Source organism: Streptomyces sp. CA-210063 (assembly GCF_024612015.1).
Lineage (GTDB): Bacteria > Actinomycetota > Actinomycetes > Streptomycetales > Streptomycetaceae > Streptomyces.
In genome coordinates this window covers 8,844,662-9,306,034 of sequence record NZ_CP102512.1, presented here as the reverse complement: position 1 = coordinate 9,306,034, position 461,373 = coordinate 8,844,662, and the positions used below count along the sequence as shown (strand labels likewise).

The 461,373-nt window shown below is 70.8% G+C and carries 396 protein-coding genes, 3 rRNA genes, 14 pseudogenes and 2 riboswitches (1 of these 415 running past the window's edge); of the genes and pseudogenes, 184 read left to right on the top strand and 229 right to left on the bottom strand.

Going from position 1 to position 461,373, the window contains the following annotated elements; genetic code table 11:
* Positions 1-146: 146 nt before the first annotated feature.
* Genes JIX56_RS40755 through JIX56_RS40735 form a run of 5 tightly spaced genes read right to left on the bottom strand, consistent with a single transcriptional unit; the run spans position 147 to position 4,855 of the window.
* On the bottom strand, positions 147-1,193 hold the full coding sequence (locus JIX56_RS40755; protein ID WP_257548599.1) for a branched-chain amino acid ABC transporter permease: 1,047 nt from the start codon (positions 1,191-1,193) through the stop codon (positions 147-149).
* Positions 1,190-2,062, bottom strand: coding sequence for a branched-chain amino acid ABC transporter permease (locus JIX56_RS40750; RefSeq protein WP_257548597.1), 873 nt, complete (start codon positions 2,060-2,062; stop codon positions 1,190-1,192). The genes JIX56_RS40755 and JIX56_RS40750 overlap by 4 nt, the downstream gene beginning before the upstream one ends.
* A complete protein-coding gene (locus tag JIX56_RS40745; protein WP_257548595.1) occupies positions 2,059-2,781 on the bottom strand; it encodes an ABC transporter ATP-binding protein in 723 nt (240 codons plus the stop codon). Before JIX56_RS40745 ends, JIX56_RS40750 begins: the two co-directional genes overlap by 4 nt.
* Positions 2,778-3,518, bottom strand: a complete 741-nt coding sequence (locus tag JIX56_RS40740) for an ABC transporter ATP-binding protein (RefSeq protein ID WP_257548594.1) — start codon at positions 3,516-3,518, stop codon at positions 2,778-2,780. The genes JIX56_RS40745 and JIX56_RS40740 overlap by 4 nt, the downstream gene beginning before the upstream one ends.
* A complete protein-coding gene (locus JIX56_RS40735; protein ID WP_257548592.1) occupies positions 3,515-4,855 on the bottom strand; it encodes an ABC transporter substrate-binding protein in 1,341 nt (446 codons plus the stop codon). The genes JIX56_RS40740 and JIX56_RS40735 overlap by 4 nt, the downstream gene beginning before the upstream one ends.
* Positions 4,856-5,051: 196 nt before the next feature.
* Between JIX56_RS40735 and JIX56_RS40730 the strand changes: the two genes are divergently transcribed.
* From JIX56_RS40730 to JIX56_RS40675, 12 genes are all read left to right on the top strand, one after another.
* Complete coding sequence (locus JIX56_RS40730; RefSeq protein WP_257548590.1) at positions 5,052-5,648, top strand: nitrilase-related carbon-nitrogen hydrolase; 597 nt, start codon at positions 5,052-5,054, stop codon at positions 5,646-5,648.
* Complete coding sequence (locus JIX56_RS40725) at positions 5,554-6,306, top strand: IclR family transcriptional regulator (protein WP_257548589.1); 753 nt, start codon at positions 5,554-5,556, stop codon at positions 6,304-6,306. The genes JIX56_RS40730 and JIX56_RS40725 overlap by 95 nt, the downstream gene beginning before the upstream one ends.
* Before the next feature lie 295 nt (positions 6,307-6,601).
* Positions 6,602-8,227 (top strand): thiamine pyrophosphate-dependent enzyme, encoded by a 1,626-nt coding sequence (locus tag JIX56_RS40720; protein ID WP_257548588.1) that lies wholly within the window; start codon positions 6,602-6,604, stop codon positions 8,225-8,227.
* An 11-nt stretch (positions 8,228-8,238) separates the two neighbouring features.
* On the top strand, positions 8,239-9,171 hold the full coding sequence (locus tag JIX56_RS40715) for a malate dehydrogenase (RefSeq protein WP_257548578.1): 933 nt from the start codon (positions 8,239-8,241) through the stop codon (positions 9,169-9,171).
* Between the two features lie 379 nt (positions 9,172-9,550).
* Positions 9,551-10,084 (top strand): 2,4'-dihydroxyacetophenone dioxygenase family protein, encoded by a 534-nt coding sequence (locus JIX56_RS40710; protein ID WP_257548577.1) that lies wholly within the window; start codon positions 9,551-9,553, stop codon positions 10,082-10,084.
* A 29-nt stretch (positions 10,085-10,113) separates the two neighbouring features.
* Positions 10,114-10,404 carry a hypothetical protein gene (locus JIX56_RS40705; RefSeq protein ID WP_257548575.1) on the top strand — a complete coding sequence of 97 codons (291 nt, stop codon included), beginning with the start codon at positions 10,114-10,116 and terminating at the stop codon, positions 10,402-10,404.
* A gap of 49 nt (positions 10,405-10,453) precedes the next feature.
* Positions 10,454-11,566 carry a 2,3-butanediol dehydrogenase gene (locus tag JIX56_RS40700; protein ID WP_257548573.1) on the top strand — a complete coding sequence of 371 codons (1,113 nt, stop codon included), beginning with the start codon at positions 10,454-10,456 and terminating at the stop codon, positions 11,564-11,566.
* Positions 11,563-12,297: an SDR family NAD(P)-dependent oxidoreductase gene (locus tag JIX56_RS40695; RefSeq protein WP_257548571.1), complete on the top strand. Its 735-nt coding sequence runs from the start codon at positions 11,563-11,565 to the stop codon at positions 12,295-12,297. The genes JIX56_RS40700 and JIX56_RS40695 overlap by 4 nt, the downstream gene beginning before the upstream one ends.
* A gap of 307 nt (positions 12,298-12,604) precedes the next feature.
* The gene (locus JIX56_RS40690) at positions 12,605-13,564 is read left to right on the top strand and encodes a helix-turn-helix domain-containing protein (RefSeq protein ID WP_257548570.1); all 960 of its coding nucleotides are present in this window, start codon (positions 12,605-12,607) and stop codon (positions 13,562-13,564) included.
* Positions 13,565-14,292: 728 nt separating this feature from the next.
* Positions 14,293-15,369: a recombinase RecA gene (gene recA, locus JIX56_RS40685; RefSeq protein WP_257548568.1), complete on the top strand. Its 1,077-nt coding sequence runs from the start codon at positions 14,293-14,295 to the stop codon at positions 15,367-15,369.
* A 949-nt stretch (positions 15,370-16,318) separates the two neighbouring features.
* Positions 16,319-17,077 (top strand): CocE/NonD family hydrolase, encoded by a 759-nt coding sequence (locus JIX56_RS40680; protein ID WP_257548566.1) that lies wholly within the window; start codon positions 16,319-16,321, stop codon positions 17,075-17,077.
* A 295-nt stretch (positions 17,078-17,372) separates the two neighbouring features.
* Positions 17,373-18,062, top strand: coding sequence for a TetR/AcrR family transcriptional regulator (locus JIX56_RS40675; RefSeq protein ID WP_257548564.1), 690 nt, complete (start codon positions 17,373-17,375; stop codon positions 18,060-18,062).
* Between the two features lie 166 nt (positions 18,063-18,228).
* On the opposite strand, the gene JIX56_RS40670 is transcribed toward JIX56_RS40675, so the two are convergent.
* Entirely contained in the window at positions 18,229-18,660 is a 432-nt protein-coding gene (locus JIX56_RS40670) for a flavin reductase family protein (protein WP_257551401.1), read from the bottom strand.
* On the opposite strand from JIX56_RS40670, the gene JIX56_RS40665 reads away from it, so the two are divergent.
* Positions 18,560-18,778 carry a hypothetical protein gene (locus tag JIX56_RS40665; RefSeq protein WP_257551576.1) on the top strand — a complete coding sequence of 73 codons (219 nt, stop codon included), beginning with the start codon at positions 18,560-18,562 and terminating at the stop codon, positions 18,776-18,778. The two genes, JIX56_RS40670 and JIX56_RS40665, sit on opposite strands and share 101 nt — an antisense overlap.
* Before the next feature lie 85 nt (positions 18,779-18,863).
* On the opposite strand, the gene JIX56_RS40660 is transcribed toward JIX56_RS40665, so the two are convergent.
* Positions 18,864-19,706 (bottom strand): helix-turn-helix transcriptional regulator, encoded by an 843-nt coding sequence (locus JIX56_RS40660; protein WP_257551400.1) that lies wholly within the window; start codon positions 19,704-19,706, stop codon positions 18,864-18,866.
* Positions 19,707-19,866: 160 nt separating this feature from the next.
* Here JIX56_RS40660 and JIX56_RS40655 point away from each other — a divergent pair, with 160 nt between their 5' ends.
* Positions 19,867-20,613, top strand: a complete 747-nt coding sequence (locus JIX56_RS40655; RefSeq protein WP_257548562.1) for an SDR family oxidoreductase — start codon at positions 19,867-19,869, stop codon at positions 20,611-20,613.
* Here the strand turns inward: JIX56_RS40655 and JIX56_RS40650 are convergent.
* The 3 genes and pseudogenes from JIX56_RS40650 to JIX56_RS40640 form a co-directional block, all read right to left on the bottom strand.
* Entirely contained in the window at positions 20,604-20,927 is a 324-nt protein-coding gene (locus tag JIX56_RS40650) for a hypothetical protein (protein WP_257548560.1), read from the bottom strand. The two genes, JIX56_RS40655 and JIX56_RS40650, sit on opposite strands and share 10 nt — an antisense overlap.
* A gap of 15 nt (positions 20,928-20,942) precedes the next feature.
* Entirely contained in the window at positions 20,943-21,116 is a 174-nt protein-coding gene (locus JIX56_RS40645) for a hypothetical protein (RefSeq protein ID WP_257548558.1), read from the bottom strand.
* 344 nt (positions 21,117-21,460) lie between these two features.
* Positions 21,461-21,752, bottom strand: a pseudogene (locus JIX56_RS40640) (transposase); the annotation flags it as partial.
* Between JIX56_RS40640 and JIX56_RS40635 the strand changes: the two are divergent.
* Positions 21,645-22,496 (top strand): HAD-IIA family hydrolase, encoded by an 852-nt coding sequence (locus tag JIX56_RS40635; protein ID WP_257548556.1) that lies wholly within the window; start codon positions 21,645-21,647, stop codon positions 22,494-22,496. The pseudogene JIX56_RS40640 and the gene JIX56_RS40635 overlap by 108 nt on opposite strands.
* Before the next feature lie 84 nt (positions 22,497-22,580).
* Here the strand turns inward: JIX56_RS40635 and JIX56_RS40630 are convergent, their stop codons facing one another.
* On the bottom strand, positions 22,581-23,453 hold the full coding sequence (locus tag JIX56_RS40630) for a helix-turn-helix transcriptional regulator (protein ID WP_257548554.1): 873 nt from the start codon (positions 23,451-23,453) through the stop codon (positions 22,581-22,583).
* A 183-nt stretch (positions 23,454-23,636) separates the two neighbouring features.
* Here JIX56_RS40630 and JIX56_RS40625 point away from each other — a divergent pair, with 183 nt between their 5' ends.
* On the top strand, positions 23,637-23,903 hold the full coding sequence (locus JIX56_RS40625) for an SDR family NAD(P)-dependent oxidoreductase (protein WP_257548552.1): 267 nt from the start codon (positions 23,637-23,639) through the stop codon (positions 23,901-23,903).
* A 245-nt stretch (positions 23,904-24,148) separates the two neighbouring features.
* Here the strand turns inward: JIX56_RS40625 and JIX56_RS40620 are convergent, their stop codons facing one another.
* The 6 genes from JIX56_RS40620 to JIX56_RS40595 form a co-directional block, all read right to left on the bottom strand.
* Positions 24,149-24,421 carry a hypothetical protein gene (locus JIX56_RS40620; RefSeq protein ID WP_257548551.1) on the bottom strand — a complete coding sequence of 91 codons (273 nt, stop codon included), beginning with the start codon at positions 24,419-24,421 and terminating at the stop codon, positions 24,149-24,151.
* An 85-nt stretch (positions 24,422-24,506) separates the two neighbouring features.
* Positions 24,507-24,890, bottom strand: coding sequence for a winged helix-turn-helix transcriptional regulator (locus JIX56_RS40615; RefSeq protein ID WP_257548550.1), 384 nt, complete (start codon positions 24,888-24,890; stop codon positions 24,507-24,509).
* A gap of 338 nt (positions 24,891-25,228) precedes the next feature.
* Complete coding sequence (locus JIX56_RS40610; protein ID WP_257548549.1) at positions 25,229-26,221, bottom strand: phosphotransferase family protein; 993 nt, start codon at positions 26,219-26,221, stop codon at positions 25,229-25,231.
* 235 nt (positions 26,222-26,456) lie between these two features.
* Entirely contained in the window at positions 26,457-26,924 is a 468-nt protein-coding gene (locus JIX56_RS40605) for a MarR family winged helix-turn-helix transcriptional regulator (RefSeq protein ID WP_257548548.1), read from the bottom strand.
* Between the two features lie 54 nt (positions 26,925-26,978).
* Positions 26,979-27,320 carry a GNAT family N-acetyltransferase gene (locus tag JIX56_RS40600; protein WP_257548547.1) on the bottom strand — a complete coding sequence of 114 codons (342 nt, stop codon included), beginning with the start codon at positions 27,318-27,320 and terminating at the stop codon, positions 26,979-26,981.
* Between the two features lie 23 nt (positions 27,321-27,343).
* Positions 27,344-28,333, bottom strand: coding sequence for a pirin family protein (locus tag JIX56_RS40595; RefSeq protein ID WP_257548546.1), 990 nt, complete (start codon positions 28,331-28,333; stop codon positions 27,344-27,346).
* A gap of 91 nt (positions 28,334-28,424) precedes the next feature.
* On the opposite strand from JIX56_RS40595, the gene JIX56_RS40590 reads away from it, so the two are divergent.
* Entirely contained in the window at positions 28,425-28,919 is a 495-nt protein-coding gene (locus JIX56_RS40590; RefSeq protein WP_257548545.1) for a carboxymuconolactone decarboxylase family protein, read from the top strand.
* A 408-nt stretch (positions 28,920-29,327) separates the two neighbouring features.
* Here JIX56_RS40590 and JIX56_RS40585 read toward each other — a convergent pair whose 3' ends face one another.
* From JIX56_RS40585 to JIX56_RS40575, 3 genes are all read right to left on the bottom strand, one after another.
* Entirely contained in the window at positions 29,328-29,558 is a 231-nt protein-coding gene (locus tag JIX56_RS40585; RefSeq protein WP_257548543.1) for a hypothetical protein, read from the bottom strand.
* 26 nt (positions 29,559-29,584) lie between these two features.
* A complete protein-coding gene (locus JIX56_RS40580) occupies positions 29,585-30,208 on the bottom strand; it encodes an FMN reductase (protein WP_257548541.1) in 624 nt (207 codons plus the stop codon).
* A 118-nt stretch (positions 30,209-30,326) separates the two neighbouring features.
* Positions 30,327-31,433, bottom strand: a complete 1,107-nt coding sequence (locus JIX56_RS40575; protein WP_257548540.1) for an LLM class flavin-dependent oxidoreductase — start codon at positions 31,431-31,433, stop codon at positions 30,327-30,329.
* A 211-nt stretch (positions 31,434-31,644) separates the two neighbouring features.
* On the opposite strand from JIX56_RS40575, the gene JIX56_RS40570 reads away from it, so the two are divergent.
* Positions 31,645-32,016 carry a DoxX family protein gene (locus JIX56_RS40570; RefSeq protein WP_257548538.1) on the top strand — a complete coding sequence of 124 codons (372 nt, stop codon included), beginning with the start codon at positions 31,645-31,647 and terminating at the stop codon, positions 32,014-32,016.
* Positions 32,017-32,051: 35 nt separating this feature from the next.
* Here the strand turns inward: JIX56_RS40570 and JIX56_RS40565 are convergent, their stop codons facing one another.
* Both JIX56_RS40565 and JIX56_RS40560 read right to left on the bottom strand, forming a co-directional pair.
* Positions 32,052-32,519 carry a MarR family winged helix-turn-helix transcriptional regulator gene (locus JIX56_RS40565; RefSeq protein WP_257548536.1) on the bottom strand — a complete coding sequence of 156 codons (468 nt, stop codon included), beginning with the start codon at positions 32,517-32,519 and terminating at the stop codon, positions 32,052-32,054.
* A 104-nt stretch (positions 32,520-32,623) separates the two neighbouring features.
* Positions 32,624-33,091: a MarR family winged helix-turn-helix transcriptional regulator gene (locus JIX56_RS40560; RefSeq protein ID WP_257548535.1), complete on the bottom strand. Its 468-nt coding sequence runs from the start codon at positions 33,089-33,091 to the stop codon at positions 32,624-32,626.
* 115 nt (positions 33,092-33,206) lie between these two features.
* Between JIX56_RS40560 and JIX56_RS40555 the strand changes: the two genes are divergently transcribed.
* Both JIX56_RS40555 and JIX56_RS40550 read left to right on the top strand, forming a co-directional pair.
* The gene (locus JIX56_RS40555) at positions 33,207-33,875 is read left to right on the top strand and encodes a hydrolase (RefSeq protein ID WP_257548533.1); all 669 of its coding nucleotides are present in this window, start codon (positions 33,207-33,209) and stop codon (positions 33,873-33,875) included.
* A gap of 206 nt (positions 33,876-34,081) precedes the next feature.
* On the top strand, positions 34,082-35,035 hold the full coding sequence (locus JIX56_RS40550) for an HAD family hydrolase (RefSeq protein WP_257548531.1): 954 nt from the start codon (positions 34,082-34,084) through the stop codon (positions 35,033-35,035).
* Between the two features lie 355 nt (positions 35,036-35,390).
* Here JIX56_RS40550 and JIX56_RS40545 read toward each other — a convergent pair whose 3' ends face one another.
* Entirely contained in the window at positions 35,391-36,692 is a 1,302-nt protein-coding gene (locus tag JIX56_RS40545) for a ferredoxin reductase family protein (RefSeq protein ID WP_443032082.1), read from the bottom strand.
* Between the two features lie 342 nt (positions 36,693-37,034).
* Between JIX56_RS40545 and JIX56_RS40540 the strand changes: the two genes are divergently transcribed.
* The gene (locus tag JIX56_RS40540) at positions 37,035-38,087 is read left to right on the top strand and encodes a LacI family DNA-binding transcriptional regulator (protein WP_257548530.1); all 1,053 of its coding nucleotides are present in this window, start codon (positions 37,035-37,037) and stop codon (positions 38,085-38,087) included.
* 557 nt (positions 38,088-38,644) lie between these two features.
* On the opposite strand, the gene JIX56_RS40535 is transcribed toward JIX56_RS40540, so the two are convergent.
* The 5 genes from JIX56_RS40535 to JIX56_RS40515 form a co-directional block, all read right to left on the bottom strand.
* Positions 38,645-39,367 carry a FadR/GntR family transcriptional regulator gene (locus JIX56_RS40535; protein ID WP_257548528.1) on the bottom strand — a complete coding sequence of 241 codons (723 nt, stop codon included), beginning with the start codon at positions 39,365-39,367 and terminating at the stop codon, positions 38,645-38,647.
* A gap of 318 nt (positions 39,368-39,685) precedes the next feature.
* A complete protein-coding gene (locus tag JIX56_RS40530) occupies positions 39,686-40,864 on the bottom strand; it encodes a DUF418 domain-containing protein (RefSeq protein ID WP_257548526.1) in 1,179 nt (392 codons plus the stop codon).
* A 232-nt stretch (positions 40,865-41,096) separates the two neighbouring features.
* Positions 41,097-42,428 carry a poly(ethylene terephthalate) hydrolase family protein gene (locus JIX56_RS47755; RefSeq protein ID WP_443031951.1) on the bottom strand — a complete coding sequence of 444 codons (1,332 nt, stop codon included), beginning with the start codon at positions 42,426-42,428 and terminating at the stop codon, positions 41,097-41,099.
* Positions 42,429-42,502: 74 nt separating this feature from the next.
* Entirely contained in the window at positions 42,503-43,897 is a 1,395-nt protein-coding gene (locus JIX56_RS40520; RefSeq protein WP_257548525.1) for a prolyl oligopeptidase family serine peptidase, read from the bottom strand.
* Between the two features lie 174 nt (positions 43,898-44,071).
* Entirely contained in the window at positions 44,072-45,418 is a 1,347-nt protein-coding gene (locus JIX56_RS40515; protein ID WP_257548524.1) for a CitMHS family transporter, read from the bottom strand.
* A 183-nt stretch (positions 45,419-45,601) separates the two neighbouring features.
* On the opposite strand from JIX56_RS40515, the gene JIX56_RS40510 reads away from it, so the two are divergent.
* The 3 genes from JIX56_RS40510 to JIX56_RS40500 all read left to right on the top strand — a co-directional run bounded on the left by JIX56_RS40510 (position 45,602) and on the right by JIX56_RS40500 (position 48,892).
* Complete coding sequence (locus JIX56_RS40510; protein WP_257548523.1) at positions 45,602-46,528, top strand: LysR family transcriptional regulator; 927 nt, start codon at positions 45,602-45,604, stop codon at positions 46,526-46,528.
* Positions 46,529-46,707: 179 nt separating this feature from the next.
* The gene (locus JIX56_RS40505; RefSeq protein WP_257548522.1) at positions 46,708-47,925 is read left to right on the top strand and encodes a CaiB/BaiF CoA transferase family protein; all 1,218 of its coding nucleotides are present in this window, start codon (positions 46,708-46,710) and stop codon (positions 47,923-47,925) included.
* A complete protein-coding gene (locus JIX56_RS40500; protein WP_257548521.1) occupies positions 47,915-48,892 on the top strand; it encodes an HpcH/HpaI aldolase/citrate lyase family protein in 978 nt (325 codons plus the stop codon). Before JIX56_RS40505 ends, JIX56_RS40500 begins: the two co-directional genes overlap by 11 nt.
* 64 nt (positions 48,893-48,956) lie before the next feature.
* Here JIX56_RS40500 and JIX56_RS40495 read toward each other — a convergent pair whose 3' ends face one another.
* Positions 48,957-49,235, bottom strand: a complete 279-nt coding sequence (locus tag JIX56_RS40495) for an RICIN domain-containing protein (protein ID WP_257548519.1) — start codon at positions 49,233-49,235, stop codon at positions 48,957-48,959.
* On the opposite strand from JIX56_RS40495, the gene JIX56_RS40490 reads away from it, so the two are divergent.
* From JIX56_RS40490 to JIX56_RS40475, 4 genes and pseudogenes are all read left to right on the top strand, one after another.
* A complete protein-coding gene (locus tag JIX56_RS40490) occupies positions 49,174-49,371 on the top strand; it encodes a hypothetical protein (RefSeq protein ID WP_257548517.1) in 198 nt (65 codons plus the stop codon). The two genes, JIX56_RS40495 and JIX56_RS40490, sit on opposite strands and share 62 nt — an antisense overlap.
* Before the next feature lie 657 nt (positions 49,372-50,028).
* Positions 50,029-50,700, top strand: coding sequence for a response regulator (locus tag JIX56_RS40485; protein ID WP_257548515.1), 672 nt, complete (start codon positions 50,029-50,031; stop codon positions 50,698-50,700).
* Positions 50,697-51,818, top strand: coding sequence for a sensor histidine kinase (locus JIX56_RS40480; protein WP_257548513.1), 1,122 nt, complete (start codon positions 50,697-50,699; stop codon positions 51,816-51,818). The genes JIX56_RS40485 and JIX56_RS40480 overlap by 4 nt, the downstream gene beginning before the upstream one ends.
* Before the next feature lie 67 nt (positions 51,819-51,885).
* Positions 51,886-52,050, top strand: a pseudogene (locus tag JIX56_RS40475) (GH12 family glycosyl hydrolase domain-containing protein); the annotation flags it as partial.
* A gap of 225 nt (positions 52,051-52,275) precedes the next feature.
* Here JIX56_RS40475 and JIX56_RS40470 read toward each other — a convergent pair.
* Complete coding sequence (locus tag JIX56_RS40470; RefSeq protein WP_257551398.1) at positions 52,276-53,508, bottom strand: cellulose binding domain-containing protein; 1,233 nt, start codon at positions 53,506-53,508, stop codon at positions 52,276-52,278.
* A 495-nt stretch (positions 53,509-54,003) separates the two neighbouring features.
* Here JIX56_RS40470 and JIX56_RS40465 point away from each other — a divergent pair, with 495 nt between their 5' ends.
* Both JIX56_RS40465 and JIX56_RS40460 read left to right on the top strand, forming a co-directional pair.
* Entirely contained in the window at positions 54,004-55,650 is a 1,647-nt protein-coding gene (locus JIX56_RS40465) for a glycoside hydrolase family 43 protein (protein ID WP_257551397.1), read from the top strand.
* Between the two features lie 55 nt (positions 55,651-55,705).
* Positions 55,706-57,724 (top strand): non-reducing end alpha-L-arabinofuranosidase family hydrolase, encoded by a 2,019-nt coding sequence (locus tag JIX56_RS40460; protein WP_257548512.1) that lies wholly within the window; start codon positions 55,706-55,708, stop codon positions 57,722-57,724.
* A 130-nt stretch (positions 57,725-57,854) separates the two neighbouring features.
* Here JIX56_RS40460 and JIX56_RS40455 read toward each other — a convergent pair whose 3' ends face one another.
* Positions 57,855-58,826 carry an LLM class F420-dependent oxidoreductase gene (locus JIX56_RS40455; RefSeq protein WP_257548510.1) on the bottom strand — a complete coding sequence of 324 codons (972 nt, stop codon included), beginning with the start codon at positions 58,824-58,826 and terminating at the stop codon, positions 57,855-57,857.
* A gap of 321 nt (positions 58,827-59,147) precedes the next feature.
* On the opposite strand from JIX56_RS40455, the gene JIX56_RS40450 reads away from it, so the two are divergent.
* Together JIX56_RS40450 and JIX56_RS40445 are read left to right on the top strand one after the other, a co-directional pair.
* Complete coding sequence (locus JIX56_RS40450; RefSeq protein ID WP_257548508.1) at positions 59,148-60,296, top strand: hypothetical protein; 1,149 nt, start codon at positions 59,148-59,150, stop codon at positions 60,294-60,296.
* Positions 60,297-60,358: 62 nt separating this feature from the next.
* The gene (locus JIX56_RS40445; RefSeq protein ID WP_257548506.1) at positions 60,359-60,562 is read left to right on the top strand and encodes a hypothetical protein; all 204 of its coding nucleotides are present in this window, start codon (positions 60,359-60,361) and stop codon (positions 60,560-60,562) included.
* A 13-nt stretch (positions 60,563-60,575) separates the two neighbouring features.
* Here the strand turns inward: JIX56_RS40445 and JIX56_RS40440 are convergent, their stop codons facing one another.
* A complete protein-coding gene (locus tag JIX56_RS40440) occupies positions 60,576-61,688 on the bottom strand; it encodes an ABC transporter substrate-binding protein (RefSeq protein ID WP_257548504.1) in 1,113 nt (370 codons plus the stop codon).
* A 150-nt stretch (positions 61,689-61,838) separates the two neighbouring features.
* Positions 61,839-62,027 carry a hypothetical protein gene (locus JIX56_RS40435; protein WP_257548503.1) on the bottom strand — a complete coding sequence of 63 codons (189 nt, stop codon included), beginning with the start codon at positions 62,025-62,027 and terminating at the stop codon, positions 61,839-61,841.
* A 189-nt stretch (positions 62,028-62,216) separates the two neighbouring features.
* On the opposite strand from JIX56_RS40435, the gene JIX56_RS40430 reads away from it, so the two are divergent.
* Positions 62,217-63,170 carry a UTP--glucose-1-phosphate uridylyltransferase gene (locus JIX56_RS40430; protein WP_257551396.1) on the top strand — a complete coding sequence of 318 codons (954 nt, stop codon included), beginning with the start codon at positions 62,217-62,219 and terminating at the stop codon, positions 63,168-63,170.
* A gap of 353 nt (positions 63,171-63,523) precedes the next feature.
* Here JIX56_RS40430 and JIX56_RS40425 read toward each other — a convergent pair whose 3' ends face one another.
* From JIX56_RS40425 to JIX56_RS40385, 9 genes are all read right to left on the bottom strand, one after another.
* The gene (locus JIX56_RS40425; RefSeq protein ID WP_257548501.1) at positions 63,524-64,579 is read right to left on the bottom strand and encodes a hypothetical protein; all 1,056 of its coding nucleotides are present in this window, start codon (positions 64,577-64,579) and stop codon (positions 63,524-63,526) included.
* 79 nt (positions 64,580-64,658) lie between these two features.
* The gene (locus JIX56_RS40420) at positions 64,659-64,931 is read right to left on the bottom strand and encodes a helix-turn-helix domain-containing protein (RefSeq protein ID WP_257548499.1); all 273 of its coding nucleotides are present in this window, start codon (positions 64,929-64,931) and stop codon (positions 64,659-64,661) included.
* A complete protein-coding gene (locus JIX56_RS40415) occupies positions 64,928-65,656 on the bottom strand; it encodes a hypothetical protein (protein ID WP_257548497.1) in 729 nt (242 codons plus the stop codon). Before JIX56_RS40415 ends, JIX56_RS40420 begins: the two co-directional genes overlap by 4 nt.
* Before the next feature lie 13 nt (positions 65,657-65,669).
* Entirely contained in the window at positions 65,670-67,694 is a 2,025-nt protein-coding gene (locus JIX56_RS40410) for a hypothetical protein (RefSeq protein WP_257548496.1), read from the bottom strand.
* A complete protein-coding gene (locus tag JIX56_RS40405) occupies positions 67,684-67,911 on the bottom strand; it encodes an S-type pyocin domain-containing protein (protein WP_257548495.1) in 228 nt (75 codons plus the stop codon). Before JIX56_RS40405 ends, JIX56_RS40410 begins: the two co-directional genes overlap by 11 nt.
* A gap of 251 nt (positions 67,912-68,162) precedes the next feature.
* Complete coding sequence (locus JIX56_RS40400) at positions 68,163-69,047, bottom strand: hypothetical protein (protein WP_257548494.1); 885 nt, start codon at positions 69,045-69,047, stop codon at positions 68,163-68,165.
* On the bottom strand, positions 69,044-71,212 hold the full coding sequence (locus tag JIX56_RS40395) for a hypothetical protein (RefSeq protein WP_257548493.1): 2,169 nt from the start codon (positions 71,210-71,212) through the stop codon (positions 69,044-69,046). The genes JIX56_RS40400 and JIX56_RS40395 overlap by 4 nt, the downstream gene beginning before the upstream one ends.
* Positions 71,209-72,144 carry a hypothetical protein gene (locus JIX56_RS40390; RefSeq protein WP_257548492.1) on the bottom strand — a complete coding sequence of 312 codons (936 nt, stop codon included), beginning with the start codon at positions 72,142-72,144 and terminating at the stop codon, positions 71,209-71,211. The genes JIX56_RS40395 and JIX56_RS40390 overlap by 4 nt, the downstream gene beginning before the upstream one ends.
* Before the next feature lie 150 nt (positions 72,145-72,294).
* Positions 72,295-72,951 (bottom strand): Crp/Fnr family transcriptional regulator, encoded by a 657-nt coding sequence (locus tag JIX56_RS40385; protein WP_257548491.1) that lies wholly within the window; start codon positions 72,949-72,951, stop codon positions 72,295-72,297.
* 313 nt (positions 72,952-73,264) lie between these two features.
* Here JIX56_RS40385 and JIX56_RS40380 point away from each other — a divergent pair, with 313 nt between their 5' ends.
* Positions 73,265-74,509, top strand: coding sequence for a PP2C family protein-serine/threonine phosphatase (locus JIX56_RS40380; RefSeq protein ID WP_257548490.1), 1,245 nt, complete (start codon positions 73,265-73,267; stop codon positions 74,507-74,509).
* Positions 74,510-74,546: 37 nt separating this feature from the next.
* Here JIX56_RS40380 and JIX56_RS40375 read toward each other — a convergent pair whose 3' ends face one another.
* The 5 genes from JIX56_RS40375 to JIX56_RS40355 all read right to left on the bottom strand — a co-directional run bounded on the left by JIX56_RS40375 (position 74,547) and on the right by JIX56_RS40355 (position 82,781).
* Complete coding sequence (locus JIX56_RS40375; protein ID WP_257551395.1) at positions 74,547-75,710, bottom strand: substrate-binding domain-containing protein; 1,164 nt, start codon at positions 75,708-75,710, stop codon at positions 74,547-74,549.
* A gap of 68 nt (positions 75,711-75,778) precedes the next feature.
* The gene (locus JIX56_RS40370; RefSeq protein ID WP_257548489.1) at positions 75,779-76,882 is read right to left on the bottom strand and encodes an ABC transporter permease; all 1,104 of its coding nucleotides are present in this window, start codon (positions 76,880-76,882) and stop codon (positions 75,779-75,781) included.
* Positions 76,879-78,426 (bottom strand): sugar ABC transporter ATP-binding protein, encoded by a 1,548-nt coding sequence (locus JIX56_RS40365; protein WP_257548488.1) that lies wholly within the window; start codon positions 78,424-78,426, stop codon positions 76,879-76,881. Before JIX56_RS40365 ends, JIX56_RS40370 begins: the two co-directional genes overlap by 4 nt.
* 156 nt (positions 78,427-78,582) lie before the next feature.
* Positions 78,583-81,618 carry a SpoIIE family protein phosphatase gene (locus tag JIX56_RS40360; RefSeq protein ID WP_257548487.1) on the bottom strand — a complete coding sequence of 1,012 codons (3,036 nt, stop codon included), beginning with the start codon at positions 81,616-81,618 and terminating at the stop codon, positions 78,583-78,585.
* A gap of 191 nt (positions 81,619-81,809) precedes the next feature.
* Positions 81,810-82,781, bottom strand: a complete 972-nt coding sequence (locus JIX56_RS40355; RefSeq protein WP_257548486.1) for a cyclase family protein — start codon at positions 82,779-82,781, stop codon at positions 81,810-81,812.
* 262 nt (positions 82,782-83,043) lie between these two features.
* Between JIX56_RS40355 and JIX56_RS40350 the strand changes: the two genes are divergently transcribed.
* Positions 83,044-86,124 carry a beta-N-acetylglucosaminidase domain-containing protein gene (locus JIX56_RS40350; RefSeq protein WP_257548485.1) on the top strand — a complete coding sequence of 1,027 codons (3,081 nt, stop codon included), beginning with the start codon at positions 83,044-83,046 and terminating at the stop codon, positions 86,122-86,124.
* Here the strand turns inward: JIX56_RS40350 and JIX56_RS40345 are convergent, their stop codons facing one another.
* Positions 86,125-86,919 (bottom strand): SIS domain-containing protein, encoded by a 795-nt coding sequence (locus JIX56_RS40345; protein ID WP_257548484.1) that lies wholly within the window; start codon positions 86,917-86,919, stop codon positions 86,125-86,127.
* A 170-nt stretch (positions 86,920-87,089) separates the two neighbouring features.
* On the opposite strand from JIX56_RS40345, the gene JIX56_RS40340 reads away from it, so the two are divergent.
* The 6 genes from JIX56_RS40340 to JIX56_RS40315 all read left to right on the top strand — a co-directional run bounded on the left by JIX56_RS40340 (position 87,090) and on the right by JIX56_RS40315 (position 96,741).
* A complete protein-coding gene (locus JIX56_RS40340) occupies positions 87,090-87,974 on the top strand; it encodes a MurR/RpiR family transcriptional regulator (RefSeq protein ID WP_257548483.1) in 885 nt (294 codons plus the stop codon).
* A 135-nt stretch (positions 87,975-88,109) separates the two neighbouring features.
* A complete protein-coding gene (locus JIX56_RS40335; protein WP_257548482.1) occupies positions 88,110-92,474 on the top strand; it encodes an NEW3 domain-containing protein in 4,365 nt (1,454 codons plus the stop codon).
* A 215-nt stretch (positions 92,475-92,689) separates the two neighbouring features.
* A complete protein-coding gene (locus tag JIX56_RS40330) occupies positions 92,690-93,298 on the top strand; it encodes a peptidyl-prolyl cis-trans isomerase (RefSeq protein ID WP_257551394.1) in 609 nt (202 codons plus the stop codon).
* A 136-nt stretch (positions 93,299-93,434) separates the two neighbouring features.
* A complete protein-coding gene (locus JIX56_RS40325; protein ID WP_257548481.1) occupies positions 93,435-94,808 on the top strand; it encodes an extracellular solute-binding protein in 1,374 nt (457 codons plus the stop codon).
* Positions 94,809-94,810: 2 nt separating this feature from the next.
* The gene (locus tag JIX56_RS40320) at positions 94,811-95,830 is read left to right on the top strand and encodes a carbohydrate ABC transporter permease (protein WP_257548479.1); all 1,020 of its coding nucleotides are present in this window, start codon (positions 94,811-94,813) and stop codon (positions 95,828-95,830) included.
* Positions 95,827-96,741, top strand: coding sequence for a carbohydrate ABC transporter permease (locus JIX56_RS40315; protein ID WP_257548477.1), 915 nt, complete (start codon positions 95,827-95,829; stop codon positions 96,739-96,741). The genes JIX56_RS40320 and JIX56_RS40315 overlap by 4 nt, the downstream gene beginning before the upstream one ends.
* Here JIX56_RS40315 and JIX56_RS40310 read toward each other — a convergent pair.
* Positions 96,705-98,996, bottom strand: a complete 2,292-nt coding sequence (locus tag JIX56_RS40310; RefSeq protein WP_257548475.1) for a glycoside hydrolase family 3 N-terminal domain-containing protein — start codon at positions 98,994-98,996, stop codon at positions 96,705-96,707. The genes JIX56_RS40315 and JIX56_RS40310 overlap by 37 nt on opposite strands.
* A gap of 263 nt (positions 98,997-99,259) precedes the next feature.
* Positions 99,260-100,324 carry a BadF/BadG/BcrA/BcrD ATPase family protein gene (locus JIX56_RS40305; protein ID WP_443031950.1) on the bottom strand — a complete coding sequence of 355 codons (1,065 nt, stop codon included), beginning with the start codon at positions 100,322-100,324 and terminating at the stop codon, positions 99,260-99,262.
* A 34-nt stretch (positions 100,325-100,358) separates the two neighbouring features.
* On the opposite strand from JIX56_RS40305, the gene JIX56_RS40300 reads away from it, so the two are divergent.
* Positions 100,359-101,639 (top strand): glycoside hydrolase 5 family protein, encoded by a 1,281-nt coding sequence (locus JIX56_RS40300; protein ID WP_443032081.1) that lies wholly within the window; start codon positions 100,359-100,361, stop codon positions 101,637-101,639.
* Between the two features lie 96 nt (positions 101,640-101,735).
* Here the strand turns inward: JIX56_RS40300 and JIX56_RS40295 are convergent, their stop codons facing one another.
* Together JIX56_RS40295 and JIX56_RS40290 are read right to left on the bottom strand one after the other, a co-directional pair.
* Positions 101,736-103,229: a glycoside hydrolase family 3 N-terminal domain-containing protein gene (locus JIX56_RS40295; protein ID WP_257548473.1), complete on the bottom strand. Its 1,494-nt coding sequence runs from the start codon at positions 103,227-103,229 to the stop codon at positions 101,736-101,738.
* Positions 103,230-103,308: 79 nt separating this feature from the next.
* Positions 103,309-103,950: a DUF6629 family protein gene (locus tag JIX56_RS40290; RefSeq protein ID WP_257548471.1), complete on the bottom strand. Its 642-nt coding sequence runs from the start codon at positions 103,948-103,950 to the stop codon at positions 103,309-103,311.
* A gap of 263 nt (positions 103,951-104,213) precedes the next feature.
* Here JIX56_RS40290 and JIX56_RS40285 point away from each other — a divergent pair, with 263 nt between their 5' ends.
* A complete protein-coding gene (locus tag JIX56_RS40285; protein WP_257548469.1) occupies positions 104,214-105,392 on the top strand; it encodes a phytanoyl-CoA dioxygenase family protein in 1,179 nt (392 codons plus the stop codon).
* A gap of 106 nt (positions 105,393-105,498) precedes the next feature.
* Here JIX56_RS40285 and JIX56_RS40280 read toward each other — a convergent pair whose 3' ends face one another.
* From JIX56_RS40280 to JIX56_RS40260, 5 genes are all read right to left on the bottom strand, one after another.
* Entirely contained in the window at positions 105,499-106,227 is a 729-nt protein-coding gene (locus JIX56_RS40280; protein ID WP_257548468.1) for an alpha/beta fold hydrolase, read from the bottom strand.
* A 48-nt stretch (positions 106,228-106,275) separates the two neighbouring features.
* A complete protein-coding gene (locus JIX56_RS40275; RefSeq protein WP_257548466.1) occupies positions 106,276-107,106 on the bottom strand; it encodes a fumarylacetoacetate hydrolase family protein in 831 nt (276 codons plus the stop codon).
* Positions 107,107-107,170: 64 nt separating this feature from the next.
* Positions 107,171-108,856, bottom strand: a complete 1,686-nt coding sequence (locus tag JIX56_RS40270; protein ID WP_257548464.1) for a (2,3-dihydroxybenzoyl)adenylate synthase — start codon at positions 108,854-108,856, stop codon at positions 107,171-107,173.
* Positions 108,849-110,954: an acetate--CoA ligase family protein gene (locus tag JIX56_RS40265; protein ID WP_257548462.1), complete on the bottom strand. Its 2,106-nt coding sequence runs from the start codon at positions 110,952-110,954 to the stop codon at positions 108,849-108,851. Before JIX56_RS40265 ends, JIX56_RS40270 begins: the two co-directional genes overlap by 8 nt.
* A 2-nt stretch (positions 110,955-110,956) precedes the next feature.
* On the bottom strand, positions 110,957-112,489 hold the full coding sequence (locus JIX56_RS40260; RefSeq protein WP_257548461.1) for an FAD-dependent monooxygenase: 1,533 nt from the start codon (positions 112,487-112,489) through the stop codon (positions 110,957-110,959).
* Between the two features lie 224 nt (positions 112,490-112,713).
* Between JIX56_RS40260 and JIX56_RS40255 the strand changes: the two genes are divergently transcribed.
* Positions 112,714-113,520 (top strand): PaaX family transcriptional regulator, encoded by an 807-nt coding sequence (locus JIX56_RS40255; protein WP_257548459.1) that lies wholly within the window; start codon positions 112,714-112,716, stop codon positions 113,518-113,520.
* 214 nt (positions 113,521-113,734) lie between these two features.
* Here the strand turns inward: JIX56_RS40255 and JIX56_RS40250 are convergent, their stop codons facing one another.
* Positions 113,735-114,520 (bottom strand): IclR family transcriptional regulator, encoded by a 786-nt coding sequence (locus JIX56_RS40250; RefSeq protein WP_257548457.1) that lies wholly within the window; start codon positions 114,518-114,520, stop codon positions 113,735-113,737.
* Between the two features lie 315 nt (positions 114,521-114,835).
* Here JIX56_RS40250 and JIX56_RS40245 point away from each other — a divergent pair, with 315 nt between their 5' ends.
* Genes JIX56_RS40245 through JIX56_RS40225 form a run of 5 tightly spaced genes read left to right on the top strand, consistent with a single transcriptional unit; the run spans position 114,836 to position 120,677 of the window.
* Positions 114,836-115,834 (top strand): amidohydrolase family protein, encoded by a 999-nt coding sequence (locus tag JIX56_RS40245; protein ID WP_257548455.1) that lies wholly within the window; start codon positions 114,836-114,838, stop codon positions 115,832-115,834.
* Positions 115,827-117,416, top strand: a complete 1,590-nt coding sequence (locus JIX56_RS40240; RefSeq protein ID WP_257548453.1) for a bifunctional 3-(3-hydroxy-phenyl)propionate/3-hydroxycinnamic acid hydroxylase — start codon at positions 115,827-115,829, stop codon at positions 117,414-117,416. The genes JIX56_RS40245 and JIX56_RS40240 overlap by 8 nt, the downstream gene beginning before the upstream one ends.
* A complete protein-coding gene (locus JIX56_RS40235; RefSeq protein WP_257548451.1) occupies positions 117,413-118,708 on the top strand; it encodes an MFS transporter in 1,296 nt (431 codons plus the stop codon). The genes JIX56_RS40240 and JIX56_RS40235 overlap by 4 nt, the downstream gene beginning before the upstream one ends.
* On the top strand, positions 118,705-119,829 hold the full coding sequence (locus JIX56_RS40230; protein ID WP_257548449.1) for a maleylacetate reductase: 1,125 nt from the start codon (positions 118,705-118,707) through the stop codon (positions 119,827-119,829). The genes JIX56_RS40235 and JIX56_RS40230 overlap by 4 nt, the downstream gene beginning before the upstream one ends.
* Complete coding sequence (locus tag JIX56_RS40225) at positions 119,826-120,677, top strand: dioxygenase family protein (protein ID WP_257548447.1); 852 nt, start codon at positions 119,826-119,828, stop codon at positions 120,675-120,677. Before JIX56_RS40230 ends, JIX56_RS40225 begins: the two co-directional genes overlap by 4 nt.
* Positions 120,678-120,692: 15 nt before the next feature.
* Here JIX56_RS40225 and JIX56_RS40220 read toward each other — a convergent pair whose 3' ends face one another.
* From JIX56_RS40220 to JIX56_RS40195, 6 genes are all read right to left on the bottom strand, one after another.
* Positions 120,693-122,627: an EamA family transporter gene (locus JIX56_RS40220; protein ID WP_257548445.1), complete on the bottom strand. Its 1,935-nt coding sequence runs from the start codon at positions 122,625-122,627 to the stop codon at positions 120,693-120,695.
* A gap of 36 nt (positions 122,628-122,663) precedes the next feature.
* The gene (locus JIX56_RS40215) at positions 122,664-123,407 is read right to left on the bottom strand and encodes an ABC transporter ATP-binding protein (RefSeq protein ID WP_257548443.1); all 744 of its coding nucleotides are present in this window, start codon (positions 123,405-123,407) and stop codon (positions 122,664-122,666) included.
* A complete protein-coding gene (locus JIX56_RS40210) occupies positions 123,404-124,228 on the bottom strand; it encodes an ABC transporter ATP-binding protein (protein WP_257548441.1) in 825 nt (274 codons plus the stop codon). The genes JIX56_RS40215 and JIX56_RS40210 overlap by 4 nt, the downstream gene beginning before the upstream one ends.
* A complete protein-coding gene (locus tag JIX56_RS40205; protein ID WP_257548440.1) occupies positions 124,225-125,529 on the bottom strand; it encodes a branched-chain amino acid ABC transporter permease in 1,305 nt (434 codons plus the stop codon). Before JIX56_RS40205 ends, JIX56_RS40210 begins: the two co-directional genes overlap by 4 nt.
* A 2-nt stretch (positions 125,530-125,531) precedes the next feature.
* Positions 125,532-126,578 (bottom strand): branched-chain amino acid ABC transporter permease, encoded by a 1,047-nt coding sequence (locus JIX56_RS40200; RefSeq protein ID WP_257548438.1) that lies wholly within the window; start codon positions 126,576-126,578, stop codon positions 125,532-125,534.
* Between the two features lie 103 nt (positions 126,579-126,681).
* Complete coding sequence (locus JIX56_RS40195; RefSeq protein ID WP_257548437.1) at positions 126,682-127,950, bottom strand: branched-chain amino acid ABC transporter substrate-binding protein; 1,269 nt, start codon at positions 127,948-127,950, stop codon at positions 126,682-126,684.
* Positions 127,951-128,694: 744 nt separating this feature from the next.
* Between JIX56_RS40195 and glnT the strand changes: the two genes are divergently transcribed.
* The 7 genes from glnT to JIX56_RS40160 all read left to right on the top strand — a co-directional run bounded on the left by glnT (position 128,695) and on the right by JIX56_RS40160 (position 136,260).
* Positions 128,695-130,053 carry a type III glutamate--ammonia ligase gene (gene glnT, locus JIX56_RS40190; RefSeq protein ID WP_257548435.1) on the top strand — a complete coding sequence of 453 codons (1,359 nt, stop codon included), beginning with the start codon at positions 128,695-128,697 and terminating at the stop codon, positions 130,051-130,053.
* Between the two features lie 75 nt (positions 130,054-130,128).
* Positions 130,129-131,019, top strand: a complete 891-nt coding sequence (locus tag JIX56_RS40185; protein WP_257548433.1) for a glutamine amidotransferase — start codon at positions 130,129-130,131, stop codon at positions 131,017-131,019.
* Complete coding sequence (locus JIX56_RS40180; RefSeq protein WP_257548431.1) at positions 131,007-131,696, top strand: glutamate synthase; 690 nt, start codon at positions 131,007-131,009, stop codon at positions 131,694-131,696. The genes JIX56_RS40185 and JIX56_RS40180 overlap by 13 nt, the downstream gene beginning before the upstream one ends.
* 133 nt (positions 131,697-131,829) lie before the next feature.
* Positions 131,830-133,149: an FMN-binding glutamate synthase family protein gene (locus tag JIX56_RS40175; RefSeq protein ID WP_257548429.1), complete on the top strand. Its 1,320-nt coding sequence runs from the start codon at positions 131,830-131,832 to the stop codon at positions 133,147-133,149.
* Positions 133,146-134,273: an FAD-dependent oxidoreductase gene (locus JIX56_RS40170; RefSeq protein WP_257548427.1), complete on the top strand. Its 1,128-nt coding sequence runs from the start codon at positions 133,146-133,148 to the stop codon at positions 134,271-134,273. Before JIX56_RS40175 ends, JIX56_RS40170 begins: the two co-directional genes overlap by 4 nt.
* A 55-nt stretch (positions 134,274-134,328) precedes the next feature.
* Complete coding sequence (locus JIX56_RS40165) at positions 134,329-134,994, top strand: helix-turn-helix domain-containing protein (RefSeq protein ID WP_257548425.1); 666 nt, start codon at positions 134,329-134,331, stop codon at positions 134,992-134,994.
* Between the two features lie 129 nt (positions 134,995-135,123).
* Positions 135,124-136,260 (top strand): SGNH/GDSL hydrolase family protein, encoded by a 1,137-nt coding sequence (locus JIX56_RS40160; RefSeq protein ID WP_257548423.1) that lies wholly within the window; start codon positions 135,124-135,126, stop codon positions 136,258-136,260.
* 28 nt (positions 136,261-136,288) lie between these two features.
* On the opposite strand, the gene JIX56_RS40155 is transcribed toward JIX56_RS40160, so the two are convergent.
* The 6 genes and pseudogenes from JIX56_RS40155 to JIX56_RS40135 form a co-directional block, all read right to left on the bottom strand.
* On the bottom strand, positions 136,289-136,810 hold the full coding sequence (locus tag JIX56_RS40155; RefSeq protein WP_257548421.1) for a hypothetical protein: 522 nt from the start codon (positions 136,808-136,810) through the stop codon (positions 136,289-136,291).
* Positions 136,811-136,988: 178 nt separating this feature from the next.
* A pseudogene (locus JIX56_RS48180) lies at positions 136,989-137,255 on the bottom strand (Rieske 2Fe-2S domain-containing protein); the annotation flags it as partial.
* On the bottom strand, positions 137,252-138,745 hold the full coding sequence (locus tag JIX56_RS40150) for a flavin-containing monooxygenase (RefSeq protein ID WP_257548419.1): 1,494 nt from the start codon (positions 138,743-138,745) through the stop codon (positions 137,252-137,254). The gene JIX56_RS40150 and the pseudogene JIX56_RS48180, both read right to left, overlap by 4 nt.
* A gap of 130 nt (positions 138,746-138,875) precedes the next feature.
* Complete coding sequence (locus JIX56_RS40145) at positions 138,876-140,057, bottom strand: aminotransferase class V-fold PLP-dependent enzyme (RefSeq protein ID WP_257548417.1); 1,182 nt, start codon at positions 140,055-140,057, stop codon at positions 138,876-138,878.
* 16 nt (positions 140,058-140,073) lie between these two features.
* A pseudogene (locus JIX56_RS40140) lies at positions 140,074-140,445 on the bottom strand (IS200/IS605 family accessory protein TnpB-related protein); the annotation flags it as partial.
* 117 nt (positions 140,446-140,562) lie between these two features.
* Complete coding sequence (locus tag JIX56_RS40135; protein ID WP_257548407.1) at positions 140,563-141,240, bottom strand: expansin EXLX1 family cellulose-binding protein; 678 nt, start codon at positions 141,238-141,240, stop codon at positions 140,563-140,565.
* Positions 141,241-141,538: 298 nt separating this feature from the next.
* Here JIX56_RS40135 and JIX56_RS40130 point away from each other — a divergent pair, with 298 nt between their 5' ends.
* The 6 genes from JIX56_RS40130 (at position 141,539) to JIX56_RS40105 (ending at position 152,539) form a co-directional block, all read left to right on the top strand.
* Positions 141,539-143,089 carry an acyl-CoA carboxylase subunit beta gene (locus JIX56_RS40130; RefSeq protein ID WP_257551389.1) on the top strand — a complete coding sequence of 517 codons (1,551 nt, stop codon included), beginning with the start codon at positions 141,539-141,541 and terminating at the stop codon, positions 143,087-143,089.
* A 140-nt stretch (positions 143,090-143,229) separates the two neighbouring features.
* Positions 143,230-144,978 carry a fatty acyl-AMP ligase gene (locus tag JIX56_RS40125; protein WP_257548405.1) on the top strand — a complete coding sequence of 583 codons (1,749 nt, stop codon included), beginning with the start codon at positions 143,230-143,232 and terminating at the stop codon, positions 144,976-144,978.
* Positions 144,975-149,300, top strand: a complete 4,326-nt coding sequence (locus tag JIX56_RS40120) for a type I polyketide synthase (protein WP_257548403.1) — start codon at positions 144,975-144,977, stop codon at positions 149,298-149,300. The genes JIX56_RS40125 and JIX56_RS40120 overlap by 4 nt, the downstream gene beginning before the upstream one ends.
* Before the next feature lie 22 nt (positions 149,301-149,322).
* On the top strand, positions 149,323-150,393 hold the full coding sequence (locus tag JIX56_RS40115; RefSeq protein ID WP_257548401.1) for an alpha/beta hydrolase: 1,071 nt from the start codon (positions 149,323-149,325) through the stop codon (positions 150,391-150,393).
* Positions 150,394-150,515: 122 nt separating this feature from the next.
* Complete coding sequence (locus JIX56_RS40110; RefSeq protein WP_257548399.1) at positions 150,516-151,760, top strand: PucR family transcriptional regulator; 1,245 nt, start codon at positions 150,516-150,518, stop codon at positions 151,758-151,760.
* Positions 151,761-151,897: 137 nt separating this feature from the next.
* Positions 151,898-152,539, top strand: a complete 642-nt coding sequence (locus JIX56_RS40105) for a cutinase family protein (RefSeq protein WP_257548397.1) — start codon at positions 151,898-151,900, stop codon at positions 152,537-152,539.
* Positions 152,540-152,634: 95 nt separating this feature from the next.
* Here JIX56_RS40105 and JIX56_RS40100 read toward each other — a convergent pair.
* Positions 152,635-153,516, bottom strand: a pseudogene (locus tag JIX56_RS40100) (IS701 family transposase); the annotation flags it as partial.
* A 355-nt stretch (positions 153,517-153,871) separates the two neighbouring features.
* Complete coding sequence (locus JIX56_RS40095; protein WP_257548387.1) at positions 153,872-154,765, bottom strand: alpha/beta fold hydrolase; 894 nt, start codon at positions 154,763-154,765, stop codon at positions 153,872-153,874.
* 84 nt (positions 154,766-154,849) lie between these two features.
* On the opposite strand from JIX56_RS40095, the gene JIX56_RS40090 reads away from it, so the two are divergent.
* Both JIX56_RS40090 and JIX56_RS40085 read left to right on the top strand, forming a co-directional pair.
* Entirely contained in the window at positions 154,850-155,437 is a 588-nt protein-coding gene (locus tag JIX56_RS40090; RefSeq protein WP_257548386.1) for a CGNR zinc finger domain-containing protein, read from the top strand.
* A 248-nt stretch (positions 155,438-155,685) separates the two neighbouring features.
* Positions 155,686-156,033 (top strand): annotated as a pseudogene (locus JIX56_RS40085) (IS200/IS605 family accessory protein TnpB-related protein); the annotation flags it as partial.
* A gap of 252 nt (positions 156,034-156,285) precedes the next feature.
* Here the strand turns inward: JIX56_RS40085 and JIX56_RS40080 are convergent.
* From JIX56_RS40080 to JIX56_RS48175, 5 genes and pseudogenes are all read right to left on the bottom strand, one after another.
* Positions 156,286-158,007 (bottom strand): hypothetical protein, encoded by a 1,722-nt coding sequence (locus JIX56_RS40080; RefSeq protein WP_257548384.1) that lies wholly within the window; start codon positions 158,005-158,007, stop codon positions 156,286-156,288.
* Between the two features lie 111 nt (positions 158,008-158,118).
* Positions 158,119-158,358, bottom strand: a pseudogene (locus JIX56_RS40075) (hypothetical protein); the annotation flags it as partial.
* Positions 158,350-158,744: pseudogene (locus JIX56_RS40070) on the bottom strand (site-specific integrase); the annotation flags it as partial. The pseudogenes JIX56_RS40070 and JIX56_RS40075, both read right to left, overlap by 9 nt.
* A 355-nt stretch (positions 158,745-159,099) precedes the next feature.
* Positions 159,100-159,606, bottom strand: a complete 507-nt coding sequence (locus JIX56_RS40065; RefSeq protein WP_257548382.1) for a GNAT family N-acetyltransferase — start codon at positions 159,604-159,606, stop codon at positions 159,100-159,102.
* A gap of 12 nt (positions 159,607-159,618) precedes the next feature.
* Entirely contained in the window at positions 159,619-160,002 is a 384-nt protein-coding gene (locus tag JIX56_RS48175; RefSeq protein ID WP_443031947.1) for a hypothetical protein, read from the bottom strand.
* Here JIX56_RS48175 and JIX56_RS40055 point away from each other — a divergent pair, their 5' ends adjacent.
* From JIX56_RS40055 to JIX56_RS40045, 3 genes and pseudogenes are all read left to right on the top strand, one after another.
* Positions 160,003-160,878 carry a helix-turn-helix domain-containing protein gene (locus JIX56_RS40055; protein WP_257548380.1) on the top strand — a complete coding sequence of 292 codons (876 nt, stop codon included), beginning with the start codon at positions 160,003-160,005 and terminating at the stop codon, positions 160,876-160,878.
* Positions 160,879-161,155: 277 nt separating this feature from the next.
* Positions 161,156-161,884: pseudogene (locus tag JIX56_RS40050) on the top strand (IS5 family transposase); the annotation flags it as partial.
* Positions 161,885-162,263: 379 nt separating this feature from the next.
* A complete protein-coding gene (locus tag JIX56_RS40045) occupies positions 162,264-162,410 on the top strand; it encodes a hypothetical protein (protein WP_257551574.1) in 147 nt (48 codons plus the stop codon).
* A gap of 72 nt (positions 162,411-162,482) precedes the next feature.
* On the opposite strand, the gene JIX56_RS40040 is transcribed toward JIX56_RS40045, so the two are convergent.
* Positions 162,483-163,466 (bottom strand): pectate lyase family protein, encoded by a 984-nt coding sequence (locus tag JIX56_RS40040; RefSeq protein WP_257548378.1) that lies wholly within the window; start codon positions 163,464-163,466, stop codon positions 162,483-162,485.
* 195 nt (positions 163,467-163,661) lie between these two features.
* Between JIX56_RS40040 and JIX56_RS40035 the strand changes: the two genes are divergently transcribed.
* The gene (locus tag JIX56_RS40035; RefSeq protein ID WP_257551387.1) at positions 163,662-166,805 is read left to right on the top strand and encodes a glycoside hydrolase; all 3,144 of its coding nucleotides are present in this window, start codon (positions 163,662-163,664) and stop codon (positions 166,803-166,805) included.
* Positions 166,806-166,859: 54 nt separating this feature from the next.
* Here the strand turns inward: JIX56_RS40035 and JIX56_RS40030 are convergent, their stop codons facing one another.
* From JIX56_RS40030 to JIX56_RS40020, 3 genes are all read right to left on the bottom strand, one after another.
* The gene (locus JIX56_RS40030; RefSeq protein ID WP_257548376.1) at positions 166,860-168,533 is read right to left on the bottom strand and encodes a cellulase family glycosylhydrolase; all 1,674 of its coding nucleotides are present in this window, start codon (positions 168,531-168,533) and stop codon (positions 166,860-166,862) included.
* A 117-nt stretch (positions 168,534-168,650) separates the two neighbouring features.
* Positions 168,651-168,782 carry a hypothetical protein gene (locus tag JIX56_RS40025; protein ID WP_257548367.1) on the bottom strand — a complete coding sequence of 44 codons (132 nt, stop codon included), beginning with the start codon at positions 168,780-168,782 and terminating at the stop codon, positions 168,651-168,653.
* 207 nt (positions 168,783-168,989) lie between these two features.
* On the bottom strand, positions 168,990-169,451 hold the full coding sequence (locus JIX56_RS40020) for a MarR family winged helix-turn-helix transcriptional regulator (protein WP_257548365.1): 462 nt from the start codon (positions 169,449-169,451) through the stop codon (positions 168,990-168,992).
* Between the two features lie 116 nt (positions 169,452-169,567).
* On the opposite strand from JIX56_RS40020, the gene JIX56_RS40015 reads away from it, so the two are divergent.
* The 4 genes from JIX56_RS40015 to JIX56_RS40000 all read left to right on the top strand — a co-directional run bounded on the left by JIX56_RS40015 (position 169,568) and on the right by JIX56_RS40000 (position 174,280).
* Positions 169,568-169,966 (top strand): HGxxPAAW family protein, encoded by a 399-nt coding sequence (locus JIX56_RS40015; RefSeq protein WP_257548363.1) that lies wholly within the window; start codon positions 169,568-169,570, stop codon positions 169,964-169,966.
* A 131-nt stretch (positions 169,967-170,097) separates the two neighbouring features.
* Complete coding sequence (locus tag JIX56_RS40010; protein WP_306819907.1) at positions 170,098-171,213, top strand: LacI family DNA-binding transcriptional regulator; 1,116 nt, start codon at positions 170,098-170,100, stop codon at positions 171,211-171,213.
* 364 nt (positions 171,214-171,577) lie between these two features.
* Positions 171,578-173,638, top strand: coding sequence for a galactose-binding domain-containing protein (locus JIX56_RS40005; RefSeq protein WP_257548362.1), 2,061 nt, complete (start codon positions 171,578-171,580; stop codon positions 173,636-173,638).
* 36 nt (positions 173,639-173,674) lie between these two features.
* Entirely contained in the window at positions 173,675-174,280 is a 606-nt protein-coding gene (locus JIX56_RS40000) for a TetR/AcrR family transcriptional regulator (RefSeq protein ID WP_257548360.1), read from the top strand.
* A gap of 7 nt (positions 174,281-174,287) precedes the next feature.
* On the opposite strand, the gene JIX56_RS39995 is transcribed toward JIX56_RS40000, so the two are convergent.
* The 5 genes from JIX56_RS39995 to JIX56_RS39975 all read right to left on the bottom strand — a co-directional run bounded on the left by JIX56_RS39995 (position 174,288) and on the right by JIX56_RS39975 (position 179,421).
* Positions 174,288-174,869: a GTP-binding protein gene (locus JIX56_RS39995; RefSeq protein ID WP_257548358.1), complete on the bottom strand. Its 582-nt coding sequence runs from the start codon at positions 174,867-174,869 to the stop codon at positions 174,288-174,290.
* On the bottom strand, positions 174,856-175,212 hold the full coding sequence (locus JIX56_RS39990; protein ID WP_257548356.1) for a DUF742 domain-containing protein: 357 nt from the start codon (positions 175,210-175,212) through the stop codon (positions 174,856-174,858). The genes JIX56_RS39995 and JIX56_RS39990 overlap by 14 nt, the downstream gene beginning before the upstream one ends.
* A gap of 1 nt (position 175,213) precedes the next feature.
* Complete coding sequence (locus JIX56_RS39985; protein ID WP_020114533.1) at positions 175,214-175,642, bottom strand: roadblock/LC7 domain-containing protein; 429 nt, start codon at positions 175,640-175,642, stop codon at positions 175,214-175,216.
* A gap of 46 nt (positions 175,643-175,688) precedes the next feature.
* The gene (locus JIX56_RS39980; protein WP_257548347.1) at positions 175,689-178,112 is read right to left on the bottom strand and encodes a sensor histidine kinase; all 2,424 of its coding nucleotides are present in this window, start codon (positions 178,110-178,112) and stop codon (positions 175,689-175,691) included.
* Between the two features lie 298 nt (positions 178,113-178,410).
* Positions 178,411-179,421 carry a substrate-binding domain-containing protein gene (locus tag JIX56_RS39975; protein ID WP_257548345.1) on the bottom strand — a complete coding sequence of 337 codons (1,011 nt, stop codon included), beginning with the start codon at positions 179,419-179,421 and terminating at the stop codon, positions 178,411-178,413.
* A 396-nt stretch (positions 179,422-179,817) separates the two neighbouring features.
* On the opposite strand from JIX56_RS39975, the gene JIX56_RS39970 reads away from it, so the two are divergent.
* From JIX56_RS39970 to JIX56_RS39955, 4 genes are all read left to right on the top strand, one after another.
* Positions 179,818-181,875 carry a pectinesterase family protein gene (locus tag JIX56_RS39970; RefSeq protein WP_257548343.1) on the top strand — a complete coding sequence of 686 codons (2,058 nt, stop codon included), beginning with the start codon at positions 179,818-179,820 and terminating at the stop codon, positions 181,873-181,875.
* A 152-nt stretch (positions 181,876-182,027) separates the two neighbouring features.
* Positions 182,028-183,542, top strand: coding sequence for an alginate lyase family protein (locus JIX56_RS39965; RefSeq protein ID WP_257548341.1), 1,515 nt, complete (start codon positions 182,028-182,030; stop codon positions 183,540-183,542).
* A 59-nt stretch (positions 183,543-183,601) separates the two neighbouring features.
* Positions 183,602-183,976, top strand: coding sequence for a DUF779 domain-containing protein (locus tag JIX56_RS39960; protein ID WP_257548339.1), 375 nt, complete (start codon positions 183,602-183,604; stop codon positions 183,974-183,976).
* Between the two features lie 57 nt (positions 183,977-184,033).
* Entirely contained in the window at positions 184,034-185,263 is a 1,230-nt protein-coding gene (locus JIX56_RS39955; RefSeq protein ID WP_443031946.1) for a phosphodiester glycosidase family protein, read from the top strand.
* Between the two features lie 177 nt (positions 185,264-185,440).
* Here the strand turns inward: JIX56_RS39955 and JIX56_RS39950 are convergent, their stop codons facing one another.
* From JIX56_RS39950 to JIX56_RS39925, 6 genes are all read right to left on the bottom strand, one after another.
* The gene (locus JIX56_RS39950; protein WP_257548330.1) at positions 185,441-185,635 is read right to left on the bottom strand and encodes a hypothetical protein; all 195 of its coding nucleotides are present in this window, start codon (positions 185,633-185,635) and stop codon (positions 185,441-185,443) included.
* Positions 185,636-185,762: 127 nt separating this feature from the next.
* Positions 185,763-186,632, bottom strand: a complete 870-nt coding sequence (locus JIX56_RS39945; protein ID WP_257548328.1) for a phosphatidylinositol-specific phospholipase C/glycerophosphodiester phosphodiesterase family protein — start codon at positions 186,630-186,632, stop codon at positions 185,763-185,765.
* 184 nt (positions 186,633-186,816) lie between these two features.
* Entirely contained in the window at positions 186,817-187,893 is a 1,077-nt protein-coding gene (locus tag JIX56_RS39940; RefSeq protein ID WP_257548326.1) for an acyl-CoA dehydrogenase family protein, read from the bottom strand.
* Positions 187,890-189,071 (bottom strand): acyl-CoA dehydrogenase family protein, encoded by a 1,182-nt coding sequence (locus JIX56_RS39935; RefSeq protein WP_257548325.1) that lies wholly within the window; start codon positions 189,069-189,071, stop codon positions 187,890-187,892. Before JIX56_RS39935 ends, JIX56_RS39940 begins: the two co-directional genes overlap by 4 nt.
* On the bottom strand, positions 189,068-190,045 hold the full coding sequence (locus JIX56_RS39930) for an NADPH:quinone oxidoreductase family protein (RefSeq protein WP_257548323.1): 978 nt from the start codon (positions 190,043-190,045) through the stop codon (positions 189,068-189,070). Before JIX56_RS39930 ends, JIX56_RS39935 begins: the two co-directional genes overlap by 4 nt.
* Positions 190,046-190,150: 105 nt before the next feature.
* Positions 190,151-190,741 carry a helix-turn-helix domain-containing protein gene (locus tag JIX56_RS39925; RefSeq protein WP_257548321.1) on the bottom strand — a complete coding sequence of 197 codons (591 nt, stop codon included), beginning with the start codon at positions 190,739-190,741 and terminating at the stop codon, positions 190,151-190,153.
* A gap of 111 nt (positions 190,742-190,852) precedes the next feature.
* Here JIX56_RS39925 and JIX56_RS39920 point away from each other — a divergent pair, with 111 nt between their 5' ends.
* The 5 genes from JIX56_RS39920 (at position 190,853) to JIX56_RS39900 (ending at position 195,635) form a co-directional block, all read left to right on the top strand.
* Positions 190,853-191,782, top strand: coding sequence for an NAD(P)/FAD-dependent oxidoreductase (locus JIX56_RS39920; protein WP_257548319.1), 930 nt, complete (start codon positions 190,853-190,855; stop codon positions 191,780-191,782).
* Positions 191,783-191,913: 131 nt separating this feature from the next.
* Positions 191,914-193,452: an ATP-dependent DNA ligase gene (locus JIX56_RS39915; RefSeq protein ID WP_257548317.1), complete on the top strand. Its 1,539-nt coding sequence runs from the start codon at positions 191,914-191,916 to the stop codon at positions 193,450-193,452.
* Positions 193,449-193,916, top strand: a complete 468-nt coding sequence (locus JIX56_RS39910; RefSeq protein ID WP_257548315.1) for an NUDIX domain-containing protein — start codon at positions 193,449-193,451, stop codon at positions 193,914-193,916. Before JIX56_RS39915 ends, JIX56_RS39910 begins: the two co-directional genes overlap by 4 nt.
* A 68-nt stretch (positions 193,917-193,984) precedes the next feature.
* Positions 193,985-195,370 (top strand): NADP-dependent succinic semialdehyde dehydrogenase, encoded by a 1,386-nt coding sequence (locus tag JIX56_RS39905; RefSeq protein ID WP_257548313.1) that lies wholly within the window; start codon positions 193,985-193,987, stop codon positions 195,368-195,370.
* 25 nt (positions 195,371-195,395) lie between these two features.
* A complete protein-coding gene (locus JIX56_RS39900) occupies positions 195,396-195,635 on the top strand; it encodes a DUF6213 family protein (protein WP_257548311.1) in 240 nt (79 codons plus the stop codon).
* Positions 195,636-195,763: 128 nt separating this feature from the next.
* Here the strand turns inward: JIX56_RS39900 and JIX56_RS39895 are convergent, their stop codons facing one another.
* Positions 195,764-196,990, bottom strand: a complete 1,227-nt coding sequence (locus JIX56_RS39895) for an acyl-CoA dehydrogenase family protein (RefSeq protein ID WP_257548309.1) — start codon at positions 196,988-196,990, stop codon at positions 195,764-195,766.
* 172 nt (positions 196,991-197,162) lie between these two features.
* Here JIX56_RS39895 and JIX56_RS39890 point away from each other — a divergent pair, with 172 nt between their 5' ends.
* Positions 197,163-197,807 (top strand): TetR/AcrR family transcriptional regulator, encoded by a 645-nt coding sequence (locus JIX56_RS39890; RefSeq protein WP_257548307.1) that lies wholly within the window; start codon positions 197,163-197,165, stop codon positions 197,805-197,807.
* Between the two features lie 94 nt (positions 197,808-197,901).
* Here JIX56_RS39890 and def read toward each other — a convergent pair whose 3' ends face one another.
* A complete protein-coding gene (def, locus tag JIX56_RS39885; RefSeq protein WP_257548305.1) occupies positions 197,902-198,441 on the bottom strand; it encodes a peptide deformylase in 540 nt (179 codons plus the stop codon).
* 152 nt (positions 198,442-198,593) lie between these two features.
* Here def and JIX56_RS39880 point away from each other — a divergent pair, with 152 nt between their 5' ends.
* From JIX56_RS39880 to JIX56_RS39850, 7 genes are all read left to right on the top strand, one after another.
* Complete coding sequence (locus tag JIX56_RS39880; RefSeq protein ID WP_257548304.1) at positions 198,594-199,832, top strand: MurT ligase domain-containing protein; 1,239 nt, start codon at positions 198,594-198,596, stop codon at positions 199,830-199,832.
* 38 nt (positions 199,833-199,870) lie between these two features.
* Positions 199,871-200,599, top strand: a complete 729-nt coding sequence (locus JIX56_RS39875) for a type 1 glutamine amidotransferase (protein WP_257548302.1) — start codon at positions 199,871-199,873, stop codon at positions 200,597-200,599.
* Between the two features lie 246 nt (positions 200,600-200,845).
* Positions 200,846-201,871 carry a 6-phosphofructokinase gene (locus tag JIX56_RS39870; protein WP_257548300.1) on the top strand — a complete coding sequence of 342 codons (1,026 nt, stop codon included), beginning with the start codon at positions 200,846-200,848 and terminating at the stop codon, positions 201,869-201,871.
* 184 nt (positions 201,872-202,055) lie between these two features.
* Positions 202,056-203,000, top strand: coding sequence for a cytochrome c oxidase assembly protein (locus tag JIX56_RS39865; RefSeq protein ID WP_257548298.1), 945 nt, complete (start codon positions 202,056-202,058; stop codon positions 202,998-203,000).
* Between the two features lie 243 nt (positions 203,001-203,243).
* Positions 203,244-204,776 carry a PASTA domain-containing protein gene (locus tag JIX56_RS39860; RefSeq protein ID WP_306819906.1) on the top strand — a complete coding sequence of 511 codons (1,533 nt, stop codon included), beginning with the start codon at positions 203,244-203,246 and terminating at the stop codon, positions 204,774-204,776.
* A 16-nt stretch (positions 204,777-204,792) separates the two neighbouring features.
* Positions 204,793-206,754: a serine/threonine-protein kinase gene (locus JIX56_RS39855; RefSeq protein ID WP_257548296.1), complete on the top strand. Its 1,962-nt coding sequence runs from the start codon at positions 204,793-204,795 to the stop codon at positions 206,752-206,754.
* Between the two features lie 14 nt (positions 206,755-206,768).
* Positions 206,769-206,924 (top strand): hypothetical protein, encoded by a 156-nt coding sequence (locus JIX56_RS39850; RefSeq protein ID WP_189784987.1) that lies wholly within the window; start codon positions 206,769-206,771, stop codon positions 206,922-206,924.
* Between the two features lie 19 nt (positions 206,925-206,943).
* On the opposite strand, the gene JIX56_RS39845 is transcribed toward JIX56_RS39850, so the two are convergent.
* The 4 genes from JIX56_RS39845 to JIX56_RS39830 all read right to left on the bottom strand — a co-directional run bounded on the left by JIX56_RS39845 (position 206,944) and on the right by JIX56_RS39830 (position 211,214).
* Positions 206,944-208,164, bottom strand: a complete 1,221-nt coding sequence (locus JIX56_RS39845) for a sensor histidine kinase (protein ID WP_257551379.1) — start codon at positions 208,162-208,164, stop codon at positions 206,944-206,946.
* Positions 208,165-208,289: 125 nt separating this feature from the next.
* The gene (locus JIX56_RS39840; protein ID WP_257548295.1) at positions 208,290-210,035 is read right to left on the bottom strand and encodes a sodium/solute symporter; all 1,746 of its coding nucleotides are present in this window, start codon (positions 210,033-210,035) and stop codon (positions 208,290-208,292) included.
* Positions 210,036-210,089: 54 nt separating this feature from the next.
* Positions 210,090-210,449: a hypothetical protein gene (locus JIX56_RS39835; protein WP_257548294.1), complete on the bottom strand. Its 360-nt coding sequence runs from the start codon at positions 210,447-210,449 to the stop codon at positions 210,090-210,092.
* A gap of 9 nt (positions 210,450-210,458) precedes the next feature.
* Entirely contained in the window at positions 210,459-211,214 is a 756-nt protein-coding gene (locus JIX56_RS39830; RefSeq protein WP_257548293.1) for a LytR/AlgR family response regulator transcription factor, read from the bottom strand.
* Between the two features lie 91 nt (positions 211,215-211,305).
* Here JIX56_RS39830 and JIX56_RS39825 point away from each other — a divergent pair, with 91 nt between their 5' ends.
* The 3 genes from JIX56_RS39825 (at position 211,306) to rocD (ending at position 214,035) form a co-directional block, all read left to right on the top strand.
* On the top strand, positions 211,306-211,797 hold the full coding sequence (locus JIX56_RS39825) for an Lrp/AsnC family transcriptional regulator (protein ID WP_257548292.1): 492 nt from the start codon (positions 211,306-211,308) through the stop codon (positions 211,795-211,797).
* A gap of 121 nt (positions 211,798-211,918) precedes the next feature.
* Entirely contained in the window at positions 211,919-212,749 is an 831-nt protein-coding gene (ddaH, locus tag JIX56_RS39820) for a dimethylargininase (RefSeq protein ID WP_257548291.1), read from the top strand.
* 59 nt (positions 212,750-212,808) lie between these two features.
* Complete coding sequence (gene rocD / locus JIX56_RS39815; RefSeq protein ID WP_257548290.1) at positions 212,809-214,035, top strand: ornithine--oxo-acid transaminase; 1,227 nt, start codon at positions 212,809-212,811, stop codon at positions 214,033-214,035.
* A gap of 226 nt (positions 214,036-214,261) precedes the next feature.
* On the opposite strand, the gene JIX56_RS39810 is transcribed toward rocD, so the two are convergent.
* Genes JIX56_RS39810 through JIX56_RS39795 form a run of 4 tightly spaced genes read right to left on the bottom strand, consistent with a single transcriptional unit; the run spans position 214,262 to position 218,066 of the window.
* Positions 214,262-215,545 (bottom strand): NAD(P)/FAD-dependent oxidoreductase, encoded by a 1,284-nt coding sequence (locus JIX56_RS39810; RefSeq protein WP_257548289.1) that lies wholly within the window; start codon positions 215,543-215,545, stop codon positions 214,262-214,264.
* Entirely contained in the window at positions 215,542-216,345 is an 804-nt protein-coding gene (locus JIX56_RS39805; protein ID WP_257548288.1) for an amino acid ABC transporter ATP-binding protein, read from the bottom strand. Before JIX56_RS39805 ends, JIX56_RS39810 begins: the two co-directional genes overlap by 4 nt.
* Positions 216,342-217,124, bottom strand: coding sequence for an amino acid ABC transporter permease (locus JIX56_RS39800; RefSeq protein ID WP_257548287.1), 783 nt, complete (start codon positions 217,122-217,124; stop codon positions 216,342-216,344). Before JIX56_RS39800 ends, JIX56_RS39805 begins: the two co-directional genes overlap by 4 nt.
* A gap of 9 nt (positions 217,125-217,133) precedes the next feature.
* Positions 217,134-218,066 (bottom strand): substrate-binding periplasmic protein, encoded by a 933-nt coding sequence (locus JIX56_RS39795; RefSeq protein ID WP_257548286.1) that lies wholly within the window; start codon positions 218,064-218,066, stop codon positions 217,134-217,136.
* A gap of 200 nt (positions 218,067-218,266) precedes the next feature.
* Between JIX56_RS39795 and JIX56_RS39790 the strand changes: the two genes are divergently transcribed.
* Positions 218,267-219,499, top strand: a complete 1,233-nt coding sequence (locus JIX56_RS39790; protein WP_257548285.1) for a CdaR family transcriptional regulator — start codon at positions 218,267-218,269, stop codon at positions 219,497-219,499.
* Between the two features lie 57 nt (positions 219,500-219,556).
* Here the strand turns inward: JIX56_RS39790 and JIX56_RS39785 are convergent, their stop codons facing one another.
* The 5 genes from JIX56_RS39785 to JIX56_RS39765 all read right to left on the bottom strand — a co-directional run bounded on the left by JIX56_RS39785 (position 219,557) and on the right by JIX56_RS39765 (position 225,715).
* A complete protein-coding gene (locus tag JIX56_RS39785) occupies positions 219,557-221,296 on the bottom strand; it encodes an amylo-alpha-1,6-glucosidase (protein WP_257548283.1) in 1,740 nt (579 codons plus the stop codon).
* A gap of 79 nt (positions 221,297-221,375) precedes the next feature.
* A complete protein-coding gene (locus tag JIX56_RS39780) occupies positions 221,376-222,230 on the bottom strand; it encodes a carbohydrate ABC transporter permease (RefSeq protein ID WP_257548281.1) in 855 nt (284 codons plus the stop codon).
* Positions 222,227-223,201, bottom strand: a complete 975-nt coding sequence (locus JIX56_RS39775; protein WP_257548279.1) for a carbohydrate ABC transporter permease — start codon at positions 223,199-223,201, stop codon at positions 222,227-222,229. Before JIX56_RS39775 ends, JIX56_RS39780 begins: the two co-directional genes overlap by 4 nt.
* A gap of 20 nt (positions 223,202-223,221) precedes the next feature.
* On the bottom strand, positions 223,222-224,469 hold the full coding sequence (locus tag JIX56_RS39770; RefSeq protein ID WP_257548277.1) for a sugar ABC transporter substrate-binding protein: 1,248 nt from the start codon (positions 224,467-224,469) through the stop codon (positions 223,222-223,224).
* A gap of 199 nt (positions 224,470-224,668) precedes the next feature.
* Positions 224,669-225,715: a LacI family DNA-binding transcriptional regulator gene (locus tag JIX56_RS39765; RefSeq protein ID WP_257548275.1), complete on the bottom strand. Its 1,047-nt coding sequence runs from the start codon at positions 225,713-225,715 to the stop codon at positions 224,669-224,671.
* Positions 225,716-226,058: 343 nt separating this feature from the next.
* Between JIX56_RS39765 and JIX56_RS39760 the strand changes: the two genes are divergently transcribed.
* The 5 genes from JIX56_RS39760 to JIX56_RS39740 all read left to right on the top strand — a co-directional run bounded on the left by JIX56_RS39760 (position 226,059) and on the right by JIX56_RS39740 (position 235,197).
* Positions 226,059-229,721 carry a LamG-like jellyroll fold domain-containing protein gene (locus JIX56_RS39760; protein ID WP_257548273.1) on the top strand — a complete coding sequence of 1,221 codons (3,663 nt, stop codon included), beginning with the start codon at positions 226,059-226,061 and terminating at the stop codon, positions 229,719-229,721.
* 179 nt (positions 229,722-229,900) lie between these two features.
* Complete coding sequence (locus JIX56_RS39755) at positions 229,901-230,773, top strand: LysR family transcriptional regulator (RefSeq protein ID WP_257548272.1); 873 nt, start codon at positions 229,901-229,903, stop codon at positions 230,771-230,773.
* A gap of 139 nt (positions 230,774-230,912) precedes the next feature.
* The gene (locus tag JIX56_RS39750; RefSeq protein WP_257548270.1) at positions 230,913-233,273 is read left to right on the top strand and encodes an arylsulfatase; all 2,361 of its coding nucleotides are present in this window, start codon (positions 230,913-230,915) and stop codon (positions 233,271-233,273) included.
* 86 nt (positions 233,274-233,359) lie between these two features.
* Entirely contained in the window at positions 233,360-234,163 is an 804-nt protein-coding gene (locus tag JIX56_RS39745; RefSeq protein WP_257548268.1) for a formylglycine-generating enzyme family protein, read from the top strand.
* Between the two features lie 62 nt (positions 234,164-234,225).
* On the top strand, positions 234,226-235,197 hold the full coding sequence (locus tag JIX56_RS39740) for an ABC transporter substrate-binding protein (protein ID WP_257548257.1): 972 nt from the start codon (positions 234,226-234,228) through the stop codon (positions 235,195-235,197).
* A 31-nt stretch (positions 235,198-235,228) separates the two neighbouring features.
* On the opposite strand, the gene JIX56_RS39735 is transcribed toward JIX56_RS39740, so the two are convergent.
* The 18 genes and pseudogenes from JIX56_RS39735 to JIX56_RS39650 all read right to left on the bottom strand — a co-directional run bounded on the left by JIX56_RS39735 (position 235,229) and on the right by JIX56_RS39650 (position 258,586).
* Positions 235,229-236,320 (bottom strand): amidinotransferase, encoded by a 1,092-nt coding sequence (locus tag JIX56_RS39735; protein WP_257548256.1) that lies wholly within the window; start codon positions 236,318-236,320, stop codon positions 235,229-235,231.
* A gap of 195 nt (positions 236,321-236,515) precedes the next feature.
* Positions 236,516-236,653, bottom strand: a complete 138-nt coding sequence (locus tag JIX56_RS39730) for a hypothetical protein (protein ID WP_257548254.1) — start codon at positions 236,651-236,653, stop codon at positions 236,516-236,518.
* A 510-nt stretch (positions 236,654-237,163) separates the two neighbouring features.
* On the bottom strand, positions 237,164-237,637 hold the full coding sequence (locus tag JIX56_RS39725) for a universal stress protein (protein ID WP_257551377.1): 474 nt from the start codon (positions 237,635-237,637) through the stop codon (positions 237,164-237,166).
* A gap of 250 nt (positions 237,638-237,887) precedes the next feature.
* The gene (gene grpE / locus JIX56_RS39720; RefSeq protein WP_257548252.1) at positions 237,888-238,481 is read right to left on the bottom strand and encodes a nucleotide exchange factor GrpE; all 594 of its coding nucleotides are present in this window, start codon (positions 238,479-238,481) and stop codon (positions 237,888-237,890) included.
* Positions 238,478-240,367 (bottom strand): molecular chaperone DnaK, encoded by a 1,890-nt coding sequence (dnaK, locus tag JIX56_RS39715; RefSeq protein WP_257548250.1) that lies wholly within the window; start codon positions 240,365-240,367, stop codon positions 238,478-238,480. Before dnaK ends, grpE begins: the two co-directional genes overlap by 4 nt.
* A 148-nt stretch (positions 240,368-240,515) precedes the next feature.
* Positions 240,516-240,876, bottom strand: a pseudogene (locus tag JIX56_RS39710) (lipase maturation factor family protein); the annotation flags it as partial.
* A gap of 469 nt (positions 240,877-241,345) precedes the next feature.
* A complete protein-coding gene (locus tag JIX56_RS39705; RefSeq protein ID WP_257548247.1) occupies positions 241,346-242,506 on the bottom strand; it encodes an oxygenase MpaB family protein in 1,161 nt (386 codons plus the stop codon).
* 96 nt (positions 242,507-242,602) lie between these two features.
* On the bottom strand, positions 242,603-243,658 hold the full coding sequence (locus JIX56_RS39700) for a polyprenyl synthetase family protein (protein ID WP_257548245.1): 1,056 nt from the start codon (positions 243,656-243,658) through the stop codon (positions 242,603-242,605).
* Positions 243,648-243,926: a polyprenyl synthetase gene (locus tag JIX56_RS39695; RefSeq protein WP_257551376.1), complete on the bottom strand. Its 279-nt coding sequence runs from the start codon at positions 243,924-243,926 to the stop codon at positions 243,648-243,650. The genes JIX56_RS39700 and JIX56_RS39695 overlap by 11 nt, the downstream gene beginning before the upstream one ends.
* A gap of 150 nt (positions 243,927-244,076) precedes the next feature.
* On the bottom strand, positions 244,077-244,700 hold the full coding sequence (locus JIX56_RS39690) for a sarcosine oxidase subunit gamma (RefSeq protein WP_257548243.1): 624 nt from the start codon (positions 244,698-244,700) through the stop codon (positions 244,077-244,079).
* The gene (locus tag JIX56_RS39685) at positions 244,693-247,947 is read right to left on the bottom strand and encodes a sarcosine oxidase subunit delta family protein (RefSeq protein WP_257548233.1); all 3,255 of its coding nucleotides are present in this window, start codon (positions 247,945-247,947) and stop codon (positions 244,693-244,695) included. Before JIX56_RS39685 ends, JIX56_RS39690 begins: the two co-directional genes overlap by 8 nt.
* A gap of 12 nt (positions 247,948-247,959) precedes the next feature.
* Positions 247,960-249,192 (bottom strand): sarcosine oxidase subunit beta family protein, encoded by a 1,233-nt coding sequence (locus JIX56_RS39680; protein ID WP_257548231.1) that lies wholly within the window; start codon positions 249,190-249,192, stop codon positions 247,960-247,962.
* Between the two features lie 140 nt (positions 249,193-249,332).
* Positions 249,333-250,193, bottom strand: coding sequence for a bifunctional methylenetetrahydrofolate dehydrogenase/methenyltetrahydrofolate cyclohydrolase (locus JIX56_RS39675; protein ID WP_257548229.1), 861 nt, complete (start codon positions 250,191-250,193; stop codon positions 249,333-249,335).
* 123 nt (positions 250,194-250,316) lie between these two features.
* A complete protein-coding gene (locus JIX56_RS39670) occupies positions 250,317-252,755 on the bottom strand; it encodes a GcvT family protein (protein WP_257548227.1) in 2,439 nt (812 codons plus the stop codon).
* Positions 252,756-252,983: 228 nt separating this feature from the next.
* Positions 252,984-253,961 carry an ABC transporter substrate-binding protein gene (locus JIX56_RS39665; protein ID WP_257548225.1) on the bottom strand — a complete coding sequence of 326 codons (978 nt, stop codon included), beginning with the start codon at positions 253,959-253,961 and terminating at the stop codon, positions 252,984-252,986.
* Positions 253,962-253,977: 16 nt separating this feature from the next.
* Positions 253,978-256,008 (bottom strand): ABC transporter permease, encoded by a 2,031-nt coding sequence (locus JIX56_RS39660; protein WP_257548223.1) that lies wholly within the window; start codon positions 256,006-256,008, stop codon positions 253,978-253,980.
* Positions 256,008-257,096, bottom strand: a complete 1,089-nt coding sequence (locus JIX56_RS39655; RefSeq protein WP_257548221.1) for a quaternary amine ABC transporter ATP-binding protein — start codon at positions 257,094-257,096, stop codon at positions 256,008-256,010. The genes JIX56_RS39660 and JIX56_RS39655 overlap by 1 nt, the downstream gene beginning before the upstream one ends.
* Positions 257,097-257,116: 20 nt before the next feature.
* The gene (locus JIX56_RS39650; RefSeq protein ID WP_257551375.1) at positions 257,117-258,586 is read right to left on the bottom strand and encodes an aldehyde dehydrogenase family protein; all 1,470 of its coding nucleotides are present in this window, start codon (positions 258,584-258,586) and stop codon (positions 257,117-257,119) included.
* Between the two features lie 216 nt (positions 258,587-258,802).
* Between JIX56_RS39650 and purU the strand changes: the two genes are divergently transcribed.
* Positions 258,803-259,675: a formyltetrahydrofolate deformylase gene (purU, locus tag JIX56_RS39645; RefSeq protein WP_257548219.1), complete on the top strand. Its 873-nt coding sequence runs from the start codon at positions 258,803-258,805 to the stop codon at positions 259,673-259,675.
* Between the two features lie 78 nt (positions 259,676-259,753).
* Here purU and JIX56_RS39640 read toward each other — a convergent pair whose 3' ends face one another.
* Positions 259,754-260,590: a methylenetetrahydrofolate reductase gene (locus tag JIX56_RS39640; protein WP_257548217.1), complete on the bottom strand. Its 837-nt coding sequence runs from the start codon at positions 260,588-260,590 to the stop codon at positions 259,754-259,756.
* A gap of 3 nt (positions 260,591-260,593) precedes the next feature.
* The gene (betA, locus tag JIX56_RS39635; RefSeq protein WP_257548207.1) at positions 260,594-262,267 is read right to left on the bottom strand and encodes a choline dehydrogenase; all 1,674 of its coding nucleotides are present in this window, start codon (positions 262,265-262,267) and stop codon (positions 260,594-260,596) included.
* Between the two features lie 201 nt (positions 262,268-262,468).
* On the opposite strand from betA, the gene JIX56_RS39630 reads away from it, so the two are divergent.
* On the top strand, positions 262,469-263,215 hold the full coding sequence (locus JIX56_RS39630; RefSeq protein WP_257551374.1) for an IclR family transcriptional regulator: 747 nt from the start codon (positions 262,469-262,471) through the stop codon (positions 263,213-263,215).
* 19 nt (positions 263,216-263,234) lie between these two features.
* On the opposite strand, the gene JIX56_RS39625 is transcribed toward JIX56_RS39630, so the two are convergent.
* The 13 genes and pseudogenes from JIX56_RS39625 to JIX56_RS39570 form a co-directional block, all read right to left on the bottom strand.
* Positions 263,235-264,365: an aromatic ring-hydroxylating oxygenase subunit alpha gene (locus tag JIX56_RS39625; protein ID WP_257548197.1), complete on the bottom strand. Its 1,131-nt coding sequence runs from the start codon at positions 264,363-264,365 to the stop codon at positions 263,235-263,237.
* A gap of 130 nt (positions 264,366-264,495) precedes the next feature.
* Entirely contained in the window at positions 264,496-265,659 is a 1,164-nt protein-coding gene (locus JIX56_RS39620) for an NAD(P)/FAD-dependent oxidoreductase (protein WP_257548188.1), read from the bottom strand.
* Positions 265,656-266,018 carry a bifunctional 3-phenylpropionate/cinnamic acid dioxygenase ferredoxin subunit gene (locus JIX56_RS39615; protein WP_257548186.1) on the bottom strand — a complete coding sequence of 121 codons (363 nt, stop codon included), beginning with the start codon at positions 266,016-266,018 and terminating at the stop codon, positions 265,656-265,658. The genes JIX56_RS39620 and JIX56_RS39615 overlap by 4 nt, the downstream gene beginning before the upstream one ends.
* Before the next feature lie 217 nt (positions 266,019-266,235).
* Positions 266,236-266,504: pseudogene (locus JIX56_RS47750) on the bottom strand (IS982 family transposase); the annotation flags it as partial.
* A 164-nt stretch (positions 266,505-266,668) separates the two neighbouring features.
* Positions 266,669-267,139: an isoprenylcysteine carboxyl methyltransferase family protein gene (locus JIX56_RS39610; RefSeq protein WP_257551372.1), complete on the bottom strand. Its 471-nt coding sequence runs from the start codon at positions 267,137-267,139 to the stop codon at positions 266,669-266,671.
* A 62-nt stretch (positions 267,140-267,201) separates the two neighbouring features.
* Entirely contained in the window at positions 267,202-268,284 is a 1,083-nt protein-coding gene (locus JIX56_RS39605; RefSeq protein ID WP_257551370.1) for a type III polyketide synthase, read from the bottom strand.
* A 41-nt stretch (positions 268,285-268,325) separates the two neighbouring features.
* Positions 268,326-270,536, bottom strand: a complete 2,211-nt coding sequence (locus tag JIX56_RS39600) for an MMPL family transporter (RefSeq protein WP_257548184.1) — start codon at positions 270,534-270,536, stop codon at positions 268,326-268,328.
* A gap of 128 nt (positions 270,537-270,664) precedes the next feature.
* Positions 270,665-271,888, bottom strand: coding sequence for a beta-ketoacyl-[acyl-carrier-protein] synthase family protein (locus JIX56_RS39595; protein WP_257548182.1), 1,224 nt, complete (start codon positions 271,886-271,888; stop codon positions 270,665-270,667).
* Complete coding sequence (locus JIX56_RS39590) at positions 271,878-272,126, bottom strand: acyl carrier protein (protein ID WP_257548180.1); 249 nt, start codon at positions 272,124-272,126, stop codon at positions 271,878-271,880. Before JIX56_RS39590 ends, JIX56_RS39595 begins: the two co-directional genes overlap by 11 nt.
* Positions 272,127-272,136: 10 nt before the next feature.
* Positions 272,137-273,108: an acyl-ACP desaturase gene (locus JIX56_RS39585; RefSeq protein WP_257551368.1), complete on the bottom strand. Its 972-nt coding sequence runs from the start codon at positions 273,106-273,108 to the stop codon at positions 272,137-272,139.
* 231 nt (positions 273,109-273,339) lie between these two features.
* A pseudogene (locus JIX56_RS39580) lies at positions 273,340-273,542 on the bottom strand (NADH-quinone oxidoreductase subunit D); the annotation flags it as partial.
* Positions 273,543-273,724: 182 nt separating this feature from the next.
* Complete coding sequence (locus JIX56_RS39575) at positions 273,725-274,354, bottom strand: MBL fold metallo-hydrolase (protein ID WP_257548178.1); 630 nt, start codon at positions 274,352-274,354, stop codon at positions 273,725-273,727.
* Entirely contained in the window at positions 274,354-275,439 is a 1,086-nt protein-coding gene (locus JIX56_RS39570; protein WP_257548176.1) for an S-(hydroxymethyl)mycothiol dehydrogenase, read from the bottom strand. The genes JIX56_RS39575 and JIX56_RS39570 overlap by 1 nt, the downstream gene beginning before the upstream one ends.
* Before the next feature lie 297 nt (positions 275,440-275,736).
* Between JIX56_RS39570 and JIX56_RS39565 the strand changes: the two genes are divergently transcribed.
* Positions 275,737-276,456: a lysophospholipid acyltransferase family protein gene (locus JIX56_RS39565; protein ID WP_257548174.1), complete on the top strand. Its 720-nt coding sequence runs from the start codon at positions 275,737-275,739 to the stop codon at positions 276,454-276,456.
* A 105-nt stretch (positions 276,457-276,561) separates the two neighbouring features.
* Positions 276,562-277,587, top strand: a complete 1,026-nt coding sequence (locus tag JIX56_RS39560) for an NAD-dependent epimerase/dehydratase family protein (RefSeq protein WP_257551366.1) — start codon at positions 276,562-276,564, stop codon at positions 277,585-277,587.
* Positions 277,588-277,653: 66 nt separating this feature from the next.
* On the opposite strand, the gene JIX56_RS39555 is transcribed toward JIX56_RS39560, so the two are convergent.
* The 8 genes from JIX56_RS39555 to JIX56_RS39520 form a co-directional block, all read right to left on the bottom strand.
* Positions 277,654-279,243: an alpha/beta hydrolase gene (locus JIX56_RS39555; protein ID WP_257548172.1), complete on the bottom strand. Its 1,590-nt coding sequence runs from the start codon at positions 279,241-279,243 to the stop codon at positions 277,654-277,656.
* 162 nt (positions 279,244-279,405) lie between these two features.
* Complete coding sequence (locus JIX56_RS39550; protein ID WP_257548170.1) at positions 279,406-280,338, bottom strand: urease accessory protein UreD; 933 nt, start codon at positions 280,336-280,338, stop codon at positions 279,406-279,408.
* Positions 280,326-281,009 (bottom strand): urease accessory protein UreG, encoded by a 684-nt coding sequence (gene ureG / locus JIX56_RS39545; RefSeq protein WP_257548168.1) that lies wholly within the window; start codon positions 281,007-281,009, stop codon positions 280,326-280,328. Before ureG ends, JIX56_RS39550 begins: the two co-directional genes overlap by 13 nt.
* Before the next feature lie 282 nt (positions 281,010-281,291).
* The gene (locus tag JIX56_RS39540; RefSeq protein WP_257551364.1) at positions 281,292-281,966 is read right to left on the bottom strand and encodes an urease accessory protein UreF; all 675 of its coding nucleotides are present in this window, start codon (positions 281,964-281,966) and stop codon (positions 281,292-281,294) included.
* Between the two features lie 57 nt (positions 281,967-282,023).
* Positions 282,024-283,745, bottom strand: coding sequence for an urease subunit alpha (locus JIX56_RS39535; RefSeq protein ID WP_257548166.1), 1,722 nt, complete (start codon positions 283,743-283,745; stop codon positions 282,024-282,026).
* Positions 283,738-284,049 (bottom strand): urease subunit beta, encoded by a 312-nt coding sequence (locus tag JIX56_RS39530; protein WP_257548165.1) that lies wholly within the window; start codon positions 284,047-284,049, stop codon positions 283,738-283,740. The genes JIX56_RS39535 and JIX56_RS39530 overlap by 8 nt, the downstream gene beginning before the upstream one ends.
* A gap of 9 nt (positions 284,050-284,058) precedes the next feature.
* Positions 284,059-284,361, bottom strand: coding sequence for an urease subunit gamma (locus JIX56_RS39525; RefSeq protein ID WP_037705202.1), 303 nt, complete (start codon positions 284,359-284,361; stop codon positions 284,059-284,061).
* Between the two features lie 213 nt (positions 284,362-284,574).
* Positions 284,575-284,853, bottom strand: coding sequence for a type II toxin-antitoxin system Phd/YefM family antitoxin (locus JIX56_RS39520; protein WP_257548154.1), 279 nt, complete (start codon positions 284,851-284,853; stop codon positions 284,575-284,577).
* Between the two features lie 136 nt (positions 284,854-284,989).
* On the opposite strand from JIX56_RS39520, the gene JIX56_RS39515 reads away from it, so the two are divergent.
* The 5 genes from JIX56_RS39515 to JIX56_RS39495 all read left to right on the top strand — a co-directional run bounded on the left by JIX56_RS39515 (position 284,990) and on the right by JIX56_RS39495 (position 288,191).
* A complete protein-coding gene (locus JIX56_RS39515; RefSeq protein WP_257548153.1) occupies positions 284,990-285,343 on the top strand; it encodes a hypothetical protein in 354 nt (117 codons plus the stop codon).
* Between the two features lie 161 nt (positions 285,344-285,504).
* Positions 285,505-286,146, top strand: a complete 642-nt coding sequence (locus JIX56_RS39510) for an ATP-dependent Clp protease proteolytic subunit (protein WP_257548151.1) — start codon at positions 285,505-285,507, stop codon at positions 286,144-286,146.
* Between the two features lie 7 nt (positions 286,147-286,153).
* Positions 286,154-286,471 (top strand): hypothetical protein, encoded by a 318-nt coding sequence (locus tag JIX56_RS39505; protein WP_257548149.1) that lies wholly within the window; start codon positions 286,154-286,156, stop codon positions 286,469-286,471.
* 372 nt (positions 286,472-286,843) lie between these two features.
* A riboswitch (cyclic di-AMP (ydaO/yuaA leader) is annotated at positions 286,844-287,014 on the top strand.
* Between the two features lie 3 nt (positions 287,015-287,017).
* The gene (locus JIX56_RS39500; RefSeq protein ID WP_257548147.1) at positions 287,018-287,491 is read left to right on the top strand and encodes a C40 family peptidase; all 474 of its coding nucleotides are present in this window, start codon (positions 287,018-287,020) and stop codon (positions 287,489-287,491) included.
* Between the two features lie 124 nt (positions 287,492-287,615).
* A complete protein-coding gene (locus JIX56_RS39495; RefSeq protein ID WP_257548145.1) occupies positions 287,616-288,191 on the top strand; it encodes a DUF6328 family protein in 576 nt (191 codons plus the stop codon).
* On the opposite strand, the gene JIX56_RS39490 is transcribed toward JIX56_RS39495, so the two are convergent.
* A complete protein-coding gene (locus tag JIX56_RS39490; RefSeq protein ID WP_257548143.1) occupies positions 288,163-288,621 on the bottom strand; it encodes an ATP-binding protein in 459 nt (152 codons plus the stop codon). The two genes, JIX56_RS39495 and JIX56_RS39490, sit on opposite strands and share 29 nt — an antisense overlap.
* Positions 288,622-288,869: 248 nt before the next feature.
* On the opposite strand from JIX56_RS39490, the gene JIX56_RS39485 reads away from it, so the two are divergent.
* Together JIX56_RS39485 and JIX56_RS39480 are read left to right on the top strand one after the other, a co-directional pair.
* A complete protein-coding gene (locus JIX56_RS39485; RefSeq protein ID WP_257548141.1) occupies positions 288,870-289,730 on the top strand; it encodes a helix-turn-helix domain-containing protein in 861 nt (286 codons plus the stop codon).
* Between the two features lie 9 nt (positions 289,731-289,739).
* The gene (locus JIX56_RS39480) at positions 289,740-289,964 is read left to right on the top strand and encodes a DUF397 domain-containing protein (protein WP_257548139.1); all 225 of its coding nucleotides are present in this window, start codon (positions 289,740-289,742) and stop codon (positions 289,962-289,964) included.
* A 57-nt stretch (positions 289,965-290,021) separates the two neighbouring features.
* Here JIX56_RS39480 and JIX56_RS39475 read toward each other — a convergent pair whose 3' ends face one another.
* Positions 290,022-291,149 carry an 8-amino-7-oxononanoate synthase gene (locus JIX56_RS39475; RefSeq protein ID WP_257548130.1) on the bottom strand — a complete coding sequence of 376 codons (1,128 nt, stop codon included), beginning with the start codon at positions 291,147-291,149 and terminating at the stop codon, positions 290,022-290,024.
* Between the two features lie 375 nt (positions 291,150-291,524).
* Between JIX56_RS39475 and bioB the strand changes: the two genes are divergently transcribed.
* From bioB to bioD, 3 genes are read left to right on the top strand one after another with little or no spacing between them, the layout of a single operon-like run.
* Positions 291,525-292,730, top strand: coding sequence for a biotin synthase BioB (gene bioB / locus JIX56_RS39470; protein WP_257548128.1), 1,206 nt, complete (start codon positions 291,525-291,527; stop codon positions 292,728-292,730).
* Positions 292,723-294,012, top strand: a complete 1,290-nt coding sequence (locus JIX56_RS39465) for an adenosylmethionine--8-amino-7-oxononanoate transaminase (protein WP_257548126.1) — start codon at positions 292,723-292,725, stop codon at positions 294,010-294,012. The genes bioB and JIX56_RS39465 overlap by 8 nt, the downstream gene beginning before the upstream one ends.
* Before the next feature lie 15 nt (positions 294,013-294,027).
* Positions 294,028-294,747, top strand: a complete 720-nt coding sequence (gene bioD / locus JIX56_RS39460; RefSeq protein WP_257548124.1) for a dethiobiotin synthase — start codon at positions 294,028-294,030, stop codon at positions 294,745-294,747.
* Positions 294,748-294,828: 81 nt separating this feature from the next.
* Here bioD and JIX56_RS39455 read toward each other — a convergent pair whose 3' ends face one another.
* Positions 294,829-296,988, bottom strand: coding sequence for a helix-turn-helix transcriptional regulator (locus JIX56_RS39455; protein ID WP_257548113.1), 2,160 nt, complete (start codon positions 296,986-296,988; stop codon positions 294,829-294,831).
* Positions 296,989-297,157: 169 nt separating this feature from the next.
* Between JIX56_RS39455 and JIX56_RS39450 the strand changes: the two genes are divergently transcribed.
* Together JIX56_RS39450 and JIX56_RS39445 are read left to right on the top strand one after the other, a co-directional pair.
* Complete coding sequence (locus JIX56_RS39450) at positions 297,158-297,844, top strand: esterase/lipase family protein (RefSeq protein ID WP_257548111.1); 687 nt, start codon at positions 297,158-297,160, stop codon at positions 297,842-297,844.
* A gap of 119 nt (positions 297,845-297,963) precedes the next feature.
* Entirely contained in the window at positions 297,964-298,626 is a 663-nt protein-coding gene (locus JIX56_RS39445) for a class I SAM-dependent methyltransferase (protein WP_257548109.1), read from the top strand.
* 7 nt (positions 298,627-298,633) lie between these two features.
* Here the strand turns inward: JIX56_RS39445 and JIX56_RS39440 are convergent, their stop codons facing one another.
* Together JIX56_RS39440 and JIX56_RS39435 are read right to left on the bottom strand one after the other, a co-directional pair.
* Positions 298,634-299,008 (bottom strand): fic family toxin-antitoxin system, toxin component, encoded by a 375-nt coding sequence (locus JIX56_RS39440; RefSeq protein ID WP_257548107.1) that lies wholly within the window; start codon positions 299,006-299,008, stop codon positions 298,634-298,636.
* 4 nt (positions 299,009-299,012) lie between these two features.
* Positions 299,013-299,252 carry a toxin-antitoxin system HicB family antitoxin gene (locus JIX56_RS39435; RefSeq protein WP_257548097.1) on the bottom strand — a complete coding sequence of 80 codons (240 nt, stop codon included), beginning with the start codon at positions 299,250-299,252 and terminating at the stop codon, positions 299,013-299,015.
* 218 nt (positions 299,253-299,470) lie between these two features.
* Between JIX56_RS39435 and JIX56_RS39430 the strand changes: the two genes are divergently transcribed.
* The 13 genes from JIX56_RS39430 (at position 299,471) to mug (ending at position 313,821) form a co-directional block, all read left to right on the top strand.
* Positions 299,471-300,331 carry an ABC transporter ATP-binding protein gene (locus tag JIX56_RS39430; protein ID WP_257548095.1) on the top strand — a complete coding sequence of 287 codons (861 nt, stop codon included), beginning with the start codon at positions 299,471-299,473 and terminating at the stop codon, positions 300,329-300,331.
* A gap of 4 nt (positions 300,332-300,335) precedes the next feature.
* The gene (locus tag JIX56_RS39425) at positions 300,336-302,906 is read left to right on the top strand and encodes an ABC transporter permease (protein WP_257548093.1); all 2,571 of its coding nucleotides are present in this window, start codon (positions 300,336-300,338) and stop codon (positions 302,904-302,906) included.
* Between the two features lie 80 nt (positions 302,907-302,986).
* Positions 302,987-303,868 carry an LLM class F420-dependent oxidoreductase gene (locus JIX56_RS39420; RefSeq protein ID WP_257548091.1) on the top strand — a complete coding sequence of 294 codons (882 nt, stop codon included), beginning with the start codon at positions 302,987-302,989 and terminating at the stop codon, positions 303,866-303,868.
* Positions 303,869-304,071: 203 nt separating this feature from the next.
* Positions 304,072-304,497, top strand: coding sequence for a GNAT family N-acetyltransferase (locus JIX56_RS39415; RefSeq protein ID WP_257548089.1), 426 nt, complete (start codon positions 304,072-304,074; stop codon positions 304,495-304,497).
* A gap of 207 nt (positions 304,498-304,704) precedes the next feature.
* The gene (locus tag JIX56_RS39410; RefSeq protein WP_257548087.1) at positions 304,705-306,042 is read left to right on the top strand and encodes a hemolysin family protein; all 1,338 of its coding nucleotides are present in this window, start codon (positions 304,705-304,707) and stop codon (positions 306,040-306,042) included.
* A complete protein-coding gene (locus JIX56_RS39405) occupies positions 306,039-307,070 on the top strand; it encodes a hemolysin family protein (RefSeq protein ID WP_257548085.1) in 1,032 nt (343 codons plus the stop codon). The genes JIX56_RS39410 and JIX56_RS39405 overlap by 4 nt, the downstream gene beginning before the upstream one ends.
* 65 nt (positions 307,071-307,135) lie before the next feature.
* Positions 307,136-307,975 carry an SGNH/GDSL hydrolase family protein gene (locus JIX56_RS39400; protein WP_257548083.1) on the top strand — a complete coding sequence of 280 codons (840 nt, stop codon included), beginning with the start codon at positions 307,136-307,138 and terminating at the stop codon, positions 307,973-307,975.
* A gap of 76 nt (positions 307,976-308,051) precedes the next feature.
* Positions 308,052-309,557 (top strand): radical SAM protein, encoded by a 1,506-nt coding sequence (locus tag JIX56_RS39395; protein ID WP_257548081.1) that lies wholly within the window; start codon positions 308,052-308,054, stop codon positions 309,555-309,557.
* Entirely contained in the window at positions 309,554-310,570 is a 1,017-nt protein-coding gene (locus JIX56_RS39390) for an aminotransferase class I/II-fold pyridoxal phosphate-dependent enzyme (RefSeq protein WP_257548074.1), read from the top strand. Before JIX56_RS39395 ends, JIX56_RS39390 begins: the two co-directional genes overlap by 4 nt.
* Positions 310,567-311,391, top strand: coding sequence for a class I SAM-dependent methyltransferase (locus JIX56_RS39385; RefSeq protein WP_257548072.1), 825 nt, complete (start codon positions 310,567-310,569; stop codon positions 311,389-311,391). Before JIX56_RS39390 ends, JIX56_RS39385 begins: the two co-directional genes overlap by 4 nt.
* Before the next feature lie 35 nt (positions 311,392-311,426).
* Positions 311,427-311,777 (top strand): DUF4326 domain-containing protein, encoded by a 351-nt coding sequence (locus JIX56_RS39380; protein ID WP_257548070.1) that lies wholly within the window; start codon positions 311,427-311,429, stop codon positions 311,775-311,777.
* Between the two features lie 59 nt (positions 311,778-311,836).
* On the top strand, positions 311,837-313,279 hold the full coding sequence (gene purB / locus JIX56_RS39375) for an adenylosuccinate lyase (RefSeq protein WP_257548068.1): 1,443 nt from the start codon (positions 311,837-311,839) through the stop codon (positions 313,277-313,279).
* 44 nt (positions 313,280-313,323) lie between these two features.
* On the top strand, positions 313,324-313,821 hold the full coding sequence (mug, locus tag JIX56_RS39370) for a G/U mismatch-specific DNA glycosylase (protein WP_257548066.1): 498 nt from the start codon (positions 313,324-313,326) through the stop codon (positions 313,819-313,821).
* Positions 313,822-313,846: 25 nt separating this feature from the next.
* Here the strand turns inward: mug and JIX56_RS39365 are convergent, their stop codons facing one another.
* The 3 genes from JIX56_RS39365 to JIX56_RS39355 are packed head-to-tail and all read right to left on the bottom strand — an operon-like array spanning position 313,847 to position 315,992.
* Positions 313,847-314,284 carry a hypothetical protein gene (locus tag JIX56_RS39365; RefSeq protein ID WP_257548064.1) on the bottom strand — a complete coding sequence of 146 codons (438 nt, stop codon included), beginning with the start codon at positions 314,282-314,284 and terminating at the stop codon, positions 313,847-313,849.
* 41 nt (positions 314,285-314,325) lie between these two features.
* Entirely contained in the window at positions 314,326-315,048 is a 723-nt protein-coding gene (locus JIX56_RS39360) for an ABC transporter permease (protein WP_257548062.1), read from the bottom strand.
* 2 nt (positions 315,049-315,050) lie between these two features.
* Positions 315,051-315,992, bottom strand: a complete 942-nt coding sequence (locus tag JIX56_RS39355; protein WP_257548060.1) for an ABC transporter ATP-binding protein — start codon at positions 315,990-315,992, stop codon at positions 315,051-315,053.
* A gap of 108 nt (positions 315,993-316,100) precedes the next feature.
* Between JIX56_RS39355 and JIX56_RS39350 the strand changes: the two genes are divergently transcribed.
* The 3 genes from JIX56_RS39350 to JIX56_RS39340 all read left to right on the top strand — a co-directional run bounded on the left by JIX56_RS39350 (position 316,101) and on the right by JIX56_RS39340 (position 319,231).
* Positions 316,101-317,258 (top strand): sensor histidine kinase, encoded by a 1,158-nt coding sequence (locus tag JIX56_RS39350; RefSeq protein WP_257548058.1) that lies wholly within the window; start codon positions 316,101-316,103, stop codon positions 317,256-317,258.
* A gap of 40 nt (positions 317,259-317,298) precedes the next feature.
* A complete protein-coding gene (locus JIX56_RS39345) occupies positions 317,299-317,964 on the top strand; it encodes a response regulator transcription factor (RefSeq protein WP_257548056.1) in 666 nt (221 codons plus the stop codon).
* 109 nt (positions 317,965-318,073) lie between these two features.
* Positions 318,074-319,231: an ROK family transcriptional regulator gene (locus JIX56_RS39340; RefSeq protein ID WP_257548046.1), complete on the top strand. Its 1,158-nt coding sequence runs from the start codon at positions 318,074-318,076 to the stop codon at positions 319,229-319,231.
* Positions 319,232-319,364: 133 nt separating this feature from the next.
* On the opposite strand, the gene JIX56_RS39335 is transcribed toward JIX56_RS39340, so the two are convergent.
* Together JIX56_RS39335 and JIX56_RS39330 are read right to left on the bottom strand one after the other, a co-directional pair.
* A complete protein-coding gene (locus JIX56_RS39335) occupies positions 319,365-320,126 on the bottom strand; it encodes a GntR family transcriptional regulator (RefSeq protein ID WP_257548044.1) in 762 nt (253 codons plus the stop codon).
* Positions 320,127-320,251: 125 nt separating this feature from the next.
* Complete coding sequence (locus JIX56_RS39330) at positions 320,252-321,136, bottom strand: RNA polymerase sigma-70 factor (protein WP_257548034.1); 885 nt, start codon at positions 321,134-321,136, stop codon at positions 320,252-320,254.
* A 159-nt stretch (positions 321,137-321,295) separates the two neighbouring features.
* Here JIX56_RS39330 and JIX56_RS39325 point away from each other — a divergent pair, with 159 nt between their 5' ends.
* A complete protein-coding gene (locus tag JIX56_RS39325; protein ID WP_257548032.1) occupies positions 321,296-322,129 on the top strand; it encodes an alpha/beta fold hydrolase in 834 nt (277 codons plus the stop codon).
* A gap of 87 nt (positions 322,130-322,216) precedes the next feature.
* On the opposite strand, the pseudogene JIX56_RS39320 reads toward JIX56_RS39325, so the two are convergent.
* A pseudogene (locus JIX56_RS39320) lies at positions 322,217-323,032 on the bottom strand (DMT family transporter); the annotation flags it as partial.
* Positions 323,033-323,079: 47 nt separating this feature from the next.
* Here JIX56_RS39320 and pdxR point away from each other — a divergent pair.
* From pdxR to JIX56_RS39305, 3 genes are all read left to right on the top strand, one after another.
* Complete coding sequence (gene pdxR / locus JIX56_RS39315; RefSeq protein WP_257548031.1) at positions 323,080-324,519, top strand: MocR-like pyridoxine biosynthesis transcription factor PdxR; 1,440 nt, start codon at positions 323,080-323,082, stop codon at positions 324,517-324,519.
* Between the two features lie 283 nt (positions 324,520-324,802).
* Positions 324,803-326,398: an alkaline phosphatase D family protein gene (locus JIX56_RS39310; protein WP_257548029.1), complete on the top strand. Its 1,596-nt coding sequence runs from the start codon at positions 324,803-324,805 to the stop codon at positions 326,396-326,398.
* A 223-nt stretch (positions 326,399-326,621) separates the two neighbouring features.
* Positions 326,622-327,923 (top strand): GNAT family N-acetyltransferase, encoded by a 1,302-nt coding sequence (locus tag JIX56_RS39305; protein WP_257548028.1) that lies wholly within the window; start codon positions 326,622-326,624, stop codon positions 327,921-327,923.
* Positions 327,924-328,109: 186 nt separating this feature from the next.
* On the opposite strand, the gene JIX56_RS39300 is transcribed toward JIX56_RS39305, so the two are convergent.
* Entirely contained in the window at positions 328,110-329,348 is a 1,239-nt protein-coding gene (locus tag JIX56_RS39300) for a trans-sulfuration enzyme family protein (RefSeq protein ID WP_257548026.1), read from the bottom strand.
* Between the two features lie 59 nt (positions 329,349-329,407).
* Between JIX56_RS39300 and JIX56_RS39295 the strand changes: the two genes are divergently transcribed.
* Positions 329,408-329,899, top strand: a complete 492-nt coding sequence (locus JIX56_RS39295; RefSeq protein WP_257548011.1) for an Lrp/AsnC family transcriptional regulator — start codon at positions 329,408-329,410, stop codon at positions 329,897-329,899.
* A gap of 105 nt (positions 329,900-330,004) precedes the next feature.
* Positions 330,005-331,696, top strand: a complete 1,692-nt coding sequence (locus tag JIX56_RS39290) for a DUF885 domain-containing protein (protein ID WP_257548001.1) — start codon at positions 330,005-330,007, stop codon at positions 331,694-331,696.
* A 55-nt stretch (positions 331,697-331,751) separates the two neighbouring features.
* Here the strand turns inward: JIX56_RS39290 and JIX56_RS39285 are convergent, their stop codons facing one another.
* Together JIX56_RS39285 and JIX56_RS39280 are read right to left on the bottom strand one after the other, a co-directional pair.
* Positions 331,752-332,276, bottom strand: coding sequence for an immunity 21 family protein (locus JIX56_RS39285; protein ID WP_257547999.1), 525 nt, complete (start codon positions 332,274-332,276; stop codon positions 331,752-331,754).
* A gap of 65 nt (positions 332,277-332,341) precedes the next feature.
* Positions 332,342-332,827 carry a rhodanese-like domain-containing protein gene (locus tag JIX56_RS39280; RefSeq protein ID WP_257547997.1) on the bottom strand — a complete coding sequence of 162 codons (486 nt, stop codon included), beginning with the start codon at positions 332,825-332,827 and terminating at the stop codon, positions 332,342-332,344.
* 241 nt (positions 332,828-333,068) lie between these two features.
* Between JIX56_RS39280 and JIX56_RS39275 the strand changes: the two genes are divergently transcribed.
* Positions 333,069-333,524 (top strand): Lrp/AsnC family transcriptional regulator, encoded by a 456-nt coding sequence (locus JIX56_RS39275; RefSeq protein ID WP_257547995.1) that lies wholly within the window; start codon positions 333,069-333,071, stop codon positions 333,522-333,524.
* Here the strand turns inward: JIX56_RS39275 and JIX56_RS39270 are convergent.
* The 5 genes from JIX56_RS39270 to JIX56_RS39250 all read right to left on the bottom strand — a co-directional run bounded on the left by JIX56_RS39270 (position 333,518) and on the right by JIX56_RS39250 (position 340,086).
* Positions 333,518-336,508 (bottom strand): AAA family ATPase, encoded by a 2,991-nt coding sequence (locus JIX56_RS39270; protein WP_257547985.1) that lies wholly within the window; start codon positions 336,506-336,508, stop codon positions 333,518-333,520. The genes JIX56_RS39275 and JIX56_RS39270 overlap by 7 nt on opposite strands.
* A gap of 265 nt (positions 336,509-336,773) precedes the next feature.
* On the bottom strand, positions 336,774-337,937 hold the full coding sequence (locus JIX56_RS39265; protein WP_257547983.1) for an exonuclease SbcCD subunit D: 1,164 nt from the start codon (positions 337,935-337,937) through the stop codon (positions 336,774-336,776).
* A gap of 121 nt (positions 337,938-338,058) precedes the next feature.
* A complete protein-coding gene (locus tag JIX56_RS39260; RefSeq protein ID WP_257547981.1) occupies positions 338,059-338,685 on the bottom strand; it encodes a YigZ family protein in 627 nt (208 codons plus the stop codon).
* A 58-nt stretch (positions 338,686-338,743) separates the two neighbouring features.
* Positions 338,744-339,289, bottom strand: coding sequence for a SixA phosphatase family protein (locus tag JIX56_RS39255; protein WP_257547979.1), 546 nt, complete (start codon positions 339,287-339,289; stop codon positions 338,744-338,746).
* The gene (locus JIX56_RS39250; protein ID WP_257547977.1) at positions 339,286-340,086 is read right to left on the bottom strand and encodes a hypothetical protein; all 801 of its coding nucleotides are present in this window, start codon (positions 340,084-340,086) and stop codon (positions 339,286-339,288) included. The genes JIX56_RS39255 and JIX56_RS39250 overlap by 4 nt, the downstream gene beginning before the upstream one ends.
* 356 nt (positions 340,087-340,442) lie before the next feature.
* Here JIX56_RS39250 and JIX56_RS39245 point away from each other — a divergent pair, with 356 nt between their 5' ends.
* Positions 340,443-340,850 carry a CoA-binding protein gene (locus JIX56_RS39245; RefSeq protein ID WP_257547975.1) on the top strand — a complete coding sequence of 136 codons (408 nt, stop codon included), beginning with the start codon at positions 340,443-340,445 and terminating at the stop codon, positions 340,848-340,850.
* A gap of 30 nt (positions 340,851-340,880) precedes the next feature.
* Here JIX56_RS39245 and JIX56_RS39240 read toward each other — a convergent pair whose 3' ends face one another.
* On the bottom strand, positions 340,881-341,867 hold the full coding sequence (locus JIX56_RS39240; protein WP_257547973.1) for a universal stress protein: 987 nt from the start codon (positions 341,865-341,867) through the stop codon (positions 340,881-340,883).
* 78 nt (positions 341,868-341,945) lie between these two features.
* Between JIX56_RS39240 and JIX56_RS39235 the strand changes: the two genes are divergently transcribed.
* Entirely contained in the window at positions 341,946-342,314 is a 369-nt protein-coding gene (locus JIX56_RS39235; RefSeq protein ID WP_257547971.1) for a VOC family protein, read from the top strand.
* A gap of 49 nt (positions 342,315-342,363) precedes the next feature.
* Here JIX56_RS39235 and JIX56_RS39230 read toward each other — a convergent pair whose 3' ends face one another.
* From JIX56_RS39230 to JIX56_RS39220, 3 genes are all read right to left on the bottom strand, one after another.
* A complete protein-coding gene (locus tag JIX56_RS39230; protein ID WP_257547969.1) occupies positions 342,364-343,956 on the bottom strand; it encodes a VWA domain-containing protein in 1,593 nt (530 codons plus the stop codon).
* On the bottom strand, positions 343,953-344,945 hold the full coding sequence (locus JIX56_RS39225; RefSeq protein WP_257547959.1) for an AAA family ATPase: 993 nt from the start codon (positions 344,943-344,945) through the stop codon (positions 343,953-343,955). Before JIX56_RS39225 ends, JIX56_RS39230 begins: the two co-directional genes overlap by 4 nt.
* Positions 344,946-345,045: 100 nt before the next feature.
* On the bottom strand, positions 345,046-345,702 hold the full coding sequence (locus JIX56_RS39220) for a TetR/AcrR family transcriptional regulator (RefSeq protein WP_257547957.1): 657 nt from the start codon (positions 345,700-345,702) through the stop codon (positions 345,046-345,048).
* Positions 345,703-345,823: 121 nt separating this feature from the next.
* On the opposite strand from JIX56_RS39220, the gene JIX56_RS39215 reads away from it, so the two are divergent.
* A complete protein-coding gene (locus JIX56_RS39215; RefSeq protein WP_257547955.1) occupies positions 345,824-346,384 on the top strand; it encodes an NAD(P)H-dependent oxidoreductase in 561 nt (186 codons plus the stop codon).
* Between the two features lie 84 nt (positions 346,385-346,468).
* Here the strand turns inward: JIX56_RS39215 and JIX56_RS39210 are convergent, their stop codons facing one another.
* Together JIX56_RS39210 and JIX56_RS39205 are read right to left on the bottom strand one after the other, a co-directional pair.
* Positions 346,469-347,026 (bottom strand): YbaK/EbsC family protein, encoded by a 558-nt coding sequence (locus JIX56_RS39210; RefSeq protein ID WP_257547953.1) that lies wholly within the window; start codon positions 347,024-347,026, stop codon positions 346,469-346,471.
* Between the two features lie 43 nt (positions 347,027-347,069).
* Entirely contained in the window at positions 347,070-347,645 is a 576-nt protein-coding gene (locus JIX56_RS39205) for a helix-turn-helix domain-containing protein (protein ID WP_257547951.1), read from the bottom strand.
* 93 nt (positions 347,646-347,738) lie between these two features.
* On the opposite strand from JIX56_RS39205, the gene JIX56_RS39200 reads away from it, so the two are divergent.
* On the top strand, positions 347,739-348,596 hold the full coding sequence (locus JIX56_RS39200) for a DMT family transporter (RefSeq protein WP_257547949.1): 858 nt from the start codon (positions 347,739-347,741) through the stop codon (positions 348,594-348,596).
* Between the two features lie 113 nt (positions 348,597-348,709).
* On the opposite strand, the gene JIX56_RS39195 is transcribed toward JIX56_RS39200, so the two are convergent.
* Positions 348,710-349,459 (bottom strand): acyltransferase, encoded by a 750-nt coding sequence (locus tag JIX56_RS39195; protein WP_257547947.1) that lies wholly within the window; start codon positions 349,457-349,459, stop codon positions 348,710-348,712.
* A gap of 130 nt (positions 349,460-349,589) precedes the next feature.
* Between JIX56_RS39195 and JIX56_RS39190 the strand changes: the two genes are divergently transcribed.
* Positions 349,590-350,132: a gamma carbonic anhydrase family protein gene (locus JIX56_RS39190; RefSeq protein ID WP_257547945.1), complete on the top strand. Its 543-nt coding sequence runs from the start codon at positions 349,590-349,592 to the stop codon at positions 350,130-350,132.
* Between the two features lie 83 nt (positions 350,133-350,215).
* Here the strand turns inward: JIX56_RS39190 and JIX56_RS39185 are convergent, their stop codons facing one another.
* The 3 genes from JIX56_RS39185 to JIX56_RS39175 form a co-directional block, all read right to left on the bottom strand.
* Positions 350,216-350,866: a DedA family protein gene (locus tag JIX56_RS39185; RefSeq protein WP_257547936.1), complete on the bottom strand. Its 651-nt coding sequence runs from the start codon at positions 350,864-350,866 to the stop codon at positions 350,216-350,218.
* A gap of 102 nt (positions 350,867-350,968) precedes the next feature.
* A complete protein-coding gene (locus JIX56_RS39180; RefSeq protein ID WP_257547934.1) occupies positions 350,969-352,549 on the bottom strand; it encodes a carboxylesterase/lipase family protein in 1,581 nt (526 codons plus the stop codon).
* 380 nt (positions 352,550-352,929) lie between these two features.
* Positions 352,930-353,367 (bottom strand): DUF4442 domain-containing protein, encoded by a 438-nt coding sequence (locus tag JIX56_RS39175; RefSeq protein WP_257551362.1) that lies wholly within the window; start codon positions 353,365-353,367, stop codon positions 352,930-352,932.
* 86 nt (positions 353,368-353,453) lie between these two features.
* Here JIX56_RS39175 and JIX56_RS39170 point away from each other — a divergent pair, with 86 nt between their 5' ends.
* From JIX56_RS39170 to JIX56_RS39160, 3 genes are all read left to right on the top strand, one after another.
* Positions 353,454-354,437 carry a hypothetical protein gene (locus JIX56_RS39170; protein ID WP_257547932.1) on the top strand — a complete coding sequence of 328 codons (984 nt, stop codon included), beginning with the start codon at positions 353,454-353,456 and terminating at the stop codon, positions 354,435-354,437.
* 124 nt (positions 354,438-354,561) lie between these two features.
* Positions 354,562-355,620: a hypothetical protein gene (locus JIX56_RS39165; protein WP_257547930.1), complete on the top strand. Its 1,059-nt coding sequence runs from the start codon at positions 354,562-354,564 to the stop codon at positions 355,618-355,620.
* 228 nt (positions 355,621-355,848) lie between these two features.
* Positions 355,849-357,150, top strand: a complete 1,302-nt coding sequence (locus JIX56_RS39160) for an MFS transporter (RefSeq protein ID WP_257547928.1) — start codon at positions 355,849-355,851, stop codon at positions 357,148-357,150.
* Here JIX56_RS39160 and JIX56_RS39155 read toward each other — a convergent pair.
* The 3 genes from JIX56_RS39155 to JIX56_RS39145 all read right to left on the bottom strand — a co-directional run bounded on the left by JIX56_RS39155 (position 357,112) and on the right by JIX56_RS39145 (position 359,694).
* Positions 357,112-357,957: a spermidine synthase gene (locus JIX56_RS39155; protein ID WP_257547926.1), complete on the bottom strand. Its 846-nt coding sequence runs from the start codon at positions 357,955-357,957 to the stop codon at positions 357,112-357,114. The two genes, JIX56_RS39160 and JIX56_RS39155, sit on opposite strands and share 39 nt — an antisense overlap.
* 119 nt (positions 357,958-358,076) lie before the next feature.
* Positions 358,077-359,246, bottom strand: coding sequence for an elongation factor Tu (tuf, locus tag JIX56_RS39150; RefSeq protein ID WP_257547915.1), 1,170 nt, complete (start codon positions 359,244-359,246; stop codon positions 358,077-358,079).
* A gap of 130 nt (positions 359,247-359,376) precedes the next feature.
* Positions 359,377-359,694 (bottom strand): hypothetical protein, encoded by a 318-nt coding sequence (locus JIX56_RS39145; protein ID WP_257551572.1) that lies wholly within the window; start codon positions 359,692-359,694, stop codon positions 359,377-359,379.
* Positions 359,695-359,775: 81 nt separating this feature from the next.
* Between JIX56_RS39145 and JIX56_RS39140 the strand changes: the two genes are divergently transcribed.
* A complete protein-coding gene (locus JIX56_RS39140) occupies positions 359,776-360,594 on the top strand; it encodes a TVP38/TMEM64 family protein (RefSeq protein WP_257547913.1) in 819 nt (272 codons plus the stop codon).
* 133 nt (positions 360,595-360,727) lie between these two features.
* On the opposite strand, the gene JIX56_RS39135 is transcribed toward JIX56_RS39140, so the two are convergent.
* Complete coding sequence (locus tag JIX56_RS39135) at positions 360,728-361,897, bottom strand: thiolase family protein (RefSeq protein ID WP_257547911.1); 1,170 nt, start codon at positions 361,895-361,897, stop codon at positions 360,728-360,730.
* A 103-nt stretch (positions 361,898-362,000) separates the two neighbouring features.
* Here JIX56_RS39135 and JIX56_RS39130 point away from each other — a divergent pair, with 103 nt between their 5' ends.
* Entirely contained in the window at positions 362,001-362,471 is a 471-nt protein-coding gene (locus tag JIX56_RS39130) for a winged helix-turn-helix transcriptional regulator (RefSeq protein WP_257547910.1), read from the top strand.
* A 112-nt stretch (positions 362,472-362,583) separates the two neighbouring features.
* On the opposite strand, the gene JIX56_RS39125 is transcribed toward JIX56_RS39130, so the two are convergent.
* From JIX56_RS39125 to JIX56_RS39115, 3 genes are read right to left on the bottom strand one after another with little or no spacing between them, the layout of a single operon-like run.
* Positions 362,584-363,297 (bottom strand): cupin domain-containing protein, encoded by a 714-nt coding sequence (locus JIX56_RS39125; protein ID WP_257547908.1) that lies wholly within the window; start codon positions 363,295-363,297, stop codon positions 362,584-362,586.
* Complete coding sequence (locus JIX56_RS39120) at positions 363,291-364,232, bottom strand: PmoA family protein (RefSeq protein WP_257547906.1); 942 nt, start codon at positions 364,230-364,232, stop codon at positions 363,291-363,293. The genes JIX56_RS39125 and JIX56_RS39120 overlap by 7 nt, the downstream gene beginning before the upstream one ends.
* Entirely contained in the window at positions 364,229-365,446 is a 1,218-nt protein-coding gene (locus JIX56_RS39115; protein ID WP_257547904.1) for a Gfo/Idh/MocA family protein, read from the bottom strand. Before JIX56_RS39115 ends, JIX56_RS39120 begins: the two co-directional genes overlap by 4 nt.
* A gap of 343 nt (positions 365,447-365,789) precedes the next feature.
* Between JIX56_RS39115 and JIX56_RS39110 the strand changes: the two genes are divergently transcribed.
* From JIX56_RS39110 to JIX56_RS39090, 5 genes are all read left to right on the top strand, one after another.
* On the top strand, positions 365,790-366,665 hold the full coding sequence (locus JIX56_RS39110; RefSeq protein WP_257547902.1) for an undecaprenyl-diphosphate phosphatase: 876 nt from the start codon (positions 365,790-365,792) through the stop codon (positions 366,663-366,665).
* A 116-nt stretch (positions 366,666-366,781) separates the two neighbouring features.
* Positions 366,782-366,964 (top strand): hypothetical protein, encoded by a 183-nt coding sequence (locus JIX56_RS39105; RefSeq protein ID WP_257547900.1) that lies wholly within the window; start codon positions 366,782-366,784, stop codon positions 366,962-366,964.
* Positions 366,961-367,569, top strand: coding sequence for a chloramphenicol phosphotransferase CPT family protein (locus JIX56_RS39100; protein WP_257547899.1), 609 nt, complete (start codon positions 366,961-366,963; stop codon positions 367,567-367,569). Before JIX56_RS39105 ends, JIX56_RS39100 begins: the two co-directional genes overlap by 4 nt.
* 460 nt (positions 367,570-368,029) lie before the next feature.
* The gene (locus JIX56_RS39095; protein ID WP_257547898.1) at positions 368,030-368,989 is read left to right on the top strand and encodes an expansin EXLX1 family cellulose-binding protein; all 960 of its coding nucleotides are present in this window, start codon (positions 368,030-368,032) and stop codon (positions 368,987-368,989) included.
* Between the two features lie 138 nt (positions 368,990-369,127).
* Positions 369,128-370,342, top strand: coding sequence for a serine hydrolase domain-containing protein (locus JIX56_RS39090; protein ID WP_257547896.1), 1,215 nt, complete (start codon positions 369,128-369,130; stop codon positions 370,340-370,342).
* A gap of 36 nt (positions 370,343-370,378) precedes the next feature.
* Here JIX56_RS39090 and JIX56_RS39085 read toward each other — a convergent pair whose 3' ends face one another.
* Positions 370,379-370,972, bottom strand: a complete 594-nt coding sequence (locus JIX56_RS39085) for a DUF4291 domain-containing protein (RefSeq protein ID WP_257547894.1) — start codon at positions 370,970-370,972, stop codon at positions 370,379-370,381.
* 181 nt (positions 370,973-371,153) lie between these two features.
* On the opposite strand from JIX56_RS39085, the gene JIX56_RS39080 reads away from it, so the two are divergent.
* Positions 371,154-371,648: a nuclear transport factor 2 family protein gene (locus tag JIX56_RS39080; RefSeq protein WP_257547885.1), complete on the top strand. Its 495-nt coding sequence runs from the start codon at positions 371,154-371,156 to the stop codon at positions 371,646-371,648.
* Between the two features lie 298 nt (positions 371,649-371,946).
* Complete coding sequence (lnt, locus tag JIX56_RS39075; RefSeq protein WP_257547883.1) at positions 371,947-373,512, top strand: apolipoprotein N-acyltransferase; 1,566 nt, start codon at positions 371,947-371,949, stop codon at positions 373,510-373,512.
* Here lnt and JIX56_RS39070 read toward each other — a convergent pair.
* Complete coding sequence (locus JIX56_RS39070; RefSeq protein WP_257547881.1) at positions 373,433-374,341, bottom strand: Gfo/Idh/MocA family protein; 909 nt, start codon at positions 374,339-374,341, stop codon at positions 373,433-373,435. The two genes, lnt and JIX56_RS39070, sit on opposite strands and share 80 nt — an antisense overlap.
* A 73-nt stretch (positions 374,342-374,414) precedes the next feature.
* Between JIX56_RS39070 and JIX56_RS39065 the strand changes: the two genes are divergently transcribed.
* Both JIX56_RS39065 and JIX56_RS39060 read left to right on the top strand, forming a co-directional pair.
* Positions 374,415-374,927 carry a DinB family protein gene (locus JIX56_RS39065; RefSeq protein WP_257547879.1) on the top strand — a complete coding sequence of 171 codons (513 nt, stop codon included), beginning with the start codon at positions 374,415-374,417 and terminating at the stop codon, positions 374,925-374,927.
* Between the two features lie 293 nt (positions 374,928-375,220).
* On the top strand, positions 375,221-375,718 hold the full coding sequence (locus JIX56_RS39060) for a hypothetical protein (RefSeq protein ID WP_257547878.1): 498 nt from the start codon (positions 375,221-375,223) through the stop codon (positions 375,716-375,718).
* A gap of 151 nt (positions 375,719-375,869) precedes the next feature.
* Here JIX56_RS39060 and JIX56_RS39055 read toward each other — a convergent pair whose 3' ends face one another.
* The 7 genes from JIX56_RS39055 to JIX56_RS39025 form a co-directional block, all read right to left on the bottom strand.
* Positions 375,870-376,391, bottom strand: coding sequence for a hypothetical protein (locus JIX56_RS39055; RefSeq protein WP_257547876.1), 522 nt, complete (start codon positions 376,389-376,391; stop codon positions 375,870-375,872).
* Positions 376,392-376,553: 162 nt separating this feature from the next.
* Positions 376,554-377,237, bottom strand: coding sequence for a uracil-DNA glycosylase (locus JIX56_RS39050; protein ID WP_257547874.1), 684 nt, complete (start codon positions 377,235-377,237; stop codon positions 376,554-376,556).
* 132 nt (positions 377,238-377,369) lie between these two features.
* On the bottom strand, positions 377,370-378,953 hold the full coding sequence (locus JIX56_RS39045) for an ABC transporter substrate-binding protein (RefSeq protein ID WP_257547864.1): 1,584 nt from the start codon (positions 378,951-378,953) through the stop codon (positions 377,370-377,372).
* Between the two features lie 187 nt (positions 378,954-379,140).
* Complete coding sequence (locus JIX56_RS39040; protein ID WP_257547862.1) at positions 379,141-379,908, bottom strand: SDR family oxidoreductase; 768 nt, start codon at positions 379,906-379,908, stop codon at positions 379,141-379,143.
* A gap of 12 nt (positions 379,909-379,920) precedes the next feature.
* Positions 379,921-380,682 carry a 3-oxoacyl-ACP reductase FabG gene (gene fabG / locus JIX56_RS39035; RefSeq protein ID WP_257547860.1) on the bottom strand — a complete coding sequence of 254 codons (762 nt, stop codon included), beginning with the start codon at positions 380,680-380,682 and terminating at the stop codon, positions 379,921-379,923.
* Positions 380,683-380,858: 176 nt separating this feature from the next.
* A complete protein-coding gene (locus JIX56_RS39030) occupies positions 380,859-381,269 on the bottom strand; it encodes a DUF3037 domain-containing protein (protein ID WP_257547858.1) in 411 nt (136 codons plus the stop codon).
* The gene (locus JIX56_RS39025) at positions 381,266-382,036 is read right to left on the bottom strand and encodes a HipA family kinase (protein ID WP_257547856.1); all 771 of its coding nucleotides are present in this window, start codon (positions 382,034-382,036) and stop codon (positions 381,266-381,268) included. Before JIX56_RS39025 ends, JIX56_RS39030 begins: the two co-directional genes overlap by 4 nt.
* 201 nt (positions 382,037-382,237) lie before the next feature.
* On the opposite strand from JIX56_RS39025, the gene JIX56_RS39020 reads away from it, so the two are divergent.
* Complete coding sequence (locus JIX56_RS39020) at positions 382,238-382,744, top strand: Rieske (2Fe-2S) protein (protein WP_257547854.1); 507 nt, start codon at positions 382,238-382,240, stop codon at positions 382,742-382,744.
* A gap of 14 nt (positions 382,745-382,758) precedes the next feature.
* Here the strand turns inward: JIX56_RS39020 and JIX56_RS39015 are convergent, their stop codons facing one another.
* Entirely contained in the window at positions 382,759-383,424 is a 666-nt protein-coding gene (locus JIX56_RS39015) for a cysteine hydrolase (RefSeq protein WP_257547853.1), read from the bottom strand.
* A 106-nt stretch (positions 383,425-383,530) separates the two neighbouring features.
* Here JIX56_RS39015 and JIX56_RS39010 point away from each other — a divergent pair, with 106 nt between their 5' ends.
* Positions 383,531-383,998, top strand: coding sequence for a pyridoxamine 5'-phosphate oxidase family protein (locus JIX56_RS39010; protein WP_257547851.1), 468 nt, complete (start codon positions 383,531-383,533; stop codon positions 383,996-383,998).
* 6 nt (positions 383,999-384,004) lie between these two features.
* Here JIX56_RS39010 and JIX56_RS39005 read toward each other — a convergent pair whose 3' ends face one another.
* The gene (locus JIX56_RS39005) at positions 384,005-384,913 is read right to left on the bottom strand and encodes a LysR family transcriptional regulator (protein WP_257547849.1); all 909 of its coding nucleotides are present in this window, start codon (positions 384,911-384,913) and stop codon (positions 384,005-384,007) included.
* A gap of 230 nt (positions 384,914-385,143) precedes the next feature.
* Between JIX56_RS39005 and JIX56_RS39000 the strand changes: the two are divergent.
* Positions 385,144-385,690, top strand: a pseudogene (locus JIX56_RS39000) (EamA/RhaT family transporter); the annotation flags it as partial.
* Positions 385,691-385,706: 16 nt separating this feature from the next.
* Here the strand turns inward: JIX56_RS39000 and JIX56_RS38995 are convergent.
* Positions 385,707-387,038, bottom strand: coding sequence for an aminotransferase class I/II-fold pyridoxal phosphate-dependent enzyme (locus JIX56_RS38995; protein WP_257547847.1), 1,332 nt, complete (start codon positions 387,036-387,038; stop codon positions 385,707-385,709).
* Between the two features lie 35 nt (positions 387,039-387,073).
* Here JIX56_RS38995 and JIX56_RS38990 point away from each other — a divergent pair, with 35 nt between their 5' ends.
* The gene (locus JIX56_RS38990) at positions 387,074-387,760 is read left to right on the top strand and encodes a pyridoxamine 5'-phosphate oxidase family protein (RefSeq protein WP_257547845.1); all 687 of its coding nucleotides are present in this window, start codon (positions 387,074-387,076) and stop codon (positions 387,758-387,760) included.
* A 103-nt stretch (positions 387,761-387,863) separates the two neighbouring features.
* Here the strand turns inward: JIX56_RS38990 and JIX56_RS38985 are convergent, their stop codons facing one another.
* Both JIX56_RS38985 and JIX56_RS38980 read right to left on the bottom strand, forming a co-directional pair.
* Positions 387,864-388,880, bottom strand: a complete 1,017-nt coding sequence (locus tag JIX56_RS38985) for an EamA family transporter (protein WP_257547843.1) — start codon at positions 388,878-388,880, stop codon at positions 387,864-387,866.
* 78 nt (positions 388,881-388,958) lie between these two features.
* Positions 388,959-389,555, bottom strand: a complete 597-nt coding sequence (locus JIX56_RS38980) for a peptidase (RefSeq protein WP_443031945.1) — start codon at positions 389,553-389,555, stop codon at positions 388,959-388,961.
* Positions 389,556-389,736: 181 nt separating this feature from the next.
* On the opposite strand from JIX56_RS38980, the gene JIX56_RS38975 reads away from it, so the two are divergent.
* Together JIX56_RS38975 and JIX56_RS38970 are read left to right on the top strand one after the other, a co-directional pair.
* Positions 389,737-389,934, top strand: coding sequence for a hypothetical protein (locus JIX56_RS38975; protein ID WP_257551360.1), 198 nt, complete (start codon positions 389,737-389,739; stop codon positions 389,932-389,934).
* A 78-nt stretch (positions 389,935-390,012) separates the two neighbouring features.
* Positions 390,013-390,441, top strand: a complete 429-nt coding sequence (locus tag JIX56_RS38970; RefSeq protein WP_257547839.1) for a type II toxin-antitoxin system Rv0910 family toxin — start codon at positions 390,013-390,015, stop codon at positions 390,439-390,441.
* Positions 390,442-390,540: 99 nt separating this feature from the next.
* Here the strand turns inward: JIX56_RS38970 and JIX56_RS38965 are convergent, their stop codons facing one another.
* Complete coding sequence (locus JIX56_RS38965) at positions 390,541-391,179, bottom strand: PadR family transcriptional regulator (protein ID WP_257547832.1); 639 nt, start codon at positions 391,177-391,179, stop codon at positions 390,541-390,543.
* A gap of 104 nt (positions 391,180-391,283) precedes the next feature.
* On the opposite strand from JIX56_RS38965, the gene JIX56_RS38960 reads away from it, so the two are divergent.
* Both JIX56_RS38960 and JIX56_RS38955 read left to right on the top strand, forming a co-directional pair.
* The gene (locus tag JIX56_RS38960; protein WP_257547830.1) at positions 391,284-392,063 is read left to right on the top strand and encodes an SDR family NAD(P)-dependent oxidoreductase; all 780 of its coding nucleotides are present in this window, start codon (positions 391,284-391,286) and stop codon (positions 392,061-392,063) included.
* A 140-nt stretch (positions 392,064-392,203) separates the two neighbouring features.
* Positions 392,204-393,025 carry a PhzF family phenazine biosynthesis protein gene (locus JIX56_RS38955; RefSeq protein ID WP_257547828.1) on the top strand — a complete coding sequence of 274 codons (822 nt, stop codon included), beginning with the start codon at positions 392,204-392,206 and terminating at the stop codon, positions 393,023-393,025.
* Between the two features lie 81 nt (positions 393,026-393,106).
* On the opposite strand, the gene JIX56_RS38950 is transcribed toward JIX56_RS38955, so the two are convergent.
* On the bottom strand, positions 393,107-393,907 hold the full coding sequence (locus tag JIX56_RS38950; protein WP_257547826.1) for a CPBP family intramembrane glutamic endopeptidase: 801 nt from the start codon (positions 393,905-393,907) through the stop codon (positions 393,107-393,109).
* 87 nt (positions 393,908-393,994) lie between these two features.
* Entirely contained in the window at positions 393,995-395,509 is a 1,515-nt protein-coding gene (locus JIX56_RS38945) for a glutamate--cysteine ligase (RefSeq protein WP_257547824.1), read from the bottom strand.
* A gap of 571 nt (positions 395,510-396,080) precedes the next feature.
* Between JIX56_RS38945 and JIX56_RS38940 the strand changes: the two genes are divergently transcribed.
* Positions 396,081-396,665: a hypothetical protein gene (locus JIX56_RS38940; RefSeq protein WP_257547822.1), complete on the top strand. Its 585-nt coding sequence runs from the start codon at positions 396,081-396,083 to the stop codon at positions 396,663-396,665.
* A 397-nt stretch (positions 396,666-397,062) separates the two neighbouring features.
* Entirely contained in the window at positions 397,063-397,263 is a 201-nt protein-coding gene (locus JIX56_RS38935) for a DUF5999 family protein (RefSeq protein ID WP_257547814.1), read from the top strand.
* A gap of 116 nt (positions 397,264-397,379) precedes the next feature.
* Here the strand turns inward: JIX56_RS38935 and gcvP are convergent, their stop codons facing one another.
* Positions 397,380-400,265, bottom strand: coding sequence for an aminomethyl-transferring glycine dehydrogenase (gene gcvP / locus JIX56_RS38930; RefSeq protein WP_257547812.1), 2,886 nt, complete (start codon positions 400,263-400,265; stop codon positions 397,380-397,382).
* 172 nt (positions 400,266-400,437) lie between these two features.
* Positions 400,438-400,534, bottom strand: a riboswitch (glycine riboswitch).
* 123 nt (positions 400,535-400,657) lie between these two features.
* Between gcvP and JIX56_RS38925 the strand changes: the two genes are divergently transcribed.
* Entirely contained in the window at positions 400,658-401,026 is a 369-nt protein-coding gene (locus tag JIX56_RS38925; RefSeq protein ID WP_257547810.1) for a PRC-barrel domain-containing protein, read from the top strand.
* A 306-nt stretch (positions 401,027-401,332) separates the two neighbouring features.
* Here JIX56_RS38925 and JIX56_RS38920 read toward each other — a convergent pair whose 3' ends face one another.
* The 13 genes from JIX56_RS38920 to JIX56_RS38860 all read right to left on the bottom strand — a co-directional run bounded on the left by JIX56_RS38920 (position 401,333) and on the right by JIX56_RS38860 (position 416,943).
* A complete protein-coding gene (locus JIX56_RS38920; protein WP_257547808.1) occupies positions 401,333-402,682 on the bottom strand; it encodes a DNA polymerase IV in 1,350 nt (449 codons plus the stop codon).
* A 132-nt stretch (positions 402,683-402,814) separates the two neighbouring features.
* Positions 402,815-403,459, bottom strand: a complete 645-nt coding sequence (locus tag JIX56_RS38915) for a MerR family transcriptional regulator (RefSeq protein WP_257547806.1) — start codon at positions 403,457-403,459, stop codon at positions 402,815-402,817.
* Positions 403,460-403,849: 390 nt separating this feature from the next.
* Positions 403,850-404,323 (bottom strand): bifunctional nuclease family protein, encoded by a 474-nt coding sequence (locus JIX56_RS38910; protein WP_005475662.1) that lies wholly within the window; start codon positions 404,321-404,323, stop codon positions 403,850-403,852.
* A gap of 84 nt (positions 404,324-404,407) precedes the next feature.
* Entirely contained in the window at positions 404,408-405,163 is a 756-nt protein-coding gene (gene ftsR / locus JIX56_RS38905; protein ID WP_257547804.1) for a transcriptional regulator FtsR, read from the bottom strand.
* A gap of 43 nt (positions 405,164-405,206) precedes the next feature.
* Positions 405,207-406,178, bottom strand: coding sequence for an FHA domain-containing protein (locus JIX56_RS38900; RefSeq protein ID WP_257547779.1), 972 nt, complete (start codon positions 406,176-406,178; stop codon positions 405,207-405,209).
* Between the two features lie 61 nt (positions 406,179-406,239).
* The gene (locus JIX56_RS38895) at positions 406,240-407,109 is read right to left on the bottom strand and encodes a DUF881 domain-containing protein (RefSeq protein WP_257547777.1); all 870 of its coding nucleotides are present in this window, start codon (positions 407,107-407,109) and stop codon (positions 406,240-406,242) included.
* Positions 407,110-407,114: 5 nt separating this feature from the next.
* Positions 407,115-407,447, bottom strand: coding sequence for a small basic family protein (locus JIX56_RS38890; RefSeq protein WP_009343209.1), 333 nt, complete (start codon positions 407,445-407,447; stop codon positions 407,115-407,117).
* A complete protein-coding gene (locus JIX56_RS38885) occupies positions 407,444-408,349 on the bottom strand; it encodes a DUF881 domain-containing protein (RefSeq protein WP_257547775.1) in 906 nt (301 codons plus the stop codon). The genes JIX56_RS38890 and JIX56_RS38885 overlap by 4 nt, the downstream gene beginning before the upstream one ends.
* 98 nt (positions 408,350-408,447) lie before the next feature.
* Complete coding sequence (locus JIX56_RS38880) at positions 408,448-410,943, bottom strand: mannose-1-phosphate guanyltransferase (RefSeq protein ID WP_257547773.1); 2,496 nt, start codon at positions 410,941-410,943, stop codon at positions 408,448-408,450.
* A 115-nt stretch (positions 410,944-411,058) separates the two neighbouring features.
* Positions 411,059-411,667 carry a CDP-alcohol phosphatidyltransferase family protein gene (locus JIX56_RS38875; protein ID WP_257547771.1) on the bottom strand — a complete coding sequence of 203 codons (609 nt, stop codon included), beginning with the start codon at positions 411,665-411,667 and terminating at the stop codon, positions 411,059-411,061.
* 110 nt (positions 411,668-411,777) lie between these two features.
* Positions 411,778-411,894 (bottom strand): 5S ribosomal RNA (gene rrf, locus JIX56_RS38870).
* A 93-nt stretch (positions 411,895-411,987) separates the two neighbouring features.
* A 23S ribosomal RNA gene (locus JIX56_RS38865) occupies positions 411,988-415,109 on the bottom strand.
* 308 nt (positions 415,110-415,417) lie between these two features.
* Positions 415,418-416,943 (bottom strand): 16S ribosomal RNA (locus tag JIX56_RS38860).
* Together the 16S, 23S and 5S rRNA genes form the textbook arrangement of a ribosomal RNA operon.
* Positions 416,944-417,510: 567 nt before the next feature.
* Here JIX56_RS38860 and JIX56_RS38855 point away from each other — a divergent pair.
* Positions 417,511-417,960 (top strand): PTS sugar transporter subunit IIA, encoded by a 450-nt coding sequence (locus JIX56_RS38855; RefSeq protein ID WP_257547769.1) that lies wholly within the window; start codon positions 417,511-417,513, stop codon positions 417,958-417,960.
* Between the two features lie 74 nt (positions 417,961-418,034).
* A complete protein-coding gene (gene ptsP / locus JIX56_RS38850; RefSeq protein WP_257547767.1) occupies positions 418,035-419,705 on the top strand; it encodes a phosphoenolpyruvate--protein phosphotransferase in 1,671 nt (556 codons plus the stop codon).
* Positions 419,706-419,767: 62 nt separating this feature from the next.
* On the opposite strand, the gene JIX56_RS38845 is transcribed toward ptsP, so the two are convergent.
* On the bottom strand, positions 419,768-420,676 hold the full coding sequence (locus JIX56_RS38845) for a hypothetical protein (RefSeq protein ID WP_257547766.1): 909 nt from the start codon (positions 420,674-420,676) through the stop codon (positions 419,768-419,770).
* A gap of 82 nt (positions 420,677-420,758) precedes the next feature.
* Positions 420,759-422,726, bottom strand: coding sequence for an acetoacetate--CoA ligase (locus JIX56_RS38840; protein ID WP_257547764.1), 1,968 nt, complete (start codon positions 422,724-422,726; stop codon positions 420,759-420,761).
* Positions 422,727-422,938: 212 nt separating this feature from the next.
* Here JIX56_RS38840 and JIX56_RS38835 point away from each other — a divergent pair, with 212 nt between their 5' ends.
* A complete protein-coding gene (locus JIX56_RS38835; protein ID WP_257547762.1) occupies positions 422,939-425,305 on the top strand; it encodes a glycoside hydrolase family 31 protein in 2,367 nt (788 codons plus the stop codon).
* A 30-nt stretch (positions 425,306-425,335) separates the two neighbouring features.
* Here JIX56_RS38835 and JIX56_RS38830 read toward each other — a convergent pair whose 3' ends face one another.
* Positions 425,336-425,872 (bottom strand): NUDIX domain-containing protein, encoded by a 537-nt coding sequence (locus tag JIX56_RS38830; RefSeq protein ID WP_257547760.1) that lies wholly within the window; start codon positions 425,870-425,872, stop codon positions 425,336-425,338.
* Between the two features lie 258 nt (positions 425,873-426,130).
* Here JIX56_RS38830 and JIX56_RS38825 point away from each other — a divergent pair, with 258 nt between their 5' ends.
* The 5 genes from JIX56_RS38825 (at position 426,131) to glpK (ending at position 432,212) form a co-directional block, all read left to right on the top strand.
* Positions 426,131-426,556 (top strand): Zn-ribbon domain-containing OB-fold protein, encoded by a 426-nt coding sequence (locus tag JIX56_RS38825; protein ID WP_257551358.1) that lies wholly within the window; start codon positions 426,131-426,133, stop codon positions 426,554-426,556.
* Positions 426,553-427,743, top strand: a complete 1,191-nt coding sequence (locus tag JIX56_RS38820; RefSeq protein WP_257547758.1) for a lipid-transfer protein — start codon at positions 426,553-426,555, stop codon at positions 427,741-427,743. The genes JIX56_RS38825 and JIX56_RS38820 overlap by 4 nt, the downstream gene beginning before the upstream one ends.
* 101 nt (positions 427,744-427,844) lie before the next feature.
* The gene (locus tag JIX56_RS38815) at positions 427,845-429,491 is read left to right on the top strand and encodes a GGDEF domain-containing protein (RefSeq protein ID WP_257547756.1); all 1,647 of its coding nucleotides are present in this window, start codon (positions 427,845-427,847) and stop codon (positions 429,489-429,491) included.
* A gap of 384 nt (positions 429,492-429,875) precedes the next feature.
* The gene (locus tag JIX56_RS38810; protein WP_257547754.1) at positions 429,876-430,661 is read left to right on the top strand and encodes an MIP/aquaporin family protein; all 786 of its coding nucleotides are present in this window, start codon (positions 429,876-429,878) and stop codon (positions 430,659-430,661) included.
* 30 nt (positions 430,662-430,691) lie between these two features.
* The gene (gene glpK / locus JIX56_RS38805) at positions 430,692-432,212 is read left to right on the top strand and encodes a glycerol kinase GlpK (protein ID WP_257547752.1); all 1,521 of its coding nucleotides are present in this window, start codon (positions 430,692-430,694) and stop codon (positions 432,210-432,212) included.
* 108 nt (positions 432,213-432,320) lie between these two features.
* Here glpK and JIX56_RS38800 read toward each other — a convergent pair whose 3' ends face one another.
* The 5 genes from JIX56_RS38800 to JIX56_RS38780 are packed head-to-tail and all read right to left on the bottom strand — an operon-like array spanning position 432,321 to position 440,261.
* On the bottom strand, positions 432,321-432,926 hold the full coding sequence (locus JIX56_RS38800; protein ID WP_257547751.1) for a GTP-binding protein: 606 nt from the start codon (positions 432,924-432,926) through the stop codon (positions 432,321-432,323).
* Entirely contained in the window at positions 432,907-436,524 is a 3,618-nt protein-coding gene (locus JIX56_RS38795; protein ID WP_257547750.1) for a hydantoinase B/oxoprolinase family protein, read from the bottom strand. The genes JIX56_RS38800 and JIX56_RS38795 overlap by 20 nt, the downstream gene beginning before the upstream one ends.
* A gap of 24 nt (positions 436,525-436,548) precedes the next feature.
* On the bottom strand, positions 436,549-436,944 hold the full coding sequence (locus JIX56_RS38790; protein ID WP_257547748.1) for a DUF742 domain-containing protein: 396 nt from the start codon (positions 436,942-436,944) through the stop codon (positions 436,549-436,551).
* Positions 436,945-436,953: 9 nt separating this feature from the next.
* Positions 436,954-437,391 carry a roadblock/LC7 domain-containing protein gene (locus JIX56_RS38785; protein WP_257547746.1) on the bottom strand — a complete coding sequence of 146 codons (438 nt, stop codon included), beginning with the start codon at positions 437,389-437,391 and terminating at the stop codon, positions 436,954-436,956.
* Complete coding sequence (locus JIX56_RS38780) at positions 437,388-440,261, bottom strand: nitrate- and nitrite sensing domain-containing protein (RefSeq protein WP_257547744.1); 2,874 nt, start codon at positions 440,259-440,261, stop codon at positions 437,388-437,390. Before JIX56_RS38780 ends, JIX56_RS38785 begins: the two co-directional genes overlap by 4 nt.
* Before the next feature lie 421 nt (positions 440,262-440,682).
* On the opposite strand from JIX56_RS38780, the gene JIX56_RS38775 reads away from it, so the two are divergent.
* From JIX56_RS38775 to JIX56_RS38760, 4 genes are all read left to right on the top strand, one after another.
* Positions 440,683-441,234 (top strand): hypothetical protein, encoded by a 552-nt coding sequence (locus tag JIX56_RS38775; RefSeq protein WP_257547742.1) that lies wholly within the window; start codon positions 440,683-440,685, stop codon positions 441,232-441,234.
* 527 nt (positions 441,235-441,761) lie between these two features.
* Positions 441,762-443,228 carry an aldehyde dehydrogenase family protein gene (locus JIX56_RS38770; protein ID WP_257547740.1) on the top strand — a complete coding sequence of 489 codons (1,467 nt, stop codon included), beginning with the start codon at positions 441,762-441,764 and terminating at the stop codon, positions 443,226-443,228.
* A gap of 129 nt (positions 443,229-443,357) precedes the next feature.
* Positions 443,358-444,947, top strand: a complete 1,590-nt coding sequence (locus tag JIX56_RS38765) for an APC family permease (RefSeq protein WP_257547738.1) — start codon at positions 443,358-443,360, stop codon at positions 444,945-444,947.
* A gap of 62 nt (positions 444,948-445,009) precedes the next feature.
* Positions 445,010-446,560, top strand: coding sequence for a GMC family oxidoreductase (locus JIX56_RS38760; RefSeq protein ID WP_257547736.1), 1,551 nt, complete (start codon positions 445,010-445,012; stop codon positions 446,558-446,560).
* Positions 446,561-446,629: 69 nt separating this feature from the next.
* Here the strand turns inward: JIX56_RS38760 and JIX56_RS38755 are convergent, their stop codons facing one another.
* The 4 genes from JIX56_RS38755 to JIX56_RS38740 form a co-directional block, all read right to left on the bottom strand.
* Entirely contained in the window at positions 446,630-451,327 is a 4,698-nt protein-coding gene (locus tag JIX56_RS38755) for a hypothetical protein (protein ID WP_257547734.1), read from the bottom strand.
* A 96-nt stretch (positions 451,328-451,423) separates the two neighbouring features.
* On the bottom strand, positions 451,424-452,302 hold the full coding sequence (locus tag JIX56_RS38750) for a hypothetical protein (RefSeq protein WP_257547733.1): 879 nt from the start codon (positions 452,300-452,302) through the stop codon (positions 451,424-451,426).
* Between the two features lie 121 nt (positions 452,303-452,423).
* Complete coding sequence (locus JIX56_RS38745; protein WP_257547731.1) at positions 452,424-453,947, bottom strand: hypothetical protein; 1,524 nt, start codon at positions 453,945-453,947, stop codon at positions 452,424-452,426.
* A 72-nt stretch (positions 453,948-454,019) separates the two neighbouring features.
* On the bottom strand, positions 454,020-454,715 hold the full coding sequence (locus JIX56_RS38740) for a GntR family transcriptional regulator (protein WP_257547729.1): 696 nt from the start codon (positions 454,713-454,715) through the stop codon (positions 454,020-454,022).
* Positions 454,716-454,899: 184 nt separating this feature from the next.
* Between JIX56_RS38740 and JIX56_RS38735 the strand changes: the two genes are divergently transcribed.
* The 5 genes from JIX56_RS38735 (at position 454,900) to JIX56_RS38715 (ending at position 459,386) form a co-directional block, all read left to right on the top strand.
* Positions 454,900-456,219: an MFS transporter gene (locus JIX56_RS38735; RefSeq protein WP_257547727.1), complete on the top strand. Its 1,320-nt coding sequence runs from the start codon at positions 454,900-454,902 to the stop codon at positions 456,217-456,219.
* Positions 456,220-456,299: 80 nt separating this feature from the next.
* Positions 456,300-457,097, top strand: coding sequence for a putative hydro-lyase (locus JIX56_RS38730; RefSeq protein WP_257551356.1), 798 nt, complete (start codon positions 456,300-456,302; stop codon positions 457,095-457,097).
* A gap of 53 nt (positions 457,098-457,150) precedes the next feature.
* Complete coding sequence (locus JIX56_RS38725) at positions 457,151-457,909, top strand: LamB/YcsF family protein (RefSeq protein WP_257547725.1); 759 nt, start codon at positions 457,151-457,153, stop codon at positions 457,907-457,909.
* Positions 457,906-458,517 (top strand): 5-oxoprolinase subunit B family protein, encoded by a 612-nt coding sequence (locus tag JIX56_RS38720; protein WP_257547724.1) that lies wholly within the window; start codon positions 457,906-457,908, stop codon positions 458,515-458,517. The genes JIX56_RS38725 and JIX56_RS38720 overlap by 4 nt, the downstream gene beginning before the upstream one ends.
* Complete coding sequence (locus JIX56_RS38715) at positions 458,514-459,386, top strand: biotin-dependent carboxyltransferase family protein (RefSeq protein WP_257547722.1); 873 nt, start codon at positions 458,514-458,516, stop codon at positions 459,384-459,386. Before JIX56_RS38720 ends, JIX56_RS38715 begins: the two co-directional genes overlap by 4 nt.
* Positions 459,387-459,429: 43 nt before the next feature.
* On the opposite strand, the gene JIX56_RS38710 is transcribed toward JIX56_RS38715, so the two are convergent.
* The gene (locus tag JIX56_RS38710; RefSeq protein WP_257547720.1) at positions 459,430-460,278 is read right to left on the bottom strand and encodes an SGNH/GDSL hydrolase family protein; all 849 of its coding nucleotides are present in this window, start codon (positions 460,276-460,278) and stop codon (positions 459,430-459,432) included.
* Positions 460,275-461,373, bottom strand: the 3' portion of a protein-coding gene (locus JIX56_RS38705; RefSeq protein WP_257547718.1) for a glycosyltransferase. Its footprint extends 62 nt past the window's final position; only the last 1,099 of its 1,161 coding nucleotides appear in the window; the start codon falls outside the window, past its right edge; its stop codon occupies positions 460,275-460,277. Before JIX56_RS38705 ends, JIX56_RS38710 begins: the two co-directional genes overlap by 4 nt.

Genomic DNA, 461,373 nt, shown 5'->3' with positions numbered 1-461,373 from the left:
TCACGTCCCTGTGCGGCGGGGCATCGTGGCCGGCTTGATGTCGGTGAGACGCCCTTCCAGTGGTTGACCGGTGTTCGCGTGGGGTCCTGGATCCGGCGGCTCCGATGGGGAGTCGCTTGCGCGACTCCTTTCCGGGCGCGCGGCTGTCAGGCCTCGTCACGTCGCGCGGTTGGCAGGACTTTGTGGGTCACGGGGAAGATCGCGAAACCGGTCCGGTGGGCCAGGGTTCCCCACAGGCCCCGTGGAAGGTAGAGGGAGACGGCGATGGCGGCGGCGCCGATGACGACGAGGTACCAGACGCCGCTCTGGGCGAAGTACTTGTCGAGGAGGAAGTAGACGAGGGCGCCGATGACCGGGCCTTCGACGGTGCCGATGCCGCCGATGACGACCATGAAGATCATCAGGGCCGTGTACTGCACCCCGAAGATCTGTGAAGGCGAGGCCACACCAAGGCTGTTGACGCAGATCACCGCTCCGGCAGCGGCGCAGCCGCCGGCCGCCGCGATGTAGATGATCCGCTTGCCACGCGTGACGTTCACGCCGAGTGAGCCGGCCGCGGTCTCGTCGTCCCGGATGGCCTGGAGGTCCAGACCGAGGCGGCTGCGCAGCGCCAGATACGTGCCCAGTACCGCCGCCGCCATCACGGCGAGGGCCAACCAGTAGGTGTACGCCTGCCGTAGCACCGGTTCGGCGGTGATGGTGGTGATGTTGCGGCCGCTCGCGGCACCGAGGGAGTCGAAGCGGACGACGATGAGGCGAACGACCTCGGCGATCACCCATGTCCCGACGGCGAAGTAGCCGCCGCGCAGCCGGAAGGCGATGTAGGACACCGGCCACGCGATCAGAGCGACGACCGCCGAGACGACGAGCGTGCCGGCGTAGACGTTGATTCCGTGGTCGTTGACGACGAACAGCGTGTACGCGCCGAGGCCGATGAAAGCCTGCTGGCCCATGGAGACCATGCCGGCGTATCCGGCGAGCAGGTTCCACATCGAGGCCAGGGCGATGAGGTAGCAGAGCTTCACCAGTTGGGTGGTGACGCCGTTGTCGACGACGTAGGGCAGGCTCGCCATGACCCCCAGGACGAGGAACGTCCCGGCCAGGCCGAGGGCGGCGGCGCGGCCGCCGCGTCGGACGGCGGGGGGTACGGACGGGGCCGCCGGGGAGTCGACGGCGGTGGTCTGGGCGGTCATGCGAGCACACTCCTGCCGAACAGGCCCTGCGGCCGGAAAACCAGAATCGCCAGGAACACCAGATGCCCGGCGAGCAACGGCAGGTCGGGCGAGATCTGGGCGCCGACGGACTGCGCGATGCCCAGCACCATGCCGCCGGCGAGGGTGCCCCATAGCGAGCCGAGGCCGCCGATGATGACGACTTCGAAGGCGAACAGGACGGTGAGCTGGCCCTCGTACGGGGTCACCCCGCCCTGCCGCATGGTGTAGAGGGTGCCGGCCAGGGCGACGGTGGCGAAGGCGATGACGCTGGTGAGGGCATAGACCTTGCGGTTGTCGACGCCCATCAGCCGGACGACGGCGCGGTCGTCGGCGGTAGCCCGGACGATGCGGCCGGACTGGGTGCGGTAGAGGAAGAGGTGCAGCGCGGCCAGGACGGCGACCGCCGCCACGACGGTGATCAGCGGGAACCAGCCGATGGCCAGGTCGCTGCCGACGCGGATGCTCGCTGTGCCGAGCGAGCCGATGCCGAGCGGCTTGGTGTCGTTGCTGAAGAGCTGGACAAGTACGTTGGGGATGATCACGGAGATGCCGAAGGTGACCATCAGGGGCGCGAACTCGCTGAGCCCCATGGCCCGGTCGAGCAGTGTCCGCTGGACGAGGTAGCCGAGGCCGCCGACGGCCGCCATCGAGACCAGCACGGTGAGCGCGACGGGGATGTGCAGGCTGACGGCGGCCACCGAGGCCACGTAGCCGCCGAGGATCATCAGGTCGCCGTGGGCGAGGTTGGCGACCCGCATCACCCCGAAGATCAGGGACAGGCCCGCCGCGGCCATGGCGAAGACGCCGCCGAGCAGCATGCCCTGTGCGATGGCGTTGAGCCACGTCATGGGGACGTCACCTCCAAGGTGCCGAAGTACGCGGCCGTGACCTGCTCACGGGTCAGGTCGGCGGCCGGGGCGGTCAGGACGACGCGGCCTTCCAGGACGCAGGCGATGCGGTCGGCGACCGCGAAGGTGCGGGTCAGGTCCTGCTCCACGAGGACGACGGTGGTGCCCTCGGCGCGGATGCCGGGAAGCGCCGTGTAGAGCTGCTCGACGACCAGCGGCGCGAGGCCGAGCGACACCTCGTCGAGCAGCAGCAGGCGGGGGTTGCCCATCAGGGCGCGGCCGATGGCGACGGCCTGCTGCTCGCCTCCGGAGAGGCGGGCGGCCTTGCGGGTGCGGCGGTCGGCGACGAGCGGCATCATCTCGTACACCTTCTTCAGGTCCCACGGGCCTTTGCGGCCGGTGGCGGCGCCGACCCGGAGGTTCTCCTCGACGGTGAGGGACGGGAAGAGCCGCCGCCCCTCGGGGACGAGGCCGATGCCCTGGCGGGAGCGGTGGATGTCGGGGAGGGCGGTGACGTCCTCCCCGTCGAAGCGGACGGTTCCGCTGAAGGGCTTGAGGGCCCCGGCGACGGTCCGCAGCAGGGTGGACTTGCCGGCGCCGTTGGCGCCGACAAGGGCGAGGAGTTCGCCCTCGGCGACGTCGAGGGTGATGCCGAAAAGAGCCTGGAAGTCCCCGTATCCGGCATCGACCGCATCGAGGTGCAGCAGTGGGCTGCTCATGCTGCCGTACCTCCCAGGTAGACCTCGGCGACCTCGGGGCTGGCGAGGACCTCGTGCGGGTCGCCGTCGACGCGGATGCGGCCGTACGCGAGGCAGACCAGCCGGTCCACGACCTGGACCAGGGCCTTGACGACATGCTCGATCCACAGGATGGTCACGCCGGCCTCCTTCAACGACAGGACGGTGCCGACCAGTTCGTCGGCCTCGCTCTCGGTGAGGCCACCTGCGATCTCGTCGAGCAGGAGCAGCTCGGGGGCGGTGGCCAGCGCGCGGGCCAGCTCCAGGCGCTTGCGGCCGAGCAGCGGCAGGCCGCCGGCCGGCTTGTTGGCGACCTGGAGCATGCCGGTGGTCTCCAGCGCGGTGAGGGCCTGTTCCCGGGCGTGGGCCCCGCGCAGTCCGGCACCGCGCTGGGCGCCGACCAGGACGTTCTCGAAGACCGTCAGATCCCCGAACGGGCGGGGGATCTGGAAGGACCGGCCGACCCCGAGCCGGCACCGCTGGGCGGCGGAGGCGCGGGTGACGTCGCGGCCCCCGAGCCGTACGGTGCCCCGGGTGGCGGGCTCGACGCCCGAGATGGCGCTCAGCAGCGTCGACTTGCCGGCCCCGTTCGGGCCGACGATACCGACGGCCTGGCCGCGCGGGACCGCCAGCTCAACGTCCTCCAGGACGTTGAGGGCCCCGAAACTGACGGCCAAGTGCTCGACCTCCAGCAGCGGCTGGAGCACCGGCGCCGTCACAGCTCCCGGGCCTTGGCGTCGATCTTGGCCTCGGGGATCTGCGTGTTGCCGATGATCTTCAGGTCGTACGCGCCGCCACTGCCCTTGACCCACTGGGTGCTGACCACCGGGATGGCGGCGACGTTCTTGACCGGGTTGGCCGCGCCGCCCGCGGTCCAGTCGACGCGGCCGATGACCGTGTCCAGGCTGGTCTTCCCGATCCGGGTGGCGACAGCCTTCTTGTCCTTGGGGTTCGCGTGCCGCAGGACGTCGCCCGCGATCTCGAACAGGGCGTGGTTGAAGCCGAGCGCCTGGTTCCACCTGCGGCCCTTGGCCTGCGCGGACTTCCCGTAGTCGTCGGCGAGCTGCTGCGACGTCTGCCCGGTCAGGCTGGAACTGAACGGGAACTGCGGCAGCCACCAGCTCTCGGTGCACAGTCCGTCGCCCAGGCCGTTCGGCAGCGAGGCGACCGACGACTCGAAGAGGATGGCCTTGGCGATGGTGACCACCTTCGGCTTGAAGCCCTGCTGGGCGGCCTGCGTCCAGAAGGTCGCGAAGTCCGGCGGCGTCGGCACACCCGCCAGGATCTGCACGCCCTCCTTCTTGAACGTCGCGATGATCGACGAGAAGTCCTTCGTCCCGTTCTCGTAGGCGCCCGGGTCGACGAAGGTGAAGCCCTTGGCCCCGGCCTGCGCGCGGAAGCCGGTCTTCTTGTCGCGGAACGCGCCGCCGTCGGCGTCGTTCGGCCACAGGACACCGACCTTCTTGTTGGTGTCGAACATCCGCCAGATGTCGCTCTCGCCGGTGACGACGTGCTCGATACCGTCGAAGAAGTGGTACGTGTACGTGAACGTCTTCTGCGGGGTGCCGCCACGTCCGAAGAAGTACGACTGCCAGGGCTCGATGGTCGAGATGCAGGGCACGCCCTCGCTCTCGCACTTGTTGGCGACCGGGTGCACGGTCTCCGGCGTCGACGTGACCAGCATCAGGTCCACGCCCTGCTGGGAGATCAGCTCGTTCGCGATCGTCGCCGCCTGCTGCGGGTCGGAGCCGGTGTCGCGGTCGAGGATCTGCACCTTGTAGGTCTTGCCGTCGTACTTGATGCCCTTGGCGAAGGCCGCTCTGGCCTGCTTGAGGATGTACTCGTCGGACTCGGCGAAGGCCGCGTACGCACCGGTGCGCGGGCTCACGTAACCGATCTTGATGACGTCGCCGGACGAGGATCCGGAGCCCCTCAGGCCCCCGCCACAGGCGGCGATCAGCGGCGCGGCGCCCGCGGTGGCGGCGCCGATCCCGAGGGCTCGCAGGACGGTTCGTCTGTTCGGCTGGTTCTTCGGCTGCTGCGCGGAGTGGTCCATGCGGTGACTCCTGGCTCCTGGTGACGGAGCGGTGAACGTAGGGCTGCGCGGAGCCGGTGGACAGTGCATGGATTCGATATGAGAAACGGCGGCGACGCCGTTGTGAAACGGTGATGAAACCGAACCTGTTCGTCCGCGGTCTCTCCTTGCGAAACGGCGCGTTCACCGGCTGGGACCCCGCGTCTACGGTCCCGGCATGAACAGCGTCCGGCACGTAGAGGAGCTGCTCGCCCGCGCGGAGCGAACGGCCGGGCCGGGCGCCTTCGTCGCGTTGGCCGCCGACCGGGCGCTCGCCGAGGCTGACACGGCCGCCACTCAGGTCCAAGCCATCGAAGGCGGCTCCTTCGTCCTCATGGCGACCCAGGTGATCAGCCCGGCCGGCACCGACCTGTTCGCCACCACGGACGAGCAACGCCGCCTGCTGTCCGCCGGCGGCGGCTGTTCCCGGGTCTACGGACCGGACGGCCGCATGATCACCAAGGAGCCGGACGAGGGCGCGGAGGGGCTGATCCACGCCGACATCGACCTCGACGAGATCGTCATCGCGAAGATCGCGTACGCCCTGGCCGGTCACTGCGCGCGCCCCGACGCGACCCGTCCGGTCCATCATCGCGAGCCACGCCGAGCGGTCGTGTCGGGGGGTGACCGAGGCAACCTGCTCCTAGCTGGAGGGTTCGGAAGGCGCGTAAGGTGCCGGTATGGGCGAAGCGCGAGGAAGCGGCGGCGAACCGAGCGAGCCGGACATCCTCAAGCCCTCCGTTCAGACCCTGGACCGGGGGCTGCGGCTGCTTGAGCTGATAGCGCTGTCGCACGAGCCGCTGTCGCTGGCCGAGCTGAGTCAGCGGATGGGGCTGCACAGGTCGATCATCTACCGCCTGCTGCGCACCCTCCAGGACCACCGCCTGATCGCGCACACCCCGCAGGGATACGTGCTCGGCACGCGCGCCCAGTCACTTGGCCGCCGCACGCTCCCCGTACTCCAGCGGATCGCCAAACCCGAGATCGCCAAGCTCGCCGCCCGCGTCGGGCTGACCGCCTTCTTCGTCGTCCGCGACGGTGACGAGGCGGTCACTCTCGTCTCCGTCGAGGTGGAGAGCGCCCGCTCCCGCACCGTCTACACCCCAGGTGACCGGCACCCCCTCACCCTCGGCTCTCCCGGCATCGCCATGCTCGCCGCCGAACCCCCGCGCGACGACGAACGCCCCGAGATCACCCGGGCCCGCGCCGCCGGCTACGCCACCAGCCGCAGCGAGGTCGTCCTCGGCCTCGGCTCCCTCGCCGCCCCTGTCGTCTCACCCTCCGGCAACGCCGTCGCATCCGTCTCCATCGTGTTCACCGTCGAACGCCCCGGTCCCGCCGAAATCGAGGCCGTCCTCGACACCGCTCGGGTGGTCACCGGGCGTCTGCACACGGCTCTGTCCACGGGGGCGGTCCTGCCAGGCGTCGGCTGACGCTTTCCTCTGCCGCCGCCCTCGCGGGCGCTTCGCCCGCTTCGGTACGGCTGCGCCGGACTCTCCTCCCCCAGCCTTCGGCCGGGAGGTGCCCCCTGCGCCTTGCCGGGGGCACACGCCCGCGCCGGGTTCAGGGGGCAGTCCCGCGAACGCACCACGCCGCGGTCCGAGACGGAGCCCATTGTTGAGGGGAAGGCAAGGCGTTCGCGGGGATCTCGCATAGCGAACTCGCCTGTGGTCAGGCCCTGGGGGCCGCGCCTAGCGTCGCGTTCCGAAAGTCCGAAAGGGGGACCGCGTGGCAACAGCCAGAACGGCCCAGACGATCAAGGACGCGACCTTTGAGGTCCTGCGCCAGTACGGACTCACGACCCTGTTCAGCAATCCGGGTTCGACAGAGGTCGGCTTCCTCGCCGACCTGCCGGCCGATATCGAGTTCGTCCTCGGACTGCACGAGGGTTCGGTGGTTGGTATGGCCACCGGGTACGCGCTGAAGAGCGGTCGGCCGGCGCTGGTGCTGCTGCATACGACCGCCGGGTACGGCAACGCCGTGAGCGCGCTGGCGACCGCGCGGGCGAACCGGGCGCCGCTGGTGGTGATCGTCGGCCAGCAGGACCGGCGGCACCTCGCCCATGAGCCGTTCCTGGCCGGGCGGTTGGACGGGCTGGCCGGGGAGTACCCGGTGTGGCAGCACACCCCGGCGCGGGCGCAGGACGTGCCGGGTGCGATCGCCCGGGCGTGGCACGAGGCGCGGAACGGGCGGGGCCCGGCGGTGGTGGTCGTACCGATGGACGACTGGCATGCCGAGGCGGACCCGGAAGCGGTCCTGGCCGCACCGGCGGCACTGCACGGGACCCGCAGCGCCGACGGCCCGGCGGTCGACACACTCGCCCAGATGCTGCGCGGGGCCACCGCACCGTGCCTGGTGGCGGGCGCCGGAAACGACTCGCCGGAGGGCTGGGGGAGCCTGACAGCGCTGGCGGAACGGCTGGACTGCCCTGTGTGGCAGGAGTCGTTCGGAGCCCGAGCAGGCTTCCCGCAGGATCACCGGCTCTTCGCCGGGCACCTGCCCTCGGCCCGGTCGGGGCTGCGGGCGGCGCTGGCCGGGCACGACGCCGTACTGGCCGTGGGGGCACCGGTGTTCCGGCAGTATCCGTACGAGCAGGGCACCTTCGTAGCACCCGGTACCCGGCTCGCCGTGATCACCGACGACCCCGAGGAGGCCCACCGCAGCCCGGTGGAGCTGGCGGTGCTGGCCGACCCGGCCGACACCGTGCGACGTCTGACGGTCGCGCTTCCCGCCGCCACGGGCACGCCCCGGCCGCCCATGAGGAGGGTGGCACCGCCCGCCCCGCCCGCCGACGGCGAGCCGCTGCGCGCGGCGCACGTGCTGGCGGCCCTGGCCGACCGGCTCGCCCCGGACGCGGTGGTCGTGGAGGAGACCCCGTCCAGCCGGCCGGACCTGCACGCGCTGCTGCCCGCCCGCGCCCCGTTCGGCTTTCTCAGCGCCGCCATGGGGGGCCTCGGCTTCGCGATGCCGGCCGCGATCGGCGTACGGATGGCGGATCCCGGGCGGCCGGTGGTGGCCGTCATCGGCGACGGGTCGTCGCTGTACTCGGTCCAGGCGCTGTGGAGCGCCGCGTACTACGGCACCGGTGTGCTGTTCGTCATCCTGGCCAACGGCCGATACGCGATCATGGACCGCCTCTCCGAACGCGCGGGCTCGGGCGCCCCCGCCTGGCCGGCGTTCGGCGAGTTGAGCGTGTCGGGACTGGCGCGCGGGCTGGGCTGCCCGGCCGAGCGGGTCGACAGCCACGCCGCCCTGCTGTCCGTACTCGACAAGGTGCTGCCTGACCTCGCCGGGCGGCCAGAGCCGCTGGTGCTCGAAGTGGCCATCGAGGCCGATCCCGAATTCCGTTCGTAGGAGACAGATACATGATGAAGGTCGTCATCATCGGGGGCGCGGGCGGCATCGGCTCGTCCGCCGCGTTCAACCTGCTGTCCGCGCAGGGCACGTACGAGATCGTCCTGGTCGACACCAGGCCCTACATGATCACCAGCCATGTGATGGACCAGGAGAACGCGCTCGCGCTCGGCGCGACGCCCGACACCGTTCGCGGCGGCACGCCCGAGGACACGCTCGACGCGGACGTCGTCGTGCTCAGCGCCGCCGTACCGCTGCGGCTGAACTCCTCGCGGTCGGTCTTTCTCGCCGACAACGCGGCGATCGTCGGTCAGTGCTTGCGGCCTTTGAAGGATTCCGGCTTCGGCGGTGTCGTACTGATGCTGACCAATCCCGTGGACGCGCTCATGACCTGGGTGCACCGGCAGGGCTGGCTGCCTCGGCACCGGCTGATCGGCTACACGCTCAACGACAGCCTGCGCCTGCGCACCGGTATCGCGTATGCCCTGGGCGTCCACCCCAGGAACGTCGACGCCTGGATGATCGGCGAGCACGGCGAGGGCCAGGTCCCGCTCTACAGCCGGATCACCGTCGGCGGCGAGCCCGTCGTCCTCACCAGCGAACAGCGGGCGGCAGCCGAGGAGTACGCCGACAACTGGTACGCCCGGCATGTGGCGCTCGACTCGGGCCGTACCTCCACCTGGACCACTGGCCTGGGCACCGCGCGGCTGATCGAAGCCGTTGCGACCGACAGCGGGACCGTCCTGCCCGCGTCGGTCGTCCTGGACGGTGAGTACGGAGTGCACGGGGCGAGTCTCGGTGTGCCCGTGGAGGTGGGCCGCGACGGCGTGCGCCGGGTCGTCGAGTGGGACCTCACGCCCGGCGAACTGCACGGCATGCGGCAGGCGGCCGTACGCGTCGAGGCCGCCGTGGACGACATGGGCGACGTGTCCGTCGCCCGCTGAACGATCCCCTTTCGGACTCGAAGGGACTCGCACCGGCTCAACGAGGAGTCGCAGTGACCGGCCGGACATGCCTGCTCGTCCCGGCTGCCACCGCATGGCCCGGCCACATCCACACCGCCTACGGCCGGACGCCCGGCGGCGACGGCGAATTTCCCGCCGTTGAGAAGGCCACAGGCCAGGATCTCGCCACCGTGGGGCGGGCGTCGGTGAAACCGGTCGGGCGAGTGCGCAGCTGGACGAATCGCACGACCGGCGACAGGGCTACGCGTGCGGCGCGGGCATGTCCCAAACAGGCAATCCACGATGTCTCCCAAGGGAAAGACCTGTCCTCGGCTCTCGGGGTTCACTGTCGGCCACCCCGACGAAATGGAGTCGAAACATGTCCGAGGAAGCCAGGTCCGAATTCTGGAAGGGCCTCAAGCCGATCACGAACTCGGTCAAGCCTGACGCGCAGCCGGAGGTCTATCTGTCCCAGGTGGCCACCGACGACGACCGGTATTACGCACCGCTCAGCGAGACCGTCGGATCGCGCCCGCTGTGGATCAACGTCAAGGACAACTCCTGGGCAGACATCCTCTACGCCAAGGAGGCCGGACTCGTCAACCGGCACTACCACCCGCACGAGGTGTTCGCCTACACGATCTCCGGCAAGTGGGGTTATCTGGAGCGGCCCTGGACCGCGCAGGCCGGTGACTTCATCTACGAGGCGCCGGGCGAGGGACACACATTGGTGGCCTACGAGAGCGACGAGCCGATGAAGGCGTTCTTCATCGTCAAGGGGCCGTTGATCTGGCTGGACGAGAACGGCGAAACCGTCGGCTACTTCGACGTCCACGACTACATCGAGCTGTGCCGCAACCACTACGAGAAGGTCGGCATCGGCGCCGACTACGTCAACTCGCTCTTCCGGTGACCCGGGTCCCTCCCTCAACCGAGGTTCCCATGCCACGTATCCGTACCCGTGTCCGGCCCGGCGCGAAATCGCCCTCGGCCATCGACAGTGATCCAGGCCACTACGAGAACCGGCTGTTGCTGATCCTCTTCCTGGCCTTCGGATTCGTCTTCTTCGACCGCCAGGCGTTGCCCTTCCTCGCCCCGTTCATCAGCAGGGAAATCCACCTGTCCAACACCGAACTGGGCACACTGTCCGGAGTGCCGGCACTCACGTGGGCACTTTCCGGGCTGGTTGTCGGCCGTCTGCCGGACAAGCTCGGCAGAGGCAACCCATGCTGATGGCCGGCCGAGCGGTCGAAGGAGAGCGCAGTCCGATACGGGGCACCGTATGAAGGCCGCTGTCTGGTACGGAGCCGGGGACGTCCGCATTGCCGAGGTCGGCGTTCCAGCACCCCTGCGCGGCGAGGTGCTCGTCGAGGTGGCCTACTGCGGCATCTGCGGCAGCGACCTGCACGAGTACGCCGACGGGCCGCACGCGATCCCGGTCGCCGAGCCGCATCCGGCCTCTGGTGCCACAGCTCCGCTCGTCCTAGGTCACGAGTTCTGCGGGACGGTGGCGGCCCTCGGGCCGTCGGTGACCGGCCTGGCCATCGGCGACCGAGTGGCGGTGGAGCCGAACTACCGGTGCGGGGCATGCCCACGGTGCCGGGCCGGCGAGTACAACATCTGCCGGCACTTCGGGTTCGCCGGGCTGATGGGGAACGGCGGCATGGCCGAGTACGCCGCCATCCCCGCCTACATGGCGCACCGTCTCCCCGCGACCGTGTCGCTGGAGCAGGCCGCGCTCTTCGAACCGGCCTCGGTCGCCCTGCACGCCTTGCGGCGCGCCGGAACCACACCGGAGACAGTGGCCGTCGTCGGCCTGGGACCGATCGGCCTGCTCACCGTCCTGCTCGCCGGGGTACGCGGGGTGCGGCGGATCCACGCCGTCGATGTGTCCCCGGCCCGCCTGGAACTCGCGGCCGGCCTCGGCGCCACCGACCTGATCGACGCCGGCCGAGAAGGAGACGCCGGGGAGCGGATCCATGAACTGACCGGCGGAGAGGGCGTCGACGCCGCGTTCGAGGTGGTCGGATCCGAGATCACCCTGCGCACCTGCCTGGCCGCGACCCGGCGCGGCGGTCGGATCATCCTCGTCGGCCTGGCCCAGGAGGTATCCCTGGACGCCTTCGCACTGGTCAACAACGAGCAGTCGATCATCGCCAGCGTCGGCTACCGCGACACCTATCCGGAACTCATCCGGCTCGTCGCGGAACAGCACCTGGACCTGACACCGGTCGTCACCTCGACCATCGTCCTCGACGACCTCGTCTCCCATGGATTCGAGGCGCTGCTGGGCGGTCCGGGAAACCAGGTCAAGATCCTCGTCGACCCAGCGGCACACCGTACCGGGGCACCAGTCCCCCACCCACCCGCCGACCGAACGGAAGAACAGAGATGACCACCGGACTCGTCCCCGACCTCTTCGCCGGCCAGTGCGTCCTGGTGACCGGAGGCACCTCCGGCATCGGCGCGGCCACCGCCGACCTGCTCGCCGAACTCGGAGCCGAGGTGCACGCCCTCGGACTGCCGCCGGCCGACGCCGACGAGCTGCCCCGCCACAAGCGAGTCGACATCGTGGAGCAGGACGTCACGGACCGGGACGGCCTCGTCGACCGGATCGAGGCTTACGACCGCATCGACCACCTCGTAGCCTGCGCCGGGCTCAGCCGGGACCGCGACGAATACGACCTCGGATGGTGGGACCAGGTGCTGGAGGTCAACCTCACCTCGGCCATGGTCGCGTGCCAGGCGACACGCCCGCTGCTCGCCGGCCAGGGCGGCAGCATCGTCACCGTCTCGTCGATGTTCGGTTTCTTCGGCAGCCGAGACAGGCCGGCCTACAGCGCCAGCAAGGGCGGCATCTCCCAGCTGACCCGGTCCCTGGCTGCCGAGTACGCCGCGGACGGCATCCGTGTGAACGCGGTGGCACCGGGCTTCGTCACCACTCCGCTCGCCCGCGGTCTGCTCGACGACCCTGACGCCGCGCACGCTGTGCTCGCGCGAGTCCCGCTCGGACGGTTCGGCCGGCCGCGGGAGATCGCGTCAGTGATCGCCTTCCTCTGCTCGCCCGCCGCCTCCTACGTCAACGGCGCGGTCCTCCCGGTCGACGGCGGCTACCTGACTGTCTGAACCAGGCGGTACGCCGGAGTACGGCGCGCCCTCTCCGGACAGCTCTCGCCCGGCCCACTGGTTCGAGGGCCGGGCTTCTGGCTGCGACCCGTGACGCGGGTGCGGCACCGGAGTACGCTCAAGGCCGGCGAGAGAGGCAGGCGCCGCCGACGGCCCTCCCGTCAGAGCAGGCGGCACGGCCCAGTTCGCTCACTCTCCTGCCGGTGGCCGTACTCACCCAGACGCGGCAGCGAGTTGTTGTCGCCCCGGTATACCGGCCCCCCAAACCACACCGTTGTCGGATGCAGGGGTCGGAAAGGAGACTCAGGTGACCGTACCCATCGTCTCCCGCGTGTCCACGCAGTCGGTCGATCCGGCGGACCGGATCGACTTCTGGGAGGAACACAACCGACGGGCCCTGGTGGGCTTGACCTGCTCGTCCTACTCGGAGCAGGGTCTGCTGGCCACGGAGACGAACATCGAGCTGGGTGATCTGCGACTGGCCGAGATCTCCGGCAACGAGCACGTCATCGAGCGGACTCCGCGGACGTGTCAGGCGCTGCCGAAGGACTCCGTCTTCGTCTCGTTGCTGACAGCGGGCCGCGGGGTGTTCTTCCACGAGGGCGGCTGCCACACCCTGCAGACGGGCGACCTGATCCTCTATGACACGCGCCGGTCGTACCTGTTCGGGTTTCCCACCCCGATGCGCCAGCTGTTGGTGGACATCCCCCGTGAGGTGTTCACCACGCGATGCGCGTCCGGCGACGTGTCGGCGCCGATGCTGCTCGGCAAGGGGTCGGCGGTCGAGGGTGCGCTGACTTCCGCGCTGGAGGCGGTACTGGCCGACTGGGTCACGGGGCCGGAGAGCGATGACTCGATCAGCACCCAGGACACTGTGCTGGACCTCGTCCGTACGCTGGCCGCACCGAGGCTGGACGGTGGTTCAGCGCGGCCTGCCGCACTCTCCCAACTGGCCGTGGCCAAGGACTACATGGACCGGCACCTGGCCGACCCCGGGCTGAGCGCAGGGCGGGTCGCCGAGGCGATCGGCGTGTCGGCCCGGCACCTCAGCCGTATCTTCCAGCCGACCGGAGTGAGCCCCTCCCGCTACATTCTCGAACAGCGGCTGGACAAGGCCCGGCAGGCGCTCGCCGATCCCGGCTCACGCCATCTGACGATCGCCGATGTCGCCCATCGTTGGGGCTTCGCCAGCCAGGCTCACTTCACCCGGGTCTTTCGGAGCAGTTTCGGCCGGACTCCTGGCAAGACTCGCCCGTTCCTCGTGTGAAGGTCGTTTCGCGGCGCCTCCGACCTGCCGGAATGAATACCTGACGGCCCATCAGAACGAGCGTCGAATGAGCGTCACGAGCGTCATTCCGGCGTCAGGACATCGCCCGCAACGCCCACACCGCGCATCATGCGCACGCACGAAACCGCAGGGTCAGGAGCCCTTGGCGACTGGTTCAAGGATCGCGACGCACTCCACATGATGCACGAGCGAAAACAAGTCGAACTGACCACCTGAAATACAAAACAGCAGGTGAGAGGCCCTTCTCGGCAGGCTCAAGAATCGCCACGCACTCCACGTGCGAGGTCATCGGGAACAGGTCAACGAGACTCAGCAAGGTGACTCGAGCCGGTTACCGAGAGACAGCAGGACTGCGTGGCTACGACTTCGCGATCGGCACGGCCACCTGAGTACACCTCATGCCAGCGAGGAGGCCGACCGCAGCGAGGTCTCATACGTCACGAAGTCGGTGGAGGGCATTCTCGGAAGCAGTGACGACACTCGACGGCGCCGCGGTTCAGCGAGGGAAAGCGGGCGGCGGCGCGGTCTGCGTCCGGAGCGGTCCGGTGCGCGACCCGTCCCGCTCCCCTCTGTTTGATACCTTTCACGGGACACACAAATCGATCGGATGTTCGTTTACTGGGATCTCCGAGACGTCCGTTGTCGGCAGTAGACGCTCACGTTCTCCGACGTGCGGCGTGCCACACAATCGGACCGGGTGAAAGCTCATGGCAGGAACCGACCACGAAAAGGCGCTGGACACCGCGCTCGCACAGATCGAGCGGAAATTTGGCAGGGGCGCGGTCATGCGCCTCGGCGAGCGGCCCAATGAGCCCATCGAGGTCATCCCCACCGGGTCGACCGCACTCGACGTCGCCCTCGGCGTGGGCGGTCTGCCCCGCGGCCGCGTGGTGGAGGTATACGGGCCGGAGTCCTCCGGCAAGACGACCCTGACGTTGCACGCAGTAGCGAACGCACAGAAGGCCGGCGGCTCGGTGGCCTTCATCGACGCCGAGCACGCACTCGACCCCGAGTACGCCAAGAAGCTCGGCGTCGACACCGACAACCTCATCCTGTCCCAGCCGGACAACGGCGAACAGGCTCTGGAGATCGCCGACATCCTGATCCGCTCCGGCGCGATCGACTTGATCGTGATCGACTCCGTCGCGGCCCTGGTGCCACGCGCCGAGATCGAGGGCGAGATGGGCGACTCCCACATGGGTCTGCAGGCCCGTCTGATGAGCCAGGCGCTGCGGAAGATCACCGGCGCGCTGAGCCAGTCCCAGACCACCGCGATCTTCATCAACCAGCTCCGCGAGAAGATCGGCGTGATGTTCGGCTCCCCGGAGACCACGACCGGTGGCCGCGCGCTGAAGTTCTACGCCTCGGTGCGACTCGACATCCGCCGCATCGAGACACTGAAGGACGGCACCGACGCGGTCGGCAACCGTACCCGCGTCAAGGTCGTCAAGAACAAGGTCGCCCCGCCCTTCAAGCAGGCCGAGTTCGACATCCTCTACGGCCACGGCATCAGCCGCGAGGGCGGCCTGATCGACATGGGCGTGGAGAACGGCTTCGTCCGCAAGGCCGGCGCCTGGTACACGTACGAGGGCGACCAGCTCGGCCAGGGCAAGGAGAACGCCCGCAACTTCCTCAAGGACAACCCCGACCTCGCCGACGAGATCGAGAAGAAGATCCTCGAGAAGCTCGGAATCGGGGTACCGGCGAAGGCCGCAGTCGCCGAGGGCACGGGCGCCGTCCCGGTCCCTGATGCCGCCCGGGCCTCGGCGGGAAACGTCGCCTGACAGGCACGGGCGCGGCCCGGCCGGGGGTCAGGCTTGCAACGTCTTCAGCATCGCGGTGTGCTGCACGGCCCAGTTCCGCTCACGTCCCTGTTCCTTGCCGGGAACCTGTTCGTGCGCGTCCGGGCGATACCAGCCCTCACGCGAGGCGCCGAGGACACCGCGCTCGGCAAGGAATCGACGACCGCCTCAAGATCCGGCTCGTCGGGAGCGACCGGATGCATCGGGGGAGCCGGGCACGTCGGGCATGGCTCTCTCCTGACGGGAGTCGGCTGGAGGCACAGGCGACTGGGGAGCACGGGGAGTTGTGCATCCCGCGCGAGCGGAAGTGTTCCGTCGCGGAGGATCCGGACCATTCCCGGACCAAGTTGGCGGCCATCAGCGGCAGCATTCTCCTTTTCGCAGTTCAACGCGGCCGCCACGCATGTACCACCAGAAGACGAAGAACCTTCTGGTGTCGTATTCGCCGAAGAAGCTGGGCTTCTTCTAAGGGGCACGAAAAAGGCGCCTGACCTGGGCTTTTGCCCGTCAGGCGCCTTTCTCTCGGTCCGGCCGGGGCAAGGGGACCGGATTACGCTATAAATCCCAGTTCCTCCCGCCGCTGTCCCGCTTCTGACCAGTACTTCCGGACCAGTCACGAACCAAACTCCGACTCACCTTCTTCGCGAGAAACCACGTCCGACCTGTCCAAATGTCGCCACCACCCCACAGAAGCGCACAACGTGACCTGGCGAGGCGTCGCCCGCCGACACGCCTCGCGGGCCTTGGGCCCTCGCCGGGCGGTTCCCGTTGTCGGGCGATCTGTCCGCCCGCCCCGGCGGGGCGCCCGCGAAGGTGAATCGCGGGAGGTCGACCTCCTCTTCGGCAACTCTTCGGTAATTCACAGGGTACGAACGTACCTCTTAATGTACCCGCACCGGAGGCGACGCCGTCAGCTCGACGAGGAGCACCGATGCAGCACCTGTACGACATAGATGTCCGGGTTCCGATGCGTGACGGCGTAGCTCTTGCCGCCAACGTGTGGCATCCGGTCGAGGGGGAGGCTCCGACGCTGCTCGTGCGCATGCCGTACGGCAAAGACGTGTTTGGCATCACCGTGGGCGGGGTCATGCCTGACCTCATGGCTTTGCTGGAGGCCGGCTACGCGCTGGTGGTGCAGGACTGCCGGGGCACCCACCGCTCGGAAGGCGAGTTCGTTCCTCATATGGCCGACCGGGCCGACGGCGAGGACACCGTCGCCTGGATCGCCGACCAGCCGTGGTCGGACGGCACGGTGGGCATGTACGGGCCGTCCTATATGGGGATGGTCCAGTGGGAAACCGCGGTGACGGGCGCCCCCGCCCTCAAGGCGATCGCGCCGGCCTTCACCTCGATCGACAACTACGAGGCGCCCTGGTTCTCCGCGGGCGGTGCGCTGTCACTGAGCCTGGTCACGATGTGGAACGCCATCATGTACGCGGCCGACGCGCAGCGGTCCCTGGCGGCCGGCGAGGGCACTGTGTCCCAGCTGCAGCAACTCGGTCATGCGGCCCTGTTTCCCGAGCCTCTCGACGATGTGCTGCCGACGGGTGAGGTTCCGGTCCTGGCGGCGTACGGGAAGTGGTGGGGCGACTGGATGGCCCACCCCTCCCACGACGGGTACTGGGAGGCCATGGAGCTCACGCCCGAGCTCAAGAACGCCACGGTCCCGGCGCTCAACATCGGTGGCTGATACGACCTCTACTCCATCCGGTAACCGCCAACCCGGCGGGCGAGCAGGTGATCAGCCGCAGCATCGGCCTTCGTCGTCCGGTCCAGCCACGCTGACCTGGGCCGGCGATGACGGTGATCCGCTGCTGCTGCGGACGTCGCCTACGAGCTCCGACACCCTCGTCTGAACGTCACTCCCGGGGACCCGCCGCTGGGTACGTTAGGCGGTACGATAGTACCCATTTGCCGGGGTCGGCCAGCCGGCCCGGACGACCACTCGCCGCTTCCGGCGGAGACGCTCATGGGAGACTGCTGCGGTGACGGCCCCAACTGACTCGCGTGACCGACGCCCGCGCCGAACGGCGCGCAGGCGGGTCGTCGACACTCGTCGGCGGGACGAACTGCTGCGCCAGGCCGAGGCGATCATCCTGACCGAAGGCTTCACCGCGGTGACCATGGATGAGCTCGCCCAGCGGCTCGGGTGCTCCAAGGCGACGCTGTACAGCCTCGCCTCCACGAAGGAACAGCTGGTACTGGCGGTCACCCGCGCCTTCTTCCGGGATGCTACAGCCGAGATCGAACAGGCTGTCCAGGCCGAGCCCGACCCCAGGCAGCGGATCCGGGTCTATCTCGCCGGCGTCGGCACGGCCATGCGTCGGCATTCCCATGCCTTCTACGACGACATGGTCGGTTACGAACCGACCGCACAGATCTACCGCACGAACTCCGCCGCTGCGGCGCGCCGGGTTCACGAGCTGATCGAGGAGGGCGTGCAGGCCGGCGTCTACCGCGCGCTCAACGGCCATTTCGCCGCCCACGTCGTCGCAGTCACCATCGACGCGGTCCAGTCGGGGCTCCTCCTGGAGAGGACCGGCCTGACCGCCGGCGACGCCTTCTCCGAGCTCGGCGACCTCCTGCTGGACGGGCTCAGTTCGGGGCACGGTCCATCCGAGCCCCCTTCCACAGCTGTCCACCCGCCCAGGGATCAGGTCTCGGCGCCCAGGTGAAACAGACGGAAGGGTTGCACCTCGCGGATCGTCCCTGACAGGGACCACCCCCAGATTCACTACGACGTCCGCTGTCATGGCCTCCCGATCCGACGGCGGACCCGAGGGCATCACCGCCTTGGGCCGGTGCGGGCCAGGCATGCCATCAGGGCTGTTCGGGACCAGTTCAGCCGCTGCGCCTCGGGGCCTGTGTCGGCCACCACGACGCTGAGGGACAGGACTCCGCGCGGCCCGGCCGGGGTCGGCGGGAAACCGCCCTTGAGGTGGGCGAGGACCTCGCGGACCTGCTCGGCGAAGTCGTCGGGTGGGCGGTACGTCGCGGTCGCGGCGCAGGGTGGGTCGACGACGGGGCCCGCGGTGGCCCGGCCGAGGCGAGGTCGATGCGTCCCGGTGCGAGGGTTTCGAGCTGGAGGAAGTTCTCGACGACCTTGTAGGGCTGTAGTGGTTGAGCAGTACCGTGCCGGAGCCGACCTGGATGCGCGAGGAGTGGGGAGCGGTTGTCCAGCGACACCAGCACCCTCGGGGGTGTCAGGGAAGGGGAGGCGAAGGCGCTGACCGTGGTGCCGTGCGGGCGTCGGACGTCCAGGGCGGTGACCACGGCGACCGGGGAGGCGACGGCGGCCATGGCGTCGCGGAACGCCTGCGGGGTCGCGCTGCCGGGGAGTTGGGCGGTGGCGGGCTGGATGGTGGTGGTCATGACCGGGCCGGCTTCGTGAGGCGCGGGTTGAGGGGGCGGCATCCGGTCACATGTGCACGGCAGACCGGACCAGGGATGCGAGGCCCCCTCAAGGCGCTGCCGGGTCAAGGGCTGAGCTGCTGGTGTCCTATGACGGAGAGCAGTTCGAGCTTTCCCTGGCTGTCCGTGCCGGGGCGGGCGGCCAGCACGACCAGGGTCTGAGCGCGGTCTTGGGTACACAGGAACTGGGCGTCCATGTCGATACGGCCGAGGTCCGGGTGGAGGATGGTCAGGGACTCCCCGTAGCGCCGGGCGACCTCCCCGAGTTCCCACACGCGGACGAACTCGGGGCTGGTTTCGTGGAGTTCGGCGACCATACGGGCGGCCCGGTCGACGTCGCTGCCGGCGGTCAGCACGGCCCGCAGGCGGGCTGCCTGGATGCGGGTGTGGCCCGGGCGGTCTTCTTCGGCGAAGTACAGGCGCGCGGCCGGGTCGGTGAACCAGCGGTAGAAGCAGCTGCGGGCCAGGCCCGTATGGCGGGTCTGGTCGCCGAGCAGGGCGGTGGCGATCGGGTTCATCGCGAGAGTCTCGGCCATGTCGGTCAGCACCAGGGCCGGGGTGTCGGCGTTCAGGCGTTCCAGGACCCGCAGGAGGGTCGGGTTGACGTGCTCGTAGTGCTGGAAGCGGGCCGGGGCGTTGTGGCCGATGAGGGCGAAGAGGTGGTCGCGTTCGTCCGGTGTCAGGCGCAGGGCCCTGGCGAGGGCGGTCGTGATCTGGACGGAGGGCTGCGGAGCGCGCCGCTGTTCCAGCCGGGCGTAGTAGTCGGTGGACATGCCGGCGAGCTGGGCGACCTCCTCACGGCGCAGCCCCTGGGTGCGTCGGCGTGGGCCCTTGACCAGTCCGACGTCGGCGGGGCGCAGCAGCTCGCGCCGCCGACGCAGGAACTCCGCCAGTTCTTTCCTGTCCATCCTGTCCATGCCCCCATGGTCGCCGTTCCGCGCCGGGCCAGCCAGGGACCGCCGATCCATGGATAAACCTTCCTCTCCCGCCTCCGCGGAGGTGTTCCTACGGTCGGGGCTGCGGGCGGCGCTTACCGGTCCGCAAACCAGCGAAGGAGAGAAGACCCCCATGAAGATGACCGGCAACACGATCCTGATCACCGGTGGTACCGCGGGCATCGGGCTCGGCCTGGCGCTGCGTCTGCACGAGGCCGGCAACAAGGTGATCGTCGCCGGCCGCCGCAAGGAACTCCTGGACGAGATCACGACCGAGCACCCCGGCATCGCGGCGCTCGTCCTCGATGTCGCCGACCCCGCGTCGATCGCCCACGCCGCCGAGAGGGTGGCGGCCGCTCATCCCGACCTGAACGTCCTGGTCAACAACGCCGGCATCATGCTGCGGGAGAACCTCCTCGACCCCGCCTCCCTCCCTGTCGCCGAGGACCACGTCGCGATCAATCTGCTCGGCACGATCCGGATGACGTACGCCTTCCTGCCCCTGCTCGCGGGCAAGGACGACGCGGTCGTCATGAACGTCACCTCGTCGATGGCCTTCGTGCCGCTGGCGGTCACCCCGACCTACGGCGCGACCAAGGCCGCGCTGCACTCCTTCTCCGAGAGCCTGCGCGTGCAGCTCGCCGACAGTGGCGTCCAGGTGATCGAGGTGGTCCCGCCGGGCGTGCGCACCACCCTCCTCGGCCAGCAGGACGACGAGAACGCCATGCCGCTGGAGGACTACCTCACCGAAACCTTGGACCTCCTGCGGGAAAGGCCGGACGCCAGGGAGATCGTCGTCGAGCGCGCCAGGTTCTTTCGCGACGCGGCGGCGAACGGTACCTACGACGAAGTCCTGGCCATGCTCAGCGATTACCGCTGAGCGGGCCGGAACGCGGTGATCTCGTTGCTCTGGGCGTCGACCGCTCGCCACGATGCGCGCCGGCACGGTGATGCGCGGCAGGCCGGCGCGCTTGTCGGCCGATAGGCGTTCATCAGCGGGAAGCAGCGTGTGGGGTCGGTCAGGTCGAGTTCGGTGTCGCCGGTGACGGTCACGTCGTGGTCGCGCCACGACGACCGCTGGGTGCCCCAGTCGGGGAAGGTCAGCGCGGGGGCGGTGGCCTTCCCCGACTGGGGCAAGGTCAGCGCGGGGGCGGTGACGTGCGCGGCGGCCGGGCCCTTGGACGGAGCCAGCACGCCTGCCTCGTGGATTCACCATGTTCCGCGGCCGGGGCCGGTGAGCGTCAGAGCGACACGGGCGTCGAGCCCGGCGACCGACGCCTGTCCGACCTGGTTGTTCAGCACGGCGAGCATCCACGTCAGGACCGCTCGCATCCGGTCGGCGTCGGTGGCCGGCGTGGGCCGACCGAGTGCGGGGTCGGCCATGACCTGTGCCCGGCTCCAGCCACGTCGCCGGTCGACGGGGCCTTCGTTGAGTTGTTCGAGGCTGGTGGCGCGGAGCGTGTCCAGTCCGGGGGGTGTGTAGCGGTTCCGTGCTGTCGCGCCGATGTGGGCGACGACGTCGGCGATGCGCCATCCCGCCGCGGCGCTGGGTGCCGCCTATTCCTCATCGCTGAGGCTGCTGGTGAGGTCGAGCATCGCGGTGCGTTCGGCGCACCGGGCGGCGATGAGTTTCCGCAGGTCCGCTGCGGGGAGGTGATCGGTCATGCCGCTCTCTTCTCTCGGAGGAACTCCGTGTCATGCCAGGTTGCCTCTGCGACGACCCGAGCCCCGCGGCGACGACCCGAGCCCCGCGGCACCGGCACCAGCCCGGCTGCGGAGGTCAGGTGGCCGGCGTCCGCGTAGGCCGACAGGTCACCGGCGGCGACGAACTCCGCACCAAGTATCGGGCCCATACCGGGCGATGATTCGATGATCTCCGCCTGCGGGTGGGCTCGGAACGTGTCCCGGATCTTGCCGGTCGACGCTCCTGAGCCGGTCGTCCAGGGCCAGGATCTGGGCGGCCAGATCGGCGACGATCTGCGCTGCCACATCCTCGCCGGGCAGCGAGGCGTACTGAGCCTCACCGCCCTCCCGGGAGCCCTGGAACTCACCGCCGCCCTCACCGCTCGTGGCCTGCCCTGGCTCACCTTCACCAACGGCACCACCCGCACACCCGAGGCGTACGCCCAGCCGCTGCGCCGGATCGGCTTCGACCTGCCCGACACCGCCATGCTCACCCCCGCCACCAGCGCCGTCGACCACTTCCTGGCCATGAGCCACCGAAAGGTGCTGGTGCTCGGCGGCGACGGCCTGAAGGAGCCGCTGCGCCAGGCCGGCATCGAGATCGTCGCGCCCAAGGGCAAGCCGGACGCCGACGCCGTACTCGTCGGCTGGTACCGCGAGTTCACCATGGACGACCTGGAGGCGGCCTGCCATGCCGTCCTAGGCGGAGCCACCCTGTACAGCTGCTCACAGTCGGTGTTCTTCGCCAGCGCCGAGGGCAGGGCCCTGGGCACGTCCCGGGCCATCTGCGCCATGATCAGCAGTGTCACGGGCGTCGCCGAGCAGGTCTTGGGCAAACCCTCGCAGATCGCCCTGCGATGCGCCGCGAGGCGACTGGGCGCCGCGTCACAGGAGCTCGCCGTCGTCGGCGACGACCCGGAACTGGAGATGGCGATGGCCCGTCGCGCCGACGCCCTCGCCATCGCGGTGGCCACCGGCATCCACACGGTGGGCCACTACACCGCACTGCCACCGGAGCAGAGCCCGCATCTCACCGTCGACGGACTCGGCAAGCTCCTCGACCTGCTGCCCGCCGCCTGACCGCCCGTACCCGCCTGAGCGCCCGTACCCGTCCCGCTCCCGCTTTGTGCTTCTCGTGGCGATGCCGCACCCCCAGCAGTGACCTCAACCCTCCTGAATGTGGTCACTAAGTGACACGGTCGGCAAAGCTGGCAGGTCGGCGGCCACCGTGCCGAGTAGTGCGAGGGCCTGCTGGGAAGCGCTGCCGGGCTCGGCCTGGTACACGATGAGCTGCTGGTCCGTCGCACTGTCGACGGTGAACGAGTCGTAGGTCAGGGTCAGCTCGCCGACCTGGTGGTGGTTGAAGGACTTGGCCTCATGAGCCTTGCCCCGTACATCGTGGCGGGCCCACAGATTGCGGAACTCCGGGCTCTTCAGGGACAGTTCGCCGACCAGTTCGGTGAGCCGGGGATCGTTCATCAGGTCGCCGCTGCCCGCGCGCAGTGCCGCGAGCCCGGACCTGGCGACCCGCTCCCAGTCGGGGTAGAAGTCCCGGGCGTCCGGGTTCAGGAAGGTGAACCGGACCAGGTTGGTCTCGCCGTGGTCCAGCATCCTGGCGAAGAGAGCGCGTCCGAGGCGGTTGCCGGCCAGCACATCCAGTCGGCGGTCGAGGATCAGCGCCGGTGTGTGATGCCAGCCGTCCATCAAGCGCAGCAGCCTCGGCCCGACGGGCGCACCGCCACCTAGCCGGACGGAACCACGAGCCGTTCCGGCCAGCTGGTGCAGGTGCGCCGTTTCCTCGGGGCTCAGTGCGAGGGCGCGGGCCAAGGCATGCACCACCTGTGTGGAAGGGTGCTTTTCCCGTCCCTGTTCCAGCCGGGCGTAGTAGTCGGTGCTGACCCCGGACAACTGGGCGACCTCCTCCCGGCGCAGGCCCGGCGTCCTGCGTCGGCCCGACCAGAGCAGCCCGGCCTGGTCCGGGCTGGTCATCTCTCGCCTGGCGCGGAGGAACTCGCCCAGTGGGTTGGCACTGTTCATGCCGCAACGGTAGGCGCGCACACGGCCGGTTACCTGGGTGTGGCGCACCCTGGACAAGACCGTCCTGGTTGGCCTCCGGCCCACCGATCATGCTCGGCCTCATGACAGACAACGCTTCGGGCAGCAACCTCTTCCTGCCCGTTGCCGGTGTGCCCCGCGGGTCTGCCGGCCGACCGGGTCGCGGTGATCACCGGGATCGGCACCGCGACCGCACACCGTTTTGCCGCTGCTGGAGCGGCGGTCGCTCCGCTCAGCCGACGATCCGGGCTACTGGCCGACCTCGCCGCGACCCTGCGGAAGCGACACTCCGCCGAAGTCCTGCCGCTCGCGGTCGCTGTCACCGACCCCGCCGCGTTGACCGCCGCCGCATCCACGATCCGCGCCCCCCTGGGCCGGCCCGACCTGGTCGTCGCCGCCGAGCTGACGGTCGTTCCCACCGAGCTCGGCTGAGAAAGAACGGCATGCGGGCGCCCCCGCGGTAGCCGGTGGGCGCCTTGTCCCGCTCTACGCCCAGCCGCCGTTGCAGGACCTGGCGGTGGCGTTCGCGGTGCGGAAGGCGGAAAGCAGCGGCGGCGCGGCCGAGGAGTGGTGCAGGAGACCCTGCTGCGCTGCTGGCGCACTCAGGACCGGGGGCGGCGAGCCAGCCCGCCTGGTGGTACCCGTCCGCGGCGTGACACGTCCCCGGCCCCGAGAGCTCATGTCCCCGCCGGAGTGTGTCCTGCGCGGGCCGCTCCCAAGACGGGACGGAACGCCGTACCGCACCGGGCCGGCCGGCCTGCCGGGGGGAGTGCCGGTGCGGCGGGGCGGCGCTGCTGCAGCGGTCCCGTCGCGTCGCGGGCCGCTGTCAGCCGTACCTGGTGTTCCGGTACGGCGCTGAGCGCGTCGCCGGTCTCGCCCGGGAGTTGGTTGCGCAGGCGGACCGGGGCGATCCCGCCGGACAGCGCCGTGTCCACGTCTGTGATCGCCATCCGGAGCGTTTCGGCGCGGATCGCCGCGGCCCCGGCCCGCTTGGCGTCCCGAATGAAGCACGCAGCGCGTGGTGCTGCGTGCCCGTCAGGCGTCGAATCGGCCGCGTGCGCCCTCGATGTGACCGAGGTACTGGTGGGTCCAGCCACATATGGCATCGACCGTGGTGCGCAGGGCCCGGCCCGGCTCGGTGAGGGTGTACTCGACCCGCGGCGGCACGGTGGGGTACACCTTCCGGTCGACCAGGCCGTTGCGCTCCAGCATGCGCAGGTTCTGGGTGAGCATCTTGTGGCTGACGCCCTCGACCTCGTTCCGCAGCTCGCTGAAGCGCAGGGTGCGCTCGCCGAGCGCCTCGATGATCAGGAGCGCCCACTTGTTCGCGACGTCCGAGAAGATCTCCCGCGCCAGGGAGTCCGCGCGCCTCAGGTCAGCGTCCTCAGGCAGGCCCTTGAGCAGCTGCTTGGTCACCATTAGGTTCCTCAGTCACCGAAAAGTGCGTTCTTCCAGGTCAGCGTTGACTCTCCTACAGTTTCCGAGTAACCACAAGAGAGCGAATCAGAAGGGCGAGCACCAGGGCCACCAGCGATGTCTTCAACCACGACGTGCCGGCGACGGCCACTGAACAACCTTGCCCGGCCAGGTCATTGAGATCAGCTTCGTCGTCGACACGAGGCTGCCCTCGATGCCGGCGCACGCCTCACGGCGCCCGGATGATCTACGCCTACGAAAATCTTGCCGAAGCCGCCCGCGCGCAGGTTGAGGGCGCGCAGGGCGGCGCCGCGCGGCGTCGATGAGACCGGTCAAGACCGTCAGTGTGCTGGCTCACCGAACAGGGCCACGGTCTCCCGCAGTCGCTCGCACGCCCAGTCGTACTGCTCGGTGCTGGTGTGGGCCCGGAAGGTCGTCTCGATGATCTGGATCAGAGCGAGGTGAAGGTTGTACAGCCGCCGACGGGTCCGCTCGGTGGTGGTGAGCGGCCGGTGGCCGTAGCCGCGGATGAAAGCCGTGGCGTCCCCGAATGCGCCCGGCTCACTCCCGGTGAAGCCGAACTCCATCAGCGGATCACCGTAGAACGCCCGCTCGTGATCGAGGATCGCCACGATCCGGCCGTCGCGCACCATGCAGTTGCCCGGCCACAGGTCCCACTCGACGAACCGGGGCTCGGTCACCTCGTCCAGCGAATCGGCGTGGGCGGCCACGATCTCGCGGATCACGTCGTAGCCGTGGGGGAGGACGACGTCGCGTCGCCGGCCGTCGTCCAGGAGTTCCTCGACCATCCGCAGGAAGGCCGCACGCCACGTGCTCTCGCCCGGTCCGGCCAGCGGGCCGAAGGCGGTGCCGGGGATGGTGTTGAGCTCGCGGGTGATCGCGCCGAGCGCCTCGTCGTACGCGTTGATCTCCGTTGCGGTCAGGGTGTCCCTGATGACATGGAAGTTGTCCGCATCGATGTACGTCATGAAGAAGTAGTCGGCGTCGCACACCTCGTGGGTCCCATCGGCGAAGTCGACCTCCGGCACCGGAACCTTCGTGTGCTCTCGGACCAGCCGCAGCGCCTCCAGTTCGGTGGCCATCGCTCCACGCTCGTAGGTCATGACCTCGACATCCGGAGGCGGGGCGATCTTGAGGACGACTTGCGCGCCGGATCGCAGCCGGATCCGGTAGGCCACGTTGAACCAGCCGTCACTCAGTTCGCTGACCCAGTCCTCGCCCGCATCGTCGCACACCTCCTCCGGGCCGTAGGCGCGGGCGACCATGGCGCGAAGCGCCTCAACGGGCTGCCGGTTCTTTGTGATGCTCTCCATCAGTCCTCCGCCCAGTCCTCCGCCCCAAGCATGATCGGACGGTAGCACCAGGACGGAGTAGTGCACTCGGGTCTCCTGGGACGCCTTACTACTGCTGCTCTCCGGGCATCGTCGATTGCTGACGTGGCGATTATTCGGACGCATGATATGTGCGATTTATTCGATTATTGGCGTTCTTGGCATCAGGCCACTGCCCGGAGGGAGAGACCGTGGGCTTCAGCGCCTTCACCCAGGCTCAGGACACGTCCTCGTCCAGCTTCGCCACCACACGCCTGGAGATCTCGCCCAGCATCCGCAGCTCCGCCGGCGTGACATGGTCCAGGAACAACTCCCGCACCGCCTCCACATGGAGCGGAGCCGCCGCCTCGATCGCCTCCCGCCCTGCCGGGGTGATCACCACGAACGCCCCCCGCGCGTCCTCAGCGGCTTCCTCCCGCACGACCAGTCCCCGGCCTGCCATCCGCGCGACGTGATGGGACATCCGGCTCTTCTCCCACTCCAGAGCACGGCACAGGTCCTGATAGCGCTGTCGCCCCTCCGGCACGTCCGTCAGATGGACCAGGACCGCGAAGTCGGCGGCGGACAGCTTCGACTCGGCCTGCAACAAGCGCGACAACCGGCCCCCCAGCCGCTCATGCAACCGCACAAAGCTCCGCCACGCGTGCTGCTCGTCCGGGGTCAACCACCGCACCGTCTCCTTCATGGAGACGAGTCTAAGTGCCTGTTGACGGGTCACCTAGCAGGTGCCAGGCGGCCGTCAACGCCCCAGCTGCGCCTCCAGCCACCGCAGGACCTCAGGGGTCACGGGGTCGGCGATGTCGGCGAACTCGTCATGCCTCTTCAGGAACTTGGCGACGTACGGGCAGGCGGGCACGATCCGCTTCCCGGCAGCACGTGTGTCGATGAGCGCCTGCCGCACCAGTTGTGCGGCCAGGCCCTGTCCGGCGTAGGCGTCGTCGACCTGCGTGTGGAAGAACACGCGCCGCCCACCGTCGTCGCGGTACTCGGTCACGCCGGCGCGCTTGCCGTCGACCACGATCTCGTACCGATGGTGTGCGTCCACCCGCTCGACGACCGGGGCGGCAGGAGGCTGGTTCATGGGGGGTGCCTTTCTGGGAGAGGTCAGCGACGCGGAGGGTTGCGGCGCGGCCTGATGGTGGCGTTGGGCAGGGTGGGCGCGGGAAGACGGCCCCCGGGAAAGCCCTCGATCGTGCCGAAGCGGTCGGAGGAGGCCTCCCAGTCCTCGCGGGCCTTGACGATGTCGTCGTGAGTGCGGCCGATGAAGTTCCACCACATGACGATCTCCTCCTCGAAGGGCGTGCCGCCGAGCAGAATCGTCCGCGCCGGACCGTCCGACTCGTTCGTCAGCGTCAACGCGTCGGCACCGGGCGGGACATAGCCCAGCTCCGCCCGGTGCAGCAGGGTGCCGGCCACGCGGACGTCCCCGCTGTCCACGAGAAGGCCGTGCTCGAAGGCGGGGTCGGTGGGCAGGTGGATCGCCGTACGCGGTTCGAGGATGACCTCGGCGCCGAGCAGCGGCGTGAACGTCCGCACCGGAGAGACGTCACCGGCGAGCGAGCCGAGAAAGACCCTGATCTCGGCCCCGTCCATCCGCACGGGCTCGGGCGCATAGTGCTGGAAGTCCCGTGGGGCGTTCCGGTGCTCCTCCGGCAGCGCCACCCAGAGTTGGACGCCGTGGACGACGGTCGTACGCGGAGTGGAGACCTCCGAGTGGGCGATGCCGTACCCGCCCGTCATGAGGTTGATTTCCCCGGGTCGCACGAAGGCGTGGGTGCCGAGCGTGTCGCGGTGCTCGACCTCCCCGCTGAACAGCCAGGTCACCGTCTGCAGGCCGGTGTGAGGGTGCGGCGCCAGCGCCATGCCACCCCTGTCGGTGACTTCGTCGGGGCCGTAGTGGTCGGCGAAGCACCAGGCTCCGATCAGCGTCCGGTCCCGTTGCGGCAGCGTCCGCCGCACCGTCATGGAACGCGGTCCGCCCAGGGGTACGTCCCGTGCGGGGAGCACGTCGACCCGGGGCGCCCCGGCCGGCCGTACGTCGTCGATCGGCGACCCGCATCGCATCACTGTCGGCTCGGCTTCCGCGTTACTCACCGAGAGCACCCAGAGAACCTAGTTGTCACATCAACCACCATGCCATGATCTTAGAGTGGAGGCCACTACAAGTACATGACAGGCGGTAGACGTGCGGATCTTCATCGACAAACAGAGCCCCAAGGCCTTCCACGCCCTGGTGCAGACATCGGAAGCGGTGCGCGCGGTCGCCGCCGAGGCGGGGCTCGACCGCACCGTCGTGGAGCTGATCAACCTGCGTGTGTCGCAGATCAACGGCTGCGCCTACTGCCTCGACATCCACACCAAGGCGGCCGTACACGCGGGCGAGTCGGCGCAGCGGCTGGGAGTACTGGCCGCCTGGCGGGACACAGAGGTCTTCACCCCCACGGAACGCGCGGCCCTCGCACTGGCCGAGGCCACGACCGACCCCACCGATGCCGTCGCACAGCAATCCGCCTACGAAGCCGCCGGACAAGTGCTCACCGACGACCAGGTCTCCGCAGCGATCTGGGTGGCGGTCACCATCAACGCGTTCAACCGGGTCTCGATCATGAGCAAGCACCCGGTACGGGCGAATCGAGGCGCTCCGGGCGGGGAGAGCGGTGTCCCCATGTCCGGTGGGTGACGTGCCCCCTTTCCCGCTCAACTCTGGTCGTCCCGGCCCGCGTCCTCGCGGCAGCCGAGCGCGAGCCGTTCTTCGCCGTCAAGGTCAGCAAGCCGAGATGGAAGGCTGCGGTCACCGCAAGGGCCCCTTAGCCATCATCTGCAGCGCCGCTGTGTCCTCCCGGCCCGCGGGGGCCTTTCCACCCCTCATGATCAGGTAGGACTTGTCCAGGGCAGTCCGGACAGGTCGCTCTCGCGGGCACCGGCCGACGCCGGGCGTGCGATGCGGCGCAGCACCTCCGCGCTGGGGAATGGAACAGAGGGAGTTGCCGCCGGAGCACCGGCCACGGCACCGACCGTGGACGCAAGGGCGGCGGACGCCGGTCGACCGGTGTCCGCCGCCCACGGACGCCTCGCCCGCGCCCTCGGCTCAGTCGTGGTCCGGAAACTCACCCGAGAACGCGGCCGCCATGCGCATCCAGGGCTCCGCCTCCCCGTGCCGCCCCTGGCGTTGCAGGGTGCGGCCCAGCATCAGGTGGGCTTCGGCGGTCCTCTCCTCGTGCGGCACGCCGGCGCCGTTGTCGAACAGGTGCAGGGCGCCGGCCCAGCGGTCGGGTGCGACACCGCCGTTCGCCCAGGTGTCGTTGAAGTCGTCGCTCATCAGAACTCCCCTCATGAGAACTCCCCTCATGCCGACCGGAGTGCGGCCAGCTGCTGCTCGAACGGCACGACGGTCTCTGTGGGCCTCGTAACGGCCCGGCGGCCGGCCATGAGCCCGGCCAGTTCGTCACCCGCCCGACCGATCCGGGCCGCGAGACCGCCGGTACGCCCGTCACCGGCCGTTCCCCAGTCCTCGGACGCCCCGTACACGGCGGTGGGTACGACGATCGTGCGCAGGTAGGCGAAGAGCGGGCGCAGAGCGTGCTCGAGGACCAGGGAATGCCGGGCACTGCCGCCCGTGGCGGCGATCAACACCGGCTTGCCGGTGAGAGCGCCCTCGTCCAGCACGTCGAAGAACGACTTGAACAGCCCGCTGTACGAGGCCGAGAACACTGGCGTGACCGCGATGACGCCGTCCGCGTCCGTGACGGCTTGCAGCTCCTCACGCAGGCGAGGCCCCGGGAAGCCGTTGACCAGGTGGTGGGAGATGTCCGTGGCCAGCTCGCGCAGTTCGACCACGTGCACGTCCACCTCGCGTCCGGCGTCCGCCAGACTCTCGCGGGTGGCGTCGGCGAGCCGGTCCGCGAGCAGCCGGGTGGAGGAGGGCTGGCGCAGGCCCGCCGACACGACCGCCAGCTTCAGGGGCTTCATCGTCAAGTCCTTTCGTTCGATCTCGGGTGGTGCGGTCGTCTGGTTGTGCGGCCGTCTCATCGTGCGGCCGTCTCATCGTGCGGCCGTCTCATCCCTGCGGTCTCAGGTCGTACGAGTCTCAGGCCGCCGGTTCGGCGGTCGGCTCGCGCCGCGCGTCGCGGGCGGCGCGCAGCGAGGCGTGGGTGGGAGCGTCGGGCACATCGGCCGGTCGGTGCTTGGCGAACTCCTTCCGCAGCACCGGTACGACCTCCTCGCCGAGCATGTCGATCTGCTCCAGCACGGCCTTCTGCGGGACCCCGCCGCCGTCCACGATGAACAGCTGGCGCTGGTAGTCGCCGAAGTGCTCGCGGAAGGTGAGCGTCTTCTCGATGACCTGCTCGGGAGTGCCGACGGTCAGCGGGGTCTGCTCCATGTACTCCTCCATGGAGACCCCGCCGCCCATCACCGGCGAGTGGTCGAAGAACGGGCGGAACTCGCGGACCGCGTCCTGGGAGTTGTGGCGCATGTAGACATGGCCGCCCAGGCCGACGATGGCCTGCTCGGGGCTGCCATGGCCGTAGTACGCGTATCGCTCCCGGTACAGATCGATCAGCTTCCTGGTGTGCTCCTTGGGCCAGAAGATGTTGTTGTGGAAGAAGCCGTCGCCGTAGTACGCGGCCTGCTCGGCGATCTCCGGGGAACGGATGGAGCCGTGCCAGACGAACGGCGGTACGCCGTCCAGCGGCCGGGGCGTGGAGGTGAAGCCCTGCAGCGGGGTGCGGAACCTTCCCTCCCAGTCGACGACGTCTTCGCGCCACAGCCGGTGCAGCAGGGCGTAGTTCTCGATGGCGAGATTGATGCCCTGCCGGATGTCCTGCCCGAACCAGGGGTAGACGGGGCCGGTGTTGCCGCGGCCCATGACCAGGTCCACGCGACCGTCGGCCAGGTGCTGCAGCATCGCGTAGTCCTCGGCGATCTTCACCGGGTCGTTCGTCGTGATCAGCGTGGTCGCGGTGGAGAGGATCAGTTTCTCGGTCCGCGCGGCGATCCAGCCCAGCAGCGTCGTCGGCGAGGACAGCACGAACGGCGGGTTGTGGTGCTCGCCGGTCGCGAAAACGTCCAGGCCCACCTCCTCAGCCTTCTGCGCCATGGCGACCATCGCCTTGATCCGCTGGTGCTCGGTCGGCGTACGGCCCGTGATCGGGTCGGTGGACACATCACCGACGGTGAAGATGCCGAACTGCATCGTCCTCAGCCTTTCATTCACGTGGTTGATGAATCAACCATGTGCCTCCAGCGCACCCAGGGGCTTCCCTATTCCGCCCCGCCGGTGGGCAGGGTTCGCCATCTGCTTGACGCATCACCTATGCCCTCTTTAGAGTCCAGGTTGACGAATCAACCATGCAGATCTGCGCCCACTCCGCCCCCGGCGTGGCCCGCACGGAAGGAACCACCCCATGTACGTCACCGCTGCCATTCTCAGCGTCCTGCTCGCCCTTGTGGCGGTGGCCGCGGGTGCGCCCAAGGCGCTCCTCAAGGGCGATGTCTCCGCCGGGCTGCAGTCGCACATGGGGCTGAGCGCGGGCCTCGTCCGCTTCATCGGGCTGGCCGAGGTCGCCGCCGCGGTGGGCCTGATCGTGGGCCTCTTCTGGCAGCCGCTCGGCATCGCGGCCGCCACCGGCTTCGCCATCACGATGGTCGGCGCGGTGGGCTTCCACGCCAAGGCGGGCGACTACGCCGACCCGGCCACGCGAAAGAACGCCATGGCCCCTTTCTTCCTCATCCCGCTCTCAGCAGCCACCGCCGTGACGCTCGGACTCGCGATGTGACCTGCACATCACCGCGCGCCTGCCGTCTTCCTGGGTCAGGACGCGTCCTCGTCCAGCTTGGCCACGACGCGTTCGGAAACCTCGCCCAGCACCCGTAGCTCCGCCGGCGTGACATGGTCGAGGAACAGTTGGCGCACCGCCTCGACATGGAGCGGGGCAGCGGCCTCGACCGCCGCGCGTCCCGCCTCCGTGATCACCACGAACGCGCCACGCGCATCTTCAAGACACTCCTGCCGCACCACCAGCCCCCGCCCGGCCATCCTCGCGATGTGGTGGGACATCCTGCTCTTCTCCCACTCCAGCGAGCGGGCCAGATCCTGATAGCGCCGCCGCCCTTCCGGCACATCCGTCAGATTGACGAGCACCGCGAAGTCGGCAGCCGACAAACCCGACTCCGTTTGCAACAAGCGCGACAGACGACCCCCGAGCCGCTCATGCAGCCGGACAAAGCTCCGCCACGCATCCTGCTCGTCTGGCGTCAGCCACCGCACCGTTTCTCCCATGGAGCAATTCTATTCGTAGTTGACAGTTCACCGAACTCCGGAGGCGCGGCCCGACCCGTCCTGCCCTGACTGTCCCGGGCCGCGCCTCCGGGCTGGTCGCGAGGTCAGGGAGGATCCGTCTCCAAGCGTCGCAGGATGCGCTCGCAGAGATGGGTGAGCGTGTCGAGCTCTTCCGGACTGAGGGGGTCGATGACCAGCCGGCGCACGGTGGCCACGTGCTGGGGGGCGGCCGTCTCGATGGCCGCGCGTCCGGCGGGGGTGACGACCACATGGACGCCGCGCCCGTCCTTGGGGCAGTCCTCCCGGGTCACCAGGCCGCGTTTGGTCATGCGGCGGAGGTGGTGGGACATACGGCTTCGCTCCCACTCCACCGCCTTGGCCAGGTCCTGGAAGTGCCGCAGACCGTCGGGTGTGTCGGTGAGGGCCACAAGGACGACGTAGTCCGCGACGGACAGGCCCCCGCAGCCCTGCAACGCACGCGCCAACCTGCCGGAGAGCTTCTGATGTACGCCGACGAAGGCGCGCCAGGCGCGCCGTTCGGGTGGGGTGAGCCAGCCTGTTCTCTCGTCCATGTGCAGCCACTCTAAGGGATGGTTGACACGTCACCCAGCATCCCACAATAGTTGACGCGTCATCGCATCGGGTCGTTACACATCAACGGCCTTGCCAAGCCCTGGAGGAGATCCCGTGAGCGAGTCCTCGAAGACCGGCCTTGACGCCCTGCTGACCCCTGAGAACAGCGTCCTGCTGCTGATCGACCACCAGCCCTACCAATTCGCCAACCTGAACAGCCATGAGCCGACGATGATCGTCAACAACGTCGTCGGGCTGGCCAAGGCCGCCAAGGGCTACGGCGTCCCGACGATCCTGACCACGGTCGTCGAGGAGCGCGGCGGCCTGCTGATCCAGCAGCTCCAAGACGTCTTCCCGGACCAGAAGCCGATCAACAGGACGCTCATCAACACCTGGGAGGACAAGCGTGTGGTGGACGCCGTCAAGGCCACCGGACGCAAGAAACTGATCATCGCCGGCCTCTGGACGGAGATCTGCGTCGCCATGCCCGCCCTCCACGCGGCCGCCGAGGGCTTCGACGTCTACGCCGTCACCGACGCCTCCGGAGGCACGTCGGCCGAGGCCCACGACATGGCCGTCCGGCGCATGGTCCAGGCCGGCATCACCCCGATCACATGGCAGGTCGCCTTCGCCGAGTGGCAGCGCGACTGGGCCCGGACCAACCTCATCGCGCCCGAGGACCAGCTGGCGATCCTGGCGCACGGCGGCGCCACCGGGGTGGTGACGGCCTGGGAGATGCAGCTCCTCAACACCCCCGTCGCCAACGAGACCGCCGGAGCGTAAGCACGAACCGATGCCATGGGGCGGCACCACGGGGCGGCACCAACACCAGTGCCACCCCGTGCTCGGCCGACGCGGAGACTTCCGTGCGTCCTCCCACCATGCGGCGTCGATGGGGCGGTGCCACGGGCCATCGGCCGGCGTGAGGCACCCGTGCCCCAGGCAGCGAACCACACCTGCTCAGCCCGTCGACCCAGAAGAGTGCCGCCATGACAACCGCCCGCGCCCTCCCCCTCATTGTCCCGCCGGTCGCTCCGAAACTGATCGCGACGGACCTGGACGGCACTCTGCTGCGCAGCGACGGAACGCTGTCGGACCGCACCCGGACCGCCCTGGCGGCGGCCGAGCGGGCCGGGATCCGCGTGGTGCTCGTCACCGGCCGACCACCGCGCCGCGTACCGGACTTGCTGGCCACCATCGGACCGCATTACGTCATCGCCGCCAACGGCGCGGCCGTCCACGCCCCTGACGGCACCCTGGCGCACATGTCCCCGATCCGGCCCCTGGCGGCCACCCGACTCATCACCCGCATGCGCAGGGCGATCCCCGGCGTCACCTTCGCCGTCGAGTACGACAAGAACTTCGGCCACGAATCGGCCTACCCGACCTGGTCGTTCGGCGAGGAAACCGCCGAACCGGTCGGCACCGCGGGGGAACTCCTCACCCGCATCCCGGGCAGACCGGTGCTGAAGATCCTCGCCCACCACCCGACCCTGCCCCTCGACGACTTCTACCAGCAAGCACGGCAGAGCGCGGGCAGCAGCGCCGAGACCACCCACTCCACCGGACTGTCGCTCGTGGAGTTCAGCGCACCCCGCGTCACCAAGGCCACCACGCTGCTCGCGTGGAGCCGTCGACTCGGCGTCGGCAGCCACGAGATCGCCGCCTTCGGCGACATGCCCAACGACCTGCCCATGCTCACCGCCGTGGGCCACTCCTACGCCATGGCCAACGCCCACCCAGACGTCCTCGAGGCCGCACGTCATCACGCCCCCGCCAACGACGAGGACGGCGTCGCCCAGGTGCTGGAACGGTTCGTCGACACACTCGTACAGCGACCGTCCCGGCACATCCCCATGTGGACCGTCTGGGACGGCTCCGCCGACCCCGCCGACCCCGCAGACGCCGCCGACCCCGCAGACGCCGCAGACCCGCTCGGCTGACGCCCACCCGGGGACCACTCCTCAGTCCCACCACGCCCAACACGCGATGAATGCCCGACGGTACAGCCGGGGCATGCTCCCGCCGGCCGACGGCCACAGCCTGACGGTGCCCAGCGGGAAACGCGCCCGAAGCACCGGCGTCAACCCGGTCACGTACAGCGTCGTCGATCTGGGCGGCGGCATCTCGAACGGCGCCACCCACACCCTGTCCAACGCGAACAGCGACCTGAACGCCGCCGTCGCTCAGTCCTCCACCACCTTCGCCTGCGGCAGGCAGGGCCCAGGGCGGTGCGGGTCCGTCACCCGCACCGCGCCGGCCCCTCTCACACCTTCGCCACCGCGACCATGTCGTACGTCAGGCCAGGCCGAACCGCTCGGCGTGCACCTGCCGGCTGGGTACCTTCAGCCTGCGCAGGGCGCTGAGCACGGCCGAGGTCATCGCGGGCGGGCCACAGACGTACACGTCGCGTTCGGTGAGGTCGGGAACCAGGGCACGGAGACTCTCCGGCTCGAACGGCGGGCTCCCCTCCCCCGTGCGGCCGGTGAGCAGATGCAGCCGCCCACCGAGGTCAGCGACCAGGGTTCGTACCTCGTCGAGCAGCACGGCGTCGTCCTCGCTGCGCACCCGGTAGAGCACGACGACGTCACCGGCCGGTTCCTCCTCCAGCAGGGCGCGAACCGGCGTGATCCCCACTCCTCCGGCGATCAGCAGCGCGCCGGGCCGCGTCCGATGCAACGAGGTGAACGCCCCGTACGGCCCCTCGACGAACGCGCGGGTCCCGACCGGGAGATGCCGCAGGCCGGCGCTTGCGCTGCCGACCGCCTTGGCGGTCAGGCGCAACGTACGGCCGTCCGGTGCCGCCGACAGCGAGAACGGATTGGCCGGCCACCAGTGGTTGTGCCCGGGGAACCGCCAGACGCAGAACTGGCCCGCCCTGGCCGGCAGCCTGTCGAGGTGGCGGCCGGTGACGTGCACCGACACCACGTCGTCCGACTCCGGCACCACCGCCGCGACCTCGAACCGGTGATAGGCGTTGCGCCACAGAGGCATCACGATCCGGCCCGTGACCAGGGCACCGAACGCGAACAGCCACAGGGCCCACCAGTAGATCATCGCGGGCGTGGAGGAGCTGAAGGTCGTGGTCTCCTGCAACTGGTGGACGAACGCCAGCCCCAACGCCAGGTACAGCAGCAGGTGCACGCCGTGCCACGTCTCGTACCGCAGCCGCCGCCTCAGCTGTCGGGCGGAGACCGCGGCGACCACGACGACGATCGCCGCGGCCAGCATCCCGAGCAGGGAGGCCGGCACACCGGCCAGCGCGAAGAACGTCTTCGTCATCGACGCGTCATCGAGCCGCGCGTAGCCGAGCACCACCAGCACGGCGTGGGTGAGCAGGGTCCACAGCAGGGTGAAGCCGACCCACCGGTGCCACACCGTCAACCGGTCCATGCCGATACGGCGGTCGAGCCACGGCAGCCGGGCCACCAACAGCAGCTGGAACAGCATCAGTACGGCGGCGTGCAGGCCGAAGAACTTGGCGACCGTGAGCACCCCGTTCTTGCCGGTCCCGGCGGTGAGGAACAAGACCTCGACGATCACCAAGTTGACGATGACAAATGTCCACAGCGCCCATCGCGCCGCGACGACCGGAGGTATGGCGCCTGTCCGCACCTGTGTACTTGTCGCCTCCACCGCTTCCCCTCTTGTTCATATGACGCACTCGTGCCCGGCACCCGCGAGGTCGCGAGGCCCCGAGCATCCTGATCTGATACGGCCCCGGTCGGGGCAGGAAAAGGGAACTTGACGTAACGAGGGCTCTCTTTGGCCTCGGCCGTTCTTGTCCCCGATCGGCACGCTGGTCGAGCGGACCACATTGTGCCCTTGACTCCTCACCCGGCGGCCGTCGTCCCGGTCGCCATCGCCGTCGCCGGTACGCTGAGTGATTAAGGTGTTAACCACAAGCCGTCATGGGGCTGTTGGGGTTCATGGGGTACACACATGGCGAGTTCGCGTGTCTGGCAACGCCCCACGCTCGGTGCCGTGGCCGCGCGGGCCGAGGTGTCCACGGCCACGGTGTCGAACGCGCTCAACGGCACCGGACGGCTGTCCGAGACGACCAGGCAGCGCGTGCTCGCCGCGGCACGCGAACTCGGTTACGCCCCGGCCGGCACGGCCCGTGCCCTGGCCCGCGGCGGCACCGGAGTGCTCGGTCTGACGATGACGACATACGGCGACGTTCCCGTCCCGTACACCGAGATCCCGTACTACGCGCAGCTGGCGCTGAGCGCCATCGCCGCAGCGCATGAGCGTGGTTACCTGCTCATGGTGATGCCGAGTTCGTTGTCACGGTGGATGTGGCTCAACACGCCGATGGACGGCGTCATCCACGTCGATCCGCGCGCCGACGACCCGGTGCGTTCCCTGCTACGGGAGCGTGGCATCCCCATGGTCTGCGACGGCCGACCGCCCCAACCGCACTGGTGCGACGCGTGGGTCGACACCGACTACGACGCGGGCCTGCGCCTCCTGCTCGACCATCTCACTGAGGTCGGCGCCCGGCGGATCGGGCTCTCCAAGCCGCTTCACGACGCCGAGTACCCGCATCTGATCGAACGTGCCTACGCGTCCTGGTGCGCCGAGCACGACATGCCCGCCGTCGTCGAGGAGTACGCCTCCCTGCCCGACTACTTCACCGCTGAACGGGACGCGGTCGGCCGACTGCTCGACCGCGATCCACGACCGGACGCCGTCATCGGCGTCTACTCCGACTCCGGTCACAACATCCTCGCCGCCGCCCGGCACCACGGGCTTCGGGTGCCGCAGGATCTGCTGGTGGCGTGCGTCAGTGAGGATCCGGATTACGCGACGACGGCCCCGCCCGTCACCACCCTCAGCCTCCGCCCGGACCTGGTGGGCGACGAAGCGGTCGATCTGCTGCTCGCTCTCATCAACGCCCGCAGCGGTGTGGACCGGCATCGGCTCGTGCAGCCGGTCCTGGCCCCTCGCCGGTCGACACGACGCCCGGTACGGCGAGGGAACGGCACACCCTGACCGCACCTTCGGCATCCGTAGTGCGTGGGGCCTGAGAGGGCGCATCGCACGGGCCCAGCGACCACGCACACATGGGACGTTTCCCGACCCACACGTGAAGGGGAAGTTCAGCCAACACCCCATGGCAGAAGCACCTGGAGGACGAAACAGCACAGAATTCACCCCTGCGTGGCCGATCCCCGGTTTCTGTCATTCATAGGATGTCTCAGACGGGATCACGTGGTTTTATACGGGTGCGCTTGTGCGGCCGGTTCGGGCCTGTCCGCCCAGTACGGGAGGGCCGGGACTGAACGCCGTTCCGTCAGCCGCCGTTGATTGAGCCATCACTCGCAGAAGAGGACGCCTGCATGATGGACCACTCTGACCGCCGGATGACCCCCTCCCGTACCGGGAGAACATCGGTGGCGTGCCCAGCAGCACCCCTCGGCCCTGGGGAGTCGGCGCCCGCCACCGTAACCGCAGGTGATCGTGGCCTTCGAGCGCCTTGAACGGTGCTGGGGATGACCCTCGTCACCGGTGCACCCCATGCACCCGTCCCATCTATCCGCCTCGTACTGTCACTTCCGCGCCGTCGTCCCGAAGGGGAGGGCTTCTCCCGATCGCAGGTGTTCCCTCAGCCACTGCTCGGTGTTGCTCACATGCAGCAGTGCGGCGGCCTGGCTGAGGGCGGCGTCACGGGTGCACAGCGCGTTGAAGATCGCCTCGTGCTCGGCGAGGGTGCGGCCCGCGGCCTTGTCGTCGACCAGACCGCGCCAGATACGAGCGCGCAGCGTGCGGCCGGAGATGCCTTCCAGGAGGGTGAGGAGGGTCTCGTTGCCCGTGGCCGAGACGACCGCGCGGTGGAAGGCGGCGTCGTGGGCGTTGAGCTGCTCGACGTCGTCGCGGGCCTCGCGCATGGCGTCCAAGTGCCGCTTCACTTCGGCCAGTTGGGCGTCGGAGATGCGGGTGGCGGCAAGTGCCGTGGCCATTGGTTCGAGGAGCCGCCGTACCTCCATGAGGTCTTGCAGTGCGACCGAGTCGCCCTGGAGCAGTTCCACCGCGCCGCCGAGCCCCTCCAGCAACAGGCTCGGCTGGAGGCTGGTCACATACGTGCCGTCCCCCCGCCGGACCTCCAGGACCCGCGCGACGGCCAATGCCTTGACCGCTTCCCGGGCGAGGTTGCGGGACAGTCCCAGCTGGGCGGCCAGGTCCGGCTCCGGTGGGAGCTTGGAGCCCGGAGGCAGGGCACCGGTCCGGATCAGCTCACGGATCCGCTCGATGGCCTTGTCCGTCAGAGACACCGCGCATCCCTCCCCCCACCGTGCCCCAGGACCACGGTTCGTCCGACCTGTTCCGGAGTCCGCATGCCGAGGGTGACGTTGATGATACTGGGCTGCGTGTCCTGCGGTTCGACGAAGTCGGTGAGCAGGCGGCGCAGGCTCAACGGGCGGTCGACCGCAGGGGGTTGCGCCTGCGGCGGCGGGCCGATCGTGTCGAACGTCAGCCGCGTGCCGCGTCGTGTCGTCGGCGACGTCCACGGAACTCCCACGACCGCCGAACGGCGCCCCGTACGGCCGTACCGTACGGGGCGCCGGCTTCGGATCAGGCGCGGATGCGCCTCATCGGATGCGCCGGGCCACCTGGGTCGCCCGGCCCATCAGCCATTCGAGCGGCCCCCGCTGGAAGAAGCGGAACCAGATGGTGGCGAGGACGGTGACGGACGCGATGAAGCCGAGCAGGATGTACAAGGGCTGGACGGTCAGTTCCTCGGTGTCCAGGAGCCAGATGGCGACGATGTGGAAGACGTACGCCGTCAGCGACATCGAGCCGACCGCGATGACGGGCCTGGCCAGGCCGCGCAGCCGGGGGAAGGCGTCCATGGCGGCCAGGCACACGGTCAGCACCAGGATCGCCACACCGGTGTTGCCCACGATGGACAGGGTCGCCTCACTGTGCGGGGAGGCGACCAGCAGCCCGGCGGGGGTGTCGCCGAAGAGGCCGACGCCGCCGGGCGATGAGGACGACATGGACGATCCCCCTTCTGCTTTCCGGACGGCTTCGGCGGCACCGGGCACGAGACGCAGCGCCAGCCAGGAGCCGCCGTAGCCGGTGACGGCGAGGGCGACGCCGGTGAGGGCGAGGCGGATCCGGACAGCCGTGGCGGCCAGGTCGAGGCGGGCGACAGCCATGCCGGCGATGACGAACGGGACCCAGGTCAGGGCCGGATAGCCGCCGGTGAAGAACAGCGAGACGATGCCGTCGGCCTGGCCGACGGTGGGGAACGCGCGGTCGCCGACCACCGGCCTCAGTACATACAGCAACTGCGGGCCCACCAGGGCCCAGCCCGCCGCGATCAGCGCCAGCGGCCTGGCGCCCAGCCGGTACAGCGGCAGCACGAGCAGGAAGAACAGTCCGTAGAAGGCGAGGATCGGCACGACCGGGGTGCCGGTCATGGTCAGGGCGGTGCCGAGAGCCAGCAGGATCACAGCCCGGACGACGACCTTGGCGACGGCCTGGCGGCCGGCCTGCCCGGTCTTCGGTGTGCGGCGCCCGGTGATGAGGGCGACCGCGAAGCCGGCCAGGACAGCGAACAGCGCGGAGGAGCGGCCTTGCGCCAAGTCCATCAGGAAGCCGATGACACCGCCTTGGCCCGGGGCGGGACCCACATGGACCGCGTACATGCCGAAGACGGCGAGGCCGCGGGCCAGGTCCAGCCCGATCAGCCGGGCCGTGGACGGCTGCTCGCCCTCCCGTACTCCGGCCGTCGAAGAGGCATCGGTGACTGCATCGTGTCTCATGCCCTCCAGACTGGAAACGCCACGGGTCGGCGGGGAATCCGCCAGAGGACCCCACCACCCCCGCCGATCGGCGGCATCGGCCCCGCCCATCGGCTGGAACCGGGCTGGCGACGCCGAGTCGGGCGGTGGCGACTCCCGGCTCCCGGCTCCCGGCTCAGAGCAGTGACAGTCCGTCCTGCGCGGCTCCGGGAGCCGCTCAGCGGGTTGAGCTATGCCCGTCCGAGCGAGGCGGTCAGAACGGGCAGGTGTCCATCCAGCGCGTGACCAGGGACGTGTTGTTCTTGTCGGCATCACGTACGGGACCGCACAGGAACGGGCTGAAACGGGTGTCGGCACCCAGCCAGAGGCTGAGGAACGACACGATCCACTTGCCCTGCTTGGCCTTGTTTCCGGAGCCCGTCATCGGACACAGATGGTCGCCCGGAACCTCGATGTAGAGCTTCTCGGCCTGGGACATGGAGGTGTACCAGGGCACCGCGTAGTCGTTGCCGTGGGCGACAGGGTCGCTTTGACAGGTCAGGAAGAACGTCGGCTCGGTGACTCCCGAGAAGTTCGCGTTCGGGTAGTACGGGGCCGTGGGCACGCCCGCCCGGAAGCGCGCGTCGTCCCGGAGGGCCGCCATGACACCACCGCCGCCCATCGAGTGACCGACCGCGCCGAGCGTGCCGTTGAGCTTCCCCGATATCGGGTTGCCGGGGGCGTCGCCGAGCGCGAGCAGCTGGGTGCCGGCGGCGGTGATCTGACGGCCGCGTGATGCGGGATCGTCGCTGAGGGTGTTCGTTCCGACGTTGATGACGACGAAGCCCCAGGAGGCGAGGCGGGGTGCGAGCCACTGCAGGTTCTGCTGTGTGCCCTGATAGCCAGGCATCAGTACGACGCCCGGGTACGAGCCACTGTTCGTGGGGTACGTGACCGTGCCGGAGCCGTACCCGGTGGGACTGGGAACCGTGTAGGTGGCGGTGGTCAGCGGCCCGTTGGTGGCCTCCAGGGAAGCGGCCGTCGGGTCCGGGATCCCGTTGCCCGGAGGGGTGCCACCACCGGAGCCGTACACCTGGAATTCCCACAGCGAGTAGCCGTAGGCGGTGCCGCGCTGGGTGCCATGGAGACGGACGTACCGGCCGTTGCCGTTCACGTCGAGGGTCTGCACGCCGCCGGTGCCGGTCGTGGTCGAGTGGACGGTGGTCCAGGTGGTGCCGTTGTCGGAGGTCTGGATCTGGAACGCGCGGGCGTACGCGGCCTCCCAGCGCAGCACGACTTGGCTGATGGTGGCGGTGGCGCCCAGATCGATTCTCAGCCACTGCGGGTCACTGAACGTGCTCGACCAGCGCGTCCCGGTGTTGCCGTCCACCGCCGCCGACGCGGGGGTGGACGCGTTCTCGGTGGACGAGGAGGTCGCGGGTTTGCCTTGGGACAGCAGGTCGGCGGCGGCCGCAGGCGGGGCGGCGACTGTCAGCAGAGTCAGCGCCAAGCCGATGGTGGTGACCAGGGCGATCAGTGCCGTCAGGGCGCCGGGTCGGGTCCGTAACTGCACGGTGGTGTGGGTCGAACGACTGGATGGACGCATTGCTTACCTCCGGATGGCGGTGAGAGCGCGGTAACCGGACAGCTGGGTGCGCGAAGGGGCGCCGCGTGCGGCGGCTAGCGGGACTGTGCGAAGAGCCAGTCGACGACCACGTCGTTCTCGTACGTCTGGGCCCATGAGAGGTGTGGGTTCACCGGTGTCGTTCCGGCCGTGTAGCTCGTGAACAGTACGTGGCTGCGCGTGGCCCGGGCCTGCCGTAGGAGAGCCCTTGACCGGGCCTCGAACTGTGCCTTCGGCAGGTCGTTGGCCCACTCCCCACGGGTGATCCGTGCGCCGGCGGTCTCCAGCGCGTTCATCAGTGTCCAGGTGCCGGGCTTGCCGAACCGGCCCTCCCGGTAGGGGACGATCGGGTCGTCGACGGAGTGGTCGGCCCAGATCGGGATGTGCGTGATCCTCTCCATGGTGGCCGGGTCGCCCCAGCCGGCCGTGGGCAGAGCGGCCGCGAACATGTCGGGGCGCTTCGCCAGCAGGCTGTAGATACCGCGCCCGCCCGAGGACAGGCCGACGAGATAGAGCCGGGCTGTGTCCACGTTGCGGGAGTGCTCGCTCACGAAGGTGTCGATGAGTTCGATCAGCGCGGCCTGGACCTTGGCGTCGGTCCAGTCCGTGCCGTCGGGTCCGTCCATGGGGCGGGGCAGGGGGATCTGCGGGGACAGGACGAACGCGGGGTCGCGGCGCTGTCGTTCCGGTTTGGCGAACGTGACCGCGATCCGGTTGGAGGTGAGCTGGGTCATGTTGTTGTCCGCGACTTCGCCGCCGCCGTGCAGGGTGACGACGAGCGGATACCGCTTGCGCGTCTGCGGGTTCCGTACGAATCCCGCGGGCTGGTACAGCCGGAAGTCCAGTTCGAAACCCGCGGAGTCGGTGAAGGAACCGGCGGCGAAGTCGTCGACCACGGGAGTGATGACGTCATCGTTCCGGCTCGCGAACGGGCCGGCCTTGAGCACTGGTTCGCCTTCAGGGGTGTGCACGTCCGCCACTTGTCTGACGGAGTAGGCGCGGTCGAGGGGAAGGGGGTCGGTGCCCGCGGCCCGCGCGTTGGAGTCGTTCGGGTCGAGTTCGATGATCAGGCGGTCCCCCGGCCGTCCGGGGTGAGATCGGTCGTCCACTTCTGCGGTGGTGCTGGAGTAGACCCGGGTCACCGTGCGAGCCGCTGTTTGTCCGCCCACGGTGGCCTTCACCTGGAAGGCCGAGGGAGGGATCACCGCGCCGCGCAGGTCAATGGGATGCGAGTACCGGAGGGCGACGGCTGTCACCAGCCAGTTGTTCCTCGGTGTGACCCGCGTGACGAGGTCCGTCCGCAGGACCGGATTGGGCCCGGAGGCCGCATGTCGTCCTTGGGATGTGGCTGTCGTGGTGTCGGCGGCCAAGGCGGTCGCCGTGCCCACGGCCGGCGCCGCGACCGCACCCGCGGTGACCGCGAGCGCCGTACGTCTGGTGATCCCTCTCATGGGTCCTCGTCTCGGTCGGTGGGGCACCCGGACCGGGTGCCTGGGGTGTGTGGATCCGTTCGCCCAGCTCCGGACTCCCGGAAGCGGGTGGCACGTCGGAGGTCTGAGCGGCATGTGCGGTGGCTGCCGGGAGCCCGCGGCCGGCGGGGACTCCGCTCGGGCCCGGGACACCGGTCACAGGGAGAACGCACCGGTCAGCAGGGCGCCGGCGGTCATGACCAGGGTGGTGGCGAAGGCCCAGCGGAAGATGAAGCGCTGGTGTTCGCCGAGCGACACACCGCTCATGCCGACCAGGATGAACGTGGACGCGGTGAGCGGGCTGAGCGGGAACCCCGTGGTCATCTGGCCGAGAATGGCGGCCCTGGCGACCTCGGCCGGGTCCGTGCCGAAGCCCTGCGCGGTCTCGGCGAGTACGGGCAGTACGCCGAAGTAGTAGGCGTCCGGGGTGAAGACCAGGCTCAGCGGCATGCCGGTGACGGCCACCGCGACGGGCAGGTGCGAGCCGAAGGAGTCGGGGACGACGGAGACGAGCGTCTCGCCCATCTCGTCGATCATCTTGGTGCCGGTGAGGATCCCGGTGAGGACGCCGGCCGCGAAGATCATCGTGGTGACCAGGACCACGCTCTTGGCGTGCTTGTCGAGCAGCGCCTGTTGCTGTTCCCAGGTGGGGTGGTTGACCAGCGCCGCGATCGCGAACCCGAGGACGAACAGCACCGGAAGTGGCATCACTTCCTGGATCAGGCAGACCAGGAGAGCGATGGTGAGCAGGAGATTGAAGATGTTCAGCCAGGTCCGCGGCAGCGGCGGGACGTGGACGGTGCCGGGCCCGTCCCCGGAGGGCCGAAGGGCCAGACGCTCCTGCCCGTCGGCCGTGCGCACGTCCGTGACCGGACCCTGCGGGGACAGCGCGGCAAGACGGTTGCGCTCCCGGCGGCCGAGCAGGTAGGAGGCCACCAACACCCAGACGACACCGAAGCCCATCGCGGGCAGCACGGGGTTGAAGACGTCGGAACTGTCCAGCTTCAGTGCCGCCATGGCGCGTACCGTCGGGCCACCCCAGGGAACCATGTTCATCACGCCCGCGCCCAGGCAGACGACGCCGGACAGCACCAGGGGGTTCATGCCGAGCCTCTTGTAGACCGGCAGCAGTGCGGAGACGGTGATGAGGAAGGTGGAGGCACCGTCGCCGTCCAGGGCCACGCACAGCGTGAGGACGGCCGTGGCGACGGTGATCCGCAACGGGTCGCCCTGCGCCGCCCGCAACAGTCCGCGGATCAGGGGGTCGAAGAGCCCCGCGTCCACCATCAGGCTGAAGTACAGGACCGCGAAGGCGATCATGATGCCGGTGGGGGCCACCTTGGACAGCCCCCCGAGAATCAACTCCCCCAGGTCGCCCGCGAATCCGCCGATGAGCGCCGCCAGCACCGGAAGCAGGATCAGAGCGACCAGTACCGAGGCGCGTTTGGTCATGGTGAGCAGCAGGAGGACGGCGATCGTGGCGAAGCCCAGGGCTGCCAGCATGGCGGCGCTCGCTTTCTCGGGGACGGCCCTCGGCGGCGGTGGGCGGGGCTGGGCGGGGGAGGCGGGCCGAGGTGTTACGCGAGAGTTTCGGAGCACCGGTGGATCGGTGTCCAGCATCAAACCGAGATCTGTCCATGCGATAAGCGCATCAATGCAAGCGGGCGAGCCCTATGCTCGTCGGCCATGGAGGCCACCACCCTGCGTCAACTGGCGGCGTACGCGGCCGTCGCCCGGGCCGCGAGCTTCACCGCGGCCGCCGCGGAGATGCACGTGTCCCAGTCCTCACTCAGCCGCGCGGTCGCGGATCTGGAGCGACAGCTCGGCGTGCAACTCCTCGAACGGGACACCCGTAACGTGCAGTTGACCGCGGCGGGCGTCGAGGCCCTGCGTGTCGCCGAGCAGATCGTCACCGCTCACCGGGCGGGCATGAAGGAGCTCAGGCGGTACCTGCTCGGCGAGTCGGGAACGGTCGCCGTGGCCACCCTTCCCTCGGTTGCCGCGGTGCTTCTGCCGCAGGTGATCTCCGACTTCCGCGAGCGGCGGCCGCAGGTGGCGGTACGCCTCCTCGACGGCCTGGAGCGGTCGGTACTGGACCGGGTCCTGTCCGGCGACGCCGACTTCGCGATCACCACCGTCGGCAACCCGCCGGAGCAGTTGGAGCACCGCCCCCTGGTCAGGGACCGCTTCGTCGCGGTGCTGCCGGAGGGCCACCCGCTCGCCGATCGCCACGAGCTCGCCTGGGAGGACCTGGCTCGTCAACCGTTCCTGGCCGTCGGGCGCGACTCGAGCGTGCGCCGGCTCACCGACGCGGCGTTCGCCCAGATCGACGCGCACGCGGTACCGGCGGCCGAGGCGGGCAGTATCGCGACCGTGGGCGGACTGGTGACCGCCGGCCTCGGGGTGTCGGCGATGCCCGCCCTCGTGCTCCCGCTGATGGGTGCCGGACCCGTCGTCTGCCGTCCTCTGGTGGACCCCGTGGTGGACCGACGCCTGGACATCGTGCTGCGCGTTCGGCGGACGCTCCCGGCCGTGACGGTGCGGTTCCTGGAGACGCTCGAAGAGTTCCGCCTCCAGGGGCGTCCGCTTCCGCCCGGGGTTTCGTGGGCGTGAGGCCGGTACCGACCCCTCCCCTATTCATGCGTTTTTCGCATTGATTGATGGCCTTCTGTTGCTCGACAGGCATTTCTCCGCTCCGGCAGTCTGAAGACAACGGCGACGGCCGTGCCGCACCCACGCGGACGACGCTGTCGGGGACCCACGCGGAACAGCAGGGGCAAAGGAGCGCATCGGTGTCGGACGACGAGCGGAACAGCGCCGGAAGCGGGCAGTTGCACGGGCTGAAAGTGGTCGAGTTCGCCCATGTGGTGGCCGGTCCGTTGGCGGGCTCGATGCTCGCCGACCAAGGGGCCGACGTCGTACACGTGGAACCCCCCGGCGCCGGAGACGCGGCCCGCGCCATGGGGCCTCAACGTGACGGTGTCCCCCTGTGGTTCAAGGTCGCCGGCCGCAACAAACGCTCGGTCACCCTCGATCTGCACCACGAGGCCGGCCGACTCGTCGCCCACCGGCTCGTCGCCTGGGCGGACGTCGTCATCGTCACCCTGCGCGCGGGGCGCCTGCGCAGCTGGGGACTCGACTGGGACTCCGTGCACCGGATCAACCCCCGGGCCGTGCTGCTGCAGATCTCCGGCTTCGGCGCCACGTCATCGCAGGCGGACGCCCCCGGCTTCGGCAAGATGGGTGAGGCGCGCAGCGGAGTCGTCCATCTGACCGGTTTTCCCGACGGTCCGCCCGTCCACACCGGCTTCTCCCACGGCGACGCCGTGACCGGCCTGATGGGCGCCTACGCCGTCCTGGCCGCTCTCCACCGCCGTGACCACGACCCCGGATTCGACGGCGAGTGGATCGACCTCGCTCTCTTCGAGTCCCTGTTCCGTCTCGTCGAGTGGCAGGTCATCGTCCACGACCAGTTGGGACGAGTGCCCGAACGCTCCGGCAACCAACTGGCGGTCGCCCCCGGGGCCGTGATCAACACCTACCGCTCCCGCGACGGCGAGTGGATCACGGTGACGTCCGCGACGCTGCGCTCGGTGCGTAACATCGCCCGTCTGCTGGGGCTCCCCGAGGAGGAGTTCGCCACGGCGGAGCAACAGTACGACCGGCGCGCGCAGTTGGACGAAGGTCTGCGGAACTGGGTGGCGGAGCGCGGCACCGGCGAGTGCCTGAAGGAGTTCACCCGCGCCGAAGTCGTGGCCTCACGGGTGTTCGACGCCGCGGACATCGCCGCCGACCCCGTGTACGCCGAACGCGAGGACATCGTCACCGTCGATGACCCCGATCTCGGTCCGGTACGTATGCAGGCGGTGATCCCGCACTTCCGGCAGCGGCCCGGCCGGGTCTGGCGGACGGGTCCCGCCCTCGGACAGGACAACCACCTGGTCTACGGGCAGTGGCTGGGGCTCAGTGCGGACGAGCTGGCCGACCTGGAGAAGAGCGATGTCATCTGAGGCGTCTTCGAAGAGACCTGCCGAGGTGGACGCGGGAGTGGTCGACCGGCCCCCGCTGCGCTCCCTGCTCTTCGTCCCCGGCACGAGAACCGACTGGCTGCCCAAGGCCCGGGCGGCGGGCGCCGACGCGGCCGTCCTCGACCTGGAGGACGCGGTGCCCGCCTCGGGGAGGCTCGCCGCCCGCGCGCAGGTGGCCGACGCCGTCGCACGGGCCGCCGCCGCGCCACCCGATCAGGCGGGACGGATGGCGTTGTTCGTCCGTGTCAACCCGCTGGACGACTGGGCGGGGGCCGAGGAACTGCGAGCGGTCGTACGGCCCGGGCTCGCCGGTGTCGTCCTTCCCAAGGTCCGCCGCGCCCAGGACGTGGAGCTTGCCGACCGGCTGCTGGGCTGGTGCGAACAGGAACAGGGCCTGCCGCCGGGCCGGGTCGCCCTGGTGCCCCTGCTGGAGACGGCGCGCGGCCTGCGCGAGGCCTACGACATCGCGCGAGCCGCCTCGCGCATCGCCTACGTGGGCGCTCTCAGCGCCCCCGGCGGCGACGTGGAACGCGCCGTCGGCTACCGCTGGAGCCCCGAGGGAACCGAAACGGCGGCACTGCGCGCCCGTGTTCTGCTGGACGTCAGGGCAGCCGGAGTGCCCTGCCCGGTCAGCGGATTGTGGACGCGCATCACCGACCTGGCGGGACTACGCGCTTTCGCCGAACAGAACCGCTCCCTCGGCTACGAGGGCATGATGGCGATCCATCCCTCCCATGTCCCCGTGATCAACGAGGTGTTCTCTCCCAGCTCCGCCGAACTCGCCCGCTGCGCCGAGCTGATCGCGGCGGTCGAGGCGGCACAGAGGGACGGGACGGGCGCCGTGACCTTCCAAGGTGAGATGGTCGACGAGGCCATGGCCCGTACGGCCCGCCTTGTGCTCGAACGGCACGAGGCGCGGGTTCGCGTGGCACGTACGAGTTCCGTGTAGAGACCTCGGGCCCGCGCCGTTCAGCGTCGCCTGAGGGGACCAAGATGCCCGCCCCCCGGTGCACTCAGCCGATCCTGGTCAGGTTCCACTGCTGCGGGGAGCCGCCGTTGGCGGACCACTGGATGATGGTGCTCCCCTCCGTGTCGGTGTTGCCGTTGTCCAGCACCTTGCCGCTGTGCCGGTTGGTGAGCCGGTACGCGCCACCGCCCAGCGCGGTGATGGCCCACTGCTGCCGGGGGCTGCCGTTGTCGGTCCACTGCAGCATCGCCGCGCCGTCGCTGGTGCTGCCGTTGTCGTCGAGGGCCTTGCCGCTGCGGACGCAGGACAAGGCCAAGAAGGCCATCCGCCTCACCCCCGCCTTCCTCGACGCGGTGAAGGGTGACACGCGCGTGAAGCTCACCTTCCACTTCTGGAGCGGCGCCACCACGACGTACTACGTGACCAAGTCGGGAAGCACGGTGACCGGCACGACGTCCTGAACGAAGGCACCGCGACCGGCCCGGCCAGGCGGCGCAGGCGCGAGGCGCGCATACGTACGGCGGTGGCGGTGGCGGTGGCGGTCAGGCCGAGACGGGCGACGGCCATGCCGGCGTTCCCGAACGGGATCCACGTCAGAGCCGGGTACGTGCCGGTGAAGAGCGGGGACAGGGGGTCGGCGCCGAGCCGGTACAGCGGCGGGACGAGCAGGAAGTACACGCCGTAGAAGGCGAGGATCACCTCGACGGTCCAGACCGATCAGCCTTGCCCACGCCCGGCGCGCGGGGCGTGCCCAGCCTGCCGGGGGTGGGTTCGGCTCTCTCTCGTACCGAGGAGTTCTCGCGTATCGGGGACTACCCGTGTATCGAGGGCTTCTCGTGCATCGAGGGCTTCCCGTGTATCGGGGACTTCCCGTGTATCGGGGACTTCCCGTCGCCCGGACGCACCGCGGTGTCCGAGTGCTGCGTCATGGTTCTCAGCCTGAAAAACGGGCGGGCCGCGGAGTATCCGGCGCAAGGCTGCCGTGCCCCTGCCGACCGGAGGGTGATACCCCGCCGGGTGACTGGAGCTGCCATTCCAGGGGCTGCAGGGACGCTCCGGGGCTTTAGGGTCGAGGCGGTAAACGCCGGGGGTAGGGACGAAGGTGAGGCGGAGCGCACGTGATCCGGGTAGTGGTGGTGGACGACGAGGCTCTGGTCCGGTCGGGGTTCGGGCTCATTCTGGGCGCGTCCGACGACATCGAGGTCGTCGCGACCGCGAGCGGCGGCGAAGCCGTGGAGACCGTCCGCCGGGAGCGGCCCGACGTGGTGCTGCTGGACATCCGGATGCCGGACGTCGACGGGCTCACGGTGCTGCGCGAGCTGCGCACCAGGCCGGACGCTCCCGTCGTGGCGATGCTGACCACGTTCGACGCCGACGAGTACATCCTGACCGCGCTGCACTCCGGCGCCGCCGGTTTCCTGCTCAAGGACACCGAGCCGGAGCAGCTGGCCCACCTGGTGCGCACCCTTGCCGCGGGCGGCGTGGTGCTGTCCCCCAAGGCGTCGCGCACCCTGCTGCACAGCCACCCCCGCACCGAGGCCGCCGTCGACGAGGAGGCGGCCAGAGTCCGGTTGCTCACCGCGCGGGAGCGCGATGTCCTCGTCCTGGTGGCGGAGGGCCTGTCGAACGCCGACATCGGGGCGCGCATCCACCTGGGTGCCGGCACCGTGAAGGACCACGTCAGCGCGATCCTCATGAAGCTTCGTGTGACGAGCCGGGTGCAGGCCGCACTGCTGGCGCAGCGGGCCGGGCTGCTCGACGAGGGCCCGCGGCCGGAGGCCAGACGATGAATCGCGCACGCGCCCTGTGGGAGCGTGTGCCCGCGCCGGTCGTCGACATGGTCCTGGTGGCGGTGGCAGCCGTGGACGTATGGCTGCTGAACCTCTGGGACGACACGCCTCCCGGCGTTGCGCCGGCCTCGCTCGGGTGCGCCGCGTTGGCCTTCCGGCGCAGGTTCCCGCTCGGCGCCTTCCTGCTCACCCTGCCGGTCGCGCTGACGGAGCCGGTCGCCGTCGCCCCGCTCGTGGCGCTGTTCACCCTGGCCGAACGCTCCCGCAACCGTCCTCTCCTCGCGGGGTGCGTCGCCCTGGCCGCCGTGGCGAGCAGCGTTCCGTGGCCCCTGGCCAGTTTCGCCGAGGTCGGCCGGACGATGACGCTGATCGACTTCGTGTACAGCCTGGCCACCGCTGTCGCCCCGGTCCTCTTCGGGCAGCTCCTCCAGGCGCACCGGGACCTGGCGCGGCGGCTGGTGGAGATCGAGGAGGCCAGGGAGCACGAGCGGGCTTTGCACGCGCAGGCCATGCTCGCCCGCGAACGCGCCCAGCTGGCCCGCGAGATGCACGACGTGGTCTCCCACCAGGTCAGCCTGATCGCCGTACAGGCCGGAGCCTTGCAGGTCGCCGGCCCGGACGCGAATGCCCAAGAGGCCGCTCGAACGATCCGTTCGCTCAGCGTCACCACACTCGACGAACTGCGCACCATGGTCACGCTGCTGCGTGCCTCCGGCGGCGACGCCACCGAGCTGACTCCTCAGCCCACCCTGGCCGACCTGCACAAACTGGTGGAGTCAAGCGGCACTCACACACAGCTGAAGGGTGAACTCCCGCCCACCGTGGGCACACCGGCCCAACGGGCTCTCTACCGCACGGTCCAGGAGGCGCTGACCAACGTCCGCAAGCACGCTCCCGGCGCCACGGCCCGCGTCGAGCTGTGGCAGGACGGTGACGACGTCGGAGTGACCGTCACCAACACCCCGCCCACGCGTCCTTCTCTCTCCCTCCCCGGTTCGCACCAGGGCTTGGTCGGCCTGCGGGAACGGGCCGACATCCTGCACGGCACCCTGGAGGCGGGCCCGACCACGGAGGGCGGCTACCGGGTGCGGCTGCGGATTCCCCTCAACGCGGACTGAGGTCGCTCGGGCCGTGGCGGACTCGCAGGCAGGCAACGCCGTCACCCCGCCGGGTGGGATCCCGGCGATCCAGCCCATCGGTTCCCAGGTCGGCACGGCCACCGTGGGTGGACGCACCTGGCAGGTGTGGTCGGGCAACAACGGGTCCGACGACGTGCTGTCCTTCGTCGCCCCGTCGGCGATCGGCAGCTGGAGCTTCGCAGAACGTGATGGACTCGTCCGGCAGGCCGTGCCCGTGGACTGACACGGGACCGCCTGCACCAGGGCATGACGTGACTGGCGGCGGGGCTCGAGTGCCGCCCGGCGCCTTGACGGCCATCCGCGGCGAAGGCTCTCGCCGCGGATGGCGACAAGCACCCCGAACATGCGGGTACTCGTGGCCGGCGGGCGGGGGCGAGGTCATCCTCCAGGCGCCCGCGGACCTCGCTTCCGCGCGTGGCCGGGCCCTCTGGTCACTTCACCGAACTCCTGTGACGGCGCAGGCGGTGCCGTTGAGCGTGTACGAGTTCGGCGAGGTGGTATCGCCGGTGTGGGTGGCCTGGAAGCCGATGTCGACGGACGCGCCCGGAGCGATGGTGGCGTTGTGGGAGACGTTCCTGGCCGTCACCCGGCCGGATCCGGGCGAGTAGTCGGCGTTCCAGCCGGAGGTGATGGCCTGGCCGCCGGGCAGGGTGAAGACCAGGGACCAGCCGTCGATCGCGGTGGGGCCGGTGTTGGTGAGGGTGATGTTCGAGGTCAGTCCGGTGCTCCACCCGCTGCCGGTGTGGCTGATGCGGCAGGCCGAAGTCCCCGGCGACGGCGTGGAGTTCTGGAACTGTGTGAAGAACTTCCACACCTCCCCGGGCAGCCAGGTCCTGGAGCCGCTGTCACCGCCGGCCCCGTCCTGCGGAGCGGCGATGTGTCCTTCGTCGAACGCGGCCCAGGCGACCGGATACCCGGCCCTGCACCCCGAGTAGGTGGTGACCCGGTGCGTCAGGCTGCCCTGCGCCGGCTCCGGCGGGTTTTGCGGAGTGCAGCCGTTGTTCCTGACGAACCTGTCCCGCATCGTCCGTCCGCCGGAGATGCCGAGGACGCTGTCCCTGAGACCATGCACCCCCAGGTAGGCGATGGGCTGGGTGCCGGCGCCGCATCCGCTGAGCTGTCCGCCGCTCTGGACGGCGACCGCGCGGAAGACCGTCGCCCGGGAACACGCGAGCGCGTACGACATGGCGGCGCCATAGCTGAATCCCAGAGCGAAGCGCTGCGTCGTGTCGACGCACAGACCGGCGTCGATCCGCTTGATCATGTCATCGACGAAGGTGACGTCTTCGCCGCCCGCGTTCGCCCAGCCGTTGTTGAGGCCCTGGGGCGCGACGAAGATGGCGCTGTTGTTCGCCAGTCGCTGGAGCCCGTAGTAGGCCCAGGTGCCCGTCTCCACGGTGCGGCCCGTGGCGACGTCGGTCGAGGTGCCGCCCAGCCAGTGGAACCCGAAGACCAGCCGGTAGGCGCGGTTCCGGTCGTAGCCGTCCGGGATCCGCAGGATGAAGCTCCGGTTCTTGCCGCCGCTCTGGATCGTGTGTGTACCACTCGTCAGTGCGGGTGCCTTGCCGCAGCCGGGGGTCGCGGCGGCGGTACGCACGGAGGCGGCAGCCGCGCCGGAGGCCGGGAGCGCGGTGCTCCCCAGGGCCAGGACGAGCAGCACCGCGACCACGGCGGGCCGTAAGAGGGATCTTGCCCTAGAGATCACTTGGCTCACCTTTCCGAGAACACGAACGGACTGAATGTCGCGCGCCTGACACATCAAGGAGGACCGCAAGATTCGGACATACTCACGATCGAAGCGGAATCCGTCCCAGGGCTGTCCCGGACTATTAGGGAGACGGCCAAACATGTCAATACCCTGGGATTTACCGGCTCCGCGATCAAAGCATCAGCTCCAAGCGCACGCCGACCAGGCGCGAGACCGCGGGGGAGGAGGTCGACGTCCAGCGCTTCCGGCACACCGAAAGAGCGAAATATTTCGATGTAGAAACCGCATCATGCGAGGGGCATTGACGGGATGTATCGGCCTTCTATCATCCGGAGTGCTCGATGTGTCGGTCGAACTCCGACATCGCGAACGGCACCCGCCGCTCAGCCCTGAGGCTGACGGCTGCTCCACGCGCCAACCACAACGGCCCGGCCACGCAAGGAGAACGCCATGGATATGTCATGCCCTCATCAGCAATGGGACCGCCGTCGAGCGCTGGCTGCGGCCACCGGTCTCGTGACGGGCTCCCTTCTTCCCCTGGTCGGAGCCGAGCGCGGCGTAGCGGCCTCCGGCCTCATGCCAGGGCCTGCCCTCGCGGCCGCAGCGCAGTACACGAACCCGGTCATCTGGCAGGACTTCGCGGATATCGATGTCATCCGCGTCGGCGGCACCTACTACGCCTCGGCCTCCACGATGCACTACTCGCCGGGCGCACCCGTCCTGCGCTCGTACGACCTGGTGAACTGGGAGATCGCCGGTCACTCGGTGCCCGTCCTCGACTTCGGCGCCAAGTACGACCTGAACGGTGGCCGTGGCTACGTACGGGGCGTCTGGGCGTCGTCGCTGGCCCACCGCCCGAGCAACGGGACCTTCTACTGGCTCGGCCAGATCGACTTCGCCAGGACGTACATCTACACCGCCACCGCCGTCGAGGGACCGTGGAACAGACTCACCACGATCAGCACGCCGTACTACGACGCCGGGCTGCTCGTGGACAGCGACGACACCCTGTACGTGGCGTACGGAAACACCACCATCAGCGTGGCCCAGCTCTCGCCCGACGGCCGCACCCAGGTCCGTACGCAGCAGGTGTTCACCACGCCGTCGAGTGTCGGCACCCTGGAGGGGGCCCGCTTCTACAAGATCAACGGGCAGTACTACATCTTCCTGACCCGGCCCGCCAACGGCCAGTACATCCTGAAGTCCTCGAGCGGCCCCTTCGGTCCGTACACGATGCGTCAGGTCCTGCTGGACCTGCGCGGACCGATCCCCGGCGGTGGCGTCCCGCACCAGGGCGGGCTGGTGCGGACGCAGGGCGGTGCCTGGTACTACCTGGCCTTCGTGGACGCGTACCCCGGCGGCCGGGTGCCTGCCCTGGCGCCGGTCACCTGGACCGCGGACGGCTGGCCCGTCGTGCAACTGGTGAACGGCGCCTGGGGCACCTCGTATCCCAGCCCGGCCGTGCCCACTCCGCCCCGCCCGGTCACCCCCATGGTCGGCGTCGACACCTTCGACGGCACGACCCTCAAGCCGAAGTGGGAGTGGAACCACAACCCGGACAACACCAAGTGGTCGGTGAACAACGGCCTGACCCTGCGGACCGCGACCGTGACCAACGACCTGTACTGGGCCCGCAACACCCTCACACACCGCATCCAGGGCCCCACTTCCACTGCCACCGTCCAGCTCGACCACTCGGCGATGCGGGACGGCGACCGGGCCGGACTCGCGCTGCTGCGGGACTCCTCCGCATGGATCGGGCTCAAGCGCGACGGCGGTACGACACAAGTGGTCATGGTCGACGGGCTGACCATGGACGGCAGTTGGAACACCACCGGCACCGGCGTGGTGCGGGCCGGCGCGAGCGCGCCGAGCGGTCGCCTCTGGCTGCGGGCGAACGCCGACATCCGTCCCGGAGCGTCCCGGTCCGGCACCTTCTCCTACAGCACCGACGGCACCCACTTCACCCGCCTCGGGCCCGCCTTCTCCCTGGGCAACGACTGGCGCTTCTTCATGGGCTACCGATTCGCCCTCTTCAACCACGCCACCCAGGCACTCGGCGGCGCGGTCCGCGTCCAGCGGTTCGAGCTGTCCACGCCCTGACCCGATCCCACCGACCGCACCAACCCAACCACCCGCCAGCCGTACGAGGAGAACCATGAACCCGCTGAAACGGCTCGGCCGTCGCCGAGCCTCGGTGTTATCCCTGCTGGCCGTGGCCGCCCTGGTCACGCCAGAGGCCGCGACCGCCGCGCCCGACGCCGTGAAGGCCTCCACCCTCGGCGCCCAAGCCGCCCAGTCCGGACGGTACTTCGGAACCGCCGTGGCCGCCGGACGGCTCGGCGACGGAACGTACACCGGCATCCTGGACCGCGAGTTCAACTCGGTCACCCCCGAGAACGAGATGAAGTGGGACGCGACCGAACGGTCCCGCGGACAGTTCACCTTCGGCGCCGCCGACCAGATCGTGAACCGCGCGGCGGCCCGCGGTCAGCGCCTGCGCGGCCACACCCTGGTCTGGCACTCCCAACTGCCCGGCTGGGTCAGCTCCATCAGGGACGCGAACACCCTGCGCGGCGTGATGAACAACCACATCACCACCGTGATGAACCGCTACAAGGGCCGGATCCACTCCTGGGACGTGGTCAACGAGGCCTTCGCCGACGGCCCCAGCGGCCAGCTCCGCAGCTCCGTCTTCCGGGACGTACTGGGCAACGGCTTCATCGAGCAGGCCTTCCGCACGGCCCGGACAGCCGATCCGGCGGCCAAGCTCTGCTACAACGACTACAACATCGAGAACTGGAGCGACGCCAAGACCCAGGGCGTCTACCGCCTCGTCCGCGACTTCAAGGCGCGCGGCGTGCCCATCGACTGCGTCGGCCTCCAGGCCCACTTCGGCACCGGCGGCCCGCCCGCCAGCTTCCAGACCACACTGTCGAGCTTCGCCGCCCTCGGCGTGGACGTCCAGATCACCGAACTGGACATCGCCCAGGCACCGGCGAACGCGTACGCCAACACGGTCAGGGCCTGCCTGAACGTCGCGCGCTGCACCGGCATCACCGTCTGGGGCATCCGCGACAGCGACTCCTGGCGCGCCGGGGAGAACCCCCTGCTGTTCGACCGCGGCGGCAACAAGAAACCGGCCTACCAGTCGACGCTCACCGCGATGGGCGGCACGGCCACGGCACAGCAGGCCGACGCCCCTTCGCCCCGGTCCGCCGCCGCGCTGCCCTCCCGCTTCTCCTGGAGCTCCAGCGGGACACTGATCTCACCGAAGTCGGACGCCACCCACAACATCGCGGGCATCAAGGATCCGACGGTCGTCCAGTACAACGGCAAGTACCACGTGTTCGCCAGCACCGCGAGTTCCTCCGGATACAACCTGGTGTACCTGAACTTCAGTGACTGGTCCCAGGCCGGCTCGGCCACGCACCACTACCTGGACCGCAGCGCCATCGGCCGCGGATACCGAGCCGCACCGGAGGTCTTCTACTACGCGCCGCAACGCCTGTGGTACCTCGTGTACCAGACCGGCAACGCCTCATACTCCACCAACCCCGACATCAGCAACCCCAACGGGTGGAGCGCACCACGCAACTTCTACTCGTCGATGCCCGACATCATCAAACAGAACATCGGCAACGGCCACTGGGTCGACATGTGGGTGATCTGCGACAGCGCCAACTGCTACCTGTTCTCCTCCGACGACAACGGACACCTGTACCGCTCCCAGACAACCGTCGGCCAGTTCCCCAACGGCTTCACCAACACCGTCATCGCGGCCCAGGACTCCAAATACGCCCTGTTCGAAGCGAGCAACGTGTACAAGGTGCAGGGCTCCAACCAGTATCTGCTCCTGGTCGAGGCCATCGGATCGGACGGCCGGCGCTACTTCCGCTCCTGGACCTCCCCCAGCCTCGCCGGTTCCTGGACACAACTGGCCGCGTCCGAGAGCAACCCGTTCGCCCGGGCGAACAACGTCACTTTCCCCTCGGGCGCCTGGACCAGGGACATCAGCCACGGCGAGATGATCCGCGCAGGCTACGACCAGACACTGACCATCCCCGCCTGCCGGCTCCAGTACCTCTACCAGGGCATGAACCCCAACGCCGGCGGTGACTACAACACCCTCCCGTGGCGGCTCGGCCTCCTCACCCAGACCAACTCGACCTGCTGACCGAGAGCACCTGGCTGCGGCTGCGGCCAGGAGCTTCGCGAGACGCTCGGCTGGGTTCCCGGCCGAGCGTTTCGCGTGCCCGGCAGGAGTGGCGATGCTCGGTCAGCTCTCGCCTCGGAGTGGCGTGGCGTCATGCGAAGGCGTCGCGCACGGCGGGCAGCAGTGTCTTCTCCGACCAGTCCAGATACGCGGGCTGCGACTCGCCGCCGATCTGCACCAGGGCGATCTCGGTGAACCCGGCCTCGGCGTACGGGCGTACGGCCTCGACGAAGGCCTCCGGATCGTCGCCGCACGGGATGGACGCGGCGACGTCGTCGGGCGTGACGAACTGCGTGGCCGATGCGAACGAATCCGGGTGCGGCAGCTCGGAGTTGACCTTCCAGCCGCCGCCGAACCAGCGGAACTGGTCGTGCGCGCGCCGGACCGCCGTGTCGCGGTCGGGGTCGTAGCAGACCGGCAGCTGGCCCACGCGCGGCTTGCCCGCGCCGCCGTGCCGGTCGAAGGCCTGGAGCAGCCCCGGCTCGGGCTCCGTGGCGATGACCAGGTCGGCGAGCCTGCCCGCGAGGGCGCAGGAGTGCTCGCCGGAGACGGCGATGCCGAGGGGCGGCGGCTCGTCCGGCAGGTCCCACAGCCGGGCGGACTCCACGTCGTAGTGCGCCCCATGGTGGTTCACATGGCCGCCCTCGAAGAGCGCCCGGATGATCTCCACCGCCTCCTCGAGCATTTCGTGCCGTACGTTCACGGACGGCCAGCCGCCGCCCACCACGTGTTCGTTGAGGTTCTCGCCCGAGCCGAGCCCCAGCCGGAACCGCCCCTGCGACAGCAACTGCATCGTCGCCGCCTTCTGCGCCACCACCGCCGGGTGATAGCGGAACGTCGGGCAGGTCACGTACGTCATCAGCGGAATGTGCGAGGTCGCCTGGGCGGCCGCGCCCAGCACGCTCCACGCGTACGGCGAGTGGCCCTGCGAGCGCAGCCACGGGAAGTAGTGGTCGGAGGTCACCGAGAAGTCGAACCCCGCGCCCTCGGCCCGAACCACATGGTCGACGAGCTCACGGGGGCCGGCCTGCTCGGTCATCATCGTGTATCCGATGTGCACCATGAGCACCGAGTCCCCGGCCGGGAGAGTCGAAAACTCCTCACCGACGCCTCCAGCACGTGCGTCGGGGTCCGTAGCGGCGCGGGTGGTGGTCAGGCCGGCGAACGGAGTGCGCCCGTCCGGGTGACGACGGGCGGACGAGTCGGGCGTGACCGATGTCGTCCCTGGATGCGAGTCCCGCCGCGACCGGGGAGGTGGGCAGCGGTGGGTACCTCCGGGAAGGTCGCGCGGCCGAGGCGGAGGCCGGTGGGACCCCCGGTGTCTTCCGCCGGGCCGCGGCGACGATACTGGCATACGCACGTGCCCCTGCTGCCCGATGGACTTATGCCGACCTCCCCCACAGCCCGTTCCACGATTCCCCCCACGGTGTGGCCGGCTCGCGGCCGCCACGTCGGACCCGACGCGGAAGGCGTCCTCCGTCACACTCTGCGACAGCTCAAGGACAGCCACGTCATCGACGACTTCCTGGAGGTGCCCGACGCCGGGGGCGACTCCCCGGAGCGGGTCTTCGAGGCCCGTTGGCGGGTTCCCGACGAGGTGACCGTGCGCGCCCGGCTCAGCCTCGCGCCCGACCTGGGCGGCGGGCGTGAGTGGACCCTGCTCGCGGAGGCGGAACAGGCGTGGGACCCGGCATGGCCGTCCCCCGTCACCCGGTTCTGGCCGGAGTACGGCGACTGGGACCACGACGCCGCCACAGGCCTGTCGCTGAGCAGGATCACCACCCTGCCCGAGGACGACAAGGATGTACGGCGCCTGCTCAGGGACTCCGGGCACAGCGGATGGTGCGTCCACGTCGTCGTCCACGAGGCCATGACCACGGACGAGCGCGGCCGGCTGCCCCTCACACGATGGCTGCCGCCGAGCCTGCGCCACCGCGTCGTGGAACACCGGGCCGCGCCGCATCAGCTGCGAGTCGTGAACTGGGCGCTGCGGGAGTTCGGTGTGGACGTGCCGCGCGGCGGTGCGGTGGTGCTGCCCGGCACCCCGGCCCCGTCCGGCTACGACGCCGAGGACTTCACCGTACGCACGGTGTTCCTCGACGGTTCGGAGCCGGCCGACCTCGTCGCGGCGGTGACGGGGTTCGCCGCGCTGCCGCGACCGCTGCCGGACGGTGCCGACGACGCCCTCACCGCGCTGCGGGAGGACTGGCACCTTCTCACTCTCGAGGAGGAACTCGACCGGGAACGGAAACGGGTGGCGATGTACGCCGAGGCACTGGAGGCCATGACGAAGTCCCGGGACCTGTACCGGGAGGCGACCGAGCGCGCCCACGAGGCGCTCGCCGCCTTCCGCGAGTCCGCCGAGGCCGCTCCCGCCGGACAGCAGCCGTCCGGGGCGCGGACGACGTCTCCGTTCCAGCAGCTGACGCGCACGCTGGAGCGTCTGAAGGACGGCGCCAAGGCTCTGCGCCCCGCCGCCACCACCCAGGGCGACGAGGACACGGACTCCCGGCCGACCGGTTCGGAGCGCTAGCGCGTCGGCGGTTGGTGCGCGGCCGGGGCGCGGGCGAGCCATAGTCGACGTCGGCCGGATACGTGTCCGCCCGCACGGCGGGTGATTTCGTCACCTACGGCTTCGGCGGCGAACTCCACCTGGACGACGGCGTCGGTGTCCGGGCCGTAGACGGCCCCGGGGCGCGGCGAGCAGTCGGTTCCGCCCTCCTCCGGGCGGCCCCGGGCCGGCGCCGGCTGCCGCGCGAGGGTCTGGGAGTCCGGTCGGGGCGCCCGTCGCGCAGCTGACCTCCGTGCTCCCTCAGCCGGCGTGAAGTATCCGAAAGCGATCAGGGTCCGTCGGATCTCGATCAACGACTTGGATCGGCGTCCGAGCCCATTGCCACACGCTGATGCCTGGCATGCGGGAGAACCGGATCTGCCCGCGGGTGCCTTCGACCGCGACACGCGGCCAGGATGCGGCGGTGCGCGCCCGGTCCGTGCCGTGAGAACGCAGCACCTCGGCAAGGACGGCGACCGTGTCGTAGCCCTCGAAGGCGACGAAGGAGGGCGCTTCGGCCAGCCGCTCGCGAAGGGCCGTCTCGACTCGTGCGCCGAGTGGGGCGAGGTGCTCGGGCAGGTAGCGCAAGAACGGGATCGCGGCGCTGTCGTCGCCCAGCATCGTCGCCCATTCGGCGAACTCCGGTTGCCCGGCCGGAGCACCGATCATGATCTCGGCGAGGCGCTGGTCGCGACGGACGGACGTGACGATCGACACCGCCGGCTCCGGGTGACCGACCAGAAGCAGGAGGGCTGTCACGCGGTGGTCGACGAGTGCGTCGCACACCGCCGTGGGGGTGAGCGCGCTCATGTCGAGTTCGAGGACGGTGCCGCCGCGAGAAGCGAGGTGGTCCCGCAGAATGCGGGTCCCCGTCGCCCAGTAGACACTCGGCTGGGCTGCCACGGCGATGCGGTTGTGGCCCGTGCCGAGGAGGAAGTCCGCGTAGACCTGCCAGCCGCGGGACTGCGGCGGGGAGAGGCGCGCGACCCATTCCGTCGGCTGCTCGGTGAGCTCGTCGAGAACCGCTGACGAGCAGAGGAACGGCAGGCCGAGAGCGTCGGCCCTGGCGGCAGCGGCGCGAGCGACAACGCTGTGATACTCCCCCGCCAAGGCGGCCACGCCCAGGCGAGCCAATTCGTCCACGGCCGCCGCGGCCCTCTGTGGATCGGCCGCGGTGTCCCGGACCACCAGCTCGAGTGGCCTTCCGAGGATCCCGCCGGCGTCATTGGCTTCGCGAACGGCCAACTCGAGTCCGGCGAGCAAGTGTTGGCCCGCCGCGACCCAGCCGGGCCGAGTCAGCGGAACGAGAGCGCCGATCCGGACGGCCGATTCGTCAGTCCGCTCCGCTCCGGGTGGCGATGGTGGCGTATGCATGCGTTGGCGTCTCCCCTGTGATGATTCGGTCGCGGTTCGCTCGGATCGCGGAGTGGCAAGGCCCGGTGGTACGCGTTCATGGCGGCGGGCGCACCGCCTTGATCGTTCCACGCTCCCGTTTCCTCTTCACGGTCCGCCCGCCGACTCACCTCATGGTGAGCGCCGGTTGCCACTGCCCGGAGCGCGGGCGGAGCCGGGCGGTCCGTCGCCGTTCGGTCCGGTGAGGGTGACGTGGCGGGTCGCGCCCAGCGCGCGTACGTCGTGGAGGGCGTCGGCGGCCAGGGTCTTGTCGAACCGCGCTGATTCGTCCCTCGGTTCCCTTCTACTCTGTTGCGTCAAAAGTGCTGGTCCTCAGCGTCCAGACGGGCAGTGCCACCGAGAACCGCCCTCGACGAGCGGATGGACGCCGTCTGCGACGCCGGCTCCCCGGGCCCAGGTGAGAACTTCCTTCCGGAGCTGTGCGACCGTGTAGGCATCCAGCTCGCCGTGCCGGCCGGTACGGTATGCCGCTCGACCGAGAGAGACCTGATGCCCCCGACGATCCGCAGGGCCGTGATCCCCGCCGCCGGACTCGGCTCCCGTCTGCTGCCCCTGACGAAGGCGACACCCAAGGAGATGCTCCCGGTCGGCGACAAGCCGGTCATCGAGCACACCGTGCGCGAGCTGGTCGACTCCGGCATCACCGACATCACCATCGTCGTCTCCGGTGGCAAGAGCCTCATCCAGGACCACTTCCGCCCCAACCCCGCGCTCGTCGAACAACTCCGCGAAGACGGCAAGACGGCCTACGCGGACGCGGTGGAGGAGGTCGCGGAGCTGGCCCGTCGAGGCCACATCACCTACCTCGACCAGTACGGCCCGTACGGCAACGGCACCCCGGTCCTGAACGCCGCCCGCGCCTTCGGCGACGAGCCGGTGCTGGTGCTGTGGCCCGACGACGTCTTCGTGGCCGAGGTCCCCCGCGCCCAGCAGCTGATCCGCGCGTACGAGCAGACCGGCTGCCCGGTGCTGGCCCTCCTGCCGATGGATCCCACCGAGTCCCAGCGCTACGGTGTGCCCATCGTCAAGGAAGACCTCGGAGACGGCCAGCTGCGCATCACCGGCCTCGTGGAAAAGCCCGAGCCCACCGCCGCCCCGTCGTCGTACGCGGCCATCGGCGGCTACGTCGTCACCCCCGGCATCATCGACGAACTGCGCGAGCAGACCCGCCGCTGGTACGAGCACAAAACCGGCGAGGTCTACCTGACCGACGCCATCAACGCCTACGCCGCCACCCGGGCGGTGTACGGGCAGGTCATCAAGGGCCGCTGGTACGACACCGGCAATCCGGCCGACTACCTCGTCGCCCAGATGGCGTTCGCCCTCGCCCACCCGGAGTACGGCCCCGTCGTGCGCGGCCTGGTCACCGGACTCGACGCCGACCGCGCCACCGACGACCGGACCCCGCACCCGGATGCGGATGCGGATGCGGTCGCGGACTAGGCGCCGGACAGGCCCTGGGAACGCTGTCCGGGGAGGAAGGAGCGGCGTCGGGGGGACCGCCCGCGGCGAGCGCCACCGGGGCCGGTCGAGCTGTGATCGACGGCCGTCGCGGCCGGTCGAGCTGTGATCGAAGGCCGTCGCGCCGGCGAAGCACCTCAAGACTGCGCTCGGCACGCCCCTTCCACCGACACGCCCGGATGCTTGTCCCCCGGGCCGGATGTCCCCGGGGAAGGCTCGCGCTCCGCCGTCGACGTCTTCTCACGGGGCGGCCAGGAGGCCTTCGTCGGAACGGCCGAGAAGGGCCGCCCGGAGTACTCCCGGGCAGCCCTCGGCACATGTACACGGCGAGGGGGTCAGGCCTGCCTGATCGCCTCGGCCCTGCCTTGCCACTCCTCCAGCACGGCCACACTCCGGAACATGGTCTGGAGGGACTTTCCGATCCGCCGGGCCGGTCCGCGCAGGTGCCGGCTGGAAGCGCCGAACATGTTGATCAGGGCCATCACCTCCTGGAAGCCGATCGTCGCGGTCTGCATCTCCGGGGACGCCGTCGCCACCTGGTCGAGAACCTCCGCCGCGCCGTCCGGCCACTCGCTGCGCGGCGTGTCGGCCGCCCACTCCAGGAACGCGCCGAACGCCCCGACAGCGACCCCCATGCGCTCCGCGAAGCGTTCGGCCGCCGCTTCGAGGTCGCCCGCCGGCCCGTCGATGGCTTTGGCCAGACGGTTGATCACCGCCAGCTTCGAACTCATCGAAGCCCCGGGATGGCTGACGCGGACCATGTCCTCGGCGATCAGCTCCATCATCGCCCCGAGATCCGTCAGGGCGGACTCCACGTCGACCATGTCCCCCGAAATGGCCTCCAGTTGGGCCTCGGCTTCGACGGCCAGGTCGAACAGGCCGGGTCCGTCGTCGTGGCCGGGAGCTGATTCCTCCGTACGCGTCCGCGTCATCGGCTGGGAAGGCGCGACCGCGGCAGCCGGCCCGTGGGAGGCGTCGATCAGCAGCCTCGTGAGCTGCTGCCGGGCCATGAGCGCGCCGTCCGGGTGCGACGCGAGCTCGATGGAAGGAGTCCTCACCGCTCTGGATGGAGTGTCGGATCCCTCGGTGACATGGACGGTGCACCGGCCGAGTGCGTGTCGCATGCCCAGCCCGAAGGACAGCTCGTCGTCGGATCCGCTGAGGTCCGCGACGACGACGTCCACTTCGGTGAGCAGGCGCAGCAACTGGTCGGCGGGCAGGCCGGCGTCCGTGAGCGCGTCCGCCCGGAGAAGGGTGAGGCCGGACTGTTCGCAAGCGGGGCGCACGACGTCCTCGTAGAAGACCATGGACCGGTGTCGCCCGTTCGGGACGGATCGGCCGGGCGGGTCGGCGGGGACGGTGGTTCCCCCGATGGCGAGGCAGGTGGGCATGGCAGGCTCCTTCGGGTTCATGGAAGTTCGCGGGTATGCCTTGTCGCCGGCAGGCGGCCGACGGATCGGAAAGAGGAGGTCAGTCGAAGAGGGTGAGCGCGACTCCGTCGGCGATCTCGTCGGCGAAGACGGGGCGCTCCTCGATGCCCAGGGCGCGCAGCAGATCCACGGTGCGCACCCGGTGGCGCCCGCCGACCCGGACCGTGTCGCAGGGGAAGGCGTCACGGGCGACGAGCCGGTAGGCAGTGCCCAGGCACATGCCGAACGCCCTGGCCGCCGTCCTCAGGTCGACACTGACCGGCAGGTTGAAGATCTCGCGGAAGGTGAGAGGTGTCTCCACGCGGTCGTTCACCCTTTCCTCCCGCCCCGCCGCAGGGAGATCGTCGCGACCTGACGGCCCCGGCCCGAGTACGAGGTGCAGGCAGCAGTGCCGGCCAGGCCCCACGCCTGGGCAAGTGCGCCGATCCGTACGCCCTCCACACGGTGGGCGGGGACGGTGATCCGCCGACTGGCCGAGAGCCCGGGCCGCCCCCCGGGCGGGTCGTAGTCCACCTGCCAGGGGCCTTCCCTGTCCGTGTCGAGGGGGATGCCTCCAACACCTTCCACGTCGTCCACAGCCACCTCCGGGCGGGCTCGACGCCACACGGTCCATGCGCGCGAACAAGCCGAGCGCAGCACCCGTTCGCCGGGATCGGGGGTATGCGCCCCGACCTCCCTCAGGGCTTCGAGGTAGCACGTGACGAGTTCGGCCTCGACGTCTTCTCGTTCCGCGCGGAAGTACCAGGTGATCCTGAACGCGGTGCGGCGGAGACCGGGCAACCCCAGCCACACCGCTGCCGACGACCAGTCGGAGCGGTCGGCGCCGACGCGTACGCGCTCCGCGATCTGGTGCCACAGGGCGGTACGCACAACGGGTTCCACGGAGCGGTCGTACAGCATCTGCCGGGCCTGCTCCAGAGCGATGGGGACGCCCGCTCCCTCCGCTGCCGCGAAGAGTCGCGGTTCGGGTGTCGGGTTCCGCCCCGCCCACTGACGTTCGACAGTGGTGAAGAGGCCAGGGTGAGGGGAAAGTGACATCGGTTCCTCCTGGTCAATCCGTGGGGGTGGCCGAGGCCTTGCTGCGCCATGCCGTCAGCAGGCGCGACACCAGTTCCTTGCCGGGCATGGCATCCGGGCCGCGTTCGACGGCCAGGAGCCATCGGAGGAATCCGGGCTGCCGGGCTGCCACCAGGCCCGTGAGCAGTTGCTCCAGAGCCGGATCCGGCCCTGACGCACCGTCGGCTTCGCGGCACCATGTCAGGAGGACATCCCGCATGGACGGGTAGGTGGTCGACTCGTCGAGGGAATGGCCCGTCAGTTGGACCATGCCGGAGGCCGTCCCGGTGTCGGCGAGGATCCGGCCGCGGCACCACGCGAGGTCCTTCCCCGCCATGGTGGGGAAGGTGAGGGCCGCCAAGCGGGCCGGGACGCCGTCGGACCCGGCCCAGTCGCGCAACCTGCCCAGGACGGTTCCCCTGGTCCGGGAGTCGCCCGCCGCGAAGCGTTGCACCAGCGCCTCGGCGACAGCCGCGGTGACGGCCAGGTCGTCCGTGTCGTCGCTCAGCGTCTCCATGAGCCGGTGCAGCAGCCGAAGGGCATGCCCGTCCGTGAACCGGCCGCGGTCCGAACGGCAGGCGTACGCGACCGCTGTCCGCAGGGCCGCCTCGGGTGCGGCGCTCCACCGGTCGAGCAGGTCGTTCGCCTTCGCCGCCGCTGCCAGGTCGCCGACGGCCGCGCCCAGGCACCGGGCGGCCACCTCGACGGCCGGAGGCCACTGGGTCAGGGCCAGAGGGCGGAGGAACTCCAGGGTCCGGCCGCCGGTCGCCACAGCCATGGCGGCCACTGCCTGCCCGGCCCGTTCGATCTGGTCCGGTTCGTCTCCGGTGCCGGCGAGCCACGGGTGCAGCAGGGGCAGCAGGTCGGGGTGATCACGGCACACGACCGCCCACACGGCATCGCCCACGGCCGGCCAGAAGAACGACACGGTGTCCGCGTCCGTCCCCGCCCGTCGCGTGCGGCGCGCCCCCAAGGCACGCAGGATCTCGGGCATGGGCCGCCGACCGGCCGTCGCGGCCTGCCGACGGCGCGGGCTCCGCGTGGTGGGCTCCTGCTCCGGTCCGGCTCCCACCAGCGCCAGCAGGTCCACCGCCCGCTCCATGACGACACCGTGGTCGAGGCCGCCGTAGACGCTGAGGGAGAGCAGGTGGGCGAGGAGTACGGGGTCTTCCCGCGCCCGGCCCACCAGTTCCGGGGCCTCCGCCCGGGCCAGGGCGGGCAGCACCTCGGCGCAGGAGGCGCCGCCCGTGCCCAGCCGGGCCACGGCTTCCGCTGCCTGTGCCGCGGAGCGGGGCGGCAGCTCCACGGGCAGCAACTCGTCGAAGAGGTCCGGTCCCAGGGACCGCAGCAGGCATGAGTACCTGTCCTCGTCGAGGCAGAGGTCCGCGAGATGGGCTGCGAAGACCTTCCGCGGGTCCGGCGGCAGATGGCGCAGGACCGGCGCACCGAGGTGGTCCTCCAGTGCGGTGGCCAGACCGGGGGCGTCCGCCAGCACGATGAGGAGACGCGCACCGGCCTCTGCCAGTGGTGTTTCCAGCCTGGAGAGGTCCCAGGGGCGGAGCGCGAAGGGGTCCGGGGGTTCCATGACCAGGTAGCCGTGCACGCCTCTGGGTCGCGGCGCCCACCGGGTGAGATCGACCGCCCCGTCCACCTGGACCAGCGCCGGCTCCTCCCTGCCGTGGGCCAGCAGATTGAGGGCATGTGTCTCCCGGCCGGTCCCGGGTGCTCCGACGAGCACGGAAACACCGGCGTCCAGTGCCGCGAGAGCGTCCTCGAAGCCGGGCGGCGGTACGAAACACCGCCGTGCCGCCTTCAGGTCCTTGGCCCGTACGGGGCCCTGTCGCATCGGTGCCGCAGGGGTACCGCCGTCCGCCGGGGCGGACACGATCTGCCGCTGATCCCCCGTCACCACACCGGTGTTGACCGTACCGTTCGGCGCGAGGACCACCGTGTCCCGTCCGGCAGCCAGGGCCGCGACGAGGGAGTCGAGCTGGTCGTCCCGGAGAACCTCAGATGTCACCGTCGGCTCCGCTGTGGGGGTGGGCGGAGAGGTCGATGGTGGTGACGTGCTGACCGCCATGGACCGTGCCGGTGTTGATGATCCCCCGCTCGGCGTTCAACACCGTGGTGGCGGCGGCTTCCGGCTCCTCGTGGCGGTCGCCCTCCGTCTGGGGTGCCGGCCGCCGGCGGTGAAAGGGGATCACGTTGTCGTCCTGGAAAATTCCCTCTGTTCGCATGTCGTCCCTCCGGGGTGATGGGGACGCGCGAGGATTTCTCGTGCGTCATTTCCTGACGCCCCGAGATTCCCGCATCGGGGAATTCCTGTCCGCTGTCAGAACGCATACGGGAAGTGGCTGTGGTCACATGCTTGGGATCTTGCGGAGCGAGGCGTGCAAAGGGCACGGGCCCGGCACACAAAGGGAAGGGCACGCTGCCCGAAGGCAGCGTGCCCGTTTCTCTATTCGAATGTCGAATGCGGTTTCTCCGATCAGATGGCAACACCGGGAACGTGACGTCCCAGCGCGGAGATGCGGTCACGCAGAAGGTAGGAGATCTCTTTCTTTTCCTGCTCGGACAGTGTTCCGAGCAAAGAGGCCAATTCTTCCTGCCAGTCGGAGCGCGGTGGGCTGAGCAGGTCCTGGTGGTCGACCGACCAGTCCAGCACCTGCCTCACCTGATCGGGGTGCCTGAGCAGCCAGAGCGCCGCCAGGGAGACCGGCCCGGAGTGGAGCGCCTGGCGGCAGAACTCGTACTCGCCGCGCCGGCTGGCCGTCCAGGAGTAGGAGACTCCTTCGTCGTCCGTCCGGCCGAGGAGGAGTTCCTCACCGGTCTCCCGAAGCCGTACGTCGAACACCCGGTAGCTCAAGCCCGTTTCCTCGACGCGCTGCGGCAGGCCGAGGTGCTGCATGATCTCCGGTGCCCCGAGCCCGTTGCCTGCCGTCGTCTGGGTGTCGGCCAGCCGACGCAGGGACCGGGTGAGATGGGTGCGGATCACATGCCAGCCGTGCAGGGTCTTCGTGCGCACGACGCGCACCGGATCGTGCACCCACCACGACACCCACAGATCCACCGATTCCGTGCCGTACACCGTGGGCAGGCCGACGGCACGGGTGTCCACGTGCTCGGTCATGTCCACACGAAAGACGTCGGTGTAGCTGCCGCCCAGCGCGGGTGCCGCGGCCTCGTCGGGGGCGGGCACATGTGCGCCGGAGTCGTCGGGGTCTCCACGGCGGCCGAGGACGTAATGGTCACCGGCGGCATCCCTGAGGACGAGGGACCAGTCCGTCGCTGCGGACCAGCGGTGACTGAGGATCTCCCGCCAGGGCGGTCTGGCCGTCCGGTGGTAGAGACGCTCGGCCGACTCGTCACTCATGCCGCCTCCCCTTGTTCGCCGCTCCGCCATCTGTCGAGCGCGGTCCGTGCGATGTCTCGACCCGCCCAGCCGTCGGTGTCTGCTTGGTCCATCTCGACGAAGAGCCGGAACTCGCCGTATCGCATGGAGCGAGCCAAAGCGGTGAACAGGTTCTCCACCGCGCGGAACAACGACGCGTCCCACCGTCCCCAGTCGGCCCACCGCAGCACGGCGGCGCAGGTCGCGTCGAACGAACTGTCCGCGTTCAGTGCCCGGCCGATCACTTCCGCGATGAGCCGCCCCTCGGCGGTCCCGTCGGCAAGGTGCTGCTGGAACCACTGCGGGGACTGCACCAACTGGCCGAACAGTGACAGAAGTTGTTCGGTGTCGGCCTGCTCCTCGCCCAGCCACCGCAGCAGGCGGTCGAACACGTTCTCCTCGTTGCCCGCCTGGAACAGATGCTGGACCGCCACCCGTACCGCCAGACGGACCCGGGCCTGTCCCTCGTCCTCCCGGTCGCGGGTCCGCACGCCACGAAGGAGGGTGCTGAGCAGCCGCAGGGCGGCATCGGGACGCGACAGCCCGAACTCCGCACCGCACGCGTAGGCCACCGTGGTCCTCAGCTGCGGGCTGACCGCCAGACTCCAGCGCTGAAGGCGATAGCGCACCTCCGCGACCAGTACGGGGTCCTCGGCCGCGATGCCGAGGGCATGCGCCGCGATGAGACGGCTGGTGGTGCGCTCGGACTCGGCGAGGGTCTGGACGTGGCGCAACGCCCGGCGTCCGCCTCCCCAGCTCGCCGCCATGCCCATGACCCGGCCCACCGGCTGGGTCAGTTCGCTGTCGCGATGCACCTCGCTCAGCCATCTGACGAGCAGGTCCGACAACTGCCCGTACTCACGCCATACATGCCTGAGCACGGCCTCCGCCTGACGGTGCCTGACGAAGACGACCGGTTCCACGGTGTGCGCGTAGTCACCTCCCGTGCGGATCTCACGGGTCTGACGGGTGGCGTGGACGGCGTGCAGCAGCTCCGTCAGAGAACGCCGGAAGACGAAGTCCGGGTTGGGGCGCTCGGCGGTCTCGGCGCCTTGGGAATCGGTCGCCGGCAGCACGGCCGTCAGACGCCCCTCGGAAAGCTCCAGCAGCCGGTCGGCCTCCTCCCTGACGATCCGGTGGTCCAGCCCTTCGTAGACGCAGACGGCCAGCAACAAGGACAGGGCGTCCGGGTCGTCGCGCAACTCGCCGACGAGTTCCGGTACTTCCTGCTCGACCCGGTGGCTCAGCCGAGCCCCGAGGTCGCCGAGAGCCTGCGCGTCGCCGTCGGCCGAGACGATGGCCGTGACCAGCTCGACCACCTCCGCCGGCACCAGCTCGGGGACCAGGAGTTCCCCCAGCTCATGGCGGTCCAGCGCGGCCAGCAGGCGCTCCCGCTCGCGCTGGTCCGGCACCACGGCTTCGAAGCGGCTGCCGAACACCGCGGAGGCCGGGGGTGGTTGGCAGGTGAGGGGACTGACGTGGAGGTCCTGTTCGAGGCGGCGCAGCAGGGCCGTGTCGTCGGGAAGGACGATCACCATGCGCGCCCCGGCGTCCTTCAGCAGGGAACGCACATGCCCGAGCACACCGGGCCCGAACGGCCGGGACGGGAACAGTCCGTCCACGAGGTAGCCGCGGGCCGAGGTGTCGGTGGGCCGCCAACGGTCCAGTTCGGTGACGCTGTCCAGGGCCCGCAGCGGGGCCCCGTCCCCGCAGTACGCGCGCAGCAGGTTGAGCGCCGCGGTGCGGCGGCCGGATCCCGGACGGCCGGCCAGGAAGAGCAGCCCTCCGTCCAGCTCCGCCAAGGCTGTCTCGAACCATTCGGGTTCCGCGAACCCGAATGCGGCGGCTCGTACCTCCGCCTCGGGGATCGGTCCCTCACGCACCCTGGCCGCCCGGGCCGTCCGCCGGTCGTCCGTCTGTCTGGTGTGCACACGTTGACCACCGTGGACCGAGCCGGCGTTGACGTTTCCGTACGGGGCGTACACGAACGGCCCCCGGGTACCGGTGGCTCCGCCCATGGCGTCGAGCAACTCGGAGACGTCGTGCTCCGGTTCGGTGCGCGGCGACTCGCCCTCGGGCGGGACATCGGGTGCCGGCCGCGGGGGGCCGGGCAGTTCGGGGGGTACCACCCCTCCGTCCGACGTCACGGTCGCCCCTGGTACTTGTCGCCGCGGACCTGGTCGCCCTGGAAACCGCGGACGTGATGGGCCTTGCTTCCTTCGACGTGGTCACCGGCGACGTGGTGGTTCGCCACGCTCTGGCCGCCGTGCACCGTGCCCGTGTTGATGTTGCCGTGGGGAGCGCTGTTCCTCACCCGCGGGCCCTGCGTCCCGGAGCTCTCCGGCGGACGGGCATCCTCCGGCACCCGGCTCCCGGCGGCCGGATCGGCGGGGGCGGCCAGGGCGGCCTCCTCGTACAGCGGCCCGGACGGCTGGGGTACGTAGATCCACGCCTGCTGGGCGAAAGGCTTGCCGTCGACCGTCGCGGCCACCTCCACGAAGTGGTCGGGGTGCCGCCCGGTGTACCCACTGGCGACGGCGTCCTCGTAGCAGCGCTGGGAGAGGATGGCGGCGAGGTGCGTGATGTTCTCCTTGTGCGAGGCGAGTACGGCCTTGACGGGGCGGGAGTCGAGGAGCCGGTGCGTGTCGTTGCGCGCCGTGCCGTTCCCGCTGAACTCGTCGCCGGTGTCCGGCAGCGGGCCGATGTGCAGGCTGGCTCGGAGCCTGATGGGTACGGCGCCGTAGGACAGGACGTTGTAGTCGGTGAGGACGTCCTGGAGGGTGAGCAGCAGGGGGTGGACCACGAAGGGCATCAGGGTGGGGTCGAAGCCGAAGACGTAGCCGTCGCCGGTCGAGGCGGGGAACTTGCGGTCGTTCCAGAGCTCTTCGAGTCCCGCCCTGTTCATGGCGGTCTTGAGGAGGTCGGGTACGGCACGGCTGATGGCCTCGTGCTCGATGGCCGGATGTCCCGTGAACCCCTTGGCGTCCACGGCCAGGATTCCCCGGTAGGCGGGCAGCGCACGGCTGCGGGTGTAAGGGCCCGCGCCGTCCTGGGCCGGTTCGCCGAAGAACTCGCGCATGTGTCACTCCTCCGTGAAGTCCCGTCCGGCCGTCAAGGGCCGGACGGTGCATGGGTGTTCGAGGTGCTGTGCCACCCGAAGCTTCACAGCGGGTTCGCGGACGCTCCGCTTCGCGAACGCGGACAACATGTGATGTGGGTCACGCGCCTGTCACTCGCCGGAGGACAGGCCGAGGGTCCTCCGCAGGGCTTCCACACCGGTCACCTGGATACGGTTCCTCGCGAACTCCACCTGCCCCGGGCCGAGCTGCGTCAGGGCCTTGCTGACGGTGTCGCGGCTCACTCCGATGTGCTGGGCGAGATCTTCCCTGGTGAGGGAGAACGAGCGCTCGCCACCGGAGACCTCGACCAGGCGGAGCAACGCCTTGGCCAGGCGTTCGTGCACGGCGCCGTCGAAGATTTCGGTCTGCTCGAGCAGCCGGCTGGACGCCAGCACGGCGAGTGGGTCCGCGAGCTGGTGATCGCACACGAAGCGGCGGAAGTCTTCCGCGGGGACCACAGATGCTTTGCATGTGCTCATAGTCCGCACGTCGGCCAGCCGCTCTCCCCCATGCTGGAGCGCCATCTCCCCCAAGATCTCCCCCGGCCCGCGGAAGGCGAGCAGCCGCTGTCGGCCGTCTCGGTCCGTACGGACCACTTTCACCATTCCACTGATCAGGACGAGCACATGGGTTCCGCGTGTCCCCTGCCTCAAGAGGGTCGTCGCCGACGGGTAGCACCAGGACGGGTAGCGGGTCAGCCCCGCCCACGCCTCGTTCGACACCAGATCCCGAAGGGATCGAACCGAGAAAGCGCGATCTTCGCTCATGCGATCACGTTAGGAGAGCCGGCTACCGAGCGGCCACGGAATGCAACATTCCGTAGTCGCGGCGATGCAATCGGGCCGAAACTGTTCCCCCTGGAGCTTCACTCTTTCGGTTCTGAGTCCTGATGCGGTCCCAGCGGGGGTCGCGGGTGCGTGGAAGGCGTTCGTGGCAGGTGGTGACGGGCTGTCGTAGGGCGTCCGGAGCAGCGGATCAAGGCTGCCTCGGTGCTGATATCCCGGCACTGTCGGGCCGTGCAGGGTGTTCACGCCTAAGGTGGAACGGCACAGTGACGCTCGGCGCCGAGGCAGGCTGGACATGAAGGAACCGCATATCGACTATGCGGAGGTCTTCCGGGCTCTGCCCGGCATGGTGGCGTTGCTCACCCCCGATCTGGTGTACGTCGACGCCAACGACGACTTCCTGCGTCTGGCCGGGCGCACCCGCGAGCAGTTGCTGGGCCGCTACATCTTCGACGTCTTCCCCGAGAACCCGAACGAACCGGCCGCGGCGGGCATGCGGGAGACCGAGGCGTCGATGCTCCGTACGGTGGCCACCGGCGAGCGCGACACGATGGCGCTGCTCCGCTACGACATCGAGGATCCGCAGCGGCCCGGGCACTGGCAGGAGCACTACTGGAGCCCGGTCAACGCGCCCGTCCTCGGCCCCGACGGGAAAGTGGCACTGATCGTGCACCGGGTGGAGGAGGTCACCGAACTCATCCGCGCCCGCGGCGGCCCTGGCGACGGCACCCCCGGCGGCGACAGCCGGGCCCGGGTGCTGGAGGCCGAGCTGTACACCCGCGCCCGCGAACTTCAGGAGGTCAACGAACGGCTGCGCACGGCGCACGCCCACGAACGCGAGGTGGCTCTTGCCCTGCAGGCGGCGATGCTGCCCTCGCCCGGCCCGACCGGGCCGCACGACGCGGCCGTACGGTACCGGCCGGCCATCGGCGCGCTGAACGTGTGCGGCGACTGGTACGACCTGGTCGGCCTGCCCAGCGAGGGTCTCGCGGTCGCCGTCGGCGATGTCGTCGGCCACGGTCTGGCGGCCGCCTGCGCCATGGGACAGCTGCGCAGTGCCCTGAGCGGCGCCACCCGCGTCGCCCACGGTCCGGCTCAGGCTCTGGAGGCCCTCGACCTGTACGCCCGCTCCGTCGAGGGCGCCGAGGCGACCACCGTCGTGACGACCTTCATCGACTGGGACAGCCACACCATCACCTACAGCTGCGCGGGCCACCCGCCGCCCGCCCTGGTGCACCCCGACGGCACCGTCACCTTCCTCGACAGCGCCACCGACCCTCCGCTCGCCGCCCGGCCCACCCACATGTCCCGCCCCGAGGCCCGCATCCCGTTCGTCGACGACGCCGCCCTGGTCCTGTACACCGACGGGCTGATCGAACGCCGTACCGAGGGCATCGACACCGGTCTGGCCCGTCTCGCCGACTCCCTCGCCCGCCATCGGAAGTACGACCCCGAGGCCCTGGCCGACGCTCTCCTGGCCGATCTCCTTCCGCCCTCCGGCACCACCGACGACACCGCGCTGATCGTCCTGCGCCTGTGACCCGCCCGCTCCGCGCCGACCTGGCCCGGCAGCCCTGTCACCTGCCCCAGATCTTCCGGTACCCCTCCCGGTAGCCCGACGGATCCCAGCTCGTGGCGGCGTCGCTGTTGTCGGCCGTACTGATGTGGACGGGGGCCACGTAGCCGCTGGCGGGGCGGTCGGAGAAGGCGCGGTTGAACTCGTCGACGATCTGCCAGCCCTGCTGGGTGAGCGGTTCGGGGACGGTGGCCGACTGGTACTGCTCGCTGTTGATGCGCTGGAAGGCGGAGGGGTCGCCGTCCCCGGCGCCGATGTTGAAGGGCGGCCCCGAACCGTCCTTGCCGGCCGCGCGGAAGGCCGCGGCGGCGTCGGCGAAGTACAGGTCGTTGATGGCGACGGAGTGCGTCCACCGGTCCTGGAAGCGGGAGAGCAGTGAGGAGACCTCGCGGGGCGTGCGGCTGCTCGCGTCGGCGATCGGGATGTTCTCGTACGACAGGAGTCGCACGCCCGAGCAGGTGGCGAGTTCTTCTCTGATCAGGTCGGACTTGTTCTTGGCGAAGGGGATCGAGGCGTCGGTGAAGATCACGACTCCGGCGGTGCCGTTCGAGGTCGAGATGACCCATTGCGCGCTGATCGTGGCGACGTCCTCGACCTGGGTGGTGACGTTGGTGAAGAGCTCGGGTTGCCGGCTGGGGCCGGGTGCGGCGACCGCGTGCCAGCCGATGAGCGGGATGCCCGCTTCATCGGCCCGTGCGACCTGCTGCGAGGTCGCGTTGGGGTCGAACCCGCCGATGACGATGCCCGAGGGCCTGAGGGCCACGGCCTCGCTCATCGCCGCCTGGATGCCGGCGGGGGTACCGCCGCCGTCGATCACCCGGACGGTCCAGCCGATGACCCGCGCGGCTTCCCGGACCCCTTCGGCGGCGCCGGCGACTCCGGGATTGGTCATGGTCTGGGCGACGTAGACGATGGTCTTGTCGGTCACCGCCGTGGGGCCGGTGGTCGGGCCGTTCCAGGGGACGTCGGTCCGCTCCGCCCGGCCGACGGCGGCCTCGGCCCCGGCCTGGGCCGCGGGGCAGCCGCTCGGGCCCGACGCGGGGTCGTCCGGGCTCTTCGATGATCCGCGTTCGCAGGCGGCGAGCAGGACGGTGGCGGTCAGCAGAGCGGTCGCCGCGTACCGGGCCTTGCGCGCGCCGGGGGCGGCCTTGCGGTGGTGGTGCACGGAAGACTCCTCGCGGAGGGACGAGCGGGAGAACGCGCCGGGCACGGCGGCGGTGCGCACGGCTCGGATCACGGAGTGCCGCCCTTCGTGCCACCGCCCGACGGCGGCTCCGGCGTGGTGGCGGGCGCGTCGCGGGCCGCGAGGACGCCGGTGCGTACCCGGCGGCGGGCGGCGTATCCGGCCAGGCCGACGGCGAGGAGCAGGGTGCCGCCGTGGAACAGCGGGACCGTCCAGAAGTCGGCGCCCATCTGGGCGATGCCGGTGAGCCCGACGGCGAGGACGGCGACGGCGACGAGGGTGCCCATGGCGTTGGGGCGGCCGGGTCTGATCGCGGTGGAGCCGAGGAGAGCACCGACGAAGGCCGGCAGCAGGTAGTCGAGGCCGACGCTCGGATTGCCGAGCTGCTGCTGGGCCGCGAGCAGTACTCCGGCGCAGCCGACGATCAGGCCCGACGCGGCGAAGGCGCAGACGATGTAGGTGCGGACCGGGATGCCGACGAGGTCGGCAGCGCGCGGGTTGGACCCGACGACGTACAGGTACCGGCCGATCGGCAGCCGCTCCAGCACCAGCCAGAGGGCGACCGCGAGCGCCAGCACGTAGAACGCGGGAACGGGGAGGCCGAGGAACGTGGAGGTGTAGAGGTCGGTGAAGGCGGCCGGCAGGCCGTCCGGGCCGGGGACGATCCGGCCGCCGTCGGTGATCCAGCCGGTCACGGCGTACATCATGCTGCCGGTCCCGAGTGTGGCGATGAAGGAGTCGATGCGGCCGAACTCGACGATGACACCGTTGAGGACGCCCACGACCGTCCCTCCGACGATCACGGTGAGACAGGCGAGCGGCCAGGGCCAGCCCGCGTCGACGACGAGGTACAGCACCATGACGTGCGCCAGGCCGAGGCCGTAGCCGATGGAGAGGTCGAAGGCGCCGGTCACGATGGGGACCATGGCGGCGAGTGCGAGGACGGCCGGGATCGACTGCGTGGAGAGGATCGAGTCGACGGTGTCCCGGGTGGGGAAGGTGCGCGGCAGGGCGATGGAGAAGATCAGTACGAGCAGGGCGGTGAGCGCCAGGAGGCCGTAGGCGCCGATGAGGTGCCCGCCCGGGGCGCCACGCGGGCCGGGCCGGTTCGGCGGGCCCGGTCGGCGCGAGCGTGGGGAGGGCGGGGCGGTCACGGGTTCGTCGCGGTGCCGGAGGGGGGCATGGCCGAAGCCGCCCGGGTCAGTCCCGCGACCGTGAGGGCCGGGCCGCTCAGCTCGGCGGTCACGGATCCGCGGACGAAGACCAGGGCGCGCCCGCACACTCCCGCGACCTCCTCGAAGTCGGTGGAGCTGAGGAGGACCGCGAGGCCGTGGGCCAGCGCCTCGTCGAGCAGGCGGTGGATGGCGGCCTTGGCTCCGACGTCGACGCTCGCCGTCGGTTCCTCCAGGATCAGCAGGCGCAGTCCGCTCCGGAGCCAGCGGCCGATCATGACCTTCTGCTGGTTTCCGCCGGACAGGGTGGCGATGGCGGCCTCGCTGTCGCGGGGCCGGACCGAGAACCGGTCGATCAGGGCGATCGCCTCGGCGCGTTCGCGGCGGGGTCCGATCCAGCGTGGCGGTGGCCCGTCCCCGGCGTGGGGGTTGGGCAGGAGGTTCTCCCGTACGGTCAGCTCGGCGAGGCAGCCTTCGCGCTGTCGGTCGCCGGGTACGAAGGCGACACCGCGTGCGACGGCGTCGGCGACCGTACGGGGGTGGTACGGGCGGCCGTCCAGCAGCACCCGTCCCCCGAGGAGCGGTCGGGACCCCGCGAGGGCCCGGCCGAGGTCCATGTGTCCGGCGCCCGAGAGGCCGACCAGGCCGAGGGCTTCCCCGGCTCTCAGCTCCAGGTCGACCGGTCCGGCGCCGGAGGTCCGTACGGCGTCGAGCGTCAGGACCGCCGAGCCGTCGGCGCGGGCCGTGGCGGGGCGCCGGCCGGCCGGTTCCTCGCCGGTGATGTCACGGACCAGACGGACGGGGCTGTGGCCCGCCGTCGAGCCGTGGCTGACGAGGCGGCCGTCACGCAGGACGGCGAAGGTGTCGGCGACCTCGTACACCTCGTCCAGGCGGTGGCTGACGTAGAGGATGCCGTGGCCCCGGTCCCGCAGGGCGTGCAGGACGCGGAACAGTCGGGCGCAGTCGGCGGCGGGGAGCCGGGCGGTCGGTTCGTCGAGGACGATGAGCTTCGCCCGTGCCGCCAGGGCCCGGGCGATGGCGACCAGGGACCGCTCGGCGGGGTCGAGGTGGGCGATCGGCGCGTCGGGGTCGAGACGGCCGCCGACGATCTCCAGTGCCTCGGTGCAGCGCTCCCGGGTGCGCCGCCAGGAGATCAGGCCGGCGCGGCGCGCGTATCCGGTGCTCAAAGCGATGTTCTCGGCGACCGTCATCCACTCCACGAGACCGAGGTCCTGGTGGATGAAGGACATGCTGCGGGAGGCGGCGTGGCTTCCGAGGGGGTGTCCGTCCACCGTGATCCGGCCCGAGTCGGCGTGGTGGACGCCGGCGAGGATCTTGATGAGCGTGGACTTTCCGGCTCCGTTGGGGCCGAGGAGCGCGAGGACGCTGCCGGCGTGGACGTCGAGGTCGACCCCGGCCAGTGCGAGGGTCCCGCCGAACCGTTTGGCGAGACCGCGGACGCGGACCAGCGGTTCCGCCCCGCTGGGCGGGGCCGGCTGCGCAGAGGTGTCGTGAGCGTCGTGCACGGACAGCTCCGGGGGTCGGCCTGACGGGTTCTTCCCGACGTGCGTGCGATACGTCAGCGATAGTAGCCGCACATATCACCACATTTACGGCATTTACCCGCACGCCCGCCCGTTGTGACCCCAACGGATCAGTGGGCCGCCCGGGTGCCGATCACGTCAGCCGGCGTCGAGTCCGCACTCGGCCCAGATGACCTTGCCCTCCGGGGTGTAGCGCGTGCCCCAGCTCTGGGAGAGCTGCGCGACGAGGAACAGGCCGCGGCCGCCCTCGTCGGTGGTGGCCGCCCGGCGCAGATGCGGGGCGGTGTCGCTGGTGTCGGCGACCTCGCAGATCAGGGAGCGGTCGTGGAGGAGCCGTACGCGGATGGGCCCGGCGCCGTGGCGGACGGCGTTGGTGACCAGTTCGCTGAGCATCAGCTCGGCGGCGAACGCCGCCTCGTCGAGGCCCCAGTCGGCCAGTTGCCGCAGGGCGGCGGCGCGGACCTCGCTGACGCGAGCCGGGTCGGCGGGCAGCTCCCAGGTGGCGATCCGTTGTGGGTCGAAGGCGTGGGTGCGGGCGACGAGCAGGGCGATGTCGTCGCCGGGGTGGGCGGGCGCCACGGTGTCCAGGACCACCCGGCAGGTCTCCTCCGGGGTGCGCTCGGGGTGGGCCAGGGCCGCGCGCAACTGGTCGAGGACCACGTCGACGTCGCGTTCGCGGTCCTCGATGAGCCCGTCGGTGTAGAGGACCAGCTGGCTGCCGTCGCCGAGGTGGAACTCCGCGGCTTCGAAGGGCAGTCCCCCGAGGCCGAGCGGAGGCCCGGCGGGCAGCTCGGGGAACGACACGGTGCCGTCGGGGTCGACCAGGGCGGGCGGCGGGTGGCCCGCGCGGGCCATGGTGCACAGCTGCGAGGTCGGGTCGTAGACGGCGTAGAGACAGGTCGCGCCGATGATGCCGCCGCCGTCGGAGACGGGATCCTCCCGGTCCAGTCGGCCCACGAGGTTGTCGAGGTGGGTGAGGACCTCGTCCGGCGGGAAGTCGAGCTCGGCGAAGCTGCGTGCGGCCGTGCGGACGCGGCCCATCGTCGCGGCGGAGAGCAGGCCGTGGCCGACGACATCACCGACGAAGAGGCCGATACGGCTTCCGGAGAGCGGGATGACGTCGTACCAGTCGCCGCCGATGTCGGATTCGGCGGGCAGATAGCGATGAGCGACCTCGACGGAGTCCTGGTCGGGCAGGCCCTGCGGGAGCAGGCTGCGCTGCAGGGCCAGGACCATGGTGCGTTCGCGCGTGTAGCGCCGGGCGTTGTCGATGGACAGGGCGGCGCGGTGGGCGAGTTCCTGGGCCAGTGAGCGGTCGTCGTCCCCGAAGGGGGCGGGGTCCTGTGCGCGGTAGAAGGCGGCGACGCCCAGGACGACACCCCGGGCGACCAGGGGCACGGCGATGAGGGAGTGGACGTGGCTCAGCAGCCGTTCGGTGTGCTCGGGGTCCTGCGCGAGCCAGGGCGCGGCCGTCTTCAGGTCCGGTTCCAGCACCGCCTCCCCGCTGGTCAGACAGCGCAGCTGGGGCGCGGTCGGGCCGTAGTCGACCTGCTTGCCGACCGGGCTGAAGGGGAGGTCGTCGCGGATGCCGTGGACCACCGTGCGGCGCAGGTCGCTGCGCGGGTCGGCGGCCTCCTCGCCGCGCAGTACGGGCTCGGCCAGGTCGATGGTGATGAAGTCGGCGATGCGTGGGACCGCCGTCTCGGCGAGTTCCCGCGCGGTGCGGCGCACGTCCAGGGTGGTTCCGATACGGACGCTGGCCTCGGAGAGCAGCTCCAGACGGCGGCGCGCGGCGAGGGCGTAGCTGCCGACATGGGGCTCCCCCACCATCACGAGACCTCTCGTGGGGGTCGAGGAACCGAGGCGGTCGTCCGGCGGGCCGCCGGCCGTGGTCGTGATGCCGTCGGCGGTGAGGCTGTCGGCCGTGGTGAGTCCGGCCGTGGCGCCGTCAGCGGTGAGGCCGCCGGTCGTGACGCCTTCGCCGGTGAGGCTGTCGGCCGTGGTGCCGTCACCGGTGAGGCTGTCGGCCGTGGTGCCGTCGACGCCCACCGTGATCCTGCCGGGTGCGGTGTCGCGCGGGTGACCGGGGGCCGGGACGGAGGAGAGGGGGCCGGGCGCCACGACCAGGGGGACGCCCGCGAAGCGTCGGGCGACCGGGGTGTCGCCGGGCTCGGCGGGTTCCGCGGGCGCGACGGGGAAGCTCAGCGCCTCCTCGACCTGGGGCGGGACGGCAAGGGACTCGCGTGCCGAACGGCCGGGAAGGACGGCCTCGACGGCGATGCCCTCCACTCCGGAGGCGCTGGTCATCGGGCGGCTCACAAGCGTGACCCGTCGGCCGTCCGTCAGGGGCACCTCGACGGCGGCCCGCTGCGCGCGGGAGATCAGCTCGGCGGCCTTCTCCAGGAGGGTGGCCCGGTCGCCGGGGCGCAGCCCGAGGGCCAGTTCGCCCACTCCGACGCTGTGGTGCGGGCCCGCGTCGGCCTCACTGCGGGCGTCCAGGTAAGCCCGGAGGAGGGAGCGCTCACGTACGGAGCTCTGCCCCAGCAGCCGCCGTTCGATGGCCGCGGCGGCCTTGAGTATCACGGTGGACAGCGCCGGGTCCTCGAAGGTGCGCGGATATCCGAAGCACAGGACGCCCTCGATACGGCCGCTGAGCGGGTCGCGTACGGGAAGCGCGCGGCAGGCGCTGGCCTGGGAGCGTTCGGCGAAGTGCTCGGCGCCGTAGACCCGGATGAGCTGCCGTTCGGCCAGGGCGAGCCCGATGCCGTTGGTTCCGGCGAACCGCTCGGCGAACACGAACCCCGGGACGGTCTGGATCGCCGGGAGGCCTCTGGCCAGCGACGCCTCGCCGAAACGGCGCAGGACAACCGTGCCGTTCGCGTCGGCGACGGAGATGTTGATCGCGCTGCCGGCGAATCTGGACTGCAGCCGGTCGAGCACCGGCACGGCCGCGCGGGCGATCCGGCCGTCCCGGTCGAAGTCGTCCCGGAAAGGGAGGTCGGACTGGTCCGGCGAGAGCCCCAGGGACCGGCAGCGCTGCCAGGAGTTCAGGATCGAGGCGCGCACGCCCGTCTCCAGCGGCTCACCCTGCAGAAACCGCTCACGGAAAAGGGTGGGGCCCGTGCCGTCTGTCGCACGTCCCGTGAGTACCGGCTCGTCGTCGGACCGCACCACACTGGCCTCACTCGCGCCCTGGACAATCCGCTTATCGGAAATATCTGGCATTGACGAGGATACGGGCATCAGTAACGCGAGTCACGGTTCGCACGATTCCTCACGCGCGATGACCACGCGGGGTGACCACGCGGGGTGACCACGCGCGATGCACGCGGGGTGACCACGCGCGATGACCGATCGGGACCGCGTCACAGGACCGCGACCGGATTGACGGGCGAGCCCGTCCCGCCCGGAACGTTCAGCGGAGCCACGACCAGCAGAAACTCGTACCGCCCCGCCTCGGCGGTCGCGTCGGCCAGCGCCTCCAGGTCGAGGTTGTCGAGCAGCGGCACACCCATCGCGGCCACGGCCAGGGCGTGGACCGGCGAGTGCACGCCCTCGACGGGCGAGGGCCGTACATCGCTGTCCCCGTCTCCGCCGAGCAGCGCGATACCGCGTTCGGCCAGCAGCGGTACGGCGTCGACATGGAACCCCGCGCTCGCCGCGTCGGGGTCCCAGGCGCCGAGCTCCTTGCGGCGGCGGACGTGTCCGGAGCGCAGCAGTACCGCGTCGCCCTCGCCGACCGTCACACCGAGCGCCTGCTCCGCCGCGACGACATCGCGGGCGTGCACCGCCTGCCCCGGCTCCAGCCAGCGGACGCCGAGGACGGCGGGGAGGTCGAGCAGCACCCCCCTGGTGACGAGGGGCCCGAGCTCCGACACCGCGCCGAACCGGGCCCCCGCGGCGTCGACGGCCTCGCGCGCCGCCCGGCCGTCGTAGAGCCGCCCCCGGTAGGCGATATGGCACAGGGCGTCGAGATGCGTGACGCCCTTGCCGTGGTAGTCGGCGGCGATGAAGTCCTTGTGGGTCGTGGGTTCCGGGCTCTCCACGTCCCCGAGATCGGTCATGTGATGCACGGCGGGCTTCCGGTTGTCCGGGCCGTGCCGGGTGTTCCAGGGCAGCGCCATCGGGACGACCACACCGGACCGCACTCCTGCCGTGGCCCGCCGCACATGCTCCACCTTCACCCGGTTCCAGGCGCCGCGGTCGGCCGGGTCCCAGCGCCCCCATGTACAGAGCACATCGAAGAGCGCGTCGAACTCCCGACGGGAGACCGCGGGGCCGTTGCCCGTACCGGGGGCCGGGCCGGGAGGCGGGGGATCGGCGGAATGCGAGCTCATCCGTACGCACCGTTCGGGGTCGACGCCGGGCCAGAGAGAGCGACGCCCGAAATGTACCTGATGACGGGGCATGCCACCTTGCGCCCGGCAGTGACATCCACGCCGACTCGACGAAAGAGGGCGGCTGCAGCCCCCTCGAACAACTCCTGCCCCAGGATGCGCTATTGAATGCTTGATTCAGCAGCCCTAGCCTCTTTCGATGGCTTCAATCACCTCTCTCCTCCCACGCCCCGAACACCCCCACAGACACCACAGACCCCACGTGCCCCGGCGCCTCCGCTGGGCCCTGCTCCTGGCCCTGAGCCTCACTCTCCCCTCCCTCCCGTCGGCCGCCGCCGCACCGTCGGCGCCGATGTCTCCGGCGATCCCCCAGGTGTGGCCGACGCCCCGGCACATCGAGGTCGGCGGGCGTCAACTCACCGTCCCCGACCGGGTGGTGGAGGTCGTCGGCCCTGGCACCGACCCCGCCGCCCGTCGCGTCGTCGAGACCGCGCTGCGCGACGCCGGAGCCGACCGGATCGTCACCGTCCCGGCCGGCGAGCGTCCGCCCACCGCCGGGCTCACCGTCTTCGTCGGTGGCCCCGGTGAAAACCCGGCCACCGAGGGCGCGTTGAAGCGCCTCGGCGTCACGTCACCCGCCGGGCTGCCGCCGGAGGGATACGTCCTGGCCTCCGGCCGCCACTCCGGCCGCGCCCTGCTCGCCCTCTCCGGCACCGACACCACCGGCACCTTCTACGCCGCCCAGACGCTCCGTCAGCTCCTCACCGGCGAACGCCTCCCCGAGGTGACCGTCCGCGACTGGCCCACGGCCAAGCTGCGCGGGGTCGTCGAGGGCTTCTACGGCACCCCGTGGACCCACGCCGAGCGGCTGAGCCAACTCGACTTCTACGGTCGCACCAAGCAGAACGTGTACGTCTACTCCCCCAAGGACGACCCGTATCTGCGGGAGCGCTGGCGCGACGCGTACCCGGCCGCCCAGCTGAACCAGCTGCGCGAACTCGTCGACCGGGCCGCCGCCCACCACGTCCGCTTCACCTACGCCCTCTCCCCCGGCCTGTCGGTGTGCTACTCCTCGGACGGCGACATCACCGCGCTGGTCCGCAAGTTCGCCTCGTTGTACGACATCGGTGTGCGCTCCTTCGCGATCCCGTTGGACGACATCAGCTACACGAAGTGGAACTGCCCGGCGGACGAGGAGAAGTTCGGCAGCGGGGGCGGGGCCGCCGGTGCCGCGCAGGCGCATCTGCTGAACCGGGTCTGGGAGGAGTTCTCCGCCGACCGCACGGGGCTCGACCCGTTGGAGATGGTTCCCACCGAGTACTCCGACCTCGCCGACACCCCGTACAAGAAGGCGCTGCGTGAGCGGTTGGACCCGGAGGTGGTCGTCGAGTGGACCGGCGTCGGCGTGATCGCGCCGACGATCACCGCCGCGCAGGTGCGGCAGGCCCGCGAGGTCTACGGGCATCCCATCCTGGTCTGGGACAACTACCCGGTCAACGACTACGTCACCAGCCGTCTCCTGCTGGGCCCGTACACGGGCCGGGAGGCCGACGTGGCCCGTGAGTCCGTCGGCGTCATCGCCAACCCGATGGTCCAGGCCGAGGCGAGCAAGCTCGCCCTGTTCACTTCGGCGGACCATCTCTGGAACCCGGACGCCTACGACCCCCGGTCCGCCTTCCTCGCCTCCGTCCGCGACCTGGCGGGTACGGCCAAAGCTGCGAAATGGGTGCGGATCTTCGCCGAGAGCAACTACTCCTCCCAGCTCGACGCCACCGAGTCCCCGACGCTGACCAAGCTCATCGCCGCCTTCCGTAAGGCGTACGAGGAGGACAGCGGCCTCGACCGGGCGGCGGCCGTGCTGCGGTCCTACTTCACCGACATGGCCGCCACGCCCGCCCAGTTGCGGGCCCATCTCGCCAACCCCGGTTTCCTGAAGGAGACTTCGGCCTGGCTCGACAAGCTCGGCCGGTACGGCACGGCGGGCCGGACGGCCGTGGATCTGCTGCTCGCCAACAAGCGGGGCGACGCCGAGGCGGTCTCGGCGTACTGGACCGAGTTGAGGAGCGAACGCAAGGGACTCGACGCCATACCCGAGCAGGTCTCGCCGGGGGTGATGGACCAGTTCCTCTACACGACGATGCTGGAGAACGCCCCCGACCCCGGCGTCGACGCCTCCTTCGTCCCCGGCTCCCTCAGCCTGAAGCCCGGTGCCTCCGAGTCGGCGACCCTCAGCTTCTCGGACGAGGACGCCCGGACGGTCACCTGGAAGCTCGACGTGCCGGACGGTGTCACCGCCTCGCCGACCGAGGGCACCGTCACCGTCCCGGCCGGGGGCAGCGCCTCGGCCACCGTCACCTTGACCGGTGTCACCGAGGGCGTTCACTCCGTCGTGGTGTCCGGCACCGGCATCCTCGACCGGGCGATCCCGGTCCAGGTCACCGACGGGGACGGCTCGTCGAGGGCTCTGACCGCCAACTTCAGTGGTGCCTCGGTCAGTTCGATCGACCTGTCCTCCGGGAAGAGCACGGACATCAGAGTCGGCGACAACCCCGGTGAGGTGGTCGTGAGCGCCGACGGCCGTACCGCCTACGCCGCGAACCAGGGCTCCCACACGGTCAGCGTCATCGACGTGGCGCGCGGCGCGGTCACCGCGACGGTCGCCGTGGGCCGCGTCCCCGCCGGGCTCGCGCTCACGCCGGACGGCGGCACGCTGTGGGTCGCCAACTACACGGACGGCACGGTCCAGCCGGTGGACACCGGCACGTTGCGGGCGGGGGCGACCGTCACGGTCGGGTCGGGGCCGGAGAACATGGCGATCACGCCGGACGGCCGCACGCTGTACGTGGCGAACATCCACGACAACACCGTCACACCGGTCGACCTCGACACCCGGAAGGCGGGGGCGGAGATCCCCGTCGGCCCCCGGCCCTTCAACGTCGTCGCCGCGCCGGACGGGAAGCGGGTCTATGTGTCCAACTCCGGTGGCTCGACGGTGACTCCGATCGACACGGCGACGAACGACACCGAGCCGACGCTTCTCGTCTCGGGCCAGGCGTACGGTCTCGGTCTGTCACCGGACGGGCGGACGCTGTGGGTGAGCCCCAGCACCGGGGACCACGTCACGCCCGTCGACACGGTGACCGGGTCCCCCGGCACGAAGATCACCGTCGGCAGGTCCGCCTTCGACGTCGGCCTGGACTGGAACGGCCGTACTGCCTACGTCACCACGGCCGACGGCAACAAGCTGGTGCCGGTCGACACCGCGTCCGGCACCGCCGGGGCACCGCTGACGACCGGCGCCTATCCGCTGGCGGTCGCGCTGGCCCCCGTACCCGTGGGGTGATCAGCTGGCGGTACGCCGGATCCGTCCGGCGTACCGCTTCTCCAGCTCCAGGTTGCCCTCGAAGCCGCCGGGCACATTGGCGGAGACATAGACCGGGGGGCGGTCGCCGGAGGCGAGGAGCTGGGCCGCCGCCTCGGCGACCGTCATCTGGACGAGCATGACGCCGGTCAGGGTGGACAGGGCGCAGACGGCGCCGCCGCCCGGCAGCTCCAGCAGCGCGTCGCCGCGCGGGGCCGCGTTGTCGAGGACGACGTCGGCGAGGTCGGCGAGCTTCTTGCCGCTGGGGTGGGTGGCGGGCACGGAGCTGGTGTGGGCGAGGGAGGTGAGGGCGAGGAGGCGGTGGCCGCGCTCCTTGGCGTGCAGGGCCATCTCGACGATGACGTTGTTGACGCCCGAGTTGGAGATGACGACGAAGAGGTCCTGGGGGCGGGGGTCGGCCAGTTCGTAGAGGCGGACCGCTATGCCGGGCTCGCGTTCGAGGAGCGGGTCGTCGAGACCGCTCGGGTGATCGCCGCCGTAGAGGACGAGGTCGGCCATCTGGATCCGGTTCGTGGGCACGAAGCCGCCCGCGCGGCCGGCGAGTTCGAGGACCATGGCCTGGGAGTGGCCGGTGCCGAAGGCCTGGACGACGCCGTCCTCGCGGACGCAGTCGGCGATCAGGGCGGCGGCGGCGCTCACGTCGGCGCGCGCGGACTCGGACTCGGTGAGGCGGTTCAGGACGGCCAGGCCCTCGCGCGCGAAGCGGTCGGCGCTCACCGGCTCGGTCACGGACTCATTGGCGGACTCGACGGACACCTGAAACTCCCCACTGGTGGATTGAACCACCCCATACACACCTATCAGTGAATCACTGAATCACAGGCCCGGCACCGAGAGCAATGGCGCAGTTCACCCCCGAGTGCGGGCGCAAAGCCCGGTCCTGGTATTCAGCCACTGCGTCAACGGGTGGCTGATACCTTCTCTGCATGCCCTCGACCGATGTCACCACCCTGATCCGCACCGAGTTGCCCCGGCTGGCCGGCTCCCTGCGGAAGGTCGGCGAGCTGATCCTGGAGGATCCGGCCGCCGTCACCCACTGCTCGGCCGCGGAGCTGGGCCGCCGCACCGGAACCTCCCAGGCCACGGTCACGCGGTTCTGCCGCGCCATCGGCCTCGACTCCTATCAGCATCTGCTGATCGAGCTGGCGCAGGAGCGGGGCCGGGGCGAGTCCTCCGAGTGGGGCAACACCGAGATCGGCCCGGACATCTCCCCCGACGACAGCCTGGAGCGGGTCGTCCAGGTCGTCGGCACCGCCGACCTGCGGGCCATCCAGCAGACCATCGACCGGATCGACCTGGACTCCGTCGAGCGCGCGGCCCAGGCAGTGGCCCGCGCCCGGCGCGTCGACGTGTACGGCGTCGGCGGCAGCGGCGCGGTCGCCCAGGAGACGGAGACCCGGCTGTTCCGCATCGGCTGCGCGGTGCGCGGCTGGACCGAGGTGCATGCGGCGACCACCTCCGCCGCCCTGCTGACCCCGGCGGATGTGGCGATCGGCATCTCCCACTCCGGCGCCACCCGGGAGACGATCGAGCCGTTCGAGCTGGCCAAGGAGCGCGGCGCCACCACCATCGCCCTCACCGCCGACCCGCGCTCACCGCTGGCCCGCGCCGCCGACGTACGGCTGATCTCCTCCTCGTCCGAGACCAGTTTCCGCACCGGCAGCATCGGCGCCCGTCACTCGGTGCTGATGCTGATCGACTGCCTCTACGTCCGCGTCGGCCAGCTCTCCTACCAGCGGGCGAGCGCCTCGCTGGCGTTGACCGACCACATCGCGGGGGCCCACGCGGTGAAGTCCCGGCGGGCCCGCTGAGCCAACGGGGTGCCGGACACCCACCGGCTCAGCCAGGATCTTGTATGGATGAATCAACCAATATTCCGATGCATGGTTGATTGAGCCATCCCGCGCTGCCAGGATGGGGCTCCGCCGAGCACTCGTAGGAGCCCCATGCGCGTCATCTCTGTCGAGTCGACCGAGCTTTTCGTCGGCACGGAGGACCAGCCGCATCAGGTGGTCGCCGTCGACATCGAGCACGATCCCGGCCGGCCGGTCCGGCTGAGCGTGGAGGGCCCGGGCGTGCGCGGCGTCGGGGAGAGCGCCGTCACCGTCGGCGAGGACGGGACCGTACGCGCCGAGATCCCCGTGGCCACCGACGGCCTCGCTCCCGGCGACCGCCGCGAGATCACCGTCACCGCCGTCGACGGGGACCAAGTGGCCCTGTGCAGCGCCGAGTTCACAGTCGCTGAGCCCGGCTGGACCATGTTCATGGTCAGCCATTTCCACTACGACCCCGTCTGGTGGAACACCCAGGCCGCGTACACCGAGACCTGGGACGTCGCCGACGACCCGGCCGTCACGGGCCTGCCCGCCCGGACCTTCGACTCGCGCGGGCAGAGCGGGATGAGCCTGGTGCGGGCCCACTGCGATCTGGCCCGGCGCGACCCGGCGTACACCTTCGTGCTCGCCGAGGTCGACTACCTCAAGCCCTACTGGGACGCCTTCCCCGAGGAGCGGGCGTTCCTGCGGCAGCTGATCCGCACCGGCCGGGTCGAGATCATGGGCGGCACCTACAACGAGCCCAACACCAACCTCACCGGCGCCGAGGCGACCGTACGCAACGCGCTGTACGGCGACGGCTTCCAGCGCGGGATCATCGGGGCCGCGCCGGAGACGGCCTGGCAGCTGGACGCGTTCGGGCACGACCCGCAGTTCCCGGGGCTGATGGCGGACGCGGGCGTCACGTCGAGTTCGTGGGCGCGCGGGCCGTTCCACCAGTGGGGGCCGACCCTGTCGGTGTTCGGCGAGGAGCCGCGCGATCCCCAACGGATGCAGTTCCCGGCGGAGTTCAGCTGGATCGCTCCCTCCGGGCGCGGGCTGCTGACCGCGTACATGGTGAACCACTACGGCGCCGGCTGGGCCATCGACAACGCGCCCACCCTGCCCGAGGCGGAGGCGGCCGCGCTCAAGCTCTTCCGGGGGCTGAAGAAGGTCGCGCTCACCCGCAACGTCCTGCTGCCGGTCGGCGGCGACTACGCACCGCCGTGCCGCTGGGTGATGGGCATCCACCGCGACTGGAACGAACGGTATGTCTGGCCCCGGTTCATCAGCGGCATCCCCCGGGACTTCTTCGCCGCCGTACGGGCCGAGCTGGAGCGGGAGGGGCGCACGGCGTCCCCGCAGACCCGGGACATGAACCCGGTGTACACCGGCAAGGACGTCTCCTACATCGACACCAAGCAGGCCCAGCGGTACGGCGAGGCGCTGCTCGCCGACGCCGAGGCCTGGGCGACCCTCGCCTCCCTCACCACCGGGCACACCTACCCGGACGCGGCCCTGGACAAGGCCTGGCGGCAGCTGATCTACGGCGCCCACCACGACGCCATCACCGGCTCGGAGTCCGACCAGGTCTACATCGACCTGCTCACCGGCTGGCGGGAGCTGCACGACCTGGCGGAGGAGGTGCACACCGACGCGACCCAGGCACTCGCCGACCGCGTCGTGCCCCTGCCGGGCGACGGCACCGACCTCGTCGTCTTCAACTCCGCGACCTGGCAGCGCGAGGACGTACTCACCGTCGCCGACCCCGGCCGGGTCCCGCTGGACCACACCGGGCTTCCGCTGCCGGCCGTGAGCGAGGACGGGGAACTGAAGGTCGTCGTGCCGCAGGTGCCCGGCATGGGCCTCAAGGCGCTCTCCCTGGCCGAGGGCGCGGTGGCCGGCTGGACGGCCGGTGAGGGAACGACGATCCGCAACGAGTTCTACGAGGTGACCGTCGACCCCGCACGAGGTGGCGGCGTCAGCAGTCTGCGGGCGCTCGCCGAAGCCGGAGCCGAGGGCGGTCGGGAGCTGCTGCGGCCCGGGGACATCGGCAACGAGCTGGTGGTGCAGGAGGAGTACCCGAGGCACCCGCGCTTCGGTGAGGGGCCCTGGCACCTCACCCCGACCGGCACCACCGCCGCCCGCAGTCGGGACGTCACCGCCGACATCGATGTCGAACACTCGTCCGCAGGCTCCCGTATCACCGTCCGCGCCGACCTGGGCCTCTTCCGCTACACCCAGCGGCTCACACTCTGGGCGGGCGTCGACCGGCTGGACGTGACGACGACCGTCGACGGCTACGACGGCGCCGACCGGCTGATCCGGGTGCGCTGGCCCTCGGACGTGCGCGGCGGGCTGCCGGTGCACGAGGTCGCGGACGCGGTGATCGGGCGCGGCTTCGGGTTCGTGGAGGTGGACAGCGAGCAGTTCCCGTGGACGCTGGACAACCCGGCCAACACCTGGTTCGGGCTCGGCTCCACGGCCCGTGTCGCCGTCCACGACGACACCGGCGCGCTGCTCGGGCACCGGTCCATCGGCGTCGCCGAGCTGATCTTCAGCGACTGGGACACCGCCGGCGAACTGGGCACCCCGCTCGCCGCGGCCCTGGTCCGCACGGGCGTCACGGCCACCTCGACGATCGCGGGCGGCCCCCGCTACGGCGATCTGGAGGTCGACTCCAACCTGCCCGACATCCGGATCGCCGTCGGCGGCCCGGAGCGCAACTCCCTGGTCGCCGAGGCCCTCGGCTGGGATCCGGCCGCCGCCCGTGAACTACGCCGCCGGCTGGCCGAGGACGGCCTGGCAGCGGTGTGGGTGGCCCCGCGTGCCTCGCTGCGCGAGGAGTGGGTGCCCGGCGCCGACCTGCGCGACCTGGAGCGGCTGCCGCTGCTCGTGGTCGCGGGCGCCCGCCCCGAGGACGACGCGAAGGCCGTCGACGCGTTGATCGCCGACCTGGACGACGCGACCGTACGGGCCACGGCGGCGGGCGGTGGCGAGGCGCTGCCGCCGGGCGACGCCTGGGACGGCCGTGGCTTCGCGATCCTCAACCGGGGCACCCCGGGCTGCGTCGTCACCTCCTCCGGCGACCTCTATATGTCGTTGATGCGCTCCTGCACGGGCTGGCCCTCCGGCATCTGGGTCGACCCGCCCCGCCGCACCGCCCCCGACGGCTCCGGCTTCCAGCTGCAACGCTGGTCCCACACCTTCGAGTACGCCGTCGTCGCGGGCGAGGGCGACTGGCGCGACCTGAGCTGGCCGCGCGCGGGGCATGCCTTCAACCATCCGCTGACGGCGCGGTTGCGGGAACCCGATCATCCGCTCACGGCACGGCTGCGGGAGCCCGCCGGGACACCGGCCGGCCTGCCGAGGACCGCCGCCCTGCTGTCGCTGGAGCCCGAGGGCCGGGTGCTGTTGGACGCGCTGAAGCCGGCCGGGTCGCCGCTGGCCCGTGGCGGTACGGCACCGGCGGATCCCGCGCGCGGGGTCGTCGTACGGGCGCACGAGGTGGACGGACGGCCGGTGCGGGCGCGGCTGACGGGCCCCTCGGCGTGGGCCGACGGCAACCGGGCGGACGTCCTGGAACGGCCCGGCGAACCTCTGGCCCCCGGCGCGGACGGCGCGTTGGAGCTGGACCTCACCGGGTTCGAGGTGGCCACCGTGCTGGCCTCGCCGGTCACCGCCGCTCAGGCCTCGCGGTCCGGCGGACCCACCGCGCACGCCTGGCCGTCGGACGGCCTCCCCGCCGGAGGCTCCGGTGTCGCCGCGCACGAGCCCGCCCAGCCCGTGCACACCCGGTACTGGCTGCACAACTCCGGCCCCGCGCCCCGGGGGAACATGCCCGTGGCCGTGTACCTCTCGCCGAGCGCGCTCACCGTCGACGGGCCGGTCACCGCGGCGGTCCGTGTCTCCTCCGAGCTGACCGACGCGCCGGTCTCGGGCACGGTCGCCCTGGAGGTGCCGCCCGGCTGGACCGCCGAGCCCGCCGACCTGCCCTACGCGCTCGGCCCCGGCGGCTTCTCGCTCACCGAGGTCACCGTGACGCCGCCGCCGGACCCGGTCCCCGGCCGGTACCGGCTCGCCGCACGGCTGGCGTACGGCGGGCAGACGTACGAGGACGTGGTCGCCCTGGACGTGCCCGGCGAGGCCGCGGAGGGCGTGCCCGACGGGCGGACCGGGCCCAGTCTCGTGATGGAGCTGGGCGTCGACCGGGTCGAGGTGCGCCGGGGTGAGCGGGTGCGGGTGCCGGTGCGCGTGCGGAACACGACGCGGGGGCCGGTGAGCGGGGCGCTGTGGGCGCTGTCGTCCTGGGGGACGTGGGCGGGCGTCGGACCCGGGCTCCAGGGATTCACCCTGGCCGCCGGGGAGAGCGCGGAGTGCCTGGTCGAGGTGGACGGCTCGGCGGTGCCACCGGGGTCGTACTGGCTGATGGCGAAGGCCGGCTGGCACGGCTGCGTGGCCTATTCGGAGGCGGTCGTCCTGGAGGTGACCCCATGAACGACCACACACCACCCGGCACCCACGCGGATCCGGGCAACCACACCGCCCCACCCGGAAACGCGCCACCCACCGGGCACGCCGAGCCGAGCGGACACTCCGCACCGCACGGCACCCCCACAGAACCGGGCAACCACGCCGCGCCACCCGGAAACGCGCCACCCACCGGACACGCCGCACCGCACGGCCACGCGGCTCCGGGCGGTTATGCCGCGCTGGTGGGTGGTGAGGCCGTCCGTAGGGACCGGGTCGACGCCGTGCTGGACGCTGTGCCCGCGCGGGACCGGGAGGCGCGGCCGGAGGGGCAGGCGCGGGCGGAGCGGCAGCGGAGGCGGTGGGCGACGCAGGTGGTGGTCGCGGACGAGCTGGCCCGGCGGGCCTGCGCCGCGCGCGGGCTCGCGCCGCCGCCCGAGGTGTCCCCGGCCCGTGGACTCGCGGTGTCCGGGGCCGAGGTCGCCGACCTGGGCAGCATCATCGCGGTGGCGCTCGTCCACTCCCCCGCCGCGCGCACCCTGCTGGCGGCGCTGGAGGCCGAGCAGAGGGTGCCGGAGAAGGCCGTACGGGGCTACTACGACCGCAATCCGGACCGTTTCCTCACCGCGGAGGCGCTGCGGCGCGGCGTCGACCCGTACGGCGAGGCGGGGCCCGGGGACTTCCTGCCGTACGACGACGTCCACGACGACCTGGTGCGGGAGCTGCGGCGGGCCATGGGCCGCCAGGCCTTCTTCGACTGGCTGGACCGGGCCCGCGCCGACGTGGAGTACGCGCCGGGGCACGAGCACCCGGGCGACCCGTCGCACCCCGACCACGAACACCGGCACTGAACACGCCGGAAACGCCCCGGAACCGAAAAGCAACACGGCAAGCCATTGACCTCCGATGAATTCTGGTCCACCTTTTCATCAATCGAAGTCCAAGTTGGTGATTTGAACCAGCAGCTGACTGATCGCAGGAGGCAACATGCGCGCGAGAAGACTGACCGGATGTGTGGCGGGCGTCATCGCCCTCACCCTGACCGCCGCCGGATGCGGCCTGTCGGGCGGCGGCTCCGACAGCGGGGACGCCACCGCCGGCGGCTGCGAGGTCGACAAGGGCAACGTCGGATCCGGGAAGCTCACCGGGGACGTCAAGGGCACGATCACCTTCCAGACGACGAACCTGAAGAAGGACTTCGGCGGCTACTTCAACGGCGTGATCAAGGCCTTCGAGAAGGCCCACCCGGACACCACGGTGAAGTGGGTCGACGATCCGGGCGACGCCACGTTCACCCAGCGCCTGGTCGCGGACGCGCAGGGCTGCACGCTGCCGGACGTGGTGAACATCAACGTCAACACGGCGATCGCGCTCACCAAGAACGGTTACCTCCTCGACCTCGACAAGAAGGCGCCGGACGCGGGGGAGCCGTTCGTGCCCAACCTGTGGAAGTCGAGCGTGTACGCGGACGCCTCCGGGACCGAGGTGCACAGCGTGCTGCCGTGGTACTCCGGCGGCATCGTGCAGACCTTCAACACCGACCTGATGAAGAAGGCGGGCCTGGATCCGGCCAAACCTCCGACGACCGTGCTCGGTCTGTTCGAGGACGCCCAGAAGGTGGCCGAGGCCTCGGACGGCGAGTACTACGCGTTCCTCGCCAACCCGCAGTTGCGCATCCCGGCCGACTGGCAGCAGATGGACATCAAGATCCTGTCCTCCGACGGCAAGAAGTTCACCTTCGCCGACGACCCGAAGACCGCGCAGTGGGTTGAGGCCATGACGAAGCTCTACAAGAGCGGCGGCATGCCGAGGGACTCGCTCTCCTCCACCCAGGACCCGGCCAACGTCTACGGCCAGGGCAAGCTGGTCTACGGCCCGACGAACCCCAACTTCCTGCGGTTCATCCAGCAGAACAACCCGAGCGTCTACGAGGAGACCGGTGTCGCCCGCTTCATGCTGGACGACCTCGGCCACACCGTCGGCGCCCCGCAGTACATAGGTGTGGCGTCCACCAGCAAGAACGCGGCGACCGCGCTGTCCTTCGCGCAGTTCCTGACCAACGCGGAGAACCAGCTGGGGTGGGCGAAGGACCCGAACGTGGTCATCTTCCCGTCCACCACGGCCTCCCTGGACGACCCGTTCTTCCAGTCGGTCGAGGGCGACGACCCGTTCGCCGAGGCCCGCAAGATCGTCGCGAGTGACCGCAAGACCTCCACGGCCGACGAGATCGCCCTCACCCCGGGCGAGTTGAACGCGATCTCGGCCCAGATCCAACTGGCGATGCAGGGCAAGAAGAGCGCCCAGGACGCCCTCGACGAGGCCCAGAAGAAGGCCAACGAGCTGATCGAGCAGGGCAGCTGAGTATGACCACCCTCTCTCCCCCCACCAAGGGATCGGGGGTCGCGGTCTCCTCCCGCGACTCCCGCCCCGGGGAACCGAGCGGCCGGCGCCGCCCGTTGCGGGCCCTCAAGCCTGGCCCCACCGCCGATGCGGGCGGCGCCGCGCTGTACCGACGCTGGTGGCTGCCGTGGCTGTGGATGTCCCCGGCGATCATCGGCGTCACCGCCTTCGGTGTGTACCCCTTCCTCAACACGCTGCTGTTGTCCTTCACCGACGCCAAGCCGCTCGGCGGCGCCGCCTCGTTCGTGGGCCTGGACAACTACACGCGGCTGCTGGGCGACTCCGACTTCTGGCTCGCCACCCGCAACAGCGTGCTGTACGCGGTGATCGTCGTCCCGCTGATGGTGCTGCTGCCGCTGATGCTGGCGGTGCTGGTGGAGAAGAACCTGCCGGGCATCGGCTTCTTCCGCTCCGCCTTCTACACCCCCGTCCTCGCCTCCAGCGTGGTCGTCGGCCTGAGCTGGCAGTGGCTGCTCAGCGACCACGGCCTGGTCAACACCTGGCTGCAGAAGGCCCACATCATCCGGTCGGCGATCCCGTTCCTGTCCGACTCCTGGCTGATCCTGCTGTGCGCGATGGGGCTCACCCTGTGGAAGGGCCTCGGCTGGTACATGATCTTCTACCTGGCCGCGCTGGGGAATGTGCCGAAGGAGCTGCACGAGGCCGCCGCGGTCGACGGCGCGGGTCCGGTCCGCCGCTTCTGGCACGTCACGATGCCCGGCGTCCGCACCTCGATGATGCTGGTCGGCACCCTCACCGGCATCGGCTCGCTGCGCGTGTTCACCGAGATCTACATGCTCGGCGGCGCCACCGGCGGCCCCGGCGGTGCCGACCGCACCCTCCCCTTCTACATCCGGGACGTCGCCCTCGACCCGCTCACCGGCAACGCGGGCTACGGCTCGGCGGTCAGCGTCGCCCTCTTCGTCCTCACCCTGGGCCTCACGCTGCTCGCGCAGCGCCTGACGAAGGAGGACGAGTCATGACCACCGCCGTGAAGGAGCAGCGGACGGCGGCGGCCGTGACCCCGGTGGAGCGGCGGCGGCGCCTGATGCCGCGCTGGCGGGACTACGGCCGGCCACGCGAACTCGTCGTGCGCTACCTGCTGTTGCTGTTCGTCCTCGGCATCACCGTCGGCCCGCTGCTGTGGCAGCTGCTGTCGTCGCTGAAGGGCGTCGGCGAGGACGTGTTCGGCGCGAACGCCTCTCTCTTCCCGAGCGACCCGACCCTGCGCGCCTACCGCGAGGTGTTCGCGCAGGTTCCGGTCTGGACGTACATCGGCAACAGCATGGCCGTCGTCGTGCTGTCGGTCACGAGCCAGCTGGTCTTCTCCACGCTCGCCGGCTACATGCTCTCCAAGCCGAGCTGGAAGGGCCGCAAGCTGGTCTGGGTGCTGCTGATGGCGTCCATGATGTTCCCCTTCGAGTCGATCATGGTCTCGCTGTTCCTCAGCATCCGTGACCTCGGCCTGATCGACCACGTGGCGGGCGTCTGGCTGCCCGGCTTCGTCGCCGCCATCAACGTCCTCATCATGCGGGCCGCGTTCCTCGCCGTGCCGCGTGAGATCGAGGACGCGGCGATGCTGGACGGGGCGGGCGAGTGGAAACGGTTCCGCCATCTGTATCTGCCGTCCGCGTGGGGAGCCATCCTCGTCGTCACCATCAACACCTTCATCAGCGCCTGGGACGACTTCCTCTGGCCCCTGATCGTGCTGCGCACCGAGGACCACTTCACCCTGACCCTGGGCCTCGCCCGCCTCCAGTCCTCGTCCTTCGGCTACGACCAGCGGATGGTGATGGCGGGCTCGGTGATCTCCGTGATCCCGGTGCTGGTGCTGTTCGTGATCACCCAGCGGTGGTTCTACAAGGGGGTGTCCTCCGGGGCCGTCAAGCTCTGAGGCCGCTCTCTCAGGTCCAGGACCAGGGGTACGACGGTGAGCGCCCCCCGCGCCGACTCGGCTACGCGGATCTCGACGGCACCGACCCCGGGGGGCACCTCAAAGGATAGGGAGATCGTCCGGCGCTCACCCGGCGAAAGGCCGACACCCTCGAACGCGCACAGTTCGAGGGTGCGCGGCCATACGGGGGTGACCAGCCGTCGCAGGTAGGCCTGGACGACCGTACGGCCGTGCCGTTTTCCCGTGTTGGTGACATCGACCTCGATGCCGGCCCCCGCGAGGTGTGGTCGGCCGTACGCGAAGCTCGTGTACGACAGCCCGTGCCCGAAGGAGTGCAGCGGCTCGGCGCTCTCGTCCACGTAGGCGCCGTACTCGGTGTCCTTGTGGTTGTAGTAGACGGGGAGTTGGGCCGCCGAGCGCGGCACGGAGACGGGCAGTCGGCCCGTGGGTTCGGCGAGTCCCAGCAGTACCTCGGCGATCGCGGTGCCGCCCCAGGGGCCCGGGTACCAGGCGGTGAGCAGCGCGCCCGCCGTCTCGGGCACCACGTGCGGGCGGCCCTGGATGAGGACGACCGCCGTCGGCGTGCCCGTCGCGACGACCGCGTCCAGCAGCGCGTGCTGGGCCTCCCCCAGCCGCAGCCCCGCGAGGTCGACGCCCTCGCCGCAGGTCATCTCGGACACGACGGTCCGCGCGGCGCCGTTGGCGTCGAACTCCGTGTCGGGCGTACGCGCGCTGCTGCCGCCCAGCACGAGCACGGCCACGTCGGCCGCGGCGGCCTCGGCGATCGCCCCGGGTATGCCGGTGCGGTCGGCGCCGGTGAGGGCCGCGCCCTTGGCGTGGCGGACGTCCGTGCCGGCCGGGGCGAGGCGGCGCAGTGCGTCGAGGACGCTCACGCCGGTGCCGGGGCGCTGTGGGGCGGTGTAGTCGCCGAGCTGGTGGGCGATGGTGGCCGCGTGCGGGCCGAGCACGGCGATACGGCGTACCGAGGGCCCGATCGGGAGGACGCCGGCCGGGTTGTGGAGGAGCGTGACACAGGCGCGGGCCAGGTCGGTGCTCAGGGCCCGGCCGGTGTGCTCGGGGACCGGCGCGCGGCGCGTGTAGGGGTGCTCGAACAGACCGAGGCGGAACTTCAGGCGCAGGACGCGGGCGACGGCGGCGTCCAGGGCGGCTTCGCTCACCAGGCCCCGCTCGACTGCTTCCGCCAGGTGTGTGAAGCCCTCGTCCCAGAGGCTGAGGTCGACTCCGGCGTCGAGGGCGAGGGCGCCCGCGGAGACCTTGTCGCCGGTGATGCGGGCCAGCCGGTCCACGGCGAGTCCGTCGGCCATGACCAGGCCCTGGAAGCCCCAGCGGTCGCGGAGCAGTCCGGTGAGGAGGGCGCGGTTGCCGGAGCAGGGGATGCCGTCGACCTCGTTGTAGGCGGCCATGACGGCGGCGGCGCCCGCGCGCACTCCGGCCCGGGCGGCCGGGAGGTGGATCTCGTGCAGTTCGCGGGTGCCGAGTTCGGACTCGGCGGAGTTGCGGCCGCCGACGGTGGCGCCCTGGCCGGCGAAGTGCTTGAGGACGACGGGGGCGCGGTCGGGGGCGAAGAGTTCTCCGGTGCCCTGCATTCCGTGGACGAGCGCCTCGGTGAGGCGGGCCGCGAGGTACGGGTCCTCGCCGAAACACTCCTCGGTACGGCCCCAGCGCGGGTCCCGGGCGATGTCCAGCGCGGAGACCAGGGCCACGTGGCCGCCGCGGGCGCGGAGTTCGGCGGCTGCGTGGGCGGCGGCCCTCTCGTACAGGGCGGGGTCCCAGGTGGCGCCGACGGCCAGGTTGACGGGGAGGACCGTGCCGTCGAGGGCCATGTGGCCGTGCGGCGCCTCCTCGACGAACAGGGCGGGGATGCGGAGGCGGCTGCGTTCCAGGACGTGGCGCTGGACCAGGTCGGCGAGGTCGACGCTGTCCTCGGCGCCGGGTCCGTGGCCGTGGTCGACGCCGGACCAGGCGTCGGCGCGCATCAGGCCGTAGAGGGCGCCGAGGCCCGCGAAGCGCTCGGTCTCGGCGTACAGGGCGTCGGTGAGTTCGAACTCTCCGCCCGGGGTGCGGCGGTAGGCGTCCCAGCCGTACATCCGCTGGTTGAGCTGGCCGGCCTTCTCACGCAGGGTCATGCGGGAGAGGAGGTCGGCGACGCGGGTGTCGAGGGGGGCGGCCGGGTCGAGGTACGGCGGCTGCTTGGCTGTCGCGGCCGGGGCGACCGTCTGGTCCTGAGGGGGCATGGGTCGTCCTTGTCGGCGTGGGAGAGCTTTGTCGGCAGGATGGGCTTGGTCGGCGCGGGATGGGCTTGGTCGGCGCGGGATGGGGGAAGCCCTTGTCGGCGCGGGGGCATCGGCGTCGTCCGTCACTGCGGTGGTCGTACGGGCGCGGTGGTCGTTTGGTCGCGGTCGTCGTACGGTCGCGGGTCGTCTGGTCGCGGTCGTTCATACGGTCGCGGTCGTTCGTACGGTCGCGGTCGTCGTACGGTTTCGTGGCTGCGGGGTGGTCAGCCTCCGGTGGCGTGGGCGAGGCGGGCCAGGGCGACGGCGCCCGGGGAGCCGTCCGACACCGGGACGACGGCGAGTCCGAAAGGGGCCAGGCGTTCGGTCAGCGGGAACAGCAGGGGGCCGTTCGGGGCGAGCAGGCCACCCGTGGCGACGAGGGGTTCACCCAGGCGGGGCGTCAGGGCCGCGACGGTCTCGGCCAGACGGCGGGCGGCCTCCTGGAGGATCTGCACGGCGACGGCGTCCTTCTCCTCGGCGGTCCGCACCACCGCGGGCGCGTGGTCGGCCAGGCGGACGGGCGGCCTGTCCATGACGGCGGGCAGCAGACGGGCGCGGTAGGCGGTGCGCCGCTCGGCGCTCCACGGGACGTCGGCGGCGGCACCGTAGCCTTCCGGGGGCAGGACCTCCGCCGGCAGCCCGAGGTCCTGGCCGACGGCGCGGACGAGCGCGGTGGGCACGCTCCGGCCGTCGGCCGCGCGCAGGGCGGCCCGTACGGCAGCGCGGCCGATCCAGAAGCCACCGCCGTCGTCCCCGAGGAGCCAGCCGTCGCCGCCGGAGGTCGCGGTCGGCACTCGTCCGGCGACCCGGGCCGCGACGGCGCCGGTGCCGGCCACCAGGACCAGCCCGTCGGCGGGATGGCCGGGGGCCGCGGCGAACGTCGTCTCGATGTCGCTGTGGACGCCGACCGTGGCAGGGGCGATGCCGATCCGGGCGAGCGCGGCGGACAGGGCGGCCCGGGCCCGCAGCCGACCGGGCTCGTCGGCGCCCTGGGCCTGGTGGCCGGCCCCCGCGAAGCCGCCCGCCACCGCGATCACCCGCCCGCGCAGCGGTTCGGGCACGGCTTGTGCGACGGCCTCGGCGAGGTGGTCGGCAAGCACCGGCCCGGGCACGGTCAGCGAGTTGCCCGGCCCGGCCGTGCCCTCGCCCCGGACGCGGCCGTCGCCCAGATCGGCGAGGACGGCACGGGTCCGGGTGCCGCCGGCGTCGAGGCCGACCACGTAGGCCGGGGAAGCAGCGGCGACCGGGGAGTCGCCGGCAGTCGGCGAATCCGCGGGACCTTGGTTCAAATCACTATTCATTGCTGTCCATGGTGGTTGATACATTCGCCGGAGACAAGGTCCATCTCTTGAGGAGGACGCCATCAGCACGCCGCCCTCGCCCGCGCCCGCACTCCGCTTCGGGGTCAACTACACCCCACGCCGCGGCTGGTTCCACGCCTGGCACGACTTCGATCCCGGGCTCGCGCGTGAGGACCTGGCGCAGATCGCCGACCTGGGACTGGACCACGTCCGGGTCTTCCACCTCTGGCCCCTGCTCCAGCCGAACCGCACCCTGGTCCGGGCGTCGGCCGTGGACCAGCTCGTCCGGCTGGTGGACCTGGCGGCCGAGTGCGGTCTCGACGTCCTCGTGGACGGCGTGCAGGGCCATCTGTCGAGCTTCGACTTCTACCCGGAGTGGACGCGCAGCTGGCACCACCGCAACGTCTTCACCGACCCCGAGGCGATCGAGGCCCAGGCGCTGCTGCTGCGCACACTGGGCCGTGCCCTGTCCGGCCACCCCCATCTCATCGGCCTCCAGCTCGGCAACGAGCTCAACAACCTGGTCGAGCACAACCCGGTGTCCGTGGCCGAGGTCGACCACTACCTGGACACCCTGCTGGCCGCCGCGCGGGACGGGCTCGGCGAGGGCGGCGGTCTGGTCACGCACTCGGCGTACGACGCCGCCTGGTACGGCGACGACCACCCCTTCACCCCCGAGGCCTCGGCCCGCAAGGGCGACCTGACCACCGTCCACCCCTGGGTCTTCTCCGCCGACTGCGCCCGCCGCTACGGCCCGCGCTCACCGCAGGTGCACCACCTCGCGGAGTACGGCACGGAACTGGCCGCCGCCTACGCCACCGACCCGGCCCGCCCGGTCTGGGTCCAGGAGACCGGGGCGCCCGAGCCGCACATCCCGGCGGCCGACGCCCCCGACTTCGCCCGCGCCACCCTCCTCAACGCGGCCGGCTGCACCCACCTGTGGGGCGTCACCTGGTGGTGCTCCCACGACGTCGACCGCTCCCTGGCCGACTTCCCTGAACTGGAGTACACGCTCGGCCTCTTCGACTCCACGGGCCGCCCCAAGCCGATCGCGGACGCCCTGTCCACGGCGGTGGCCGAGATCCGTACGGCCGCCGCCCCGCCCGCTCCCCGCACGACGGCCCTCGTCCTGGACTGCACCCGGTCCACGCGCTCGGTCTCCGGCCCGGGCGGCGCGTTCTTCGACACGTGGATGCGCCTGCGACAGGAGGGCAGCCGCCCGGCGGTGGTCCTGGCGGAGCGCACGGAGGACTCCGCGTACCTCGCGGCGCGGGGAATCAGGGAGCTGATCGCCGGGAAGTGAGGCGGGCGGGCGGGGGCGGAGGCACGGCCGACCGGGACTCCGGCTTCGGCCTCCGACCCCGTCAGGGGGTCCGCCCCGGCCCGTGGCTCGACCCCGTCAGGACATCCGCCCCGCCAACACCTCGGCCGCCGCCCGCAGATTCACCCGTCCCCTCCCCTGCGCGGCCACCGCACCGCCCGCCTCCGGCAACCCCGTCGAGACCACCAGCGCGTCCGGCCGTGCCGCCAGCAGTGCGTCCCGCAGGCGCGCCTGCCAGAGGTACAGCTCCGCATCGCACACGGCGACGACCAGCGGCCGCTCTGCGGCGGCGCGCAGCGCCTCGCGCACGACGGCCTCGGTGTCGTCCGGCTCCCCGGCGACCGCCGTTCCCGTCGCCGTCGGGTCGAGGGCACGGATCTCGGTGAGGAGGTCCTCGCCGCCCCAGTTGAGGGCGGGGTGCGGGGGCGGGAAGCAGTCGACGACATGGGCGCCCGGCACCGGTTCCGGCAGCGGCCCCGCGCTCCGTACGGCCCGCCGCGCCGCCGTCAGCCCGGCGTCCGCGTCCCACTCGGCCACGTCACCCGGCCGGTACGGCACCGCGTACCGCAGCGCGAGCCGCCGTACCCGCTCCGCGGCCTCGGTCACGCGGGCCTCGGCCAGTTCACCGGTGCGCAGGGCGTCGAGCACGGCGTCCCGGCAGGCGAGGGTGACCTCCAGATCCGGTACGGCGACGATGACCTGGTCCGCTCCGGCGGCGAGCGCGAGCCGGGCGCCGGCGGCCTCGCCGTAGCGGTCGGCGATGGCCTTCATCTCCAGCGCGTCGCTGACGAGGACGCCGTCGAAGCGGAGTTCGCCACGCAGCAGGTCGGAGAGGATGCGTGGGCTGAGGGTGGCGGGGCGGTCCGGGTCGAGCGCCGGGAACACGACATGGGCGCTCATCAGCATGGGCACGCCCGCGTCGACGGCGGCCCTGAAGGGCGCGAGATCGAGCCGGTCGTACGGCCGTGGGTCGACCGCCAGTTCGTGGTGGCTGTCGGTGACGGTCCCGCCGTGGCCGGGGAAGTGCTTGGCGCAGGAGGCCACGCCGCGTGCCTCGGTGGCCTCGATCCAGGCGCGCAGATGCCGGGCGACCAGCTCGGGGTCGCCGCCGAAGGCACGGGTGCGCACGATCGGGTTCTCGGGCCGGCTCTGGATGTCGGCGACGGGCGCGTAGGCGGCGGTGATGCCGAGCGAGAGGAGGTGGCCGGCCAGGGCGTCGGCGCACGCGGCGGTGAGCCGGGGGTCGTCGGCGGCACCGAGCGCCCACGAGCCGGGCACCTCGGGGGCGCCCGCGGCGACCAGGTGGCCGATGCCGCCGCCCTCGTTGTCGATGGCGACCAGCAGGTCCGGGCGCAACGTCCGCAGTGTGCCGGTGAGTTCGCGGACCTGGTCGGCGTCGCGGATGTTGCGGGTGAACAGGATGACCCCACCCAGTCCGCGGTCGATGAGCCGTTTCAGGGTGTCGGGGACGGTCGTCGTACCGTCGAAGCCCGAGACGAGGCAGCGGTGGGCTGCCTCGTCGAGGGCCGCGGGGAGGACCGGGCCGACGGGCCCGGCGGCGGAGTGTGTCACCCCCGAAATCCTCTGGCTGGCCAAGCCGAAAGTCAACAGCTCGGTGGATGAATGATTCACCAAGGCTCGTTCGGGCCCATCACCAGGATCGTCGGAGCGGCGTCGAGGAGGCCGGCGGCCGTGTGCGCACCCAGCCGAGGAGCACCACCGAGCACAGGGCCGCGAAGGCGCACCAGGTCGAGACGAACTCCAGCCGCCACAGGGTCCAGCAGATCAGGGCGCCGACGGCGGCCAGCATTCCGAGGAGTACGAGCCGCCGGTCGCCGGAGAGGAGCAGGGAGCCGACGGTGGCGAGGAGGTAGCCCGCGACGAGGAGGACCGGGTGCGAGAGGTCGATCGTGTAGCCGACGGTGCGGCCGCGGATCTCGGCCGTCACCGGGCCGGTGGCAAGGCCGTGGGCGAGCGGCGCGGCCGTCGCGACTCCGACCGCGAGCAGGACGACGAGCCGGGCCCTGGCGTGCGGTGGGGCGGCACACAGCACGCCCGCGGGTACCCACACGGCCAGCACCGGCAGCGCGATGACGGCCCAGGCCGTGGTGGCGGGCCCACGGCCTCCGCCCGAGGACCAGACCACCGCCTCCACGATCTGGTGCGCCCCGAGCAGCAACGGCAGCGCGGCGAGCGGCAGGTCCCGGCCGCCGCGCACCAGCGCCACAGAGGCCACCCCGACGGCCGCGACACCGGTACCCGCCACGAGATCGGCCGTCGCACTCCAGCACATCACGCCACCATGGGGTCGACCGTCGTATGCGCGGGCCACGCTACGTCGCTCCCGGCCGACGGGCAGGGCGACACGGGGGCTGCGACGGCACTCACGCCCTACGCGGCAGCATCGGGCCGTCGACCGGCAGCGCGGGACGGCGGCCGTGCGGCGCGCTGTTTCCCCAGGCTCCGTGATGTCTTTTTGATGTGTTTCCGCGCATTGAATGACGGGTTCGAGATCATCAGACTGGCAGAGACACAAGGGCTGCGAAAGGAGCCGCGATGTCCTCCATCGCTGCGGCGTCACGGACCTGGCTGACCGAGGCGGACTGCGATCTCGACGCGTTCCGCGCGCTCGTGGAGCGCAGCACCGACCCGGCCGACCATCCCTCGGCCGAGCGGGTCGAACAGAACGTCCCGCTCTACGACAGCGACCGGCTCCGCGCCCTGACGGCGACCCCCGAGGGCCGTCGGACCGTACAGACCGAGCTGGTCCGGGCCCTCCTGGACGGCCCCGGCATCGTGGTGTTCAAGGGCGCGTTCACCGATCCGGCCGTCGTGGACCGGGCGTCCGAGGCCTTCCGGGAGCTGATCGAGGAGGAGCGCGCCGGCGGTACGGCGAGGGGCGACCACTTCGCGAAGCCCGGCGCCAACGACCGTGTGTGGAACGCCCTGGAGAAGATGGCCGTACGGGCGCCGGACGTGTTCGCCGACTACTACGCCGACGACATCCTGGCGTTGGTCGCCGAGGCCTGGCTCGGCCCCGCCTACCAGGTCACCTCACAGGTCAACGTGGTCAACCCCGGCGGCGCCGCGCAGAGCCCGCACCGCGACTACCACCTCGGCTTCCTCTCCCAGCGGCAGGCCGCCGCCTATCCCGCGCACGTCCACCGGCTCTCGCCCGTCCTGACCCTCCAGGGCGCGGTCGCCCACTGCGACATGCCCGTCGAGTCCGGCCCCACGCTCTACCTGCCCCATTCGCAGAAGTACGAGCCCGGCTACCTCGCCTGGCGACTCCCCCGGTTCGTCGAGTACTTCGACGCCCACCACGTCCAACTCCCCCTCGACAAGGGCGACGCGGTCTTCTTCAACCCCGCGCTCTTCCACGCCGCCGGGCACAACCGCTCGACGGACATCCGGCGCATGGCGAACCTGCTGCAGATCTCCTCCGCCTTCGGCCGCGCCATGGAGAGCGTGGACCGCGAGGCGATGGTCGACGCGCTCTTCCCGGTCCTGCTGCACCGCAGGTCCCAAGGCGCCCCCGAGGACTGGCTGCGCCGCGTCGTCGCCGCCACCGCCGAGGGCTACCCCTTCCCCACCGACCTCGACCTCGACCCACCCGTCGACGGCCTCGCCCCGCCCTCCCAGGCGGACCTCCTCTGGCAGGCCGTCACCGAGACCTGGGACCCACAACTGCTGCGCCGCGAACTGAAGGCCGCCGCCGAGCGCCGAGGGCGCTGAGTGGTGATCGTCGCTGAACGTGGCGTGCAGGCACCGGTCAGCGGCTCGATCGACGCGGGGTGGGAAGGGGTGGGGGGCGTGCGCCGCTGGGAGTATGCGGAGGTCGCTACACGGCACAGGCCCGGAGGAAGGCGCCCGCCAGTTCGGCGGGCCGGGTGAAGCAGCCCTCGTGGCTGCCCGGGGTCTCTATGACGAGGGGGTTCTTGAGCCGCTGGGGGAAGCGTTCGGCCCAGGCCCACTCGCCGGGGAGGGAGAAGTCCTCGGTGGACAGGATGTACGCGCTCGGGATGTCGAGCGCGGTGAAGGCGGTCGTGTCGGGCTTCTCGGTGAAGGTGCCGAGGGGCTGGGGGACAAGGAGGGAGTGGACGAGGCGCTGGGTCTCCTCGGTGGCGTCCTGCATGAAGGCCTGCTGCCAGACCTCCAGGGGAAGGGTCACCGTGTCGTCGCCGGAGGCGGCGGCCAGGGCGTGGAACATCTCGCCGTAGTGCGGTGGGCACGCCTCGATCAGTGACTCGCCGTCGTTCGGCACGAAGGCGCTCCAGAAGACGAGGCGCCGGACGCGGGCGGCGAGCTTCGGTGCCGCGCCGGTGAGGACATAGCCGCCCCAGCTGTGGCCGACCAGGGTGATGTCGTTGAGACCGGCCGCCTCGACGTACTCCACGAGGCTGTTCACGCAGTCGGTGAGCGTCACCCCGCGCGGGTCGTCGTCGGTGCCCAGCCCGGCCAGGGTCGGGGTGTGCACCTCGTGGCCGGCGGCCCGCAGCTCGTTCGCGACCGGGCGCCAGGCCCAGCCGCCGTGCCACGCACCGGTCACCAGGACGAAGGTCTCACTCATGCCGATCTCCTTTGATCGTGACGTACGGCTCTTCTATGGCGAGGACCCTCACGGCTTGTCCTCGACGATGGTGTTCACGCACTCGCCGACGCCCTCGACCACGGTCCGTACGACCTGACCGGGCTTCAGGAACACCTTCGGGTCGCGGGCCGCGCCGACCCCTCCGGGGGTGCCGGTGAGGACGAGGTCGCCGGGCTCCAGCGTCGTGAACGTGCTGATGTACGCGGCGACGGCGGCCGGGTCGAACAGCAGGTCGGAGGTACGGGAGCGCTGCATGACCTGGCCGTCCACCTCGCAGCGGATCTCCAGGTCGGCCGCGTCGTCGACCTCGTCGCCGGTCACCAGCCATGGCCCCGCCGGGGTGCTGGCCTCCCACGCCTTGCCCTGCAACCACTCCGGGGTACGCCACTGCCAGTCGCGCACCGAGATGTCGTTGGCGACCGTGTAACCGGCGATCGCGGCCGCCGCCCGCTCCTTGGTCGCCCGGCGCAGCGGGGCGCCGACGACGAAGCCGAGCTCGGCCTCCCAGTCCAGTTGCTCCGTCTCCGCCGGATGGACGATGTCGTCGCGGGCGCCGAGCAGGCAGTTGGCGAACTTGGCGAACAGGGAGGGGTACGAGGGGAGTTCGCGGCCCATCTCCAGGATGTGCGTACGGTAGTTGAGGCCGACGCAGAAGATCTTCGCGGGGGTCGTGACGACCGGGGCGAGGTCGAGGGCGGCCACCTCGTGCGTCGGGCCGTCGGCGGCGGCCGCGTACGTACGCCAGTCGGGGCGGCGCAGCAGGGCGCCGACGTCGGGAGCGCCGGTCTCCACGGCCCGGTCGCCGTCGAGACGGACGGCCGCCGTACCGTCGGCGGTACGGATGGTGGCAAGCTTCATGAGGTCGTGCTCCAGGTCTTCTCAGCCGTCGCCGGCTGGTCGTCGGTTGCCAGGTCGCACCTGGTCAGTGGCCTTCGGGGGCTTCCTCGGCGTCGAGGCGGCGTGCGATGTCGGCGCGCAGGGCCTTCTTGTCGATCTTTCCGACCTTGGTGGCGGCGAGTTCGGGGACGGTCACCAGCCGGTCCGGGAACTTGAAGCGGGCGATGCCCGAGCGCTCCATGACGTGGCGGACGTCGTCGAGGGTGACGGTGTGACCGGGTTCCGGTACGACGTAGAGGCAGACGCGCTCGCCGAGGTCGGGGTCGGGCATGGCGACGGCGGCGGCGCGGGCGACGCCGGGCGTCTGGTAGGCGAAGTTCTCGATCTCCTCGGCGGAGATGTTCTCCCCGCCTCGGATGATCATGTCCTTGTCGCGCCCCTCGACGACGAGGTTGCCGTCGGGCCGCAGCCGCACGATGTCGCCGGTGCGGTACCAGCCGTCCTCGGTGAACGCGCGGGCGTTCTGTTCCTCGGCGCGGTAGTAGCCGCGCGGGGTGTACGGGCCGCGGGTGAGCAGCACGCCCGGGGTTCCCTCCGGGACCGGGTTGCCCAGTTCGTCCACGACGATCAGCTCGTCGTCCTCACACATGGGGCGCCCCTGCGTCGTGCAGATGACGTCCTCCGGATCGTCCAGGCGGGTGTAGTTGAGCAGTCCCTCGGCCATGCCGAACACCTGCTGGAGCGTGCAGCCCAGTTCGGGGCGGACGCGGCGGGCGACGTGGTCGGCGAGGCGGGAGCCGCCGACCTGGAGCAGCCGCAGTGAACTCAGGTCGGCCCCGGGGTGTTCCACACGGTGGTCCAGCCAGCGTTGGGCGATGGCGGGGACGACGGCGGTCGCGGTGACGCGCTCTGTCTCGATCAGCGTGAAGGCCTTCTCGGGGCTGGGCGAGCCGAGGACGACCCGGCCGCCGTCGAGCAGCGTGCCGAGCAGGCCCGGACAGGCGAGGGGGAAGTTGTGGCCGAGGGGCAGGGCGGCGAAGTAGACCGTGTCGGGGCCGAGTTCGCAGACCTCGGCGCTGCGGCGGGCGTTGTAGAGGTAGTCGTCGTGCGTCCGGGCGATGAGCTTGGGCAGGCCGGTGGTGCCGCCGGAGAGCAGGAAGACGGCGATGGAGCGGCTGTCGGGCCGGTACGCGTCCACGGCCTCACGCAGGCCCTCGCCCTCGCCCCCGTCCTCGGGCGCGGCGCACAACTCCCGCAGATCGACGGCCCCGTCGCCGACCTTGTCGCCAAGGACCAGTACATGACGCAGAGCCGACGATCTCTCGGCGATCTCGAACGCCATCGCCTGGTGGTCGTGGTCCTTGAGGAAGTCCGGCACCGCGAGGGCCACGGCCTCGCCCTGTTCGACGAGGTGACCGATCTCGTGTCGGCGGTGGCCGGGCAGCGCCATGACCGGGATGACACCGAGGCGCAGACAGGCGTAGGTGAGGATCACGAACTCGGCGGTGTTGGGGAGTTGCACCACGAGCCGGTCGTCCGGGCCGAGGCCCAGTGCGGCCAGGCGCAGGGCGGTGGCGTCGGCGCGTTCGGCGAGTTGGCGGAACGTCAGCCGTCGGTCGCCGTCGACGATCGCGATGGCGTCGGGGCTCGCGTCGGCGGCGGTGTGCAGCCGATCGCCGAGGGCGATGCCCTCCCAGTAGCCCTTCTCCGTGTAGCGCTGCGCGTACTCGGCGGGCCAGGGCACAGCGCCGTTGCTGCTCGGCCTAGGCATGGTCTCTCTCCTTGGAGGTGTCTTCGGCCGCGTGCACGATCACGGCGTCCAGGGCGATCAGTCCGTCGGCGGTCAGCCGGAGCGGGTTGATCTCGATCTCGGCGGTCTCCGGGCTCGCGGCCAGGGCGGCGGCGAGTGCGGAGACGGCCCGTCCGAACTCGGTCCGGTCGAGCACCGGCCCACCGCGCCATCCGTCCAGCAGGGCCCGCGCGGCCAGGTCGTCGGGCATGGCGGCGGCCTCGGCCACGGTCAGCGGGGCGAGCCGGATCGCCACGTCGGCGAGCGCCTCGGCGGCCGTACCGCCCAGGCCCGCCAGCACGACCGGCCCGAACACCGGGTCCCGCCGCACCCCGAGCACCAGGTCGACACCGGCCGGTGCCATCGCCTCCACCAGGTAGCGGCGGCCGGCACCGATGGCGTCCAGCGCCGCGTCCAGCTCGGCGGCCGTACGCACTCCCAGGTGCACGCCGCCGACCTCCGTCTTGTGCAGGATCGCGGCGTCGAGCACCTTCACCGCGACGGGGCCGCCCAGCAGCCGCAGGGCGTCATGGGCGTCCGCGCGGGAGTCGCAGGCGACACGGTCGGGGGTACGGATGCCGAGCTCCGCGAGAAACGACTTGGCGGCGTCCTCGTCGAGGGGGCCGGTCGGCACGCATGTGGCAGCGGTCACCGGCGCGGGTCCCTCGGACACGGAACCCGCCTCCCGCACGGACAGGGAACCCGCCTCCCGCAACGCCCGCTGTCGCGCGTCCGTCACCAGGGCCCGTACGGCGTTGGCGGCGGAGGCCGGTCCCGTGAGGGCCGGGACGCCGGTCTTGTGGAGCCGGGCCCGTTGTTCGGCGACGTCTTCGGGGAGGCCTCCGACGACCACCACGGCGGGGGAGTCGGCGCCGAGGCCGGCGTCCTGGGCGGCGGAGGCGAGGTCCACGCTGTCGGGCTCGGTCAGGGCGTAGACGGCGAGCAGGTCCACCGCGGGGTCGGCGGCCGTGGTGGCGAGGACGCGGCCGAAGGTCTCGGCGGGCCGGCCGGTGTCGACCGGGTTGCGCTGGTAGGTGAGCGGGGGCAGCAGTTCGCCCAGCGTGCGCCGGGTGCCGGCGGCCAGCTCCGGCATGCGGATGCCGTCGGTGCCCGCCCGGTCGGCCAGCAGCAGTCCCGGCCCGGCCTGGGCCGTGACGATGCCGAGTCCTGGGTCCGGTTGGGGACGCAGCCGGATGCGGGAGAGCGCGGTGAGCGCGTCCACGAGTTCCCGTTCGTCGTCCACGACCACCGCGCCGGCCTGCCGCAGCGCGGCCCGCGTCGTACGCCAGGAGGTGGCGAGCGCGCCGGTGTGCGAGCGGGCGAAGTCCCCGACGTCACTGCGCCCGACGACCAACGCCACGACCGGTTTGACGGCGGCCACCTCGCGCACGGCCGCCACCAGCCTCGGCCCGTCCGGAACCGTCTCAAGATGCAGCGCGACCGCGGTCGTACGACCGTCCTCCACGAGGTGTTCCAGGACGTCCGCGGCGGTGACGTCGAGGCCCGCGCCGATGCCGACGCCGAGGCTGATGCCGTTCCCGGCGGCGGCCAGGTCGAAGGAGAGCGCGTGATTGACTCCGCCGCTGGCCGCGACGACGGCGATGTCACCGGCCGGAAGCTGTCCGGCGGCGGGCACGAAGCTGGCCGTCAGCCCCAGATGGGGTGCGAAGAACCCGGAGGTGTTGGGGCCGAGCAGCCGGACCCCGGTCTCCCGGGCGACCCGGCGCAGCGCGTCCGCGTGCTCCTCGCCCTCCGGGCCCGCCTCGCCGAACCCGCCGGCGCAGACCAGCGCGGCACGGCACCCGGCGGCGGCCGCCTCGGCCAGGGCGTCCGCACAGCCGGACGCGGGGACGCACAGGACGGCGAGGTCGAGCCGCCCGTCGGTGTGGGCGGCGGCCTCGGCGACGGAGGCGTACACGCCCTCGCCGGGGTCGGGGCGGCGCGCGTTGACCAGGGCGCGGGCACCGGGGAAGGCGGCCAGGGAGCGGGCCATGGCGGCGCCGAGCTTGCCGGGCTGCCGCGAGGCGCCGATGACGACGACGCCCTCGGGTGCGAAGAGCGGTGTCAGGTTCGCGGTCATGGTCAGGCCCGCCCTTCCGCCGTGGAGGCGACCAGGTCGGCCGTGGAGGCGACCAGGTCGGCACGGCCGGACAGCAGCAGCGTCTCGGCCCGGTCGTCGTCCATCGAGTCCTCCACGATCAGCGCGGGCACGCCGCACACCAGCCGGGCCTGCTCGGCGAGCAGCGAGCGGGTGAGCGGGGTGCCGTCCTGTACGGAGACCAGGTCCGGCGGCACGTCGCCGCTCAGGGCGGCGGTCAACTGGTCGTGGACCTCTGCGAGTTCGGCCTCTCCGCCGGGCGCGGTGAGCCAGAGGCAGCGGGAGTCCTCGCCGCGCAGCGCCGCGAGATCGGTCGCGGTCAGCCGCCGTCCGTCGAACTCCATGAACGGGGTGTCCAGCGGGGCGTGTCCCTCGTGCGCGACCCGCCAGTCCCGTACGACCCGGTCGACGAACTCGGGGTCGCGGCGGGCGATCCGGTCCTTGCCGATGGAGCGGGAGATGAAGTGGAAGGCGAACTGGGTGGGCCGGAACGCGTCGTGGTAGCGCCCGAAGTGCTCCCACCAGGACAGGCTGGGCCGGGCGGCGCCCTGGATCTTCTCGACCGAGGGGCGCCGGGCGGCCTCGTACGCCTCCAGGGCGGCCGGCAGGTCGTCGCGGTGCGTGTGCAGACTGGCCGCGAGGGCGACGGCGTCCTCCATGGCCATCTTGGTGCCGGAGCCGACGGAGAAGTGTGCGGTGTGGGCGGCGTCGCCGAGGAGGACGACGTTGCCGCTGTGCCAGCGGCGGGCGCGGCGGGTGCGGAAGTTGCCCCAGCGGGAGTTGTTGACCAGCAGTTCATGGCCGTCGATCTGCTCGGCGAAGAGCTTCTCCAGGTAGTGCCTGGTCTTCTCGTCGCTGGGACCGGGCGGCTGCGCGGTGTCGAACTCGTCGAGGCCCGCCCGCCGCCAGGACTCCTCGTCGGTCTCCACGATGAAGGTGCTGACGCTGTCGCTGATCGGATAGCCGTGCACGGCGAACGTGCCGTGCGGGCCGTGTTCGTGGACGAAGGTCAGACCGTCGAAGAGATAGTTCGTGCCGAACCAGATGAACTTGGCGGTCGCGACCTCCACCTCGGGCACGAGGACGTCGGCGAGGCGATCGCGGAAGCGGGAGTTCGCCCCGTCGGCGGCCACGATCAGGTCGTAGTCGGCGAGTTCCGCCGGATCGGCGGGGACCTCATGGCTGAAGCGGAGGTCGACGCCGACCTCGACGGCCCGCTCGTGCAGCAGCTGGAGCAGGGTCTTGCGGGTGATGGCGGCCATGCCGTTGCCGCCGCAGCGGATCCGCTCGCCCTTGAGCCGCACCTCGATGTCGTCCCAGTGCCGGCCGTCCTCCGCGAGCGCGGTGCGCAGGACGGGGTCGGCCTCGTGGATGGCGGCCAGGGTCGCGTCGGAGAACACCACCCCGAAGCCGAAGGTGTCCTCCGGCCGGTTCCGTTCGAAGACCGTCACCTCGACCGACGGATCGGCCTGCTTGGCGAGCGCCGCGAAGAACAGCCCACCGGGGCCGCCTCCCACGCAAGCGATCCGAGAAACCATGGCTCCGACCTCCACATCGAGTACAGGCCCAGACTCAGGCCCGCGGGCATCCTGTGTCAACAGCTACACGGGCGTCAATAATTTGTAGCGCTTTCTCGCGCCCATCGACGCGGGAGAATCCTTGAAAATCCCTGACTCACCAGGGATCCAGCGGCCGAGACACTCATTCTTGCGACGGCCGTCCATGTGACATAGTCGGTTTCGTGAAGCCTCGATCGATCGTCTTCGACCTGTTCGGCGACTACGTCCGCTACCGCGGCGGCGACGCCAGGATGCGCACCCTCAGCACGCTGATGGGCTGCTTCGGTGTGGGAGAGAGCACCGTGCGGGTGGTCCTCGCGCGGCTGCGCAAGGAGGGCTGGTTCGACGTCCGGCGCGAGGGCCGGGAGACCGTCTACACGCTCAACAAGCGCAGTCTCCAGCTCCTCGACGAGGGCCGCTCACGCATCTTCGACCGGGCGCCGTCCGACTGGGACCGGTACTGGTACATGGTCATCTACTCGGTCCCGGAGACCGAGCGCGGCGTGCGCGACCGTATCCGCAAGGAGCTGGCCTGGCTGGGCTTCGGCCCGCTGGCGCCGTCCACGTACGTCTCCCCGCACGACCGGCTCCAGCAGGTGCGGGAGAAGTTCGCCGACGAACCGGCCATCCGGCTCGACACCCTGCGTTGCCAGTCCGGCGGGCTGCCCGTCGACCGCGAGATGGCGGCCCGCAGCTGGGACCTGGCCGCGCTGAACGAGGACTACCGGGAGCTGCTGCGCACCTATCGCAGCCGGATGCCGTCGTACCGGGCCGGGCACCTCAGCCCCGAGGAGGCACTGGTCGAACGCATGCGGCTGACGTACGACTACCGCAAGTTCCCCTTCCGCGACCCGGATCTGCCGACCGAGCTGCTCCCGGCGGGCTGGGTGGGCCACGAGGCGCACGAGATGTTCCTGGAGGCCCACGAGATCCTGGGCCCGGCGGCCGAGTCCTACTACGACGAGGTGGCGGGCCCGGGTCCCGTCTAGGGTCTGTCGTCACATTCCCGTCGTCGCCCGAAGGGCCGCCCCGCGGCGTCTGGTGCGTGCTCTCGGCGTGCCGGGCGAAAGTCCTCGTACTGGACGCACTTGGGCTTTCGCCCGGTGCGGCGGTGGGGGCCCTCCCGTTCGAGCGAAGCCGAGAATGGGGGAGCGTGCCAGGCGTCGCGGGGCAGACGGGAAGGTGACGACAGACCCTGGGGCCCTACGACAGGTGCCCCAGCTCGTGCGAGGCCTCGGCCACCGTGGTGTGCAGTTCGCGGATCGTCTCGGCGAGGTGGTCCGGCGTGCCGGCGCTCTCCGGCAGGACGACGGAGATGGCGAGGGGCAGCGGGTCGCCGGCCGCGAAGACGGGGGCGGCGACGGAGATGATGCCCGGGATGACGCTGCCGTGCGTCTCGGCGTGGCCCTGTTCGAGGACCCGTGCCCGGGTGTCGGCGAGGCGTTCGGCCGTCCACTCGGCCTCCTTGCCGCGCAGCTCGCCGGTCAGCACCTCGTCGGTGAGGCTCTCGGGCAGATGGGCGAGGAAGACGCGGCCGACCGATGAGGTGAGCAGCGGGAGCGTGGCGCCGACGCGCACGGTCAGGGGCAGCGGACGGGTGCCGTACGCCCAGCTGACGACGATCGGGCCGCGGTCTCCCCAGACGGCGAGGTTCACGGAGTGGCCCGTGCGGTCGCGCAGGCGCAGGGCGTGGCCGCTCGCCACCGCCACCTCGTTGGTGCGGCGCAGCGCCTCGGCGCCCATGCGGCGCATGGTGGCGCCGAAGTCGTAGAGGCCGGAGGCGGGATCCTGCGAGGTCAGCCCTATGCGGCCGAGGCTGACGAGGTAGCGGTGGACCTTGCTGGGCTGCATCCCGCTGGCCTGCGCGATCGCCGACAGGCTGAGCGCGCCGCCGCCGCCCTCCAGTGCCAGCAGGACCCGCATGGCCGTCTCGACGGACTGGATCCCCTGACGGTCCCCGTTGTTCTCCTTGGGGTCGGTCGTGGTCACTGCGCAGCTCTCTTCCCCTGCCGGCGGACGAAGGTGATCAGCCTATCCGCGCTGTCCGCGCGACGAGCCGGCCCTCGTCCGCGAACGGATCTTACATTCACTATTGCGGAACGCGTTACGTTCTGGTGAACTGCGGGAGCGGTGGCACTCACGGCCACCCCGACTGCTTCCGGCCGCACCGGCCCGATCTCGCCGTCACCGCTGAGCCGCCTTCTGACCGCGCACACGCCTGCGCTTCATGAACGCCCTGGTCACTCACACCCGACCGGCGCCTCACCTCGCCTGCACAAGCGATCTCCCGAGGAGAACTCCGCAATGAAGCTGATCGGCCTCGAAGAACACTTCGTGACCCCCGACCTGGTGGGCCACGGCGCGTCCACCGCCTCCATCGCCCAGCCCCACGCCTGGGCGGAGGCCTCCCGCCGGCTCCTCGACCTCACCGAGGAACGCCTCGACGCCATGGACACGGCCGGCCTGGACATGCAGGTGCTCTCGCTGAACTCCCCCGGCCTCCAGGCGGAGACGGACCCGGCGGCCGCCGTACGGCAGGCGATCACGGTCAACGACTTCCTCACCGGTGTCATCGCCGAGCACCCCGACCGCTTCTCCGGTTTCGCCGCCCTGCCGCTGCAGGACCCGAAGGCCGCCGCCGACGAGCTGGAGCGGGCGGTCACCCAGCTCGGGCTGCGCGGCGCCCTCGTCAACGCGCACACCCACGGCCGGTACCTCGACGACCCCGCGCTGCGCGTCGTCTGGGAGCGCGCCGAACACCTCGACGTGCCGCTCTATCTGCACCCGGCCAACGGCGTCGACACCGCCCACGTGCTGTCCGGCCACCCCGAGCTGGTCGGACCGATGTGGAGCTGGGGCATCGACACCGCCACCCACGCCCTGCGGCTGATCTTCGGCGGTGTCTTCGACGACTTCCCGAAGGCCAAGCTGCTGCTCGGCCACATGGGAGAGGGCCTGCCGTTCGTGCTGTGGCGCATGGACTCCCGCTGGGAGTTCCACGCCCACCACGGCATCGAGCTCAAGCGGGGCCGCCCGTCGGAGTACATCCGCGAGAACCTCTACATCACGACCAGCGGCGTCTGCTCCTCCGCCCCGCTTCTGACCGCGCTGCTCTCGATGGGCGCCGACCACATCCTCTTCGGCACCGACTACCCCTTCGAGGACATCGGGACGGCCACGGATTTCCTGCGGAACGCGCCGATCAGCGACGCCGACCGGCTGAAGATCGGCCACCGGAACGCCGAGAAGCTCCTCGGCCTCGCCACCGGCCCCGCGCCCGCACCCGCGTACGCCGGTGTCTGAGACAGCGGAACGGAAGGGCACGCACATGTACGACGTCGCCGTCATCGGGTACGGGCCCGTGGGCATGGTCACGGCGGCACTGCTCGGTCAGGCAGGCCACGACGTGATCGTGCTGGAGCGCTACCCCACCCTCTACAACCTGCCGCGCGCCGCCATCTTCGACGACGAGACGATGCGGACCTTCGACCGTCTCGGCCTCTCCGGGACCCTGCTGCCCACGCTGCACGTCCAGCGGAACTACGAGTGGCGCAACAGCGCCGGCGAACTCCTCATCGAGCACGACTTCGCCGCCGTCGGCGGCCAGGGCTGGGCGGAGTGGTACATGATGTACCAGCCCTACCTGGAGGACGCCCTCGACCGCCTGGTCCGCGGTCTCGGCAACGTCGAGATCCGGATGGACTCCAAGGTCACCGCCTTCCACGACGCGCCGCACGGCGTGGACGTCCAGGTCGAGGGAGCCGACGCCGTCGTTTCGGCCAGGTACGTGGTCGCCTGCGACGGAGGCAACAGCTTCACCCGCGACCGGCTCGCCGTGGGGCAGGACGACTACGGGTTCTCCGAGCCGTGGATGGTCTGCGACTTCCGGCTGAAGGAGGACGGCGGCGCGGACATCCCCAAGGCGCGCCAGGTGTGCGACCCGAGGCAGCCGATCTCGATCATCTCGCTGGGCCCCGAGCACCACCGGTTCAGCTTCATGCTCGACTCGGCGGAGTCCTTCCCCGTCGAGCGGGAGCCCGACCGGGTGTGGGCGCGGGTCGCCGCGTATGTCGACCGGAGCCAGGCCGACCTCATCCGCGTCGCCACCTACACCTTCCGCTCGCTCGTCGCGGAGCACTGGCGCCGTGGCCGGATCCTGCTGGCCGGGGACGCGGCCCACCAGATGCCGCCGTTCCTCGGGCAGGGCATGTGCTCGGGCATCCGGGACGCCCAGAACATCGCGTTCAAGCTCGACGCCGTACTGCGCGGCGCCGACGACGCGCTGCTCGACACGTACCAGAGCGAACGCGAACCGCATGTGCGGGCCATCATCGCCAAGGGCATCGAGCTGGGCCGGGTGCAGACCGTGCGCGACCCGGTGGCGGCCGCCGAGCGCGACGCCCGCCTGATCGCGCAGCGCGAGGCGAACGGGCGCCCCGAGAAGATGCGCTTCCCGGGCCTCGGTCCGGGGCTGCGCGACGCGTCCCCGCAGGCCGGGCATCTGATGCCGCAGGGCAGGGTCGAGTCGCACGGCACCGAGGGGCTTTTCGACGCCGTACTCGGCCGTGGTTTCGTCCTCCTCGTCGACGGCCGCGAAGGCGCCTCGCTCGACGCCTCCACCACCGCTGAAGCCACCCGGCTCGGCGTAGGCGTCCACCACCTCACCGACCGCCGCCTCACCACCGAGGGGTTCACCGACGTCGGCGGCGTCTACGGGCGCTGGTTCGACGAGAGCGGCACCACCGCCGTCCTGTGGCGGCCCGACTTCTACATCCTCGGCACCGTGGCCTCGCTCACAGATGTCCCGGCGCTCCTGAAGACCCTTGCCACCGCAGTCGAGCCGACGCAGGCTCCTGCCATCGTCGGAGAAAGGATCCGGCCATGACCGCTCCGTCCGTCATACGCCCGACCGTCCGCAGAGTCCCCGCGACCACGTTCATGCTGGTCGCCGCCTGGGTCGTCGCCTCCCTGGAGGGTTACGACCTCGCGGTGTACGGCGTCACCGTGCCCGCGCTCCTGGGCGACCCCTCGCTCGGCATCGACAAGGCGGAGGCCGGCACGATCGGCTCGCTCGTCGGCATCGGCATGCTCATCGGCGCCGGCCTCGCCGGGGCCCTCGTCCACCGCACCGGGCCGCGCCGGCTCCTGCTGGTCGGAACCACCGTCTTCACGGTCGGCATGGCGGTCTGCACGGTCGCGAGCGGTGTCCCGTCCTTCGGCGCCGGCCGTCTGATCGTCGGCCTCGGTCTGGGTGTCGTCCTGCCGACGATCAACGCCTTCGTCGCCGACCTCAGCGAGCCCGGCCGCCGCAGCCGCAACGTGGCCCTGATCATGAGCGGTTACGCGGCCGGTGCCCTGCTCTCCCCGCTGCTGGGCACGGCCATGCTCCCCGACGTGTCGTACCGCTGGATGTACGTGATCGGTGTCGTCCCGGTGTTCCTGGCCGTGCCGCTGGTGCTCAGGCTCCCCGAGAGCCCCTTCCACCTGCGCCGCACCGGCCGCGCGGACGAGGCGCGAGAGGTGGAGGAGCGACTCGGCCTCACCCCGTCCGAGGCCGCGCCGACGACCGACCCGGGCCGCTGGCTCGGCATCGGCTCACTGCTGACCGGCGGGCTCGCGGTGTCGACCGTGCTCTTCTGGGCCATGTCCTTCTGCGGACTCCTGCTGGTCTTCGGCATCAGCACCTGGCTGCCCAGCATCATGCAGGCCGCGGGCTTCTCGCTCGGCTCGGCGCTGATGCAGACGGCGGCGATGTGGCTGGGCGTCGGGGTCGGGGCCATCATCGGTGGCCGGATCGCGGACAAGCTCGGCCCCAAGCGGGTCGTGGTCGCCGCCTTCCTGGTCGGCACCCTGAGCCTGATCGCGATGAGCACCCGCCCGCCGACGGCCGTGATGTTCGTGCTCATGTTCATCAGCGGGTTCGGGTTCATCGGTTCGCAGATCCTCGGCAACGCGTTCATCGTGACCAGGTATCCGGACGCCGTACGCGGCAACGGCCTCGCCTGGGCCCTGTCCATCGGCCGGTTCGGCGCGATCGCCGGCCCGTCGCTGGGCGCGTTCGTCCTCAGCTCGGGCGCCGACATCGAGTGGGCCTTCTACGCCTTCGCCGTCCCCGCGCTCGTCGGAGCGATCGCGGCCGGCGCCGTGCCCCGCGTCCGGGCCGCGGTGGCGCCGTGAGCCCCGTCCACTCGACGGTGGTCCACGAGTCCTGGGGTCAGCGGGTCGTCTTCGGCTCCGGCACCGCACGGGACGACGTGGCGGCCGAGGTCACCGGGCTCGGCGCGAGCCGGGTCCTGGTGATCGCGGCCGACGCGGAACGCGCCCTGGCCGAGGACATCTGCAAGGACCTCCCCGTCGTCGGAATCTTCGGCGGGGTCCGGCCCCACGTACCGACCGAGGTCGCCGAGGCCGTACGCGCCGCCGCCCGCGAGCACGGGGCCGACCTGCTGCTGAGCGTCGGCGGCGGCTCGACCACCGGCACCGCGAAGGCGGCGGCGCTCACCACCGGCCTGCCGGTCCTCGCCGTCCCCACCACCTACGCCGGCTCCGAGGCGACCCCCGTGTGGGGCCTCACCGAGGACGGCCACAAGCGCACCGGCGTCGACCCGAAGGTGCTCCCCCGGGTCGTCGTCTACGACGCCACGCTGATGCTGTCGCTGCCGACCCGGCTGTCGGTGACCTCGGGACTCAACGCCCTCGCCCACTGCGTCGACGCGTGGTGGGCACCCCGGCACAGCCCGATCAACTCGGCCCTGGCCGTCGAGGGCGTCCGGTCGCTGGCGTCCGCGCTGCCGCGCATCGTCGCCGACGGCCAGGACGTCGCCGCCCGCCGCGACATCCTCTTCGGCACCTACCTCGGGGCGGTCGCCTTCGCCGGGGCCGGTTCCGGACTGCACCACAAGGTGTGCCACGTCCTCGGCGGCGCGTACGACCTCGAACACGCCGCCCTGCACTCCGTGGTCCTCCCCCACGTGGTCGGCCTCAACCTGCCCTCCGCCCCCGACGCGGCCCGGCGCCTGGGAGCGGCGCTCGACTCGCCCGACGATCCCTTCGGTGCGCTGCTCGACCTCTACGCGAGGCTCCGACCCCCACGCTCGCTGGCCGAGTTGGGGCTGGCCGAGGAGGAACTCGACCGGGCCGCCGACCTGGTCATGGCCCAGGTCCCGGACTCCAACCCGCGCCCGGTGACCCGCGACGAGATGCGCGCGCTACTGGGGCGGGCGTGGCGCGGGGACACACCGGTTCGCACGGACATGCGGCATGGTCGCGTGAAGGATCACGAAGGAAGCCACCGATGACCGAACAGGAGCTGACCGACAAGGTCGTCGCGAGCTTCGACGGCGCGCGGGACGACCGCTTCCGTGAGGTGATGCGGGCCCTCGTCCGGCACGCGCACGCCTTCGTGCGCGAGACACGGCTCACCGAGGAGGAATGGTCCGCGGCGATCGCGTTCCTGACGGCGGCCGGTGACATCACCACCGACACCCGCCAGGAGTTCGTCCTGCTCTCGGACGTCCTCGGCGTCTCGATGCTGACCGTCGCGGTGAACGAACCGGGCGACGGCGAGGCGACCGAGTCCACGGTCCTCGGCCCGTTCTTCGTCCAGGACTCGCCGGGCATCGAACTCGGCGGGGACATCGCGGGCGGCGCGAGCGGCGAGCCCTCGTGGGTCGAGGGCCGGGTCACCGGCCCCGACGGCACCCCGGTCGCCGGGGCCCGCATCGAGGTGTGGGAGGCCGACGACGACGGGATGTACGACGTCCAGTACGACGACGGCGAACTCGCCGGGCGCGCGCATCTGTTCACCGACAGCGAGGGCCGCTACCGGTTCTGGGGGCTCACCCCTACGCCGTACCCGATCCCGGACGACGGCCCCGTCGGCCGCCTTCTCGACCATGCCGGCCGCTCCCCGCTGCGGGCACCCCACCTGCACTTCAAGGTGACGGAACCCGGCCACCGCCCTCTCATCACGCACATCTTCGTCGCGGGTGACCCGGGCCTCGACGCCGACTCGGTCTTCGGGGTGAAGGACTCGCTCGTCCGCCCCTTCGACCGTCGTCCGGCCGGCACACCGACACCGGACGGCCGTCGCGTGGAAGGGACGTGGACCTCGGCGAGCTTCGACATCGTGCTGCGGAAGGAGTAGAACCTGAGCGACTGCTCACCGTCCGCTGGGACTCAGGCCCCGCTGGTCCCCGGCCGGGGTGCCACGTCCGCCGCGCGCCCGGTCGATCACCGCCCAGGCGGCCGCGGCGTCCTGCACACCCAGGCCGACACTGCCGTAGAACACGATGTCGTCGGGGCCGGTGCGGGCGGCCGCCCGGCCCACGACGACGTCGCCGAGGGCGATGAGGTCCTGCCGTACGAGGTCTCCGGACCGTAGCGCGGTCACCACCGGACCACAGTGTCCCGCCGCCGTCCCGGGATCGTCGACGACGACGGCGCGCGCCCGGCGCAGCACCTCGGGGTCGGTCTCGCAGCGGGTGGGTTCGACGGATCCGACGCTCACGACGGTGCAGCCCTTCCTCAGCCAGGATCCGAGGACGACGGGGTGTTCGCTGAGGGTGCAGGCGGCGACGATGTCCGCTCCCGCCACGGCCTCCTCGGCGGTGGCCGTGGCCTCCACGGCAAGCCCCAGTTCGGCGGCGAGCTCTGCCGCGGCGGCCTGGCGGTTCCGCGGTGTGGGGCTCCAGATCCGTACCGAACTCAACGGGCGTACCCGGGCGATGGCGCGTACGTGGGCACGGGCCTGTACGCCCGAGCCGATGACCGCGAGGCGGGTGGCGTCCGGGCGCGCGAGGACGTCGACGGCGAGGGCGCTGCCGGCGGCCGTGCGCAGCGTCGTGACGGTCGTCCCGTCCAGCACGGCGACCGGTCGGCCGGTCTCCGGGTCGAGGGCGGTGATCAAGGCGTGAACGTTGGGCAGTCCGCGTGCGGTGTTTCCCTGGTTGACGCTGCCGAACTTGCTGACCGCGCCCGTGTCGGGAGACAGGCGGGCGGCGTAGCAGAAGACGATGGAGCCGTCGAAGCGGCTGGAGTAGAGGATCTTCTCCGGCAGCTCGGCGGTCCCGTCCCCCAGGGCGGCGAACGCGGCGCGCTGGGACTCGATCGCCGTGCCGGGATCGAAGAGGGACTCCACCCGGCGGCGGGACAGGAACAGGATCTCTTCCGGCTCTTCCGTCATGTGCTCTCGCTTCCTCGTCACGGGGATCGGTGCGGCCGCGGCCGCCGCGGCGGAGGCCGCGCCGAGCGCCACTCCCCCGGCGACGAGCAGGCTTCCCAGCAGTTGTCCCGGTCCGAAGCTTCCGGTACCCGCCAGTGGTGCCGTCAGCGCGGCCGACACCGGGATCAGCCCGGACAACAGTGCCATGCCCACGGCTCCGATCCGGTGGATCGCCCCGAACCACAGCACGATTCCCAGGACCGTCACCGCGAGGATCTGCCAGGCCAGCGCCGCCGCCTCCACGCCGTCCGGCATCCGTACCCACGCCGGGCCGTCCACGGCGAGCCCCAGCACCGCCGCCTCCACCGCGGCGATCGCGCAGGCGCAGGTGGTCAACAGCAGCGGCCCGAGGACCCGCAGCACCGGTACGACGAAGAGGGCCATGACCACTTCGCCGCCCATCGCGGCCAGTGACCAGAGCAGTCCGGCCCCGTCGGTCCGCCCGAATCCCTGGACCACGGCCGCCCCGGCCGCCACCACCAGCGCCCCGCAGGCCACCCGCCCCGAGGGGCGCCTCGACTCCAGCAGCGGCACCAGTATCGCCACCACGACGGGGGTGCACCCCACCACGACGCCCGGAACCGCGGGCTCGGCGGTGCGCTCGGCGGAGAGCACCGCCACGTTGAAGCCGACGAGGCCGGCCGCCGTGACCAGGGTGAGCCGCACCCACAGCCGTGGGGTGAGCCGGCGGACCGGTGCCCATCCACGCCGGGAGCAGAGGACGGCCAGCAGCAGGAAGCCGAGGGCGTAGCGCACCGACTGTCCGCCGAGGAACGGGTAGTGCGCCATCATGCTGCTCGCCACGAAGGACACACCGACCAGGACGGCGGAGACGGTACCCATCAGCACACCGAGGCGCTGCGCTCGTGTCATGGGCGGTATCGCGTTCACCTGGTCCGCGCGCCGGGCTCAGCCGCCGAGGTAGGCCTTGACGATCTCCTCGTCCTCGGCCAACTCGGCTGCGGGACCGTGGAGTTTCAGCGAGCCGGATTCCAGGACGTAGGCGCGGTCGGCGACTTCGAGTGCGGCCAGGGCGTTCTGCTCCACCAGGAGCACCGTGGTGCCCTGCTCGCGGATCCGGGCGATCGTCTCGAAGATGACGTCGACGAGTACCGGGGCCAGGCCCATGGAGGGTTCGTCGAGCAGGAGCAGTCGTGGTTTGGCCATCATCGCCCGGCCGACGGCGAGCATCTGCTGTTCGCCTCCGGACATGGTGCCGGCCTTCTGGTGGAGGCGTTCGCGGAGCCGGGGGAAGAGTTCGAGGATCATCTCCCGGTCCGCGGCGATCCCTTCTTTGTCCTTGCGCAGGAACGCGCCCATGTCGAGGTTCTCGTCGACGGTCATCCGGGGGAAGATCCGCCGACCCTCCGGTGAGTGGGCGATGCCGCGTCGGACGACCTCGTGGTCCGGTGTGCCGTTGAGCTGCCGACCCTGGAAGGTCATGGTGCCGCCCCGCACCGGCAGCAGGCCGGAGATGGCACGCAGGGTGGTGGACTTGCCCGCGCCGTTCGAGCCGATCAGGGTGACGATCTCGCCGGGGTAGACGGTCAGGGAGAGGCCCTTCACCGCGGCGATGTTGCCGTAGTAGACGTGGATCTCGTCGAGTTCGAGCATCGGTTCGCGCGTCTCGGTCACACCGCTGGCGCCGCTCATGTGGTCTTGTCCCTTCCGGACTTGCCGAGGTATGCCTCGATGACCCGGGTGTCGTTCCTGATGTCGTCGGGGCCGCCCTCGGCGATCTTCTGTCCTCTGTCGAGCACGGTGATCCGGTCGGAGACCTGCATGACGACGCTCATGTCGTGCTCGATGAGCAGGACGGAGAGGTCCTTCTCGTCCCGCACCCGGTGGACGAACTCGGTGAACCGGCCGGACTCCTGCGGGTTCATGCCGGCGGTCGGTTCGTCGAGGAGCAGGATGCTCGGGTCGAGCGCGAGTGCCCGTGCGACCTCAAGACGGCGCTGGTCGCCGTAGGAGAGGTTGCGCGCGTACTCGCCCGCGACCTTGGCGATGCCGACGAACTCCATCAGTTCCCGGGCGACTTGCTGCGCTTGACGCTCCTCGCGGCGCTGGCGGGGGGTGCGCACGATGGTGTGGAAGGGGCCCGACCTCAGCTTGGAGTGCATGGCGACCTTGATGTTCTCCTCGGCCGTCATCAGCCCGAAGAGCCGGATGTTCTGGAAGGTGCGGGCCATGCCGAGGGCGGCGATCCGGTGCGGGACGAGGTTGGTGATGTCCTTCTCGCCCAGGACCACGCGTCCGCTGGTCGCCCGGTACAGGCCGGTGAGCACGTTGAAGAACGTCGTCTTGCCCGCGCCGTTGGGGCCGATCAGGCTGACGACGGACTGCTGGGGGATGGTGAAGGACACGTCGTTGACGGCGACCAGGCCGCCGAACTTCACGGTGATGCGGTCGGCGTGCAGTTTCGGCGTGGTCCCGGCGTCCAGCGGTGCCTGTGTCTGCGGACTCGTCGTCATACCTTCTCCCCCATTCCCATTCCCGTTCCCGTTCCCGTCTCGTCGGTGATGACCGGTTCGTCGGCGGCTGTGGTCTTGAGCAAGGGTTCCTCGTCCAGTTCGGGAGCGGGCGCTTCCATGTCGGCGCCGAGGGACTCCATGTCGGTGCGGCTGGGTTCGTGCAGGACCAGCCGGGTCCGTGACTCGGGCAGGATGCCCTCGCGCCGGAACAGCATCATCAGCACGAGGATGCCGCCGAACAGCAGGTAGTTGTAGGAGGGGAAGTTGATGTCCGTCCCGAACTGCTCGTTGAAGGACGTCCCGAACTGCGGCAGGCCGGTGGAGTTGACCCAGGCGAGGACGAGCGCGCCGAGCATGACGCCCCACACGTTGCCCATCCCGCCGAGGACGACCATCGCCAGCAGGGTGATGGAGATGGAGAAGTTGAACCGGTCCGGCAGGACGCCTCCGACGTGCGTGGCGAAGGCGACGCCGGCGAGACCTCCGGCGACCGCGCCGACGGCGTAGGCGGAGAGCTTGGTGCGCATCAGCGGGACGCCCATCATGCTCGCGGCGAGTTCGTCCTCGCGGATGGCCAGCCAGGCCCGGCCCAGCCGGCCCTCGCGCAGGCGCAGCGAGATGAAGACGACGACGACCACGATCAGCACGAAGATGACGTACTTGTACACCAGGTCGAACGGCCCGAGCTTGAAGGAGCCGATGGCGATCGGGTCGACCGGGGTGATGCCCTTGGTGCCGTTGGTCAGGTTGAAGCCGAAGACGTTGTCGCCGTTGGTGAAGACCTGCGGGATGATCTCGCCGAAGCCGAGGGTCACCAGGGCGAGGTAGTCGCTCTTCAGGCGCAAGGTGGGCGCGCCGATGATCACGCCCCACACCGCGCAGAAGCCGGCTCCGATGAGGAGCACCAGCCAGAAGCTGATGTGGATGCCGGGTGCCGTGCCCAGTGCCCCGCCGAAGAGGTGGATGTCGACCTGGTAGAAGAAGCCGGACATCAGCCAGCCCGCGGTGTAGCCGCCGAGGGCCCAGAAGGCGACGAAGCCCAGGTCCAGCAGGCCGGCGTAGCCGACGACGATGTTCAGGCCGAGGGCGCAGATCACCCAGACGAGTGCCTCGTTGACGGAGGTGAGCGGCAGCCACTCGCGGAAGAAGGTCTGCCCGCCGGGGCCGAGGTTGGGGATCATGTAGTAGTAGGCGAGGAACACCAGGACCGCTGCCGCGGAGTATCCGAGCGGCCAGCGCATGCGGTGCGGTATCGCCAGGCCCGGCATCCGCCGCGCCTTGGCAGGAACGTCGACAGCCATGGCTACACCTTCTCCGTGGTCGGTCGGCCGAGCAGGCCTTCGGGCTTGAAGACCATCAGCAGGATGAGGATGGCGAAGACGACGCTCTGGGACCATTTCTGGCCGAAGCCGTAGGGCAGGCCGTCGTTGAAGCCCTGGATGAGGCCGATGAGGATGCCGCCGAGCACGGCGCCGCTGATGTTGCCGATGCCGCCGAGGACGGCGGAGACGAAGGCGATGAGGCCCAGCTGGTAGCCGAGGTTGTATGCCGTGGTGCCCACGACCTGCTGGTACATGACGCCCGCGGTGCCGGCCAGCGCCCCGCCGATCAGGAAGGTGAAGGAGATGGTCCGGTTCACGTTGACGCCCATCAGCCGGGCGGCATCCTGGTCCTGGGCGACGGCCCGCATCGCCTTGCCCTGCCGAGTGCTGGTGATCACCCAGCGCAGCAGCAGCAGGACCGGCACGGTCACCCCGATGACCGCCAGCAGACTGTAGTCGACCTGGAACTCGCCGATCCCGAAGGACCCTTCGGGAAGGACGCTCGGCCACTGCTTGGGCGTCGAGCCGTTCCACTTCAGACCGATGAACTGCAGGACGAAACTCATGCCGACCGCGGTGATCAGCGGAGCGAGCTTCGGGGCACGCCGCAGGCGGCGGTAGGCCACGAATTCGAGCGTCACATTGATGCCGCCGCAGAAGAGCATGGTGCCCACGATGGTGACGAGCAGGAGCACGATGCCGAGAAAATCGGAGTGTTCCTGGCCCATGACGGTCGTCAGCAGGAAGCCGCTGAACAGGGCGCCGAGCATGAACAGGTCACCATGGGCGAAGTTGATCAGCTCGATGATGCCGTAGACAAGGGTGTAACCGAGCGCGATGAGCGCGTACAGCATTCCGAGGTTGAGACCGACCATGCCCGCGGAGAAGAACTGGGACGGGGAGTTGATCAGGTTGGCGGAGAGCCAGACAACGAGGCCGAGGAGAATGACATAGGTGGCGTAGCGCTGGATGACCGCTTTGCGGTCGATCGCGGCCGGCACCGCGACGCTGGTGGCAGTTGCTGCCATGAAGATCCTCGCGAGGGTCGGGAAACGGTGCGGAAGAAACGGACCGAAGCAGGTCCGGGGCGGGCGCCACCTGTGTGGGGTGGCGCCCGCCCCGGACCTCAACTCAGCTGACGGGCCAGGGCTTCAGGAACTTCTCTTCCTTGTCCGTGACCTGGAGCACCGAGATGTCGAGGACGCTCACATCACCGGTCTTGGGGTCGATGTCCAGTTTCTTGCCCACGACCGACTTGTCGGCCGGGATGCTGATCCCGCTGCCCGAGAAGACCTGCTCCGTGATGGACTTCCGGGTGCCGTCGGACTTCTCGATCGCCTGCAGGATCACCTGCAACGCCTCCACCCCGTAGAGGGCGTAACTGGTCGCCGGGTCCTCCCCGTACTTCTTCTTGTAGGCGTCGAGCAGGTCCGCGCCCGGGCCGCCCTCTTCGCGGAGCGTCGTGGCGGTCAGGCCGGCGAAGGTGAGATAAGCGCCCTGGGCCTGTGCCAGTCCGTCGAATTCGGGATAACCGCTGAAGCCGTCGGGCGCGAGGAGCTTCACCTTGGAATTGTCGCCGAGGACCTTGACCTTGTCCTTGACGAGTTGGCCGCCGTTGTTGTCGAAGATGCCGGCGAGGTAGACGCACTCCGGCTTCGAGGCCTTGATACTGGTGAACAGCGCGGTGTAGTTGGGCTGTTTGGCATCCCACGCCTGATTGCCGAGCACCTTGATGCCCTGCTTCTTCGCCTCCTCCTCGAAGGCCTTGCCGACGCCCTGGCCGTAGGTCTGGTTGTCATTGAGGACGTAGCAGTTCTTGATGCCGAGGTCCTTGGCCGCGAACTGGGCCCCCGCCGCGCCCTGGTAGTCGTCGGTCGCGATGACACGGGCGTAACTGCGTGAGCCGGACGGGAAATACTTCTCCGGCTCACCCGGCTCCCAGGCCTTTGTCAGACCCGGGTTGGTGTTCGCGTGCGACACCATCAGCATGGGGCCGGACGGGTCCTGGTTCAGAACCGGGGCGATGATCTGCGCGCAGCCGGAGTTGTAGGTGCCCATGACCGCGACCTCTTCGGTGTTGCCCACGTGGTCCTGCGCGTTCTTGGCGCAGGTCGCGTCGTCCCAGGCACCCTTGGCGGCCGTCGAGTCGTCGTAGACCTTGAGCTTCACCTTGTACTTGCCGGCCTTGCTGCCTATCTGGTCCAGGTAGAGCTGCATCGCGTTGACCGTCGACTCGGACGCGTCCTTCGAGGCTCCCTGAAGCGGCAGGTCCACGCCGATGACGAGCGTGCCACCGCCGGACGAGCTGTCGGGCGCGCCGCCCGAGGCATTGCCTCCACAGGCGCTCAAGGCGAGTCCGGTGACAGCGACCGTCGCGAAAATCTTGGCTGATCTGGACATCCGACTCCTCATTGCTGCAGGTATGGGGAAATTTGAAGCGCCTGTGTTACGCAAGAACGCACTCTTATGTCTCGATCACGTTTCGAATTGAATTGTTATCCGCGTCGAGGATGCCGAGAGGGCATGCCAAAACAAGGCCCCGATGGAGGGATTTCGCCGCGCGCGAGGAGTCGACTCACAGGAGTGACTTCGCCTTATGTAACTGTCGCCGCATGCGACTTTCCGCACGGTGAAGACACTTTCGGTGACCCGAGTAACCGGTAATTGCGACCTGTCGGCCGATGCCGCCGCGCCGGGCCGACGGTGTGGGTAAATCGGACGTTGACGCCAATAACGGCACACTTCCCCTCGACCCTCGCCGTTCGACCGCCCATCCATGCGGCGATCAAGGGGAACCTGCACCCGTCGGTGAACCCTCGTTTCCCCCGACCTGCCCAAGGCCGAACCTATGGCTGCCAGGAAAGAAGGGGCGAGCCGGGCATAAGGTGACTCACGCGGAAACCCTCCCGACGAGACGGCCACCGCGCCCCGGCGCCTCCTCCCGCACCGCCTTCACCGAAACGCCGCGCCCGGCGCGGCGTTTCGGCCACTCGGCCGACCGCGTGACGCACGCACCGCGCCGCCGGCCGGATCCGCGAGGCCAGGCGATTTACAGAACGGCAACAGAAGGGACATTCTGGGGGTGTTTCCTGTCGTGAGACTTGTTGTCACGACAGTGAACGCACCCGACCCCGGGGAGAGCCCGTGTCCGTTCCGCCGAAGTCCACTCCGCCCGTCCCGGGCACCCAGTCACTCGCCTCGCTCGCCAAGGCGGACGGCGTCCGGTTCCTCCTCGCCACCTTCACCACGCTGACCGGCAAGCCCTGCGCCAAGCTCGTGCCCGTCGAGGCGGCGGACGCGCTGGAGGGCGACGGCGTCGGCTTCGCGGGATACGCCGCCGGGGCCATGGGCCAACTGCCGCGCGACCCCGATGTGGTCGCGATCCCGGACGTCTCCTCCTACGTCCCGCTCACCTTCGTCCGCCCCGGTCTCGGCATGGTGCACTGCGACCCGTACGTCGAGGGCAGCCCGTACGCCTTCGCGCCACGGGTGATCCTGCGGACGCTCGCCGAGAAGGCGGCGGCCGAGGGCACGCGCATGGTCAGCGGGGCGGAGGTGGAGTACTTCCTGGTGCAGCGCGGGGCGGACGGCGCGCTCACGACGGCCGACCGGCTCGACGACGCGGCCCAGCCCTGTTACGACGCCCGGGGACTGACCCGGATGTACGACCACCTCACCGCCGTCTCCGACGCGATGGTGCAACTGGGCTGGGGGCCGTACGCGAGCGACCACGAGGACGGCAACGGGCAGTTCGAGCAGAACTTCCACCACGCGGACGCGCTGACCACCGCCGACCGGGTGGTCACCCTGCGGTACATCGTGCAGGTCCTCGCCGAACAGCGCGGAATGACGGCCACGTTCATGCCGAAGCCGTTCACCGACCGCACCGGCAGCGGGCTGCACATGCACCTGTCGCTGTGGGACGGCGAGCGCGCGCTGTTCCCGGCGGGCGGGGACGCCAGGGACCAGTACGGCATGGGGTTCGGCCCCGAGGCGTACCACTTCACCGCCGGTCTGCTGGAGCACGCGCCCGCGCTGCACGCGCTCATCGCGCCCACCGTCAACTCGTACAAACGCACCGGCGCGACCACGACCGCCTCGGGTGCCACCTGGGCGCCGCGCATGGCGAGTTGGGGCGGCAACGACCGTACGCACTTCCTCCGTGTGCCGGACGCCCACCGGGTCGAGCTGCGCGGCGGCGACGGCTCGGCGAACTCCTACCTCGCGGCGGCCGGCGCGCTGGGCGCGGGCCTGGACGGGGTGCGCCGCCGGCTCGACCCCGGCCGGCCGGGCGCCGCCGAGGACGGCCCCCGGCTGCCGCGCACCCTGCTCGACGCGGTGCACGCGCTGGAGTGCGACGACGTGGTCCGCGGAGTGCTCGACGCGGTGGACGCGAAGGCCGGAGTCAGCGACTACTACGCCGAGTTGAAGCGCGAGGAGTTCTACAGCTGGCACAACACGGTCTCCCCCTGGGAGATCGACCGCTATCTCACCGCCGTCTGACCCCCCTGACCACTCCCCTCTGACCACCGCCGTCTGACCACCCCCGTCGTCACAAGCCCGTTGGAGGTCATGCCCATGTGCGGCATCGCAGGACTCCAGGTGCGCGACCCCTCGCTGGAGCCCCGGCTCGGCGAACTGCTCACCGGGATGCTTCACCAGGCCGCCGAGCGCGGTCCCGACTCGGCCGGGGTCGCCCTGTACGGCGACGCCCGCCTCACCCCGCCCGGCCACTCGGCGGTCAGCCTGCTGGCGCCGGGCGACGCGTCCGCCGCCGAGATCGCCGCGCTGGTCGGCGGGGACACGGCCGCCGTGACCGTCAGCCAGTCGGTCGTCGTCCACTCGCCGGGTCTGCCGGTCGCCGACCTGGAAAGGGCGGTGCGCGCGGCCTTCCCGACGGCCGTGGTCACCGGACGCGGCACCGACCTGGCCGTCCTCAAGGGCGTCGGCCACCCGGACGCGCTCGCCGAGGAGTTCGGCCTGCGCGCGGCGACCGGGCGGCAGGGCATCGCCCACACCCGGATGGCCACGGAGTCGGCGGTCACCCCGGAGGGCGCCCACCCCTTCTCCGTCGACGAGAACGTCTGCCTCGTGCACAACGGCTCGTTCGCCAACCACGCCACCATCCGGCGCGAACTGCGCGCGGAGGGCGTCGCGTTCGACAGCGAGAACGACTCCGAGGTCGGCGCCCGTTTCGTGGCCGCCCAGCTCGCCGCCGGGCACGACCTGGAGAAGGCGCTGCGGCTGCTCTGCGAACGGTTCGACGGCTTCTACACCCTGCTGGTGACGACGGGGGACACCTTCGCCGTCGTCCGGGACGCCATCGCCTGCAAGCCCGCGATCGTCGCCGAGACCGACGCGTGGGTGGCGATGGCCTCCGAGTACCGCTACTTCGCGCATCTGCCGGGCATCGAGTCCGCCCGCATCTTCGAACCCGAGCCGGCGGAGGTCTACACATGGCAGCGCTGACGACCACGCTGGTCGACCTGGCCGAGAAGTCCGTACGGGATCTCAACTCCGCTCTGCACCAGGCGAGTTCGGGTACGTCATGGCACGTCGCCCATCCCGACGGCGCCCACAACCTCGCCGTGGGTCTCACCGCCGAACTGGACGTCGTCATCGACGGCCCGGCGGGCTACTACTGCGCCGGTATGAACCAGCGCGCCACGGTCACCGTCCACGGCAACGCCGGTACGGGTGTCGCCGAGAACATGATGTCCGGCACGGTGCGGGTGCGCGGCAGCGCCTCCCAGTCCGCCGGCGCCACCGCCCACGGCGGCCTGCTGGTCATCGAGGGAAACGCCTCCGCCCGCTGCGGGATCTCCATGAAGGGCGTGGACATCGTCGTCGGCGGCGACGTGGGCCATATGAGCGCCTTCATGGGCCAGGCCGGGCGCCTGGTGGTGTGCGGTGACGCCGGGGACGCCCTCGGCGACTCGCTCTACGAGGCCCGCGTCTACGTCCAGGGCAGGGTCAAGTCCCTCGGCGCGGACTGCGTGGAGAAGGAGATGCGGGCCGAACACCTCGCCGAACTGGCGGAGTTGCTGAAGTCGGCCGACCGGGACGACGACCCGGCCGCGTTCCGCCGCTACGGCTCGGCCCGGAAGTTGTACCACTTCGAGGTCGACAACTCGGCCGCCTATTAGTTCCGGCGGAAGCGCCGCATTGAAACCGCGCGTCCGATGTGGCTGGTCGCGCCCACGCGGCGGAGCCGCACATCGATACAGCCCCGCGCCCCTGAAGGCGCGCGACAGCTCGCCCTACCAGAGGAGTTCTGCAGTGGAACCCGCATCCCACGGCCTCCGCGAGTCGGCCACCTTCGACCGCGCGACCATCCACGCCATCCAGCGTGCCGCCGAGACCGGTATCTACGACATCCGCGGCTGGGGCGCCAAGCGCGGCGTCCCGCACTTCGACGATCTGCTGTTCCTCGGCGCGTCCATGTCCCGCTATCCGCTGGAGGGTTACCGCGAGCGCTGTGACACCGACGTCGTGCTCGGCAGCCGCAACGCGAAGCACCCCCTGCGCCTGAAGACCCCGGTCACCATCGCGGGCATGAGCTTCGGCGCGCTGTCCGCGCAGGCGAAGGAGGCCCTCGGCCGGGGCGCGTCCGAGGCCGGCACGTCCACCACCACCGGCGACGGCGGCATGACGCCCGAGGAGCGCGGCCAGTCCAAGCACCTCGTGTACCAGTACCTGCCGTCCCGCTACGGCATGAACCCCGACGACCTGCGCAAGGCCGACGCCATCGAGGTCGTCCTCGGCCAGGGCGCCAAGCCGGGCGGCGGCGGCATGCTGCTCGGCCAGAAGATCACCGAGCGGGTCGCCGCCATGCGGACCCTGCCGCTCGGCATCGACCAGCGCAGCGCCTGCCGCCACCCCGACTGGACGGGCCCCGACGACCTGGAGATCAAGATCCGGGAGCTCAGGGAGATCACGGACTGGGAGAAGCCGGTCTACGTCAAGATCGGCGCGACCCGTACGTACTACGACGTGAAGCTCGCCGTCCAGGCGGGCGCGGACGTCGTCGTCCTCGACGGTATGCAGGGCGGTACCGCCGCCACCCAGGACGTGTTCATCGAGCACGTCGGCATCCCGACGCTCGCCGCACTCCCCCAAGCCGTCCAGGCCCTCCAGGAGTTGGGCGTCCACCGGGAGGTCCAGCTCATCGTCTCCGGCGGCATCCGCGGCGGCGCCGACCTCGCCAAGGCCATGGCGCTGGGCGCGGACGCGGTGGCCATCGGCACCGCCGCGCTGATCGCGCTGGGCGACAACCACCCGAAGTACGACGCCGAGTACCGGGGGCTGGGCTCGGCCGCCGGGTACTACGACGACTACCAGGACGGCCGCGACCCGGCGGGCATCTCCACACAGGACCCTGCCCTGTCCGCCCGCCTCGATCCGGTCGAGGGCGGCCGTCGGCTCGCCAACTTCCTCCGCGTGATGACCATGGAGGCGCAGACCATCGCCCGCGCCTGCGGCAAGGCCCACCTGCGACACCTGGAGCCGGAGGACCTGGTCGCCCTCACCATCGAGGCGGCCGCCATGGCCCGGGTGCCGCTGGCGGGCACCAACTGGATACCGGGGGCCGGGCTGTGAGCCCCGGAACGCCGGAGTTCGACGTCGCGGTCGTCGGCGCGGGGCTGATGGGGGCGGCCACCGCGTGGGCCGCCACCCGGCGCGGGCTGTCCGTGGCCGTGCTCGAGCGGTTCGACGCCGGGCACACCAGGGGCAGTTCGCACGGCAGCGCCCGTATCGTCCGCCGCGCCTATCCGGACCCGATGTACATCGGGATGACCGGGCGCGCGATGGACCTGTGGCGGGAGCTGGAGACCGACGCCGGCACCCGGGTGCTGCGCATCGTCGGCGGCATCGACCACGGCCGGCTGCGTGAACCCGAGCGCATCGCGTCCGGCCTCGCCGCGGCCGCCGTCCCGCATGAACTGCTGCCGCCCGAGGAGGCGGCACGGCGCTGGCCGGGGCTGCGCTTCGACGGCCCGGTCCTCTTCCACCCGGAGGCGGGCACCGTCGACGCGGCCGGGGCCGTGGCCGCCTTCGTGGAGCGGGCCGGCGCCCGCGGGGCGGACATCCGGCACGGCACCGCCGTACGCCGCGTCACCCCGCTCGGGGAGGCGGCCGTACGGCTGGAGACGGCGGAGGGGGCGAGCCTCATCGCGCGCCGGGCCGTCGTGGCCGCCGGGGCCTGGGCGTCCGACCTGCTGGGAGGCCTCGTACCGCTGCCCGAGCTGACCGTCACCCAGCAGCAGATCTTCCACTTCCCGCGCCACGATGCGGCGGCCGAGCCCTGGCCGGTCGTCGTGCACAAGGACGCCCTCAGCACCTACAGCCTGCCGGGCGGACGGGACGGCGGCCCCTTCGACGGCCGCAAGATCGCCGAGCACGACGCGGGCGGGCCCACGACCGCCGGCACCCGCGACGGGCAGGTGGACCCGGCCGCCCGCGACCGCATCACCGCGTACGTACGACAGTGGCTGCCGGGTCTGGTGCCGGAGCCCTTCAACGAGGCCACGTGCCTCTACACCTCCACCGCGAACGACGACTTCGTGCTCGACCGGTCCGGTCCCCTGGTCGTGTGCTCGCCCTGCTCCGGGCACGGCGCCAAGTTCGCGCCGCTCATCGGGGAGCTGGCCACCGATCTGGCGCTGGGCGGGGCGGCGCCGGAGCCCCGCTTCACGCTGGCCGCTCATGCCGCCCGGCGATGACCACCACGGACCCCCGTTTCCTCGTGGGAAACACCGTCGCGGCACAATGGCCCCCATGACGTCTGACCCGGACACCCCCGCGTTCCCCGACCCTGACGCCGACCTGCCGGACCGCGAGGTCGATCCCGGCGAGGCCGCGCGGAAGCTGGAGCTGGAGGTCGTCATCGGGCGTCAGGTGCGGGAGTACCGTACGGCCGCGGGCCTGTCGGTGGCCGAGACGGCAGCCCGGGTCGGGATCTCCAAGGCGATGCTCTCCAAGATCGAGAACGCGCAGACCTCGTGCAGCCTCACGACGCTCGGCCGGCTCGCCACCGGTCTCGGGGTGCCGGTCACCGCGCTGTTCCGCGGGGTCGACGCCGACCGCGAGGCCGTCTTCGTCCCGGCCGGGCAGGGCGCCCGCATCGTCCGCCGCGGCAGCCGGGTCGGCCACCTCTACGAACTCCTCGGCGCCCTGCGCGGCCCGCACAAGCGCATGGAGGCCGTCCTCGTCACGCTCACCGAGCAGAGCGAGGTGTTCCCCCTCTTCCAGCACCCCGGCACCGAGCTCCTCTACATGCTGGAGGGCGAGATGATCTACGGGCACGGCGAGGCGAGTTACACGATGCGCCCCGGCGACGCCCTCCAGCTCGACGGCGAGGGCGCGCACGGGCCGCAGGAGTTGGTGGAACTCCCCATCCGCTTCCTGTCCGTCACGTCGTTCGGCGACCATGTCCCGGGCTGAGATGCGGATGGCCCGGGCCGAGATACGGATGTCGACGCGAGGGGTTGACGGAGTCCTCTGGGGCGGCCACCTTCGATAGCGCATAGCCATGGGAGCGCTCCCAGGCTCGTGAGCCGAAGGGATGGTCACATGCCCACGCCCCACCGCTTACCCCGTACACCCCCGATATCCAGAAGGACCCTGGTCACGGCGGCCGCCGCGGGCCTCGTCACCGCCGTCGCCTCCCCCTCGCGGGCGGCCGGCAGCACCCGTGCCCGGTTCCACACGGTGGGCCGGGTCAAGAAGGGCGACGACGGGACGGTTCGGTACAGCTGGCCCGGCGTCTACTTCGAGGGGCGGTTCAGGGGAACGGGTGTCGGTGTCGCCCTCGACGACTCCGACAACGACTACGACGTCCAGGTCGACGGAACGACCGTGGCCACCCTCGTGACGCCGGGCCGGACCGTCTCCTGGATCGACGGCCTCACCGACGGCGGACACGGTGTACGGGTCGTGAAGCGGACGGAGAGCCCCTGGGCGGCAGGCCGGTTCGGCGGGTTCGTCGCGGCTCCCGGTGGCGCGATCCTCGCCGGACCTCCGGCGCGGAGCAGACAGATCGAGTTCATCGGTGACTCGTACACCGCCGGATACGGCAATGTCTCCGACACCCAGGACTGTTCCGGCAACGGCGGGGTCAACCGGAACAGCAATGCCGATCTCGCGTTCGGCGCGCTCACGGCCCGAAAGCTCGACGCCGACTACCAGATCAGTGCCTTTTCCGGCCGTGGAATGGTCCGCAATTACAACGGCGGCGATCCAGGAACCGACTTTCGCACGTACTACGATCGCGCCCTGCTGAACGTCGAGGGTGATGTCTGGCGGAAGCCGGCCGGCTGGCGTCCGCAGGTCGTCGTGGTGGGGCTCGGCATCAACGACTTCTCGACGCCCCTCAATCCCGGCGAGCGCTGGACGACGGTGGACGAATTGGTCGCCGCCTACGAAAGCGCCTATCACGGGTTCCTCGACAAGTTGCGCGCCCGGTACGGGCCCAAGGCGTTCGTCGTGGTCGCCGCCGCCCGTCTCTGGAACACCACCGCGTTCGCGGAGGCCACCCTGCGGATCGTCGAGGAGCGCGGCCGCCGGGGCGACGGCCGGGTCAGTCGCTGGTACTACGACGATCCCGGCCTGGATCACCTGGGCTGCGACTGGCACCCCTCGCTCAACGACCACCGGATCATCTCCGGGCTGCTGGACGGCCATCTCGCGGGGCTGCCGCTGCGCTGGTAGCGGGGCTCTCGTGGTGTGCCGGGAGGGCTCAGGCCGTCAGGGACTGCCCGGGCTCCAGCGTGGCGAGGAGGCCGGCGTGATGCAGTGTCGCCACGGGGGCGAGGAGGTCGGGGTGGCGGAGCAGTGCGGCCGCCCGCCGGTCGAGGTCGTCCGGGGCGAGAAGGCGGCGGAAGGCGACCGGTGAGCCGGCCGTGTGCGTGGTGTCGGTGAGGGCGGCCACCGCCGTGCGGGCCAGCTCGGGGTCGGCGAGCAGACAGGCCGCCCAGCTGGCCACGACCTCGTCGACCCAGGTCCGCCAGGCGTACTCCTCCGGTGTCGGGGCCTCGTCGACGCCGGTGAGCCAGTCGAGCCGGGCGGATCCGCCGGATCCCGCCACGCCGACGAGGGCCGCGTCGATCGGCGTCGGATAGCGGAGCCAGGCCGCCACGGTGACGGCCTGCCGGGCCTGCGCCTCGGCGAGCGCCTCGTCCAGCGCGCCGCCGCCCGCCGGATAGGCGCGCGTCAGCCATTGAGTGGTCGCCGCTATGAGCGGGGAGAGATCTGCGAGCACTGGGCCTTCCGTGGGTCCTGGGGAGCGAGTGACAAAACGTAGCCGGGTGCCGTCTTGCCCGGAAATGGCGCAGGACACGGAATGGACGTGTCCTGGGCCACATCTGTCTGCCGTACTGACTCACCGGGACGTCGATACGACGAATTCGGGCCCGCGAGGGTTTCTCCGGTGCCCCGCAGCGGCTGAGGTCCGCCCCCATGTGACAGCACTGGCTGTCGATCATGCCGATCCGGCCCTCGTCGGTCCGGAACAGCGCGTACTGCCTGCTCATATAGGTCACCGGGACCACTTCGCCGCGCCGCAGATGGCCGCTGAAGCGGGCGAAGTACCAGCCGACCGGCACGGGTTCCTGCTCGTCGCCGACGGCGGGGAGCAGGCGGTGGTGGAGCTCGCGGTCGTGGAGCTCGCGGTCGTAGGGGCGCGTTCGGGTGCGCCGGAGCTTCATGCGGTGATCTCTTCCTCATTCACGGGGCGGAGCCGCTCCGGGGCGTGCGCGGGTGCCGTCCAGGTGTAGGCGTCCGGATCGAAGCGGTTCAGACGGTGGATGAGGCGCCCGGTGGACCACGGCCAGCAGAACGTGTTGCGCCCGCTGGGGCTGAAGTAATAGCTGGAGCAGCCGCCGGAGTTGTAGACGGTGGTGCGCAGCGCGTCCTGGACCGCCGCGTTGTAGCGGGCCTGTACGGCGGGCCGTACGTCCAGCGAGGTGTCGCCCGTGGCGCGCAGATGGGTCAGCGCGGCCGTGAGGTAGGACAGTTGGCCCTCGACCACGGTGAGCGTGGAGGTGGAGCCGGCCAGCACGTTCGGCCCCAGGAGCAGGAAGAGGTTGGGGAAGCCGCTGACGCTGGTGCCGAGATAGGCCTCGGGTCCGTCGTCGTCCCAGGTCTGCTGGAGCGTACGGCCGTGTGCGCCGTGCACGCCCCGGGCGAGGGGCAGTTCGCCGATGTGGAAGCCGGTCGCCAGGACGATCACATCGGCCTCGGCCTCACTGCCGTCGGCGCCGACGACCCGGTTGCCCCGCACCTCGGCCAGGGCGGTCGGGTGAAGGTGGACGTGGGGGCGGGTCAGCGCGGGGTAGTACGTGCTCGATGTCAGCAGCCGTTTGCAGCCCAGCCGGTAGTCCGGGGTGAGCGCCCGGCGCAGTCGCGGGTCCCGGACGGCCATGCGCAGGTGGGCTCGGGCAGCCGCCTCCACCGGTCGTACGAGCCGGGGGTGGCGGAAGGCGTAGCCGAGGCCTTCCTGGAGCCGGTACTGGGCGGCCCGCAAGAGGTGCTGCGTGCCCGGCGCGCGGAGCCAGCCGGGGATGCCGTGGTCGGGCTTGGGCAGCAGCCACTGGGCGGTGCGCTGGAAGACGTGTACGGCGGCGGCCTGCTCCTGGATCGCGGGAACGATCTGCACCGCGGAGGCACCGCCGCCCACGACGGCGATCCGCCGTCCGGTCAGCCGGACCGAGGGGTCCCAGCGCGCGGTGTGCAGCACCGGTCCGTCGAACTCCCCCAGGCCCGGTACGTCGGGCCGCAGTGGGGTCCGCCACGGGCCGGTCGCCAGGACGAGTACGGCGGCGCTGTACGGGCCTTCGTTCGTCTCCAGGTGCCAACGCTGTTCCCGGTCGTCCCACCGGGCCCGTTCGACGTCGACGCCGCAGCGCAGCGAGGGGCCGATACCGTGCCGCCGCGCGGTCGTCCGCACGTAGTCGTGGATCTCCCGCTGTTCCGCGAAGACCCGGCTCCAGTCCGGGTTCGGTGCGAAGGAGTAGCTGTACAGCGAGGACGGGACGTCGCACGCGCAGCCCGGGTAGGTGTTCTCCCGCCAGGTGCCGCCCACCTCCGGTGCTCTCTCCAGTATCAGCACATCCTGGATGCCCTCCTGGCGCAGCCTGATGGCGGCACCGATCCCGGACAGTCCCGCCCCCACCACGATGACCTCTGCGTTCACCACGGCATCAGTGTGGAAGGAGGCGGGACGCCGCCGTCAGGGCGTGAACCGGTATGTGCGGGGCGCGCGCGGAGCAGACGCAACGGTCGGCGCCGCCATGGACGAGTGAACCGTCGGCTTCAAAAGGCCCGTCTCAGCGCGCGGAGCGCGCGATGGCGGCCATGGCCTCGACGGTGCGGTCGAGTTCGGACTCGGTGTTGTAGTAGTGCGGGGAGAGCCGGACCAGGGGGTGGACGCCTCGCTGTTCGGTGTCGAACTGGGTGTGTTCGGGGTCGGTGGTGGAGACGTTGATCCGTTGCCGGGCGAGGGCGGCGGCGACTTCGGCTGTGGGCATGCCGTCGACCTTGGCGGTGACGATGGCGCAGCGGTGCTCGCCGAGGTCATGGGTGGTGACGCCGGGGAGGGCGTCGAGCCGGTCGCGCAGGTACGCGCCCAGTGCGACGGCTCGCTCTCCGATCCGGTCCAGGCCCAGGTCGAGGGCCTGGCGTACGGCCGCGTCCAGGCCGAGGACGTTGGCGTAGCTGACCTCCCAGGTCTCGAAGCGCCGGGCGCCGGCCCGCCAGGTGAAGCCGCGTCCGCCGTCCCAGGCGGCCGCCCGGATCTCGGTGACGTACGGGTCCAGGTACTCCAGCGCCTCGGAGCGCACCCAGAGGAAGCCCGTGCCGCGCGGGCCGCGCAGGAATTTGCGGCCGGTGGCGGTGAGCATGTCGCAGCCGATGGCGGCGACGTCGACGGGGAACTGGCCCACGGACTGGGTGGCGTCCAGGAGGAACGGGACACCGGCGGCCCGCGTGATCCGCCCGATCTCCGCCGCCGGGTTGATCAGGCCGCCGCTGGTGGGGATGTGGCTGATTCCGACCAGTCGGGTGCGGTCGTCGATCAGGTCGGCGAGGGCGGTGGTGTCGAGCTGGCCGGACGCGTCGTCCGGGACGACCACGATCTCCGCGCCGGTGCGCCGGGCGATCTGGAGGTAGGCGAGGACGTTGCTGCCGTACTCGGCCCGGCCGGTGAGGATGCGGTCGCCCGGCTTGAAGGTCAGCGCGTAGAACGCCGCGTTCCAGGCGTGGGTGGAGTTGTCGAACAGGGCTATCTCGTCGGGCCGTCCGCCCACCAGCCGCGCGAGGTTCGCGTAGGTGGCGTCGATCCGGTCCCGTTCCTGATCGGCCGCCTCGTAGCCGCCGATGGCCGCTTCGAGCTCCAGGTGGGCGGTGACGGCGTCCAGGGTCCGCCGGGAGAGCAGAGCCGCGCCGGCGTTGTTGAGGTGCACTCGGTTGGCGGTGCCGGGGGTGTCCCGGCGCAGTGCGTCGATGTCCATGCCCACACCGTTCCTGAAGACTGAGCGGGAGTGAGTCCTGTTGCCAGGATTCATGCTCAGCCGAACGCCCCGGACGGTGTTGGGCGTTCTGGTTGCCCGCGTTCGCTCCGCGTCCGGGCGGCACGCATCTGGTGCGTGGTCCGGGAATGCGGGGGCGGGTTCCCTCACGCCCAGGGACGCCCGGTCGGGCCTGGGCGGTCCGATGCCCACGACGATCACTCCGGTCGTCGTGGGGCGGTGCCGTCCGTCGCCGGATCGGGTGTCCCTGGGCGCGCCTTCCGATCGCCACGGCTGCCGCGTCGTGGCGAGTGGTGGTGCGGGTGGTGCTGGTGAGGGGCTTCTGCCAGTGCTGGGCGCCCCAACGGCTGGTGTAGGCGGGGTCCACGGCGAAGGCCGACCCATTGGGGCGACACACGCACGACCAAAACCACCGACACGCGCTCCTGCTCACCAGAACACGCTTGAGCACACTCCAGCGACAGCAGTTCCAAACCCTTCCCGCCCGTCAGCGCTTCGTGAACTGGGCGCGGCCCGGCTGGTCGACGTTCGGGGTGATGGTGATGCCGGTGTCGGTGAGGGTCTGGCCGTGGATGTCGGTGACGCGGATGTCGGAGCCGCAGCCGGTGCCGTCGGCCGAGACGAAGTAGTTGTATTCCTGGCGGGGCAGTTGACGCCAGGTCGTGCCGGTGCGGACCTCCAGGGTGGCGACGGGGTTGCGGTGGCTGCGGACCTGGATGCCGCACCACCACTGTGTGGAGCCCTCCTTGTAGCGGTAGGCGACCGGGCCGCCGATGTCCGGGCTCACCAGGGTCCAGGTGATCGGCACCCGGCCGGCCACGGGGTCGGCGATGCGGGCAAAGGCCTGTTGGCCGAGGTCGACGTCTCCGGGGGCGCACTCCGGGCAGCGGTCGACGATCTTCACCGTGAGCTCGCCCCGAGGTCCTTTGACGTGGAGGTGGGCCCCGCACATCCGGGAGCCCTCGTAGTCGGTGTGGTTGAGGGCCGCGATGGCGATGTCGCTCGTGGCGTCGTAGAGGCAGTTGCCGACGCCGGTCGCGCCGTAGAAGGTGCCCTCGCCGGAGTAGGTGACGCCGGGCCGGACACTGGCGTACGCCGGTGCCGTGGCCGTGGCCGTGGTCAGGAAGGCCGTGACGGCGGCGAGGAACGCGAGTCGGCTGCGCATGTCGATGCCTTTCGAGGACGGTGGGGCGTGCGCGGGCGCGGCGATCCTGGCATCGTTGAAAGGTCAAATGAAGCACGATCACAGCCATACGTCCGGAACGCCCCGTGTCACGCCCGAGCCCTTGTCACCCACGGACGAACACCGGCCCCGCAGGACTCATCTCCCGCAAACAGAACGGTGATTGACCCGGACCGCCCCTCCGGCGCTGCCATATTCGGAAGCCACTTCGGAGGTGGCTGTGACACTAGAGGTGACGACATCCCGGGCGAGGCAGGTGGCGGAGCGGGCGGCCGGCCGTGTGCCCGACCCGATCGCCGGACGAACCGTCGACCGAACCGCCGACCGCATCACCGAACTGGAGAGCCGCCGGTTGCGGGCGGTTGCCCCGAACGGGCCGAGGAGACGGGGGGAGTACGGCGCCCGGGAGCGGATCGATCTGCTGCTGGACGCGGGCTCGTTCACCGAGACGGGTCTGTTCGTGCGGGCCCGGCCCACCGGTGACGGCGGCGGGCGCCCGTACGGCGACGGGGTGGTCACGGGGCACGGCACGATCGACGGCCGGCCCGTCTGTGTCTTCGCCCAGGACGCCACGGTCTTCGGCGGCAGCATGGGCGAGGCCTTCGGGGAGAAGACCATCGCGCTGATGGACCTCGCCCTGAAGACGGGCTGTCCGGTCATCGGGCTCAACGACGGCGGCGGCGCCCGTATCCAGGAGGGCGTCACCTCGCTCGCCCTCTACGCCGAGCTGGTGCGCCGCAATGTACGGGCGTCCGGCGTGATCCCGCAGATCTCGGTCGTCCTCGGCCCGTGCGCCGGCGGAGCCGCGTACTCTCCGGCCATCACCGACTTCACCGTGATGGTGGACGGCGCCTCGCACATGTTCGTCACCGGGCCCGACGTCATCGAGACGGTCACCGGCGAGCGCACCAGCGCCGAGGAGCTGGGCGGCGCCCGCACCAGCAACACCGTCAACGGCAACGCCCACTTCCTCGCAGCCGACGAGGTGGACGCCCTCGACACCGTACGCGACCTGCTGTCGTACCTGCCTGCCAACAACCTGGAGCGGCCGCCGCAGTACGCGCCGGGGGCCGCGCCCGCCGGGCTGTGTCTCGACACGGTGGTGCCGGACCGGCTCGGGCAGGCCTACGACATGCGCGACATCCTGCGCGCGGTCGTCGACGACGGTGAACTCCTGGAGGTCCAGGAGCTGTTCGCGCCGAACATCATCTGCGCGTTCGCGCTCGTCGAGGGCGCCTCCGTCGGCGTCGTCGCCAACCAGCCGTCGCACGCCGCCGGGGTCCTCGACATCGACGCGTCCGAGAAGGCCGCGCGGTTCGTACGGTTCTGCGACGCGTTCGGCATCCCGCTGCTGACCTTCGCCGACGTACCGGGCTATCTCTCGGGCGTCCGCCAGGAGCAGGCCGGCATCATCCGGCGCGGCGCCAAACTCCTGTACGCGTACGCCGAGGCGACCGTCCCGAAGATCACGGTGGTGGTGCGCAAGGCGTACGGCGGCGGGTACGCGGTGATGGGCTCCAAGCATCTGGGCGCCGACATCAACCTCGCCTGGCCCACCGCCCGGATCGCCGTCATGGGCGCCGAGGGCGCGGTGGGCGTCCTGCACCGCCGCGAACTCGCCGCCGCGGCCGACCCCGAGGCGCTCCGCGCCCGCCTCGTCACCGCGTACGAGAGCACGTACGGCACCCCGTACCTCGCCGCCGAGCGCGGCTACGTCGACGCCGTCATCGCCCCGCGCGACACCCGCGCCCACCTCTGCCGCGCCCTGCGGGCCCTGCGCGGCAAGCGGGCCCCGATGCCGGAGCGCCGCCACGGCAACATCCCGCTCTGACCGGTTCCGGATCGCCGGGTCCGGCCCAACTCACCCTCCCGACAGGGATGTTGGCAACCGGTCCACCGGCCCAACCCCCGCCGACTCGCTCTGCCCGCTCTGACCGCAAGCCGTCCCCGCGACGTGAGGAGCCATGCCCGATGGACAGCCGCCGCCCCCCGCTCGCGCCCGTGTTCCGGAGTCTGCCGGAGTATGTGCGGCACTGGGCCGAGACCACCCCCGACCGCCGGGCGTTCACCTTCGTCGACCATCCCGCGCCGCACTCGCGCGGCGTCCACCGCACGCTGACCTGGCGCCGGCTGGACCTGCGTATGCGGGCCGTGGCCGCCCGGCTCGCCACGGAGGCGGAGCCCGGGGCACGGGTCGCGGTGCTGTGTCCGCAGGGAACGGAGTACGTCACCGCCTTCCTCGGGGCGCTCGCCGCCGGCCTGGTCGCCGTACCGCTGTATCCGCCCGGGCTGCCCGGGCAGGGCGACCGGCTGTCGGCGGTCCTGGCCGACGCGCGCCCGGCGGTCGTCGTGACGACAGGTCACGCCCTCGCGGGGGTACGGGAGTTGTGCGAGGGCCGGGCGGTGAAGGTCGTCGCCGGGGACCATGTGCCCGACGCCGCCGCCGACGACTGGCTGCCGCCCGCTCCCGACGACAGCGCGGTCGCCTATCTCCAGTACACCTCCGGCTCGACCCGCACCCCGGCGGGCGTGGAGATCACCCACGCCAATGTCGTCGCCAACGCCCGTCAGGCGCTGGCCGCGTACGGGGCCGACGCGCATCCGGTGACCTGTGTGGGCTGGCTGCCGCTGTACCACGACATGGGGCTGGTGCTGAGTGTCGCGGCGCCGGTGGTGCGGGGGCTGCTGTCGGTGCTCATGGATCCGGTGGCGTTTCTGCACGAGCCGGTGCGCTGGCTGCGGCTGCTGGCCGCGCACCCGCGCGCGCTGAGCGCGGCGCCCAACTTCGCCTACGACTACTGCGCGTCGACGGTCACCGAGGCGCAGAAGGCCGGGTTGCGGCTGGACGGCGTCTTCGCGCTGATCAACGGCAGTGAGCCGGTCCGCCCCGGCACGGCCGACCGTTTCCACGCCGCGTTCGCCGCGCAGGGCCTCGTCCCGGAGACGCACTGCCCGTCGTACGGGCTGGCGGAGGCGACCGTCTTCGTCAGTGCCGCGCGGCCCGGGGAGCCGTTGCGGCGATTCGCGCTCGACCGTGACGCCCTGGCCACCGGGAAGGCCCTGCCCGCGCGGCCCGACGATCCGAGGGCCGTGCTGCTGTCCGGTTGCGGCGCTCCGGCGGGGCAGCGGGTGCGGATCGCCGATCCGGTGTCGCGGGTCGCGCCGGCGGAGGGCGAGGTCGGCGAGATCTGGGTGCAGGGCCCCAACGTGGGGCGGGGTTACCGGAACCAGGACCGGCAGACCGGGCTCGTCTTCGGCGCCGAGTTCGCCGATGCGGCGGCCGGTCCGGGCGCGTGGCTGCGGACCGGCGACCTGGGGACGGTGCTGGACGGGCAGTTGATCGTCACCGGGCGGCTGAAGGACCTCATCGTCGTCGACGGGCGCAACCACTACCCGCAGGACGTCGAGGCCACCGCCCAGGACGCGCATCCGGCCGTACGACGCGACCGGCTCGCCGCGTTCGGCGTACCCGGCGGCTCCGGGGAACGGGTGGTCGTCGTCGCGGAACATGTACGGGCGGTTCCTCTCGCCGAGATCGACGTGCCGGCCCTGGTGCGGGCCGTACGCGCGGCCGTCTCGGCCCGGCACGGGCTGCGGCTCTCCGATGTCGTCCTCGTCCCGCCGGGCACCGTGCCCCGTACGTCCAGCGGGAAGGTGTCGCGGGCACTGACCCGTGAGCGGTATCTGGCGGATGCCTATGCGGCGGGGGTCGTGGGATGAGGGTGGTGGGGGACGACGAAGCGCGCGCGTTGCGGCGGCTGATCGCCGAGCAGGTGGCCGCCTGGAGCGGTACGGCCGTCGGGGACGTGCCGATGGACCGGCCGCTCGCGGATCTCGGGATGTCCTCGCGGGACGCGGTCGTGCTGGCCGGGGAGTTGTCCCGGGCGACGGGCCGTGAGCTGCCGGCGACGTTGCTGTGGGAGGCGTCCACGGGGGATGCGCTGGTGGCGCGGCTGTGCGGTACGACGGCTCCGGTGGGGGTCGCGGCCCCTCCCTCGATGGCGCCCGCACCCACGCCCGGCGAACCGATCGCCGTCGTCGGGGTCGGCTGCCGACTGCCCGGCGGCGTGCACGGCCCGGCGGAGTACTGGCGGTCGCTGTGCGAGGGCGTCGACGCGATCCGGCGGGTCCCGGAGGACCGGTGGCGGGACTTCACGCCGTACCCGCCCGCCGACGCGCTCCCGTACGGCGGCTACCTCGACGACATCGCCGGGTTCGACGCGGACTTCTTCCGCATCACGCCGCGCGAGGCGGCGGTGATGGACCCGCAGCAGCGGATTCTCCTGGAGGTCGTCCAGGAGACCCTCGACCACGCCGCCGTTCCGGCCGCGTCCCTCGCCGGCAGCGCCACCGGTGTCTTCGTCGGGGTCTCCGCGCCTGAGTACGGCCAGCTCACGGGCGCCGACCCGGCGGCCGTCGATCCCTGGGCGCCGGCGGGCGGGGCGCTGAGCGTGGCGGCGGGCCGGCTGGCGTACGTCCTGGACACGCGGGGGCCGAGCATGGCCGTCGACACCGCGTGCTCGTCGTCGCTGGTCGCCGTGCACCACGCGTGCGTCAGCCTGCGCACGGGGGAGAGCGACCTCGCGATCGCCGCCGGGGTCAATCTGCTGCTCTCGCCCACGGTCACCGTCGCGTTCCGGCGGGCGGGCGCGCTCGCGCCGGACGGGCGGTGCAAGCCGTTCTCGGCGGCGGCCGACGGCATCGGCCGTGGCGAGGGCTGCGCGGCCGTGCTGTTGAAGCGACTGTCCGACGCCGAGCGGGACGGCGACCGCGTCCTCGCCGTCATCCGCGCCACCGCCGTCAACTCCGACGGCCGCTCCAACGGCCTCCTGGCGCCCAACCCGACGGCCCAGCAGGCCCTTCTGACGACCGCCTACGCCCGAGCCGGACTCTCCCCCACGCACATCGACCACGTCGAGGCGCACGGCACGGGCACCCCGCTCGGTGACCCCATCGAGGCGGGTGCGCTCGGCGCCGTGCTCGGCGCGGGCCGCGACCCCGACCAGCCGCTGCTTCTCGGCTCCGTCAAGGGCAACCTCGGCCACCTGGAGTCCGCCGCGGGCGTCGCCGGCCTGGTGAAGACGGTGCTCGCCCTCCACCACGACCTGATCCCGCCCTCGCTGCACTGCACCGAAGGCAGCGCCCTGGACGACGACGTACGGCTGCGGGTCGTGACGGAGGCCGAGCCGTGGCCCCGGTACGGCGGAACGGCCACCGCCGGGGTCTCCGGGTTCGGGTTCGGCGGCACCAACGCCCACGCCGTACTGGAGGAATGGCGGCCCGGCGCCCTGCTCCCGCCCCCGGCCGACGAACCCCCCGCCCGCCTCCACCTCCTCTCCGACACCGACGCCTCCCGCGTCCGCGACACCGCCGCCCGGCTGGCCGACTGGCTCGGCACGCCCGAGGGAAGCGCCACGCACCCCGCCGACGTGGCCCGCACACTGGCGGGGCGCGCGGGACGCGGACCGGTACGCGCGGCGGTCGTCGCCCGTGACCGCGTCGAACTCGTGGACGGGCTGGGCGCGTTGGCGGGAGGCCGCCCCCACACGGCGGTCATGACGGGCGACCGGGACCTCGTCGGGCGCGGCCCGGTGTGGGTGTTCTCCGGGTACGGCAGCCAGTGGGCCGGCATGGGGCGGCGGCTCCTGGCCGAGGAACCCGCCTTCGCCGCGGCCGTGGAGAAGCTGGACGCGCGACTGGCGCCCGAGTGCGGTCTCTCCCTGTACGACCATCTGGCGTCCGGCGGCGACCTCGACCGCCTGGAGATCGCCCAACCTGTCCTCTTCGGGCTCCAGTTGGCGCTCGCCGAGCTGTGGCGGGCGCACGGCGTGGAGCCCGTCGCCGTCATCGGCCACTCTCTGGGCGAGGTGGCCGCCGCGGTGTGCGCGGGCGCGCTGGAGGTGTCGGACGCGGCCCGCGTGGTCGCCGTACGGGCCCGGCTGCTCAGCGGGCTGCGGGGCGGGGCGATGGCGGTGGTCGACCTCGAAGACGGCGAACTCGACGCCCTGGTACGGGACTTCCCCGAAGTCCACGTCGCCGTCCACTCCTCCCCCGGCCAGAAAGTGGTCACCGGGGAGGAGACCGCGGTGGCCGGGCTGGTGCGTCGGCTGGAAGAGGAGGGGCGGACCGCGCGTGCGATGCGGGTGGTCGGGGCGGGGCACTCCCCCCAAGTAGAGCCACTGCTCCCCGAGTTGGCCGACTCGCTGGCGGACATCCGAGGAGGACGCCCCCGGATCCCCGTCTACTCCACCGTGCTGGACGACCCACGGGGCGACTGCGTCTTCGACGCCGCGCACTGGGTCGCGAACCTGCGGCGGCCGGTACGCCTCGACCGGGCCGTCGCCGCTGCCGCCGCCGACGGCCACACCGCGTTCGTCGAACTCTCCCCCCACCCGGTCCTGACCCGAGCCATCACGGACACCGCCCCCGGCGTCCTCGCCCTCGGCACCCTCCACCGCGACGCCGACACCTCCGCCGACTTCCTCACGCGCCTCGGCACGCTCCACACCGCCGGGTTACGCCTGCCACGACCGCCGGGCCGCGTCATCGACCTGCCCGCACCGCGCTGGCGGCATGTGCGGCATTGGTGGACGGATGGACGGGCGGGGGGCGTGGCGGCGGGCTCGGCGACGGCGAGAGTGGCGGGGGGCCTTGTGCCGGAGGGGGGCCACGTGGTGGCCGACAGGCACGGGTCGGAGGCCGGCCGCGCCGGGGTGGGCGGCGGGCACGGGCCGGAGAAGGGCCCCGCCGGAGGGGAAGGCGGGCACGGGCCGGAAGCGCGCCGCGTGGCGGAGGACGCCTCGGTCTCCGCCCGCCTCTGTCACCACATCGCCGCCGTCACCGGCCATCCGCCGGCCCGCATCACCCCGGCCACGGCCTTCGCCGCGCTGGGCCTGGACTCGTTGATGGCCGTCCGCATCCGTGCCGCGCTGGAACGCGAGTTCGACATCGAACTGCCCCTGCGCGATCTGCTGGGCGCCGCCACGGTCGAGGACACGGCGGCCCGCATCCAGCAGGCGCTGCCGGTCAGGGCGACGGCGGCCGGCGGCGCCCGACTCACGCGGCCCACGAAGGCGCCCGGCGGGTACTCCCCCTCGGGAGCACCACGGGCGCCGGGCGAGGAAGCCATGACAGGGGCAGCAGGAGCCCTCCGCAGGGGCACCGGCCCGCAGCCGCAGCCAGCGCCGGTCGAGAATCCTCCGCTCCAGTCCCTGCACACCTCCGGCCCCCCTCCCTCACTCCGCCCCCTTCACCCCACCGGCCCCCACCCCCCGCTCTTCCTCGTCCACGCCGCCGGTGGCACGACCGACGTCTACCGGCCCCTCGTGGAACGCCTCGGCGGGGAGCGGCCGGTGTACGGGCTGGAGCGGCTCGAAGAGGCCCGTACGGTCGCCGAGAGGGCGCGCCGTTACGCCGAGGCGGTCGCCACTGTTCAGCCCGACGGGCCCTGTCTGCTGGGCGGTTGGTCGTTCGGGGGGTTCGTCGCGCAGGAGGCCGCACGGCAGCTCACGGCGGCCGGGCGGGACGTGGATCTGGTGGTGCTCATCGACTCCGTACGGCCGCTCCCCCGGACAGAAGGCACACCGGCCGACCGGATCCGCGCGCACTTCACGGGCTTCGCCCGGCATGTCGCCGACACCTACGGGGTCGAACTGGCGGTGCCGTACGACGAGTTGGCCGCCATGGAGGACGACGGCGAGCGCGTCGACACCGTACTGCGGGCCCTGCGCGAGGCGGCCGACGTGCCACGGGCAGCCCTCGATCACCAACGGTCCTCCTATCTGGACCTGAGGATCGGCGAGGCCCACCGGCCGGGGCGCCACGACGGGCGAGTGGTCCTCTACCGGGCCACCGAGCCCGCCCCGCACACCGTGCGCGACCCCGCGTACGAGCGGGACGACGAGGCGCTCGGCTGGGACGAGGTGTGCCCGGACCTCTCCGTCGTCCGGGTCGCGGGACACCATCTGTCGCTGCTCGACCCGCCGTACGTCGACGAGATCGCCGCCCATCTGCGGCGGGAGCTCGCCAGGGGCACCCGCTGAACCCGATCCGAGGAGAGCCGCCATGTCCGACCGCACCACCGGAATGTCCCGCCGCGCCGTCACCAGGACGGCCGCCGCCACCGGCCTGGCCGCCCTCTTCGGCGCCACAGCCACCGGCACCGCCGGCGCGGCCACCCGCCGGGCGCCCACCGCCCGGACCACCACCAGCCGGACCACCACCAGCCGGACCACCACCAGCCAGGCCACCGCAGCCACAGCCACAGCCACAGCCACAGAAACCGTCACAGCCACAGAAACCGTCACCCGCCTCGGCCCCCGTACCCTCGACGTCTCCCTCCCCTCCGCCGCCCTGGGACGCAACGCACCGGTGCGGCTGGTCCTCCCCTCCTCCTTCGGCACGCAGCCGGGCCGGAAGTACCCCGTGCTGTATCTCCTCCACGGCGCCCACGACGACTACACGTCCTGGACCCGGGAGACGGACATCGTGGCGTTCACGGAGGGCCGGGAGCTGATCGTGGCGATGCCGGACGCGGGGCCCACCGGAATACCCACGGCCTGGCGGAACGGCCCGGACTACGAGACGTTCCAGCTCGCCGAGGTCCCGGCACTGCTCGCCCGGAACTACCGGGCGTCCGGGGTCCAGGTCGTCGCCGGGGTGTCCACCGGCGGCTACGGAGCGATGGCGCACGCGGCACGGCATCCGGGGGCGTTCGCGGCGGCGGCCTCGTACAGCGGCATCCTCGACACCACGGCACCCGGTGTGCCGAGCCTGATGGACGCCATCGTGGCCCGCGAGAACCTGGCGCCCCTGTCCCTGTGGGGCAACCCGATCCTGAATCTGCTCACCTGGCGGGACTTCAATCCGCGGTACCGCGCGGCGGGGCTGCGCGGCACCGCCCTGTACGTGTCCAGCGGCAGCGGGGTGGTGGGCGGGACCGGCGACTGGTTGCCGGAGGCGCTGGAGAGCGCGCTGTGGCCGTCGGCGCACGCGTTCACGAACACGCTGGCGCTGCTGCGCGTCCCGGTGACGACCCACTTCTACGCGGGAGGAGGGCACAGCTGGGCCTACTGGAAGCGGGAGTTCGGCGCGTCGTGGCCGATGCTCGCGGGTGCGCTGGGGGTGCCGGCGTGAGGCCGGTGCCGTCGGGGCACGGAACGGAGCGCAGGGGACGTCCGTCCAACCCAGGACTTGCCCCTCATCCCACGGGCACCAGCCCGCGGGTGAGCCGCTTCCGGGTGAAAGGAGGGTCCGCCGTGGCTGCCCCCACCCCGCCGCACGGCGTACCGGACGGCCCCGGCGCCGCCCCCGTGCCTCCCGAACTGGCCAAGCTGCTGCGCGATCAGCTGGAGGCCGTCGCCGACGAGGTGGAGGAGGAGGTGCGCAGACAGGTCCCGGAGTACGCCCGCCCGGCCGACGGGACGTATCTCGCGCACCTCAGATCCGGGGTCGTACAGGCGCTGACCCTGTTCGTCGACCACATCGCCGATCCGCGCGGCCAGGGGGCCGCGATCACCGCCACGTACTACGAACTCGGGCGCGGCGAGGCCCTGGAGGGCCGTGCCCTGGACGCGTTGCAGTCGGCGTTACGGGTCGGGGGACTGCACGCCTGGCGGCTGATGGGCCGTACGGCGGAGGCACTGGGCCTGGACTCCTCGGTGGTGGCGGCGCTCGGCGAACTCGCGTTCCAGACGGTGCACGAGGTGGCCGAGGCGGCCGCCGCCGGATACGCGGAGGCCCAGCTGCGCAGCACGGACGAGTTGGAGCGGCGGCGCAGACGGCTGCTCGATCTGCTGCTGGGCGAGGGGCCGGTGGCCCCGGAGGCGGTGCGGGATCTGGCGCACGGCGCCCGGTGGTCGGTGCCGAGGCAGGTCGCGGTGGTCGCGCTGGCGGCGACCCCGGACCAGCGGGAGGCGGACCGGCCGTTGGCGGCGGCGGGGGCGCTGGTGGACATGGAGTCGCGGCCCCCGCGGATGCTGGTGCCCGACCCGGACGGTTCCGGCCGTTTCGGCGGCCGGGCGTTCACGCTCGCGTTGCGCGGCCGGCCCGCCGCGATCGGGCCGACGGTCCCCCTCGCCGAGGCCGCCCGTTCGCTGCGCTGGGCCACCCGCGCGCTCGGCCTCATGGGGCGCGGCATCCTGCCCCGGCAGGGGGTGGTGCGCTGCGCCGACCATCTCTCCACGCTGCTGCTGCACAGCGACGAACCGATGCTCGACCAGCTCCGGTTGCGGGTCCTGGCCCCGCTGGACACGGTCGCGGAGGGGCCGCGCGGCCGGCTCGCCGAGACCCTGCTGGCATGGCTGCTCGGCGGCAGCAACGTGCCCGATGTCGCCGCCCGCCTCCACATCCACCCACAGACGGTCCGCTACCGCCTGCGCCAGCTGGAGAAGCTCTTCGGCGACGCCCTGCACGACCCGGGCACCCGCCTGGACCTCATCCTCGCCCTGCGCGCGGAGGCGTTGCGGGACGACGACACATTCACCGCACAAGGAACCACATAAGGAAACAGACTCACCTCTGCGCAAAAAGAAAATCGATTACTGAATTCCCGTCCATAACACCCGGTCCAACAACGCGAATACCTTCGGGACGTCCTTTTCCGCAGGCGCTCCACGCGCCCCACCCTCAAAGGATCCCCATGCGTATCCGCTTGTGCCTCGCCGCACTCTCCCTGGCCGGCGGGGCCGGACTGGCCACCGTCTCGGCACCCACGGCCGCCGCCGCGGCCTGCACGGACATCGACGTCGTCGCGGCTCGCGGCACCTTCGAGCCGGGCACGCTCGGCTTCATCGTCGGCGACCCCGTGTATTCCGCGCTGCAGAAGAAAATCACGGGCAAATCACTGTCCAGCTACAAGGTGAACTATCCCGCGGACCTTTCCCTCACCTCGGCCGCGCAGGGCAACAGGGACCTGGTGAACCACGTCAGGAGCCAGGCCGCTTCCTGCCCGAACCAGCGTTTCATCCTGGTCGGCTATTCGCAGGGCGCGAACGTCGTCGACAACTCCATCGGCATCAGCAGCGCCGGCGCGGTGGTCGGCAGCCCCATCGTGGCCACCATTCCCGCCGCGCTCGAACCCAAGGTCGCCGCGGTGCTGCTGTTCGGCAACCCGATCCGGGCCATCGGCAAGAGCGTCACCGGCACCTACCAGAGCCGCACCATCGACTTCTGCGCGGCCGGCGACCCCGTCTGCGAGAACGGCGGGGGCGACACGGGCGCGCACCTGAGCTACCGGGCGAACGCGGACGCGGCGGCGGCCTTCGCCGCGGGCAAGGTCTGAGCCCCACGCGAAGCCCCGCACAGAGAGGCGAAGGGCCCGGGAGGAGAAATCCTCCCGGGCCTGGTTAGCACTCCAGCCGCAGTTCGGTATCTGGGCTGGTCAGCGGCCTGGTGGCGGCGTCGCCAGGTGGACCAGCTGAGCCGGTGGCCCGGGCCGTGATCGTGTCGGACAACCACAGTGATGAACAGGCGCTGGATCTCGTTGCAGGTCAGCGGGATCAGGTCGTCCGATGGGGGTGGGTGTGCGTACTCGTTGCCGTGGACGACGGCGAGGAAGGCGTGGGCGAGCATCGCGAGGGTGACCCAGCGGGCCCAGGAGGGGTAGTTGCGGACCTGGTGCTCATCCACTCCGGCCAGCCCCTTCTCGCTCTGGAATGTTTCCTCCACCCGCCATCTGGAACCTGCGACCATGACCAGGGTGGCCAGTGATGCCGGCGTGGTGGTGTGACAGCGGTAGTAGGCGAGTTCGCCGGTGGTGCGGTTGCGGCGGATCAGGAGCTGGCGCCGGCCCGGTGCCGCTTCGGCGAGGTCGATGACGGCCCAGTCGTAGAACCGCTGTCCCTTCGCACCGGGCCCGGCCGAGAGTCTTTGCCAGGCCCGCTTCGGCACCTTCTTCACCAAGGCATCAGCGCGGAACGTGCCTGCGCCGGTGGGCACTTCGGTCGAGCATGCCACCGCGAGAACGTAGCCGATGCCGCGTTCCTCCAAAGCGGCCCGCAGTTTCGGGTTGCCGCCGTAGACCTCGTCACCCGTGACCCAGCCGACGCGGTGTCCGGCGGCCAGGAACCGTTCGATCATCGTGCGGGCCAGTTCCGGCTTGGTCGCGAAGACGGTGTCCTCGCCGAGCCCCGCTGTCCGGCAGCGGTCCGGGCCGCAGGTCCAGGAGCGCGAGATGTACAGCTCCCGGTCCGCCGCAGCTTGTCCCCGGGCGCCGGCGTAGACGAGGTAGACGGTGACCTGGGAGTTCTCGATCCGGCCCTGGGGCTTGTTCGTGAATAACTGTCAGAGATCTGTAGGGGTGTTCTCCACGGACGTCAGACGAGTTTGCAGTGACCGTCCTGGAACTGGTTGGACTGGTTGGTGCGTGTGACGCTCAGCATCTGGGCCATCAGGGTGCTGGTTGCGGCGGTGCAGGAGTGCGGCAAGCAGTCGGTGGAAGTGGTCCAGGCTGCTGGTCTGCGGATGGAGGTAGCTCCGGGCCGCCACCTGTGACTGGGCGTCCGAGTTAGCCCGTGAGCATTTTGAGTTGGGCCGGCTGAGCATCGGGATCGGCCTCGTCGCTCCGGCGGCCCATGCCTCGGCCGCCGCGGTACGACGAGTGCAAACGGGCCAGTCAGGCCCAGGTGCGGGTGAGGAAGTCGGCAATCAGCGGGGCGATTTCGGGCAAGTGGTCCTCCAGGGCGAAGTGACCGGTGTCGAACAGGTGAAGTTCGGCGTCCGGCAGGTCGGAAAGGTAGGCAAGCGCGCCGGGTTCGGGGAAGAACGGGTCGCGGCTGCCCCAGGTGATCAGAGTCGGCGGCCTGTGCTTGCGCAGCCACGCCTGCCAGTCGGGGTAGGCGGCGATGTTGCTCTTGTAGTCGTAGGCAAGCGCGCGCTGCGCTTGCTTGCGGCCGGGCTGGTCGAGAAAGTGCTGGTCGAGCAGCCAGCCCTCGGGGGCGATCAGTTCGGGGTCGGCGGTGCCGCCCTCGTACTGGGCGCGTGTGGCGTCCAGGGTGAACAGGTCGAGGACGGCCTGGTCGGCGCCGGGGGTGTCGGGGGTGAGGGCGGTGAACTCGCGGGCCGCCTCCGACAGCCCCTCGGCGTATGCGTTGCCGTTCTGCACGACCAGGCCCGCGACACGATCCGGGCGGCGGAGTGCCAGGCGGAAGCCGACGGGGGCGCCGAAGTCGAAGAGGTACATGGCGAAGCGGGTCAGGGCCAGGCGTTCGGTGAAGCGCTCGACGACATCTGCGAGCCGCTCGAAGGAGTAGGTGAACCCGTCCGGGGTGCGGGTGTGTCCGAAGCCCGGGTAGTCGGGGGCGATGAGCCGGTAGTGGCGGCCGAGGGTGTCGATGAGGCGACGGTACTGGTGCGAGGCGGAGGGAAAGCCGTGCAGGAGCAGCACCACCGGGGCGTCGGGACGCTCGGGTAGGGACTCCCGGTAGAAGACCTCCACCTGATCGACCTCTACGAACCGGTGGACGGTCCGGGCCGGAACAGCGATGCGGGGCGGTGTCGCGGACGTCATATCACATGCCTCCTTAGCGCAAAGATGCATTAGTACTAACCTCGCTGCGACTAACGCGTCAAGTGCGCGATGTAGCATTAGGGCATGACTGACAGTGCACCGCTGACCGGCGAGGTCCTGGCCTTGGACTTGGTCAACACCCGCCCAGTGGGGGCCCACGGGCGCGTGGATCTGCTCGCCACCCCGCGGCAGTTGTCCGACTGGCTGACCCTGGAGGGGGACCGCCTCCAGGGAGAGGTCCGGGACACCGCACCGACCCGGGCCGACCTCGCCCCCGTCCACGCCGTCCGAGCACATACCGAAGCCGCCGTCCGGGCATTGTTGGACCAAACCGAACCCCCCGGGTCCGCCCTGGGCGGACTCACCGAGGCCCAGCGTGCGGCACCATCTGTCCGGGAACTCGGCTGGGACGGCACCGCGGTCACCGCCATCTCCCGCCGCACCGGCCCCCTCGGCACCCGCCTCGCCGCACTGCTGGCCGAGGCCGCTGCCGAGATGCTCAGCGCCCCCGCGATCGGCAGGCTCAAGGAGTGCGAGGCCGACGACTGCGTCATGGTGTTCCTGTCGTCACACCCCCGCCGCCGCTGGTGCTCCCCCACCCGCTGCGGCAACCGGACCCGCGTCGCCCGCTACTACCGGCGCCACAACCCGGCCGACGCGTCCCGTACCTGACGGAGACAGCGCCCACTCCCACGGACCGGCTCACTCAAGGCCGAGACCTCACAGGCCAAGCTCACAGGCCAACTCGGACGCCCAGTTTCACCTCCAGCAAGATCACGATCTACAGCTGGAGTAGTAGGCCGTGGTGTCGGTTTCAGTGAGGAACTGACGTTCTCTCATCGAATGCGTGACCCTCATGGGCAGCGCTCGTTTCCCAGGGCGACGGGATCTTCGGGTGGGGTCGGGGCGGGGGTGACGGGGTGGGTGAGCTGAGGAGTGTGGCGGCGTCGTTCATCGCGTCCGGTCCCAGTGGGGTGGCTGTCCGGACCCGCCTCAAGCATCTGACGTCGGACGATGAGAAGGTGCTGTGCCTGGTCGGCGCGCATCTGGGGTCGCTCGCTTCGAAGGATCTCAAGGCGCGCTGCCGGGACGGGCTGGAGCACTCCGGTGAGGCGTGGGCGGTGCGTAAGCGGGAGCTGACGCCGCTCTCGTCCTCGCGGTGGGCGGGCAGCATCACCAAAGCCACTCACGACCAGTGGGGGCTGGCCCGCCGCTGCCAGCTGGCGCACCTCCAGAATCTGGAAGCGGGTATTCGCGCCCAGGGACACCCGATCCGGCGACGGACGGCACCGCCCCCTGCTCACCGGAGTGATGAGCAGGGGCATCGGATCGTCCAGGCCGGCCGGCGTGTTCCCGGGCGTGAGGGAATCCGCCCCCGCATTCCCGGACCACGGACACGATCCGTGCCGCCCGGAAGCGGAGTGAACGCGGGCAACCAGAACGCTTAACACCGTCCGGGGCGTTCGGCTGAGCGCGAGTCCTGGCAACAGGACTCACTCCCACTCAGTCTCTAGGAACGGTTACTCGGGAGCCCGCGCGAACTCCGTCAGGCTCGTGGAGACGGGCTCGGGACGGCCGTCGTTCTGCGTGGGCGCGGCGGTCAGCACATCCAGATGCTGGTAGCCGTCGGCGACCACGGGGTCCAGGTCGGCCGGGACACGGCCCGCCAGCAGTCCGTCGCCCGCGAGCACGGTGAGCGTCGGGTTGGCGGTGAGCCCGTCCGGGTGGACGACGAGGCGCTTCACCTGGGGCGAGGTGGCCAGTTGGAGGTCGGTGACCAGCTTGGTCGGGAAGTACTGCTCGGCGAAGTCCAGCGGCTGCTCGGCCATGCTGCGGGCCAGCTCCTGGATGTCGGTGACCTCCTTGCCCGCGCCCGTGAACGGTGTCCCGTCGGCAGACCGGTACCCGGGGTCGTCGGCATCGCCGACGCGGTCGTAGTTCCGCCAGGTGTAGAGCGGCCCGCCCGGCTGGTCGGGGATGGCCTTGTACTCGCTGCCGAAGAGCGCCGGCTGCTCGTCGCTCCCGTTGGCGAGGGGGAAGTTCTTGTCGACGATCGGCCCGCCGTCGAAGAAGCCCACGCTGCTCTGCAGGAACGCCAGCGGTACGGAGTGGTCGTCCATCAGCGCGCCGAGGATCGCCTCGTTGGTGAGCCGGAAGTCCCTCACCGCGGGTGAGCCGGTGAGGAAGGTGGCGGTGTCCTCGGAGAACAGGAAGCGGTTGGTGACCTCGATGTTGGTGTTGAGGGGCAGATAGCTCGGCAGGGTGGCCTCGCCACCCGGGTCCTGCAGCGCGCCCAGGCCGGCGATGGCCAGCAGCGTCATCATCTCCGGGTTGAGGAGCACCGGCGCGGACAGCGTGCGCGGCAGCACGCCGCTGTCGAGCCCGGCCTGCACCGCGCCGTAACCGAGGCCGATGTCGGGCAGGTTGGTGTCGTCCGGGATGCTGCCGCTCAGATCGGCGAGCGAGGTGGACACGGTGGTGTCGAGCGCGAAGTAGCCGGCGCACTGGTTGTGCCCGGCGTCCGCCGTGGTGGCCCGGTCGCCGTCGAAGTCGGCGGTCGCGAAGTACCCGGTGATCACACCGCCGAGCGAGTGCCCTCCGCACAGCACCTTCTCCTTGCGCAGCCGCTGGTCGGGCAGTTCGGCGGTGAGCAGGTCGTACTGGTCGCGGACGGTCCGCTCGATGCCGAGCTTCGCCATCCACCCCAGCTCGCCGTTGCCGACGAACCCGTCGAAGGTACGGCCCTCGACCTGCTTGTCCCGGTAGTAGTAGTCGACGGCCGTGTGCTGGTCGCCGGAGGCCACTCCGGTGCGGTCCTCCAGGCAGTTGGAGCGCCGGTCCAGGGCCCAGAACTCGATGTGCCGCCCCTGTTCGGTGGCGCGGGCGACGGTGTTGCGGGCGACGCTGTCGAAGGCTCCGGCGCCTTCCAGGATCCCCGGCTGGGCGACGAGGATCCGGTCGGCGTCGGCCGAGTCCGCCGGCCCGTCGGCGGCCCGGTAGCGCAGGTACGACAGCCAGTCGCACGCCGCCGGCCGCGCCCCGAAGGACGCCGGCAGCGGCGCCCTCACCCGCACCACCGTCTCGGTCACACCGCCGACCGGACTCGTCGACGCCACGGCCGTCTCGGTCCGCGCGTCCTCGCCCCGGGCGTCCGGGGCGGCCCCGATGAGCGCCCCGACGGTCAGCAAGACCGCCGGCACGGCACTGCGCCACGTTCTTTCTCCGCTGCGACTCGTGTTCATGCTGGGACGGTAGGACCGGCACAACGGCCCCGCCGCCCCATGCTCACAACAACGCAGCCGCTGTCGGCGCCTTTGTCATGAGGCACCAACTCCCTTTGCCGACGACCGGCGTTACAGCCCGTCGCTCACCATCGCGGCAACGATCCGGACGTGCCGGTCGGCCGCCGTACCGGAGAACTCGTTGTCGTAGTTCAGCCCGTACGGCCAGAAGTGGCCGCCGCCGGTGGAGATCTTCGCGCTCGCCCCGTCGTACTGCCGGACGAGCGCCGTGGCCCGCGCACCGGTCCATGTGCCCGAGCCGCCCAGCCGTGACCAGCCCGAGCTGGTGCCCACCCCGATGGTGTGCGCGATGCGACGCGCGATCAGCCAGTCGATCGCCATCTTCGAGCGGGCCGGGGTCTCGGAGTCCGGCTCCGTCAGCCGCTTCGCCCAGGTCGGGACGGTGGGTCCGTCGTAGCCGCGCTTACAGCACCACCCGAGCCAGGACAGTACCGACGCCCGGCGGGAGTTCCAGGTGTTCACCGCAGCGGTGCCCCACAGCAGTTCCAGGGCCTCGCCGATCTCGTCGTCCGCGACCGTTCCAACGGCCGGCCCTCGCCGAGCCGCTCGGCGGTCTTGCCCACCCCGATCCCGTAGTACCGTACCGCGTTCGGATTGCCAAGCGAGTCCAGGAACACGTCGGCCGCCGTCCGGACGGTGAGCGCCTTCCCGGTTGGCAGATGTACGACTGTGGGCACCCTTTCCCCCTTGCCGCAGATAACGGGGCCGCTTCATGTACGGTCTGGCGGCCGTTCCCGCAGGTCGCGATCTCTTCCCACAGATATTGGGGGCGTTTTCTGCGGGAAGACTTCAGACGGGTCCCGCCGCCGACGCTCCGCCAGCCGCCCACCAGGGCCGATCGAGGCTTAGCACCGGTTTTCGTTCCGATGTTCCTCAACCCCCGTGAGTGCCGTGAGTTCATGCAAACTGAAGGGTTCTCGGTGAGAACTCAAGGGTCCGTCGTCGTGCTCCCTGGAGCTGGTTCCGTAAGTTCGACTCCAACTCACGACTATGCCGTTCCTGGTTCCCTGGACGAGCATGACGGTGAGCGGGTTAGCCAACAGGGCAGCGGTAGCGCAACTTGTTGAGAGAGGCCCCACCGGTGGTGTCCTCCACGGCTGCGCCGTCTGCGCGCCAGCCAGCGGCTTCGTAGAAGCGCCGGGCGCGTTCATTGTCTTCCAGGACCCACAAGGTGGCTTGCGTGTACTCGGCCTGTCCGAGAGTCGTCAACGCGGCCAGCATCAACTGCTTCCCGATCCCGGTGCCCCAGACCTCGGGCATCGTGTAAAGCGTGCCGATTTCCGCGATGGCAGGGGTCTCCTGAGATGGGCCGAAACCTGCGAATCCGACGATCCCCGCCTCGGTTTCGGCTACCAGCACTCCCGACGATGGCCATCGTGTCTCCGCGATGCGTGTCTTCCACTCGGACTCTTCGCGGCTTGGATCCATGGCGTTGAGGTAGTGCTGGGGAACAAGACCGGCGAAGGCCGCCTGCCAGGAGCGCACGTAGACACCGGCGACCGCTGATGCGTCATCAGGCCATGCCTGTCGAGTCTGCATGGCCGTCATTCTTCAAGTCCCGTCGATCCGGGCCAAGTTCTTTTCCCAAGGTCGATGCCGAGTGCTCGGCTGTCTGTTGCAGTAGTGTGCCCGTGTGGAGTCCGCATAGCGCATCGCGGTCTTCTCGTCGAGCCCGAACACCTCGGCGAGGTGGAGCGGATCGGGCCCGTGGGTCAGGGCCTCTTCGAGCTGCCGGTCGACGCGGAGCCGCTCCAGCGTCGCGTCCTGCCCGCGCATCGAGGCACTGATCCAGTGGCGAACGCGCGGGTCGAACAATTGCCCGGGGTCGGGCACCTGCCTATGCTCGAAGCGCCCGAGGCAACCAGCAAGCTGCTCCTCGATTTTGCGGCAACAGACCGCTGACATCCCGCCCTTGATGAGGTCTAGGCTGGTCATATGCTGTCGACAGGGGCACCACTCGACTGGTCGCTTGTGGACATCGCCGTCCCCCGCTCGTCAGATCGGCTGCCGGGGGTCAGCATGGCCGGGTTCCGCCACCGTGCCCCGGCATCCGTGGACATTGCGATGGTCGCGCATCCCTCCGTCACCTTGTTCATCGACCTGAGCGAGGGCGAAGGCCTCGTCCACCGAACCCATGGCCGGGATGTCCACGGCAGTGTCGTCGTCGGGCTCCTCCCCGGCGAGCTCCGGGCAGGCGGCCGGGTGGGCGAGTGCCTCCAAATCCGGCTGGATCCGGCCGCAGCGGCTGCAGTGCTCGGCACGGCGACCGAGCTCACCGGGGCCGTGGTATCCCTCGAGGATGTCTGGGGCCGTGACGCCGGACGAACCGAGGACAGGCTGCGCGCCGCCGCGTCATGGGGCGAACGGTTCACGATTGCGGCGGACCTCCTCGGCCGACGGCTGGGCAGCCGACCAACAGTCGCCCCAGAGATCGCCTTCGCCTGGCGGCAGATGCGCACCAGCCGGGGGCGGGCGCGGGTTGACGGCCTTGCGGACGAGGTCGGCTGGAGCCGGAAGCGTCTGTCGGCTCGCTTCCGGGATCAGCTCGGTATCACGCCCAAACGCGCCGCCCGACTGATGCGGTTCGACCACGCTGCCCGCCTTCTCGCGGCGGGTCACGCCGCCGCCGGCGTCGCCGCTGAGAGTGGCTACGTCGACCAGTCCCACCTTCACCGCGAGGTCAAGTCGTTCGCCGGGCTTACTCCCATGGCGGTGGCCGTCGCGCCGTGGCTCGCGATTGACGACGTTGCGTGGCCGGCTTCATCGCCGACGCGGAGCCCTGTGACGGGTGGCGGACACATCCTTGGTTGAACAGCCTGTCTCCAACAATCCGCCTCCCGCTCGCCGGGGCAGCTTCAGCGACCTACCGCGTGGGGACCGCTGCTTTCGTGGCGTAACACAACGGCCAGTGGCCGTGGTGCCTCCACCTGGTACTTTCGCCGGCGCGCCGGGCCTCTCAGCGATCGCGGGCACGGAACCAACCAACTGGGGTCCGTGCCTCGCCTGGTGCCGCGATGATCTCGGTGTGGGGCGAGGGGATCTTTCAGATGACCAGTGGGCGGTGCTGGGGCCGTAGTTACCGGTCGCGGTGTTGGGCAGGCCGGCGGTTGGTCGGCGGCGGTTGATCGACGGGATCCGTTGGCGCGTGCGAACTGGCGCTCCGTGGCGGGATTTGCCACCCGAGTACGGTCCGTGGCAGACGGTCTATGGCCTCTTCCGTCGCTGGCAACGCGATGGTGTCTGGTCGGCGGTCCTGACCGGGCTGCAGGCCCGGGCGGACGCCGCTGGTTTGATCACCTGGGACGTGAACGTCGACTCAACGATTTGCCGGGCCCATCAGCACGCGGCCGGTGCCCGACGGGACAGCCGAGCCCAGAAGGAATCGCCGGGCGGCAATCAAGCCGAACCCGACGATCACGGTCTGGGCCGGTCCCGCGGGGGTTGGGGCACGAAGATTCACCTGGCCTGCGAGCAAGGGCAGCGGCCGTTATCGCTGCTGGTCACAGCAGGGCAGCGGGGAGACAGCCCGCAGTTCAAGGCCGTGCTGGAAGCCATCCGGGTTCCTCGTCTCGGGCTGGGCCGGCCACGGGTTCGGCCGTTACGGGTGCGGGGTGACAAGGCGTATTCATCGCGCGCGAACCGTGCGTATCTGCGTCAGCGCGGGATCCGCTGCACGATCCCGGAACCTGCCGATCAGGCCGGCCACCGCAAGCGCCGGGGGACGTCTGGTGGGCGGCCTCCGGCCTTCGATCGTGAGGACTACAAGGCCCGGCACGCGGTCGAGTGCGGCATCAACCGGCTGAAACGGAACCGGGCGGGGCGCGCTTCGATGTCCTTGTGCGCCTTGGCGCGGGATCGGCCGAAGTCGCGGATGACCTGCTGCTGGACAACCGAGGCCGTATATCCACGTGCAGCAGACCCGGGTCGAGGACGCCTGGGACGCCGGGATGGAACGGGCCGCGAAGCGGCTGGAAGGACTGGCCCGATGAGGTGGAACCTGCGGCTGGGCACACGAAGGAGGAAGAACCCCCCGGCTACGGGCCCGGGGACGCAGCGGGGCTCAGGGCCAGGAGTCGGTGGGCTTGCGGTAGCCCTTCGGATACCGGCTCATGCAGGCGGCAGCGACCGGCTCCCGTGGGGACACGGCTCCGCAAGCGGTGCAGGTGTAGGTACGTTCCGAAAGCGCCTTGCGGGCCATGGTGCTCTTGGCGAGGAACTTCGGGCGGAAGCTCGGCTGCGAGATCGGCGACCTGCTGATTCCGGAACCGCAGAAGGTCACCCGCCCCGGAGACGCGGCGACACTCCGCGTCGCGACACCCGGATGCGATCCGACCTCGGCGTGAACACCGAGGCCTCCTCGCAAGAAAGAGGTGAACTCATGTGGGGGGTCTCCTGTTGTGTGCGTGGGGGGGTGTTCAGGCACCGATCTTTCCGATGCCCGCCCCGGCCCGTACGAGGGCGGGGACGTCGGCGGCGGGGTCCAGCGGGTACGCGTAGTACGTGCGCGGCTCGGTCACCGTGCCGTAGGTCTCGCAGGTGCCGGACCCGGTGAAGACGTTGTTCCGCTGGACGAGCCGGCCGGGGCCGGAGGCGTCGTAGCCGCTCGCGGAGTAGCAGGGGTTGGGAACCCCTTCGAAGTGGTTGCCCTCGACGACGACGCCGGCGTTCATGGTCGAGGCGACGCCGTAGAGGGCGTTCCCCTTGTAGTAGTTGTTGTAGACGTGCACCGGCTCACCGAAGCGGACCCGGGGATGCCGCTGCCGTGAGCCGTCGAAGAAGTTGTGGTGGATGGAGACCTTCAACTTCCCCGCGTCCTGGCTGCCGTTGCCGTCGGAGTGGCCGAGCAGCATGCTCTTGTCGGTCTTGTTGAACCAGTTCCAGGACACGGTGACGTACTCGGCGCCGCGGACGACGTCGATCGCCCCGTCGAGCGGGGCCACGAACTCGTTGTGGTCGATCCAGATGTGGTGGGACTCCTGGCCGACGCTGACGGCGTCGTCCTCGGCGTTCGTGAACTTGATGTTCCGCACGATGACGTTGTACGAGCGGTAGAAGTCCAGGCCGCCGCCGTTGATGACGGCCGAGGAACCGGCCCCGATGATGGTCTTGTTGGGGCGGACGCCCTGCTTGCTGGTGATGTCGATGGTGCCCTGGACGCGGATGACCAGCGGGCCCACGGTGTCGATGTACTCCAGGAACTGCTCGGTGGTGGTGGCGGTCACGGTCGCGCCGCCGACCCCACCGGTGGTGCCGTTCTGTCCGAGCGCGTTGACGGCGGCGAAGCCGGTGGGTGACGTCTCCGCCAGGGGTGCCGCCTCCGCCCCCGCCTCGACGGGTGCGGTGGAGGCGAGCAACAGGGCGAGCGTGAGAGCGGGAACGGTGCGTAACGACGACCTCATGTGGTTCCTCCCGGTGTGAGTGGGTGGATCTTCCTGGGCCGTGCGAGAACGGGAGCACAGAGTCTAGAAAGCGCTTTCAGTTTCCTGAATGCTAAGCACGTGTTTTGGGCATGTCAACGAAGTCGTGCCCGCCTCCGTGTTGTGGAAGGGAGTGTCGTGTCCCCACGACATCGCATCGTCCGGGCCTTGGCGCCCATGGTTCCCCTGGTGCTCGGCGCGAGTCTGACGGCCGCGCCGCCGGCGACGGCGGACACGTCGGCCTCGGCGGCGCAGAGCGCGGTGACCGTACGGATCGACCCGTCGTACCGGCAGCAGGAGTTCGAGGGGTGGGGCACGAGCCTCGTCTGGTTCGCCAACGCCACGGGCAACTATCCGGAGCCCGTCCGAAGACAGCTCGTCGACATGCTGTTCGGCGAGGACGGGCTCGGTCTCACTATCGCGCGCTACAACATCGGCGGCGGCAACGCCCCGGACGTCCGCAAGGACTACATGAAGGCCGGCGCGACCATGGAGGGCTTCTGGAAGGCCCCCGAGGGAACCACCCGGCAGGACATGGAGTGGTGGGACCCGGACAACCCGGACCACTGGAACTGGGACGCCGACGCGGGCCAGCGCTGGTGGGTGGACCAGATCAAGGACAAGATCACCAAGTGGGAGGCGTTCAGCAACTCGCCGCCCTGGTTCCAGACCGTCAGCGGCTATGTCTCCGGCGGCTTCGACGCGAACACGGACCAGATCCGCGCGGACCGCGTCGACGAGTTCGCCACGTATCTGGTGAAGGTCACCGAGCGTCTCGAAGAGACGCACGGCATCGACTTCGACACCATCGCCCCGCTCAACGAACCCAACACCAACTACTGGGGCACCCAGATCGGCGCGGACGGGCAACCCACCGGCGGCCGCCAGGAGGGCGCGCACGCCGGACCGGCGCTCCAGCAGAAGGTGCTCCTCGCGCTCGACAGGGCGCTCGAAGGGGCCGCGACCGACGCCGAGCTCTCGGCGATGGACGAGACCAACCCCACGATCTTCACCCAGAACTGGAACGCGTACGACACCTCCGCGCGGGCGGCGGTCCCCCAGCTCAACGTGCACACCTACGGCACGGGCATGCGCACCAGCGCGCGTGACATCGCCAAGGGCGCGGACAAGAAGCTCTGGATGAGCGAGGTCGAGGGCACCTGGGGCACCGGCACCGACTTCACCGGCATGGACCCGGGCCTCGGGATCGCCACCCGCATGGTCGACGACATGCGTGAACTGGAGCCCTCCGCCTGGGTGTTCTGGCAGCCGATCGAGGACGCGATCCCCCAGGCCGCGGCCGGCAAGAACTGGGGCAGCATCCACGTCCCGTTCAACTGCACGGCCGAGGACACCCTGGAGACCTGCCCGATCCGCGCCAACTCCAAGTTCCACACCATCCGGAACTTCACCCACCACATCCGCCCCGGCGACCACTTCGTGAAGGTCGACGACCCGTCCAGCGTCGCCGCCGTCAAGAAGTCCGGCCGTGCGGCCACCGTGGTCCACGTGAACGGCGCTGCGACCGCTCGTTCCGTCACCCTCGACCTCTCGCGCTTCGGCAAGGTCTCCTCCCGCGCCACCGTCACCCCGGTCGTGACGAGCGCCGACGGCGCCCTCGTCGAGGGCACGCCGGTCCGGGTGACCGACCGTTCGGCCACGCTCGACGTCCCCGCCAAGTCCGTCACCACCTTCCTGGTCGAGGGCGTCAGCGGCGTGGCGAAGGACGCCGCCCTCGTCCAGCCCGGGCACGTCTACCGGCTCCAGGGCGCGCAGAGCGGCAAGTCGCAGGCCCCCTCGGAGGACGGCACCGGCGTCGTCATCCGCACGACCGACGCGAGCAGCGCCCAGCAGCTCTGGTCCCTGGAGAAGCTGACGCCCGGCACCGACAACCGCGAGCGCTACGCCCTCACCAACGCCCAGACCGGCAAGCGACTCGCCGTGCGCGACCACCAGGCCGTCCTCGAAGACCCGGCCGACGGCGAGGTCCCCGCAGCCGCCCAGTGGATCATGTCGACGACGGGCGACGGCAGTTGGACCTTCGTGAACGCCGCCACCGGCCGCCTCCTCGACGTCACCGGGCAGTCGTCGGCGGACGGCGCCGAGGTGTCGACGTACACCCCCACCTCGGCGGCCAACCAGCGCTGGACCGTGACCGACGAGACCGTGCTGCGCACCGAGCGGGCCGAGGCGTTCACCGTCCCCGGTCTGCGGCCGAAGCTGCCGACGACGGTGACGCCGGTGTTCCGGGACGGCGCCAGGGGCTCCCTGCCCGTGGTGTGGGATCTGCCGTCGGACCGGAAGTGGAGCAGGCCCGGGACCGTACGCGTCACGGGTGAGGCGACCGACGCCCTCGGAGGCAAGATCCCCGCGACGGCCCTCGTCACCGTCGACACGATCGCCTCGACACAGCCCGGCCGCGCCAAGACCTACGCGGGCGGTGAGCCGGAACTGCCGGCGACGGTCGTCGGCATCGGCAGGCACGGCGGCCGGACCGACCTCCCGGTGACCTGGGACGCGGTACCCGAAGGGGCGTTCGACAAGACCGGCGTCGTCACCCTCTCCGGCACGGCGGAGGTCGTCGACGGCAGCACGGCCGACGCGACGGTACGGGTCCAGGTCACCGAGCCGACGGCGGCCAACATCGCGCCCGACGCGAACGTCTCCGTCGCGGCCACCTTCACCGAGAGCGGCTACTCCGCCGAGCGCCTGCGCAACGGCAACACCGCCGAGAAGGCCTGGTCCAACTGGAGGTCGGGCACCAAGAACCCGTCCGACACGCTCACCTTCACCCTGCCGAAGGCGCGGGACCTCACCCGGATCGTCGCCCACTTCCACCGGGACGGCACCAACGCCTCCTTCCCCGAGAGCCTGAAGGTGCAGGTCCGGGCGACCGAGAACGGTCCGTGGACCGACGCGAGCGACTCCGTCGCGGTCGGCACCGAGGGCACGCCGGTGGTCGACGTCCCGCTCGCCACGGGCCCGGCGACCGGCGTGCGCGTGGTCATGACGGCACGTCAGGGCGGCTACATCACCATGAGCGAGATCGAGGTGTACGCCAAGACCCCCGGCGCCTCCTCGGACGCCGCCGCCACCTCCGTCGAGGTCGCCGGGCAGCCGATCCCGTCCTTCGACCCCGACACCACCACCTACCGGGTCGTCACCGACAACCCGAACCGGGCGGCGGTCACGGCGACGGCCCGCGACCCGTACGCGACCGTCACCGTGGACCGGAGCGGCCGGACCTCGGCCCTCGTCTCCGTGACGAGTGAGGACGGTTCGCAGACCCGGACGTACCGGATCGAGCTTGTACGACGCTGACGTGACCGGCGGGGGCCACGAGCGGGCCCCCGCCGGTCGCTTCGAACAGGTCGGTCAACTGCTCGCGCAGGTTGCCCCGTTGAGCGTGAACGCGGTCGGTGCGGTGTTCGTCGTCCCCTTGCTGCCGATGAACCCGACCGTCACGGAGCCCGCGGCGGGGATGGTGGAGGTGTAGGAAGCGGGAGTCACGCTCACCGAGCCACCACTCTGGGTGGGAGTCCCGCCCCACATGTTGGTGATCGTCTGGCCGTTGGCGAACGTGAAGGCGAGGGTCCAGCCGCTGATGGCGGTGGTGCCCGTGTTGCGGATGACGATCTCGCCCTGGAAGCCGCCCTGCCACTCGTTGGTGGCGCGGTAGGCGACGGAGCAGTTCCCGCCGGGTGTGCTGCCGCCCTCCTCGGTGGTGACGTTCACGGTGGCCGAGCGGGCCGAGCGGTTGCCGGCCGCGTCACGGGCGTAGACGGCGAAGGTGTAGGCCGTGTCGGCGGTGAGGCCGGTCAGGGTGACGGAGGTGGTGGTGGAGGCCGCCAGCTTGGTCTCGGTGGTGCCGCTCACCCGGACGATGTCGTACCCGGTGACGCCGACGTTGTCCGTGGCGGCGGTCCAGGAGAGGGTGGCGGACGTGGCCGTCACGGCGGAGGCGGTCGGGGTGCCGGGGGTGGTCGGGGCCTGGGTGTCGCCCGGGTTGCCGCCGCCGAAGACGGTGGCTTCCTCGGCGGTCTGCGCGATGCCGTTGGCGCCGTTGAAGATGCGCCGGCCCCAGGCGCTGAGCTGCGTGGGGTCGAAGCCGATCGACAGATCGAGGACCGGGTCGGTGTTGCCGCTCCAGGACCAGGCGAGGTAGCCGAGATCCAGCCGCTCGGCGGTGGCCATCATGGTGTCCTCGTCCGGGTCGCCCCACTGGTCGGCGGGACCGCCGAACTCGCCGATGAGAATGGGCAGTCCGGCGTTCACGAAGGCGCCCAGATAATCGGTGATCTCGGCTGCCGTGTCGAAGACGCTGTACATGTGGATCGAGAAGATCAGGTTGCCGGTGGTGTCGGCGTCGTACACGGACTGGGCGTTGGCGCGCATGACGCCCTGCCAGTCCTGGCCCCAGTTGGGCGCGTCCACCATGATCGTGTGCTCGAAGCCGGCGGCCCGCAGCTTCTGCACGGCGGCGATGGTGGGGGCGGTCCAGCCTTCGGGGTTGGTGTTGCCCCAGGGCTCGTTGCCGATGTTGACGATGACGTAGTTCTCCTCGCCGGCGAGGACGTCCTTGAGGCCGATCCAGTAGTCGGCCGCGTGGTCGAGCGTCCCGGCCGCGGCCTCCTCGCCGTATCCGGTGGTGTCGTGCACCTCCAGGACGCAGATGAGCCGGTTGGCCTTGCACTGGGCGACGACGTTCGCCACGTCGGCCGGGCTGTTCTCGGCCCAGCGGTGCCCGTCGGAGAGGACGACGCGGACGGTGTTGGCGCCCAGCGCCTTGATGTCGGCCAACGACTGCGTCTCACCCGGGTACCAGGTGTGGGCGTGGTTGACGCCGCGCATCACGAAATCGTTGCCGTTGCCCTCCAGCAGCCGGCCGTCGCTGATGTGCAGGCCGGTGGCGAGGGTGTCGGGGGCCGACCGGGCCTGGGCGGCGGCCGGGGCGAGGACACCGAGGAGCGTGAGCCCGATCAGGCTCGCGAGTCCGGCCAGGAGGGTTGCTAAGGGGTTCCTCCGCTGGGTCCTTCTCACAGTTCTCATTGCGGCTCCAGGTGGGGGTGGGCGCCGGGAATCTCAGGCGTCAAGAGTGTGGGGGTGGCGATGGGAGCGCTCCCATAAACCCATTTCGGCAAGTACACGTCAACCCTTCGCGCGTGTTCAGTGCCCGAGGTTCGCCGTGACCGCCGCCGCGACGACCGCGTCCCGCTCGGCCCCGCCGAACAGCCCCTCGGCCACCCACCCGTCGGCGAGGGCACGCACCGCCCGCGAGCACCAGGGGATCGACGGCACCGCTGTCCCGACCCGCCGCGCCCGATCCGGCGAGGGACGCCCCCGGCGACAGCGGCAGAAGGGCCCGCCCTCAGCGGCCTTGGCGAAGTCCGGTGCGGTAGGGCGCCCCGTAGGGGGCGCCGGGCTGTTCGATATGCGGCTCCGCCGCATGGGCACGACCAGCCCCCACCGGCCCGCGACTTCGACACCGCGCCTCCGGCGGAGCGCTCAGCAGGACTCGTCCAGATACCCGCGCGCCAGCTCACCCGCGCGCGTGAACCAGTCGACGAGCAGGGCGAGTTCGTCGGCCGAGTACGCACCGAAGAGTGCGGCGAGGCGGGCGTAGAACGGGCCGTAGACGGCCACCACCCGCTCGGCGGCGTCCGGGACCGCGACCACGCGGACCCGGCGCCGGTCGGCGGGGTCCGGCTGCCGGGTCACGAAACCGCCGCGCTCCAGACGGTTGAGGATGCCGGTCACCGCCCCCGTGGTGACATGCGCGCGCCCGGCCAGATCACCGGCGGTGACCGGGGTGTCCCCGGCCTCCAGGACGTACGCGAAGCAGACGAGGTCCGTGACGCTGAGCCCGAGATTCCGGGCGAACTCCTGCTGACCGACGATCATCGTCGCGATCAGGCCGTCCATGGCACTGATCGCGTCGGGGACGGTGGGGCTGCGGTCGGCCTCCATTGCCCTTGCCTCCGGGGCAGGCTAATTTCCTTACTTGCTAAGACATCATAGTCCGGCGCCGTGGGCGTGGCTGCGGCGTGCCGTGGCACAGCACGGCGCGCGAGGGGAGCAGACACGTGAGTCTTTACGACGAGGGCCACACCGTCGCCGGCTGGACCGGTACGGCCATCGGCACGGCCGGGGCCACGGCACTCGGCCTGGGCGTCTGCGGCTGGACACCGGGGTTCGGGCTGGGCGTCGCCGTGTCGGTACTCGCGCTCCTGGTCACCTGGGGCCTCCACCTCGCCGGTTGGGGCAAGCCGCCGGGCCCGCGCCCCCGGGACCAGTGGAGCCTCCGGGCCCGCGACCGCTCCGCACACGGCGGTCACCCCGACTGCCTCGGCTGCCGCCTGGCGGGCCGCCGCCGCACCCCGGCCCCGCTCCCCGCCGTACCGGGACCCGCCACCAGCCCGGAAAGCACCAACGCCACCGCCACGGCGACCGCCACCGGCACGGCCGGCGACCCGTCGGCCTGATCCGGCGCGACGGCGGCGCAACCGAGACGCGGGGTGGGCGACACTGTGACGGTAAACGCTTACCGTCACCGGGGCCTCCGGGTCCCGGACTGTGGTCCACTATTCCCCTCCCCATGCAGTAACGTCGAACCGTGACGGTCAATGAAAACGGTCGCCGGAGCAGCCCCGAACCCCATGGGGCCAGGCGTCGACGGAGCAACACCGCGGGCGGCGAGCGGCCCAGCACGATTCGGGATGTCGCCGCCCAGGCCGGAGTGTCCCTAGCAACCGTTTCCCGCACACTGGCCGGCAACTACCCAGTGTCCGCCGAGACCAGGGCCCGGGTCATGGCGGCCGTCGACTCGCTGCACTACGTGGTGAACGTGCACGCCAAGGCGCTCTCCGGCCGGGTCGCGGGCCCGATCGCCCTGGTCATCAGGGACATCACCGGCCCCTCCCTCGCCCATGTCGCCGCGGGGGTCGAGCAGGAGGCGGCCGGCCGGGGGCGGCTGAGCCTCGTCTGCGCCACCCATGACGACTCCGCCCGCGAGGACGACCTGGTGCAGCTGATGCGCGAGCAGCACGCGGCCGCGGTGGTCCTCGTCGGCGGGGCGGTGCAGGACGAGGCGTACCAGCGGCGCATGGCCGACTACGCCACGGCGCTCGACGCGGCGGGCTCCCGCCTGGTGCTGGTGGGCCGGCCGCCGCTCCCCGGCGATCTGCCGGTCACCGTGGTGCAGTACGACAACCGGGGTGGCGCCTTCCAGGCCACCGACCATCTGCTCACGGCCGGGCACCGGCGCGTCCTCCTCCTGGGGGGCACCCCCGGACTCAGCACGAACGAACAGCGCCGGGACGGCTTCCTGCACGCCCTGCGGGCGCACGGCGTGGCGTACGCGGAGGAGCTCGACGTCCCCGGCGCGTACACCCGCCTCTCGGGCTACCAGCGCACCCGGGAGGCGCTGGCCGCCGGTCTGGAGTTCACGGCGGTCTTCGCGGGCACCGACATGGTGGCCACCGGGGCGCTGGCCGCGCTGCGCGAGGCCGGTCTCGACGTGCCGGGTGACGTCTCCCTCGTCGGGTTCGACGACGTCCCGTTCGCCGCCGACCTCACTCCCGCGCTCACCACGGTGCGGGTGCCGTACGAGGATCTGGGGCGCACGGCGGTCCGGTTGGCGCTGGAGCGCGAGGAGCGTCTCGGGGGCGACGACCACGTGGTGCTGAGCACGCAGCTGGTGATCCGCCAGTCGGTACGCGCGCTTTCATGAACGTACGCACGCCTTCGTGAACGTACGCATGCCTTCATGAACGTACGCATGCCTTCGTGAACGTACGCATGCCTTCGTGAACGTACGCATGCCTTCGTGAACGTACGCACCGGTTCGTGAAGCCGGGGGCCGAACCAACCGCCTCGCTTTCACGGGAGTTTGACGAATCGTCATCCCGTCGTTCGGCCGCGAGCGCCATCAGGTCAACCGTCCCGGACTATTGACTCGGGTCACCCCAATGGCGATTCTCATCACATCGCTTGTGCCAGCCATGACAATCGGGCTATGGCGTCGTGGGTGTTCAACGCGTCCCGGAACGGTCTGGCCGATCGACCGCGCATCCCCCCGACCGAGGACGTGAGTGATGACCAGGACTCCACGCGCCCACCGCAGACGCAGACCCCTCATGGTGCTGGCGCTGTTCCTCACCGCGATGGGCATGCTGCTCAGCCCGTCGTCCAGTTCGGCCGCGACCGGCGACTGGTGGCTGCCCACCTCCCGTCCCTCGCCCGACTCCCAGATCAACGTCACCGGCGAGCCGTTCAAGGGGACCGACTCGGCGGGCGACGTGCGCGGGTTCGTGGACGCGCACAACCACCTGTTCTCCAACGAGGCGTTCGGCGGCCGGCTCATCTGCGGCAAGGTGTTCTCGACGTCCGGCATCGCCGACGCGCTCAAGGACTGCCCCGAGCACTACCCCGACGGCAGCCTCGCGCTCTTCGACTACATCACCCACGGCGGCGACGGCAAGCACGACCCGGTCGGCTACCCGACGTTCAAGGACTGGCCGGCCTACGACTCGATGACCCACCAGGCCAACTACTACGCCTGGATCGAGCGCGCCTGGCGCGGCGGCCAGCGCGTGCTGGTCAACGACCTGGTGACCAACGGCATGATCTGCTCGATCTACCCGTTCAAGGACCGCGGTTGCGACGAGATGACGTCGATCCGGCTCCAGGCGAAGCTGACGTACGACCTGCAGGACTACATCGACGCGCAGTACGGCGGTGCCGGCAAGGGCTGGTTCCGGATCGTCCTCGACAGCGCGCAGGCCCGCGACGTCATCGCACAGGGCAAGCTCGCCGTCGTCCTGGGCGTGGAGACCTCCGAGCCGTTCGGCTGCAAGCAGATCCTCGACGTCGCCCAGTGCGGCAAGGAGGACATCGACAAGGGCCTGGACGAGCTGTACGACCTGGGTGTGCGCAGCATGTTCCTGTGCCACAAGTTCGACAACGCGCTCTGCGGTGTCCGCTTCGACGAGCACGGTCTCGGTACGGCGATCAACGTCGGCCAGTTCCTGTCGACCGGCACGTTCTGGCAGACGGAGAAGTGCACGGGCGCGCAGAAGGACAACCCGATCGGTGAGGCGTCCACGGAGGCCGAGGAGGACCTGCCGGAGGGCACCGAGGTGCCGGAGTACGACGAGGACGCGCAGTGCAACGTGCGCGGGCTCACCGATCTCGGCGAGTACGCGGTGCGCGGCATGATGCAGCGCAAGATGATGCTCGAGATCGACCACATGAGCGTCAAGGCCACCGGCGCCGTCCTCGACATCTTCGAGGCCGAGTCCTACCCGGGCGTGCTGTCCTCGCACAGCTGGATGGACCTGAACTGGACCGAGCGCGTCTACTCCCTCGGCGGTTTCGTCGCCCAGTACATGCACGGCTCGGAGGAGTTCAGCGAGGAGGCCGAGCGCACGGACGCCCTGCGGACCAAATACAACGTGGGCTACGGCTACGGCACCGACTTCAACGGCATCGGCGACCACCCCGCCCCGCGCGGCGCCGACACCTCGAACCCGGTGACGTATCCCTTCAAGAGCGTCGACGGCGGCTCCACCATCGCCAAGCAGACCACCGGCTCGCGGACGTGGAACTACAACACCGACGGCGCCGCCCATGTCGGCATGGTCCCGGACTGGATCGAGGACATCCGGCTCGTCGGCGGCCAGGGCGTCGTGGACGACCTCTTCCGGGGCGCCGAGTCCTATCTCGGCACGTGGAGCTCCTCGGAGGACCACCGGGCGGGCGTGAACCTCGCCAAGGGCGTGACGGCGACGGCCAGTTCGTCCGAGTCGAACCCCGTCACCAGCTACCAGCCCGGCCGGGCGGTGGACGGCGACGGCGGCACCCGCTGGGCGAGCGACTGGAGCGACAGCCAGTGGCTGAAACTGGACCTCGGCTCCTCCCGTGTGATCAAGAAGGTCACCCTGGACTGGGAGCGCGCCTACGGCAAGGCGTACCAGGTCGATGTCTCGACCGACGGGTCGACCTGGAAGACTGTGTGGTCCACGACCGCCGGTGACGGCGGACTGGACACGGCCAAGTTCTCCGCCGTGACGGCCAGATATGTTCGGATGCTGGGGACGGACCGCGGCACCGACTGGGGTTACTCCCTCCACGAGGTCGGCGTCTACAGCAGCTGACCGCGGGTACGGGGCACACGGGGGAAGGGAATCCACATGGCACGCTTGCCGTCGGCCGAGCGGCGCAGACAGCTCACCGAGGCGGCGATCCGCGCGATGACCCGGGACGGCGTCCCCAGGACGACGACCCGGTCCATCGCGGCCGAGGCAGGCGTGTCACTGAGCGTCTTCCACTACTGCTTCCACTCGAAGCAGGAGCTGATCGAGTCCGTCATCACCACCATCACCGGCCACTACGTGACGCTGGTACGGGAGGCGATCCGCCCCCGGGAGACGCTCAGGGAGACCGTCCGGGCCGGTTTCCAGGCGTACTGGGACCATGTCTCCGCCCACCCGGGCGAGCACATGCTCACCTACGAGCTGACCCAGTACGCCCTGCGGGAGCCCGGGTTCGAGCATCTGGCGCGACGGCAGTACGAGATGTACTGCGAGACCTATGCCGACCTGATCGAGCAGTTGCGGCAGTCCGTGGGGTTCGAACTGGCCGTTCCCGTCCCCGTCCTGGCCCGCTACCTGGCCGCCATGACGGACGGCCTCACCCTGAACTTCCTGGTCCTGGGTGACGACGCGGCCTGGACGGACATCCTCGACACGATCACCGACCACGTGGCCGGGCTCGTGCGGGAGGAAGTCCGCCCCTGATCCGACGTCAGCGGGCGGAAGCGGCGATCAGCCGGTCCAGCAGGGCGATCAGCACATCGCGGCACGAGGTGCGCTCCCGGGCGTCGAAGAGCAGGACGGGGGTGTTCTCCGGCAGGGCCAGGGACTCGCGGATCACATCCGGCTCGTACGGGTGCTCGCCATGGAAGCCGTTGACGCCGATGACGAACGGGATCTTGCGGCGCTCGAAGAAGTCGATGGCGGCGAAGCTGGACTCGGGGCGGCGCACGTCCACGAGGACCACGGCGCCGAGGGCGCCGATCGCGAGGTCGTTCCACATGAACCAGAACCGCTGCTGCCCGGGCGTCCCGAACAGATACAGCACGAGGTCCTGGCCGATGCTGATCCGGCCGAAGTCGAGGGCCACCGTGGTGGCGTGCTTCTCCGGGATGCCGTCGAGGTCGTCGACACCGAGCCCGGCGGTGGTGAGGGATTCCTCGGTGCGCAGGGGGACGATCTCGCTGACCGACCCGACCATGGTCGTCTTGCCGACACCGAATCCCCCGGCGATGAGGATCTTCACCGTGTCGGGAGCCGAAATCCCCTGGTAGGTGGGGTCAGAGCCGGCCAAGGCCGTCCCTCACTTTCTTCAGCAGGTCCAGGTCGGGGGCGCGGGCGATCAGGCGTGGCTGGCGCACGCCGATCCGGCCCGCCTCCAGCAGGTCGCAGAGCATGATGGCGACCACGCTCACCGGGAGGTCGAGCTTGCTGGCCAGCTCCGCCACCACGATCGGCTTGGCACACAGCTTGAGGATCCGCGCGTGCTCGGGCTGCGGCCGGGTGCCCCCGGTCGGCTGCGGATCCGCCGCCGTCACCATGGTGATGAGGGTGAAGTCGCCACGGGCGGGCCGGGTCCGGCCGCCCGTCAGGGTGAACGGGCGAACCAGCCGGCCCGCCGCGTCGCCTCCGTTCACCTCACTCGCCGCTGTCGGCCGCGACGACACCGGCGCGTGGTGCCGCGCTGAGGTGCTCGCCGATCTTCTTCACCAGCATGTTCATCTGGTACGCCACCACGCCGACGTCCGCGCCCTGCCGGGTGAGCACGGCGAGGTTGGCGCCGGGTCCGGCGTTGGTGAGGATCAGGAAGGCGTTGCCCATCTCGATGAGCAACTGGCGGACGGGGCCGCCGCGGAAGTCCATGCTGACGCCCTTGCTGAGGCTCATCAGGCCCGACGCGGTCGCCGCGAGCCGCTCGGCGTCGTCGCGCAGGAACGCGGTGGATTTGCTGACGACCAGTCCGTCCTCGGAGAGCACGACGGCGTGGTCGACCTCGGCGACCCGGTCCACCAGTCCGGTGAGCAGCTGGTCGAGCTGGCTGTGCGTGGCGGGGATGGGGCGTGTCATCTGTGTGTCCTTCAATGAGCGGTCTGCGTGGGGAGTCGGTGGGACGTCAGGTGCCGGAGGCGGGGATCCGGTCTCCTGGGTCTTGGGATACGGATTCCTCCCCTAGTGGGTACTCGGGTTCCGCGTCGTCGTCACGTGCCTGGAGCGTTCCGCGCTGGAATCCGGCGAGCGAGGAGGCTGCCCGCTCGGCCGTGAAGTCGTCGGCGTCGCCGTCGCCGTCGGGGCAGGGTTCCGCCTCCTCCTTCAGCTCCGCGGCCAGACTGGTCTGCGGAATCCGGCGGGGCAACGGCATCGGGCCGCCTTTCTTCGCGGCCAGGGGCTTCCTCGCGGCGGCCGGCCGTGCCCCGTTCCCGTCCTCGACGGCCTCGGCGGTCCGCCCGCTCGCGACGGGCCGTTCCTCCGGCGTACGGTCCGGGTCCTGCCCTGCGGGCTCCCCCTCGGGTTCGGGCTCGGCCGTGGCGGCGGCGACCCGCGCGGCGACGAGCGAGGCCCGTGCGGGCGGTTCGGCGGCTTCGGTGCCGTCCTCGGCGGGGGCCGGGGCCTCGCGTACCACGATCTCGTGGGGGATCAGCACGATCGCGGTGGTGCCGCCGTACGGCGAGGCGCGCAGGGTGACGCCGATGCCGTGCCGGGTGGCGAGGCGGGCGACGACGAACATGCCGAGCCGGAGGTCGTCGGCGAGCGCCACCACGTCGAACTGCGGGGGCACCGCCAGCTGGGAGTTGAACGCGGCGTAGTCCTCCTCGGACATGCCGAGCCCGCGGTCCTCGACCTCGACGGCGAGGCCCTTGGCGACGATCGCGGCCCGGACGCTCACCGGGCTGGGCGCCGGCGAGTAGGAGGTGGCGTTGTCGATGAGCTCGGCGAGGAGGTGGATGACGTCGGCCACGGCCGGCGGGGCGATCCACACGTCGTCGTCGGCGTGCACCTCGACCCGCTGGTACTCGGCGACCTCGCCGACGGCGCTGCGGAGGATGTCGATCAGCGCGACGGGTTCGGTCCAGCTGCGGCCGGGGCGCTCGCCGCTGATGATGACCAGGTTCTCCTCGTAGCGGCGCAGCTGGCTGGCGGTGGAGTCCAGCTCGTACAGACCCTTGAGGATCTCCGGGTCCTGGTGCTGGCGCTCCAGCTTGTCGAGCTTGGTGAGCTGGAGGTTGACCAGGTTCTGGCTCTGCCGGGCGATGCCGAGGATCACCCGCTGGAAGCCGCGCCGGGTGTCGGCGAGTTCGACGGCGGTGTGCACGGCGGTCCGCTGGGCGGCGTTGAACGCCTTGGCGACCTGGCCGAGTTCGTCGGTGCCGTAGTCCAGGGGGGCCGCGGCGGCGTCCACGTCGACCTTCTCGCCCCGGTCGAGGCGGGCCACGACGTCGGGCAGCCGCTCCTCGGCGAGGCTGAGGGTGGCCGCCTTGAGGCCGGTGAGCCGGCGGGACAGGGAGCGGGTGATGCGCCAGGACATCACGACGCACAGCAGCAGCGCGGCGAGACCGCCGGCGCTCAGCGAGCCGGCCGTGATCAGCAGTGCGCGCGCCTCCTCACCACTGCGCTCCAGCAGCCCCCGGGTCTGCTCCCGGATCAGCTGCTCGTACTGGCGCGACAGCTTCGCCATCGAGGCGTCCCAGCGGGCCTGGGCGTCCGGCAGTTCGGTCTTCCGGGAGTTCCCGGTGCCCGTGGTGTGGGCCGAGAGGACCTGGTCCTCCACGGCCTGCAGCGCCTGCCAGTCCCCGCCCTGGACGATCCGTTCGACCTGGATCTTCACCTCGCCCTCCAGCGAGGACACGAGCTGGTTGTCGACGAGCCAGCGCCGGGCGTTGACCACCTGGGCGAAGCGGTCCCTGGTCGCCTCGTCGAGCTGCCCCTTCGGCCAGTTGAGGGTGAGGAGCGCGTCCTCCTGGGAGACCAGCTCGGCGGCCTGTTCGAGAGTGACGAGCGGGCCGGCCTGCGAGGTGAGGTCGCCGTCGTCGACCTGCGAGAGCTCCTGGAAGGCGTGGATCTGGCCGTCGATGATCTCCGAGTACTGGTCCAGGACCTGCTCGGGGGTGATGTCGGTGGGGTTGTCCACCTGGTCCCGGTAGTACTCGAGGCTGCCGGAGCCGGCCATCACCGAGTACAGCCGGTCACCGATGCGGTCGGGGGCGTCCTCGATCGCGCCCGCGCGTGCGGCGAGCTTCGCGACCGCCGCGTCGGTCTGCTCGCGCTGCTCCTCCAGGGCGGCCATGCTGCTGCCGGGGGCCGCCATGTAGGCGGCCGACAGGGCACGCTCGCGCTGCAGGGCGAGGGTCGCGTCGGTTCCCATGGCGCCGGTGGACTTGCTGAGTCCGGTCTGGGCCCGCAGCCGCAGCCCCTCCGAGAACATCTGGGTCGTCGTCACCGCCCAGCTGACGGTGAGCGTGACGCTGGGGATCAGAGCCAGGAGGATCAGCGAGAGACGTATGGAGCCGAGACGGCGCCGGGCGCCGGTCCGTGGGGGCATCGTCGTCCTTGGGCGGTTGGCGGGGAGCGGAAGGGATCGGGGGGCCTGGCGACAGGGGTCCGCGGGCAGTGGGTGGGCACCTGTCGGTACGGCGCACAGGGGATGCGCAGGGGATGCGCAGGATGTTATCCGCACAAGTGAACGCACGTCGCAGGGGTGGTCGGAAGTTTGGGGTCGCCGTTACACGACCGTTCCGGATGCTTGGGTTCCGTGGTGCGGTCATGCCCGAACGGAAGGTTCCGTTTGTCTGTTCGCGGCGGCGCCGAGGCCGCTGGTCGCGGGGGCCGTGCGCATTGGGTCAACGGGTCCCGTTCGCGGCGAACTTCGCGATTCCTGCGATGTTCTTCTTGGTCACGAACGCCGGGCCGGTGAGCACGGGCTCGACACCGCCGCCGCTGATGTTGCCGTTGGTCCTGTAGAGCCAGAGCCCGTCGATCGCCAGATAGCCCTGGAGGTACGGCTGCTGGTCCACCGCGAACTGGATGTCGCCGCTCCGCACCGCCTTGACCAGGTCCTTGTTGAGGTCGAAGGTGGCGACCTGGGCCTTGCTGCCCGCCTCGTCGACCGAGTCCACGGCGGCGAGCGCGAACTGCGCGCCGAGCGTGACGACCTCGTCGACGGTCGGGTCCTGGCGGAGCTTGGCGGTGATCGCGTCGGTCACCGCGGCCATGTCGGTGCCGTCCACGTAGAGGTTCTCGGTCCGGCCGCCGAAGGTCTTCCGTACGCCGGCGCAACGGGCCTCCACGGCGACGTTGCCGCGCTCGTGGATGACGCAGAGGGCGTGCTCGGCGCCACGGGCGTCGAGTTCGTCGCCGAGCGCGCGGCCGGCGACGCTGTCGTCCTGGCCGAAGAAGCCCAGCAGGCCCTGCGCCTGCCAGGCGTCGATGCCCGAGTTGAGGGCCACCACGGGTATGCCCGCGGCGCGGGCCTCGGCGACCGCGCCCCGCATCGCCCGCGGCTTGGCCAGGGTCACCGCGATGCCGTCGACCTTGTCGGCGATGGCGTCGCGTACGAGCTTCGCCTGTCCGGCGGGGTCGGGGTCGCTGGCGTACGTCAGCTCGATGTCGTCCTTGGCCGCCGCGACCTCCGCGCCCCGGCGGACCAGGTCCCAGAAGGCGTCCCCCTCGGCACTGTGCGTGATCAGTGCGACCTTCGTCCCGCCGCCCGAGGCGCCCGACGTGCCCGTGTCCGAATCGGAGTCCGTTCCGCCGAACACCGAGCAGCCGGCGACGGTCAGACAGACGGCGGCGGCGAGCGCCGTGGCGCGACAGGCGGTGAAGATCCTGTGGGGCGCGGGGGGTCGGTTCATGGGGGTGCGGCACCTCGCTGTGCGACCGGGGCGGGACGTCTGGGGAGGACGAAGTCGCCCTCATCACCGCGATGACGTGCGGCGACTGGCTGACTTTCGCTGGGCGGAGCCAATCGCGTGTGACGCCCGGTAGTCAAGTGAACAACAAAATCGATGTGCTGCTGTGACAGCCCGCTGCTGACCTGCGCACACGTGTCAACGCCCGCCACGGTCCCCGGCCGAGCGACATGGACCGTTCCACTCCGTGCGGGAGGGTCGATTATCAGCCATCCTCGGCCCCGGTGCGAAGTTCCGCGCTCCTGGCCTGAATTGGTTCCGCAAGGGCGGCAACCTCCGCGCCTTTGGCGGCGACTGCTCGGCTGACCGACACTCCCCCGCACGGAACGGAAGCGACACGTGAGCGAGAACAGCGGCAAGGCCCGCCACCGCAGAAGGAAGACCGCACTCGTGGCCGGAGTCCCCCTGACCCTGGCCGCCGCCGGAACCATGGCGTACGGCACGGTCCTCGGCGTGTTCGGCGAGGACGCACAGCCCCAGGCGGCGGCAGCGGCCCCGGCCTGGGCCGCCGAGTCCGCCGACGGCTTCGCGTCCGTCAACGCCCTCGGCCAGAACGGCACCTACGGCGGCCGGGACGGCAGAACGGTCACCGTGAAGACCCTGGCCGACCTGGAGAAGTACGCGACCGCCGCCGAGCCGTACGTCATCGTCGTGGCCGCGACGATCACCATGAACCCGGTGGGCAAGGAGATCAAGGTCGCCTCGGACAAGACGATCGTCGGCTCCGGGACCTCCGGGCACATCGTCGGCGGCGGCTTCTTCCTCGGCTCGGGCGTCCACAACGTGATCATCCGCAACCTGACGATCCGTGACTCCTACCAGGGCACCTGGAACGACAAGGACCACGACTTCGACGCCATCCAGATGGACGGCGCCCACCATGTCTGGATCGACCACAACGACCTGCGGCACATGGCGGACGGCCTCATCGACAGCCGTAAGGACACCACCTACGTCACGGTGTCCTGGAACAAGCTGAGCCAGAACAACAAGACCTTCGGCATCGGCTGGACCACGAACACCACCGCCGACCTGACGATCCACCACAACTGGATCCGCGAGACCGAGCAGCGCAACCCCTCCACGGACAACGTCGCCCACGCGCACCTGTACAACAACTTCCTGGAGGACGTCTCCGGCACGGACATCACCTCCTCGTACGGCAACTACGCGCGCGGCAACACGAAGATGGTCCTGGAGAACAGCTACTTCCAGGGCATGAGGAACCCGGTCACCAAGGACGCGACGGCGGCCCTCGTCCAGCGCGGCAACGTCTTCTCCGGCACCTCCGGCCGCAACGAGAGCGGCGGCACGGCCTTCGACCCGAAGACGTACTACAGCTACACCCTCGACAAGACGGCCGACGTGCCCGCGCTCCTCAAGTCCGGTGCGGGACCGAGGAGTTCGATCGGTACGACGGCCACGACCACCGCCGCCGCGGCCACCACGCTCACCGTCGCCAAGGACGGCAGCGGCCAGTTCACCAGCGTGCAGAAGGCCGTCGACGCCGTGCCCGCGAACAACACCTCGCGGGTGGTGATCTCGGTCGCGCCGGGCACGTACCGGGAGGTCGTCAAGGTCCCGTCCAACAAGCCGCACGTCACCATCCAGGGCTCGGGCGGCAGCCGCAAGGACACGACGATCGTGTACGGCAACGCGGCCGGGATGCAGAAGCCCGACGGCTCCGGCACCTACGGCACCCCGAGCAGCGCGACCGTGTCCATCCAGTCCGACGACTCCCAGGTCCGCAACCTGACCGTCACCAACGACTTCGACGAGGCGGCGAACCAGTCCCTCTCCGGCCACCAGGCCGTCGCGCTGCTGACGCAGGCCGACCGGATCGTCCTCGACGGGATCATCGTCAACGGCGACCAGGACACCCTGGAGCTGGAGACCGCCGCCAAGGACAAGCTCGGCCGGGTCTACCTCACCAACTCCTACGTCACGGGCAACGTCGACTTCATCTTCGGCCGGGCGACGGTCGTCGTCGACAAGTCGGTCATCACCCTGAAGAAGCGCTGGAACGGCACCTCCGCCGGGTACATCACCGCCCCCAGCACGCCCGGTAACCGCAAGGGCATCCTGATCAACCGCTCCACCGTCAACGGTGACGTGTCCGCGGCGAGCTTCTTCCTCGGCCGCAACTGGCACCCCGGCGGCGACACCACCGTCGACCCGCAGACCACCGTCCGCAACAGCACGCTCAGCGCCGCGATCAAGTCCACACCCTGGTCCGACATGGGCGGTTTCTCCTGGAAGGACGACCGCTTCGCCGAGTACAAGAACACCGGCGCGGGCGCGGGCGGCGCGAGCTCCGACCGGCCGCAGCTCACGGACGCGCAGGCCGCGGACCAGGAGGTCGCGGACTGGCTGGGCGGCTGGACACCCGGCACCTGACGCTCCGCGCCGCCTCGGGAACGCCACGTCGGACGCACCGCCCCGATTTTCTGTTATCTCCCCGGGGCCGGTGCGTCTCCTGTTCACAGCCGCCCGCGCGAGCCGACGCGGGCACGACCTGCGACCCGTACCCGAGACCCGAGGACCCCCACGTGACAGCACAGATCAGCCGCCGGAGCACGCTGAAGATCGCCGGTATCGCCGCAGGCGCGGTGGGACTCGGCGTCGGTACGGGCGCGGTGGCGACGCCGGCCGCGGCGGCGGGCGGCGCCTACGCGCACCCCGGTCTGCTCCACACCAGGACGGACCTGGCCCGTATGGCGGCCAAGGTGAAGGCGGGCGCCGAGCCCTACACGGCGGGCTTCGCGAAGCTGACCGCCAACCGGCACGCGCAGAGCGGCTGGCAGGCCAACCCGCAGGCGACCGTGGTCCGGGGCGGCACCGGCCAGAACTACGTGACCCTCTACAACGACGTCCACGCCGCCTACCAGAACGGCCTCCGTCACCACGTCACCGGCGACTCCGCCTACGCCGACACGGCTGTCGCGATCCTCAACGCCTGGTCGGCGAAGCTCACCTCGCTGGCGGGCAACGCCGACCGCTTCCTGGCCGCCGGGCTGTACGGCTACCAGATCGCCAACGCCGCAGAACTCGTCCGCGACCACCCGGACTTCGAGCTCGGCCGCTTGCAGGAGATGCTGAGCGGGGTCTTCGCCGAGGTCAGCGACGACTTCCTGGTCAGGCACAACGGCGCCGTCATCACGAACTACTGGCCCAACTGGGACCTCGCCAACATGGCCTGCGTCCTGGCCACCGGCATCTTCTGCGACGACAAGGCCCAAGTCGCCCGCGCCGTCGACTACTTCAAGAACGGCGAGGGCCTCGGCGCGGTCAAGAAGGCCATCCCCGTCGTGCACGACGACGGCCTCGCCGAGTGGCTGGAGTCCGGCCGCGACCAGGGCCACGCCCTGCTGGGCGTCGGCCTCATGGGCACCTTCTGCGAGATGGCCTGGAACCAGGGCATCGACCTGTACGGCTACGACGACAACCGTTTCCTCAAGGGCGCCCAGTACGTGGCCAAGTGGAGCATGGGCGGCCAGGTCTCCTACACCGCGAACACCCGCGCGAAGGGCGCGATCAACGGCTGGTCCGGCCGGGAGACCGCGTCCCGGGCGGCCGGCGTCGACCCGAACACGATGCGCCCGATCTGGGCCATGATCGCCAACCACTACACCAAGCGCCGGGGCCTCGACGCCTCGTACGTCACCCGTATCGCGGCCAAGGCGGCCCCCGAGGGCGGTGGCGGCGACTACGGCCCCAACAGCGGCGGCTTCGACCAACTGGGCTTCGGCACCCTGGCGTTCACCCGCGACAAGGCCACGCCCGCCGAGGTGGACGCGTCACCGTCGGCGTCCACCGACGCGTCCGGATCGGGGTCCGGCTCGGGGTCCGAAGCCACCTCGAAGAAGGGCACCTCGAAGAAGGGCACCTCGTCCGCCTCTCCGTCCGCCTCCGCGAGCGCCCAGGGCGGCCGGGGCGAGGACCTGGCCGCGACCGGCACCTCCGACTTCCCGGCCTGGACCGCCGCGGGCGGCGTCGCGGCCCTCACGGGCGGCCTGCTCCTGCTGCGCCGCCGCAACCGCGCGGGCGGCCGGCCGGAGAGCTGACCGGTCATCCCCCGGGGCACGCAACGTCCTCGCAACCTCGCGAGGCGTTCACTGCGGCCATGGATGTGGTCCCGCGCGTACAGCTGACCCCCGCGGCCGCCGATCTTCTGCGGCGGCTGCGGGCGGCCCACGGCCCGTTGATGTTCCACCAGTCGGGCGGCTGCTGCGACGGCAGCGCCCCCATGTGCTACCCCGCCGGCGAGTTCCGGACGGGCGACTCGGACGTCCTCCTCGCGGAGCTGGACGTGGACGGGGTCGACGAATCGGTCGGGTTCTGGATGTCCCGCAACCAGTACGAGGTGTGGAGCCACACCCGGCTGATCGTCGACGTCGTACCCGGCCGGGGCAGCGGTTTCTCCCTGGAGGCACCCGAAGGAGTGCGTTTCCTCATCCGTTCCCGCGTCGTCGAGGCGGGGCAACCGCCCGGCCGGTAGTCGTCTGGTGCACTTCCCCTGAGTCCTGGGACGGTTGACGAGACATCAGGGGGCATCGTGACGCGTCGTGGTGGACGGTTCAGAACGGTACTGACGGTTCTCGCGGCGTGGAGTGTGCTGGCCGGCGCGGCCCTCGTGGGGGCGGCACCGGCCAGTGGCGCGCCCGGGGCCGTCGTCGTCGCGCCGGGCATCGAGTACACCGAGTTCGACATCCGGGCGGCCAAGGGTGTGGCGCACGCCCATGTGCTGAGCGTCGATCTGCGCAGCCGTCAGGTGGGCGTCGGGCTGCTGTACCCGGGAAAGGTGGCCGCGCGGGCGACCGTGTCCCGGCTGGCCACCTCGGCGGGCGCCGTGGCAGGGGTCAACGGCGACTTCTTCAACATCACCGAGACCCAGCATCCCGGTGTCGCGGCCACGGGCGCGTCGGTCGGCCCGGCGATCGCCCAGGGGCACGCGCTCAAGGCCGCCGTCCCGAACGGCCAGCGCTTCGGCCCGGCCCTGCCGCCCGGCACGAGCACCAAGGACGTGCTCGGCGTCACGGCCGACGGCACGGCCCGCCTCGACAGCATCGCCCTCGACGGTTCCGTCACCACCGCCGAGGGCGCTCTCCCGCTCGGCGGCCTCAACCAGTACGCCCTGCCGGTCGGTTCCGTCGGGGCGTTCACCGCGGACTGGGGTGAGGTGTCCCGGTTGCGGGCCGTCTGCGGCACGGACACCGACCGGGCGGCGCCGTGCAGCGCCGACACCCACGAGGTGGTGGTCTCGGGAGGCCGTGTGGTCCGCACGGCCGGCACCCCCGGCAGTGGCGCCATCGAGTCCGGCACCACCGTCCTCGTCGGCCGCGAGGCGGGCGCCCAGCGGCTGCGCGCACTCTCCCCGGGCGACCCGGTCGAGGTACGGCACCGCCTCGTCGCGTCGTCGACCAGGACCCCGTACGCCTTCGCGCTCGGCGGCTACCCGGTCCTCCGGGGCGGCCTGCCGCTCCCCGGCCTCGACCGCACGACCTCGGCGGTACGGACGGCCGCCGGCGTCGCCGACGACGGTCACCGTCTTCTGCTGCTCGCCCTGGACGGCGCCGCCGCCTACCGCACCGGGCTCACCATCGCGGAAGTCGCCGACACCATGCGGGGGTTGGGCGCCGTCGACGCCTTCAGCCTGGACGGCGGCGGATCGAGCACCCTGGTCGCCCGCGCCCCGGGCGCGAGCGCCGTCACCGTACGGAACCATCCGACCGACGGCACGGAGCGGGCCGTGCCGAACGGCATCGGCGTCTTCACGAAACCCTGAGCGAGTTCTTCGGCCGCGGGTGGGTGGGGGCTGGTCGCACAGTTCCCCGCGCCCCTTGACGGCCTGGGTCGCGCCCGGGGCTTTCAAGGGGCGCGGGGAACTGCGCGAGCAACCACACACCACCCGCACCCGCCGACACACAGCACGCCCCGAGCTACTAGGCGCCCCCGCCCCCACTCACGGCTTCAGCGTGCTGACGATGTCCGCCGTCGCCGTGAGGCCGTTGTGGATGGTCGGCGCCAGGCTCGTGCTCGCCATGTAGAAGCCGAGCAGCACACAGACGGCGGCGTGCGAGAACTTCAGCGCGCCGTTGCGCAGGAAGATCACCGTCAAAATCACGAGCAGCAGCACCACAGAGATGGAAATGGCCATCGTCAACCTCCTCCGCCACGCCCACTTCGCGGCATTCGGCCGTAAGTGTGGCGTAGCGGAGGGTTCGTCCGTGCGGCTGACGTGTCCGCCGAACGAGTGGTGTCGAACGTGTCCTGACCGGACCGGTCTACGCCGACCGGTGGGCGTCCAGGAAGGCTTCGAGGCCCGCCAGGTCGTCCGTGTTGAGGTGGTCCACGTCCGCGGCGACCAGTTCGCCCCACAGCGCGTCCCGGGCCGGGCCCGCCACGTCGGGCGTCGCCCAGAACCGCACCCTCTGCCCGCGTCCGTGGGCCGTCGAGACGATCTGGCGCAGCTTCGCGCGCTCGGTGTCCGGGAACGGGCCGACGCCCTGCCAGGTGAAGTTGAGCGTCCAGTTGTCGGAGATCAGCGGGATGAAGGAGGCGGGCGCGGGCGTCGCGCTGACGAGGTCGGCGAGCCGGCCGTCGTAGAAGGCGCGCCGCACGCTCTGCGCCTCCATGGGCACCCGGGCGGCCCGGTCCCCGGAGATCACGGCCGTGACCGCGCCCGGGTACACCCGGCCGTGCGCGTACGTCGTGAACAGGTTCCGGTAGCGCCGCAGATGGCGGTCGAGTTCGAGGTATGTCGACGCGCCCTCGGTCTTGAGGTCGATGAGCAGTTGCAGCGGCTTGCGGTGACCCCGGTACACCGAACCGTGGTTCGTCCGGACGCGGGCGGCGAGCGGGTCCAGGTAGAGGGATTCGAGGGTGCGGGTGGGGTCGAGGTCGGCGGCGTCGTGGGCGACGAGCAGCTGGTCGCCGACGAGGAAGATGTCGGCCTCGACGCTGCCGAAGCGGTGGTCGAGGGCGTCGAGGAGGGGGCGCGGGTGCTCGTAGTCGTTGTGCGCGTGGGCGCGCCACAGCGGGCGCGGGCGGTGCTTCTGTTCGCCGGCCAGCGCGCTCGTGCCGGGCAGGGCGACCGCGCCCGCGAGGGCGGCGCCGAGGGTGGTGAGAGCTCTGCGGCGGGTGGTGAGGGCCATGCTCTGCCTTCCGGGTGGGGCCGGTTACGGACTCAGCGAGTATGCGAGCCGGAAGAGGCCGATGAGCAGGGCCGTGCGGGGAGTTGGCCGGACCGCCGTCGTTCGTTCACCTGCGTCGCTGTGCGCACATGCGAAAGCCCGCCCCAGGTGGGGCGGGCTTTCCCTGTTCTTCTCCGGTCGTACGTCAGGGGGCTCGGAGGTCGACGAGTTCGGCGAGGGCTGCCCGGTGGGCGCCCGCCGTGCCGTACGCGATCGAGTCGGCCTTCGCCCGCTTCAGATACAGGTGGACCGGGTGCTCCCAGGTCATGCCGATCCCGCCGTGCAGTTGCAGCGCCTCCTCGGCCGCGTGCACGGCCACGGGCGCCGCGAACGCCTGCGCGACGGCGACCGCCACATCGGCGTCGTCGCTGCCGGTGGCGAGCGCGTCCGCCGCGTTCCGGGCGGCCGCCCGGAGGTTGACGATCTCCAGCCACAGCTGCGCGAGGCGGTGCTTGAGCGCCTGGAAGCCGCCGACGGGCCGGTTGAACTGCTTGCGCTCCTTGAGGTAGCGGACCGTCTCGGTCAACGTCCAGTCCGCGAGGCCGAGTTGCTCGGAGGCCAGGAGCCCGGCTCCGGCCCGCAGGGCACGGCGTACGGCGGGCTCGGCGTCCCCGAGGAGACGGCCCCGCGCCCCGTCGAGCACCACCTCGGCCAGCGGCCGGGTGAGGTCCAGGGACACCTGCGGGGTGACGGTCGCGGCCGAGGCGTCGACCACGTACAGGCCGCCGTCGTCGGCGGGCACCAGCAGCACATCGGCGACGGCCGCGTCCGCGATGCCGGTCAACTCCCCGTGCAGGGCGCCGTCTTCGAACCGTACGACCTTGTAGGCGCTCCCCGCGGGGAGGTTCAGAGCGACGGCCAGGACGCCGATCTTCCGGCCGGAGGCCAGGTCGGCGAGCAGGTCGTCGGCGCCACCGGCGAGCAGGGCCTCGGTGGCGACGACGGCGCTCGTGAGGAACGGCACCGGCGCGACCGCACGCCCCAACTCCTCCAGGACCACGGCGGCTTCGCGGTGCGTGGCGCCCTGGCCGCCCTGCTCCTCGGGGACGAGCAGCCCGGCGAGGCCCATGCCGTCGGCGAGCAGCTTCCACAGTTCGCGGTCGTGCGGGGCGTCCGACTCGACGCGCGCGATGACGCCCGCCGCGTCGCAGTGGTCGGCCAGCAGATCGCGGACGGCCGCGCGGAGGGCCTCTTCCTCCTCGGAGTAGAGAAGATCCGTCATCGGGCGAGGTCCTTCCAGGCGACGTCCTTGTCGGTGCGCGGCTCGCTGGGCAGGCCCAGGACGCGCTCGGCGACGATGTTCAGCAGGACCTCGGTGGTCCCGCCCTCGATGCTGTTGCCCTTGGAGCGGAGGTAGCGGTAGCCGGCGTCGCGGCCGACGAAGTCGACCAGTTCCGGGCGCCGCATGGTCCAGTCGTCGTACAACAGGCCTTCCTCGCCGCGGAGTTCGACCTCCAGGCCGCTGATCTCCTGGTTGAGGCGGGCGAAGGCGAGCTTCATGCCGGCGCCCTCGGGGCCGGGCTGTCCGACGACGAGCTGCTGGCGCAGCCGCTCCGCCGTGAGCCGGGCGGCCTCGGCCTCGACCCACAGCTTCAGGAGCCGCTGGTGGAGGTCGTGCGTGCGCAGTTCGGGGCGTTCGCGCCAGGTCTTGGAGACCGGGCCGATCATGCCGCCCTCGCGGGGCAGCCGCATACCGCCGATGGCGACGCGTTCGTTGTTCAGCGTGGTCTGCGCGACCTTCCAGCCGTCGCCGACCTCGCCGAGGCGACGTGAGTCCGGGATCCGCACGTCGGTGATGAACACCTCGTTGAACTCGGCCTCACCGGTGACCTGGCGCAGGGGCCGGACCTCGACGCCCGGGTCGGTCATGTCGCAGATGAAGTAGGTGATGCCGCGGTGCTTGGGCACGTCCGGGTCGGTGCGGGCGATGAGGATGGCCCAGCGGGCGATGTGCGCGCTGGACGTCCACACCTTCTGGCCGTTGACGACCCACTCGTCGCCCTCACGAACGGCACGCGTGCCGAGCGCGGCGAGGTCGGAGCCGGCGCCGGGCTCGCTGAAGAGCTGGCACCAGACCTCCTCGCCGGTCCACAGCGGCCGCAGGTACCGGCGCTTCTGCTCCTGTGTGCCGTAGGCGAGAATCGTCGGCGCGGCCATGCCGAGGCCGATACCGATGCGCCGCGGGTCGTTGTCGGGGGCGCCTTCCGCCTCCAGGTCCGCGTCCACCACGGCCTGGAGGGAGCGCGGGGCGCCGAGGCCGCCGAGCCCTTCGGGGTAGTGCACCCAGGCGAGCCCCGCGTCGAAGCGGGCACGCAGGAAGTCCACGCGGTCGGTGGTGGCGGGCGGATACGCGGCCAGCAACTCGGCGGTGCGGCGCCTGAGTTCAGCTGCGTCGGTCATGCGGCGGCTCCGTTCTCCAGCGAGGGCACTACGACGACCCGGCCCGTGGTGACGCCGTCCGCGACGCGCTGCACGGCGGCCGCGGCCCCGTCGAGCGGCGCGCGCTCGCTCACCAGCGGCCTGACGACGCCCCGGGCCGCCAGTTCGGTGAGCTGCTCGTGGCAGTGCTGGACCAGCTTCGGGTTCTTGGTGTTGTACAGGCCCCAGTGCAGACCGAGGATCGAGTAGTTCTTGACGAGGGCGTGGTTGAGGCCGGGGCTGGGGATCGTCCCGCTGGCGAAGCCGACGACCACGATGCGCCCTTCGAAGGCGACGACCTTGGTCGACTGCGTGTAGGCCTCGCCGCCCACGGGGTCGTAGATCACGTCCGCGCCCCGGCCTCCGGTGGCCTCCTTAACGGCGGCGACGACGTCCTCGCTCCGCCGGTCGACCACCACGTCGCAGCCCAACTCCCGGGCCACGGCGGCCTTGTCGGCGCCGCCGACGACACCGATGACCGTCGCGCCGGCCGCCTTGCCGAGCTGCACGGCCGCGCTGCCGACCCCTCCGGCGGCAGCGTGGACGAGCAGGGTCTCCCCGGCTTCGAGACGGGCCCGGCGGTGGAGGCCGAACCAGCCCGTCTGGTAGCCGATGTGCAGGGCCGCGGCTTCGGCGTCGTCCAGCGCCTCGGGCGCGGGCAGCAGAGCGGCGGCGTCGGCGACCGCGTACTCGGCGAGACCGCCGTACGGCAGCGCGGGGTTGGCGATGACCCGGCGGCCGTCCTCGGTCTCGCCGCAGATCTCCACGCCCGGGGTGAACGGCAGCGGCGGCCTGACCTGGTAGTGCCCCCGGCACATCAGCGCGTCCGGGAAGTTGATGTTCGCGGCGCGCACCTTCAGCAGGACCTGGCCGTCACCGGGAGTGGGCCGCTCCACGTCCTGGAGCCGCATCACCTCGCTCGGCTCGCCGTTCTCGTGCACTTGCCATGCCTGCATGCGGTGCCTCCACGGGACTGCTTCGTCGGACCGGGGTCGACTGTTCCACTGCATACTAAGCGGTCGCTTGCCCTCCGGGGAACAGCCGGGGACCAGGAGCGTGCGTCACGACCGCGCGGGCTTGGCCCGTACGTGGATCCGCTCCCCCTGCGGCCCGAACAGACTGAGGAACTCCACCGGCCCCTCCCCCGTCGAACCGAACCAGTGCGGGACCCGGGTGTCGAACTCGGCGGCCTCCCCGGCGACCATCACCACATCATGCTCGCCGAGCACGACCCGCAGTTTCCCGGACATCACATACAGCCACTCGTAGCCCTCGTGGGTGCGCGGCTCCGGCTCCTGCTGCGACTGGGGCACGAGGACCTTGAAGGCCTGGAGACCGCCCGGTTGCCGGGTGAGCGGCCAGTACGTGCGCCCGTGCCGCACGATCGCCTTCGACCGGACCCTGGGATCGCCGACCGGCGGCTCCCCGATCAGCTCGTCCAACGGCACCTGATGCGCCCGCGCGATCGGCAGCAGCAGTTCCAGGCTGGGCTTGCGCAGCCCCGACTCCAGCCGCGACAGGGTGCTCACCGAGATCCCGGTCGCCTCCGACAGCCCGGCGAGCGTCGCTCCCCGCTCCTTGCGGATCCGGCGCAGCCGCGGCCCGACCCCGGCGAGAACCTCGTCCGTCCCCTCGTCCGTCCCCTCGCTCATCCCGCTCTCCTCACCCATGCTCTCCCTCACTCATGCCGATATTGCAGTTTCGGCAAAGGTGTTTGTCAATGCCGCAGGGCTCGGGCGACTCTCGTCGTGGAGGTGGTCACCATGACCGAGCAGTACGAAGTGATCGTCATCGGCGGCGGCGCGGCCGGACTCTCCGCCGCCCTGGTCCTCGGCCGGGCCCGGCGCCGCACCCTGGTCGTCGACGCGGGCGAGCCCCGCAACGCGCCCGCCGCGCACATGCAGGGCTATCTGTCGCGGGACGGGATGCCGCCGGCCGATTTCCTGGCCGTCGGCCGGGAGGAGATCGCCCGGTACGGCGTCGACCTGGTCCGGGGCCGGGCGGTGGACGCCACCCGGAATGAGGACGGACAGACCTTCATCGTGACCCTCGCGGACGGCCGAGCGGTGCGCGCCCGGCGTCTGGTCGTCGCCACCGGCCTGAAGGACGAACTCCCCGCCGTCCCCGGCGTCGCCGAGCGCTTCGGCCGGGACGTCCTCCACTGCCCGTACTGCCACGGCTGGGAGGTCCGCGACGAGCCCTTCGGCGTACTCGCCACGACCCCGATGAGCGTCCACCAGGCCCTGATGGTCTCCCAGTGGTCCAAGGACGTGACCCTCTTCCTGCACACCGTCACCGAGGCCGAACTCTCCGACGACGACCTGCGCCGCCTCGCCGCGGCCGGGGTCTCCGTGGTCCCCGGTGAGGTCGCGAGCCTCGTCGTGGAAGACGACCGCCTCACCGGCGTCCGACTCGCGGACGGCACGACGCACGCCCGCTCCGTGCTGTTCACGGCTCCCCGCCCGATCCCGCAGACGGGTCTGCTGGACAGACTGGGCGCCAAGCTGAACGAGACCCCGTTCGGCTCGTACCCCCTGGTCGACCCGACCGGCCTGACCACCGTCCCCGGCGTCTGGGCGGCCGGCAACGCGATGGGCTTCTCCGAACAGGTGATCAACGCGGCGTCGGCCGGTTACCGCGCGGGCGCCACGATCAACGGAGAACTCCTGATGACGGACCTGGACACGGCCTGATCGATCGGCCCGAAGGGCCTTCGAGGGGCGCGGGGAACTGCGCGACAAGCCACGACGAACCCGCACCCGCCGAACCACACACAGCCCCCACCCAATAGGCGCCCGGCGAAACTCCGTAGGAGCATGGCTGCATGCTCTTCGCCCGCCTCGCCCGCGTGTCGCAGGAGGTCGCCGCCACCTCGGCCCGGTCCCGGAAGACCGCCCTGCTCGCCGACCTGTTCCGGGACGCCGACGCGGCGGACGTACCGATCGTCATCCCGTATCTCGCGGGCCGACTGCCGCAGGGCCGCCTGGGCATCGGCTGGAAGGTCCTGAACCAGCAGATCCCGCCGGCCACCGAGCCCACCCTCACCGTGCGTGAGGTCGACGCCCGGCTGACAGCGATCGGCGGCGCCACCGGCGCCGGTTCGCAGGCCGAACGCAGGCGCCTGGTGGGCGAGTTGCTGGCGGCGGCCACCGAGGACGAACAGCGGTACCTCTTCGGGCTGCTCACCGGCGAGGTCCGGCAGGGCGCGCTGGAAGCGGTCGCCGTGGAGGGGCTGGCGGGGGCCACCGGCGCGCCCGCCGCCGACGTACGCCGCGCGGTGATGCTCGCCGGATCGCTCCAGACCGTGGCGCAGGCCCTGCTGGCGGAGGGCCCGTCGGCCCTCGAAGGGTTCCGGCTCACCGTCGGCCGGCCCGTCCTGCCGATGCTGGCGCACAGCGCGTCCTCGGTCACGGAGGCCGTGGCGAAGCTGGGCGCGTGCGCGGTGGAGGAGAAGCTGGACGGCATCCGCGTCCAGGTCCACCGCGACGGCGACGACGTACGGCTGTACACCCGCACCCTGGACGACATCACCGACCGGCTGCCCGAACTCACCGCCGCGGCCCTGGCGTTGAAGGGCGAGCGGTTCATCCTCGACGGGGAGGTGATCGCGTTCGACGAGGACGGACGGCCGCGTTCCTTCCAGGAGACCGCCGGGCGGGTCGGCTCGCGGGTGGACGTGGCGACGGTGGCCGGGCAGGTGCCCGTCTCCCCGGTCTTCTTCGACGCGCTCTCCGTCGACGGCCACGACCTCCTCGACCTGCCCTTCACCGACCGCCACAGCGAACTGGCCCGTCTGGTCCCCGAACCGGTGCGGGTCAGGCGCACCCTCGTGGCCGGCCCCGACGACCTCCCCGAGGCGGAGAGGTTCCTCACCGACACACTCGCCCGGGGCCACGAGGGCGTCGTGCTGAAAGCCCTCGACGCCCCCTACAGCGCGGGCCGGCGCGGGGCCTCCTGGCTGAAGGTCAAGCCCGTGCACACCCTCGACCTGGTGGTCCTGGCCGCCGAGTGGGGCCACGGCCGCCGCACCGGCAAGCTCTCCAACCTCCACCTGGGCGCCCGCACCGCCGACGGGTCCTTCGCCATGCTCGGCAAGACCTTCAAGGGCATGACCGACGCGCTGTTGAGCTGGCAGACCGAGCGGCTGAGGGAGCTGGCCGTGGAGGAGCACGGCTGGGGCGTGACCGTACGCCCCGAACTCGTCGTCGAGATCGCCTACGACGGCCTGCAGCGCTCCACCCGCTACCCGGCCGGCGTCACCCTCCGCTTCGCCCGCGTGGTCCGCTATCGCGAGGACAAGACCCCGGCGGAGGCCGATACGGTCGAGACCCTGCTCGCCGCGCACCCCGAGGTGACCCGTTGACGACGCCCAGACGCAGTGCCGGTCTGCTGCTGTACCGCCGCACCGAGCACGGCGTCGAGGTGCTGCTCGGCCATATGGGCGGCCCGTTCTTCGCGCGGAAGGACGCGGGGGCCTGGAGCGTGCCGAAGGGCGAGTATGAGCCGGACGAGCCCGCCTGGGAGGCGGCGCGCCGGGAGTTCCAGGAGGAGCTGGGGCTGCCGCCGCCCGACGGGGAGGCCGTACCGCTGGGCGAGGTGCGGCAGTCGAACGGCAAGCTCGTCACGGCCTGGGCGATCGAGGCGGATCTCGACCCGGTGACCGTCGTGCCGGGCACCTTCCGGATGGAGTGGCCGCCGAGATCGGGGCAGGTGCAGGAGTTCCCTGAGCTGGACCGGGTGGAGTGGCTGGACCTGGAGCGGGCCCGGGCGGTGATCGTGAAGGCGCAGGCCGCGTTTCTCGACCGGCTCATGGAGCACTCGGGCTGAGCCCGCGTTGCGGTGGCCACCACGGCGCGGGAAGGTCGAAGTGCAGCCCGTCCTGGAGGAGGCCAGCCATGCCCATCGCCACGGTGAACCCGGCGAACGGCGAGACACTCAAGACGTACGACGCCCTGGGCGAGGAGGAGATCGAGCGCCGCCTCGCGACCGCCGACAGCACGTTCCGTACGTACCGGACGACGTCCTTCGCGGAACGCGCCCGGCTGATGCACCGGGCGGCCGAACTCCTGGACGAGGACGCGGAGGACGTCGCCCGGGTGATGACGACCGAGATGGGCAAGCCGGTCAAGCAGGCCCGCGCCGAGGCCGCCAAGTGCGCGAAGGCGATGCGCTGGTACGCCGAGCACGCCGAGGTGCTGCTCACCGACGTGGAGCCCTCCGCCTCGGACGTGAAGGACTCGGGCGCCTCCCGCGCCCTGGTCCGCTACCGGCCGCTCGGCCCGGTGCTCGCCGTGATGCCGTGGAACTTCCCGCTCTGGCAGGTGATCCGCTTCGCCGCGCCCGCCCTGATGGCGGGCAACGTCGGTCTGCTCAAGCACGCCTCCAACGTCCCCCAGACCGCGCTCTACCTGGAGGACCTCTTCCACCGGGCGGGCTACCCCGAGGGCTGCTTCCAGACCCTGCTCATCGGCTCCGGCGCGGTGGAGGACATCCTGCGCGACCCTCGCGTGCAGGCCGCCACCCTCACCGGCAGCGAACCCGCCGGCCGGGCGGTCGCCTCGGTCGCCGGGGACGAGGTCAAGAAGACGGTCCTGGAACTGGGCGGCAGCGACCCCTACGTCGTCCTCCCCTCCGCCGACCTCGACCGGGCGGCGAAGGTCGCCGTGACGGCCCGGGTGCAGAACAACGGGCAGTCCTGCATCGCCGCCAAGCGGTTCATCGTGCACGCCGACGTGTACGACGCCTTCACCGAGCGCTTCGTGGCGGGCATGCGGGCGTTGAAGGTCGGCGATCCGCTGGAGGAGGACACCGACGTCGGTCCGCTCTCCAGCGAGCAGGGCCGCGAGGACCTTCAGCAGCTGGTCGACGAGGCCGTGGAGAGCGGCGCCACGGTCCTGTGCGGCGCCGAGCGCCCCGACCGGCCCGGCTGGTACTACCCGCCGACCGTCCTCGCCGACATCGCCCCCGAGATGCGCATCCACCACGAGGAGGCCTTCGGTCCGGTCGCCACGCTGTACCGGGTCGACGGACTCGACGAAGCGATCGCGATCGCCAACGACACGCCCTTCGGACTGAGCTCGAACGTGTGGACGCGGGACGCCGCCGAGATCGACCGCTTCGTCCGCGATCTCGACGCCGGAGCGGTCTACGTCAACGGGATGACCGCCTCCCACCCGGCGTTCCCGTTCGGCGGGGTCAAGCGGTCCGGATACGGGCGTGAGCTGTCGGGACACGGAATCCGCGAGTTCTGCAACATCACCACCGTATGGCACGGGGCGTGAGCGTTCCGCGGCTACCATCCCCGTTGTGAACCGCGAAGTGACTCTGCCTCTGATCGTCGACGACCGCGGGACCTTGCAGGTGTCTGCGGCCGATGTGAGCAAACTGCTGCGAACGGTGGGCGGACGCTGGCTGCACCTGGTGGAGGCGGGCGAGGACGGGCTGGACGAGGACACGGTCGCCGCCCTGACGATCGAGCTCGCGAAGCTGGCCGACCGCATCGACGTCGCCTGCATCGCGCACAGCAGCGGGGCCGCCTCCGGCTAGGGCGCCGTTCTGAGGTTGTACGTCGACCGCGGGTTGTGTGTGGTTGCTCGCGCCCACGCGGCGGAGCCGCATATGGATACAGCCCCGCGCCCCTGAAGGGGCGCGAGTCTGCGGGCGCGCCCTCGGCGCTACCGAATGGGCATCCCCGACAAGGTCCGGGCGATCACGAGCCGCTGCACCTCACTCGTCCCCTCGAAGATCGTGTAGATCGCCGCGTCGCGATGCATGCGCTCCACCGGGTACTCACGGGTGTAGCCGTTGCCACCCAGTATCTGGATGGCCTGGGCCGTGACCTTCTTCGCGGTCTCGCTCGCGAAGAGCTTCGACTGGGACCCCTCGGCCGCGGTGAACGGCTTGCCGTTGACCGCCATCCAGGACGCCCGCCACACCAGCAGCCGCGCCGCGTCGACGGACGTCCGCATGTCCGCGAGCTGGAAGGCGACGCCCTGGTTGTCGATGATGGGCCGCCCGAACTGCTCGCGGGTCTTGGCGTAGTCGAGGGCCACCTCGTACGCGGCCCGGGCGGTGCCCACGGCCATGGCACCCACGGCCGGGCGGGACGCCTCGAAGGTGGCCATCGCCGCGTTCTTCACCCGCTCACCGCCGGTCTTCGCCCGCTCGCGGGCCCGCGCCAGACGCTCGTCGAGCTTCTCCTTGCCGCCGAGGAGGCAGGAACCGGGGATGCGCACGCCCTCCAGGACGACCTCGGCGGTGTGGGAGGCGCGGATGCCGTGCTTCTTGAACTTCTGGCCCTGGGACAGGCCCGGCGTGTTCGGCGGGACGATGAAGGACGCATGGCCCTTGGAGCCCAGCTCGGGGTCGACCACGGCGACGACGACGTGGACATTGGCGATACCGCCGTTGGTCGCCCAGGTCTTCGTGCCGTTGAGGACCCACTCGTCCTTGGCCTCGTCGTACACGGCACGGGTGCGCATGGAGGCCACGTCGGAACCGGCGTCGGGCTCGGAGGAGCAGAACGCGGCGACCTTGACATCGTTGGCATCGCCGTACATCTGGGGGATCCAGGTGCCGATCTGCTCCTCGGTGCCGTTGGCGAGGACGCCCACGGCGGCCAGACCGGTGCCGACTATGGAGAGGGCTATGCCCGCGTCGCCCCAGAACAGCTCCTCCATGGCCATGGGGATGCCGAGGCCGGTGGGGTCGAAGTACTGCTGGGCGTAGAAGTCGAGGGAGTAGATGCCGACCTTGGCGGCCTCCTGGATCACCGGCCAGGGGGTCTCCTCGCGCTCGTCCCACTCGGCGGCCGCGGGGCGGATCACATCGGCGGCGAACCCGTGGAGCCAGTCGCGGACCTCTCGCTGTTCCTCGTTGAGTTCCATGGTGAACTCGGCCATGACGCGCCTCCAGCACTGCACTAAGATGTTACCTGCGGTAACTCGAGTCTGTTACCGGTCGGTAGGAAATGTCAACTCCCGGGCCGGGCTCGGCAGCCCGTTCGATCGGGTCGTGCCAATCAGTGTTAGTTTGCGCAGGCGTCACCGAAATCAGTACCTGGGGGAGAGACTCATGGACACCACGCGGCGAACCGACCAGGAACGGTCCGCCGACCGCCGTCGGCGCGAGTTGCTGGAAGCCGCTGACAGAGTCGTGCTCCGCGACGGCCCCGGTGCGTCGATGAACGCCATCGCCGCCGAGGCCGGCATCACCAAGCCGATTCTCTACCGCCACTTCGGCGACAAGAGCGGACTGTACGCCGCCCTCGCCCAGCGGCACACCGACGCTCTCCTCGACGCCCTGCGCGCCGCGCTGGACGCCCCGGCGGAGCGCCGCGAACGCGTCGAGGCGACCCTCGACACCTATCTGACGGCCATCGAGGCCCGCCCCCAGGTGTACCGCTTCCTCATGCACCCCGCCGAGGGCGGCCAGCCCGGCGACCAGGGCTTCGACATCGGCAAGCACTCCGCCCCCCTGCTCCGCCGCATGGGCGAGGAACTCGGCAAGGTCATAGAGGACCGCGTCGACCTCGGCCCCGACAGCCGCCAACTCGCCCGCGTCTGGGGCCACGGCATCGTAGGCATGATGCACGCGGCGGGCGACTGGTGGCTCGGCGAACGCCCGTGCACGAGGGCGGAGCTGGTCCGCAGCCTGGCAGACCTGCTGTGGGGCCGCCTGGCGGCGGCGGGAGACAAGGTGGGCGGTCCGGGTTTCTAGAGGGTTCCTTACTCACGTAGCTGGGGATCGCGCCCCTGAAGGGGCGCGGGGAACTGCGCGACCAGCCACAACGCACCCGCACCCGCCGACGAACTCACCGCCCCCACGACGCCTTCGCGACCTTCCTCATCACGCGAGAACGACGCCACCCACTCAGCCGGTCCACATACACCCGGCCCTCAAGGTGATCACACTCATGCTGAAGACACCGCGCGAAGAACCCACTCCCCCACACCCGCACCCGCTCCCCGTCCACCGTGACCCCCTCCACCACCGCCTCGTCGTACCGCTCGACCCCCGCCTCCAGCCCCGGCAACGACAGACACCCCTCAGGCCCCCGCAGCACGATCCCCTCCGCCGAGACGAGCCGAGGATTCACCACATGCCCGACATGCCGCACATCCTCGTCGTCCGGGCAGTCGTACACGAAGACCCGCAACCCCCGGCCCACCTGGTTCGCGGCGAGCCCCACCCCTCGCGCGTGGTACATCGTCGCGAACATATCCTCCACAAGGCACGCCAGTTCGGGCCCGAAGTCCGTCACCTCCTCACAAGGAGCGCGCAATACGGGGTCCCCGAGCAGTGTCATGGGAAGAACGCGCCCTCGGGCGCCCGGAATCGAGCCTTGTCGCATGGCCGCAAGAGTACGTTCGCACCCGATTTAGCCGGTCCAGCCAGTGCAACGCCCCGGTCGAGATTCGGGCGCATGAGTGGATCTCGATAGGCTTCGGTTCACACGTTGCCGGGACTGGGCGCGGCGCTGTACGCAAGGAGGATCGAGAACTGATGGCAGGCAACTCGGACCCGCTTACGCCGCGGGCCAAGCTGGCCGTGACGGCGGGCAAGGCGGTCGCGGCGGCATCGCGTGCCGCGGGGCGCGGTAGCGGATCTGTGATCGGCGGCCGGGTGGCACTCAAACTCGACCCCGACCTCCTCGCCCGGCTCGCGCAGAGCCTGGACGTGATCCTGGTCTCCGCCACCAACGGCAAGACCACCACGACCCGGCTGATCGCGGAGGCGCTGCGCGCCGCGGGCCCGGTCGTCTCGAACGCGCTCGGCGCCAACATGCCCGCGGGCATCACCTCGGCGCTCGCCGGGAACTCGGACGCCAAGTTCGCGGTCATCGAGGTCGACGAGAAGTACCTCGCCGGTGTCGCGCGGGACACCGACCCCAAGTGCATCGCGCTGCTCAACCTCTCCCGCGACCAGCTCGACCGCGCCGCCGAGACCCGCATGATGGCGGAGGCGTGGCGGGAGGGCCTGGCCGGCACGAAGTCCGTCGTCGTGGCCAACTGCGACGACCCGCTGATCGTGTGGGCCGCGTCGTCCTCCCCGAACGTGATCTGGGTCGCCGTCGGCCAGATGTGGAAGGACGACGCCTGGTCCTGCCCGTCCTGCGGCGGTGTGATGCAGCGGCCCGGCGACGACTGGTTCTGCGGTGAGTGCGGTTTCCGCCGCCCCACGCCGAGCTGGGCGCTCTCCGGCGATCACGTCCTCGACCCGCACGGCTCGGCCTGGCCGATCCACCTCCAGCTGCCGGGCCGCGCCAACAAGGCGAATGCCGCCTCGTCGGCCGCCACCGCCGCCGTCTTCGGGGTGCCGCCGCAGGTCGCCCTGGAACGCATGTACCAGGTACAGGCGGTGGCCGGGCGGTACGACGTGGTGCAGTTCATGCAGCGCGATCTGCGGCTGCTGCTCGCCAAGAACCCGGCGGGCTGGCTGGAGACGTTCTCGCTGATCGACCCGCCGCCGTCGCCGGTGATCCTTTCGGTGAACGCGCGCGGCGCCGACGGAACCGACACCTCCTGGCTGTGGGACGTCGACTACACACGGCTGACCGGCCACCCGATCTTCGTGCTCGGCGACCGCAAGCTCGACCTCGCGGTGCGCCTGGAAGTGGCCAACCAGCACTTCCAGGTCTGCGAGAACCTCGACCAGGCGGTGCAGATGTGCCCGCCCGGCCGGATCGAGGTCATCGCCAACTACACCGCGTTCCAGGACCTGCGCCGCCGCGTGGGCAACTGAGCACCCGACCACGACCGACTCTGAGGGGCACCGACTTCATGAGTGACAACAGCCTGCGGATCGTCTGGGTCTACCCGGACCTGCTCAGCACCTACGGCGACCAGGGCAACGTCCTCGTCGTGGAGCGCCGGGCGCGGCAGCGCGGCCTGGACGTGGCGCGGCTGGACGTGCGCAGCGACCAGCCGATCCCCACCTCCGGCGACATCTATCTGATCGGCGGCGGCGAGGACCGTCCGCAGCGGCTCGCCGCCGAGCGGCTGCGCCGCGACGCGCATCTGTACCGGGCCGTGGAGAACGGCGCGATCGTCTTCGCGGTGTGCGCCGGCTACCAGATCCTCGGCCACGAGTTCGTCAACGACCTCGGGCAGCGCGAGCCCGGCCTCGGCCTGCTCGATGTGACCACGGTCCGCGGCGAGGGCGAGCGGTGCGTCGGCGACGTCCTCGGGGACATCGACCCGCGCCTCGGTCTGCCCCCGCTGACCGGGTTCGAGAACCACCAGGGCGTCACCCAGCTCGGCCCCACCGCCCGCCCGTTCGCGAACGTGCGGCTCGGCAAGGGCAACGGCACGGGCGACGGCACGGAGGGCGCGTACAACGACACCGTGTTCGGCACGTACATGCACGGGCCGGTGCTCGCGCGGAACCCGCAGATCGCCGACCTGCTGCTGAAGCTGGCGCTCGACGTGAACGCACTGCCGCCGACCGACGACCGCTGGTTCGAGGCGCTCCGCAACGAGCGGATCTCGGCGGCGACACAGCCCGCGTAACGCGGTCGGTGAGGCGCCCCGAGGAGCCTGAGAAACGGTTCCTCAGCGCCCGCACCAAGGCCCTTCCGGAAGGACCTCCGCTCACGTGTGAAAGCCCGTCTGACCAGGCCTCCGCTCACCTGTGCGGGGCCGTCCAGCAGGCGGACGCCGTCTACGGCCCCGCCCCCTGCCGCCGGTAGGGTGGCGGGGATTCCAGCCGGACAACGCGGTCCGGTCCCCGGCCCACGTCGAGAAGGTATTCGGGCTATGCGTATTGGTGTCCTCACGTCCGGCGGCGACTGCCCCGGGCTGAACGCCGTCATCCGGTCCGTCGTGCACCGTGCCGTCGTCGACCACGGCGACGAGGTCATCGGCTTCCGGGACGGCTGGAAAGGTCTCCTGGACGGCGACTACCTCAAGCTCGACCTGGACGCGGTGGCCGGCATTCTCGCCCGCGGCGGCACGATCCTCGGTTCCTCCCGGGTCCAGCCCTCCCATCTGCGGGACGGGGTGGTGCGGGCGAAGGGCCATGTCGAGGAGCTCGGTCTCGACGCGATCATCCCCATCGGCGGTGAGGGCACGCTCAAGGCGGCCCGGCTGATGTCGGACAGCGGTCTGCCGATCGTGGGTGTGCCGAAGACCATCGACAACGACATCGCGGTCACGGACGTCACGTTCGGCTTCGACACGGCCGTGGGGGTCGCCACCGAGGCCCTGGACCGGCTGAAGACCACCGCCGAGTCCCACCAGCGGGTCCTGGTCGTGGAGGTCATGGGCCGCCACACCGGGTGGATCGCGCTCCACTCCGGCATGGCGGCCGGCGCGCACGCCATCGTCGTACCGGAACGGCCCTTCGACATCGAGGAGTTGGCCACGAAGGTGGCCGAGCGGTTCTCGGCGGGCAAGCGGTTCGCGATCGTCGTGGCGGCGGAGGGGGCCAAGCCGAAGGCCGGGTCGATGCGGTTCGACGAGGGCGGCAAGGACATCTACGGGCACGAGCGGTTCGCCGGGATCGCGCGGCAGCTCTCGGTCGAGTTGGAGACGCGGCTCGGGAAAGAGGCTCGGCCGGTGATCCTGGGGCATGTGCAGCGGGGTGGTACGCCGACCGCGTACGACCGGGTGCTGGCGACTCGTTTCGGATGGCATGCGGTGGAGGCTGTGCACCGGAGGGAGTTCGGGAAGATGACGGCGCTTCGGGGGACGGACATCGTGATGGTGCCGCTGGCTGAGGCGGTGGAGACGTTGAAGACGGTGCCGGAGGAGCGGTACGCGGAAGCGGAGTGCGTACTCTGAGTTCCGACCAAGAGCTCGATCCAGCAGGCGGTTCGTCGGCTTACGGATGGTTCGTGGTTGATCGCGCAGTTCCCCGCGCCCCTTAGGTCGGCTGCTCTGCCCCCGGTCGTGATCGCGACCGGGGGCGGTTCTACTCTTGGGGCGGACGTACAGCGCTCAACCCCCACGAAACAGGAGCCGGCGGATGGACCACAGCGGGCATGGTATGGGGCTTTTGCCCTTCACCCTTGGGCGGGGACTCGCGTGGTCGGCTGACCCGTTCTTCCTTGTCGCCTGTCTGGTGGGACTGGCCCTGTACGGCTGGGGCGTCGTGCGGCTCGTGCGGCGGGGGGACAAGTGGCCGGTGGGGCGTACGGTCGCGTTCGTCCTCGGTGTGCTGCTGGTGATGCTGGTGACGTGTACCGGGCTGAACGACTACGGCATGGTCATGTTCAGCGTGCACATGGTGCAGCACATGGTGATCAGCATGCTGGCGCCGATCCTGCTGTTGCTGGGGGCGCCGATGACGTTGGCGCTGCGGGCGCTGCCGGTGGCGGGCAAGGGGCGGAAGGGGCCGCGTGAGCTGCTGCTGATGTTCCTGCACAGCTGGTACATGAAGATCGTCACGCACCCGGCGTTCACGATCCCGATGTTCATCGCGAGCCTGTACGCGCTGTACTTCACCCCGATGTTCGACTTCCTGATGGGGTCGAAGCCGGGGCACATCGTGATGATGACGCACTTCCTCGCGGTGGGTCTGTTCTTCTTCTGGCCGATCATGGGCGTGGACCCGGGACCGCACCGGCCGGGGTATCTGATGCGGATGCTGGAGCTGTTCGCGGGCATGCCGTTCCATGCGTTCTTCGGCATCGCGCTGATGATGGCGTCCACGCCGATGGTGAAGACGTACGAGAACCCGCCCGCCTCCCTCGGTATCGACGCGCTCGCCGACCAGAACGCGGCCGGCGGCATCGCCTGGGCGTTCAGCGAGATCCCCTCGGTGCTCGTGCTGCTGGCGCTGCTCTTCCAGTGGTACGGCTCCGAGCAGCGGCAGGCCAAGCGCGAGGACCGCGCGGCCGACCGGGACGGCGACAAGGAACTCGAGGCGTACAACGCCTATCTGGCCTCACTCAACGCACGTAGTCGCTGAGCCACATTTCTTTTTCGTGCCCCAATTCCTTTCTTTGGCCACACGACCGCACTCCTCTTTTTTTTCCTTGACTCAAAGGCTTTGCCCTTCAGTAGCATGATGCGTGAGCCCCGCTTCCGCTCTGCGGGGTGACGGGGGAAACCGCCGGGGGGAGCGGTCATGACCATGCACGCATGCTTGCGAACGTGTTTGCGAAAAGCGGGGAAATCGGCGGCCCGGAGGATCGCGGTCCTCCTGGTGGGCGTGGTGATACTCAGCGGCTGCGGCGACTCGGCCCCGTCGATACTCGCCGTGAAGGCGGTGGCCGCGGGGGTGCCGTCCCTCGCACCCTTCTTCGACGAGGGCGAACAGTTGGGCCGGGACGAGCCCGACCTCAGGTCCCTGGAGCCGCACAGCGGTCTGCAGCAGGGCAACACGCCCGGCCTGTACGGGGGCACACAGAAGCCGAAGGTCTGTGACGTCCGTAAGCTGGAGGATTTCCTCACCGCCCCCGAGAACAAGAATAAGGCTCAGGAATGGGCCCGGATCGTCGGCATCAAAGTCGACGGCATCGGGAATTATCTCGACAAACTCACACCCGTTCTCCTGCGCCACGACACGCTCGTGAAGAACCACGACTACAAGAAGGGCAAGGCCGTCCCCTTCGACGCGCTGCTGGAAGCCGGTATCGCGGTATTGGTCGACGAACAGGGCCTGCCCGCCGTGAAGTGCAGCTGCGGAAATCCGCTGCGCGCCTTCGACGAGGACCCCGACGACATCAAGGTGGAGTTCGCCGGGGACAACGACAAGTGGGACGGCTACGAGGAGTCCGCGGTGGTCGTCGTCAAGCCCGCTCCCGAGCAGCTGAAGGAGATCAAGCTCGTCGACGTCGAGGACCCGGACCAGGGCATCAGCCGGGAGGTCGGCACCACGGGCGAGTCCGACAAGACGTTCGATACGCGTGCGCGCCACGCCGTACCGAACGTGCGGGGGATGACCTTCGGCGAGGCCGGCGCGGCCATGGCGGACAAGGGCCTGGCGGTGACGGTCGCCGGGGACGAGATGCCGCCGGGTGACGCGCCGGTGACCGGGTCGAGCCCCGGGCCGGGCACCGAGCTGGAGTTCGGTGCGGCGGTGGCGCTGCACGTGGACTGGCCGGGAGCGTCGTCCGAGGAGAGCACGGACGATACGGGGGCCGGGTCCGAACCCGGCTCAGAGTCCGGCTCCGGGTCCGGGTCGGGGTCGGGGTCGGGGTCCGGCTCTGATTCCGGCTCCCCCGGGACGGGTCCGAGCTCGACCGGACCCTCGGACTCGGACTCGGACTCGGACGGCTCGTCGTCGGGCGGGTCGCCGTCGGCGAGCGAGTCGACGCCGACGGGCCAGAACACGACGCCCTCGGGCGGGGGATCGGACCCGACGGACGGCGGGTCGTCGCCGACGGACGAGACCACTCCCCCGCCGACGGGCGGTACGTCGCTGACACCGTCGCCGTCCAAGTCCTCCGAGAAGCCGTCACCGGCCCCCACACCCACCTCCACCGCGCCTTCGACGCCGCCCAGCCCCACCAAGTCGAGTACGCCGCCGACGACTCCCGACCCCGAGCCGACCCCGCCTGAGGACAGCGGCCCGCCCCCCGACACCCCGACGTCGCGCGCTCCCGAGCCACCCAGCGATCCGCCGTCCGACCAACCGGGGGATCCGGGGAGTCCTGGGGATCCGAGCGATTCGGGTGATCCGGGAGACCCGGGAGACCCGGGCGATCCCGTCGAGGAACCGGCCCAGTCCGTGTGGATCTGAATCCTGGGAGTGACCGATGCAGTCAGGAGCACCGCATTCGGGAGTCGGCCGGGTCATCGCCGACCGCTACCTCCTGCTGAACCGGCTGGGCAGCGGCGGCATGGGCCATGTCTGGCTGGCGCACGACCGCCAGCTCGACTGCGAGGTGGCGCTCAAGGAGATCGTGTTCCGCAATCCGGGCGAGGCCGAGCGGGAGCGCACGGCCCGGGTGGCCCGCGCCCGGGCCGAGGCCCGGCACGCCGCCGGGCTGCGCCACCACCCGAACGTCGTCACCGTGCACGACGTCCTGGAACACGACGAACTGCCGTGGATCGTCATGGAGTACGTGCCGGGCGCCCTCGACCTGAAGGCGCTCGTCACCCAGCGCGGCCCCCTCGCGCCCGCCGAGTGCGCCCGGATCGGGCTCGCCGTGCTGGACGCGCTGACCGCCGGGCACGAGCGCGGCATCATGCACCGGGACGTCAAGCCGGCCAACATCCTGCTCGCCCCGGACCGCACCGGATCGCCGTACGCACGCGTCCTCCTCACCGACTACGGCATCTCCGTCCAGCCCGACACCCAGGAGACCCGCTACACCCGCACGCACGTCCTGGTCGGGACCGCCGGATATCTGGCGCCCGAGCGGGCCCAGGGCGGGCCGCCGACCGCCGCGGCCGACCTGTTCTCGCTGGGCTGCACGCTGTACTACGCCGTCGAGGGGTACGGGCCCTTCGACCGCGACTCGGAGATCGCGGCCCTGACGGCGATCGTGCTGGAGGAACCGCGCCCCGTGCTGCGGGCGGGCGCGCTGGAGCCGGTGCTGGCCGCCATGCTCGCCAAGGATCCCGTGCACCGGATCACCGCCGTCGAGACCGAGGCCGCGCTCTCCGCGATCGTCACACCCCAGGCTCACCCCCGCACCGAGCCCGACCTGGGCTCACAGCCGCAGTGGGCGAGCGAGCCGACGCACACGGCCGAGCCGGAGATCCCCGTCGTCCCGCGCGTTCCGCACGAGACACCGTGGTACGCGCCGTCGGCCGGGCACGGCGGTCAGGACGCCTGGTCCCCGGCGGAGCGCCGGACGTCCGGCGCGGAGGGCTTCGGTCCTCCCCCGCGCACCACCGGTGCCGGCTCCGGCGGGCGGCGCCGCCGGCACCGCAGCCGGGCCCTCCTCGCGGGCATGGCCACCACCCTCGGCCTGGCCCTCGTGGTCGGCGGGACCTGGTACGCCATGGGGAACATGACGGACCTGCCGGGCGGGCTGGGCGGCAGCGGTGCCACCGGGGGTGAGGCGCTGCCGTACGGGAAGGCCGTGGGGCTGGCGGAGGCGCTGCGGGACGGCGACTGCGTGGACGCCACCTGGAAGGACACACCGTTCGCCGACACGCCTCGGCTCACGGTCCTGCCGCGGTGCGAGAGCACCGCCACGGACGGTCAGGTCATGGCGTTCTACGAGGCCTCGTCGGCCGAGGACGCCCGCGCCAGCGGAGTCACGCAGTGCGAGCAGCTCACCCAGGAGGCTCGCGAGAGGCTCGTGGACATCCGCACCTACGCGGTCGTCCCGTCCACCGACGGCTTCGACGCCGCCGGGCACCGCGTCGCCTGTCTGCTGATGGGCGAACGCAGGCCGGTGTACGGGCCGATAGGCCACCATCGCCGGCTGGGGACGGTGTTCAACGACACGGCCACCCTGCAGAAGCAGGACTGTCTCGACACCATCAACGAGAACAAGGCCAAGCTCGTCTCGTGCCAGGAGCGCCACCGGCAGAAGGTGCTCGGATTCCTGGAGATGAGCCCGCAGACCACCTATGCGAGGGCATCGGGGACCGCCTCCGAAGCCTGCGCGAAGGAAGTGCGGCCGCAGGACTACGGGTATGAGCCGAGCCGTGTCCTGTCCGGCTCCTGGATCAGCGAGGACGGCTGGAAAAAGGGAGCACATTACGTCGTCTGCACTGTCATTTCCGCCAGTGGGGGCACCATGGAGGGAGAAGAAGCCTGAGGAAGGGTGTTGCGATGCCCGGTTCGACGAAGGCCATGGGGGTGCTCACCGTCGGTGGGCTGGTCGTGGTGACGGCCTACACGGTGGCGCTCGGCAGCAACGGCTGGCTGTGGTTCGGATGGGTCGTCCTGGGCCTGCTGACGCTGGGGATGGTGGCGTCGCGCACCTGAGGCTCACGCCCTGTGATCCTCAGGTTCGGGGTATTCCCCCGTCCGGGTGCACGCCCGGCTGGTACTTGGGCAGCCGGGCGGTGATCTTCATGCCCGCGCCGACCGCGGTCTCTATGACGAGGCCGTGGTCGTCGCCGTACACCTGGCGGAGCCGCTCGTCGACGTTGCTGAGGCCGATGCCGCCCGAGGGGCTGCTCTCGCCGGCGAGGATGCGGCGGAGCACCGCGGGGTCCATGCCCACGCCGTCGTCCTCGATGACGACGAGCGCCTCGGCGCCCGCGTCCTGGGCGGTGATGCTGATGTGGCTCTTGCCTGCGGCACTCACAGTCCTGCCTTCGAGGCCGTGTTTCACCGCGTTCTCCACCAGGGGCTGGAGGCAGAGGAAGGGCAGGGTGACCGGCAGTACCTCGGGGGCTATCTGAAGCGTGACCGAGAGGCGGTCGCCGAAGCGGGCCCGGACCAGCGCCAGGTAGTGGTCGATGGCGTGGAGTTCCTCGGCGAGGGTGGTGAAGTCGCCGTGTCTGCGGAACGAGTAGCGGGTGAAGTCGGCGAATTCCAGGAGGAGTTCGCGAGCGCGCTCGGGGTCCGTGCGGACGAACGAGGCGATCACCGCGAGCGAGTTGAAGATGAAGTGCGGGGAGATCTGGGCGCGCAGGGCCTTGATCTCGGCCTCTATCAGCCGGGTGCGGGACTGGTCCAGATCGGCCAGTTCGAGCTGGACGGAGACCCAGCGGGCGACCTCCCCCGCGGCCCGTACGAGGACGGCGGACTCGTGCGGCGCGCAGGCGACGAGCGCCCCGTGGACGCGGTCGTCGACGGTGAGCGGGGCGACGACGGCCCAGCGCACCGGGCAGTCGAGGATGTCGCAGGTCAGCCGGAAGGCCTCGCCCCGGCCGGTTTCCAGGGGGCCCGCCAGCCGTCCCATGATCTCGGCGCGGTGGTGCTCCGCCACGCCCTCCCAGGCGAGGACCGACTCGTGGTCGGTGAGACAGAGCGCGTCCGTGCCGAGCAGGGTGCGCAGCCGTTTGGCGGATCTGCGGGCCGTCTCCTCGGTGAGCCCGGCGCGCAGTGGGGGCGCGGCGAGCGTGGCGGTGTGCAGGGTCTGGAAGGTGGCGTGCTCGACGGGCGTGCCGAGTCCGCCGAGGCTGCTGCGGGGCCGCGCCGTACGGCGGCCGAGCCAGAATCCGGCCGCGAGCATCGGGAGGACGGCCACGAAGAACCCCGCCAGGAACCCACTCACTTCACCGCTCATCGTTCACCTCCTGCATGTGGTACACCGCTCACCGCCCGCGGGTTCCCTTCCGCCGATCCGCACCGCCGTCGCAGTCGGACCGATCCGCACCGCCGTCGCAGTGCGACCGATCCTCACCGCCGCCACAGTTCGACCTCCTTGGTCGCCGCGCGCGTCCGGCCGCCGACCAGTTCCTCCGGGAGGTGGAAGCGGGCCAGGATCGCCGGTGTCTCCGCCGGGACCTTGCCGGGAGTGGCCAGGGAGACCAGGACCATCGTGAGGAAGCCGAGGGGCACGGACCAGAGGGCGGGCCAGGCCAGCAAGGCGTGCAGGGTGCCGGTGCCGGGGTATCCGGCCATGGTCGCGGCGACCGCGAGGAGGGCCGCGCCGCCGCCGACGAGCATGCCCGCGGCGGCGCCCGGCGGAGTGAGGCGCCGCCACCAGATGCCGAGGACGAGCAGCGGGCAGAAGGACGAGGCGGACACGGCGAAGGCGAGCCCGACCGCGTCGGCGACGGGCAGCCCGCCGACCAGGCCGCTCGCCGCGAGCGGTACGGCCATGGCGAGGACCGTACCGAGCCGGAAGTGCTGTACGCCGCGTGCGGGCAGGACGTCCTGGGTGAGCACACCCGCGACCGCCATGGTCAGCCCCGACGCGGTGGACAGGAACGCTGCGAACGCGCCGCCCGCGACCAGTGCGCCGAGCAGGTCGCCGCCGAGGCCGCCGATCATGCGGTCCGGGAGGAGCAGTACGGCCGCGTCGGCGTCACCGGTGAGGGCGAGGTCGGGGGCGTAGAGCCTGCCGAGGGCCCCGTAGAGCGGCGGCAGGAGGTAGAAGGCGCCGATCAGGCCGAGGACGACGACGGTGGTGCGGCGGGCGGCGACGCCGTGCGGGCTGGTGTAGAAGCGGACGACGACGTGGGGCAGGCCCATGGTGCCGAGGAAGGTGGCGAGGATCAGCCCGTAGGTGGCGTACAGAGGGCGTTCCTCGCGGCCCTCGGCGAGGGAGGTGGACATGCCGCCGTTGCTGCCGCGGTCGGCGACGGGGACGGTGTCGCCCTTGGTGAAGGTCAGGCGGGTGCCCCGGTCGATGCGGTGGGTGCCGGTGGGCAGGTCGACGCGCTTGTCGTCGTAGGGGCGGCCGTCGATCGTGCCGGAGGCGGTGACGGTCAGGGGGCCCGCGAGCTTCAGGTCGAGGGTCTCGTCGATGCGGACGACGCGTTGTTCACGGAACGTCGCGGGCTCGTCGAAGGCGTGGCGCGGGGCGCCGTCGCCCTGCCAGGCGAGGACGAGGAAGAGCGCGGGGACCAGCAGGGCGGTGAGCTTGAGCCAGTACTGGAAGGCCTGGACGAAGGTGATGCTGCGCATGCCGCCGGCGGCGACCGTGGCGGAGACGACGACGGCGACGATGACGCCGCCGAGCCACTCGGGCGCGTCGGTGAGCACGTTCAGGGTCAGCCCGGCCCCCTGGAGCTGGGGCAGCAGGTAGAGCCAGCCGACGCCGACCACGAAGGCCCCGGCGAGCCGTCGCACGGTCTTGGAGGCGAGCCGGGCCTCGGCGAAGTCCGGCAGGGTGTAGGCGCCCGAGCGGCGCAGCGGGGCGGCGACGAAGAGGAGGAGGACGAGATAGCCGGCGGTGTAGCCGACCGGGTACCAGAGCATGTCGGGGCCCTGGACCAGGACGAGGCCCGCGATGCCGAGGAAGGAGGCGGCGGAGAGGTACTCGCCGCTGATCGCGGCCGCGTTGAGGCGGGGGCCTACGGTGCGGGAGGCGACGTAGAAGTCGGAGGTGGTCCGGGAGATGCGCAGGCCGAAGGCGCCGACGAAGACGGTCGCCACGACGACGAGGGCGACCGCGGGGACGGCGTAGTTCTCGTTCATGTCCTGCTTCCGGTCTGCTCGTCCACGGTGTGTCTCACTCGTCCACGGTGTGTCTCAACGGTCCTCGACGAGCCGTACGAGGTCCTGCTCGTTGCGTTCGGCGCGGTGTACGTGCCAGCGGGCGAGGAGGACCAGCGGCGGGTAGACGCCGAAGCCGAGGAGGGCCCATTCCAGGCCCGCGCCGTCCGGCATCGCGGCGAAGACCAGGGGCAGCGGGGCGACCAGCAGCACGAGGACCGCGAACACGGCGAGAGCGGCGCGGAGTTGGCTGCGCATGAGGGAGCGGACGTAGGTGTGGCCGAGGGTGGTCTGTTCGTCGATCTCGGTGCGGGGGCGGTGGTAGCCGGTGCTGCGCCGGGTGCGCCGGGGCACACCGGTGACGACGACGCGCCGTTCGGTCGGGTCCTGGGGCATGCCGTGTCCTCAGCTCGTGGTCCGGCGCATCAGCAGATCGCGCAGTTCGCGTGCGTGGCGGCGGCTGACCTGGAGTTCCACCGAGCCGACGAGGACGCTCACGGTGCCTGCGTCGAGGCGGAGCTCGCCGACGTGGCGCAGGGCGACGAGATGGCGGCGGTGGATGCGGACGAAACCGCGTGCGCGCCAGCGCTCCTCGAGGGTGGAGAGGGGGATGCGGACGAGATGGCTGCCCTGGGGGGTGTGCAGTCGGGCGTAGTCGCCCTGGGCCTCGACGTGGGTGATGTCGTCGACGGCGACGAAGCGGGTGACCCCGCCGAGTTCGACGGGTATCTGGTCGGGGTCGGGTTCGTGGACCGGTATCGGTGGGGCCGTGTCGCGGAGCTGGGCGGCCCGCCGTATCGCCTCGGCGAGGCGTTCCCGGCGGACGGGCTTGAGGACGTAGTCGACGGCCTTCAGGTCGAAGGCCTGGACGGCGAAGCCCTCGTGCGCGGTGACGAAGACGACGAGCGGGGGCCGCGCGAAGCCGGTGAGGAGGCGGGCGAGATCGAGGCCGTCGAGTCCGGCCATGTGGATGTCGAGGAAGACGACGTCGATCGCCTCGGGTCCGTCGGGGCCCGACTCGATGGCGCGGTTGATCCGGCGCAGTGCCTCGGTGGCGTCGCTCGCGCCCTCGGCACTGGCGACCCGCGGATCCGCGTTCAGCAGGTACAGCAGCTCCTCGAGGGAGGGTTTCTCGTCATCGACGGCGAGCGCGCGCAGCATGAACGTGGAGTGTAGGAGTAATTCGTACTGCTGCACACGGGCGCGCGCCGCACGGGGTCTGCCGAGGGGCGCCGCTGGATACAGTGCCCGCATGAACAGCAAGTCCGCGGCGTTCGACGAGCTCGACCGGAAGATCATCACGGCGTTGATGGCGAACGCCAGAAGCAGCTTCGCCGAGATCGGCTCGGCCGTCGGTCTTTCGGCCACCGCGGTGAAGCGGCGGGTGGACCGGCTGCGTGAGACGGGGGTGATCACCGGGTTCACGGCCACGGTGCAGCCGGCGGCGCTGGGCTGGCGCACGGAGGCGTACGTGGAGGTGTACTGCGAGGGCGCGGCGCCGCCCCGGCGGCTGGCGGAGGTCGTGCGCAATTATCCGGAGATCACCGCGGCGATGACGGTGACGGGCGGCGCGGACGCGCTGCTGCATGTACGGGCCGTCGACGTGGGGCATTTCGAGGAGGTGCTGGAGCGGATCCGCGCGGAGCCCTTCATCCGGAAGACGATCAGCTACATGGTGCTGTCGCACCTGCTGCCGGAGGCTCCGGAGGCAGGCGCGACCCAGGACGCAGCGAACGTGCGCTGAGCTCGACGAACACGCAACATTACTGCGCGGACACGCAACGTTCGTTTCTTGTCGTGCACCTCCCCCGATTCCTACCGTGGTGTCATCCCAGCCGACACCGCAGGAAGCGGAGAGACCCTCTGTGCCCGACAGCCGTGTGCCGCGCCTTCGGCGCTTTCTCGTCTGCGAACCCAGACATTTCGCCGTGCAGTACTCGATCAATCCCTGGATGCACCCGGACACCCCCGTGGACGTCGACCTCGCCCGGGATCAGTGGCAGGAGCTGATCCGCGCCTACCGGGCCCATGGCCACACCGTGGACACCGTGGAGCCGGTGGCGGCACTGCCCGACATGGTGTTCGCCGCCAACTGCGCCCTCGTCCTCGGCGGCCGGGTCCTCGGCTCGCTGTTCCACGCGCCCGAGCGGCGCCCCGAGTCCACCGCGTACGACGCCTGGTTCAAGAACGCCGGGTACGACGTGGTCCGGTCCGAGTCGGTGTGCGAGGGAGAGGGCGATCTGGTGCCGACCGGCCGCTATCTGCTCGCCGGGACCGGCTTCCGCACCACCCGTGAGGCCCATCGCCAGGCGCAGGAGTTCTTCGGCGTCCCGGTGATCAGCCTCCAACTGGTGGATCCGCGTTTCTACCATCTGGACACCGCGCTGTTCGTCCTCGACGAGGGGACGGGCGCTCACGCGGGCAACATCGCGTACTACCCGGAGGCGTTCTCCCCCGGCAGCCGCGCGGTCCTCGCCCGCCTGTATCCCGACGCGGTGATCGCCACCCGTGACGACGCGATGGCGTTCGGCCTGAACTCGGTGTCCGACGGCCGCCATGTCTTCATCTCGCCCCGCGCCAAGGATCTCGCCGACCAGCTGGCCCGGCAGGGCTACGTTCCCGTCCCCGTCGACCTGTCGGAGTTCCAGAAGGCGGGCGGTGGCATCAAGTGCGTCACTCAGGAGATCCGCCCGTGACTGAAGGAGACCCGCCGCCCGGCTCGGGCGATCCGCTCCGTGACCCTGGAGGTCCGCTCATGACCGCTCCCGTCCGTACGCGTTCGTCGGCCGACCTCATCCGCGCCGAGGAGCCCGTCCTCGCGCACAACTACCACCCGCTGCCCGTGGTCGTCGCCCGGGCCGAGGGCACCTGGGTCGAGGACGTCGAGGGCCGCCGCTATCTGGACATGCTGGCCGGGTACTCCGCGCTCAACTTCGGCCACCGCCACCCGGCGCTGATCGAGGCCGCGCACCGCCAGCTCGACACGCTCACCCTCACCTCGCGGGCCTTCCACAACGACCGGCTCGCCGAGTTCGCCGAGTCCCTGGCCGAGCTGACCGGCCTGGACATGGTGCTGCCGATGAACACGGGCGCCGAGGCCGTGGAGAGCGCGATCAAGGTGGCCCGCAAATGGGCGTACGACGTGAAGGGCGTCCCCGCCGACCAGGCCACCGTCGTCGTCGCCGACGGCAACTTCCACGGCCGTACGACGACGATCGTCAGCTTCTCCACGGACCCGGTGGCCCGTGACGGTTTCGGCCCGTTCACGCCGGGCTTCCGGGTGGTGCCGTACAACGACCTCGCCGCGCTGGAGGCGGCGATCGACGGGACGACGGCCGCGGTGCTGATCGAGCCCATCCAGGGCGAGGCGGGTGTGCTGATCCCGGACGACGGCTATCTGCGTGGGGTTCGCGAGCTGACCCGCCGCACGGGGTGCCTGTTCATCGCGGACGAGATCCAGTCGGGCCTCGGCCGCACGGGCCGGACGCTCGCCGTCGAGCACGAGGATGTCCTGCCCGACGCCGTACTGCTCGGCAAGGCGCTGGGCGGCGGCATCGTGCCGGTGTCGGCGGTCGTGGCCCGCCGGGAGGTGCTGTCCGTCCTGCGCCCCGGTGAGCACGGGTCGACCTTCGGCGGCAACCCCCTCGCCGCGGCGGTGGGCTCGGCGGTGGTCGAGCTGCTGCGGACCGGCGAGTTCCAGCTCAGGGCCGCCGAACTGGGCGGACTGCTGCGGGAGGGGCTGACGGCGCTGGTCGGCAAGGGCGTGGTCGGGTTCCGTGCGCGCGGGCTGTGGGCGGGCGTCGACATCGACCCCGCGCTGGGCACGGGCCGCGAGATCAGCCACCGCCTCATGGACCGGGGCATCCTGGTCAAGGACACCCACGGCTCCACCATCCGGCTGGCCCCACCACTGACGATCACGGGCACGGAACTCCAGTCCGCGCTGGGGACGTTGGAGGAGGTCCTGAGGGAGGGCACCTGAAACCGTGGTCCAACACCCGCGCCCCGTAAGGGGCGCGGGGCTGTATCGATATGCGGCTCCGCCGCGTGGGCGCGAGCAACCACCGGCAACGCGCGGACAACACACGACCCACACCCCCTGTCACCGGGGCGGGGGCCTGGGGGCTGCAGCCCCCAGAAGCGGGGTCGAAGGGGCAGCCGCCCCTGGGGACGGGAAGGGAAGGGGCGGAGGGGGCGAAACCCCGTGCTCAGGACCGCAGACGATCGAAGCCGAACGGCGTGAGGACACCCGGCCGCCGCCCGGTGACGACGTACTCGGCAAGCCAGTGCCCGGTCACCGGCCCCAATGTCACCCCGAGCATCCCGTGCCCGGTCGCCGCGTACACGTTGTCGTGGCCGGGGACGCGGTCGATGACGGGCAACCCGTCGGGCAGGAACGGCCGCCCACCCACCCACGGATCGCGGATGAGCCCCACCAGGTCGTCCGGATCGTCGAACCAGCGGCCCAGATAGTGCCGGCTCGCGAGGGCGACCGCGACGACCCGCCGCCAGTCGAGGCGGTTGTTGTTGCCGCTCAGCTCCATCGTCCCGCCGATCCGCGTGGTGGCCCCGATCGGTGAGGCGACGGCCCGGCGCTCGCCGAAGTACAGCGTGTGGCGCGGCGCCGGATCCAGGTCCACGGAGAAGCTGTAGCCCTTGCCCGCCTGGAGGGGCAAGTGACTCCCCAGGGCGCGCAGCAGGCCGGGGGAACGCATCCCGGCCGCCACGACGACGGCCGAGCAGGGGATCTCACCCTGGGCGGTGCGCAGCGCGGTGACCCGTCCTCCGCCGGCCCGGAATCCGGTGGCCTCCGCGTTCTCGTGGACCTTCACACCTGCGGCGGCCAGTGCCTCGCCGAGTGCGCGGGCGAAGGCCTCCGGATCGACCACGCCCTCCCCCTCGACGAGGTACGCCGCGCGCACCCCGGCCGACAGCGCGTCGTCCAGGAGGCGGGCGTCGGCGCCCGTGGTGACGTCGTCGGGCAACGGATAGCGGCCGTCCGCCATCTCCCGCTGGACGGCGAGATGGTGGCGGGCCTCGGCCGGCGACAGGAAGGCGTGCACCATGCCGGGCCGGGTGAGCGTCGTGTCGACCCCTGCCTCGCGCAGGCCGTCGAACAGGTCGAACGTGGTGCGGTTCAGCTCGGCGACCGCCGCGTAGCCGTGCCGGAACACGGCCGGTGTGCTGCTGCGCCAGAACCGCCACAGCCACCGTACGAACGCGGGGTCCGGCAACGGCCGCAGATACAGGGGGGAGTCGGGGCGGCCGAGGGAGCGCAGGGCGTAGCGCAGTACGCCCGGGGCCGGTACGGGCGTCGAGTGGCTGAGGCAGACCCAGCCCGCGTTGCCCCGGGACACCCCGGAGCCCAGACCACGCCGCTCCACGACCTCCACCGGCACACCGGCGGCGGCCAGGTAGTACGCCGTGCACAGCCCCACGACGCCACCGCCGACGACGACGACCGGGCTCCCCGTGGCGAGCGGACGCGTCATGACGTGGTCCCGTAGGAGGAGAGGAACTCCCGGGTACGAAGCCGGGAGGGGTTGTCGAGGACGTCCTCGGGCCTGCCCTCCTCCACGACGCGGCCGCCGTCGACGAAGACGACGTGGTCGGAGACCTCGCGGGCGAAGGGCAGTTCGTGGGTGACCAGCAGCATGGTCATGCCGTCGGCGGCGAGTTCCCGCATCACGCTCAGTACCTCGCGGGTCGCTTCGGGGTCCAGGGAGGACGTGGGTTCGTCGAAGAGGAGCACGTCGGGGGTGAGGGCGAGGGCGCGTGCGATGGCGACGCGTTGCTGTTCGCCGCCGGAGAGCTGGTCGGGCAGGGCGAGGGCGCGGTGGGCGACCTTGACCCGGCGCAGCAGTGCGACGGCCCGCTCCAGCGCCTCGTGTTCGGGGATGCCCGCCTTGCGCTGGGCGAGGACGACGTTCTCGACGGCCGTGAGGTGCGGGAAGAGGTGGAACCGCTGGAAGACCATGCCGACGGTGCGGCGGAGCCGGGCCAGGTCGCGGCAGACGGTGCGGCCGCCCTGGTGCACGACCTCGCCGGCGACTTCGACCGTGCCCCGGTCGGGGCGTTCCAGCAGGTTGACGCAGCGCATCAGCGTCGTCTTCCCGCCGCCGCTCTGCCCGATGACGCTCACGATGCGGCCCCGGGGGACCTCCAGGTGGACGTCGTCGAGTACCAGGCGGCCGTCGAAGGACTTGCTCAGCCCTTCGACGCGTACGACCGCCTCCGAGGCCGGTGCCGCAGTGGTGGCCCCGGCCTTCGCCGAGGTGACCGAGTCGGTCATACCGTCGCCTCCTTCGCGTTCGCGCCGGTGTCGACGCCGATCCCGGTGATCACGTCGGTGCCGAGCAGGGCGCGGGTCGCGCGCAGCCGCCGCCGTCGCCACGGGGACAGGGGGACGCCCGCCCGTACCTTGCGCTCCAGGAGCAGGAGGAGTTGGGAGAGGGGGTAGCAGAGGGCGAAGTAGACGGCCGAGATGACCAGGTACACCTCGAGGGCGCGGAAGGTGGCCGAGGTGATGAGCCGGCCCTCGGACATCAGCTCGGCGGCGGAGACGGTGACGAGCAGCGAGGTGGACTTCAGCAGGTCGACCAGCATGGTGTTGGTGCCGGGCAGCGCCTGCCGGACGGCCTGGGGCAGGATGATGTGCCCGAAGATGCCCACCCTGCCCAGTCCCAGCGCCTCCCCCGCTTCCGTCTGCCCGGCGTGCACTCCGCTGATCGCGGACCGGAAGATCTCGGAGAGATAGGCGGCGTAGAAGACGACGAGGCTGAGGCAGCCGGCCGTGAACACATCCAGCCGGAGCCCGGCGGAGGCGAGGCCGAAGTAGGCCAGGAAGATGATGGCGAGCAGGGGGACGTTCTTGAAGACCTCGGTGTAGACGGCGGCGACGGCACGGGCCGGCCAGGCCCTGCTCAGCCGGAGCAGCGCCACCGTCAGGCCGAGCAGCACCGCGCCGACGAAGCTGACCACGGTGTAGGAGAGGGTCCGCCCGAGCGCGTCGAGCAGGTCGGGCCGGTAGTCGGACCAGGGGACTTCGAAGAAGCCGGAGAGATCGGACATGTCATTGCCTCACTGCGTGATGGACGGCGGCGTCCAGTCCTGGGGCCGGTCCACGCCCCGGCGGGCGGTGGCGACGTCGGCAGTGGGCTTCAGGAACTGCTCGGGGTCTCCGCCCCACTTCTCGACGAGCTTCTTCAGTTCGCCGTCGCCGTACATGGCGTCGATCTCCGCGGAGATCGCCTTCTCCAGCGCGGTGGCCTTCTTGGGCAGGTAGAAGCCTGTCTGGTACGGCTGGAAGTACTGGTAGTCGGGCTCCGCCTTCACCTGTGCGGCGGTCGGCGGCGTCATGTACTGGGTGTCGATCTTCAGGTCGGGCCGTTCCTTCTGTGCCGCGATGATGAGCAGCGGGTCGAGGAACCCGACGTCGACACGGCCCGCGCCGAGGTCGTCGAAGACCCCGTTGGCGTCCGGATAGGCGTGCAGTTTCGCGCCGGGGACGGCCTGGATGGACTTGACCCAGACATAGCCCTCGACCGTGCCGAGCTCCAGGCCCAACAGGTCGTCGACGGTCTTGTACGTCTTCCCGGACCGCACGGCCATCGCCGGGGGCGAGTAGTAGGGCGGGTCGGTGAACAGGCCCTGCTTCTGCCGGTCCGCCGACCAGGCGACCCCGCCGATCGTGATGTCGACGCGGCGGGACTGCACCCCGGCGAGCATGCCCGCGAAGTCCGTGACCTGGGGTTCGATCTGGAGACCGAGCTTCTCGGCCACGTGGTTGAGGATGTCGCCGTCCAGCCCGACGATCTTGTCGCCCTGGACGCTGGTGTAGGGCGCGTACGGCTGGACGGCCACCTTGAGCACGCCGGGGGTGAGTGTGCCCAGGGCGGTCGTCCTGGCGGAGACGTTCTTCGGGCCGTCGTCGCCGTCCCCGCCACAGGCGGCGACGGTCGACAGCAGGAGGGTTGCGGACAGGGCGGCAACAAGCGAACGCACACGGATCATCGGCGTGGCCTTCCGAATCGGCCTGCAAGGAACCCGCCGTTCACCGCGGTGTGCCCCCGGCGGGGAGGTGATGGGCCCATAGGTTATGAGCGGGCAGGTCCGGGGTCACTGTTCACTTCGTATCAACTTGTGGTGGAAATCGACCACGCGGCTGTACGGTGCGTCCAGCTTCGCTCCATCCCTCGACGGGAGGAACGCCCGTGCTGAGCCCGTCACTCGCGCAGGAGATCGCCGGGGACACGTCCGCGGTCATCGGTTTCAACGTGCTGATCACCGATGCGGAGGGCATGGTCATCGGCAGCGGCGACAGCAGCCGGGTCGGCTCCTTCCACGAGGCCTCCGTCGAGGTGATCCGCACCCAGGAACCGGCCACGCACAACGCCTCGCAGGCGTTACGGCTACGGGGTGTGCGCCCCGGAGTCACCCTGCCGCTGGTCACGCACGGCCAGGCGGTGGGCACGGTCGGGATCACCGGAACCCCCGCCCAGGTGCGGCGTTTCGGCCTGCTGGTGAAGCGTCAGACGGAGATCCTGCTGCGGGAGTCGGTGATGCTGCGGTCCCGTCTGCTCGCCGAGCGGGCGGCGGAGAAGCTGCTCGCCGACATCGCCTCGTACGACCCCCAGGTGGTCGAGGGCGACTTCCTGCTCTTCCGGGCCGCCGAGCTGGGCTTCGACCTGCGGCTCCGCCGGGTCGCGGTGGCGTTCGAGGTGACCGTCGCCGAGCCGGGCAGCCGCCGGCCCGGCGCACCGGCCCGGGACATGGCGCTGGTCCGCTCGGAACTGCTCCGCACGGTCCGCGAGGTCTTCGCCGACCCCCAGGACATCGTCGCCACGACGGCTCCCGGCTGGATCGGCGTGCTGCACCGGCTCCGGACCGACCGGCCGACGCCGTCCCTGGTCGCCGACTGCCGCCGGGTCGCCGATGTCATCGCCGCGCAGAGCTCCCTCACCGCGCGCGCCGGGATCGGTGAACCGGCCGACTCCCTCGGCGCCCTCCACGACTCCTACCAGGACGCCTGCGACGCGCTCCATCTGACGGCCCGGCGGACGAACGGCTCCCCCGCCCACCCGACGCCCCGTGGGGCGAGCGGCGCCCCGGTCCACCTGATCTCCGGTCTGCGGATCCACCAGGTCCTGGCGGCGGTGGGCCAGCCCGCCCGCAGCCGGCTGCTCGCGGTGACCGCCGCCGGTCTGCGGGCCCAGCCGGACTGGCCGGTGCTCCGCGACACGATCACCGCATGGTGCGAGGGCGGCTTCAATCTCGTGCGGGCGGCCGAGGCACTGCACGTCCACCGCAACACCGTGGTCTACCGCATGCAGAAGATCGAGCAGCTCACCGGCCGCCCACTGCGCGACCATCGCACGACGATGGCTCTGTATCTCGCCTGCCTGTCCGACCAGTTGGGCAGGGCCGCCGAGACGCCCGGGACCTGACGGTGCGGGCGCGGCCCCGGCGGACCGCGTGAATGTCTTCGCGAAAGGCCATGTCTCTCAGGAATCCCGCGCCTGCGGATTCTCGTGGGCTTCGGCGAGGAGGAGGTAGCTGCTGGCGGTCCAGGTGTAGGCACGGTCGCGCAGACCCGTTCCGGTCAGGGCGTCGAAGTTCTCCGCGAAGCCGTGGGTCTCGCACAGGGCACGAAAACGGGCGCTGATCTCGTCGGCCAGCCGGTGGTGGCCGCCACGGCGCAGGCCGTCCTCGACGAGGACCGTGGCGGGGGCCCAGATCGGCCCGCGCCAGTAGCCGTCGGCGAGGTAGTGCGGCGAGGTCGGCAGTTCGGTGGCCAGGCCGTACGGAGTCAGGTGGGCCTCGATGCGGTCGGCCAGCACACCGCTGACGTCGTCCGGCAGATGCTCTCCCAGCACGATGGGCATCAGGTCGAGGAGGCCGGCACTGTGCCAGGTGTCGCCGCTCGCGACCCCCCGCGCGACGAACCGGTCACCTGTCCAGAGCTCGTCGAACATCGCCGCCTGCGTCGCCTCGGCCGTGAGGGTCCATCGACGGGCCTCGTCCGGCCTGTCCAAGTGCGTTGCCAGCGCGGCGAGTTCGCGCAGTTGGAGGACCAGGAAGGCGGCCAGGTCCGCGGTGACGACCACGCGTTCGGGGTCGAAGGTGGTGGCGTTGTCCCAGCCGCTGTCGTTGCCGTGCTGGTAGTGGGGCAGTGCGGCACCGGGGGCGCGTCGTGCGGTGAGCCAGAACTCCGTCCAGCGTCCCAGCCTGTCGTACGTCCCGGCCAGTTCCGCCCGGTCCGGGGGCGTGGTCAGCCGACGGCGCAGCCGGGCGAAGGCCCAACCGTGGATGGGTGGTTTGACGAAGTTGTGGAGGACCTCGGAGTGGGTGACCGAGTCGGGCAGTGCCCCGGTCTCGTCCTGGTGGTCGAAGGGCAGGTGGAACTGGTCCCGGGCCAGTTCGGGGCACCCGGGGGCCAGGGCGAGGGCGTTGAAGCAGTGGTCCCAGCTCCAGACCTTGTCCATCCAGTGCTTGGACATCAGGACGGCGGGCCGGGTGACGAGGCCCGCCGGGCGTACGGTCGCGGACCACACGACGTAGGCAGCGAGTTCGGCGGCCGGGGTGGCGGAGGAGCGCCAGGGGGCCACCGTGTCGACGAAGTCCGCGAAGGAGTTCCGCGCGGACTCGACGACCTTGTCGAAGGCCGCCGTCGCCGCGTACGGCGGGCGGGCCGTGTCGAGTTCCTCGACCGCGATCTCCCAGGGACCGTCCGTGTCGGCGACGGTGAGGCCACGGTCGGCACCGCCCAGGGCCTGACTGCCGAACGTGTCGGCCACCGTGCCGGCGAGCACGGTGACGCGGTAGCGGCGTCCGGTCTCGTACGACGTGAACACGTACGCGTCGGCGGCCGCGTCGTGGAAGAAGTAGGTGCCGCCGAACGGGGTCAGCGTCCGGGCCGCCGCCGCGACGCTGAGCGACAGGCCCGCACCGCGCAGGCGTACGGTGTCCGGCGACTCGTAGGCGAGATCGATACGGCCGGCCGCGCTGATCCAGCTCAGCAGCCCCGGTCTCGCCTCCACGCGGGTCTCGGCCCGCTCGCCCGTCGCGGCGTCGAGCGGCACGAGGCGCAGGACGGCGTGCATGCCGTTCTGGTGCGAGACCAGGTGGAGATCATCGGCACGGGTCTTCTCCGCCACCACGGGGGAGATGTCGAACCAGGATCCGTACGTGCTGAACGGGATGTCGTGGACGGAGAAGGCCGGGCCGGATCGGGCGGCGGTCATGGGGGATTACTCGTTTCTCGGTCAGGGGTCGCCGGCCGTCCGGCGGACGGTCGGTGGGGCCGTGGCGAGCGGGGAGGGGTCAGTCCTTGACCGCGCCGGCGGTCACACCGGCGGCGACGCAGCGCTGGGCGAGGACGAGGATCACCGCGGCCGGTAGTGAGGCCACGACGGCGGTGGCCATGATGGCGTTCCACTCCTGGTTGTTGTTGCCTATGTAGTGGTAGATGCCGAGGGTGATCGGCTCGTGGGTGCCGCCGTTGACGAGCGTGCCGGCGAAGACGAAGTCGGACCAGGACCACAGGAACGCGAAGAGGGACACCGTGACGACGGCGTTGCGGCTCATGGGCAGGACGATCGACCAGAAGGTGCGCAGCGGCCCGGCGCCGTCGGTCTTCGCGGCCTGGAGCAGTTCGCCGGGGATGCCGGACATGAACGCGGTGAAGATGAGTACCGCGAAGGGGACGGCCAGGGTGGAGTCGGCGACGATCAGGCCGGGGACCGACTGGAGCAGGCCGAGGCTGAGGTAGATGGCGTAGAAGCCCATGGCCATGATGATGCCGGGGATCATCTGGGCGGCCAGCAGGACGAAGCCGAGGACGCCGCCGCCGCGCGGGCGCAGCTTGGCCAGCGCGTATCCGGCGGGTGCGGCGAGGGCCAAGGTCAGGACGACCGTGCCGAGGCCGATGACGAGGCTGGTGCCGAGGTAGGGCAACTGCTCGTCCAGCACCTTGCGGTAGCCGTCCAGTGTGCCGTGGGTGGGGAACAGGTCGGGCGGGCTCTTGCGCAGGTCCTGGTCGCGGGTGAGGGACACGTTGAGCATCCAGTAGACGGGGAAGAGCATGATCCCGGTCAGCAGGAGGCCGATGGCCGTCTTTCCCCAGGTGCGCCCGCGGACGGTCGTCGCTCCCCGCGTGCGCCTGTCGCTTCGGCTCATGACAGCGCCTGCTTTCTCTGGACGCGGACGTGGATCAGGCCGAAGACGAGGGCGGCGACGACGAGCAGGTTGCCGACGGCCGCGCCCGGGCCGAAGGCGGGCACGAGGTTGCCGAAACCGAGCTGGTAGGACCAGGTGGCGAAGGTCGTGGACGACTCGGCGGGGCCTCCCTTGGTCATGATCCAGATGATGTCGAAGACCTTGAGCGTGTAGACCAGCCCGAGGAGCAGCGTGATCGCGGACACCGGACGCAGCAGCGGGAAGGTGATGCTCCAAAACCGCCGCCAGGCACCCGCCCCGTCGAGGGCGGCGGCCTCGTACAGCCCCGCCGGTATGGACTGCAGGCCGCTGTACAGCACGACCAGGTTGAACGGCACGCCGATCCAGATGTTGGCGATGATCACGGAGGTCAGCGACCAGGACGGTGAGGTCAGCCAGTTCACCGGGTCGATGCCTACGACGCCCAACGCGGCGTTGACGATGCCCGATTCGCTGTTGAGCATCCACGACCAGGTGGAGGCCGACACGATCAGCGGCAGCAGCCAGGGCACCAGGAACAGAGCTCGCAGGGTGGCGGAGAGCCGGAAGTGCTGGGTGAAGAAGACCGCGAGGGCCAGGCCGATGACGTACTGGAAGAGGAGGCAGACGACGGTGAACACGACCGTGTGCAGCAGGGCCGGGGCGAAGGCCGGGTCGTCGAGGACGGTCCGGTAGTTCTCCAGGCCCGTGAACGGCGCGTCGCCCTGGACGAAGGAGCGGACGGTGTAGTCGCGCAGGCTCAGATCGAGGTTGCGGTAGAGCGGATAGGCGTAGAAGAGGACGAGGTAGAGGGTCACCGGGGCGAGGAAGGCCCAGGCGGCCCACTGCTGGGAGCCGGGGCGACGCCGGACCCGGGGCGGTGCGGCGGCGGGGGCCGCACCGCTGTGACCGGACACGGGCCGGCGGTACGGCACTTGTGTCGTGTGGCTCATCAAGTGGCCCTTGTCCGGTGTCACTTGACGGCGGACTGGGCGGCGCTCAGCGCGTCCTTCGGGGACTGCGAGCCGCTGAGGGCGGACTGGACGGCCTTCCACATCTGCTCGGAGATCTTCGGGTACGTGGTGCCCAGGTCGTCGCTGGTGCGCCCCTTGGCCGCCTTCACCGCCTCGACCCACGGCTTCAGCTCGGCGTTCGCCGCCACCTGCTTGTCCTGGACCTCACTGGTGGGCGCCACGTAGGACAGCGTGGTGTCGGTGTCGTACAGGTTCTCGGTGCTGGTCAGACAGGTCGCCAGCTTCTGGGAGGTGGTGTAGCGGCCGGTGTCGCCCTGGACGGGGAGGGTGACGAACTCGCCGCCGGTCGGGGCGGCGGCGTTGCCACCGTCGGCGCCGGGGACGGGGATGACGCCGTACTCGAAGCCCGCCTTCTCGGCGTTCGCGAGCTGCCAGGTGCCGTTCTCGGCGAAGGCGTAGTCGCCGGTCGCGAACTCCTGCCAGCTGGTCGTCTGGGTGTTGTTGATGACCGAGTTGGGCGCGTACCCCTTCTTCAGCCAGTCGCTCCACAGCGTCAGCGCCGAGACGGCCTCGGCGGAGTCGAGGTCGGTCAGCTGGGCGCCCGAGCCCCAGAACCACGGCAGGAACTGGAAGCTGCCCTCCTCCGTTCCGATCGCCGAGAAGGTGATGCCCTTCTTGCCCGCCTTCTCGACCTTGTCCAGCGCGGCCGTCAGCGACGCCCAGTCCTTGACCGAGGCGATGTCCACGCCGGCTTCCTTGAGCACCTTCTCGTTGTAGTAGAGGGCGAGGGTGTTGGCGCCGATCGGCGTGCCGTATGTCTTCCCGCCCGACTGGCCGGCCGCGAGCAGGTTGGGGTCTGCCTTGGAGGTGTCCAGCTTGTTGTCGTCGGTCGTGGTGAGGACGCCGGCCTCGGCCAGGGTCGACACGACGGGGTTGTCGACGATGAGGATGTCCGCGGAGTTGTCCTGCTGCGCCGCCAGCAGCGCCTTGTTCGACAGGTCGCTGGTGTCGAACGCGGTCCGCTTGATCTTCACGCCGGCCTCGGTGCCGCAGTCGTCCAGCAGCTTCGCCCAGGCCGAGCCCTTGTCGAACTGCGGGTACGGGTCCCAGACGGTGTACGTGCCGCTGTCCGCGGCCTTCGTCCCGGTGCCGCCCGAGCCGGAGCCGCAGGCGGTGACGCTGGTGGCAACGGCCAGGGCGGTCAGGGCCGCGGCGGTCAGACGGCGCTGTCTGGAGAAGCTGTTCATGGCGGGTTCCTTTGTTTCTGGCATGCGGGTGCCGAGACGGTTTCCGGCATGCGGGTGCCGAGACGGTTTCCGGCATGCGGGTGCCGAGGACGGGGCTGCCGGGGAAGGTGGGCACGCCGAACGCGCCCATGCGCGGTTCGGGGTCGGGTGTTCGGCGGGGTGAGGAAGGAGGTGGGAGTGCGGTGTCCCGTGGGTGGGGTCAGGGCGTCGTATCGGACCCGGCGTCCGCGCTGGGCGTGGCTCCCGCGGGTCCGGTGCTGGCCCGCAGGGAGATCGGCGGTGCGAGCAGGTGGTGCCGGGGCGGCGTGTCGGGCTGGTCGAACCGCTCCACCAGCAGGTCGACGGCGAGACGGCCCATCTCGGCCGCCGGTACGTCCGCCGCGGTGAGCTGCGGGGTCACCGTCTCCGCCCACCGGCCGGCCACGACCCCGGTGACGGAGAAGTCGCGCGGCACATGGCGTCCGGCCTCGGCCAGCCCCCGGTAGAGGCCGCCCAGCGCGGCCTCGTTCAGCGTGACCAGGGCCGTGGTGGCCGGGTCGTCGTGCAGGATCCTTTCCACACAGGTCTGGCCGGAGGAGGCGTCGTCCCCGCAGCAGTACGTCCGGACCGTCAGCCCACGCTCGGCCGCGGCCTTCGTGAAGCCGTCCAGGCCGCGGTGCGCGGACTCGTACCCGGTCCGCAGCAGCTGCTCGGGACGGTTGACGAAGGCGACCCGGCGGTGGCCGAGATCCGCCAGGTGGTGGACGCAACGCTCGACCAGCGCGGTGTGGTCGAGGCCCACCCACCAACCGCCTTCGGGACGGGCGGTACGGCCGATGGCGACGGAGGGGAAGTCCAGGGCGGTGAGATGGTCGACCCGGTCGTCCTCCAGCCTGATCTCCATCAGGATCGCGCCGTCCACCCGCCGCTCCCCCAGCAACCGCTGGAAGGAACGGTCGCTGTCCATGCCGCTGGGGGACAGCAGCACGTCGTAGTCGTGGGCCGCGGCGGCCTCCACCACGCTGCCGATGAAGTCCAGCTGCATCCCCGTGTAGTGGTTCCCGGCCGGCGGGAAGACCAGGCCGATCGTGCGGGTCCGCCCGTTGGCCAGGGCGCGGGCACTGGCGCTGGGCCGGTAACCCAGCTCGTCGACGACCCGCTGGATCCGCCGGCGCGTGTCCTCGGAGACCGGGCGCTTGCCGCTCAACGCGTAGGACACGGTGCTCCGCGAGACACCGGCCCGCTTGGCGATCTCACCGATGTTCACGGGACTCCTTCGTCGAACCGGGTCGAACGCGGACCAGTTGTCGAACCGGTTCGCGTGAAGTGAAGGTAGGAACCGCCCAGGCGCCTGTCAACACCTCCGGCCTCACTTTCCCGTACCAGTGCGGTCCTGGAGAAACGTGTGCCGGAGGGATTGCTGGCCGGGTAATCCCGGTGCTAGCTTCGCGAACCGGTTCGATGAAGTGCCCCTTCGACGACCATGGGCCTGTTCCACGCCTGCCTGGGCCGCCGGGCCGCCGACCTCGCCACCCGAAGCATTGCCATGCCGCTGCTACGCACGCGATCGAACCGGTTCGATACTCACTCCAGGATTGAGGACGCAATCCATGCCATCCGCTGACAGATCCGCCCGGCGCCGCGCCCCGGCCGCCGTGGCTCTGACTCTCGGCGCGGGCCTGCTGGCCTCACCCGCCGTCCCCGCGCAGGCGGCCGAGGCCCCCCAGCCCGCCGCCCGCTACACCTTCGACGAGGACGACCTCGCCTCCGGCAGGATCACCGACAGCTCCGGCAACGGCCTGACGGCGACCCTGGTGAACGGCTCCACCGCGCGGTCCGTCGCGGGCGCGGACGGCGGCAAGGCGCTGGCCCTGCCCGGCGGAGCGCCCACCTCCGACGGCGCGTACGTCCGGCTGCCCCGCGAACTGCTCGGCGACGCGAGCGACTTGACGGTCTCCGCCCGGGTGAAGTGGAGCGACGACAAGTCGTCCTGGCAGCGGATCTTCGATCTGGGCACCAACACCACCACGTACCTCTTCACCACCCCGTACAGCGGGAACGGGGTCCTGCGCACCGCCGTCACCACGGGCGGAGGGGGTGCGGAGGCGCAGGTCAACGGGTACGCGATGCTTCCGGCGGACGCGTGGAAGACGGTCACCGTCACCCTCGACACCTCCGCCGGCCGGGTCACCACCTACCTCGACGGCGTGCCGGTCTCCTCCGCCGAGACCGGCGTCAAGGCCAAGGACCTGCTGGACGCCTCGGCCACGGCCGCCGGATACATCGGCAAGTCCTTCTGGCCGGACCCGCTGCTCAAGGGCGCGATCGACGACTTCACCGTGTGGCACTCGGCGCTCAGCCCCGAGCAGGTGGCCGGTACGGTCGGGGACGTGCCGACCGTCCAGGAGCTCTCGAAGACGTCGTTCGAGGTCCGCACGACGACCGGGACCGCCCCGTCCCTCCCCGCCGCCGTCCGCTCCTCCTTCTCCGACGGCTACGACCGCGACACGCCGATCACCTGGGACGCCGTACCGTCCGACGCGTACGACCGGCCGGGGACGTTCACGGTGGCGGGAACGGCGGCCGGGCGTGCCGTGAAGGCGACGGTCACCGTGGTCCGCGAGGGGCAGCTCACCGTCGATCTCGGCTCGGACACCGGAGCGTTCCACGGCGGCGCCTCCGGCACCCTCTACGGCGTGTTCGGCCCGGACGTCCCCACCAACAACCTGATGGAGGGCATGGGCCTGCGCACGGTCTCCACCAAGGCGCAGGACGGCCCGCAGCACCCCGGTGCCGACGCGCTGGAGGTGGTGAAGCCGCTGGCCGACTCCACCGACGGTGATGTGTACATCTACATGACCGACATCCACCGCGGCTTCCCGTACCAGTGGCCGGGCGACACCCCCGAGGAGAAGATCGAGCTCTACAAGGAGAAGATCGCCCAGCAGGTCGACCAGGTCCTGAAGCTTCCGGAGCAGTACCAGGACAACATCGTCTTCGTGCCGTTCAACGAGCCCGAGGGCAACATGTTCGGCACCGGCGAGTGGAGCTACAACAAGGTCAGCTGGCTGAACGACCCGGACGACTTCCTCGCCGCCTGGGACGACGCCTACCAGCTCATCAAGAGCAGGATGCCCGACGCCCGCATCGCCGGCCCCAACACCAGCGTCCTGTACGACCAGGTGAAGGGCTTCCTCACCCACACCCTGGCCGCCGGCACCCTCCCGGAGGTGATCACCTGGCACGAGCTGAGCCACCCGGAGGCGGTGCGCGAGAGCGTCGCCAAGTACCGGGGCTGGGAGAAGGAACTGTTCAAGGGCACCTCGCGTGAGGGCACCCGACTCCCCATCAACATCAACGAGTACGCCTTCAACTACCACACCTCCGTTCCCGGCCAGATGATCCAGTGGGTGTCCGCCATCGAGGAGTCCAAGGTGGACGCCGACATCGCGTACTGGAACATCGACGGCAACCTCTCCGACTCCGCCGTGCAGTCGGGCCGCGGCAACGGCCAGTGGTGGCTGCTGAACGCGTACGCCTCGATGAGCGGACACACCGTCACCGTGACCCCGCCGTTCCCCGGCGAGAACTACACCATGCAGGGCGTCGCCACGCTCGACGAGAAGAAGCGGCAGGCGCGGCTGGTCTTCGGCGGGTCCACCGGCAAGGGTCACATCACGTTCACGGGCGTCCCGGAGAAGCTCTTCGGCCAACGCGCGCACGCCTGGGTGCGGGAGATCGAGTGGAGCGGACAGGTGGGCGACTCCTCCGGCCCGAAGCTGCTCACCGAGAAGGACCTGAAGGTGGGTGACGACGGCACGGTCGTCGTCGACTTCGGTGCCGGCGGGCTGCCGACGCTGAAGGAGTCGTCGGCGTACGAGATCGTCCTCAGCCCGGCCGGGAAGGCGAAGGGCACGCAGTCGCCGCCCGCGTCCTGGCAGGCGTCGTACGAGGCGGAGGACGCCGCCCACACCGGGGCGGGCCACTCGAGGAACGGTCCGGAGGGCTCGCCACGCGACGTGTCGAAGTTCTACACCTCCGGCGGCTACAGCGTGGGCGGCCTGCGCACCGGCTCGGACGTCACGCTCGACTTCACGGTGGAGGTGCCCGAGGACGGCACGTACGACCTGAGTGTCTTCGCCAACTCCCTCAACACCTTGGACAAGGTGAAGGAGCAGGGCCCCACCAACGTCTTCCTGCGCGTGGACGGCGAGGCGGCCGGCGAGCAGGAGCTGTATCTGCCGCTGGGCTACAAGTGGGTGGTGTGGGACCACACCGACACGAAGGTCCGTCTCAGCAAGGGCAAGCACACCCTGACGCTGGCCACGAAGAGCCTCGACGGTGAGCGCGCCACCAAGGGTGACGCCATCGTCGACCGCCTCACCCTCTCCCTCCCCGAGGCGTCGGCCGCCACGCAGGTCTACGAGGGCGAGTTGGCGTGGCTGGACGGCGGGGCACAGCCCGTCTACGAGCTGCCGCAGCAGGCCGGAACCTCGGCGACCGGCTCGGGCGCGGCCCGGCTCGCGAAGAACCAGACCGCCACGTTCTGGGTCTACTCGCCCGCCGACCGCGAGGCCACGCTCAAGGTCGACACCCTCGGCGGCACGGGAGCCCGGCTCTCCGTCAACGGCCACGACGTCCTGCGCCTGGCCAAGGGCAGGAGCGGCGTCGCCGTCTCCCTCTCGGGCGGCGTCAACAAGGTGACACTGACCGGGGGTTCGTCCGCCACCCTCGTCGACCGCCTCACGGTCACGCCGTCACAGGGCGCGCTCCCTGCGCGTACATACGAGGCGCGGGACGCCGCGCTCGCGGGCTCGGCCACGCTCACCCCGCTCTCCCTGGCCACCGACGGCACGGCGATCACCGGCATCGGTGGCGACCCGGGCAACGGCAACACGGCGACGTTCACCGTCGCCGCGGACCGGGCCGGTCTGTACGCGCTGCGCGTCCGCTACTCCAACCCCGAGCAGTCCGAGGCCACGCACTACAACCCGGACCCGCTGGCCCGCCACGCCGACATCACCGTCAACGGCGGTGGGACGCGGCGCGTCGGCTTCCCGCACAGCTTCCACCAGAACAACTTCTGGGAGCTGACCGTCCCCGTCCAGCTCAAGAAGGGGCAGAACACGATCGCCTTCCGCTCCGAGGAACTGCCGAACTTCGACGGCACCGGCTACGCCTCGGACACCTTCCCCGGGGTGCTGCTCCGCTCCCGCCACGCGCCGCTGATCGACCGGATCACCGTGGCGCCGTACGCGCGAGAGGTGCGATGAGGTGAACGGGTGAGGTGAACGGCTGAGCGCCCGGTCCGTCACGGTCGACGGACCGGGCGCTTCACTGTTCCCGGCAGGCAGGGCTCATCCATGCGGCCAGGCCGGGGGACACTGTTCCGGCCACTCGCCCGGCCGGGGCGTGCGTGGCCCTGGGATGCACGGAGACCGACGGAGACCCGATGGAACGACGCCAGCTGGAGTACTTCGTCGCCGTCGTCGAGCACGGCGGATTCACCGCCGCGGCCGTCGCGCTCCATGTCGCCCAGCCCTCGCTGTCGCATGCGATCCGGTCCCTGGAGCGTGAATTCGGCGGGGCGCTGTTTCACCGTCTGCCGCACGGCGTCGTCCTCACCGCGGCGGGTGAGTCGCTGGTCCGGCCGGCCCAGCAGGTCCTGCGTGATCTGTCCACGGCCGGTTCCCTGGTCCGGGAGGTCCTCGGGCTCGGCGGCGGCCGACTCGACATCGTTTCGCAGACGACCCTTTCGGTCGACCCCCTGGCCGCCATGCTGGGGCACTTCCATCGCGCGCATCCGAAGGTCTCGGTGCGCGTGGTCGACCCGGAGCGAGGACCTGCCGTGGCGCTGATGGTCGCGGCGGGGCAGTGCGAACTCGGTCTGGTGGACGCCTCGGTGACCACGGCGGACCTTCGTGGGATCGACCTGCCCGAACAGGAGATGCATGTCGTGCTGCCCGCCGACCATCCGCATCCGGCGGGCGACACCATCACCTCGCGTGAACTGGCCGCGCTGGACCTGATCGTGACACCGCCGGGCACCGAGACCCGGGCCGCGGTGGACGACGTGTGCACCGCGCTGGGCGTCGCACCGCGGATCGCGGTGGAGACCGCGCACCGCGCGATGATCGTGCCGCTGGTCCTCTCCGGCGTCGGCGCCGCCCTGCTGCCCGCCTCCATGGCCCGGGACGCCGCGCTGCGCGGGGCCCGGATGCTGTCCCATCGGCCGCGGCTGCTGCGCCACGGCCGGCTGGTCTGGCGGTCGGGCCCGCTGTCCCCCGCCGCCCAGGCGTTCGTGGACCTGGCGTCCGTCCAGTAGGTATAGAAGTTTTCTATTGCCTTCATTCAAAACCGGTTCGCGGGAATTCAAGGTGCCTTGTTGACCGGCCTGAGCAGCGGCTGACACGTTTGCCGCATCGCAGGCCGGTGCTTTCCGGAGCGGCGAATCGGAGAAATGAATGACTGAGTTCGATGCCGGGCGGCACATACTTCCGCGACCCGACGTCCGCCGGCCGCTGACGACCGCGATGGACGTCCACGAGCAGGAGACCGCCTTCGCCCCCATCGGACCGGTCCCTCCGCCCGAGGGCGCGCCGAACGTGGTGATCGTGCTCGTCGACGACCTGGGCTTCGGCACCTCCAGCGCGTTCGGCGGACCGTGCGAGATGCCGGCCGCGGAACGTCTCGCGGACGACGGACTGCGTTACACCCGCTTTCATGTGACGGCCCTGTGCTCGCCGACCCGGCAGGCCCTGCTGACCGGGCGCAACCACCACTCGGTCGGCATGGGCGGCACCACCGAGATGACCACCGCGGCCCCCGGGTACAACGGGTTCCGGCCGCGTAGCGCGGCGACCATGGCGCAGATCCTGCAGGGAAACGGCTACAGCACGGCCGCCTTCGGCAAGTGGCACCAGACCCCGCCGCGGGAGATCAGCGCGGTCGGGCCGTTCGACCGCTGGCCGACCGGGGAGGGCTTCGACACCTTCTACGGGTTCATGGGTGCCGAGATGAACCACTGGTACCCGCTGCTGTACCAGGGCACCACCCCCGTCGAGCCGGATCGCCGGCCCGAGGACGGCTACCACCTGTCCGAGGACCTCGTCGACCACGCCATCGACTGGGTGCGCACCCAGCGGACGCTGACTCCGGGCCGGCCGTTCTTCACCTATCTCGCGCTGGGCGCCGCACACGCGCCGCTGCACGTGGGCCGCGAGTGGCAGGAGAAGTACCGCGGACGGTTCGACCACGGCTGGGACCGGCAGCGCGAACTGACCCTGGAGCGGCAGAAGGAACTCGGCGTCGTACCCGAGGACGCGGAACTCGCGCCCTGGGCCGAGGGCGTCCCGCACTGGGACGAACTCACCGACAGCCGGCGCCGGTTGGCGGCCAGGTTCATGGAGACGTTCGCCGCCTTCACCGAACACGCCGATGTGCAGGTCGGCAGGTTCCTCGACGCGTTGGAGGAACTCGGCGTACTGGACGACACGATCGTGCTCTACATCCTGGGCGACAACGGCGCCTCGGGTGAGGGCGGCATCGAGGGCACGATCGTCGAGCACCGGCTGGGGCACGGCATCGTGGACGACCCGGACGAGATGATCGACCACCTCGACGAGATCGGCGGCCCGCTCAGCTACCCGATCGCCCCGGCGGGCTGGGCGCTGGCCCTGAACACGCCCTACCAGTGGACCAAACAGGTGGCCTCGCACTTCGGCGGCACCCGGGACGGCATGATCCTGCACTGGCCCCGGGGGGTTCCCGAGCGCGGCGGGCTGCGTCACCAGTTCTCGCATGTGATCGACGTACTGCCGACGATTTTGGACTGCGTGGGAGTCCCGGCGCCGTTCAGCGTGGACGGGGTTCCGCAGCAGCCCATCGAGGGGACGAGCATGCGGCGGACGCTCGCCGACCCCCGGGCGCCCGAGCACCGCCGTACCCAGTACTTCGAGATGTGCGGCAACCGGGGCATCTACCACGACGGCTGGATGGCGGTCACCCGGCACGGCATCCCCTGGGAGATGGTGCCGGACAAGGGCCGGAGGTTCGCCGACGACATCTGGGAGCTCTACGACCTCGACCACGACTGGAGTCAGGCCCACGACCTCGCCGCCGAACACCCCGAGAGGCTGCGGCAGTTGCAGGACCTGTTCCTGATCGAGGCGGCGAAGTACCAGGTGTTCCCGCTCGACGACCGGGTCACGGAGCGGGAGAACCCGGCTGTGGCCGGCCGTATCGATCTCATGGGCGACCGGACCTCCATCACCTACCGGGCGGGGATGCGGCGGTTCACCGAGGAGACCACGCTCAACGTCAAGAACCGCTCGCACAGCATCACGGCGGACGTCGACCTGCCTCAGACGGCGGCCGAGGGCGTGATCATCGCGCAGGGCGGCCGGTTCGGCGGCTGGAGCCTGTACGTCACCGGGGGCAGGCCGGCGTACGCGTACAACTACTTCGGCATGAACCTGTACACCGTGCGCGGCGGCGAGCCCCTGGCACCGGGACGGCACGAGATCCGGCTCGACTTCGACTACGACGGCGGCGGACTCGGCAGAGGCGGGACCGCCGTGCTCCTCGTGGACGGGGAGAAGCACGCGACCGGACGGGTCGAGCGGACCATCCCGTACTACTTCTCCTTCGACGAGACACTCGACGTCGGGGTGGACCTGAGTACGCCGGTGACCGACGACTATCCCGTCCTCGACAACGAGTTCACCGGCACCCTTCACACGGTGCGCATCGACCTGGACGCCCCGAGCGCCGCCTCGTCCGCGTACGACGGCGGACTGCACCGGCGCGTCATGGGGGCCCAGTGAACTGCTGCACGCCGTCCGGCGGCCGGGCCGCGGACCCAGCGCCGGAGCTCCGGCGGTCCGCCGTCCGCCCGGCGGCCACGGAAGGCATGGTGGCCGTCCCCGCCGGCGAGTTCCTCATGGGCAGCGAGGACGCGCTCGCCTACCGGGCCGACAGGGAAGGCCCGGTGCGCACGGTGCGTGTCGACGCGTTCTGGATCGACGCCCGCACGGTGTCCAACGCACAGTTCGCGCGGTTCACCGCCGACACGGGCTACCGCACCTCCGCCGAGCGGATCGGCTGGTCGTTCGTCTTCGCCGGGCTGCTCCCGGACGACTTCCCGCCGACCCGGGGCGTGGTGGGCGCGCCCTGGTGGCGACAGGTCGAGGGCGCCGACTGGCACCGTCCCGACGGACCGCACTCCACCTGGGAGGACCGGGCGGATCACCCGGTCGTCCATGTCGACTGGGACGACGCCCGCGCCTACTGCGCGTGGGCCGGCAAACGCCTGCCCACCGAGGCGGAATGGGAACGCGCCGCCCGAGGGGGACTGCACGCGAAGGTGTTCCCCTGGGGCGACGAGTTCGAGCCGGGAGGCCGCCCCCGGATGAACGTGTGGCAGGGCGACTTCCCGAACCGGCACCCGACCGCCGACGGCTGGTACGGCACCTGCCCGGTCGACGCCTTCGAGCCCAACGGCTTCGGCCTGTACAACGCCACCGGCAACGTCTGGGAATGGTGCGAGACCCCCTTCTCCCCCGCGCGCGACACACAGCGGCGGGTCACCAAGGGCGGCTCCTACCTGTGCCACGCGTCCTACTGCCGCCGCTACCGGGTCGCCGCACGGCAGGGCCTCCACCCGGACTCGGCAACCGGCAACGTGGGGTTCCGGTGCGCCCTGGACATGACGTGACCCCTTTCGACTCCCTCACTCGGACAACGGCGCGAGACGCCCGGCGCACAAGGAGCAGGACCATGGCGAAGCGAACAAGAACATGGCGTCCCGGGGTGGCCGGGACGGCCGTACTCGGTCTCGCCCTGACCGCCTGCGGTGGGGCGAAGGTCGGCGACGACCCCGCCGCGGCCGACGGCGGTTCGGGCACGTGCGGCACCTTCAACCTCGCGGTCAACCCGTGGGTGGGCTACGAGGCGGACGCGGCGGTCGTCGGCTATGTGGCCGAGCACGAACTCGGCTGCGAGGTGGTCGAGAAGGACCTCAAGGCGGAGATCGGCTGGCAGGGGTTCGAGACGGGCGAGGTCGACGCCATCCTGGAGAACTGGGGCCACGACGACCTGAAGAAGAAGTACATCACCGAGCAGAAGACCGCCGTCAGTCTCGGCTCGACCGGCAACAAGGGAATCATCGGCTGGTACATCCCGCCGTGGATCGCGAAGAAGTACCCGGACATCACCAACTGGAAGAACCTCAACAAGTACGCCTCGAACTTCAAGACCTCCGAGTCGGGCGGCAAGGGCCAGCTCCTCGACGGCGATCCGTCGTACCAGACCAATGACGAGGCGCTGGTGCAGAACCTGAAGCTGGACTTCAAGGTGGTGTACGCGGGCAGCGAGACCGCGCTGATCCAGGCTTTCCGGGATGCCGAGAAGAACAAGAAGTGGGTGATCGGCTACTTCTACGAGCCCCAGTGGTTCTTCTCGGAGGTCCCACTGGTCCACGTCGAGCTGCCCGCGCACACGAAGGGCTGCGACGCGGAGCCGGCGAAGGTCGCCTGCGACTATCCCGCGTTCGACCTCGACAAGATCGTCAGCACCCGGTTCGCGAAATCCGGCAGCCCGGCCTACGACCTGGTCAAGAACTTCACGTGGACCAACGACGACCAGAACACCGTCGCCAAATACATCGCCCTCGACAAGATGACGCCGGAGGCGGCGGCGAAGAAATGGGTCACGGCGAACCCCGACAAGGTCAAGGCCTGGCTCGGGTAGGCCATGGCCGTCTTGGGACGGTCGGGGCTGATCAGTCGAAGTACGACTCCAGCGTGCCGCAACGCCGGATGTCGAGGGTCGCGCAGTGGAACGAGCCGCCGAACGGCGCGTAGTGCCGCAGATCGCACGGGATCGGCTCGAACCCCCATTTCTCGAGCGCCCGCAGCATGTCGGTGTGGTGCCGCTCCGCGATCACGTGCTTCTCGTCGATCATGAGCACGTTCATGTTGAGCCACTTGCCGCACATCGAGGTGATCTTGAGCAGGCGGTCGTCGATCGGGGTGGGCTCGGGGGCGGTCAGGATGTCCCACGAGTTCAGGGCCTCGGGCAGGTGATCGACGTCGATGTACTCGGGATTGACCATCACCTTGCCGGGCGCGAGCAGGACGAACGTCGTGTCGATGTGCATGGGCGTACGGCAGCGGCTCTCGACCTCGTGGATGCGGTAGCCGGAACCGAGATGGCGCCGTAGCCAGTCGATGCCCATCCGGTTGGTGACATTGCTCCGTGTCACGAACAGGTCGCGTCCCGCGCGCACGAAATCCGCCGCGTCGAACACCGGCTCGAACTCGGTGAGGATGTAGCGCATGGGCTCGTCGGCCGCCGGGGGACGGAAATCCGCCTCGAACAGTTCGTCGGTGAGCTGCGGTTTCGGTGCCGCCGTCCAGCGTGCGCCGCGCCGGAAGTAGTCCTTGAGAAGCAGGCGGTAGGAGTGGGTCTCGAAATACCGGCACGGCCACGCCATCGGGGTTTCGATGATCTCGTCACCGATCACGAGCATGCTGTCCCGCGGGCAGGTGTTGCAGAAACCGTGCGACGACCAGTCCGGAGTGCCGAACCGCTTCTTGTGGTCGACCGCTTCCGGCCGCCTGACCGTGATGCCGAGGGACCGCAGGAGAGCGATGAACTGATCGAGTTCCTGCTGCGCCCGCTCGATCAGCACGCGCGGGTACCTGAAGCCGGCGGCACGCCCCTGCAGCCGCGCGGCCCATGGGGGGATGTTGCAGGCCACGACCGGGTGACCGGAGGGGATCGTCGCGCCCTCGAGACGCCCGACGATGATCTCCTCCAGCGGGTCCCACTCGTTGTGTGAATTGACCGGCGAACGTGTCGGCGTGCTCAAGGAACCCACCTCCGTTGTCACCCAGCGCGCTTCAGGTTCGCCCGGCAGCGTGTCCTGCTCACTGATGCCGGCTCGATATGCCTGTACCCCGAGGCACGCGCCGGATTGCACACGCGCATCCGCGGTTGGCCGTGGGCGGGCTCACTGCCCCGCTGGGGAATCACGATTCGATCGATCGCGGGAGGGAAGGGCAGGTCATCGGCGGTCTCGGTGCTCGGATGACGGCCGCGGAAGCGAGTGCGCGCGGAAGACCCGCTCCTCGAACAGGTCCATTCCGACTATCAGCGCGAGCATCAGCACCGGGAAAACCAAGGCCAGGACCACCAGCAACACGGTCGCCTCCTCGGATGCCATCCACTACGAGGCGGCACCCCTTCCACGGAGAAGCGGGCACACATGGAAGGGCCGGGGTGAGCGCCGCGGTCAGGTGTTCGGACGACCTCGGGCAGTTGGCGCCGCGTGGTCATCGTCACCCGGATGGCTGCTGTCCGACAGCGCGACTGCGCGCTGAACAGCTCCCCTCACACCCAGTCCTCAAGCCCTCTGCCGCGCTGGCAGGCGGTGCGCCGCACGGCTTTCCCGGCCGGCGCGCCTTCCCCGGCCAGTAGGCCGTTCGGGTGAGGTGGCACCCCTGCGGTCCGCTCCGCGAGCACCCGTCCCTACTCGGAACCCTCGCCCCGGACCCGGTAGGTCTTGGTCCAGGTGGCCCGTATCTGGGGCTGGTGCCGGGCGAGGCCGCACAGCCCTGAGGTGTGGACCGATGTGGACCCCTACGACCGGCTCCGGGCCACCTTCGCCCGCACGGTTTCCTGAGGGCAGCCGTAGTGTCTCCGGTGGGGTTGGTCAGGGGACCACCGTGACCGGCCAGCGGGCGGCCTTCACCAGACGGACCGCGAGGGAGCCGATGAAGCGGTGCCCCGCCTTCTGCGACGCGCCGACGACCACCGCGTCGGCGCGTAGGCCGTCCGCGACTTTGGCCAGACCGGTGTACGGGTCGCCGCGCAGGGTGTGGAACTCCCAGCGCACGGGAAACACATGCCCCAGGTTCTCGGCGTCCTCGCGAGCCTGCTGAAGAATCTCCTCGGCGATCTGCCCGGTCGTCTCCGCCAGGATGGCCGTCGCTCCGGGAACGGTGGTGGCCATGACGGGCTGTATGTACACCAGCGCCAGCAGCGCTTGCTGGCGGCGCGCGAGGCCGGCGGCGTACGAGGCCGCCCGCCAGGAGGAGTCGGAGCCGTCGACCCCGGCCACGATGACCTTGGGCCCGTCCGTGCCGAGCTCGAAGACCGTTTCCCTCGGGCCTTTCCGGCGGGACACACCCTCGCCCTGCCCCGGGCCGCTTGTGCCGTGCGGCGGCTCGGGCCGGTCGTGCTCGTCCCCGGTCACACTGCGAGCGTATCCGCCACCGGGCGCGGGAGAATGAGAGGTATCGGCCTGGCGCGCGCTGAAGGCGGTGGGATCGACGACGTTGCCCCTGTCGTGGGAGTCGACGGATCAGAGGCCGGCCTGTGAGCGGCCGACTGGGCGACGGACGAGGCAGCCCTGCACGGCCTGGGGAAAGCCCGCCTTACGGCCTGGCCGTCGGTTCGGCGACCTCCGCCTGGGCCGGCCGCAGCAGCTGGTCGCCGACACGGTAGCCGGGGCGCAGGATCACGGTGCAGGTGGGCTGTTCGACGTCATCGGAGCGGGTGCAGGAGACTGCCTCGTGCCAGGCGGGGTCGAAAGGGTCGCCTGCCGTGCCGAAGGACTGCAGTCCCAGGGCGGCGAGTTCGCCTTCCAGCACGTCGGTGACGCGCTGGAAGCCGCCGGTGACGTCTCCTTGCTCGCGGGCCTGGTCGATGGCGTCCAGGACGGGGAGGAGGCCGCTGAGCACGTTGGCCACGGCGATCTCGCCGACCGCGCGGCGGTCGCGGCTGACCCGCTTGCGGTAGTTGTCGTACTCGGACTTCACGCGCTGCAGGTCCGCTGTCCGTTCCCGCAGCTGCGCCCGCAGGGTGTCGGTCTCGCCCGCGGCGTCGTCGGCCTGCCGGGCGGGCTCGGCGGGCTCGACGTCGCCGCGGCGGCGGGGCTCCAAGCTGGTGCCCGGATCCCGCCGCCGGGTCTCGCGGATGATCGACAGCGGGCGCTCGCCGGGGCGGTGTGTGTCGCTCGGGCGGGTCATCCGGCACCCTCCTGTCGCTTGTCGTCGTCGACGATCTCGGCGTCGACGACATCCTCGTCCTGCCCGGCGGCGTCTGCCGCGCCACCGCCCCCGCCCCCGGCGGTGGCCTGCTGGCCCTGAGCCTGCTGTGCCTGGGCGTACATGGCGGTGCCCACCTTCTGAGCCGCCGCCATCACCTTCTCCGTCGCCTGCCGCAGGGCCGCCGTGTCCTCACTGTCGGCCGAGGCCTTGAGGGCCTCCTTGAGCTCCGACAGAGCGGTCTCGACCTCGCCCTTCACCCCGGCCGGGATCTTGTCGGCGTTGTCGCTGAGCAGCCGATCGGTCTGGTAGACGACCTGCTCGGCCTGGTTGCGGGTCTCGGCCGTCTCTCGCCGGCGCCTGTCTTCCTCGGCGTGCTGCTCGGCCTCGCGCATCATGCGGTCGATGTCCTGCCTCGGCAGCGAGGAGCCGCCGGTGACCGTCATGCGCTGCTCCCTGCCGGTGCCCAGGTCCTTCGCGGAGACGTGCATGATGCCGTTGGCGTCGATGTCGAACGTGACCTCGATCTGCGGCACACCACGCGGCGCCGGGGGCAGGCCGGTCAGCTCGAACATGCCCAGCTTCTTGTTGTACGCCGCGATCTCGCGCTCGCCCTGGAAGACCTGGATCTGCACGGACGGCTGGTTGTCCTCGGCCGTCGTGAAGATCTCCGAGCGCTTCGTCGGGATCGTGGTGTTGCGCTCGATGAGCTTGGTCATGATGCCGCCCTTGGTCTCGATACCCAGGGACAGCGGGGTGACGTCCAGGAGCAGGACGTCCTTGACCTCGCCCTTGAGGACACCGGCCTGCAGAGCGGCGCCGACCGCGACGACCTCGTCGGGGTTGACACCCTTGTGCGGGTCCTTGCCGGTCAGCTCCCGCACCAGGTCGGTCACCGCCGGCATCCTCGTCGAGCCGCCGACCAGGATGACGTGGTCGATGCCGGACACCTTGATCCCGGCGTCCTTGATCGCGTTGTGGAACGGGCCCTTGCAGCGCTCCAGCAGGTCCGCGGTCAACTGCTGGAACTGGGCGCGGGTGAGCTTCTCCTCCAGGTGCAGCGGGCCCTCGGCGGACGCGGTGATGTAGGGCAGGTTCACCGTGGTCTCGGTGGACGACGACAGCTCGATCTTGGCCCGCTCGGCGGCCTCGCGCAGCCGCTGGACGGCCATCTTGTCCTTCGTCAGGTCGACGCCGTAGTTGTTCTTGAACTGCTGGGCCAGATGGTCGACGATCCGCTGGTCCCAGTCGTCACCGCCCAGGTGCGTGTCGCCGTTGGTGGCCTTGACCTCGACGACGCCCTCGCCGATCTCGAGCAGCGACACGTCGAAGGTGCCGCCGCCCAGGTCGAAGACCAGGACCGTCTGGTCGTTCTCCTTGTCCAGCCCGTAGGCCAGGGCGGCCGCGGTGGGCTCGTTGATGATCCGCAGCACCTTCAGCCCGGCGATCTCCCCCGCTTCCTTGGTCGCGGTGCGCTGGGAGTCGTTGAAGTACGCCGGAACCGTGATCACCGCGTCGGTGACGTCCTCACCGAGATACGCCTCCGCGTCCCGCTTGAGCTTCTGCAGCACCCGCGCGGAGATCTCCTGCGCCGTGTACCGCTTGCCGTCGATGCTCCCGGTGTCCGGGAACCGCCACTGCGCGTCGCCCATGTGGCGCTTGACGGACCGCACGGTGCGCTCGATGTTGGTGACGGCCTGGCGCTTGGCGACCTCACCCACGAGTACCTCGCCGGTCTTGGCGAAGGCGACCACCGACGGCGTGGTCCGCGCTCCTTCCGTGTTCGTGATGACGGTGGGCTCTCCACCCTCCAGCACGCTGACCACCGAGTTCGTCGTGCCGAGGTCGATTCCCACTGCACGTGTCATTGGTCCTCTCCTCCCTCTGCATCCCCAACCCAGGGCAGATGCCGGCGCCCTGTGGATCTGGAGCAAACCTCACTAACAGTGTGGATAAAGCGGGCATCTTGAGTTGTGAAGAAATACCAGTTTCCACCTCTTTGGGAACTTTTGTGATGGGCGGCAGGTAGTCACCGATGAGGGTGCGGTCCCACCAGGCGCCCGTCGAGCGCAGCCGGCGCCAGGTGGTGAACCGGCAGCGGTAGAGGCGCACCCGGACGAAGGCGGGTGGCGCGTGGGGGAACGGGTTGTGGCGCAGCAGCCCGCAGGACAGCCCGGTTGCCGCCGAGGAGAGCGACGACGAAGGCCGGCAGCCACGGCGCGGCGTACGCGGGTGAGAGGGCGGCGAACCACATCAGCCAGTCCAGCCGCTGATGGTAGGGGGCCACCTGTGGCGGCAGGCGCCGCTCGTCGCCCGGCTTGCCCTTGAAGCCGTACTCCTTCCACACCGTGGCACCGGTGATCTCCGGCTCGTCGGTGGCGCGCCTCGGCCCCCGGTTCGCCGTTCTTCCGTCCGAGTGGGTTGACCAGGGGCTGGCCACGTGGGTCCTGCGGCTGTGGCTGCGGCGGACGGATGCGTGGCCGCGCTGACGGCCGTGTCACCGCACAGGCCGCTCAGCCCCGAAGATGCCGCCGGGCGGAGTCCGGCAGGGTGCCGGCCAGCAGGCCGGAAGCGGCCCGGCCCACGACGTCCCCGCAGGGCGTAGCCCAGGAGCAGTTGTGCGCCCGGACTCCACGCCGTCACCGCGCCGCCCTCATCGACGGCCGCCGCGGCCGTCTGCGTCGGAGGCAGGAAGCCCTCACCCCCCGCGTTCCGCAAAGCGCCATACACAGTCACCGTGCTCACCCCCCGTGCGCGCCCCACCGGGGCGCCCGACTGCGGGGCCTCATCCACGCATGAAAATATCCATGGCCAACTGTCAAGATGACGACAAAGAAGACCCGTGATCAAGAGACCGTGGCGGCTGGTGGGGTCCAGCGGTAGGTGCGGGTCACCTTGCTGGAGATGCCGTAGTCCTTTTTTAGGTGTTCGGGGATGGCGTAGTGCATGACGCGTCCGCGGGTGAGGGAGGACAGCTCGAGGACGGTGGTCAGGTGGCCGAGACGGTCCAGGGCCCAGGCGCCGAGCGGGGAGCGGTCTTCGATGGTTTCGAGGATGCCGAGGAGGTGGGGCACGGCCTTGACGACGGTGTCCCACGGGGTCTGCGGCACGTGCAGCCAGTCGGCGCAGGTGTCGCCGATGAGATGGCGGATGAGGGCGGAGACGATCGGGTCGAAGAAGGTGCCGGGCACCACCTCCTCGTAGAGGTCGATGAGTTGCCGGGTCAGATGCGTGCCCTCCTCGGAGGGCCCCATGTGTCGGATCATGTACAGGTCGAGGAAGGCGCGGGCCTCCTCCAGGGTCTTGGGGACGGTGTCCTGGTCGACGCCGAGCATGGCGCCGACGACGCGCCAGGCGTAGTAGTAGGCTTCGGCGCCTTCCTGTGACATGTGGATGCCGAGGCGGTGCAGGCTGTCCAGGACGAGCAGGGAGAAGAACATCTGCCCGCCGATCATGTCCTCCTGGCAGATCGGCGTTCCCAGCGCGGTGGTGTCCCAGCGGTTCTCGCGCTGGAGGTGGTGGCGGATGGAAGCGTGCAGGAGACGGACCTTCTGGGCGGCGGGAAGGAAGCGGCTGCCGCTCTCGAAGGCGTCGGGCCGCATCAGGTAGACGGTGAACTGGCCCGTCTCCGCCATCCGTTTGGAGGGGTACTTCAGTCCGTGGGTGGCCGACAGCAGTTTCGCCACGTGGGGGACGACGTAACAGGCGGGCATGGAGGCGAAGGACAGCGCGGTGGAGATGTGCACGTTGTTGTCGATGAAGAACAGCCGGGCCTTTTCCATCTCCGTCCAGTCCACCCAGGACGGCGGGACACGGGTGGCTTCCAGGTACTCCCGGGCGACCTCGGGCAGCCCGTCCGGCAGCGGAGCTCCGGCGGTGGAGACGTGGCGCATCAGGGTGTTGAACGTGCCCACCTGGCCGCGTTCGAAGAGTGCGGCGACGGTGGCGTCGGCGAGTTCGTCGCCGGTGTGCCGTAGGGCGTCCATGGATGCCTCGGTGTAGGTCATGGCGGGGCTCCTTGTTTGTTCGAGACCGTCGACGGACGGCGGAAGGGCCGGCGGCCGGGCAGAGCGTGGGCTGTATGCCGACCGGGGCGCGAGAGTTCAGGACCGGCGGTCCGCCGCGGACTGCGCCAGTGCGGTCAAGGCGCTCGCGGCGTGGGTCGGCACGTCCAGGTCGTGGAGAGCGCCGAGTGCCTCCCGGACACGTGCGCTGATCATGTCCTCGATGCGGTCGGGTGCCTTCAGCCGGCGCATCAGCTCGCGCATCGCGTCCAGGGCATCCGCGTCCGGACGGCGTCGGCCCAGCAGGGCGCGCAGCCGCTCGCGGTCGTTGTCGTCGGCCAGGCGCCAGGTCTCTGCCAGCAGGGCCGTGGGCCGGTGTCCGCGCACGTCGTCGCTGTTGGCCTTGCCGGTGCGTTCCGGGTCCCCGAACAGGCCGAGCAGGTCGTCCCGCAGCTGGAACGCCTCGCCCAGCGGCAGCCCGTACGCGGCGTAGCCCTCGCGCAGCCGCGCGCCTGCCCCGGCCAGGGCGCCGCCGATCAGCAGGGGCTGTTCGACGGTGTACTTGGCGGTCTTGTAGCGGATCACCTTCAGCGACGCGGTCGTGTCCGGCCCGGCTCCGGTGCGCAGGATCTCCAGGCATTCCCCCGCGATCAGCTCGCGGGCCATCACCGACCACAGGGGGCGGGCCCGGGCGAGGTAGGCGGCGGGCAGACCGCTGGTGGCGAACAACTGTCCGGCCAACGCCATGAGCAGGTCGCCGACCAGCATCGCCAGCGACCTCGCGGCGGCGTCGGCGCGCGGACGGCGTCGCACGGCACCCCGCAGGGCGATGTGCGCGGTGGGGCGCCCGTGCCGCAGCGGACTGTCGTCGATGAGGTCGTCGTGCACGACCGCGGCGGCGTGCACCAGTTCCATGGAGGCCGCGGCCCGCACCAGTGCGTCACTGTCCGGCTGTCCCACCGCTCGCCAGCCCCAGTAACAGAACGCCGCTCGCAGCCGTTTACCGTCCGCGACCGCCGCCTCCAGTTGCTCGGCCACCGGCGCCAGGAGCGGATCGATCGCGGCGAACTGGTCGGCCTCCTGGGCGATGAACTGGCGCAGTACCTCGTCGATACGGGTCTTGAACGCGACCGGCTCCCACCGGTCAGACGGCATCGGCGGCCTTCCGGGCCTGGGCCTGCCGGGCGAGGATCTCCAGGTGGGCCGGGGGTGCGGCCGCGTACCGGTCCAGCACCAGGCGCCCACGCGCCATCAGCTCGTTCTCGGCCTCCGCCGCCAGCTCCGCGCTGTCCGAGCGGCGCAGCAGTCCCCGCAGCGTCCCCACGGCCGATCCCAGCGTGCTCACCGCCAGGTCGGCCAGCCCGGCCACCAGCAGCACCGCCTGCGCGTCCAAGCCGTCGTGCCGTCCCGCTTCTCGCGTCACGTTCTCCCCCACCCGCAGAACATCCGGGCGGCGCCGGTCCCGCGCCGCTCTTCCGAGCTTCAGTCAGGTCGGGCACCGAAAGCAGAAGAACTCACGATCGAGTGATCACATCGCTCAGCTGCACGAATCCCTTCTTCTCGTTGAGCGACTTCACGATGATGTGTCGTTGAGCCCCACATACTCCGTCGCCGCGTCCAGCAGCCAGTCCGCCAGATAGCCGGCGAAGGACGAGCGGACCAGCACCCAGAATCCGGTCCCGGGTTCGTCCCGGGCGACCAGGACGATCTGGGTGCGGCCCAGGGTGGTCTGGGCGCAGCGTCCGGCTCCGAAGGCGCGCGGGTGCAGGTCCAGGGCGCAGCCGTGGGCCAGGAGGTCGCGGGCGCGGGGTCCGGCGACGAGGAGCGTGGTGCGCTGGGCGGAGACGTCGGTGACGGAGACGGGCTCGTCCCCCGCGGCCGTCCGGATCCGGCTCTGCAGGTCCCGCTCACTGCCGGGCGGGCCCACCAGCAGCCACTCGTCGGGGCCGAGCCACAACGCGGTCAACTGACCGGCGCGTACGACGGTGTTGGGTTCTAGGGGCAGTGGGAGGTCCAGCGCGAGGCCGATGGCGTCGGCCGCCGCTCCCTTGGCGTCGAGGCGCACGTCGAGCTGGGTCAGGAAGGGGAGTTCGGCCAGCCGGACCGCGCCCTGGGAGGTGCGGGTGGCGGCGGCCAGACGGGCGGCGGCGTGGGACAGCGGGCTGCGGGGCGAGGAGGTAAGGGCGGTGTCAGCCATCGCGACGGGCTCCCTCGGGGTCGTAGAGAACGGGGCTTGCCACGGTCACCGGGACCAGCCGGTCGCCCACGGGAGCGTACAGCCGCTCGCCGATGCGGTCCCGGCCGCCCTTGATCAGGGCGAGCGCGAAGGTCCGGCCGAGGGCGGCGCTGCGGTAGCTGGAGGTGACATGGCCGAGCATCGGGACGGGCGGCGCCGGCAGCACGCTGTCGGCGACCAGGTGGGTGCCCTCCGGGAGGAAGGTGCCGGGGTCCTCCGGGAGCAGGCCGACGAGGTGTTTGCGGTCAGGGCGGGTGGCGTCGGCGCGGGCGTGGGAGCGCTTGCCGATGAAGTCGGGCTTCTTCTTCGACACCACCCAGTTCATGCCGAGGTCCTGGGGGGTGACGGTGCCGTCGGTGTCCTGGCCGATGATGGGGTAGCCCTTCTCGGCGCGCAGGACGTGCATGGTCTCGGTGCCGTACGGGGTGATGCCGTACGGGGCTCCGGCCTCGTACAGCGCCTGCCAGAGGGCGAGGGCCTCCCACGGTGACACGTTGATCTCGTAGGCGAGTTCGCCGGAGAAGCTGATCCGGCAGACTCGGGCCTCGATGCCCGCGACGGTCGTCTCGCGCCACGCCATGAACGGGAAGTCGTCGTGGGAGACGGCCAGTCGGGGCGCCAGTGCGCCCAGGACGTCGCGGGAGCGGGGGCCGACGAGGGCGACGGTGGCCCACTGTTCGGTCACGGACGTGCAGTGGACCTTCAGCTCGGGCCACTCCGTCTGGAGCCACTCCTCCATCCAGTCCAGTACGGCGGCCGCGTTGCCCGTCGTCGTCGTGACCAGGAAGCGGTCCTGGGCGAGGCGGATGACCGTGCCGTCGTCGAAGAGCATGCCGTCCAGGCGGCACATCACGCCGTAGCGGATCATGCCGACCTTCAGGGTGCTCATCATGTTGGTGTAGAGCCGGTCGAGGAAGACGGCGGCGTCCGGGCCCTGGACGTCGATCTTGCCGAGGGTGGAGGCGTCCATGAAGGCGACCCCGTCGCGGGCGGCGGCGCACTCGCGGAGCACCGCGGCCTCCATGTCCTCGCCGTCCTGCGGGTAGTACCAAGGGCGCTTCCACTGGCCGACGTTCTCGAAGAGGGCGCCGTGTTCGACGTGCCAGGCGTGCAGGGCGGTCGTGCGGATCGGGTCGTGCAGCGCGCCCCGGTCGCGGCCCGCGAGCGTGGCGAAGGAGACGGGGGTGTAGGGGGGTCGGAAGGTGGTGGTGCCGAGCGCGGAGATGTCGACGCCGAGCAGTTCGGCGACGACGCCACTGGCCAGGACGCCGGACGTCTTGCCCTGGTCGTTGGCGGTGCCGGCCGTGGTGTAGCGCTTGGTGTGCTCGACGGAGCGCATACCGGCGCCGGTCGCGCGGGTCAGGTCGTCGACGGTGACATCGCGTTGGAGGTCCACGAAGCGGGGTGCGCCGGAGGCGCCCGGGACGACGTACACATGCATGGGCGGCGTCTGCGGCTGGGCGGCCACGTCCGGGAGGCGGGGGGACTCAGGCGTGTAGCCCTCGGCCTCGATCGCGCGGGCACCGGCGGCCGCGCCCTGGGCGAGCACCCCGGCCAGGTCGAGCACGCCGCTCGCACTGCCCGCGACCTCGACCGCCTGACGGCAGGTGTCGGGCACGAAGGAGCCCAGCGTCTCGTCGTGGCGCAGTCTGCCGCCCGCCTGGCTGAACAGGTGCGCCACCGGGTTCCAGCCGCCGGAGACCAGCAGGAGGTCGGCGGTGAACCGCCGCTGTCCCGCGGACTCTCCGTACGGGGCGACCGTCACGGCGGTGAGACGCGACTCGCCCTCCGTGCCCGTGACGGCGTGCCCGGTCAGCACCTCGATGCCGGCCTCGCGGGCGCGCCGCGCCCACTCCCCCGGTTCGGGACGGGTGTCGACGATCGCCGTGATGTCCACGCCCGCCGCGGCGAGGTCCAGGGCCGCCGCGTAGGCACTGTCGTTGGTGGTGAAGACGACCGCGTGGCGGCCGGGCAGGACGCCGTGGCGGTTGGCGTAGGCGCGGGCCGAGGCGGCCAGCATCACGCCGGGGCGGTCGTTGTCCCCGAAGGCGAGTGAGCGCTCGTGGGCGCCGGTGGCGAGGACGACGCGGCTCGCGCGGATGCGCCAGACGCGTTCACGGGAGACGTTCTCGGGGGCGCTCGCGCCCAGGTGGTTGGTGCGGCGCTCGACGGCGAGGAGGTGGTTGTCGTCGTAGTGGCCGAAGACGGTGGTGCGGCGCAGTACGCGGACCTCGGGGGTGGTGTCGAGGTGTCCGGCGATCTCTTCGGCCCAGTCGAGGTGTTCGCCCGTGCCCAGGAGGCTGCCGCCGAGTTCCGGTTGGTCGTCGGCGAGGATGACGCGGGCACCACTCTTCGCTGCCGCCGCCGCGGCCGCGAGGCCGGCCGGGCCCGCGCCGACGATCAGCAGGTCGCAGTGGGCGTGTACGGCGTCGTAGCGGGCCGGGTCGGGGTCGGTGGCGAGGCGGCCCTGGCCGGGGAGGCTGGTTGCCACGAGGCCGTCGTACAGCTCGACGGTCGTGGCGGGGAGCATCGGCTCGGGGAAGGGGGCCTCGATCTGGATCACGGCGTTGGGTTCCTCGACGCCGGCCGAGAAGATGCCTCGGGGGCGGCCGAGTTTGATGCTGGTGCCGGTCTGGATGACGTCGTTGGCGAGGAGGGCTGAGGCGAGGGTGTCGCCTTGGTAGCCCTGGTAGGCGGTGCCGTCGAAGGTGAAGGTGAGAGGGGTGTCGCGGTCGATTCGGCCTCGGGTGGGATGGCGGAAGGGCTGGTTCTCGCCCCCGCCGCCCCTACCCGTCCCATCCCTGGGGGCTGCGCCCCCAGACCCCCCGTCGGCCTGAACGGCCTCGTCCTCAAACGCCGGACGGGCTGGTGGTGCCGGGCTCGGCTCCACTGTCGCCGGGCGTGGCTCGGAGGTCGCCGCACGGCTCAGTTCCTCGGCTGCCGGGCGTGGCTCGCCCGCTCGGTACACCGTCAGGATCTCGTTCGTCGATGTGTCGCGGACCGCGTTGAACCATGTGCGGCAGCCCGCCGCGTGGCTCCAGCGTTCGGCGAACGGGCCCTTCGGGTTGTCACGGAAGAAGAGGTAGCGGGCCCACTCCTCGTCGGTGAGGGCCGACGGGTCCTCGGGGTACGGCACGTGTGCCTGGCCGCCGTAGTGGAACTCGGCCTCGTCGCGGGGCCCGCACCACGGGCAGGTGATGAGCAGCATGGTTGGGGCTCCCTAGTGGGCCACCGCGGCCGCGCCGTGCTCGTCGACGAGCGCGCCGGTGGTGAAACGGTCGAGCGAGAAGGCGGCGTTGAGGGGGTGGGGGGTGTCGTGGGCGATGGTGTGGGCGTAGACCCAGCCGACGCCCGGGGTGGCCTTGAAACCGCCCGTTCCCCAGCCGCAGTTGAGGTAGAGGTTGTCGACCGGGCTGAGGCCGATGATCGGGGAGGCGTCGGGGCTGACGTCGACGATGCCGCCCCAGGTGCGCAGTACGTGGGCGCGGGCGAAGACCGGGAAGAGCTCCAGGGCCGCGGACATCTGCTCTTCGATGATGTGGAACGCGCCGCGCTGCGTGTAGGAGTTGTACGAGTCGATGCCCGCGCCCATGACCAGCTCGCCCTTGTGGGCCTGGCTGACGTACACATGGACCGCGTTGGACATGACGACCGTCGGGTGCACCGGCTCCAGCAGCTCCGACACGAGTGCCTGCAACGGGTGGCTCTGCAAGGGGAGTTCGATGCCGGCCATCGCGGCGAGGACCGAGGTGTGGCCCGCCGAGCAGAGCGCGACCTTGCCCGCCGCGATAGGGCCGAGCGTCGTCTGGACGCCGACCACCCGGCCGCCGACCACGTCCAGGCCCGTGACCTCGCAGTTCTGGATGATGTCGATGCCTGCGGCATCGGCCGAGCGGGCCAGACCCCAGGCGACGTGGTCGTGCTTGGCGATGCCTGCCCGTGGCTGGTAGGTGCCGCCCAGGACCGGGTAGCGCACGTCCGGGGAGATGTTGACGATCGGGCAGACTTCCTTGACGCCGTCCGCGTCGAGCCACTCCGCGTCCACACCGTTGAGGCGATTGGCCTCCACCCGGCGCACACTGTCGCGGACGTCCTGGAGGCTGTGGGCGAGGTTCAGCACACCACGCTGGGAGAAGAGGATCGGGTAGTCGAGTTCCTCGGCCAGACCCTCCCACAGCTTGAGCGCGTGCTCGTAGATGCCGGCGCTCTCGTCCCACAGGTAGTTGGAGCGGATGATGGTGGTGTTGCGGGCCATGTTGCCGCCCGCCAGCCAGCCCTTCTCCAGCACGGCGACCTTGGTGATGCCGTGGTTCTTCGCCAGGTAGTGGGCGGTGGCGAGGCCGTGTCCGCCGCCGCCCACGACGATCACGTCGTACGAGCGCTTCGGCTCCGGCGTGCGCCACAGCCAGTCGGGGTGTTCGGGAAGCTCGGAGCCGGGGGTACGGGGGCTCATCGGACGTCTCCGTCGTGTGAGAGGTGCGGACAGAGCAGGTGGTCGGGGGCCGACGCGTTCATACGGCGTTCGCGTTCATACGGCGCACGGCGTTCGCGTTCATACGGCGTACGGGTTCGTACGGCGTACGGCGTTCGGGTTCATACGGCGTTCGCGTTCCTCTCGGCGGCCTCGACGACGTTGGCGAGGAGCATCGCCCGCGTCATGGGTCCCACGCCCCCGGGCATCGGCGCGAGCCATCCCGCGACCTGGGCGGCGTCCGGGTGCACATCGCCGACCAGGCCCTCGTCGGTGCGGGTGATACCGACGTCCAGGACGGCCGCGCCGGGACGCAGCATGTCCTTGGTGATCAGCCCGGGCGAGCCGGCCGCCGCGACGACGATGTCCGCCTCGCGTACGTGCCAGGCCAGGCCCCTGGTTCCGGTGTGGCAGAGGGTGACGGTGGCGTTCTCGGACCTGCGGGTGAGGAGCAGGCCGAGGGGCCGTCCTACGGTGATGCCGCGTCCGATCACGCAGACCCGCGCACCGGCGAGCGGCACCTCGTACCGGCGCAGCAGTTCGACGATGCCCCTCGGGGTGCAGGGCAGCGGGGCCTCGACACCGAGCGTGAGCCGGCCGAGGCTGACGGGGTGCAGGCCGTCGGCGTCCTTGGCCGGGTCCATGCGTTCCAGTACGGCGCCCGCGTCCAGGTGACGCGGGAGCGGAAGCTGGACGATGTAGCCGGTACAGGTCGGGTCGGCGTTGAGCTCGTCGATGACGTTCTCGACCTGCCGCTGCGTCGCGTCGGCGGGCAGTTCGCGCCGGATCGAGGCGATGCCCACGTGGGCGCAGTCCCGGTGCTTGCCGCCGACGTAGGCACGACTGCCGGGATCGTCACCGACCAGGACGGTACCGAGACCGGGCGGCGGACCACCGCCCGCGGTCAACTTGGCGACACGCTCGGCGAGTTCGCGCCGAACGGCGCCGGCCGTCGCCTTCCCGTCAAGCAGCTGTGCACTCACCGACGGCACTCCTTCCCACAGGCCTGAGGTGAAGCGCCCCGAAGGGGCGCGGGGAACTGCGCGACCAGCCACAACCGACCCGCAGCCGACCGACAACCCATCCGGGCACCCCCTTCGAACCTCTCACCCACGAAGACGCGACATCGTCGGATCGAACAACGGCTCCTCGGCCACAACCGCCTCGACGCGCTGGTCGAAGTACCCGATGTGCAACCTGGCCCCAGGCACCGCCGACTCCGTCGGCAACCACGCGTAAGCGATCCCCTTGCCGATCGTGTAGCCATAGGCCGCGCTCGTGACATAGCCGACGGCCCGCTCGCCGTCGTACACCGGCTCCTTGCCCATGACGACCGACTGCGGGTCATCGATGGTGAGACAGGTCAACTTCCGCCGTACGCCGGCCTTGCGGCGTTCCAGCGCCGCCTTGCCGATGAAGTCCCCCTTGTCGAGCTTGACGGCGAAGCCGACACCCGCCTCGTACGGGTCGTGCTCGTACGTCATGTCGGTGCCGAAGGAGCGGTAGCCCTTCTCCAGGCGGAGGCTGTTGAAGGCGCCTCGGCCGGCGATGACGCCGCCGAGCGGCTGGGCGGCGGCCCAGAGGGTGTCCCACAGCTTCTGTCCCAGGTCGGCCGTGGTGTACAGCTCCCAGCCGAGTTCACCGACGTACGACAGTCGCATGGCCGTCACCGGGACGGAGCCGATGTGGGCGCGCTTGGCGCGGAAGTACTTCAGGCCGTCGTTGGAGAAGTCCTCGTCCGTCAGGGGCTGCAGGACCTTGCGGGCCAGTGGGCCCCACAGGCCGATGCAGCACGTGCCGGGCGTGATGTCGCGGACCTGCACCGTGCCGTCGGCGGGGAGGTGGCGGGTGAACCAGTCGAGGTCCAGGTTGCCGTTGGCCCCGACCTGGAAGACGTCGCGGGCGAGGCGGGCGACGGTGATGTCACTGCGGATGCCGCCGTCGTGGTCCAGGAGCAGCGTGTACGTGACCGAGCCGACGGACTTGGCGACCTTGCTCGTGACCAGCCGCTCCAGGAAGTCGGCGGCGCCGGGACCGGTGACCTCCAGGCGCTTGAGGGCCGTCATGTCGTACATCGCGACGGTCTCACGGGTGGCCTGGGCCTCGGCGCCGACGACGGGCGACCAGTGGCGCGCGGCCCAGTCGTTCGGGGTCGGGATGGAGCGGCCCTCCACCAGGGAGGCGTTCGCCTCGTACCACTGTGGGCGCTCCCAGCCGTTCGCCTCCAGGAAGACGGCTCCGTGCTCCCGCTGGCGGGCATGGAAGGGGCTGGTGCGGATCGGGCGCGGCTTCCCCGAGGGCTGGAGGGGGTGGAGGATGTCGTAGACCTCGACGAAGTTCTGGCAGTCGCGGGCCAGGACGTACTCCGGGGACAGCTGGTGCGGCTCGAAGCGGTTGACGTCGCACTCGTGCAGGTCGAAGGAGGAGCAGTAGCCGTCGACCAGCCATTCGGCGACGGCCCGGCCCACGCCCGCCGAGTGGGTGACCCACACGGCCTCCGCGACCCAGAAGCCCTTGACGTCCGGGGACTCGCCGAGGAGCGGGTAGCCGTCGGTGGTGAAGGAGAACAGGCCGTTGATGCCCTCCTCGACCTTGGCCTCCTTCGTCGCGGGGAGCAGCGACCGGGTCTCGGTCCAGGCGTCCTCGAAGTCCTCCTCGGTGAACTTCAGGACCGACGGCATCCCGTCGGCCTCGTCCACGGAGAGGATGTCGTCGGCGGTGATGGGCATCGGGCGGTGGCCGTAGTAGCCGATGCCGATGCCGTCGAAGCGGTCGCGGTAGTAGAGGTCGGCGTCCTGGTGGCGCAGGATCGGACGCACCGCCTCCTCGGTCTGCCCGGCCAGCGCCGGTACCGGTCCGGTCCAGGCGAGCTGGTGGGCGAGCGGGGTGAGCGGGAGGTTCATGCCCACCATGCGGGCGATCTTCGGGCCCCAGATGCCGGCGCAGCACACCACGATGTCGGCGGGGATCTCGCCCTGGTCGGTGAGGACGCCGGTGACGCGGCCGTCGGCCTGCGTGACGTCGAGGACTTCGTGGCGGGCGAGGAAGCGCACGCCGCGCTCGGTGGCCCGGCGGATCTGCGCCTCGACGGCGAGGACGGCCTTGGCGAGGCCGTCCGTCGGGACCAGGAGGCCACCGAGGACCTTGTCGCGGTTGACCAGCGGGTGCTGCTCGACGCACTCGTCGGCGCTCAGCAGCCGGGCCTCGATGCCCCAGGCGGTGATCCAGCCGTGGCGGCGGTGCAGTTCGGTCAGACGCTCGGGGGTGGTGGCCACTTCGAGGCCGCCGACCTGCAGGAAGCAGGGGCTGCCGTCGACGTCGAGCGAGCAGAACTTCTCGACGGTGTAGCGCGCCAGCTCGGTCATGGTCTTGGACGGGTTCGTCTGGAAGACCAGGCCCGGGGCGTGCGACGAGGAGCCCCCGGTGGCGGGGAGGGGGCCTTGGTCGACCACGGTCACTTCGGTCCAGCCGCGCGCGGAGATCTCGTCCGCGAGTGCCGCGCCCACGACGCCCGCTCCGATGATGACCACTCGGGGTCCCGCCATCGCCGCACCTCCGATTGAAAACCAGTCCAGCCGGTTCAGTTGCTGTCTGCGCAACATGATTCAGGTTGCGCAACTCAATGTGCCTGCCCCGGGGAGGAGGTGTCAAGGGGTCCGTGACGCGAGGAGAACGGGCCCCGGACACGGCGATGCCCGGTGGGCGGCGCACACCTGTGCACGCCGCCCACCGGGCATGTTCGACCGCTTTCCCAGCCCTGTTCCGAGCCCGCCCTACTTGATCCAGGCGTCGACCTTGTCGCGGTTGTCCTCGACCCACTTCTCCGCCGCGGCCTCGGGCGTCATCTTGTCCACGGCGATGTACTTGGCCACGGTGTTCTGGTCGTCGTTCGTCCAGGTGAAGTTCTTCACCAGGTCATAGGCCGGGCTGCCCGACTCGGCGAACTTGGTGCTGACGATCTTGTCGAGCTTGTAGACGGGGTAGTCGCAGGCGACCTTCTCCGCGTCGGCGTCGCAGCCCGTCTTGTACTCCGGCAGTTTCACCTTGGCCAGGGGCACTTCGGCCATGAACCACTGCGGCTCGTAGAAGTAGCCGATCACCCATTCCTTGTTCTTCTCCGCCTTGCGGAAGGACTGGATGAGCGCGGTCTCACTGCCCGCGTACACCACCTTGAAGTCCAGCTTCAGGTTCTTCACCAGGGCCTCGTCGTTGGTGACGAACGACGGGTCGCCGTCGAGGAGCTGGCCCTTGCCGCCCGACTCGGAGGTCTTGAACTTGTCGGCGTACTTGTTGAGGTTGTTCCAGTCGGTGATGTCCGGGTGCGCCTTCGCCAGCCACGGCGGCACGTACCAGCCGATCAGGCCTTCGTTGCCGGTCGCACCGGCCTCGACGGCGGTCTTCTGGTCGGTGATGTACTTCTTCTTCAGGTCGTCGTGACCCCAGTTCTCGATGACGGCGTCGACCTCGCCCGTCCCGAAGCCCTGCCAGGCGATCTCTTCCTTCAGGTCCTTCTTGGTGACCTTGCAGCCGAGGTCCTTCTCCGCGACGTACGCGACTACCGCCGCGTTCGCCTCGTAGCCCACCCACGGGTTGACGGCGAGGTTGAAGGTGCCGCACTTGCCGGAGCTGCCCGAGCCGTCCGCGGCCGAGGAGTCGTCACCGACCTTCGCACCGCCGCAGGCGGTGAGGGCGAGACCCAGAACGGCCAGTCCGGCCACGCCGGCTCTCCACTGTCGTACTTGTGTTGCCATGGTCAGTGCTCCCTAATTACGCGCTCACGCGTCGCGCCGCTGCCTGAGTGATCCGGTCGAACATGACTCCGAGAAGGACGATGGCGAGCCCCGCCGCAAGCCCCTTCCCGTACAGCTGCCCCTGCGAGAACCCGGCCACGACGTCGTAGCCGAGGGCGCCCGCTCCTACGAGGCCGCCCACAACAACCATCGACAGCACGTAGATCAGACCCTGGTTGGTGGCGAGCGTCAGGGCGCTGCGTGACATCGGCAGTTGAACCTTGGTGATGATCTGCCAGGTGTTGGACCCGGCGGCGGTGGCCGCCTCCACGGTGGTCGCGGGCACCGCCCGCACCCCGTCCGCGATGATCTTGATGGCGACGGGCGCGGCGTAGACGATCGCGGCCACGATGGCTGTGAAGCGGGTCGCGCCGAACAGCGCGAGGAACGGCACCAGATAGACGAAGGGCGGCATGACCTGCGCCGCGTCCAGAGTGGGCCGCAGCACCCGGTCCACGAGCGGGCTGCGCCCCATCCACACACCGACGGCGATGCCGAGCAGCATCACCAGCACCGTCGCGACGAGGGTCGACGCCAGCGTGGTCATGCTGTCCGACCACAGGCCGGTGCCGAGCAGCAGACCCACGCACACGGCCGCGGTGACGCCGGCGCGCCATCCGCCGAGCACCGTGCCGAGCGCGATCAGCACCGCGGCGACGAGCCACCACGGGGAGTCGGTGAGCAGCGACTGGAACGGGTTGAGCAGGCCGTTGGTGATGCCGTCGCGGAAGGCGTTGGTGAGGCCCGAGAGGCTGTCCTGCACCCAGGTGGTCACCGTGTCCGCCGTGCTCGCGATGGAGCTGCCGACGCCGCCCTCGCCGGGGAACTCGGCTGCCCACAGGTAGGTGTGCGACATGTAGACGAGGACGGCCGTGACCACGCCGCCCGCGGCCAGCAGCGGTCGCCGCCAGGTGACGAAGCGGCCTCCCGAACGCCTGCCCGCCTCCTGTCGGGCGCTGGCCGCGGTGGTGACCCGGTCCAGGACGATCGCCATGACGACGATGGCGAGGCCCGCGTTGAAGGCGGTGCCGACGTCGAGCGACTGCAGGGCCTGCAGGACGGTGTGGCCGAGGCCGGGCGCGTCGATCAGGGCCGCGATGGTCACCATGGCCAGGGCGGCCATGATCGACTGGTTGACGCCCATCACCACGGTCCGCTTGGACATCGGCAGCAGGACCTTCAGCAGCGCCTGCCACCGTGTCGCACCCAGCGAGTCGGCCGCCTCGACGGTCGTCTCCGGTACCGACCGGATGGCGTGCGCGGTGATACGGATCGCGGGCGGCGCCGCGTAGATCACGGTGGCGATCGTGGCGGAGGCGCCGCCGATGAGGAAGAACAGGGTCAGCGGGGCGAGGTAGACGAAGGTCGGCATCGTCTGCATGAAGTCCAGGAAGGGCGTCACGATCCGGTTGAACCGCTCGGACAGCCCCGCCCACACACCCAGCGGGATCGCGAACAGCAGCGCCACGCAGACCGCGGTGACGGTGAGCGCCAGGGTGTCCATGCTCTCCTGCCACAGGCCCTGCAGCCCGAAGAAGGTGAACCCGGCCACGGTCAGGAGGGCGACCCGCCAGTTGCCCACGGCCCAGGAGACATAGCCCGCGATGCCGACGACACCGAGCCACCCGATCTGCGGGAGGGGCCGGCCGACGGAGGGCTGGGAGATCAGTTCCTGGACGAAGGTCACCAGGGTGTCGATGACCAGACGGATCTCGTTGAAGAAGTACAGGAAGAGCGGGTTGGAGTTCCGGTTGGCGCCGATGGAGTCGTTGAGGTCGTTGATCCACCGGTGCAGATCCGTGAGATCCGCGGCGGCCAGGGTGAGGGTCTGCGTCCCGCGCAGCACGGCGAAGAGCAGCAGCCAGGCGATCAGGATCGCGGCGACGATCGTGCCGCGGCCCAGTCCGCGCACACGGGCGGCGGATGCGGCCGACGGGGGCGCGTCGTCCACCTTCCGCGGTGGTTCCGGCTTCTGCGGTTGTTCCGGTTTCTCCACGGCGACGGTCATCACATGCCGCCTTCCTGCCCGGCGACCACCGCGAGGATCTCCTCGTCGCCGACGATGCCGAGCAGTTCACCGTTCTCGACGACCTTGACCGGCCTGTCGGCCGCCAGGACCGCCCGGGTGGCCTCCCGCACCACGACGTCCGGGCCCAGCTCGGGGCCGTCCAGGGCGTCGCCGTCCGCGACCGGGCGCATGATCCACCGCAGGGTGAGCACGTCGCCGCGCGGGACGTCCTTGACGAATTCGCGTACGTAGTCGTCGGCCGGGGCCCCCACCAGCTCGTCGCCGGTGCCGCACTGGACCATCTTGCCGTCGCGCATGATGAGGATGCGGTCGCCCAGCTTGAGGGCCTCGGAGAGGTCGTGGGTGATGAACACCATCGTCTTGCCGACCTCGTGGTGCAGCCGGATGACCTCGTTCTGCATGTCGCGGCGGATCATCGGGTCGAGTGCCGAGAAGGGCTCGTCGAAGAAGAGGACGTCCGGGTCGCCGGCCAGCGCCCGGGCGAGGCCGACGCGCTGCTGCATACCGCCGGAGAGCTGGTCTGGGTAGGAGTTCTCGTAACCGGAGAGACCGACGAGTTCGACGACCTCCAGGGCCCGCCTGGTGCGCTCCGCCCTGCTCATGCCGCGGATCTCCAGGCCGAAGGCCACGTTCTCGACGACACGGCGGTGGGGCAGCAGCCCGAAGTGCTGGAAGACCATGGAGAACTTACGGCGGCGCAGGTCGCGCAGGCGTTTGGCGTCCGCCTCGCGGATGTCCTCGCCCTCGAAGACGATCTCCCCGGCGGTGGGTTCGATCAGCCGGGTCAGACATCGCACGAGCGTGGACTTGCCGGAGCCGGACAGACCCATGACGACGAAGACCTCGCCCTTGCGGACGTCGAAGTTCACATCGCGCACGGCGGCGGTGCACCCCGTGCGGTCCATGAGCTCACGGCGGGTGAGGCCGCGCAGTTCCTCGGACTCCGGCACCCGGTCGGCCTTCGGCCCGAACACCTTCCACAGCCGGCGCACGGATATGACCGGAGTACCGTCCGAGTCCTCGGGGGTGCTGCGCCGCTGCGGCGCCTCGGTCTGTGTTGGGGTCACGATCGACCTCTTCTCGGCATTCAGCCGCGGAACCAGTGTTGCGGCCGGGGTTGGATGTTCTGCCAGATGTGCTTGGGCTCTCGGTACTCGTTCAGGCCGGTCAGTCCCAGCTCCCGGCCCACACCCGAGTGCCCGAAGCCACCCCATTCCGCTTGCGGCACATAGGGGTGGTAGTCGTTGATCCACACCGTGCCGTGGCGCAGCCGCCGGGCGACCCGCTGGGCCTTGCCCGCGTCCTGCGTCCAGACGGCTCCGGCGAGTCCGTACTCGGTGTCGTTGGCGATGCGTACGGCCTCGTCCTCGTCGGTGAAGCGCTCCACGGTGAGCACGGGCCCGAAGGACTCCTCGTGCACCACGCGCATGTCCTGTCGGCACTCGTCGAGCACGGTCGGCGGGTAATAGTAGCCGCCGGCGAGGGCCGGGTCGTCGGGCCGTTCGCCACCGCAGCGCAGTACGGCGCCCTCGGCGAGGCCCGTCGCGACGTACGCCTCGACCTTCTCCCGGTGCTGGGCGGAGATCAGCGCTCCCGTCTCGGCCTCCGGGTCGAAGGGGCCGCCGAGCCGGATCCGCCGGGCGCGGCGGACGACCTCGTCGACGAAGGCGTCGTGCAGGGAGTCCTCGACGATCAGCCGGGCGCCGGCCGAGCAGACCTGGCCCGAGTGCAGGAAGACGGCCGTGAGAGCGAAGTCCACGGCCGTCTCGAAGTCGGCGTCGGCGAAGATCACGTTCGGGTTCTTGCCACCGAGTTCCAGCGCCACCTTCTTCACCGTCGCAGCGGCGGTGGCCATGATCCGCTTGCCGGTCTCCAGTCCCCCGGTGAAGGACACCATGTCGACACGCGGGTCCTCGGAGAGCGGGGCGCCCACCTCGGGTCCGGTGCCGAGGACGAGGTTGGCGGCGCCGGCCGGGATCCCGGCTTCCTCCAGCGCCTTCATCAGCAGGATCGAGGTGGAGGGGGTCAGCTCACTGGGCTTGAGGACGATCGTGTTGCCGGCGAGCAGGGCCGGGGCGACCTTCCAACCGGCCTGGAGGAGCGGGTAGTTCCAGGGAGTGATGAGCCCGCACACGCCGATGGGCTCGTACACCACACGGCTGACGGCGTCATCGCGGCCGGTGTCGATCACCCGGCCGGCGTCCGTGCCGCCGAGGCCGCCGTAGTAGCGGAAGCAGGAGACGACGTCGGCGATGTCGTACGCGCTCTCCACCAGCCGCTTGCCGCTGTCCAGCGACTCGGCGCGGGCGAATTCCTTGACGTCGCGCTCGACGATGTCGGCGGTGCGCAGCAGCAGCGCGCCGCGCTCCCGCTCGGGGGTGTGCGGCCAGGGTCCCCCGTCGAAGGCCTCGCGGGCCGCGGCGATCGCCGCCTCGGTGTCGGGACGTGTCCCCTCCGAGACGGTCGCGGTGAGCGAGCCGTCAGCGGGGCAGCGGATCTCCCGGCGCCCTCCGGCCACCGGATCCCGCCATTCCCCAGCCACATACAGATCTGCCACGCGCCAGCCCTTCAGGCGATATGCGTTGCGCATCGTGCATTCAATTGCTTGTGATGGAACACCATTACGAACGCATAGACCTACGTCAAGGGCTTGGCGGATGACGATTTCGCCATGAGAGCACTTGCCCGGCCACTCTTGACCGCGAGCGCCACCGCGCCGACCATGTTGCGTATCGCTCACCATGTTGTGCAATACGCACCGACGGAGGCCGTCATGTCCCCTCGACCGCAACCTGGCCGTGAGTACATCCTCACCCTCTCCTGTCCCGACAGCGCCGGACTGGTCCACGCAGTGAGCGGCTTCCTCGTCAGGAACTCGGGCAACATCCTGGAAAGCCAGCAGTTCGATGATCGACTCCAGGGCCGATTCTTCATGAGGGTCCATTTCGACGTCTCCGATCCGGACGCGAACATGAAAACTCTGCGTTACCGGTTCGGTCCCGTGGCCGAGGCGTACCGCATCTCCTGGACCCTGAGCGAGGCGTCGACGCCGACCCGGACGCTCATCATGGTGTCCAGGTTCGGCCACTGCCTGAACGACCTGCTCTTCCGCTGCCGCACCGGCGCCCTCAACATCGAGATCCCCGCGATCGTCTCCAACCACCAGGACTTCGAGGGGCTGGCGGAGACCTACGGCATTCCCTTCCACCACATCCCGGTCACCAGGGACACCAAGGCCGAGGCCGAGGCGCGCCTGCTGGAGCTGGTCCGCGAACTGGACATCGACCTGGTGGTGCTGGCCCGCTACATGCAGATCCTCTCCGACGACCTGTGCAAGCAGCTCGAGGGCCGGGCCATCAACATCCACCACTCCTTCCTCCCCAGCTTCAAGGGCGCGCGTCCTTACGAGCAGGCCTACGACCGCGGTGTGAAGCTCGTCGGCGCGACCGCGCACTATGTGACCCCGGACCTGGACGAGGGACAGATCATCGAGCAGGACGTGGTCCGGGTGGATCACTCCCTCGACCCCGGGGACCTGGTCACCGTCGGCCGGGACGTCGAGGCGCAGGTCCTCGCCCACGCGGTGAAGTGGCACAGCGAGAGCCGGGTCATGGTGGAGGGCAACCGCACGGTGGTCTTCCGCTGAGCGATACGGGCACGGCCGGGGGCGGGGCTGGAGTTCCAGCCCCGCCCCCGGTCGTATACGCGTTCCGGCGCCCGGAACTCAGCCCCCGAGTCGCTCGAGCACGGCGCGGCGCCACCGCTCGGTCTCGGCGATCTGGTTGAACGTGAACAGGTGCAGACCCGCCACCCCGGCCGAGGACGCGTCGAGCTTCTCCTCGGTGCGCGTCAGCAGCGTCTCCGGCGCATACCCCCCGGGCGTCGCGAACCGCAGGAACCACGAGGGGTGCTTCGTCAGGAAGCGTGTCGACTCGCCCACGCCGATCTTCGTCGCCATCGACAGCAGCTTCGCCCGCTGCACGGGCCCCGCGACGCCCAGATGAACAGGCAGGCGGATGTCCCGCCGCCGTATCCGGGCGATCCAGTCCCCCAGCACGCGCGGGTCGAAGCAGAGGTTGCTGACGATGTACGTGGCGTGCTCGCGCTTGTCCCACATCGCCTGGACGGTGACGTCGTCGTGGATGAGCGGATGGCTCTCGGGATAACCGGTGACGCCGACGTGAGCGAAGGGCCCGCCCAGCTCGCTCAGCCTGCGGAGCACCGGCAGCGCCCCGTCATAGGCCCCGGCCGGCGGGTCGGCGTCGCCCGCCGGGACGAAGACGTCGTCCACACCCGCCTCACGGAGCCGGTCGACGACGTCCTTCAGGTGTGTGTCGTCCCGCAGCAGCCGGGCGGGCACGTGCGGAACCACACGGTAGCCCTGCCCCGCCAGCCGGCCCGCGAGGTCGAGGGTCGGTTCCAGGCCCTTGACCGGCGACGCCGTCACGGTGACCGCGACGTCGCGCGGAACATGGGCGAGGACCTTGTCCTCGGTCGCCTTCGCCGGCAGCACCTCGTAGCGGACGCTGTGCAACAGCGTCCGGAGCCCCGCGGCAGCCAACGTCTACCCCGCCTGCTTCTGGGCGTCACGGTGGCGGTAGTACGCGGCCGTGGACGGCGCCGGCGGCTCCTTGCCGAGGATCAGGTCGGCGGCCTTCTCCGCGATCATCATCACCGGTGCGTAGATGTTGCCGTTGGTGACGTACGGCATCACCGACGCGTCCACGACGCGCAGGCCCTCGACGCCGTGCACCCGCATGCTGTCCGGGTCGACGACGGACATCCCGTCGGTGGCGGGGCCCATCTTGCAGGTGCAGGACGGGTGGAGGGCGGTCTCGCCCTCCTTGGCGACCCAGGCGAGGATCTCCTCGTCCGTCTCCACGGACGGCCCGGGCGAGACCTCCCCGTCGTTGTAGGGGGCGAGCGCGGGCTGGCTGAGGAGCTTGCGGGCCACGCGGATCGCCTCGACCCACTCGCGGCGGTCCTGCTCCGTGGAGAGGTAGTTGAACCGCAGCGCGGGGTGTTCGCGCGGGTCCTTGCTCTTGATCTTCACCGAGCCGATGGCGTCGGAGTACATGGGGCCCACGTGCACCTGGTATCCGTGGCCGCCGGCCGGCGAGGAGCCGTCGTAGCGGACGGCGATCGGCAGGAAGTGGAACATCAGATTGGGGTACTCGACGTCCTCGTTGCTCCGGGCGAACCCGCCGGCCTCGAAGTGGTTGGTGGCGGCCGGGCCCTTGCGGAAGAGCCACTGCAGTCCGATGAAGGGGGCGCGCCACTTCGCCATGTACGGCTGCATGGAGACGGGCTGCTTGCAGGCGTACTGGACGTAGACCTCCAGGTGGTCCTGCATGTTCTCGCCGACACCCGGGAGGTCGTGGACGACGTCGACGCCGAGGGCGCTCAGCTCCTCGGCGTTGCCGACCCCGGAGAGTTGCAGCAGCTGTGGGGAGTTGATCGCGCCGCCGCAGAGAATCACTTCCTTGGCGCGGACCTGCATCAGGGCGCCTCGCCCGCGCTGGTACTCGACACCGACGGCCCGCTTGCCCTCGAAGAGGACACGGGTGACGAGGGCGCGGGTGGTGACCGTGAGGTTGGGCCGCTTCATGGCCGGCTTGAGGTACGCCTTCGAGGCCGAGAGCCGCCGTCCGCGGTGGACGTTCCGGTCGAACTTGGCGAAACCTTCCTGCCGGTAGCCGTTGACGTCGTCCGTGGGGGCGTAGCCCGCCTCCTGGGTGGCCTTGAGGAAGGCGCCGAAGAGCGGGTTGGTCGCGGGGCCCCGTTCGAGGACGAGGGGGCCGTCATGGCCGCGGAACTCGTCGTCCGGATCGGCGGCGAGACAGTTCTCCATACGCCGGAAGTACGGCAGGCAGTGCGCGTAGTCCCAGTTCTCCATCCCTGCGTCGGCCGCCCAGCGTTCGTAGTCCATGGGGTTGCCGCGCTGGAAGATCATGCCGTTGATGCTGCTGGAGCCGCCCAGCACCTTGCCGCGCGCGTGATAGACGCGCCGGCCGCCCATGTGGGGCTCGGGCTCGGACTCGTACTTCCAGTCGTAGAACCGGCTGCCGATCGGATAGGTCAGCGCCGCGGGCATGTGGATGAAGACATCCCACGGGTAGTCGGACCGGCCGGCCTCCAGCACGAGCACCTGGTTCGCCGGGTCCGCGGAGAGTCGGTTCGCCAATGCACAGCCGGCTGAGCCGCCGCCGACGATGACGAAGTCGTATTGGGGAGCCATGGTGCCTCGTCTCGCTCGCGCCATAGATACGCGAGCATGCTAGTACCGGTAGCGCTATACGCACCAGGTTGCGAGCGACGCAACTTGCCAGGTCATTGTTTCGCCGCCGTTACTTGCAATGGTGTTGTTTACTACGCGTATAGTTTCACTGTGAGCAACTACAGCAACGACACCGAAACCTCGAACTCGCAGGCCGGCGGAGTGCAGTCGGTGGATCGCGCCATCAGCGTGCTGGAGATCCTGGCCCACCGGGGCGAGGCCGGCGTCAGCGAGGTGGCCACCGAGATCGATGTTCACAAGTCCACCGCGTTCCGCCTTCTCGGTGCCCTGGAGGCACGCGGCCTGGTGGAGCAGGCGGGCGAGCGCGGCAAGTACCGCCTGGGCTTCGGCATCGTCCGCCTGGCCGGTGCGGTGACGGGGCGCATCGACATCACCCAGCAGGGCCGCCCGGTCTGCGAGAGCCTGGCCGAGGAGCTCGGCGAGACCGTCAACATCGCCGTGCTGCAGGAGCACTACGCCGTCAACCTCTACCAGGTGCGCGGCCCGGGGGCCGTCACCGCACAGAACTGGGTCGGCCAGCTCACCCCGCTGCACGCGACCTCCAGCGGCAAGATCCTGCTGGCCCATCTGCCCGCCAAGGAACGCGCCGCGTTGGTCGCCCAGACCGGTCTGAAGAAGGTCACCCCGCACACCATCACCGCGAAGTCGAAGCTCGAGAAGAACCTCGCCGAGGCCCGGGAAGCCGGCTACGCCTGGGCCCGCGAGGAACTGGAGATCGGCCTCCACGCCATGGCCGCTCCGATCCGCGACCGGGACGGCGTGGTCGTCGCGGCGCTGAGCGCCTCCGGGCCCTCGTACCGGCTCACCGAGGAGCGCCTGCACGAGCTCGCTCCGGTGCTGTGCAAGGGCGCGGACGAGATCAGCCACCGGATGGGGTATCTGGGCTAGGGCCCAGAAGGGCTTTCAGTCACCCCTGGGGAGTGCCGAGGCGCTCGTTCACCCAGTCGTGGAAGGCGCCGATGTGGTGCTCGCTGGGCACCAGCACACCGCCCTTGGCGTACAGCCGGGAACTCATTCCGGGCTGTGTGCGCTCGCACGCCTCGAAGTCCTGCCGGTTGACCCGGTCGAAGAGCTCCACGGACCGGCTGACGTCCTTGCCGCTGTCGACGACGTGCGGAAGGTAGAGCCAGTCGCACTCGACGATCGTGCGGTCGACGGCCACCGGGATCATCCGGTGGAAGATCACATGGTCGGGGACGAGGTTGATGAAGACCTGCGGCCGCACGGTGATCGCGTAGTAGCGACGGTCCTGTTCCTCGGAGACTCCCGGGATGCGGTCGAGGCCCTCGGAGCCGTCGACGGTGAAGCCCTGGACCTCCGCACCGAACTCGGCGCCGTGCCCGACGTAGTACTGGGCGGCGTAGCCGTCGGCGAACTCGGGGAGCACCTCGGTGAGTTCGGGGTGGATCGTGGCGCAGTGGTAGCACTCCATGAAGTTCTCGATGATGAGCTTCCAGTTCGCCTTGACGTCATAGACGATCCGCTTGCCCACCGAGAGGTCCTCGATGCCGTAGCGCTCGATCGACTCGACGTCGCCGAGGCGGCCGACGACATCGGCGATGACGTCCTCCTCGAAGGAGGGCGGGTTCTCCGCCAGGCACACCCAGACATAGCCGAGCCATTCCCGCGTGGCCACGCTCACCAGGCCGTACTCGGTGCGGCCGACGTCGGGCATCTTGGTGAGGTTGGGCGCCGCGACGAGTTTGCCCGTCAGGTCGTACGTCCACGCGTGGTACGGGCACTGGAAGGCCCGCTTGACCTCGCCGCTCTCCTGCGTGCAGAGCTTGGCTCCACGGTGCCGGCAGACGTTGAAGTAGGAGCGGATCGAGTTGTCCCGGGCGCGGGTGACGAGGATGCTCTCGCGGCCCACGTCGACGGTGCGGAAGGCGCCGGGCTTCGCCAGGTCGGAGGAGCGGGCGACGCAGAACCACATCGTCTCGAAGATGCGCTCCTGTTCCAGGGCGAAGATCGCGGGATCGGTGTAGGAGGAGCCGGGGAGGGTGGCGATCAGGCTGTCCGGCAGGCTGGTCGAGGTCACGCTGCACTCCTCGGGGGACGTCGTGGATCGGGCAGTCACGCGCCGGGAAGAGCGACTCCGGACGGTGTTGTGTGTGATGCAACGCTGCGCACCATATGAAACGGCAGCATGCGAGGGAGCATGCGCGGTGTCAAGAGGTCGCGGCGGCGAGCTGCTTGCGCCAACGGGTGAACAGCCTCGGCTGGTTCATCCCGAGCACGGCGACCGGACGACCGGCACTCCGATAGACCGCCAGGACGTCGCGGTCGTCCGGAGTGCCTTCCTCGACGGTCACACTGTCGGCACCGGCCGCGTGACCGGCGAACTGGATCTTCACTCCGTACTGGTCCGACCAGAAGTACGGCGGACGGGGCACGCCCGGCTCCACCGCACCCCCGGCCAGCAGCGTGGCGACAGCCGCGGCCGGGCGCTCCTGTGCGCCGGTCCAGTGCTCGACGCGACGATGGTGGCCCGCGCGGGGGTCGTACCAGGAGGCGCAGTCACCGACCGCGACCACGCCGGCCAGGCTGGTGCGGCCGTCCGCACCGCACTTCACCCCGTCGTCGAGCGCGACGCCGGATCCTTCCAGCCACTCGACGCACGGGCGCGCGCCCACTCCCACGACGACGAGGTCGGCGGGGATGCTGCGGCCGTCCTCCAGCAGGACGGCGTCGACCTTGCGCTCGCCGCTCAGCCCCTTGACGCCCACGCCGCACAACAGTCGTACGCCGTGGTCCGTATGGAGAGCGGAGACGATGCTCCCCATGGCCCGGCCGAGCGGGCCGGCGAGCGGTGTCGGTGCCGCTTCGACCACCGTCACGTCCAGCCCGAGGGCATGGGCGGTGGAGGCGACCTCGGCGCCGACGAACCCGCCGCCGATCACGACCAGCCGTCCGCCCCGGGCCAGTTCGTCCCTCAGGGCGCGGGCGTCGTCCAGGGTGCGCAGGACGTGGACTCCGGCCAGGCCGTCGGAACCGGGCAGCTGTCGTGCGGCCGCGCCGGTCGCGATGACGAAGCCGTCGGCCCGGATCTCCCTGCCGTCCGCGAGCCGGACCGCACGCTCCGTGCGGTCCAGGCCGGTGGCGCGGATGCCGAGCAGCCACTCCGCCCGCAGATCCTCGCCGTCCGTCTCGAGTACGAGGTCGGCTTCGCCGATGTCACCGGCCAGGAACTCCTTGGACAGCGGGGGCCTGTCGTACGGACGGTGGGGCTCGTCGCCGACGATGACCAGCCGTCCGTCGTAGCCCTGTTTCCGCAGCGAGCGCGCCGCCGACAGACCGGCCAGCGAGGCGCCCACCACGGCCACGGTCCTCACGCGGGACCTCCGGCGAGCCGCGCCGCGACGCACGGCGGCAGGTTGGGGGCGTCCGTGGACACCCGGACGTAGATCATGCCGTCCTCGACGAGGACCTCATGGGTACGGACCGGGAGCTTGGCCGGCGGGGCGTCGACGGCGCCGGTCCTCAGGTCGAACTTCGAAGCATGCAGCGGGCATTCCACCTCGCAGCCCTCCAGCCAGCCGTCGGCGAGCGAGGCGTCCTGGTGGGTGCAGGTGTCGTCGATGGCGAACACCTCGCCGTCATCGGTATGGAACACCGAGACCGGAGGATCGATGTCGAGCCGGAAGGCCTCGCCTCGCGGGAGATCCACGAGACGGCACGCGGGAATCATCATGACACCTCGGGTGCGTATAGCGAAACGGATTGCGGTAAGCGCAACATCAGTCTGAGGTCGGCCCCAACCCTTGTCAAGGCATCCAAGAGCCGGTTTCACTCACCTGAGAACGTTGCTCTTCACGCAACCCTGAGCGTCATACACAACTGCCCTGGGATGGGTGGCGGCCCGGAAACCGGCGTCCACGCCCCGTCCGGGGCGGCGTTGTGCCTAGGTGGTGCGGTCGCAGGGTTCGGAAGAAGCGGCTGTGGCTGGCGCAGCTGGCGCAGTATCCGTCGGCGGCCAGGATCCGGCTGATACGGCGGAGCAGCTCGGCGGCCTTGCGCAGCCGCTTGTCGTAGCCGGGCTGCCGGGGCAGGTACGGGAAGAGATGCCGCAGGTGGGAGCGGGCGTGGCGGAGCCACGGGCCTCGGAGGTGAAGCCGAACACGGCCTGCGTCATGGCCAGGGTGACCAGCTCGGCGTCGGCGAGTCGTGGGGCGATCCCCTCACGGACGCGGGCGAGGCCGCGAGGGGATCGCTCACGGACACGGGCGAGGCCGCGTCCGCCAGTAGGTGGGAGCCCGGGGCCGGCGCCACCGAAGGCTGGCCAGCTCCGTCACCGGCATCGGTATCGACAGGGGCGCGGGGGTGGTCTTCCCGGCCGGGCACCTATGCCAGTGCCGCGTTCTCCACGCGTATCCAGACAGCGAGGAAGACCGTGTTCAGGAGGGTGAACAGGAGGGCGGTCGACCAGGCGGTGCAGACCAGCGGGAGGGCGATGCCCTCGGCGACGACGACGAGGTAGTTGGGGTGCCGCAGCCGGCGGTAGGGGCCGTGGTGGACGAGGGGCATTCCGGGGACGACGACGATGCGGGTGTTCCAGCGGGGGCCCAGGGAGCGCATGCACCACCAGCGGCCCGCCTGGGCCAGGATCACGACGGCCAGGGCGGGCCCGCCGAGTGCCGGGACGAACGGCCGGTGGGCGAGGGCGCTCTCCGCGAGGATGCCGGTGAGCAGGCCGACGTGCAGGACGATCATGACGGGGTGGAGCCGTCGCCCGCACTCCACACCGCCCACTGCCGTCGCCCAACGGGTGTTGCGCCGTGCGACGCGCAGTTCGAGCAGGCGTACGCAACTCATCGCGGCGACGAGGATCAGCGAGCCGGCCGGCAGGGTGACGGAGCCCGGGAGGATCACGACGGTCACCAGCGGATGAGGACGAGTTCGACGGCGAAGCCCGGTCCCAGGGCCGCGACGAGGCCCGGTGCGCCGCTGGGTGGTGGTGATTCGGCGGCCATCCGGAGCACGTCCAGGACGGACACGGAGGAGAGGTTGCCTCGATCGGCCATGGACTGGCGGGTGAGTGCCAGTGCCTGTGGGGGCAGGGCCAGGGACCGTTCGATGGCGGTGAGGACCTTCGGCCCACCGCTGTGGCAGATCCAGCTGGCGATCCGGTCGGTTGTCAGCTCATGCCGGGCGAGCAGGCTCCGGACGGCTGTGGGGAAGTGTTCCTCCGTGAGCGCGGGCAACTCGGGGCTCAGCCGGATCCGGAAGCCGTGGGCGCCGATGTCCCAGCCGAGCACCCCCTCGGTGTCCGGTAGCAGCCAGCTGTAGGTGTCCACGAGTTCGGGACTGCCGACGGCGCCGGTCCGGTCGCCATCACCGACACCGGCGCGGTTCCCGCCGACGGCCACGACCGCGGCCGCGCCGTCCCCGAAGAGGCTGCTGGCGACGACATTCGCCATGGTGGTGTCCTGGTACTGGTACGCCAAGGAGCACAGCTCCACCGCGAGCAGGACGGCCACCTGATCCGGGTAGGCGCGTAAGTACTCGTGGAGCCGGGCGAGCCCCACGGCCCCTCCGGCGCAGCCGTTGCCGAACAGCGGTATCCGTTTGACGTCCGGCCGCATCCCCACCCGGTGGACGAGCCGGGCCTCCAGCGACGGCACAGCCAGCCCCGTCACGGTGGTACTGATCACCGCGTCCACGTCCTCGGGTCGCAGCCCGGCCGTACGGAGCGCTTCCGTGAGCACCCGCTCCCCCACGTCCAGCGCGGTGTCGAGCCACATGCGGTTGGCCTCGGTGAAGTCGTCGAGCGCGATCAGCTCTTCCAGCGGCAGCGACAGGTGCCGCGCGCTCACGCCGGCGTTGGCCTGGATCTTCTTCAGAAACAGCGACCCCACCGCGGATTCCCCCAGTGTCGGGCGTGCGATGGCCTCCGCGATCTCGTCCTGGGTGTACCGGTACTGCGGCAGCACCGTCTCGATCGCGGTCACCCGCGGCAGCGGCGCGCTCTCCTCCCGGGTTCGGGATTGCCCGGCCTGGCTCATTGCTCCGCCTCCGCCTTCTGAGTACGTACGGTGTTCAACAGGGGGACACGGACGAAGGCCGGCCGCCACCAGTTGGCCGGGCCGAGGGCCGCCATGACGGCCGGCACGAGGACACCGCGCACGAGTACGGCGTCCACGAGCGCGCCGAGTGCGACACCGATACCGATGAACTTGAGCAGGGTGACGTCGGAGGTGCCCATGGCGGCGGTGGAGATCGCCACCGCCGCCGCGGCGGAGGTCATCAGCCGGCCGGTGCGGGCGATGCCGTCGATGATCGAGGCGCGGTTGTCGCCGCAGCGGTCGTACTCCTCGCGGATACGGCCAAGGAGGAACACCTCGTAGTCCACCGACAGGGCGAGGGTGATGAAGAGGACGAACAGGAGCATGGAGGCGTCCAGCGAGCCGGTGACCGTGAAGTCGCCCAGCACCGCGCCGCCATGGCCGTACTGGAAGAGGACGACGATCGCACCGAGGCTCGCACCGAGGCTGACGGCGGCCACGGCCAGCGCCTTCAGCGGCGCGACCACACTGCGGGTGTAGACGCCGAGCAGCAGCATGAGGGTCAGGGCAAGCAGCAGCCCGCACAGGGGCAGGGCGTCGCGGACCGCGTCCGCGGTGTCGGTGACGTCGGCGGCCCGCCCGCCCACCACGGCGGTTCCGGGCGCGGGCACGTCCCGCACCGCCTCGACGACCGCGTCCGCCTCCGGTGTGTCGAGGGCGGCGGAGGACGCCACCAGCAGCACCGCCGAACCGCTCCGTGGCCCGGCGGGACCACTACCGGAGACAGCCGCCCCTTCCGGCGGAGCGGCGGGCCTCGCCACGCGTACGCCGGAGACACCAGGTACACGGGCGAGTTCACCGGCGTACGCCTTCGCCCCGTCCGTGGCCCGGGCACCGGTGACGACGACGGTGAGAAGTCGCTCCGGCGGCACGGCGAACCCGGTGCGCACACGATCCGCCGCGGCGGCCGCCGCAGCGGACGGGGGCAGCGTCCGCTCGTCCACCAGACCCAGCCGCGCATGCGCGAACGGCACGGCCAGCAGGGCCAGTACGACGACTGCCAGGGCCCCGGTCAGGAGCGGCCGTGCGGTGACCGCCTCCGCCGTACGCCGCCAGAACAGGCTTCCGTCCCCCGTACGCGTATGCCGCCATCGCCCAAGGGGGTCCCAGGCCTGCGCCCGGGAACCGAGCAGCCGCAGGCAGGCGGGCAGCACCGTCAGCGCGACGATCGCCGCCAGCACGGTGACGACCATGCCGGCGAGGGAAAGCCCGCGCAGCATGGGTACCGGCACGAGCATGGCGGTGGCGAGGCAGACGGTGACGGCGGCGGCCGAGAACACCACCGAGTGGCCTGCGGAGCGGCGGGCCGCGGTCAGCGCCGCCTCCAGGTCCGCGCCCCGCGAGGTCTCCTCCCGCACCCGGCTCAGCAGGAAGAGGCTGTAGTCGACGGCCAGGCCGAGACCGACCGCGGCGGCGGCGCTCAGCGCGGGCCGGGAAATGTCGGTGACCTGCGCCAGCAGCCCCAGCACCGGAAGGGTGCAGCCGACGGCGAGGACGGCCACGGCCACGGGCAGCAGCGCGGAGACCACGGACCCGTAGGCGAAGACAAGCAGGACGAAGAGGGCCGGCGCGGCCAGCAGTTCGGCGCGGCGCAGGTCACTCTCGATCGTCTCGTCGATCTCCCGGTTGGCCCACACCTCGCCGCTGGGCTCCACCCGCAGGCCGGGGGCGGCCCGGCGGGCGGCGGCCACCACGTCGGGGGCCGCCTCCTTGCGTTCCTTGTCGGTTCCCTCCAGCCGTAGGCCGACGAGCAGGGTCCGGCCGTCCTTCGACCGCAGCCACGGGTCGCCGGTCGTCTCCCCGGACCATGCCGTCCGTACGTCCCGCTGCCGGGTCAGCGTCGCCAGCACGGCCCTGGCCCCGTCCCGGACGGGTGCCGCCGTGTCGGCGTCGCCTTTGCCATCCCCGCCCTCGCCGTTGGTTTCCGCCGACACCGCGAGCACGAGATCGGGCGAGGGCACGCCCAGCCGCTCAGCCGTCCGCCGGGCGCGCTCCGCCTCCGTTCCGGTGGCGACCGCCCCACCCGTGCTCAACGCCGACAGCGCCCATGGCGCCAGCACCGCGGCGCACGCCGCCGCCAGCAGGGCGGCCGCGACGACCGCCCAGGCCCGCCGCCGCACGCCTTTCGTGCCTGAGTCGAGTCTCATCCGTCTTCAGTCGCCCCTTCCGTGCACCGCGCGTGGGATGGCTCGTGCTGAGCGGGATCGGTGGCGCTCGACCAGGTTCTCGACCAGGTTCGAGCAGGGAGGTATCGCAACGGCCCCGGTCTTCGCGCTCAGGCAGCCGCGAACAGCAGGACCGCGTTCTGCCCACCGAATCCGTAGGAGCAGCTGAGTCCCACGTCCGCGGCCGTCGGGCGGGGCTCCCCGGCTACGACGTCGAGCGGGTGGTCTCCGTCCTGGCGCTCGAAGTTCGCCACCGGCGGGACCACCCCGTGGCGCAGCGCGAGAACCGTGTACGCCGCCTGGATCGCCCCGGCGGCCCCGAGCGCGTGGCCGATCACGCCCTTGGCCGCGGTGACGGGCGGGACGCGGTCACCGAAGACCTGCGCCAGCGCCGCGGCCTCGGTGGCGTCGTTCAGCCGGGTGGAGGTGCCGTGCGCGTTGACGAGGCCGATGTCCTGCGGCTTGCACCCCGCGTCTTCCAGGGCCGCGGTGATGGCCCGGGCCGCGCCGTCGCCCTCGGGATGCGGGGCGATGGGGTGGTGGGCGTCGGCGCTGGCTCCGTACCCGCGCAGCTGGGCCAGCACCTCGGCCCGCCGCGCGCGTGCGTCGGACAGGCGTTCCATGACCAGGACGGCGGCGCCTTCCCCGAGGACGAATCCGTCCCGTGCCGCGTCGAACGGCCGGCTCGCCCGGCCCGGGTCCTCCCGGCGCCGAGACAGGGCACGCAGCCGTGCGAAGCAGGTGGCCATCATGCGGGACCGGGCGGATTCGCTGCCGCCCGCCAGCACCACGTCGCACGCCCCCGACAGCAGCAGGTCCCGTGCCACCCCGATCGCCGTCGCCCCGGAGGCGCAGGCACTGCTCGGGGCGAAGTTGGGGCCGCGCGCGCCCAGGTCGATCCCGACCTCACCGGCGGGCATGCTCAGCATGCTGCGCGGCAGCATGAGCCGCGAGACCCGGTCCGCCCTGTCTTCACCGAGGTGGCGGAACTCCGGCAGATACGTGTCGAGGCTGTTCGAGGAGACCCCCAGGAGGACTCCCACGCGTTCGCCGCGCCAGGTACGGGGGTCGAGGCCGGCGTGGGAGACGGCGCGCCGCGCGGCGACCAGGGCGAACTGGATGAACCGGTCCACCCTGAGCGCGTACGACCTGCCCAGTTCACGCTCGGCGTCGAAGTCCGGCACCTGACAGGAGAAGTCGACGGGTAACCCCTCGAGTCCCGGGTCACGTGTGGCCAGTGATCGGCCCTCGCACAGACCGGCCCAGTTGTCCTCCACCGTGTGTCCCGCCGGGGTGACCAGCCCCAGCCCGGTGACCGCGATCTCAGGACGCATGGCGGAACACCTGGGCCACGTCGCCGAGCGTGCAGGAGGCGTCGAGGTCGGCGGCCTCCTCGGGCAGGATGATCCCGTACTCCTGTTCTGCCGCCACCGTGAGTTCCATCAGCGACAGCGAGTCCATGCCGAGGCTTTCGAGCGTCGTCGTGGCGGAGAGATCGCCGGGGGCCACCTTGACGTCCAGATGGTTGGTCACCAGGACGATGAGGGGTTCGGGAAGTGCGGGCTGTTCCATGCCATGTCTCCTAATCGACAGTGGTCAGGTGTTCGGGATCGACAGTGGTCAGGTGTGCGGGCGCCTCGCCCGCGGTGATGCGTGCACAGAGCCGGCGCGTGCGCAGCGCCTGTTCCTCCAGCCGTTCCAGGTACCGTCCGAGCCGTTCCTGTGCCTGCCGGCCGGTCGGGCCGAGCCCGGACAGCGTCATCACGCCGAGGGCTCGCATCAGCGGCAGGACCACGTACTCCCGGTGGACGTCGAGGTTGAAGATGCCCGCCGCCGCGATCCGCGCGGCCCGCGCCCGGAAGCCCGGGATGCCGAACCCGGGCATGGTGAAGTCCTCCAGTACGTCGGTCAGCGCGACCGTCGCCTCGTCGGGGAACACCTGCAGCGCGTCGGCGAACAGCCCCCGGTAGAAGAGCATGTGCAGGTTCTCGTCGGCCGCGATCCGGGCCATCAGCGCCTCACCCACGGGGTCGCCGCACGCCGCACCGGTGTTGCGGTGGGCCTGCCGGGTCGCCAGCTCCTGGACCGTGAGATAGGCCAGCAGATGCAGCAGTGTCGGCGCGTCGTTGCGGTACCCGACTGCCACGTGCCGCATCCGTAACTCCTCCAGAAGCACGGGGTCGACCGCACGACGAGCGTGGACGAAGGCCCGCAGCACGGCCGAGTGGCGGTCCTCCTCGGCCGTCCACCGGTGGACCCAGGTCCCCCAGGCGCCGTCCCGTCCCAGCCGCGTCGCGATCAGGAGGTGGTAGCTCGGGAGGTTGTCCTCGGTCAGGAGGTTGACGATCAGCGCGTCCCGCACGGTCTGCGGCAGCGCCGACTGCTCCGCCGTCCAGGCCGCCCCCTCCAGCGGCCCGTCGAAGTCACGCGCCGCGCTCCACGGCACGAACTGATGCGGCAGCCAGTCCCGCGCCGCCTCCAGATGACGCCGCACCAGCCGCTCGGCCGACGGCTCCAACTCCCGCAGCACACGCTCCGTAGCGACCCGAGCCATGTCACTTACCTCGCCTCGCGGTGTCGTCGATGTGCGAACAGCGAGACCATGCCCAGGCAGAACAGCGATACTGCCGCTTCTCCGATCTCTTGGGGGCGCACTGGGCGACATCGGCGCGTTGGTAGCGGAGAGTGAGCCCCACTGAGCACTTCTCTCCGCCGGTACGCTCCTTGGCCCTGCCTGGCCCTGCCTGGCCCTGGCCGGCCCTATGTGTCGGTGTCCCCGACCACGAAGAAGAGCGATGTTGTTGTACGAGGCCGAGCGCAGCTTCAGCCGGTACGGGGTCTTCTCGCCCTTGCTGACCGGGGAGTAGCCGTTGATGCCGAGCGGGTTCTTGGTCCACGCCTGTGTGTGGCGTCAGGGGCCTTGAAGACCTTCGGGAGGCGCTGGTCGATCGGTCCGGTCGGCAGCTCGGCCAGCCGGTCGAGGCAGGCGGCCAGGTTTTCCGAGGGAACGGCTGCCCGCATGGGACGAGGGCGCCCAACGTCAGTGTGTGAAGACAGAGTTGGACACCCTCGCGATCGCGCTCCATGTGACGGCTGTTGCGGTCGACCCGAGCGCATCCTCGCGCTCATCCAGTGGCGGGCGCGTACTGTCTCGGGGCCGCCGTGGACGGTCAGTGACCGCGGTCGATCCACTCCTGAAGGTGCGGAGCCTCGGCCGCGACAGTGGTCGTCTCCCCGTGTCCGGTGTGTACGACGGTGTCGCCCGGCAGGGTCAGCAGCCGTTCCCGGATCGAAGCGACGATCGTGCCGAAGTCGCTGTACGACCTCCCGGTCGCCCCCGGCCCGCCCGCGAAGAGCGTGTCACCGCTGAAGAGCGCGGTCAGGCCCGGCGCGTACAGACAGACCGCCCCGGGAGCATGGCCGGGAGTGTGCAGCACGGTCAGGTCGACACCCGCCACGGTGAGGATCTGGCCGTCGGTGAGTTCGCTGTCGGGCGTCCGGTCGGGGTGGGTCTGCTTCCACAGCGGCAGGTCGTCGGCGTGCAGCAGGATCGGGGCTCCCGTGCGCGCCGCGAGTGCGGGCGCGGCGCCGATGTGGTCGTTGTGGGCGTGCGTGCACACGATGGCCCGCAGGGTGCGCCCTCCGAGGGCTTCGGCGATCGCCTCGGCATCATGCGCGGCGTCGATGACGACGGCCTCACTGTCGTCGCCGACGAGCCAGACGTTGTTGTCGACGTCCCAGGTGCCGCCGTCCAGCGAGAACGTCCCCGAGGTGACCAGGTGTTCGATGCGGGCGGCCATCAGAGGACCACCACCGAGCGCAGGACGTCGCCGCGGTGCATCCGCTCGAAGGCCTTCTCCACGTCGTCGAGCCGGATGGTCTCCGTGACGAAGGCGTCCAGGTCCAGGCGGCCCTGGAGGTAGAGGTCGATGAGCATCGGGAAGTCACGGGAGGGCAGGCAGTCGCCGTACCAGGAGGACTTCAGCGCGCCCCCGCGACCGAAGACGTCCAGCAGCGGCAGCTCCAGCTTCATCTCCGGGGTCGGCACCCCGACCAGGACGACCGTGCCGGCGAGATCGCGGGCGTAGAAGGCCTGCTTGTACGTCTCCGGGCGACCCACCGCCTCGATGACGACGTCGGCGCCGAAGCCGCCGGTCAGCTCGCGGATCGCCTCGACCGCGTCGGTGTTCTTCGCGTTCACGGTGTGGGTCGCGCCCAGCTTCCTGGCGGTGTCCAGCTTGGCGTCGTCGATGTCCACCGCGATGATCCTCGCCGCGCCCGCCAGGTTCGACCCGACGACCGCCGCGGCCCCGACGCCGCCACAGCCGATGACCGCCACGCTGTCCCCACGTCCGACGTTTCCGGTGTTGATGGCCGCGCCGATGCCGGCCATCACGCCACACCCCAGCAGACCGGCGGCGGCCGCCGAGGCGGCCCGGTCGACCTTCGTGCACTGCCCCGCCGCCACCAGCGTCTTCTCCGCGAAGGCGCCGATGCCCAGCGCCGGCGACAGCTCGGTGCCATCGAGCAGGGTCATCCTCTGCTTCGCGTTGTGGGTGCTGAAGCAGTACCACGGGCGTCCGCGCAGACAGGCCCGGCACTGCCCGCAGACCGCTCGCCAGTTGAGGATGACGAAGTCACCGGGGGCGACATCGGTGACCCCCTCCCCCACCGACTCCACGACGCCCGCGGCCTCGTGGCCCAGCAGGAAGGGGAACTCGTCGTTGATGCCGCCCTCCCGATAGTGCAGATCGGTGTGACAGACCCCGCAGGCCTCGATCTTCACCAGCGCCTCGCCCGGACCGGGGTCGGGCACGATGATCGTTTCCAGGCTGACAGGGGCGCCCTTGCCCCGCGCGACGACAGCACGGACCTGGTGAGTCATGGCCACTCCTCGACTGATGTGAGAACCGAGTCTGATGTTGCTCATCGCGGCACGCATCTCACGTACCGCAACACAGCATCATGGAGCGCAGACCGGCGGTCAAGGATTCGGCGAGCGGTACGGCGCGGGGCACCCGCGGACGCACCCACGCGGTTCGGCCAGAAGGCCGTTCAAGGGAACTCCGGCAGGTCGGGGCGCTCCCGCTGACATGGCGCCTCGGGCTACGATCAATCGTCGACACGCAGGACGAGGCTCACCAGCGCTCATGAGCCGATCCGGTAGCGCGAGGGAGACGCCGTGTTCTATTACCTGCTCAAGTACGTGCTTCTGGGTCCGCTGCTGAGACTGGTCTTCCGGCCTCGCATCGAAGGCCTCGAACACGTCCCGTCGTCGGGCGCGGCCATCGTCGCGGGCAATCACCTGTCCTTCTCGGACCACTTCCTGATGCCCGCGATCCTCAAGCGCCGCATCACCTTCCTCGCGAAGGCCGAGTACTTCACCGGCCCGGGTCTCAAGGGCCGGCTGACGGCGTTCTTCTTCCGCAGCGCCGGTCAGATCCCGGTCGACCGCTCCGGCAAGGACGCGGGTCAGGCCGCCATCCGCGAGGGGCTCGGCGTGCTGAGCAAGGACGAACTCCTGGGCATCTACCCGGAGGGGACCCGCTCGCACGACGGCCGCCTCTACAAGGGCAAGGTCGGTGTGGCGGTCATGGCGCTCAGGGCCAAGGTGCCCGTCATCCCCTGCGCGATGATCGGCACCTTCGAGGCGCAGCCCCCGGGCAAGGTCATCCCGAACATCCACCCCGTCGTCATCCGCTTCGGCAAACCCCTCGACTTCTCCCGCTACGAGGGCATGGAGAACGAGAAGGCCGTCCTGCGCGCCATCACCGACGAGATCATGTACGCGATCCTCTCGCTCTCCGAGCAGGAGTACGTCGACCAGTACGCGGCCGTCGTGAAGGCGGAGGAGGCCGCGGCGGCGAAGGAGCGCAAGTTCCCGCGGCTGCCGCTGAGTTGAGCAAACACCTGTGGGTGCCGCCGAGTTGAGATGTTCTGCCGTCGGCAGAGAGCCCGGTGGGGCCGGGCGCGGGCGTCGTACGGTCGGGTCATGACACGACGTGCTGTGGTGATCGGAGCGACGGGACAGATCGGCCGGGTGGCCGTGGGCGCGCTGGCGCGGGACGGCTGGGCCGTGACGGCCCTCTCGCGGGGCGGCGACCGGGACGACGGCTGGCCCGAGGACGTGCGGGCCGTACCGGCCGACCGCGGTGACGACGCGGCCCTGGCGACGGCGGTGGGCGACGGCTGCGATGTGCTGGTGGACATGGTCGCGTACGGCCCCGAACACGCCCGGCAGTTGCTCGCGCTGGCCGACCGGATCGGCTCGGCGGTCGTCGTCTCCAGCATCTCGGTGTACGAGGACGACAAGGGCCGCAACTTCGACACCCAGTCGGAGCCGGACGGCTTCCCCGAGTACCCCGTGCCTCTGCCCGAGAGCCTGCGCACGATCCGGCCGGCCGACACCTCGTACAGCACCCGTAAGGCGGGCCTGGAGCACGAACTCCTCGCCGCCGCCGACCGGTTGCCCACGACTCTGCTGCGCGCGGGCGCCATCCACGGCCCGCACTGCCGTACGCCGCGCGAGCTGTACTTCGTGAAGCGCAACCTGGACGGCCGGCCCCGCCGGATCCTCGCGTACGGCGGCGAGAGCCGCTTCCATCCGGCGAGCGTCCACAACATCGCCGAGCTGATCCGCCTCGCCGCCGCGCGGCCGGGAGCCCGGGCGCTGAACGCCGTCGACCCCGACGCGCCGACGGTGGCGCAGATCGCCGCCGCGATCGACGCGGTGATGGGTGTGGATCCGGAGAACGTACTGGTCGACGGCCCCGCCCCGGCACCCACCGTGGGCGACACCCCGTGGTCCGTACCGGTGCCCGTGGTGTGCGACATGTCGGCGGCGGAGCGGGAGCTGGGCTACCGCCCGGTGGTCCGGTACGCGGAGTCACTGCCGGAGACGGTCGCGTGGATCGAGGCACGGCTGGCAGGCGGACGGGACTGGCGGGAGGCGTATCCCAGGATGGCCGAGGCGTACGGGGACCTCTTCGACTACGTGGCGGAGGACGCGTGGCTGGCGGGGCGGCCGGTGTGACCGCGTGAGCACATGAGGAAGGGGGCGACCGAGTTCTCCGGTCGCCCCCTTCCTTCTCTCCCGGTCCTACGGCTTCGGTGTGGCGTGCGGGGCGCACTTCACGTCGGCCTTGCCCACCTTCCCGGTGAGCAGGTAGGTGTCCACGCGGTCGTTGACGCACGGGTTGACCAGGCCGGTGACTCCGTGGGAGCCGGCCTTCGTCTCCGTGATCAGGCGAGAGCCCTTGAACCGCTTGTGGAGCTCGACGGCACCCTCGTACGGGGTGGCCGCGTCCCGCTCGGACTGGACGATCAGGACGGGCGGCAGGCCCTTCTTGGTCTTCACGTCCACCGGGGTGTACTGCTTGGACTGCCAGGTGGCGCACGGCAGGTTCATCCAGGCGTTGGCCCAGGTCATGAACGGATGGTTCTTGTGCAGCTCGGTGTTGTCGCGGTCCCAGCGCTTCCAGCTGGTGGGCCACTTGGCGTCGGTGCACTCGACAGCCGTGTAGACGGCGTTGCCGTTCTCCGCGGCGGCGTTGCCCGCGGTGTCGGTGAGGTCCGGGGCGGCCGCGTCGACCAGCGCCTGGGTGTCACCGGCGGCGTACTCGCTCCACACCTGGGCGGTGGGCGCCCACGCGGAGTCGTAGTACGGGGCGCTCTGGAAGAAGGAGATCAGCTCGGCCGGGCCGACGAGCCCGCCGATCGGGTTCTTCTTCGCGGTGGCCCGCAGCTCCAGCCACTTCGCCTGCACCTTCGCCTGCGTGTCGCCGAGGTGGTACGTCGCGTCGTGCTGCGCGACCCACTTCGTCCAGTCCTGCCACCGGCCCTCGAAGGCGACGTCCTGGTCCAGGTTGGCCTGGTACCAGATCTTCTCGCGGGAGGGGTTCACCACGCTGTCGACGACCATGCGGCGCACGTGGGTCGGGAAAAGGGTGCCGTAGACGGCGCCGATGTACGTGCCGTAGGAGACACCGAGGAAGTTGAGCTTCTTCTCCCCCAGGGCGGCCCGGATGACGTCCAGGTCACGCGCGGTGTTCGGCGTCGTCATGTACGGCAGCATCGCGCCGCTGCGCTTCTTGCAGCCCTCCGCGTACTTGGCCGCGAGCCCCCGCTGCTTCAGCTTGTCGGCCTCGGAGTCCGGGACCGGGTCCATCTTGGGCGCCTTCACGAACTCCTGCGGGTCGGCGCAGGAGATGGGCGCCGACTTGCCGACACCGCGCGGGTCGAAGCCCACGAAGTCGTACGCCTTGGACGTGTTGACCCACAGCGGGGCCTTGGTCGTGACCCGGCGCGGGAAGCGCAGGCCCGAGGCGCCCGGACCGCCCGGGTTGTAGATGAGCGCGCCCTGGCGCTCCTTCTTCGTACCGGTGTTGCCGATACGGTCCACGGCGAGCTTGATCTGCTTGCCGTTCGGCTTGGCGTAGTCCAGCGGCACCGTGACCCAGCCGCACTGGATCGGCTTCTCCAGGCCCCAACCCTCGGGGCAGTCCTGCCACTTGACGCCCTTCTTCGCCGCCTTCGCGGCGGCGACGGCGACACCCTTGGCCTCGCGGTCCACGGCGGTCGCGGTGCCTGCGGCGTTGGCTGCGGGAGCGGTGACGGCACCGGCTATCAGGGTCGCCGTGACGAGCAGTCCGGCGGAGCCGAACGCTGCCGCCCTTCTCGTCGTCCTCATACCTCTCAAGAGGGAACTCCCCGTACTTCGATTCGAATGTTCGAATGGTCACGGGGATCCTCGTACCTGTGAGGTGTCTGAGGACAGAGGAGCGACGGGTTCTTTACTAATCCGATAACCGGTGTGCGAAGTCCCGTTCAGCGGATGCGAGGTGAGCCGTCATCAACCGTCCAGCTCGGCAAGGGCTTCGTCGAGCACACGCCGCAGCCGCAACGCGTCGGGCGCGAGCGCGCTGACGAGTACGGCGGGCCCGGCGAGCGGAGTGAGTGCGGCCGACTCCCCCCACACCCGAGGCCCGGGCGCCTTCTCGGCGAACTCCGGTCGTACAACGAGGAGTTGACCCATCGCTCGATACCCGCCCAGCACGGCGGGACCGTCCCAACCGCCAGGGGCCCCCGGCCCGCACGCCACCTCCTGGTCGAGCAACGGCCGCCCACCCGACCACACGCTGAGCCGACTGCCGAGCCGCCCGGGCTCCTCCCCGGCGCGCCCGAGCACCTGCTCCTCTCGGAACACCAATCGCGCGTCGGCGGCGAGTTCCACACGCGTCGACACTCGCAGGTCGCTCCCCTGCGCGGAGATCAACTGCTCGGGCAGCCACCGCAGTTCGCCTCCGGCGGCGATGTCGATCCGTACGTCGTAGCGGGCCTCGCCCTTGGCCTGCCCCGGCAGCGCGATCGTCGCGGCGGCCGAGCCTACGCGCAGCCGCGCCCCCTCACCGACCTTCGCCTCCACGGCGAACCGGTCCCCACCGAGCGGCCCGCTCATCGCCCCGACGAGCATGACCCGCGCCTCGTCACCACTCCCCCGGGTACGGCGCAACGCCAACGGCCCGTCGCTCTCCAGCACGGGCAGGACAGTGCCACGCCGCCCGTCGGCACGTGCCGCGATCCGTGCGATGGCCTTGACCCCGGCGGTCGTCGCCCCTCGGGCGGCCGTCACCGCTCCACCGGTCGTCGTCTCACCGCCGGTCGCCGCCGCTCCACCGGCCGTCACCGCTCCACCGGCCAGCACTTCTCCGGCGGTCGTCGTCTCACCGCCGGTCGTCATCTCTCGGGTCGCCGTCACGTTTCCGGCCGTCGTCATGCCGTCCACGCCGCGAGCTTCTCCCTCACCCAGGCGGCGACGTCCGCGACTCCGGCCTCGCTCCTGAGCGACTGGAACACCACCGGCAGCTCCGCCCGCTGCGCCTTCGCGTCCGCGGCCATCCGGGCGAGGTCCGACCCGACGTACGGCGCGAGGTCCGTCTTGTTGACGACGAGCAGGTCGGCGGTGGTGACACCTGGCCCGCCCTTCCTCGGGATGTCGTCCCCACCGGCCACATCGATGACGAAGATCTGCGCGTCCACGAGCCCCTTGGAGAAGGTGGCGGTCAGATTGTCACCGCCGGACTCGACGAGAATGAGATCGAGGGGCCCGACCTCGTCCTCCAGATCCTCCACCGCTTCGAGATTCGCGGAGATGTCGTCCCGAATAGCCGTATGCGGGCACGCCCCCGTCTCCACGGCCGTGATCCGCTCGGGCGGCAACACGGCCTCGCGAAGCAGGAACTCCGCGTCCTCGCGCGTATAGATGTCGTTCGTCACGACAGCGAGGGACAACTCCTCCCGCAGGGCCTGACAGAGCGCGGCCACGGTAGCCGTCTTGCCGGACCCGACGGGCCCGCCGAGCCCGATACGCAGGGCCCGACGGCTGCCGTCGGCCCGGTGCGCTTCGGCACTCATGGCGGAGGGGCCGTCGTGGGAGTGAGAGTGATCGAGATGCATGGGAAGGGGCTCCTTTGTTCAGCTGCGGATCGCGGAAGAGCTGGGGGGTTCGGTTGTCGGGCGGGTGCGGGTGAGTGGGGGCTTGTCGCGCAGTTCCCCGCGCCCCTTAACAGCATGGGTCGCGCCCGGGGTTTTCAAGGGGCGCGGGGAACTGCGCGCTCAACCACAACGAACCCGCACTCGCCACCCAACCGAACCCCCCGAGCCATAAGGCGCCCAAGGGGGTAGAAGGGGCACAGCCCCTGGGGATGGGAATGGGTAGGGGCGGCGGGGGCGAAGAACTCAGGACGCGAACAACCGCACAGCCCAAGCCGCATGCACCTCCGCACTGATCTCCAACAGCGGAGCAGAAGCCGCAGGCAACCCCTCCACCCCACCAGCCCCCACCCCCCGAGCCGCATCGACCGCCGCCCCCACGACCACATCCATCTCGGGCGCCAACCGCGCCAACACCCCGGTCGCATCGAACGGATCAAGACTCAGCAACCGCACCGTCGCACTCGCCGCCCCACTCACACTCTCGTACGCGGAGCAGTACGCCGCGTCCTCCGGCCCCAGCCCCGCGGCCCTGGCCGCGACCCCCAGCACGACCGGCTGATGCGCCCCCTTGGGGAACTCCCGCGCCAGCGCGTCCAGTTCGCCCGAGGGCCACGTCGCCCGCGCCGCCCGCATCAACTGCCGCCCCAGCTTCCGGGAAGCGACCCGCAGCGCGAGGGACGGCGTCCGAGCATCGGCGGCGGCGTCCAGCGACAGCGGGTCCACCCCGAGCGCGGCCGCGGCGGCCAACGCCGCCGACACCAGCCCCGCCGTGTGCAACCGCCCCCGGCAGAACGCCTCCAGCCCCTCCGCCCCGGTGATCAGCCCGGCCTTGACGGCCGCCTCGGCCCCGCCGGAGTGCGCGTGCCCCCCGGCCGGAAAGCGTCCGTCGGCCAGGACGAGAAGCGCTGCCCTAGACAACACGGACCCCGAACATCACACGTCCCACCCCGGACATCACGCGTCCCTCCCCGGACATCAGAAGAGGAAGTAGCGCTGGGCCATGGGCAGTTCGGCGGCAGGCGTCGCCTCCACCAGCTCCCCGTCGATGTGCACGGCGAAGCTGTCGGGATCGACGCGCACCTCGGGCCGCGCGTCGTTCTCCCGCATGTCGGCCTTGGTGACCCCACGCGTCGACTCGATCGCGACGAACCGCTTCCCCAGCGAGAGCCGCTCCGGCAGCCCGTCCTCGATGGCGAGCGGCGCCACGAAGTTGAACGAGTTCGAGGCGGGCGCCCGCCCGATGGCCCCGTACATGGGACGCGGGAGGATCGGCTGCGGGGTCGGGATGGAGGCGTTCGCGTCGCCCATCTGCGCGTACGCGATCTGCCCGCCCTTGATCACGAGATGCGGCTTGACCCCGAAGAACGCGGGCTCCCACAGCACGAGGTCGGCGAGCTTGCCCGTCTCGACGGACCCGATCTCGCGGGCGAGCCCCTGCGCGAGGGCGGGGTTGATCGTGTACTTGGCGACATATCGACGTACCCGGTGGTTGTCCGCACGGCCGTCGCCCGGCAGCGCGCCCCGCCGTCGCTTCATCACATGGGCGGTCTGCCAGGTCCGCAGGATCACCTCGCCGACCCGGCCCATGGCCTGCGCGTCGGAGGAGATGATCGAGATCGCGCCCAGGTCGTGCAGGATGTCCTCGGCCCCGATGGTCGACGGCCGGATCCGGGACTCGGCGAACGCCAGGTCCTCGGGCACCGCCGCGTTCAGATGGTGGCAGACCATCAGCATGTCGAGGTGTTCCTCGGCGGTGTTGACGGTGTAGGGCCGGGTCGGATTGGTGGAGCTGGGCAGGACGTGGGGTTCGGAGACCACGGTCATGATGTCGGGCGCGTGCCCGCCGCCCGCGCCCTCGGTGTGGTACGCGTGGATGCCGCGTCCGCCGATCGCGGCGAGGGTGTCACCGACGAACCCGGCCTCGTTCAGCGTGTCCGTGTGGATGGCGACCTGGATGCCGGTGCGGTCGGCGACGGTCAGGGACGCGTCGATGACGGCCGGGGTCGAACCCCAGTCCTCATGGAGCTTCAGGCCGAGCGCTCCGCCGCGGATCTGGGACAGCATCGCCTCGTGGGAGACGGTGTTGCCCTTGCCGAGGAAGCCGATGTTGAGCGGGTACTGCTCCATCGCCTCCAGCATCCGGGCGAGGTGCCAGGGGCCCGGCGTCACCGTCGTGGCCTTCGAGCCCTCGGCCGGGCCCGTACCGCCGCCGACCAGCGTCGTCACACCCGCCGACAGCGCCTCGTCGGCGATCTGCGGGCAGATGAAGTGGACGTGGGCGTCGACGGCGCCGGCCGTGACGATCCGCCCGTTGCCCGCGATGATCTCCGTCTCGGGGCCGATGACCAGATCGGGATGGATCCCGTCCATGGTGTCGGGGTTGCCGGCCTTGCCGATGCCGGTGATCCGGCCGTCGCGGATGCCGATGTCGGCCTTGACGATGCCCCAGTGGTCGATGATCACCACGCCGGTGATCACCGTGTCGGGGGTGCCTTCTGCGCGCGTAGCACGCGCCTGGCCCATGGATTCGCGGATGACCTTGCCACCGCCGAACACGGCCTCGTCACCGGCGAGGCCGGGTCCGCCGGAACGGTCCTCCTCGATCTCGACGAGCAGGTCGGTGTCGGCGAGCCGGATACGGTCACCGGTGGTGGGGCCGAACAGGTCGGCGTACGCGGCACGCGAGATCTCAGGCATCGAGGGCACCTCCGGTCTCCCCGCGCAGTCCGGGCACGACACGGGCACCGGTGAGGGGTACGAGTTCTACGTCGACGGGGATCCCGGGCTCGAAACGCACGGCGGTGCCGGCGGCGACGTTCAGCCGCTTGCCGCGCGCTGCGGCGCGGTCGAACTCCAGTCCGGGATTGACCTCGGCGAAGTGGTAGTGGGAGCCGACCTGGACGGGCCGGTCGGCGGCGTTGAGGACGGTGAGCCGGGTGACCTCACGGCCCTCGTTGTAGACGATCGGGTCCTCGGCGAAGAGGATCTCTCCGGGAATCATCGAGGCCCCTCAGACGATCGGGTCGTGGACGGTGACGAGCTTGGTGCCGTCCGGGAAGGTCGCCTCGACCTGGACGTCGTGGATCATCTCGGGGATGCCCTCCATGACGTCGTCCCGGGTGAGCAGCTGCCGCCCGGACGCCATGAGTTCCGCCACCGTACGGCCGTCCCGTGCGCCTTCGAGGATGTGCGCGGTGATCAGCGCGACGGCCTCGGGGTGGTTCAGCTTCAGGCCGCGGGCCCGGCGCTTCTCCGCCACGTCGGCCGCCACATGGATCAGCAGCCTCTCCTGCTCGTGCGGGGTCAGTTGCACGGCGTCCACCTCACATCCTCGCTCCGGACCGTGCGGGGCCCGGTTGCCGCGGCCACCCGGCAAAATCGCTGGTGGCGTGGGCGCAGGCTAATTGGGTGGCGTTTCGGTGACGTTAACCGGACCGTGATCGGACACGTGTCGAACCCCGTCCGCGCGACGCCGACGGCGGACCGTCCTCCCGCGTGCGCCCCGCCGCGGCGGACGCATCCGCCTCTACGGAGCCCCCGGCCTCCGATGTTCCGCCGTGATACCGAACCGCTGCTGCTCCCGCGGTGCCGACGCGACCTCGCGGACACCGGAGACCGCGCTGATCACCGGCTCCTCGGCGGGTTCCTGGAGCGCTTCGAGCTGCTCCAGGTCGGCGGCGGAGACCAGGGCGACGAGGGGCTTTCCGTGCCGCGTCACGACGACGCGCTCGCCGCCGTAGACCACGCGGTTGATCAGGTCGGCGAGTTCAGCCCTGGCTTGCGTCACCGGAATCTCGTAGGCCATGGAGTCCAGCTTAGACCGGGCGTCGCACACCGCCCCGAGCGGAAGATCCCATTCTGCTCCATGGCGATCAATTCGTTCGTACGATCGGCTCGCCTCCCTCGGGAGGCGTCCATGACAACCGAACAGAGGGGGAGGCATGTCCAACTTTTCCAGGCGGTCACTGCTCGGGTACTCGGGATCGGCCGCGGCAGGAGCGGTCCTCGCGGCGGGCGGGACGGCGCAGGCGGCCACGACGGTGGGCGCGAGCGCCGAGAGCGAGGCGGCGGCGGTCGACTTCCCGGCCGGCACCGAGTTCAGCGGAAGGGTCCGTATGCCGGACACCGAGTCGACGGAACTCACGTTCAGTTTCACCGTCGGCGCCGCGGATGCCACGGCGGCCCAGCAGATCACCGCACTCGAGGTCGCGAACGCCTTCAACGAACTGGCCGCCACCCGCGGCTGGCCGCCGATCACCTTCTACGGGACGCCCGCCCCCGCGCCGCTCAACTGATCACCTGATCCACCGAGCAACCGAGCAACCGAGCAACCCGACACAGATCCCCGTGGAGCCGCCTCGCTCCGCGGGGATTTTCGCTGTCAGCCGATCCCCTCCTTCAGAGTTCGTACGTCCTGTACATTTTTTACAGATGTCGATCAGAGGAGGCGTGCCTCATGCCCGCGAACCGACCGTCAAGCCGCTATGTGCTACCCCAGTTCACCGAACGCACCAGTTCGGACACCCGGACGATGGATCCGTACTCGAAGTTGCTGGAAGAGCGGATCGTGTTCCTCGGGACGCAGATCGACGACACCTCGGCGAACGATGTGATGGCGCAGTTCATGCACCTCGAGTACCAGTCGCCGGACCGGGACATCGCGCTGTACATCAACTCCCCCGGCGGCTCGTTCAGCGCGATGACGGCGATCTACGACACCATCCGGTTCGTCACCTGTGACGTGGAGACCGTCTGTCTGGGGCAGGCGGGGTCGTCCGCCGCCGTGCTCCTGGCGGCCGGCACACCGGGCAAGCGGTCCGTACTGCCGGGGGCGCGCGTGCTGATCCACCAGCCGGCGCTGACCGACCGGATCGAGGGGCAGGCGAGCGATCTGGCCATCCAGGCGGAGGAGTTGACGCGCAACCGCCGAAAGCTGGAGGAGATGCTGGTACGCCACACGGGGCAGACCCCGGAGCGGGTCGGCGCCGACATCGAGCGGGACAAGTTCCTCGACGCCGAGGCGGCCGTGGCCTACGGGCTGGCCGACCGGGTCGTCGCGAGCCGCAAGACCTCGCACACGCCCCCCGGCGCGAGGTGAGCCGTCGATGCTCCCGCCCGAACTGCCGCCGCTGCCCGCGCTCACCCGCGCCGAGGCGGAGCTGATCGACCGTTATCTGGACGTGGTCGACCTGCTCGGCCGGATCAATCCCGCCCGTCCGGGCGATACATACCGCGGGTTGCGGGCGGCGCAGGCGCTCGTCACCAAGGCGACCGCCCTGCGCGACGCACTCGAACTGATGCACAGGCGCGGCGAGAACGAGGTGCACGCCCCGACACTCGCGCGTGCCCTGCGGGTTCTCGACGGCGAGCGGCGGGCGGCCCGGGTCACGCTGCCGCCGGAGCCGGAGGACTCGCCGGCCTGAACCGATCCCGGGCCGCGCGCCGTACTACTGACGGGGCGTCCGGCCCGGGCTCGGCGCCCTCCGGACGGCCTACCCCGATCGACCTATCGGCCCATCCGTCCAGAAGACCTGTGAAGTTGCGCAACGCGCCCACCACACTGCCGGAATGAACTGCTCCGGTGCTGGTGCGGAGCTCCTCGACCACGTGGACACAGCAGCCGAAATCAGCCTGTCCACCCGAACGGGCGAGTGGTGAGTAACACCACAAATCCACGGTTCCGTTGGGATTTTCGGACGTCCGTGCGTCAAGATCCCTTCCTGACGACAAGCCCCCGCCGCAGCGGCGGGGCGATCCGGGTGGACGCCGAGTCCTGCCGCCGCCCGGATGACCGGTCGACAGGATTGCATCGGCAGGAGTGGAGGACCCAAGCACGACGGGTCGCCGGAACGGTCAAGCCATGACCGCGCCGAGCAGCCCTTGGGGTGAAGCCGCAGACGCGGCCGGGCAACTTCGCCAGCCCGAATCCGACAGGTCATCCTTCACAGGCGGCTGACGAAGGGTTGCGCATGACTGCGCTGAATCGTGTCCCGTCGCTGTTGACCCGGGCCGGTACGGCCTCGGCTCTCACCATCGCCGCCGTCGGCGGCAGCATCGTGGTCCCGGGCGTCGCCTCCGACGCCGAGGCCGCCACAGTGGCGTCGAAGGCACTCAAGGTCGCGGCTTCCAAGAAGGGCTCCCCTTACCGGTACGGCGCCACGGGCCCCAGCAGGTTCGACTGCTCAGGCCTGACGCTCTACTCGTTCAAGAAGGTGGGCAAGAAGCTGCCCCGTACTGCTCAGCAGCAGTACAACAAGACGAAGCACATCTCCGCGAGCAGCCGCAAGCTCGGAGACCTCGTCTTCTTCCACTCGGGATCGAACGTCTACCACGTCGGTATCTACGCGGGGAAGGGAAAGATCTGGCACTCGCCGAAGACGGGTGACGTCGTCCGACTGCAGAAGATCTGGACGAAGAGCGTCTGGTACGGCCGGGTCCGCTGACCCACCGTCGGGGGGCGGCGGCACCACGGCCGCCCCCTGACTGCTCCTCAACCGCCCCTGTGGCGGTCCTGAGCGCCCCTTCTCAAGAGGCGTACCACGGGCCGAACTGGTTACCCGTTCATCCATGGCCGACGAACGCACCCGCCCCGCACGCGACGAGACGCCTCAGGAACGCGCCGACCGCAACTTCGCCGAGCTGCTGCAGGAACTGCGGGTCACCCAGACCGGGGTGCAGATCCTGTTCGCGTTCCTGCTGACGCTGGCCTTCACGCCGCGCTTCCCGGACCTGGACTCCGTACAGCGCGCCACCTACGTCACCACACTGCTCCTCGCGGTCCTCGCGGCGGCGCTCTTCACCGCCCCGGCCGCCTTGCACCGCTCGCTCTTCCAGCAGAACGCCAAGCCCACCATCGTCCAGGTCTCGTCCCGACTGGCCAGCGCGGGCCTGATCGTGCTGATGCCGGCCTTCACCGGTTCCGTACTGCTCGTGGTGGATGTGACCCTCGGCCGGACGGCCGGGATCACCGCCGGTGCCGGCACGCTGCTCGGGTGTCTGCTTCTGTGGGGCGTCCTCCCGAAGCTGGTGGGACGCGCCGGCCGCGTCGGCGGCACGACGGCGCCCGGACCGCGTCAGGGCGAGGCGACCCCCGTACGGCAGGGCGAGGACTCCGTCAGGGCTCCTGCGGACCGCCTGCCCTGACCGGTTGCACGGAGATCGTCCACGGCAGTTCGATCGCCACCGTCTTGCCGCCCTCCCGTGTGGGTCTGACGCTCAGCCTGCCGCCGCATTCGGCGGTCAGCCAGCGGACGATGACCATGCCCCGGCCGTTGTCCTGCTGGACGGCGGCGGGCAGGCGTTTCGGAAAGCGGGGATGACTGTCGGTGACGCCGATGCGCAGCTGCTCGTCCCGGTCGAGCGCGATGTCCACGGTGAACGTGGGTGACTGACCCAGCGTGTGCTGGACGGCGTTGGTGGCGAGTTCGGACACGATCAGGCGCACGGTGTCCGCGATGTCCGTGTCGCCCGGCAGACCCCATTCGGCCAGCACGGAGGCGACGTATTTTCGGGCCGCGGGCACCGAGGCGGGATCGCTCGGCAGAGTGACGGATGCTTCCTGGTGATCTGCCATGGCGAGGCGTCCCTTTCCCACGGGACCGGTGTCCGACAGGGAGCGGATGGTTCGACTACGGTCCCGGACTGGTGCTTCGCGCCAGACTGCCACTACCTGGGCCGTCACGGGTGGCGATCCACCAAGATATGCATATATCTGTCGCTCGAAGCGGTGAACTCTCCGACGGCCGACCGTATTCGGGTGGCGTCTTCGTCCATCCTCTGTCGTCACCCCGACCTTCGCGCGCCGGGCGGAAGGAGAAACCCATGCGATACGGACCGGCGGTGCGCCGCCGCAAGCTCGGTGCCGAGTTGCGCGTCCTGCGCACCCGTTCCGGTCTCACGAGTATCGAGGCGGCCCGTCTCGTCAGCTGGCACCAGTCCAAGGTGAGCCGGATCGAGACGGGCGCCAGCGGGGTGAAGCCCGCGGACGTACGCAAGCTGCTGGACGCGTACGGGATCGACGACGCCGAATTACGGGAGCTGCTCCTGGCGTTGGCGGGCTCCGAGGACGGCGGCGGGCGGCACAACTGGTGGCACGCGTACCGGGGCGTACTGCCGCCGACGTACCGGGACTTCATCAGCCTGGAGTCGCAGGCCAGCGGGATGCGGACGCTGGAGACCTCGGTGGTGCCGGGGCTGTTGCAGATCCCCGAGTACGCCCGGGCGGTGACCCGGGCCGCGGTGGAGGGGCTGGAAGACGACAAACTCGACGCGCTCGTGGAAGTGCGGCTCGCGCGGCAGGAAATTCTGCGCGGGAATCCGCCGATGGAGCTGAGCGCCGTGCTCGACGAGGGCGTTTTACGGCGGGAGGTGGGCAGTCCGGAGATCATGACCCGGCAGCTGGGCCGTCTGGTCGAGGCGGCGGCCCTTCCCCAAGTGCGACTGCAGGTGCTGCCGTTCACTGCCGGGGCGCATATCGGCATCACCGGCCCTTTCGTAATTTTCTCATTTAGGAGCACATCTGATCTGGACGTGGTTGTTCTCGACCACTTGACGAGTAGCCTCTACCTCGAGCGGAAAGAAGACCTCAAGGCGTATGTCGAGGCCTTCAAAGCCCTTCAGATCCACGCCCTTTCGCCCGAGGACTCGTTGGATTACATCGCCGGGCTCGCCGCCGGCGCGTAAGGAGGCACCATGTCAGCACTGCCTCGGAACGTACCCACCAGTACCGAACTGCACGGGGTGCGATGGCTGCGCAGCAGCCGCAGTACCGGAATGAACAACTGCGTGGAAACGGCCCGTCCCGGGTCCGGCCGCTGGGCCGGTCTGGTGGCCGTACGCGACTCGAAGAACACGGCGGGGCCCGCCCTGCTGTTCGACCCCGAGGCCTGGGAGGGATTCATCACCACGCTTCGGTGACCACCACCGACAGCGCACGCACTTCCGCTTACGGCGACGCTCGGCCGGGACGCCGACTCACGGTCGCGTATCGCCGATGATCCCCACGGCTCGGTCGATCTGCCCCTCCGTGAGATCCGCACGGGCGGTCAGCCGTAGCCTCGACACGCCGTCCGGCACGGACGGTGGGCGGAAACAGCCGACGGCGAGACCCGCCGCCCGGCAGTCCGCCGCCCACCGCACCGCCTGATCCGGGGACGGCGCGCGCACGGACACCACGGCGGCGTCGGGCCGCACCGCTTCATGGCCCGACGCCGTCAGCCGTGTGTGCAGTTCCCGCGCCACCGCGCGGGCCCGCGCGGCGCGCTCCGGCTCACGGCGCAGCAGCCGGAGCGCGGCGAGCGCCGCCCCGGTGGCGGCCGGGGCGAGGCCCGTGTCGAAGATGAACGTACGGGCCGCGTTGACCAGGTGGTCGATGACATGCGCCGGGCCGAGGACGGCACCGCCCTGGCTGCCCAGCGACTTCGACAGCGTGACCGTCACGACGACGTCGGGGGCGCCCGCGAGCCCCGCCGCGTGCGGCGCGCCCCGGCCGCCGTCGCCCAGGACACCGAGGCCGTGGGCGTCGTCGACGACGAGCCCGGCGCCGTACTCCCGGCAGGCGGCGGCCAGTCGGGCCAGCGGGGCGGCGTCGCCGTCGACGGAGAAGACCGTGTCGGAGACGGCGATGGCGGGCCCCTCGCCCGCGCTCAGCGCCTTGCGGACGGCGTCGGGGTCGGCGTGGGCCACGACCTGCGTGGTGCCGCGGGCCAGCCTGCAGCCGTCGATGAGCGAGGCGTGGTTGCCCGCGTCCGAGACGACCAGGGAGCCGTGCGGTGCGAGCGCGGTGACCGCGGCGAGGTTGGCGGCGTAGCCGGAGGAGAAGACGAGGGCGGCCTCGAAGCCGCAGAAGTCGGCCAGTTCCCGCTCCAGCTCGCCATGGAGTTCGGTGGTGCCGGTGACGAGCCGGGAGCCGGTGGCGCCGCCGCCCCACCGGCGCGCCGCCTCGGCGGCCCCCTCGGTGATCTCGGGGTGGCGGGCCAGACCGAGGTAGTCGTTGCTCGCGAGGTCGAGGAGCGGCGAGTCGGCGGGACGGGGGCGCAGCGTCCGCACGAGCCCGGCCCGGCGGCGCGCCGACGCCTGCTCGTCGATCCAGCCGAACGCCATGGGTCCTCCGGGGTGATGTGGGCAGCCCGCGGCGCCGGGGCCGTCATGGACGGCGCGGCTAGGCCGTGTCCGCAGAGTCCCGTCGTCCGCCCGGAGGGCGGGCCCCGCGGCGTCTGGTGCGTGCTCTCGGCGTGCCGGGCGGAGACCCTCGTACTGGATGTACTTGGGGCTTCGCCCGGTACGGCGAGAGTGCGTGCCAGGCGTCGCGGGGCAGGCGGGACTCTGCGGACACGGCCTAGGGCTTTTGTAGGCAGTGCACAGACCCTAGTGGCACGACCGGCCGCCCACGATGTGGCGATACCCACACGTCGATGCCACTCTGTTGTCCGAACTCTCCTTGGCCGGGAGCGGTCCCGTAAGACAGGATCGGCTCTCATGGACCTGCTGAACACGCTGGTGGACAAGGGGCTCCGGCGCGAGCCGCTGAGCCGTGCCGAGGCGCTCGCCGTCCTCCGCACCTCCGACGACGAGCTGTTGGACGTGGTGGCCGCGGCCGGAAAGGTGCGCCGGCACTGGTTCGGCCGCCGGGTGAAACTGAACTATCTGGTCAACCTCAAGTCGGGCCTGTGCCCGGAGGACTGCTCCTACTGCTCCCAGCGGCTCGGCTCCACCGCCGGCATCCTCAAGTACACCTGGCTGAAGCCCGACCAGGCCTCCGAGGCCGCCGCGGCCGGGCTCGCCGGCGGCGCCAAGCGGGTCTGTCTGGTGGCGTCCGGGCGCGGGCCGACCGACCGGGACGTGGACCGGGTCGCGGGCACCATCAAGGCCATCAAGGACCGCCACGAGGACGTCGAGGTGTGCGCCTGCCTCGGTCTGCTCTCCGACGGCCAGGCCGAACGCCTGCGCGAGGCGGGCGCGGACGCCTACAACCACAACCTCAACACGTCCGAGGCGACGTACGGCGAGATCACGACGACCCACACGTACGCCGACCGCGTCGACACCGTCCAGAAGGCGCACGCGGCGGGTCTGTCGGCCTGCTCGGGCCTGATCGCGGGCATGGGCGAGAGCGACGAGGACCTCGTCGACGTGGTCTTCTCCCTCCGTGAACTGGACCCGGACTCGGTGCCGGTCAACTTCCTGATCCCGATCGAGGGCACCCCGCTGGGCAAGGAGTGGAACCTCACTCCCCAGCGGTGTCTGCGGATCCTGGCGATGGTCCGCTTCGTCTGTCCGGACGTGGAGGTCCGCATCGCGGGCGGTCGCGAGGTCCATCTCCGCACGATGCAGCCGCTGGCCCTGCACCTGGCCAACTCGATCTTCCTCGGCGACTATCTGACCACCGAGGGCCAGGTCGGCAAGGCCGACCTGGAGATGATCGCGGACGCCGGGTTCGAGGTCGAGGGCGCCGGACAGACGACGCTGCCGGAGCACCGGGGCGGCGGCTGCGGGTCTCGGGAGAGTGCCGGGTGCGGGTCGCACGAGGGCGCGGGCGCGGGCTGTGGGTCGCACGCGGGTGGCGGTGTCTGCGGTTCCGCTGCCGACGCCCCGGTCGCCGAGGTCCCGGCCAACGAGGCGCGTACCGATCTCGTGGCCGTACGCCGCCGGGGCACCGGTACGGACCTCGCCCCCAATGCCTGACCTGCCCCACCCGACCGTGCCCGAGCTGCTGGAGCTCGACCGGCGGCATGTGTGGCATCCGTACGGGCCCATGCCGGGCCGACAGGAACCGCTCGTCGTGGAGTCGGCGAGTGGGGTTCGGCTGAGGCTCGCCGACGGCTCGGGCGACTTGGTCGACGGCATGTCGTCCTGGTGGTCGGCCATCCACGGCTACAACCACCCGGTGCTCAACGAGGCCGCGCGCGAGCAGCTGGGACGCATGAGCCATGTCATGTTCGGCGGGCTCACGCACGAGCCCGCCGTACGGCTGGCGAAGCACCTTGTCGACATGTCACCCGAGGGTCTGGAGCATGTCTTCCTCGCCGACTCCGGCTCGGTCTCCGTCGAGGTCGCGGTCAAGATGTGCCTGCAGTACTGGCGCTCGCTCGGCCGCCCCCGCAAGCAGCGCCTGCTGACCTGGCGCGGCGGCTACCACGGCGACACCTGGCAGCCCATGTCGGTGTGCGACCCCGAGGGCGGGATGCACGAGCTGTGGCAGGGCGTCCTGCCCCGGCAGGTGTTCGTGGACGCGCCGCCGGCCGCGTACGACGAGTCGTACGCGGAGGAGGTGCGCTCGGCGATCGAGCGGCACGCCGACGAACTGGCCGCCGTGATCGTGGAGCCCGTGGTGCAGGGGGCGGGCGGGATGCGGTTCCACTCCCCCGCGTATCTGCGGGTGCTGCGTGAGGCGTGCGACGAGCATGACGTGCTCCTCGTGTTCGACGAGATCGCGACCGGTTTCGGGCGCACGGGCGCGCTGTTCGCCGCCGACCACGCGGCGGTGTCCCCGGACGTGATGTGCGTGGGCAAGGCGCTGACCGGCGGATACCTGACTCTGGCGGCGGCCCTGAGCACCGCCCGGGTGGCCGACGGGATCTCGCGGGGCGAGGTGCCGGTACTGGCCCACGGGCCCACCTTCATGGGCAACCCGCTGGCGACGGCCGTCGCCTGCGCCTCGATCGAACTGCTGCTCGGCCAGGACTGGCTGTCGGAGGTCAAGCGGATCGAGACGGGGCTGCGGGAGGGGCTGGCGCCGGCGCTCGACGTGCCAGGTGTACGGGACGTACGCGTCCTCGGCGCGATCGGAGTCGTCCAGCTCGACCACGCGGTGGACATGAAGACGGCCACGGCGGCCGCCGTTCGCGAGGGCGTGTGGCTGCGGCCGTTCCGCGATCTCGTCTACACGATGCCGCCGTACGTCACGGGCGACGAGGACGTGGCACGGATCGCGCGCGCGGTGTGCGCGGCGGCGACGGCGGGATGACGGGATGAGGGTGGCATGACGGTTCTGGTGATCACGGGGACGGGCACGGAGGTCGGCAAGACGGTCACCACGGCGGCCGTCGCCGCGGTGGCCGTGGCGTCCGGCCGTTCCGTGGCCGTCCTCAAGCCCGCGCAGACCGGGGTACGGCCGGGCGAGCGCGGCGACGCGGACGAGGTGGCCCGGCTCGCGGGCGCCGTCACGGCCCGCGAACTCGCCCGCTATCCCGAGCCGTTGGCTCCCGCGACCGCCGCCCGGCGGTCCGGGCTCCCTCCGGTGCACCCCGAGGACGTGGCCGAGGCGGCGGCCAAGCTGGCCGTCGACCACGACCTGGTGCTGGTCGAGGGCGCGGGCGGCCTCCTCGTACGGTTCGACGAGGCGGGCGGCACGCTGGCGGACACGGCACGGTTGCTCGGCGCGCCGGTGCTGCTGGTCGCCTCGGCCGGGCTCGGCACCCTCAACACGACGGAACTGACGTCCCGTGAACTCGCCGCGCGTGAGGTGGAGTTGGCGGGCGTCGTGATCGGCAGCTGGCCCGGGGCCCCGGACCTGGCATCGCGTTGCAACCTGGCGGACCTGCCGGTGGTGGCCGGGGCGCCGCTGCTGGGGGCGGTGCCGGCGGGGGTGGGGGCGTTGGAGCCGGCCGGCTTCCGGGCGACGGCGGGGGGTTGGCTGGCGCCGACGCTGGGTGGGGTGTGGGACGCCGTTTCCTTCATCAGGGCGGAAGGGGCGCCGTAGGGGTTCTGTGATCGGCCGACTGCGGGTTCGTCGTGGCTGATCGCGCAGTTCCCCGCGCCCCTGAGGGGGCGCGCCCCGGCCTCAGGTTTCCCCCTCCCCCAGCAACCGCACCAGCTCGATCCGCGACCTGATCCCCAACCGCGAGAACACCCCCCGCAGATGGTGGTCGATGGTCCGGGGGCTGAGCAGCAGCCGCGCGGCGATCTCCCGGTTGGTGGCGCCGTCCGCGGCCATGCGGGCGATCATCAGTTGCTGGGCGGTGAGGCGCGTGGCGAGGTCCTCCGCGGCGGGTGGGGCCCAGGCGCGCTCGCCCAGGGCCCGGAGTTCGGCACGGGCCTGGGCCGCGCAGTGCGGGGAGCCGAAGTGGTCGAAGGCCTCCAGGGCGCTGTGGAGGCGGTCGCGGGCCTCGGTGCGGTTGCGGAGCCGCCGCAGGGCGCTGCCGAACAACAGTTCCGTACGGGCGCGTTCGAAATCGCGGGTGCCGGAGGCGTGCAGGTCGAGGGCCGTGCGGTAGTGCTCGACGGCCTCCTCCCCGGTGGCGAGCAGCGCACGGCAGCGGGCGCTGAGGGCGAGGTCGTCGGCGCTGCGGACGGTACGGGCCCAGCGGTCGTAGTCGGCGTGCGCGGCGCGGGCCACGCGGGTGTCGCTGGTGCGGACGGCGGCCTCGACGTAGTGCGGGGTGGCGATGTGCCGGATGGCCCGGTGCCCGTGCCCGGGACCGAACCCCGCGAGGGCGCGGAGGCGGGCCGCTGAGGCCGCGTACCGGCCGGTGCTCAGATCCAGGAAGGCGAGGGCGAACATCGCGAGCGCGGCGGGCAGTCCGAGGCCGCGCTCCAGGGCGTACGCGCGGGCGGACTCGGCGCGCTCCCGGCACACCTTCTCGTCCCCGGTGACGGCCGCGAACATCGCGAGGGCGGCCTGGAGATGACAGGCCCCGTTGTCCTGCCCGGTGGCGTACGCCTGGCGCAAGGCGTCCAGGGCGGCGGCCTCGGCGGCTTTGGGGCGCCCCGTCCAGAACTCGGCGTACGCCCGGAACTCCATGGCCTGCGGCACGGTCACCGTCTCGCCCCGGGCGCGGGCGGAGGCGGCCGCGCGGGAGGTGGCGGTGAAGGCGCGGGTGTGGTCGCCGAGGAGCAGGGCGGCGATCCCGGAGTGGATCAGCAGGGTGGGGTCACCGCCGGGACCACAGCGTCCGGCGGCTGCTTCGAGCACGTCGCGGGCGTCGTCGTACCGGCCCTCGAACGCGGCGGCCAGTGCGCCGAGGGTGCTCGGCGGCAGGATGCCCAGCGCGTCGGCGACGGCCGCGGCCTCCCGGCAGCGGCGCAGGTCCCCGGTGTAGATGGCGGCCTCGGTGGCTCGTGCCAGCAAATGGGAGGCCGCGTCCGGGGGGTGGTCGCCGGCGTGCCGGACCGTGGCGGTGAGCAGGGCGTCGAAGGCCTCGGCGGCGTTGCCGGCGCGCAGGGCGAGGAGTCCGCCGAGGGCGTCGTCGTCGGTGGCGGCGACGAGGCGGCGGGCCCGGTCGCCGTCGCCCGACTGCCAGGCCTCGGCGGCGGCGTGGGCGAGGAGGGGCATGCGTTCGGCCGGTTCGGGGGTGAGACCGGCGGCGCGTTCGGCGAGGGCGGAGGCCAGGGCGGGGTCGCCGATGGCACGTGCCACCCGTGCCGCGAGGCGGAGTTCGGCGGCGAGGCGGCGGCTGGGGCCGAGGGCGGCGGCGGCCCGGTGCCAGGACCGGCCGGGTCTCTCGCCCTCACCGCTCAGGACGCCGGCGAGGAGCCGGTGGGCCTCACGCCGGTCGGCCATGGACGCGGACTCGTAGACGGCGATCCGGGTCCAGGCGTCCCGGAAGACGATGCCCTGGGCCGTGGCGTGCGCCAGGCCCGCCGCCTCCGCCGTGTCGAGGGGGCGGGTGTCGAGCCGGGCGGCCGTGACGGCCCGCGCGTAGGCGCGCGTCGGGACGGGGTACTGGTCGGCGGCGGCGAGAAGCAGCAGGAAGCGGGTGTCGTCGGGCAGGGCCCGTACGTCCCGCCGGTGGGCCCGCAGGAGTGCGGGGGCCAGCGCCAGGGGCTCGGCGGGGAGCGGGTCGAGGCCCGTGAGCTGGCGTCGGGTCAGGGCGGCGGCGAGTTCCGCGGCGGCCCGCGGATCGCCGTGGGCGGCGTGCAGCAGGCGTACGCGCACGCCTTCGGACAGCGTGGGCGCGACGGCCGACGCTGCGCTCGGGCTCGGGCTCGACCACACGTTCATGGGGGGCGGTGGCGAGCGATGCGGAAGGTGTGGGGGGTTCACCGGAGTCACCACACTCATCACGTTACTTGCGGGTTAACCAACCAGTAAAGACCGGCGATTTCGCCGATGCGCCGCGCGTAGACCCCCCTGACACTCCAGACGAACCCCACCCGTCTCAGGAGGCTTCATGCATCGCCGCATGCGCCGTATCGCCACGGCTCTGTCGACCGTGACCACCACGCTCCTTCTGTCGCTCACCTTCTCCGCGTCCCCCGCGCAGGCCGCGACCCACAACCCGGTCGTGTTCGTGCACGGACTGAGCAGTTCGTCCAGCACCTGGGACGACTGGATCTCGTACTTCAAGGCGGACGGCTACACGTCCTCGGAGTTGCACTCCTGGTCCTACGACTGGGGCCAGTCCAACGTCACGACGGCCGCACAGCTCAAGACCAAGATCGAGAGCGTGCGCGCCGCGACGGGCGCCGCCAAGGTCGACGTGGTCGTCCACTCGATGGGCGCGCTCAACTCCCGCTACTACCTCAAGAACCTGGGCGGGACGGCGTACGTGGACGACTTCGTCTCCACGGCCGGTGTGAACCACGGGACGACCGTCGCCGGTTGGTGCCGCTGGCTCTACACGTCCTGTGGCGAGATGTACACCGGCAGCTCGTTCCTGACGTCGCTCAACTCCGGTGACGAGACGCCGGGCAGCGTGTCCTACGCCAGCTACTGGTCGAACTGCGACGACGCGCTCACCCCGGACACCTCCGCGATCCTCAGCGGCGCGACGAACGTCGAGGTCGGCTGCGTCCCGCACAACGAGATGAACAACGACGAGGGGATCTACGAGCAGGTCCGGGCCTTCATCGCCTGACCCGGTCCGTCGGCGTATCGCCCCCGTCGCACAGCCGTTCCCCTCGGCCGTGCGACGGGTGAGCCGTCGCTTCCCGGGGGACAATCGCGGTATCTGCCGTCCTCCTCGGGAGGTCCGCCATGGTCCGCGCCACCAGGGACGCCATGCACCACCCCGTCTTCGCCCGGTTCTACGCCAGACTGAGCGAGTCGGCGGAGCCGAAGGTGGGTCCCGTCCGCGATGAACTGCTCGCCGGGCTCTCGGGGCGGGTGATCGAGATCGGCGCCGGCAACGGCTTGAACTTCGCGCACTTCCCGAGCACGGTCTCGGAGGTGGTGGCGCTCGAACCGGAACGCTCCCTGCGGCAGTTGGCCCTGGAGTCCGCCCTGCGCGCCGAGGTGCCCGTGGACGTCGTGCCGGGCGCGGCGGAGGCGCTGCCGGTCAAGAGCGAGGCGTTCGACGCGGCCGTCTTCTCGCTGGTCCTGTGCAGTGTGCGCGATGTGCGGCGTTCGCTGAGCGAGGTGCGGCGGGTGCTGCGCCCCGGCGGTGAGCTGCGGTTCTTCGAACACGGCCGGGGCGGCGGACGGGCGATGCGGACGGCCCAGCGGGCGCTGGACGGCACGGTGTGGCCGCTGCTGTTCGGCGGCTGCCATGTGTCCCGCGACCCGGTCGGCGCGATCCGGGCCGCCGGGTTCGAGGTCGAGACGGTCCGGGAGTTCCTGGTGCCCGAGAAGGGGCCGCGGATGCCCAGCTCCTACTGTGTGGCGGGCAGGGCGCGACGACCTGAACTCGGCGACGCGTAGAGCTGGTTCACAGGCTCCACTTCCGCAGCTCCTGCGTGATGTCGTACACGGTGGCCTCACCGCTCTTGACGAGTCTGGCCAGTTCGCGCACCTGCTCGGCGGAGGTGACGACCTTGACGCCGCTGGCCACGAGGTAGCCGTAGGCGACGGCGGAGGCGAACAGCGCGTTGGAGCGCTCCAGGGCCGGAACGTGCATGAGGAGTTGGAGGAGTGCGGCGGCGCGGGCGTGCGGGGTGTCGTAGACGGGGACGTCGAAGATCTCGGCCTCGTGCCGGGCGACGGCCGCGACGAGGGCGCCCCAGTCGGTGACCTGGGGATCTCCGGGCGTCTTCTGTTCGGCGACCATCAGGAGCCAGGCGAGGTCGATTCTGAGCTGACTCAAGGGATCAGTGACGCCCCTCGCGCCGGCCTTCGAACTCGGCGCCGAACTCCTCGGCGAAGACCGCCTCGTACTGCTTCATGAAGTCGGCGGCGGACTCGACGAAGGTGTGGCCCGCTTCGCCGGTGTCCTGCTTGACCAACTCTTCTATGTACCGGTTCACACTCATCCCGCGCTCCAAAGCTCGCTCCCGGGCGGCGCGGGCCGTGTCCTCGTCCACCCGTACGTTCAGCTGGGTCTTGGCCATGACTCGACGCTAGCGCCGGAGTGCTAGCGGGGCAAGGGCGCCTTTCTCCGCACCACCCTTAGGGGGCGCGATATGGGTGCCCCTTACATCGACACCGGAAGCCCGACCTGCGATGGAGACGGCCTCGGACTTCGGGGGGATTCCGGGTGTGCACTGGATCACACTAGGCTCGTCCGGGAACGCCCGGAATTCGAACCAGTTCGAGCCTGGAGGCCGTTTTGTCCACTGCTGCCGCTGAGCACACCCTCGGCCGCGCGGAAGCCGACGGCGTCGCCGCCCGCGCCCGGGGCCTGACGAAGGCGTACGGCTCGGGCGAGACGACGGTGCTCGCCCTCGACTCGGTCGACGTGGACATCGCGCGCGGCCGCTTCACCGCGGTGATGGGCCCCTCGGGCTCGGGGAAGTCGACGTTGATGCACTGTCTGGCGGGGCTCGACACCGTGTCGGCCGGGCAGGTGTGGCTCGGGGACACCGAGATCACCGGGCTCAAGGAGCGCGACCTGACCCGGCTGCGCCGGGACCGGATCGGGTTCATGTTCCAGTCCTTCAACCTGATCCCCACCCTGAACGCGGCCGAGAACATCACCCTGCCCATGGACATCGCGGGCAAGAAGCCCGACGAGAAATGGCTGGACCAGGTCATCGACACGCTCGGGCTGCGCGACCGGCTGAGGCACCGGCCCTCGCAGCTCTCCGGCGGCCAGCAGCAGCGCGTCGCCTGCGCCCGTGCGCTCGCCTCCCGGCCCGAGCTGATCTTCGCGGACGAGCCGACCGGCAACCTCGACTCCCGGGCCGGGCTCGAAGTGCTGGGCTTCCTGCGCGAGGCGGTCGACCAGCTGGGCCAGACCGTCGTCATGGTCACCCACGACCCGGGTGCCGCCGCCCACTCCGACCTGGTGCTCTTCCTCGCCGACGGGCAGATCGTGGACCGGATGGAGCGCCCCACGGCCGAGGCTGTCCTCGAGCGGATGAAGCGGTTCGACACGATCCGGGCGACCTTCGACCAGGAGGGCGCCCCCACCGACGTGACCGACGCGTCTCGCGAGCCCGGCGCGGCCACCGACCTCGACAAGGACTGAGACCGTGCTCAAGGCGACCCTGCGGAGTTTCCTCGCGCACAAGGGGCGGCTGCTGCTCTCGGCGCTGGCGGTCGTCCTGTCCGTGGCGTTCGTCGCGGGCAGCCTGATCTTCTCGGACACGGTGACCCGCACCTTCGACCGGCTGTTCGCCTCCACCTCGGCCGATGTGACCGTGGGCCCCAAGGACGACGATCTGGAGGGCCAGATGCCGACCGGGGCGGTGGAGACCGTGCCCGAGTCCCTGGCCCAGCGGGTCGCGGGGATCGACGGCGTCGCGGACACCCATGTCGACGCGGCCGTGGAGAACATCACGGTCGTCGACAGCGAGAACGAGTCCGTGGGGCCGACGACGGGCGCCCCCACCATCGCCACCAACTGGTACCTCACCGAGCACAGCTCGGTGGAGCTGACCAGCGGAAAGGCTCCGGAGGGCGACGGCCAGGCGATCCTGGACGCGGACACCGCGAAGAACAAGGACGTGAAGATCGGCGACACCCTGACGGTGCTCGCCCAGCCGGGCTCCTTCAAGGTGAAGATCGTCGGCATCGCCACCTTCACCACCACCAACCCCGGCGCCGCGCTGGTCTTCCTCGACACCCCGACCGCGCAGACGAGGCTGCTGGGCGACCCCGACGCCGCCACGGCCATCTCGGTGACCGCCGCGCCGGGCGTCAGCGACGACCAGCTCCAGCAGCGGATCGCCGACGCGCTCGGTCCGCACGCGTACGAGTACCGGACCGCCGAGGAGCAGGCCGAGTCGGCCGCGGCCTCGCTCGGCGGATTCCTCGACGTCATCAAATACGTGATGCTCGGCTTCGCCGGCATCGCGACGCTCGTCGGGGTCTTCCTCATCGTCAACACCTTCTCGATGCTCATCGCCCAACGCACCCGCGAACTGGGCCTGTTGCGCGCGCTCGGCGCCGACCGGCGGCAGGTGCGCCGGTCGGTCCTCACCGAGGCGGCACTGCTCGGCCTGGTCGGGTCGACGCTCGGCCTCGCCCTGGGCATCGGGCTGGCCTTCGGACTGATCGAGCTGATGGGCCTGCTCGGCATGAACCTGAAGGCCACCGAGATGGTGATCGGCGTGGGGACACCGATCGCGGCGTACGTCGTCGGGCTCGGCGTCACCTTCGTGGCGGCGTACCTCCCGGCGCGGCGGGCGGCGACCGTGTCGCCGATGGCGGCGCTCTCGGACGCCGAGATCGCCGGTGTGGGGCGGCCGCTGCGGGTGCGCGCGGTGGTCGGCGGGATCATCGGGGCGGCCGGTGCCGCCGCGCTCGTGGGGTGCGCGATGTCGTCGGACACGGGCTCGGCGGCCTCCCTGCTGGGCCTCGGCGTGGTCCTCACCCTCGTCGCGACCGTCGTCGCGGGTCCGCTTCTCGTCCGGCCGGTGATCCGGGTCCTCGGCGGCGCGTTCCCCGCGCTGTTCGGCTCCGTCGGCCGGATGAGCCAGCGCAACGCCCTGCGCAACCCGCGCCGGACCGGGGCCACCGCCGCCGCGCTGATGGTGGGGATCGCCCTGGTCGCCGGGATGTCCGTGGCCAGCGCGTCGATGACCAAGTCGTTCGACGACGAGATCGACAAGACGCTCGGCGCCGACTTCGTCATCCAGAACCAGAACTTCATGCCCTTCCCGCAGGAGATCACCGACAAGGTCGAGGCCACGGACGGCGCCGGCCTCGTCGTACGGCAGCGGTTCACCCCGGTCGCCGTACAGCTGCCGGACGGCAAGCGGGTCGAGACGACCGCCGCGGCCTACGACTCCCGGCTCGACGAGGTCGCGAACGTCACCTACGCCCGCGGCGACAGCGCCGCCGCGCTCGCGGACGGCGGTATCGGCATGGACGTGGACTTCGCCCGGGACCACGACGTGACGATCGGCAGCACGATCCCGGTGCGGTTCCCGGCCGGGAAGGACGCCGAGCTGAAGGTGACCGCGCTCACCGACCAGGACACCGCCGACGGCTTCGGGATGCAGGGCGGGCTGTACTTCGGGATGGACACCATCGAGCGGTACGTGCCCGAGGGCCAGGACTCGGCGCTGTATGTGAACGCCGGCTCCGGCGTCGGCGCCGACGAGCTGCGCGCGAACCTGGAGCGGACGCTCGACGCGTATCCGCAGGTGCAGGTCCGTGACCAGGCCGACTACAAGGAGCTGGTCCGCGGCCAGATCGCCGTACTCCTCTATCTGGTCTACGCCTTGCTCGGCCTCGCGATCGTCATCGCGGTGCTCGGGGTGGTCAACACCCTCGCCCTGTCGGTGGTGGAGCGCACCCGGGAGATCGGGCTGCTGCGCGCGATCGGGTTGGCCCGGCGGCAGCTGCGGCGGATGATCCGGCTGGAGTCGGTGGTGATCGCCGTGTTCGGCGCGGTCCTCGGGCTCGTGCTGGGGCTGATCTGGGGTGTGTGCGTGCAGCAGGTGCTGGCGCTGCAGGGCATGAAGGCGCTGGCGATCCCGTGGGGCACGGTCGTCGCCGTGGTGATCGGCTCGGCGGTGGTGGGCGTGGTGGCGGCCCTGCTGCCCGCGCTGCGCGCGTCCCGGATGAACGTGCTGGCGGCCATCGCGCACGAGTGATTGGGTGCTGGCGGCACGGGCACACGGGTGATGTACTCGCTGGTATGCCGGCTCAAGTCCCCCTGAGGTGAGGAGAGTTCATGCCGCGCCCGTTCCGCTTCGGAGTCAATCTGCTCAGTCCCACGTCCGCCGAGGAGTGGCGCGCGAAGTGCCGCCGCGCCGAACAGCTCGGTTACGACGTGATCCTGGTCCCGGACCATCTGGGCATGCCGGCCCCGTTCCCGTCCCTGGTCGCCGCCGCGGAGGCGACCGAACAGCCACGGCTGGGCACGTTCGTGCTCAACTCCGGGTTCTGGAATCCCACGCTGCTGGCGCGCGAGGTGGCCACCACGGACGCGCTGACCGGCGGACGCCTGGAGCTGGGGCTCGGCACCGGGTACGTCCCGGCCGAGCACGACAGAGCCGGTCTGCCGTGGGGGTCGCCGCGCGAACGGGTCGACCATCTGCTGCGCACTGTCCAGGAGTTGGACCGGCTCCTGGGCTCCGAGGAGCACGAGCCGCGTCCCGCGCAGCGGCCCCGGGTGCCGCTGCTCATAGGCGCCAACGGCGACCGGATGCTGCGGATCACCGCGGAGCACGCGGACATCGCCGCGTTCACGGGCGCGCGGACGGTGGCGGGCGGCAAGCTGGAACCACTCACCGCCGAGGAACTCGACGAACGGGTCGGCCGGTACCAGGAGTTCGCCGCCGGGCGGAAGGAACCCGCCGAGCTCAACCTGCTGATCCAGATCGTCGAGATCGCCGAGGACCGGAGCGCCGCCGTGCGGCCGTGGCTCAGCCACCTCCCGAACCTGAGCGAGGAGCAGGTTCTCCAGCTGCCGTTGGTCCTCGTGGGGACGCTGGAGGAGATCGTCGACCAGGTGCTGGCGCAGCGGGAGCGGTACGGATTCTCGTATCTGACCGTCCTGGAGCCGAACATGGAGATGTTCGCCAAGGTCGTCGAGGCGCTGCGCGGCAGGTGAGGGGCGAGCGAGTGGCAGGAGAGGGGCGAGCGAGCGGCAGGTGAGATGAGCCGGCGCGAGGTCGGATGCGGGATCCGGTCGGACGCGGCATCCGGTCCGGGAGCCGGTCCGCCATCCGGTCCGGTCCTGTTCGCCACCGCGCGGACGCTGTCCGGATCCTGGAATTCCAGGTCGCCGTCCGAGCCCCGTGATGGGATCGGCCCATGATCGACCTGCGGATACGGGCCGCGACGCCCGACGACCTCGACGCCGTACTCGCCTTCTGGAAGGTGGCCGCCGAGGGCACGAGCATCAGTGACGACCGTGACGGCGTCGAGCGACTGGTGGCCCGTGACCCCGAGACACTGATCATCGCCGAGCAGGACGACGAACTGGTGGGCACCGTGATCGCCGGCTTCGACGGCTGGCGGTGCCATCTGTACCGGCTCGCGGTGCACCCGGACCGGCGGCGGCAGGGCATCGGCTCGGCGCTGCTGACCGCCGCCGAGGAGCGGTTCGTACGGCTCGGGGGGCGGCGCGGCGACGCGATGGTGCTCGTACGCAACGAGTCGGCCCAACATGCGTGGCGCGCGGCCGGGTACGCGCCCGAGGAGAAGTGGCGGCGGTGGGTGAAGCCGCTCGGAGACTGAGGGAGCCCGGGGCACCCGGGGACGGCGACACGATACTTTGCCGATCCTTTACCATGGGTGGACCAGTCGACCTCTACGGAAAGGTTGTGAGCGTCCGCCCATGGGCGAGCCTCCCAGTACCCGGCCCGGTACACCTCGTACCCGAGCCGGTGTCCGACATCGCGCGATCCTCCCGCCGCTGCACGATCCTGGGACGGAGGTGACCCGATGACCGAAGTGCTCCTCCTCCTGGTGGCGGTGCTGCTCTCGTTGATCTGTGGTGCCTTCGTCGCCGCCGAGTTCTCGCTGACCACGGTCGAGCGCGGCCAGCTGGAGCGGGCCGCGGAGCGCGGTGAGCGGGGTGCCGCCGGCGCCCTCAGGGCCGTACGGAACCTCACGTTCCAGCTCTCCGGCGCCCAGCTCGGCATCACCGTCACCAACCTGGTGGTCGGCATGCTCGCCGAGCCGTCGATCGCCAAGCTGATCGCGGGCCCGCTGGAGACGGTCGGCGTGCCGAAATCCGCGTCGGGTTCGGTGGCGCTGGTGATCGGTACGGCCCTGTCGACCGTCGTGCTGATGGTCGTGGGGGAACTGGTGCCCAAGAACTGGGCGATCTCCTCGCCGCTGCCCGTGGCGAAGAAGGTGGCGACCCCACAGCGCTGGTTCAGCGCCGCGTTCCGCCCCTTCATCACGCATCTCAACAACACCGCCAACCGTCTCGTGCGTCTCTTCGGCGTCGAGCCCGCCGAGGAGCTGGCCTCCGCGCGCGGCCCCCAGGAGCTGGCGGCTCTCGCCCGGCACTCCGCCAAGGCGGGCGCGCTGGAGGCGGACACCGCCGAGCTGTTCGTGCGGACGCTGAACCTCGCCGATCTGACCGCCGAGAACGTGATGACCCCGCGCGTCCAGGTCATCGCCCTCGACGCCCTGGCGACCTGCGAGGACGTGGCGAACGCGACCCGGGCCACCGGCCTGTCCCGCTTCCCCGTCTACCGCGGCAGCCTCGACTCGGTCGTCGGCACCGTGCACATCAAGGACGTCCTCGCCGTGCCCGCCGGGCGCCGGCTGCGCACCTCCGTCGCGGAGCTGCTGCGCGAGCCGCTGCTCGTCCCGGAGTCACTGACCGTCGACCGGGTCCTCGACCGGCTCTCGGGCAAGCGCACGATGGCCGTCGTCATCGACGAGTACGGCGGGACCGCCGGTGTGGTGACGCTGGAGGACATCGTCGAGGAGGTCGTCGGCGAGGTGCGGGACGAGCACGACCCGCACGAGACACCCGACCTGGCCCCCGTCGGCACCGACGAGAGCGGCCGCGAGCTGTACTCGGCGGACGGCTCGGCCCGCACCGACCAGCTCGCCCGGGTCGGCCTGCGCGCGCCGGAGGGACCGTACGAGACGCTCGCGGGTCTCGTCGCCACCGAACTGGGCCGCATTCCCGCCGTCGGCGACACCGTCGAGGTCGTCGGCTGGCGGCTCGACGTCGTGGACGCCGCCGGACGCCGGGCCGCGCGGGTGCTGCTGCACGCGCCGACCGCGTCCGCCGACGAACACGAGAAGGAGACGCGATGACCGCCGTCCAGCTGCTGATCGGTTTCGCGACGCTGGTCGTCAACGCCTTCTTCGTGGGCGCCGAGTTCGCCCTGATCTCCGTACGCCGCAGCCAGATCGAAGAGCACCTCGAACACAGCGGCAACGGCCAAGGCGACCGGCGGGCGCGCAGCGTGCTGTGGGGCCTGGAGCACGTGTCGGCGCTGATGGCGGCCGCGCAGCTCGGCATCACCCTGTGCACCCTGGTCCTCGGTGTGGTCGCGGAGCCCGCGATCGAACATCTGCTGGAGCCGCTGTTCCACGCGATCGGCATGCCGGAGGGCGCGGGCCACGCGGTGTCCTTCGTGATCGCGCTGGCGCTCGCCACCTATCTGCACATGCTGCTCGGCGAGATGGTGCCGAAGAACATCGCCCTCGCGGAGCCGGTGCGCAGCGCCCTGCTGCTCGGCCCGCCGCTGGTGGCCCTGTCGCGCGCGCTGCGCCCGGTGATCTTCACGATCAACGCCTTCGCGAACGCGCTGCTGAAGCTCATGCGGATCGAGACGAAGAACGAGGTCACGGCGACCTTCTCGGACACCGAACTCGCCCGTCTCGTCCGGGACTCCAGCGAGGCCGGACTCATCGACGACCGCGCCCAGGAGCGGCTGCGCGACGCCCTGGAGCTGGGCCGCCGGCCCGTGCGCGATGTCGTGCTCCCGCTGGAACGCGTCGTCTACGCGGGCATGGGCGTCACCCCGGAGGAGCTGGAGCGGCTGTCGGCCGAGTCCGGGTTCTCCCGCTTCCCGGTGGTCGACGAGGGGCGCCGGATCGTGGGCTATCTCCATGTGAAGGACGCGCTCGACGCGGCCCCGCGTGACATGCCGTTCTCCGTCCGGGACATGCGCTCCATCGCCCGGGTCCGGGAGACGACACCGCTGGACGACGTGCTCACCGCGATGCGCCGCAGCCGGACGCACCTGGCGGCCGTTCTGGGCGCGGACGGGCGGCTCGCCGGCATCGTGACCATGGAGGATGTGCTGCGGGAGCTGTTCGGACAGCCCGCCGTCTGAGGTCCGGAAGGGGGCGGGAGCCGACCGACCGCCGGGTATGTGCACGGGATACCATTTCTGTCGCCATGCAGACGCATCCCTCTTACTCCAGCCTTGTCGCGGTCGGCGACTCCTTCACCGAAGGCATGTCCGACCTCCTCCCCGACGGTTCGTACCGGGGCTGGGCCGATCTCCTCGCGGGCCGGATGGCCGCGCGGACGCCCGGCTTCCGGTACGCCAATCTCGCGGTGCGCGGGAAGCTGATCGGGCAGATCGTCGCCGAGCAGGTCGAGGTGGCCGCCTCGATGGAGGCGGACGTGATCACGCTGGTCGGCGGCCTGAACGACACGCTCCGGCCCAAGTGCGACATGGGGCGGGTCCGCGGACTCCTGGAGGAGGCCGTGGAACGCCTCGCCCCCGCCTGCAAGCAGCTCGTCCTGATGCGCAGCCCGGGCCGCCAGGGCCCCGTCCTGGAGCGGTTCCGGCCGCGCATGGAGGAGCTGTTCAGCTGCGTCGACGAGCTGGCCGCGCGGCACGGCGCCCTGGTCGTCGACCTGTACGGGGCGCCCTCGCTGGGCGATCCCCGCATGTGGGACGTGGACCGGCTGCACCTCACCGCCGAAGGCCACCGCCGGGTCGCCGAGGCGGTCTGGCAGGCGCTCGGCCACGAGGCGCAGGATCCCGAGTGGCGTACACCGATGCCCGTGACGCCGCCGCCCGGATGGACCGCACGCCAGGTGGCCCACGCCCGGTTCGCCAGGCAGTACCTGCTGCCGTGGATCGCCCGCCGTCTCACGGGCCGCTCCTCGGGCGACGGCCGGGCAGGCACCCACTTCAGCGCTGAGCTGGGCAAAGCCTTTTGGGTCACCCCTGTGGACCACACGAACCCCGGCCCTGTGACGGACTGGCGACACGTGAGGCCCTGACCCGGAGCCCCGCCCGGCTGCCGTGCACCGATGAAACGCGGGGTGCACCCGCTTCAGACCACCCGCTGGGCCGACGATGCCCGAAGGCGCTGCCGATCCGGCGGCGCTGCTCGGCATCCTGATCACCGCGGCGAAGGGCGGCAGGGCGGGGCGTGTCGTTGACGACGGATCGGGTCGGGACACCGCGTTCCGCCTGCAGTTCGGCCCATGTCGTCCGGGCCCGTTCATGCATGATGACGGGATGAACCATAGCGACCGGCGTTTTCACGTCATCGTGCTGTCGAACTTCGCGAAGGGCTTCGACAAGTACGCGAACGCTTACGGCAAGGCGGGGATTCCGGAGAGTACCTATCCCGACCGGTTCCACCTGCTGACCCGCGCGGAGTTGGGAATCGGCATCGGCAAGGCGCGACGCCTGCTGGACCGTCTGGCCATGCCGGGTGACCGGCTGCTGGTGCTGGAAACCATGGTGGACCCCGACAAGCTGGTGCCCAACGTGTCGACCGGCCTCGGCATGGAACTGCACGAGGCTCGCATCCGGTTGTCAGCAGTCCACGAGCTCGACGAAGCGGGCGACGAGTTCACACTGCGCCCGACGACCGTCGAGGACGCGATGGCGTCCTCCCTGCACCTGCACGGTTCGGCACTGCGTCGCTACGCCGACACGCGACCGCGCTCGGTGTCGCTTCTGCCGGTCGCCTCCGCCTGCCAGGCCCGGTGTTCGTTCTGCTTCTCCGCGGCTTCGATCTCCAGCGACCAGGCACCGGCACGGGTCCCGTGGGACGCGGTCGCCCACTGGCTGGAGCGCGCCCGCGCGGCAGGTGCCGAGCGTGCGGTGATCACCGGGGGCGGGGAGCCCACGCTCATACCGTTCGAACAGCAGCTGCGACTGGTGTCCGCCTGCTCGGCGGCCTTCCCGAAGGTCGTCCTGATCACCAACGCGCACACCCTGGCGAAAGGCAGGCACGCCGATCGGGCCGACCGCCTCGCGGCCCTGAGCACCGCGGGCCTGAGCGTGCTGGCGGTCTCCCGGCACCATCAGGACGACGCCGTCAACGAGCGGCTGATGATGCTGCGCACGCCGGTGAGCTCTGTCGTCGACACCTGGCGCGTGGAACGTGACCGCTGGCCGGGGCTGCGGATGAGGTTGATCTGTGTGCTCCAGCACGGCGGCGTCGCCGACGCGGCCGAGGTCGCCGACTACCTTTCGTGGGCCGCGGCTCTCGGTGTCGAGGAAGTCTGCTTCAAAGAGCTCTACGTATCCACCAGCACCGAGTCGCTCTACTTCGACCGCGCCGCCAACGTCTGGAGCCGAGAGCACCAGGTTTCGCTGTCCGTCGTCACCGGGTTCGCCGAGCAGCACGGTTTCGAACTGGCGAGCCGCCTGCCCTGGGGCGCGCCGGTCTACCACGGCAGCTGGGACGGACGGCCGATGCGGATCGCCGCTTACACCGAGCCCAGCCTGCTCTGGGAACGCACCAGCGGGATCGCACGCAGCTGGAACGTCATGGCCGACGGACGCTGCTACGCCTCCCTGGAAGACCGGGCCAGCGAGATCGTGCCGGAAGGCGTATCGGCATGAGGTTCGAGGAGTTCCAGGAATTCCGGCAGCGGCACCTCAGTGCTTCCTCGTCGCTTCTGGACACCGCCGAGACCAACGTGTACCGGGCGCTTGCCCCGATGCGACCGGAACCGCCGGCCGACATGAGTACGGTGCACCGGTGCGATCTCGCCCGAGCCTGGCTGCGGCGCTTCGAGCTGCCGGAAGAGTGGTCCGGCCACGCCATGGTCTGTCGAGGGGTCCGGCACGGGCTCGGTGTGGTGTTCCACCGGCTGCGCGCCGTGCACGCGCGGTTGTGGCTGCCCAGCGACGTGTACCCGGTCTACTTCGAGCTGGCCCGCGCCGCGGGCCTCGACCCCATGTCCTACCCGACGCTACCGGCGCCGGCCCTGCCGGGGTCGCCGGCGGACCACCGGCCCGAATACCTGCTGCTCGCCAACCCCAGCAAGCCGCTCGGCCGTTACCTGTCGGATGCCGAGTGCGACGCGGTGATCTCGTGGTTGCGGGAATCACCACGCCGCCGCCTGCTGATCGACAGCGTCTACGACCTGGGAGCCCCGTTCGCCGCCGGCACACGGCGATTGCTGGACACCGGTTGTGCGGTCCTGCTGCATTCGGTCACCAAGGGATGGCTGTGGCCACGCACGTTCGGCGTGGTCCTGCTGGGCCCGGCGCACGCCGAATGGGCCGAAGCGTTCCGGGCGGATCCGCCGGCGCCGGCACAGCTGGGGCTCGCCGCCCGTCTGCTGACCGAGCACAGTGACGTGCCCCGGCAGGTCGTCGACGAACTGGCCGCACGGGCCGAGCGGTTGTTCGCACGGTTGCCGGACGAGGTGCTCGGGGCGATTCCCACGGCGAGCCGGACGTGTCCCGGCAACTATTTCTTCCCGGTCGACATCCCAGCGGAGACGCTCCAGCGTGAGTGCGGCGTGCTCGCCGTGCCGGTCAGCGTGTTCGGGGAGGGCAGTTGGTCCGGCTCCATCCTGACCAGCCTTGCTGACGCTTTCGGCCCGACGCCGACGGTGGCGCGATGAAGCCACTGGAGGACCTGGCCGTATACGACGATGCGGACTTCTACGATCAGGAGTTCACCGCGCGCACCCACGACATCCCGTTCTTCCTCGGCCAAGCGGTCCGGGCGGGCGGTCCGGTCCTGGAGGTGGCCTGCGGAACCGGGCGCATCACCCTGCCGATCGCGCGGGCGGGTGTCGAGGTCACAGGGCTCGACATCATGCCCTCGATGCTCGCGCGTGCCCGTCAGCGGGCCGAGGACGAGCGACTGCCGGTCGAGTGGCTGGAACAGGACTGCCGAGACATCCGCTCCGACAGGCGCTTCGCCCTGGTGTTCTCGGCGACCAACGCGATGCAGCACCTGCACGACCTGGATTCCGTGGTCGCGTTCCTCGCCTCGGCGCGAAACGTGCTGCGACCGGGCGGGACCCTGATCCTGGACGTGTTCAACCCCGACATGGCCAAGCTGTGCCGGCTCCCCGAGTCGCCCTACCACCACAAGTCGGTCGCGGACCGGGACGGGGCGAGGCTCGACGTGCGAGCGACGACCAGCTACGACGCCGCCGCCCAAGTGCTGCGGTTCACGCTGGACTACCTACGCGACGGCGTGTGCGTACGCACCAAGAAAGTCAGCATGCGCTGCTTCTTTCCCGAGGAACTCTTGGCGCTCTGCCGGCTGGCCGGTCTCGACGTGGCGCAGCGCTACGGGGACTACGATCAATCCCCGTTCACGAGCACCTCGCCGAAGCAGCTCCTGTTCTGCCACTCCCGAACCGCACCGTCCGGCGACGGCCTGCCGGCCAAGCGGCCCGAGTTGCTGCCGTACGAGGGGGCGCTAGCGTAAGAGCCGCGTAGGAGCCGCCGCACCGGGAGGCGCGCGTGTCCACGACAGTGATCAATCTGAAGGGCCGCATCCGCGACTTCGGCCCCCGTCTGGAGTACGCCCCCAGCGACCTGGTCTACATCGGCCGCCGCTGGACCATGGGCCACTGGGACCTGCCCCAGCATCCGCTGTACAACCCGTTCCAGTACGACACCCCGAAGAAGAAGCGCGACGGTACGCGCGCCGAGGTGATGGCCAAGTACCGGGAGTACCTGATGGCCGACCCCGAGCTGCTGGCCCTGGTGCCGGAGCTGCGCGGCAAGACCCTGGCCTGCTGGTGCGCGCCGGAGCCGTGCCACGGGGACGTCCTGGCGGAGATCGCCGACCGCCCGGAGTCCTCTTCGTAGGTTCCTCCGAAGAGGCCCGCTGTGCTCACCTGCAGGAATCGCCAGTAGAATCCATACACGTGACTTCTGCGCCAGCCAAGCCCCGCATCCCGAACGTCCTCGCCGGACGCTACGCCTCCGCCGAGCTCGCCACGCTCTGGTCGCCCGAGCAGAAGGTGAGGCTGGAGCGGCAGCTCTGGCTGGCCGTGCTGCGGGCCCAGAAGGACCTCGGCATCGAGGTGCCGGACGAGGCGCTCGCCGACTACGCGCGGGTCCTCGACACCGTCGACCTGGCCTCCATCGCCGAGCGCGAGAAGGTCACGCGGCACGACGTGAAGGCGCGGATCGAGGAGTTCAACGACCTCGCCGGGCATGAGCACGTGCACAAGGGCATGACGTCCCGCGACCTCACCGAGAACGTGGAGCAGCTGCAGATCCGGCTCTCGCTGGAGCTGGTCCGCGACCGTACGGTGGCTGTGCTGGCGCGGCTCGGCAAGCTGGCCGGTGAGTACGGCGAGCTGGTCATGGCCGGCCGCTCGCACAACGTGGCCGCGCAGGCCACCACCCTCGGCAAGCGGTTCGCGACCGCCGCCGACGAGCTGCTCGTGGCGTACGGCCGGGTCGAGGAGCTGCTCGGCCGCTACCCGCTGCGCGGTATCAAGGGCCCGGTGGGCACGGCCCAGGACATGCTGGACCTGCTGGGGGGCGATGCCTCGAAGCTCGCCGAGCTGGAGCAGCGGATCGCCGGGCACCTCGGCTTCGCGCAGGCCTTCACCTCGGTCGGCCAGGTCTACCCGCGCTCGCTGGACTACGACGTGGTGACCGCGCTGGTGCAGCTGGCGGCGGCGCCGTCCTCGCTGGCGAAGACGATCCGGCTGATGGCCGGGCACGAGCTGGTGACCGAGGGCTTCAAGCCGGGTCAGGTCGGGTCCTCCGCGATGCCGCACAAGATGAACACGCGGTCGTGCGAGCGCGTCAACGGGCTGATGGTCATCCTGCGCGGCTACGCCTCGATGACCGGCGAGCTGGCGGGCGACCAGTGGAACGAGGGCGACGTGTCCTGCTCGGTGGTGCGCCGGGTCGCGCTGCCGGACGCGTTCTTCGCGCTGGACGGCCTGCTGGAGACGTTCCTGACCGTCCTCGACGAGTTCGGCGCGTTCCCGGCCGTCGTCGCGCGTGAGCTGGACCGCTATCTGCCGTTCCTCGCCACGACCAAGGTGCTGATGGGCGCGGTGCGGGCGGGCGTCGGCCGTGAGGTCGCGCACGAGGCCATCAAGGAGAACGCCGTCGCCTCCGCCCTCGCGATGCGCGAGCAGGGCGCCGAGCGCAACGAGCTCCTCGACAAGCTCGCCGCCGACGACCGCATCCCGCTGGACCGCGGCCAGTTGGACGCGCTCATGGCCGACAAGCTGTCCTTCACGGGCGCCGCGGCCGATCAGGTCGGCGTCGTCGTCGGCCGGATCGAGGAGATCGTCAAGCAGCGCCCCGAGGCCGCCGGTTACACGCCGGGAGCGATCCTCTGACCCGCTTCACCCAGGCCGAACTGGAGGCCGCCCGCGACCGGCTGGTGCCGGATGTCACCGCGGACGGCCTCCGGGTCCTGTTCTGCGGGATCAATCCGGGGCTGATGACGGCGGCGACCGGCCATCACTTCGCCCGCCCCGGCAACCGCTTCTGGCCCGTCCTGCACCTGTCCGGCTTCACACCCCGGCTGCTCAAGCCCGCCGAGCAGGACGAGTTGCCGTCGTACGGGCTCGGCATCACGAACGTCGTCGCGCGGGCGACGGCACGCGCCGACGAGCTGACGGCGGAGGAGTACGTCGAGGGCGGGCGTCTGCTGACCGCCAAGGTGGGGCGGCTGCGGCCGCGCTGGCTCGCCGTGGTCGGCGTGACCGCGTACCGGGCCGCCTTCGGCGACCGCAAGGCCGCTGTCGGTCCGCAGGAGCGGACGATCGGCGCCTCGCACGTGTGGGTGCTGCCCAATCCCAGTGGTCTGAACGCGCACTGGACGGCGGCGACGATGGCCGAGGAGTTCGGACGGCTGCGGGTGGCGGCGGAGGGCTGACCGCCGGACCGTTCGGCTCAGCGCGTCACGGGGGGTCGATCTCCGTGATCAGCGCGAGGAGTTGGAACGGCAGTTCCTTGTCCCACTGGGAGACGCCGAGGGCGACCCAGCGGCCGTCGGCCTGCCAGAGATGCACGTCCGGGACGTCGGAGCTGAGCACCGCCCAGGGCTCGGGTATGTCCTCGCCGTCCAGGGACCGGTCGAGGACGCTCCACAGGCTGAACACGTCGGGGGCGCCCCAGCGCTCGGTGAGCAGCTGCGACAGGGCGTCCCGGTCCGCCTCGTACTGCTCCTCGGTCTCCTCCCGGCGTGTGCCGTCGTCCTCCCAGAAGTCGGCGCTCGTCTGTAACTCGGCGACGTGATAGCCGGGTCCGGCCGTGCCGGCGTCCGACCGGCCGGGCTCCGCCGGGAAGTCCTCGGAGCACAGCCGCTCGATGACGGCGAGGTGCCGCGTGATGCTCATGCGGTCCAGTAAAGCGCGCACCACTGACACCTGTCGTGGCGTCAGGCGTCCCTGCGCCGTACGCTCCACGCGCCCGCCGCCAGCGCGGCCACCGCCCACAGCGCCGTCACCGCCAGGCCGCTCCAGGGGCCGAGCGCGCCGTCGGACGTCTCGTGGAGGATCACCTGGCCCGCCTTGTCCGGCAGGAAGTCCGCGATGCCGCCGGAGACTCCCCCGACGACGAAGGACACGATGAGCAGGAACGGGATGAGGATGCTCAGGGTTGCCACGCCGCTGCGCAGGAGGGCGGTCAGGCCGGCCGCGAGGAGGGCCATCAGAGCGAGGTAGACGCCGCAGCCGACGGCGCCGCGCAGGCCCTCGGCGGCCGAGAGTCCGCTCGTCCTGTCGCCGAGGACGGCCTTGCCGACGGCGAGGCTCACGAATCCGGTGAGCAGGCCGACGGCCAGGGCCGGTACACCGATCGCGACCGCCTTGGCCGTGAACCACCGGCCCCGGCGGGGTACGGCGGCCAGCGAGAGTCTGAGGGCGCCGCCCTGGAACTCGGACGACACGGCCGTCGCACCGAAGGCGACCGCCGCGGCCTGGCCGAAGTTGACGCCGAAGAACGCGGCGTGCAGCGGGTCGAAGTCGGTGCCGTCGGAGTCGAGTCCGGCGAGCGCGGAGAAGGCCGCGGTGGCGAGGACGACCGCGAGGAGGGCCCACAGCATCGACCGCAGGGTACGGATCTTGATCCACTCGGAGTGGAGGACGGCTGCGAACGTCATGGTCAGGCCTCCTGGGGCTGGGCGGGGGTGGCGGCGGAGGCGGCGGTGAACTCGGCCTCCTTGGCGGTGAGATCGAGGTAGGCCTGCTCCAGGGTGCCCTCCTCGGCGGCGAGTTCGAGGATCGTCAGGCCGGCGCCGGAGGCGAGGCGGCCGATGTCGTCCACGCGCGCGTCGAACACCGTCAGGCCTCCGTGCTCGCTCTCCGCCGTCCGGTGGCCGTGCCGTGTCAGGAGGTCGGTGAGGGTGTCGGTGTCCGTGGTGCGTACCCGTACGCGGGGCTGCACGCGCGCGTGGATGAACTCCCGCATGGAGGTGTCGGCGAGAAGGCGGCCGCGGCCGAGGACGACCAGGTGGTCGGCGAAGGAGGCGGTCTCGTTCATGAGGTGGCTGGAGACCAGGACGGTCCGGCCCTCGCGGGCGAGGCGGCGCAGCAACTCCCGGATCCAGATGATCCCTTCGGGATCGAGGCCGTTGGACGGTTCGTCCAGCAGGACGACGGACGGGTCGCCGAGCAGGGCCGCCGCGATGCCGAGGCGCTGGCGCATGCCCAGGGAGTACGTCTTCACCCGGCGCCGCGCGACCTTCGCCAGGCCCGTCTCCTCCAGCACCTCGTCCACGCGGGCGGGCGCGATGCGGTTGCTCGCCGCGAGCGCGCGCAGATGGTCGCGGGCGGTGCGTGATCCGTGCGCGGCCCGCGCGTCGAGCAGGGCGCCCACATGGCGCAGCGGTTCGTCGAGGTCGGCGTAGGCGCGGCCGCCGACGGTGGCGGTGCCGGAGGTCGGCCGGTCCAGACCGAGGACGAGCCGCATGGTGGTGGACTTCCCGGCGCCGTTGGGGCCGAGGAAGCCGGTGACACGGCCGGGTTCCACACGGAAGGTGAGGTGGTCCACGGCGCGGACGGTGCCGTACTCCTTGGTGAGGTCCTGTACGTCGATGCTGGTCATGGGCCCAGCCTGGCCGTGGGCGGGGTGTCGGGGCCTCCCCCGCGGGTGGAGAGCGTCTCCCCCGCCCGGGGGAGGCCCGTTGTCGGTGGTGGCTGGCACCATGACCGAATGGCCCGCTTCCTGCGCCCGTTGCTCCGGGGGACGACGTACACGCGCCTGCTGCATCTGTGGGTGCCGATGCTGATCGTCAGCCTGTGGATGTACATCATGCCCACGCGCCCGTGGGTCCCCGCGCTGTTCCTGATTCCGCTCGGGCTGATCCCCGCCGTGCGGCTGGGCGAGGGCGTGCAGGCACGGTTGCTGCTGACGCCGGGTGAGGAGGGGGATTCGGGGATCTCCGTGGCGCCGTCCGCCAGTTGGCGGGACCGGTTCCGCACGGTGGTGTGGCTGGAAGTGCGGATGGCGCTCGGGGCGCTGGCCTTGGGGGGCACCGCCTGGCTGCCCATCCTCACCTACGACCTGGTCTCGGTCGCGTTCGGGCATGTGCCGACGGACAACGTTGTACTGAGGGGTGTGGAAGCGCACTGGGCGTACGGCCTTCTGGCGCCCCTCACGCTCGTCCTGGCGTTCGCCGTCGTGGTCGGCCTCGGCGCGCTGGTCACCGCCGCCGCCCGTCGGCTGCTGGGGCCTTCGGCCGCCGAGCGGCTGGCCACGCTGGAGGAGCGGACCGAGCAGCTGCTGGAACGCAACCGGATCGCCCGGGAGCTGCACGACTCCATAGGGCATGCGCTGACGGTGGCGGTGGTGCAGGCGGGCGCGGCGCGGGCGGCCGGTGATCCGGCGTTCACCGACCGGGCGCTGACCGCCATCGAGGACACCGGCCGGGCCGCGTTGGAGGACCTGGAGCGGGTGCTGGGCGTGCTCCGGGAGACCGGCCGGCCCGTGCACGAGCGACCCACGCTGACCGAGGCCGACCGGCTGCTGGAGTCCGCGCGCACCTCCGGCGCGAAGGTGGACGCCGAGGTGTCGGGGCCCCTGGAAAAGGTGCCCGGACCGGTGTCCCGCGAGGGCTACCGCATCCTCCAGGAGTCGCTGACCAATGTGCTCCGGCACGCGGGCGACGTCCCGGTCCGGGTGCGGATCGCGGTCGCGGACGGCGGTCTCGACCTGGAGGTCCGCAATCCGCTGACGGCGGAGATACCGGGGCCCGGCCGGGGCAGCGGACTGCGGGGCATACGCGAGCGGGCGGCACTGCTCGGCGGCCGGGCGCGGACCGGTCCCGACCGGGGTGACTGGCAGGTGCGCGTCGAACTGCCGCTGAACTGAACAGCCGTTCGATCCCTAGGAGCTGATCTAGGCTGGCGGGATGCCGCCGATCACCGTTCTGCTCGTCGACGACGAACCCCTCGTACGCGCCGGTCTGCGGGCCGTTCTGGAGGCGCAGCCGGACATCGAGGTCGTCGGGGAGGCGGCGGACGGTGCCGCGGTGATCCCGCTGGTGCGGCAACTGCGGCCGAGCGTCGTCGCCATGGATGTGCGGATGCCGCTGCTGGACGGCATCGAGGCCACGCGGGCGGTGCTGCGGACCGTGCCGGAGCCGCCGAAGATCCTCGTGGTGACGACCTTCGAGAACGACGAGTACGTGTACGAGGCGCTGCGCGCGGGCGCGGACGGCTTCCTGCTGAAGCGGGCCCGGCCGGCCGAGATCGTGCACGCGGTACGGCTGGTCGCCGAGGGCGAGTCGCTACTGTTCCCCGCCTCCGTACGGCAGTTGGCCGCCGAGTACGGCGACGGGGTGGGCAATCGGGCGGCGCGGGCGGTCATGGAGCGGGCCGCGCTGACCGAGCGTGAGGCGGAGGTGCTGCGGCTGATGGCCCGGGGCCTGTCGAACGCGGAGATCGCCGCCCGGCTGGTCGTCGGCACCGAGACGGTGAAGTCCCACGTCAGCGCCGTCCTCGCGAAGCTCGGGGCGCGGGACCGTACGCAGGCGGTGATCGCGGCGTACGAGTCGGGGTTCGTGGCGCCCGGCTGAGCCCGCCCGGGACGGCCTGTCGTTCTGGTCGGGTGCGACAGGCACTCGCCGGGGTCGACCGCGGCGAGTACGATCCGGCAAACACGGGCGCGAGCTGGGAGGACGGACGTTGGGGCGGCTGACCGGCGGGGATCCTTCTCTGCTCCGAAGAATCAACTCGGCCGTGGTGCTGCACGCGCTGCGGGCCACGGACCACGCGACGCTCACCGAGATCACGCGGGTCACCGGACTGTCCCGGCCCACGGTCGAGGGCGTCGTCGAGGGGCTCGTGGAAGCCGGGCTGGTGGTCGAGCAGGCCGCCGAGGAAGGCGCCGCCCGACGGCAGGGGCGGCCGGCGCGGCACTACCGGTTCCGGGCCGAGGCCGGTCATCTGCTGGGCCTGGACGTGGGCTCCCACCGGGTGACCGCGCTGCTCGCGGACCTCGACGGGCGGGTGCTGGGCTCGCTGTCCAAGGACGTCTCCGAGGCGGCGTCGGCGGACGACCGGCTGGAGCGGCTGCGCTCGACCGTCGCGGAGCTGCTGCGCAGGTCCGGGGTGTCGCGGGGTTCGCTGCGCGCGGTCGGCGTGGGCAGCCCGGGCATCATCGAGGCCGACGGCGCCGTACGCCTGTGCGCGGCCCTGCCGGAGTGGACGGGGCTGAACCTGGGCGAGCGGCTGAGCCGCTCCTTCAAGTGTTCCGTCCTGGTCGAGAACGACGCCAACGCGGCCGCGGTCGCCGAGCACTGGAAGGGCGCCGCCGCCGAGTCCGACGACGTGGTGTTCGTGCTGGCGGGGCTGAGCCCGGGCGCCGGTTCGCTGATCGGCGGGCGGCTGCACCGGGGCTACGGCGGCGCGGCCGGAGAGATCGGCGCGCTGCATCTGCTGGGCCGGGAGGCCACACCGGAGGCGCTGCTGTCGACCACGGGCGAGCCCTTGCATCCGCTGGACGAGCCGGCGGTCGCCGAGGTCTTCAAGCACGCGCGCGAGGGCGACGGGCGGGCCCGCGAGGCGGTGGACCGCTTCATACAACGGCTGGTCCACGATGTGGCGGCCCTCGTCCTCGCCCTCGACCCCGAGCTCGTGGTCGTCGGCGGCTGGGCGACCGGCATCGACGACGTACTCGATCCCCTCCGCCACGAGCTGGCCCGTTACTGTCTGCGCCCGCCCCGGGTGGCCCTCTCCCGACTGGGTGAGACGGCCGTCGCGATGGGCGCGCTCCGTCTTGCCCTGGACCATGTCGAGGAACAGCTGTTCGCGGTGGAGGGCACGGTGACGGCGCGGCGCTGAGGCCTCGCGCCCGTGCCGGCCGGCGGCTCCGCCCTCGCTCGCGGGCGCCGTACCGGTCCCCCCGTAGCCCCTGAAAACGCCGCGCCCCGGAAATCCGGGGCGCGGCGGGTGCGGTGCGAGGGGCTGCCCGCGGTCAGGACGCGCGGCGCTCCGGGCCGTGGTGGATCTCTACGCCGCCGGAGTCGCCGAAGGTCAGGCGGCACGTGTCAGCGCGGTAGGTGGCCATGGAGACGGCCGCCGTGCGTCCCTCCGCGAAGAAGCGGGTCGTGACGACGAGGACGGGCGCGCCGGGCAGCCGGTCGAGTTCCTTGGCGTCGTCCGCACGGGCCGAGCCCAGCTCGACCGAGCGGTCCTGCCCCTCCAGCTCCAGGCGCTGCAGCTCACGCAGCACGGCACGCGCGCGTGCCGCGCCGGAGGGCGCGTCTATGGCGGAGAGGGCGGGCACCGAGTCCGCCGGGATGTAGAGCAGCTCCGCGGCGACGGGCTGGCCGTGCGACATGCGGGAGCGGCGCACCACGTACACCTGCTCGCCGTGGCGGGTCTGCAGGATGCCGGCGACCGCGGCGGGCGGCACCGCCTCCTGGCAGTCCACGGACTGCCAGGCGTCGCCGATCGTGCCCGGCCACGCGTGCTGCTCGCCGCCCACGGCGACGCCCATGCGGGGCGGTGCCACGGTGGTGCCGACGCCGCGCCGGCGCTGCAGCCGGCCCTCCAGTTCGAGCTGCTCCAGCGCCTGGCGGAGCGTGGCCCGGGCGACACCGAAGCGGGCCGCGAGGTCACGTTCGTTGGGCAGGATCTCACCCACCGAGAACTCGGAGTCCAATGCCTCACTGAGCACGGTCTTCAGATGCCAGTACTTCGGTTCCGGCACTGATTCCAGCTGCTGGGTCCCCACCCTGTCCTCCGCTGCTTCGCCGTGGCCCGGCGGCGTTTTTAGCGCCCTTGTTTATTAAAGGTTGTTGCACTTTCTTGCGACCATAGGCCTGCCCCCACCCTTGGTCAAGACCAATCAGCGAACCCTCAGCCATCCGACAGGAGGAGGAGCTTCTCCGGGTTGCGCATGATGTAGACGCACTGGATCCGGCCGTCGGCGACCTCGAGCTGGAACACGCTGTCGACCTTGGCCCCGGACTGGACGACGACCGAGATGCCGCCGTTGATCTCCAGGAAGCGGAACGACGCGTCCGCGATGCCCTTGCCGGCGGTTCCGTGCAGGAACCGGCCCACCTTGTCGGCGGTTTCGAGGACGCGCACCGGGGCCTTGGCCAGACCACCGGCGTCGGCCACCAGACGGACGTCGGGGGCCAGCAGCGACATGAGCCCGTCGAGGTCTCCGCCGGCCGCGGCGGCGAGGAACCGTTCGGTCAGTTCGCGACGCTCGGCCGGGTCGACCTCGTAGCGCGGGCGTCGCTCGTCGACGTGCCGACGGGCCCGGCCGGCGAGCTGGCGGACGGCGGGCTCGGTGCGGTCGATCATGGCCGCGATCTCGGCGTACGGGTAGCCGAAGGCCTCCCGGAGCACGAACACCGCGCGTTCCAGGGGTGAGAGGGACTCCATGACGACGAGGACGGCGAGCGAGACGGTGTCGGCGAGGACGGCCCGCTCGGCGGTGTCCGGGACGGTGGCCCCGTAGTCGGTGACGTACGGCTCGGGCAGCCACGGGCCGGGGTACGTCTCGTTGCGGGACCGCACCTGGCGCAGCCGGTCGATGGCGAGGCGGGTGGTGACGCGGACCAGATAGCCGCGCGGTTCGCGCACATCGGACCGGTCGGCGCCGGACCAGCGCAGCCAGGCCTCCTGGACCACGTCCTCGGCATCGGCGACCCGGCCGAGCATGCGGTAGGCGACTCCCATGAGGACGGGGCGGTGCTCTTCGAAGACGTCGGTCGCGATGTCGGTGGTCACCGTTCCATCCCATCCCGCGGAGCGCGGCTCTGTCCAGGCGATTGCGATGACACACGCGGGCTTGTTACTCCCCAGGACTACCCGCCGGTAGCAGTTGCTGACAAGCTGTCTACGAACCCGTACGTCAGCGCGCCACCCGCACAGACGAGGAGCTGCACCATGCCCGCCGCCACGGTCTCCTTCCAGGTCCCCTCCCCGCTCGGCCCGCGGCCCGTGACGGTCTCCTACGCGCGCGAGGGCGCCGGCGAGCCGCTGCTCCTGCTGCACGGCATCGGCCACCACCGGCAGGCCTGGGACCCGGTGGTCCACATCCTGGCGGCCGAACGCGAGGTCATCACCGTGGACCTCCCCGGCTTCGGCGAGTCGCCCGCGCTGCCGGACGGCCTCACCTACGACCTGCCCACGACGACCGCCGTGTTCGGCGCCTTCTGCGAGGCCCTGGAGCTCGACCGTCCCCATGTGGCGGGCAACTCCCTGGGCGGTCTGCTCGCGCTGGAACTGGGCCGCGAGAAGCTCGTACGGTCCATCACGGCCCTGTCCCCGGCCGGGTTCTGGAACGAGGCCGAGCGGCGTTACGCGTTCGGTGTCCTGCTCGCCATGCGGCACATCTCGCGGCGGCTGCCGCTGCCACTGGTCGAGCGGCTGTCCCGGTCCGCGGCCGGCCGTACGGCCTTGACGAGCACCATCTACGCCCGTCCGGCCCGCCGTTCACCCGAGGCGGTGGTCGCCGAGACGCTCGCGCTGGCGGGGGCGACCGGGTTCGACGCCACCCTCCGGGCCGGTGGCGGCGTTCTGTTCACCGACGACATCCCGGGGCTGCCGATCACCGTGGCCTGGGGTACGCGGGACTGGCTGCTCGTGCGCCGCCAGGGCGTCCGGGCCAAGCGGCTCATCCCCGGGGCCCGGCTGGTGCGGCTGCCCGGCTGCGGCCACTGCCCCATGAACGACGACCCCGCCCTGGTCGCCCGCGTCATCCTCGACGGCAGCCGCTGACCGGCGGCGGATCGACGCCCCCGACCCCAGGGCGACTCCGGCGCCCACCAGCGCGCTGCCGACGGCCTGTGCGGCGCCGTAGGAACCGGTGCCGACGAGGGGCGCCGTGCAGGCGGCGGCCACCGGGATGAGACCGGAGAAGAGGGTGGCGCGCTCGGCGCCGATGCGCTGCATGCCCATGTACCAGCACACGAATCCGATGACCGTGACGACGGCCGCCTGCCACAGCAGCGCGGCGGTCTCGGTGCCGTCCGGGCGACGCAGCCAGGCGCCGCCGTCGACGACCAGGCCGACGACCGCCGACTCGACCGCGGCGACACCGCACACGGTCGCCGAGAGCAGTCTCGGGCCGAGCGGCCGCAGCACCGGTACGGCCAGCACCGCGAAGCCCACCTCGCCCGCCAGCGCGCACACCGAGAAGGCGATCCCGGCGCCGTCCGTACGGCCCCAGCCCTGGACGGTGAACGCGCCGGCCGCGACGAGCAACGCCCCATGGAGGACAAGCCGTTGCGGACGCCGGCCCTCCAGCAGCGGTACGAGGACGGCCACGACCACCGGGGCACAGCCCACGAAGACGCCCGGTACCGCCGGTTCCGCGGTGCGCTCTGCGGCGATCACGGCGACGTTGAAGCCGACCATGCCGACGGCCGCGAGCAGCGCCAGCCGCGTCCACTGCCGTGCGGTGAGGCGGCGCAGGGGTGCCGTGCCGCCCCGGCCGAGGAGCGGGAGCAGCAGGAGGCAGGCGAGGCCGTAGCGGAGGAACTGGCCGCCCGCGTACGGGTAGTCGCCCAGGACGCTGTTGGCGGTGAAGGAGCCGCCGACGAGGACACAGGCGAGGGCGGCGAGGAGGGCTCCGTCGGTGGTGGAGTTGGGCGCGGTGGTCCGCACGGGCGTGGCTTTCATGGTCGTGACGCTAGGGAGGCGGGCGGCCCGGATTAAGGTCCACTTCCATGACGTCATCGGGGACCAATTCGGCGGAGGGTGATCCCTCGGGGTCCGTCGCCTGGGCCGCCGCCTGGGAGCTGCTGCTGCCGGTCGCCGACGCGCCTCCACGCGCGCGTGGGCGTACGTTGCAGGCGGCGCTGCGGGAGGCGATCCGCAGGGGCCGGCTCGCGAGGGGGACGCGGCTGCCGTCGAGCCGGGAACTCGCCGCCGATCTGGGGGTGTCGCGCGGGCTGGTGACGGAGGCGTACGAGCAGCTGACCGCGGAGGGGTATCTGCGCAGCGACAGGGGTGCCGGGACCTGGGTGGGCGCCGCCGTCCGGGCCGCCCTCCCACGCGCGCGTGATCTCGCCCCGCGCTCCCCCGGCACCCGCGCCGACTTCGTGTCCGGAACACCGGACCTGTCGCTGTTCCCGCGGGCCGCGTGGGCGGCGGCCCAGCGTGGCGTGCTCGCGGAGCTGCCGCACCAGGCGCTGGGCTACCCCGATCCGCGCGGGCTGCCCCGGCTGCGTACCGCGCTCGCCGAACTGCTCGCCCGACGCCGGGGCGTGGTCGCCGACCCCGAGCGGATCGTCGTCGTCTCCGGGGTGGCTCAGGCCACGACCCTCCTCGGATTCGTGCTCCACGCGCGCGGGGTGCGCCTCGTCGGCGTCGAGGACCCCGGCAGCCCCGAGCACGGCACGCTGTACGCCGCCGCCGGGCTCGGCACCGTACCGCTGCCGCTGGACGAGGAGGGGCTGGCCGTCGGGCCGCTGCGGGAGGCGGGGGTGCGGGCGGTGGTGACGACGCCCGCACACCAGTTCCCGTCCGGGATCGCCTACTCCGCGCGGCGGCGGGCCGAACTGCTCGACTGGGCGCGGTCGGTGGACGGACTGATCGTCGAGGACGACTACGACGGCGACTTCCGCTACGACCGCGCCCCGGTGGGCGCCCTCCAGGGACTCGACCCCGAGCGGGTCGCGTACTCCGGGTCCGTCAGCAAGTCCCTCGCCCCGGGGCTGCGGCTCGGCTGGCTCCTCGTACCGGCGTCGCTGGCCGAGGAGGTCGTCGAGCGCAAACGGACCATGGACCTCGGCCACCCCACCATCGACCAGGCCCTGTTCGCCCGGTTCGTGGAGCGGGGCGACTACGACCGCCAGCTGCGGCGCTGCCAGCGGGCCTACCGGGAGCGGCGCGACACCCTGGTCTCCGCCCTCGCCGAGCACTTCCCCGGCACGGAGGTGTCCGGCATCGCGGCCGGGCTGCACGTCATCGCCGCCCTGCCGGACCGTTACGGCCCTCTCGACCGTTTCCTGGAGCGGGCCACGGCGGCCGGGGTCGCGGTGCGGGGGCTGGCGCGGTACGGGCGGGTGCCTGACGACGGCGTGCGGTTGGTTCTGGGGTACGCGCATCTGTCTCCCGCGCGGATTCGGGAGGGGGTGGGGGTGATGGCGTCGGCGGTCCGCTGACCCACGGGATTTCTCGCCCCCGCCGCCCCTACCCGTCCCATGCCAGGGGCTGCGCGCCCCTTCGACCCCCGTCAAAGACTCGGGGCTCCGCCCCGGACCCCGTTCGCGCAGTTCCCCGCGCCCCTGAAAAGCGTGGTTCCCCGCGCCCCTGAGAACTCTCACGCGGGGTCGGTGCTTCCCTCGCGACCCGGCCAGTTGTTCACTTGTCGTTTCCGTGTGCGCTGCGGCGCACCAGTAGTTGTGGCAGTGCACATTGGCCGAATCCGTCGCTGGAGGCGCATTCATGTCACATCGTCCGCCGAGTTCCCTGCCCGGTCGTCGCAGCGTGCTGCGCGGCTCGCTCGCCGCGTCGGCGGCGCTGGCGCTGCCCGGTTCCGTCGCGCTCGGTTCGGCACCGGCGCTGGCCCTGTCGGGGCGGCCGAAGGCCGGCTGGGGTGTCCAGACCGGGGACGTGACCGCGCACTCCGGGCTGGTGTGGGTGCGCTCGGACCGTCCGGCGCGGATGATCGTCGAGACGTCCGCCACCGAGTCGTTCCGCAACCCGCGCAGATGGCACGGCCCGCTGCTCGGCGCCGGCACGGACTTCACCGGTACGACGCGGCTGCGCGGCCTCCCGGCGGGTGAGCAGATCCACTACCGGGTGCTGCTCGCCGACCCGGACGACCCGCGCCGCACCGGCGAGCCGGTCACCGGCACGTTCCGTACGACGTCGCTGAAGCGTCGCTCCGGGGCGCGCTTCGTGTGGTCGGGCGACCTGGCCGGGCAGGGCTGGGGCATCAACCCCGAGCACGGCGGCTACCGCATCTTCGACGCGATGGGCGCGCTGGACCCGGACTTCTTCCTGTTCAGCGGCGACACCATCTACGCCGACGGCCCGATCGCGGCGACGGCGGCGCTTCCCGACGGCAGCACCTGGCGGAACATCACCACCGAGGAGAAGTCCAAGGTCGCGGAGACGCTCGCCGAGTTCCGGGGCAACTTCCGCTACAACCTGCTGGACGAGAACCTGAAGCGGTTCAACGCGCAGGTGCCCTCGATCGTGCAGTGGGACGACCACGAGGTCACCAACAACTGGTACCCGGGTGAGATCCTCACCGACACCCGGTACACCGAGAAGAACGTGGACGTGCTGGCGGAACGGGCCCGGCGGGCCTTCAGCGAGTACTTCCCGATCTCCACGCTGCGGCCGGGCGCCCGCGAGGGCCGGGTGCACCGCGTCCTGCGCCACGGTCCCCTGCTGGACGTGTTCGTCCTGGACATGCGGACCTACCGCAACGCCAACTCGTCCGACACGCAGACCACCGACCCGGTGGGCATCCTCGGCGCCGAGCAGTTGGAGTGGCTGAAGCGGGAGCTGTCGCGGTCGCGTGCGGTGTGGAAGGTGATCGCCTCCGACATGCCGCTCGGCCTGGTCGTGCCGGACACCGGCGACGGCAAGCCGAACATCGAGGCCGTGGCGCAGGGCGACCCGGGCGCGCCGCTCGGTCGGGAGCTGCAGATCGCCGAGCTGCTGCGGTTCATCAAGCACCGGAAGATCACCGGCACGGTGTGGCTGACGGCCGACGTGCACTACACCTCGGCGCAGCACTACCAGCCGTCGCGGGCCGCCTTCACCGACTTCGAGCCGTTCTGGGAGTTCGTCTCCGGCCCGCTCAACGCCGGTGCCTTCCCGGCGAACGCGCTGGACAACACGTTCGGCCCCGAGCGGGTGTTCGTGAAGGCGCCGACCACGGCGAACGTGTCGCCGGCGGGCGGCTACCAGTTCTTCGGCGAGGTCGACATCGACGGCCACAGCGGGGAGTTGACGGTCCGGCTGCGGGAGCAGGACGGGACCGTGCTGTACACGAAGGTGCTCCAGCCGGGACTCGTCGGCCAGTGACCGGCACGCCGTAGGCCGCCCCGCCGCGCCGCGGCCCCGCCCGATCGGCGCCTCGCCGCAGCGTTGTGGCGGGGCCACCGACGGTCACCGATGGCATCGATACCGACAGCTCCGGTCATACAAAATGCAATAAAAGGGGCAGGGTGATGCATTTACCGGTCAGTCACAGAGCGTTCGTGATCACGCAACACCGTTCGTTCACAGTGGCTACATGACTCCAGACATGTCTGATGTGACGCGGGCGCGGAGCGGCCGCCCGGTACACCACGCGCTGTTGTCCGCCAGGGCCGGGTTCCGCAGTTGGTGGACACGGCGCCACGGTCACGCGCCGCCGACGGGTGATACCGGCGCCCGGCCGCCGCTCGCCGAAGGGCGGCAGGCCGGGCCGTCCGAGACGGGCGCGGACGTGCTCAGCGGCGCGACCACGCTGTGGCGGATGCGGACGACGGTGAAGGACGCGCCGGGTTCGCTGGCCGCGCTGTGCATGGCGCTGGCCGGCCTCAAGGTCGACATCCTGAGCCTGCAGACGCACCCCCTGGCCGAGGGAACGGTGGACGAGTTCCTGCTGCGGGCGCCCGAGGAACTGCCGGCCTCCGAGATCGGCGGGGCGGTGTCGGACGCGGGTGGCAGCGCCACCTGGATCGAGCGCGGAGACGCCCACGACCTGGTGGACGCGCCGACCCGGATCCTCGGTCTGGCCACGCGTACGGCGCTGGACGCGTCGGAACTCCCGCTCGCGCTGCGGCAGTTGCTGGGCCGCTGCACCATCCGCTCGCTGCCCGCCACCGCTCCCGGCTCCGGCCGGGCTCAGGAGAGCGCCCCCGTCGAGGCGGCCCTGGAGGACACGGTGATGCGGCTGCGGGCGCCGGAGGGTGGGGTGATCACGGTGGAGCGGCCGTATCTGCCGTTCACGCCGACGGAGTTCGCGCGGGCGCGGGCCCTGGTGGAGCTGGACGCGCGGCTGGGTCCGCGGATTCCGTGCGGCCAGGACGTGCTGACGCTGCCGGAGGGCAACGACATCACGGTGCGCCGCGCCGACGCCGGGGATCTGCGGGCGGCGAAGGAGATGCACGAGCGGTGCTCCGCACGCACGCTGAGCATGCGGTACCACGGCCCGGTGGGCGATGCCGACCGGTATCTCAAGCATCTGCTCAGCCCCCGCTTCGGCCGGACCCTCGCCGCGCAGACCACCTCCGGCCGCCTCGTCGGCCTCGGTCATCTGCTCTGGGACGGCGACGAGACGGAGATCGCGCTGCTCGTCGAGGACGAGTGGCAGCGGCGCGGTATCGGCGGTGAACTGCTCCGCCGGCTGGTGGACATGGCGGCCGAGACGGGCTGCGAGAACGTGTACGTGGTGACGCAGTCGTCCAACACGGGGATGGTCGCGGCGATGCGGGGGCTTGAGCTGCCGCTCGACTATCAGATCGAGGAAGGGACATTGGTGATCACCGCGCGGTTGGACGAGGTGGGGGTCGCTTCGCGTGCGGCACGGCTGCGGGCACGCCCCGCTGGGATGACCGAGTAGCGGCGGGAAGGGCTTTGGGCCGTTGCCGCGTGCGGGTGTGTGGGGGCTGGTCGCGCAGTTCCCCGCGCCCCTGATGGGGCGCGGTTGCGGGGCGGTGGTTACATGGCCCCGCCCCGCACGTCCGAGCGACTGGGATCTGCTCCAGCGACTTGGATCAGCCCGAGGAGCCGGACCGGCCCAAGTGCCTCAGGCCCGGGCCCGGGCCTGCCTCATGGACAGCACGGCCCTCTCATCAGTGGCCCGCTCCCCTGTCGCCCCGTCGGCCGCCTTCCCCAACGCCCCGTCCAGGTCCGCCCACAGGTCCTCCACGTCCTCCAGCCCCACTGACATCCGCAGCAACCGGTCGCTCACCCCGGCCCCCCGCCTGTCCGTCTCCTCCACGATCCGATGGCTGATGGAGGCCGGGTGCTGGATCAGGGTGTCCACGCTGCCGAGGCTCACCGCCGGGGTGATCAGACGGACCCCGGCGATCACCTCGTGGGGGTCTCCCCGCACCTCGAAGGCGATCATGGCGCCGCCGATCCGCGGGTAGTGGACGCGCGCCACGCGTGGGTCGGCGGTGAGGCGGTGGACGAGTTCCGCGGCGGTCGCGGAGGCCGCGCGGACACGGACGGGGAGGGTCGCCAGGCCGCGCAGCAGAAGGTAGCCGGCGAGGGGGTGGAGGACGCCGCCGGTGGCGAAGCGGACCTGGCGCAGCCGCCCGGCGAACTCCTCGTCGCAGGCCACGACGCCGGCCATGACGTCCCCGTGGCCGCCGAGGTACTTGGTGGCGCTGTGCAGGACGAGCCGGGCGCCCTGTTCGACCGGGCGTTGCAGAACGGGCGTGGCGAAGGTGTTGTCCGCGAGGAGCGGGACCGAGCCGCAGGCGTGGGCGAGGGCCCGCAGGTCCAGTTCGGCGAGGGTCGGGTTGGCCGGGGACTCGACCAGCACGAGACCGGTGTCGGGGCGCAGCGCGTCCGCGACGCCCGCCGGGTCGACCCAGGTGACCTCGGAGCCGAGCAGCCCGGCGGTGAGGAGATGGTCGCTGCAGCCGTAGAGGGGTCGTACGGCGACGACGTGGCGCAGGCCCATGGAGGCGCGGACGAGAAGAACCGCGCTCAGCGCGGCCATGCCGCTGGCGAAGGCGACCGCGCTCTCGGTGCCTTCGAGACGGGCGAGGGCGGTCTCGAAGCGGGCGACGGTCGGGTTGCCGAGCCGCCCGTAGATCGGCGGGCCCTCCGGCTGGGCGCCGTCGGTGGCGAAGGCGTCGATGCGGGCGGCCTCACCACGGCTGTCGTACGACGGGTACGTGGTCGACAGGTCGATCGGCGGAACGTGCAGGCCCTGGCGCGCGAGGTCGTCGCGGCCGGCGTGCACGGCCTCGGTGGCCAGTGCTCTCGGCGTGGTGCGTGCGTGATCGTACGCGTGCGTGCTCGCTGAGTTCATGGCGCCAGAGTGAACATCGGCCGGGCCTCAGCGGTCGAACACCGTGTTACGTTCGAACAATGGCCGAATCCGTCGTACTCGATCCGGTGGATCTTCAGCTGCTGCGGCTGTTGCAGAACGACGCCCGGACGACGTACCGGGATCTGGCCGCGCAGGTCGGGGTCGCGCCGTCGACCTGTCTGGACCGGGTGACGCGGCTGCGGCGCGCGGGCGTGATCCTCGGCCATCAGTTGCGGCTCGATCCGGCCAAGCTGGGGCGTGGTCTGGAGGCGCTGCTGTCGGTGCAGGTCAGACCGCATCGGCGGGAGCTGGTGGGGCCGTTCGTGGAGCGGATCAGGGCGCTGCCGGAGTCGCGGACCGTGTACCACCTCACCGGGCCGGACGACTATCTCGTGCATGTCGCGGTCGCGGACATGACGGATCTGCAGCGGCTGGTCCTCGACGAGTTCACGTCGCGGCGCGAGGTGGCGCGGGTGGAGACCCGGCTGATCTTCCAGCAGTGGGACTGCGGGCCCCTGCTGCCCCCGGACACCGAACGGCCCACGCCCTGAGCCACGGGGCGCGGATCACGCCGTGAGCGGAATCCGGCCGACGTAAGGCTCAAGCGCCCGTTAAGCAGCTGACGCCGCCCCCACCGCCGTACCAAGATTGCCCGCATGTCTGACACCAAGAGCCCTCTGCCCCGTGAGGTCGCCGACGCGTACGTCGACGATCTCATCGCCCTCGACCCCGTGACCGGTACGTATCTGGGTGTGAAGGAGAGTTCCGGCAGGTTGCCGGACACCTCGCCGGCGGGCCAGGAGGCCCGTGCGGAGCTGATCCGGACGACGCTCGCGCGGCTCGACACGGCGGAGCGGCAGCCGGGCGCGGACAGTGACATCGAGCGCCGGTGCGCGCGCCTGCTGCGCGAGCGGCTGACGGCGGAGCTGGCCGTGCACGAGGCCGACGAGGGGCTGCGCGCGGTCGGCAACATGGTCACGCCGCCGCACGAGGTGCGCGAGGTCTTCACCATCACCCCGGCGGAGACCGAGGAGGACTGGGCGGCGATCGCGGAGCGGCTGCGCGCGGTGCCGGCGGCGTACGCCGGTTACCGCGAGTCCCTCGCGCTCGGCCTGGAGCGGAAGCTGTACGCGGGCCCGCGCCCGACCGAGACCTTCATCGGCCAGCTCACCGAGTGGGCGGACACGGACGGGTCGGGGCGCGGCTGGTTCGAGGACTTCGCGTCGGCGGGCCCCGAGTCGCTGCGGGCCGAGCTGGACGAGGCCGCCCGCGCGGCGACCCGGGCCGTGGTGGAGCTGCGCGACTGGATGCGCGACGTGTACGCCCCGGCGGTCGAGGGCGCCCCGAACACGGTCGGCCGGGAGCGCTACGCCAAGCTGGTCCGCTACTTCACGGGTGCGGACCTGGACCTCGACGAGGCGTACGCGTACGGCTGGGCCGAGTTCCACCGGCTGCTCGACGAGATGAGGACGGAGGCCGCGAAGATCCTGCCCGGCGCCGAGACGCCGTGGGTGGCGCTCGCCCATCTCGATGAGCACGGCCGGCACATCGAGGGTGTCGACGAGGTCCGCGACTGGCTGCAGTCGCTGATGGACGAGGCGATCGAGGCGCTGGACGGCACGCACTTCGACCTGGCCGAGCCGGTGCGGAAGGTCGAGTCGTGCATCGCCCCGCCCGGCGGCGCGGCGGCCCCGTACTACTCCGCCCCGACCGAGGACTTCTCCCGCCCGGGCCGCACCTGGCTGCCGACGATGGGGGCGACCCGCTTCCCGGTGTACGACCTGGTCTCCACCTGGTACCACGAGGGCGTCCCCGGCCACCACCTCCAGTTGGCGCAGTGGGTGTACGTCAAGGACGACCTGTCCCGCTACCAGGCCACCATCGGCGGGGTCAGCGCCAACGCCGAGGGCTGGGCCCTGTACGCGGAGCGGCTCATGGACGAGCTGGGCTTCCTCAAGGACGCGGAGGAGCGGCTCGGCTACCTGGACGCGCAGATGATGCGCGCGGCCCGGGTCATCGTCGACATCGGCATGCATCTGGAGCTGGAGATCCCGGCGGACTCCCCCTTCCACCCGGGTGAGCGCTGGACCGTGGATCTGGCCCAGGAGTTCTTCGGCGCCCACAGCAGCCGCCCGGCGGACTTCGTCGAGAGCGAGCTGACCCGCTATCTGACGATGCCGGGCCAGGCCATCGGCTACAAGCTCGGCGAACGCGCCTGGCTGCTGGGCCGGGAGAACGCGCGGCGGCGCCACGGCGACGCCTTCGACGCCAAGGCCTGGCACATGGCCGCGCTGTCCCAGGGATCTCTGGGCCTGGACGACCTGGTGGACGAGCTGTCCCAGCTGTGAGCCGGGCCGGCCGGGCCCACCGCCACGGGCGGCCGGGCCCGGCCGCCACGCCGGTTCAGTGCGTCAGCGGTCTCACCTGTACGAGGCCGAGCCATGTCCCCGGACCCGTCGAGACATACGCGGCGCGGACCCCGTAGTGCCCGGGGTCCAGCTCCACGCGGACGTGGTCCTTCTGCCGCAAGGCGTCCCCGGGCCGGGCGGCGTCGCAGAGGACGACCGGGCCGGGCACCCGCCACTCCATCTCGGGTTCCCAGGCGGCCGCGTCGAGCGCCGCCGGGACCTCCGCGAGGAGTTCGGCCTCGGAGTCGGCCGCGTGCCGGCGTACGAAGGTGCCGTGCTCGGCGAGGTACGCGGTGGGGGCGGGTTCATGGCCGAGGACCAGGGCGCGGGTGTCGCCGACCGGCAGGAGTCCGACGTAGCCGTCGATGTCGCAGGCCCGGTCGTAGTCGGACGACGTCTCGTCGCCGTCGGCGCCCGCCCAGAACGGCAGGACCGCTTCCGGTATCGCCATGAGCGGTCCGCCACTCGACTCCACCCACCGCACCACATCGGGAACCACCGCATCCGCGTATCGAGCCATGCCCAGAAGTTACACGGCGGTCGCGCGGCCTAACTGGCCACCCTCGAAGCCTTCTTGACAGTCTGTCAGCAACCGCAGTTCTCTGCGTCCACCGGGATCGTCAGCGAGTCGGCATCGCGCCGTGCCGCGCCCTCCCAGGTCTCGTAGGCCAGGCCCTCGCGCGCCCAGTACTCGAAGCCGCCGAGCATCTCCTTGACCTGGAAGCCGAGTTCGGCGAGGGCGAGGGTGGCGCGGGTCGCACCGTTGCAGGCGGGGCTCCAGCAGTAGGTGACGACCGGCACGGACTTGTCGAGCAGTTGCTCGGCCTGCTCGGGGATGAGCGCGGTGGGCAGGTGGATCGCGCCGGGGATGTGGCCCTGGTCCCAGGACTCGGTGGAGCGGGAGTCGAGGACGACGAAGCCGGGGTCGCCGTCGGTGGCGAGGGCGGCGGCCACGTCGGACACGTCGGTGTGGAAGACGAGACTGGCCCGGAAGTACGCGGCGGCCTCGGCGGGGGCCGCGGGGGCGACGCGCAGAACGGCGTTGACGGCGGGCGTGGTGGTGACGCTCAAGAGCTGGCCTTTCCCTCGTGGATCGCGGATCGCGGATCGCAGATCGCGGATCGCGGATCGCGGATCGCGGATCGCGGATCGCGGATCGCGGATCGCGGATCGCGGATCGCGGATCGCGGATCGCGGATCGCAACTTCGTGTTTCCCTCACCAGAAATCTACGGCCGGTGATCCCCTTCCTGAAGGGGCGTTCCACGGTCCGGCCCTTGAACGGCCGGGGATTCCCCTGCTATCCATCGGACATGACCGTGAATTCCCCGTACGAGCCCGACGCCACCGACTGGCGCATCCTGGAGGTCCTCCAGCGTGAGGGCCGGGCCAGCTTCGCCGAGCTGGCGCGTGCCGTGTCGATGTCGCCGAGCGCCGTGACCGAGCGGGTGCGGCGGCTGGAGGAGGCGGGCGTCATCCAGGGGTACGCGGCCGTCGTGGACCCGGAGCGGCTGGGGCTGCCGATCCTGGCGTTCGTGCGGCTGCGGTACCCGACCGGCAACTACAAGCCGTTCCACGACCTCGTCGCCGTCACCCCCGAGATCCTGGAGGCGCACCATGTCACGGGCGACGACTGCTTCGTGATCAAGGTCGCCGCCCGTTCGATGCGTCACCTGGAGGAGGTGTCGGGCAAGATCGGCGGGCTGGGGTCGGTGACGACGAGTGTCGTCTACTCCTCACCGCTCCCCCGGCGGCCGCTGGGTCACTGACCGCGCTGCCGCACCACCGACCCCGTCCGCTCCTTCACGACCTCCAGCTGTGCGTGGATGCGCCGCCGCAGATCGGCGACATGGCTGACGATGCCGACGCTGCGGTCGCGTTCACGGAGCGAGTCGAGGACGTCGAGGACCTCGTCGAGGGTCTGGTCGTCGAGGCTGCCGAACCCCTCGTCGATGAAGAGGGTGTCGAGGCGCACGCCGCCCGCTTCGTCGGTGACGACGTCGGCGAGGCCCAGGGCGAGCGCGAGGGAGGCGAAGAACGTCTCGCCGCCGGAGAGCGTGGCCGTGTCCCGCTCCCGGCCGGTCCAGGCGTCGACGACGTGCAGTCCGAGGCCGCTGCGACCGCGTCCGGCGCGGTTGTCGGAGTGGACGAGGGTGTAGCGGCCGGAGGACATGCGCTGGAGCCGTACGGTCGCGGCGGCGGCCACCTGTTCCAGGCGGGCGGCGAGGACGTAGGCCTCCAGGCGCATCCTGCGCTCGTTGTCGGCGGAGGTGCCGGCCGCGAGTGAGGCCATGCGGGCGACGCGGTCGTACTCCTCGCGCAGCGGTGCCAGACGGCGTACGGAGGCGGTGGCCCGCGCGGACAGCCGGTCCAGTTCGGCGCGGCGGCGCTCGGCGGCGTCCCATGCGGAGACGGTGCCCTGGAGCCGCTCGCGCGCGACCGAGGCAGTCCGCTCGGCGGTCGCGAGGTCGGCGGGGGGCCGCTGGGCGGCGGCCGCCGTGTCGGCCTCGGCGAGCACGGCCCGCACGGCCGCCTCCTCCGACTGCCAGGCGTCGAGGCGGTGTTGGAGGTCGCGGTGGGCGGCGTCGTCGAGGACCGCCGCGGCCGCGGCCTGCGGGGTGTCGAACCCGGCGCGGAAGGCCGCGTCGGCGAGGCGGGCGTCGGCGTCCTTGAGCCGCTGCGCGGAGTCGTCGGCGGCTCGCGCGGCCTCGGCGGCCCCGGTGAGGAGCGCGGCCCGACGCTCCAGATGTGCTGCCCGCGCGGCCACGCTCTCGGCGTCACCCCTGGCCTGCGCCAACTCTCCCTCCAGAACGGCCCGTTCCCGCTCCAGCGCGTCCCGCCGGGTGTTGCGGGACGCGGCCCTGACGGCCGCCTCCCGCTGCGCGGCGGTCCGCCGGTCGCGCTCCCGCTCGGCGTGCAGCAGGGCCTCCTGCGCGGAATGCAGTCCGGACGCTCCCCGGCGCGCCTGCGCGTACTGGTCCTCCAACTCCTCCACCAGCGCGGCGAGTCGATCGGTCGGTGTGTCGCCCGCCTCGGCGCTCGCGGCGGCCAACGCCCGTTGGACGAGCCCGAGTCGCCGCTCGGCCTCGGCGCGCTCCTCGTCGGCGCGCCGGCTCGCGGCGAGGGCCCGCTCCTCCGTCTCGCGGTCCACGTGCCCGGCGACCTTCTCGGCGGGCTCGGGGTGTTCGGTACCGCCGCAGACGGCGCACGGCTGCCCCTCGACGAGGCCGGCGGCGAGTTCCGCCGCGATGCCCAGCAGGCGCTGTTCCTTGAGGTCGAGCCAGTGGGCGCGCGCTTCCACCGCGCGCTCGGCCAACCGGAGCACACGCGCCTGGGCGTCGTCGGTGTCACGGCCGAGCTGGTCGCGCTGACGGGCGGCCGCGAGCCGATTCTCGGCGGGTTCACGCTGCACGGCGAGCTGTTCGGCGCGGGTGGCGGCCTGTTGGGCGGACTCGATACGGGACTGAAGCTCCGCCCGGGTCGTCTCCCACTCGGCCAGCCAGCCCTCGGCGTCCTGGAGGACGTCCTCGTCCGTCTGTTCCTCGCTGTCCAACTCCGCCTGCTCGGTGAGGAGCACGGCCAGCCGCCGCTCCGCACGACGGGCCGATTCGAGACCGCCCAGCTCCTCCGACGCCTTGCGGGCGGCGGTCGCGAGTCCGGCGGCACCCGCGTCGGCGTATGTCCCCGACAGTCGCGCACGCGCGTCTTCCTCGTCCGACTGCGCCCACCGGTGCTCGGCCTCGGCCGCGTTCCGCAGCTCCAGCGCCGGTACCACGGCCTCCGCCTTGCGGGCCCGCTCCATCCGAGCCCGGTCCTCCCGGTGGGCGTCAGCGCTTTCCTCCAGCCGGGCGGCCCGCTCCCTCGCCTCCGCGAACCGCCGTTGCAGCCGCGCCACTTCGCGTACGTCTTCCAGATCGCGCTCGGCGGAGGCCCGCGCCGACTCGGCCGCCGCGCGGGCGCAGTGGGCGATGGTGAGCCGCTCGCGGGCGGTGCTGCGGACGACGGCGGCCCAGCCCAGCACGGCCTCGGCGAGACCCGGGTCGCCCGGTACCAGCTCGGGCAGGTCCGGGGCGTCCCCCGCGGCCTGCTGCATACGGTGGGCGTCGGCGAGCAGGGCCGCGTCGCCCTCGCGCACCTGGGCCTCGGCCGCCCGGCGCCGGTCGGCGAGGCGCTTCTCGACCGCGGCGAAACGGTGGGTGTCGAAGAGACGGCCGAGCAGCCGGCCCCGTGCCTCGGCGTCGGCGCGCAGGAAGCGGGCGAAGTCGCCCTGCGGCAACAGCACGACCTGGCAGAACTGCTCCCGGCTCATCCCCAGGACCTGGGTGATCTCCTCACCGATCTCCTGGTGGGAGCGGCTGAGGTCCTTCCAGGAGCCCGCGACCGCGTCGTACTCGCGCAGCCAGCTCTGCGCCTTGTCGAGCGTGGTGCCCTCGCCACGCTTCTTGGGCCGCTCCCACGGCGGCTGCCGGGTGATCTCCAACCGGCGCCCCGCGACGGTGAGTTCGAGGCGGACCTCGGTGCGGGTCGAAGGCGCCGCGTGGTCGCTGCGCAGGGTCATGCCCTGGCCGCTCTGCCGGGCGCCCGGCACGGAGCCGTACAGCGCGTAGCAGACGGCGTCCAGGACCGAGGTCTTGCCGGCGCCGGTCGGGCCGTGCAGCAGGAAGAGGCCGGCCGCCGAGAGGTCGTCGAAGTCGACGGACTGGGCACCGCCGAAGGGGCCGAAGGCCGTGATGTCGAGCCGGTGGAGTCTCATCGGACACCCGCCGTGTCGGCTCGGCGGGGCAGCCCGAGGCGTCGGTCCGCGGTGGCCGGTCGGCCCGTCGTCATCGGTCGTTCTCCCCTGTCCAGCCGGTGCGGGCCGCTCATCAGGCGCCCTCCCCTGTCCAGCCGGTGCGGGCCGCTCATCGGGCGACCTCCCCTGTCCAGCCGGTGCGGGCCGCTCATCGGGCGACCTCCCCTGTCCAGCCGGTGCGGGCCGCTCATCAGGCGACCTCCCCTGTCCAGCCGGTGCGGGCCGCTCATCGGGCGACCTCCCGGACCGTCTCGTCGGCCCGTACGGCGTCGAACGCGTCCCTGAGCACGGTCCGTTCGTGTTCGTCGGGGCCTGTGCCGCGGACATGGGCCACGAAGTCCTCGGCGATCTCCTGGTCGTCACGGCCGGCGACGCGCCCGGCGTAGGAGACGTCCGGCTCGCCGGGGGCGCGCTCGGGGTCGAAGACGAGGCTGAGCGTGTGCGGGAAGCGTTCGCACAGCCGGGCCATGGGCTCCGCGGGCCGTACCGGGTCGGTGAGGGTGGCCTCGACCCACGCCTCCTCGTGCCGCGTCAGCTCCGGGTCGGCGAGCAGGTCGTCCAGCCGCCCCCGTATCCGGGCGAGCGGGCGCGGCACGGGACAGTCGATCCGCTCGGCGTCGACCGAGCCGTCGCCGCCGAGGTCCACCAGCCACATGCTCTTGCGGTGATCGGACTCCGAGAAGGAGTACGGCAGCGGGGAGCCGGAGTAGCGGACGCGCTCGGTGAGGGTCTGACTGCCGTGCAGATGGCCCAGGGCCACGTAGTCGACGCCGTCGAAGACTCCGGCGGGCACGGAGGAGACCCCGCCGACGGAGATGTCCCGCTCGCTGTCGCTGGGCGCGCCGCCGGTGACGAAGGCATGGGCGAGTACGACGGATCGGGTGCCCTCCGCGCGCGTGGCCAGGTCCGCCCGAACCCGGTCCATGGCGGCGGCGAGCACCGCCTCGTGGCCCGCCTTCTCCACGCCGAACTCGTCCTTCACCAGGGCGGGTTCGAGATACGGCAGCCCGTAGAAGGCGACATCGCCGTGGGCGTCCGGCAGGACCACCGGAGTCCCGGCCGCCGCGGCGGACGTCCGCAGATGGACGCCCGCCCGGCCGATGAGGCCCGCGCCGACGCCCAGCCGCCGTGCCGAGTCGTGGTTGCCCGAGATCATGACCGTGGGCACGCCCAGGTCCGCCAGGCGGTGCAGGGCGTCGTCGAAGAGCTCGACCGCGGCGAGCGGCGGCACCGCCCGGTCGTACACGTCCCCCGAGACGACCACCGCGTCCACCCCGCGCTCCCGCACGGTCGTGACGAGATGACGGATGAACTCGGCCTGCGCACCGAGCATGTTCACCCGGTGGAACGCCCGACCGAGATGCCAGTCGGAAGTGTGCAGAAGCCTCATGATCCCCGAACCTAACAGGCGGGTCGGACATCACGGGCGGCTACCGGCGAACCGGCCCGCGCACACCGCCCACCACCGCACTCCACACGCGCGTGCCCCTCCGACGCGGCGCGATCCCCGCTCACGCGTCCCCGTACGCCTCTCCCCCGAGTTCGAACCCGGCCGTGCCCGCGGTGGCGTCGGCGAGCCAGGCGCGGAAGGCGTCCACGTCGGCGTCGGGCAGGCCGATCTCGATGGTGACGGCCTCCGCGTAGCGCACGTCACGGACCTCACGCCCGGTGGCCCGCAGGTCGTTCTGCACCTTGCCCGCGCGCTGGTGGTCGACGGTCACCGTGGCCAGCCGGAAGCGCCGGCGCGTGATGCCGCCGAGCGTGTCCAACGCCTCGCCCACGGCACCGCCGTACGCCCTGATGAGGCCGCCCGCGCCCAGCTTGACCCCGCCGTAGTACCGGGTGACGACGGCGACGACGTACCGCATGTCCCGCCGCAGCAGCATCTGCAGCATGGGGACGCCGGCCGTGCCGCCCGGTTCCCCGTCGTCGCTCGCCTTCTGAATGGCCGCGTCGGCCCCGATGACGTACGCGTAGCAGTTGTGCGTGGCGTCGGCGTGCTCCTTGCGGACGGCCGCGACGAACTCCTGGGCCTCCCGCTCGGTGGCGGCCGGGGCGAGGGCGCACAGGAACCGGGAGCGGTTGACCTCGGTCTCGTGCACGCCGGCGCGGGCGACGGTGCGGTACTCGTCCTGCATCCGGCCACCCTATGCGCAGGCCGTCACCGGTCCGCGCCGGGCGTCGTCGGGCGCCGGGTCAGGCCTCCTTCTTCCCCCTGGCCACGATCATGTCCGTCAGCAGTGCCGTGCCCGGGGCGAGCGAGGCCCAGGTCTCGCCACGCCAGGAGAGGAACGCGAGCGCCGAGGTGGGGAACTTGGTCCGTACGGCGTCCAGCGCGTCGTCGAGGGCATCCCCGGCCAGGTCGAGCACCAGCTCCTCCAGGCCTGGATTGTGGCCGACCAGCAGCAGCGTCCCCACCCGGTCGGGGGCCGCGCGCACCACGTCGAGCAGCTCCGGCACGTCGGCCGCGTACACCCGCCGGTCGTACCGTACGGGAGGCGGTGTCCCCCATTGGGCGGAGGCCAGCTCCCAGGTCTGGCGGGCCCGTACGGCCGTGGAGCACAGGGCCAGGTCGGGCAGGCAGTCCGCCTCGGCGAGGGCCCGCCCGGCGGCGGGGGCGTCGCGGCGGCCACGCGGCGCCAGGGGCCGCTCGTGGTCGGGTACGCCCACCGGCCAGGCGGACTTGGCGTGCCGTAGGACGACGAGTCTGCGCAGGGGGCCCGCGCCGGGGCGCGTGATCATGCCGATGCTCCGATCTCACGGGTGAGCTCCAGGCCGAGGAGCCGGTCCGCGTAGGCGTACGTCTCGAACCGCGCGCCGTCCGGCATGTCCCGCGCCCCCTCCACGTCCCGCAGGACGTCGAGGACCGCCGGCACGTCGAGGTCGTCCTCCCATGCGGCGCGCAGAGCCTGCCGTACGGGCTCGGGAACCGGCCTAGACGGCCGCGTCGCCCAGGCCGCCACCGCCTTGCGCCAGTGGTCGAGCGCGTCGGCGGCCTCGGCCAGGGCGGTGGCGTGGAGGGTGACGGGGGCCCGGCGGGGGTGGGCGAGCAGGGCGAGCCGCAGAGCTGTGCCGGACGCGGCCGGCTCCTCGGGTCCGGTCACCGGAGCGACCTCGACCCTGACGTCGGCCTCGACGCCGTCGCCGGTACCCGCGCGGAGGCTGACATCGTCGCCAGTGCCCGCGCGGAGGTTGACATCGTCGCCAGTGCCCGCGCGAAGGCCGGCACGGTCGCCGGTCCCGTCGCCCACCGGCTCTCCCGAACCCACGACATGCAGCACCAGGCGCCCGCTTCCCGTGGCGGCGGCCTCGGTCGCCCGGACACCGAGTCCGTCGGCTCGTTCGCGCAGTGCGGCCGGCGGGTCGGCGACCAGGAGGACGGGGCTCCCGCCCAGTTCCAGGGCGCGGGCGAGCACGTCGGCGACCAGCAGGACGCGCAGGGCCGAGGTGTCGTCCCTCGGCACCTGGGCGTGGACCCGGGTGAGCGCCCTGCGGATCTCGGCGGGCTCGCCGGTCCGGGCGTCGGTGATACGCAGCACGGGGTGAGCGTAGGCGCGGCGACGGCCGAGCGCAGTGCGGAGGGCGGCATTCCGGACAGCGATCCGTCCCGACGGCCCACGGACCCGGCTGTCCTCACCGCCCAGGGAGCCGGCCGTCGTCACGACCCACGGCCCCGGCCGTGGTCACCACCCACGGACCCGGCGCCGCGTCAGCCGCCCGCGGGCCTACCGCCGCGACCGCCCTCCCTCAACGACCGCCTGCGTATGCGACCGCCCGCGCCCCTGACCGCGAGACCCGGGAATCGGGAATCGGGAATCGGGGAACGTCCGTCGCTGTTGCCGCTGCTGGCAGCCCCCGTCACCGGGTGCGCTTACACGGACAGAGGAGACCGCACATGTACGGCGACCCCGCCACGATCCGCAAGATCCTGTCGGAACTCGGCGACACCTGGGCCGTCGTGGGCCTGTCCACCAACCGCAGCCGCGCGGCGTACGGCGTCGCGGAGGTCCTCCAGCGCTACGGCAAGCGCGTGGTCCCGGTGCACCCCAAGGCCGAGACGGTGCACGGCGAGCAGGGCTACGCCTCCCTCTCGGACATCCCCTTCCCCGTGGACGTCGTGGACGTCTTCGTCAACAGCGACCTCGCGGGCCCCGTGGCCGACGAGGCCGCCCGCATCGGCGCCAAGGGGGTCTGGTTCCAGCTGGGCGTGATCGACGAGGAGGCCTACCACCGGACCCGCGCGGCCGGGCTGGACATGGTCATGGACCGTTGCCCGGCGATCGAGATCCCACGGCTGAGCTGAGCGGCACCGCATCGACATTCCCCCGGAACCTCAGTCGTGCGCGACGACCGCGACGGGCGTACCCGCGTGATGCAGCACCGCATGCGCGACCGGACCGATGTGCGCCCCCAGCGGCGCATGCCGGACCCGGCGCCCGACGACGACCAGGGAGGCGTCCCGGGACGCCTCCAGCAGGTGGTCCGCCGCCTTGCCCCGGCGGGACTCCTCCACCACCTCGACGGTCGGATACTCCTGCCGCCAGGGCCGCAGCACGTCGGTCAGCGCGGCGGCGTCCATGCGCCGCAGGTCGGCGTCGGGATCGGCGTCCGGACCGGGCCGCGCCCGGAGGCCGGAATGGGGCGGCGGGCTCCAGTCGTGCAGGATCCGCAAGGCGGTCTCCCGCAGCGCGGCGGCCTCGAACGCGAACCGGATGAGCGTGGGGTCCGGGTGCCCGGTGTCCAGGCCCAGTACGACGGGCCGGAACGGCGTCGCGGCGGACGGAACGCCGACCGGATCCGGCGCGTTCTCGTCCCCGGCCTGCTCCCCGGGCCGGACGAGGACGACCGGCCGCCCGGTGTGCGCGACGACGTGCAGCCCGACGGAACCGAGCAGAAAGCCGGCGATCCCGCTCAGCCCCCGGGAGCCCAGGACGAGCAGCTCGGCCTCTTCCGCCGTCCTTACCAGCTCCTCCGTCGCCCGGCCCGTCAGCTGCTCGACGGCCACGTCGACGCCGGGGTGGCGCGCCCGGACTCCGTCGGCCGCCTCGCTGAGGACCTTCCCGGCGCCCGTTTCACCGGGCGCGATCCGGCCATGTCCATGCTCTTCGTGCTCTTCGTGCTCTTCGTCCTCTCGGTGCTGCCCCTCCTGTCTCGTTCCGGTGTCCAGCACCGGCGCCCGCCCCATCACTTCGGGGACCGGCTCCCAGACGTTCACCAGCCGTAGCGGCAGTCCGCGGAGCCGTGCCTCCCGGGCCGCCCACTCGGCGGCGGCCAGGCTCTCGCGCGAACCGTCGATGCCCACGGTGACGGTGCGGGACATGGGGCGCACCTCCTGAGGTCGAGGTCTGTTTCCAGCATCGCCGCACGGCGGCCGATCCGCAGGAGCGAGAATCGGACCATGCTGAGCATCGGATCCGTGGTGATGGGCGCGTCCGACGTACGGCGGGCCGCCGCGTTCTGGACGGCCGCCCTCGGGTACGTCCCGCGCGAGGAACCGGAGGACGACTGGGTCGTGCTGGTGCATCCGGCGGGAACCGGCGCCCAGATCTCGCTCGGCCTCAGCGAGACCCCGGTGCAGGAGTACCCGAGGGTGCACCTGGACCTCTACGCGGGGAACACCGAGGACCAGGCGGCGGAGGTCGAACGACTGCTGGCCCTGGGAGCGCGCCGCGTCGACTGGGACCTGTACCCGGAGGACGCCGACTTCGTCGTCCTCGCCGACACCGAGGGCAACCGTTTTTGTGTCATCGACACCGGCCGGGAGTGACCTCAGCCCCCATCGGAGAGGCTGCGGCACCCAGCCCGCACCCCACAGCTCACACCGGCAGCAACCGCGTCACCAGCTCCCCCAGCCGCCGCGCGTTCCGGCAGACGTGCATGTCGACGATCTCGGCGTAGACCTGGGCGGCGGAGTCGCCCGTCGACCACTGCTCGGGCGCCTCCGGGTTCAGCCAGTGGACGCGGCGGGCGCGGGCCGCGACCCGCCGCAGGGCCGCCGCGTTGGGGTCGAAGCCGTTGGTGCGGGCGTCACCGAGGACGATCACCGACGTACGGGGGCCCACCGCGTCGAGGTGGCGTTCGGCGAACTCCCCCAGCGCTGCCCCGTAGTCGCTGCTGCCGTGCCACCCGGAGATCGTGGCCTCGGTGGCGATCCTGCGGCCGAGTTCGGCGGGGTCGGCCTCCCCGGTCGTGACGAGGTGGGTGACCTCGTCGACGCGGTTGACGAAGGCGTAGACCCGCACCTTGCTGAACTGGTCCCGCATCGCCTGCACCAGGAGCATCGTGAAGTTCGCGAACCCGGCGACCGACCCGGACACATCGCACAGCAGCACGATCTCCGGACGCGCGGGCCGGTGCCGCCGATAGGCCGGGCGCAGGGGCACACCCCCGGTGGACAGCGAACGCCGCAGCGTACGCCGGATGTCGATCTGCCCGCGCGCGGCCCTGCGCCGCCGGGCGGCCAGCCGGGTCGCGAGCTTGCGGGCCAACGGCTGGACCGTACGGCGAAGTTCGACGAGTTGCTCGCGGCTCGCGATGAGGAAGTCGACCTGGTCGGCGCTCGGCGCGATACCCCGCTCGGCGATCACCTCCGCTCCCCGCCGTTCGGCGACCCTCCGCCGTGCCTCGGTGCGCACCCGGTTCCGGAAGTCCTCGATACGGCGCCGGATCTCATCGGCGTCCAGCCGGTCGGTGAACCCACCCGAACCGAAACCGGGGCCGGCGCCGGGGCCGAAGCCAGGACCGGAACCAGGACCCGAGCCAGGACTGGATCCCGAGCCCGCCCCCGCTCCGCTTCCCGCTCCCGACCCGAATGAGAAACCGCCACCGAAACCCATCCGGAACCCACCACCGGACCCGCCACCGGACCCACCGCCAGCCCCCGCACCGGAGAAGCCGGCCTCCCCACCCGCCCCCCGCGAAGCCGCCAGGATCCGCGCCAGCAGCGTCTGTGGCCGGAGGCGGTCCAGTGTCTGATGGGCGGACCAGCCGTCCGAGCCCGGGGAGCCGTAGCGGCCGAGCAGGTCCACGGCCTCACCGGCGAGTCGGGTGAGCGCGGCCGCGTCATTCGCGGCCAGCGCCTCGGCGAGCCGGTCGCGCAACTCGTCCCGGTCCCCGGCCGGCGCACCCCGCGCTCCCGTCAACTCCCCCACGCCGAGCGGGAAGTACAGCTCGAAGGCCGCGTCGAACACGGCACGCTGGCGGTCGGCGCGGAGCAGCGCCGCCGCCAGCCCTTCCCTGATCCGCTCCCGGTCGGCGAGGCCCAGCACCTCCAGCACGGCCGCCGCGTCCACGGTCTCGCCCGGCCCGATCCGTATCCCATGGCCGCGCAACGCCCGTACGAACGCGGTCAGCCGCTCGGCCAACGGCGAGCCCGGCGGCGTACTCACGTCAGGGGCCCCGGCGGTCATGCCAGCGTCAGCTTCCGCGCGGCCTTCTCGATGTCGTCCTGGTGCTTGAGGATCACGCCCAGGCTGTCCCGTACGACGGTCTCGTCCAGGGTGTCGGCGCCGAGGGCCAGCAGGGTGCGTGCCCAGTCGATGGTCTCGGCCACGGAGGGGGCCTTGCGGAGCTCCATCTCGCGCAGCGCGCCGACCACGCGGACCAGGGAGTCGGCGAGTGCGCCGTCCAGGCCCGGGACCCGGAGCCGTACGATCCGCTGCTCCAACTCGGCGTCGGGGAAGTCGAGATGGAGGAAGAGACAGCGGCGGCGGAGCGCCTCGGAGAGTTCCCGGGTGGCGTTCGAGGTGAGGACGGTGAAGGGGCGTCGGGTCGCGGTGATCGTGCCCAACTCCGGGACCGTGACCTGGAAGTCGCTCAGCACCTCCAGCAGAAGCCCCTCCACCTCGACGTCCGCCTTGTCGGTCTCGTCGATGAGGAGCACGGTCGGCTCGTCGCCCCGGATGGCGGTCAGCAGGGGCCGGGTGAGCAGGAACTCGTCGCTGAAGATGTCGGTGCGGGTCTCGTCCCAGACCTCGTCGCGCCCGGCGGTGATGCGCAGCAACTGCTTGGCGTGGTTCCACTCGTACAGGGCGCGGGACTCGTCGATGCCCTCGTAGCACTGGAGCCGGACCAGACGTGCGCCACCGACCCGGGCGACGGCCTTGGCCAGCTCGGTCTTGCCGACGCCCGCCGGGCCCTCCACCAGCAGGGGTTTGCCGAGCCGGTCGGCCAGGAAGACGGTGGTGGCGACGGCCGTGGAGGCCAGGTAGCCCGCATCGGCGAGCCGAGCGGAGACGTCGTCCACGGAGGAGAAGAAGCAGGTACCTGTCGTATCCGGCCGCCCATTCCCCCCGTGCTCGCCGTTGCCGCCGTTTCCGCCGTGCTCGCCGTTGCCGCCGTTTCCGCCGTGCTCGCCGTTGCCGCCGTCCTCGTCGGTCCAGCCGTTCTCGTCGGTCATGTGGCCCTCCCCCTCACGCGGCGCGCGAGGCCGCTCCCCGACACCTGACCCCAAGTTACCAAGCGGTCGCTTTGGTTGTCCCGGTTGGCCGTCTCCGGTTCTACACCGCCACGACCAGCCGCTCCACCAGGTCCATCCACCCCAGCTCCAGCCGATCGAGGGACATCTCCCGCCGCTCGACCAGATGGTCGACGAGGTTGATGTCCAGATAGCCCAGCAGGGTCTGCGCCAGCAGCTCGATGTCGCCCGTCACCCCGGCACGGCGGAGCAGCATGCAGAGGTGACCCAGGCGGAGCTGGGCGGCCGGGTTGGTGTGGTGGCGGGAGACGTCCGCACTGGCGGCGAGGTAGAGGTCCCGGTGGGCGTACTCGTGGCGGATGACGGCCGCGCCGAAGGCCCGGAGCCGCTCGACGGGCGGCGCGTCGGGGCCGAGGGGTGGCGGCCCGGCCAGGAACGCGGCCTGGAGCTCCCGCTCATGGTGGTCGAGGAGCGCGACCATGAGCCCGAACCGGTCGCCGAACCGCCGGAAGACGGTGCCCTTGCCCACCTCGGCGGCGGTCGCCACGGCCTCCATGGTCAGGTTGGCGGCCCCGCACTCCGCCGCGAGCCGGGCGGCGACCTCCAGCAGCCGGGTGCGGTTGCGGGCCGCGTCCGCGCGAAGTCGGGGCTGCTCGGCGGTGGTCGGGGCGAGACTCAGCAGTCCGTCGAGGGGGTCGGGTTCCTGAGGCGCGGGGAAGGGCGGCAGCGACTCTTTCATGAAATGAGCGTAACGCTCACCACAGACAAGTGGACCCCGGTCCGGATAGGTGCTACAAATTTCAACGGACCCCGGTCCGCTTAGCTTTTTCCCCGCGCTCGTCCTTGCTAGGAGTCAGCTCATGTCCGTACGCATCCTCGCGCTCGTCGGCAGCCTTCGCGCCGGTTCACACAACCGCCAGCTCGCCGAGGCCGCCGTGAAGCACGCCCCCGAGGGCGTCGAGATCGAGCTGTACGAGGGTCTGGCCGAGGTCCCGTTCTACAACGAGGACATCGACACCGAAGCCGCCCTCCCGGCCACCGCCGCGCGGCTGCGCGAGGCCGCCGGCCGCGCCGACGGCTTCCTGCTCTTCTCCCCCGAGTACAACGGCACCATCCCGGCCGTCCTGAAGAACGCCATCGACTGGCTGTCCCGCCCGTACGGCGCCGGCGCGCTCACCGCCAAGCCGGTCGCCGTCGTCGGCACCGCGTTCGGCCAGTTCGGCGGCGTGTGGGCACAGGACGAGACCCGCAAGGCCGCCGGCATCGCCGGTGCCACGGTCCTGGAGGACGCCAAGCTCTCCATCCCCGGCTCCGTCGTCCGCTTCGCCGAGACCCACCCGGCCGACGACACCGAGGTCGTCGCCGGTCTCACCCAGGTCCTGGAGCAGCTCACCGCCCAGGCCGGTACCGCCGCCGCCTGAGCCGGCTCTCCGCCGCACCTCGCCGGGTTCCGGACCATGTGCCCGGGGCCCGGCGCCGGCGTTCCGGCACCGAGGCCCCGCCGGTCAGGCGACCCCCAGCCCCTCCACCACCACCGCGTTCGGCAGCTCCGCGAACGCCTTGCCCGGCACCAGCAGCTTGCCGCGCCGCCGGCCGCTGCCCACCAGGACGTACGGCAGGTCGACGACGGCCGAGTCCACGAGGACCGGCCACGCCTCAGGCAGCCCCACGGGCGTGATGCCGCCGTACTCCATCCCGGTCTCCCCGATGGCGGTGTCCATCGACGCGAACGAGGCCTTGCGCGCGCCGAGTCGGCGGCGGACCACGCCGTTCACGTCGACGCGGGTGGCGGACAGCACGACACACGCGGCGAGGCTCGACTCGCCGCCCCGCTTGCCCGCGACGACCACACAGTTCGCGGACTGTTCGAGCAGTTCCCGCCCGTAGTGCTGGACGAACACCGCGGTGTCGGCCCACTGCGGATCCGTCTCGACGTACAGGATCTGGTCGGCGGACACGCTGCCGCGCCAGTCGCGGACGGCGTCGGCGACCGGGCCGACGAGGTCGTCGAGGCAGTCGGGGGCAGGGGTCGCGTGGTCGAAGTCTCCGATGGGTGCGCGCATGGGCCGCACGCTAACAAAGCCCGCAGACAGCCGCGTTGACGTCTCAGTGCTGCACGGGCGGCACCGACACCGTCAGCACCATCTCCGTCGGAACGTCCCCCTGATTGGCGTACTCGTGCGCCGCGTTGGCCTCGAAGGTGACGCTCGCACCGGCCGGGACGCGGTACTCCGCGCCCTCGACGGTGAGCGCCAGCTCGCCCGCGGTGACATGGGCGATCTCGACCGTGCCGACGGGGTGCGGATCCGACCGGCTGCTCTCCCCCGGCATCAGCCGCCACTCCCACATCTCCAGCGGGCCGGGCGCCTCCGCGCCGGCGAGGAGCCTGCTGTAGCTGCCCGCCTCGGTGTGCCACAGCCGGACCACCTGCTCGGCCGGCACGACCCGGACCTTGGGGCCCTGCTCGTAGTCGAGCAGCGTGGTGATGCTGACGCCGAGGGCGTCGCCGATCTTGACGACGGTGCCGAGGCTGGGGTTGGTGCGGGCCTGCTCGATCTGGATGAGCATGCCGCGGCTGACTCCGGCGCGGGCGGCGAGGGCGTCCAGGGTGAAGCCGCGCTCGGTGCGCCAGCGCTTGACATTGCGCGCCAGGGACTGGGTCAGCAGGTCGAGGTCCGACACATTCCGTCCAATATTCTGAATGGCAGAGTTCAATGCAATGAACTACGGTGTGGTGCACCCTTCGTTCAGCGAACTGTACTGCGAGGCCGACCGATGACCGCACTCTTCGCCCTGGCCACCAGCCTGTTGTGGGGCCTGGCCGACTTCGGCGGCGGCCTGCTGACGCGGCGGGTCCCGGCGCTCACGGTGGTCGTCGTCTCCCAGTCGATCGCGGTGGTGGTGCTGGGCGCCCTGGTCGCCGCGACCGGCGCGTGGAGCGAGGCGGGCCCGCAGCTCTGGTTCGCCGTGGCCGCCGGACTGGTCGGCCCGGTCGCGATGCTCGCCTTCTACAAGGCGCTCGCCCTGGGCCCGATGGGCGTCGTCTCCCCGCTCGGCTCCCTCGGCGTCGCGGTCCCGGTCGGCGTCGGGCTCGTGCTCGGCGAGCGCCCCGGGCTGCTGCAGTTCGTCGGCATCCTGGTGGCCGTCGCCGGCGTCGTGCTCGCGGGCGGCCCGCAGTTCAAGGGGGCTCCCGTCCAGCGTCAGGCCCTCCTGCTCACCCTGCTCGCGGCCTTCGGCTTCGGCGCGGTGATGGCCTTGATCGCCGAGGCGTCCACGACGCTCACGGGCCTCTTCCTCGCCCTGTTCGTCCAGCGCGTCACGAACGTGGCCGCAGGCGGCACCGCCCTGTACATCAGCGTGAAGCGCGGCGCCCCCGCCCTGCCCTCGGACGGCTTCCCGTACCGCTCGCTCCCGGCGTTCGCCTTCGTCGGCCTCGCGGACGTGGCGGCCAACGGCACGTACGCGCTCGCCGCCCAGCAAGGCCCGGTGACCGTCGCCGCCGTCCTCGCCTCCCTCTACCCGGTCGTCACCGCCCTCGCCGCCCGCGCGATGCTCGGCGAACGCCTACGCGCCGTCCAGACGGCCGGGGCGGGCCTGGCACTGGTGGGCACGGTCCTGCTGGCGACGGGCTGAGGGAACCTCTCTCAACTCCGGGCGCCCAAGGCCGCGCCCGCAAGGGGCGCGGGGAACTGCGCGATCAGCCACAGACAACCCGCAGCCGCCACAGCACCACAGCCCCCGAGCTCTCAGGCGCCCAACTCCCCCATCCCCTCCGAGTCCAGCTCAGCCAAGGCCAACAACTGCTCCGGCGTAACCCCGGAGGGAATCGGCACAGGCGGGGGCGTACGAAGAGGCGGCTGCCACCCGCCCACCGGATCCCACCGCCGCACAACCTTCGCAGGCGCCCCGGCCACCACCGAGTGATCCGGAACCACCCCCCGCACCACCGCGCCCGCGGCCACCACCACATTCCGCCCGACCCGCGCCCCCGGCAGGATCACCGCCCCCGTACCGATCCAGCACCCGGGCCCGATCGACACCGGGTCCATCCGCGGCCACTGCTTGCCGATCGGCTCGTGCGGATCGTCGTACGAGTGGTTCGTGGACGTCACATACACATACGGCCCGAAGTAACAGTCGCTGCCGATCGTGACGGTCGTATCGGCGATGACATGGCTCCCCCGCCCGAGGACGACCCCGTCACCGATGCGCAGGATCGGTTCGGCGCCGAGATCGAGGTCGGGCATCAGCCCCGCGGTCAGCGTGACCTGTTCACCGATGATGCAGTGGGCACCCAGATGGATCCACGGCTCACCGAAGACCGTGCCGAGCGGGAAGGCCAGTCTGGTACCCGTTCCCATCGCCCCGAAGCGGAAGCGGCCGGGTCGCTCGGCCGTCACGGATCCCGTGCGCTGCAGCCACGCCCAGCCCGCGTGGACGGCACGCTGCGTGAGGCGGCGCTGCCAGGACGAGAACGTGTTCTTGCTCTTCGGCACCCGCTCACCGTACTCACCGGGCGGCACCCGGATGACGCCGCAGGGCTGTGATCTTCACCCCACGCGACGCCTTCCCCATGGCTTACGGTGCGGGTGAACACTGATCCTTGTCCATCACCTGGAGGCGGCGATGAACCGGCAGCGGGCCCTGATCACGACATTCGACGGCAAGAAGCCGGACGTGGAGGAGGCCGCCTTCGTCTCCCCCACGTCGGTGGTGATCGGGGACGTGACGCTGCGACCGGGGGCGAGCGTCTGGTACGGGGCGGTGCTGCGGGCCGAGTTCGAGCCGATCGTCATCGGCGCGGACGCCAATGTCCAGGACAACTGCACGCTGCACGTCGACCCAGGCTTCCCCGTCTCGATCGGCGAGCGGGTCTCCATCGGGCACAACGCCGTGGTGCACGGGGCGACGGTCGAGGACGACTGTCTGATCGGGATGGGCGCGACCGTGTTGAACGGCGCGGTGATCGGGGCGGGGTCTCTCGTGGCCGCGCAGGCGTTGGTGCCGCAGGGGATGCGGGTGCCGCCGGGGTCGCTGGTCGCGGGGGTGCCGGCGAAGGTGAAGCGGCCGCTCACGGATGAGGAGCGTGAGTTGGTGACGCTGAACGGGACTCATTACGCGGAGTTGGCGAAGGCGCACCGGGAAGCGCAGGAGGAGTACGGCGCATAGCGGTCTGCGGGTGGTACGTGGCTGATCGCGCCCACGCGGCGGAGCCGCACATCGATACAGCCCCGCGCCCCTTTGGGGCGCGGTCACTCCCCAGCGGTTACCAGCTCGCCCTCTCCCTCATCCGCCTTCTCCGCCGCCCTCTTCGCCTTGCGCTTGATCACCAGCATCGAGGCGACGCCGATCAGGACCGCCAGGACCAGGCCCAGCCAGGAGAAGCGCTTGAGCCAGGCCTCGGCGACCACGCCGACGTAGTAGATGACGGCGGTGGTGCCGCCGGCCCAGAGGATGCCGCCGAGGACGTTGGCGACGAGGAAGCGCCAGTAGGGCATCTGGAGGACGCCGGCGAGGGGGCCGGCGAAGATGCGGAGGAGGGCGATGAAGCGGCCGAAGAAGACGGCCCACATGCCCCACCGGTCGAAGGAGCGCTCGGCGACGGCGATGTTGCTCTCGCTGAAGTGTTTGGGGAACCTTCGGTTGAGCTTGGCCAGCAGAGGGCGTCCGCCCTTGCGGCCGATGGCGTAGCCGATGGAGTCGCCGATGATCGCGCCGGCGGTGGCGCAGGCGCCGAGGACGAACGGGTCGATCTCACCGTGCTGGGAGGCGAGCAGCGCGGAGGAGACCAGGATGATCTCGCCCGGCAGCGGGATACCCAGGCTCTCCAGGCCGATGACCAGCCCCACCAACAGGTAGATGGCGAGCGGGGGCACTGTTTCGAGCCACTCCTGGACGTGCAAAGCCGGTTCCTCCCATGTAGCGGATCAAGGGCCCCCGGCGTGCGCTCTCGACGGAGCGCACGCCGGGGCAGCCTACCCGCTCAGTCGGACGTCGGCGGAGTCCTACAGGTTGTCCCAGAGACCACACTGATGCTCACCGTGCACGGTCGTACTCAGTCCGTTGCCTCCCTGTGCGGCGGTCCGGAAGGTGAGGATCTTGTCTCCTCCGGCCGGTATCGCGGGCCCGCCCCCGGCCCGTGGCACCCCGTCGCGGATGAAGGAACCCCAGTAGTCGGTCATCTGGCGGGACAGCGCGCGCTGCTCGGCGTTCAGCGGGGTCTCCAGGCCGAAGTGCCGGAAGAGGTACTGCACCTCATTGACGTGGGTCGCGCCGAAGTCGAAGTCGGTGTCCAGGTCGCGGAGCGAGGCGAAGGGCGGGGAGGTGCGGTCGGCGAACTCGTACGCGTACACGGGTCCACGCCCGGCGAGAGTCCGGTTCAGGCGCAGGGCGGGGCAGGCGAAGCGCTGGTCGCCCTGGGCGGTGGCGTAGGCGAGGGTCGGTGAGGCGTACGCGGACAGCGGGTAGCGGTCGAGGACGCGATCGCCGTACTCGGTCCGCATGACGTCCGGGTACCGCTCGGCCGTGAGCGGGGCGCCGGCCCCGTCGAAGCGGGCGAAGGCGAACAGGCGCCCCTCGTCCTGGTTGGCGCCGTTGAGGACGGGCACCCCGGCCGCCGCCCCCTCGGCGTACGCCTCCGACGGCTGTACGGGCAGGAAGTCGCCGCCGACGACCGGGCCCCAGTTCAGTCCGGCCTGGGCGGCGAGGATCTCCTCGGCCGGCTTGCCGCGCAGGCATGCCACGTTCGCGCAGTCGAGCCTGGCCAGGAAGGTCCTGCCCTGCGCCACCGCCGTCTCATGGGTACGGGCCGCACAGTCACCGTAGGCGCCGCTCTGCACGATCCCGGCGTGGAAGAGGCCCTTCGCGGTCGGCGAGGCCATCTGGGTGCACACCGAGCGGCCGCCGGCGGACTCGCCCGCGATGGTGACGCGGCCCGGATCGCCGCCGAAGCGGCCGATGTTGGCCCGTATCCAGCGCAGAGCGGCCTGCTGGTCGAGCATCCCGAAGTTGCCGGAGACGCCGTCGCTCGTCTCGGCGTCGAGGTCGGGCGTGGCGAGGAAACCCATCGCGCCCAGGCGGTAGTTGACGGTCACGACGACGGTGCCGGTACGGCGGGCGAAGGCGTCCGGGACGACGTCCTCACCGGCGCCCGCGGTGAGCCCGCCGCCGTGCAGCCAGACCATGACCGGCCGACGCGCCGTGCTCTGCGGGACGTAGACATTGAGGTCCAGGCAGTCCTCGGTATGGCTCGGCTGCTCGTAACCGGGATCCCAACTGGCCGTCTGCACACATCTGTCGCCGAACTCACCTGCCTCCCGCACCCCTTGCCAGGGCCGGACGGGCCGGGGTTCGGTCCAGCGGAGGTCTCCGACGGGCGGCTGGGCGTAGGGGATGCCGAGGAACTGCCGTCCCTCGACGGTGGTTTCGCCGCGGACCCAGCCGGCGTCGGTCCGGACGAGGGTCGCCTGAGGTCCGGCGGCCTGTGCGGGGGCGGGGGCCAGCAGGGCGGCGGCGAGAGCGATCACCGCCAAGCCCAGGCGCCTTGCTCGGATGGCGCCGCAACGCCGGGACACGGTTTCTGACATGAGCCGTCACTCCTTCGTGCAGGCCGTCGTGGAGAACCACGTGTGCGCGTGTCGGCGGGGAAACTAGAGCCGAGAGTGACTCGTGTCAATGGAGCGAACAGGAAGCCCTCGCCGCCCTGTTGGGGAACAGGAGGGCGACGAGGGCGGGGGCGCTCAGGGGCATGCCGAGGAACACCTCGGGTCGGCCGGGGCTACCAGGGAAGTTCAACATCCGCGCCCTGAAGGGGCGCGGGGAACTGCGCGATCAACCACAACGCATCCCGCACCCGCCACTCCACCGAACCCCCCGAGCTTCTAGGCACCCCCCACACCGGGGCAGACGAGGCCCGCCCCGGGCCAGGCCGAGGCGCGCCCGGGGTCAGGCATTGGCGCGCTCGGGCTCAGGCGTTGGGTCGCAAGGTCCAGACGACGGTCATCTCGCCGGTCACGGCCCCGTCGGCACGCTGGATGGCGATGGCGACGGGGAACTCGGGTCGCTGTCCGGCGTCGAGTTCGGCGACGACCTCGGCGGCGGGGCGGCCGAGCGTGGCGGTGGCCGTGACGGGGCCCATCGCGAGCTTCTTGTACGCGATCTCCGCGCTGACCGCGAGCGGCACGGCACGGGACAGCTGGTCCCCGAACGCGGCGAGCACGATCGCCCCGCTCGCCGACTCGCCCAGCGTGAACATCGCTCCGGCGTGCGGCCCGCCGACGTGGTTGTGGAACTCGCCCTGGTCCGGCAGTGCCACCACGGCCTTCTCCGGCGTGGTCTCCAGGAACTCCAGGTTCAGGGTCCTGGCCATCGGCACCGTGGCGGCGAGCATCTCGCCGATCGACATCTGGTCTGCGCTCATGACCAGGATGTTACCCACGAGTAGCCAGCTCTGACCAGGGGCGGCAGCTGATCGTCGTATCGTTTCCGCCCATGTGGCCAGGAGAGCAGCAGCGGAATCCCTACCAGCAGCCCCCAACGCCCCACCAGCAGCAGCCGAACCCCTACCAGCAGCCCCCAACGCCCCACCAGCAGCAGCCGAACCCCTACCAGCAGTCCAGCGCGCCGCACCAGCACCAGGCGCCCTGGAGCGCGCCGACGCCCGGCACCGGCGGCCCCGTGCCACAGCCCGGCGGCGGAGGCCGTAGGCGTACGACGCTGGTGGCGGTCGTCGCGGCGACGGCCGTGGTGGTCGCGGCCGGGGTGACCGGCTTCCTGCTGCGGGGCGGAGGCGATGACGGGTCGGAGGCCACACCGACCGCGTCGGCTTCTCCCCGGGCGAGTGCGACCAACCCCCGGTCCGGGGACGGCACGGAGGCGACGATCGCGGGCTGGAAGCCCGTGGTGAACCCGGACATCGGTGTCGCCTTCGACGTCCCGGCCGAGTGGGCGCTCAAGGAGCCCGGTTGGGTCTCGTACGTCGCCGAGGACGACGACGCCGAGGAGAACGTCCTCATCGGCATGCGGGCTCCCGCCTTCCTCAAGGAGGAGTGGTGCAGCGCCGACGACGACCAGAACGGGCACCTGGACCACTGGTGGCTGGCCGCCGCCGGCACCAGGGGCGACCGGAATGCCAGAAGCACCGAGGAGATCGCCCGCGCGGACTCCAGGACCTGGGTCTACGGCGCCTACACGCAGCCCGACGAGTCGCTGGTCGAGTCGGCGAAGATCGAGTCGTACACGACGAACTCCGGGATCACCGGCAGCCTGGGGACCGCCCGGTCGGCCGGAGTGGAGAAGACGGGGAAGTGCCTGACGGACGGCAAGGCGACCACGTTCGCGTTCAAGAACGCCGAGGGCGACTTCGTGGCCTGGTCGTTCGTCGGGCCGACGGGGGTGTCCGAGGAGGTTCCGGACGCGACGGTGAGGAAGATCCTGGGGACCGTACGCCTCTACGAGGATCCGACCACGTCCTGAGTCCCGGGACACCGCGTCAAAGGTCGTCGGTCGCGGGTGTTTTGGAGCCGTTCGTCCCAAGTGCAAAGCCCCTTCGTGGACTCCCGTGGCAGCCCGCCCCCCGGCGCCCTTATGGTTACGAGCCATGTGGCCAGGACAGCAGCAGCCGCCCGGGGGCGAGCACCAACCGCAGCAGCCGAACCCGTACCAGCAGCCGGGGTACGACCAGTCGGGACAGCCGGGACAGTCGGGATACCAACAGCCGGGGTACCAGCAACCCAATCCCTACCAGCAGCCCGGATATCAGTCGACGGGTCAGCAGGCCCAGTACGGGCAGCAACCGCAGTGGGGCGGGCAGGCCCCCGTGGGCCCGCCGGTGCCGCCGGGCGGAGGCGGCGGCAACCGGACGACACTGATCGCGATCATCACGGCCACGGCCGTCGTCGTGGCCGCCGGTGTGACGGGTTTCCTGGTCCTCGGTGGTGACGGGGACAAGGGCAAGTCGGAGACCCAGTCCGCACCCTCGGTCTCGCCGTCGCCGACCGTGTCCGAGAGCACCGCGGACAACCCCCGCGGCGAGGACGCCGGAGCGAAGCCGACCATCGACGGCTGGAAGGTCGTCGTCAACCCCAAGTGGGGTACGGCCTTCGACGTGCCCGCCGAGTGGGACGTCCAGTCGCCCGACACCTTCATCGGCTTCGAGGACGACGAGAAGGGCGACGGGTCGGTCCTCATCGGCATGTCGGCACCCGCCATCCTCAAGGAGAAGTGGTGCCTGTCCGACGACGACAAGGACGGCAACGAGGAGTCGAGCTCCCTCGCCGCCGTGGGCACCAAGGGCCAGCAGGGCGCCAAGGGCACCGAGGACATCGCCCGCAACGACTCGGCGTGGTGGGTCTTCGGCGGTTACACCGACCAGAAGGACGCCTCCAAGAAGAAGATGACCGTCGGCAAGTCCGAGGCGTACACGACGACGTCGGGCGTCGAGGGCAGTGTCGCGACGACGTACTCGACCGGCGCCGCCGGGAAGGGCAAGTGCGACACGGACGGCAAGGCGACCACGTTCGCCTTCAAGAACTCGGCCGGTGACTTCGTCTCCTGGACCTTCCACGGCGCCAAGGACGTGAAGGAAGAGGTCCCGGACGCGACGGTGCAGAAGATCCTCAGCACGGTACGCCTGTACGGCGACCCGACGGGCGGCTGAGCCGACACCGTGCGCCGGGGCGCCTGAGCCGGCATCGGGCGCCGGGACGGCTCGGCTCGGATTGTCGGGACGGGTCGCCGCGGGGCGCTGCGGTGACGGATCGGTGTGGGGTCGGCGGCTGTCGGCCCCACCACCCGTGTTCGGGAGCCGTTTCCCCCTGGCCCGATCTGGCCCCATGCCCTGGGGAAACGGTTTGGCAGGAGGGGTCGGGGCGGCGATAGTCGGCGGGTGACGACTCCCGCCGCCTTCCGCCGCCGCCCCGCCTGGGCCGGCCGCAACTACACCCTGCTGACGACGGCCGCGGTCGTCACCAACCTGGGCAGCCACGGCGCCCTGATCGCGGCCGCGTTCGCGGTCCTGGAGGCGGGCGGCGACGGCGGGGACGTCGGTCTGGTCGCGGCGGCACGGACCCTGCCGCTGGTGCTGTTCCTGCTGATCGGCGGCGCGGTCGCGGACCGGCTGCCCCGGCACCATGTGATGGTCGCGGCGAACACCCTCAACTGCCTCTCCCAGGCCGCCTTCGCGGTGCTCGTGCTCACGGGGGACGCACAGCTGTGGCAGATGATGCTGCTGTCCGCGCTCGGCGGCACCGGGCAGGCGTTCTTCAACCCGGCGGCCGAGGGCATGCTGCTCTCCTCCGTCACCGCCGAGCAGGCGGGCCGCGCCTTCGCGCTGTTCCGCTTCGCGTCGCAGGGCGCGACCATGAGCGGCGCGGCCCTCGGCGGTGCCATGGTCGCGGTGATCGGCCCCGGCTGGGTGCTCGCGGTGGACGCCCTCGCGTTCGCGGTCGCCGGCGCCCTGCGCACCTTCCTCGACGTGAGCCACATACCGGAGCGCGAACCGGGCGGCGGCATGCTCGCCGATCTCCGGGACGGCTGGCGGGAGTTCACCGGCCGCACCTGGCTGTGGGCGATCGTGGTGCAGTTCTCCCTCGTCAACGCGGTCATCGTCGCCGCCGACGCGGTGTACGGCCCCCAGGTCGCCCGTGACCACCTGGGCGGCGCGGGCCCCTGGGGCCTGGCGCTCGGCCTGTACGGGGCCGGCAACGCCGTCGGCGCGCTGCTCATGACCCGCTGGAAACCGCGCCGCCTCCTCCTCGTGGGCGTCCTCTGCGTCTTCCCGTTCGCCCTGCCGTCCGCCGCGCTCGCCGTGCCGGTGCCGATCGCCGTGCTGTGCCTCGCGATGTTCGTCAGCGGCCTGTCGATCGAGGTGTTCGGTGTCTCCTGGATGACGGCGCTGCACCAGGAGATCCCCGAGGAGAAACTGTCCCGCGTCTCGGCGTACGACTGGTTCGGCTCGGTGGCGATGGTGCCACTGGCCACCGCGCTGGCGGGCCCGGCCGAGAGCGCCTTCGGGCGTACCGCGGCCCTGTGGGGCTGCGCGGCGCTGTGCGTGGCGGCCACGGCGGCGGTCCTGTGCGTACGGGACGTACGGAACCTGACCCGGAACAGCACGCCGGTGGTCCTGGCCAAGCCCGACGCCGAGCCCGGCTCAGCCGATGCCGAAGGCCCCGTCGGGCGGCTCGGGTGACGGTACGGCGTCCTCGTCGCGCACGGGGACGGCGCCGCCGATGAAGTCGCGCAGCGCCGGGCCGTGCCCGACCCGCGCCGGGAAGGCGTCGGCGGCGGTCCGCCGGGCCAGGACGGCAACGTCGAGCGGCTGATGGGCGGCGACCAGCACGGCGTTCCCGAACCGTCGGCCGCGCAGCACCCCCGGCTCGGCGATCAGCACCAGCTCCTCGAACACCATGGCGAGCGTGGCCAGTTGTGACCGCAGGAACGCGAACGGCGCGGCATCGGCCAGGTTCGCGAGATACACCCCGTCCGCGCGCAGCACCCGCTCGACGGCCCGCGCGTACGTCACGGTGGTCAGATGCGCCGGCACCCGCGAGCCGCCGAACACATCCCCGACGACCACGTCGGCGGAGTCCGAGGGGGCCGCTTCGAGCCATTCCCGGGCGTCCGCCCCGTGCAGCGCGATCCCCGCGTCACCGGGCGGTGGCAGATGCTCGACGACCAGCTCCAGCAGCCCCCGGTCGTACTCGACGACGTCCTGCCGGGACCCCGGCCGCGTGGCGGCCACGTACCGGGGCAGAGTGAGCGCGCCCCCGCCGAGATGCAGCACATCGAGCGCCCGCCCCGCCTCCGCCACGGTGTCCAGCACATGCCCGAGCCGCCGCGCGTACTCGAACTCCAGATGTGTGGGCGCGTCCAGATCGACGTACGACTGCGGCGCCCCGTCGACGGTCAGCAGCCAGGCCCGGTCCCGGTCGACGTCGGGCATGAGCTTGGCGGTGCCGTGATCGATGGCACGGGAGACGGGTATGGCTTCGTTCACGGCCCCATTGTGCCGGGCGGGCCCCTGGTCAGAGGGCCACCACAGCGCCCCGAAAGGAGCGCGGGGAACTGCGCGACCAGCCACAACCTGCCCGCAGTCCCCCACACACCGCAACCCACCTACTGAACGGCCGTCACGGTCCCCGCCCCCACGGTCCGACCGCCCTCACGAATCGCGAACCCGAGCCCCGGCTCCAACGGAACCTCCCGGCCCAGCTCCACACTCATCGTGACCCGGTCCCCGGGCCGCGCGACGGCGAGCTCCCCGAGGTCGACGTCCCCGACCACATCCGCCGTACGGATGTAGAACTGCGGCCGGTACCCGGTGGACACCGGAGTCGTACGCCCGCCCTCGCGCGCCGACAGCACATACACCTGCGCGGTGAAGCGCCGCCTCGGCACGACACTGCCGGGCGCCGCGACGACGTGCCCGCGCCGGACGGAGTCCCTCGGCACCCCGCGCAGCAGCAGCGCCACGTTGTCCCCGGCCTGCGCCTCGCTCATCGGCTTGCCGAAGGTCTCCAGACCGGTGACCACGGTCTCCACCTCGGCGCCGAGCACTTCGACGCGGTCACCCACGTGGATCGTGCCCCGCTCGACGGCCCCCGTGACGACGGTCCCCCGACCGGTGATCGTGAGGACGTTCTCCACGGAGAGCAGGAACGGCGCGTCCAGATACCGCTCGGGCATCGGGACGTACGTGTCCACCGCGTCCAGCAGCGCGTCGATCGACGCCGTCCACCGCGGGTCCCCTTCGAGCGCCTTGAGGCCGGAGACCCGTACGACGGGTACGGAGTCGCCGCCGTAGCCGTGCGCGGTGAGCAGCTCACGGACCTCCAGCTCGACAAGGTCGATCAGCTCCTCGTCGCCCGCGTCGGCCTTGTTCAGCGCGACGACCACGTGATTGACGCCCACCTGCCGGGCGAGCAGTACGTGCTCGGCGGTCTGCGGCATGATCCCGTCGAGCGCGGAGACGACGAGGATCGCCCCGTCGAGCTGCGCGGCCCCGGTGACCATGTTCTTGACGTAGTCGGCGTGGCCGGGCATGTCGACGTGCGCGTAGTGCCGGGTGTCGGTCTCGTACTCGACGTGCGCGATGTTGATGGTGATGCCGCGCGCGGCCTCCTCCGGCGCACGGTCGATGCGGTCGAACGGCACGAAGGTGCCCGCCCCGCGCTCGGCGAGGACCTTGGTGATGGCGGCGGTCAGGGTGGTCTTGCCGTGGTCGACATGGCCCATGGTGCCGATGTTGAGATGCGGTTTCGTGCGGACGTAAGCCGTCTTGGACATGGCGGTACCTCGAAGTCTCTTCAGCGGTACTGAGTGAGGCCCCGGCGCGACTACGGGCGCGGCCGGGACGGGGACCCCGAGGTCTTGCCGACCCTCCCCCTACGGGGTCCGCCGGAATGTCCGGGAAGGGTCAGCTTCGGGCGCCGTCTGCGGCGGCCACGACGATCAGAAGGGCAGCCTTCGGGGCATCCGCGACTGTCGCGGATGCGGCGAGAAGGAAGGCGTGCCGGAACATGGGGTCGATCATCGTCGACGTCTCGGCCCGCGTCGAATGGTTTTCGGTACGGGCGAGTTCAGAGGTGAGGCCGATCAGAGGTGAGGCCGAAGAGAGATGCTTCACAGGACGGTGCACGGGATGAACGGTGCGGCGGCCGTGTCCGTGTTCCGGAAGGCGCAGGCAGCACCGTGCGCGGTGCTGCCTCGGAGCCACCGGCACGCCGTGCTTCACCAGCCCGTTGTTCCGCTTGTTGTGACCCCCGTGAGACGTTCCGTACGGCATACACATACATCGGTCGGTTACCGTCGTCGAATGCTCGATGCCACCACCCGCTCTGGGGGCACCGCCACGGTCCTTCCCCGGGCCACCACCACGGAGCTCGCCGTCACCACACCCTCCCCCACTCTCGACTGCGCTCGAGCGGGAGGTGCCCCCATCGTTCCAGCCGTGCCGCTGGGGCGGGCCGCTCGCTGGGGCAGAGTGCTGCTCTCGCCGTGGGCGCGGTTCTCGCTGCTCGTGGCGCTGCTCGTGGGCGCCGTGGTGACGGTGCTGCTGTTCGAGCCGCAGCGGCTGCTGGCGGACGGCTGGCCGCCCCAACTGGGCGGCGCCGCGGCGGCCGTGGCGTTCGCGGTGGCGTACGGGCTGTGCACGGTCGCCTTCGTGCCCCGGCCGATCCTCAACCTCGCGGCGGGCGCCCTCTTCGGTTCCCAGCTGGGCCTGGCCTCGGCGCTCGCGGGCACGGTCCTCGGCGCCGGGATCGCCTTCGGCCTGGGCCGGATACTCGGGCAGGACGCCCTGCGCCCCCTCCTCCGCCACCGCTGGCTGAAGTCGGCGGACGGGCAGCTCAGCCGCCACGGCTTCCGCTCGATGCTGGCGGCCCGGCTGTTCCCCGGAGTGCCGTTCTGGGCGGCGAACTACTGCGCGTCCGTCTCCCGCATGGGCTGGCTCCCCTTCCTCCTCGCCACCGCACTCGGCTCGATCCCGAACACCGCCGCATACGCGGTGGCCGGCGCCCGCGCCTCCACTCCGACCTCCCCGGCTTTCCTGATCGCGATGGCCTGCATCGCGATCCCGGCCTTGGTCGGCGCGGCGGTGGCTTGGCGCAAGCGCCACCATTTGCGAGCCCGCTGACGCGGACGGGAGGGAAGCGGAGGGGAGGGAGGGGGGAGGGATCGGCCCGAAGGGCCATCCCTCCCAGGGGCGCGGGGAACTGCGCGACCAGCCCCCACTCACCCGCAGCCGACGACGAACCCCCCTCGGCCCCTCACATCGCTTCGAGCACCATCGCGTTCGCCAGCCCACCCGCCTCACACATCGTCTGCAACCCATAGCGAGCGCCGCGCTCCCGCAGGGCGTGCACGAGCGTGGTGGTCAGCCGCGCACCACTCGCACCGAGCGGGTGCCCGAGCGCGATGGCACCCCCATGGACGTTGACCTTCGCCAGGTCGACACCCGTCTCCTGCTGCCACGCGAGGACAACGCAGGCGAACGCCTCGTTGACCTCGAAGAGGTCGATGTCGTCAAGGGCAAGGCCCGCCCGGCGCAGGACCTTCTCGGTGGCCGGTATGACACCCGTGAGCATCAACAGCGGATCCGAGCCGGTCACGGCGAAGCTGTGCAGCCGGGCGAGCGGACGCAGACCGAGCCGGGCCGCCGTCTCGCTGGACGTGATGAGAACGGCCGAGGCGCCGTCGTTGACCGGGCTCGCGTTGCCCGCGGTGACGTTCCACTCGATCTGCGGGAAGCGCTCGGCGAAGCCCGGGTCGTGGTACGCGGGCCTGAGCCCGGCGAGGATCTCGGGCGTGCTGCCGGGCCGTACGCACTCGTCCCGCGACAGGCCGTCCAGCGGCGCGACCTCCGCGTCGAAGAGGCCGCCCTCCCAGGCCGCCGCGGCCTTGTGGTGGGAGGACACCGCGAAGGCGTCCATCAGCTCACGGCCGATCGACCACTTCGCGGCGATCAGCTCGGCGCTGATGCCCTGCGGGACGAGCCCCTCGGGGAAGCGCGCGGCGACACCAGGTCCGAAGGGGTCCGTGCCGGGCGGCACGTTGGACCACATCGGCACCCGGCTCATCGACTCGACCCCGCAGGCGACGACCATGTCGTACGCCCCCGACATCACGCCCTGGGCCGCGAAGTGCACGGCCTGCTGGGAGGAGCCGCACTGCCGGTCGACCGTGGTCGCGGGCACCGTCTCCGGGAAGCCCGCCGAGAGGACGGCGTAGCGGGTGGTGTTCATGGCCTGCTCGCCGACCTGGTCGACGGTGCCGCCGATGACGTCGTCGACGAGGGCCGGGTCGATGCCCGCGCGGTCGACGAGGGTGCGCAGGGTGTGGGCGAGGAGCTCCACGGGGTGGACGTGGGCGAGGGCGCCGTTCGGCTTGCCCTTGCCTATCGGGGTGCGTACGGCTTCGACGACGACTGCGTCACGCATGGGCGGGCCTCCACGACTACCAGGCGAATACCAGTGAGTAGGAAATCCAAACTCACCATAACTCGGTGAGTTGGAAAAACAAACCCTCGCCTAGACTGGGCACATGCCGCCCTCAGGAGATCCGCGCCCCTGCTCCATCGCCGACACCCTGGCGGTCGTCGGCGAGAAGTACTCCCTGCTGGTCCTGCGCGAGGTCTGCCTCGGCAACGGCCGCTTCGACCAGCTGGTCCGCAACATCGGGGCCCCGCGCGACGTGCTGGCCACCCGCCTCAGGCGCCTGGTGGACGCGGGCATCCTGGACAAGCAGGTCTACAGCGAGCGCCCGCAGCGCTTCGAGTACCGCCCGACGCAGGCGGGTCTCGAACTGGAGCCGGTCCTGATGACGCTCATGGCGTGGGGCGACCGCCATCTCCGGAAAGACGACGACCGCCCCATGGTGATCGAGCACATCTGCGGCAACGAACTGGTCCCGACGGTCACCTGCACGGCCTGCGGCGGCGAGGTACGCCACGAGGACCTCATGGCACACCCCCAGACCCCGGGCTGGTCGGTGACCGGACCGACGGTGCCATAGGGCCACGGTTCCGAGCCACGCCCTCAAGGGGCGCGGGGAACTGCGCGACCAGCCACAACCGGCCCGCAGCCGCCACACCACAGCGATCCCCGAGCTCGAAGGCGCCCGGCGCTCAGTCCCCCTTGTAGACGTCCAACCGCCCACACATCCCGAACTTCCCGTACGCCGAGGGCTCTTGGGCCCGCACCACGGCGTCGGCCAGGTGAGACACGTCCCCCCGCTCCAACCGCCCCAGTTGCTCCCCGGTCGCGGCGGCAGCCGCCGACGCCCCCCGCTCCCACCGCGCGCGCCACTCCGCGAGCCGAGGCCGTACGAGCGCCGCGGCGGCCCGGTGGAACGCGGCGAGCGGCTCGGGCCCGGACGCGTCACGCAGCGCCCGGTAACCCTCCAGGGCGAGGTCCCGCCGGGCCCGGGCGACACGCTCCTGCTCCGCCTCCGGCTCGTCCACCGGGATACGGGTGGCGGCGGCGTACGTCTCCGGGTCGGTCAGGTACTCCGGGGGCAGTGTGAGGACGGCGTCGCCCGCCTCGGGGAGCCCGTTGTTCTGCATGAGGACGGTGATGCGCAGGTCGTCCTCGTTGACCAGCCGGTGGATGGTCCCGGGCGTGAACCACGCGACCGTCCCGGGCGCCAGCGGGGTGACCTCGTACCCGGAGGTCGTCAACGTCTGCACCGCGCCGCGCCCGCCGGTGACGACGTACGCCTCCGAACAGGTCAGATGCATATGGGGGGTTCCGCCGCAGACCCCGTCCGTGGCGGGCCAGTCGTACACAGACAGGTGCGAGACGGCGACGCCGCCCGGCAGTCCGTCGTAACCGCTCACCACGGGTGCGCCTCCAGGTACTTGGCGATCTCCTCGCGTTCCCAGGCCCCGTCCGCGACGACGATCCGGTAGCGGCGGCTGAGCGTGTCCCCGGGAGCCAGCTCCAGCTCCTCGAAGAACGCCCAGGAGGGGGCGACGGCGGCGAACGGCTCGTTGCGGACGAACCAGTGGGCGGGGTGGGTGCCCTGGGCCCCCGCGTGGTCGTTCTCCGGCGCGTGCGCGAAGACGAGCGTGGCGTGACCGTCGGTGCCGTCGTGCTCCCCCGAGTACGCCAGCCAGGGCGCCTGCTCGCCCATCAGCTCGGGCCCTTCGGAGTCGGGCCCGATGATCCGCCCGTCCCGGAAGGCGCGCGGGCCGCGCCAGAACAGGCCCGTGTAGCCGGCCATCTCCCGTCCGGCGGTGGTGGGACTGCCGAACAGCAGCGGTTCGTCCCGGCGGTTGGTGATCGCGCTCGTCCAGGTCAGCGCCCAGGAGCCGGACTCCGTGTCGGTGTCGATGTCATGGACCTCGATGCGGCGCTCCTCGTCGGCCCACAGCTCCCCGGTGTACGGGTGCCAGGTCAGCCGCTCGGCGATCACGACCCGCTCGCCGTCCGACTCGACGACGTCGAAGCCGGCGTGCGCCATCGAGCCGACCCGCTCCGGGATCCGCAGATAGCCCTCGCCGTGCACATACGAGTTGCCGCCCCACAGGTTCTGGCCCGACAGATGCGAGGCCGTCAGCTGAAGGCCCTTGTGCCAGCGGTGGTCGTTGGGCCGGAAGTCGGTGACGACGTTCCCGGCCAGCGTCCGGATCGGGTGCAGATACGGCTTGGGTGCCTCCCAGGCCGCCTCCGGCCGGTAGACGTAACTCAACAGCTCGACACCCGTGCTGGGCTCGGTGACCGTGATCCGGTCGCCGTGGGCGTGGACGACGCGCAGCCCGTCGTGGAAGGTCATGCGGTGATCTCCTCGGTCGCGTCGGCGGACACCTGGGCGGTTTCGGGCGCCCAGCCGGGGGCGCCTCCGTGCATGGCCGTGTAGTACGGGTCCCCGGGGCCGATCTCCCCACGCCGTACGGTCGCGTCCGTGAACGCCGACTTGTACAGGGCGGCGATCAGCTCCAGGCTCGTCCGCCCGTCGGCGCCGCTGCTGCGCGGCCGCTCGCCCGCGCGCATGCTCGCCACGAGTTCGCGCAGCTGGGCCAGGTGCGAGCTCGGCACGTCCTCGCCGAAGTCGCGCCAGGCCGCCGCGTCCGCGTCCGGGGTGCCCGGGGCCGGAGTAATGGACCAGTTGGCGTTGGAGTGGCCGTACAGATGGGTCAGTTCGACGGTGGCGCGCTCGCAGTCGATGCGGATACGGCTGACCTCGTCGGGGCTGAGGACGCTGTTGACGACGGTGGCCAGGGCGCCGCTCTCGAAGCGCACGAGGGCCGTCGAGACGTCCTCGGTCTCCACGTCGTGGACCAGGCGCCCGGCCATCGCCCGGACCTCGCTCCACGGGCCGAGCAGATCGAGCAGCAGGTCCATCTGGTGGATGCCGTGGCCCATGGCGGGCCCGCCGCCCTCGGTCTGCCAGCGGCCGCGCCAGGGCACGGCGTAGTAGGCGGTGTCGCGGTACCAGGTGGTCTGGCAGTGCGCCACGAGCGGACGCCCGAGGCTCTGCTCGGCGATCAGCTTCCGTACATGCCGCGAACCGGAACCGAAGCGGTGCTGGAAGACGATCGAGGCGTACGGCCCCCCGGTCTCCGTGCCCTCCTCCGCCTCGACGGCGTCGAAGTCGGCGAGCGTGGGCACCGGGGGCTTCTCGCACCACACCCAGGCGCCGGCCCGCAGCGCCGCGACGCTCTGGTCGCGGTGCAGGGTCGGCGGGGTGCAGACACTGACCAGATCGGGCCGCTGCTCCGCCAGCATGCGGTCCAGATCGGTGTAGCCGTGCGGGATGCCGTGCTCGGCGCAGAACTTCGCCACCGCGTCGGCATCGATGTCCACCGCGGCGACGATCTCGGTCTCGCCCTCCTCGGCGAGCCGCGCGAGCGCGGGCAGATGCGAGCCGCCGCCGATGGCGCCGATGCCGATGATCGCGGCCCGGACGCGGCGGCCGGCCAGGGGGGCCGGGGGACGGTTCGGTCGGTGGTCCGGAGTCGGGCTCGGGTCGTTGCTGGGTGTGGGCATGGACGTGATCAGCACTCCATCGAACGGGACGTCGGACGGTGGCCAACGCCTGGTGGCGGGGGTTCCGGCGGAACGGCGACCCTCACAACGGCAAGCGCTTTCCCTCATCAGCAACGTATGTGCGGACATGGAGACTGGTCAACACCACGGATCCGGCCGTTCCACGCCTCGGAACACCGGGCCCGGCCCTCCTCGACGCGTCCCCGTCCGGCCCTGCGAAACCCCTGTGACAGCCCTGTCCCCAGGGGACGCTAGGCTGCCTCCAGCACTGTGATCACCCGCCCCGCGGCGCGGCACGTCTTCCGTCGGCCCTCCACGATCAGCGCTTGGACCACGTAACTTCATGTCTTGGTTTGAATCCCTCATCCTCGGACTCGTCCAGGGGCTGACCGAATTCCTCCCCATCTCCTCCAGCGCGCATCTGCGCCTGACGGCGGCCTTCTCCGGCTGGGAGGACCCGGGCGCGGCCTTCACCGCGATCACCCAGATCGGCACCGAGGCCGCGGTGCTGATCTACTTCCGCAAGGACATCGCCAACATCATCTCGGCGTGGTCGCGCTCCCTGTTCAACAAGGAGATGCGCGGCGACCACGACGCCCAGATGGGCTGGCTGGTGATCGTCGGCTCCATCCCGATCGGTGTCCTCGGTGTGACCCTCAAGGACCAGATCGAGGGCCCGTTCCGCGATCTGCGCATCACCGCGACCACGCTGATCGTCATGGGCATCGTCCTGGGTATCGCGGACCGCCTGGCCGCGCGCGACGAGACGGGCGGCAAGCACCGCGCGATCAAGGAACGCAAGTCGCTGGAGCAGCTCAGCATCAAGGACGGCCTCATCTTCGGCCTCTGCCAGGCCATGGCCCTCATCCCCGGTGTCTCCCGCTCCGGCGCCACCATCAGCGGCGGCCTCCTCATGGGCTACAAGCGCGAGGCCGCGGCCCGCTACTCCTTCCTCCTCGCCATCCCGGCCGTGATCGCCTCGGGCGGCTACGAGCTCAAGGACGCGATGGAGGGTGGCCACGTCTCCTGGGGCCCGACGATCTTCGCCACGGTCATCGCCTTCTTCGTGGGCTATGCGGTCATCGCATGGTTCATGAAGTTCATCTCCACGAAGAGCTTCATGCCCTTCGTCTATTACCGCATCGCCCTTGGCATCCTCCTCGTCATCCTGGTGTCGATGGGCGTACTGAGCCCGCACGCGGGCGAGTCGGCGGGCTGAGCGGAGCCCGGCCGGAACGACCCGTTCCGGCCCAACTCCCTTCAGTGACCAAGCACATACGGCATCCGTAGCCGCCCAGTAGCGCACTGTCAGTCCTGGCGCCTACTCTTGTCGGCATGTCCCCCGATGCCATCACCCGCCGTGGTTCCGTGCGGTCTGCCGCCGACTTGAACGACCAGATCCGAGCGCTGTGGCGGCGTGCGGGCGGGTCGCTGTCGGCGCAGGAGCGGGCGGAGTACGAGTTGCTGGTCGTGGAGTGGGCCGCAGCGATCCGCGGAGACGTCGTCGAGGCCGCGTGAGCCCAGCGGGGCAGGACGCCGACGAGCGGGACCCCACCCCCGGCGGCCTGGTCATCTTCCTGAACGGCACTTCCAGTTCGGGCAAGTCGAGCATCGCCCTGGAGTTGCTCCGCATCCTCGACGAGCCGTACTTCCACATCCCGGTCGACACGTTCCACGCCATGCGCACGCGCCAGGAGATGCCGGCCGAACGCCTCGCCACCGTGCTCCACAACACCTGGCGGGGCTACCACCGCGCGATCGCGGGCATGGCCGCCGCGGGCAACAACGTCGTGATGGACCACGTCCTGAGCCAGGAATGGCGGCTGCGGGACTGTCTCGACCTCTTGGTGCCGGACGACGTGGTGTTCGTCGGCGTGCACTGCCCCCGCGCCGAGCTGGAACGACGCGAACGGGAGCGGGGCGACCGGCCGTCAGGGCTGGCCGCACGGCAGTTGGAGCAGGTCCACGCACACGGGCTCTACGACATCGAGTGCGACACAAGCCGGGCGGATCCACTCCAATGTGCCTCGCGCATCAAGGAGTTCCTGGCCGACCGGCCCACGCCGACCGCCTTCCAGCGACTGCTCGACAAGCGGAACGACTTGCGCCCACCGGCCCGCTGAACGCGCCCCGAAGGGGCGCGGGGAACTGCGCGAGCAACCACACACGACCCGCAGCCGCCAACAACCAAAACCCCCACGGCGCTTCACCGGCGACTCCACCCCGACAGCTCCGTTCAACACCATCCCCCGGTCCCCCCGGCCCCCCCCCCCCCCCCCCCCCCCCCCCCCGTAACCACCGTGACCGGACATGACATACCGACCTCCCTGACAACGGACGTACGGCGACCGGCGTACGGCGACCGGCGTACGGCGAGCGGCGTACGGCGACCGGCGGCGATCGATCAGCCTACGATCACCGGCCCGCCGCCATCTTGTCGTCGACGGCAACCATTCCGGACCCGGCGACGACCGAGGAGTGGCAAGCTCCTTTCACCCGAGCCCCACACGAACCACACAGTCACTCGCACAGGCACCGAGCACGCCCTCACCCGAACCACGCAAGGACGCAAAGGACTTCACCGTGGCACCCCGTTCCCACCGCTCCTCCCGCCACCCCAAGCGGCGCACGACCCTCGTCTCCGTCGCCGCCGTGGCGGCCGTCGGGCTCGCCGCGTCCCTCGTCATGGCGTTCAGCCCCGACCGCGAGACCGACACCGCGGCTTCCGGGAAGGTCGGCACCACACCCGCCGCGACCACCACCCGGTCGACCGGACCGTCCGGCACACCGGAGCGGAAACCCTCCACGGCACCCCCGAAGTCCCCGAGCGCGTCGGCCACCACGACCACGCCGACACCGGCCGCGACCACCGAGTCGGCGCGACCGACACCCGAGAGCACCCGACAGGCGAAGTCCGGCTCGGCGTCGCTGGCGGGGCGGATACGCCCCGGGGTCGACTACGAAGGAGTCGCCACCTTCTACGACGCCGGGAACGGCGACGGTGCCTGCTCGTTCGGCCCCACCGACGACGTCATGACCGCGGCGATGAACACCACCGACTACGAGGTCTCCCAGGCCTGCGGGGCCTATGTGCGAGTCCGCGCGGGCGGCGCCTCCGTCACGGTCCGGATCACCAATGAGTGCCCGTCGCCCTGCAAGCCCGGGCAACTCGACCTCAGCGCCCAGGCCTTCGCCAAGCTCGCCGCCCCCGTACGCGGTCAGATACCGATCACCTGGAGCCTGCTGAGCCCCAGCACGTCCGAGACGCTCTCGATCCGGTACAAGACCGGGTCCAGCCAGTACTGGTGCGGCATCCAGGTGATCGGCCACCGCAATCCGGTGGCCCGGCTGGAGGTCCGCGAGGGCGGCGGCTGGACCGCGCTGCCCCGTACCGAATACAACTACTTCCTCTCCGAGCAGGGCGGCGGCTGCGGCGGCGCGCTCAGGATCACCGACATCTACGGAGAGCGGCTGACCGTCGACGGGATCCCGGTGCGGCCGGACGCCGTACAGCCGACCAAGGTGCAGTTCGCCGCGCGCTGACCACACCACTCGCCACCGCCACCGACCGGACGCGGCTCGCGACGCCGATCGGCCGGACAGCGCAAGTGCGCGAGCGCGTGCCCGTGGTCCCGTCCCATGCTGAGGGTGCCCTGCTCCACCGATCTTCCCGGGACCCCCATGCCACTCACGCCCCTTTCCCACCCGCGTACCCGTACCCGTACCCGCCCTCACTCCCGCCTCCGCCCGGCGCTCGTCGCCCTGCTCGGCGCCGCCTGCCTCGGCGGTCTGCTCACCGCCCCGGCGGCCGGTGCCGCTTCCGACGGCGGGAGCGAGGGGGCCCTGCAACGGCAGCTCGAAGAGCTGGTCCGCACCCCCGGAGGTCCGCCGGGTGTGATCGTCGTACTGCAACGGGGGGACAAGACACAGGTCGTACGGGCCGGAGTCGCCGATCTGGAGACCGGCCGCCCGATCGAGACCACCGACCACATGCGGATCGCCAGTACGGCGAAGGCGTTCACCGGTGCCGTGGCGCTGCGTCTGGTGCAGCAGGGTGCGCTCAGACTCGACAGCACCATCGGCCGCACACTGCCCCGACTGCCGCGCGCCTGGCACGCGGTCACCCTCCGGCAGTTGCTGAACCACACCAGCGGGCTGCCCGACTACTCCGAGGACCCGGAGTTCCTGGAACTGCTTCTGGCGGATCCGCGCCGCACCTTCGACCCGCGCCGCCTGCTGGACTTCGTGGCGGACGAACCGCTGCACTTCCCCCCGGGCTCCCGGTACCAGTACTCCAACTCCGACAACATCGCCGTCGCGCTGATGGCGGAGGCGGCGACCCACAGGCCGTACGAGGAACTGCTGAGCCGGATCGTCTACCGGCCGCTCGGCCTCCACGACACCAGCCTCCCGCTGGGCTACGAGATGCCGGAGCCGTACATGCACGGGTACGCCGTCGAACCGCCCGAGCCGCCCGAGGACGTCAGCGAAGTGCTCAGCGCCTCCGGTGTGTGGGCCTCGGGTGGGATCGTCTCCACTCCGCGTGACATGACGCGGTTCATCCGCGCCTACGCCGCCGGAGAGCTGACGTCGAAGGAAGTTCTGCGCGCGCAGCGCCGGTGGATCGAGGGGGCGTCCGAACCGGCCGGCCCCGGCCGCAACACGGCGGGCCTCGGCATCTTCCGCTACAGCACCCGCTGCGGGGTGGTGCTCGGACACACCGGGAACTTCCCCGGCTACACGCAGCTGATCGCCGCGACGCCCGACGGCCGGAAGTCGCTCACCTTCTCGCTCACCACCCAGGTGAACAGGACGAACAAGCCGGAGCTCCTGGACAGGCTCCGCACGATCGAGGAGAACACGGTCTGCACGCTGCTCGGACGGCACAAACGCTGACCAGCGGCTGTGCCCGGCCGCGTCCGGTTTCGGACGTCAGCGGCGCAGATGGGCCGGCAGTTCGTCCGCGACGGGATACGGCCGTTCCTCGGGCAGCAGCCCGGTCGCCGCGTCCAGGTCCCCCGCGCGTACGAGGCGGTGAACCTCCGTGGCGAGCGGCGTCACGTCCTCGATGCCGACGATCCACTCGTCCGCGTACCGGGCGGCCGCCTCACCCGCCAGTCCCAGCTGCAGCGAGCGGTACGGCAGCGGATGGAGCCGCAGGTCACGCTCGGGGTCCCACTGCACCCGGGCGGGCGATCGGCGCAACTCCCGCTGCCAGGCGGTCCGGCTCTCGTGCAGCTCCGGTACGTAGTGCGAGAGGCAGGAGTTGCGCAGGGCCCACTCGAAGCCGTCGCGGCCGATCTCGACGGCCAGTACGGTCTCCTGGCCCTCCTTCAGGCCCCAGCCGCAGCGGTACATCATCCACAGGAAGGACGGCTTGATCCAGGTCATCCGGTCCCGCTTCCAGGCCGCCGGAAAACGGCCGTCACGCGCGGCCGGGCCGCCTATCTCCGGGCGGTACGCCTGGTAGACGGTCACCGTGTCGGCGGTGTGGCGGGCACGGACACGGAACTCGGGTTCTGTCACCGGTCGACGTTCACTTTCACTCACGGGGACCAGGTTCGATCACCGCCGCACTCCGAGGCCACCGAATATCGACGTCCGTCACGCCCACGATCGGTCGGCTGGTCTCCGTGATCCCTGAAATTTCCCCCATCTGCCCGCACACCCCTTGGCGTGGCGCGTCCCGTGCCCCAACACTGAGCCGATGACGCAGCGCGTAGAGCTCGCGACCGTGATGGACCGACTCGCCGTCGACGGCCTGATCACCGAGTACGCGGTGGCGGTGGACGACGGCGACTGGACGGCGTACCGGGAACTGTTCGCACCGGACGGCCGCGCGGACTACCGCTCGGCAGGGGGTATCGAGGGGGACGCCGCGCAGGTCGCCGGGTGGCTGGCCCGGAGCCTGGAGCTCTTCCCGATGCGGCAGCATCTGATCGTCAACCGACGGGTGCGGTTCGGCTACCTGGAGCAGGACACCGGCGACACCGCCCAGGTCCAGGCGGACTACATCAACCCGATGCGCTACGCCGGACACGACGGCGGATCCACCGCCCCCGACTTCGTCTGCGGCGGCCGCTACGCCTTCGCCCTGATCCGCACACCCGACGGCTGGCGTCTCCGCGAGGTCGTCGTCCAGGAAAAATGGCGCCGCGCCCCAGAGGGCCTCACCCGCGACCAACACTCCTCCCCGGCCTGAGCACGCCGCCCATCCCGACCAGCACTCCTCCCCGGCCTGAGCACGCCGCCCATCCCGACCAGCACTCCTCCCCGGCCTGGGCACACCCCCCGTCCCAACCACCGTTCCCGGACCTGCGCACCGTTGTCCAGGCCTGAGCCCCCCACTCGACCGCCTTCCCGGCCCGCGCACCCGCGCCGCCCCGACCCTCCGGCCCGCGCTCGGCCTCGCCCCTCCCACGCTCTGCCCACGCCCCCTGTCGGAGATCGTCCCCGGCGCGCACACTGGAGAGACGCACTGCCGGGGACGGAGGCGCTGTATGAGGACGCCGGACTGGCTCGGCTCCCCATGGCGGCGGCGGGTGGCCGTCGCCATGGCCGGGGCTCTGCCTGTGCTCGCGTTCCCGGAGCCGGGCCTGTGGTGGTTCGCGTACGGGGCGCTGGTGCCCTGGATCCTGCTGATCCGCACGGCACCGACCGGCCGCCGGGCGGCCTACGACGGCTGGCTCGGCGGCTTCGGGTTCATGCTGGCCATGCACCACTGGCTGCTGCCGAACCTGCATGTGTTCACCTTCGTCCTCGCCGGCCTGCTGGGCGCGCTGTGGGCGCCCTGGGCCTGGCTGGTGCGCCGGTTCCTCGCCGGTAGGCCCTCGCCCGGGCGGATCGCCGCCGCTCTCCTGGTCGTGCCGTCGGGCTGGCTGGCGATCGAACTCGTCCGCTCCTGGCAGGGACTCGGCGGCCCCTGGGGGCTGCTGGGCTCCAGCCAGTGGCAGGTGGAGCCCGCGCTGCGGCTGGCCTCGGTCGGCGGGGTCTGGCTGATCAGCTTCCTGGTGGTGGCCGTCAATGTGGCGGTCACCGTACTGGTCTCGGTACGCCGGTCCCGGGCGCCGGCGCTCGCCGGTCTCGTCGCGGCGGCCGTCGCGACCTCGGCGGTGTGGCTGTGGTCACCGCGACCCGACGACCGGGGCGAGGTGCGGATCGCCGTCGTACAGCCCGGTGTCACCAAGGGCCCCGACAACCGGTTCGCCCGCGAGGAGGCACTCACCCGCCGACTCGCGGGGCAGGACCTGGACCTGATCGTGTGGGGCGAGAGCAGCGTCGGCCACGACCTGGCCGACCGGCCCGACCTAGCCGACCGGATCGCCGCGCTGGCCCGTGAGACGGACACGAACATCCTGGTGAACGTCGACGCCCGTCGCTCCGACCGTCCCGGCATCTACAAGAGTTCCGTGCTCGTCGGCCCCGACGGCCCGACCGGCGACCGCTACGACAAGATGCGCCTGGTCCCCTTCGGCGAGTACATCCCGGCGCGCTCGCTGCTCGGCTGGGCCACCTCCGTCGGCGAGGCGGCCGGCGAGGACCGCAGGCGTGGCAGCGGGCAGGTCGTGTTCGACTCGGGGAAGGGGCTGCGGATCGGCCCCATGGTCTGCTTCGAGTCCGCGTTCCCGGACATGAGCCGCTATCTCGTCGAGGACGGCGCCGAGTTGCTGCTCGCACAGTCGGCGACCTCGACGTTCCAGCAGAGCTGGGCGCCCGAGCAGCACGCCTCGCTGGCCGCGCTGCGGGCCGCCGAGACGGGCCGCCCGATGGCCCACGCGACGCTCACCGGTGTCTCGGCGGTGTACGGCCCACAGGGCGAGCGAGTCGGCTCCCGGCTCGGCACGGACGAGAGCACGACGGCGGTGTACGACGTGCCGCTGGCCGGCGGTACGACGCCCTACGTCCGCTTCGGCGACTGGCCGGTGCGGGCATCGCTGCTGGTGCTCGGCATGTGGGGCACCTTCGAGGGAGTACGGGCCGTGCGGCTCAGGCGGCGGACCGGTCCTCCACCTCCCGCACCACCCGCTCGCACAGCTCATGGGTCGCCAGCGCGTCCCGCGCGCTGAGCACCTTGCCCGCGCGCACGGCGTCGAGGAAGGCGAGGACGGCCTGCTCGATGCCGCGCTGCCGGGCCACCGGCACCCAGTCGCCGCGCCGCCTCATGGACGGCTGCCCCTTGTGGTCGACGATCTCGGCGAGGTTCACGACCTGCCGCTTGGTGTCCTGCCCGGAGACCTCCAGGATCTCCTCCGCCGAGCCGCTGAGCCGGTTCATGACACCGAGCGCGGTGAAGCCGTCCCCGGAGAGCTGCAGGACGACATGGTGCAGCAGCCCGCTCTCGGTCCGAGCCCGCACGGTCATGTCCTCGACCTCCCCCGGCACCAGGAACCGCAGTGTGTCGACGACATGGATGAAGTCGTCGAGGATCATCGTGCGCGGCAGTTCGGGCAGTCCGATGCGGTTCTTCTGCATGAGGATCAGCTCGCGCGGATGGTCGGCGCACTGCGCGTACCCGGGCGCGTACCGCCGGTTGAAACCCACGGCGAGGCTGACGTTCCGCTCCTCCGCGAGCCGTACGAGCCGTTCGGAGTCGGCGAGTTGGTACGCGAGCGGCTTGTCGACGTACGTCGGCACGCCCGCCTCCAGCAGCCGCCGGACGATCTCGGGGTGGGCCCCGGTGGGCGCGTGCACGAAGGCCGCGTCGAGGTCCTGGTCGAGCAGCGCGTCGAGGTCGGCGTGCCGCTGTTCCGACGGCAGGTGGAGGCTGTCGGCGACGCGCGTGAGGGTGGCGGGTGTCCGCGTCTGCAGATGGAGTTCGAGTCCCGGCTGAGTGCCGAGCACCGGCAGATACGCCTTCCGCGCGATGTCGCCGAGTCCGATGCAGCCGACCTTCACAGGGGTCTCCCGTCCGCGGTGTGCCGTCGAAATGCCTCGTCGGCAGCATACGGGGGCTGCGAGGATGGCCGGCATGACAACCCAGCGCACCGAACCCTCCGTCACCGCCGACGAGCGGACCATGCTCGAAGGCTGGCTCGACCACCACCGCGAGACGCTCGCGATCAAGTGCGAGGGCCTGGACGACGCCCGGTTGAGGACCGCGTCGGTGCGGCCCTCGGAGCTGTCGCTGCTGGGGCTCGTACGGCACATGGCGGAGGTCGAGCGCATCTGGTTCCGCAAGGTGCTGGTGGACGACGACCAGGGGCCGATCTACTTCAGCGAGGAGGACCCGGACGGGGAGTTCCACCTCACCGAGGAGGACACCTGGGACGAGGCGTACGGCACCTGGCAGACGGAGATCGCGGTCGCCCGGCGCAACGCGGAGGGCTTCGCCCTGGACGACATCAGCAAGGCCGTGCACCGACGCTCGGGTGAGGCGCCGAGCCTGCGGTGGATCTACCTCCACATGATCGAGGAGTACGCGCGGCACAACGGGCACGCGGACCTCATCCGGGAGCGGATCGACGGGGTCACCGGGTACTGAGCGGAGACGGGCGCCCGGAGCCAGCCGCCCGCATGCCGAGGACCCGAACACCCAACCAGCCGCCCGCATGCCGAGGACCCGAACACCCGGCCTGCCGTCCACAAGCCGAGGGCCCTCCGAAAACCAACCTGCATCGTGCGTCCCAAGGGTCTCCGAACGCCCGGCCTCGGCACGCGTGCCGAGGCACTCGGAGGAGCCGCGCGGCGTCGCAGGCGGGCCCCGGCGTCACCCATGTGGGGGCATCCTCCGGCTCCCCCTCCCCAAAGCCGCCCGGACACAGCAGAGTTGCGCGCGTGCATCGACCGACCACTACCGCAACGCTCCTGGTCACCGTGGCCGTCTCGGCCCTCACCGGCTGCGTGACCGCGCCACACCCGCCCCCGTCCCAGGTGTCATCCGTCCCGTCCCGGCCGTCCGAGCCCCGCCCGGACGGCACCACCGAGACACAGATCGTGCAGGCCCCGGCGCGGGAGGCGCTGGAGCTGATCACCCCGCCACGGGAACCCACCCCCAGCGCGTCCACGGCACCGAAGCCGGCCGCGTCGGCTCTCGCCACCACACCCACGCCCACCCCGCCCCCACGCCCGCCCCGGGACGAGCGGCCGGGTCCCCCTGAACGGCACGGCCCGCCGCCCAGGTCCCACGCCCACGTCGATGTCCCGCCCCTCCCCGACACCATCCCACCGGAACCGCCGCAGAACTCCGACGTGTGCGCGCTCGGCCACAGGTACGGCGGCTGGGGCAAGGACACCCCACAGGCGGCCATCTGCAAGGACGTATACGGCCGTTGAGCCACCCAGCGCCCCGAAGCGGGCGCTCGTCCTGGCGCCGGGTCCTGCCGTCACCCCGTCGCGTGCCCGGAGAACGGGCCACGCCCCCGCCACGACAGCGACCGATGAGCGCGTGCATGGCATCGCGCGGCAGACGGGGTTGACGACAGGCCTAGGGCCGCTGTCTCGGCGGCCCCGGCGTCTGTCCTCCGGTGGGGCCCGCCTCGTCGAGCTGGGTCTCCAGGCGGGTGAGGGCGGCCCTGATGCCGTCGCCGTAGCCGTCGTCCCCCAGCGTGCCGATCGCTCCCCGGGCCAGACGCAGATGGCTGCGGGCCGCGTCGTGCCGGCCGAGCTTGGCGTAGTCGGCGGCGAGGTTCAGATGCAGCGAGGGGTAGAAGGCGCGTACCGCGAGCCCCTCGTGATGCTCCGCCACCCGGCCGTCGGACAGTTCGTCGGCCGCCGACAACGCCCTCAGATCCCAGGCCAGTTCATCGGCCGGCTCGTCCTGGGTGTCAGCCATGTAGTGCGCCAGTGTGCAGCGGTGGAGGGGGTCGCCGTCCTCGCCGATCTCCGCCCACAGCTTCGCGAGCCGGTCCCGGGCCTCCTCGCGGTCACCCCCGTGGTGCAGCATGACCGCCTGCCCGATCCGGGTCATCATGGCGTCCGGCGCCACCTGCTCCTGTCGCTCCACCACCGCGTCCTCCACACTCGTCGCCCCCGGTCCCGCCTGTCCCTGCCGACGCTAACGGCAGGCACTGACAATCCCGGTCAGGCGGCTCCGTACGGCCGTGGGGGTGCCCCGGCGGCCGTACGACGGGCGGACGAGCGGGTGCGGATGGACGGGCGGGCGGGCAGGTCAGCCGAGGTTGGGGATCGTCCAGTCGATCGCCTCGTGGCCCTGCCGGGCGACGGCCTCGTTGATCTGCGTGAACGGCCGTGAGCCGAAGAACTTCTTGGCCGACAGCGGCGAGGGATGCGCGCCCTTGACCACCACGTGGCGCTCCTCGTCGATCAGCGGGAGCTTCTTCTGCGCGTAGTTGCCCCACAGCACGAAGACCGCCGGGTCGGGCCGGTCGGCGACCGCGCGGATCACGGCGTCGGTGAACTTCTCCCAGCCCTTGCCCTTGTGCGAGTTCGCCTCACCGGCGCGGACCGTGAGGACCGCGTTGAGCAGCAGCACGCCCTGCTCGGCCCACGGCATCAGATAGCCGTTGTCCGGGATCGGGGTGCCCAGCTCGGCCTGCATCTCCTTGTAGATGTTCCGCAGGGACGGCGGGGTCTTCACACCCGGCCGCACGGAGAAACACAGACCGTGGCCCTGGCCCTCGCCGTGGTACGGGTCCTGACCGAGGATCAGGACCTTCACGTTCTCGTACGGCGTGGCGTCGAGGGCGGCGAAGACCTCCTCGCGCGGAGGGTAGACGGGGCCCTTGGCACGCTCCTCCTCGACGAACTCGGTGAGTTCCTTGAAGTAGGGCTGCTGAAGCTCGTCCCCCAGGACCCCGCGCCAGGACTCGGGCAGCATGGCGATGTCGGTCACGTCAACGTCCTCCGGTGTGCGCTCACTTCACGGCCGCGGACAACGCGGCCATGGACGGCCGCGCGAGGCGCGGCCGTCGTCAGAGCACAGAACCTACAGGCGCCCACTGACAGCGGGGCCCGGCACCGGCGATTACCAGCTGGTCTTCCAGGACAGCTGCCACATGAGCATCATCGTCGCGGGGTCGATGACGTTCTCCAGACCGGCGATCTCCTCGTTCGCGGCCGTGTACGCCTTGCCCTGCCACAGCGGGATCAGCCGGGCGTCGTCCACGAGGATCTGCTGGGCCTCCTCGAACTCCTCGGACACGGCCCCGCGGTCGCTCTCCGCACGCGACGCCGGCAGCAGCTCGTCGGTGATCTCGGGGGCTTCGTACGGGGTGCCGAGCGCGTTCTGCTTGCCCACGAAGGGGGCGATGAAGTTGTCGGCGTCGTTGAAGTCGGGGTTCCAGCCACGCCCGAAGACCGGGTACTCGCCCTTCTGGTAGCCCTCCGAGTAGGCCTTCCAGGGACGGCTCTTCAGTGTGACCTTGAAGAGACCGGACCCCTCCAGCTGCCGCTTCAGCTCCTCGAAGGCCGGCTTGGTCTGGGAGCCGTAACGGTCGGTGGTGTACCAGAGCGTGAGAGGAACCGTTTCGGTGATGCCCGCCTCGGTGAGGATGGCTTTCGCCTTGGTCGCGCTGGGGTTGCCGTAGTCGTCGAAGAAGCCCGTCGTGTGGCCCACCAGACCCCTGGGGATCATGGAGTACAGCGGCTCGACGGTGTCCTTGTAGATGTTGTGGGCGAGCGCCGGGCGGTCGAGGACCTGGGCGACCGCCTTGCGGACCGCGGGGTTCTTGGCCCAGGCGTCCTTGGTGGGGTTGAACACCAGGTAGCTGATCTCGGTGGTGGGGCTTTCCACGATCTGGAGCCCCTCCTCATCGTGGTTGGCCTGGATGTCCACGATGTCCGCGGCGCCGAGACCACGGTAGATGACCGAGATGTCCCTGTTCTTCAGGGCCTTGACCAGCTCGTCCGACTGCTGGAAGTACCGGATGGTGACCGCGGAGTTCTTCAGCTCCGCCAGGCCCTTGTAGTTCTCGTTGCGGACCAGCTCGGCCTGCTCGCCGTCTTCGTAGGAGGCGACTTTGTAGGGTCCCGAGCCGGCGATGTCCCCGTCCTCGCGGAGCTTGTCCGCGGGGTACTCCTCGGGGTCCACGATCGACATGGCCGGCGTGGTGAGCACCAGGGGGAAGGTCGCGTCGGGCTGGCTGAGGTGGAAGACGACCTCGCGGTCACCCTTCGTCTGCACCCGGGAGAGGGTGCTCAGCAGGCCCGCGGGGCCGCCGTTGACGTTGATCTTCTTGATCCGGTCGAACGAGTGCTTGACGGCCTTGGCGTCCAGCGCGTGCCCGTCGGAGAACTTCAGACCCTCGCGCAGCGTGCAGCTGTACACGGTGCTGGAGCTGTCCGTGAACTCGCAGCTCTCGGCGGCGTCGGGTTCGGGCTCGGTCCCCCCGGGCGAGTAGCCCAGAAGAGGCTGGTAGACGTTCCGCATCAGCTCCCAGGAGCTGTCCCAGGCCGCGGCCGGGTCCAGGGTGCTCGGCGCGCTGGTCGTCCCCACGATGATCGGGTCCGCGTCGTCCGAGGCATCCGAGGAGAACACACCACACCCGGTCACCATGGATAGGGACGCGATCACCGCGAGTGGCGGCAAGTATCGGTTCCGGTTGAACACGTGCATGCTCCTCGAAATGCCGTACGCAAGTGGCCGAACGATACCGCAGGCCCGCCGAGTCGCTTCCGCCCGGCTGGCACAGCCCTGGATCGGCGCACTTGTGACGGCTTTGTCGAGTCCCCGTGAGGGGTGCGGGCGGGCGCCGGAGGTGTTCGGTGAAGTCGTCACCGGCGCCCACCGCACTCTGTCAGCCGACCCCGGCGTTGAGGAAGATGCCGCCGTCGACCACGAGGGTCTGGCCGGTGATCCAGTCGGACTGCTCGGAGGTGAGGAACGCGGCGGCGCCGCCGATGTCGGAGGGCACGCCGAGCCGGCCGAGCGGATAGGACGCCGCCGCCTCGGCCTCCCGGCCCTCGTACAGGGCCTGGGCGAACTTGGTCTTCACCACGGCGGGTGCGATCGCGTTGGCCCGCACCTTCGGCGCGTACTCGTGCGCCAGCTGGAGGGTCAGATTGATCATGGCGGCCTTGCTGATGCCGTACGCGCCGATGAAGGGCGAGGCGGAGACACCGGCGACCGAGGCGATGTTGACGATCGCGCCGCCGTTGTCCTTCTGCCAGGCGTGCCAGGTCTTCTGGGCGAAGCCGAGGGCCGAGACGACGTTGGTCTCGAACACCTTGCGGGCCACGTTCAGGTCGAGGTCGGCGATCGGGCCGAACACCGGGTTCGTCCCGGCGTTGTTGACCAGGAAGTCGACGCGGCCGAAGGCCTCCATCGTGCGCTCGACGGCGAGCGCCTGGTGGGCCTCGTCGTGGGCCTTGCCCGCTACGCCGATGACGCGGTCGGCGCCGAGCTGCTCGACGGCCTCCTTGAGGGCGTCCTCGCCCCGGCCCGTGATGCACACCCGGTCGCCGCGTGCGACGAGGGCCTCGGCGATGCCGTAGCCGATGCCGCGGCTGGCGCCCGTGATGAGGGCGACCTTGCCGGAAAGCTCGGGGAGTTCCACCGAAGTCATGTTCCCGATCCCTTAGTTGAGCGGTCCGCCGGCGACGTACAGCACCTGGCCGGAGACGAATCCGGCGTCCTCGCCCGTGAAGTAGGCGATGGCGCCGGCGATGTCCTCCGGCCGGCCCACGCGCTGCACGGGGATCTGGGTCGCGGCCGCGGCCTGGAACTCCTCGAAGCCCATGCCGACCCGGGCGGCGGTGGCGGCGGTCATGTCGGTGACGATGAAGCCGGGCGCGACGGCGTTGGCGGTGACGCCGAACTTGCCGAGCTCGATGGCGAGGGTCTTGGTGAAGCCCTGCAGACCGGCCTTGGCGGCGGAGTAGTTGGCCTGGCCGCGGTTGCCGAGCGCGGACGACGAGGACAGGTTGACGATCCGGCCGAACTTGGCCTCGACCATGTGCTTCTGGACGGCCTTGGCCATCAGGAAGGCGCCGCGCAGATGCACGTTCATGACGGTGTCCCAGTCCGACGCGCTCATCTTGAACAGCAGGTTGTCGCGGAGCACGCCCGCGTTGTTCACCAGGATGGTCGGGGCGCCCAGCTCCTCGGCGATCCGGGTGACGGCGGCCTCGACCTGCTCCTCGTCGGAGACGTCGCAGCCGACCGCGAGCGCCTTGCCGCCCGCGGCGGTGATCTTCTCCACGGTGTCCTTGCACGCGGCCTCGTCGAGGTCGATCACCGCGACGGCACGCCCCTCGGCGGCCAGTCGTACGGCGGTCGCGGCGCCGATGCCGCGCGCACCGCCGGTGACCACGGCGACACGCTGCTCAGTGGTGGACATTGCTGGTTCTCCTCGCCCTTGGGATGCGGCTCCTGCGGCGCCCCTCATGTGGTGAGCGACCGCTTAGTACCTTCAGCACACGTGACGCTAGAAGTCCTGGCACCCGGTGTCAACGTCCCACCAGGTGTGATGCCTTACGTCGGCCCCTCACCGGCGGTCCGCCGCGCACGGGTCGGTCATTTCACGAGCAGGTCGAGCAGCCGCTCGGCCTCCGCCGCCGGGTCCTCGGTGAGCCCAGTGTGCACGGGCCCCGCCTGGACGACCGTGGAACGGGGCGCGACAAGCCACCGGAACCGCCGCCCGGCGTCGTCGCGGGCGGCCTGCCCGGCCGCCTCTCCCCCGGCGCACACGCCCTCCACGGCGCGCAGCGCGGCGCGTACGCCCGCCACGTCCGCCCCGGGATCAAGGGCGAGCAGCTTGGCCTCGTCGAGGTGGGTACGGGCCGCCACGAGCGCCCGGGAGCGGCTGTAGACGAGGACGCCGGCGTTGAAGCACTCGCCGCGCTCGATCCGGGGCACGATCCGCAGCAGCGCGTACTCGTAGACGTCCTGCCCACTCGCCCCGGTCCCCAGGAAGCGGTCGCTCACTTGATCCCCTCGCTCTTGATCCCCTCGATGCGTTCGTGAATGCCGGCGGCCCGTGCGAGCAGCGGCTCCGCGTACGCCCGCCGCAGCGCGTCCGGCGTCTCGAAGCCGGGCTCGTCCACCAGCCAGACGTCCGGGATCTCGGCGGTCACCTCGGCGAGCAGGTCCTCGGTGACCAGGGGCGCGAGGTCGGCGGCGGCCGCGGCGACATCGGGGCCGAAGCGCGCGAGGGCGTGGTCGGCGGCGTCGTACGGCTTGGCGGCGGAGGTGCGGGCGCCGGGCCAATGGTGGTGCCAGATCATGGTGGCGCCGTGGTCGATGAGCCACAGCTCGCCGTGCCACATCAGCAGGTTCGGGTTGCGCCAGGAGCGGTCGACGTTGTTGATCAGCGCGTCGAACCAGACGATCCGCCCGGCCTCCCCGGGGTCCACCTCGAAGGCGAGCGGGTCGAAACCGATCGCACGGGTCAGGAAGTCCATGCCGAGGTTGGTGCCGCCGCTGGACTTGATCAGCTCCTGCACCTGCTCGTCGGGTTCGCCGAGGCCGAGGACGGGGTCGAGGTCGACGGTCACGAGGCGGGGCACGCGCAGTCCGAGCCGCCGGGCCAGCTCACCGCAGACGACCTCCGCGACGAGCGTCTTACGGCCCTGTCCCGCGCCGGTGAACTTCAGGACGTACGTCCCTCGGTCGTCGGCCTCGACGAGACCGGGGAGCGAGCCGCCCTCACGCAACGGCGCGATGTACCGGGTCGCGCTGACTTCCTTGAGCATCGCCCCAGGTTACCGACGTGCCGGGATCCCCCGGAGGCGACCCGACCGGCGGTTGCCGCCGACCGACAGCTTTAAGACAGCTCTACTTGACGCGGTTGTGATCTCGGGCAGGTCAAGATGTGGCCCTGTCTGAACGTTCAAGCACCGCGTCGCCGTATCCATGGGCGAAAGTGCAAAGCCATCTTGGAAGGAACCGTCAGCATGACCAGCGAAACGAACAAACCCGCTTCGATCCCGGGCCGCCGCACCGTCATGGCGGCGGCCGGCGTGGCGGGCCTCGCCGTCGCGCTGACCGCGTGCGGGTCGGAGGACGAGGCGTCGAGCTCGTCCTCGCCCGACTCCCAGGCCGGCTCCAGCGCGAGCAGTGAGGCGAGCGGCGAGGCGAGCAGCGGCAGCGCGAGCGGTGGCGACAGCGCCGGCGGCACCGAGATCGCCAAGACCTCGGACATCCCCGAGGGCGGCGGCAAGATCTTCGAGAGCGAGGGCGTCGTCGTCACCCAGCCCGAGGCGGGCACCTACAAGGCGTTCTCCTCCGTGTGCACCCACGCCGGGTGTGCCGTGAAGACGATCGCCGACGGCGTGATCAATTGCCCCTGTCACAACAGCAACTTCTCGATCGCCGACGGCAGCGTGCAGAGCGGCCCCGCGACCAAGGCGCTGCCCGCCAAGGAGGTCAGCGTCTCCGGTGAGTCGATCATGCTGGCCTGATCCCGGTCAGAAGCTCATATCCGCCGCTCGGACCGTTTGAAACAGGCCAGCACCTCGTCCGTGGTCGCGACCGTGGCGACCAACGCGAGAGTGTGGCGGATCATCGCGGGGGTGTAGTCGGCAGGCACCCCCGCGATGGCGTCCCCGGGCACGACGACCGTGTAGCCGAGGTTCACCGCGTCGAACACCGCGTTCGGCACGGCCACGTTGGCCGAGACACCGGTGACGATCAGCGTGCGGCACCCCAGATTGCGCAGCAGCGCGTCCACATCGGTGCCCGCCAGCGGGGACAGCCCGTGCAGCCGCCGTACGATCAGGTCCTCCTCGGCGACCTCGATGGGCGGCGCGATGCGTACGGCCGTGGTGCCCGTCAGCTGCCGTACGGGCAGCCGTTCGGCCGCGCGGAACAGGCGGGCGTTGTGGTTGGCGCCCCGCCCGTCGGGCCGCCGCTCGGCGATGGCGTGCATGACCTGCACCCCGCTGTCGTGGGCCGCGGCGACCAGCCGGGCCACCTGGGCGAGCGCTCCCGACTCCTGGGCCTCCCGGGCGAGTTCGGGCAGCGCGCCGTCCGGCCCGACGACACCCTGCTGGCACTCGACGGTGAGCAGGACGGTGGTGGCGGGCTCGAGGAGCCCGCTCAGCTCCCGGTGCCTCTTCGACTCACTCCCGTACGACGGCATGGCATCCCCTGGTCGTCGGCGATCGGGCGGGCGAGCGTAACGCCCCTTGCACATGGACGGAAGACACCCCATGCTCTTCGGACGCCACGCCAGCGGAGGGGATTCCATGACCGTCACTCAGCGCCGGGGCCGGAAGATCATGATGGAGCCCGCCGAACTCGACGCGTTCCTGAGCGCTCAGCGCACCTGCCGGGTCGCGACGGTCGCCGCCGACGGAGCCCCGCACATCAGCCCGCTCTGGTTCGTCTGGGACGGCACCTCGCTCTGGCTGTACTCGATCACCCGCAGCAGACGCTGGTCCGCGCTGCGCCGCGATCCGCGCGTCGCCGTCGTGGTCGACGCGGGCGAGGAGTACGGCGAACTGCGCGGCGTCGAGCTGTCCGGCACCGTCGAGTTCGTCGGCGAGGCACCGCGCACGGGCGAGCCGAACCCCGAACTCATCGAGGTGGAGCGGCTGTTCGCCCGCAAGAACTTCGGGATCGACGAGATGCCGCACGACGGCAGGCACGCCTGGCTGCGACTGACGCCGGACGCGGTCGCGTCCTGGGACTTCCGCAAGCTGGGGTCGCCGTAAGGAAGCTCAGCCCGTTCCGCACGCGGTTCCTGTCTCCCTCAACGCCTCCACCGCCGCCCTGATCGACGGCCTCCGGTCGGCGTCCGCACGCCATACCGCGTAGACGCTGCGGTGCGCCCTGGGCCGCACCGGCACGGTCCGCACACCGGCGGGCATCGGGTCGCGGCCGAGCCGGGGCGCGATGCAGACGCCCAACCCGGCGGCCACCAGGGCGAGTTGCGTGTGATGCTCGCCGGCCCGGTGGGCGAGGTGCGGCTCGATGCCGTTGGCGCGCAGCGTATGGAGCAGCCACTCGTGGCAGAACTCGCCCTCGGGCCAGGCGACCCACGGCTCCTCCGCCAGCTCCCGCAGGTCGATCTCGTCCCGGCCGGCGAGCGGGTGGTCCTCGGACAGCGCCACCTCCACCGGGTCGTCGAGGATCGCCGCCCTGGCGAGCCCCTCGGGCACGGGCAGCGGCTTGTTGTACCAGTCGAGGACGACGGCCAGGTCGACATCGCCCCGGATCACCGCGTTGATCGCGAGTTCCGGCTCCAGTTCCCGCGAGCGCACGCGCAGCGCCGGATGGTCGTCCCGCAGCGCGCGGAAGACGGCGGGAAACAGCCCCCGGACGGCCGTCGGGAAGGCGGCCAGCCGCAGCTCGCCGACGACCTGCCCCCGCTGTGCCTCCAGGTCCGACTGTGCCAGCTCGACCTGGGAGAGGATCCGCGCGGCATGGTCGGCGAGCAGGCGCCCCGCGTCGGTGAGGCGCACGCCCCGCCCGTTCTTGGCGAGGAGCCGCTGCCCCACCTCGCGTTCCAGCTTGGCCATCTGCTGCGAGACGGCCGAGGTCGTCACATGCAGCCCGTCGGCCGCCCCGCTGACCGAGCCGTGCCGGGCGAGGGCGTCGAGGGTGCGCAGGCGCTCCAAGTTCAACATATAAGCAATGCTAAGAGATTCAGCTCACCAAATCTCGCTTGTGCTACGAGATTGTCGGGCGCCATGGCTGCGGACATGACCACCGCCGCGCCCACCCGAGCCTCCGTCCGTGTCCCCGACCGCCCTCGCGCCACCATCCGGTACGAGGCCTTCATCCGGCACGCCGAGAGCACGCACCTAAGCCGCGCGGCCCGCCCTCCGGGCGGACGACGGGGCTGTGACGACAGGACCTGGCGGCGGCGACGGCGGTGAAGCGGGAGCGGCTGCCGCGCGGCGCCCGCACCTGGGGACACGTCACGGTGGCGGCCCTCCTCCTCGACGCACTGCCGTTCTCGCTCTTCGCCTACGCGGAGCTGACGATCCCGTCCACGCCGGCAGGCATCCGCAACGCGACCTCGCCCCTGTGGGGCATGGCCCTCTCCCTGGCCGTCCTCTCCCTGGTCGCCCTCTCCGAGGACCGCCCGACGTGGGTGCGGGTCGCCGGTCGCGGCCTCGGCTTCCTCGGCGTACTCACCGTGCTCGGCGCCTGGCAGGGCCTCAGGGGCCTTGACGCCGGCGGCACCGGCGCCCAACTCCTGCCTGGTCTCCGAGATCGGCCCGACGACCGCCCAGATGGTCACCTAGTTCATCCGCCCAGACGGTCACCTACTTCATCCCGGTCATCGCCACCGCCGCCGGCGTCGCACTCCCCGGCGAGTCCCTGGCCTGGTCGACCCGGTCGGCGCGGCGATCGTCCTGGCGGGCGCGGCGCTGACGCAGGCAAGGTCACGCACATGACCCGGCGTAGGTGACGTCACATGTACCCCCCGCCCGCCCCCGGCCGGATCGCCGAGGCCACCGCGTCCGCCACCCTCCCGATCTCCTCCTCGGTGAGGGTGGAGACCGTGATCCGGATCCCCTGCGGGGCGCCCATCCGGAAGCGGGCACCGGGCGCGACGGCCCAGCCGGCGTGCAGCAGCCGGGCGACCGCGCCGGTCTCGTCCGGGACGCCGATCCACACGTTCATCCCGCTGACCCCGTGCGCCTCGACCCCGCGCCGCGCGAGGGCGCCGATCAGCGACTCCCGCCGCCGCCCGTACGCCGCCGCCACGGCCGGCGCGTCCACCGCGCCACCGGTCCACAGCCGTACGACGGCCCGCTGCACCAGCCGGCTCACCCAGCCGGGCCCCAGCCGCTGCCGCCCGCGCACCCGGTCGACGGTGGTGGCGTCCCCGGTGAGCACCGCGAGCCGCAGATCGGGGCCGTACGCCTTGGCGACCGACCGCACGAAGGCCCAGCTGTGGGTGACGCCGGCCAGCGGGTGCAGAGGCTGGTCGACGATCCGGTAGCCGTGGTCGTCCTCGATGAGCAGAGTCTCCGGATGCTCCCTGAGCACGGACCGCAGGGCACGCGCGCGTGCGGCGCCGACAGCCGCCCCGGTCGGGTTCTGCGCCCGGTCGGTGACGATCAAAGCCCGGGCCCCGGCCTCCAGAGCCGTCCGTACGTCCTCGGCGAGCGGCCCGTCGTCGTCGACGCCGACCGGGACGACCCGCAGACCGAGCGCCGGGACGAGGTCGAGCACGCTGCCCCACCCGGGGTCCTCGACGGCGACGGCGTCCCCGGGCTTGAGATGGACGGCGAGGACCCGCTCGATGGCGTCGAGCGACCCGGAGGTCACGGTGACCGGTCCGTCCGGCACCCCGTCCGCGTCCAGGTCGGCCCGCGCGATCCGCGCCAATTCGGGCTCCACGTCACTCGATCCGTACAGCACCGGATCGCGGTCGCCCTGCTCGGCGGCCGCCGCGAACACCTCCGCGAGGCGCGGCAGCAGCGTCGTGTCGGGATTGCCGTCGGCTAGGTCGCGCACCCCCTCCGGCACTTCGACCCGGATGTACTCGCGCCCCGTCGTGGCCGGCCGGGGCCGCACCCGGCTCCCCCGCCGCCCGGCGGTCTCGATGACCCCGCGCTCGCGCAGCGTGCGATAGGCGGCCGCGACGGTGTTCGGGTTCACCCCGAGCCGCTCGGCCAACTCCCGCATGGGCGGCAGCAGTTGACCGGGTTCCAACTCCCCCGCCCCCACCGCCCGCTCGACGCTCGCCGCAATCTCCGCTGCGCGCCGCCCGGTGATCATATATTCTCCTAGCACAAACAAGATTTTGCACTAGTACAATGGAGAACGCAATGCCGGAGACCTCGCAGCCGACGACACCACAGCCCGCCGCCTACACCCCCACCGACCGCACCGTCCCGACCCGGGCCGCGCAGAAGGCCTCGTACGACAAGGAGTTGGTGCACTCGATACTCGACGAGGGGTACGTCTGCCACCTCGGCTTCGTCCGTGACGGCGCCCCGGTGGTGCTGCCCACGCTGTACGCAAGGGTCGGCGAGACGCTCTACGTGCACGGCTCGACAGGCTCGCGCCCGCTGCGGATGACGGGCCAGGCCGACCCGGGCCTCCCGGTCTGTCTGACGGTCACGCACGTGGACGCGCTGATCCTGGCCCGCTCCGGCTTCCACCACTCGATCAACTACCGGTCGGTGGTGGTGCACGGCACCGCCCACCAGGTCACCGACCCCGAGGAGCGGCGGATCGCCCTGGACGCCCTCGTCGACCACGTCGTCCCGGGCCGCTCGCGGGACTCCCGGCCCGCCAACCCCAAGGAGTTCGCGGCCACCGCCGTGATCCGCCTGGACCTGCACGAGGTCTCCGCCAAGACCCGCACCGGCGGCGTCAACGACGAGCCCGAGGATCTCACCCTCCCCCACTGGGCCGGCGTCGTCCCCCTCCGCAAGGGCTACGAAACCCCGATCCCGGACCCGGACCTGGCCCCCGGCACCGACCTCCCCGACTACCTCAAGGCCCTGTAGCACTGATCCCGCCCGACTGGACGCGCCCCTCAAGGGGGCGCGGGGAACTGCGCGAGCGACCCCACACAACCCGCAGTCCGCGGACCCCAGTTCCCCAACGGCGTCATCGACCACGCCCCACCGACAGCTCCGGCTCAACCCCCTCCCCGCCTCCCGCCACCGTCCGCGGCGCCCCCTTCGACGGCGTGGACCGCTGCGCGACGAACGCCCCGCCCAGCACGACCACTCCACCCACAATCTGCGGCGCCGACAGATGCTCCCCCAGCAACACCCACGCGAGCACGGTCGCGACCACCGCCTCAAGACACCCCACAACCCCCGCCACCTGCGAAGACAACAGCCTCACAGCCACCACCCCGGTCACATACGCAAGCACCGTGGCGATCAGCACCACCCACCCGAGCAGCAACCACGCGGCCACCGGCGTCCCACCCATCCGCACAGTCCCCCCGAGCACCGCCCACTCCATACCCCACGGCCGGGCCACCACCGTGAGCACCACGGCACCCACGAGCAACCCGTACGCGATGACCCCGAGCGGATCCGGCGCCTCCGCCCCCGCGTCGCTCCCCTGGTCGGACAGCACGAAGTACCCGGCCTGACAACAGGCCGCCCCGAGTGCGAGCAGCAGCCCCAGCAGATCGAAGCTCAGCCCCGACCAGATCTCGACGACACAGGCGAGGCCCCCGACCGCGACGACGACCCCCACCGCAGCCGCCCGCGTCACCGGCCGCCGCTGCACGAACCGCACCCAGCCGAGAACGATGGCCGGCCCGAGGTACTCCACAAGGAGGGCGACGCCGACGGGGATGCGGGAGATCGAGGCGAAGTAGAAGGCCTGCACACCGGCCACGGCCAGCAGCCCGAAACCGACGAGCAGCGCGGGCCGCCGACGCACCAGGTCCCGGTGGCGCACGGCCAACGGCAGCATCACCAGCGCGGCACCCACGATCCGCAGCCACACCACGTGCAGCGGGTCGAGCCCCGCCTCGATGAGCGGCTTGGCCGCGGTACCCGATCCACCGAAAGCGACCGCGGACCCGAGCGCGAGCACCAGCCCGACACTCCGCCCGCGCTGCCCCTGATTCCCCTGATTCCCCTGAGACGTGAACACCGGCACATGATGACAGCCGACGACAGGAGCGTCACCCCCGATGACACCTGTCTCACCGACTGGACCCCAGGTGGGCGTCGCGCCTCAACGGCCGCCGTCCCCACCCACCACACATCCCTCGGCCCGGCCCTCGCCCGTCCTCGCGATCCGCCGCGCCACGACCCCCACATCGACACTTATGTTCCCCAGCACTTCCACGGCCCGCGACCCGGCGGCCCCGACCAGCACCGCGAGCAGGTCGATGCCATGGGCCACCCGCTCGCCCCGCCGCTCGGCACGCTCGTACGCCTGCGCCATCGCCCGGGCCGCCACCGGCGACCACCCCGGCGTGCCCGGCCCACCCGGTACGGCACCGGCGTCCTCCACCCCGATCTGCCAGCGCAGCCCGTAGCCGATGCTGCGCTGCACCAGATAGCCGAGCAGCCGGGCGACGTGCGGGCCGTCGAAGACGGCGCGGACCTCGGGGTCGAACTCCAGGAGCGTGTGCAGGAGATGGGCCGTGTCGATCTGCCGGTCCCCGTCGCGGAGCGCCCGTCTGCGCGCACCGGCGACCACCGAGGCCAGCTCATCGGTGAGCCTGTCCTCGATCTCCACATGGTTCGGACCATGGCCTACGGCCGGCTGCCGGTGAATACGGGGTCGCACGTCCTCCACCCCATCAGTCCCACCGGCCCGAGTCATCCGTGAAAGGAAGCATCTTCGCGTCCGACGCAGGTTGCGTAAGGAGGCCCCTCGTCTCCTCCCTACGGAGGAGATCCATCCATCCCACCCAAGGGGCGCGCGCCGTCTTGCCCCGCGCTCCGTACGCAACCGCATCACACCGGCCCTCATCCCCCACCCCATGGAGAGCGGGTACTGGCTGGTGGCCCTGCCGGCGGTCGACGGCAGACAGTACGTGTACCGGATGTACGCCCCCGAGAACGCACGGCCCGCCGATCTGTTCTGGGAGGCCTGGCACTGCCACGACGAGAGCCGCTTCCCTCGCGCGTGGGACCTGTTCGACGCGGCACTGATCCGGCAGGTGAACCAGGCGCCGGGCGGACCGGGCGACCACTTCTGACGGTTCATCAGTATTGAATGTTCCGGGCCCCGGGGCTACGTTCCGCGACACCACCGTCCGAGACGAAGGGGTTGTCGCATGGCCGATGTCAGCGCGGAGGCACGCATCGAGGCACCCGCCGAGCAGGTCTGGGCCCGGCTCGTCGACTGGTCCGCGTACGGCGAGTGGAACACCACCCACACCGGCTTCCCGAAGGGTGGTCCCGAGACCCTCGAAGTGGGCGGCACCTTCCAGGAGAACCTGAAGCTCATGGGGTTCCCGGCGGAGGTCGAGTGGACCATCGCCGAACTGGAGCCCGCCCGCACCCTGGCCATCCAGGGCAAGGGCCCGATGGCCGTGGACCTCGCCACCCGCTACACCCTCACGCCCCACGGCGACTCCACCACGGTCCGCATCGACGGCCGGTTCACCGGCGCGGCCGTCTCCCTGATGGCGGGCAGGCTCAAGGACTCCGCCACGGCGGCGCTGGGCGAGTCGCTGCGCAAGCTGGGCGGCTTGGTGACATAGCCCCGCGCCCCGCCCGCACCACGCACACGACCGGCATGCAGGAAAGCGCCCTGCGGAAACCTCCGCGGGGCGCCCTCACCTGTGGCCCACCACCGACCGTCAGTCCTCGTCGGCGAGGATCAGGTACAGCTTCTTGCGGGCCTCGTTGATCACCGCCAGCGCCTTGTCGCGCTGGTCCTTGTCGCCGGTCTTCCAGACCTGGCCGAACGCCTCCATCAGACCGAAGCCGGCCTGCCGGATCTCGCTCAGCGCCTCCCAGTCGACCCCGCGCGAGGCCTCTTCCCAGGGGGCCTCGGGCCCGTCGTCGGCCGCGGTGCGGCCGGCCTCGGTGAGCGCGAACAGCTTCTTGCCGCCCTCGCTCTCACTGGCGATCAACCCCTCGTCCTCCAGCAGTTGGAGGGTGGGGTACACCGAGCCGGGGCTGGGCTTCCACGCCCCGCCACTGCGCTCGGCGATCTCCTGGATCATCTCGTAGCCGTGCATGGGCCTGTCCTTGAGGAGGGCCAGGATCGACGCGCGTACGTCACCACGCCGCGCCCTTCCCCTGGGTCCGCCACGGCCGCGCCCACCCCAGGGTCCCCCGCCGAAGGGGCCGAACGGCCCGGGACCACCATGGCCCGGCCCGAAGGGCCCGAAGGCGGCGCGCAGCGCCTCACCGTCACCTCGACCGCGGGGGTGCTCCCCACCACGGCGTCCATGTCCACGCTCGAATCCGAAGTCCTGTCCACGGGAACGCATCGCAATCACTCCATTCCATCGTTGATCTGTCGCGATGCCTCAACGATATATCGGAACCTGTCGCCTGACAACCCCTTGCCGAGCAAGCCTTCTAGAGTGCGGGAATGATCTCCAACAGCTACCTCTCCGAACTGTTCTCCCTGGAAGGGCGAGTCGCCGTGGTGACCGGCGGCAGCTCCGGCATCGGCAAGGCCATCACCGGGGCTCTCGCGCGGGCGGGGGCGAGCGTGGTGATCGTCGCGCGGAAGAAGGCGGAACTGACGGCCACGGTCGACGAACTGGCGGCGGACGGCTGCCGCGCGGCCTGGGTGAGCGGCGACCTGAGCACCCGCGCCGGCGTGCGCGCGGCGGCGGAGCAGGCGGTCGAGGCGTACGGCGAGCCCGACATCCTCGTCAACAGCGCCGGGATCAACCTGCGTCCGCCGATGAGCGAGCTGGGCGAGGACGTGTGGGACGCCACGATGGCCGTGAACCTGGAGGCGCCCTTCCTGCTGGGCCAGCGCTTCGGGCCCGGCATGGCCGAGCGGGGCTTCGGCCGGATCATCCACATCACGTCCCAGCAGGCACACCGGGCCTTCGTCCGAAGCGGCGCGTACGGGGTCTCCAAGGGGGCCCTGGAGTCGCTGGCCCGCTCACAGGCCGAGGAGTGGTCGCCCCACGGCGTCACCTGCAACACGCTGGTCCCGGGCTTCGTCCCGACCCCGCTCAACACGCGGTTGTCGTCCGACCCCGAGAAGGTGGCCGCGCTCGCCGCGCGCACCCTGGCCGGCCGCAATGGCCTGCCCGACGACTTCGCCGGAGCCGCGGTGTTCCTGGCCGGCCGATCCTCCGGTTACATCACCGGCCAGGCGATCTTCGTCGACGGCGGCTTCTCCGTCCACTAGCCCGACCCGCACGACACCGTACGCATGCGGCATCCGGACGAGCGACCCCGTCGAGCCTGCGGCGCCTGGCCCCCGAAAACCGGTCCACCACCCCGGAATTGGCCTTGGCCTGCGGCTTCGCCGACCCCTAGCGTCGTCCCATGCGCATTCGTATCGTGGACGCCTTCACCGACCGCCCTTTCTCCGGCAACCCGGCCGGAGTCCTTCTCCTCGACGCCTTCGACGCCTTCCCGGACGACGGCTGGCTGCAGAACGTGGCCCGGGAGGTCAACCACTCCGAGACCGCGTTCGCCCACCCCCTCCCCGAGGGCGGCGAGGCCGACTGGGCACTGCGCTGGTTCACGCCGGTGGCCGAAGTGGCGTTGTGCGGCCACGCCACGCTGGCCACCGCGCATGTCCTGACCAGCACGGGCGCCCCCGGAGGCCCGGTGCGGTTCGCCACGCGCAGTGGTGTCCTGACCGCCACGCCCCGGCCGGACGGCTCCCTCACCCTGGACTTCCCGACCGCGCCGCTCACCCCGGTCCCGGTCCCGGACGGCGTCGCCGAGGCCCTGGGCGCCGAACCGCTCAGCGCCTTCGACACCGGCCCCGGCGTGGGCGACCTGCTGGTCGAGCTCGCCGACGAGAAGACGATCCTGGGCCTCGGCCCCGACCTGCGGGCCCTCGGCCGTTACTCCGAGCGCGGCATCATCGCCACCGCCCGCGCCGCGGACCCCGCCGCCGGGCACGACTACGTCTCGCGCTGCTTCTTCCCGAACGTCGGCATCGACGAGGACCCGGTCACGGGCAGCGCCCACACCGCCCTCGCCCCCTTCTGGTCCGAGCGCCTCGGCACCCCGGACCTCACCGGCCTCCAGGCCTCCCCGCGCTCCGGCCTCGTCCGCACCGAACTCCGCGGCGACCGCACCCTGCTCACCGGCCGGGCGGTCACGGTCATCGACGGCGAACTGCTCACACCGTAGGCAACACCGAGCTCACACCGTAGGCAACACCGGGCTCACACCGTAGGCAACGCCGGGCTCACGCCGTAGGCAACGCCGGGCTCACGCCGTGGGCAGCCAGCCCACCTTCCCCGCCAGCAGCGCGTACCCCACGAACGCCCCGATGTCGAGCAGCGAGTGGGCCACCACGAGCGGCCCCACTCGCCCCCACCGCCGGTACAGATAGACGAAGACCACGCCCATCACCATGTTGCCGATGAAGCCGCCGATGCCCTGGTAGAGGTGGTACGAGCCGCGCAGCACCGAGCTGGCGGCGAGCGCGCTCCCCGGTGACCAGCCCAGCTGCTGGAGCCGGCGGAGCAGATACGCGACCACGATGACCTCTTCGAGGACCGCGTTCTGGATCGCGGAGAGGATCAGCACGGGGTACTTCCACCACACCTCGGGCAGCGCCTCCGGCACCACCGTGAGGTTGAATCCGAGGCCGCGGGCCGCCAGGTAGAAGGCGATGCCGGTGCTGCCGATCACCGCGGCGATCGCCGCGCCCCGGCCGAGGTCGGGCCATGGCTTGGTCCGGTCGAACCCGAGCGTGCGCAGCCCCGCGCCCTCACGCAGCAGGAAGTGCGCCACCAGGACGACGGGCACCAGGGCGGTCGTGATCCCGAAGAGCTGCCACGCGAGGTCGAGCCAGGGCCGACCGGGCGCGGCCGAGGCGTTCATGGTGGCCGCCTGGTCCTTCAGCCCGCCCGGCTTGGTGACCGATCCGACGAAGCTGATCAGCGCGGACACCCCGCTCGCGCCGAGCGAGAGCCCGAGCACGAGGAGTGTCTCGTCCCTCAGAATCCGCCGGCTCGGCCGCTCCCGCGGCACCGCATCCCCCACCGACTCCGCCTGCCCCTGCACCCACGCCTCCAGTTGTCCGGCCCCGCCGAGGGTCCATCATCACCCGCGACGGTCCGGAACCTTCCGGCGGCGTACCTTCAGGGCTCCTCAGCCCAGCGGCACCGGCTCGGGCAGCCCGACCGGCCAGCTGTGGACCGGCTCCCCGGAGTGCATCAGCTCGCAGTACCGCCGCGTCGTGGCGGCGAGCGCGCCATCCCGGTCGATGCCCTTGGCCAGAGCCTGGTGGAACGTTTCCACCTGCCAGGACGCCCCGTTGACCCGGCGCCGACAGCGCTCCTCGATCACCCCGAGGTAGAAGTCCCGGTCGACCGGCTCGACACCCCACGCGTCCAGCCCCGCCTCGGCGAGCGGCAACAGCTCGTCCCGTACGAGGTTCACCGCGTCCACCGGTCCCAGCCCGCCGTAGCGCCCGCGCGGCCACTGCAACCGGGCCTCGATGCCGTGCCGGCACGCCTCGTCGAAGTTGGCGGCGGCCGCCTCGAACGGCAGCCGCGTCCACACGGGCCGCGACTCCTCGGCGAGGGCGCGTACGACCCCGTAGTAGAAGGCGGCGTTGGCGATCACGTCCGTGATGGTCGGCCCGGCGGGCAGGACCCGGTTCTCCACGCGCAGATGCGGGACTCCGTCGGCGATGCCGTAGACGGGCCGGTTCCAGCGGTAGATCGTGCCGTTGTGGAGGCTGAGTTCGGCGAGTGAGGGAATGCCGCCCGCGTCGAGGACGCCGATCGGATCCTCGTCGTCACAGATGGGCAGCAGCGCCGGGAAGAAGCGCAGGTTCTCCTCGAAGAGGTCGTACGCCGAGGAGATCCACCGCTCCCCGAACCAGGTGCGCGGCCGCACGCCCTGGGCCTGGAGCTCGGGCGGCCGGGTGTCCGTGGACTGCTGGAACAGCGGCGGCCGCGACTCGCGCCACAGCTCGTGCCCGAACAGGAACGGTGAGTTGGCGCCGATGGCGACCTGCGCCGCGGCGACCGCCTGCGCCGCGTTCCACACATCGGCGAACCGGCCCGGCGTGACCTGGAGGTGCAACTGCACGGAGGTGCAGGCGGCTTCGGGCGCGATCGACTTCGAGGTGCAGACGAGCCGCTCCACCCCGTCGATGTCGAGCGTGAAATCCTCGCCCCGGGCGGCGACGATCTGATCGTTCAGCAGGGTGTAGCGGTCGCCCGCGGAGAGGTTCGAGGAGACCAGGTCATCACGATCGAGCGTGGGCAGAATGCCGATCATCACGATACCCGCGCCCACCTCGATCGCTTTCCGGTCGGCATAGGCGAGGGACGTGCGCAGCTCCTCGGAAAGCTGGTCGAATACCCGCCCACCCAGCCGATGTGGAGCTATGTTGACTTCCAGATTGAACATGGCGAGTTCTGTTTGGAAGTCTCGGCTCGCAATGCGCTCAAGTACTTGCGCATTCATCATTCTCGGCAGACCGTCGCCGTCGACGAGGTTCAGCTCGATCTCCACACCCATCAGGTTCTTGGGGCGATCGAACCGCTTCTCCTCCAGCAGCCGCGCCAGTCCCGCCAGGCACTGCCGCAGCTTGTCGCGGTACTGCTGGCGATCGGAGAGGCCGAACGGCCCCGCCACGACCTTCTCTCCCATCTAGGTGTCCCTCCTTGGATGGGCAGGCCGACGAGCCGGCCACTGCTGTCCCAGGTCCACGGATGATGATGCCCCGGCAGAGCCGCCGATAACGTCCCGCGCCCGACCTGCGCCCGCTAGGCTGAGTCCGGTCACCTCCGAGCTTATTCACTCGGTGTGCTTCTGGCACATTCAGTGGGCATGAATGAGCATGCGCTTTCTGTCCGTTGTGCTTTCGTGAAAAGCGCCGACGAGAACCGGCCGTCCGCTACGCGGCGGTAATCCGAGGTCACCGACACACCCCCACGGAAAAGCGGGGTGATGCCCATGTTCCGGCGACCGGATACCGCCTTGCTCTTCATATACGGAACGGCTAGACGAAACCTCGTGTGAACACGTGTCGTATAAACTCCGCAAACGAGGCTGAGAGTCGGCACTCGCGGTCCTCGGTCCTGCCGTCAGGCCACGCGCGGCGGACCCTACCCACGCACCCGGACCCCGGGCACCCGTCTCTCCGATCCACGAGAGCTGACAGCGCCGTCCGCCCCCGCCCTCGCGCCACCGTGCCTGTCGAATTGAGAGGCGACCCACCATGCCGCTGCATGTCCCCCCGGCTCCCGCGCCCGCCCTGCGCACCGTCCTCACGGCACTCGGTTCTCCCACCGCCGTCCACGAGGCGCGAACCCCTTCCCTGAAGAACGCCCAAGGCCCCGCCACACCCGAACTCCCGCTGCCCGTCCACGTACTCGACCGGATCACCCCCGAGGGCACGGGCACCGCCCGGCTCACCGGATGGCGGTTCCTGATCCGCTGCGGCGACCGCGCCGTGGCCGCCGCCGAGACCCGGCTGACCCCCGACGGATGGGTGTTCTCCCACTTCTTCGAGGGCCCGTACATCGCCTCCACCGAGCGCGCCCTGCGCCAGGCGGAGGCCATGCAGCAGCCCTACCAGCCACGCCTGCTGTCGGTGCCCGAGCTGTACATGCTCACGCTCTGGCTGCACGCCGACCCCACCGCCGACGCCGCCACCGGCCACCCGGCACCGACCGACCTGTTGGTCCCGCTGGCGCCCGCACCACCCGGCATCGCCGCCCACCGCCCGCACCGGGCCGCCGAGCTCCTCCCGGTACTGACCACCCGGCTGACGCCCGCCCCGCTCCTGGGATCGCCCGCCTGAGTCCAGAGCCGCCTCACCCTTCGTACCGCTCGTGCCCCGCCGCCGATATCCCGGTGGCGGGGCACTTGTTTCCCGTTACCGGGAATTCCCGCTCTTTCGCGCACCAATACGCTCATGCGAGCTATTCGCACGTCCTTCCGCCTCCGGACCAGCCCCGGACGACCATCGCGAACCACCCGAAGGGACAGCGCAGTTGGGATGAACCGTCCGCGCGGGCGATGCGTCATCAACCTGTGAGAAGCGGTGCTGCGAAATCCCTGCGGATTGACGCCCGTGGGGCAACACTGGGACCGGACCGATTTATCAACGGGGGGCGGCCATGAACGAGGCTTCACGCCGCGGGACAGACAAAACAGCCATCTCAGATCACACGACAAACCGAAAGATCCCCACAACCATGTGCCAGCACCAGCCACTGTGCCCGACTGCCGAATCCGCCGACCGGGAAGGCGCCCGACTCGTGGCGCACCACCCGGAGCAGGGATGGAGCCTGCTCTGCAACGGCGTTCTGCTCTTCGAGGACACCGGTGAGCTCCTGCCGGACGGCCAGATCATCGCCCCGCACCGCCCGATGGGCACGGTGATGACAGCCGTCTGAGCCGCACTGACGTGCGCACAGGGCGAGCGTCCCCGCACAGGACGTCCGCCCGGACAGACGAGGGGCCGGCCGGAGACGCACTCTCCGAACCGGCCCCGACGCGTATCAGCGGTTGACTACTCTTCGTAGGCGTCCAGCGGCGGGCAGGAACAGACCAGGTTCCGGTCCCCGAAGGCCTGGTCGATGCGGCGCACCGGCGGCCAGTACTTGTCGGCGGGCGAGACCCCGGCCGGGAAGACGGCCTCCTCGCGCGTGTACGCGTGCTCCCACTCCCCGCCGAGCGCGGCCGCGGTGTGCGGCGCGTTCCGCAGCGGATTGTCGTCCGCGGGCCACTCACCGGAGCCGACCCTCTCGATCTCCGCGCGGATCGCGATCATCGCCTCGCAGAACCGGTCCAGCTCGGTCAGGTCCTCGGACTCGGTCGGCTCGATCATCAGCGTCCCGGCCACCGGGAACGACATCGTCGGCGCGTGGAAGCCGTAGTCGATCAGCCGCTTGGCGATGTCGTCGACGCTCACCCCCGTCGACTTGGCCAGCGGCCGCAGATCGATGATGCACTCGTGGGCGACGAGCCCGCCCGGGCCGGTGTACAGCACGGGGTAGTGCGGCTCCAGCCGCTTGGCGATGTAGTTGGCACTGAGCACCGCCACCTGCGTGGCCCGCTTGAGCCCCTCACCGCCCATGAGCCGGACGTACGCCCACGAGATCGGCAGGATGCCCGCCGAGCCCCACGGCGCCGCCGAGATCGGCCCCACACCCGTCTCCGGGCCGGCCGCGGGCTGCAGCGGGTGGTTCGGCAGATACGGCGCCAGGTGCTCGCGCACCGCCACCGGACCGACGCCCGGCCCGCCGCCGCCGTGCGGGATGCAGAACGTCTTGTGCAGGTTCAGATGGGAGACGTCACCGCCGAAGTGCCCGGGCTTGGCGAGACCCACCAGCGCGTTGAGGTTGGCACCGTCGACGTACACCTGACCGCCCGCGTCGTGCACCTGCGCGCAGATGTCGGCCACGTGCTCCTCGAACACACCATGCGTCGACGGGTACGTGATCATCAGCACGGACAGCTCGTCGCGGTACTGCTCGATCTTCGCCCGCAGGTCCTCGACGTCGATCTCGCCGTCCTCGGCGGTCTTCACGACGACGACCTTCATGCCCGCCATCACGGCGCTCGCCGCGTTGGTGCCGTGCGCGGAGGACGGGATGAGGCACACGGTCCGCTGCTCGTCGCCGTTGGCGCGGTGGTATCCGCGTACGGCCAGCAGCCCGGCCAGCTCACCCTGCGAGCCCGCGTTCGGCTGCAACGACACCTTGTCGTACCCGGTGGCCTCCGCCAGCTGCTCCTCCAGCTCACGGATGAGCGTGAGGTACCCCTGCGCCTGCCCTGCGGGCGCGAACGGGTGCAGCTGCCCGAACTCCGGCCACGTCACCGGCTCCATCTCGGTGGTCGCGTTGAGCTTCATGGTGCAGGAGCCCAGCGGGATCATGCCCCGGTCCAGCGCGTAGTCGCGGTCGGCGAGCCGGCGCAGGTAGCGCAGCATCGCGGTCTCTGAGCGGTACTCGTGGAACACCGGATGCGTGAGGTACTCGTCGGAGCGCAGCAGCGCCTCCGGCAGCGTGTCCGCGGCGGCGGCGTCGAGGGCCTCGACGTCCCCCTCCACCCCGAACGCGGTCCATACGGCACCCAGCTGCGCCCGCGTCGTGGTCTCGTCGCAGGAGATCGACACCAGGTCGGCGTCCACGAGGTGCAGGTTCACGCCATGTTCCCGCGCGGCCGCCACGACCTCGCCGGCCCGCCCCGGCACCCGCACGGTGAGCGTGTCGAAGTACGCGCCGTGGACGACCTCGATCCCCCCGGCCGCGAGACCGGCGGCGAGCACGGTGGCGTACCGATGCGTACGCCGGGCGATGGTCCGCAGCCCCTCCGGGCCGTGGTAGACGGCGTACATCCCGGCCATCACCGCGAGCAGCACCTGAGCCGTACAGATGTTGCTGGTCGCCTTCTCCCGGCGGATGTGCTGCTCCCGCGTCTGCAGGGCGAGCCGATACGCCTTGTGTCCGTCCGCGTCCACGGAGACCCCTACGAGCCGTCCGGGCAGGCTGCGCGCGAACTTCTCCCGCACAGCCATGTATCCGGCGTGCGGCCCTCCGAAGCCCATCGGCACACCGAACCGCTGCGTCGTCCCCACCGCGATGTCGGCGCCCAGCTGGCCGGGCGAGGCCAGCAGCGTGAGAGCCAGCAGATCGGCGGCGACGGTGACGAGCGCACCAAGCTCGTGCGCCTGCTCGATGACGGGCTTGAGGTCGCGTACGACGCCGGAGGCGCCCGGGTACTGGAGCAGCACGCCGTTGATCTCACGCTCGGCGAGGTCGGCCGGGATCCCGGCGCTGAGGTCGGCGACGACGACCTCGACCCCGGTCGGCTCGGCACGGGTCTCGATCACGGCGATGGTCTGCGGCAGCGCGTCCGCGTCGACGAGGAAGAGGCCCTTCTTGTTCTTCCCCATGCGCCGGGACAGCGCCATGGCCTCGGCGGCGGCGGTGCCCTCGTCGAGCAGCGAGGCTCCTGAGGTGGGCAGCCCGGTGAGATCGGCGACCGTGGTCTGGAAATTGAGCAGGGCTTCGAGCCGTCCCTGGGAGATCTCGGGCTGGTAAGGCGTGTAAGCCGTGTACCAGGCCGGGTTCTCCATCACATTCCGCAGAATCACCGGCGGCGTGAACGTCCCGTAGTACCCGAGCCCGATCATCGAGCCGAGCACCTGGTTGCGGTCCGCGAGAGAACGCAACTCGGCGAGGACCTCGGCCTCGGTACGCGCGCCCGGCAGGTCCAGCGCCTCGGCGTTCCTGATCACAGCCGGGACCGCGGCGGCGGTCAGCTCGTCGAGCGAGCCGTATCCGACGTGCGCGAGCATCTTGGCCCGGGCCTCGGCGTCCGGTCCGATATGGCGCCGTTCGAAGGGGATTCCCTGTTCGAGCTCCGAGAGCGGAATGCGATGGGCGGTCATTGCGGAGGCCTCCTGGTCTGACACGACCTTCGAGGGGCACCACGGCAGGGGTGCCCGGACGGCCTCCCCCTCTGTCATCTCAACCTGAGAGCTTCACCGGTCCTGGTACGAACCGGTTTTCACCGTCGGTGAGAGCGGAAGCCGTGACACCCGCCCTGCTTTCCAGAGTGACCTCGTCCGTGCGGTACGTGAGCCTGAGAGATTCCGGGGAGGATTTGCTCCTTCGGCGCCTCCGAATGGTGTCCGGAGGACTCTCCCGCACGGGATCAGCAGCCGCTGCCAGCGTATCAGCGCGAGCCCCGCACGAGTCTTCGAGTGGCCGCCTTCCCCAAAGTGCCTTTTCGTAGGGTGAGGGACGATTTGCGACTCCTCTGCGACCACATGGAGGGCCCGTGCAGACCGACATCGATCCGCGCAACCTGATCGGCCGCAAGGCGTTCGACCGCAAGGGCACCAAGATCGGCACCGTCGACGAGGTCTATCTCGACGACGCGACCGGCATCCCCGAGTGGGCCGCGATACGCATGGGCCTCTTCGGCCGCGACGCCTTCGTCCCCCTGGAGCTCAGCGAACTCGTCGAAGGCACCCTCCGCGTCCCCTTCGACCGCGCCCTCATCAAGGACGCCCCCGACTTCGGTGTAGGCCGCCACCTCTCCCCCGAACAAGAACTCCAGCTCTACCACCACTACGGCCTGGACACAGCCCCTCCCCCACCCCTGGACCACGACTTCGGCAACGTGGCAGGCCAGGACGAGCCCTGACCGAGAGCCCAGGCAACTCCCTCACCAAGGACCCCACCCCAAAGGCCCAAGCCGCACAGCACACACCCTCAACCAACACCGGAACCCTCACGCTCCTCCCACCGCGTACCTCCCTCCGCCTTCCCCGCGTCTCTTCGCGCCCCGTACTTCCCTCCACCTCGCCCACGTCTCCTCCGCCCCATACCTCCCTCCACCTCCCCTTGCCTCCTCCCGCCTCTCCTCCCCCGCTTAATCTCGCCGCCCTCCTTCATCCCGCCCCAACGGCGCTCAACCCCAACGGCGCAGCCCGGCGGTCCCCCAACGACCTCAGCCCCGCGCACCACCCGGCACCAACGGCAACGGCTCCGTCGGCTCCAGCCCGGGATCGTCCGTCCTGAAGGTCCGCACCCGCCCAGGCCCCACGTCACCCGGCGTCTCGAACCGCACAGTCACCCGCCCCAGCCCACTCCCCTGCACCCACCCGTGCCCGTACTCGGCATGGCGCACGTCATGCCCGGCCCTCCACTGCCGCTCACCAGCCGCACTCGCCTCCACCACAGGCACCTGCGCACCCACCGTCTCCTCCTCCACAAGATCCGGCTCCCCCGCCGCCTGCGCGAACAGGTCCTCCTGCGTGTAGTCGGCGAGCCCACTCACCCCCACCCCGAGCAACCGCACCCCACCGGTCGTGTCCACGGCCTCCAGCAACCGCCCCGCGGCCTCCCGCACCACCCCGGGGTCGTCCGTAGGCCCCCGCAACGTCTCGGACCGGGTCAACGTCGAAAAGTCGTACCGCCGCACCTTCAACACGATCGTCCGCCCCGACAGCCCCGCCCCCCGCAACCTCCGCACACACCGATCCGCGAGCCGCTGCACCTCCATCCGAACCCGCACCCGGTCATGGATGTCCACGTCGTACGTGTCCTCCACCGACACCGACTTCGTGTCCCGCTCGGCCACCACCGCCCGGTCGTCACGCGCCAGCGCCATCGCGTACAGCCCGTGCCCATGGGCCTTCCCCAGCAGCCGTACGACCTCGTCCTCACCCGCCTCCACGATCTCCTCGACCGTGGTGATCCCGGCACGCCGCAGATGATCCCCGGTCGCCGGCCCCACCCCCGGCAGGATCCGCACGGACATCGGCCCCAACAACGCCCGCTCGGTTCCGGGCTCGATCAGGACCAGCCCGTCCGGCTTGGCCTGCTCGGAGGCGATCTTCGCGAGCATCTTGGAGGCCGCGAGCCCCACGGATCCCGTCAGCCCGGTCACCGCCCGTATGTCCGCACGCAACCGGATCCCCGCCAGCCGTGCCGACTCCTCGTCCGAGGCCGTGCCCCCCGCCTCCAGGTCCACGAACGCCTCGTCCAGGCTCAGCGGCTCCACCAGCGGCGACAGGCCACGCAACAGCCCCATGACCTGATCACTGATCGCCCGGTAGAACGTGAAGCGCGGCGTGAGATACGCGGCGTTCGGTGCGAGCCGACGCGCCTGCGCCATCGGCATCGCCGAGTGCACCCCGAAGACCCGCGCCTCGTACGAGGCGGTAGCGACCACTCCACGCGGCCCGAGCCCGCCCACGACAACCGCTTTCCCCCGCAGGCTCGGCTTGGACGCCTGCTCCGCCGAGGCGTAGAAGGCATCCATGTCGAGATGCAGGATCGTGGGCGCGGTTCTCACATCTCCGATGCTGCCCTACGCCACTGACAATGCCCTGGCCGACCGGCTCGGCAGGCCACGGCGATGCTGCACAACCGGCTCCGAGAGCAGACCGCACTCCGAACCGCCGCAAGGGAGCAACGGCGACAGCTCTCAGACCGCCCGGTTCCGCCGCCGCGCCAGCTCGTCCGCCGGATTGTGGCCCACGAGCGTCTCCCCCGTGTCGACCCGCTCCCCGTGCAGTTGCGAGAGAGCGCTTTCCACATCACGCCAGACGACCCCCACGGCGATCCCGAAGATCCCCTGGCCGCCTTGGAGCAGTGCGTGGACCTCGTCGGGCGACGTGCACTCGTAGACCGTCGCCCCGTCGCTCATCAGCGTCATCCGCTCCAGATCGCTGAAGCCCCGCTCCCGAAGGTGCTGGACGGCGGTGCGGATGTTCTGGAGCGATACTCCCGTGTCGAGGAACCGTTTCACGATCTTCAGGACGACGACGTCCCGGAAGCTGTAGAGCCGCTGCGTCCCCGAGCCATGGGCGGGCCGCACGCTCGGCTCCACGAGACCGGTGCGGGCCCAGTAGTCGAGTTGCCGATAGGTGATGCCGGCGGCCGCACACGCGGTGGGGCCGCGGTAGCCGACGCTGTCGTGCGGCTCGGACGCCGCCTCCGCGTTGTCCTGCACGGTCGTGGGCCGCTGCGGGACGTGACCGGCCGCGCTGCCGTGAAGCGGGTACGGGCCGTTCTCCCCCAGCCTGCGTCCGGGGGCACCCCCAGCCGTACCGTCGCCGCTGCTTCTCACGCCGACCTCCGTCCTTGACCTGCCTTCTCGACGGTAGGCAGCCACCCGGGGTGCGTCAACGACCGCCGCACTCGCCACGCCGAGTGATAATCACCCTGAGAGTGGTTTCGCGTGCCCTTCCCCGGGGAAAGGCTAGCCGAATGCTCTACGGCGGACCCGCCTGAGCCGCGCGGCGGGCGCACGGGACCTGTGTACCGACCACCCCCGCCTTTCGCGTCGGTCTCCCGCCGGTAGCACTTGGGATCCGTCTCGTCCGCCGCGACGGCACTCGGCCACCACGACGCGAACCCGGCAACCCACGAGGTCCTGAGTTCCGAAACCGCAGGCCTGCCTTGGGCGGCGACAGACGGTGTCAAGGTCCCACAGGCCCGTACGACCGCCCGCCCGGCCTCACTGACTGTTCGTTCCGAAATCCTCGGGCGAGATCTGGTCGAGGAACTCGCGGAACTTCTCGACCTCGTCCTCCTGCTCGTCCGGGATCGCGATACCCGCGTCGTCGAGCACCCCGTCACTACCGAAGATCGGCGTCCCGGTACGCAGCGCCAGCGCTATGGCGTCGGACGGCCGGGCACTCACCTCGACTCCGCTGGCGAACACCAGCTCCGCGTAGAAAACACCCTCACGCAGGTCGGTGATGCGCACTTCCGTGAGCTCCTGGCCGACGGCCTCCAGCACGTCCTTGAACAGGTCGTGGGTCAGCGGTCGCGCGGGGGCCATGCCCTGCTGGGCGAAAGCGATCGCCGTCGCCTCCCCCGGCCCGATCCAGATGGGGAGGTAACGGTCGCCTCCCACTTCGCGCAGGAGCACGATCGGTTGGTTGGAGGGCATTTCGACCCGGACACCTACGACATCGAGCTCGTTCACACAGCAACCCTAGGCCGTGCTCGGGATGTTTGGGTAGTCGAGCACAGATCGGCCGACCGATCCGCCACGGGCGAACACCTCTCCTCAGCGCAGACGCACGCCCAGCGCGCTCTGCACCAGCGCGGCGTGCAGCTTGACCGTGAGCCCCGCCAGCTCCCTCGTACGGTCCTCCGCATGCGCCCTGGTCTGCGGATTACGATGGCGGCGCAGGGGCGCCACGACCTGCTCCACGAGCCCCGCCTCTCGGTCGGCGGCGGCCCGCATCACCCTCAGATGCCGGGGTTCGATACCGAATCGCCCCAGTTCCACCACAAGCGTGGCGACCGTGAGGGCCTCGGCGTCGAACGACCCGTCCGGCAACGGGGCCACGAGCCCGTACGACTCCCACTCGGCCAGCCGCTCCTCGTCGATCCCGGCGCCGGCGACGAGCTCGGTGCGCCCGATCCGGGCGGCGGTGGGCTCCTCGGACTCCCCGAAGAGCTCGCTCAGCCGCTCTCCGTCACCGACGTCACGCTGGCGCCCCACCGACGGCAGACGTACGTCCTCGCCGCGCTCCAGGGCGTCCAGGTACTCACGAATCACCTTGAGCGGCAGATAGTGGTCCCGCTGCATCCTCAGGACGTGTCCGAGACGCTCGACGTCATCGGCACTGAACTTGCGATACCCCGAGGGGGTTCGCTGCGGCTCGATGAGCCCCTCCGACTCCAGGAAGCGGATCTTGGAGATGGTTACCTCGGGGAACTCCTCACGCAACGCGTTCAGCACCGCGCCGATGCTCATCAGGCCACTGTCCGCGGCGGCGGTGCCATGGTCGGCACCACCGCTCGTTGTTCGAAGCATGGACCTTCCCTGGGGGTCCCCCCGGACGCAGTCCGGGGGAGGGTCAGTAGCCCCGCTGGCTCGCGTAGAAGACCAGCCGGTACTTGCCGATCTGCACCTCGTCACCGTTGTGCAGCGCGACCTGGTCGATCCGCTCACGGTTGACGTACGTGCCGTTCAGGCTGCCGACGTCGGCGACCGTGAACGAGCCGTCCTGACCGCGGCGGAACTCCACATGGCGGCGCGACACGGTCACGTCGTCCAGGAAGATGTCGCTCTGCGGGTGGCGGCCGGCCGTGGTCAGATCGCCGTCGAGCAGGAAGCGGCTGCCCGCGTTCGGGCCACGGCGCACGACCAGGAGCGCCGAGCCGAGCGGCAGCGCGTCGACCGCGGCCTGGGCCTCGGGAGAGAGCGCGGGCAGCTGGGTCTGGCCGGTGACCTCGGAGTCGTAGGCCTCCAGGCCCGAGATGGAGATCGTGGAGGTCGTCTCGGACGGACGCTCGGGGGCCGCGCCGGCCCGCAGCGGAGCACCGCAGTTCGAGCAGAAGCGGCTGTTCTCCGCGTTGCGGTTACCGCACCTCGTACACACCAGGGCCGACATCGACGGATCCTCCTGCCGCGGCTGCCCCGCCGGGGCATTGGACGCATACGGGTCGGAGGCAAACTCTCCACCCGTACCTGAGGTTGACGGTTCCCCGAAACCTATGCGGCCCGACTGGGCAGGGTCAACAGACGGCGCGCCCTGACCTCCGGAAATGTCACCTCCCGGACCAGTGACCTGGTCCCGGTACAGCGGGCGCTCACCGCCCTGCCCCTCCGCTTCCGAAGGCTGCGCGCGATGGCGGGCGGTCGCATTGTCGCTGCCCTCTCGCGCGCTCTTGCCGAACAACTTCGCAAACAACTTCACGGGCGATTCCCCTTGACCGAAACAGACCCGCCCGTGGGGCAGGACGAACCCTGACTGAACACACCGGCCGACCCGGACAACCTCACAACGTCCGTATCCACCAGACAGTTTCCACCACGCACCACCCATTCGGTGCGCCGACCCCCCGCAACCTCATGCCCTCGCCTGACGGCGCCCATGCACCTGCGGTTCACTGGGAGGACGACCGAGCGTAGTCAGGCCGCTTCGCCGCCCGCAAGGCGTCCACGACGATCTTGTCCGCCCGCTGCACGGTCACCGTGGCCTGCTCCTTCTCCAGTGTCTGCACCACACCTCCGGGGATGTTCAGTGCGGGCTCGAGGTCCTGCGGGTTACCGATGACCTTGAAACGAAAGGGCTGGGTGATCTTGTTCCCGTCGACGCTGATTCCGTCGCCGGAGTCGGTCAGGAAGGTGCTGGCGACGACCCGTACGCCGTTCACCTGGATCGCCTCCGCGCCGGCCGCGCGCAGCTCCTGGATCGCGTCGAGCAACATGTCCGCCTGGACCGTCCCCTTCGTGTCGTTGATCGTCAGTGTGATGCCGGGTCCCTGCGCCGCCACGGTGCCCGCCAGAATGCCGAGTTGCCGTTCCTTCTCGACCGTCTGCTTGCGTGCCTCCTCGGCCTGGTCCGAGCTGTTCTCCAGCTCGGTGCGCTGATCCTCGAGACCCTGCTTCTCCTCCTCCAGACGCTGTGTACGGTCATCCAGTTCATCGAGGATGCGTACGAGATCTTCCTGACGCGCCCCACGCAGCGCGCTGTCGTCGTTGGTGGAGGCCACCTGGATGGCCAGCCCGAACCCGAGGCCGAACAGCAGGAGGGCCACGATGAGTTGGGCGCGGGTGAAGCGCGGTGGCCAGAGCCCCTGCGCCAGCCGCTGCCGCCCGGTCAGCTTGTCCCGCTCCTCCTGCGGGACCTCCCGCGGCTCCTCGGCAGCCACGGAGGGCATCTCCTGGGGGAGTTCCCGGCGCAGCCGGGTCGTCGGTGTGCCGTCCTGTCCCCCGCCCGGATTCGGCCTCGGCGTCTCGTCCCGCTCACTCATCGGCCTCACGCCCGGAACACGTGCCGACGGATCGCCGCGGCGTTGGAGAAGATACGGATACCGAGGACGACCACGACACCCGTGGACAGCTGGGCGCCGACGCCCAACTTGTCACCGAGGAAGACGATCAGGGCGGCCACGACCACGTTCGACAGGAACGACACCACGAAGACCTTGTCGTCGAAGATGCCGTCCAGCATCGCGCGCAGACCACCGAAGACGGCGTCCAGTGCCGCCACCACGGCGATGGGGAGGTACGGCTCGACCACCGCCGGTACCTCGGGCCGGACCAACAGTCCGGCCACGACTCCGAGGACGAGGCCCAGTACGGCGATCACGATGTGCCCTTCTCTGTGCTCGGTTCTGCTGTTCGTACGATCACGCTCGGCGCGGCCGGCACCGTGATGTCGTCCTCGACGGAGATGCTCGTCCGGATACCGAAGTTCTCCTGGAGGGCGTGCAGATACAGCCCGTCGGGGCTGTTCTGGAACCTGGTGCTCAGCCGCTGCCCGTTCCCCACCGCGAGGACCGTGTAGGGCGGTGCCAGTGGCTTGTTGTCGACCAGTATCGCGTCGCCCGCGGCCCTGATCGCCGACAGTGCGGTGAGCCGCTGCCCGTTGATCGAGATGGCCTCGGCGCCCGACCCCCACAGCCCGTTGACGACCCGCTGCATGTCCCGGTCGCGCACCCGACCGGTGTCCGAGAACCCGGACGTCTCGCGCGGATCCCCGTCACCGCCTTGGCTGGCGCCCTTGGAGTCGTTGACGACGAGCCGCACCCCGGGACCATGCACCTCGACGGCGCCCGACAGGATGCCCACCAGGTCGTTCGTGTCACTGCCGCCGTTGTCCTTGAGCGCCTTCCGCTGCCGTGCGCTCACGTCGTCACGAAGCTCGTCGACGGAGTCCTCCAGCTCGTCCGCGGCCACGGTCTCCCGCTGGATGCGGTCGATGAGCTCCTCCCGCTCCTTGGCGACGACGGGCGCACTTACCCGCGCCTGCGCCGCACCCACGGTCACCACCAGGGCGGCGAGCACCAGACCGACCGCCAGCCCCAGCTTGGCCCTCACCGTCTTCGGCATGCCCTCGGTGCCCGCGGCCTTCTTACGCGCGGCAGCCTCGGCGTATCCGTCGTCGAGGCTGTGGTCCATGACGTTGGTGAGCAGCGACATGGAGGCGTCCGGACGCGACGGGCGCGCGGGTGTGCTCCGAACGGGGGACTGCTGCGGCATGCCGCACATCGTCGCACGTCGCGGCCCCTACCTCCGAATGGCCCCACCGGCGTGCCGGACAGACCCCGTTGGGGGCACTTGTCCGGCACGCGCGCGTGCGGGGTGGTTCAGCGGCCGGCGCTGTCCACGACCGCCGACCACTCGTCGAGCAGCGCCTGCGCGGAGGCGTCGTCGGGCCCCTCGGCCCACAGATGCGTGACGGCCTCGGCCGGATCCGGCAGCACCATCACCCACCGCCCGTCCGTCTCCACGACCCGCACACCATCCGTCGTGTCGACAAAGCGATCCCCGGCCGCCTCCACGACCCGGCGCATCACCAGCCCCTTGACCGCCCAGGGAGTAGCGAGATCCCGCTTCAGGACATGCGCCCGCGGAATCCGTGCGTCGATCTGGCTGAGCGTGAGCTGCGTCCGCGCCACCAGCCCGATGAGCCGTACGAAGGCCGCCGCCCCGTCGAAGACGCTGCTGAACTCCGGCACGATGAAGCCACCGCGCCCGTCCCCGCCGAAGATGGTCGTCTCGTCCCCGCCGACCCGCGTGAGGTCGTCCGGCGACGTGGTCGTCCACTCGACCTGTGTGCCGTGGTACGCCGCGACCTGCTCGGCGATCCTCGTGGTGGTCACCGGCAGCGCCACCCGCCCGCTCCGCCGCTCGGCGGCCACCAGGTCGAGCATGACCAGCAGGGCCCGATCGTCCTCGACGATCCTTCCCTTCTCGTCGACGAGCGACAGCCGTTCACCGACCGGGTCGAAGCGCACACCGAACGCGGCCCGCGAGGACGCCACGATCTCGCCCAGCCGCACCAGCCCCGACCGCCGCATGTCACCCGTCTCGGTCGGCCTCGACTCGTCGAGACCCGGGTTGATCGTCAACGAGTCGACGCCCAACTTGCCGAGCAGACTCGGCAGCACCAGGCCTGCACTGCCGTTGGACGCGTCCACGACGACCTTGAGCCCCGACTCGGCGATCCCGGTCGTGTCGACGTTCCGCAGCAACGATCCGGTGTACGAGTCGAACACACTGGCCGGAAAGTGCAGGTCACCGATCTCGCCCGGGAACGCGCGCCGGTATTCCTGCCGCGCGAACACCCGGTCCAGCTTCCGCTGACTACCCTGCGACAGGTCGGCCCCCTGCCCGTCGAAGAACATGATGTCCACCGAGTCCGGAACCCCGGGCGTCGTCCGGATCATGATCCCGCCGGCACTGCCCCGCGCGGTCTGCTGCCGCGCCACCGGCAGCGGTACGTTCTCCAGGTCCCGTACGTCGATGGCGCTCGCCTGGAGCGCCGAGATGACCGCCCTTTTCAACGCGCGGGCACCTCGGGAGTGATCACGGGCGGTGGTGACCGTGGAGCCCTTCTTGAGCGTGGTGGCATACGCCCCCGCGAGTCTCACGGCCAGTTCCGGGGTGATCTCCACGTTCAGGATGCCGGACACACCGCGGGCGCCGAACAGATGCGCCTGTCCCCGGGACTCCCAGATCACTGAGGTGTTGACGAAAGCACCCGCCTCGATCGTCTTGAAGGGATAGACACGCACATTCCCCTGGATGATCGATTCTTCGCCGACAAGACACTCGTCGCCGATCACCGCGCCGTCCTCGATCCGTGCGGCCCGCATGATGTCGGTGTTCTTGCCGACCACGCATCCGCGCAGATTGCTGTGCTGCCCGATGTAGACGTTGTCGTGGACCACGGCCTTGTGCAGAAAGGCCCCGCTCTTCACGACGACATTCGAGCCCACGACGGTGTGCTCACGGATTTCGACGCCGGCCTCGACCTTGGCGTAGTCCCCGATGTAGAGCGGTCCGCGCAGCACGGCATCGGGATGCACCTCGGCGCCTTCGGCGATCCACACGCCCGGCGAGAGCTCGAACCCGTCGAGCTCGACGTCGACCTTGCCCTCCAGGACATCGGCCTGAGCCTTCACATAACTCTCGTGCGTACCGACGTCCTCCCAGTAGCCCTCGGCGACATAGCCGTAGACCGGCTTGCCCTCCTTCATCAGCTGTGGGAAGACATCGCCGGACCAGTCGACGGGAACATCGGCCTCGACATAGTCGAAGACTTCGGGCTCCATCACATAGATGCCCGTGTTCACCGTGTCCGAGAAGACCTGCCCCCAGGTCGGCTTCTCCAGGAACCGCTCGACCTTGCCTTCCTCGTCCACGATCGTGATACCGAATTCCAGCGGATTCGGCACCCGTGTCAGACAGACGGTGACGAGTGCGCCCTTTTCCTTGTGGAAATTGATGAGCTCGGTGAGGTCGAAGTCCGTGAGGGCATCGCCGGAGATGACGAGGAACGCATCATCCTTCAGCGCTTCCTCGGCGTTCTTGACGCTCCCGGCGGTACCGAGTGGCTTCTCCTCGTTGGCATAGGTGAGCTCCATCCCGAGCTCCTCGCCGTCACCGAAGTAGTTCTTGACGAGTGACGCCAGGAACTGGACTGTAACGACGGTCTCGTTGAGCCCATGCCTTTTGAGCAGCCTCAGTACGTGCTCCATGATCGGGCGGTTCACCACGGGTAGGAGCGGCTTGGGCATGCTCGAGGTCATGGGGCGAAGGCGTGTGCCTTCGCCTCCGGCCATCACGACGGCCTTCATGTCGGAAGCGTCCTCCTTGAAGAGACGACGGTCTAGCCGACTTCACCCGTCCAGATTGTCCCGCAGATTTTCGACGCGGGCCATCGAGCCACTACGGGCACCTCTCCAGGCGGGCTCAATCGGCCATGGCGTCCGCCCTGACTAGGCGGCGGACCTGAACCACGTAGAGGATCCCTGCCCACCAGTACAGCGTTGTACCCCATCCGGCGAACGCCCATCCGAAAATAGCAGCGAGTGACGAGATCCATCCACTTCCGTCACTGAGCAACAGCAACGGGAAGGCGTACATCAAGTTGAAGGTAGCCGCCTTCCCAAGGAAGTTCACCTGCGGCGGCGGATAGCCGTGCCTCCTGAGGATGCCCACCATCACCAGTAGAACCAGCTCCCGCAAGAGCAGTACAGCGGTCAACCAATATGGCAGAATCTCGCGCCAGGTGAGACCCACCAAAGTCGACAGAATGTACAGCCTGTCGGCCGCGGGATCGAGGAGCCGGCCAAGGCTGCTGATCTGGTTCCAGCGTCGCGCCAGCTTGCCGTCCAGATAGTCACTGACGCCGCTGAGAGCGAGCACGAGGAGCGCCCAGCCGTCGGCCTTGGGGCCGCCGAACTCAGGCCAGAGAATCAACCACAGGAAGACGGGCACGCCAACGAGCCGCGCCATGCTGAGGATGTTCGGGATGGTGAGGACCCGGTCCGTCTGGACCCGGGTCTCTTGGACCTCCACCCGGGAGCCTCCTGTGGGGAAATGAGCCAACGATGCTCCCTGACCCTACCTCAACGCAAAAAAGCTCTGGCTCTTGGGCATCGCGCCCAAGAGCCAGAGCTCTAAAAGGAGTTCGGCGGTGTCCTACTCTCCCACAGGGTCCCCCCTGCAGTACCATCGGCGCTGTAAGGCTTAGCTTCCGGGTTCGGAATGTAACCGGGCGTTTCCCTCACGCTATGACCACCGAAACACTATGAAACTGTCAAACACCCGCACCACCCGCTGTGACCCGGGCGGGGTTGTTCGTGGTTTCAGAACCAACACAGTGGACGCGAGCAACTGAGGACAAGCCCTCGGCCTATTAGTACCAGTCAACTCCAGCGGTTACCCGCCTTCCATATCTGGCCTATCAACCCAGTCGTCTACTGGGAGCCTTAACCCCTCAAAGGGGGTGGGAATACTCATCTCGAAGCAGGCTTCCCGCTTAGATGCTTTCAGCGGTTATCCCTCCCGAACGTAGCCAACCAGCCATGCCCTTGGCAGAACAACTGGCACACCAGAGGTTCGTCCGTCCCGGTCCTCTCGTACTAGGGACAGCCCTTCTCAATATTCCTGCGCGCGCAGCGGATAGGGACCGAACTGTCTCACGACGTTCTAAACCCAGCTCGCGTACCGCTTTAATGGGCGAACAGCCCAACCCTTGGGACCGACTCCAGCCCCAGGATGCGACGAGCCGACATCGAGGTGCCAAACCATCCCGTCGATATGGACTCTTGGGGAAGATCAGCCTGTTATCCCCGGGGTACCTTTTATCCGTTGAGCGACGGCGCTTCCACAAGCCACCGCCGGATCACTAGTCCCGACTTTCGTCCCTGCTCGACCCGTCGGTCTCACAGTCAAGCTCCCTTGTGCACTTACACTCACCACCTGATTGCCAACCAGGCTGAGGGAACCTTTGGGCGCCTCCGTTACTCTTTAGGAGGCAACCGCCCCAGTTAAACTACCCATCAGACACTGTCCCCGATCCGGATCACGGACCCGGGTTAGACATCCAGCACGACCAGACTGGTATTTCAACGACGACTCCACCCGAACTGGCGTCCGAGCTTCACAGTCTCCCAGCTATCCTACACAAGCCGAACCGAACACCAATATCAAACTGTAGTAAAGGTCCCGGGGTCTTTCCGTCCTGCTGCGCGAAACGAGCATCTTTACTCGTAGTGCAATTTCACCGGGCCTATGGTTGAGACAGTCGAGAAGTCGTTACGCCATTCGTGCAGGTCGGAACTTACCCGACAAGGAATTTCGCTACCTTAGGATGGTTATAGTTACCACCGCCGTTTACTGGCGCTTAAGTTCTCAGCTTCGCACGCCCGAAAGCGCACTAACCGGTCCCCTTAACGTTCCAGCACCGGGCAGGCGTCAGTCCGTATACATCGCCTTACGGCTTCGCACGGACCTGTGTTTTTAGTAAACAGTCGCTTCTCGCTGGTCTCTGCGGCCACCCCCAGCTCACCGAGTAAATCGGATCACCGGTGATGGCCCCCCTTCTCCCGAAGTTACGGGGGCATTTTGCCGAGTTCCTTAACCATAGTTCACCCGAACGCCTCGGTATTCTCTACCTGACCACCTGAGTCGGTTTAGGGTACGGGCCGCCATGAAACTCGCTAGAGGCTTTTCTCGACAGCATAGGATCATCCACTTCACCACAATCGGCTCGGCATCAGGTCTCAGACTATTGCCAGGCGGATTTACCTACCTGACGTCCTACACCCTTACCCCGGGACAACCACCGCCCGGGATGGACTACCTTCCTGCGTCACCCCATCACTCACCTACTACAGGTCTGGTCCGTCGGCTCCACCACTTTCCTTTCCCCGAAGGGTCCGGAACGGCTTCACGGACTTAGCATCGCCTGGTTCAATGTTTGACGCTTCACAGCGGGTACCGGAATATCAACCGGTTATCCATCGACTACGCCTGTCGGCCTCGCCTTAGGTCCCGACTTACCCTGGGCAGATCAGCTTGACCCAGGAACCCTTGGTCAATCGGCGCACACGTTTCTCACGTGTGTATCGCTACTCATGCCTGCATTCTCACTCGTCAACCGTCCACAACTCGCTTCCGCGGCTGCTTCACCCGGCAGACGACGCTCCCCTACCCATCCCAGCGGGCGTTGGCCCTCATGCTGAAATGACACGACTTCGGCGGTACGCTTGAGCCCCGCTACATTGTCGGCGCGGAATCACTAGACCAGTGAGCTATTACGCACTCTTTCAAGGGTGGCTGCTTCTAAGCCAACCTCCTGGTTGTCTGTGCGACTCCACATCCTTTCCCACTTAGCGTACGCTTAGGGGCCTTAGTCGATGCTCTGGGCTGTTTCCCTCTCGACCATGGAGCTTATCCCCCACAGTCTCACTGCCGCGCTCTCACTTACCGGCATTCGGAGTTTGGCTAAGGTCAGTAACCCGGTAGGGCCCATCGCCTATCCAGTGCTCTACCTCCGGCAAGAAACACACGACGCTGCACCTAAATGCATTTCGGGGAGAACCAGCTATCACGGAGTTTGATTGGCCTTTCACCCCTAACCACAGGTCATCCCCCAGGTTTTCAACCCTGGTGGGTTCGGTCCTCCACGAAGTCTTACCTCCGCTTCAACCTGCCCATGGCTAGATCACTCCGCTTCGGGTCTTGAGCGTGCTACTCAAACGCCCTATTCGGACTCGCTTTCGCTACGGCTACCCCACAACGGGTTAACCTCGCAACACACCGCAAACTCGCAGGCTCATTCTTCAAAAGGCACGCAGTCACGAGGCAAGCACAAGTGCTCACCCGACGCTCCCACGGCTTGTAGGCACACGGTTTCAGGTACTATTTCACTCCGCTCCCGCGGTACTTTTCACCATTCCCTCACGGTACTATCCGCTATCGGTCACCAGGGAATATTTAGGCTTAGCGGGTGGTCCCGCCAGATTCACACGGGATTTCTCGGGCCCCGTGCTACTTGGGTGTCTCTCAAACGAGCCGTTGACGTTTCAGCTACGGGGGTCTTACCCTCTACGCCGGACCTTTCGCATGTCCTTCGCCTACATCAACGGTTTCTGACTCGTCCTGTCGCCGGCAGACGACAGAAGAGAGATCCCACAACCCCGTATACGCAACCCCTGCCGGGTCTCACACGCATACGGTTTGGCCTCATCCGGTTTCGCTCGCCACTACTCCCGGAATCACGGTTGTTTTCTCTTCCTGCGGGTACTGAGATGTTTCACTTCCCCGCGTTCCCTCCACTTGCCCTATGTGTTCAGGCAAGGGTGACAGCCCATGACGACTGCCGGGTTTCCCCATTCGGACACCCCCGGATCAAAGCCTGGTTGACGACTCCCCGGGGCCTATCGTGGCCTCCCACGTCCTTCATCGGTTCCTGGTGCCAAGGCATCCACCGTGCGCCCTTAAAAACTTGGCCACAGATGCTCGCGTCCACTGTGCAGTTCTCAAACAACGACCAACCACCCATCACCCCCGGCAACAACCGGAGTTCACTGGGGCCGGCACTGAAGGCAGCCACACGGCCATACCCTCAGACACCCAACAGCGTGCCCGACACCCTCGCCTCTCTCATCCGTGTTCCACGCCGAAGCAGTACTAACGAACCCGAGAAGACCGAGTGTGCCGAATAATCAACGTTCCACCCTTGAGCAACCACCGCAGAACATTCGCCTGCGTTGTGGCCCTGGACCACCGAGCAAGCTCGACGGCCTAGATGCTCCTTAGAAAGGAGGTGATCCAGCCGCACCTTCCGGTACGGCTACCTTGTTACGACTTCGTCCCAATCGCCAGTCCCACCTTCGACAGCTCCCTCCCTTACGGGTTGGGCCACCGGCTTCGGGTGTTACCGACTTTCGTGACGTGACGGGCGGTGTGTACAAGGCCCGGGAACGTATTCACCGCAGCACTGCTGATCTGCGATTACTAGCAACTCCGACTTCATGGGGTCGAGTTGCAGACCCCAATCCGAACTGAGACAGGCTTTTTGAGATTCGCTCCGCCTCACGGCTTCGCAGCTCATTGTACCTGCCATTGTAGCACGTGTGCAGCCCAAGACATAAGGGGCATGATGACTTGACGTCGTCCCCACCTTCCTCCGAGTTGACCCCGGCAGTCTCCTGTGAGTCCCCATCACCCCGAAAGGCATGCTGGCAACACAGAACAAGGGTTGCGCTCGTTGCGGGACTTAACCCAACATCTCACGACACGAGCTGACGACAGCCATGCACCACCTGTACACCGACCACAAGGGGGCGACCATCTCTGGCCGTTTCCGGTGTATGTCAAGCCTTGGTAAGGTTCTTCGCGTTGCGTCGAATTAAGCCACATGCTCCGCTGCTTGTGCGGGCCCCCGTCAATTCCTTTGAGTTTTAGCCTTGCGGCCGTACTCCCCAGGCGGGGAACTTAATGCGTTAGCTGCGGCACCGACGACGTGGAATGTCGCCAACACCTAGTTCCCACCGTTTACGGCGTGGACTACCAGGGTATCTAATCCTGTTCGCTCCCCACGCTTTCGCTCCTCAGCGTCAGTAATGGCCCAGAGATCCGCCTTCGCCACCGGTGTTCCTCCTGATATCTGCGCATTTCACCGCTACACCAGGAATTCCGATCTCCCCTACCACACTCTAGTCTGCCCGTATCGAATGCAGACCCGGGGTTAAGCCCCGGGCTTTCACATCCGACGCGACAGACCGCCTACGAGCTCTTTACGCCCAATAATTCCGGACAACGCTCGCGCCCTACGTATTACCGCGGCTGCTGGCACGTAGTTAGCCGGCGCTTCTTCTGCAGGTACCGTCACTTTCGCTTCTTCCCTGCTGAAAGAGGTTTACAACCCGAAGGCCGTCATCCCTCACGCGGCGTCGCTGCATCAGGCTTTCGCCCATTGTGCAATATTCCCCACTGCTGCCTCCCGTAGGAGTCTGGGCCGTGTCTCAGTCCCAGTGTGGCCGGTCGCCCTCTCAGGCCGGCTACCCGTCGTCGCCTTGGTGAGCCGTTACCTCACCAACAAGCTGATAGGCCGCGGGCTCATCCTTCACCGCCGGAGCTTTCCACCACCAGGCCATGCGGCCGGTGGTTGTATCCGGTATTAGACCCCGTTTCCAGGGCTTGTCCCAGAGTGAAGGGCAGATTGCCCACGTGTTACTCACCCGTTCGCCACTAATCCCCACCGAAGTGGTTCATCGTTCGACTTGCATGTGTTAAGCACGCCGCCAGCGTTCGTCCTGAGCCAGGATCAAACTCTCCGTGAATGTTTACCCGTAATCGGGTGCACACATCACGAGAGCGGAACAGCCAGGCGGAATAAGCCCGGCCGTTCACAGCGTCCTCGCTGTGTTTTTTCAAAGGAACCTCGCCCCAACCACATGGCCGGGAACGGGGTATCAACATATCTGGCGTTGATTTTTGGCACGCTGTTGAGTTCTCAAGGAACGGACACTTCCTTTGTACTCACCCGAGCAACTTCTCGAGCTTTCCTCCGGGCGCTTCCCTTCGGTCTTGCGTTTCAAACTCTATCAGTGTTTTTCCGACTCTCTGACCACGCTTCCGTAGGCATACCGAAGCGGACCCCGAGATAGGATCTGACAAGTTGGGTGCTGCTGCGGCAGGACGCTCAGTTGCGCCGCTCGGCCTCGAGCAGGGTCACGACTGTACAGCGGGCTCAGGAGCGCGTGCAAATCGATTGCGGGTGCCCCACGGCCGCCAACCCGTACGTCTCATGCGGAACCGGCAGTTCATCTGACATACGCTGCTCCACAGTGCGCCGCCTGGGACATGCAGGGGCGGCCATATGAATCTCCATCCCTGGGAGGGTTCCCATGACCACCGTGACGTCCCCTCTTGCAGGACGCGCCATCGGACTGGCCGCAGTACCGGACCCCGTCTTCTCGGGCGCCATGGTCGGTCCCGGCACGGCGATCGACCCCGTGCGCGAGGCAGGGGAGGCTGTCGCCCCCGTGGACGGCGTCATCGTCTCGCTGCACCCACACGCGTTCGTCGTGGTCGACGGTGAGGGACACGGTGTGCTGACGCACCTCGGTATCGACACCGTGCAGCTGAACGGTGAGGGCTTCGAGCTGCTCGTCAACAAAGGCGACACCGTGCAGCGTGGCCAGGCCGTGGTGCGCTGGAACCCCGCGGCCGTCGAGGCCGCGGGCAAGTCCCCGGTATGCCCCATCGTGGCTTTGGAAGCCACGGCCGACTCCCTCTCCGAGCTCCGCGAGGACGGCGAAGTGAAGGCCGGCGACACGCTCTTCGGCTGGCAGTGACGTCAGGGCCGTCCCGGACCGCAAGTTCCACAACCACCGCGGCGGGGCCCGCCGCACTATCGGAGACAGGTGAGATGGAGACAACGCTGCGAGGCGTCGGTGTGAGCCACGGTGTGGCGATCGGCGAAGTTCGGCACATGGGAACGGCGGTGCTGGAACCGCCTGCCAAGCAGATACCGGCGGAGGACGCGGAGCGCGAACAGGGGCGCGCCCGTAAGGCCGTGGACGCGGTGGCCGCCGATCTGATGGCACGCGGCAATCTGGCCGGGGGCGAGGCCCAGGCCGTGCTGGAGGCCCAGGCCCTGATGGCCCAGGACCCCGAGCTGATGGCGGATGTGGAACGACGTATCGCCGTGGGGAGCACGGCGGAGCGTGCGGTCTACGACGCGTTCGCCGCGTACCGCGCTCTGCTGGCGGGGGCCGGCGAGTACCTCGCGGGCCGCGTGGCTGATCTCGACGATGTGCGGAATCGTATCGTCGCCCGGCTGCTCGGGGTTCCGATGCCGGGTGTGCCGGACAGTGACGAGCCCTATGTCCTCATCGCTCGTGACCTGGCGCCCGCGGACACGGCGCTGCTCGACCCGACGCTGGTCCTCGGATTCGTCACCGAGGAGGGCGGGCCGACCAGTCACAGCGCGATTCTGGCGCGGGCGCTCGGGGTGCCGGCGGTGGTGGCTCTGCCGGGGGCCGGCGAGCTTGCCGAGGGCACGGTGATCGCCGTGGACGGCAGCACCGGTGAGATCTTCGTGAACCCGAGTGCGGAGAAGAAGGCCGAGCTGGAAGCCGCGGCGGCGGCGCGGAAGGCCGCGCTGGCCGCTTCGAGCGGGCCGGGGGCGACCTCGGACGGGCACAAGGTTCCGCTGCTGGCCAACGTGGGCGGTCCGGCTGATGTGCCGGCGGCTGTGGAGGCCGGGGCCGAGGGCGTCGGGCTGTTCCGTACCGAGTTCCTCTTCCTGGACGACAGCAAGGCGGCGCCGTCCGAGGAGAAGCAGGTCGAGGCGTACCGGCAGGTGCTGGAGGCCTTCCCCGAGGGGCGTGTGGTTGTACGCGTGCTGGACGCCGGCGCCGACAAGCCGCTGGACTTCCTGACCCCGGCCGATGAGCCGAACCCCGCGCTCGGAGTGCGAGGGCTGCGGACACTGCTCGACCACCCCGAGGTGCTGCGGACGCAGCTCACGGCACTCGCGAAGGCCGCGGAGGGCCTGCCGGTCTACCTCGAGGTCATGGCGCCGATGGTCGCGGACCGCACGGACGCCAAGGCGTTCGCTGACGCGTGTCGCGAGGCGGGGCTGCAGGCCAAGTTCGGTGCCATGGTGGAGATCCCCTCGGCGGCGCTGCGGGCGCGGTCGATCCTGCAGGAGGTCGAGTTCCTGTCGCTGGGGACCAACGACCTCGCGCAGTACACGTTCGCGGCCGACCGGCAGGTGGGTGCGGTGTCCCGGCTGCAGGACCCGTGGCAGCCCGCGCTGCTCGACCTGGTCGCGCTGTCCGCCGAGGCGGCGAGGGCCGAGGGCAAGAGCTGTGGTGTGTGCGGTGAGGCGGCTTCGGATCCGCTGCTCGCATGTGTGCTGACCGGTCTGGGTGTCACCTCCCTTTCCATGGGTGCGGCGTCGATTCCATATGTGCGGGGGACGCTGGCAAAGTACACGCTGGCGCAGTGCGAGCGCGCGGCGGCTGCCGCGCGTGCGGCGGACACGGCCGAGGAGGCTCGCGGCGCGGCGCAGGCGGTGCTGTCGGGCGAGTAGCGTCCGGTGATCGGTTGTCGGCGAGGGGCGCTCCACCTGTGGGTGGGGCGCCCCTCGCCCGTTCAGTGGATGTGTCCGTCCGTGACCGCGCCTCCCTGGCCGAGGTCGTCCCCGAGGTCGGGTGGGGTGCAGTAGTCGACGCCGGATTCTGGGGAGACGAGGTCTCCGGACTCCATGTCGGTGCAGTAGGCGTCGAAGACCTCTCCTGCGGTGAGGGGTTCGAGGGCTTCGCCGCGCAGGCGCCAGCCGTAGACGCGGTCGGTCGAGTCCGGGGCGGTGGTGCGCATGACGAGTCCGCCGGGGCTGCGGCTGGCGATGCCGACGGCCAGGACCGTGGCGAACTCGAGGGCTTCGGACTCGTCCAGCTCGGTGGCTCCTTCGGCGTTCTGGTCGGCGTGAAGGACGGCGGTGAGTGCCTGCGGTTTGGCCGAGACGCTGCACACGAGGTGGCGCTCGCCGGGGCCGGCGGTGTCGAGGATGCGGGTGAGCAGCTGCATGGCGCGGGCGAAGGCCGCGCGTCCGATGTCCTCACCGCAGGAGGCGCAGTCACCGATCTGGGCGAGGAGTGTGGTGGCGTACTCCCAGGTGGCCAGGCGGACTGCTTCGTCGACCAGCTCGGGGACGAGTTCGGCGAGGGGCTGTCCTTCGTACGGGATGCTGGCGCCCGTCGTGGCGAGTTCGGCGGTGAAGCGGGTGCGGCTGGACGGGGTGTCGGGTTCGAGGCCGGTGTCGGCGCAGAACTCGGCGTACTCCTCGGGGTCGAAGAGGGCGACCGTGGTGTGGTTGCCCTGCGCGGCCAGCGTCCTGAGCAGGGCTTCCACCTGTTGGAGATAGGTCGTGTGGTCCTCGAAGGCGAAGCTGCGGTAGCGCCGCATCGCGGTGAAGTCGTGCTCGTCGGCCAACAGGCCGATGGTGCCCGCGATTTCGCGGCGCAAGACCCGTCGCATGCTCTGGTGGCTGGTGTGTGCCATGTCTTCCCCCTGTGCGAGCAGTCGATCAATGCTCACTCACAGTAATCGGCGGCACTGACAACGCCGGTCGGCCGAGGGCTGATCAGGCTCGTTTGCGGGCCAGGTCCTCGTAGAAGCGCAGGAGGTCGAGGTTGTCGATGGAGCCGGGGTTGACGGCCTTTTCCAAGGGGGTGCCCTGGAGGAGTCGCTTGACGGGGACCTCGATGCGTTTGCCGGTGAGGGTGTGCGGGACTCCGGGGACCTCGATGACCTCGTCGGGGACGTGGCGCGGTGAGAGCTGCTCGCGGATGGTCTGCTTGATGCGGTTCAGGAGTGCCTCGTCGAGGGTTGCTTCCGGGGCGAGTTGGACGAAGAGGGGCATCCAGTAGCCGCCGTCGGGCTGTTCGATGCCGATGACGAGGGATTCCTTGATTTCCGGGAGTCGTTCGACGGCTTCGTAGATGTCGGCCGAACCCATGCGGACTCCCTGGCGGTTGAGTGTGGAGTCGGAGCGGCCATGGATCACGACGGAGCCTCGGGAGGTGAGGGTGATCCAGTCGCCGTGGCGCCAGACGCCGGGATAGGTGTCGAAGTAGCTGTCGTGGTAGCGGGTGCCGTCGGGGTCGTTCCAGAAGTGGATCGGCATGGACGGCATGGGGTTGGTGACGACGAGTTCGCCGACTTCGTCGATGAGGGGTTCGCCGCTGGGGTCCCAGGACTGGAGGTCGGTGCCGAGGCTGGGGGCCTGGAGTTCGCCGATGTGGACCGGGAGCGTGGGGACGGCTCCCGCGAAGCAGGAGCAGACGTCTGTGCCGCCGCTGACGGAGGCGATCCAGAGGTCCTCGCGGACCTCGTCGTGGAGCCAGCGGAAGCCGTCGGGTGGGAGCGGGGAGCCCGTGGTGCCGACGCACTGGACGCGGGAGAGGTCGTAGTCGCGGCCGGGGTGGATGTCGGCCTTACGGCAGGCCATGACGTAGGCGGCGGAGGTCCCGAAGAGGGTGGCGCCGGTGTGTTCGGCGACGCGCCACTGGGCGCCGGTGTCGGGGTAGCCGGGGCTGCCGTCGTACAGGACGACCGTGGTGCCGGTGAGGAGGCCGGAGACGAGGAAGTTCCACATCATCCAGCCGGTGGAGGTGTACCAGAAGAAGCGGTCCTCCGGGCCGAGGTCGCAGTGCAGGCCGAGCTGTTTGAGGTGTTCGACGAGGATGCCGCCCTGGGACTGGACGATGGCCTTGGGGAGGCCGGTCGTGCCGGAGGAGTAGAGCACCCACAGGGGGTGGTCGAACGGGACCTGTTCGAAGGTCGGCGCCACGTCCGCGGAGGTCAGGGCGGACCAGTCCAGGGCGCCCTCCGGGGCCTCGGTGCCGAGGAGGGGGATGTGGACGACGGCGCGCAGGGTGGGCAATTCGCGGCGGAGTTCGGCGACGATGTCGCGGCGGTCGTGTTCCTTGCCGCCATAGCGGTAGCCGTCGACGGTGAACATGACTACAGGTTCGACCTGTTGGAAACGGTCGAGGACGCTGCGGGCGCCGAAGTCCGGGGCGCAGGATGTCCAGACGCCGCCCACGGAGGCCGTGGCGAGGAGGGCGACGACGGCCTGGGGGATGTTCGGGAGGTAGCCGCTGACGCGGTCTCCCGGGCGTACGCCGAGGGCGCGTAGTTCGGCGGAGAGGGAGCCGACCTGACGGCGCAGCTCGGACCAGGTCACGGAGCGCGTTTCGTGGGTCTCGTCGACGTGGAGCAGCGCGGGTTCGTCGGCGCGGGTGTCGGTCGCGCGGAGGGCGTGTTCGGCGTAGTTGAGAGTGGCTCCGGGGAACCATTCGGCGCCGGGCATGGTGCGATCGCCGAGCACGCGCGCGTAGGGGGTGGAGAACCGTACGTCGAACCACTCGGTGACGGCCTTCCAGAACGTCTCGAGTTCGTCGACGGACCAGCGGTGCAGGGCCGGGTATCCGCCTTCGGCCGGAGCTCCGTGGTGCTCGGCCGCCCAGGACTGGAATCTGGTGATCTGGGCCCGGGCGATGCGTGCGGCGTCGGGCTGCCAGAGCGGCGAGGGGTTCGCTGAGGTCATGGGGCGGCTCCCGGACTGTGCGCGTCGTGTGCGTCGGCGCGCACGGGCAGGGGTGTGCGCGTGACGCGGCTGACACGGACGATGCCATGTGATCGACTTCCGCACCAGGGTGCGGCGCAGATGGTCGGCGGCGTGAAGATGTGCTGCCACCACGGGTGAACGGAAGTTGAACGACTCACACGAATGGGCCGGTCAATGGCAGGGTGAGCAGCATGGACGGTCGTGACCTGGTGCGTTCGGTGAAGGCGATCGGTTCGGCGGGGGTGGCTCAGGGGCTGCGCACCGTACGGGCCGCGTGGCGCAGGAGGCGTGCCGACGCTGTCGGGTTGCCGGCGCGGGGTGCCGAGCGGGCCCGGGTGCCCGGGCCGGTGCGGAATGTGGAGCCGGGCGCCGGCGGTGGGATCGTCCGGTTCAGCCGGTCCGAGCTGCGGGTCACCGTCGATGTGAACGGAGCGGTCTTCTGGGGCTGGGACGGGGCGGGGCCGGAGCCGTCGTACGCGCTCGCGGGCCGGTGCCCTGAGCCGGATCCGCGGGCCGTGCTGGAGCCGGACAAGGACGGCGGCTGGCGGGTCGTGGCCGAGCGGGTGACGGTCGTCGTGTCGCGGCACGGCGCGGTCGAGGTGCGTACGCCCGGTGGAGTGACCCTGCGGCGTGATCTGCCGCCCCGGTGGTGGGAGCCGGTCGGTGGCGGCGAGGCGCGGTGGGTGCAGCGCTCCGAGGTGGCGTCCGACGCCCGGTTCTTCGGTCTGGGCGGGCGGGCGGCCGGGCCCCGGCTGCGTGGTGGAACGTATCGGCTGTGGAACACGGACCCTGGTCACACGTTCGCGCCTGGCGACGATCCGCTGTACATCACGATGCCCGTGCAGATGGTGGTGGCCGACGCGGCGACGCATCTGGTGTTCCACGACACCACGTGGGACGGCAGGGTGACGCTTCGTGAGGGCGAGGAAGGGGCGGGGTCGGGGCACGACCGGCCCGGGACGTCGGAGCTGCGGATGGAGGGCGGCCCGCTGCGCTGTTGGGTGATAGTGGGCACCCCCGCGCGCGTGCTGCATGCCTGGGCGGCGCTGACGGGGGCTCCGGCGCTGCCGCCCGCGTGGGCGTTGGGGCATCATCACGCGCGGTGGGGCTTCGGGAGCGAGCAGGAGGTGCGGCGGATCGTCGCGGGCTACCGGGAGCACGGTCTGCCGCTCGACGCGGTCCACCTGGACATCGACCACTACGACGACCACCAGGTGTTCACGGTCGACACGGAGAACTTCCCGAAGCTGCCGGATCTCGCCGACGAGCTGCGCCGCGACGGGGTCCGGCTGGTGTCGATCGTCGACGCGGCGGTCAAGGCGGAGCCGGGCAACGCGGTGTACGACGGCGGGACGGCCGAGGACGTGTTCGTGCGGGACGCCGCCGGGCAGGTCGTGGAGGGTCTCGTGTGGCCCGGGGAGTCGGTCTATCCGGACTTCACGCGTGCGCGTACACGCGCGTGGTGGGGCCGTCTCTACGGGGAGCGGTTGGCGCAGGGCTTCTCCGGGTTCTGGCACGACATGAACGAGCCGACGTCGTTCACGGCGTTCGGGGAGAACACGCTGCCCCGGTCGGCCCGCCACGATCTGGAGGGCCGGGGTGGTGACCATCGCGAGGCGCACAACGTGTACGCGCTGTGCATGGCTCGGGCCGGGTACGAGGGGCTGCGCGAACTGGTGCCCCAGGAGCGGCCCTTCGTCTTCTCACGCTCCGGGTGGGCCGGCATGCAGCGCTACGGAGGGACGTGGTCCGGGGACGTGGCGACGGGCTGGCCCGGTCTGCGGGCGTCGCTGTCGCTGGTGCTGGGTCTCGGGCTGTGTGGGGTGCCGTACTCGGGGCCCGACGTGGGCGGGTTCGACGGGAGTCCGTCGCCGGAGCTGTATCTGCGGTGGTTCCAGCTCGGCGCGTATCTGCCGCTGTTCCGTACGCACGCGAGTCTGCGGGCGGGGCGCCGGGAGCCGTGGGAGTTCGGGGGTGAGATCGTCGAGCACGCGCGCGTGGCGCTCGTCGAGCGGCGGCGGTTGTTGCCGTACTTCGTGACGCTGGCGCATCTGGCGCGTCGTACGGGAGCGCCCTATGTGCGCCCGCTGTGGTGGGGCGCGCCCGAGGACCGGACGCTGCGCGACTGCGAGGACGCGTTCCTGCTGGGCGACTGTCTGCTGGTGGCTCCGGTGCTGGACCCGGGCGCGGACCGGCGCGCGGTGCAGCTGCCGCAGGGGCGCTGGTACGACACGGTGACCGGACAGGGGTACGAGGGGCCGGGGCAGGTGCTGCTGGAGGCTCCTCTGTCGCGTATCCCGGTACTCGCGCGCGCGGGTGCCGTGTTGCCGGTCCGGGGCGCCGACGGCGGCCTGGAGCTGGAGGTGTGGGCACCCGCACGCGGGCGGACGGGGGGCGGGCTCGTGGTGCCGGACGCGGGCGACGGCTGGGACGAGCCGGAGGTCGAGCGGTACACGGCGCGCTGGGAAGGGCGGCGTGTGGTCGTGGAGCGGGACGGGGACGAGGGTCCGGTCGAGCCTTCGTATCCCGTGCGGGTACGCGGGCTCGACCGGGAGTGAGCCCGGGTTCGGCTCAGACGTGGCTTCGGCTCAGATGTAGCGGCCGTCGAAGAACGCCTGTACGGCCAGGGTGTGCAGGGGGAAGGCGAGTTCGGCGGGTCTGTGCAGCAGGTGCCAGCCCTCCGTCTCGTCCGTGGCGACGGGTGCCGGCAGGGTGGCGGCCGGGCGCTCCGGGAGCAGCCCGAACAGCAGCAGATGACCGTCGGGTGAGCTCATGGCGTCGGCGAGGCGTACGTCGCGGTCGGCCGCGCAGATGCCCGTCTCCTCCTTGAGTTCACGGACGACGGCGTGCCGCCAGTCCTCCCGGTGGTCGATGAATCCGCCGGGCAGGGCGGTGCCCCCGCGCGCGGGGGCGATGGTCCGTGTGATCACGACGAGGGCCGTGCCCTTGGTGTCGTACACGGGCTGGAGGGCCACCGCGACGGGGAGCGGATTTCGGTAGGCCACGGTGTGGCAGGCCTCGCACGTGCGGGGCCAGCCGGAAACGCCCTCTCCGTAGGGCGCTCCGCAACTCGAACAATGCGAGTCGGGTGCGGAGTTGGCGGGTGGGTGTTGATTTGCGGACACGCGGCGGACTGTATCCGATCATCTGCTCGTCGTCTCGCCGGGGCGGTTCCATGCGCCATGTTGCCGCGCGGCCGATACGGGTGAGGGACGGCCGGAACCACCCCCGTGGACCCCGGCCGTCCCTCCCGATACTCCGACGCCGGACGGGGTCTCTTGGTTCTCCCGGTACCTGCCCAATTCGAGTGGCCCGTGAAAGAATTCTGACGGCCCATCAGATCCGTTTGCCGGGGAGGCGCTTTGTCGCGAAGTCGCACACCTGTGGTCGCCGGCTGGTTCATCGGGGAGGGCGACGGGTTCCGTCTCCTCGGCACGCGCTGTTCGGCGTGTGCCTCGGTGTTCTTCCCACGTGAGGACTTCTTCTGCCGCAACCCGGGCTGTCCGGGCGGTGCCCTGCGCGAGGTGCCGCTGTCGCGGACGGGCCGTGTGTGGTCGTACACCGACGGCCGGTACCGGCCTCCGTCACCCTACGTGTCCGATCCGGAACTTCCATGGGAGCCGTACGCGTTGATCGCTGTGGAACTGGTCGTGGAGCGCCTTGTGGTGCTGGGACAGGCGGTCCCCGGGGTCACCGTCGCCGATCTGGCGGTGGGCATGGAGGTGGAGGTCGTCCCCGGTGTGCTGAACGAGGACGCGGAGACGATCTGGACGACGTGGCACTGGCGGCCGACGGGGGTGACGGCATGACGGACGAGGTGGCGGTGCTCGGCGCGGGCATGCACCCGTGGGGCAAATGGGGAAGGAGTTTCGTCGAGTACGGGACGGTGGCCGCGCGCGCGGCTCTGGCCGACGCGGGGGTCGACTGGCGGGACGTCGGCTCGGTCGTCGGCGCGGACACGGTGCGCGGCGGTTATCCGGGGTTCGTGGCGGGGGCGGCCTTCGCGAAGGCTCTGGGCTGGCAGGGGGCCCGGGTCACGAGCGTGTACGCGGCCTGCGCGTCCGGGGCGCAAGCGGTGGGGACCGCGCGGGCCCAGATCCTCGCCGGCCTCGCGGACGTGGTGCTCGTCGTGGGTGCGGACTCTGCTCCGAAGGGGTTCTTCCGGCCCGCCGGCGGGGATCGGGCGGACGATCCGGACTGGCTGCGGTTCCGGGTTCTCGGCGCGACCAATCCGACGTACTTCGGGCTGTACGCGCGGCGGCGGATGGCGGTGCACGGGGACACTCCGGAGGACTTCGCGCGGGTCAAGGTGAAGAACTCCGCGCTGGGGGCGCTCAATCCGTACGCGCGCTACCGCAAGCGGGTCACGGCCGAGGAGGTGGCGGCCTCCGCCGTCGTCGCCGATCCGCTGCGGCTGCTGGACATCTGCGCGACCTCGGACGGGGGTGCGGCGCTCGTGCTGTCCAGCGTGGAGTTCGCGCGGCGGCACGGCGTGGCCGAGCCGGTGCGGATACGGGCCGTGTCCACAGTGACGCCCCGCTATCCCAACACGGTGCTGGACCTGCCGGACATCGCGACGGACTCGGCGGTCGCGGTGGCGCCACCGGACGAGACGTTCCGGGCGTCGATCGCGCGTGCGGCGTACGAGGAGGCGGGCATCGGGCCCGAGGACCTCTCGCTCGCCGAGGTCTACGACCTGTCCACGGCGCTGGAGTTGCAGTGGTACGAGGACCTGGGGCTGTGCGGCGAGGGCGGGGCGGCGAAGCTGCTGCGGGACGGTGTGACGGCACTGGGCGGGCGCATACCCGTGAACGCCAGCGGAGGGCTGGCCTCCTTCGGAGAGGCGGTTCCGGCGCAGGCGATCGCCCAGGTGTGCGAGCTGGTGTGGCAGCTGCGGGGCGAGGCGACCGACCGGCAGGTCGTGGGGGCGCGGGTGGGAATCAGCGCCAATCAGGGGCTGTTCGGGCATGGGTCGGCGGTGATCGCGGTTCGGTGACCTCGGGCAGGTGTGCGCACGCGTTGTGGTGGCCCGGGAATCCTGCGTGAACAGCTCATGAATCGCGGCTGGGTGTACGCCGGCGGCGCCATCATGCTCCCGTGCACTCCTGGTCGGACACGCTCCGCTTCGCCTTCCAGCCGATCGTCAACCTGACGACCGGAGGTGTCTCGGCGCTGGAGATACTCGCGCGTCCGGAGACCGGTGATGTCATGGCTCAGGCCCGCAGGGACCCGGAACTCGACGGCCGGCTGGCGGCGTCGGCGATCCGGGCGGCGGCGCGCAGGGAGACACTGCTGCCGCTGCATGTGAACGTCTTCGCCGCGACACTGGCCGATCTGGGCGGACTGGGCGCGCTGCGTGACGCCGTACGGGAGGCGGGACGGCTGCCGTGGGAGGTGACCGTCGACGTCGTGCCGCCGTACACGCACGTCCCGCGGCCGGCGCTGCTGGAGGCGGTCTCCGTGCTCCGGGGCGAGGGTTTCCGGATCTGCGCGGACGGGGTCGGTGACGGTGACGTGCCTCTGCGGCTGCTGGTGGATCTGGGGCCGGATCTGGTGAAGCTGGACGCGTCGCTGCTGGCGCGGCCTGCGGCGGTACGGGCGATGCGGACGCTGTGCGATCAGATGGGGGCGCTGTTGTCGGTCGAGGGGGTCGAGACGGAGGCGCAGTGTGCGGCCGCGGTGGCGGCGGGCGCTCAGCTGGCGCAGGGCGAGCTGTTCGCGCCGCCCGCCCGACTGCCTGCGGCGGACGTGTACGTTCCGCCCCTCTCCCCCGGGGTGTCGGCTCCCGTCTCGGGGCCGTCGGTGCGGCAGTTCCTGCGGCCGGCCGCGCTGCTGCCCGTGACGGCTTCGGCGGGCGAGGTGCGGGCGTTGCTCACCGGGGCGCCCGAGGTGTCCGGAGTCCTGCTCGTGGACGGCTCCGGGAGACCGGTGCGGTCGGTGCACCGGTCGCGGTTCCTGCTGTCGCTGTCGGGGCGTTACGGGCACGCGCTGTACGCCGACCGGCCGGCCGCCAGACTCGGTGATCCGCCGCGTACCGTCGGGGTCGACGCCACGGCGTGGGAGGCTCTCGACGTGGTGGCGGTCGGGGACCGGGACCGTACGTCCGACGACGTCGCGGTGGTCGACCGGTACGGGCGGTGCGTGGGTGTCGTACGGCTGGCGGACCTTCTGCGGGCACTCGCGGAAAGCCGGGTGGAGGAGGCGGCGGGGCTCAATCCGCTGACGCGGCTGCCCGGTTCGGACGCGATCACCGACGAGGTGGACCGCTGGATCGCGGACGGCCTGGAGTTCGCGCTGAGTTGGCTGGATGTCGACCACTTCAAGCAGGTCAACGACGGGGCGGGGTTCGCGGCCGGGGACGAGCTGATCCGTTCGGTGGGGTGGGCGTTGCGGCACGCCGCGTCCGGTGCCACCCGGGTGGGGCACATCGGTGGCGACGACTTCCTGTTCCTCGCCGAAGCAGACGGGCTCGATCCGTTGGCTCGGGCGATGCTCGACTCGCCCTGGTCCGCCGGCGGACGGCCGGTGACGCTGTCGCTGGCCACGGTCGTGTGCGAGCCCGGGAGCGTCACCGGCCACCGGGAGGCCGCCGCGTTCCTGGCGCCGCTGAAGAAGGCGGCCAAGGCACTGGACGGGGCCAGTTGGGTGCTGGGGCGGGCCGGGCTGCCCGGGCACGAGATCCGGCGGGGAGCGCAGGCTGTGGCGGCGGGGCACGGGCAGGGAGGCCCGGCCCTGGCCGAATAGCGGTGCGGGCCGCGGCCCCTGCTACGCACACGCCCCGGCTTGGCGCCGCACACCGGCCCGCGTGCGGCCCCGCGCGGCCGGGTGCGCCCCGTAGCCGCCCCCAACCATTGTCGTCTTTGTTCTTGACGCCCCCTGGGTGCCGGTGAACACTTCCGGTGTCAGTCGGCATCGCCGCATTCGGGCGTCTTTGTGCATTGCGCCGCTCGGGCTCCCCGCCTGCGCAACGGGCCATCCCCCACGGGCGATTCGGCTGCGACGGCACGCTCGTCACGGACGCCGGGCGGGGCGCGGGACCCTCCCTGCCTTCGGCTGAAGTAGCCATGGGAACGCACCCTGCACGGAAGGTCCGGGGTCGATCACTCCGGGCCGGGCCAAGGAGCCGCCATGAGCAACGGAGACATATTCGTCGGCGAAGTCATCGGTACGGCGATCCTGATCCTCTTCGGCGCCGGCGTGTGCGCCGCCGTCACCCTCGGGTTCTCGAAGGCGAGGGCATCGGGCTGGATCGTCATCGCGTTCGGCTGGGGCTTCGCCGTGCTGGCGGGCGCCTACACCGCCGCGCCGCTGTCGGGCGGGCACCTCAACCCGGCGGTCACGATCGGGATCGCGGTCGACACGCAGACATGGGACAAGGTCTGGGTGTATCTGCTCGGCCAGATGATCGGGGCGATGCTGGGCGCGGTCCTCGCCTATCTCGTCTATCTCGCGCAGTTCCAGGCGAACGTCCGCAAGGAGGGCACCACGGAGGGCACGGCGCACGAGCCGACGCCGACCCTCGGGGTCTTCTCCACCATCCCGGAGATCCGGAACCCGGTCGCCAACCTGATCACGGAGATCATCGCGACGATCGCCCTGGTCGTGCCGGTTCTCGCCTTCGGACGGAACACAGGCATCGGCATCGGCCAGATCCCCGGCGAAGAGGCCGGGATCTACGGCTCCGGAATCTCGGTCCTGCTGGTGGCGTTCCTGGTCGTCGGCATCGGTCTCTCCCTCGGCGGGCCCACCGGCTACGCGATCAACCCGGCCCGTGACCTCGGCCCGCGCATCGTGCACACATTCCTGCCGATCCCGAACAAGGGCACCTCCGACTGGGGTTACGCCTGGATCCCGGTCGTCGGCCCGCTGGTCGGCGGAGTCCTCGCCGGCCTCATCCACAACGCAGCCTTCTGACGCTACCGACGTAAGACGTGAGGGGATGTCATGCCGGACAACGCCCAGAAGTACGTCGCCGCCATCGATCAGGGCACCACTTCGAGCCGCTGCATCATCTTCGACAGGGACGGCGCCATCGTCGCCGTGGACCAGCGGGAGCACCGTCAGATCTTCCCGAAGCCGGGGTGGGTGGAGCACGACGCCACCGAGATCTGGTCGAAGGTGCAGGCGGTGGTCGCCGGGGCGATCGCCAGGGCGGGCCTGCGCGCGAACCAGATCAGCGCGCTCGGCATCACCAACCAGCGCGAGACGACGGTCCTGTGGGACCGCGCCACGGGCAAGCCCGTGCACAACGCGATCGTCTGGCAGGACACCCGTACCTCGGCGCTCTGCAACGAACTCGGCGGCACGGACGGGCAGGACCGTTTCCGTGAGCAGACGGGCCTGCCGCTGGCCAGCTACTTCTCCGGCCCGAAGGCGGCCTGGCTGCTCGACAACGTGCCCGGGCTCAGGGCCCGCGCCGAGCGCGGCGAGATCGCCTTCGGCACGATCGACTCCTGGCTGATCTGGAACCTGACCGGCGGCACGGACGGCGGACGGCACGTCACCGACGTCACCAACGCCGGGCGCACCATGCTGATGAACCTGGAGACCCTCCAGTGGGACACTTCGATCCTCTCCGCGATGAACGTGCCCGAAGCGGTCCTGCCGGAGATCAGGTCCTCCGCCGAGGTCTACGGCACCGCCGTGGGCCAACTCACGGGTGTCCCCGTCGCGTCGGCTCTCGGCGACCAGCAGGCGGCGGTGTTCGGGCAGGCCTGCTACGAGGTGGGCACCGCGAAGAACACGTACGGCACCGGCAGCTTCCTGCTGCTCAACACCGGGAACCGGCCCGTGCCGTCGAAGAGCGGGCTGCTCACGACCATGGGGTACAAGATCGGCGGTGAGGCGCCGGTGTACTGCCTGGAGGGGTCGATCGCGATCACGGGTGCTCTGGTGCAGTGGTTCCGCGACCAGCTCGGCATCATCCGTACCGCCGACGAGATCGAACCTCTGGCGGCGAGCGTCGACGACAACGGCGGGGCATACATCGTGCCCGCGTTCTCGGGCCTGTTCGCTCCCTACTGGCGCTCCGACGCGCGCGGTGTCGTCACGGGGCTGACGCGGTACGTCACGAAGGCGCATCTCGCGCGCGCGGTGCTGGAGGCGACGAGCTGGCAGACACGTGAGGTCGTGGACGCCATGTTCCAGGACTCCGGCGTGCGCATCACGACCCTGAAGGTCGACGGCGGCATGACCAAGAACAACCTGCTGATGCAGCACCAGGCGGACGTCCTGGACGTGCCGGTGATCCGGCCGAAGGTCTCGGAGACGACCTGCCTGGGCGCCGCGTACGCTGCCGGCCTTGCGACCGGGGTGTGGAACGACCTCGACGAGCTGAAGTCGCACTGGCAGAAGGACGTCGAGTGGACGCCGGCCATGGATGCCTCCGTCCGGGACCGCGAGTTCCACAACTGGCGCAAGGCGGTGGAGAAGAGCTTCGGCTGGCACGAGGACGACGTGAACTGAGGTCGAGGCTCACGCGCGCGTGCGCGTCGTTCGCGGGGAACGGGGTCCACGCGCGCGTGTCATGAAGCCACGGCTCGTACCCCTGTCGGCGGGGGTACGGGCCGTGCTTCAGGTCGTGACGGTCTGGCGGTGGTTCGCGGCGTACGCCATCGCGTGCCGGACGACGGCGACCAGCACGTCCTTGACCGAGTCCCGCTGGCGCGCGTCGCACAGCACGACCGGCACGTCGGGGTCGAGATCGAGGGCCCGGCGGACGGTCTCGGCCGGGTAACGCGCGGCGTCGTCGAAGCAGTTGACGGCGATCACGAAGGGTATGGAGCGCCGCTCGAAGTAGTCGACGGCGGCGAAGCAGTCCTCCAGGCGACGCGTGTCGGCGAGGACCACGGCGCCCAGGGCGCCGGAGGCGAGTTCGTCCCAGAGGAACCAGAAGCGGTCCTGGCCGGGCGTCCCGAACAGGTACAGGACGAGGTCCTCGCGGAGGGTGATGCGCCCGAAGTCCATGGCGACGGTGGTGGTCGTCTTGCTCTCCACACCGCTGATGTCGTCGACCGGGCGGCCCGCCTCGGTGAGCACCTCCTCGGTGCGCAGTGGCTTGATCTCGCTGACCGCGCCGACGCAGGTCGTCTTGCCGACGCCGAAGCCGCCGGCCACGAGGATCTTGAGCGTGACGGGCTCGACCGGAGGTTTGCCGCGCTCAGAGCGCCCGAGGATCATCGGTCTCTTCTCCTGCTGGATGGTTGTCGCGCGGCGGTGGGCCGTAGCCTCCGCCGCCCGGGGTTTCGATGACTAGTACGTCGCCGGGGCCGACGTCTGCCGAATCACTTCCGCCGAGTTCCACGACGCCGCCGTCCGCGCGTTCCACCCGGTTGGCGCCGAGTGCTCCGGGGGCACCGCCGGCCATCCCGTAGGGCGCGATCCTACGGTGCTGCGACAGCGTGGACACGGTCATCGGCTCGTGGAACCGGATACGGCGCACGGCTCCGTCGCCTCCGCGCCATCGGCCCGCGCCCCCGCTGCCCCGCCGGACGGCGAACTCGTCGAGGTGGACGGGCAGTCGCCACTCCAGGACCTCGGGGTCGGTGAGCCGCGAATTGGTCATATGAGTCTGTACGACGGAGGCCCCCGGGAAGCCGTCGCCCGCGCCGGAGCCGGAGGCGACGGTCTCGTAGTACTGGTGGCGTTCGTTGCCGAAGGTGACGTTGTTCATGGTGCCGGAGCCCTCGGCCTGGACGCGCAGGGCCGCGTAGAGGGCGCCGGTGATGGCTTGTGAGGTCTCGACGTTGCCCGCGACGACGGCGGCCGGGGGTTCGGGGGCGAGCATGGAGCCGGGCGGGACGACGATGTCCAGGGGGCGCAGGCAGCCGTCGTTGAGCGGGATGTCGTCGGCGACCAGGGTGCGGAAGACGTACAGGACGGCCGCGTTGACCACCGCGAACGGGGCGTTGAAGTTGCTGGTGAGCTGCGCGGACGTGCCCGTGAAGTCGACGGTCGCGCGGCGGTTGGCGCGGTCCACGCGCACGCGTACGCGGATGACGGCGCCGGAGTCGGTCTCGTAGGCGTACTCGCCGTCGTCCAGGGCGTCGATGACGCGGCGGACTGCTTCCTCGGCGTTGTCCTGGACGTGCCGCATGTACGCCTGGACGACGTCGAGGCCGAAGTCGCCGATCATGCGGGCGACTTCGTCGACGCCCTTCTGGTTGGCGGCGATCTGGGCGCGCAGGTCGGCGAGGTTGGTCTTCGGATTGCGGGAGGGGTAGGGGGCCTCGGTGAGCAGGCGGAGGGTCTCCTGCTCACGGAAGCGGCCGTTCTCGGCGAGGAGCCAGTTGTCGAAGAGGATGCCCTCCTCGTCGATGGTGCGGCTGTTCGCCGGCATGGAGCCGGGCTGGATACCGCCGATCTCGGCGTGGTGGCCGCGCGAGGCGACGTGGAACAGGATCCGGTCGCCCTCCGTGTCGAAGACCGGCGTGATCACGGTGACGTCGGGCAGGTGGGTGCCGCCGTGGTACGGGTCGTTGACCGCGTAGGTGTCGCCCGGGCGCATCGTGGTGCCGCGCCGGCGGATGACCTCCTTGACGCTGGTGCCCATGGAGCCCAGGTGCACGGGGATGTGGGGCGCGTTGGCGACCAGGTTGCCGTCGGGGTCGAAAAGGGCGCAGGAGAAGTCGAGGCGTTCCTTGATGTTGACCGACTGGGCGGTGGATTCGAGGCGGGCACCCATCTGCTCGGCGATCGACATGAAGAGGTTGTTGAAGACCTCCAGCAGAACAGGATCACTTTCCATGCCGAGATCGGAACTCTCCGTGACCGTCGCGCGTTCCATGACCAGATGCCCGTCGTCGGTCGTCGCTGCCTGCCAGCCCTCGTCGACGACGGTCGTCGCGCCGGCCTCGGTGATGATCGCGGGGCCGGTGACGGTTTCGCCGGGGGGCAGTTCCTCGCGGCGGTGCAGGGGCACGTCGCGCCAGGTACCGCCCGTGTGGAGGCTGACCGTCTCCGGGGCGGCGGGGCGGCCTTCGTACGGGGCGAGGGCGGAGAGATCGGGGGGTGCGGTGCGGCCGGTGGCTTCCACGGAGAGGGCTTCGACGACGATCGGTCGGTCGAGCGTGAAGGAGTACGTGGCGCGATGACGTTCTTCGAAGGCGCGCCGCATGGTGTCGGGCTCGGTCAGTCGGACGGTCAGCGTGGTGTCCGTGCCGTCGTAGCGGAGCTGGGCGCGGCGCGTGACGCGGATCCGGTCCTCGGGGACGTCCTCGGCGAGGAGTTCCGCGCGGGCGGCGCTCTCCAGGTCGTCGGCGGTCTCGCGTACGCCGGGCATCGAGGCCGGCTCCAGCGGGGCTTCCACGGACTGTTCGCGCATGGCGGTGGTGTCGGCGAGGCCGATACCGAGGGCGGAGAGCACACCGGCCATGGGTGGCACCAGGACGGTGCGGATGCCGAGCGAATCGGCGACCATGCACGCGTGCTGGCCGCCGGCGCCGCCGAAGGTGGTGAGGGCGTAGCGGGTGACGTCGTGGCCCTTCTGGACAGAGATCCGCTTGACCGCGTTGGCGATGTTGGTCACGGCGATCTGCAGGTAGCCCTCGGCGACCTGTTCGGGGGTGCGGTCGTCGCCGGTGCGGTCGCGGATCTCGCGGGCGAGGGCGGCGAAGCGGTCCCGGACCAGTGCGTCGTCGAGCGGCTGGTCGCCGTCGGGCCCGAACACGCCGGGGAAGTGGGCGGGTTGGATGCGGCCGAGCATGACGTTGGCGTCGGTGACGGTGAGCGGGCCGCCGCCCCGGTAGCAGGCGGGGCCCGGGGTCGCGCCCGCCGAGTCCGGCCCTACGCGGTAGCGGGAGCCGTCGAAGTGCAGGACCGAGCCGCCGCCCGCGGCCACGGTGTCGATGTCCAGCATGGGGGCGCGCAGCCGGACCCCGGCGAGCTGGGTGGTGAAGACCCGTTCGTACTCGCCCGCGAAGTGCGAGACGTCGGTGGAGGTGCCGCCCATGTCGAAGCCGATGACCCGGTCGAAGCCGGCGAGCTGCGACATACGGGCCATGCCCACGATGCCGCCCGCCGGCCCGGACAGGATCGCGTCCTTGCCGCGGAACTGCCCGGCCTCGGCGAGCCCTCCGTTGGACTGCATGAACATCAGCCGCACGCCCCGCAGTTCGTCGGCGACGTGCCGGACGTAGCGGCGCAGCACGGGCGACAGGTACGCGTCGACGACGGCCGTGTCTCCGCGCGGGACGAGCTTCATCAGGGGGCTGACCTCGCTGGAGAGCGAGATCTGCGGGAAGCCGACGCGGGCGGCGAGCTCGCCGACGGCCTGCTCGTGGGCGGGGTGGAGATGGCTGTGCATGCAGACGACGGCCACGGCGCGGATCCCGTCGTCATAGGCCTTCTGGAGGGGCCCCGCGAGGGCGTCCAGGTCGGGGGCGCGCAGGACCGTGCCGTCGGCGGCGATGCGCTCGTCGACCTCGACGACCCGTTCGTACAGCGGCTCGGGGAGTTCGATCGCGCGGGCGAAGATGCGGGGCCGGTTCTGGTAGGCGATGCGCAGGGCGTCGCGGAAGCCCCGGGTGGTGACGAGGAGGGTTCGCTCGCCCTTGCGCTCCAGGAGGGCGTTGGTGGCGACGGTGGTGCCCATGCGGACGGCCTCGATGGGGGCGTCGGAGCCGTCGAGGAGTTCCCTGACGCCCGCGACGGCCGCGTCCGCGTACCGCGTGGGATTGTCGGAGAGAAGCTTGTGCGTGCGCAGGCGGCCGTCCGGGCGCCGCGCGACGATGTCGGTGAAGGTGCCGCCTCGGTCGACCCAGAACTGCCAGCCTGTCACGTATCCACCCTGCTTCCGCGCTGCTCAGAGCGCCCGGAGGCCGTTGATCACGTCGCGCAGAATACTCTCGTCCACCAGCTCGGCGGGCGGTACGGGACGTGTCACGTGGACGAGTTCCTCGTCCACGAGGTCTCCGACGAGGACGCGGACCACTCCGACGGGCAGATCCAGGTCGGCGGCCAGTTCGGCCACCGACTGCGGGGTGTCACGGCAGAGCTCGACGATACGGATGTGCTCAGGGGAGAGGGAGTGGTCCTCCCCCGGGTCGTCGACGTGCGGTTCCGTGACGACCACGGCGATCAGGTCGAGGCGGTGCTGGATCGCGTGATTGGTCCGGCCGCGTGTCATCGCGTACGGACGCACCACTGGTCCGGCCTCGTCATCGAACCAGTGGCTTCTTCCCTGACCGTCTCGGCTCATGCCATCCCACTACCCGCCCTGGGGCACATCGGTGCGCGGGGCGGAGCCGAGATGTACGCCGACCCGCTTGACCAGGAGGGTCATCTCGTAGGCGACCTGGCCGATGTCCGCGTCGGCGTCCGCGAGGACGGCGAGGCAGCTGCCGTCGCCGGCGGCCGTGACGAAGAGGAAGGCCTCGTCGAGTTCGACGACGGTCTGCCGGACGCTGCCCGCCTCGAAGTGGCGGCCGACGCCCTTGGCGAGGCTGTGGAATCCGGAGGAGACGGCGGCCAGGTGCTCGCTGTCCTCTCTGGTGAGGTCCGCGGAGACGCCCGTGGGCAGTCCGTCGCTGGAGAGCACGAGCGCCTTGCGGATGCTGGCGACACGCTCCACCAGGTCGTCCAGGAGCCAGTTCAGTTCCCCGGACGTTCCGGTCGCGTGGGGCCCTTGGGCCTTCGGTGCGGTCATCGACCGTCCCCCTCAATCGTTCCTCGTGGTGCTGAGACGTCCTGGGCGTCGTCGCCCTCGGCGTTCTCCTCGCGGCCGCGCTGCCAACCCCGTTGGAGCGAGGCCATACGGCTGCGTACCTCGTCGGCGTCGCGTTCGGTGGGCTCCGGGCGCCGCTCGGGGCGGGACCTCTCGCGTTCGGCACGCCGTTCGGGGCCGTCCTTCAACTGCGGTGCCAGGTTGGCCTGTCGGACGCGACGGGGCAGCGGGCTCGGTACTGATTCTGCCTGGTCGGTCGTCGTGTCCGTGCGCGGGGTGGGCTCGCCCACGCCGTACTGCGAGGTCGTCGGGTCCGCGCCGCCGGACTGGCTCGTGCGACGGCGTTGGGGCAGGGCGGGACCCTCGTGGCCGCCCGGCGGCAGGGCTCCGGCGCGGTGGGCGCCGGGGAGGGGGCCGGGTCCGTTGCGGTCGGTTCCGGGGTGGGCCGGGGGTTCGGCACGGTCGCCGCGGAGGGTGGTGAGCGGCCGTGTGTCGGCGAGCCCCTCCGTCCCTCCCGCACGGCCCTGTGGGGGCTCGTCGTCGGGGTGCCTCGACCTGGGCCCGGTCACCGAACGGCCGTGCGAGCTGACCAGATGCGGGGTCCGGCGCTGCGGCAGCGGTACGGGCCCGACCGTCGGGTCGGGATCGGTGAGGGGAGCCTGCTGCCCTTCGCCGTCGCGCGCCTGCTGCTGCTCGTCTGCGACGCCGGTGAGGGAGCGGCGGGGCCGGAACAGTCCGCCCCGCTCGCCGTCCTCGTCGTCGAGGGCGCCCGGGAAGCCGTCCAGGGGCTCCAGCTCGACCGGCGCCTCCAGTTCCACCGGGCCGTCCAGGATGGCGGCGGAGAGCCCCGGAAGCCGTACGGGTACCTGGGAGAGGGCCGCGTTGCGCTCCTCCTCCAGCTCGGCTTCCCGGGTGGGGTGGGCGCGGTCGAGGCGGAAGCCGATGCCGTTGGTGTCGGGGACGTCGTCGGTGAGCAGGGCGTCCGGGATGAAGACCACGGCCGTGGTGCCGCCGTACGGGGACGGCTGGAGGGAGACGCGGACCTTCTGCCGCTGGGCGAGCCGGCTGACCACGAAGAGACCGAGCCGGTCGGTGTCGGAGAGCTCGAAGTCGGGGGTCTCGGCGAGCTTGAGGTTGGCGTCGAGGAGCGCCTCGGCCGACATACCGAGGCCGCGGTCGTGGATCTCCAGGGTGAAGCCGTTGGCGACACGCTCGCCCAGCACCTGCACGGCGGTGTGCGGGGGCGAGAACACCGTGGCGTTCTCCAGGAGTTCGGCCACGAGGTGGGTGAGGTCGGCGACCGCGGGGCCGGTCACGGCCACCCGGGGCAGCCGGCGGACCTCGATGCGCTCGTAGTCCTCGACCTCGGCGACGGCCGCGCGGACGACGTCCATCAACTGGATGGGCTTGCGCCACTGCCGGGACGGGGCGGCACCGGAGAGGATGACCAGGCCCTCGGCGTGCCGGCGCATACGGGTCGTCAGATGGTCCAGGCGGAACAGGTCGGCGAGTTCGTCGGTGTCCTCGGTCCGGCGTTCCATGGTGTCGAGGAGGGTGAGCTGCTTGTGGAGCAGAACCTGGCTGCGGCGGGCGAGGTTGACGAAGACCTCGGAGATGCCGCTGCGGAGTTCGGACTGCTTGACGGCGGCCTCGACGGCGGCCCGCTGCAGGGTGTTGAGGGCCTGGCTGACCTCGCCGATCTCGTTCCTGTCGTACTCCAGGCGCGGCACTTCGGTCTCCACGTCGACCTGTTCGCCCGCGGCGAGCCGGCGCATCACGCTGGGCAGCCGCACTCCCGCGGTCTCGTGGGCCTCCTGGCGGAGCCTGCGCAGGTCGCGGATGAGGACCCGGCCGATGCGGACGGACATGAAGAGCGAGAAGAGCACGGCGAAGAGGCCGAGGACGCCGGCGACGGCGGCTTTGAGGATGACGTTGGTGGCCAAAGGCCGGACGCGGTCCTGATAGCGGTCGCCGGCCTCGACGCTGAGGTCGCGGAGGTCGGAGAGGACGGGCTCGACGGCGGTGTCCCAGCTCTTGGCGGTGACGCCGCTGGGCCTGCCGGGATCGGAGGCGATGACGGCCTGTTCGACCGAGCGCAGGGGCGCGGTGTTCGCGTTCCTCCAGTAGCGCTGGAAGCGGTCGCGCTCGGAGGAGGGCAGTTGCGGCAGGCTGATGTCGTACATCAGGGTGCGCTGGGCCACGAGGTCGGAGAAGTCCCGGATCTCTTCCTGGGTGATCCGGTCCGCGACGAGTACGGAGCTGAGCAGGGCGTCCTCGCGGGAGAGGAGTTCGCGGGCCCGGCCGACGTTGACCAGGGCGCGGCCCTGCTTGTCCATCTCCACGTCGTCGAGGGCGGGGAGGTTGGACAGCAGGGTGAAGCAGGGGTCGACGAGGTTGTTGTAGTGGCCGAGGGCCTGAGGGACGGTGACGGTGCCGTCCTCGACGGTCGCGCGCAGGGAGGGCAGGCCGTCGAGGGCGTCGAGAATGGCCGTGAGCCGCAGCGAGGTGGCCTCGCCCATCTCGTCCCGCAGGTCGGGATCCCGAGCGTGTTCGCGGAATTCGTCGACGGCCTCGTCGGTGGCGGACCGGCTGCGTTCGAGCGCCGTGCGCGCCTCGGAGGCCCTCGGGTCGGCGAGGTAGACGAGGGTCTGGCGGCGTTCCTGCTGAAGCACACGGATGGTGTCCTCGGTGGGGAAGCCGACCTCCTCGACGATGTCCGCCACCCTGAAGAGATCGCTCGCCTCACGGCCCGTCAGCACCGTGGCGAACGTCCAGACACCGGTCAGAGCCACCAGGGGCACGAGCAGCAGCGCCACGATCTTCCGGCGGATCGATTTCCCGCGAAAGCGCATGGCCTCCCCCAGCTCGTCCCCCGTCCGGCCCGGGGGCACACATGTGCGTCAACAAACGGCGTGAGCCTACTACCGACACACACGTATCTCGAAGAGCCGCCTGGACTCACGCCCCCTCTGAAGCGAACAGGACATGGGGAGTTGTCCGTTCATTACGGGAGATTGCCTCCTCCTGTCGGGCACTTGAACCCATGACATCCCGTCGGGGAAGTCGGCCGGTTGGCCGGATTTCTTCGTTCGGTGGGAATCTTCCGCGTACGTCGATCGTCTTTCTGTACGGGAATTGGGGGGCCGGAATGGGCCACAGGTCCCGGATGCCGCTCTCAGGCGGCGTAATTCAGAGGAAGTCGGGCACCAGTGGGGGACCGGGTCTCAGGATCCGGCACCAACTGGGCCACCGGCGGTGGGGAGTGACGAGTTGATGGGCACGGCGGAGCGGCGCGTAGCGCCCGGGGACGGTGCGGCGACGCCCGAGGTGGCAGCGCGAAGCGCACAGGCACCGGGGCGCGGCCTCCTGACGGGGGAGGGTGTCGCGGTGGAAGAACGGAAGCTCTCCGCCCGTGGCGACGAAGAGCGGGTGTATTACCGGCCGTTGTGGATCGAGGAGCCGGCGCGCAAGCGGCGGCTGCCCGACCCGGTGCGGACGGCGGCGGTGCGCGCGGTCCTCATCATCGCGGTGACACTGATTCAGGCGATGGTGGCGTTCCTGTGCACCCTGGCCGGTTCCTGGCTGGCGTTCCCCATGGTGCTGAGCAGCGTGGCGAGCACGGTCGCGGCGACCTGGGGCGCGCTGGACGTCTGGGTGACCCGGCAGGTGTGGAACCAGCGCAACGGCGTGATCTCGGTCCCCAGCAGCACGGCGCGCTCACTGCGGCGCGAGCGGCGGCGGGTCCGCCGCGAGGCACGGGCGGCGGAGCGCACGCAGGAGCGGATACGTCGGCGGGGTGGCGCCGGGCAGCTGTCGCACCCGTAGGACGGCCGGGGCGGGCCGTTGTGACACACGGCCCGCCCCTCCGGACGGCTCGTCAGCCCACCTCCGGTCCGGACGGCTCGTCAGCCCATCTCCGGTGCCACCTCACGTGCCGCGCACGCCAGTTCACGTCTGGCCGCATAAATCCGTGTCGCCGTCGTGATGCCGTCCGCGCGCCCCGCTCACGCAGGAGACTGCGCCCTAGCTGGGACGACTGCCGCGCCCGATGCCCGCGCTGCGCGCGACGGAGACCGAGGAAGGCTTCAACGGCATGGCCCCTCTCCTGGTCCCCTGAGGGTGTCGCGCGCGCCGGAAGGGTGGTGTGCTGGTGCACACGGAGCACCACATCCGGGATCTTCCACGAGTTGCCACTCCAGAAGCCGAGGCCGCTCCCACGGATGTCCAGGCTTCTGACCAGGCGTGTTGACCGTCACATTTGGCGTCGCTTTTGGCATAGAACGCGGTCGTCCGGTTAGGTGCCCAGCCGCGAGGGCGCCTGCCGTACGGCGCTGACCAGGAGGACGAGAGACATGCCCGAACTTTTCATCGGCGGAGCGTGGCGAGCCGCGCTCGATGAGCGGACCCGTGAGATCCGCTGTCCCGCCGACGGCAGCCTGGTCGCGGTCGTCGACGAGGCCGGCGGCAAGGACACCGTGGAGGCGATCGCGGCCGCACGTCGCGCCTTCGACGAGGGCCCCTGGCCCACCACCTCGCCCGCGGACCGCGGTGACCTGTTGCTTCGGGTCGCCGACCTCCTCGTACGCGACAAGGACGCGCTCGCGCGCGCCGAGTCCCTCGACACCGGCAAGCGGCTGGTGGAGAGCGAGTACGACATCGACGACATCGCGAACTGCTTCCGCTATTTCGGGCGGGCGGCCACCGCCGAGACGGGCCGGGTCGTCGACACGGGCCAGGCGGGCGTCGACAGCCGGGTCGTGTACGAGCCGGTCGGGGTGTGCGCGCTGATCACTCCGTGGAACTACCCGCTCCTCCAGACGGCCTGGAAGGTCGCCCCGGCGCTCGCGGCGGGCAACACCTTCGTGCTGAAGCCGAGCGAGCTGACCCCGCACACCGCGATCCACCTCATGCGCCTCCTGGAGGAGGCGGGGCTGCCTCCGGGCGTGGCCAACCTGGTCCTCGGCGCCGGCCCCGAGGCGGGCGCCCCGCTCTCCGATCACCCGGACGTGGACCTGGTCTCCTTCACCGGTGGTCTCCAGACCGGTCGGCGGCTGATGGCCAACGCCGCCGCGAGCGTGAAGAAGGTCGCCCTGGAGCTCGGCGGCAAGAACCCGAACATCGTCTTCGCCGACGCCGACTTCGACACGGCCGTCGACATGGCGCTGACCGCGGTGTTCCTGCACTCGGGTCAGGTGTGCTCGGCGGGCGCCCGCCTGCTGGTGGAGGACTCGCTGCACGACCGGTTCGTCGACGAGGTCGTCCGCCGGGCGCAGGAGATCCGGCTCGGCGGCCCGTTCGACGAGCAGGCGCAGACCGGGCCGCTGATCTCGGCGGCACACCGGTCGAAGGTCGAGGAGTACGTCGCCAAGGGCATCGCCGAGGGCGCGGTACTGCGCTGCGGCGGCGACCGGCCGAGTGGCGACGCGTACGACAAGGGCTTCTACTATCTGCCGACCGTCCTGGACGAGTGCACGAGCACGATGTCCGTGATCCAGGACGAGTCGTTCGGGCCGGTGCTGACGGTGGAACGGTTCAGCACCGAGGACGAGGCGATACGGCTGGCCAACGACACCATCTACGGTCTGGCCGGCGCCGTATGGACGACGGACGAGGCCAGGGCGCAGCGGGTCGCGGCCCGGCTGCGGATCGGCACGGTGTGGATCAACGACTACCACCCGTATGTGCCGCAGGCCGAGTGGGGCGGTTTCAAGCAGTCCGGCTTCGGCCGCGAACTCGGGCCCTCAGGGCTCGCCGAGTACCGCGAGGCGAAGCACATCTGGCGGAACACGGACCCCTCACCTCAGGGTTGGTTCGCCTGACTCCCTTGCGACAAAGGGTAGTTGAGGCGTAGTTGTATCTCCCCCCAAGCGCCTTCCCCCGCACTTTCCTCTCGGCACCCGCAAGAGCCGCTCCCTCCCCCCTCCCCAAGGCCCACCAGGAGTCCGCTCATGACGACAATCGAGCAACCCCCCGGACCAAAGAGCACGTCCGACGATGCGGAACTCACCGAGTTCGGCTACAAGCCCGAACTCAAGCGCACTCTCGGCAACTTCCACACCTTCGCCGCCGGGATCAGCTACATCTCGATCCTGACCGGCACCTTCCAGCTGTTCTACTTCGGCTACGGCAGCGGCGGCCCCGCCTACTGGTGGTCGTGGCCCATGGTGTTCATCGGCCAGTTCATGGTCGCGCTCTGCTTCGCGGAGCTGGCGGCCCGCTATCCGGTCGCGGGCTCCGTCTACAACTGGTCGAAGAAGATAGGCAACCCGCACCTGGGCTGGCTCGCCGGCTGGATGATGCTGATCGCCTCGATCGTGTCGATCGCTGCGGTCGCACTGGCCTACCAGCTGACGCTGCCCCAGATCTCCGACGTGTTCCAGATCGTCGGGGACGGCACGGGTACGTATGACGTGGCGACCAACGCGGTCATCCTGGCCGCGGTGCTGATCCTGTTCACGACCCTGGTGAACGCTTTCGGCGTCAAGCTGATGGCCCGGATCAACACGGCGGGCGTGTTCATCGAGCTGATCGCCACCGTCGTACTGATCGTGCTGTTCGCCGTGCACATCACGCGTGGCCCGCAGGTGGTGCTGGAGACGAACGGCACCGGAGAGGGCTACGGCAACGGGTACCTGGGCGCGTTCCTCGTGGCCTCGCTGGCGTCCGCGTACGTCATGTACGGCTTCGACACGGCCGCCTCGCTCGGTGAGGAGTCGCTGGACCCGACCCGGAACGCGCCGCGCGCGATCATCCGGGCGATCGTCGCCTCGTTCCTCCTCGGCGGCCTGATCCTGCTGCTGGCGCTGATGAGCGTCTCCAGTCTGAAGGGTGAGCAGCTGTCCACCGACGGGCTGCAGTACGTCGTGCTCAACGTGCTCGGTCCGACGGCCGGCAAGGCGATGCTGTGGTGCGTGCTGATCGCGGTCACCGTCTGCGCCCTGGCCGTCCACACCGCCGCGGTCCGGCTGGCGTTCGCGATGGCCCGGGACAACAACCTGCCCGCGTCCTCGAAGCTGGCCAAGTGCCACCCGCGCTTCCAGACGCCGGTGCTGCCGACCGTGATCATCGGTGTCCTGGCGCTGGCGATCCTCGTGGTCAACATCCGCCAGCCGCAGATCTTCACCGTGGTGACCAGCATCGGCATCATCATGATCTACCTGGCCTACCTGGGCGTCACCGTGCCGATGCTGGTGGCGCGGCTGCGAGGCAAGTGGCAGCCCGCCGGGGACGGCCGGTTCTCACTGGGCCGCTGGGGCCTCCTCGTGAACATCCTCGCCGTGCTGTGGGGCGGGGGCATGACCCTCAACCTGATCTGGCCGCGGGCCGCGGTCTACAACGCGGCCGCCCCGTTCCACTGGTATCTGCAGTGGGGTGCCGTCCTCTTCGTCGGGATCATCGCTGGCGGCGGCTTCGCCTACTACTGGTTCATCCAGCGGCACAAGACAGGCGTGCTCGCCGAGCACCGCGTGGCCGTCGAAGCCCAGGCCACACCGCCCGCGCCGCCCGCCGCGCCCGTCGCCTCCCCGGCGGCCGACTGAGAAACGACTCCCGAGAATCCGGCGCAGCACAGCAACACAGCAACACAGGAGGTCAACTCCCCATGAAGGCAGATGAGTTCGACTATGTCGTGGTCGGCGGCGGCACCGCGGGAAACGTGGTGGCGGCCCGGCTCTCCGAGGATCCGTCGGTCACGGTGTGCGTACTGGAGGCGGGACCCAGTGACGTCGGCGACGACGACGTCATGAAGCTGGAACGCTGGATGGGCCTGCTGGAGTCCGGCTACGACTGGGACTATCCGGTCGAGCCGCAGGCCAGCGGCAACAGCTTCATGCGCCATGCGAGAGCGAAGGTGCTCGGCGGCTGTTCCTCCCACAACTCCTGCATCGCCTTCTGGGCACCGGCGGAGGACCTCGACGACTGGGCGGCCGCGGGCTGTACGGGCTGGTCCGCGGCCGACCTCTTCCCGCTCTACCAGCGGCTCGAGAACAACGACGCGCCCGGCGACCACCACGGCCGCACCGGGCCCGTGAAGCTCCGCACGATCAAGAGCGAGGACCCGTGCGGCAACGCCCTGCTGGAGGCGTGCGTCCAGGCGGGTATCCCGACGACGCCCTTCAACACGGGTACGACGGTGGTCCGGGGTGCCAACTGGTTCCAGATCAACTCCGACGAGAACAACATCCGGCAGTCCTCGTCGGTGGCGTATCTGCACCCGATCATGGGCAAGCGCCCGAACCTGGAGGTGCGCACCGGGGTCCGCGCCAAGAAACTGGTGTTCGAAGGGCGGCGCTGCGTCGGAGCCGAGTATCTGGACCCGGACCTCATCCACACCCGGACGGTACGCGCCCGGCGTGAGGTCATCGTCTCCTGCGGCTCCATCGACACCCCCAAGATCCTGATGCTCTCCGGCATCGGCCCCGCGGAACACCTGCGCGAGGTGGGCGTGGACGTGGTCGTGGACTCGGCGGGCGTCGGCGAGAACCTCCAGGACCACCCCGAGGGCGTCATCATGTGGGAGGCCGCCCAGCCGATGCCCACCACGTCCAACCAGTGGTGGGAGGCGGGCATCTTCTACGACACCGAACCGGGCCTGGACCGGCCGGACCTGATGTTCCACTACGGGTCCGTCCCGTTCGACATGAACACCGCCCGGCACGGCTACCCCACGTCCGAGAACGCGTTCTGTCTGACGCCGAACGTGACGCGGGCCAAGTCCCGGGGCACCGTGCGGCTGCGCACTCGGGACTACCGGGACAAGCCGAAGGTCGACCCGCGCTACTTCACGCACGAGCACGATGTGCGCGTGATGACGTACGGCCTCCGTCTCGCCCGGCAGATCGCGGCGCAGCCGGCCCTGAGCGGGTGGGCCGGGGCCGAGCTGGCACCCGGTCCGGACGTCCGGACCGATGACGAGCTGCTCGACTACATCCACAAGACCCACAACACCGTCTACCACCCGTCCTGCACCGTGAAGATGGGCGCGGACGACGACACCTCGGCCCCGCTGGACGCGCGGCTGCGGGTCAAGGGGGTCGAGGGGCTGCGGGTGGCGGACGGGTCGGTCATGCCGGATCTCGTCACCGTCAATCCGTGCATCACGACGATGATGATCGGCGAGAAGTGTGCGGATCTTTTGAAGGCCGACGCGTAGTCGCTGCGCTGCCAAAAAAGTGGGGAACTGCGGGTCCGTTGTGGCTGGTCGCGCAGTTCCCCGCGCCCCTTACGGGGCGGTTGTAGCTGGTCTCTTGTACATACGGGTCGCGGTGATCTCGGTGTGTGCGGCCTCGCCGGCCGCTGTCTCACGGGGCAGTCCCGGGCGGAGGTGTTCCTCCACCCTGATGTACTTCAGGCCCGCTCGTAGGTCGGCGTCGTTGCGGAGGCGGATGACCAGGGGGAACTCCGCCAGGGCGGTCGTGTCGAACAGGCCCGTGGTGTAGAGGAGTTGGACGCCCAGGGCGTCCGAGACCGCCCGTTGGAGTTCCAGCAGGTACGTCGCGTTGGCGCGGCCGATGGGGTTGTCGAGGAACAGCGTTCCCGCGTGGCGGTGCTTGTCCCGGCCCCGGTCGTTGCTGCGGAGGGCGGCCATCGTGCAGTACAGGGCGATGGCGGCGGTGAGCAGCTGGCCGCCGGAGAAGACATCGCCCATCTGTCCGACGGGGACGCGCTCGGCCCTCAGCACCGCGTCCGGCTTGAGGATCTCCACGGCGACGCCCTTGGGCTGGAGCGCGGCGCTGACGCCCCGGAGCAGCAGGGACATGCCGTCGCGGCGCATGTCGGAGTTCTTCTTCACCGCCGCGCGGGTCGCCTCGTCGACGACCTCGCCCAACCGCTCGGCGAGGGTGGCCTGGTCGGGCTCCTCGAAGCGGATGCGCAGGAACTCCTGGCCGGACCACTCCCCCAGCCCCTCGGGGAGCCTGGACAGCCGCTGGGCGGACCGGAGGGTCGCGAGGGCCGACTCCACGAGGCCTCGCAGCCGGTCGACGATCGAGTCCCGGTTGCGTTCCAGCTGCGCCAACTCGTCCGTGAGGACCCGGAGTCGGGGCGCGAAGGCGTCGGCCCACTTCTGGGCGTGCTCGGGGAGCGAGGAGGCGGGCAGCTCGCGGATCTGCTGGCGGGCGGGCGTGCGGACCTGCTCGTAGCGGGTGGAGTTGGCATGGCGTACGAGGATGTCGCTCGCCTCGCGGACGGCGCCCTCGGCGGCGGAGAGGTCGGCGGCGCAGCCGCGCAGCGAACGGCGGGCCTCGGCCGCGGCCTTGCGGGCGTCCTCGAGACAGCCGGGGTAGGGCTCGGGCTCCTCCTGGTCGTCGTCCGTGGAATGGTCGCGCAGGAGGTCCCGGAGCAGGGCGGCCGTCTCGTCGAAGCCGCCGGCCGCGTCCTCCGCGGCGCGGTGGGACTCCAGCAGTTCGGCGTGGGCCTCGCGGGCCTGCGTCAATGCCTCGGTCCGGGAGGCGAGTTCGGCGGTGGCGGTGCGCAGCAGGGCCTGGGCGTGGTCGGCGTCGCGCGGGATCAGCTCCTCGGGCAGCTCGGTGTGCGCCTCGCCGTCCTTGGGCGCGTGCCGCTCGGCCTCACCGCGCAGCCGCCCGAGCTGCTCGCTCGCGGTGGACACACGGGTTTCGAGGAGCTGGACGAGTTCCTCGGCGCGCGCTGCCGCGGCCTGCCGGGACGGCCCGTCGGAGCCATCGGGCGACTGGAGCAACTGCGCGGCACGGTTGTGGACCTTGTTGGTGAGCCGGTCCAGCTCGGCGATCGCGGCGCTCTCGTCGCTCTCGGCCCGCGCCTGCTCGGCACGTAGATCGGCGCCGACGCCGACTTTCTCGTACACCTGGGAGGCTGCCCGGTAGGCCTCGCGGAGGGCGGCGAGGGGCTGCTTCGGCGCGTCGGAGTCGGCCTCCGGTACGTCGTCGGGGGCTCCCGCGATCTCGGCGCGCTCGGCGCGCAGGGCGCGCGCCGTGCGGCGGGCGTCGTCGGCGCCGCGCTGGGTGGCACGCCGGTCCTCGTCGGCGGCGCGGGCGCGCTCGAGACAGGACTGGGCGCGGGCCTCGGACTCCATGGCCTCGTCGGCGAGTTCGCGGAGCTTGACCTGCCAGCCGGCGCGCTCGCGCAGCCGGTAGGCGAGCCCGGCGAGGGCGTCGGCGGCACGCCGGGCCTTCTGCGCGGCCTCCTGCCGCTCGTCCCGCACCTGGGCGGCCTCGGCCGCCGCCTCCTCGGCCTCGGCCCGCACGGTCCGCGCCTCCGCCAGCTCCGCCTCGGACTCCGCGGCGAACGCCCGCGTCTCCTGCGCGGCCGCGGCCAGCTCCGTGAGCCGCCCCGCCGGACAGCCCGTGCGCCACGAGGCGAGTCGCGCGGCGAGTTCCCGGTCCTTGCCGAGCCGGGCCGCCAGCTCCCGGATCTCCTCGTCCCGCTCGGTCGCCCGCGCGCGCAGCGCCTGCCGCTCCTCGTCGGCGGCGTGCTCGTCGTGCATGGCCGGGTTCGGCGGTACGAGGAAGACGTCACCGTCGCCCGAGTCCACGGGCGGGGTCGGTGCCAGCAGGGCCGCTGCCGTACCGACGGCCACGGCGGACCTCGGGAGCAGTGCCGCGTCGCTCAGCGCCTCGCGGGCCCGGGCGTGCGAGGCAGGATCGGTGATGATCACGCCGTCGACCAGTTCGGGGCGGGCGGCCAGTACGCGCGCGTGGTCGGCCGGGTCCACAGCCTGGGCGAGGTAGCGCCAGCCGGGGAGGGCCGGGATGCCGTGCTCGCCGAGGAACTCGACCGTCGCCAGGACGTCGGGGCCCGGCGGCAGCAGCCCGCCGTCGCCGAGAGCGCCCAGGATGCGGGAGTCGTCGGCCGCGGCGGTGCGCAGCTCGAAGAGGTGGCGCTCGGCGGACGACACGCTCTCGTCGAGCAACTCGCGCAGCTCGTCGGCGAAGCGGTCCAGCTCCTCGGGGGTGAGGGTGCCTTCGGCGTGAGCACCCGTGGCGTCGCCGGAGGCCGTACGGGAGCCGTCGGCCGCCTCGGTGGCCGTACCCGGGTCGGCATCGGTGGCACCGCCCCTGCGCGGCACGGGCACCGCAGGCCGCGCTCTGCCGGAGGCACCCGGCAGGCTCAGCAGTTCCGCCAGCCGCTCCTCCCCCGCCAGGGCCTCCGCCGTACGGCGCTCCCCGTCGTAGGCGCGCTCGGCGGCGACGGCCGCGTCCGCCGCGCGGGCGGCCGTCAGCTCCGCGCGGGACTCGGCGGAGGCCGCCTCCCGGGCGTGCTCGGAGGCACGGCGCGAGGCCTCGCGTGCGGTGTCCCAGGCGGCGACGGCCGTCTTCTCCGCGTCGCTGGCGGCGAGGGCGGCCCGGGCCGGATCGGCGTCGGGCGCGCTGTCGTCGAGCCAGCCCGCGCGGACGGCCTCGGCGGTCTCCTGTTCGACCTCGCTGAGCCGCTGCTTCAGGTGCCCGACTTCGCTGCGGGCGCGCTGCGCCTCGGTGGCCGCGACGGTCGAGTCCCGGTGGGCGGCCTCGCCGACCTCCTGCAGGGCGGCCGACCGCTCTTCGCCCTCGTTCGCCAGTTCCTCGGCGCTCTCGGCGGCGGCGGCCAGGGCACGTACGAGGTCGACGGCGGCCTTGGCGCGGGCGGCGAGCGCCGGGGCCGCGTCCCGTTCGGCCTCCTGGATGGCGGCGGCCACGCGGGCCACCCGGTCGGCGGCGGCCCGGTGCCTGAGGACGGCCTCGGCGGCCTGCCAGGCGGAGTGCAGTGTGCGCGCGTCGGCGAGCTCCCGCTTCTGGGCTGCGGCCGTCTTCTCGGCGGCGGCCAGTGCCAACGAGGCGTGCCGGTAGGCGAGTTCGGCCGCGATCAGCGCGCTGCGATCACGGGCGGCCTCGGAATGCGTGACCGCGTATGCGGCGGCGGTGACCCGCTGGGCGAGATCGGTGCCCCGCAGCCGCTCCCGCGCGGCCCGCGCCGACAGCCGCCGGGCCAGTGTGCGGGTGCGCCGCTCGGCGCCCGCGTGGATGTCCCGCGCCCGTGCCCGGCCCTCGGCGGCCTCGACGATCCGCCCGAGCAGGTCCACGGACCCGGCCGTGAAGTCCCGCTCGGCGATCAGCTCGGCCCGCCGGCCGAGCTTGTTGCCGAAGCCGCCGACCAGGTCGGCGAGACCGTCGGTGTCACGCGTATCAGTGACCGCCCGCAGCAGCAGATCCGTGAAGTCGGAGTCCTTCTTCACCGCGAACAGCCCGGCGGCCTCACCCTCGTCCGCGTTCATCTCCCGCTGATAGCGGAAGAGTTCGGGGTCGAGACCGAGGTCCGTCAGATGCTCGTTCCAGCGGTCGTGGATCTCCTCCCAGTGCACTTCGAGGTGCGGATACGCCTTGCCGGCCTCGGTGATGGCGTCCCGGAAGCCCTTCATGGTCCGCCGCCGCCCCTGCGCTCCCGACGCGCCTTCGACGGGCGGCCGTACGGCGGTGGCTTCGGCGACGGGCAGGTTGTCCAGGCTCAGTCCGGGCCCGGGCCGGAACGAGTACCAGGCTTCGGCGAACTTCCGCGGATCGTTGGAGACCTGCCGTCCGCGCCACTCGCTCACCTTGCCGACGACGACACACTCACCGGTCAGCGTGTGCTGCCACTCCAGCGCGACATGCCCGCAGTCGTCCGCCAGCAGGAACTTCCGCAGCACACCCGAGCTGGCACCGCCCAGCGTGTTCCGGTGGCCCGGCAGCATCACCGAGAAGATCAGCTTGAGCAGGACCGACTTGCCACCGCCGTTCTCCAGGAAGAGCACACCCGCGGGCGCGGGGCGACGCGGCGGCCCGGTGGGCTCCTCCTCGAAGAACTCCGCCTGCTGCGGCGCGGGGTCGGGCACGTACTCGCCGACACCCCTCAGGTCCAGCACGGTGTCGGCGTAGCGCGCACCGGCCGGCCCGATGGAGTAGAGGCGGACCCGGGACAGCTCGTACATGGCGGCGGACTTTCGCGGTCGTATCGGTGGTGCGGTCGGTGGTTCGTGAGGTCAGGAGTCGGGAACGGGCGGAAATAGACAGGAATGAGCAGGACATCAGGAGTGGAACGGCAGTCCGGCGTCGGCCACCAGCTCCAGATCGTCGGTCTCCTCGGCGGGCAGCAGCGTGGCCGTGCCGTCGGTGACCGGTACGATCCCCAGCTCCAGCAGCTCGGCCATCGCGGCACTGCCCGCCATGTCCCGTACCTGGAGCTGATAACGCGCGGTCGTCCGATACGTACCGCCGTTGTCGTCGCCCGTGCGCTGCAGGAATCCCGAGTCGGTCAGGAAGCCCACCGCCTTGCCGATGATGCCGGTGGTCGAGCCGGCCAGGCGGCGCGCGTCCTTCGTGGCACCGGTGGAACTGCGTCTCGCCCAGATCCGCCAGGCCGACTCAAGGCCTGGCGCGTCGCTCGCCGGGTCGGTGTTCTCCCCCTGCGCCTCGGCCCGCTCCTCCAGCCGCCGACAGGCCTGCCGGACGAAGGCGTCGACCCCGTTGACCGACACCCGCCCGATGTACCCGTCGTCCGCGAGGTCCTCCGGCCGCGGAAACGCCATCGCGGCGACCGCGAGATGCGCCAGCCCGTGCAGGAACCGGTCCACCGAGTCCGCCGACGTCCGCCGCGCGTAGTCCCCCATCCGCACCGCGAACACCGAGTCCTCGGCCGCCGTGACCGCCATTCCCGCCCGCGGCGACACCTCCAGCACGACCAGCCCGAGCCCGGTGGCCACGGCATCGGCCAGCCGCGCGAACGCCGGGTCCTCCCGATACCGCCGCAGCAACTCCCCGTACTCCTGGTCCCGCGCAGGCTGAAGCTTGGGCTGCAACCCAAAGGCAACGAGCCGAGCGGCATCGGCGGCGTCGGCGGGAGTGAGGGCAGCAACCACCGGAGCGGCAGCCGTCTCAGGCTCACTCCACTCGACTTGCTCACTCACGGCGGGAACTCCTTGGTCTCATAACAAGAGGGCGGGGCAGCGAAGTAAGGGGCGCGGGGAACTGCGCGACCAGCCACAAACAACCTGCAGCCGAACGCGAACCCGCAGCTCAACGGCGCTCTCACGCAGCCTCCCGATCGGCTGCCATCCCCGCCGCATCCAACAAAGCCATCCCCACGATCAAATCCGCCCCACCGAACTCGGGATCGTCCAGCTCCGTCCCGTCGTCCACGGCGAACAGCAGCTTCTCCTCCCCCTGCCGATAAGCCGTACCGACCGGCGGACTCGCCGCATGCACGGCCAACAGGGCGACCAGATAAGGCAGTTCCGCATCCTGAAGCCGCGCCTCCGCCAACAACCCGGACAACCTCCGCGGCGCGTCGGCCGGCAGATCCAACAGCTCCTTCGCCGCCGTCAACTGCTCCTCACTGAACCGGCTGTCGTCGGGCGTGGCGATCAGATCCGGCTCCGGCATCTCCGCCCCGAGGTGCTCCCGCTCCACCGGCGGCGTGAACAGCAGATCGACAAGGTCCCCCACCCGCACAGACCCCGGTGTACGCAACCCCGTCCCACCGGCGAAGAACGCGTCGGTCACCTTCCGCGCCTGCTCCACCGGCAGCGGCAGCAGGGGCGCGACCAGATGCCCGTACAGATCTATCCCCGACGTCGTCATCGGCGTGGCGAAGGCCTGCCGGTCCTGTTCCGCGCGGAACAGCGGACCGGCCTCCAGCAGCCGGGACTGCAGCTGAGTGTGCCGCCGGATGCAGTCCTTGACGATGTCGACGAGCTCGGCGGCGCGCCGCTTGTGCTCGGGGTCCTCGGACTCGTCACGGGCCTTGCGGATGTTGGTGAGGATCGCGTTCTCGTGGCGGTAGCGGTCGGCGACGTGGTCGAGCGCCTCGGCGATCATGTCGGGCACGGTCTGGAGCCAGTCGACCGCGCGGACATTGCGCCGGGTGGCGTCCAGCGCCTTCCTGAGCGTCTCCGAGTACTGCACGGTCCGGTAGCGCGCCTGCTCCGCGGCGAGCTGGGCGTCGGCGAGCCGGCCTCGGCTGATCAGCACCTCGAGCTTGACCTCGGCGGCGATCTGGGCGCTGGTGACATCGGTGTCGAGGGCACCCACGAGGACGTTGACGGCCTCGTCGGTCGTACGGAGATAGACGCCGCCCCCGAAGCCGGGGACCTCCTCGATCAGCTTGAAGTCGTAGTCGCGGCGCACATACGTGCCGTCGGGCGCGAACGTTCCGTATACGGCCCGGAAGCCGCGGTCGACGCTGCCGACGTTGATCAGGTTCTCCAGGACCCAGCGGGCCACCCGCTCGTGCTCCTCGACGGGGCGTCGCGGGGCCTGGGCGGCGATGCGGGGGATGAGGCGGGCGACTATCTGGTCGTGGTCCGCGCCCGTGTCGAAGTCCATGTTCAGTGTGACCAGGTCGATGGCGGCGAGGGCTACCTCCGCCATGCCGTACACCGAGTACTCACCGGCGAGGTTCGCCTTGCGGGCGTCCAGGTCGTGCAACGGCGCGGTGCAGGCGAGCGCGCGCAGCCGCCGCGCCAGTCCCTCGTCGGCGGCCGGGCCCAGCGCGGGGCGCGGCCCCGCGCTGAGCTGGGGCGGAACGCTGTCCGTCGATGCGGGTGAAGTCACGGTGCACAGACTAGGTCCTGGGTCTGACAACGACCCAAATCGTTCCGTCGGGGCGAGGCCGGGACCGGCGTCTCAGGAGACGTCGGCAACCCGTCGCCCGTACACCTCGACCAGCCCCTTCAGCGAGTCGTCGAGATACTCCGCCAGCATCCGCTCGGCCTCGTCCCGCTCCCCCCGCTGCAGTGTCTGCAGGAGCAGCAGGTTTCGCGCCAGATACGGCTCGTACAACTTGCGTGGATTGTCCACCACGTGGAACGCGAGCCGGAGTTCGGCGAAGACGCTGCGCATCAGCTCGTCGGTGCGGGCGCTGCCGGCGAGGGCGACCAGTTCGCGGTGGAAGTGGATGTTCGCGGTGGACACACCTTTCCAGTCACCTTCGCGCGCCTCCCGCTGCCCCTCCGCGACGGCTTCGGCGAGCCCGTCGAGTCCGTACGGCGGGGCACCGAGGCCGCGTACGACGGCGCACTCGACGAGGCGGCGGGTGCGGTAGATGTCCTCGACGTCCTCGACGGTCAGCACCCGTACGAAGACGCCGCGGTTGAGCTCGTGGACGAGGAGCCGTTCATGGGTGAGCAGGCGGAACGCCTCGCGGAGGGTGTTGCGGGAGACGCCGAGGGCGCCGCCGATGCTGTCCTCGGACAGTCGCGTCCCGGGCGGGAAGAAGCCCTCGGCGATCCGGCTTCGGAGGATGTCCGAAACCCGCTCGGCGGTGCTGGTGCGCCCGAGGAGGGCGCGGTCGTCGGCAAGTCCGGTCAGTTCGGCGGCCATGCCCGGAATTCAACCGCAGACACAAGAACGAAACAACATAGGTATTGAGGGATCGTTCAACGATCCTCTACCTTGCTGGGCAGGCGTCCTCCGCTCGGCTCCCGGCGCCGACCGCTCCCGCACGGCACGGCAACACGGCACGACTCAGTCCCTACGCACTCTCCTCCCTCACTGCGAGGTGCCCATGAGCACGACCCCTCCCGCCCAGTCCCTGACCTCCGCCACTCAACCCGCCCCGGGCGAACCGGCCTCCGACGACGGCGCGTTCGGCTGGCTGCGCGCCCTCGGCCCGCGCGGCCGCCGCGCCTTCGGCGGCGCGTTCGGTGGCTATGCGCTCGACTCGTACGACTACTTCACGCTGCCGCTGAGCATGGTCGCGCTCACGGCCTACTTCGGACTGGACAACGGCCAGTCCGGGCTGTTCACCACGGTCACGCTGGTCGTCTCGGCGATCGGCGGCGCCGTCGCGGGCGTCCTCGCGGACCGGATCGGGCGCGTGAAGGCGCTGATGATCACCGTGATCACGTACGCGGTCTTCACCGTGGCCTGCGGCTTCGCCCCCAACTACGAGACGCTGCTGGTCTTCCGCGCCCTTCAGGGGCTGGGCTTCGGCGGTGAGTGGGCGGTCGGCGCGATCCTGGTCGCCGAGTACGCGAGCGCCAAGCACCGGGGACGTACGCTCGGCGCGATCCAGAGCTCCTGGGCCGTGGGCTGGGGACTGGCCGTGATCGTCTACACGATGGTCTTCTCCTTCTTCGACGACGACCTCGCCTGGCGCGTGATGTTCTGGACCGGCGCGCTCCCCGCACTGCTCGTCATCTGGGTACGCCGCTCGGTCGAGGACGCCCCGGAGGCGGCGGCCGCGCGGGAGAAGAGCGCCGAGAGGGGCTCGTTCGCCGCGATCTTCCGGCCGGGCACGGCCACCGCTCCCGGTCTGCTGCGCACCACGGTCTTCGCGGTGCTGCTCTCCACCGGTGTCCAGGGCGGCTATTACACGCTGGCGACCTGGGTGCCCACCTACCTGAAGACGGAGCGGGGTCTGTCGGTCGTGGGCACCGGCGGCTATCTCACGTTCCTGATCTCCGGCGCCTTCATCGGCTACCTCACCGGCGGCTATCTCACCGACCGGCTGGGCCGCCGGCGGAACATCTGGCTCTTCGCGGTGCTCTCGGCGCTGTGCATCCTGGCGTACGCGAACATCCCGAGCGGCGCCAACACCCTTCTCCTGGTGCTCGGTTTCCCGCTCGGTTTCTGTATGTCGGCGATCTTCAGTGGCTTCGGCTCGTTCCTCAGCGAGCTGTACCCGTCGGCCGTCCGGGGCACCGGGCAGGGCTTCACGTACAACACCGGGCGGGCGGTGGGCGCCGTCTTCCCCACCACGGTCGGCTTCCTGGCCGACAGCTGGGGCGTCGGCGGCGCGCTGATCTTCGGCGCGATCGGCTACGGCCTGGCGGCGGTGGCCCTGTTCGGCCTTCCGGAGACACGCGGAAAGGAACTGGTGTGAACCACGTGACCACCCAGGACCGTCCCCGATCCCGCACCGACCAGGACCGTCCTCCGGCCCCCACCGCGCAGGACCGTCCCTTGACCTTCGTCGACCCGCACGCGCGCGCGTGGACCCCCGAGAAGGCGCGCGCCCGGTTCCGCTCGGGTGTGGCGGGGCCCACCGCCGGGGTCGCCGCCGGGCACACCCAGGCGAACCTGATCTCGGTGCCCGCCGACTGGGCGTACGACATGCTGCTGTTCTGCCAGCGCAACCCCAAGCCCTGTCCCGTTCTGGACGTCACGGACGCCGGTGCGTGGACGACTCCGCTCGCGGAGGGCGCGGACCTGCGCACCGATCTGCCGCGCTACCGGGTGTGGGAGCACGGTGAGTTGGTGGACGAGCCGACGGACGTGGTGGACGTCTGGCGGGAGGACCTGGTGTCGTTCCTGATCGGGTGCAGCTTCACCTTCGAGTGGGCGCTCACCGAGGCGGGCGTCCCGATGCGCCACATCGAGCAGGGCCGCAACGTGTCCATGTACGTCACCGGCCGTCAGTGCCGGCCCGCCGGGCGCGTGCGGGGCCCGATGGTGGTGTCGATGCGCCCGGTGCCGCCCGAGCATCTGGCCGCCGCGATCCGGGAGAGCAGTCTCTTGCCGGCCGTGCACGGAGGCCCGGTGCACTGCGGCGAGGCGGCGGGCCTCGGCATCGCGGATCTGTCCTGCCCGGACTTCGGCGACCCGGTGGACGCCGAGCCGGACGACATCCCGGTGTTCTGGGCCTGCGGGGTGACGCCCCAGGCCGCGGTGATGGCCTCCCGCCCGCCCTTCGCGATCACCCACGCACCGGGCCAGATGTTCCTGACCGACGCCCGCGACGAGCAGTACCGCGTGGCCTGACCCCCGGATTCCGGCGGTCACCGGCCGACGGACCGACCAGCAGAATGGGACCCATGATCTCCATCGATCTCAACGCCGACCTCGGCGAGGGCTTCGGCCGTTGGACGCTGACCGACGACGAGCGGCTGCTGTCCGTCGTCACCAGCGCCAATGTGGCCTGCGGCTTCCACGCAGGGGACGCGGCCACCATGCGGCGGGTGTGCGAGCTGGCGGCCGAGCGCGGGGTACGGGTCGGGGCCCAGGTCTCGTACCGCGACCTGGCGGGGTTCGGGCGGCGCGCGATGGACGTGCCGCCCGCCGAACTGGCGGCCGAGGTGGCCTACCAGATCGGCGCCCTGGAGGTCTTCGCGCGCGCGGCGGGCACGCGCGTGTCCTACGTGAAGCCGCACGGCGCGCTCTACAACCGCGTCGTGCACGACGAGGAGCAGGCGGCGGCGGTGGTCGACGGGGTGCTCCTCGCCGACGCCACGCTCCCCGTCCTCGGCCTGCCCGGCTCGCGCTTCCTCAAGGTGGCCGAGGCGGCCGGGCTGCCCGCCGTCACCGAGGCGTTCGCGGACCGCGCGTACACCGACCAGGGCACTCTGGTGCCGCGTGGTCAGGACGGTGCCGTGATCACGGACGCCGACGCCGTGGTCGAGCGGTCGGTCGGCCTCGCGGGCGAAGGCACCCTCACGTCCCACTCCGGGGAGCGCATCCCCGTCCGCGCCCGCTCCCTCTGCCTGCACGGCGACACGCCGGGCGCGGTGGAGCTGGCCCGGCGGGTCCGGGCCGAGCTGGTGGCCTCGGGGGTGCGCGTGGAGGCGTTCGCATGAGGGCCTTGCCGGTCGGGGACCGCGCGCTGCTGATCGAGGTGGGCACGGGGGAGGAGGCCGAGGCCCTGCACGCCGAGCTGCTGCGCCGCCGCGCGACGGGCGACCTGTCGGCGGCCGAGATCGTCCCCGCCGCCCGTACGGTCCTCCTGGACGGCCTCGACGACCCGTCCCGCCTCGCCGAGCGCCTCGCCACCTGGGAGGTACCGCCCGTCCCCGCGCGCGCGGAGGACGTCGTCGAGATCCCCGTGCGGTACGACGGCCCCGACCTGTCGGACGTCGCCGCCCACTGGGGCGTGGACGCGGCCGAGGTGGCCCGTATCCACGCGGCGGCCGAGTTCCGCGTGGCCTTCTGCGGCTTCGCGCCCGGCTTCGGCTACCTCACCGGGCTGCCCCGCGAGGTCCCGCGCCGGGCGACCCCGCGTACGGCCGTCCCGGCGGGTTCGGTCGCCCTGGCCGGCCCGTACACCGGCGTGTACCCGCGCTCCTCCCCCGGCGGCTGGCAGCTGATCGGTACGACGGACACCGTTCTGTGGGACCACGCGCGCGTGCCCGCCGCTCTGCTGGCGCCGGGCACCCGGGTCCGCTTCACGCCCATGGCGGCCCGGTGACCGACCGCGCCCTCGCCGTCGTCCGCTCCGGTGCCCTGACCACCGTCCAGGACCTGGGCCGCCCCGGACACGCCCACCTCGGCGTGCCCCGGTCGGGCGCCCTCGATCCGCCGGCCGCGGCCTTGGTCAATCGTCTGGTGGGCAACCCCCCGGACGCGGCGGTCCTGGAGACCACCCTCAACGGCTGCTCCGTACGCCCCCGCTCGACGGTCACCGTGGCCGTCGGAGGCGCCCCCTGTCCCGTCACCGTGGACGGCCGCCCGGTGGCCTGGGGAGCGCCCGTACGGGTCCCCGGAGGGGCGGTGCTGGACATCGGGGCGGCGCGTTCCGGCGTACGCGGCTATCTGGCCGTCTCCGGGGGCGTGGCCGTGGATCCGGTGCTCGGCAGCCGCTCCACCGACCTGCTGTCGGGCCTCGGTCCGCCGCCGCTGACGGACGGCACCGTGCTCCCGCTCGGCCGCCCGACGCATGTCCACGCGCGCGTGGACGTCGTCCCGCATCCCGCGCCGCCCTCGGAACTCGTCCTGCGTGTCACCCTCGGCCCCCGCGACGACTGGTTCACGGACGCGGCACTGCGCACCCTCACCAGGCACCCCTACACCGTCTCCTCCGCGAGCAACCGCATCGGGCTGCGCACGGAAGGTCCCGCCCTGGAACGTGCCCGGCCGGGGGAACTCCCCAGTGAGGGGATGGTGCTGGGCGCCGTCCAGGTGCCGCCGGACGGCCGCCCGGTCGTCTTCCTCGCCGACCATCCGACCACCGGGGGCTACCCGGTGATCGCCGTGGTCCACCCGTCGGACCTGCCCGGCGCGGCCCAGGCCACGCCGGGCACACCAGTGCGGTTCGTCGCCGTACGACACCGCCGCTGACCAGCGGCATCGAACCGCTGCCCACCACTCCTCCGGAGCCGCCTCACGCCACCTCCGGCCGCTGGTCCGGTACGGCCAGTGCCGCCAGGGCCGACGCCACCGCGTGGGAGGCGGACAGGTCCAGCCGGGCGCTGGTGCCGCGGGCCTTGTGGCGGACCTCGGCGGCGGCGAGGGTGAGGAGCTGCGGGAGCAGGTCGGTGCAGCGCCGGGCCACCCAGCCCGTCCCCGCGGTGGCCAGCCACCACAGGCTGGCACTGCGCGTGGGCACCGGGAACTCGGGCTCGGTGGAAGGCGCGGGTCCCGTCGCGATCCCGGCTTCCGTGAGCAGCGCGTGGAAGCGGACGGCGAGCTGGCGGTGCCCCCGCTCGCCGGGGTGCAGCCGGTCCGCGCTCCACATCGCGCGGTCCGTCAGCCAGGCGCCCTCCGAGGCGTGCAGATGGACCGCCCCATGGCGCTCGGACAGGGCGTGCACGACCGTGTTGACGGCCCGCTGCCGCCGGGCGAGCGGCCTGGCGAGGGCGCCGGGCAGGCCGAGCATCGCCCCGGGGTCGGGCAGACACGCGGTGAGCAGCACCACGCCCCGCTCCCGGAAGGCCCCGTAGACCTCGTCGAGGCGGGCGGCGACGGCGTGGATGTCGAAGGTGCAGCGCAGGGTGTCGTTGACGCCGATGACGACGGAGGCGAGGTCCGGGCGGAGCGCGAGCGCGGCGGAGAGCTGCCGGTCCAGCACGTCGCGCGTCTGGGATCCGCTGACCGCGAGGTTGGTGAACTCCGCCCCGGGTCCGAGCCCGCCGGCGAGCAGCGCGGCCCAGCCCCGCCAACCGCCTTCGACGGGGTCGCCCACGCCCTCGGTGAGGGAGTCGCCGAGGGCCACGAACCGCGGGGATCTCATCCGACGCCCTCCCGCACCGGGCGCCCGACGGTCGCGTCGTGCGCGGCGAGGAACGCGTCCACCGCGGTCTGCCAGCCGAAGCACTCGGCACGCGCGCGTGCCGCCTCCCGGCGCTCGTCCTCGGGCCGGTCCAGCAGCAGCTCGACGGCGTCCGCGAAGGCGTCCCCGTTGTCCGCCGCCGTCGCCCCGGCCGACCCGATCACCTCCGGCAGCGCGGACGAGGAGCTGGCCACCACGGGCGTACCGCAGGCCATGGCCTCCAGCGCGGCGAGGCCGAACGTTTCAGCGGGCCCGGGGGCCAGGGCCACATCGGCGGAGGCCTGCAGGGCGCCCAGCATGTCGCGGTCGCCCACATGTCCCAGGAAGGTCACCGGCAGCCCCTTCGCGCGCTGTTCGAGCCTGCCGCGCAGCGGTCCGTCCCCGGCGACGACGAGCACGGCCCGCCGTCCTCGCCGCACCAGCGCCTCCAGGGCGTCGAGGGCGGTCCCGGGCCGCTTCTCGACGGACAGCCGGGAGCACATCACCAGCAGAACGTCGTCCACGCGCGCGTGCCGCTCGCGCAGCCCCGGGTCCCGCAGAGCGGGGTGGCGTCCCACGAGGTCGACGCCCAGCGGGGCCCGTACGACGTTCCGGGCGCCGATCCGTACGAACTCCCGTTCCGCGAACTCGGTCGTGCAGACCACCCGCGAGTAGGTGTGGGCCGTACGGACGTTGAGGGCGTCGGAGGTCCGGCGGGCCATCCCCTCGGAGAGGCCCCAGGTCCGCAGCACCCCGTCGGCGGTCTCGTGGGAGACCATCACCGCGCGCACCCTGGCCCGCCGGGCCCACTTCCCCGTCCAGCGCAGCGTGGTGCGGTCGGAGACCTCCAGCCGGTCGGGTTCCAGCGACTCCAGCAGGTTGGCCACCCGCCGCTTGTCCATGAGGACGCGGTAGCCGCCGGTGCCCGGCAGCAGCGGCCCGGGCAGGGTGATGACCCGCCCCTGCTCCGTCTCACGGTCGGTGTACCGCTCACCGGGCACGACGAGCACGGCCTCGTGCCCGGCCGCCTCGAACCCCTTGCCCAGCTCCCGCAACGCGGTCCGCAGCCCGCCCGAG

Coding starts and splice junctions, on each gene's coding strand:
- JIX56_RS39745 (WP_257548268.1), top strand. CDS start 233,360: ATGGTGGCCGTCCCCGCCGGCGAGTTCCTCATGGGCAGCGAGGACGCG.
- JIX56_RS40270 (WP_257548464.1), bottom strand. CDS start 108,856: ATGCCTAGGCCGAGCAGCAACGGCGCTGTGCCCTGGCCCGCCGAGTAC.
- JIX56_RS40700 (WP_257548573.1), top strand. CDS start 10,454: ATGAAGGCCGCTGTCTGGTACGGAGCCGGGGACGTCCGCATTGCCGAG.
- JIX56_RS38735 (WP_257547727.1), top strand. CDS start 454,900: ATGAGCACGACCCCTCCCGCCCAGTCCCTGACCTCCGCCACTCAACCC.
- JIX56_RS40090 (WP_257548386.1), top strand. CDS start 154,850: ATGACTGACAGTGCACCGCTGACCGGCGAGGTCCTGGCCTTGGACTTG.
- JIX56_RS40585 (WP_257548543.1), bottom strand. CDS start 29,558: ATGAGCGACGACTTCAACGACACCTGGGCGAACGGCGGTGTCGCACCC.
- JIX56_RS39950 (WP_257548330.1), bottom strand. CDS start 185,635: ATGGCCATTTCCATCTCTGTGGTGCTGCTGCTCGTGATTTTGACGGTG.
- JIX56_RS39240 (WP_257547973.1), bottom strand. CDS start 341,867: ATGTCCCGCACCGTCACCGTGGGCATCGACGGTTCGCGCGAGAGCCTG.
- JIX56_RS39405 (WP_257548085.1), top strand. CDS start 306,039: ATGACCGCCGTCCAGCTGCTGATCGGTTTCGCGACGCTGGTCGTCAAC.
- JIX56_RS39465 (WP_257548126.1), top strand. CDS start 292,723: ATGCCTGACCTGCCCCACCCGACCGTGCCCGAGCTGCTGGAGCTCGAC.
- JIX56_RS39455 (WP_257548113.1), bottom strand. CDS start 296,988: ATGAACGTGTGGTCGAGCCCGAGCCCGAGCGCAGCGTCGGCCGTCGCG.
- JIX56_RS39345 (WP_257548056.1), top strand. CDS start 317,299: ATGCCGCCGATCACCGTTCTGCTCGTCGACGACGAACCCCTCGTACGC.
- JIX56_RS40540 (WP_257548530.1), top strand. CDS start 37,035: ATGGCGAGTTCGCGTGTCTGGCAACGCCCCACGCTCGGTGCCGTGGCC.
- JIX56_RS40235 (WP_257548451.1), top strand. CDS start 117,413: ATGACCGCTCCGTCCGTCATACGCCCGACCGTCCGCAGAGTCCCCGCG.
- JIX56_RS40715 (WP_257548578.1), top strand. CDS start 8,239: ATGATGAAGGTCGTCATCATCGGGGGCGCGGGCGGCATCGGCTCGTCC.
- JIX56_RS39945 (WP_257548328.1), bottom strand. CDS start 186,632: ATGGCCCTCACCACCCGCCGCAGAGCTCTCACCACCCTCGGCGCCGCC.
- JIX56_RS39365 (WP_257548064.1), bottom strand. CDS start 314,284: ATGAGCATCACGCGGCACCTCGCCGTCATCGAGCGGCTGTGCTCCGAG.
- JIX56_RS40180 (WP_257548431.1), top strand. CDS start 131,007: ATGGCAGCGCTGACGACCACGCTGGTCGACCTGGCCGAGAAGTCCGTA.
- JIX56_RS40120 (WP_257548403.1), top strand. CDS start 144,975: ATGAGGGTGGTGGGGGACGACGAAGCGCGCGCGTTGCGGCGGCTGATC.
- JIX56_RS38780 (WP_257547744.1), bottom strand. CDS start 440,261: ATGCGCTTTCGCGGGAAATCGATCCGCCGGAAGATCGTGGCGCTGCTG.
- JIX56_RS40290 (WP_257548471.1), bottom strand. CDS start 103,950: ATGTGCTGGAGTGCGACGGCCGATCTCGTGGCGGGTACCGGTGTCGCG.
- JIX56_RS40735 (WP_257548592.1), bottom strand. CDS start 4,855: ATGGACCACTCCGCGCAGCAGCCGAAGAACCAGCCGAACAGACGAACC.
- JIX56_RS39270 (WP_257547985.1), bottom strand. CDS start 336,508: ATGAGACTCCACCGGCTCGACATCACGGCCTTCGGCCCCTTCGGCGGT.
- JIX56_RS39690 (WP_257548243.1), bottom strand. CDS start 244,700: ATGGCTGACACCGCCCTTACCTCCTCGCCCCGCAGCCCGCTGTCCCAC.
- JIX56_RS47755 (WP_443031951.1), bottom strand. CDS start 42,428: ATGCGTCCATCCAGTCGTTCGACCCACACCACCGTGCAGTTACGGACC.
- JIX56_RS40605 (WP_257548548.1), bottom strand. CDS start 26,924: ATGAAGGAGACGGTGCGGTGGTTGACCCCGGACGAGCAGCACGCGTGG.
- JIX56_RS40040 (WP_257548378.1), bottom strand. CDS start 163,466: ATGAGGTCGTCGTTACGCACCGTTCCCGCTCTCACGCTCGCCCTGTTG.
- lnt (WP_257547883.1), top strand. CDS start 371,947: ATGAGGACGCCGGACTGGCTCGGCTCCCCATGGCGGCGGCGGGTGGCC.
- JIX56_RS39585 (WP_257551368.1), bottom strand. CDS start 273,108: ATGGCTCGGGTCGCTACGGAGCGTGTGCTGCGGGAGTTGGAGCCGTCG.
- JIX56_RS39570 (WP_257548176.1), bottom strand. CDS start 275,439: ATGACTCACCAGGTCCGTGCTGTCGTCGCGCGGGGCAAGGGCGCCCCT.
- JIX56_RS39530 (WP_257548165.1), bottom strand. CDS start 284,049: ATGATTCCCGGAGAGATCCTCTTCGCCGAGGACCCGATCGTCTACAAC.
- JIX56_RS39680 (WP_257548231.1), bottom strand. CDS start 249,192: ATGAGCCCCCGTACCCCCGGCTCCGAGCTTCCCGAACACCCCGACTGG.
- JIX56_RS40710 (WP_257548577.1), top strand. CDS start 9,551: ATGTCCGAGGAAGCCAGGTCCGAATTCTGGAAGGGCCTCAAGCCGATC.
- JIX56_RS39615 (WP_257548186.1), bottom strand. CDS start 266,018: ATGATGATTCCCGCGTGCCGTCTCGTGGATCTCCCGCGAGGCGAGGCC.
- JIX56_RS38990 (WP_257547845.1), top strand. CDS start 387,074: ATGCCGGAGACCTCGCAGCCGACGACACCACAGCCCGCCGCCTACACC.
- purU (WP_257548219.1), top strand. CDS start 258,803: ATGTCCCCTCGACCGCAACCTGGCCGTGAGTACATCCTCACCCTCTCC.
- JIX56_RS38960 (WP_257547830.1), top strand. CDS start 391,284: ATGATCTCCAACAGCTACCTCTCCGAACTGTTCTCCCTGGAAGGGCGA.
- JIX56_RS40355 (WP_257548486.1), bottom strand. CDS start 82,781: ATGAGCTCGCATTCCGCCGATCCCCCGCCTCCCGGCCCGGCCCCCGGT.
- JIX56_RS39170 (WP_257547932.1), top strand. CDS start 353,454: ATGTGGCCAGGAGAGCAGCAGCGGAATCCCTACCAGCAGCCCCCAACG.
- JIX56_RS38810 (WP_257547754.1), top strand. CDS start 429,876: ATGAGCAACGGAGACATATTCGTCGGCGAAGTCATCGGTACGGCGATC.
- JIX56_RS40215 (WP_257548443.1), bottom strand. CDS start 123,407: ATGAGCGGCGCCAGCGGTGTGACCGAGACGCGCGAACCGATGCTCGAA.
- JIX56_RS39310 (WP_257548029.1), top strand. CDS start 324,803: ATGTCACATCGTCCGCCGAGTTCCCTGCCCGGTCGTCGCAGCGTGCTG.
- JIX56_RS39850 (WP_189784987.1), top strand. CDS start 206,769: ATGCCCGGTTCGACGAAGGCCATGGGGGTGCTCACCGTCGGTGGGCTG.
- dnaK (WP_257548250.1), bottom strand. CDS start 240,367: ATGACACGTGCAGTGGGAATCGACCTCGGCACGACGAACTCGGTGGTC.
- JIX56_RS40045 (WP_257551574.1), top strand. CDS start 162,264: ATGGTGCTCTTGGCGAGGAACTTCGGGCGGAAGCTCGGCTGCGAGATC.
- JIX56_RS39495 (WP_257548145.1), top strand. CDS start 287,616: ATGGCCGACGAACGCACCCGCCCCGCACGCGACGAGACGCCTCAGGAA.
- JIX56_RS39005 (WP_257547849.1), bottom strand. CDS start 384,913: ATGTTGAACTTGGAGCGCCTGCGCACCCTCGACGCCCTCGCCCGGCAC.
- JIX56_RS40750 (WP_257548597.1), bottom strand. CDS start 2,062: ATGACGTGGCTCAACGCCATCGCACAGGGCATGCTGCTCGGCGGCGTC.
- JIX56_RS39835 (WP_257548294.1), bottom strand. CDS start 210,449: ATGCCCCAGGACCCGACCGAACGGCGCGTCGTCGTCACCGGTGTGCCC.
- JIX56_RS40380 (WP_257548490.1), top strand. CDS start 73,265: ATGAAGGAACCGCATATCGACTATGCGGAGGTCTTCCGGGCTCTGCCC.
- JIX56_RS39775 (WP_257548279.1), bottom strand. CDS start 223,201: ATGAGCCACACGACACAAGTGCCGTACCGCCGGCCCGTGTCCGGTCAC.
- JIX56_RS39355 (WP_257548060.1), bottom strand. CDS start 315,992: ATGACCAGCATCGACGTACAGGACCTCACCAAGGAGTACGGCACCGTC.
- JIX56_RS39350 (WP_257548058.1), top strand. CDS start 316,101: ATGGCCCGCTTCCTGCGCCCGTTGCTCCGGGGGACGACGTACACGCGC.
- JIX56_RS39915 (WP_257548317.1), top strand. CDS start 191,914: ATGCTCTTCGCCCGCCTCGCCCGCGTGTCGCAGGAGGTCGCCGCCACC.
- JIX56_RS39255 (WP_257547979.1), bottom strand. CDS start 339,289: ATGATCACGCGCCCCGGCGCGGGCCCCCTGCGCAGACTCGTCGTCCTA.
- JIX56_RS40400 (WP_257548494.1), bottom strand. CDS start 69,047: ATGAGTGACGAGTCGGCCGAGCGTCTCTACCACCGGACGGCCAGACCG.
- JIX56_RS39975 (WP_257548345.1), bottom strand. CDS start 179,421: ATGAACCGACCCCCCGCGCCCCACAGGATCTTCACCGCCTGTCGCGCC.
- recA (WP_257548568.1), top strand. CDS start 14,293: ATGGCAGGAACCGACCACGAAAAGGCGCTGGACACCGCGCTCGCACAG.
- JIX56_RS39475 (WP_257548130.1), bottom strand. CDS start 291,149: ATGGCGTTCGGCTGGATCGACGAGCAGGCGTCGGCGCGCCGCCGGGCC.
- JIX56_RS40440 (WP_257548504.1), bottom strand. CDS start 61,688: ATGCATACGCCACCATCGCCACCCGGAGCGGAGCGGACTGACGAATCG.
- JIX56_RS40030 (WP_257548376.1), bottom strand. CDS start 168,533: ATGAGAACTGTGAGAAGGACCCAGCGGAGGAACCCCTTAGCAACCCTC.
- JIX56_RS39215 (WP_257547955.1), top strand. CDS start 345,824: ATGTCCGTACGCATCCTCGCGCTCGTCGGCAGCCTTCGCGCCGGTTCA.
- JIX56_RS39025 (WP_257547856.1), bottom strand. CDS start 382,036: ATGCTCAAGGAAGTCAGCGCGACCCGGTACATCGCGCCGTTGCGTGAG.
- JIX56_RS39305 (WP_257548028.1), top strand. CDS start 326,622: ATGTCTGATGTGACGCGGGCGCGGAGCGGCCGCCCGGTACACCACGCG.
- JIX56_RS39865 (WP_257548298.1), top strand. CDS start 202,056: ATGGACCACAGCGGGCATGGTATGGGGCTTTTGCCCTTCACCCTTGGG.
- JIX56_RS40425 (WP_257548501.1), bottom strand. CDS start 64,579: ATGCCCACCTGCCTCGCCATCGGGGGAACCACCGTCCCCGCCGACCCG.
- JIX56_RS40160 (WP_257548423.1), top strand. CDS start 135,124: ATGCCCACGCCCCACCGCTTACCCCGTACACCCCCGATATCCAGAAGG.
- JIX56_RS40565 (WP_257548536.1), bottom strand. CDS start 32,519: ATGGGAGAAACGGTGCGGTGGCTGACGCCAGACGAGCAGGATGCGTGG.
- JIX56_RS39515 (WP_257548153.1), top strand. CDS start 284,990: ATGTCCAACTTTTCCAGGCGGTCACTGCTCGGGTACTCGGGATCGGCC.
- def (WP_257548305.1), bottom strand. CDS start 198,441: ATGCGACAAGGCTCGATTCCGGGCGCCCGAGGGCGCGTTCTTCCCATG.
- JIX56_RS38740 (WP_257547729.1), bottom strand. CDS start 454,715: ATGGCCGCCGAACTGACCGGACTTGCCGACGACCGCGCCCTCCTCGGG.
- JIX56_RS39285 (WP_257547999.1), bottom strand. CDS start 332,276: ATGGCTCGATACGCGGATGCGGTGGTTCCCGATGTGGTGCGGTGGGTG.
- JIX56_RS40065 (WP_257548382.1), bottom strand. CDS start 159,606: ATGCAGACTCGACAGGCATGGCCTGATGACGCATCAGCGGTCGCCGGT.
- JIX56_RS40660 (WP_257551400.1), bottom strand. CDS start 19,706: ATGGACAGGAAAGAACTGGCGGAGTTCCTGCGTCGGCGGCGCGAGCTG.
- JIX56_RS40005 (WP_257548362.1), top strand. CDS start 171,578: ATGACCAGGACTCCACGCGCCCACCGCAGACGCAGACCCCTCATGGTG.
- JIX56_RS39870 (WP_257548300.1), top strand. CDS start 200,846: ATGCGTATTGGTGTCCTCACGTCCGGCGGCGACTGCCCCGGGCTGAAC.
- JIX56_RS39555 (WP_257548172.1), bottom strand. CDS start 279,243: ATGAGGACGACGAGAAGGGCGGCAGCGTTCGGCTCCGCCGGACTGCTC.
- JIX56_RS39065 (WP_257547879.1), top strand. CDS start 374,415: ATGACAACCCAGCGCACCGAACCCTCCGTCACCGCCGACGAGCGGACC.
- JIX56_RS39785 (WP_257548283.1), bottom strand. CDS start 221,296: ATGACCGCCGCCCGATCCGGCCCGGCCTTCTCCGTCCACGACATCCCG.
- JIX56_RS40610 (WP_257548549.1), bottom strand. CDS start 26,221: ATGGAGAGCATCACAAAGAACCGGCAGCCCGTTGAGGCGCTTCGCGCC.
- betA (WP_257548207.1), bottom strand. CDS start 262,267: ATGGCTCCCCAATACGACTTCGTCATCGTCGGCGGCGGCTCAGCCGGC.
- JIX56_RS39400 (WP_257548083.1), top strand. CDS start 307,136: ATGCAGACGCATCCCTCTTACTCCAGCCTTGTCGCGGTCGGCGACTCC.
- JIX56_RS39905 (WP_257548313.1), top strand. CDS start 193,985: ATGCCCATCGCCACGGTGAACCCGGCGAACGGCGAGACACTCAAGACG.
- JIX56_RS40600 (WP_257548547.1), bottom strand. CDS start 27,320: ATGAACCAGCCTCCTGCCGCCCCGGTCGTCGAGCGGGTGGACGCACAC.
- JIX56_RS38980 (WP_443031945.1), bottom strand. CDS start 389,555: ATGACTCGGGCCGGTGGGACTGATGGGGTGGAGGACGTGCGACCCCGT.
- JIX56_RS39190 (WP_257547945.1), top strand. CDS start 349,590: ATGAACCGGCAGCGGGCCCTGATCACGACATTCGACGGCAAGAAGCCG.
- JIX56_RS40225 (WP_257548447.1), top strand. CDS start 119,826: ATGACCGAACAGGAGCTGACCGACAAGGTCGTCGCGAGCTTCGACGGC.
- JIX56_RS39080 (WP_257547885.1), top strand. CDS start 371,154: ATGACGCAGCGCGTAGAGCTCGCGACCGTGATGGACCGACTCGCCGTC.
- JIX56_RS38880 (WP_257547773.1), bottom strand. CDS start 410,943: ATGAAGGCCGTCGTGATGGCCGGAGGCGAAGGCACACGCCTTCGCCCC.
- JIX56_RS39490 (WP_257548143.1), bottom strand. CDS start 288,621: ATGGCAGATCACCAGGAAGCATCCGTCACTCTGCCGAGCGATCCCGCC.
- JIX56_RS38945 (WP_257547824.1), bottom strand. CDS start 395,509: ATGGGAGAGAAGGTCGTGGCGGGGCCGTTCGGCCTCTCCGATCGCCAG.
- JIX56_RS48175 (WP_443031947.1), bottom strand. CDS start 160,002: ATGACCAGCCTAGACCTCATCAAGGGCGGGATGTCAGCGGTCTGTTGC.
- JIX56_RS38955 (WP_257547828.1), top strand. CDS start 392,204: ATGCGCATTCGTATCGTGGACGCCTTCACCGACCGCCCTTTCTCCGGC.
- JIX56_RS40520 (WP_257548525.1), bottom strand. CDS start 43,897: ATGAGAGGGATCACCAGACGTACGGCGCTCGCGGTCACCGCGGGTGCG.
- JIX56_RS40680 (WP_257548566.1), top strand. CDS start 16,319: ATGCAGCACCTGTACGACATAGATGTCCGGGTTCCGATGCGTGACGGC.
- JIX56_RS40195 (WP_257548437.1), bottom strand. CDS start 127,950: ATGTCCAGATCAGCCAAGATTTTCGCGACGGTCGCTGTCACCGGACTC.
- JIX56_RS39105 (WP_257547900.1), top strand. CDS start 366,782: ATGTCCCCCGATGCCATCACCCGCCGTGGTTCCGTGCGGTCTGCCGCC.
- JIX56_RS39130 (WP_257547910.1), top strand. CDS start 362,001: ATGCCGCCCTCAGGAGATCCGCGCCCCTGCTCCATCGCCGACACCCTG.
- JIX56_RS40695 (WP_257548571.1), top strand. CDS start 11,563: ATGACCACCGGACTCGTCCCCGACCTCTTCGCCGGCCAGTGCGTCCTG.
- JIX56_RS38895 (WP_257547777.1), bottom strand. CDS start 407,109: ATGAGTGAGCGGGACGAGACGCCGAGGCCGAATCCGGGCGGGGGACAG.
- ftsR (WP_257547804.1), bottom strand. CDS start 405,163: ATGCTTCGAACAACGAGCGGTGGTGCCGACCATGGCACCGCCGCCGCG.
- JIX56_RS39480 (WP_257548139.1), top strand. CDS start 289,740: ATGTCAGCACTGCCTCGGAACGTACCCACCAGTACCGAACTGCACGGG.
- JIX56_RS39415 (WP_257548089.1), top strand. CDS start 304,072: ATGATCGACCTGCGGATACGGGCCGCGACGCCCGACGACCTCGACGCC.
- JIX56_RS40530 (WP_257548526.1), bottom strand. CDS start 40,864: ATGAGACACGATGCAGTCACCGATGCCTCTTCGACGGCCGGAGTACGG.
- JIX56_RS39750 (WP_257548270.1), top strand. CDS start 230,913: ATGACTGAGTTCGATGCCGGGCGGCACATACTTCCGCGACCCGACGTC.
- JIX56_RS40000 (WP_257548360.1), top strand. CDS start 173,675: ATGGCACGCTTGCCGTCGGCCGAGCGGCGCAGACAGCTCACCGAGGCG.
- JIX56_RS38940 (WP_257547822.1), top strand. CDS start 396,081: ATGCCGCTGCATGTCCCCCCGGCTCCCGCGCCCGCCCTGCGCACCGTC.
- glpK (WP_257547752.1), top strand. CDS start 430,692: ATGCCGGACAACGCCCAGAAGTACGTCGCCGCCATCGATCAGGGCACC.
- JIX56_RS38840 (WP_257547764.1), bottom strand. CDS start 422,726: ATGACCTCAGCGAACCCCTCGCCGCTCTGGCAGCCCGACGCCGCACGC.
- JIX56_RS40465 (WP_257551397.1), top strand. CDS start 54,004: ATGTCATGCCCTCATCAGCAATGGGACCGCCGTCGAGCGCTGGCTGCG.
- JIX56_RS39200 (WP_257547949.1), top strand. CDS start 347,739: ATGACCGCACTCTTCGCCCTGGCCACCAGCCTGTTGTGGGGCCTGGCC.
- JIX56_RS39890 (WP_257548307.1), top strand. CDS start 197,163: ATGGACACCACGCGGCGAACCGACCAGGAACGGTCCGCCGACCGCCGT.
- JIX56_RS38900 (WP_257547779.1), bottom strand. CDS start 406,178: ATGGGTGGTGCGTGGTGGAAACTGTCTGGTGGATACGGACGTTGTGAG.
- JIX56_RS38790 (WP_257547748.1), bottom strand. CDS start 436,944: ATGAGCCGAGACGGTCAGGGAAGAAGCCACTGGTTCGATGACGAGGCC.
- JIX56_RS39760 (WP_257548273.1), top strand. CDS start 226,059: ATGCCATCCGCTGACAGATCCGCCCGGCGCCGCGCCCCGGCCGCCGTG.
- JIX56_RS39325 (WP_257548032.1), top strand. CDS start 321,296: ATGCCCGCCGCCACGGTCTCCTTCCAGGTCCCCTCCCCGCTCGGCCCG.
- JIX56_RS39780 (WP_257548281.1), bottom strand. CDS start 222,230: ATGAGCCGAAGCGACAGGCGCACGCGGGGAGCGACGACCGTCCGCGGG.
- JIX56_RS40210 (WP_257548441.1), bottom strand. CDS start 124,228: ATGACGACGAGTCCGCAGACACAGGCACCGCTGGACGCCGGGACCACG.
- JIX56_RS39670 (WP_257548227.1), bottom strand. CDS start 252,755: ATGGCGGGACCCCGAGTGGTCATCATCGGAGCGGGCGTCGTGGGCGCG.
- JIX56_RS40515 (WP_257548524.1), bottom strand. CDS start 45,418: ATGCTGGCAGCCCTGGGCTTCGCCACGATCGCCGTCCTCCTGCTGCTC.
- gcvP (WP_257547812.1), bottom strand. CDS start 400,265: ATGACCGCCCATCGCATTCCGCTCTCGGAGCTCGAACAGGGAATCCCC.
- JIX56_RS38720 (WP_257547724.1), top strand. CDS start 457,906: ATGAGGGCCTTGCCGGTCGGGGACCGCGCGCTGCTGATCGAGGTGGGC.
- JIX56_RS39800 (WP_257548287.1), bottom strand. CDS start 217,124: ATGTCCGATCTCTCCGGCTTCTTCGAAGTCCCCTGGTCCGACTACCGG.
- JIX56_RS40335 (WP_257548482.1), top strand. CDS start 88,110: ATGCGCGTCATCTCTGTCGAGTCGACCGAGCTTTTCGTCGGCACGGAG.
- JIX56_RS40145 (WP_257548417.1), bottom strand. CDS start 140,057: ATGGACATCGACGCACTGCGCCGGGACACCCCCGGCACCGCCAACCGA.
- JIX56_RS39700 (WP_257548245.1), bottom strand. CDS start 243,658: ATGCCGTCTGACCGGTGGGAGCCGGTCGCGTTCAAGACCCGTATCGAC.
- JIX56_RS40630 (WP_257548554.1), bottom strand. CDS start 23,453: ATGAACAGTGCCAACCCACTGGGCGAGTTCCTCCGCGCCAGGCGAGAG.
- JIX56_RS39235 (WP_257547971.1), top strand. CDS start 341,946: ATGCTGAGCATCGGATCCGTGGTGATGGGCGCGTCCGACGTACGGCGG.
- JIX56_RS40320 (WP_257548479.1), top strand. CDS start 94,811: ATGACCACCCTCTCTCCCCCCACCAAGGGATCGGGGGTCGCGGTCTCC.
- JIX56_RS40560 (WP_257548535.1), bottom strand. CDS start 33,091: ATGGACGAGAGAACAGGCTGGCTCACCCCACCCGAACGGCGCGCCTGG.
- JIX56_RS39390 (WP_257548074.1), top strand. CDS start 309,554: ATGAGGTTCGAGGAGTTCCAGGAATTCCGGCAGCGGCACCTCAGTGCT.
- JIX56_RS38710 (WP_257547720.1), bottom strand. CDS start 460,278: ATGAGATCCCCGCGGTTCGTGGCCCTCGGCGACTCCCTCACCGAGGGC.
- pdxR (WP_257548031.1), top strand. CDS start 323,080: ATGACGTCATCGGGGACCAATTCGGCGGAGGGTGATCCCTCGGGGTCC.
- JIX56_RS39940 (WP_257548326.1), bottom strand. CDS start 187,893: ATGACGGATCTTCTCTACTCCGAGGAGGAAGAGGCCCTCCGCGCGGCC.
- JIX56_RS39135 (WP_257547911.1), bottom strand. CDS start 361,897: ATGCGTGACGCAGTCGTCGTCGAAGCCGTACGCACCCCGATAGGCAAG.
- bioB (WP_257548128.1), top strand. CDS start 291,525: ATGGACCTGCTGAACACGCTGGTGGACAAGGGGCTCCGGCGCGAGCCG.
- JIX56_RS40725 (WP_257548589.1), top strand. CDS start 5,554: ATGGGCGAAGCGCGAGGAAGCGGCGGCGAACCGAGCGAGCCGGACATC.
- JIX56_RS39220 (WP_257547957.1), bottom strand. CDS start 345,702: ATGAAAGAGTCGCTGCCGCCCTTCCCCGCGCCTCAGGAACCCGACCCC.
- JIX56_RS39980 (WP_257548347.1), bottom strand. CDS start 178,112: ATGCCCCCACGGACCGGCGCCCGGCGCCGTCTCGGCTCCATACGTCTC.
- JIX56_RS39930 (WP_257548323.1), bottom strand. CDS start 190,045: ATGCAGGCATGGCAAGTGCACGAGAACGGCGAGCCGAGCGAGGTGATG.
- JIX56_RS39450 (WP_257548111.1), top strand. CDS start 297,158: ATGCATCGCCGCATGCGCCGTATCGCCACGGCTCTGTCGACCGTGACC.
- JIX56_RS39535 (WP_257548166.1), bottom strand. CDS start 283,745: ATGCCTGAGATCTCGCGTGCCGCGTACGCCGACCTGTTCGGCCCCACC.
- JIX56_RS39020 (WP_257547854.1), top strand. CDS start 382,238: ATGACCAGCGAAACGAACAAACCCGCTTCGATCCCGGGCCGCCGCACC.
- JIX56_RS40430 (WP_257551396.1), top strand. CDS start 62,217: ATGCCCCCGACGATCCGCAGGGCCGTGATCCCCGCCGCCGGACTCGGC.
- JIX56_RS38770 (WP_257547740.1), top strand. CDS start 441,762: ATGCCCGAACTTTTCATCGGCGGAGCGTGGCGAGCCGCGCTCGATGAG.
- JIX56_RS39505 (WP_257548149.1), top strand. CDS start 286,154: ATGCTCCCGCCCGAACTGCCGCCGCTGCCCGCGCTCACCCGCGCCGAG.
- JIX56_RS38800 (WP_257547751.1), bottom strand. CDS start 432,926: ATGATCCTCGGGCGCTCTGAGCGCGGCAAACCTCCGGTCGAGCCCGTC.
- JIX56_RS39225 (WP_257547959.1), bottom strand. CDS start 344,945: ATGACCGACGAGAACGGCTGGACCGACGAGGACGGCGGCAACGGCGAG.
- JIX56_RS39420 (WP_257548091.1), top strand. CDS start 302,987: ATGCCGCGCCCGTTCCGCTTCGGAGTCAATCTGCTCAGTCCCACGTCC.
- JIX56_RS39010 (WP_257547851.1), top strand. CDS start 383,531: ATGACCGTCACTCAGCGCCGGGGCCGGAAGATCATGATGGAGCCCGCC.
- JIX56_RS39265 (WP_257547983.1), bottom strand. CDS start 337,937: ATGAGGCTTCTGCACACTTCCGACTGGCATCTCGGTCGGGCGTTCCAC.
- JIX56_RS39230 (WP_257547969.1), bottom strand. CDS start 343,956: ATGACCGCCGGGGCCCCTGACGTGAGTACGCCGCCGGGCTCGCCGTTG.
- JIX56_RS39920 (WP_257548319.1), top strand. CDS start 190,853: ATGACCGAGCAGTACGAAGTGATCGTCATCGGCGGCGGCGCGGCCGGA.
- JIX56_RS39520 (WP_257548154.1), bottom strand. CDS start 284,853: ATGGCCTACGAGATTCCGGTGACGCAAGCCAGGGCTGAACTCGCCGAC.
- JIX56_RS39740 (WP_257548257.1), top strand. CDS start 234,226: ATGGCGAAGCGAACAAGAACATGGCGTCCCGGGGTGGCCGGGACGGCC.
- fabG (WP_257547860.1), bottom strand. CDS start 380,682: ATGTCCACCACTGAGCAGCGTGTCGCCGTGGTCACCGGCGGTGCGCGC.
- JIX56_RS39395 (WP_257548081.1), top strand. CDS start 308,052: ATGCCCGAAGGCGCTGCCGATCCGGCGGCGCTGCTCGGCATCCTGATC.
- JIX56_RS39120 (WP_257547906.1), bottom strand. CDS start 364,232: ATGACCTTCCACGACGGGCTGCGCGTCGTCCACGCCCACGGCGACCGG.
- JIX56_RS39040 (WP_257547862.1), bottom strand. CDS start 379,908: ATGACTTCGGTGGAACTCCCCGAGCTTTCCGGCAAGGTCGCCCTCATC.
- JIX56_RS39985 (WP_020114533.1), bottom strand. CDS start 175,642: ATGACACGCCCCATCCCCGCCACGCACAGCCAGCTCGACCAGCTGCTC.
- JIX56_RS40325 (WP_257548481.1), top strand. CDS start 93,435: ATGCGCGCGAGAAGACTGACCGGATGTGTGGCGGGCGTCATCGCCCTC.
- JIX56_RS38835 (WP_257547762.1), top strand. CDS start 422,939: ATGGACGGTCGTGACCTGGTGCGTTCGGTGAAGGCGATCGGTTCGGCG.
- tuf (WP_257547915.1), bottom strand. CDS start 359,246: ATGTCCAAGACGGCTTACGTCCGCACGAAACCGCATCTCAACATCGGC.
- JIX56_RS39935 (WP_257548325.1), bottom strand. CDS start 189,071: ATGACCGACGCAGCTGAACTCAGGCGCCGCACCGCCGAGTTGCTGGCC.
- JIX56_RS40095 (WP_257548387.1), bottom strand. CDS start 154,765: ATGACGTCCGCGACACCGCCCCGCATCGCTGTTCCGGCCCGGACCGTC.
- JIX56_RS40415 (WP_257548497.1), bottom strand. CDS start 65,656: ATGTCACTTTCCCCTCACCCTGGCCTCTTCACCACTGTCGAACGTCAG.
- JIX56_RS38935 (WP_257547814.1), top strand. CDS start 397,063: ATGTGCCAGCACCAGCCACTGTGCCCGACTGCCGAATCCGCCGACCGG.
- JIX56_RS40105 (WP_257548397.1), top strand. CDS start 151,898: ATGCGTATCCGCTTGTGCCTCGCCGCACTCTCCCTGGCCGGCGGGGCC.
- JIX56_RS40200 (WP_257548438.1), bottom strand. CDS start 126,578: ATGGCAGCAACTGCCACCAGCGTCGCGGTGCCGGCCGCGATCGACCGC.
- JIX56_RS40550 (WP_257548531.1), top strand. CDS start 34,082: ATGACAACCGCCCGCGCCCTCCCCCTCATTGTCCCGCCGGTCGCTCCG.
- JIX56_RS40285 (WP_257548469.1), top strand. CDS start 104,214: ATGTCCTCCATCGCTGCGGCGTCACGGACCTGGCTGACCGAGGCGGAC.
- JIX56_RS39435 (WP_257548097.1), bottom strand. CDS start 299,252: ATGGCCAAGACCCAGCTGAACGTACGGGTGGACGAGGACACGGCCCGC.
- JIX56_RS39880 (WP_257548304.1), top strand. CDS start 198,594: ATGGCAGGCAACTCGGACCCGCTTACGCCGCGGGCCAAGCTGGCCGTG.
- JIX56_RS39665 (WP_257548225.1), bottom strand. CDS start 253,961: ATGGCAACACAAGTACGACAGTGGAGAGCCGGCGTGGCCGGACTGGCC.
- JIX56_RS40185 (WP_257548433.1), top strand. CDS start 130,129: ATGTGCGGCATCGCAGGACTCCAGGTGCGCGACCCCTCGCTGGAGCCC.
- JIX56_RS39795 (WP_257548286.1), bottom strand. CDS start 218,066: ATGATCCGTGTGCGTTCGCTTGTTGCCGCCCTGTCCGCAACCCTCCTG.
- JIX56_RS40755 (WP_257548599.1), bottom strand. CDS start 1,193: ATGACCGCCCAGACCACCGCCGTCGACTCCCCGGCGGCCCCGTCCGTA.
- JIX56_RS39895 (WP_257548309.1), bottom strand. CDS start 196,990: ATGGCCGAGTTCACCATGGAACTCAACGAGGAACAGCGAGAGGTCCGC.
- JIX56_RS40055 (WP_257548380.1), top strand. CDS start 160,003: ATGCTGTCGACAGGGGCACCACTCGACTGGTCGCTTGTGGACATCGCC.
- JIX56_RS40705 (WP_257548575.1), top strand. CDS start 10,114: ATGCCACGTATCCGTACCCGTGTCCGGCCCGGCGCGAAATCGCCCTCG.
- JIX56_RS40135 (WP_257548407.1), bottom strand. CDS start 141,240: ATGCGCAGCCGACTCGCGTTCCTCGCCGCCGTCACGGCCTTCCTGACC.
- JIX56_RS40280 (WP_257548468.1), bottom strand. CDS start 106,227: ATGAGTGAGACCTTCGTCCTGGTGACCGGTGCGTGGCACGGCGGCTGG.
- JIX56_RS39295 (WP_257548011.1), top strand. CDS start 329,408: ATGGCCGAATCCGTCGTACTCGATCCGGTGGATCTTCAGCTGCTGCGG.
- JIX56_RS39510 (WP_257548151.1), top strand. CDS start 285,505: ATGCCCGCGAACCGACCGTCAAGCCGCTATGTGCTACCCCAGTTCACC.
- JIX56_RS39500 (WP_257548147.1), top strand. CDS start 287,018: ATGACTGCGCTGAATCGTGTCCCGTCGCTGTTGACCCGGGCCGGTACG.
- JIX56_RS40315 (WP_257548477.1), top strand. CDS start 95,827: ATGACCACCGCCGTGAAGGAGCAGCGGACGGCGGCGGCCGTGACCCCG.
- JIX56_RS39705 (WP_257548247.1), bottom strand. CDS start 242,506: ATGACCTACACCGAGGCATCCATGGACGCCCTACGGCACACCGGCGAC.
- ptsP (WP_257547767.1), top strand. CDS start 418,035: ATGGAGACAACGCTGCGAGGCGTCGGTGTGAGCCACGGTGTGGCGATC.
- JIX56_RS39110 (WP_257547902.1), top strand. CDS start 365,790: ATGTCTTGGTTTGAATCCCTCATCCTCGGACTCGTCCAGGGGCTGACC.
- JIX56_RS40020 (WP_257548365.1), bottom strand. CDS start 169,451: ATGGAGGCCGACCGCAGCCCCACCGTCCCCGACGCGATCAGTGCCATG.
- JIX56_RS40615 (WP_257548550.1), bottom strand. CDS start 24,890: ATGGTGACCAAGCAGCTGCTCAAGGGCCTGCCTGAGGACGCTGACCTG.
- JIX56_RS40340 (WP_257548483.1), top strand. CDS start 87,090: ATGCCCTCGACCGATGTCACCACCCTGATCCGCACCGAGTTGCCCCGG.
- JIX56_RS40275 (WP_257548466.1), bottom strand. CDS start 107,106: ATGAAGCTTGCCACCATCCGTACCGCCGACGGTACGGCGGCCGTCCGT.
- JIX56_RS39925 (WP_257548321.1), bottom strand. CDS start 190,741: ATGAGCGAGGGGACGGACGAGGGGACGGACGAGGTTCTCGCCGGGGTC.
- JIX56_RS40455 (WP_257548510.1), bottom strand. CDS start 58,826: ATGGTGCACATCGGATACACGATGATGACCGAGCAGGCCGGCCCCCGT.
- JIX56_RS39180 (WP_257547934.1), bottom strand. CDS start 352,549: ATGTCAGAAACCGTGTCCCGGCGTTGCGGCGCCATCCGAGCAAGGCGC.
- JIX56_RS40205 (WP_257548440.1), bottom strand. CDS start 125,529: ATGGCTGTCGACGTTCCTGCCAAGGCGCGGCGGATGCCGGGCCTGGCG.
- JIX56_RS39840 (WP_257548295.1), bottom strand. CDS start 210,035: ATGAACGAGAACTACGCCGTCCCCGCGGTCGCCCTCGTCGTCGTGGCG.
- JIX56_RS38760 (WP_257547736.1), top strand. CDS start 445,010: ATGAAGGCAGATGAGTTCGACTATGTCGTGGTCGGCGGCGGCACCGCG.
- JIX56_RS39300 (WP_257548026.1), bottom strand. CDS start 329,348: ATGAACTCAGCGAGCACGCACGCGTACGATCACGCACGCACCACGCCG.
- JIX56_RS40265 (WP_257548462.1), bottom strand. CDS start 110,954: ATGACCGCGAACCTGACACCGCTCTTCGCACCCGAGGGCGTCGTCGTC.
- JIX56_RS39575 (WP_257548178.1), bottom strand. CDS start 274,354: ATGGCCGCCCGCATCGAACACCTGGTCACCTCGGGGACGTTCTCGCTG.
- JIX56_RS39660 (WP_257548223.1), bottom strand. CDS start 256,008: ATGACCGTCGCCGTGGAGAAACCGGAACAACCGCAGAAGCCGGAACCA.
- JIX56_RS39805 (WP_257548288.1), bottom strand. CDS start 216,345: ATGACCGACTCGGTCACCTCGGCGAAGGCCGGGGCCACCACTGCGGCA.
- JIX56_RS38785 (WP_257547746.1), bottom strand. CDS start 437,391: ATGACCGCACCGAAGGCCCAAGGGCCCCACGCGACCGGAACGTCCGGG.
- JIX56_RS40510 (WP_257548523.1), top strand. CDS start 45,602: ATGGAGGCCACCACCCTGCGTCAACTGGCGGCGTACGCGGCCGTCGCC.
- JIX56_RS39290 (WP_257548001.1), top strand. CDS start 330,005: ATGTCTGACACCAAGAGCCCTCTGCCCCGTGAGGTCGCCGACGCGTAC.
- JIX56_RS39610 (WP_257551372.1), bottom strand. CDS start 267,139: ATGAGTTGCGTACGCCTGCTCGAACTGCGCGTCGCACGGCGCAACACC.
- JIX56_RS39360 (WP_257548062.1), bottom strand. CDS start 315,048: ATGACGTTCGCAGCCGTCCTCCACTCCGAGTGGATCAAGATCCGTACC.
- JIX56_RS38845 (WP_257547766.1), bottom strand. CDS start 420,676: ATGGCACACACCAGCCACCAGAGCATGCGACGGGTCTTGCGCCGCGAA.
- JIX56_RS38965 (WP_257547832.1), bottom strand. CDS start 391,179: ATGCGTTCCCGTGGACAGGACTTCGGATTCGAGCGTGGACATGGACGC.
- JIX56_RS39810 (WP_257548289.1), bottom strand. CDS start 215,545: ATGACGCGTCCGCTCGCCACGGGGAGCCCGGTCGTCGTCGTCGGCGGT.
- JIX56_RS40730 (WP_257548590.1), top strand. CDS start 5,052: ATGAACAGCGTCCGGCACGTAGAGGAGCTGCTCGCCCGCGCGGAGCGA.
- JIX56_RS39600 (WP_257548184.1), bottom strand. CDS start 270,536: ATGAGACTCGACTCAGGCACGAAAGGCGTGCGGCGGCGGGCCTGGGCG.
- JIX56_RS40575 (WP_257548540.1), bottom strand. CDS start 31,433: ATGCAGTTCGGCATCTTCACCGTCGGTGATGTGTCCACCGACCCGATC.
- JIX56_RS39175 (WP_257551362.1), bottom strand. CDS start 353,367: ATGTCGATCGGCGAGATGCTCGCCGCCACGGTGCCGATGGCCAGGACC.
- JIX56_RS39090 (WP_257547896.1), top strand. CDS start 369,128: ATGCCACTCACGCCCCTTTCCCACCCGCGTACCCGTACCCGTACCCGC.
- JIX56_RS39685 (WP_257548233.1), bottom strand. CDS start 247,947: ATGCTGCTCATCACCTGCCCGTGGTGCGGGCCCCGCGACGAGGCCGAG.
- JIX56_RS40035 (WP_257551387.1), top strand. CDS start 163,662: ATGGTTCCCCTGGTGCTCGGCGCGAGTCTGACGGCCGCGCCGCCGGCG.
- JIX56_RS40655 (WP_257548562.1), top strand. CDS start 19,867: ATGAAGATGACCGGCAACACGATCCTGATCACCGGTGGTACCGCGGGC.
- JIX56_RS40450 (WP_257548508.1), top strand. CDS start 59,148: ATGCCGACCTCCCCCACAGCCCGTTCCACGATTCCCCCCACGGTGTGG.
- JIX56_RS39830 (WP_257548293.1), bottom strand. CDS start 211,214: ATGCTGCGCGCGCTCGCCGTCGATGACGAGAAACCCTCCCTCGAGGAG.
- JIX56_RS40245 (WP_257548455.1), top strand. CDS start 114,836: ATGAAGCTGATCGGCCTCGAAGAACACTTCGTGACCCCCGACCTGGTG.
- JIX56_RS40405 (WP_257548495.1), bottom strand. CDS start 67,911: ATGCGAACAGAGGGAATTTTCCAGGACGACAACGTGATCCCCTTTCAC.
- rocD (WP_257548290.1), top strand. CDS start 212,809: ATGACCGCTCCCGTCCGTACGCGTTCGTCGGCCGACCTCATCCGCGCC.
- JIX56_RS38855 (WP_257547769.1), top strand. CDS start 417,511: ATGACCACCGTGACGTCCCCTCTTGCAGGACGCGCCATCGGACTGGCC.
- JIX56_RS39960 (WP_257548339.1), top strand. CDS start 183,602: ATGGATGTGGTCCCGCGCGTACAGCTGACCCCCGCGGCCGCCGATCTT.
- JIX56_RS40310 (WP_257548475.1), bottom strand. CDS start 98,996: ATGCCCCCTCAGGACCAGACGGTCGCCCCGGCCGCGACAGCCAAGCAG.
- JIX56_RS40620 (WP_257548551.1), bottom strand. CDS start 24,421: ATGGCGATCACAGACGTGGACACGGCGCTGTCCGGCGGGATCGCCCCG.
- JIX56_RS39855 (WP_257548296.1), top strand. CDS start 204,793: ATGCAGTCAGGAGCACCGCATTCGGGAGTCGGCCGGGTCATCGCCGAC.
- JIX56_RS39210 (WP_257547953.1), bottom strand. CDS start 347,026: ATGCGCGCACCCATCGGAGACTTCGACCACGCGACCCCTGCCCCCGAC.
- JIX56_RS40645 (WP_257548558.1), bottom strand. CDS start 21,116: ATGGCCGACCCCGCACTCGGTCGGCCCACGCCGGCCACCGACGCCGAC.
- JIX56_RS40745 (WP_257548595.1), bottom strand. CDS start 2,781: ATGAGCAGCCCACTGCTGCACCTCGATGCGGTCGATGCCGGATACGGG.
- JIX56_RS39015 (WP_257547853.1), bottom strand. CDS start 383,424: ATGCCGTCGTACGGGAGTGAGTCGAAGAGGCACCGGGAGCTGAGCGGG.
- JIX56_RS39165 (WP_257547930.1), top strand. CDS start 354,562: ATGTGGCCAGGACAGCAGCAGCCGCCCGGGGGCGAGCACCAACCGCAG.
- JIX56_RS40570 (WP_257548538.1), top strand. CDS start 31,645: ATGTACGTCACCGCTGCCATTCTCAGCGTCCTGCTCGCCCTTGTGGCG.
- grpE (WP_257548252.1), bottom strand. CDS start 238,481: ATGACCCGCCCGAGCGACACACACCGCCCCGGCGAGCGCCCGCTGTCG.
- JIX56_RS39485 (WP_257548141.1), top strand. CDS start 288,870: ATGCGATACGGACCGGCGGTGCGCCGCCGCAAGCTCGGTGCCGAGTTG.
- JIX56_RS38755 (WP_257547734.1), bottom strand. CDS start 451,327: ATGTACGAGCTGTCCCGGGTCCGCCTCTACTCCATCGGGCCGGCCGGT.
- JIX56_RS40460 (WP_257548512.1), top strand. CDS start 55,706: ATGAACCCGCTGAAACGGCTCGGCCGTCGCCGAGCCTCGGTGTTATCC.
- JIX56_RS39595 (WP_257548182.1), bottom strand. CDS start 271,888: ATGCGTCCTGAGATCGCGGTCACCGGGCTGGGGCTGGTCACCCCGGCG.
- JIX56_RS39445 (WP_257548109.1), top strand. CDS start 297,964: ATGGTCCGCGCCACCAGGGACGCCATGCACCACCCCGTCTTCGCCCGG.
- JIX56_RS39260 (WP_257547981.1), bottom strand. CDS start 338,685: ATGCAGGACGAGTACCGCACCGTCGCCCGCGCCGGCGTGCACGAGACC.
- JIX56_RS40580 (WP_257548541.1), bottom strand. CDS start 30,208: ATGAAGCCCCTGAAGCTGGCGGTCGTGTCGGCGGGCCTGCGCCAGCCC.
- JIX56_RS40115 (WP_257548401.1), top strand. CDS start 149,323: ATGTCCGACCGCACCACCGGAATGTCCCGCCGCGCCGTCACCAGGACG.
- JIX56_RS39385 (WP_257548072.1), top strand. CDS start 310,567: ATGAAGCCACTGGAGGACCTGGCCGTATACGACGATGCGGACTTCTAC.
- JIX56_RS38765 (WP_257547738.1), top strand. CDS start 443,358: ATGACGACAATCGAGCAACCCCCCGGACCAAAGAGCACGTCCGACGAT.
- JIX56_RS39875 (WP_257548302.1), top strand. CDS start 199,871: ATGAGTGACAACAGCCTGCGGATCGTCTGGGTCTACCCGGACCTGCTC.
- ureG (WP_257548168.1), bottom strand. CDS start 281,009: ATGCATCTCGATCACTCTCACTCCCACGACGGCCCCTCCGCCATGAGT.
- bioD (WP_257548124.1), top strand. CDS start 294,028: ATGACGGTTCTGGTGATCACGGGGACGGGCACGGAGGTCGGCAAGACG.
- JIX56_RS40500 (WP_257548521.1), top strand. CDS start 47,915: ATGTCATCTGAGGCGTCTTCGAAGAGACCTGCCGAGGTGGACGCGGGA.
- JIX56_RS38820 (WP_257547758.1), top strand. CDS start 426,553: ATGACGGACGAGGTGGCGGTGCTCGGCGCGGGCATGCACCCGTGGGGC.
- JIX56_RS40390 (WP_257548492.1), bottom strand. CDS start 72,144: ATGCGCGAGTTCTTCGGCGAACCGGCCCAGGACGGCGCGGGCCCTTAC.
- JIX56_RS39275 (WP_257547995.1), top strand. CDS start 333,069: ATGACCGTGAATTCCCCGTACGAGCCCGACGCCACCGACTGGCGCATC.
- JIX56_RS40125 (WP_257548405.1), top strand. CDS start 143,230: ATGGACAGCCGCCGCCCCCCGCTCGCGCCCGTGTTCCGGAGTCTGCCG.
- JIX56_RS39755 (WP_257548272.1), top strand. CDS start 229,901: ATGGAACGACGCCAGCTGGAGTACTTCGTCGCCGTCGTCGAGCACGGC.
- JIX56_RS38775 (WP_257547742.1), top strand. CDS start 440,683: ATGGGCACGGCGGAGCGGCGCGTAGCGCCCGGGGACGGTGCGGCGACG.
- JIX56_RS40220 (WP_257548445.1), bottom strand. CDS start 122,627: ATGACACGAGCGCAGCGCCTCGGTGTGCTGATGGGTACCGTCTCCGCC.
- JIX56_RS40480 (WP_257548513.1), top strand. CDS start 50,697: ATGAATCGCGCACGCGCCCTGTGGGAGCGTGTGCCCGCGCCGGTCGTC.
- JIX56_RS38970 (WP_257547839.1), top strand. CDS start 390,013: ATGGCCGATGTCAGCGCGGAGGCACGCATCGAGGCACCCGCCGAGCAG.
- JIX56_RS40385 (WP_257548491.1), bottom strand. CDS start 72,951: ATGAGCGAAGATCGCGCTTTCTCGGTTCGATCCCTTCGGGATCTGGTG.
- JIX56_RS39825 (WP_257548292.1), top strand. CDS start 211,306: ATGAACAGCAAGTCCGCGGCGTTCGACGAGCTCGACCGGAAGATCATC.
- JIX56_RS39590 (WP_257548180.1), bottom strand. CDS start 272,126: ATGGAACAGCCCGCACTTCCCGAACCCCTCATCGTCCTGGTGACCAAC.
- JIX56_RS40080 (WP_257548384.1), bottom strand. CDS start 158,007: ATGAACACGAGTCGCAGCGGAGAAAGAACGTGGCGCAGTGCCGTGCCG.
- JIX56_RS39245 (WP_257547975.1), top strand. CDS start 340,443: ATGTACGGCGACCCCGCCACGATCCGCAAGATCCTGTCGGAACTCGGC.
- JIX56_RS39770 (WP_257548277.1), bottom strand. CDS start 224,469: ATGAACAGCTTCTCCAGACAGCGCCGTCTGACCGCCGCGGCCCTGACC.
- JIX56_RS39140 (WP_257547913.1), top strand. CDS start 359,776: ATGCTCGATGCCACCACCCGCTCTGGGGGCACCGCCACGGTCCTTCCC.
- JIX56_RS40495 (WP_257548519.1), bottom strand. CDS start 49,235: ATGGCCTTCTTGGCCTTGTCCTGCGTCCGCAGCGGCAAGGCCCTCGAC.
- JIX56_RS38885 (WP_257547775.1), bottom strand. CDS start 408,349: ATGTGCGGCATGCCGCAGCAGTCCCCCGTTCGGAGCACACCCGCGCGC.
- JIX56_RS40165 (WP_257548425.1), top strand. CDS start 134,329: ATGACGTCTGACCCGGACACCCCCGCGTTCCCCGACCCTGACGCCGAC.
- JIX56_RS38725 (WP_257547725.1), top strand. CDS start 457,151: ATGATCTCCATCGATCTCAACGCCGACCTCGGCGAGGGCTTCGGCCGT.
- JIX56_RS39410 (WP_257548087.1), top strand. CDS start 304,705: ATGACCGAAGTGCTCCTCCTCCTGGTGGCGGTGCTGCTCTCGTTGATC.
- JIX56_RS39115 (WP_257547904.1), bottom strand. CDS start 365,446: ATGCCCACACCCAGCAACGACCCGAGCCCGACTCCGGACCACCGACCG.